Annotated in this window: 426 protein-coding genes, 3 tRNA genes, 11 pseudogenes, 1 CRISPR repeat array and 6 riboswitches (2 of these 447 only partly in view); of the genes and pseudogenes, 364 read left to right on the top strand and 76 right to left on the bottom strand. The window is 40.1% G+C overall.

The genetic code is table 11. From position 1 onward, the window contains the following. From KFZ58_RS14955 to codA, 13 genes are all read left to right on the top strand, one after another. A protein-coding gene (locus KFZ58_RS14955) for an RNA degradosome polyphosphate kinase (protein WP_235794756.1) crosses the window boundary here: on the top strand, positions 1-1,070 show its 3' portion. The gene continues 1,006 nt to the left of window position 1, outside the view; the window shows 1,070 of its 2,076 coding nt (coding positions 1,007-2,076); its start codon lies off the left edge, out of view; it ends in the stop codon at positions 1,068-1,070. Positions 1,071-1,305: 235 nt separating this feature from the next. After that, on the top strand, positions 1,306-2,430 hold the full coding sequence (locus tag KFZ58_RS14950) for a M20 peptidase aminoacylase family protein (RefSeq protein WP_235792093.1): 1,125 nt from the start codon (positions 1,306-1,308) through the stop codon (positions 2,428-2,430). Positions 2,431-2,529: 99 nt separating this feature from the next. After that, positions 2,530-3,942, top strand: a complete 1,413-nt coding sequence (locus KFZ58_RS14945; protein ID WP_235792092.1) for a YfcC family protein — start codon at positions 2,530-2,532, stop codon at positions 3,940-3,942. 156 nt (positions 3,943-4,098) lie between these two features. Next, entirely contained in the window at positions 4,099-4,551 is a 453-nt protein-coding gene (locus KFZ58_RS14940) for a hypothetical protein (RefSeq protein WP_235792091.1), read from the top strand. Between the two features lie 318 nt (positions 4,552-4,869). Beyond that, positions 4,870-5,775 carry a nucleoside hydrolase gene (locus KFZ58_RS14935; protein WP_235792090.1) on the top strand — a complete coding sequence of 302 codons (906 nt, stop codon included), beginning with the start codon at positions 4,870-4,872 and terminating at the stop codon, positions 5,773-5,775. 21 nt (positions 5,776-5,796) lie between these two features. Then, positions 5,797-6,741, top strand: coding sequence for a nucleoside hydrolase (locus KFZ58_RS14930; RefSeq protein WP_235792089.1), 945 nt, complete (start codon positions 5,797-5,799; stop codon positions 6,739-6,741). 16 nt (positions 6,742-6,757) lie between these two features. Then, entirely contained in the window at positions 6,758-7,642 is an 885-nt protein-coding gene (gene rbsK / locus KFZ58_RS14925; RefSeq protein WP_235792088.1) for a ribokinase, read from the top strand. Positions 7,643-7,707: 65 nt separating this feature from the next. Next, positions 7,708-8,649, top strand: a complete 942-nt coding sequence (locus tag KFZ58_RS14920; protein ID WP_235792087.1) for a nucleoside hydrolase — start codon at positions 7,708-7,710, stop codon at positions 8,647-8,649. Positions 8,650-8,754: 105 nt separating this feature from the next. After that, entirely contained in the window at positions 8,755-10,242 is a 1,488-nt protein-coding gene (locus KFZ58_RS14915) for a xylulokinase (RefSeq protein ID WP_235792086.1), read from the top strand. A 93-nt stretch (positions 10,243-10,335) separates the two neighbouring features. Beyond that, positions 10,336-10,578, top strand: a complete 243-nt coding sequence (locus KFZ58_RS14910) for a hypothetical protein (protein ID WP_235792085.1) — start codon at positions 10,336-10,338, stop codon at positions 10,576-10,578. A 43-nt stretch (positions 10,579-10,621) separates the two neighbouring features. Next, positions 10,622-10,966 carry a hypothetical protein gene (locus KFZ58_RS14905; protein WP_235792084.1) on the top strand — a complete coding sequence of 115 codons (345 nt, stop codon included), beginning with the start codon at positions 10,622-10,624 and terminating at the stop codon, positions 10,964-10,966. Between the two features lie 643 nt (positions 10,967-11,609). Beyond that, a complete protein-coding gene (locus tag KFZ58_RS14900) occupies positions 11,610-11,921 on the top strand; it encodes an MFS transporter (RefSeq protein WP_235792083.1) in 312 nt (103 codons plus the stop codon). Between the two features lie 111 nt (positions 11,922-12,032). Continuing rightward, positions 12,033-13,286: a cytosine deaminase gene (codA, locus tag KFZ58_RS14895; RefSeq protein WP_235792082.1), complete on the top strand. Its 1,254-nt coding sequence runs from the start codon at positions 12,033-12,035 to the stop codon at positions 13,284-13,286. A 129-nt stretch (positions 13,287-13,415) separates the two neighbouring features. Here the strand turns inward: codA and KFZ58_RS14890 are convergent, their stop codons facing one another. Both KFZ58_RS14890 and KFZ58_RS14885 read right to left on the bottom strand, forming a co-directional pair. Then, positions 13,416-13,901 (bottom strand): QueT transporter family protein, encoded by a 486-nt coding sequence (locus KFZ58_RS14890; RefSeq protein ID WP_235792081.1) that lies wholly within the window; start codon positions 13,899-13,901, stop codon positions 13,416-13,418. Positions 13,902-13,909: 8 nt separating this feature from the next. Continuing rightward, positions 13,910-13,954: riboswitch (PreQ1 riboswitch) on the bottom strand. Positions 13,955-14,178: 224 nt separating this feature from the next. Continuing rightward, complete coding sequence (locus tag KFZ58_RS14885) at positions 14,179-14,427, bottom strand: hypothetical protein (protein WP_235792080.1); 249 nt, start codon at positions 14,425-14,427, stop codon at positions 14,179-14,181. 155 nt (positions 14,428-14,582) lie between these two features. Here KFZ58_RS14885 and KFZ58_RS14880 point away from each other — a divergent pair. From KFZ58_RS14880 to KFZ58_RS14865, 4 genes and pseudogenes are all read left to right on the top strand, one after another. Beyond that, positions 14,583-14,734, top strand: a pseudogene (locus KFZ58_RS14880) (zinc-binding dehydrogenase); the annotation flags it as partial. A 248-nt stretch (positions 14,735-14,982) separates the two neighbouring features. Further along, positions 14,983-15,086, top strand: a riboswitch (SAM riboswitch). 129 nt (positions 15,087-15,215) lie between these two features. After that, entirely contained in the window at positions 15,216-16,829 is a 1,614-nt protein-coding gene (locus tag KFZ58_RS14875) for a sodium:solute symporter family protein (RefSeq protein WP_235792079.1), read from the top strand. Between the two features lie 261 nt (positions 16,830-17,090). Continuing rightward, the gene (locus KFZ58_RS14870; RefSeq protein ID WP_235792078.1) at positions 17,091-17,768 is read left to right on the top strand and encodes a serine/threonine protein kinase; all 678 of its coding nucleotides are present in this window, start codon (positions 17,091-17,093) and stop codon (positions 17,766-17,768) included. Between the two features lie 592 nt (positions 17,769-18,360). Further along, a complete protein-coding gene (locus KFZ58_RS14865; protein WP_235792077.1) occupies positions 18,361-19,194 on the top strand; it encodes a mechanosensitive ion channel family protein in 834 nt (277 codons plus the stop codon). A 400-nt stretch (positions 19,195-19,594) separates the two neighbouring features. Here KFZ58_RS14865 and tatA read toward each other — a convergent pair whose 3' ends face one another. Further along, positions 19,595-19,789, bottom strand: coding sequence for a twin-arginine translocase TatA/TatE family subunit (gene tatA, locus KFZ58_RS14860; protein ID WP_235792076.1), 195 nt, complete (start codon positions 19,787-19,789; stop codon positions 19,595-19,597). Between the two features lie 207 nt (positions 19,790-19,996). On the opposite strand from tatA, the gene KFZ58_RS14855 reads away from it, so the two are divergent. The 10 genes from KFZ58_RS14855 to KFZ58_RS14810 all read left to right on the top strand — a co-directional run bounded on the left by KFZ58_RS14855 (position 19,997) and on the right by KFZ58_RS14810 (position 32,214). Continuing rightward, the gene (locus KFZ58_RS14855) at positions 19,997-21,433 is read left to right on the top strand and encodes an alkaline phosphatase PhoX (RefSeq protein WP_235792075.1); all 1,437 of its coding nucleotides are present in this window, start codon (positions 19,997-19,999) and stop codon (positions 21,431-21,433) included. A gap of 80 nt (positions 21,434-21,513) precedes the next feature. Beyond that, on the top strand, positions 21,514-22,095 hold the full coding sequence (locus KFZ58_RS14850; RefSeq protein WP_235792074.1) for a TasA family protein: 582 nt from the start codon (positions 21,514-21,516) through the stop codon (positions 22,093-22,095). A gap of 50 nt (positions 22,096-22,145) precedes the next feature. Beyond that, positions 22,146-22,715, top strand: a complete 570-nt coding sequence (locus tag KFZ58_RS14845) for a TasA family protein (protein WP_235792073.1) — start codon at positions 22,146-22,148, stop codon at positions 22,713-22,715. Between the two features lie 110 nt (positions 22,716-22,825). Continuing rightward, the gene (locus KFZ58_RS14840) at positions 22,826-23,017 is read left to right on the top strand and encodes a hypothetical protein (RefSeq protein ID WP_235792072.1); all 192 of its coding nucleotides are present in this window, start codon (positions 22,826-22,828) and stop codon (positions 23,015-23,017) included. Further along, positions 23,014-23,592, top strand: coding sequence for a signal peptidase I SipW (sipW, locus tag KFZ58_RS14835; RefSeq protein WP_235792071.1), 579 nt, complete (start codon positions 23,014-23,016; stop codon positions 23,590-23,592). The genes KFZ58_RS14840 and sipW (KFZ58_RS14835) overlap by 4 nt, the downstream gene beginning before the upstream one ends. 26 nt (positions 23,593-23,618) lie before the next feature. Further along, entirely contained in the window at positions 23,619-24,209 is a 591-nt protein-coding gene (locus KFZ58_RS14830) for a CalY family protein (protein ID WP_235792070.1), read from the top strand. Positions 24,210-24,298: 89 nt separating this feature from the next. After that, positions 24,299-27,706 carry a phosphodiester glycosidase family protein gene (locus tag KFZ58_RS14825; RefSeq protein ID WP_235792069.1) on the top strand — a complete coding sequence of 1,136 codons (3,408 nt, stop codon included), beginning with the start codon at positions 24,299-24,301 and terminating at the stop codon, positions 27,704-27,706. 405 nt (positions 27,707-28,111) lie between these two features. Next, complete coding sequence (locus KFZ58_RS14820) at positions 28,112-29,719, top strand: esterase/lipase family protein (RefSeq protein ID WP_235792068.1); 1,608 nt, start codon at positions 28,112-28,114, stop codon at positions 29,717-29,719. Between the two features lie 494 nt (positions 29,720-30,213). Continuing rightward, positions 30,214-31,740: a BCCT family transporter gene (locus KFZ58_RS14815; protein WP_235792067.1), complete on the top strand. Its 1,527-nt coding sequence runs from the start codon at positions 30,214-30,216 to the stop codon at positions 31,738-31,740. A 132-nt stretch (positions 31,741-31,872) separates the two neighbouring features. Continuing rightward, positions 31,873-32,214, top strand: a complete 342-nt coding sequence (locus KFZ58_RS14810; protein WP_235792066.1) for an ASCH domain-containing protein — start codon at positions 31,873-31,875, stop codon at positions 32,212-32,214. A gap of 81 nt (positions 32,215-32,295) precedes the next feature. Here KFZ58_RS14810 and KFZ58_RS14805 read toward each other — a convergent pair whose 3' ends face one another. Both KFZ58_RS14805 and KFZ58_RS14800 read right to left on the bottom strand, forming a co-directional pair. Continuing rightward, positions 32,296-32,547 carry a GlsB/YeaQ/YmgE family stress response membrane protein gene (locus KFZ58_RS14805; protein ID WP_235792065.1) on the bottom strand — a complete coding sequence of 84 codons (252 nt, stop codon included), beginning with the start codon at positions 32,545-32,547 and terminating at the stop codon, positions 32,296-32,298. 39 nt (positions 32,548-32,586) lie between these two features. Beyond that, entirely contained in the window at positions 32,587-33,903 is a 1,317-nt protein-coding gene (locus KFZ58_RS14800) for a lysine N(6)-hydroxylase/L-ornithine N(5)-oxygenase family protein (protein ID WP_235792064.1), read from the bottom strand. A 675-nt stretch (positions 33,904-34,578) separates the two neighbouring features. On the opposite strand from KFZ58_RS14800, the gene KFZ58_RS14795 reads away from it, so the two are divergent. Next, on the top strand, positions 34,579-35,724 hold the full coding sequence (locus KFZ58_RS14795) for a dicarboxylate/amino acid:cation symporter (RefSeq protein WP_235792063.1): 1,146 nt from the start codon (positions 34,579-34,581) through the stop codon (positions 35,722-35,724). A 68-nt stretch (positions 35,725-35,792) separates the two neighbouring features. Here the strand turns inward: KFZ58_RS14795 and KFZ58_RS14790 are convergent, their stop codons facing one another. The 3 genes from KFZ58_RS14790 to KFZ58_RS14780 all read right to left on the bottom strand — a co-directional run bounded on the left by KFZ58_RS14790 (position 35,793) and on the right by KFZ58_RS14780 (position 39,570). After that, positions 35,793-37,499, bottom strand: coding sequence for a GMC family oxidoreductase N-terminal domain-containing protein (locus KFZ58_RS14790; protein ID WP_235792062.1), 1,707 nt, complete (start codon positions 37,497-37,499; stop codon positions 35,793-35,795). Next, positions 37,499-38,122, bottom strand: a complete 624-nt coding sequence (locus KFZ58_RS14785; RefSeq protein WP_235792061.1) for a hypothetical protein — start codon at positions 38,120-38,122, stop codon at positions 37,499-37,501. The genes KFZ58_RS14790 and KFZ58_RS14785 overlap by 1 nt, the downstream gene beginning before the upstream one ends. A 119-nt stretch (positions 38,123-38,241) precedes the next feature. Further along, positions 38,242-39,570: a S8 family peptidase gene (locus KFZ58_RS14780; protein WP_235792060.1), complete on the bottom strand. Its 1,329-nt coding sequence runs from the start codon at positions 39,568-39,570 to the stop codon at positions 38,242-38,244. Positions 39,571-39,894: 324 nt separating this feature from the next. On the opposite strand from KFZ58_RS14780, the gene KFZ58_RS14775 reads away from it, so the two are divergent. The 5 genes from KFZ58_RS14775 (at position 39,895) to cas2 (ending at position 45,347) form a co-directional block, all read left to right on the top strand. Then, entirely contained in the window at positions 39,895-40,050 is a 156-nt protein-coding gene (locus KFZ58_RS14775; protein WP_235792059.1) for a hypothetical protein, read from the top strand. A 753-nt stretch (positions 40,051-40,803) separates the two neighbouring features. Then, positions 40,804-42,804, top strand: coding sequence for a type II CRISPR RNA-guided endonuclease Cas9 (cas9, locus tag KFZ58_RS14770; RefSeq protein ID WP_235792058.1), 2,001 nt, complete (start codon positions 40,804-40,806; stop codon positions 42,802-42,804). Beyond that, positions 42,735-44,033 carry a type II CRISPR RNA-guided endonuclease Cas9 gene (gene cas9, locus KFZ58_RS14765; RefSeq protein WP_370642506.1) on the top strand — a complete coding sequence of 433 codons (1,299 nt, stop codon included), beginning with the start codon at positions 42,735-42,737 and terminating at the stop codon, positions 44,031-44,033. Before cas9 (KFZ58_RS14770) ends, cas9 (KFZ58_RS14765) begins: the two co-directional genes overlap by 70 nt. A 101-nt stretch (positions 44,034-44,134) precedes the next feature. After that, positions 44,135-45,028 carry a type II CRISPR-associated endonuclease Cas1 gene (cas1, locus tag KFZ58_RS14760; protein ID WP_235792056.1) on the top strand — a complete coding sequence of 298 codons (894 nt, stop codon included), beginning with the start codon at positions 44,135-44,137 and terminating at the stop codon, positions 45,026-45,028. 10 nt (positions 45,029-45,038) lie between these two features. Beyond that, complete coding sequence (gene cas2 / locus KFZ58_RS14755) at positions 45,039-45,347, top strand: CRISPR-associated endonuclease Cas2 (protein WP_235792055.1); 309 nt, start codon at positions 45,039-45,041, stop codon at positions 45,345-45,347. 210 nt (positions 45,348-45,557) lie between these two features. Further along, a CRISPR array of direct repeats spans positions 45,558-46,976; the repeat unit is 36 nt; unit sequence ATCATAACACAGCAATGGCTTTGATGGAGCTATGAC. A gap of 176 nt (positions 46,977-47,152) precedes the next feature. Here the strand turns inward: cas2 and KFZ58_RS14750 are convergent. Together KFZ58_RS14750 and KFZ58_RS14745 are read right to left on the bottom strand one after the other, a co-directional pair. Continuing rightward, complete coding sequence (locus tag KFZ58_RS14750; RefSeq protein ID WP_235792054.1) at positions 47,153-47,371, bottom strand: DUF2187 family protein; 219 nt, start codon at positions 47,369-47,371, stop codon at positions 47,153-47,155. Continuing rightward, positions 47,329-47,949: a MerR family transcriptional regulator gene (locus KFZ58_RS14745; protein WP_235792053.1), complete on the bottom strand. Its 621-nt coding sequence runs from the start codon at positions 47,947-47,949 to the stop codon at positions 47,329-47,331. Before KFZ58_RS14745 ends, KFZ58_RS14750 begins: the two co-directional genes overlap by 43 nt. Positions 47,950-48,358: 409 nt before the next feature. Between KFZ58_RS14745 and KFZ58_RS14740 the strand changes: the two genes are divergently transcribed. From KFZ58_RS14740 to KFZ58_RS14715, 6 genes and pseudogenes are all read left to right on the top strand, one after another. Beyond that, positions 48,359-49,543: an exonuclease SbcCD subunit D gene (locus KFZ58_RS14740; RefSeq protein ID WP_235792052.1), complete on the top strand. Its 1,185-nt coding sequence runs from the start codon at positions 48,359-48,361 to the stop codon at positions 49,541-49,543. Between the two features lie 27 nt (positions 49,544-49,570). Then, complete coding sequence (locus KFZ58_RS14735) at positions 49,571-52,660, top strand: AAA family ATPase (protein ID WP_235792051.1); 3,090 nt, start codon at positions 49,571-49,573, stop codon at positions 52,658-52,660. Between the two features lie 141 nt (positions 52,661-52,801). Continuing rightward, positions 52,802-53,026 (top strand): hypothetical protein, encoded by a 225-nt coding sequence (locus KFZ58_RS14730; RefSeq protein WP_235792050.1) that lies wholly within the window; start codon positions 52,802-52,804, stop codon positions 53,024-53,026. Between the two features lie 422 nt (positions 53,027-53,448). Then, positions 53,449-54,858 carry an MDR family MFS transporter gene (locus KFZ58_RS14725; protein ID WP_235792049.1) on the top strand — a complete coding sequence of 470 codons (1,410 nt, stop codon included), beginning with the start codon at positions 53,449-53,451 and terminating at the stop codon, positions 54,856-54,858. Between the two features lie 172 nt (positions 54,859-55,030). Beyond that, a riboswitch (SAM riboswitch) is annotated at positions 55,031-55,128 on the top strand. A 205-nt stretch (positions 55,129-55,333) separates the two neighbouring features. Beyond that, positions 55,334-56,709: pseudogene (locus tag KFZ58_RS14720) on the top strand (LLM class flavin-dependent oxidoreductase). Between the two features lie 143 nt (positions 56,710-56,852). After that, on the top strand, positions 56,853-58,370 hold the full coding sequence (locus KFZ58_RS14715) for a sodium:solute symporter family protein (protein ID WP_235792048.1): 1,518 nt from the start codon (positions 56,853-56,855) through the stop codon (positions 58,368-58,370). Between the two features lie 110 nt (positions 58,371-58,480). On the opposite strand, the gene KFZ58_RS14710 is transcribed toward KFZ58_RS14715, so the two are convergent. From KFZ58_RS14710 to KFZ58_RS14700, 3 genes are all read right to left on the bottom strand, one after another. After that, positions 58,481-58,954, bottom strand: a complete 474-nt coding sequence (locus tag KFZ58_RS14710) for a Uma2 family endonuclease (RefSeq protein WP_235794755.1) — start codon at positions 58,952-58,954, stop codon at positions 58,481-58,483. An 11-nt stretch (positions 58,955-58,965) separates the two neighbouring features. After that, positions 58,966-59,145 (bottom strand): hypothetical protein, encoded by a 180-nt coding sequence (locus tag KFZ58_RS14705; RefSeq protein WP_235792047.1) that lies wholly within the window; start codon positions 59,143-59,145, stop codon positions 58,966-58,968. Between the two features lie 212 nt (positions 59,146-59,357). After that, positions 59,358-59,723 carry a thiol-disulfide oxidoreductase DCC family protein gene (locus KFZ58_RS14700; protein WP_235792046.1) on the bottom strand — a complete coding sequence of 122 codons (366 nt, stop codon included), beginning with the start codon at positions 59,721-59,723 and terminating at the stop codon, positions 59,358-59,360. A 254-nt stretch (positions 59,724-59,977) separates the two neighbouring features. Between KFZ58_RS14700 and KFZ58_RS14695 the strand changes: the two genes are divergently transcribed. Beyond that, positions 59,978-60,862 (top strand): endonuclease I family protein, encoded by an 885-nt coding sequence (locus KFZ58_RS14695; RefSeq protein ID WP_235792045.1) that lies wholly within the window; start codon positions 59,978-59,980, stop codon positions 60,860-60,862. 188 nt (positions 60,863-61,050) lie between these two features. Further along, positions 61,051-61,875, top strand: a complete 825-nt coding sequence (locus KFZ58_RS14690; RefSeq protein WP_235792044.1) for a glycerophosphodiester phosphodiesterase — start codon at positions 61,051-61,053, stop codon at positions 61,873-61,875. A 129-nt stretch (positions 61,876-62,004) separates the two neighbouring features. Here KFZ58_RS14690 and KFZ58_RS14685 read toward each other — a convergent pair whose 3' ends face one another. Then, entirely contained in the window at positions 62,005-63,135 is a 1,131-nt protein-coding gene (locus KFZ58_RS14685; protein WP_235792043.1) for an NADH-dependent flavin oxidoreductase, read from the bottom strand. 219 nt (positions 63,136-63,354) lie between these two features. After that, complete coding sequence (locus KFZ58_RS14680; protein WP_235792042.1) at positions 63,355-63,777, bottom strand: hypothetical protein; 423 nt, start codon at positions 63,775-63,777, stop codon at positions 63,355-63,357. Between the two features lie 204 nt (positions 63,778-63,981). Here KFZ58_RS14680 and purU point away from each other — a divergent pair, with 204 nt between their 5' ends. The 4 genes from purU to KFZ58_RS19395 all read left to right on the top strand — a co-directional run bounded on the left by purU (position 63,982) and on the right by KFZ58_RS19395 (position 67,533). Continuing rightward, positions 63,982-64,881, top strand: coding sequence for a formyltetrahydrofolate deformylase (gene purU / locus KFZ58_RS14675; protein ID WP_235794754.1), 900 nt, complete (start codon positions 63,982-63,984; stop codon positions 64,879-64,881). Positions 64,882-65,091: 210 nt separating this feature from the next. Further along, positions 65,092-66,621 carry a Na+/H+ antiporter NhaC family protein gene (locus KFZ58_RS14670; RefSeq protein WP_235792041.1) on the top strand — a complete coding sequence of 510 codons (1,530 nt, stop codon included), beginning with the start codon at positions 65,092-65,094 and terminating at the stop codon, positions 66,619-66,621. Between the two features lie 200 nt (positions 66,622-66,821). Further along, on the top strand, positions 66,822-67,238 hold the full coding sequence (locus tag KFZ58_RS14665) for a helix-turn-helix domain-containing protein (protein WP_235792040.1): 417 nt from the start codon (positions 66,822-66,824) through the stop codon (positions 67,236-67,238). Positions 67,239-67,455: 217 nt separating this feature from the next. Next, on the top strand, positions 67,456-67,533 hold the full coding sequence (locus KFZ58_RS19395) for a putative holin-like toxin (RefSeq protein WP_370642505.1): 78 nt from the start codon (positions 67,456-67,458) through the stop codon (positions 67,531-67,533). Between the two features lie 61 nt (positions 67,534-67,594). Here the strand turns inward: KFZ58_RS19395 and KFZ58_RS14660 are convergent, their stop codons facing one another. The 3 genes from KFZ58_RS14660 to KFZ58_RS14650 form a co-directional block, all read right to left on the bottom strand. Continuing rightward, on the bottom strand, positions 67,595-68,821 hold the full coding sequence (locus KFZ58_RS14660; protein ID WP_235792039.1) for a GTPase family protein: 1,227 nt from the start codon (positions 68,819-68,821) through the stop codon (positions 67,595-67,597). Between the two features lie 111 nt (positions 68,822-68,932). Further along, positions 68,933-69,646, bottom strand: coding sequence for a DUF6320 domain-containing protein (locus tag KFZ58_RS14655; protein ID WP_235792038.1), 714 nt, complete (start codon positions 69,644-69,646; stop codon positions 68,933-68,935). Between the two features lies 1 nt (position 69,647). Next, a complete protein-coding gene (locus tag KFZ58_RS14650; RefSeq protein WP_235792037.1) occupies positions 69,648-70,916 on the bottom strand; it encodes an alcohol acetyltransferase in 1,269 nt (422 codons plus the stop codon). Between the two features lie 308 nt (positions 70,917-71,224). Between KFZ58_RS14650 and KFZ58_RS14645 the strand changes: the two genes are divergently transcribed. The 5 genes from KFZ58_RS14645 to queE all read left to right on the top strand — a co-directional run bounded on the left by KFZ58_RS14645 (position 71,225) and on the right by queE (position 75,195). Further along, positions 71,225-71,383 carry a hypothetical protein gene (locus KFZ58_RS14645; protein ID WP_235792036.1) on the top strand — a complete coding sequence of 53 codons (159 nt, stop codon included), beginning with the start codon at positions 71,225-71,227 and terminating at the stop codon, positions 71,381-71,383. 358 nt (positions 71,384-71,741) lie between these two features. Then, positions 71,742-73,157 (top strand): APC family permease, encoded by a 1,416-nt coding sequence (locus KFZ58_RS14640; protein ID WP_235792035.1) that lies wholly within the window; start codon positions 71,742-71,744, stop codon positions 73,155-73,157. A gap of 222 nt (positions 73,158-73,379) precedes the next feature. Continuing rightward, entirely contained in the window at positions 73,380-74,042 is a 663-nt protein-coding gene (gene queC / locus KFZ58_RS14635; RefSeq protein ID WP_235792034.1) for a 7-cyano-7-deazaguanine synthase QueC, read from the top strand. Then, positions 74,039-74,473 carry a 6-pyruvoyl trahydropterin synthase family protein gene (locus tag KFZ58_RS14630; protein WP_235792033.1) on the top strand — a complete coding sequence of 145 codons (435 nt, stop codon included), beginning with the start codon at positions 74,039-74,041 and terminating at the stop codon, positions 74,471-74,473. Before queC ends, KFZ58_RS14630 begins: the two co-directional genes overlap by 4 nt. Then, the gene (queE, locus tag KFZ58_RS14625; protein WP_235792032.1) at positions 74,473-75,195 is read left to right on the top strand and encodes a 7-carboxy-7-deazaguanine synthase QueE; all 723 of its coding nucleotides are present in this window, start codon (positions 74,473-74,475) and stop codon (positions 75,193-75,195) included. Before KFZ58_RS14630 ends, queE begins: the two co-directional genes overlap by 1 nt. 205 nt (positions 75,196-75,400) lie before the next feature. On the opposite strand, the pseudogene KFZ58_RS14620 reads toward queE, so the two are convergent. Continuing rightward, a pseudogene (locus tag KFZ58_RS14620) lies at positions 75,401-76,104 on the bottom strand (type II pantothenate kinase). A 266-nt stretch (positions 76,105-76,370) separates the two neighbouring features. Between KFZ58_RS14620 and KFZ58_RS14615 the strand changes: the two are divergent. Next, the gene (locus tag KFZ58_RS14615; protein WP_235792031.1) at positions 76,371-77,417 is read left to right on the top strand and encodes an AbrB family transcriptional regulator; all 1,047 of its coding nucleotides are present in this window, start codon (positions 76,371-76,373) and stop codon (positions 77,415-77,417) included. Between the two features lie 352 nt (positions 77,418-77,769). Here KFZ58_RS14615 and KFZ58_RS14610 read toward each other — a convergent pair whose 3' ends face one another. Next, positions 77,770-79,140 (bottom strand): tetratricopeptide repeat protein, encoded by a 1,371-nt coding sequence (locus tag KFZ58_RS14610; RefSeq protein WP_235792030.1) that lies wholly within the window; start codon positions 79,138-79,140, stop codon positions 77,770-77,772. An 85-nt stretch (positions 79,141-79,225) separates the two neighbouring features. Then, positions 79,226-79,681: an SRPBCC family protein gene (locus KFZ58_RS14605; protein ID WP_235792029.1), complete on the bottom strand. Its 456-nt coding sequence runs from the start codon at positions 79,679-79,681 to the stop codon at positions 79,226-79,228. A 181-nt stretch (positions 79,682-79,862) separates the two neighbouring features. On the opposite strand from KFZ58_RS14605, the gene KFZ58_RS14600 reads away from it, so the two are divergent. The 3 genes from KFZ58_RS14600 to KFZ58_RS14590 all read left to right on the top strand — a co-directional run bounded on the left by KFZ58_RS14600 (position 79,863) and on the right by KFZ58_RS14590 (position 82,358). Then, entirely contained in the window at positions 79,863-80,114 is a 252-nt protein-coding gene (locus KFZ58_RS14600) for a type II toxin-antitoxin system HicA family toxin (protein ID WP_235792028.1), read from the top strand. Next, complete coding sequence (locus KFZ58_RS14595; protein WP_235792027.1) at positions 80,107-80,565, top strand: toxin-antitoxin system HicB family antitoxin; 459 nt, start codon at positions 80,107-80,109, stop codon at positions 80,563-80,565. Before KFZ58_RS14600 ends, KFZ58_RS14595 begins: the two co-directional genes overlap by 8 nt. 197 nt (positions 80,566-80,762) lie before the next feature. After that, positions 80,763-82,358 (top strand): long-chain-fatty-acid--CoA ligase, encoded by a 1,596-nt coding sequence (locus tag KFZ58_RS14590; RefSeq protein WP_235794753.1) that lies wholly within the window; start codon positions 80,763-80,765, stop codon positions 82,356-82,358. 96 nt (positions 82,359-82,454) lie between these two features. Here the strand turns inward: KFZ58_RS14590 and KFZ58_RS14585 are convergent, their stop codons facing one another. Continuing rightward, a complete protein-coding gene (locus tag KFZ58_RS14585) occupies positions 82,455-84,020 on the bottom strand; it encodes a glutathione ABC transporter substrate-binding protein (RefSeq protein WP_235792026.1) in 1,566 nt (521 codons plus the stop codon). Between the two features lie 469 nt (positions 84,021-84,489). Between KFZ58_RS14585 and KFZ58_RS14580 the strand changes: the two genes are divergently transcribed. The 5 genes from KFZ58_RS14580 (at position 84,490) to KFZ58_RS14560 (ending at position 89,621) form a co-directional block, all read left to right on the top strand. After that, a complete protein-coding gene (locus KFZ58_RS14580; protein WP_235792025.1) occupies positions 84,490-87,141 on the top strand; it encodes a sigma 54-interacting transcriptional regulator in 2,652 nt (883 codons plus the stop codon). A gap of 214 nt (positions 87,142-87,355) precedes the next feature. Beyond that, positions 87,356-87,589 carry a hypothetical protein gene (locus KFZ58_RS14575; RefSeq protein ID WP_235792024.1) on the top strand — a complete coding sequence of 78 codons (234 nt, stop codon included), beginning with the start codon at positions 87,356-87,358 and terminating at the stop codon, positions 87,587-87,589. Between the two features lie 11 nt (positions 87,590-87,600). Beyond that, the gene (locus KFZ58_RS14570) at positions 87,601-87,918 is read left to right on the top strand and encodes a PTS sugar transporter subunit IIB (RefSeq protein ID WP_235792023.1); all 318 of its coding nucleotides are present in this window, start codon (positions 87,601-87,603) and stop codon (positions 87,916-87,918) included. A 50-nt stretch (positions 87,919-87,968) separates the two neighbouring features. Next, positions 87,969-89,273 (top strand): PTS sugar transporter subunit IIC, encoded by a 1,305-nt coding sequence (locus KFZ58_RS14565; protein WP_235792022.1) that lies wholly within the window; start codon positions 87,969-87,971, stop codon positions 89,271-89,273. Between the two features lie 15 nt (positions 89,274-89,288). Next, the gene (locus tag KFZ58_RS14560) at positions 89,289-89,621 is read left to right on the top strand and encodes a PTS lactose/cellobiose transporter subunit IIA (protein WP_235792021.1); all 333 of its coding nucleotides are present in this window, start codon (positions 89,289-89,291) and stop codon (positions 89,619-89,621) included. 167 nt (positions 89,622-89,788) lie between these two features. Here KFZ58_RS14560 and KFZ58_RS14555 read toward each other — a convergent pair whose 3' ends face one another. Beyond that, positions 89,789-89,908 (bottom strand): DUF4023 family protein, encoded by a 120-nt coding sequence (locus KFZ58_RS14555; protein ID WP_235792020.1) that lies wholly within the window; start codon positions 89,906-89,908, stop codon positions 89,789-89,791. A 210-nt stretch (positions 89,909-90,118) separates the two neighbouring features. Between KFZ58_RS14555 and KFZ58_RS14550 the strand changes: the two genes are divergently transcribed. The 4 genes from KFZ58_RS14550 (at position 90,119) to KFZ58_RS14535 (ending at position 93,090) form a co-directional block, all read left to right on the top strand. Further along, complete coding sequence (locus tag KFZ58_RS14550) at positions 90,119-91,099, top strand: RpnC/YadD family protein (protein ID WP_235792019.1); 981 nt, start codon at positions 90,119-90,121, stop codon at positions 91,097-91,099. 181 nt (positions 91,100-91,280) lie between these two features. Next, the gene (locus KFZ58_RS14545; RefSeq protein WP_235792018.1) at positions 91,281-91,778 is read left to right on the top strand and encodes a hypothetical protein; all 498 of its coding nucleotides are present in this window, start codon (positions 91,281-91,283) and stop codon (positions 91,776-91,778) included. Continuing rightward, a complete protein-coding gene (locus KFZ58_RS14540) occupies positions 91,775-92,851 on the top strand; it encodes a hypothetical protein (protein ID WP_235792017.1) in 1,077 nt (358 codons plus the stop codon). The genes KFZ58_RS14545 and KFZ58_RS14540 overlap by 4 nt, the downstream gene beginning before the upstream one ends. An 11-nt stretch (positions 92,852-92,862) precedes the next feature. Beyond that, on the top strand, positions 92,863-93,090 hold the full coding sequence (locus KFZ58_RS14535; protein ID WP_235792016.1) for a hypothetical protein: 228 nt from the start codon (positions 92,863-92,865) through the stop codon (positions 93,088-93,090). 128 nt (positions 93,091-93,218) lie between these two features. Here KFZ58_RS14535 and KFZ58_RS14530 read toward each other — a convergent pair whose 3' ends face one another. Beyond that, the gene (locus tag KFZ58_RS14530; protein ID WP_235792015.1) at positions 93,219-93,584 is read right to left on the bottom strand and encodes a hypothetical protein; all 366 of its coding nucleotides are present in this window, start codon (positions 93,582-93,584) and stop codon (positions 93,219-93,221) included. Between the two features lie 20 nt (positions 93,585-93,604). Then, on the bottom strand, positions 93,605-93,727 hold the full coding sequence (locus tag KFZ58_RS19200; protein WP_255694902.1) for a hypothetical protein: 123 nt from the start codon (positions 93,725-93,727) through the stop codon (positions 93,605-93,607). A 328-nt stretch (positions 93,728-94,055) separates the two neighbouring features. Here KFZ58_RS19200 and KFZ58_RS14525 point away from each other — a divergent pair, with 328 nt between their 5' ends. Further along, positions 94,056-97,157, top strand: a complete 3,102-nt coding sequence (locus KFZ58_RS14525; protein ID WP_235792014.1) for a DEAD/DEAH box helicase — start codon at positions 94,056-94,058, stop codon at positions 97,155-97,157. Between the two features lie 201 nt (positions 97,158-97,358). On the opposite strand, the gene KFZ58_RS14520 is transcribed toward KFZ58_RS14525, so the two are convergent. After that, positions 97,359-98,144, bottom strand: a complete 786-nt coding sequence (locus KFZ58_RS14520) for an IclR family transcriptional regulator (protein WP_235792013.1) — start codon at positions 98,142-98,144, stop codon at positions 97,359-97,361. A gap of 302 nt (positions 98,145-98,446) precedes the next feature. On the opposite strand from KFZ58_RS14520, the gene KFZ58_RS14515 reads away from it, so the two are divergent. The 7 genes from KFZ58_RS14515 to KFZ58_RS14485 all read left to right on the top strand — a co-directional run bounded on the left by KFZ58_RS14515 (position 98,447) and on the right by KFZ58_RS14485 (position 104,925). Beyond that, complete coding sequence (locus KFZ58_RS14515) at positions 98,447-99,904, top strand: aldehyde dehydrogenase (protein ID WP_235792012.1); 1,458 nt, start codon at positions 98,447-98,449, stop codon at positions 99,902-99,904. Positions 99,905-99,915: 11 nt separating this feature from the next. Further along, complete coding sequence (locus tag KFZ58_RS14510; RefSeq protein ID WP_235792011.1) at positions 99,916-100,710, top strand: 2-keto-4-pentenoate hydratase; 795 nt, start codon at positions 99,916-99,918, stop codon at positions 100,708-100,710. 11 nt (positions 100,711-100,721) lie between these two features. Next, positions 100,722-101,612 (top strand): acetaldehyde dehydrogenase (acetylating), encoded by an 891-nt coding sequence (locus tag KFZ58_RS14505; protein ID WP_235792010.1) that lies wholly within the window; start codon positions 100,722-100,724, stop codon positions 101,610-101,612. Between the two features lie 15 nt (positions 101,613-101,627). Further along, positions 101,628-102,635, top strand: coding sequence for a 4-hydroxy-2-oxovalerate aldolase (gene dmpG, locus KFZ58_RS14500; RefSeq protein WP_235792009.1), 1,008 nt, complete (start codon positions 101,628-101,630; stop codon positions 102,633-102,635). Positions 102,636-102,664: 29 nt separating this feature from the next. Further along, positions 102,665-103,453, top strand: a complete 789-nt coding sequence (locus KFZ58_RS14495) for a 2-keto-4-pentenoate hydratase (RefSeq protein WP_235792008.1) — start codon at positions 102,665-102,667, stop codon at positions 103,451-103,453. Positions 103,454-103,470: 17 nt separating this feature from the next. Then, positions 103,471-103,662, top strand: coding sequence for a 4-oxalocrotonate tautomerase (locus tag KFZ58_RS14490; protein WP_235792007.1), 192 nt, complete (start codon positions 103,471-103,473; stop codon positions 103,660-103,662). 276 nt (positions 103,663-103,938) lie between these two features. Then, a complete protein-coding gene (locus KFZ58_RS14485) occupies positions 103,939-104,925 on the top strand; it encodes a catechol 2,3-dioxygenase (protein ID WP_235792006.1) in 987 nt (328 codons plus the stop codon). 94 nt (positions 104,926-105,019) lie between these two features. Here KFZ58_RS14485 and KFZ58_RS14480 read toward each other — a convergent pair whose 3' ends face one another. Then, entirely contained in the window at positions 105,020-105,904 is an 885-nt protein-coding gene (locus tag KFZ58_RS14480; protein WP_235792005.1) for a LysR family transcriptional regulator, read from the bottom strand. A gap of 390 nt (positions 105,905-106,294) precedes the next feature. Between KFZ58_RS14480 and KFZ58_RS14475 the strand changes: the two genes are divergently transcribed. From KFZ58_RS14475 to KFZ58_RS14445, 7 genes are all read left to right on the top strand, one after another. After that, positions 106,295-107,578 (top strand): aromatic ring-hydroxylating oxygenase subunit alpha, encoded by a 1,284-nt coding sequence (locus KFZ58_RS14475; protein WP_235792004.1) that lies wholly within the window; start codon positions 106,295-106,297, stop codon positions 107,576-107,578. Then, a complete protein-coding gene (locus KFZ58_RS14470; RefSeq protein WP_235792003.1) occupies positions 107,575-108,063 on the top strand; it encodes an aromatic-ring-hydroxylating dioxygenase subunit beta in 489 nt (162 codons plus the stop codon). The genes KFZ58_RS14475 and KFZ58_RS14470 overlap by 4 nt, the downstream gene beginning before the upstream one ends. Positions 108,064-108,098: 35 nt before the next feature. Next, the gene (locus KFZ58_RS14465) at positions 108,099-109,130 is read left to right on the top strand and encodes an NAD(P)/FAD-dependent oxidoreductase (protein ID WP_235794752.1); all 1,032 of its coding nucleotides are present in this window, start codon (positions 108,099-108,101) and stop codon (positions 109,128-109,130) included. Between the two features lie 24 nt (positions 109,131-109,154). Continuing rightward, positions 109,155-110,165, top strand: a complete 1,011-nt coding sequence (locus tag KFZ58_RS14460) for a VOC family protein (RefSeq protein WP_235792002.1) — start codon at positions 109,155-109,157, stop codon at positions 110,163-110,165. Between the two features lie 71 nt (positions 110,166-110,236). Then, a complete protein-coding gene (locus KFZ58_RS14455) occupies positions 110,237-111,253 on the top strand; it encodes an amidohydrolase family protein (protein WP_235792001.1) in 1,017 nt (338 codons plus the stop codon). 66 nt (positions 111,254-111,319) lie between these two features. Then, positions 111,320-111,553: a 4Fe-4S ferredoxin gene (fdxA, locus tag KFZ58_RS14450; protein WP_235792000.1), complete on the top strand. Its 234-nt coding sequence runs from the start codon at positions 111,320-111,322 to the stop codon at positions 111,551-111,553. 478 nt (positions 111,554-112,031) lie between these two features. After that, on the top strand, positions 112,032-113,213 hold the full coding sequence (locus tag KFZ58_RS14445; RefSeq protein WP_255694900.1) for a 3-hydroxyacyl-CoA dehydrogenase family protein: 1,182 nt from the start codon (positions 112,032-112,034) through the stop codon (positions 113,211-113,213). A gap of 246 nt (positions 113,214-113,459) precedes the next feature. Here the strand turns inward: KFZ58_RS14445 and KFZ58_RS14440 are convergent, their stop codons facing one another. Beyond that, positions 113,460-114,056: a TetR/AcrR family transcriptional regulator gene (locus KFZ58_RS14440; protein WP_235791998.1), complete on the bottom strand. Its 597-nt coding sequence runs from the start codon at positions 114,054-114,056 to the stop codon at positions 113,460-113,462. A gap of 364 nt (positions 114,057-114,420) precedes the next feature. On the opposite strand from KFZ58_RS14440, the gene KFZ58_RS14435 reads away from it, so the two are divergent. From KFZ58_RS14435 to KFZ58_RS14425, 3 genes are all read left to right on the top strand, one after another. Continuing rightward, positions 114,421-115,317, top strand: a complete 897-nt coding sequence (locus KFZ58_RS14435) for an NAD(P)-dependent oxidoreductase (protein WP_235791997.1) — start codon at positions 114,421-114,423, stop codon at positions 115,315-115,317. Between the two features lie 67 nt (positions 115,318-115,384). Beyond that, entirely contained in the window at positions 115,385-116,893 is a 1,509-nt protein-coding gene (locus tag KFZ58_RS14430) for a CoA-acylating methylmalonate-semialdehyde dehydrogenase (protein ID WP_235791996.1), read from the top strand. A gap of 127 nt (positions 116,894-117,020) precedes the next feature. Further along, positions 117,021-118,310 (top strand): GntP family permease, encoded by a 1,290-nt coding sequence (locus KFZ58_RS14425; protein WP_235791995.1) that lies wholly within the window; start codon positions 117,021-117,023, stop codon positions 118,308-118,310. Positions 118,311-118,591: 281 nt separating this feature from the next. Here KFZ58_RS14425 and larA read toward each other — a convergent pair whose 3' ends face one another. After that, positions 118,592-119,854, bottom strand: coding sequence for a nickel-dependent lactate racemase (larA, locus tag KFZ58_RS14420; RefSeq protein WP_235791994.1), 1,263 nt, complete (start codon positions 119,852-119,854; stop codon positions 118,592-118,594). A 72-nt stretch (positions 119,855-119,926) separates the two neighbouring features. Continuing rightward, positions 119,927-121,012 (bottom strand): 2-keto-3-deoxygluconate permease, encoded by a 1,086-nt coding sequence (locus KFZ58_RS14415; protein ID WP_235794751.1) that lies wholly within the window; start codon positions 121,010-121,012, stop codon positions 119,927-119,929. A 301-nt stretch (positions 121,013-121,313) separates the two neighbouring features. Here KFZ58_RS14415 and KFZ58_RS14410 point away from each other — a divergent pair, with 301 nt between their 5' ends. After that, a complete protein-coding gene (locus tag KFZ58_RS14410) occupies positions 121,314-122,657 on the top strand; it encodes an RNA-guided endonuclease TnpB family protein (protein WP_235791993.1) in 1,344 nt (447 codons plus the stop codon). Positions 122,658-122,985: 328 nt separating this feature from the next. Here the strand turns inward: KFZ58_RS14410 and KFZ58_RS14405 are convergent, their stop codons facing one another. Next, on the bottom strand, positions 122,986-124,140 hold the full coding sequence (locus tag KFZ58_RS14405) for a glycerate kinase (protein WP_235791992.1): 1,155 nt from the start codon (positions 124,138-124,140) through the stop codon (positions 122,986-122,988). Between the two features lie 141 nt (positions 124,141-124,281). Here KFZ58_RS14405 and KFZ58_RS14400 point away from each other — a divergent pair, with 141 nt between their 5' ends. The 73 genes from KFZ58_RS14400 to KFZ58_RS14040 all read left to right on the top strand — a co-directional run bounded on the left by KFZ58_RS14400 (position 124,282) and on the right by KFZ58_RS14040 (position 206,461). Beyond that, a complete protein-coding gene (locus KFZ58_RS14400) occupies positions 124,282-125,379 on the top strand; it encodes a CdaR family transcriptional regulator (RefSeq protein WP_235791991.1) in 1,098 nt (365 codons plus the stop codon). Between the two features lie 91 nt (positions 125,380-125,470). Further along, positions 125,471-126,718, top strand: a complete 1,248-nt coding sequence (locus KFZ58_RS14395; protein ID WP_235791990.1) for a flavin-dependent oxidoreductase — start codon at positions 125,471-125,473, stop codon at positions 126,716-126,718. A gap of 568 nt (positions 126,719-127,286) precedes the next feature. Further along, the gene (locus KFZ58_RS14390) at positions 127,287-128,291 is read left to right on the top strand and encodes a LacI family DNA-binding transcriptional regulator (protein WP_235791989.1); all 1,005 of its coding nucleotides are present in this window, start codon (positions 127,287-127,289) and stop codon (positions 128,289-128,291) included. Positions 128,292-128,325: 34 nt separating this feature from the next. Then, positions 128,326-128,880 carry a 6-phospho-3-hexuloisomerase gene (hxlB, locus tag KFZ58_RS14385; RefSeq protein WP_235791988.1) on the top strand — a complete coding sequence of 185 codons (555 nt, stop codon included), beginning with the start codon at positions 128,326-128,328 and terminating at the stop codon, positions 128,878-128,880. 18 nt (positions 128,881-128,898) lie between these two features. After that, on the top strand, positions 128,899-129,537 hold the full coding sequence (locus tag KFZ58_RS14380) for a bifunctional 4-hydroxy-2-oxoglutarate aldolase/2-dehydro-3-deoxy-phosphogluconate aldolase (protein ID WP_235791987.1): 639 nt from the start codon (positions 128,899-128,901) through the stop codon (positions 129,535-129,537). 33 nt (positions 129,538-129,570) lie between these two features. After that, the gene (locus KFZ58_RS14375) at positions 129,571-130,590 is read left to right on the top strand and encodes a TRAP transporter substrate-binding protein (protein ID WP_235791986.1); all 1,020 of its coding nucleotides are present in this window, start codon (positions 129,571-129,573) and stop codon (positions 130,588-130,590) included. 24 nt (positions 130,591-130,614) lie between these two features. Further along, positions 130,615-131,100: a TRAP transporter small permease gene (locus tag KFZ58_RS14370; protein WP_235791985.1), complete on the top strand. Its 486-nt coding sequence runs from the start codon at positions 130,615-130,617 to the stop codon at positions 131,098-131,100. Then, entirely contained in the window at positions 131,100-132,386 is a 1,287-nt protein-coding gene (locus tag KFZ58_RS14365) for a TRAP transporter large permease (RefSeq protein ID WP_235791984.1), read from the top strand. The genes KFZ58_RS14370 and KFZ58_RS14365 overlap by 1 nt, the downstream gene beginning before the upstream one ends. 35 nt (positions 132,387-132,421) lie before the next feature. Further along, a complete protein-coding gene (gene rpiA / locus KFZ58_RS14360) occupies positions 132,422-133,087 on the top strand; it encodes a ribose-5-phosphate isomerase RpiA (RefSeq protein ID WP_235791983.1) in 666 nt (221 codons plus the stop codon). A gap of 37 nt (positions 133,088-133,124) precedes the next feature. Beyond that, a complete protein-coding gene (locus tag KFZ58_RS14355; RefSeq protein WP_235791982.1) occupies positions 133,125-134,075 on the top strand; it encodes a sugar kinase in 951 nt (316 codons plus the stop codon). Between the two features lie 15 nt (positions 134,076-134,090). Further along, positions 134,091-134,717, top strand: a complete 627-nt coding sequence (hxlA, locus tag KFZ58_RS14350; protein ID WP_235791981.1) for a 3-hexulose-6-phosphate synthase — start codon at positions 134,091-134,093, stop codon at positions 134,715-134,717. A gap of 179 nt (positions 134,718-134,896) precedes the next feature. Further along, positions 134,897-136,309: a hypothetical protein gene (locus tag KFZ58_RS14345; RefSeq protein WP_235791980.1), complete on the top strand. Its 1,413-nt coding sequence runs from the start codon at positions 134,897-134,899 to the stop codon at positions 136,307-136,309. 526 nt (positions 136,310-136,835) lie between these two features. Next, complete coding sequence (locus KFZ58_RS14340) at positions 136,836-138,059, top strand: CaiB/BaiF CoA transferase family protein (RefSeq protein ID WP_235791979.1); 1,224 nt, start codon at positions 136,836-136,838, stop codon at positions 138,057-138,059. Then, a complete protein-coding gene (locus KFZ58_RS14335) occupies positions 138,052-138,837 on the top strand; it encodes an enoyl-CoA hydratase/isomerase family protein (protein ID WP_235791978.1) in 786 nt (261 codons plus the stop codon). Before KFZ58_RS14340 ends, KFZ58_RS14335 begins: the two co-directional genes overlap by 8 nt. Before the next feature lie 11 nt (positions 138,838-138,848). After that, positions 138,849-139,268, top strand: a complete 420-nt coding sequence (locus KFZ58_RS14330) for a PaaI family thioesterase (RefSeq protein WP_235791977.1) — start codon at positions 138,849-138,851, stop codon at positions 139,266-139,268. Between the two features lie 249 nt (positions 139,269-139,517). Next, entirely contained in the window at positions 139,518-140,510 is a 993-nt protein-coding gene (locus tag KFZ58_RS14325) for a Bug family tripartite tricarboxylate transporter substrate binding protein (protein ID WP_235791976.1), read from the top strand. A 111-nt stretch (positions 140,511-140,621) separates the two neighbouring features. Continuing rightward, positions 140,622-141,068: a tripartite tricarboxylate transporter TctB family protein gene (locus tag KFZ58_RS14320; protein ID WP_235791975.1), complete on the top strand. Its 447-nt coding sequence runs from the start codon at positions 140,622-140,624 to the stop codon at positions 141,066-141,068. Between the two features lie 18 nt (positions 141,069-141,086). Beyond that, complete coding sequence (locus KFZ58_RS14315; protein WP_235791974.1) at positions 141,087-142,604, top strand: tripartite tricarboxylate transporter permease; 1,518 nt, start codon at positions 141,087-141,089, stop codon at positions 142,602-142,604. Between the two features lie 109 nt (positions 142,605-142,713). Then, complete coding sequence (locus KFZ58_RS14310; protein WP_235791973.1) at positions 142,714-143,388, top strand: GntR family transcriptional regulator; 675 nt, start codon at positions 142,714-142,716, stop codon at positions 143,386-143,388. Continuing rightward, on the top strand, positions 143,389-143,913 hold the full coding sequence (locus KFZ58_RS14305) for a gamma carbonic anhydrase family protein (protein WP_235791972.1): 525 nt from the start codon (positions 143,389-143,391) through the stop codon (positions 143,911-143,913). Between the two features lie 4 nt (positions 143,914-143,917). Continuing rightward, positions 143,918-145,318, top strand: a complete 1,401-nt coding sequence (locus KFZ58_RS14300; protein ID WP_235791971.1) for an SLC13 family permease — start codon at positions 143,918-143,920, stop codon at positions 145,316-145,318. 15 nt (positions 145,319-145,333) lie between these two features. Next, positions 145,334-146,560 (top strand): CaiB/BaiF CoA transferase family protein, encoded by a 1,227-nt coding sequence (locus KFZ58_RS14295; protein WP_235791970.1) that lies wholly within the window; start codon positions 145,334-145,336, stop codon positions 146,558-146,560. A gap of 363 nt (positions 146,561-146,923) precedes the next feature. Next, entirely contained in the window at positions 146,924-147,964 is a 1,041-nt protein-coding gene (locus KFZ58_RS14290) for an Ldh family oxidoreductase (RefSeq protein WP_235791969.1), read from the top strand. A gap of 290 nt (positions 147,965-148,254) precedes the next feature. Then, positions 148,255-149,505, top strand: a complete 1,251-nt coding sequence (locus KFZ58_RS14285) for a nickel pincer cofactor-dependent isomerase, group 22 (RefSeq protein WP_235791968.1) — start codon at positions 148,255-148,257, stop codon at positions 149,503-149,505. Between the two features lie 60 nt (positions 149,506-149,565). Further along, positions 149,566-150,435, top strand: a complete 870-nt coding sequence (locus tag KFZ58_RS14280; protein WP_235791967.1) for a fumarylacetoacetate hydrolase family protein — start codon at positions 149,566-149,568, stop codon at positions 150,433-150,435. Positions 150,436-150,452: 17 nt separating this feature from the next. Then, entirely contained in the window at positions 150,453-151,244 is a 792-nt protein-coding gene (locus KFZ58_RS14275) for an SDR family oxidoreductase (protein ID WP_235791966.1), read from the top strand. 179 nt (positions 151,245-151,423) lie between these two features. Then, positions 151,424-152,629 carry an L-2-hydroxyglutarate dehydrogenase gene (gene lhgD, locus KFZ58_RS14270; protein WP_235791965.1) on the top strand — a complete coding sequence of 402 codons (1,206 nt, stop codon included), beginning with the start codon at positions 151,424-151,426 and terminating at the stop codon, positions 152,627-152,629. A gap of 478 nt (positions 152,630-153,107) precedes the next feature. Continuing rightward, positions 153,108-154,124, top strand: a complete 1,017-nt coding sequence (locus tag KFZ58_RS14265; protein WP_235791964.1) for a TAXI family TRAP transporter solute-binding subunit — start codon at positions 153,108-153,110, stop codon at positions 154,122-154,124. Between the two features lie 28 nt (positions 154,125-154,152). Continuing rightward, complete coding sequence (locus KFZ58_RS14260; protein WP_235791963.1) at positions 154,153-154,659, top strand: DUF1850 domain-containing protein; 507 nt, start codon at positions 154,153-154,155, stop codon at positions 154,657-154,659. Between the two features lie 5 nt (positions 154,660-154,664). Further along, complete coding sequence (locus tag KFZ58_RS14255) at positions 154,665-156,653, top strand: TRAP transporter permease (RefSeq protein WP_235791962.1); 1,989 nt, start codon at positions 154,665-154,667, stop codon at positions 156,651-156,653. A 75-nt stretch (positions 156,654-156,728) separates the two neighbouring features. After that, entirely contained in the window at positions 156,729-158,183 is a 1,455-nt protein-coding gene (locus KFZ58_RS14250; RefSeq protein ID WP_235791961.1) for an SLC13 family permease, read from the top strand. A 527-nt stretch (positions 158,184-158,710) separates the two neighbouring features. Continuing rightward, positions 158,711-160,516, top strand: a complete 1,806-nt coding sequence (locus KFZ58_RS14245; RefSeq protein ID WP_235791960.1) for a sigma-54-dependent Fis family transcriptional regulator — start codon at positions 158,711-158,713, stop codon at positions 160,514-160,516. A 145-nt stretch (positions 160,517-160,661) separates the two neighbouring features. Further along, positions 160,662-161,858 (top strand): iron-containing alcohol dehydrogenase, encoded by a 1,197-nt coding sequence (locus tag KFZ58_RS14240; protein WP_235794750.1) that lies wholly within the window; start codon positions 160,662-160,664, stop codon positions 161,856-161,858. Between the two features lie 18 nt (positions 161,859-161,876). Beyond that, positions 161,877-163,229, top strand: coding sequence for a GntP family permease (locus KFZ58_RS14235; protein ID WP_235791959.1), 1,353 nt, complete (start codon positions 161,877-161,879; stop codon positions 163,227-163,229). Between the two features lie 69 nt (positions 163,230-163,298). Further along, a complete protein-coding gene (locus KFZ58_RS14230) occupies positions 163,299-164,759 on the top strand; it encodes a CoA-acylating methylmalonate-semialdehyde dehydrogenase (RefSeq protein ID WP_235791958.1) in 1,461 nt (486 codons plus the stop codon). Positions 164,760-164,876: 117 nt separating this feature from the next. Continuing rightward, a complete protein-coding gene (locus KFZ58_RS14225; RefSeq protein WP_235791957.1) occupies positions 164,877-165,653 on the top strand; it encodes a 3-hydroxybutyrate dehydrogenase in 777 nt (258 codons plus the stop codon). Positions 165,654-166,018: 365 nt separating this feature from the next. Further along, complete coding sequence (locus tag KFZ58_RS14220; protein ID WP_235791956.1) at positions 166,019-167,227, top strand: acyl-CoA dehydrogenase; 1,209 nt, start codon at positions 166,019-166,021, stop codon at positions 167,225-167,227. 16 nt (positions 167,228-167,243) lie between these two features. After that, entirely contained in the window at positions 167,244-168,017 is a 774-nt protein-coding gene (locus tag KFZ58_RS14215) for an SDR family oxidoreductase (protein ID WP_235791955.1), read from the top strand. Between the two features lie 72 nt (positions 168,018-168,089). Next, on the top strand, positions 168,090-168,653 hold the full coding sequence (locus tag KFZ58_RS14210; protein ID WP_235791954.1) for a TetR/AcrR family transcriptional regulator: 564 nt from the start codon (positions 168,090-168,092) through the stop codon (positions 168,651-168,653). 188 nt (positions 168,654-168,841) lie between these two features. Next, positions 168,842-169,915, top strand: coding sequence for a phosphotransferase family protein (locus tag KFZ58_RS14205; RefSeq protein ID WP_235791953.1), 1,074 nt, complete (start codon positions 168,842-168,844; stop codon positions 169,913-169,915). Continuing rightward, positions 169,912-170,688 carry a 2-phosphosulfolactate phosphatase gene (locus tag KFZ58_RS14200; RefSeq protein ID WP_235791952.1) on the top strand — a complete coding sequence of 259 codons (777 nt, stop codon included), beginning with the start codon at positions 169,912-169,914 and terminating at the stop codon, positions 170,686-170,688. Before KFZ58_RS14205 ends, KFZ58_RS14200 begins: the two co-directional genes overlap by 4 nt. 2 nt (positions 170,689-170,690) lie before the next feature. Continuing rightward, entirely contained in the window at positions 170,691-171,665 is a 975-nt protein-coding gene (locus tag KFZ58_RS14195) for a quinone oxidoreductase family protein (protein ID WP_235791951.1), read from the top strand. Between the two features lie 61 nt (positions 171,666-171,726). Further along, positions 171,727-173,376: a long-chain-fatty-acid--CoA ligase gene (locus tag KFZ58_RS14190; RefSeq protein WP_235791950.1), complete on the top strand. Its 1,650-nt coding sequence runs from the start codon at positions 171,727-171,729 to the stop codon at positions 173,374-173,376. A gap of 49 nt (positions 173,377-173,425) precedes the next feature. Continuing rightward, positions 173,426-174,406 carry a phosphotriesterase family protein gene (locus KFZ58_RS14185; RefSeq protein WP_235791949.1) on the top strand — a complete coding sequence of 327 codons (981 nt, stop codon included), beginning with the start codon at positions 173,426-173,428 and terminating at the stop codon, positions 174,404-174,406. A gap of 41 nt (positions 174,407-174,447) precedes the next feature. After that, positions 174,448-176,049, top strand: coding sequence for a long-chain-fatty-acid--CoA ligase (locus tag KFZ58_RS14180; RefSeq protein WP_235791948.1), 1,602 nt, complete (start codon positions 174,448-174,450; stop codon positions 176,047-176,049). Between the two features lie 39 nt (positions 176,050-176,088). Beyond that, complete coding sequence (locus tag KFZ58_RS14175) at positions 176,089-176,964, top strand: 3-hydroxyacyl-CoA dehydrogenase family protein (RefSeq protein WP_235791947.1); 876 nt, start codon at positions 176,089-176,091, stop codon at positions 176,962-176,964. A 170-nt stretch (positions 176,965-177,134) separates the two neighbouring features. After that, positions 177,135-178,502 carry a hypothetical protein gene (locus tag KFZ58_RS14170; RefSeq protein WP_235791946.1) on the top strand — a complete coding sequence of 456 codons (1,368 nt, stop codon included), beginning with the start codon at positions 177,135-177,137 and terminating at the stop codon, positions 178,500-178,502. Positions 178,503-178,542: 40 nt separating this feature from the next. Then, on the top strand, positions 178,543-179,607 hold the full coding sequence (gene pdhA, locus KFZ58_RS14165; RefSeq protein ID WP_235791945.1) for a pyruvate dehydrogenase (acetyl-transferring) E1 component subunit alpha: 1,065 nt from the start codon (positions 178,543-178,545) through the stop codon (positions 179,605-179,607). Next, positions 179,604-180,590: an alpha-ketoacid dehydrogenase subunit beta gene (locus tag KFZ58_RS14160; RefSeq protein WP_235791944.1), complete on the top strand. Its 987-nt coding sequence runs from the start codon at positions 179,604-179,606 to the stop codon at positions 180,588-180,590. Before pdhA ends, KFZ58_RS14160 begins: the two co-directional genes overlap by 4 nt. Before the next feature lie 16 nt (positions 180,591-180,606). Continuing rightward, the gene (locus KFZ58_RS14155; RefSeq protein WP_235791943.1) at positions 180,607-181,779 is read left to right on the top strand and encodes a dihydrolipoamide acetyltransferase family protein; all 1,173 of its coding nucleotides are present in this window, start codon (positions 180,607-180,609) and stop codon (positions 181,777-181,779) included. A gap of 88 nt (positions 181,780-181,867) precedes the next feature. Continuing rightward, positions 181,868-182,647, top strand: a complete 780-nt coding sequence (locus KFZ58_RS14150) for an enoyl-CoA hydratase/isomerase family protein (RefSeq protein WP_235791942.1) — start codon at positions 181,868-181,870, stop codon at positions 182,645-182,647. Between the two features lie 43 nt (positions 182,648-182,690). After that, positions 182,691-184,244: an acyl-CoA carboxylase subunit beta gene (locus KFZ58_RS14145; RefSeq protein ID WP_235791941.1), complete on the top strand. Its 1,554-nt coding sequence runs from the start codon at positions 182,691-182,693 to the stop codon at positions 184,242-184,244. A gap of 46 nt (positions 184,245-184,290) precedes the next feature. After that, positions 184,291-186,015 (top strand): AMP-binding protein, encoded by a 1,725-nt coding sequence (locus KFZ58_RS14140; RefSeq protein WP_235791940.1) that lies wholly within the window; start codon positions 184,291-184,293, stop codon positions 186,013-186,015. A 19-nt stretch (positions 186,016-186,034) separates the two neighbouring features. Beyond that, the gene (locus KFZ58_RS14135) at positions 186,035-186,247 is read left to right on the top strand and encodes an acetyl-CoA carboxylase biotin carboxyl carrier protein subunit (protein WP_235791939.1); all 213 of its coding nucleotides are present in this window, start codon (positions 186,035-186,037) and stop codon (positions 186,245-186,247) included. A 62-nt stretch (positions 186,248-186,309) separates the two neighbouring features. Next, on the top strand, positions 186,310-187,965 hold the full coding sequence (locus tag KFZ58_RS14130; RefSeq protein WP_235791938.1) for an AMP-binding protein: 1,656 nt from the start codon (positions 186,310-186,312) through the stop codon (positions 187,963-187,965). Between the two features lie 41 nt (positions 187,966-188,006). Continuing rightward, positions 188,007-189,545, top strand: a complete 1,539-nt coding sequence (locus tag KFZ58_RS14125) for an acyl-CoA carboxylase subunit beta (protein WP_235791937.1) — start codon at positions 188,007-188,009, stop codon at positions 189,543-189,545. Positions 189,546-189,671: 126 nt separating this feature from the next. Then, complete coding sequence (locus KFZ58_RS14120) at positions 189,672-190,652, top strand: NADPH:quinone oxidoreductase family protein (RefSeq protein ID WP_235791936.1); 981 nt, start codon at positions 189,672-189,674, stop codon at positions 190,650-190,652. A gap of 169 nt (positions 190,653-190,821) precedes the next feature. Further along, positions 190,822-192,111, top strand: a complete 1,290-nt coding sequence (locus KFZ58_RS14115) for a GntP family permease (RefSeq protein WP_235791935.1) — start codon at positions 190,822-190,824, stop codon at positions 192,109-192,111. A 78-nt stretch (positions 192,112-192,189) separates the two neighbouring features. After that, the gene (locus KFZ58_RS14110; RefSeq protein ID WP_235791934.1) at positions 192,190-194,169 is read left to right on the top strand and encodes an acetoacetate--CoA ligase; all 1,980 of its coding nucleotides are present in this window, start codon (positions 192,190-192,192) and stop codon (positions 194,167-194,169) included. Between the two features lie 48 nt (positions 194,170-194,217). Next, positions 194,218-194,961 (top strand): SDR family NAD(P)-dependent oxidoreductase, encoded by a 744-nt coding sequence (locus KFZ58_RS14105; protein WP_235791933.1) that lies wholly within the window; start codon positions 194,218-194,220, stop codon positions 194,959-194,961. Between the two features lie 56 nt (positions 194,962-195,017). Further along, entirely contained in the window at positions 195,018-195,455 is a 438-nt protein-coding gene (locus KFZ58_RS14100) for a hypothetical protein (RefSeq protein WP_235791932.1), read from the top strand. A gap of 46 nt (positions 195,456-195,501) precedes the next feature. Further along, positions 195,502-195,723: a hypothetical protein gene (locus tag KFZ58_RS14095; protein WP_235791931.1), complete on the top strand. Its 222-nt coding sequence runs from the start codon at positions 195,502-195,504 to the stop codon at positions 195,721-195,723. Positions 195,724-195,772: 49 nt separating this feature from the next. Further along, positions 195,773-197,275 carry a sodium:solute symporter family protein gene (locus KFZ58_RS14090; protein ID WP_235791930.1) on the top strand — a complete coding sequence of 501 codons (1,503 nt, stop codon included), beginning with the start codon at positions 195,773-195,775 and terminating at the stop codon, positions 197,273-197,275. A gap of 114 nt (positions 197,276-197,389) precedes the next feature. Further along, positions 197,390-197,644, top strand: coding sequence for a hypothetical protein (locus KFZ58_RS14085; RefSeq protein WP_235791929.1), 255 nt, complete (start codon positions 197,390-197,392; stop codon positions 197,642-197,644). Positions 197,645-197,795: 151 nt separating this feature from the next. Next, complete coding sequence (locus KFZ58_RS14080; RefSeq protein ID WP_235791928.1) at positions 197,796-198,971, top strand: acyl-CoA dehydrogenase family protein; 1,176 nt, start codon at positions 197,796-197,798, stop codon at positions 198,969-198,971. A gap of 33 nt (positions 198,972-199,004) precedes the next feature. Further along, positions 199,005-199,769: an SDR family oxidoreductase gene (locus KFZ58_RS14075; RefSeq protein ID WP_235791927.1), complete on the top strand. Its 765-nt coding sequence runs from the start codon at positions 199,005-199,007 to the stop codon at positions 199,767-199,769. Between the two features lie 30 nt (positions 199,770-199,799). Continuing rightward, positions 199,800-200,249: a MaoC family dehydratase N-terminal domain-containing protein gene (locus KFZ58_RS14070; RefSeq protein ID WP_235791926.1), complete on the top strand. Its 450-nt coding sequence runs from the start codon at positions 199,800-199,802 to the stop codon at positions 200,247-200,249. After that, positions 200,246-200,650, top strand: a complete 405-nt coding sequence (locus tag KFZ58_RS14065; RefSeq protein ID WP_235791925.1) for a MaoC/PaaZ C-terminal domain-containing protein — start codon at positions 200,246-200,248, stop codon at positions 200,648-200,650. The genes KFZ58_RS14070 and KFZ58_RS14065 overlap by 4 nt, the downstream gene beginning before the upstream one ends. Positions 200,651-200,702: 52 nt before the next feature. Beyond that, on the top strand, positions 200,703-201,872 hold the full coding sequence (locus tag KFZ58_RS14060) for a thiolase family protein (RefSeq protein WP_235791924.1): 1,170 nt from the start codon (positions 200,703-200,705) through the stop codon (positions 201,870-201,872). A gap of 30 nt (positions 201,873-201,902) precedes the next feature. Continuing rightward, on the top strand, positions 201,903-202,316 hold the full coding sequence (locus tag KFZ58_RS14055; protein ID WP_235791923.1) for an acyl-CoA thioesterase: 414 nt from the start codon (positions 201,903-201,905) through the stop codon (positions 202,314-202,316). Positions 202,317-202,342: 26 nt separating this feature from the next. After that, on the top strand, positions 202,343-203,131 hold the full coding sequence (locus KFZ58_RS14050) for an enoyl-CoA hydratase/isomerase family protein (RefSeq protein ID WP_235791922.1): 789 nt from the start codon (positions 202,343-202,345) through the stop codon (positions 203,129-203,131). Between the two features lie 280 nt (positions 203,132-203,411). Beyond that, positions 203,412-205,103, top strand: a complete 1,692-nt coding sequence (locus KFZ58_RS14045) for a long-chain-fatty-acid--CoA ligase (protein WP_235791921.1) — start codon at positions 203,412-203,414, stop codon at positions 205,101-205,103. A gap of 140 nt (positions 205,104-205,243) precedes the next feature. Beyond that, positions 205,244-206,461, top strand: coding sequence for an MFS transporter (locus KFZ58_RS14040; protein ID WP_235791920.1), 1,218 nt, complete (start codon positions 205,244-205,246; stop codon positions 206,459-206,461). A gap of 193 nt (positions 206,462-206,654) precedes the next feature. On the opposite strand, the pseudogene KFZ58_RS14035 reads toward KFZ58_RS14040, so the two are convergent. Beyond that, positions 206,655-206,862: pseudogene (locus tag KFZ58_RS14035) on the bottom strand (IS5/IS1182 family transposase); the annotation flags it as partial. A 737-nt stretch (positions 206,863-207,599) separates the two neighbouring features. Here KFZ58_RS14035 and KFZ58_RS14030 point away from each other — a divergent pair. The 34 genes and pseudogenes from KFZ58_RS14030 to KFZ58_RS13870 form a co-directional block, all read left to right on the top strand. Continuing rightward, positions 207,600-208,024 (top strand): annotated as a pseudogene (locus KFZ58_RS14030) (citrate/2-methylcitrate synthase); the annotation flags it as partial. Between the two features lie 79 nt (positions 208,025-208,103). Continuing rightward, the gene (locus KFZ58_RS14025; protein WP_235791919.1) at positions 208,104-209,537 is read left to right on the top strand and encodes a bifunctional 2-methylcitrate dehydratase/aconitate hydratase; all 1,434 of its coding nucleotides are present in this window, start codon (positions 208,104-208,106) and stop codon (positions 209,535-209,537) included. A gap of 106 nt (positions 209,538-209,643) precedes the next feature. Then, a complete protein-coding gene (gene prpB, locus KFZ58_RS14020) occupies positions 209,644-210,543 on the top strand; it encodes a methylisocitrate lyase (RefSeq protein WP_235791918.1) in 900 nt (299 codons plus the stop codon). 228 nt (positions 210,544-210,771) lie between these two features. After that, entirely contained in the window at positions 210,772-210,885 is a 114-nt protein-coding gene (locus tag KFZ58_RS19390; protein ID WP_370642293.1) for a putative holin-like toxin, read from the top strand. A 336-nt stretch (positions 210,886-211,221) separates the two neighbouring features. Continuing rightward, a complete protein-coding gene (locus KFZ58_RS14015) occupies positions 211,222-211,476 on the top strand; it encodes a helix-turn-helix domain-containing protein (protein WP_235791917.1) in 255 nt (84 codons plus the stop codon). A 348-nt stretch (positions 211,477-211,824) separates the two neighbouring features. After that, positions 211,825-212,436: a TetR/AcrR family transcriptional regulator gene (locus tag KFZ58_RS14010; protein WP_235791916.1), complete on the top strand. Its 612-nt coding sequence runs from the start codon at positions 211,825-211,827 to the stop codon at positions 212,434-212,436. Next, positions 212,433-213,200 (top strand): 3-hydroxyacyl-CoA dehydrogenase, encoded by a 768-nt coding sequence (locus tag KFZ58_RS14005; RefSeq protein ID WP_235791915.1) that lies wholly within the window; start codon positions 212,433-212,435, stop codon positions 213,198-213,200. The genes KFZ58_RS14010 and KFZ58_RS14005 overlap by 4 nt, the downstream gene beginning before the upstream one ends. A 19-nt stretch (positions 213,201-213,219) precedes the next feature. After that, a complete protein-coding gene (locus KFZ58_RS14000; protein WP_235791914.1) occupies positions 213,220-214,365 on the top strand; it encodes an acyl-CoA dehydrogenase family protein in 1,146 nt (381 codons plus the stop codon). 2 nt (positions 214,366-214,367) lie between these two features. Continuing rightward, entirely contained in the window at positions 214,368-214,601 is a 234-nt protein-coding gene (locus KFZ58_RS13995; RefSeq protein WP_235791913.1) for a hypothetical protein, read from the top strand. A gap of 36 nt (positions 214,602-214,637) precedes the next feature. Continuing rightward, positions 214,638-215,786, top strand: a complete 1,149-nt coding sequence (locus tag KFZ58_RS13990; RefSeq protein WP_235791912.1) for a thiolase family protein — start codon at positions 214,638-214,640, stop codon at positions 215,784-215,786. 83 nt (positions 215,787-215,869) lie between these two features. Next, on the top strand, positions 215,870-217,012 hold the full coding sequence (locus KFZ58_RS13985; protein ID WP_235791911.1) for a CaiB/BaiF CoA transferase family protein: 1,143 nt from the start codon (positions 215,870-215,872) through the stop codon (positions 217,010-217,012). A 45-nt stretch (positions 217,013-217,057) separates the two neighbouring features. Next, the gene (locus KFZ58_RS13980) at positions 217,058-218,182 is read left to right on the top strand and encodes a zinc-dependent alcohol dehydrogenase family protein (protein ID WP_235791910.1); all 1,125 of its coding nucleotides are present in this window, start codon (positions 217,058-217,060) and stop codon (positions 218,180-218,182) included. A 17-nt stretch (positions 218,183-218,199) separates the two neighbouring features. Further along, positions 218,200-218,595 carry an acyl-CoA thioesterase gene (locus KFZ58_RS13975; protein ID WP_235791909.1) on the top strand — a complete coding sequence of 132 codons (396 nt, stop codon included), beginning with the start codon at positions 218,200-218,202 and terminating at the stop codon, positions 218,593-218,595. A 164-nt stretch (positions 218,596-218,759) separates the two neighbouring features. Then, positions 218,760-219,530, top strand: a complete 771-nt coding sequence (locus KFZ58_RS13970) for an SDR family oxidoreductase (RefSeq protein WP_235791908.1) — start codon at positions 218,760-218,762, stop codon at positions 219,528-219,530. 30 nt (positions 219,531-219,560) lie between these two features. Then, positions 219,561-220,121, top strand: a complete 561-nt coding sequence (locus tag KFZ58_RS13965; RefSeq protein WP_235791907.1) for a TetR/AcrR family transcriptional regulator — start codon at positions 219,561-219,563, stop codon at positions 220,119-220,121. Between the two features lie 23 nt (positions 220,122-220,144). Continuing rightward, positions 220,145-220,537 carry an acyl-CoA thioesterase gene (locus KFZ58_RS13960; protein ID WP_235791906.1) on the top strand — a complete coding sequence of 131 codons (393 nt, stop codon included), beginning with the start codon at positions 220,145-220,147 and terminating at the stop codon, positions 220,535-220,537. 234 nt (positions 220,538-220,771) lie between these two features. Then, a complete protein-coding gene (locus KFZ58_RS13955) occupies positions 220,772-221,746 on the top strand; it encodes a quinone oxidoreductase family protein (protein WP_235791905.1) in 975 nt (324 codons plus the stop codon). A gap of 163 nt (positions 221,747-221,909) precedes the next feature. Further along, complete coding sequence (locus KFZ58_RS13950; protein WP_235791904.1) at positions 221,910-222,893, top strand: NAD(P)H-dependent flavin oxidoreductase; 984 nt, start codon at positions 221,910-221,912, stop codon at positions 222,891-222,893. Between the two features lie 36 nt (positions 222,894-222,929). Then, entirely contained in the window at positions 222,930-223,733 is an 804-nt protein-coding gene (locus KFZ58_RS13945; protein WP_235791903.1) for an MBL fold metallo-hydrolase, read from the top strand. Positions 223,734-223,810: 77 nt separating this feature from the next. Continuing rightward, positions 223,811-224,677 carry an MBL fold metallo-hydrolase gene (locus tag KFZ58_RS13940; RefSeq protein ID WP_370642292.1) on the top strand — a complete coding sequence of 289 codons (867 nt, stop codon included), beginning with the start codon at positions 223,811-223,813 and terminating at the stop codon, positions 224,675-224,677. An 87-nt stretch (positions 224,678-224,764) separates the two neighbouring features. Beyond that, positions 224,765-225,196, top strand: a complete 432-nt coding sequence (locus tag KFZ58_RS13935; RefSeq protein ID WP_235791901.1) for a hotdog family protein — start codon at positions 224,765-224,767, stop codon at positions 225,194-225,196. Positions 225,197-225,208: 12 nt separating this feature from the next. Next, positions 225,209-226,519, top strand: coding sequence for a sigma-54 interaction domain-containing protein (locus tag KFZ58_RS13930; protein WP_235791900.1), 1,311 nt, complete (start codon positions 225,209-225,211; stop codon positions 226,517-226,519). Positions 226,520-226,728: 209 nt separating this feature from the next. After that, positions 226,729-228,045 (top strand): GntP family permease, encoded by a 1,317-nt coding sequence (locus KFZ58_RS13925; protein ID WP_235791899.1) that lies wholly within the window; start codon positions 226,729-226,731, stop codon positions 228,043-228,045. 21 nt (positions 228,046-228,066) lie between these two features. Then, the gene (locus KFZ58_RS13920) at positions 228,067-228,501 is read left to right on the top strand and encodes a MaoC/PaaZ C-terminal domain-containing protein (RefSeq protein WP_235791898.1); all 435 of its coding nucleotides are present in this window, start codon (positions 228,067-228,069) and stop codon (positions 228,499-228,501) included. Positions 228,502-228,643: 142 nt separating this feature from the next. Next, complete coding sequence (locus KFZ58_RS13915) at positions 228,644-229,816, top strand: acyl-CoA dehydrogenase family protein (protein WP_235791897.1); 1,173 nt, start codon at positions 228,644-228,646, stop codon at positions 229,814-229,816. 43 nt (positions 229,817-229,859) lie between these two features. Beyond that, a complete protein-coding gene (gene menB, locus KFZ58_RS13910) occupies positions 229,860-230,660 on the top strand; it encodes a 1,4-dihydroxy-2-naphthoyl-CoA synthase (RefSeq protein WP_235791896.1) in 801 nt (266 codons plus the stop codon). 16 nt (positions 230,661-230,676) lie between these two features. Further along, positions 230,677-232,299 carry an AMP-binding protein gene (locus KFZ58_RS13905; protein WP_235791895.1) on the top strand — a complete coding sequence of 541 codons (1,623 nt, stop codon included), beginning with the start codon at positions 230,677-230,679 and terminating at the stop codon, positions 232,297-232,299. 26 nt (positions 232,300-232,325) lie between these two features. Beyond that, positions 232,326-233,075 carry an SDR family NAD(P)-dependent oxidoreductase gene (locus KFZ58_RS13900; protein WP_235791894.1) on the top strand — a complete coding sequence of 250 codons (750 nt, stop codon included), beginning with the start codon at positions 232,326-232,328 and terminating at the stop codon, positions 233,073-233,075. Positions 233,076-233,111: 36 nt separating this feature from the next. Further along, positions 233,112-234,305 carry a thiolase family protein gene (locus KFZ58_RS13895; protein WP_235791893.1) on the top strand — a complete coding sequence of 398 codons (1,194 nt, stop codon included), beginning with the start codon at positions 233,112-233,114 and terminating at the stop codon, positions 234,303-234,305. A gap of 51 nt (positions 234,306-234,356) precedes the next feature. Next, the gene (locus KFZ58_RS13890; protein WP_235794749.1) at positions 234,357-235,184 is read left to right on the top strand and encodes a 3-hydroxyacyl-CoA dehydrogenase NAD-binding domain-containing protein; all 828 of its coding nucleotides are present in this window, start codon (positions 234,357-234,359) and stop codon (positions 235,182-235,184) included. Beyond that, entirely contained in the window at positions 235,181-236,329 is a 1,149-nt protein-coding gene (locus tag KFZ58_RS13885) for an acyl-CoA dehydrogenase family protein (protein ID WP_235791892.1), read from the top strand. Before KFZ58_RS13890 ends, KFZ58_RS13885 begins: the two co-directional genes overlap by 4 nt. A gap of 13 nt (positions 236,330-236,342) precedes the next feature. Next, on the top strand, positions 236,343-237,122 hold the full coding sequence (locus KFZ58_RS13880; protein ID WP_235791891.1) for an enoyl-CoA hydratase/isomerase family protein: 780 nt from the start codon (positions 236,343-236,345) through the stop codon (positions 237,120-237,122). A gap of 25 nt (positions 237,123-237,147) precedes the next feature. Further along, positions 237,148-237,894: an SDR family NAD(P)-dependent oxidoreductase gene (locus KFZ58_RS13875; protein ID WP_235791890.1), complete on the top strand. Its 747-nt coding sequence runs from the start codon at positions 237,148-237,150 to the stop codon at positions 237,892-237,894. A 92-nt stretch (positions 237,895-237,986) separates the two neighbouring features. After that, positions 237,987-238,754, top strand: a complete 768-nt coding sequence (locus tag KFZ58_RS13870) for a 3-hydroxyacyl-CoA dehydrogenase (protein ID WP_235791889.1) — start codon at positions 237,987-237,989, stop codon at positions 238,752-238,754. A 171-nt stretch (positions 238,755-238,925) separates the two neighbouring features. Here KFZ58_RS13870 and KFZ58_RS13865 read toward each other — a convergent pair. Both KFZ58_RS13865 and KFZ58_RS13860 read right to left on the bottom strand, forming a co-directional pair. Further along, positions 238,926-239,015, bottom strand: a tRNA-Ser gene (locus tag KFZ58_RS13865). Between the two features lie 9 nt (positions 239,016-239,024). Then, positions 239,025-239,100 (bottom strand) — tRNA-Thr (locus tag KFZ58_RS13860). A 174-nt stretch (positions 239,101-239,274) separates the two neighbouring features. Here KFZ58_RS13860 and KFZ58_RS13855 point away from each other — a divergent pair. Then, positions 239,275-239,595 carry a hypothetical protein gene (locus tag KFZ58_RS13855; RefSeq protein ID WP_235791888.1) on the top strand — a complete coding sequence of 107 codons (321 nt, stop codon included), beginning with the start codon at positions 239,275-239,277 and terminating at the stop codon, positions 239,593-239,595. A gap of 152 nt (positions 239,596-239,747) precedes the next feature. Then, positions 239,748-240,836 (top strand): glycerol dehydrogenase, encoded by a 1,089-nt coding sequence (locus KFZ58_RS13850; protein ID WP_235791887.1) that lies wholly within the window; start codon positions 239,748-239,750, stop codon positions 240,834-240,836. Between the two features lie 67 nt (positions 240,837-240,903). Here the strand turns inward: KFZ58_RS13850 and KFZ58_RS13845 are convergent, their stop codons facing one another. Both KFZ58_RS13845 and KFZ58_RS13840 read right to left on the bottom strand, forming a co-directional pair. Continuing rightward, the gene (locus tag KFZ58_RS13845; protein WP_235791886.1) at positions 240,904-241,359 is read right to left on the bottom strand and encodes an SRPBCC family protein; all 456 of its coding nucleotides are present in this window, start codon (positions 241,357-241,359) and stop codon (positions 240,904-240,906) included. Between the two features lie 108 nt (positions 241,360-241,467). Then, positions 241,468-242,934 (bottom strand): potassium/proton antiporter, encoded by a 1,467-nt coding sequence (locus tag KFZ58_RS13840; protein ID WP_235791885.1) that lies wholly within the window; start codon positions 242,932-242,934, stop codon positions 241,468-241,470. Positions 242,935-243,157: 223 nt separating this feature from the next. Between KFZ58_RS13840 and KFZ58_RS13835 the strand changes: the two genes are divergently transcribed. Together KFZ58_RS13835 and KFZ58_RS13830 are read left to right on the top strand one after the other, a co-directional pair. Beyond that, positions 243,158-243,595: a hypothetical protein gene (locus tag KFZ58_RS13835; RefSeq protein ID WP_235791884.1), complete on the top strand. Its 438-nt coding sequence runs from the start codon at positions 243,158-243,160 to the stop codon at positions 243,593-243,595. Positions 243,596-243,670: 75 nt separating this feature from the next. Beyond that, positions 243,671-243,973, top strand: a complete 303-nt coding sequence (locus KFZ58_RS13830) for an iron-sulfur cluster assembly accessory protein (RefSeq protein ID WP_235791883.1) — start codon at positions 243,671-243,673, stop codon at positions 243,971-243,973. A 35-nt stretch (positions 243,974-244,008) separates the two neighbouring features. Here KFZ58_RS13830 and KFZ58_RS13825 read toward each other — a convergent pair whose 3' ends face one another. Genes KFZ58_RS13825 through KFZ58_RS13815 form a run of 3 tightly spaced genes read right to left on the bottom strand, consistent with a single transcriptional unit; the run spans position 244,009 to position 246,575 of the window. Continuing rightward, positions 244,009-245,019: an ABC transporter substrate-binding protein gene (locus KFZ58_RS13825; RefSeq protein WP_235791882.1), complete on the bottom strand. Its 1,011-nt coding sequence runs from the start codon at positions 245,017-245,019 to the stop codon at positions 244,009-244,011. A 19-nt stretch (positions 245,020-245,038) separates the two neighbouring features. Beyond that, entirely contained in the window at positions 245,039-245,800 is a 762-nt protein-coding gene (locus KFZ58_RS13820) for an ABC transporter permease (RefSeq protein WP_235791881.1), read from the bottom strand. After that, positions 245,778-246,575, bottom strand: coding sequence for an ABC transporter ATP-binding protein (locus tag KFZ58_RS13815; protein ID WP_235791880.1), 798 nt, complete (start codon positions 246,573-246,575; stop codon positions 245,778-245,780). The genes KFZ58_RS13820 and KFZ58_RS13815 overlap by 23 nt, the downstream gene beginning before the upstream one ends. Before the next feature lie 224 nt (positions 246,576-246,799). Here KFZ58_RS13815 and KFZ58_RS13810 point away from each other — a divergent pair, with 224 nt between their 5' ends. After that, on the top strand, positions 246,800-247,630 hold the full coding sequence (locus KFZ58_RS13810) for an aldo/keto reductase (RefSeq protein WP_235791879.1): 831 nt from the start codon (positions 246,800-246,802) through the stop codon (positions 247,628-247,630). A 56-nt stretch (positions 247,631-247,686) separates the two neighbouring features. Here the strand turns inward: KFZ58_RS13810 and KFZ58_RS13805 are convergent, their stop codons facing one another. Then, the gene (locus tag KFZ58_RS13805; protein WP_235791878.1) at positions 247,687-248,547 is read right to left on the bottom strand and encodes a YitT family protein; all 861 of its coding nucleotides are present in this window, start codon (positions 248,545-248,547) and stop codon (positions 247,687-247,689) included. A gap of 429 nt (positions 248,548-248,976) precedes the next feature. Here KFZ58_RS13805 and KFZ58_RS13800 point away from each other — a divergent pair, with 429 nt between their 5' ends. Further along, positions 248,977-249,243 (top strand): basic helix-loop-helix domain-containing protein, encoded by a 267-nt coding sequence (locus tag KFZ58_RS13800; protein WP_235791877.1) that lies wholly within the window; start codon positions 248,977-248,979, stop codon positions 249,241-249,243. A 70-nt stretch (positions 249,244-249,313) separates the two neighbouring features. Here the strand turns inward: KFZ58_RS13800 and KFZ58_RS13795 are convergent, their stop codons facing one another. Then, a complete protein-coding gene (locus tag KFZ58_RS13795; RefSeq protein WP_235791876.1) occupies positions 249,314-249,634 on the bottom strand; it encodes a hypothetical protein in 321 nt (106 codons plus the stop codon). 238 nt (positions 249,635-249,872) lie between these two features. On the opposite strand from KFZ58_RS13795, the gene KFZ58_RS13790 reads away from it, so the two are divergent. Beyond that, a complete protein-coding gene (locus KFZ58_RS13790) occupies positions 249,873-250,337 on the top strand; it encodes a hypothetical protein (protein ID WP_235791875.1) in 465 nt (154 codons plus the stop codon). A gap of 322 nt (positions 250,338-250,659) precedes the next feature. On the opposite strand, the gene KFZ58_RS13785 is transcribed toward KFZ58_RS13790, so the two are convergent. From KFZ58_RS13785 to rfbA, 7 genes are read right to left on the bottom strand one after another with little or no spacing between them, the layout of a single operon-like run. Further along, positions 250,660-252,348, bottom strand: coding sequence for a DUF6044 family protein (locus KFZ58_RS13785; protein WP_235791874.1), 1,689 nt, complete (start codon positions 252,346-252,348; stop codon positions 250,660-250,662). After that, positions 252,311-253,444, bottom strand: coding sequence for a dTDP-4-amino-4,6-dideoxygalactose transaminase (rffA, locus tag KFZ58_RS13780; RefSeq protein WP_235791873.1), 1,134 nt, complete (start codon positions 253,442-253,444; stop codon positions 252,311-252,313). The genes KFZ58_RS13785 and rffA overlap by 38 nt, the downstream gene beginning before the upstream one ends. 4 nt (positions 253,445-253,448) lie before the next feature. Further along, positions 253,449-253,805, bottom strand: a complete 357-nt coding sequence (locus KFZ58_RS13775; RefSeq protein ID WP_235791872.1) for an EamA family transporter — start codon at positions 253,803-253,805, stop codon at positions 253,449-253,451. Positions 253,806-253,807: 2 nt separating this feature from the next. Then, positions 253,808-254,497: a GNAT family N-acetyltransferase gene (locus tag KFZ58_RS13770; RefSeq protein WP_235791871.1), complete on the bottom strand. Its 690-nt coding sequence runs from the start codon at positions 254,495-254,497 to the stop codon at positions 253,808-253,810. Positions 254,498-254,501: 4 nt separating this feature from the next. Further along, the gene (locus KFZ58_RS13765) at positions 254,502-255,476 is read right to left on the bottom strand and encodes a glycosyltransferase family 2 protein (protein WP_235791870.1); all 975 of its coding nucleotides are present in this window, start codon (positions 255,474-255,476) and stop codon (positions 254,502-254,504) included. Continuing rightward, positions 255,437-256,465: a dTDP-glucose 4,6-dehydratase gene (gene rfbB / locus KFZ58_RS13760; RefSeq protein WP_235791869.1), complete on the bottom strand. Its 1,029-nt coding sequence runs from the start codon at positions 256,463-256,465 to the stop codon at positions 255,437-255,439. Before rfbB ends, KFZ58_RS13765 begins: the two co-directional genes overlap by 40 nt. Beyond that, complete coding sequence (rfbA, locus tag KFZ58_RS13755) at positions 256,458-257,390, bottom strand: glucose-1-phosphate thymidylyltransferase RfbA (RefSeq protein WP_235791868.1); 933 nt, start codon at positions 257,388-257,390, stop codon at positions 256,458-256,460. The genes rfbB and rfbA overlap by 8 nt, the downstream gene beginning before the upstream one ends. A 399-nt stretch (positions 257,391-257,789) precedes the next feature. Between rfbA and KFZ58_RS13750 the strand changes: the two genes are divergently transcribed. Together KFZ58_RS13750 and KFZ58_RS19385 are read left to right on the top strand one after the other, a co-directional pair. Further along, positions 257,790-258,356 (top strand): REP-associated tyrosine transposase, encoded by a 567-nt coding sequence (locus tag KFZ58_RS13750; protein ID WP_235791867.1) that lies wholly within the window; start codon positions 257,790-257,792, stop codon positions 258,354-258,356. Positions 258,357-258,421: 65 nt separating this feature from the next. Then, positions 258,422-258,658, top strand: a pseudogene (locus KFZ58_RS19385) (type II toxin-antitoxin system RelE/ParE family toxin); the annotation flags it as partial. A gap of 52 nt (positions 258,659-258,710) precedes the next feature. On the opposite strand, the gene KFZ58_RS13745 reads toward KFZ58_RS19385, so the two are convergent. After that, the gene (locus KFZ58_RS13745; RefSeq protein ID WP_235791866.1) at positions 258,711-259,865 is read right to left on the bottom strand and encodes an acyl-CoA dehydrogenase family protein; all 1,155 of its coding nucleotides are present in this window, start codon (positions 259,863-259,865) and stop codon (positions 258,711-258,713) included. Positions 259,866-260,451: 586 nt separating this feature from the next. On the opposite strand from KFZ58_RS13745, the gene KFZ58_RS13740 reads away from it, so the two are divergent. The 16 genes from KFZ58_RS13740 to dhaM all read left to right on the top strand — a co-directional run bounded on the left by KFZ58_RS13740 (position 260,452) and on the right by dhaM (position 277,236). Then, positions 260,452-261,468, top strand: coding sequence for an ABC transporter ATP-binding protein (locus KFZ58_RS13740; protein WP_235791865.1), 1,017 nt, complete (start codon positions 260,452-260,454; stop codon positions 261,466-261,468). Beyond that, complete coding sequence (locus tag KFZ58_RS13735; protein ID WP_235791864.1) at positions 261,455-262,387, top strand: ABC transporter ATP-binding protein; 933 nt, start codon at positions 261,455-261,457, stop codon at positions 262,385-262,387. The genes KFZ58_RS13740 and KFZ58_RS13735 overlap by 14 nt, the downstream gene beginning before the upstream one ends. A gap of 7 nt (positions 262,388-262,394) precedes the next feature. Next, on the top strand, positions 262,395-263,357 hold the full coding sequence (opp4B, locus tag KFZ58_RS13730) for an oligopeptide ABC transporter permease (RefSeq protein WP_235791863.1): 963 nt from the start codon (positions 262,395-262,397) through the stop codon (positions 263,355-263,357). A gap of 27 nt (positions 263,358-263,384) precedes the next feature. Further along, positions 263,385-264,293 (top strand): ABC transporter permease, encoded by a 909-nt coding sequence (locus KFZ58_RS13725; RefSeq protein ID WP_235791862.1) that lies wholly within the window; start codon positions 263,385-263,387, stop codon positions 264,291-264,293. Positions 264,294-264,473: 180 nt separating this feature from the next. Continuing rightward, positions 264,474-266,312 carry an oligopeptide ABC transporter substrate-binding protein gene (opp4A, locus tag KFZ58_RS13720; RefSeq protein ID WP_235791861.1) on the top strand — a complete coding sequence of 613 codons (1,839 nt, stop codon included), beginning with the start codon at positions 264,474-264,476 and terminating at the stop codon, positions 266,310-266,312. 196 nt (positions 266,313-266,508) lie between these two features. Next, entirely contained in the window at positions 266,509-267,363 is an 855-nt protein-coding gene (locus tag KFZ58_RS13715) for a chemotaxis protein (protein WP_235791860.1), read from the top strand. A 41-nt stretch (positions 267,364-267,404) separates the two neighbouring features. Then, a complete protein-coding gene (rpiA, locus tag KFZ58_RS13710) occupies positions 267,405-268,085 on the top strand; it encodes a ribose-5-phosphate isomerase RpiA (protein ID WP_304956800.1) in 681 nt (226 codons plus the stop codon). A 241-nt stretch (positions 268,086-268,326) separates the two neighbouring features. Continuing rightward, positions 268,327-269,322, top strand: coding sequence for a sodium:calcium antiporter (locus KFZ58_RS13705; protein WP_235791859.1), 996 nt, complete (start codon positions 268,327-268,329; stop codon positions 269,320-269,322). Between the two features lie 82 nt (positions 269,323-269,404). Beyond that, a riboswitch (PreQ1 riboswitch) is annotated at positions 269,405-269,452 on the top strand. Positions 269,453-269,524: 72 nt separating this feature from the next. Next, positions 269,525-270,013, top strand: a complete 489-nt coding sequence (queF, locus tag KFZ58_RS13700; RefSeq protein ID WP_370642289.1) for a preQ(1) synthase — start codon at positions 269,525-269,527, stop codon at positions 270,011-270,013. A gap of 56 nt (positions 270,014-270,069) precedes the next feature. Beyond that, the gene (locus tag KFZ58_RS13695) at positions 270,070-270,708 is read left to right on the top strand and encodes a queuosine precursor transporter (protein WP_235791857.1); all 639 of its coding nucleotides are present in this window, start codon (positions 270,070-270,072) and stop codon (positions 270,706-270,708) included. A gap of 200 nt (positions 270,709-270,908) precedes the next feature. Continuing rightward, positions 270,909-272,126 (top strand): formaldehyde dehydrogenase, glutathione-independent, encoded by a 1,218-nt coding sequence (fdhA, locus tag KFZ58_RS13690; RefSeq protein WP_235791856.1) that lies wholly within the window; start codon positions 270,909-270,911, stop codon positions 272,124-272,126. Between the two features lie 204 nt (positions 272,127-272,330). Next, positions 272,331-273,161 carry an MIP/aquaporin family protein gene (locus KFZ58_RS13685; protein WP_235791855.1) on the top strand — a complete coding sequence of 277 codons (831 nt, stop codon included), beginning with the start codon at positions 272,331-272,333 and terminating at the stop codon, positions 273,159-273,161. 12 nt (positions 273,162-273,173) lie between these two features. Next, the gene (gene glpK, locus KFZ58_RS13680; RefSeq protein WP_235791854.1) at positions 273,174-274,667 is read left to right on the top strand and encodes a glycerol kinase GlpK; all 1,494 of its coding nucleotides are present in this window, start codon (positions 273,174-273,176) and stop codon (positions 274,665-274,667) included. A 566-nt stretch (positions 274,668-275,233) separates the two neighbouring features. Further along, the gene (dhaK, locus tag KFZ58_RS13675) at positions 275,234-276,229 is read left to right on the top strand and encodes a dihydroxyacetone kinase subunit DhaK (RefSeq protein ID WP_235791853.1); all 996 of its coding nucleotides are present in this window, start codon (positions 275,234-275,236) and stop codon (positions 276,227-276,229) included. A 15-nt stretch (positions 276,230-276,244) separates the two neighbouring features. Next, entirely contained in the window at positions 276,245-276,862 is a 618-nt protein-coding gene (gene dhaL, locus KFZ58_RS13670) for a dihydroxyacetone kinase subunit DhaL (RefSeq protein ID WP_235791852.1), read from the top strand. A 2-nt stretch (positions 276,863-276,864) separates the two neighbouring features. Beyond that, positions 276,865-277,236 carry a dihydroxyacetone kinase phosphoryl donor subunit DhaM gene (gene dhaM / locus KFZ58_RS13665; protein WP_235791851.1) on the top strand — a complete coding sequence of 124 codons (372 nt, stop codon included), beginning with the start codon at positions 276,865-276,867 and terminating at the stop codon, positions 277,234-277,236. Between the two features lie 110 nt (positions 277,237-277,346). On the opposite strand, the gene KFZ58_RS13660 is transcribed toward dhaM, so the two are convergent. Continuing rightward, positions 277,347-278,444 carry a branched-chain amino acid aminotransferase gene (locus KFZ58_RS13660; protein WP_235791850.1) on the bottom strand — a complete coding sequence of 366 codons (1,098 nt, stop codon included), beginning with the start codon at positions 278,442-278,444 and terminating at the stop codon, positions 277,347-277,349. Between the two features lie 253 nt (positions 278,445-278,697). Between KFZ58_RS13660 and KFZ58_RS13655 the strand changes: the two genes are divergently transcribed. The 15 genes and pseudogenes from KFZ58_RS13655 to KFZ58_RS13585 all read left to right on the top strand — a co-directional run bounded on the left by KFZ58_RS13655 (position 278,698) and on the right by KFZ58_RS13585 (position 298,971). Beyond that, the gene (locus KFZ58_RS13655; protein WP_235791849.1) at positions 278,698-280,404 is read left to right on the top strand and encodes an IS200/IS605 family accessory protein TnpB-related protein; all 1,707 of its coding nucleotides are present in this window, start codon (positions 278,698-278,700) and stop codon (positions 280,402-280,404) included. A 221-nt stretch (positions 280,405-280,625) separates the two neighbouring features. Further along, positions 280,626-281,585, top strand: a complete 960-nt coding sequence (locus KFZ58_RS13650) for a bile acid:sodium symporter family protein (RefSeq protein WP_235791848.1) — start codon at positions 280,626-280,628, stop codon at positions 281,583-281,585. An 80-nt stretch (positions 281,586-281,665) separates the two neighbouring features. Further along, complete coding sequence (gene ilvD, locus KFZ58_RS13645; protein WP_235791847.1) at positions 281,666-283,351, top strand: dihydroxy-acid dehydratase; 1,686 nt, start codon at positions 281,666-281,668, stop codon at positions 283,349-283,351. Positions 283,352-284,460: 1,109 nt separating this feature from the next. Beyond that, a pseudogene (ilvB, locus tag KFZ58_RS13640) lies at positions 284,461-286,241 on the top strand (biosynthetic-type acetolactate synthase large subunit). After that, a complete protein-coding gene (gene ilvN, locus KFZ58_RS13635) occupies positions 286,238-286,759 on the top strand; it encodes an acetolactate synthase small subunit (protein ID WP_235791846.1) in 522 nt (173 codons plus the stop codon). The pseudogene ilvB and the gene ilvN overlap by 4 nt, the downstream one beginning before the upstream one ends. Positions 286,760-286,790: 31 nt before the next feature. After that, the gene (gene ilvC / locus KFZ58_RS13630; protein ID WP_235791845.1) at positions 286,791-287,825 is read left to right on the top strand and encodes a ketol-acid reductoisomerase; all 1,035 of its coding nucleotides are present in this window, start codon (positions 286,791-286,793) and stop codon (positions 287,823-287,825) included. Beyond that, positions 287,812-289,356 carry a 2-isopropylmalate synthase gene (locus KFZ58_RS13625; RefSeq protein WP_235791844.1) on the top strand — a complete coding sequence of 515 codons (1,545 nt, stop codon included), beginning with the start codon at positions 287,812-287,814 and terminating at the stop codon, positions 289,354-289,356. Before ilvC ends, KFZ58_RS13625 begins: the two co-directional genes overlap by 14 nt. 244 nt (positions 289,357-289,600) lie before the next feature. Further along, a complete protein-coding gene (gene leuB, locus KFZ58_RS13620) occupies positions 289,601-290,707 on the top strand; it encodes a 3-isopropylmalate dehydrogenase (RefSeq protein WP_235791843.1) in 1,107 nt (368 codons plus the stop codon). A gap of 89 nt (positions 290,708-290,796) precedes the next feature. Further along, the gene (leuC, locus tag KFZ58_RS13615) at positions 290,797-292,203 is read left to right on the top strand and encodes a 3-isopropylmalate dehydratase large subunit (protein ID WP_235791842.1); all 1,407 of its coding nucleotides are present in this window, start codon (positions 290,797-290,799) and stop codon (positions 292,201-292,203) included. A 12-nt stretch (positions 292,204-292,215) separates the two neighbouring features. Continuing rightward, entirely contained in the window at positions 292,216-292,803 is a 588-nt protein-coding gene (gene leuD, locus KFZ58_RS13610) for a 3-isopropylmalate dehydratase small subunit (RefSeq protein WP_235791841.1), read from the top strand. 55 nt (positions 292,804-292,858) lie between these two features. Further along, a complete protein-coding gene (gene ilvA / locus KFZ58_RS13605; protein ID WP_235791840.1) occupies positions 292,859-293,806 on the top strand; it encodes a threonine ammonia-lyase in 948 nt (315 codons plus the stop codon). 155 nt (positions 293,807-293,961) lie between these two features. Further along, positions 293,962-294,081: riboswitch (SAM riboswitch) on the top strand. Between the two features lie 142 nt (positions 294,082-294,223). Next, a riboswitch (SAM riboswitch) is annotated at positions 294,224-294,338 on the top strand. Positions 294,339-294,526: 188 nt separating this feature from the next. Further along, complete coding sequence (locus KFZ58_RS13600) at positions 294,527-295,732, top strand: CaiB/BaiF CoA transferase family protein (RefSeq protein ID WP_235791839.1); 1,206 nt, start codon at positions 294,527-294,529, stop codon at positions 295,730-295,732. 128 nt (positions 295,733-295,860) lie between these two features. Then, on the top strand, positions 295,861-296,610 hold the full coding sequence (locus KFZ58_RS13595; RefSeq protein WP_235791838.1) for an enoyl-CoA hydratase/isomerase family protein: 750 nt from the start codon (positions 295,861-295,863) through the stop codon (positions 296,608-296,610). A gap of 464 nt (positions 296,611-297,074) precedes the next feature. Continuing rightward, the gene (locus tag KFZ58_RS13590; RefSeq protein ID WP_235791837.1) at positions 297,075-298,580 is read left to right on the top strand and encodes a sodium:solute symporter family transporter; all 1,506 of its coding nucleotides are present in this window, start codon (positions 297,075-297,077) and stop codon (positions 298,578-298,580) included. A gap of 202 nt (positions 298,581-298,782) precedes the next feature. Beyond that, positions 298,783-298,971, top strand: a complete 189-nt coding sequence (locus KFZ58_RS13585; RefSeq protein ID WP_235791836.1) for a hypothetical protein — start codon at positions 298,783-298,785, stop codon at positions 298,969-298,971. A gap of 178 nt (positions 298,972-299,149) precedes the next feature. On the opposite strand, the gene KFZ58_RS13580 is transcribed toward KFZ58_RS13585, so the two are convergent. After that, positions 299,150-300,496, bottom strand: coding sequence for an alanine/glycine:cation symporter family protein (locus tag KFZ58_RS13580; protein ID WP_235791835.1), 1,347 nt, complete (start codon positions 300,494-300,496; stop codon positions 299,150-299,152). A gap of 210 nt (positions 300,497-300,706) precedes the next feature. After that, positions 300,707-301,156 (bottom strand): Lrp/AsnC family transcriptional regulator, encoded by a 450-nt coding sequence (locus KFZ58_RS13575; protein ID WP_235791834.1) that lies wholly within the window; start codon positions 301,154-301,156, stop codon positions 300,707-300,709. 186 nt (positions 301,157-301,342) lie between these two features. Between KFZ58_RS13575 and ggt the strand changes: the two genes are divergently transcribed. The 3 genes from ggt (at position 301,343) to KFZ58_RS13560 (ending at position 304,633) form a co-directional block, all read left to right on the top strand. Further along, on the top strand, positions 301,343-302,956 hold the full coding sequence (ggt, locus tag KFZ58_RS13570) for a gamma-glutamyltransferase (protein ID WP_235794747.1): 1,614 nt from the start codon (positions 301,343-301,345) through the stop codon (positions 302,954-302,956). Between the two features lie 574 nt (positions 302,957-303,530). After that, the gene (locus KFZ58_RS13565; RefSeq protein WP_235791833.1) at positions 303,531-304,106 is read left to right on the top strand and encodes a chromate transporter; all 576 of its coding nucleotides are present in this window, start codon (positions 303,531-303,533) and stop codon (positions 304,104-304,106) included. Further along, positions 304,106-304,633, top strand: coding sequence for a chromate transporter (locus tag KFZ58_RS13560; RefSeq protein ID WP_235791832.1), 528 nt, complete (start codon positions 304,106-304,108; stop codon positions 304,631-304,633). The genes KFZ58_RS13565 and KFZ58_RS13560 overlap by 1 nt, the downstream gene beginning before the upstream one ends. Before the next feature lie 56 nt (positions 304,634-304,689). Here the strand turns inward: KFZ58_RS13560 and KFZ58_RS13555 are convergent, their stop codons facing one another. Further along, positions 304,690-305,475: an HAD family hydrolase gene (locus KFZ58_RS13555; protein ID WP_235791831.1), complete on the bottom strand. Its 786-nt coding sequence runs from the start codon at positions 305,473-305,475 to the stop codon at positions 304,690-304,692. Positions 305,476-305,716: 241 nt separating this feature from the next. On the opposite strand from KFZ58_RS13555, the gene KFZ58_RS13550 reads away from it, so the two are divergent. From KFZ58_RS13550 to KFZ58_RS13530, 5 genes and pseudogenes are all read left to right on the top strand, one after another. After that, positions 305,717-307,264, top strand: a complete 1,548-nt coding sequence (locus tag KFZ58_RS13550) for a Na+/H+ antiporter NhaC family protein (protein ID WP_235791830.1) — start codon at positions 305,717-305,719, stop codon at positions 307,262-307,264. 372 nt (positions 307,265-307,636) lie between these two features. Further along, positions 307,637-308,551 (top strand): sensor histidine kinase, encoded by a 915-nt coding sequence (locus tag KFZ58_RS13545; RefSeq protein WP_235791829.1) that lies wholly within the window; start codon positions 307,637-307,639, stop codon positions 308,549-308,551. Further along, positions 308,548-309,231, top strand: coding sequence for a response regulator transcription factor (locus tag KFZ58_RS13540; RefSeq protein WP_235791828.1), 684 nt, complete (start codon positions 308,548-308,550; stop codon positions 309,229-309,231). The genes KFZ58_RS13545 and KFZ58_RS13540 overlap by 4 nt, the downstream gene beginning before the upstream one ends. 82 nt (positions 309,232-309,313) lie before the next feature. After that, positions 309,314-310,245, top strand: a pseudogene (locus tag KFZ58_RS13535) (ABC transporter ATP-binding protein). Continuing rightward, positions 310,238-310,996, top strand: coding sequence for an ABC transporter permease (locus KFZ58_RS13530; RefSeq protein WP_235791827.1), 759 nt, complete (start codon positions 310,238-310,240; stop codon positions 310,994-310,996). The pseudogene KFZ58_RS13535 and the gene KFZ58_RS13530 overlap by 8 nt, the downstream one beginning before the upstream one ends. Positions 310,997-311,153: 157 nt before the next feature. Here KFZ58_RS13530 and KFZ58_RS13525 read toward each other — a convergent pair whose 3' ends face one another. Further along, the gene (locus KFZ58_RS13525) at positions 311,154-312,851 is read right to left on the bottom strand and encodes a M3 family oligoendopeptidase (RefSeq protein WP_235791826.1); all 1,698 of its coding nucleotides are present in this window, start codon (positions 312,849-312,851) and stop codon (positions 311,154-311,156) included. 139 nt (positions 312,852-312,990) lie between these two features. Next, positions 312,991-314,250, bottom strand: coding sequence for a SulP family inorganic anion transporter (locus KFZ58_RS13520; RefSeq protein ID WP_235791825.1), 1,260 nt, complete (start codon positions 314,248-314,250; stop codon positions 312,991-312,993). A gap of 222 nt (positions 314,251-314,472) precedes the next feature. On the opposite strand from KFZ58_RS13520, the gene KFZ58_RS13515 reads away from it, so the two are divergent. Both KFZ58_RS13515 and KFZ58_RS13510 read left to right on the top strand, forming a co-directional pair. Then, complete coding sequence (locus tag KFZ58_RS13515; RefSeq protein WP_235791824.1) at positions 314,473-314,700, top strand: DUF2164 domain-containing protein; 228 nt, start codon at positions 314,473-314,475, stop codon at positions 314,698-314,700. A 20-nt stretch (positions 314,701-314,720) separates the two neighbouring features. Then, entirely contained in the window at positions 314,721-314,915 is a 195-nt protein-coding gene (locus KFZ58_RS13510) for a YwbE family protein (protein WP_235791823.1), read from the top strand. Positions 314,916-314,945: 30 nt separating this feature from the next. Here the strand turns inward: KFZ58_RS13510 and KFZ58_RS13505 are convergent, their stop codons facing one another. After that, complete coding sequence (locus tag KFZ58_RS13505) at positions 314,946-316,148, bottom strand: dicarboxylate/amino acid:cation symporter (RefSeq protein ID WP_235791822.1); 1,203 nt, start codon at positions 316,146-316,148, stop codon at positions 314,946-314,948. A 174-nt stretch (positions 316,149-316,322) separates the two neighbouring features. Between KFZ58_RS13505 and KFZ58_RS13500 the strand changes: the two genes are divergently transcribed. Next, positions 316,323-316,610 (top strand): hypothetical protein, encoded by a 288-nt coding sequence (locus KFZ58_RS13500; RefSeq protein ID WP_235791821.1) that lies wholly within the window; start codon positions 316,323-316,325, stop codon positions 316,608-316,610. 51 nt (positions 316,611-316,661) lie between these two features. Here KFZ58_RS13500 and KFZ58_RS13495 read toward each other — a convergent pair whose 3' ends face one another. Further along, on the bottom strand, positions 316,662-317,516 hold the full coding sequence (locus tag KFZ58_RS13495) for a CvfB family protein (protein WP_235791820.1): 855 nt from the start codon (positions 317,514-317,516) through the stop codon (positions 316,662-316,664). A gap of 466 nt (positions 317,517-317,982) precedes the next feature. Here KFZ58_RS13495 and speG point away from each other — a divergent pair, with 466 nt between their 5' ends. The 3 genes from speG (at position 317,983) to KFZ58_RS13480 (ending at position 320,468) form a co-directional block, all read left to right on the top strand. Then, entirely contained in the window at positions 317,983-318,498 is a 516-nt protein-coding gene (gene speG / locus KFZ58_RS13490; RefSeq protein WP_235791819.1) for a spermidine N1-acetyltransferase, read from the top strand. Between the two features lie 13 nt (positions 318,499-318,511). Next, positions 318,512-319,408 carry an AEC family transporter gene (locus KFZ58_RS13485; RefSeq protein WP_235791818.1) on the top strand — a complete coding sequence of 299 codons (897 nt, stop codon included), beginning with the start codon at positions 318,512-318,514 and terminating at the stop codon, positions 319,406-319,408. A 268-nt stretch (positions 319,409-319,676) separates the two neighbouring features. Further along, the gene (locus KFZ58_RS13480) at positions 319,677-320,468 is read left to right on the top strand and encodes an SDR family oxidoreductase (RefSeq protein ID WP_235794746.1); all 792 of its coding nucleotides are present in this window, start codon (positions 319,677-319,679) and stop codon (positions 320,466-320,468) included. Here KFZ58_RS13480 and ytaF read toward each other — a convergent pair. Further along, positions 320,463-321,086: a sporulation membrane protein YtaF gene (ytaF, locus tag KFZ58_RS13475; RefSeq protein ID WP_235791817.1), complete on the bottom strand. Its 624-nt coding sequence runs from the start codon at positions 321,084-321,086 to the stop codon at positions 320,463-320,465. The genes KFZ58_RS13480 and ytaF overlap by 6 nt on opposite strands. Positions 321,087-321,525: 439 nt before the next feature. On the opposite strand from ytaF, the gene KFZ58_RS13470 reads away from it, so the two are divergent. After that, positions 321,526-323,700, top strand: coding sequence for a DNA topoisomerase III (locus KFZ58_RS13470; RefSeq protein ID WP_235791816.1), 2,175 nt, complete (start codon positions 321,526-321,528; stop codon positions 323,698-323,700). A 48-nt stretch (positions 323,701-323,748) separates the two neighbouring features. Here the strand turns inward: KFZ58_RS13470 and KFZ58_RS13465 are convergent, their stop codons facing one another. Continuing rightward, positions 323,749-323,946 (bottom strand): DUF2188 domain-containing protein, encoded by a 198-nt coding sequence (locus KFZ58_RS13465; RefSeq protein ID WP_235791815.1) that lies wholly within the window; start codon positions 323,944-323,946, stop codon positions 323,749-323,751. Positions 323,947-324,485: 539 nt separating this feature from the next. Here KFZ58_RS13465 and KFZ58_RS13455 point away from each other — a divergent pair. Further along, positions 324,486-324,725 carry a ferredoxin family protein gene (locus KFZ58_RS13455; protein ID WP_235791814.1) on the top strand — a complete coding sequence of 80 codons (240 nt, stop codon included), beginning with the start codon at positions 324,486-324,488 and terminating at the stop codon, positions 324,723-324,725. A gap of 233 nt (positions 324,726-324,958) precedes the next feature. Here the strand turns inward: KFZ58_RS13455 and KFZ58_RS13450 are convergent, their stop codons facing one another. Further along, positions 324,959-327,004, bottom strand: a complete 2,046-nt coding sequence (locus KFZ58_RS13450; RefSeq protein ID WP_235791813.1) for a thioredoxin domain-containing protein — start codon at positions 327,002-327,004, stop codon at positions 324,959-324,961. 207 nt (positions 327,005-327,211) lie between these two features. Between KFZ58_RS13450 and KFZ58_RS13445 the strand changes: the two genes are divergently transcribed. The 28 genes and pseudogenes from KFZ58_RS13445 to KFZ58_RS13315 all read left to right on the top strand — a co-directional run bounded on the left by KFZ58_RS13445 (position 327,212) and on the right by KFZ58_RS13315 (position 357,501). After that, positions 327,212-327,664 (top strand): flavodoxin domain-containing protein, encoded by a 453-nt coding sequence (locus KFZ58_RS13445; RefSeq protein WP_235791812.1) that lies wholly within the window; start codon positions 327,212-327,214, stop codon positions 327,662-327,664. A gap of 152 nt (positions 327,665-327,816) precedes the next feature. Next, a complete protein-coding gene (locus tag KFZ58_RS13440) occupies positions 327,817-328,794 on the top strand; it encodes an N-acetylglucosamine kinase (RefSeq protein ID WP_235791811.1) in 978 nt (325 codons plus the stop codon). 4 nt (positions 328,795-328,798) lie between these two features. Further along, positions 328,799-329,659: a MurR/RpiR family transcriptional regulator gene (locus tag KFZ58_RS13435; RefSeq protein WP_235791810.1), complete on the top strand. Its 861-nt coding sequence runs from the start codon at positions 328,799-328,801 to the stop codon at positions 329,657-329,659. Between the two features lie 153 nt (positions 329,660-329,812). Then, on the top strand, positions 329,813-330,121 hold the full coding sequence (locus KFZ58_RS13430; protein ID WP_235791809.1) for a serine hydrolase: 309 nt from the start codon (positions 329,813-329,815) through the stop codon (positions 330,119-330,121). A 35-nt stretch (positions 330,122-330,156) separates the two neighbouring features. Continuing rightward, entirely contained in the window at positions 330,157-331,305 is a 1,149-nt protein-coding gene (locus tag KFZ58_RS13425; RefSeq protein ID WP_235791808.1) for an exo-beta-N-acetylmuramidase NamZ family protein, read from the top strand. Positions 331,306-331,374: 69 nt separating this feature from the next. Further along, a complete protein-coding gene (locus tag KFZ58_RS13420; RefSeq protein WP_235791807.1) occupies positions 331,375-332,682 on the top strand; it encodes an ABC transporter substrate-binding protein in 1,308 nt (435 codons plus the stop codon). A gap of 121 nt (positions 332,683-332,803) precedes the next feature. Beyond that, complete coding sequence (locus tag KFZ58_RS13415) at positions 332,804-333,673, top strand: carbohydrate ABC transporter permease (protein ID WP_235791806.1); 870 nt, start codon at positions 332,804-332,806, stop codon at positions 333,671-333,673. Positions 333,674-333,685: 12 nt separating this feature from the next. After that, positions 333,686-334,555, top strand: coding sequence for a carbohydrate ABC transporter permease (locus KFZ58_RS13410; protein WP_235791805.1), 870 nt, complete (start codon positions 333,686-333,688; stop codon positions 334,553-334,555). A gap of 103 nt (positions 334,556-334,658) precedes the next feature. Next, positions 334,659-335,657, top strand: a complete 999-nt coding sequence (locus tag KFZ58_RS13405; RefSeq protein WP_235791804.1) for an N-acetylglucosamine kinase — start codon at positions 334,659-334,661, stop codon at positions 335,655-335,657. 99 nt (positions 335,658-335,756) lie between these two features. Then, positions 335,757-336,875, top strand: coding sequence for an IS4 family transposase (locus KFZ58_RS13400; RefSeq protein WP_235794744.1), 1,119 nt, complete (start codon positions 335,757-335,759; stop codon positions 336,873-336,875). A 177-nt stretch (positions 336,876-337,052) separates the two neighbouring features. Continuing rightward, positions 337,053-338,366, top strand: a complete 1,314-nt coding sequence (locus KFZ58_RS13395; RefSeq protein ID WP_235791803.1) for a 6-phospho-beta-glucosidase — start codon at positions 337,053-337,055, stop codon at positions 338,364-338,366. A gap of 55 nt (positions 338,367-338,421) precedes the next feature. Continuing rightward, positions 338,422-339,609 carry an exo-beta-N-acetylmuramidase NamZ family protein gene (locus KFZ58_RS13390; protein ID WP_235791802.1) on the top strand — a complete coding sequence of 396 codons (1,188 nt, stop codon included), beginning with the start codon at positions 338,422-338,424 and terminating at the stop codon, positions 339,607-339,609. Positions 339,610-339,654: 45 nt separating this feature from the next. Next, positions 339,655-340,554 carry an N-acetylmuramic acid 6-phosphate etherase gene (gene murQ, locus KFZ58_RS13385; protein ID WP_235791801.1) on the top strand — a complete coding sequence of 300 codons (900 nt, stop codon included), beginning with the start codon at positions 339,655-339,657 and terminating at the stop codon, positions 340,552-340,554. 658 nt (positions 340,555-341,212) lie between these two features. Then, positions 341,213-343,240 (top strand): glycoside hydrolase family 3 protein, encoded by a 2,028-nt coding sequence (locus KFZ58_RS13380; RefSeq protein WP_235791800.1) that lies wholly within the window; start codon positions 341,213-341,215, stop codon positions 343,238-343,240. Between the two features lie 116 nt (positions 343,241-343,356). Further along, positions 343,357-344,619, top strand: a pseudogene (locus KFZ58_RS13375) (exo-beta-N-acetylmuramidase NamZ family protein); the annotation flags it as partial. Further along, entirely contained in the window at positions 344,596-344,910 is a 315-nt protein-coding gene (locus tag KFZ58_RS19435; protein WP_441360287.1) for an FIMAH domain-containing protein, read from the top strand. The pseudogene KFZ58_RS13375 and the gene KFZ58_RS19435, both read left to right, overlap by 24 nt. A gap of 451 nt (positions 344,911-345,361) precedes the next feature. Beyond that, on the top strand, positions 345,362-346,726 hold the full coding sequence (locus tag KFZ58_RS13370; RefSeq protein ID WP_235791799.1) for an ABC transporter substrate-binding protein: 1,365 nt from the start codon (positions 345,362-345,364) through the stop codon (positions 346,724-346,726). Positions 346,727-346,807: 81 nt separating this feature from the next. Beyond that, positions 346,808-347,701, top strand: coding sequence for a carbohydrate ABC transporter permease (locus KFZ58_RS13365; protein ID WP_235791798.1), 894 nt, complete (start codon positions 346,808-346,810; stop codon positions 347,699-347,701). A 39-nt stretch (positions 347,702-347,740) separates the two neighbouring features. Further along, the gene (locus KFZ58_RS13360) at positions 347,741-348,583 is read left to right on the top strand and encodes a carbohydrate ABC transporter permease (protein WP_235791797.1); all 843 of its coding nucleotides are present in this window, start codon (positions 347,741-347,743) and stop codon (positions 348,581-348,583) included. Positions 348,584-349,208: 625 nt separating this feature from the next. Beyond that, complete coding sequence (locus KFZ58_RS13355; protein WP_235791796.1) at positions 349,209-350,171, top strand: agmatinase family protein; 963 nt, start codon at positions 349,209-349,211, stop codon at positions 350,169-350,171. 311 nt (positions 350,172-350,482) lie between these two features. Further along, a complete protein-coding gene (locus KFZ58_RS13350; protein ID WP_235791795.1) occupies positions 350,483-350,800 on the top strand; it encodes a hypothetical protein in 318 nt (105 codons plus the stop codon). A gap of 39 nt (positions 350,801-350,839) precedes the next feature. Further along, complete coding sequence (locus KFZ58_RS13345) at positions 350,840-351,010, top strand: hypothetical protein (RefSeq protein WP_235791794.1); 171 nt, start codon at positions 350,840-350,842, stop codon at positions 351,008-351,010. A 323-nt stretch (positions 351,011-351,333) separates the two neighbouring features. Continuing rightward, positions 351,334-351,582 (top strand): hypothetical protein, encoded by a 249-nt coding sequence (locus tag KFZ58_RS13340; RefSeq protein WP_235791793.1) that lies wholly within the window; start codon positions 351,334-351,336, stop codon positions 351,580-351,582. 129 nt (positions 351,583-351,711) lie between these two features. Next, positions 351,712-352,626, top strand: coding sequence for a DMT family transporter (locus KFZ58_RS13335; protein WP_235791792.1), 915 nt, complete (start codon positions 351,712-351,714; stop codon positions 352,624-352,626). 163 nt (positions 352,627-352,789) lie between these two features. Beyond that, the gene (locus KFZ58_RS13330; RefSeq protein WP_235791791.1) at positions 352,790-354,217 is read left to right on the top strand and encodes an aldehyde dehydrogenase family protein; all 1,428 of its coding nucleotides are present in this window, start codon (positions 352,790-352,792) and stop codon (positions 354,215-354,217) included. Positions 354,218-354,717: 500 nt separating this feature from the next. After that, positions 354,718-354,813 carry a putative holin-like toxin gene (locus KFZ58_RS13325; RefSeq protein ID WP_255694865.1) on the top strand — a complete coding sequence of 32 codons (96 nt, stop codon included), beginning with the start codon at positions 354,718-354,720 and terminating at the stop codon, positions 354,811-354,813. Between the two features lie 249 nt (positions 354,814-355,062). Next, positions 355,063-356,271, top strand: a complete 1,209-nt coding sequence (locus KFZ58_RS13320) for a CynX/NimT family MFS transporter (protein ID WP_235791790.1) — start codon at positions 355,063-355,065, stop codon at positions 356,269-356,271. A gap of 30 nt (positions 356,272-356,301) precedes the next feature. Beyond that, complete coding sequence (locus tag KFZ58_RS13315) at positions 356,302-357,501, top strand: MFS transporter (protein WP_235791789.1); 1,200 nt, start codon at positions 356,302-356,304, stop codon at positions 357,499-357,501. Positions 357,502-357,517: 16 nt separating this feature from the next. Here the strand turns inward: KFZ58_RS13315 and KFZ58_RS13310 are convergent, their stop codons facing one another. Then, positions 357,518-359,167: an SLC13 family permease gene (locus KFZ58_RS13310; protein ID WP_235791788.1), complete on the bottom strand. Its 1,650-nt coding sequence runs from the start codon at positions 359,165-359,167 to the stop codon at positions 357,518-357,520. Positions 359,168-359,407: 240 nt separating this feature from the next. Here KFZ58_RS13310 and pxpB point away from each other — a divergent pair, with 240 nt between their 5' ends. The 5 genes from pxpB (at position 359,408) to KFZ58_RS13285 (ending at position 363,290) form a co-directional block, all read left to right on the top strand. Beyond that, positions 359,408-360,130, top strand: coding sequence for a 5-oxoprolinase subunit PxpB (gene pxpB / locus KFZ58_RS13305; protein ID WP_235794742.1), 723 nt, complete (start codon positions 359,408-359,410; stop codon positions 360,128-360,130). A 2-nt stretch (positions 360,131-360,132) separates the two neighbouring features. After that, on the top strand, positions 360,133-360,891 hold the full coding sequence (locus KFZ58_RS13300) for a LamB/YcsF family protein (protein WP_235791787.1): 759 nt from the start codon (positions 360,133-360,135) through the stop codon (positions 360,889-360,891). Positions 360,892-360,934: 43 nt separating this feature from the next. Then, entirely contained in the window at positions 360,935-361,876 is a 942-nt protein-coding gene (locus KFZ58_RS13295; protein WP_235791786.1) for a 5-oxoprolinase subunit C family protein, read from the top strand. A 77-nt stretch (positions 361,877-361,953) separates the two neighbouring features. Beyond that, positions 361,954-362,463: a DUF1648 domain-containing protein gene (locus tag KFZ58_RS13290; RefSeq protein ID WP_235791785.1), complete on the top strand. Its 510-nt coding sequence runs from the start codon at positions 361,954-361,956 to the stop codon at positions 362,461-362,463. Between the two features lie 86 nt (positions 362,464-362,549). Further along, on the top strand, positions 362,550-363,290 hold the full coding sequence (locus KFZ58_RS13285; protein WP_235791784.1) for a Cof-type HAD-IIB family hydrolase: 741 nt from the start codon (positions 362,550-362,552) through the stop codon (positions 363,288-363,290). Positions 363,291-363,328: 38 nt separating this feature from the next. Here KFZ58_RS13285 and KFZ58_RS13280 read toward each other — a convergent pair whose 3' ends face one another. After that, positions 363,329-364,348: a YeiH family protein gene (locus KFZ58_RS13280; RefSeq protein ID WP_235791783.1), complete on the bottom strand. Its 1,020-nt coding sequence runs from the start codon at positions 364,346-364,348 to the stop codon at positions 363,329-363,331. Between the two features lie 152 nt (positions 364,349-364,500). On the opposite strand from KFZ58_RS13280, the gene KFZ58_RS13275 reads away from it, so the two are divergent. The 8 genes and pseudogenes from KFZ58_RS13275 (at position 364,501) to aldA (ending at position 371,942) form a co-directional block, all read left to right on the top strand. Continuing rightward, complete coding sequence (locus tag KFZ58_RS13275) at positions 364,501-365,379, top strand: LysR family transcriptional regulator (protein ID WP_235791782.1); 879 nt, start codon at positions 364,501-364,503, stop codon at positions 365,377-365,379. Between the two features lie 138 nt (positions 365,380-365,517). Next, entirely contained in the window at positions 365,518-365,700 is a 183-nt protein-coding gene (locus KFZ58_RS13270; RefSeq protein WP_235791781.1) for a cold-shock protein, read from the top strand. A 429-nt stretch (positions 365,701-366,129) separates the two neighbouring features. Continuing rightward, a pseudogene (locus KFZ58_RS13265) lies at positions 366,130-367,535 on the top strand (aldehyde dehydrogenase family protein). 94 nt (positions 367,536-367,629) lie between these two features. Beyond that, positions 367,630-367,989 (top strand): DUF779 domain-containing protein, encoded by a 360-nt coding sequence (locus KFZ58_RS13260; RefSeq protein ID WP_235791780.1) that lies wholly within the window; start codon positions 367,630-367,632, stop codon positions 367,987-367,989. A gap of 219 nt (positions 367,990-368,208) precedes the next feature. Further along, positions 368,209-369,255, top strand: coding sequence for a hypothetical protein (locus KFZ58_RS13255; protein ID WP_235791779.1), 1,047 nt, complete (start codon positions 368,209-368,211; stop codon positions 369,253-369,255). 140 nt (positions 369,256-369,395) lie between these two features. Next, on the top strand, positions 369,396-369,830 hold the full coding sequence (locus KFZ58_RS13250) for an IDEAL domain-containing protein (RefSeq protein WP_235791778.1): 435 nt from the start codon (positions 369,396-369,398) through the stop codon (positions 369,828-369,830). Positions 369,831-369,982: 152 nt separating this feature from the next. Continuing rightward, positions 369,983-370,417, top strand: coding sequence for an IDEAL domain-containing protein (locus tag KFZ58_RS13245; protein ID WP_235791777.1), 435 nt, complete (start codon positions 369,983-369,985; stop codon positions 370,415-370,417). Between the two features lie 82 nt (positions 370,418-370,499). Continuing rightward, positions 370,500-371,942 carry an aldehyde dehydrogenase gene (gene aldA / locus KFZ58_RS13240; protein WP_235791776.1) on the top strand — a complete coding sequence of 481 codons (1,443 nt, stop codon included), beginning with the start codon at positions 370,500-370,502 and terminating at the stop codon, positions 371,940-371,942. Positions 371,943-371,994: 52 nt separating this feature from the next. Here aldA and KFZ58_RS13235 read toward each other — a convergent pair whose 3' ends face one another. From KFZ58_RS13235 to srtD, 3 genes are all read right to left on the bottom strand, one after another. Continuing rightward, positions 371,995-374,016, bottom strand: coding sequence for a penicillin-binding transpeptidase domain-containing protein (locus KFZ58_RS13235; protein WP_235791775.1), 2,022 nt, complete (start codon positions 374,014-374,016; stop codon positions 371,995-371,997). Positions 374,017-374,101: 85 nt separating this feature from the next. Next, entirely contained in the window at positions 374,102-375,046 is a 945-nt protein-coding gene (locus KFZ58_RS13230; RefSeq protein ID WP_235791774.1) for an LCP family glycopolymer transferase, read from the bottom strand. A 106-nt stretch (positions 375,047-375,152) separates the two neighbouring features. Next, entirely contained in the window at positions 375,153-375,746 is a 594-nt protein-coding gene (srtD, locus tag KFZ58_RS13225) for a class D sortase, LPxTATN-specific (protein ID WP_235791773.1), read from the bottom strand. A 508-nt stretch (positions 375,747-376,254) separates the two neighbouring features. Here srtD and KFZ58_RS13220 point away from each other — a divergent pair. From KFZ58_RS13220 to nagB, 10 genes are all read left to right on the top strand, one after another. Further along, positions 376,255-376,848, top strand: coding sequence for a TasA family protein (locus KFZ58_RS13220; protein ID WP_235791772.1), 594 nt, complete (start codon positions 376,255-376,257; stop codon positions 376,846-376,848). Positions 376,849-376,965: 117 nt separating this feature from the next. Then, positions 376,966-377,532, top strand: a complete 567-nt coding sequence (locus KFZ58_RS13215; RefSeq protein ID WP_235791771.1) for a TasA family protein — start codon at positions 376,966-376,968, stop codon at positions 377,530-377,532. 130 nt (positions 377,533-377,662) lie between these two features. After that, entirely contained in the window at positions 377,663-378,475 is an 813-nt protein-coding gene (gene tapA, locus KFZ58_RS13210; protein WP_235791770.1) for an amyloid fiber anchoring/assembly protein TapA, read from the top strand. After that, the gene (gene sipW / locus KFZ58_RS13205) at positions 378,472-379,047 is read left to right on the top strand and encodes a signal peptidase I SipW (RefSeq protein ID WP_235791769.1); all 576 of its coding nucleotides are present in this window, start codon (positions 378,472-378,474) and stop codon (positions 379,045-379,047) included. Before tapA ends, sipW (KFZ58_RS13205) begins: the two co-directional genes overlap by 4 nt. Before the next feature lie 42 nt (positions 379,048-379,089). After that, complete coding sequence (locus KFZ58_RS13200) at positions 379,090-379,749, top strand: LPxTATN C-terminal sorting signal domain (RefSeq protein ID WP_235791768.1); 660 nt, start codon at positions 379,090-379,092, stop codon at positions 379,747-379,749. A gap of 247 nt (positions 379,750-379,996) precedes the next feature. Further along, on the top strand, positions 379,997-380,131 hold the full coding sequence (locus KFZ58_RS13195) for an anti-repressor SinI family protein (protein WP_235791767.1): 135 nt from the start codon (positions 379,997-379,999) through the stop codon (positions 380,129-380,131). Between the two features lie 73 nt (positions 380,132-380,204). Then, a complete protein-coding gene (locus KFZ58_RS13190) occupies positions 380,205-380,528 on the top strand; it encodes a helix-turn-helix domain-containing protein (RefSeq protein WP_235791766.1) in 324 nt (107 codons plus the stop codon). A 326-nt stretch (positions 380,529-380,854) separates the two neighbouring features. After that, positions 380,855-381,019 carry a hypothetical protein gene (locus KFZ58_RS13185; RefSeq protein WP_235791765.1) on the top strand — a complete coding sequence of 55 codons (165 nt, stop codon included), beginning with the start codon at positions 380,855-380,857 and terminating at the stop codon, positions 381,017-381,019. Positions 381,020-381,199: 180 nt separating this feature from the next. Next, a complete protein-coding gene (nagA, locus tag KFZ58_RS13180; protein ID WP_235791764.1) occupies positions 381,200-382,378 on the top strand; it encodes an N-acetylglucosamine-6-phosphate deacetylase in 1,179 nt (392 codons plus the stop codon). 6 nt (positions 382,379-382,384) lie between these two features. Beyond that, positions 382,385-383,110: a glucosamine-6-phosphate deaminase gene (nagB, locus tag KFZ58_RS13175; RefSeq protein ID WP_235791763.1), complete on the top strand. Its 726-nt coding sequence runs from the start codon at positions 382,385-382,387 to the stop codon at positions 383,108-383,110. Positions 383,111-383,247: 137 nt separating this feature from the next. On the opposite strand, the gene KFZ58_RS13170 is transcribed toward nagB, so the two are convergent. Continuing rightward, positions 383,248-383,898, bottom strand: coding sequence for a YigZ family protein (locus KFZ58_RS13170; RefSeq protein WP_235791762.1), 651 nt, complete (start codon positions 383,896-383,898; stop codon positions 383,248-383,250). 133 nt (positions 383,899-384,031) lie between these two features. Between KFZ58_RS13170 and KFZ58_RS13165 the strand changes: the two genes are divergently transcribed. The 3 genes from KFZ58_RS13165 to KFZ58_RS13155 all read left to right on the top strand — a co-directional run bounded on the left by KFZ58_RS13165 (position 384,032) and on the right by KFZ58_RS13155 (position 387,421). After that, positions 384,032-385,168, top strand: a complete 1,137-nt coding sequence (locus tag KFZ58_RS13165; RefSeq protein WP_235791761.1) for a sensor histidine kinase — start codon at positions 384,032-384,034, stop codon at positions 385,166-385,168. A gap of 74 nt (positions 385,169-385,242) precedes the next feature. Then, the gene (locus KFZ58_RS13160; protein ID WP_235791760.1) at positions 385,243-385,935 is read left to right on the top strand and encodes a response regulator; all 693 of its coding nucleotides are present in this window, start codon (positions 385,243-385,245) and stop codon (positions 385,933-385,935) included. A 643-nt stretch (positions 385,936-386,578) separates the two neighbouring features. Next, complete coding sequence (locus KFZ58_RS13155; protein ID WP_235791759.1) at positions 386,579-387,421, top strand: DegV family protein; 843 nt, start codon at positions 386,579-386,581, stop codon at positions 387,419-387,421. Positions 387,422-387,446: 25 nt separating this feature from the next. Here the strand turns inward: KFZ58_RS13155 and KFZ58_RS13150 are convergent, their stop codons facing one another. After that, positions 387,447-387,596, bottom strand: a complete 150-nt coding sequence (locus tag KFZ58_RS13150; protein WP_235791758.1) for a hypothetical protein — start codon at positions 387,594-387,596, stop codon at positions 387,447-387,449. Between KFZ58_RS13150 and KFZ58_RS13145 the strand changes: the two genes are divergently transcribed. From KFZ58_RS13145 to fliT, 12 genes are all read left to right on the top strand, one after another. Next, complete coding sequence (locus KFZ58_RS13145) at positions 387,548-388,921, top strand: ATP-dependent helicase ComFA (protein ID WP_502654446.1); 1,374 nt, start codon at positions 387,548-387,550, stop codon at positions 388,919-388,921. The genes KFZ58_RS13150 and KFZ58_RS13145 overlap by 49 nt on opposite strands. Position 388,922: 1 nt before the next feature. After that, positions 388,923-389,603 carry a ComF family protein gene (locus tag KFZ58_RS13140; RefSeq protein WP_235791756.1) on the top strand — a complete coding sequence of 227 codons (681 nt, stop codon included), beginning with the start codon at positions 388,923-388,925 and terminating at the stop codon, positions 389,601-389,603. A 40-nt stretch (positions 389,604-389,643) separates the two neighbouring features. After that, entirely contained in the window at positions 389,644-390,054 is a 411-nt protein-coding gene (locus KFZ58_RS13135) for a TIGR03826 family flagellar region protein (protein ID WP_235791755.1), read from the top strand. A 52-nt stretch (positions 390,055-390,106) separates the two neighbouring features. Next, complete coding sequence (gene flgM, locus KFZ58_RS13130) at positions 390,107-390,370, top strand: flagellar biosynthesis anti-sigma factor FlgM (RefSeq protein ID WP_235791754.1); 264 nt, start codon at positions 390,107-390,109, stop codon at positions 390,368-390,370. Between the two features lie 38 nt (positions 390,371-390,408). Beyond that, on the top strand, positions 390,409-390,900 hold the full coding sequence (locus tag KFZ58_RS13125) for a flagellar protein FlgN (protein WP_235791753.1): 492 nt from the start codon (positions 390,409-390,411) through the stop codon (positions 390,898-390,900). Between the two features lie 15 nt (positions 390,901-390,915). Further along, a complete protein-coding gene (gene flgK, locus KFZ58_RS13120; protein WP_235791752.1) occupies positions 390,916-392,400 on the top strand; it encodes a flagellar hook-associated protein FlgK in 1,485 nt (494 codons plus the stop codon). Between the two features lie 5 nt (positions 392,401-392,405). Next, a complete protein-coding gene (gene flgL, locus KFZ58_RS13115; RefSeq protein WP_235791751.1) occupies positions 392,406-393,275 on the top strand; it encodes a flagellar hook-associated protein FlgL in 870 nt (289 codons plus the stop codon). Between the two features lie 89 nt (positions 393,276-393,364). Then, on the top strand, positions 393,365-393,814 hold the full coding sequence (gene fliW, locus KFZ58_RS13110; protein WP_235791750.1) for a flagellar assembly protein FliW: 450 nt from the start codon (positions 393,365-393,367) through the stop codon (positions 393,812-393,814). 2 nt (positions 393,815-393,816) lie between these two features. After that, complete coding sequence (csrA, locus tag KFZ58_RS13105; RefSeq protein WP_235791749.1) at positions 393,817-394,038, top strand: carbon storage regulator CsrA; 222 nt, start codon at positions 393,817-393,819, stop codon at positions 394,036-394,038. Between the two features lie 126 nt (positions 394,039-394,164). Continuing rightward, the gene (locus KFZ58_RS13100; RefSeq protein WP_235791748.1) at positions 394,165-395,688 is read left to right on the top strand and encodes a flagellar hook-associated protein 2; all 1,524 of its coding nucleotides are present in this window, start codon (positions 394,165-394,167) and stop codon (positions 395,686-395,688) included. A gap of 31 nt (positions 395,689-395,719) precedes the next feature. Further along, a complete protein-coding gene (fliS, locus tag KFZ58_RS13095; RefSeq protein ID WP_235791747.1) occupies positions 395,720-396,121 on the top strand; it encodes a flagellar export chaperone FliS in 402 nt (133 codons plus the stop codon). Then, positions 396,121-396,474, top strand: a complete 354-nt coding sequence (gene fliT, locus KFZ58_RS13090; protein ID WP_235791746.1) for a flagellar protein FliT — start codon at positions 396,121-396,123, stop codon at positions 396,472-396,474. The genes fliS and fliT overlap by 1 nt, the downstream gene beginning before the upstream one ends. A gap of 338 nt (positions 396,475-396,812) precedes the next feature. On the opposite strand, the gene KFZ58_RS13085 is transcribed toward fliT, so the two are convergent. Then, the gene (locus tag KFZ58_RS13085) at positions 396,813-398,270 is read right to left on the bottom strand and encodes an aldehyde dehydrogenase family protein (RefSeq protein WP_235791745.1); all 1,458 of its coding nucleotides are present in this window, start codon (positions 398,268-398,270) and stop codon (positions 396,813-396,815) included. A 260-nt stretch (positions 398,271-398,530) separates the two neighbouring features. Then, positions 398,531-399,082: a TetR/AcrR family transcriptional regulator gene (locus KFZ58_RS13080; RefSeq protein WP_235791744.1), complete on the bottom strand. Its 552-nt coding sequence runs from the start codon at positions 399,080-399,082 to the stop codon at positions 398,531-398,533. Between the two features lie 162 nt (positions 399,083-399,244). Here KFZ58_RS13080 and KFZ58_RS13075 point away from each other — a divergent pair, with 162 nt between their 5' ends. The 14 genes and pseudogenes from KFZ58_RS13075 to KFZ58_RS13010 all read left to right on the top strand — a co-directional run bounded on the left by KFZ58_RS13075 (position 399,245) and on the right by KFZ58_RS13010 (position 416,687). Next, on the top strand, positions 399,245-401,293 hold the full coding sequence (locus KFZ58_RS13075; RefSeq protein ID WP_235791743.1) for an efflux RND transporter permease subunit: 2,049 nt from the start codon (positions 399,245-399,247) through the stop codon (positions 401,291-401,293). Then, a complete protein-coding gene (locus KFZ58_RS13070; RefSeq protein WP_235791742.1) occupies positions 401,250-403,130 on the top strand; it encodes a YhgE/Pip domain-containing protein in 1,881 nt (626 codons plus the stop codon). The genes KFZ58_RS13075 and KFZ58_RS13070 overlap by 44 nt, the downstream gene beginning before the upstream one ends. A 183-nt stretch (positions 403,131-403,313) precedes the next feature. Next, positions 403,314-403,871, top strand: a complete 558-nt coding sequence (gene hpf / locus KFZ58_RS13065; protein WP_235791741.1) for a ribosome hibernation-promoting factor, HPF/YfiA family — start codon at positions 403,314-403,316, stop codon at positions 403,869-403,871. A 445-nt stretch (positions 403,872-404,316) separates the two neighbouring features. Beyond that, complete coding sequence (locus tag KFZ58_RS13060) at positions 404,317-404,478, top strand: hypothetical protein (protein WP_235791740.1); 162 nt, start codon at positions 404,317-404,319, stop codon at positions 404,476-404,478. A gap of 183 nt (positions 404,479-404,661) precedes the next feature. Next, positions 404,662-407,175, top strand: coding sequence for a preprotein translocase subunit SecA (gene secA / locus KFZ58_RS13055; protein ID WP_235791739.1), 2,514 nt, complete (start codon positions 404,662-404,664; stop codon positions 407,173-407,175). 82 nt (positions 407,176-407,257) lie between these two features. Further along, a protein-coding gene (gene prfB / locus KFZ58_RS13050) for a peptide chain release factor 2 (RefSeq protein WP_235791738.1) occupies positions 407,258-408,359 on the top strand; the annotation gives its coding sequence in 2 pieces (ribosomal slippage) (positions 407,258-407,329 and positions 407,331-408,359; 1,101 coding nt in all). A 171-nt stretch (positions 408,360-408,530) separates the two neighbouring features. Then, complete coding sequence (gene cccB, locus KFZ58_RS13045) at positions 408,531-408,908, top strand: cytochrome c551 (protein ID WP_235791737.1); 378 nt, start codon at positions 408,531-408,533, stop codon at positions 408,906-408,908. A 354-nt stretch (positions 408,909-409,262) separates the two neighbouring features. Continuing rightward, positions 409,263-409,949 carry a cell division ATP-binding protein FtsE gene (ftsE, locus tag KFZ58_RS13040; RefSeq protein WP_235791736.1) on the top strand — a complete coding sequence of 229 codons (687 nt, stop codon included), beginning with the start codon at positions 409,263-409,265 and terminating at the stop codon, positions 409,947-409,949. After that, complete coding sequence (ftsX, locus tag KFZ58_RS13035; protein WP_235791735.1) at positions 409,939-410,832, top strand: permease-like cell division protein FtsX; 894 nt, start codon at positions 409,939-409,941, stop codon at positions 410,830-410,832. Before ftsE ends, ftsX begins: the two co-directional genes overlap by 11 nt. A 65-nt stretch (positions 410,833-410,897) precedes the next feature. Then, the gene (locus KFZ58_RS13030) at positions 410,898-412,343 is read left to right on the top strand and encodes a murein hydrolase activator EnvC family protein (protein WP_235791734.1); all 1,446 of its coding nucleotides are present in this window, start codon (positions 410,898-410,900) and stop codon (positions 412,341-412,343) included. A 159-nt stretch (positions 412,344-412,502) separates the two neighbouring features. Next, entirely contained in the window at positions 412,503-413,966 is a 1,464-nt protein-coding gene (locus KFZ58_RS13025) for a S41 family peptidase (protein ID WP_235791733.1), read from the top strand. Positions 413,967-414,090: 124 nt separating this feature from the next. Beyond that, the gene (locus KFZ58_RS13020) at positions 414,091-415,266 is read left to right on the top strand and encodes a PDZ domain-containing protein (protein WP_235791732.1); all 1,176 of its coding nucleotides are present in this window, start codon (positions 414,091-414,093) and stop codon (positions 415,264-415,266) included. 171 nt (positions 415,267-415,437) lie between these two features. Then, positions 415,438-416,016 (top strand): annotated as a pseudogene (locus KFZ58_RS13015) (multicopper oxidase domain-containing protein); the annotation flags it as partial. A gap of 128 nt (positions 416,017-416,144) precedes the next feature. Then, entirely contained in the window at positions 416,145-416,687 is a 543-nt protein-coding gene (locus tag KFZ58_RS13010) for a YkoP family protein (protein ID WP_441359979.1), read from the top strand. Here the strand turns inward: KFZ58_RS13010 and KFZ58_RS13005 are convergent. Further along, on the bottom strand, positions 416,680-417,495 hold the full coding sequence (locus tag KFZ58_RS13005) for a metallophosphoesterase (RefSeq protein WP_235791730.1): 816 nt from the start codon (positions 417,493-417,495) through the stop codon (positions 416,680-416,682). The genes KFZ58_RS13010 and KFZ58_RS13005 overlap by 8 nt on opposite strands. Before the next feature lie 89 nt (positions 417,496-417,584). Here KFZ58_RS13005 and KFZ58_RS13000 point away from each other — a divergent pair, with 89 nt between their 5' ends. The 20 genes from KFZ58_RS13000 to KFZ58_RS12905 all read left to right on the top strand — a co-directional run bounded on the left by KFZ58_RS13000 (position 417,585) and on the right by KFZ58_RS12905 (position 439,477). Beyond that, positions 417,585-418,721, top strand: coding sequence for an MGDG synthase family glycosyltransferase (locus KFZ58_RS13000; RefSeq protein ID WP_235791729.1), 1,137 nt, complete (start codon positions 417,585-417,587; stop codon positions 418,719-418,721). Positions 418,722-419,406: 685 nt separating this feature from the next. Beyond that, entirely contained in the window at positions 419,407-421,389 is a 1,983-nt protein-coding gene (uvrB, locus tag KFZ58_RS12995) for an excinuclease ABC subunit UvrB (RefSeq protein WP_235791728.1), read from the top strand. A gap of 7 nt (positions 421,390-421,396) precedes the next feature. Beyond that, entirely contained in the window at positions 421,397-424,288 is a 2,892-nt protein-coding gene (uvrA, locus tag KFZ58_RS12990; RefSeq protein ID WP_235791727.1) for an excinuclease ABC subunit UvrA, read from the top strand. A gap of 126 nt (positions 424,289-424,414) precedes the next feature. Continuing rightward, complete coding sequence (locus KFZ58_RS12985; protein WP_235791726.1) at positions 424,415-424,768, top strand: YojF family protein; 354 nt, start codon at positions 424,415-424,417, stop codon at positions 424,766-424,768. A gap of 18 nt (positions 424,769-424,786) precedes the next feature. After that, positions 424,787-425,449 (top strand): bacillithiol biosynthesis deacetylase BshB2, encoded by a 663-nt coding sequence (gene bshB2 / locus KFZ58_RS12980; protein ID WP_235791725.1) that lies wholly within the window; start codon positions 424,787-424,789, stop codon positions 425,447-425,449. A 291-nt stretch (positions 425,450-425,740) separates the two neighbouring features. After that, positions 425,741-425,938 (top strand): PspC domain-containing protein, encoded by a 198-nt coding sequence (locus tag KFZ58_RS12975; protein WP_235791724.1) that lies wholly within the window; start codon positions 425,741-425,743, stop codon positions 425,936-425,938. Beyond that, complete coding sequence (locus KFZ58_RS12970; RefSeq protein ID WP_235791723.1) at positions 425,938-426,294, top strand: phage holin family protein; 357 nt, start codon at positions 425,938-425,940, stop codon at positions 426,292-426,294. Before KFZ58_RS12975 ends, KFZ58_RS12970 begins: the two co-directional genes overlap by 1 nt. A gap of 140 nt (positions 426,295-426,434) precedes the next feature. Further along, positions 426,435-427,373, top strand: a complete 939-nt coding sequence (gene hprK, locus KFZ58_RS12965) for an HPr(Ser) kinase/phosphatase (protein ID WP_235791722.1) — start codon at positions 426,435-426,437, stop codon at positions 427,371-427,373. 11 nt (positions 427,374-427,384) lie between these two features. Further along, positions 427,385-428,263: a prolipoprotein diacylglyceryl transferase gene (gene lgt, locus KFZ58_RS12960; protein ID WP_235791721.1), complete on the top strand. Its 879-nt coding sequence runs from the start codon at positions 427,385-427,387 to the stop codon at positions 428,261-428,263. A gap of 30 nt (positions 428,264-428,293) precedes the next feature. Continuing rightward, positions 428,294-429,253: a nucleoside recognition domain-containing protein gene (locus KFZ58_RS12955; RefSeq protein ID WP_235791720.1), complete on the top strand. Its 960-nt coding sequence runs from the start codon at positions 428,294-428,296 to the stop codon at positions 429,251-429,253. Continuing rightward, positions 429,228-429,866, top strand: a complete 639-nt coding sequence (gene ppaX, locus KFZ58_RS12950) for a pyrophosphatase PpaX (RefSeq protein WP_235791719.1) — start codon at positions 429,228-429,230, stop codon at positions 429,864-429,866. Before KFZ58_RS12955 ends, ppaX begins: the two co-directional genes overlap by 26 nt. A 353-nt stretch (positions 429,867-430,219) precedes the next feature. Next, positions 430,220-430,741, top strand: a complete 522-nt coding sequence (locus KFZ58_RS12945) for an acyltransferase (protein ID WP_235791718.1) — start codon at positions 430,220-430,222, stop codon at positions 430,739-430,741. A 10-nt stretch (positions 430,742-430,751) separates the two neighbouring features. Beyond that, on the top strand, positions 430,752-431,297 hold the full coding sequence (locus tag KFZ58_RS12940; RefSeq protein ID WP_255694861.1) for a glycerol-3-phosphate responsive antiterminator: 546 nt from the start codon (positions 430,752-430,754) through the stop codon (positions 431,295-431,297). 213 nt (positions 431,298-431,510) lie between these two features. Further along, positions 431,511-433,175: a glycerol-3-phosphate dehydrogenase/oxidase gene (locus KFZ58_RS12935; protein WP_235791716.1), complete on the top strand. Its 1,665-nt coding sequence runs from the start codon at positions 431,511-431,513 to the stop codon at positions 433,173-433,175. Between the two features lie 100 nt (positions 433,176-433,275). Beyond that, positions 433,276-434,277, top strand: coding sequence for a tetratricopeptide repeat protein (locus KFZ58_RS12930; protein ID WP_235791715.1), 1,002 nt, complete (start codon positions 433,276-433,278; stop codon positions 434,275-434,277). An 87-nt stretch (positions 434,278-434,364) separates the two neighbouring features. After that, positions 434,365-435,318: a thioredoxin-disulfide reductase gene (gene trxB / locus KFZ58_RS12925; protein WP_235791714.1), complete on the top strand. Its 954-nt coding sequence runs from the start codon at positions 434,365-434,367 to the stop codon at positions 435,316-435,318. Between the two features lie 903 nt (positions 435,319-436,221). Further along, positions 436,222-437,106 (top strand): RNase adapter RapZ, encoded by an 885-nt coding sequence (gene rapZ / locus KFZ58_RS12920; protein ID WP_235791713.1) that lies wholly within the window; start codon positions 436,222-436,224, stop codon positions 437,104-437,106. 2 nt (positions 437,107-437,108) lie between these two features. After that, on the top strand, positions 437,109-438,071 hold the full coding sequence (mgfK, locus tag KFZ58_RS12915) for a gluconeogenesis morphogenetic factor MgfK (RefSeq protein ID WP_235791712.1): 963 nt from the start codon (positions 437,109-437,111) through the stop codon (positions 438,069-438,071). 22 nt (positions 438,072-438,093) lie between these two features. Then, entirely contained in the window at positions 438,094-439,047 is a 954-nt protein-coding gene (whiA, locus tag KFZ58_RS12910) for a DNA-binding protein WhiA (protein WP_235791711.1), read from the top strand. A gap of 175 nt (positions 439,048-439,222) precedes the next feature. After that, a complete protein-coding gene (locus tag KFZ58_RS12905; protein WP_235791710.1) occupies positions 439,223-439,477 on the top strand; it encodes an HPr family phosphocarrier protein in 255 nt (84 codons plus the stop codon). A gap of 36 nt (positions 439,478-439,513) precedes the next feature. On the opposite strand, the gene clpP is transcribed toward KFZ58_RS12905, so the two are convergent. Further along, positions 439,514-440,110, bottom strand: a complete 597-nt coding sequence (clpP, locus tag KFZ58_RS12900) for an ATP-dependent Clp endopeptidase proteolytic subunit ClpP (RefSeq protein ID WP_235791709.1) — start codon at positions 440,108-440,110, stop codon at positions 439,514-439,516. A 218-nt stretch (positions 440,111-440,328) separates the two neighbouring features. Here clpP and KFZ58_RS12895 point away from each other — a divergent pair. The 3 genes from KFZ58_RS12895 (at position 440,329) to KFZ58_RS12885 (ending at position 442,204) form a co-directional block, all read left to right on the top strand. Beyond that, positions 440,329-440,402, top strand: a tRNA-Arg gene (locus tag KFZ58_RS12895). An 89-nt stretch (positions 440,403-440,491) separates the two neighbouring features. Continuing rightward, entirely contained in the window at positions 440,492-441,274 is a 783-nt protein-coding gene (locus KFZ58_RS12890) for an ABC transporter ATP-binding protein (protein ID WP_235791708.1), read from the top strand. Positions 441,275-441,304: 30 nt separating this feature from the next. Beyond that, positions 441,305-442,204, top strand: a complete 900-nt coding sequence (locus KFZ58_RS12885; protein ID WP_235791707.1) for an alpha/beta hydrolase fold domain-containing protein — start codon at positions 441,305-441,307, stop codon at positions 442,202-442,204. A gap of 37 nt (positions 442,205-442,241) precedes the next feature. Here KFZ58_RS12885 and KFZ58_RS12880 read toward each other — a convergent pair whose 3' ends face one another. Next, positions 442,242-442,802 (bottom strand): shikimate kinase, encoded by a 561-nt coding sequence (locus KFZ58_RS12880; RefSeq protein WP_235791706.1) that lies wholly within the window; start codon positions 442,800-442,802, stop codon positions 442,242-442,244. 368 nt (positions 442,803-443,170) lie between these two features. Between KFZ58_RS12880 and KFZ58_RS12875 the strand changes: the two genes are divergently transcribed. The 5 genes from KFZ58_RS12875 (at position 443,171) to nikC (ending at position 448,921) form a co-directional block, all read left to right on the top strand. Next, a complete protein-coding gene (locus KFZ58_RS12875; protein ID WP_235791705.1) occupies positions 443,171-444,193 on the top strand; it encodes an ABC transporter ATP-binding protein in 1,023 nt (340 codons plus the stop codon). Continuing rightward, positions 444,168-445,145 (top strand): ABC transporter ATP-binding protein, encoded by a 978-nt coding sequence (locus KFZ58_RS12870; protein WP_235791704.1) that lies wholly within the window; start codon positions 444,168-444,170, stop codon positions 445,143-445,145. Before KFZ58_RS12875 ends, KFZ58_RS12870 begins: the two co-directional genes overlap by 26 nt. Positions 445,146-445,180: 35 nt before the next feature. Then, on the top strand, positions 445,181-446,884 hold the full coding sequence (locus tag KFZ58_RS12865) for an ABC transporter substrate-binding protein (protein WP_235791703.1): 1,704 nt from the start codon (positions 445,181-445,183) through the stop codon (positions 446,882-446,884). A 96-nt stretch (positions 446,885-446,980) separates the two neighbouring features. Beyond that, on the top strand, positions 446,981-447,982 hold the full coding sequence (locus KFZ58_RS12860; RefSeq protein ID WP_235791702.1) for an ABC transporter permease: 1,002 nt from the start codon (positions 446,981-446,983) through the stop codon (positions 447,980-447,982). A 12-nt stretch (positions 447,983-447,994) separates the two neighbouring features. Beyond that, complete coding sequence (gene nikC, locus KFZ58_RS12855) at positions 447,995-448,921, top strand: nickel transporter permease (protein ID WP_235791701.1); 927 nt, start codon at positions 447,995-447,997, stop codon at positions 448,919-448,921. A 67-nt stretch (positions 448,922-448,988) separates the two neighbouring features. Here the strand turns inward: nikC and KFZ58_RS12850 are convergent, their stop codons facing one another. Together KFZ58_RS12850 and KFZ58_RS12845 are read right to left on the bottom strand one after the other, a co-directional pair. After that, positions 448,989-449,768 (bottom strand): FixH family protein, encoded by a 780-nt coding sequence (locus KFZ58_RS12850; RefSeq protein WP_235791700.1) that lies wholly within the window; start codon positions 449,766-449,768, stop codon positions 448,989-448,991. 172 nt (positions 449,769-449,940) lie between these two features. Continuing rightward, positions 449,941-450,282 (bottom strand): general stress protein, encoded by a 342-nt coding sequence (locus tag KFZ58_RS12845; protein WP_235791699.1) that lies wholly within the window; start codon positions 450,280-450,282, stop codon positions 449,941-449,943. 178 nt (positions 450,283-450,460) lie between these two features. Between KFZ58_RS12845 and KFZ58_RS12840 the strand changes: the two genes are divergently transcribed. After that, positions 450,461-451,399 carry a fumarylacetoacetate hydrolase family protein gene (locus KFZ58_RS12840; RefSeq protein WP_235791698.1) on the top strand — a complete coding sequence of 313 codons (939 nt, stop codon included), beginning with the start codon at positions 450,461-450,463 and terminating at the stop codon, positions 451,397-451,399. 34 nt (positions 451,400-451,433) lie between these two features. Here the strand turns inward: KFZ58_RS12840 and KFZ58_RS12835 are convergent, their stop codons facing one another. Beyond that, complete coding sequence (locus tag KFZ58_RS12835) at positions 451,434-452,240, bottom strand: alpha/beta fold hydrolase (RefSeq protein ID WP_235791697.1); 807 nt, start codon at positions 452,238-452,240, stop codon at positions 451,434-451,436. Positions 452,241-452,320: 80 nt separating this feature from the next. Beyond that, positions 452,321-452,713, bottom strand: a complete 393-nt coding sequence (locus KFZ58_RS12830) for a reverse transcriptase-like protein (protein ID WP_235791696.1) — start codon at positions 452,711-452,713, stop codon at positions 452,321-452,323. A 209-nt stretch (positions 452,714-452,922) separates the two neighbouring features. Between KFZ58_RS12830 and KFZ58_RS12825 the strand changes: the two genes are divergently transcribed. From KFZ58_RS12825 to KFZ58_RS12780, 10 genes are all read left to right on the top strand, one after another. Continuing rightward, on the top strand, positions 452,923-453,201 hold the full coding sequence (locus tag KFZ58_RS12825) for a hypothetical protein (RefSeq protein ID WP_235791695.1): 279 nt from the start codon (positions 452,923-452,925) through the stop codon (positions 453,199-453,201). 162 nt (positions 453,202-453,363) lie between these two features. Beyond that, positions 453,364-454,644, top strand: a complete 1,281-nt coding sequence (rpoN, locus tag KFZ58_RS12820; protein ID WP_235791694.1) for an RNA polymerase factor sigma-54 — start codon at positions 453,364-453,366, stop codon at positions 454,642-454,644. A 14-nt stretch (positions 454,645-454,658) separates the two neighbouring features. Next, entirely contained in the window at positions 454,659-454,901 is a 243-nt protein-coding gene (locus tag KFZ58_RS12815) for a glutaredoxin family protein (RefSeq protein ID WP_235791693.1), read from the top strand. Between the two features lie 152 nt (positions 454,902-455,053). Then, positions 455,054-455,662 carry a dihydrofolate reductase family protein gene (locus KFZ58_RS12810; protein WP_235791692.1) on the top strand — a complete coding sequence of 203 codons (609 nt, stop codon included), beginning with the start codon at positions 455,054-455,056 and terminating at the stop codon, positions 455,660-455,662. A 143-nt stretch (positions 455,663-455,805) separates the two neighbouring features. Next, on the top strand, positions 455,806-455,946 hold the full coding sequence (locus KFZ58_RS12805) for a hypothetical protein (RefSeq protein WP_235791691.1): 141 nt from the start codon (positions 455,806-455,808) through the stop codon (positions 455,944-455,946). Positions 455,947-456,425: 479 nt separating this feature from the next. Beyond that, positions 456,426-458,219: a group II intron reverse transcriptase/maturase gene (ltrA, locus tag KFZ58_RS12800; RefSeq protein ID WP_235791690.1), complete on the top strand. Its 1,794-nt coding sequence runs from the start codon at positions 456,426-456,428 to the stop codon at positions 458,217-458,219. Positions 458,220-458,447: 228 nt separating this feature from the next. Further along, positions 458,448-458,753, top strand: coding sequence for a monooxygenase (locus tag KFZ58_RS12795; protein ID WP_235791689.1), 306 nt, complete (start codon positions 458,448-458,450; stop codon positions 458,751-458,753). A 325-nt stretch (positions 458,754-459,078) separates the two neighbouring features. After that, positions 459,079-460,110 (top strand): sugar-binding transcriptional regulator, encoded by a 1,032-nt coding sequence (locus KFZ58_RS12790; protein ID WP_235791688.1) that lies wholly within the window; start codon positions 459,079-459,081, stop codon positions 460,108-460,110. Between the two features lie 33 nt (positions 460,111-460,143). Continuing rightward, the gene (gap, locus tag KFZ58_RS12785) at positions 460,144-461,151 is read left to right on the top strand and encodes a type I glyceraldehyde-3-phosphate dehydrogenase (protein ID WP_235791687.1); all 1,008 of its coding nucleotides are present in this window, start codon (positions 460,144-460,146) and stop codon (positions 461,149-461,151) included. Between the two features lie 124 nt (positions 461,152-461,275). After that, a protein-coding gene (locus KFZ58_RS12780) for a phosphoglycerate kinase (RefSeq protein ID WP_235791686.1) crosses the window boundary here: on the top strand, positions 461,276-461,373 show its beginning. 1,084 nt of this gene lie beyond the right edge of the window; only the first 98 of its 1,182 coding nucleotides appear in the window; it begins with the start codon at positions 461,276-461,278; its stop codon lies off the right edge, out of view.

Below are 461,373 nucleotides of genomic sequence, written 5' to 3'. Positions count from 1 at the left end.
CTGCAAGGAAGCGGGATGTTTTTTTGCATCATCCCTACGAATCATTTGAGCCAGTAGTTGATTTGGTCGTTGATGCTGCGGATGACCCGGACGTTTTAGCGATCAAACAAACATTATACCGGGTCAGTGGTGATTCTCCCATTATTGAAGGATTAAAACGAGCTGCTGAAGGTGGCAAACAGGTAACTGTTCTGGTTGAATTCAAGGCAAGATTTGACGAAGAGCAGAATGTCCATTGGGCAAAGGAACTGGAAAAAGCCGGGTGTCATGTGATCTATGGCATAAACTTCTTAAAAACCCATAGCAAAATAACCTTAGTGGTTCGAAATCACGGGGAAAAAATTGAACGTTTTGTTCATCTGGGCACAGGTAATTACAATGATTCAACTGCTAAGACGTATACAGATATGGGGCTAATTACAACGAAACGCAAATTTGGAATGGATGCAACCAATTTTTTTAATTATTTAAGTGGATTCACGGAAATCCCGGAATTTCATCACATTTCTATGTCACCATTTAATATCCGGAATGACTTTATTAATTATATCGATGAAGAAATCCGTATCCATAAGGAAAAAGGAAATGGACATATCATTGCTAAAATGAATTCCATCACGGATAAACCACTGATTAAAAAACTCTATGAGGCATCTCAAGCTGGTGTCGAAATTGACTTAATTATCCGTGGGATATGCTGCCTGAAGCCGGGAATAGAAGGTGTTAGCGACACCATTCGGGTCCGTAGTATTGTCGGGAGATTTCTGGAACATACCAGGATTTTTTATTTTTACAGTAATGGAATAGAGAAAATTTTCTTGTCATCTGCAGATATGATGACAAGGAATATGGAGAAACGGGTAGAGTTGTCATTCCCGATTTATGAACGATGTGTAAAAGATCAAGTCAAAGAAATTCTCTCCATCATCCTTAGCGACAATCAGAAAGCGAGGGAACAGGAAAGCGACGGATCTTATCATTATGTTAAACCATCCCCCGGCGAAAAAAAGATCAACAGCCAGATGGCATTGTATGATATGGCTTATCATGTGATGGATGATGAGGAATAGGCGGATAATGGGGGAGACCTAAGGTTACTGGAAAAAATTCATTTATACATGTAGGCCACCTGAACTTAAGCGATATCGAGGTTCAGGTGGTCTATTATGGCAAAACTCCCGATTGTCCCTTTAAAGGTCCCTACTCATCATGCTTCCAGAAAATTGATTATTGGAGAAAACTTGTGTTAATATCTGTCATATTGGCGGTTCACTTATAATTATTTGATAAGGATGGCGAAAAATAATGAATAATAATATCGAACAACGTGTTATGGATACGTTTCATCACCTGCATAACAATGCAGAAATTAGCTGGAAAGAGCATGAGACCACGAGTTATATCGAAAATATTTTAAAGGAAAGTGGGTTTGATGTCAGAACATTTGATGATTGCACGGGTGTCATTGGGGACTATGGCAATTTTAATGCAGGTTTACCGGTAGTGGCTGTACGTGCGGATATTGACGCGTTATGGCAAGAGGTGGATGGAGAATTTCAAGCAAATCATTCGTGTGGTCATGATGCGCACATGTCGATGGTTTTAGGTTTGTTATGGAAACTTGAGCAGGAGGAGGATTTAGCTGAAAAGATAGCTGTCCGATTTATTTTTCAGCCTGCAGAGGAAAAGGGCTCCGGTGCCCTGAAAATGGTGGAAAAAAATGTGGTGGATGATGTCGACTATTTATTTGGTGTCCATCTAAGGCCGGTGCAGGAAGCCAAAATGGGGCATGCCACGCCAGTCATTGTCCATGGAGCGACTAGAATGTATAGTGGTGTAATTCGAGGTGAGGATGCCCACGGGGCGCGCCCACATCTCAATCATAATGCGATTGAAATTGGCGCTCAGATTGTAAACATGATGAAGCAAATTCATGTTGATCCGCTCGTTCCGCATTCTGCCAAAATGACCGGATTTCAGGCCGGGGGTGAAAGTACGAACATTATTCCCGGCAATGCGCACTTTTCATTGGATATCAGAGCACAAACGAATGAAGAAATGGATAAGTTAGACGCAAAAGTTAATCATATTATGGATACCCTCAAAAGTTTATATGATGTGGATATAGAACTAAACCTTATTGGAGAGATTGCTGCGGCTAAATTAAATGATGATGCGATAGATATGGTGCGCGGGGCGATTGTGGACACGCTGGGTGAAGAAGGGCTGGACGAGCCATTAATTACGCCTGGTGGTGATGATTTTCATTATTACACCATTAAGAAGCCTTCCTTGAAAGCAACCATGTTAGGCCTTGGATGTGACTTAAAACCCGGCTTACATCATCCAAATATGACCTTCAATAAAAAGGCATTACAAAATGGAACCGATATTTTGTATAAGGCAGTTAAAAATGTGTATTCATTATAACAGCAGGAAGCACAGGGACGCCTTTCTGCTCCCCTGTTTATCAGCAACAGGAAGCAAAAGAACCGTCCCCAAGCTTCTTAAGAAGAAAGGAAGAACATCATGAAGAAGAAAGAAAGTAGTTCCAAAAAACGGTTTGTGATGCCAGATGCGTTTATTATTATCTTTAGCATCGTGTTTCTGGCCTCGGTTGCGACATATTTCATACCCGCTGGTTCGTATGAAAGAGAGAACGTTGATAATGTCACACAGGTTGTTCCTGACAGTTATTCAACCGTGGAATCAAATCCTACTAACTTACTGGATCTATTTAAGTCCGTACAATTAGGACTGGTTGAGTCAGCGAATATTATATTTTTAATATTTATCATAGGCGGTATCGTAGCCATTATTAATTCGACAGGCTCCATTAATACTGGTATTAATGCCTTAATTGTAAAAACAAAAGGGCGTTACATGATATTGATTATGTCTGTTGCTGCGATATTTGGTATATTAGCTACCATGGGTGTGGCCGCCAATGCTGTTATCGCATTTATCCCGATCGGTATCGCATTGGCACGTTCGCTTAATCTGGACGCGATCGTTGGTGTAGCAACGGTGTATTTAGGGTATTATGCGGGGATGGTTGCAGGGGTATTTGATCCCACCATACTTGGTTTAGCCCAATCCATAGCTGAATTACCACTCTTTTCTGGTATAACGCTGCGCATTGTGATATTCATAACGCTTATTATCATCACGATTACATATATTAATTTTTATGCGAAAAAAGTGAAAAATGATCCATCAAAATCGTTGATGGGTGACAGGCTGTTTACGGATAATAATGATGAATCGGCAGGACAAGTGAAAGATGCGAACTTTACTGGAAAACAAAAATTAATCGTGTTGACATTCTTCGTATTTATTATCTTCTTTGTCTATGGTGCTTTTAACTATGGCTGGAGTATAAATGAACTTGCCGCAATATTTTTGATAATGGGTGTAGTTGTTGCTCTCATAGCAAAAATAACACCAAATCAATTTATCAGTACGTTTATGGATGGGGCGAGATCTCTTGTTTACGGGGCTTTGGTCGTCGGTATTGCGCGGGCAGTTATTGTTGTTCTTGAACAGGGAAATATTCTTGATACCATTGTTCATGCTGCACTTGTTCCGTTAGAATCAACTTCCCTATTTGTAGGTGGTCAATTGCTATTTGCATTTAATTTGCTGTTTAATCTATTGGTCACATCCGGTACAGGACAAGCATCCATCATCATGCCATTAATGGTTCCAATTGTTGATTTATTAGGCTTAACAAGACAAACGGGGGTACTCATTCTGAAACTAGGAGATGGATTTACAAATATCATCACTCCTACATCTGGTGTGCTTATGGCGGTGCTAGCCGTAGGAGGCGTGCAGTGGACAAAATGGGCCAAGTTTGTTTTACCATTATTATTAATGTGGGTTGCTGTTGGGGCGATTGCTGTAGGCTTTGCGACTTTGACTGGGTATGGGCCTTTTTAGGAAAAAGGAAGCATGGGACCTTGTAAGCGTCACAATGTTAATTTGCTGTTAAAAAATCAGCTACAATAGAACTATTTTTCGAAATTTAATTAAATTTTAAATGGCATTATGTTATCGTTATATCAACAAATTCTATTCTTGAGAGGGTTGGTTAACATGTCACAGGAATACGCTGATGGATCTTCGGGTGCAGATGGTAAGGGAAGGCGCGATGTTGCTCAGGGGGAAGAATTGACGAATGCGATGATGTGGCCAACTGAATTGAGACAGAAATTTGAACAGATACATCCATATATAGTCCCTGAAGATGGCTGGTTTATAATCGATAAACGAAGCGCGTCCAATGAATTGACAGATACGGAGATTCAAGTGATCGATCAGGCGTTGCATCATTATCAAACACATCATTTGAAACAGGATGATGTCTCGATCCAGTCTGTTACGCAAACGATTGCTGTCTTTTTAGGGGCAGTAGCTGTATTTGTCGGCGGAGAACTGGCAACAGAGGTCACCAAAAGTTTTTATCATTGGGGAATGACAGAAGCTTGTCAGAAATGGGGGCATATCGGAATCATCGGCCGTTTTTGCCGCGCCAATGACTATGTTTGAAATGCCGTGTGCCATGGGACGACAAGTCGATGAGATGGATATACAAGAAGTGACGTAGAAATACAGGGTTCTATACTGAGTAATTGAAATTGTATATAACAAAAAGGACTGACGCCGAACTATAGTAATTGCTATCAGTCCTTTTTTTAAATCTCATTAAATAATAATTTTGTATTACGCATAATTTTAGCGGATGTAACGAAATCGTTTTTATTTCATGCAAACATATGCTACAAATAGTTAGTGTGATCATTACCTTTTTATATCTATTCATCCAAAAAATCAACAACAACGAGACTACATAGAAAGGGAATTAAAATGAAAAAGCCTATTATTATTGATACAGATCCTGGGATTGACGATGTTGTGGCGATTACTGCGGCATTATTTTTGCAAGCATTAGACGTTAAGTTAATAACGACAGTTGGCGGAAATGTCGGAATTGAAAATACAACAAGGAATGCGGTTGATTTGCTGACCTTTTTAGGAAAGGACATATCGGTCGCGAAAGGTGTTGGAGATCCACTTGTAAGTAACCCTAGAACTGCATCCCATGTCCATGGAAGTACTGGTGTGGGTGAATATCGGTTTGAGGAAAAAGCAAATGAGACTTTGCTGACAAATGAGAACGCCATTGTTGCGTTGAAAAATCACATTATGCATTCGCCTGAGCCTGTGACACTTGTTGCGATTGGGCCACTTACGAACATTGCTCTTTTATTGAAGACGTTTCCGGAGACGCTGGACAACATTGAAGAGATTGTTTTGATGGGTGGTGCTGTAGAGGGTGGAAACGCAACACCGGTAGCTGAATTTAATATATACGCGGATCCGCATGCAGCAAAGATTGTTTTTGACACCAGTATTAATATTGTCATGTTTGGCTTGGACGTGACACGGCTAACAAGTGTGACAAACGAGGATGTTGAAAAACTAAGAGGACTTGGGCAAGCTGGAGAAATGGTTTATCAAATGCTTCATTACTACAAACATGCCTATTCGGATGGAAAAATCACTATCCATGACTTATGTACAATCTTCTATCTAACACGCCCTGATCTTTTTGACCTTAAACGTGCAAACGTAAATGTGGTAACAGAAGGGGATGCAGCAGGATGTACCATCACAAATTTTACGGATGATGGGAATGTTTCCGCCTGCGTGGGAGCAGATGTAGAGAGATTTCGAAAAGAATTAATTTCCGTATTTGAAGGTATTTTTTAAGTGGTGGATGGAGTGAGATTTATGGAAAAGAATGTAAACATTATAATGGACTGCGATCCTGGGCACGACGATGCAATTGCCATCATATTAGCTGCATCAAAAATTAGCAGACTTAACATAGAGGCAATAACGACTGTCGCTGGTAATGTAGAGGTTGAAAAAAATACGTTAAACGCGCTGAAGGTATCTGATATTATTGGCTTAGAAGACGTTCCTGTCGTGCAAGGAGCGGATAGGCCGCTACTTAGGAAAAGCGAGATTGCAGGGGAAATTCATGGAGAAACAGGCCTGGATGGGCCGTTGCTGCCTGAAATTCCATCGAAGCAAGCTAGCGAGGGGCATGCTGTGGATTTGATTATCGACAAGTTTTTAAAATCGGATCAGGCTATTACGTTGGTAGCCACAGGCCCCCTGACAAATATTGCTTTAGCTATGATGAAGGAACCCAAAATTATTCCTAAGGTAAAAGAAATTGTGGTAATGGGTGGCGGGACATTCGGTAACTGGACTCCAGCAGCTGAATTTAATATTTACGTCGATGCAGAAGCTGCAAAAGTTGTATTTGAAAGTGGAGTACCTGTAACCATGTTTGGTTTGGATGTAACCCACCAGGCTATCGCAACAGACGATATTATCAATGACTTATCCAAAATTGATAATGCTGTTGCTGATTTTGTTGTTGAATTATTGCAGTTCTTTTCCAAGACGTATAAGGACGTATTCGGATTTGACGGAGGACCTATACATGATGCTTGTACTGTCGCATATTTAATGGATCCAAGCCTTTTCGATTTCAAGCAGGTTCATGTGGATATTGAAACAAAAGGTGAATATACGTACGGGATGACTGCTGTAGATCATTTAGGCGTGACGGGTAAAGAACCGAATGTGAAATTTGCACACCATCTGCATAAGAGTAAGTTTTGGGATTTATTTACGAATGCATTGAAATCGTATTCGCCATAGGAAGGGAGGTAATCGCATGACAAAAGAATCAACCGTTAGTGTTGTTGGAAGTATTAATATGGATTTAACGATTGCTACGAGTAAAATGCCACAAAAGGGTGAAACCATTCTCGGCGGCCCTTTTGCTACATATCCTGGAGGAAAAGGTGCCAATCAAGCTGTGGCAGCAGCAAGGGTTGGAGCGAATGTCAACATGATTGGTGCCGTTGGTGATGATGAATTTGGTACGACCTTGCTGGATCACCTTAAAAATGAAGGAATTAACGCCGAAGGAATCACAATGACGGACGAGGCAGCAACCGGGATCGCAAATATTATTTTGTCCGAAAATGATAATCGAATCATTGCTGCATTGGGCGCAAATAACCTTGTATTGCCAGGATTAGTGGACAAGCACCGGGAACTAATTAAACATAGTGATGTGGTATTGATGCAATTAGAGATACCAATGGAGACTGTCGTACATACGTTAAAAATCGCTGGGGAATATGGTGTCCCAGTCGTCATGAATCCAGCGCCATATCAGTCATTGCCGGATGAATTGTTAACGGAAAGTGCATTTTTTACACCAAATGAAATTGAAGTGGAGGCTATGAAAAAAGATCCGCTTTTTGATTCGATACGGGAAAAGTTAATTGTTACAAAAGGTGATGAAGGGGTGGCGTTTTATGATAAAGGAGCCTTCGATCGTTTTGTGCCGGGGTTTAGTGTAGCTGTAAAAGACACAACCGGTGCTGGAGATACATTTAACGGAGCACTCGCCGCGTCTCTTGGAAGTGGACGACCTATCGAAGAAGCCGTTCACTTTGCGAACGCTGCTGCAGCCCTTTCCGTCACAAAAGTTGGTGCTCAGGGAGGTATGCCTACAAAACGAGAGGTGGAGGCGTTTATTAAGAAGTGAAGGAAGCATAGGGACGGTTCTCGTGGTGCTTCCATGCTTCCTACAAAAGGAGGAGAATGAGATTAATGAAAAGACAAGTTTATTTAAATCATGATGGTGGTGTGGATGATTTAGTTTCTCTGTTTTTATTACTACAAATGGAAGATATTGATTTACTTGGTGTTGGGGTTACTCCAGCTGATTGCTATTTAGAACCTGCTGTATATGCAAGTCGCAAAATAGTGGATCGCTTTGGTAAAGGAAATGGAATTGAAGTAGCTGCCTCTACGTCCCGCGGCAAAAATCCATTTCCAACAGATTGGCGTATGCATACGTTTTTCGTTGATGCCCTTCCAATCCTAAATGAATCAGGTTCGATACAAACAAAAGAAGCAAAACTCCCGTCCCATCAACATATGATAGAGGCTATTCGCGAGAGTGAAGAGCAAGTTACATTAGTATTTATTGGACCACTAACTGATTTAGCACGTGCACTTAAAGAAGCACCTGACATCGAAAATAACGTTGAGAAATTAGTATGGATGGGTGGAACATTTTTAGAAAATGGGAATGTAGCAGAGCCGGAGCATGATGGTACAGCAGAATGGAATGCATTCTGGGATCCAGAAGCAGCTAAGCAAGTTTGGGATAGTTCGATTACCATCGATTTGGTCGCGCTGGAAAGTACGAATAAGGTACCACTTACAATAGATGTAAGAGATAGCTGGGCTACACAACGAAAAGATATCGGAATTGACTTTCTAGGTCAATGTTATGCGATGGTCCCGCCACTCGTTCATTTTCAAACCAACTCAACTTACTTTTTGTGGGATGTTCTGACAACAGCCACGATTGGAAAAGTGGATTTAGTCAAGAAAAAAGAAGTGAGATGCATTGTTCATGCGGACGGAGCTAGTCAAGGGAAAACAGAAATAGCCGAAACAGGGCGAGCCGTTAATTTCATGTATGACGTGAATCGCGATGCGTTTTTTGATTATATTACAGAACTTGCAAGGCAAGGTAAATGAGGGGGAGGAAGCAGGGCGGGCGGTTCTTGTGCTTCCTGGTTTTCGTATAAAGTGTATTTTGTAAATTCAAACCTGTCCCTGCCAAAACGAAAGAGGTGACATATCATGAAGGAATACATTGCGGTTTTTGATATTGGAACGACGGCTGTGAAAGGTGTTCTAATCGACAGACATGCTACGATTATCGGAGAGTATCGTGTAAGCGTCGATACATATTATGGTGACAACGGGGAAGTAGAACAAATTCCTGCCGATTGGTGGGAAGGAATGAAAGAGATTACGCAAAAATGGTGGTTTGCATTAAACGTCGCTGCAAAACAAATTGTTGCGATTACGTTTACTGGCCAAATGGAAGATGTTATTTCCATTTCATCAACGTACCCGAATCAAAAAGCCATGCTATATTCAGATAACCGTTTTGAACAGGAAGCAGCGTACATTATGAAAAAATTGCCACATCTTCAAGCAAAAACAGGGAATACGATTCGCCCGTCGACTCCTTTAGCTAAGTTACTTTGGATGAAAGAAAATAAGGCAGAGCTCATGGAAAAGACGCAATGTTTTGTTTTCAGCTCAAAGGATTACGGTATTTATAAATTGACTGGTACGTTTGCCACAGATCCGACAACTGCCGCAACGACTGGCATGATGAATCTACATACGCGTGAATGGCTACCGGAAATCATAGAAATATTCGGACTCGATGCAAACCAACTTCCTACGCTATGCGGTTCCGAAGAAATAGTCGGGTACGTATCTGCATCGGCTGCAGATGAAATTGGATTTTCAGAATCTACACCTGTTTTGTGTGGAAGTGGAGATGCCGGTGCAACAGCGATGGGGGCAGCAGCGATTCATCAAGGAGACACCTATTTTTATCTCGGGACAACTGGATGGGCGGCTATGGTGCAAGATGGATTTAATCCAAACAGAAATGAAATTTTTCATTTAGCCCATATCTCTCCCCATTTAACGATCAGCATTGCTCCACTACTTAATGCCGGTAATGTACATAGATGGGCTGTGGATGCATTTTTAAGTGAGGGGACGAACGATAAGTACAGCCAGTTTGAGGGATTAGTAGAAGACGCTACAGCAGGAAGCAATGGGCTATTATTCCTTCCTTATATTCACGGCGAGAGATGTCCAGTTCATGACACGGATGCAAAAGGCGCTTTCTGGGGAATCGGACCGAAAACGGGAAAAAGTGATATGGCAAGGGCTGTGATAGAGGGGATATGTTTTTCCTATAAACAGTTAATGGATCTTATCATTGACCAAAGGAACAACGATTTTCTGACGTTAATTGGAGGAGGTTCTAAAAGCGCGTCTTGGTGCCAAATCTTAGCAGATATGATAGGTCTTCAGGTAAGAGTGCCAGCAGACAGTGAGTATATGCCTGCATTGGGTATCTCTGCTTCTGCCTTTGTGCAGCTTGGATGGGCTGGTAGTTATCAGGATTTTTCGGAGCGATTTTTAGTCACTGCTGAAGCTAAAACCTATGAGCCGGATATGGTGAATTATGAGATTTACGGAGGAATCTATCAACGGTATTTGAAGTTGTATCCTAGTTTGAGAGGGATGTATGGGTGAGGGAGCATGGGGACGGTTTGCTTACCACTTGTCAATTTTGTAAGGAAGTCCTGTAGTCAGAAATCTCTGCAGGATTTTTTTGTGTTATGAAAAATGCTGGCGAAATCATTTCAAGTGTTTATAAAACAAAGTGATTGCAGAGGAATTAAAAAATATCAGATATGGAAACGGCAAAAAGATCTTGATGATTTGGAAAACACACCGCTTCTAGACGTTTGTGATAAAGAGAAGTTGCTAGAGATGGTTAATGAATATAAAGTTGAGCTTTTAAATCCGAATGACCCAGATTTAAATTTTCATCAATTGGATAACATTTTTCATAAAAGACGTATATAATAGATAATAAAAGGTATTAATAAATAAAAAGGAGGTATCCATCATGACGTATAGTTATAAAGATTTTTATCAAAGATTAAATAAACAATTTCAAGAACTTTTTCATGATGGAACCAATTATCGTCAAATTACTGCAAGGTTATCGTTAGTAGTTGCCGATCAGCTTCAAACTGTGACTCCCTTTTTAGATTTGTTGAACACAAAAAAAGTTGTTGAAGAATACCTTCCGGATGAGAGTAAAGAAAGAGTAAATGATGTAGCAAAAATGCTCTATGTTAATGCTAGAGCATTAGAAGTTTCTTCTAAACGAACTGCTGCTACAAGAGCGTATGTAACCGAAAAAACGCAAAATCAACAGCCAATTAAATTAGTTAAGGTAAAGAAATAGCAAGACAGGGGAGGTTGCTTTGCCTTACCCATGCTTATTTTTCCTCTCGATCTATACGTTGCTTGTGGTCACTTTTTTCGCAATCGAATCGACCAGAGAAAAAGGCATAGGTGGCTCAAAAAACTTTTTACACCCCCCTTTTCAAACTCATCTCACCCAATCTTCTCCTCCTTCAACGCCGCAAGCGCTCTTTCCACTTCAGCCTTGTCGTTCGTTGCATTAATTTCTTTTATGTAATTCATTGGAATCATCCTTTTTGTAATTTTATACACATCTCTACAAGTACAATCGAAGGGAAAGTTCGTTTGGGGGTGTTTTTTGATGGAAAATTTTTTTCTGTTTTTATGCCACTTAATCTACCTCTGGTACGATAGTAGGTAAAAAGAGATGTTTTTTTAAATATCGCTTTAAGACGAGGATAGATTTTATATGTGGATAAATGTAATATAACCTTTATAAATTTCTAGTCGATAATGATATTGATAATTTTAATGAGATTTTACAATTTCTTACACAATACTATAATGAAATTGCAAATCAGTATAACGAGGAGTTGACTTTCAAGATAGAAGTACTGGCGGGTACACCGGTGTTCTTAGGAATCCCCCACTTCAAGCGTAAGCTAAGTGGCGGGTAGTTCAAGATGGGAATTGGATTAACCATGATGCCGCTTGTTACATTAGGATTTAATAGTTTACAAACTTCCGAAACCGCCCATGCCTCTGCAATAGGAAATACGGTCAGGCAGTTTGGACTGGCTTTTGGCGTTATTATGCTTACGACCATTATCAGCATGACGACCAATTGGATGGGCGCGCCCTATGAGGTTGCTACGTTTTGGGGAATAAAGTATGCATTTATTGTCATGAGCGTGCTTTCTTTGATTGGTGGCTTGGTGTCGCTTATGCTTCGGGATAAGGGTGGAGAGGTAGCGTCTACGGAAAAAGCACAATAGGTTGCGTGAAAGGGAGAACAGAGGCGGTTCTTCGTATCATTTGGTAACCTACCAGACATACTCTATAATAAATATGTTGATCGTTTTAATAACTTCAGGAGTGATACAGCAATGATTTTACAAAATGCAAAAATTTATGGGCAAGCGGGCAAATGGGATATTGCCATAAATGGAGAAGAAATAAAATCGATTACCCCAGCTGCGAATAATAGTGGGGATGGTGATGACAACGCCGTTGATTTAAATGGGAAAATCGTACTTCCTCCTTTTGTTGAGCCTCATATTCACTTGGATTATGCGCTTACGGCAGGAACGCCTAGATGGAATAAGTCTGGGAGTGTATTTGAGGGGATCGAGATTTGGTCGGAACGAAAGCAAATAGTCAAAGAAACGAAAGAAGATATTAAACAACGAGCTTTAAAAGCGATAAAAATGCAGATAAAACATGGGATCCAGCATGTTCGAACACATGTCGACGTGAGTGACCCCACACTGAAAGGATTGGAAGCATTACTTGAAGTAAAAGAAGAAGTCAAACCCTGGATGGATGTACAGCTTGTGGCACTTCCTCAAGAAGGGCTTTATACACATCCAAAAGGAGAAGAATTGTTAGAGAAGGCCCTGAAAATGGGTGCTGATGTCGTCGGCGGGATTCCACATTACGAATTAACCCGTGAAGATGGCGTGCGATCTGTGATAAAAGCGCTGGAACTCGCAGAAAAATATGAAAAGCTAGTGGATATTCATTGTGATGAAATTGATGATGAACAATCAAGATACCTAGAAGTGCTTGCTGCAGAAGCGCTTAAATTAGGCATAGGAGATCGTGTTACAGCGAGCCATACTACTGCGATGGCATCTTATAATGATGCGTATACGTACAAGCTTTTTCAAACATTGAAGAAGGCGAATATTCATTTCGTTGCCCTTCCAAAGGCAAACTTGCATCTGCAAGGAAGATTTGACAATTACCCGAAACGCCGCGGCTTAACGCGTGTGAAAGAGCTGCTGGAAGCGGGGGTTAATGTCAGCTTCGGACTGGATTCGATCATGGATCCTTGGTACCCGCTTGGCGATGGCAATTTAATTCATGTGGTAGAAATCGGATTGCATGCTTGTCATATGACAGACTATGATAATATCGTTACTGCGCTTGAACTTATTACAACGAACGGGGCGAAAACGTTAGGAATAAAAGAAGGCTATGGTGTAAAAGAAGGAAACAAGGCAAACTTGATCGTTATTGATACGGATTCTGAATATGAAGCCATACGCACCCAAGCACCAGTTATCTACTCGATTCGAAATGGAGAAATCATTGTGGAAACAAAACCAGCAGAAACGACGATGAATGTACCGTTTTAAGGGGAGGATACCTCTTTTCAAAAGGTTGCATGTGAAATGATTAAATCCTAATTTCTCGTTAAAGGGAAATTAGGATTTTTGTGTGGGGGAGCACGGAGCGCAAGAGAGCCGTCCCAGTGCTTCTTAACATCAGATAAGTTTATTAAAATGTATCCGTTTGTTTAATGCATACATAATGGGTATCCCAACAGCCATGACGACCAGTTCCCCGGCGGCTGTTGTGAGCCATGTGAATAGAAATGGCAACGCCAATGCAAGGTTGAGTTCAAATGCAATGATGAACATATTGAATGAAAATACCAATGTATTGGCAATCAGCAAGATCCATATATTTTTAATATAACGCGCCAGTACTATGATAATGGATAATGAAATAGCCGAGTGCGCAACGCCAAATATAAGATCATAAATACCTAATGGTGAAAATAATAAATTGGTTAAAGATACGCCTAAAATAATTCCGAAAAAGTATTTCTTATTAAAAACAATGAGGTGGTTAAACATCTCGGAAATACGGAACTGAACATTCGTAAATCCAAAAGGTTGAATAACTACCGAAACTGCGATATATAACGCCGCTAACACTCCGTTTATCACTAAAGTGCGTGCTTTCATTTTTAAACATCTCCTTAGTTTTTTTCCGTGGGAGGGTCTCGAACCACGTTTAACCTAGCCTATAATACCAGTGTTCATGCGCTTATACAATAGCCAATCTGTAAATGTAGTGTAAAAAATTCATATGGTAGAAAATACGTCCATTGTTTTTTCCTCATCCACCTTACGAAATTCTTTAACCATGTGGGCATAATGCGAACGGTTATATCAAATCGCTAATGATATTTACGGATCGGATACACGTAAATCTATATTAATAAAAATGTACTATCTACTATTAGCTTTGTCCACTCTCTTTATTCCTAATTGCGTATATTGAATAGGAAAGGAGAGATAAGATATGTGTTATCACGACCAATGTAAAAAGAAACACGAAGAAGATTGTAAATGTTGCTGTCACATGAAGAAAGAGCATTATCATGATTGCTGCAAAGAAAATAATAACCAATATCATGACAAATGTCAGGAAAATCGTTACGATAGTCAATGCAGAAAATCTAATTACTCCAAGAAGGAATTCTGTCATTGTTGTAACAGATATTACTAAAAATAAGCCCTCCGTTGTGGGGGCTTTGTTTTTTTGCGCCAAGGCATTTCCTCAAAATTAATATCTCCGCCTTCTCACCATTAACAATATTTGTTACCTCCCTGTTTACATATCAAATCTTTCTATAATTCATCGGATGTAAGCATATCATCGCAGTAGATCTCCATGACAGTCGCTTAGAGCTTGCCAGGGACTTAGGAACTTGGGCGCAACACATACGATTAATAGTAAAAACGAGGACGTTGTGGAGAGGGTCAAAGAAATTACCAACGGCGGAGCACATTACGGAGTGGCTTAAGAATTTAGGGTAAAGCAATGTAGCTGTATATGATGGATCGATGACAGAATGGGCAGCGGATAAAGATCTCCCTATGGAGAAAGGTTGATTTAGTGGAAGTATGGGGGAGTCCTCATGCTTTCTGTCTTTACATTCTAAAATATATGTCGCTATTATATGAATTGAGGCGAAAAGTAAAAAAACTATTGACTTAATCGCCAAAACACTGTAAATTATACACAATTACATAAACGAACTTCTTATTAAGAGAGGTGGAGGGTTATGGCCCTTTGAAGCCTCGGCAGCGGGCTCTTTGTGAGTACTGTGCCAATTCCATCAGACTGTGTCTGAAAGATAAGAAGAGGAGTCCAGATTATTCAACCCTCTTCTTATCTTTTGGAAGAGGGTTTTTATTTTTTCCAAGGGAAGAAGTTCCGTCAAAAACAAAGAAATACGATCTAAATAATAACAACAAAAGGAGCGAAACAACATGACGGAATATGGCGTATGGATTATCATTCTTGCGATTGGCTATACCTTTGCATTGATTATTGCCGGTCAATTTGCTAAACGGCGTGTAACGAAGAAAGACAGTTATTTTGTAGGCAATCGAAATTTCAATAAATGGATTGTGGCATTTTGTATAACTGGATTATTTTCTGGTTCTACATATATTTCCATTCTTGAGCTTTCGTATCTAAGCGGGATATCAGCAGTTTGGTATGGAGTTGCGGAAATGGTTCAAATTTTTATTATTGCCTTTTTAATCATTCGTTCATTTCGGAAAAAGATGCTTGTTACTGTTTCTGGCATGATTGGTGATAAATATGGACGAACAGCAAAAGGAGTTGCCGGGGCTATTACCGCCTTTGCGTTTCCCATGTGGTCGGTTGCAACTGCGATAGCATTTGCCTCTGCCATTCACGTGTTTACGGGGATATCCTTGCCTCTATCGGTGGCGTTTACCGCCATTCTGCTTTTCGTTTACCTGCAGGCTGGTGGCATGTGGTCCATCGCCTTTACGCAAACGATGAACATGGTATTATTTGCAGTAATGCTCATCATTGGTGTCACCGCCTTTTTCATAAATCCTGGGATAGACGGCCTCCGTACACTTGCTGTAGAAAGACCGGCTATGTTTGATTTTGGTAGTGTCGGATTGCAGGTTATTGTCGTTTGGTTTGGAACTTTCCTGGTAAACGTCATTCTTGCACAGGCCGCTTTTCAGATGGCACTTTCTTCACGAACACCTGAAGAAGGGCAAAAAGGCTTAATCATGGCTGGATTCATGGCTGTTCCATTCATCGTTGGTGGTGTTTTATTTGGGATTGCTGCTAGCATCATTGTTCCAAATGCACAAACCGGGCTCATTGCGGTTCCTCAGTATTTAATGGAAGTTCTTCCTGCACCGCTTGTAGGTCTGTTTTTCTTAGGCGTATGGGCATGCGCGCTGGGATGGGGAGGTCCGTGCCAATTTTCCGGAGCGACCAGTCTCGGTCGTGATGTCGGCAGTGCACTAAAGCCAGCTGCAACGGAGAATCAGCTGATCAAATATACAAAAATTTCCTTGCTGCTTTTAACAGGTTTAATGATTGTATTTGGCTTAATGCGGACAGAGCAATCCGCTTGGTGGAATGTACTTGCTTGGACCATTCGAAACAGTGCAACATTCGCTCCAGTCGTAGCCGCCCTGTTCTGGCCTGTCGTTACGAAACGTGCTGTTGTTGCGTCTCTATTTACAGGTTTTACAAGTGGATTGTTATGGTATTATCTGGGCGGCTGGGATCCAAATGAATTTTACCTGAATATTCATCCTGTTTGGGTTGGAAGCTCCATCAATATATTAACCATCACACTGGTAACGTTAATAGACCAAAAAGCAGATTGGTTTATTCAAAAAACGGATCGCTTGGCTTATATTGGCTTCATTGGTGGGATCTTAATCACCTTGGCAAATGTTCTTTATTTTGCTCCGCTGTATCAAAATGGTTTATTTGGTCTATTTAGTTTTGCAGCTATCTTGTGCTTTTTCATTGCGGCAATCCGTTTTTTCCGACCAAGAGATGAACAGCAGCATATACTACCGAAACATGCATCAAGTTAGTAGTATGTACCCGATACCCTAAGAAAGGTTTTTCGGGTGCTACCTGTGTGTATTGGAGAGAAAGCATTAGTTTAACTAATTTGGAAAAGTAGTTATAATGTTGATAGGCTTAAAGAAGCAAGAAAACCGACCCGTGTTTCTGTGAGCTTTACACACTTTTTACTTATTTATGCCAAATCATTGCCGAATCTTATTAGTATAATAAGCTGATATACATTTGATGTAGTATTTATAAAGGAAAGAGAACAAGGGAGACCTACTATGGAAAATAAATGGGATACGGCAATTCATTCTCTTTCCCAAATCACCGTTTCTACAAATCCAAATAATGAACCTGTAACAATATCTGGTGATTCGGATGGTTTAAGGTGTGTTGGTTTGGGGACGGATGCAGCAGTTTTTCAAAGTCAATATGCGCCAACTTACGCATTTAAACTATATGCCAAGGATAGAGACTTTAAGATCAAAACAGAAGAAAACGTCTACCGTGCTTTAGGCGAGGCACCTTTCTTTTCAACATGCTTCGCTTCTACGGATAGATATCTCGTTTTAAGTTATGAGAAAGGAAAAACACTCTTTGACTGCGTCTTACAGGGGATTCATATTCCGGAGCAGGTCATAAAGGACGTGGAAGATGCAAGAGAATATATACGACAAAAAGGGTTAAATCCACGTGATATTCATTTAAAAAATATTTTATTACAAGACGGCAGAGCAAAAATTCTGGATGTATCGGAATATGTCCAACAGGGAAATGATTTTCGCTGGGAGCATCTAAAAAAGGCGTATGAAGATTACTATCATATCATTGACGGGAAACCTGTTCCCTTTTGGTTAGTAGAAACAACTCGAAAGTGGTATAACCAACACAAAAAATACTTTCCCTCATTCGAGGATTTTATGAAATTTGTTTTGAAATACACCACCTTTAAAAAGTGAGGAAGCATGAGGATGGACCTTGTGCTCCTTTTTTATTCTGGTAGAACGCTTTATATCATATCTTCCGGAACTGAATGAATTTTTGGTTGTACGGGCGAGGGAGCAAGCAAAAAGAATCGTGCTTCCTTAGATGATTTATTGTATACTGTCAATAGGAAAAACGTAAGAAAGGGGGTTCCATACGGGGATTGCGGACGAAGACCAAAAGCCATGACTTATAAAGAATATGTATTATGGGGAGACGGAGAACGTTGTGAAGTTTTAGACAGCAGGAAAAATGAAAAACAAGGAGGAAGTAAATATGAATAAAGCAGTTATCGTTTTTGTTATTGTTGCTATACTATTTATCGCGTTTTTTCTAGGGATAGAATTTATGTAAGATGGCCATAGTGATACGGCAATAGGCTGGGTAACCGAAATGTCTGAATCAATTTTCAAATCTTATTCATGAAATAGTATTTTTTTATGTTTGGATAGCGTGAGATGCGGGTATTAAAAGAATGGTCTACACTATGAGTAAACCCGAATGTTATTCCTTGTGATAACTATACTATTCTTGTGCAGGTAACTTATGGATAAAGGAGTCACAGTAATGAACTTTATATCAGATTTCGATTGGGGTATCGTTCTTCGCGATGCCGGCGTTATTATCTTACAATTAATCCTAATCTGGATTGCCTATGGTATTTTAAAAAAAGTTGGAAAACGTATAGTCACCCGCGCTTTTGACAAAATGCAACAAAACGGAAAAATGACGGAAGGGAGAGGACAGGTACTTGAGCGCTTAATGTTAAGTGTTCTTTCTTATACACTCATTTTTATTGTAATTGTTGTCATCTTTGGTATCTTCGGCCTGCCGATTGGTGGTCTAATCGCCGGTGCGGGTGTTGTCGGTCTTGCTATCGGTTTTGGTGCCCAAGGGCTTGTCTCAGACATTGTTACGGGATTTTTCCTGCTTGCTGAAAAATGGGCCGATGTTGGTGATTATATTATCACAGCAGGTGTGGATGGTGTCGTCGAAGAAATCGGTCTGAGAACCACCCAAATCCGGGATTACGATGGTATTCTCCATTTTATCCCGAATCGCAATATTGAAAACCTGAGCAATTATTCACGCGGCGACATGCGCGCACTTGTTGAATTAGGTTTCTCCTACGATCATAATATCGATGAAGCCTTCAGAGTTGCCCGCGGCGTATGTGATCAGATGGCAGAAGATGCAGATATTGTCGAAGGTCCGAATGTGGATGGCGTAGAGGCTATTGACAACCATGAGATTGTATTACGCGTCACGGCTCAAACGGAGAATATGATGCAATGGGGTGTTCAGCGGAAGTTATGGAAGGCGCTCAAAGAAGCTTTTGACGAAAATGGAATTAGCATGCCTTATGAGCATCAGGTTAATGTAGTTCAAAAAGAAGGTTAAAGATTCTCTAAAGGTCCATTTGCATAGGTGGATAGACTATTATCCCTAAAAGAGCGTTTGTTTTCATGACCTTTTTCTTTTACCCCTTACTCAGATTGCCTTACTATACGTGTCGTAATATGGGTCAACCGGTCATTTCCGGTTGACTTTCATATTATCTGGACCAAGGATTTTTCGAGTAATAGCCTAATGATTTTAAGAAAAGCCAGGAAAGAAAAATACTGGAGTACGCGACTTCATTTTTCTAGGGCAATCAAAAATTTTGCGTATGAGCTTGTACAATACACGAGGACCACCTGAACTTGAGAGACATCAATGTTCAGGTGGTCTTTTTATCGCAAAACTTCCGATTGTCCCCTTAAAGAACCGACACCATGCTCCTTCCCCAGTCCCACAAGTATTAATTATTTTCCTTCTTAGCAGTGTTTTTCTCTTCTTCATCACCATCTTTTACTAATTCGCCAGCAGAGCTTTTAAATTCACGCAGCGTTTGTCCAGTTGCTTTTCCGATTTCTGGAAGTTTCTTTGGTCCAAATATGATTAATGCAATCACCAAAATTAAAATTAACCCCGGTATACCAATGCTAGAAAACATCTACACACATTCCCTTCTATTTAATAGTAATAGACTTCCTCGTTCTATTTGTTATTTTAACATGTAATACCTTAAGTAAAAGTCTAAATTGGAGGAATTAACATTAAATTAACACTATCTATATTGGAAGTTAATATTCTCTTGTTAATCTATTAATAGAGTACATCAAAAGAAGGGCATCCAATTAATAAAAGGGAGGAATTTACAATGAATGGTGAATCTAACATGAATAGACGGAAATTCCTAAAAATGAGTGGCGTAAGTACAGCAACTATCGCCTTGGGAGCGTCAGGTATTCTATCCTTGACCGGGAATCGTGCATTTGCGGCACCGAATCAATCAAGGGGGTCATTTGGTGGTTATGGTCCTCTGACACAAGATCCTGGCGGTGTTTTGAATCTGCCAAGAGGTTTTCAGTACCGAATTTTTTCCGTAGAGGGAGACAAACTCTCTGACGGGCGCCCGGTACCAGCAATGCATGATGGAATGGCTGCCTTCCCGGGAAAGAATAATTCGACTATTCTCGTACGCAATCACGAATTATCCGAGGAATCAGATTATCCGGTAATCGGAAATAATCCGTATCATAAGGATAATATTGGTGGAACGACCGGACTCATTGTAGGCCCTGACCGTAAATTGCAAAGTGATTTTGTTACGTCTGCGGGTACTTACAGGAATTGCGCAGGAGGCGGAACGCCATGGGGAACATGGATAACCTGCGAAGAGACACTTGTAGAAGGGCATGGTTATGTGTTTGAAGTGGATCCACTTGATCCGGAAAATACGCTTTCCAGAACTCCTATCAGAGAGATGGGGCTTTTCTCGCATGAGGCGGTTGACGTAGACCCTGCAACAGGAATTGTATATATGACAGAAGATGCCAGTCCGAGTTATTTTTACCGGTATCTTCCAGAAGATCGCAGTCAAACGATTGGTTCTTTGCATAAAGGAGGAACCTTGCAGGCTGCTGCCATAGAAGAGCTTCCGAGAAACGAATCAAGCAGCTATCACACAGGGCAGCAATATGGGATTGTTTGGAAAAATGTTGATCCGGAAAAGCCAAGCCTTGAAGCGGGACAGAACGGATGTATCGAGTTCAGCAGATTGGAAGGCTGCCATTTTGTAGGAGGCGTATTCTGGTTCTCTGATACAGATGCAGGGAGTAAAAACCTGGGACGTATATATCGTTACATCCCTTCCACTAATACGTTAGAACTTTTCTATGAATCAAGTTCTGCAAATGAGCTAGAGTCTCCAGACAATATTACTGTCACACCATGGGGAGATTTATGGATTGTGGAAGATGGAGACGGATCTGACCGTATTATCGGGTTAACACCGGAAGGAGAAACGTATGTTTTCGCTGAAAATATACTTAATGATTCTGAACTGGCAGGCCCTACCTTTTCACCGGATGGGAAAACATTATTCGTGAATATTCAAACGCCAGGCATCACGTTTGCGATCTGGGGTCCTTTTGCACGCAGAAATCCTGGGCGCGGCCGGCAGATGGGGCATGCAGCACCTCCGCAAGGCTATGCACCTGAACTAGGGGGCAACCTTTCTGATTTCGCTGCAATACAAGGGATGTCAGATTTGGAAGCAGCTGCATTCCAGCGCAATGGCATCCCGATCATCTAATGCAGAAGGTGAGCATCTGACCATAGGGAATGGTAATTTTTCAGCATTCTAACTAAAAAATTGAGGGAGGAATTTTTACAATGGGTATAAAGAAAAAACTGGGTCTGGGACTCGCTACTGCAGCACTTGGAATTTCGTTAGTAGGTGGCGGGACGTTCGCGTATTTCAGCGATACAGCAGAATCGGAGAATACGTTTGCTGCAGGTACACTGGATCTTTCAGTGGACCCGGAAGTGATTATAAATATGGAGAATTTGAGACCGGGTGACTATGAATTCCGCACCTTCTATTTAGAAAATAATGGATCCCTCGATATTTCGGAAGTTTTATTAAATACAAGTTATGAAGTAGTAGATGCAGAAGGAGACAATACAAGTGATTTCGGTGAACATATTCGAGTGAACTTCCTTGAAAACTATGATAAGGCAGAAGAAAGTCAATATAATGACATCATTTACTCTACAACGCTAGCTGAATTACAGGACATGGCTCCGGATGCTGTAGCAAAAAATGTTCTCGGTTTTGAAAATGAACAAAGCGGATTAGCAGCTGGTACGAATGACACGATGTATGTTGAATTCGAATTTGTAGAAAACGGGGAAAATCAAAATCAATTCCAAGGAGACGAATTAACACTTAATTGGTCGTTCGAAGCTAGATAAACGTAGAAGTTCTGACCCTGAATACATACTTCGAGGAGGGGCCTGAAATAATGACCATAAAGAAAAAACTTGCAATGAGCATCGTGTTAGCTGCTGTTGGATTAAGTTTAATCGTCGGCGGGACAAGCGCCTATTTTACAGACACAACTTCTACCGACAATAGGATTACAACTGGTTCATTAGATCTTGGGATGGATAAAGAAACTATTTTTCAAATTGAGGATCTCGTACCAGGGGACACACAGGATGCGAGGTTCGAGCTTACCAATGATGGGAGTGTGGATATGAAAGAAATTATCCTGAATGCTTCCTATGAAGTAGTTGATAAGGGAGAGCCAAACAGTGGTGATGACTTAGGCAATCACATCCTGGTGGAGCTGCTATCAGATCAAGACGGGGAAGAGACATTGGTATTTGAAAAAACGCTTGCGGAATTGAACTCTAACCCACAGCAAATCGTGGAGTCATTTCCCGAGGAGGACACGGCAAAAAATTTCATCGTCCAATTTACATTCACGGACAGTGGAGAAAATCAAAACCATTTTCAGACAGACCAGTTAGAACTCAACTGGGAATTTGAAGCGGTTCAACGGGATGGCAATGAGGAGAATATTGGATAATAAATTGAATGGGGGGAGTACATTTCTCCCATTCAATTTCTATGCAGTTGTGTGAGGTTGTAGACCGGAAATAGAGAGAAAGGTGGGGGATGAAATTGAGGCACCGATGTATGAAGCAAATCAAATCGCTAAATCTTTCTTTTTTACGTTTTTTAAAAATGGCAATGCTTGTGTCTTTATTTCTATTTTCTGTTGGTTATGTAACAACAAATACTGTTGCATTCTTAACTGAATATGAAGAGGCGAACGGAAATGTGAGCATTGGTAAGTGGGAAGGAGAGGAAGAAGGTGAAGGGAATTGAAAAAGAAGATGATCGTAAAGTGGACCAATAACGTGGTTACAGGTATATTAATGATCCTATTAATAAGTGTAGGAACGCTGGTTATTTCTACTAAAATTACAGGAGGCCAACCGGAGATATTCGGGTACCAATTAAAATCCGTATTATCTGGGTCCATGGAACCTGGTATTCAAACAGGTTCCATCATTGCTATGAAATCTGCTGATGAAGAAGAGAAATCAAACTTTCAAGCAGGTGATGTGATTACGTTCATGGGTGAAGAAGGCAATCTTATCACCCACCGTATTACAGAAACTGCATCAACAGATAGTGGTGTGGTTTACACGACCAAAGGAGACAACAATAATGCGCCCGATTCAGCCCCGGTTTTAGCTGAAAATGTTGTAGGATCCTACAATGGATTTACGATTCCATATGCAGGTTATATCATCAATTTCGCGCAATCTCCCAATGGAAGCCTTTTATTTATGATCCTACCTGGTGTGCTGTTGATCGGGTATTCTGCAATCACCACTTGGAGAGCGCTTGCGAACATGGAAGATAGAGAAAAAAGCAGTACAGCGGAAGTGAAGTAAATTAGAAAATAGGAGGGAAACAAAAAATGGGAATCAAAAAGAAATTAGGTGTGGGCGTTGCAACTGCAGTATTAGGGTTTAGTTTAATTGGTGGAGGTACGTTTGCTTATTTTAGTGACACGGAGGAAACAAATAATACGTTTGCTGCTGGTACGTTAGACTTAAATGCAGATCCAAGTGTAATAATTGATGTGGAAAATATGAAGCCGGGCGATTCCTTTTACCGTGATTTTCAACTGTCTAACGAAGGTACACTTGATATTCAAGAGGTACTGCTGGAAACAGCTTACACGGTAACGGATGCCCAAGGTGACAATGGATCGGAGGATTTTGGAGAACACATCGAGGTTGAGTTTTTATATAACGATACGAACAGTGATGAAATTATTTATAGAGTGACACTTGCAGAACTTGCAGAAATGACCCCTGAAGCTATTGATCAGCACATTATGTATCCGTGGTATGGTGAAAATGGTCTTCCTTCAGGTTCTGTTCATGATTTTATTGTGAAGTTCAATTTTGTTGATAATGAAGAAGCTCAAAATGCTTTTCAAGGCGATTCATTGCAGCTGGACTGGACATTTGAAGCAAAGCAAATGGATGGTGAAGATCAATAGTTTTATCTAACCCGAGCACATAGGGTTTTTGGACAAGTAAATGATTACCATACTTATAAAAAGTAACTTCAATTTGAAGGGATGATAATGTGCGATTAATTCAAAAGTTGTTCGGTTTGATGCTAGCTTTTCTATTAATCTTTCAGGGCTTGGCACCAACTGCAGTTACTTCAGCCGATAGTTTAGACAATGCACCTCTTGAAAGTAAATCTGTGCCTCAGTCATCAGAGCAAGATGAGCCGCAGACGCTTACTGATATTGAGCAGAGTACAACGCTTATTACCGATTCTCAAACCGAGCAGATTGCTAAGGGTGTTACGTTTACTACGTTTGAAAGGCTAGATGCCCGTGGATGGATAAATGGTGAAATGCTTGAGGTGGATATCAGTAATAGCAGTGTCTCAACAGGAGTCCTGCAGTCAGGTGGTGTTGTATCAGATGCAGAGCCTATATCCGAGGCAACGAATAGAGAAGGTGCAATAGCTAGTGTGAATGGTGATTTTTTTGATATTAATGGAACAAAAGCTCCGATTGGCGCTGAGATTCAAGATAGAGAGTTAATAAAAGGACCAAATAATGGCAGAGAAATGTCAGCCGGAATTACAACTGACGATGTTGGGAAATTGGCCAACATTTTACTCGAAGGCACGGTTTCATTTCATGACCAAGAACATACCCTTGCTGCATTAAATCAAAGTTCTATCTCTGAAAATGGAATTGGATTATACAATTCATTGTGGGGACAAGCTTCAAGAAGTGGTGCTGTTAATGAATCAGGTTCAGTCTATGAAGTTATTGTTGAAAACGGTGTGGTTGTAAATGCAAGTAATGAAATCAGCAACGAGGAAATAGATGAAAATACACTTGTATTAATAGGTCGTGAAGAAGGTGCTAATAAGTTAGAAGAGTTAACTATTGGTGATGCGGTTTCCGTAGATTATGCACCAAAGATGAGTGAAGATGGAGAATTTGAATTTGCCATTGGCGGTAACCCCGTATTAGTTAAAAATGGCGAAGTTCAAAATGTTGATGATCAAACACTCGCTCCAAGAACTGCTGTCGGATTTTCACAAGATGGAAAAACGATGTATTTAGTATTGGTAGATGGACGTCAATCTTCAAGCAGAGGGATGTCACTACATGAAATGGGTAAATTAATGAAAGAATTCGGTGCATATCAAGCATTGAATCTTGATGGTGGCGGCTCGTCGACCATGACAGCACGTACACCTGGAGAAGATGAGGCAGAGGTGAAAAACAATCCATCTGATGGTTCTGAGCGTGCGGTGCCAAATGGAATTGGTATTTATACGGAAGAAGGAAACGGGGAATTGTCTAAGTTACGTGTATCATCAATGATTGAAGATGAAAATGCATATCGCGTTTTCCCAGGTTTGACGCGAAACTTTAATGCAAAAGGTTTTGATGATGCCTATGATCTCGTGGAAACTGACCAAGTTCAATGGGAAGCCTATCCGGAGGAATTTGGAAGTTTTGATGATCAAGGTGTTTTTCATGCGAGTGAGTCTGGTTTAGCACTTGCTAAAGCTAAGGCCGGAAATGTTGAGGGAGAAAGTCGGATTCAAGTGCTAGGCGAATTAGATAAGATTGAAGCCAATAAATCTAGAATTAGCCTTGTTTCGGGAGAGACGGACAGCTTCTCTGTTAAGGGTTATGACGAAAATGGGTATACAGCTCCAATAGAAGTATCGGAAGTGGAACTGGATTATGATGAATCGGTTATCGAAATTGAAGAAAATACGAATGGTGATTTCACTGTTACACCAGAGCAGGACGGATCGTCTACTACGATTACAATTACTGTCTTGAATGAAACATTTTACCTCCCCGTTACAATAGGGTTTACGGAGATGAATGTTTCAGATTTTGAAGATGATTCAGGATGGACATTTACAAAGCATCCATCAGATGTAGGGGCTTCAATGGAAGTCGTTGATGGTAGAGAAGGAAATGGTATTCAACTTAATTATGATTTTTCAACTACTACGGCTACACGTGCTGCTTACTTACAAGCGTCTCCAGACTTGGAACTCCCTGCTGATACACAAAAGATGGGCTTGTGGGTTTATGGTGACGGAAATGGTGCTTGGCTACGTGCAGTTCTTAGGGATGCTTCTAACACGCAACATGTATTGACATTAGCAAGTGAAGTTGATTGGACTGGCTGGAAATACGTAGAAACGAATATACCTGATGGGATTCAATCTCCTCTTAAACTATGGCGTATTTACCCAGTGGAGACAAGTCAGGCGGAACAATATACCGGACAACTGATATTTGATAATTTGACAGTTGAAGTACCGCCATCTACCGAGATGCCGGAACAGGAAAAAGCCGACCCGGATCCACTTGTTCTTCAAAATGCTGAAATTGGTGATGAACGCTGGCGTTTTGCTGTCATTTCAGATACGCAATTTATTGCACAGAACCCTGATAGTGAAGTCATGCGCAGAACGCGTGAAAATCTACAGCAAATTGTTGCGCAGAATCCTGACTTTTTAGTTATAAATGGTGACTTTGTTGACACAGGGTATCCTGAAGATTTTGAACTGGCAAAACAAGTGATTGATGAGGAAATTGGTGATAGTTTCCCAGTTTATTATGTTCCAGGTAATCATGAGCGAACAGGGACAGGTGATTTAGATAATTTTAAAGAAGTATTTGGAGAAACACGCCACAGCTTTGTTCATAAAGGGACACAATTTATCATGCTCGATTCATCAGCAGGAAGTTACAGGGTTTCGGATTTTGAACAATTAGTAGCGTTACAGGAAACTTTAGATGAGGCAGTTAAAAACCCGGAAGTAAGAAATGTGGCTGTTTTTTCCCATCATCCGACAAACGATCCGTTGACAACTGATAACAGCCAATTAAGTGATCGAAAAGAAGTGGCTCTGGTTGAAGAGTGGCTTACCAATTTTAGACAGCTGTCAGGAGGAAAAGGAGCGATATTTATTTCCTCTCATGCTTCTATCTTTAATGTAAACCGTGTCGATAGTGTTCCGTATATGGTTACTGGATCTGCAGGAAAAGATCCATATGGAAGTCCAGATAATGGCGGGTTTCTTGGTTGGACAATGTTCGGTGTTGAAAAGGAATCTTCAGCAGTAAGAGGAATTAAGAATCCTGCTGAAACAGATTGGATTAAGGCAAAAGTAAATCCATTACTTGATGAAATTACGATGAATGCACCAGATTCAGTTTCAGTTGGTGAATCAGTTGAAGTAGAGGCAATTGGACATCAGCCAGGGGACATAAATATTCCACTTCAATATCCTGCAAGTGTCAATTGGACAGGTAGCGACAATGTATTTATCGGCGACACAGAGGAATCTGTTGAAGCTATCGATTCGGGTGATTATGATGCAGTATTTGATTATACAACAAGTGAACTTACAGCTGTAAATCAGGGTGAAATAACGTTAAAAGTTCAGTCAAATAATGTTGAATCTGAGTCTGGGATTGTTATTCAGTAAGGGTCAGTTCTATTGATTTAAAAGATTGATTTCAGAAACAAAGAATTTCGCGTAAGTATTTTAAGTATAAAAGTTTAGTAAATCAATATTTTGGTAGGGGACTGGTCCTTATAACAGAACTATGGGATCAGCCCCCGCTATTACATTACCGATTGTCCGAAGTCTCAGCTCTCCACATGAGCAACATTGGACAAACACGAGTGGAAAGATATTTTAATATAGATTAATGTGATAAGAACACGCAATACGCCTTGGTTATCTTCTGCAGTAAAATTACACTTCTTTAGACCAACCATCCCATGCAAAGCCTGTAATAAGATAAGCAATCTGCTTCATATATATGGATCAAACTTTCCATTATGCCTGACGTATTTTATAAACGAAAATAAAATTGGAGGAGTAGAGATGAAGAAAAGTTTAGGTTTGTTCATTGCTATTTTCTTTGCGATACTGGTTGTCGGATACGCTGTTCCTGTGGCGGCTGAGGAAGCAAAAGAACTGTTCCCTGATGATCCAATTTCTGTTATGGGTAAGGGGAGTAATGGAAATGAGGAGACGCCTGGGGAGTGGTATGCTGGTGAAACGCCTCCTGATTTGCAGGATGATGCGCCTATTTTGTTATTCGTGCCAGGCTTGAATAATGTGGCGCAAGTTTTCTGGGAGGATAATGACATGTATCAAACGGCTTATGATGCAGGTTACCAAACGGCATTTGTGCAACTGCATGATGCGGGTGGTGCTTCTGCAGACATGTGGAATAATGGAGAATTATTAGCTGATAAGATCGAGGAGATTTCATCCCATTTTGAGGGCAAAAAGATAACAATCATCGGGTATAGTAAGGGCGGTATTGATGCACAAACAGCGCTGACCTACTATGGTGCATCCGAATATGTAGATAATGTAATTACGCTTTCAAGCCCGCATCACGGGTCACAGCTGGCAGATTTAGCGAATAGTTCTTGGGCAGGTTGGCTTGCGGATTTAATTGGTATGCGTGGGGAAGGAACAACGGCAATGGAGACCGGATACATGGAAAACTTTCGGGTCATGATGGATCAAGAGCCTCTTGCGTATGCTAATGATTACTTCACGTTGGGCGGTACAGACTGGGGATCGATGTTTTCGTCTACATGGTTTGGTGGTACGTACCTATCCAGCTATGGAGATAACGACGGGGTGGTAACGACCGCAAGCAGCAATCTTCCAGGCGGCCACGAATTAGCAATTGGCGATTGGAATCATACGTCCATTCGAACCGGGCTGACTTTTCCTGTGTTTGAGGACTATATAGCAGGTGATTACGCACTGGAAGAGAAACATATTTTTGGAGAGAAAGAAAGTGCGCAAAACAATACACCTGCAACGAATCAATGGGTTCATGGTGGTTCTCTGTCAGAGGAAAACGACAACAACATTAATGTGGCAGTGGAAGAAAATGTTGCTAAGGTGACACTCCATGTATTAACGGCAGATGAGCTTTCGGAAATAAACGTGATAGATCCTTCTGGTAAAGAGGTGAATACAAACGCCGAAAAAGTAAGACAAGATGAAGGATTTTTCCCGGGAGCTATTAGCCATTCGTTGACGCTAGATAAACCTCAAGCTGGGGAGTGGCAAGTAGAAATGGCTACTGAGAAAGACAATGCATACCTTTTAGTGGCCAATTATGACACGGAAATGAAACTAGATCTTGGTGAAAAAACGGAAAAAGAGATAGCTAGTTTACAAAAAGATCAGCAGCTTACGTACAATTTAAACGTTAATAATTCCAAAGAAGTATTGGAAGACACCGTTAAAGCGACTTATCATGTAACAGAGTCGGGCAATCCAAAAAATAGTGAAACATGGTTCGTCGCCGGCGATGCAAATCTATCCCAGGAATTGACCTTTGATAAACAAAACCAAGCGTATAATATTACCATTGATATAGAAGGATCAACGAAAGACGGGAATGTTTTAAAACGAACGATTATCGATTCTGTGTATGTTGGAGAAATGATGCGGAAATAGGAGGAAAGGGAAGCATGGGGACAGTTCTGGTAAAACGCACTCAAGCTCTCAATAGTCTCTTTTTTCTTATTCCCATTTTCTTCTTCTTCAAATGGGACTGGGGAAAGGGCTATATAATCAAAAGACAATATTTTCAAGTATTGAATTATTTCTTTAAGACTTTCTGTACCAAAGCCTTCCCCTCTATATTCTTCATCTGTCTTTATATAATCCAAAATGGCCAAGAGCCCGAAGAAATCGGGTTCTTTTTTTAATAACATCAGTTAATTCCGTCACCATATAATGTAAATCTCCTGAAGTTTTATTAGCGGCCAATATGATATCAGACCACTCATTTTATAATGCCTCGCAAGGGCTCCTGCTAGGAAGCAAAAGAACCGTCCTCATACTTCCACTATTTTCTCTCTTGACATGTCCTTTCAAAAACTGTATTCTCTGTCGTTGCGTCTTAATTTTATATTGCTGCTTTAAAAGTAGCTAGGAGGAAGTCATTTTTGAATAATTTAAGTAAAAATAAGCAAACGATTGATAAACCTGTCCTTTTTTTAAGTGGTGGGGCTTTGCTTGCCTTTGTGATTCTCGCATTGGTCAACCAGGAAATGGTTGCTAATGGCGTGAGTTACTTGTTTGATTGGTCGGCAACATATTTTGGTAAAGTTTATCAAATTCTTCTGTTGGGAACGTTTTTCATTGCCTTATTTCTGGGATATTCAAAGTATGGAAAAATTCGATTAGGTAAGTTGGATAAACCAGAGATGAGCAATTTCAAATGGATTTCTATTATTATGTGCACATTGCTGGCAGCGGGAGGCGTATTCTGGGCTGCTGCTGAACCGGTGAGTCATTTTTTGACGGTTCCACCACATTTTTCTGGTATTGAGGCAGGTTCTGCGGAGGCTGTTTCTCCTGCACTTGCCACTAGTTTTGTCGATTGGGGCTTTCTTGCATGGGCGATACTTGGAACCCTTGGAACATTTGTATTGATGTATGCACATTATCACCGCGGTGCACCACTTAAGCCGAGAGCATTGCTTTATCCGATTTTTGGAGATAAGATTATGCAAAAAAGTGTACTTGGCACATTTGTAGATGTATTTTCTATTATCTCGGTAGCGGCTGGTACGATTGGGCCAATCGGATTCCTTGGTTTACAAGCTGGTTATGGGTTAAATGCTTTGTTTGGAGTTCCAAATAATATAGTTATTCAATGCATGATTATTATTGTAATTGTCATATTGGCTGCCATTTCTGCCGCTACTGGAATTCATAAAGGGATACAAATTATGAGCCGTTATAATATTATTTTATCTCTGTTTCTTGTTGGGGCTGTTCTTATACTTGGTCCGGCGCTATTTATTTTCGATTCATATCTGGAGTCATTTGGTTTATATGTAGAAAATTTCATCACGATGAGTACTTTCACTAGTGATGGGGCTTGGCTTGGTGGATGGACCGTCTTCTTCTTTGCTTGGTTCCTTGGTTATGCGCCGATGATGGCATTATTTGTCAGTCGTATCTCTCGTGGCCGTACAATTCGGGAAATTGTTACAGCTATTGCAGTAATCGCGCCTGTTGTAACGACGTTCTGGTTTACGATCGTTGGTGGAACAGGAATAGCTGGGGAAAAAAGTAACCCTGGTTCTGTTTCAGGGCCGCTAAATAGCGATGGTCCGCCAGCAGCGATGATTGCCATTGCGGATCAGCTTCCTTTTGGAACGATAATCGGTTTTCTATTCCTGTTAGCGACCATTATTTTCGTCCTGACAACGACAGATTCCATGTCCTTGACGATTTCGATGGCCATTACTGGAAATGGGGACCCTTCTAGATTACTGCGTGTATTCTGGGCATTTCTTATGGGAATTGTGGCAACGGTACTAATCACGATTGGGGAATCGAGCATCGACGCCCTGCAATCCTTTATTGTAGTAACGGCTGTCCCCGTATCCTTGCTGATGTTAACCACATTTTGGAGTGCACCACGTGTATGCAGGGAACTTTTTAAAGAACAAAAATTGTAAGAAAGAAGAAGCATGGGGACGGTTCTCATGCCTCCTTGATAAGCCTTAATACTTCAAGGAAGCAAAAGAGCCGTCCCCATGCTTCCACCAATTATACATATTTGATACAATGGAAAAAAGGGGAGAATCTAGATGAACAATAAGAACCATTCGCTTCCACCTAAAAGGTGTTCAATTGATAGGTTGGTTACCATTCCAGCAGACATAGATAAAGTAATCAATGGAGAAAAAACGGCGACTCGTCGGAATGATCGTTATGCAGATGTTGATGAGGTCATGGTGCTAAACAACCGTAGATTTATAGTTACAGATGTATATGAGCAAAAACTGGGGGACGTTACAGATGAAGATGCTCTAAAGGAAGGGTTCCAAAACGTGGAGGAATATAAACAGTCTATACTGTCTATACATCCTGGTATGAAATGGGAGCCTGAGATGAATGTATGGGTTCATGAATTCGAATCTGCAGAATAAATGGAAGCAAGGGCTCACGAGGTGTTCTTGCTTCCATTTAGATAAGGACTAATTACGTTCCAACGAGCACAAACTCTTTCATTATGTACTCCTCATCGCTCTCATAATCAAACTTACGATGAAAATAAGTACAATGGCACCAATTAACGCTGGGACAATGTAAAAGTCACCAATTTCAGGGCCCCAACTTCCTAATAGTGAAGAGCCAATCCACGCACCAATAAAACCAGCGATAATATTACCAATGATTCCACCTGGTACATCTTTACCTACAATTAGGCTTGCTAACCAACCTAGAATTCCTCCAACAATTAAACTCCATATAAAACCCATAATAATTCCTCCTTGTGATTTGTACTATTCTTTTTAAACTTAAGATTCATCTTCCATCCTAAACTGTTGAAAAATCGTATTCCGTTTGTTTTGATATACTTCCCGTCCTGCGACCAGGTTGATGATTTGGATGTTTCTTTGGACGGATAAGGCTAAATTGGTGGCTGCTGTTCCATGAGAATGCTCCAAATTTGTTAGGGTGAAAAAATGATGGTCTCTTTTGGACTTAAACGTGAGCTGATAATCCCTGGTGACTTTATAACGCTTGTCATCTTCCCACTCAATTGCGTCTTGAAAACGATCATAAAACCAGTCCGGAATATGCGGTTTATACCCGGTGGCCAGGATAACCTTATTCGTTTCGTATTCAAAGTCATTTTCTTTTTGCCACTGATGACAATGCAAGACATACTTGTTATTCTTTTTACTTAGATTCTTTACTTCTGTATTGGGTTGGATCGTTACCGGTTGCTTCTTTTTTCCAATTGTTTTGTGATAAAGCGTCTCATATAGTTCCATCAGCGTTTCCGGATTAATCCCTTTTCTCAAGCTCCCTAGGGTTTCCAATGTGTTATCTCGCTGCTTAAGGTCGAGCGAATGAAAGTAATCTATAAAGTCAGGTGAAAAATATTCCTGGCCAAATTTGGCATTCTCCAACTGAAACAGTCCACTGGAACGGGTGAGTAACGTCAATTGAAACTCTTTATTTTCTTGTTCCTTCAATAGATCCAGAAGTACTTCAATGGCGCTTTGACCGGAACCTACTACCGTAATATTTGGTGATTGAACCAGATCTTCCTTTTCATACATGTACCGACTCGTATGTAACACATCTTCCTTTGGTTGTCCTTCCATCGTATCCAGCACAAATGGTTCGCTACCAGTTCCCATTACTACATTTTTTGTAAAGTAAGAGGTTCGATTTTTGGTTGAGATTTTTTCCACTACCACCTCATAATGAGGCTCATCAGCTTCTTTATGGTCGATAACATCCACAACTTCATAACCGAAGTGTAGCTGATCTAACTGACCTGCGACCCACCCGAGGTAATCATTATATTCCTGGCGCGGGGCCTGAAATTTGCGAAAGAAATAGAACTGTTGCAGGCGGTTTTGTTCGTGTAAATAATTGATATACGTGAACTTGCTTGTTGGATCAGCAAACGTGACAAGGTCCGCTAAAAATGGGATTGTCAAACTCATATGTTCAATTAACATCCCGGGATGCCATTCAAACTTCGGCGTCTTATCGAAAAACACACCATCAAGTTCAGGTGTATTCTCAAGAAGAGCCGCCATTCCAAGGTTGTAAGGCCCAATGCCAATACCGATCATATCGTATAATTCGCGCGACATTTCTCCACTTCCCTCTATGGTATGATTCTTGCTTAATGTAACCAGTTTATTGAGGCTTATACGTTGTGGGAGGGTACTTTCGTAAATATTGTTGTTTTTAAATCTTCGGAGTTGATGTAAAAAAGACGGCATAACTTGAAATTAAGATCGGTACTTTTTCTCCGCTCCGGAAATACATTCCGCGCACCTTAGCACGGCTGGCGAGCCTCCTCGTGCTGCGCACTTCGGGGTCTCACTGATTCCTTTCCTTCCGCCGGAGTCTCTATGTATTTCCTGCGTTGGCATTCAGGTACTGCGCTAAATTGCATTAGTAATCAATATTCAAAATATCGAACCACCTCACCAGTTTGGGTGAGCGAAGGGCGGTGACTCCTGCGGGAACAGCACGTGTCCGAAGACCCCGCAGCGGTGATCTTCCGCGAGGAGGCTGAGGCCGTGCCCGCGGAAAGCATCCGCCCGGAGCGATCCCGAACGGCGATTATAGCAAATACTTATAGCAAACAGTATTACGCCGTCTTTTATAGCTTTTGTGTCAAAAGCAACAATCTTTTAGAAAACGTCCTTGTCGGAATAAAGGTGGCTCCATGCTACTTGTTTCTGAAAATTATCTTGTTTTAGAATAAGCTGTGTGATAAAGTCATATTGTATGTTATAGGGGGGGAGGATGTTTCAGAAATGAGATTAATTATAAAGTTAGCTCTTGGGATCGTGACCGGGATTGTCGTTGGCCTGATAGTACCTGAATTTATTACTAGAATCATCGTTACGTTTAAAGAGATTTTTGGACAATTTCTCGAATTCACGATTCCGCTCATTATCATCTTTTTTATTGTCAGTGGTATTGCCAGTTTTGGAAAGCATTCAGGAAAAATGCTTGGACTAACTTCGGCTATTGCTTACTCATCAACCATACTTGCTGGTACATTAGCATTTATTGTTGCTATTATTTTTATACCAATGCTAGCTGGCCAGAGTGGTGGTACGGCAGAGGAAACAGCAGGGTTTGAACCCTTTTTTGAATTTACCATTGACCCGATTACGGGGGTCATGACAGCATTAGTAGCCGCGTTTGTATTTGGTATTGGTATCACAAGGATTAACAGCCCGACAATGAAGTCCTTTTTTGATGAAGGGAAAGAGATCATTGAACGAATGATTTGGAAGATTATCATTCCTATTTTGCCGTTTTATATTGGGAGTATATTCGCAGAACTTGCTGCTGATGGGGCGGTCGCAGATACGTTACGGGCATTTGGTTTAGTGTTAGTCTTAGCTATAGCCGTTCATTGGGTGTGGCTAACTATTCTTTTTACGGCTGCAGGTGCTTTTACAGGCAGAAATCCTTTTTCAGCTTTAAAAACGATGCTTCCAGCTTACTTTACCGGCTTGGGAACAATGTCAAGTGCTGCAACGATTCCAGTCACCGTTAGGCAATCAAAGGAAAATGAAGTTAGTGATGGGATAGCAGATTCCGCCGTTCCGTTATCTGCGACGATTCATTTATCTGGAAGTACGATTACGATTGTGCTTTGTTCCGTTGCTGTCATGGTACTCTCCAATGGTTTATCAATGCCTACATTTGGCATGATACTACCATTTATTATGATGCTGGGAATTATTATGATTGCTGCACCTGGTGTCCCTGGTGGCGCGGTCATGGCTGCATTAGGTTTACTAAGTACCATGCTTGGATTTGATGAAACAGCTTTAGGCTTAATGATCGGCCTGTATATGGCCCAAGATAGCTTCGGTACAGCCGCAAACGTAACCGGAGATGGAGCTATTGCTTTAATTGTTGATAAGGTAATGCGTAATAAATAGTTAAACGTAACTATCCCCTTACTAATTGTGAGGGGATAGTTTTTACATTCTTTGGTATGCCTCCCTCGTCAAAAATACTTGTCAGCTAACAATTCTGCAGTCCTGGTGGCGAGTGCCTGGGTCGTTAAGGTTGGGTTTGGGCCGCCAAGGGCATTATAATCGACGCTATTGTCGGCAATGTAGAGTCCTTGCACCTGATACGCTTCACAAGACGAGTCAACGACAAAGCCCATTCGCATCGTGCTTTGGATGTGAATGTAATAATTCGGTGGCAGGTCACTTCGGTGGACTTGACTTGCACCTGCCCCTCGCAACATCGTTGTGGCGACTTTTGCTAATTGATCTCTTCTCTTTTTCGATTTTTCACTTGGTGTATAACGTACGAACGGCACTGGACCATGTTCATCTTTAATATTGGGATCGAGCTCAACTCTGTTTTGATACTGGACCTCATCATCTGTGACGATTAAAAGTGTGAGTGATCTTTTGTAGCCGTTCATGGCTTCTTCCAGTTCAGACCCAGTCAGTCTTCCGCGTTGATCCCATTTGTCAGAACCAGGGCCGCGCAGGATGTTATACCCATATTGACTGAACCCGAAAGCTTGTTGAGCAGACAGACCCGGGCTTTCTCCAAGATTTTCAATCATGCCGAGTCCAGGATAATCAAGCCGTGCACCTGACGTATGCCCAACGAATGGATTAACAGATGGACTCCCTAAAATTTCCATTAATGTTTGCGCATCAAATGTTCCTGTTACCATATCCATATAATGTGTGGTCATACCGCGCCCAACCCAGTCATTATGAGGCAATTCGGAGTTCAACCAAAGGCGTGGCGTTTCAATACAGCCTGCCGCCATTACGACAATTCCAGCGCTTAATTCCTCCATTTCACCTGTCCACGTATCTCTAATTTGAACACCTGTCGCGCGGGGTTTTCCGCTGGCGCTGTCTTCCGTTAAAATTTTCATGACAAATGTATTTGGCCTAAACGTGACATTTCCTGTCTTCATCGCGAGGGGAACATAACTGACATTGGTTGATCGTTTCGCCATTTTCTCTAGCGATGGGCCATAAGGACATCCTTGCCCACAATGCCCGCTTAATGTACAACCTTCCATATGACTTAATTCCTCTAAAGAAACATCTGGATCCATGAGATGCTCATTCGGTGGCAAAATAGCATTCGGCTGCGGTCGATATCCGCTGCTTGTTACATCTAATGTCTGATTTAGGGGAAATCCAGCCTTCTCCGCCCCGTAGTAAAAAAGTGCCTCTTTCGATGTGGTTGGTGCAAATTCAACCGGTAATGTGTTTTCCACTTTTTCATAATAGGGGATGAGATCATCGTAATTTATCGGCCATTCGTCATCGATCGCTTGTGGAAATGCTCGTAGTGAGTTGGCATAATAATGAACTGTTGAGCCACCAATTCCGGCACTTTGATATAAAAATGAACGATCAGGAACATTCCTGTACCAAGGCGTACGCCTCCGGTCAGCCGATCCCCAGCGAAATTTACCAGTAACCAAATCATTCATATCATTTTCCAGTCGTGTAAACTGATTGCGGTAAAGGGAACCATCGAGATCCCCGGGGTCGGAACTCATCTTTGCCTTCCCACGATTTTGATTCGGCTCCGGCCATTTTTTATTTCCATACCATGGGCCTGCTTCGACCACCAACACATTGATTCCGCGTTCCCCAAGCTCTTTGGCAATAACAGGCCCGCCACCGCCAGCTCCAATAACAATTACATCAGGATCTGTCTTCATTATTCAACCTCACTTCTGCCCATTTTTAATAAAAACCCACGGAAATCGCGATAACCTAATGATACACCGGGATAACCAACTTGTTGCCAACCCGGTGGAAAAAATTGAAGGCGCCGGGAATCTGGTGGGTACAATCGTGTTGAACCATAAGCGGGCCACTCTGAATAATAGCCAAACATGGAAAAGCGGTTAAGGGCATCCGTCACATGTTTGACGAGTCCTGCATTATTTTGGTAAGGAGATGGTAGTGCGTACATATCGACATAAAGATTCTCAAGTGCAGCTAATGTTCGTATACGGTCTTGGCGGGAAAGGAAAGAAAACATTCCTCCGCCTGGAAAATGACTTTGCGGAGAGGGGTGTGCTTGATGTGTATATACAAGTTTCGCCGCTGCGGTATCTAGCATGACAGCTGTAGGATAAGCGAGGGGTACGACAGTGTGATGCAGTTGTTGCTGAATAGAAACGTAGTGATCGAGCGCATAAATGATATACGCATGAACCCCCATGTCAGGGAAATCATAAGCGTACTCAGAATCGGGCGGGAGTATGGCATCCGTAAGTGCTTGGAAGCTTGCCTGGGTGTATTCCTGTTCTTGAGTATTCGTACTGATAATAGTCACCTCTTTCTAATTGCACAGATAGTACTATATGTATTTTTGAATTTCGGATTTATGAACGGATTTTAGGGAGTGAAAGGGAGGAAGCATGAGAACGGTTCTCATGCTTCCTTCAGTCTCACCTATTGTTCGTTATTATCTAATGTGACAGCTTCTTTTGCATCAACATACCCTGCACCTTGAGCATAAGGCGGCAATCCGCGATCGGTCGCACTTTGAAGTAGTTCCTGTTTCACCTGATCAGGGGTATATTCCGGATTTGCCTGAAGGACAAGAGCAGCTATACCAGCACAGATTGGTGTTGCCATCGATGTTCCTGACAAAGAGAAATAGTTGCTTTCGACTCGACTTGACTTATTTGTTTTGTCCAGGAAAGATCTTGGAGCTCTAAGGGAAATAATATTTACCCCAGGAGCTAATATATCTGGTTTTGACTCTTCCCCACAAGCAGGTCCGCGACTTGAAAAAGGTGCTATTTCTTCATCTGAACGATCATCTGTATTCTGATCATCTATTGCTCCAACGGTAATGACCCTTGAACTGATTCCAGGAGTGCCGATCGTTCGTTGATCAGGCCCCGAATTTCCGGCAGCTACACAAACAACAATACCGCTTTCCCATGCTGCCTCTACAGCTTGAACAAGTGGATCATTACAGTCAGATTCATCAGCAGCTGCCCCTAAAGATAGGGAAATGACATCGATTTGGTGCTCCTCTTTATTGTCGATACACCATTGAATACCGGAAACAATCGTGGAAAGGGATCCGGAACCCATTCTGTTGAGTACCTTTACACCAATAACACCAGCTTCCGGAGCAGGTCCGCGGTATTTACCGTCTGATAAAAATCCGTTACCAGCCGCATCCCCTGCGCAATGTGTTCCATGCCCATTATCGTCATAAGGATCCTGTCGATCGTTAATAAAATCTTTAAAGGCAATAATTCGGTTCGTTGATTCTGTTAAATCCTGGTGCGGATGAACCCCAGTATCAAGGACAGCGATATTGATATCTGTTCCAGTCAGACCTTGTTCATTCAATTGTTCGGCATGAACGGATGGAGAAGCAACATCCAACAAAGCATTGACTTCTCGATCATAATATATTTTTTTAATCTGGCAACCATCGTCGTTCATAAGTTTTTCGATGGTGGATGCAGTTAAGGTTGCCGAGCAGCTACATGTGCATTGAAAGTCTTGTTTTATCTTGGATCTGAATTCAGGCTTAACGAGTTCATGAACTTTATTTGCTGCCGCATTTGCATCTTGTTGTTCAAATTCGATAATGACGGGGAATTTCTTGGATTTTTTTAGTAGTTTTTCAAATGGACGGTGTAAAAAACAAGGTGTACGGCGAAAAGGCTTATATAAATGAATAAGACTCTGACGCAATTCCTTGTCAAATTTAGTACTATGATTTCTTGTAAGTTGAATCATGGAAAATCCTAACATTCTATCACCTCCTTCTCTCTCATGCTATGAAGATTTAAAGAGAGAATGGCGGTGTTTGTAGGAGGATTCGTTAAAAAAGGCGCTTGTCTGGTAGACTTATAGACTGGAAGCAGGGGACAGGGAAGCACGGAGGCGGTTCTTCTGCTTCCTTTTTTAGAAGCGGATTATGTTGGAGAAATGTTTGCAGGGCATTTATAAAAGACAGTAATATATAAAAGGGGAGTGAGTGTTCCAAAACATGTTAATGGTCTATTAGATAGCAAGCAGCAAGTAGAAGGGGGATCTGTCCTTATACTTCTAAAGGTTAATGAATAGGAAGTATTCATGACGGTAAATTTGAGAAAGTACACTGCTATGAATACACATCATCCAATAGATAATGAAAATAATCCAATGAAAACTGGTTCCGATCAAAAACCAATGATCGGAACCAGTTTTAAATTATTTTGTCTGTCTCAGCTTACTGAAACAATCATATAAGCAATGGCTTTTGATGGGGCTAAGACTCTATTTACCAAAATAAGGTATGGATAAATGTATACTAAAGTTTATAATACAATATTCTATTATTAATAACAATAAAAATTATTTTAAAAGGAAAACTTGACAATTAAATTTTGATAGATTACTATTCAAGATAGTTAGGGGAAAGTTGCGAAAATTTATAATTAGTGTATCCTTGGTATATCTATTTACCAATTGAATAGAGGTGAAATTATGCACAATCTTAGAAACGTATTAAAAAGGATATCCACAATAACAATAAATCTAAATTTAATTGTAATTGAAATCCATAATAGTGGTAAGGTTCTTAAATAAATTAAGGTGTATTCGTATAAATTAATTGCTCTTAAATGAAAATACATACATTTTTGAGCCAATTTGTAAAGGATTCTTAGTAAAGACCCTAGTTGTAACTCTCTCCTAGCCAACAAATTACCAAAAATTTACTTAAATCATAGTTCCATCTTAATCCAAAACTGCATATACTTGACAATACCTAGGTCAAAGGTTATGATAGATTTATCATAGTACAGCAATGGCTTTGATGTTTCTATGATAAGGCTACTTTGAGTAAGTAGCTCGTGGCGTTGGGGATCGCCTGCCCGTCTATGATGGGTGTCTCCCCACTACATACAACAAGACTGACCTTAGCTATTCGTACGTAGCTGAGGTCTTTTTTATAGAAAAAATGGCAAAGCTTATTAAAAATGATAATAGAGGAGGAGCAGGATGAAAGATTTAGATTATCGTATAGGACTTGATATTGGCACAAATTCAGTTGGGTGGAGCGTCATTGAGCTTGCATTGGATGAGAACAATAAAAAATTTGAAACAGTTACCATTGTTGATGCAGGGGTGCGAATGTTTGACAAAGCGGAAATTCCGAAAACGGGTGCTTCGTTAGCAGAACCTCGTCGATTAGCGCGTTCCTCTCGCCGGCGTTTGCGTCGCCGTAGTGAAAGGAAAAAGGAAATTCGTCAGCTTCTTGTAAATTTTGACGTATTAAATGAACAGGAGTTGAAGCAGCTTTACCCCCTTCAAGAAGGTTCTGTTGATATATGGGACATCCGCCTGGAAGGGTTGGATCGGTTATTAAGTCGGCAGGAATGGGGGCGCCTACTCATTCATCTTGCCCAGCGTCGCGGCTTCAAGTCGAACCGAAAATCCGAACAAAGCGACAAAGAGACTGGGGCTGTCCTTTCGAGTGTTAAAGACAACAAGGAACGATTAACAAAATATCGTACGGTCGGGGAAATGTGGATGAATGACCCGGAGTTTATGAAATATGATAAACGCCGCAATTCAAGTGGGGAGTATGTGTTTAATGTGAGCCGCTATGACCTGGAACAGGAAATTGTGACGCTTTTCGAAAGTCAGCGTGGATTCCGCTCTTCGCATGCTACTGAAGAACTGCAGGAAGCCTATTTGAAAATCTGGAACCATCAGCTTCCTTTTGCTTCAGGGAGCGCAATTTTGAAGAAAGTAGGCTCTTGTTCCCTTGAGCCGGAAGAGCGCCGTATTCCTAAAGCAACTTATACATTTCAATACTACATGGCCCTGGATAAAATCAACCGGATTAGAGTTGGTACAAATGTGGAGCCACTGACAACAGAACAGCGCGCTACTATTTTAGAAAAACTTTTTAATCGGGAGGATTTGGCCAAGCGTAAAAGTGCACCAGTAGTTAAGTACTCAGATATCCGGAAGTGGATAAAGCTTGATGAGACCCTGAAATTTAATGAGCTAACCTACGATCCTGAGGCGAAGCTTAATCAAAACGAAAAACTTCCTTTTGTTAACTTGAATGCGTTCTATCAAATTAAGCGGGTAACCGATATACACACTGCCGATACGGGAGAGACTTACAATAAGGATGATTACGATGCGATAGGCTTTGCGCTGACTGTCTATAAAACGGATAAAGATATCCGTAATTATTTAAAGAGTTCTCAAAATCTGGCAAAACGGGTATTTGCTGAAGAACTGATTGATTCGCTTCTCCTGCTTTCTTATTCTAAGTTCGGTCATCTATCATCGAAAGCAATACAAAACTTGTTGCCGCATATGGAAAAAGGACTAACTTTTAAGAAAGCAGCGGATGAATTAGGTTATGATACGACAGGATTGCAAAAGGCCAAGCGCGAGAAGTTGCTACCGCCGATTCCTGATGATATTGCAAATCCGGTTGTAAAACGGGCGCTTACTCAATCGCGTAAAGTTGTTAATGCAATTATAAAACGATACGGGTCACCTGTTTCCGTTCATATTGAACTGGCACGTGAGCTTTCAAAGACGCATGAAGAGCGTAACAAACTAGTTAAATCGCAGCGAGCCAATTATGAGCGAAATACCGGTGCGATTAAAATGCTTACGGAATTCGGAATTTTAAATCCCAAAGGTCATGATATTGTGAGGTATAAGCTTTGGGAAGAACAAGAGCGTAAGTGTGCCTATTCACAAAAGAAAATTCCTGCAGAAGAATTTTTTAAGGAATTGAAGCGAGAAAGAAACAGTGCACCGAAATTGGATGTGGATCACATTTTGCCATATAGCCAAAGCTTTATGGATAACTACCATAATAAAGTGCTTGTCTATAGCGACGAAAACCGAAAAAAAGGAAATCGGATTCCCTTTGATTATTTGAGAAATAGAGGGAATCGCTGGAGGACTTTGAGGATTACGTCAATAGTAATGCAAAGTTCTCAAAACCGAAGAAGCAGTACCTTTTAAAGAAGGAATTCTCTGCACGTGAAGAAGAATTGGTGAAAGAACGTCATTTGAATGACACACGATATATCAGCCGATTTTTTAAAAACTTTGTGGAACAGCGACTTCAGCCAAAATATTCTGGCCGAAAAAAGTGGGTTAATACAGTGAATGGGCGAATAACCTCTCATATGCGTAGTCGATGGGGACTTGAGAAGCACCGTGAGGAAACCCATCTTCACCATGCACTGGATGCTATAGTAGTAGCATGTACGGATGATGGAATAGTGCAACGTTTAACCAATTATCACAAAGGAAAAGAAAACAATACAAAAATAAAAGAGCCATTTTTCCCGCGCCCATGGGAAGGTTTTCGCGATGAGCTTTTAACTCATCTTTCGGCATTGCCAAATCCTGAGGAGATTCACCATGCACTTGATGCCAAGCTCCCTCTCCCTTCTTATATGATGGTTTCGCGAATGGCGAGGCGTTCGGTTACAGGTTCGGCTCATAAAGAGACCATCATGATGAAAGGCGGCGTTGATGAACGTACAGGAAAAACCATTATCGTCAAACGGGTTCCATTACAAGAGATAAAGTTTGACAAATATGGCGATTTTGCGATGGTAAATAAGGAAGCTGATCCTGCCACTTATGAAGCAATTAAACAACGGTACCTTGCCCAAGGTGGTAATTCTAAAAAGGCATTTGAAGAGGAGCTTTATAAACCGAGCAAGAAGGGAAAGGGCAACCCGATCCGCCGTGTAAAAGTCGAAGTTGATAAACGATCGCATGTCCGGAAAGTGAATGGTGGGGTTGCTCAAAATGGCGATCTTGTCCGAATTGACCTGTTTTTAAAAGAAGAGAAGTATCATGCAGTGCCAGTCTATGTTATAGATGCGAGTTTGCCGGAGTTGCCGAAAAGAGTAGTCACAGCAGGAAAAGGATACGAACAATGGAACGAGCTTGATGAAACTTTTGCGTTTCAATTTAGTCTGTATCCATATGACTTAGTTCGACTGAGACGTGGGGATGAAGATAGATTCCTCTACTTTAGTACCATTGATATTGGCAGCAACCGGGTTATTTTTAAAGAGGCAAATGTTCCACATGAACAGACTGCGCGCCGTTATACGCTTGGTGGAATTGACACACTGGAAAAATATAAGGTTGGTATTTTAGGTGATTTGTCACTCGTTAAAAAGGAATCACGTCAAACGTTTAAACAGAAAAAAATAAAACAAACGTTGTAAAAAATACAGCAGGTAGATTTCTTTCTACTTGCTGTATTTTTATTCTAGTAAATGGAGAGACTGGTAGATAGTGAATAATAGAATGAGAGGAGTATCAGAATATGAGTTGGCGTCATATCATGATCACAAACAATGCCCGTCTATCAGTCAAGCGCTCTCAACTAGTCGTACAGCAAGAAGATACCATTACGATTCCCATGCAAGATATTGCCTCGATCCTTATTGAGGCGCAAGCGGTAACAATCACTGCCAATGTCCTAAGCGCATGTGCGGAGCATAAGGTAAGTCTGTTTACATGCGATTCTAGAAAACTTCCGAATGGAATCTGGACAGGTTTCCACCAGCATTCCAGACAATTGACAGTATTAGAGATGCAAATGGCACTTACGAAACCTTTTAAAAAGCGGGTATGGAAACAAATTATTCAGCAGAAAATTTTAAATCAAGCGAAGTGCTTAGATGTAATGGAGAAGGATGGCGGTAAGGAACTAAGTCTATTAATAAAAGAGGTAGAATCTGGAGACGCGACCAATCGTGAGGCAGTCGCTGCAAAGTTATATTTTAAGCATTTATTTGATTCAAGTTTTACACGTCGCTCAACTGACCCAACGAACCGCCTTCTCAATTATGGCTATGCCATTATGCGGGGATTAGTAGCACGGGCTCTCGCAAATTACGGTTTCACCACCTGCTTAGGTCTTTATCATGATAACCAATTAAATGCTTTTAATTTAGCCGATGACTTTATGGAAGTGCTTCGTCCTATTGTTGATTGCCATGTTGCTGGTCAAGATGTGGAGAAATGGGATGCAGAAGTTCGAGCAGGGCTAGTTAATTTAGCAAATACAGATATTCTGATTTCCGGTGAAAGACATCCCATTACGGCTGCTATCGATGAAATGGTGAAAAGCTTTGTTGCCAGTTGCCGTCAGCAAGATTATTCGTATCAAAAGCTACCTGAATTACTCCCTGCAAAGGTACATCAATATGAATAGGAGCAGTTTTATGAGGATAATGTTATTTTTTGATTTGCCGGTAAAAACAAAAAAGCAGCGGCGAGACTATACCCGTTTCAGAAATTACTTACTTGATGAAGGGTTTGACATGATGCAGTTTTCTGTTTATTGCAGGCTGTGTAATGGCCACGAGTCAATGGAACGACAGCTTGAAAAGGTAAAGAGAAACCTTCCGCCAAAAGGGTCGATTCGTGCGTTGCCTATAACGGAAAAACAATATGAGCGGATGCGCTTTTTACTAGGAGATAAAACGAAAAATGAGGAAAAGGTGACGATAAATCAACTGACTCTTTTTTAGATATGTATAGAAGTATGGAAAAATGGAGATAGTAGAAGGTTTGGGGTATAAAAGATAGAGAAACAGGGCATACTGTAGTTAAAAAGAGACAAATGCGAGTTATTTTTTTAAAATATGGATTACGTGTTGCAGGGAAAAATAATTATTCAGCGGAATAATAATACAATAAAGCCTGCAAAGTATTGTTTTAGCAGGCTCTATTGGCTACGTATCATAACACAGCAATGGCTTTGATGGAGCTATGACCGTGTCTATAAGGTTGTCTACTTCTGACTATCATAACACAGCAATGGCTTTGATGGAGCTATGACGGGTTTGGACATTATGAGCATAGATTGATGATCATAACACAGCAATGGCTTTGATGGAGCTATGACATGAAATTTTTTGCCGTATCCTCCTCTGGAATCATAACACAGCAATGGCTTTGATGGAGCTATGACGGAAGGACAACCTTCTGGCGGAGGTGGCGAATCATAACACAGCAATGGCTTTGATGGAGCTATGACTTAAATCAGTTTGTATACCAGCCCTTTCAATCATAACACAGCAATGGCTTTGATGGAGCTATGACAGTAAGAAAAGTGGTTCAACTTCTTCGAAGATCATAACACAGCAATGGCTTTGATGGAGCTATGACTGTTTGATACCCACTATCTATTACTAAATGATCATAACACAGCAATGGCTTTGATGGAGCTATGACCCATAACGTTTGACGAATTCCCTTGTGCTTATCATAACACAGCAATGGCTTTGATGGAGCTATGACACAATCCCTAACTTCAAATACAATTCCTCAATCATAACACAGCAATGGCTTTGATGGAGCTATGACAAAAGTTATCGATATAGAAAAGCTATCGGAATCATAACACAGCAATGGCTTTGATGGAGCTATGACAAGAATATTTATCAGATGATGTCGTTAACCATCATAACACAGCAATGGCTTTGATGGAGCTATGACAGGCATGGAAAGATGAAAAAAGACATCTAAATCATAACACAGCAATGGCTTTGATGGAGCTATGACGCGCTTATGTAAATGAAGAAAATGCAGTGGATCATAACACAGCAATGGCTTTGATGGAGCTATGACCAAACTACTCAAATCCATTGATCATACATTATCATAACACAGCAATGGCTTTGATGGAGCTATGACTGAAGCAGGCGAATTGTTACCACCCGAACAATCATAACACAGCAATGGCTTTGATGGAGCTATGACCGAATAGGGTATGGTTCCCGACTTTGCGCAATCATAACACAGCAATGGCTTTGATGGAGCTATGACTTCTCCTTTGAAGGAGATTATGACGACCGAATCATAACACAGCAATGGCTTTGATGGAGCTATGACACAACCATCGCGATTTTGTTAAGGACTTTAATCATAACACAGCAATGGCTTTGATGGAGCTATGACACAAATTAAGCAAAAGAAAACCCTGTCTGTATCATAACACAGCAATGGCTTTGATGGAGCTATGACCTTCATATGAACTTGAATACGGGTCAATGGATCATAACACAGCAATGGCTTTGATGGAGCTATGACATCTATTATCACCCTGAAGCGATTGAGACATTATAACACAGCGATGACTTTGATGGAGCTATGACAACACGTAAAATCCTCTTTCTGCTATATTTTAACTATAACAAGAAAATGGCGCTAATGGAACTGTGATAATGCATTTTGTACTCGACTTTAATAGAAAAGGAGGCAATAATCTACATAGATGCATGAAAAAACGTTTTTAACAAAAACCATGAGAGGCTAATCCTCTCATGGTTTATTAATTTTTTCCTTTATTAATAACCCTATATTTTTCATGGGCAACTACCGTGTTAGGATGACCGCGATTAACAGCTTCCAAATCACTTTCAGATGATATTTCAACGATAATACTATTTTTACTTTTTGATGGTAATGTCTTTCCAGTTAAAAGCAAATCTTCTCTTTTAAACTCTACTACATCTCCTGGTTTAGCTTTTTTACTATCTGGCTGAAACATATGTGATCCTCCTTTTGTTGTTCAAAAAGCTTTGCGAAAGATTTCTTTTTTGCTTCATATTCTTTTGCTGGTATATGTTTTTGCTTTAAATTTTTGATTTCTTGTTTTAAATCATTTATTTCTTTGGCCTGTTTTTCCATGTTTTTGATTCGTTTGTTTTGCTCATCGTTCTGTTCTTGTAAGGCTTTTAACGATTTTTCCTGATCTGCGACATTTGAAACGGTCTTTCCGATTGTTTGCATCACTGTCAAAATATTTTCTTTGTAATTTCCTTCTTCTAATGACTGTTGCACATCTTCTATCGTCCTTTCCATTGTGATAGGAGAAATATTATTCGCTAGCATATTCTTAATTTGCGGCGTCTGATAGTTTTTATTTTTACATGCTTTAATGAATTTTAAAGTCTCAATTGCTTCAGGGGGATAATATGTTGTCCCCCACTGGGATGTTTTCGGGATGTAGTTGTTAAAATCATTGGTCCAATCTGCTGCCGTTTTTTCTGTGACACCAACGATTTGACATAATCCATTGATACTTAACAATTCCAATGTATTCACCGTCTTTCCTTTTTTTGTCATTGTTAGCATTCTTTTTTGGCAGACAAGAAAGTTTAAAAATCCCTTATCTGCATAAGCTCAGGCTTTGGCTTTGCCCTAAAAGCTTGACAAAGCCAAGTTTTCTAACTTCCCTTGATACCCCGCTCACCTTTATAATAAAGAAAGAGATTGGGAAGAATTTGTGATAAATGTGGAAGAAATAAGTAATTTTGTTGCGGAAAGTGGGAGGCATGGGGACGGTCAAACAGTGCCTGTTCACCCGAATTTTGTCGAATGCTATTTTGATTTGATTTATGCAAATTCGTGGGTGAGGCGTGGTACAATGGGGGAAAGTGTATTTTGAAATCTCGTTATCTGTGAAACTGAATAACAAACTACGAGGAAGCAAAAGAACCGTCCCTATGCTTCCTAGAAAGGGGAGAGATATATAATGAAATTTTTTCATACGGCGGATTGGCATTTGGGGAAACTTGTTCAGGGTGTTTATATGACGGAGGATCAGGATTACATACTGCGGCAGTTTATTCAGGCTGTGGAAGCGGAAAAGCCGGATGCTGTTATTATTGCTGGTGATTTATATGATCGGGCGGTGCCGCCTACTGAGGCTGTTCATCTTTTGGATGAGGTGCTTGAGACGATTGTGTTGAAATTGAAAACGCCAGTTCTTGCTGTTGCGGGCAATCATGATAGCCCGAGCAGGTTAAATTTTGGAAGTGGCATTATGCAAAACAATGGCTTTCATATTGTGGGGAATTTCACAAGCGGTATGCAGCCGATCATTTTAAACGACGCGCATGGGGAAGTTCATTTTCATCTCGTCCCGTATTGTGATCCGAGTACCGTCAGAAATATTTTAGATGATGATACGATCCGCACGCATAATGATGCATCGGAAAAGATAGTTGAACATATTACAGCGAATATGGACGAAAAAGCCCGTCATGTTTTTGTCGGACATGCCTTTGTTACGCCATATGGCGAAGAAGAGGAAAATACTAGTGAATCGGAACGGCCGCTCTCCATTGGCGGATCGGAATATGTGGACGCGCGCCATTTTTCATCCTTTCATTATACGGCACTTGGCCATTTGCATCAGGCGCATTACGTGTCTGATGAGGCGACTCGTTATGCTGGATCCATTTTAAAATTTTCGATATCAGAAGAGCATCATAAAAAAGGATATCATGTCGTGGAGATGGATGAACATGGGGATGTTACGATCCAAAAACGTCATCTGACCCCAAGCAGGGATATGCGCACAGTGGAGGCATCTCTCGAGGAAATAATGACACATTCGGTGAGTGAAGATTATGTGTTTGTTCGGTTAACAGATGAAACAGCAGTCCTTTCACCGATGGAAAAAATCAGGTCGGTCTATCCGAATGCGATGCATGTGGAGCGTAAAAATTACTTTCACGCTCCTTCGTCTGAAGATGGCGAGAGATCAGTCGAACGTACCCAAATGAACGATCTGGAGCTTTTTCAGGCATTTTACAAAGAGGTGAAAGGTCAGGAAGCAACAGAAGAAACGGAAGTCATTTTCAAAGAAGTGCTGGATGATCTTTTAAAAGAAAATAATGAAACGGAAAAACAGAAAGACTATGTCACGAACTAGACGCTCTAGGGAAGGAGGAGAAGCACATTGAAACCACTCAAATTAACATTGACGGCATTTGGACCTTATAAAAATACAGAAGTCATTGATTTTAATGATTTAGAGGGTAATCGTCTGTTTGTAATTGCCGGGAATACGGGAGCTGGAAAGACGACGATTTTTGATGGGATTTGTTTTGCCTTGTATGGGTCGGCTAGTGGGCAAGACCGGGAAAATAGTATGATGCTCCGAAGTGATTTTGCAAATGATGATACACATACGTCGGTTGAACTTCTATTTGAATTAAAGGGGTGTACCTATCGTGTGCTCCGGCAATTGGGGCATGTGAAAAAAGGAAATAAGTCGAAAACCGGGGAGCGCTATGCGTTTTTTGAAATAGTAGATGGAAGTGAAGTCCCTTGTGTGGACCGGCAAATTGTTTCCGAGATTGATAAAAAGATAGAAGTTTTAATGGGCTTAACGCAAGATCAATTTAAGCAGATCGTCATGCTGCCACAGGGTGAATTTCGAAAACTGTTAACCTCCCAAACGGAAAATAAGGAGGAAATTTTGCGCCGGCTTTTTAAAACTGAACCGTACCAACAAATCAGTGAGCGATTGCGGACGAAGAAAAAGGCGATAGAAGATGCGTTTAATCAAGCCAAACAAACGCGGGATAATTATATCGAACATATTCGCGCGAGCCTTCCAATGCGCGAAGAATCTCTTATTTTCCAAGTGTTATCCGAGGAGCACTATAATGAACATCAGATTATCGACGGATTGGATGCGGAGCTCAGCTTTTACGCCCAGCAAATAAGCATGGATCAGAAAAAATATGAAGAAGCATACAAAGCGCATGATAAAAAGCAGACCGAGTTCCACCAGGCGCAAGCACTAAATGAGCGTTTTGAAGAGTTGAGTCGAAAAGAGGGCCGGTTGAAGGAACTAAAAAGTCAAGTCCCCTTATATGAAAAAAAGCAAAAACAGCTTGAAGATGCCGAACGTGCAAGCAAAATTGTGCCATATGAAAATCAAAGGCAAGAATGGCGAGCGGAAGAAAAGAACAAGACAAAGATTCTACATGATGCTGAAAACGCAAAGAAATTAGCTGACGATAGCGTTGAAAAGGTCCAGATCATCTATCAGCAGGAGGAAGCGAAACAGACGGAAAGGGAAGACATCCGCAGACAACTCGATCGTTTTCAAGAATTTTTACCAATCGTCAAAGAAATCGATGTAAAAAAACAACAGGTACAGGAGCTGAAGAACAAAGAAAAGCACGCCTTCAATCAGCTGCAAAAGCTCCAGGCAGAAATCAAAGATAAAAAGGCTAAAACGGAAAATTATAATGAGCAGATCAAGGTAATGGATCAACAAGTTAGCCAACTGCCGGACAAACAGCAAAAATTAATAGACATGCGGGAACAAGCAAAAGTGTTGATCGATTTCCTAGATTTAAGCGAAAAACAAGCTGAACACAAGAAGGAAGAAACCCACAGGAAGGAAGTTTTTGAAAAACAAAAAGAAACCTATACCACATTAGAGAAAACGTGGCTTAATGATCAGGCGCATGTTTTAGCCAGCCACCTGCATGACGGGGAGGCTTGCCCGGTTTGTGGGAGTCACGATCATCCTAGGAAAGCTACAAGTGAATCCGAAATGATCACAAAAGAGCAACTCGATTCTGCAAAGCAGGAGTTGGATGAGAAGGACAAGCTTTACCGAACTGCAGCTGCTAATCTGGAATCCATTACAGCACAATTGAAGGAAAAAGAGCGTGCAGTTGCATCCTATTCGGTACAGGTTGACGCGGTATCAACAGCTAAAGACCAAATCGTTGATGAAGGAAAAAAACTAAAAGCAGAAGTAAATGAGCTTCAGACCATAAGGGAAAAGCTTGCTAAATATAAGGAAGAATATGAACAGACAAATGAAGCTTACAAGCAGCTGGAAGCAAAAGAAAAAGAGGCTGAAAAAGCACATCAGCAAGCCAAAACAGATTATGAAACGGATCTCGCCGTTTACCAGGAAAGAATACAGCGCATCCCTGAGGAAGTAAGGGCGTTATCTGTATTAGAACAGAAGATAAAGGAAACGGAAAGCGTTAAAAACCAGCTGGAAAAGTCTTGGCAGGACGCGCAGACAAAGCTGCAGCAAGCGAGAGACGAACAAACAAAAGCTACCAGCAATCTCACCAATGCGAATAAGCAAGTAGAAGAGGCGAAAACGAAGCGACAAAAGTGCGATCAGCAGTTTATCGACGCACTTACGCAGGCTGCTTTTGACGAGGAACAAGCGTATCAGCAAGCGAAGATGCCTGAACGAGACTCACAGCATTTGAAAAATGATATTGAGCTTTTTAACCAAAATCGATCAACATTACAGGAACAAGTAGCTGAATTAAAAGACGCACTAAAAGACAAGCAACATGTGGATTTACGTGTCTTGCAAGAACGATTGAGTGAGTTAAAACAAGCTTATGAAGCAGCGTTTAAAAAATGGAATCAATCCAAGGAATATCATCAAGAAGCAGCGTCGCTGAAGACAAGTATCATGGATGCAAACGTGCGCGTTCGCGAAACGGAAAAGAACTTGAGCACTATTACGGATTTATATGACGTCATCAGAGGTCAGAACATGCAAAAAGTCTCATTCGAGCGGTATCTGCAAATCGAATACTTAGAGCAAATCATTGACGCTGCAAACCAGCGCATGAAGCGCCTGTCCAATGGCCAATTTTTCCTGATGCGAAGTGATCGCCAGGAATCCCACGGAAGGCAAAGCGGACTCACACTTGATGTTTATGATGCCTATACCGGGCAAACGAGGGATGTCAAGACATTGTCAGGCGGGGAAAAGTTTAATGCCTCCCTATGTTTAGCACTCGGCATGTCCGATGTGATTCAAAGTTTTCAAGGAAATATTTCAATTGAAACCATGTTCATTGATGAAGGTTTCGGTACATTAGATGAGGAATCGCTGAATAAAGCAATCGATGCACTGGTTGACCTGCAAAAATCAGGCCGGATGATTGGCGTTATTTCCCATGTACAAGAGTTAAAAACGATTTTTCCGGCAGTGCTTGAGGTGAGGAAAACAAAAGAGGGTTCAAGTCGGACCCAATTTGTGGTGTGAGCGGGGACTGTCCCCCGCTGCTCTAATGTGTTAAAGTGCAAGTGTGAAGTAAGATGATTAAAAAATACAGTCTTGCTGCTCAACAATCGGTCCATTTTGGTCGGTGGTGCGTAATTTTCACCGAATTAAGGAGTTGTTTATATGTTAAACTTCCCAAAAATTTCAGAAGTTAGGTTTACTAAATTAATCATTCACTCCATTTTTGCTGTGGTTGCCCTATCTATTTTAACCTTTCTAAGCAAAGATATAGTTGGTTTGGCACTTGGGCATCCAATTGAAAAGGATATCAGCTATGTATCCACAATATTACTTGTCATTTGGCTGTTATTTGCTATACAACGTGATAAATATCAGAAAACAATATAGCAAATGATGGAAATTTTTAAAACAATGGGACGCTTATTTGGAATAAATACCTGTAAATAATTTGATCATTTTTTACTTGGCAGATAGGAAAGTATAAACTTTCCTATGCTACATAAGTGCGGACTTTGGTTGTTACCTAAAGGCTTGGTGACAACCAAGTTTTCTAATGTTATTCCATTAAGGCGTTCTGTTTGAGTAAGAACGGAAATCCCGTTAAAACTGATGAGCTGCTTTACATATAGCGTTTTAAACAACTTCTATGGAGTATAATTTCCTCTGCTATTTTCTTCATCCCTAAAATCAACTACAAAATACAATCCTACTGAAACTTTAAAATTGCCTTTTATGTTTTTGATATGATATATTGGGAAAATGTGATTTAATCTATGATTAGTTTTTATTGCAAGAAAAGGTGGTATATAATGGAAAATACAAAAACGTTTAATTGGAAAAAACAAATACCGCTTTTCGCGATATTATTATCAGGTGCTTTTATTACTATTTTGAATCAGACACTTCTTGGGACTGCGCTTCCGCCTATCATGGAAGACCTAAATTTAAGTGAGAGTACAGCGCAATGGTTGCAGTCTGTTTTCATGCTGGTAAACGGTATTATGATTCCAGTAACAGCTTTTTTAATAGATAAATTTTCAACACGTAAGCTGTTTCTGACTGCTATGGGATTGTTTACTATAGGAACTTTTATTGCAGCTATTTCACCAAATTTCTCATTCTTAATGGCTGGACGCGTTTTTCAAGCGGCAGGAGCTGGTATAATGATGCCGCTTATGCAGACAATCTTGTTCCTTACCTTTCCCGTACACAGAAGAGGTTCGGCGATGGGATTGTTCGGGCTTGTCATCGCATTTGCACCGGCAATTGGTCCGAGTCTAGCAGGCTTTCTTGTTGATCAATTCCCATGGCGCAGTGTTTTTTATGTTGTACTGCCCATTGCGATTATAGACATTATAGCGGCTTACTTCTTACTCAAAAATGTGACGGAACAGAAGAATCCGAGATTGGATATATTATCTGTTATCCTCTCAACCATTGGGTTCGGTGGGCTCCTGTACGGTTTCAGTGTCGCTGGAGACGCTGGATGGCTCAGCTATCAGGTAATCTTATCTATTGTTTTCGGGGCAATTTCTCTCTATTGGTTCATTACAAGACAATTGAAATTGAAAGAGCCGCTCCTCGAATTCAGGGTGTTTAAACATGGCACATTTACGCTAGCGACTGCTCTTGGGATGGTTGTCTTCGCTGCAATGATTGGAACAAATGTTATTTTGCCATTATACATGCAGAATATGGTTGGGTTCTCGGCACTCACATCCGGTCTTGTGTTGTTACCTGGAGCTATTATTATGGGATTTTCAAATCCGATTACCGGATATCTCTTTGATAGATTTGGAGGAAAGTGGCTTGCTCGCGGTGGTCTTTTACTATTATCACTGACCACTTTCGCGTTCACGGATTTATCTGCGGATACAAGCTTCGCATATCTAGCAAGCATGAATGGTATTCGAATGATTTCAATTGCAATGGTGATGATGCCAATGACAACCCTGGCCTTGAATCAGTTGCCTGACCATCTTATACCACATGGGACTGCGGTTAATAACACATTCCGCCAAGTCTCCGGGTCGATCGGTACTGCGGTTCTTGTCACCATCATGACGACAACTGCCATACAAGACGACACAGTGAATGGTATTATTCATGGTGTGAATGTTTCCTTTATCGTAGCGGCAATCACAGCAATCCTTGGATTCATACTTTCGTTTAAACTCAAAGAAGAAGTAAAACCGAGAGATCGTTCAACGGAAAGTTAAAATATTTACTGATATGGAAGATAATCTTAAACTAAGGGGCGCAATTCTGAAGTGAGAATTGTGCTCTTTTTAATTTAAGGCCATATTGTTGAAGAAAGTTTATCTAAATTTCCCACTTGACAGTTTTTCCTGTATCCGTTATGATATGTAGAAATCTTAAAAATTGAATATTTCCTTATCAAGAGTCGGGGGAGGAACTGGTCCTGTGATCCCGCAGCAACCGTTAACACGGTGCTAATTCCAGCAAGCATTTCGCTTGAAAGATGAGACGTGTTTAAATAAATTTTAACCTCTTCCTCATCGGTAGAGGTTTTTTTATTGGAAATTGGTGACAGCTGGATTTCTGCACGCGATACACGTATCTTTTAATCTGAGTAATTATATAAGGAAAGTTTGATTATTTTTAGGAGGTGAACTGTTTTATAACGGAGCACGAGGAGCCAAACTTAAAATCTATTAAAAAAGGAGTATTTACATTATGACAAAACAAATTCATTTGAACGGGTTTATCCAAAATTCACCTTCTCCGCATTCCATGGGGCTGTGGAAACATGAATTGGATCAGGGAACAAATCATAATAGTTTATCTTATTGGACAGAAACAGCTCAAATTTTAGAACGTGGGAAATTTGATGCGTTATTTATTGCCGATGTACTTGGAACATACAGTGTATATGGAAACAGCCATGATGCGGCTGCTCGGCATGCAGTTCAGCTTCCAGCGCATGATCCGTTAATCCCTATTTCGGCAATGGCAGCAGTCACTAAAAATTTGGGCTTTGCGCCGACGATTTCCGCTACATATGCACAACCCTATTCGCTAGCACGGCAGTTATCGACACTTGATCATTTAACCGGGGTAGGATTGCGTGGAATGTGGTGACATCGTATCTGGAAAGCGAAGCAGTTAATCTTGGCCTTAAGACCCGTCTACCCAAGGAACTCCGTTATGACCGTGCAGATGAGTTTCTGAACGTTGTCTATAAATTATGGGAACACAGCTGGGAGAACGATGCGGTTGTTTATGATAAAGAAAACGATACCTATGCAGATCCGGATAAAGTACATTTGATCGACCATGAAGGTGAATTTTTCAATGTTCCAGGCCCGCATTTGGTAGAACCGTCGCCTCAGCGCACCCCGGTACTTTTTCAAGCAGGAGCTTCTCCAAAGGGGAGAGATTTTGCTGCCAAACATGCTGAAGCTGTTTTTACAAAAAATCATTCACTGGAAGCTTTAAAAGCGTATGTTGCAGATATACGGAAGCGAACGGTGGAACAGGGGAGAAGACAGGAGGATGTATTTGTTTCTCAATTGATTCTACCAATTATCGGATCAACTGAAGAAGAGGCTAATATGAAATATGAAGATTTGATCAATCATATTAGCTTTGAGGGTACGGCTTCGCTTTTGTCAGGGCATACTGGGATTGATTTTTCCAAATATGATCCGGATCAGTACATTGAAGATATTGAGACAGAAGCAGTTCAGGGAAATTTGGATTTATATACAAAAGATCCGAATAAAAAGTGGACCTTACGAGAAGCTGTTAAAAATCATGGGCTTGGAAATGGTACCGTTAAATTTATTGGAACTCCGGAACAAATTGCAGATCGCATGGTGGAGTGGTCGAATGAAGGAGATGTGGATGGTTTTACGATTGCCCAAGCTTATTCACCGGGTACCTATCGTGAGTTTGTTGATCATGTAGTTCCTGAATTACAGAAACGTGGTGTCTACCGACAGGAATATGAAGGACAGACGTTAAGAGAAAATATGTTTGAAAAAGGAAGTGCTCACTTGCCGGATAACCATCCTGCGAAAAGGATTGGAACTGTTCAGACAAAATAATAATAAAATGAAGTTCTACCATTCGATAAGAAAATGGAGGAAATTATGTTTACAATTTATTGGATTGCCATCGTCATATGTTGGATTGTGGGATTGATAATATGGAATAAAATCTACCCGAAACAAAAAGGTGGGGGAAGTTGATGCTGGGTGATGATAATAATATATTAATATGGCTGATATTGGGAGCGTTGTTGGGATATTTTCTATTAACGACCTGGCTAGGAAAACGAGGTTCAGCCCATAGTAAGTCGATGAAAGGATTTGCTATCGCAAAAGGAAAGGTGAATCCCTGGATTGTCGGAATCAGTTTCGGGGCAAGCTATGCAAGTGCAAATCTATTTATCGGAGTTCCCGGGTGGGCTTATACCTATGGTGCACCGGTACTTTGGTATTCGCTGGGATGCTTTGGGGTCTCATGGATAGGGTTGCTTCTTTTTGCTAAAACCTTCTGGGAGCAGGGGCAAAAAAAGGAAGGCAGCCTCACCTTGCCGCAATGGCTAGGGATTCGATATCAAAGTAAAGCATTACAGGTAGTTGTTGCCTTACTCATTTTATTCAACATTTATTATATTGTTGCTCAAAATGTTGGCTTAGCAACCATGTTTGAAACAATCATAGGGATCCCGTACATGTGGGGAATTCTTATAGGGGTAACCATAACTGTCGTCTATGTTAGTTTGGGGGGCGCCTTTGCCCAGTTGATCACGGACGGAATACAAGGTACGGTCATGTCGGTCATTTCCGTCCTGTTGTTTATTTCGCTGTTTTGGTCCATCGGAGGGGGATGGAATGTTTTAGGTAACTTGCAAACGCAGATGGGCGCAATCGATGGAAGTATGTTAGGTCTAACTTCAGAGAACGGTCCGTTTCACAGTGTATTTGCTATTTTGAGCATCCAATGGCTGCTGTTTAGTTTTGCTTTGCTTCCCCATCTAATGAATAAAGTGCTGACTGTAGAGAAGAAAGAGGATTTACGTAAGTTTACGCTATCTTCCGGAATAACGTTATTTGTACTATCTACGTTTTCTGTATTTGCTGGTATGGCTGCACGTATTACGGTCCCAAATCTGTCATCTCCAGATAGTGCAGTACCAGCCTATATTATGGAGGTTTTTCCTACTATTCTAGTAGTCTTAATGGTCGTAGGAATTATTTCAGCTATCTTGTCCACGACAGATAGCCTGTATCTCGGCATGACAACAAGCATTGGCAACGATCTTTATAAAGTGCTCGTGGCTCCAATTCTTTACAAAGATAAAAAAATTTCCAAGAGAAAATTAGATCAAAAAGCAGTAAGGGTTTCCCGGATTTCGCTTATCCTAATTGGAGGACTCACGTTATACATGTCTATTGATAGACCGGATTCGTTGGCGTTATTAGCTCAAATCGGCACCTCAGCAATCCTAAGTGGTATCGCGGCGCCTATTACGCTAAGCTACTTTTGGAAAAAAGCGCATCGTACAGGCGCGTTGGCATCCGTTGTGTTGGGGCCGAGCTGTTTCATCTTTTTAACAGGAACAGGGATTATTGAACAGGTGTTTGAAGCAATGTTTTACAGTTCGCTGTTGGGTTACACCGTAATGATATCTGTTAGTATTCTGGCTGAGTATTTAGAAAAGCAGAAGAAGCATTATTATTTGAAGCGACATGCTAGATAAGAAAGTCAGGCTTATTGGGTCTGTCCCTCACTTCTTTATCATATTAAAGCGGTGGGGACAGGCCCTATTCACAATCATGCCCCTGCTGTTCATCCCCATCAATCAAATGCTCAAGCAAAGACATCCTGCAAGTCTGCCTCCAACTCTTCAAACACCTCGGAGCGAACTGCCTGCTGGGCGCTTTTTGAATAGGTCTTGTTGTTTACAATATCATTGTCCTCCAGCACGTAAACCAAAATATGCTCATTAATGGGATCGACAATCCAGTACTCGTTGACACCGCACTGTTTATATAATTCAAGCTTTTTCAACATATTTTTATTTCTCGTGGAGGGTGATAACACTTCGACTACCAGCGTTGGTGTCCCCTTATAGTTGCCTTTCTCGTCCAAATTGTCTTTGTCGCGGATGACCACAATATCCGGTTGGACGACACAGACGTTGTCTTCTTCTTTAAAGAAAGTTATATCAAACGGAGATGTGAGCGGAACACATTTTTTTCCTTTAAAGCCATTGTAAAATGCGCCGTAAAGCTCGCCAACTACACGCTGGTGCTTGTAGGAAGGAGAGGCAAGGTTATAAATGACGCCATCAATTAATTCAAACCTTTGCTCCGCTTCCTCCTTAGTTCCAAAAATTCCTCATACGTCACCCAGCCATCTGAAGATCGGTATGCTGGTTGCTCTTCTTTGACATAATCTGGATCATAACAGGCCATGATTTTAGCCGTATCTTTTCCACTTTTTGTCACAATGATATCCTCACCTGCTGACATATTTCAAATATTCTCCGAAACTATTTTGCATTTTCGTTGAAGGCACTCTCACTATTCGACACCCCTCTTTGTTGTTAGCTAATATATTTATATTATATACAATATTAGGTATTTATCAAATGAATTTTTATGTAATTAGCTAAATTGTGATGTCTTTTTGAAATGATATAGGCTGAGTTTTGAAAAGATTTATTATCGCAAAAGGAAAAAATTCACCACGAATACGGCACGCGGCCAAACCACTGATAGCGCCGCTTCGAAATAAAGCGATAAGCAGGATCACCAATATTTTTAGCAAGCGGCAGGTGCATGAGTACGGCCAGCGGGATTGTTACAGGCAGGAGGGATAAAATTTTTCGTATTGTATAGTAACCTGTTAGAATCTTCTTATCTTTGGTATACATATAAATTTCGTCGTACATATTTTTATAACGATTTATTCTTTCCCTTGTCGCCTCGTTTACTTCCTGGACGGGATGCCAATTGATTCTATCCAGCCAGTCAAGCTTTTGCAATACTGCCTTTACAGTTCTGCATAACGGGCATTCTGCGTCGTAAAACACGATATGTTTATCCATGGGTAGGTCTCCTTTTAAAACGATTCATTCTGTTCACTCCGCTGCAAACTTTCTTCTAATTATAGCATATAATTACCGAAGCAGTCCCCTTGCACTATTTTCTTATCAGGTATTAATTCTTTAGTACTTTTATAGCGGGCAAAATGTATCTATTCATATAGAGAAACGTTTGATACAATAATTTTGAAAATTCATGTGTGTAAAAGGTGAGGCGGGTATGTAGCTAATAAATCCATTTTTCAGGAGGAATGAAAATGATTTTGACCTATGACCAAAAGGAAAAGCTTCTTCCAGTGACAACCGATCGTGCGTATTTGCGTAGCATTCTTTCCGAGCATGCAAGCGTAAGAGTAAAAATGGAAACAGATGAAAAGGCATATTATGATGAGGAAACAGATAGTCAGGCGATCCGGCACTATTATCGTGAAATTGATTTTTCCGATCTATCAGCCCTCACCAAGCTTCTTCGAGAAACCCATACGAATCAGATACGCTATGATCCGAGTGAATATGTTTATCCATGGGTTGACTTGCGGCCAGATGGTAATCTAGCAAGTGTTTATTCAGGAAAAGAACGGAAGGCAGAAACAGTTATTAATGAAGATTATGAAACGTCGTTGAAGCGAAAGGAAGCGATTGAAAAAACTTCAGAACTCGACCAGGACAAAATCGTACAAATCGAGCAAGATTTTAAATATAATTGTGAGCATTCGGTGCCACAATCGTGGTTTAACGAACAGGAGCCGATGCGCGGTGATCTTCACCATTTATTTACGTGTGAACCTGTTTGCAATTCAATTAGGAGCAATTATCCGTATCATGACTTTACGGAATATAATCCGGAGGCAGGAGCTAATCGGATTGAAGCGGCGTGTGGGAAAGCAGACGAGGAATTGTTTGAACCGGAGTACGGGAAAGGGACTGTTGCCCGTGCCATGCTGTATTTTTTAGTAAGATATCCTGATCAGATCGAATCCTCTTATGAATCTGGAATTGATACAGCGCTTTTACTGGATTGGCATCAGGCTTTTCCACCTGAAATTTATGAAAAGCACCGGAATCAGGCGATCTTTGACATTCAGGGAAACCGCAATCCATTTATTGACTTTCCGGAAAGAATGGGAGACCTTTGGCGGTAAGAGAGTGTGAGGAATTGGGGTATTATTTCTCTGATTCCTCATTTTTTCGATTTAAAAAAGGGCAGGGGGACTTTTGGCTTCCTACGAATCTAGTAGTTTTCCTTACATAGATTTATCTTCTCCTTCACTCTAACTTAATAGTCTTTCTTTATAATAATAGATAACTACTAGGAAGGGAGATTTTATTTATGAAGCGTATTTTTTCTATTTTTTTCATGACGATTATTTTTATGAGCCTGTTCACCGCTCCTACTCTTGCTGCAAGCGGGCAGGAGATTACGAATGTGGCACATCGAGGTGCTTCGGGACACACGCCTGAAAATACGATGGTCGCCTTTGACAAAGCTTTTGAGATGAAAGCTGACTACATTGAAATCGATGTGCAAATGACGAAGGATGGGGAATTGGTTGCCATTCATGATACCACAGTAAACCGGACAACAAATGGAACAGGTGCTGTTGGTGATTATACGCTGGAAGAAATACAGCAACTGGATGCTGGCAGCTGGTTTGGTGAGGAATTTGCGGGGGAGAAGATCCCGACGTTTGAAGAAATCATCGATGCTTATCGTGGAAAAATTGGTATTTTAATTGAATTGAAAGCACCAGAACTATATCCAGGTATCGAAGAAAAAGTTGCTGATGCTTTGAAAGAACGCAATATGCATAAACCGAATAATAATAAAGTTATCATTCAATCGTTCAATCATGATTCAGTTCAAACATCAAAAGAACTGGTACCGAATATTCCACATGGTGTACTGCTTGGGCTTGAGGCAGCAGATGTTACCGATGAGCAGTTAGCAGCGTTTGCAAGCTATGCTGATTACTTTAATCCAAGTATGAATGTTGTGACAGATGAACTGGTTGATCGCGTTCATGCAGCCGAAATGGAAATCTGGGCTTATACCGTAAGATCACAGGAACAGGCAGATAGGTTAGCGGAGCACGAAGTTGACGGGATTGTTACTGATTTTCCGGAGTATGTTTATAACCATCCCGGGAACTTGTGATAAGAGGAGGGTGAAAAAACTAAGCTGAGATTGGTAGCTAATTGCGCTTCTTTCTTTGGAAAATAAAAGCACATGTATACCTAATAGTAACAGGTATACATGTGCCTCTTTTTATCCAACTATCACTGCTTATTCCACCCCTGGGAACCAGCCTGGCGTAGTTGTAATAGCTTTCCATAATGGATCTGGTACCTCTAATTCTTCTTGCTTGTTGACGTCTAATAAGGTATTAATTTCGGCTTCTTTTTCTACTTCTATCTTTTGTACCCAGTCTGGATCGATAATTATTTCTCTTCCAAGCGCTAGGAATGCGATTCCGGTTTGGAATGCTTCACGCGCTTGATCAGCAGAGTAGATGGAACCTACACCGATTAATGGGACGCGGTTATTGATTTTTTCTAATAGCAGTTCCACACGTGTCTTCGTTGTGTCGGCTCCCCTTCTTGCTTTGGACCAGAAATCGCCTAGGGATACATGCAGATAATCTAGTCCTTTCTCAGATAACACATCGACCAACTGGAGGGTATCACCCATCGTAATGCCAGGTGTTTCGGGCTCTTCTGGTGAAAAACGATATCCAACGACAAACGGCTCTTTCGCATGTTCTTTAACAACCTGTTGCACTTTATCAACAACCGCCAATGGAAATGTCATGCGTTTTTGCACGTTTCCTCCAAATTGGTCATCGCGGCGATTGGAGTGAGGAGAGAAAAATTGCTGGATGAGATAAGCATTCGCTCCGTGAATCTCAACTCCATCAAAACCAGCTTCGATCGCCCGACGTGCGGACTCTCCAAATGCGTCAATGATTTCCACGATTTCAGCTTCCGTTAATCCACGAGGTTCCACGCCAGCTGTTGCACCGTTTTCAGCCGATACATTGCTCGCACTGACAATTTCCCCATTTGGAACAAGGTCTGGGATACACATTCTTCCTCCATGGAAAATCTGTAAAATTGCTTTGGCTCCCTGATTTTTAATGCCGTTGGCCAATTGTCTTAGGCTGGGGATAAGTTCATCGCGGTCACTGCCGAACTCGCCAGGGAATCCCTTCCCGTTAGGAGTTACATAGGCACATGCTGTAATAACTGCCCCCACACCTTTCGAACGCCGTGCGTAATAATTTACTTCAGCTTCTGTAACCGAACCGTCCGGATTAGATGAAAAGTTTGTCATTGGCGCCATGATTATTCTGTTTTTTAATTCCACATCTTTTGATAATGAATAAGGCTCTAATAATGTTTTATAGTTAGCGTTCATTTTTGTCCTCCTCGTTTTTTAGCGACAACCATTATTGTAATAAAGTAAATTACGTTTGTTAAACAATTAGCCTAAGGCGTACCGTTAGTCAAACATAACTTATTATTGATGGATTAGTAGAAGAGAGAGAAATTCCAGCATTATTTTAAAAATAAGTAAAAAAGCTATTAGCCCTAATATAGGAATCTAACAGCTTTTTTCATAAATTAATACCGGCAACTATTTATCTTTATCCGCTTTATCTTCCAACATAGGAGGGAAAATGGTCGGTATGCCTTGAACTTTTCCTGTTATAAACGAAGTGATTTGCGTAGATTCTGTTAATAGGGGGTAAGCCAAATGATCGATATCCCCTTTTTTAACAATCTCTTCCAGTTGTGTTGCAGTTAAATCCTTTTCAGCTTCCACTGAAAAAATTGCTTCTATCGTCAAGTTTAAATCTAACGCCCCAGTTACATTTTCTGTATATTCTACAGCAATTTGGTTCCGTTCTTTGTTAAATTCAAGTATTTCAATATTATTCTTTCTATCGATCTTGCCGCCGTTCTTTTTACGTTCTGTTGATAGATTTACAAGTTTGATATCCTCTAGATTTAAATTTAGTTCCAATTCATTTTCAGCGATGATAATACACCCTTTCATATGTAAGTGCATGCGATGTGCTTGTTCTTATTACTAGATAAATTTTACCATTATAGTAGGGAATGTTCAACTAAACCCTGGCAGCATGGGTATCTTTTTATGTATGCGCATGCCTGTTTTAAAAAATAAATACTCATCTCCCTTGACCCTATCCTACAAATCAAATAAAGTATGAACATAAAAACAAAGGCGAGGGAAGAAAAAATGAATCGTTATATTGAAGAAAAAATCCATACATTTCAAGACAAAAATCGAAACCGGGCGCGCTTTTTGATCAAATGCCCGGATCAGCCCGGAATTGTGTCAGCTGTTTCCCGATTTCTTTATGATCATGGGGCCAATATTATCGAGTCGGACCAATATACGATGGATCCGATCGGTGGAGAGTTTTTTATTCGGATTGAATTTGAATGTGATGAATTAAAAGAGAAGGCCAATCTACTGGAGGAGGATTTCCATTCGGTTGCTGAAAAATTTAACATGGACTGGAAAATTACCTATGTAAATGAAATAAAGAACATGGCGGTGTTTGTGTCCAGTCAGCCGCATTGCCTGCTGGAGTTATTATGGGAATGGCAGAGTGGGGATCTGATGGCGAATATTGCTGTTGTTATCAGTAACCATGAAACTGCTAGAGAAATGGTCAAGTCGTTTGGTATTCCTTTTTATTACATACCGGCGAACAAAGACATTCGTGACCAAGTTGAGGAAAAGCAGAAACAGCTTTTGCAGGATTATGACATTGACGTGATTGCACTGGCTCGCTACATGCAGATACTTACACCAAGCTTTGTGGAGACCTATCATAATCGTATTATCAACATCCATCATTCTTTTCTGCCGGCATTTGTCGGTGCGAAGCCCTATGAGCGAGCTTTTGAGCGTGGCGTGAAAATGATTGGGGCCACTTCCCATTATGTGACGAATGATCTGGATGAGGGGCCGATTATTGAACAGGATATCAGCCGCGTGGATCATCGTGATAATGTGGAAGCTATGAAAAAAGTAGGCCAGTCCATCGAGCGCAGTGTACTTGCGCGAGCAGTCAAATGGCATCTAGATGACCGGATTATTGTTCATGGGAATAAGACGATTGTATTTTAACGCTTGACCTAAAATTTTATAATTATAAAAGAAGTCCTTTCTGCCTGAGAAAAGGGCTTTTTTTGTTCAAAAGGAAAGTAATATTAATTTTGGATGAAACATATATATCAAACAATCCAAACATAGGGGTCTGAAACATAGGGGTCTGTCCCTCACCGCTCTACCACTTTAGCGTAGCGGGGGACAGACCCCACAAAGGAGGTATTGCTTATGGACGTGTTATCGATTGTCCCACCGCTTGTTGCAGTGGTTTTAGCCATTATGACAAAGCGTGTTTTAATTTCTCTTTTCGTCAGTATTTGGGTTGGCGGCTTAATTGCGGCGGGATGGAACCCGTTTGAGGCAGTTGGTTTGACTTTCACATGGATGAAGGATGTAATGATTGATCCATGGAACGCGCGTTTTCTTGTCATGACCGCACTGCTTGGAACTGGGGCTGCTTTTATGTTTAAGACTGGTGGTTCTGAAGGGCTGATCAGGGTGTTACAAAAGCGGTTAACGACGAAGAAGCGTGTGCTATTTTTGCCATATTTCTTAGGGATTCTCATTTTCTTTAACGACTACGTAAACTCTGTCATTGTTGGAAATGCGACAAAAGATATCACCAAAAAACATAATATATCGCGGGAGAAGTTATCCTATGTCATTGACTCAACAGCTGCTCCGATGGCAACGATTGGTCCTGTTTCCGATTGGATCGGTTTTCAGGTGTCTTTAATTGCAGCGGCTTTTGCGAGTTTAAGTATTGTTGGGATGGAGCCTTACTTCGTCTTTTTACAATCCATTCCTTGGAATTTTTATGCGATACTATGTCTATTAGCCGTCCCGATGATTATTGCCGGGAAAGATTTTGGGCCAATGGCAAAAGCGGAACATCGTGCGCATACTACTGGAAAATTAATACCAGATGGTTCAACACCACTGTCTTCCGTTGATCAGGATTTGGGAGAGCCGCATCAAAGAGAAGGCAGTGTTTGGAATTTCATCCTTCCACTTGTAACACTTATTTCTGTAAGTATTTGGGGATTATGGTATTCAGGTGGTGGTGCCACTGGAAAATCAATGATGGATGCGCTTGCTGATACAGATGTTTCCGTTGCACTAACTTGGGGCGCATTTGCGATGACAGCAGTGGGTATTATTATCGCGCTGGTTCAAGGTATGGGTTTGAAAAAGTGTGAGGATACCTTACTTGGTGGTATTCGTACCATGTTGCCAGCACTTATCATTATTATCCTGGCTTGGTCGATTGGAACAGTAACGGAAGTACTTGGAACTGCGGAATTCGTCGTAAGTGCGACAGAAGGATGGATGACGGCAGCACTTATTCCATTTCTGGTTTTTGTTATTGCTATGTTTATCTCTTTTGCAACAGGTACCTCTTGGGGAACGATGTCCATTTTAACGCCAATTGCGATACCACTGGCCTATACGATGGGTGGCGAAGATCTTATCCCAATCGTTATCGGAGCGATTTTTGCCGGGTCGATTTTTGGAGATCATGTCTCACCTATTTCTGATACAACAGTGATGGCATCCATCTTTTCCGAATCGGATCACATCGCGCATGTTAATACACAGATCCCCTATGCACTAGTGCCTGCAGGGATAGCGGGAGTCTTATATCTATTGTATTCTTTCATTGGAAGCGGTATTGTATTACTCATTGCCGGTATCGTCGTTCAATTCTTCCTCTTGCGTTATTTGGGTAATCGAGGGGACAGTCCCCCGGCGCATTAATGTGTTAAAGAAGGGGTCTGTCCCTCAGCGCTTTAGCCCTTTAGCGTAGTGGGGGACAGACCCCCTTTTATGTCACTTATCGCTCTTGCCTTTATCAAATGTTTCGTGTATAACGTCGATTACATCTTCTTTATCATTATGCTTTATCAATGGTATCATCCTTTCAATTATACATTTGCCAAAAGTGAGGTGATTTATACATGAGAGAAGTGATCATCCAACTAAATGACGAAACTTATGATCAAATCAAGGAAATTACAGAATTGGAAAATCTGATTAATCGCCATCGGGACAAAAACAGGAGGGACGATTATAAAATAGAGGAGTTCATTGTTGGTTGTATTGCGGATAAAATTGAACAAATCAAGCATTTCGATTCCGTTAATCCTTTCCAGGAAAACAATAAACAGCCTGTAATTAAGAACCGCTTCAAAGAAATAGCTAAACAAAAGAATATCTATATTAAAGATGTTGCGTATCAACTGGATATGAAGCCACCGAATATAAGCAAAATATTTAATAATGTATCGCAACCGAGATTGGAGTTGTTCATTAAAATTTGGCTGGTACTCGGGAGCCCGCCTTTGCATCAGTGTATTTACCTCGAAGTAGAATAAAAATTCCTGTTCTTTTTAATTTTTTTATGAATAAGTGGAATAGGACAAGCGGATAAGCCCATATCATAAATTATAATAATAGACATACAAACAAATCAAAAACATTATGGAACATTTTCTACGCGAAAATAAAATCAAATCAATAAATACGACAAAATGATTTCATGGGAAACGGTTCATTCTCCTGACTAAACACGCTGAGAAGGAGGGATACCGGATGACAGTATTTGAAGCGCTTGTCCTGATGATCACGTTTGGTACATTAATGGTTGGAGTTGTCAAATCAAAAAAATAAACGGAAAAAGGTCTGTCCCTCGCCGCTTTAGCCCTTTAGCGTAGCGGGGGACAGGTCCCTTTTAAGCCTCGTATTTATCTTTATAGATGGCTCTCACGTTACCTAATGATTTTTCGTCGATAAAGTAGGCAATGGATGCCTCGCATAATGCGTATGTTCCCGAGGATGCGATGGCGCCTGATATGACGGTACCTGCCCCTGGAAATAGTCGTACGAGCTGACGGGAGACTTGCCGAAAAGCAAAGCCGGCGGCCAGGTTCAACCCTAATGCGCTGAGAAATTCTCTTAGGTCTTTTTTATTCATTCTCCTGCCACCAATTAATGCAATCGAGCTGATCATGGCCATTTGCATACCGGTAATGATGGGTAAATCAGCAAGAGGAATGGGATTAGCTCCAATCAATCCGGTTATCCCGGAAATATTTTTCCCAATCCTCCGCGCTAACTTTTTTTGGACGGATTTCACTTTTGCCAGCTTGGCTAGAATCATTTGGGCGTCATTGGGCAACTGTTCAATCAGGTAATCGACCAATTTGTCAATATTCCATCTGAGATCATAGGAAATGATGTTATCCTCGATTTCGAAATAGGCAGAAACCGGAATGATTTTCACTGATACAGTGGATATTTCATTTAATTTTGCAGCCAAAACAGCTTCGGATTCTGCGATATTGTTCTGTTTTACTTCGTGATCAAATGGAGGCTTGTCCACCGACTTAGGGCTAAGCTCATCCACTTGGGTTACGACTCCAATGACGGGGATATCATAGTCATGGTAGGTTTTCACCGACTCTTTCAGTTGCTTGAGCTGTGTGATGTCCTCGTCGATCCGTGAACTTACCTCTTTTGCTTTGCTCAAGAAAAGGATAGCATCCGGACGTTTTTCCTTAATGGATTCCTGTACTTCATCGATCGCAGCACTTTCGGTGAATGCCTCCTCAGGTTGATCCGCTTCGCCTAATCCACGTGTATCCAGGATTTCAAGTGTGCCGGAATCGGATATATAGGCATGCCATTTTCCAGAACCGGTTTGCGCTTTTACGTCGCCAATCTCCGCGCGCATTTCACCAAATATTGCATTAATCAAACTCGACTTCCCGGCACCTCTTCTTCCGACAATGGCGATACGTGGGGGGCGTGCGTCCAGGATGAAGGTTTTTAAGTCTTCCAACTCCTCACTTATTTTTTCCTTCGTATTCCCAGGGAGTTTCGCTTTTTTAAGCCCTTCGTCGATATAGTTTATCAAATCCTGCATTTGTCCATAATTTTCTTGGTTGTGATTGCTCATAGTGATTCTCCTTCCAAGCTATTATCCCGATCCTTGAATTCCACATGAATGAATTCTTCATACTTTACCAGTGTCACTATATATACAATTTCAAACGTATAAGCCCCAATTTCATAAATGGAATTTCCTGGCGATTTTCTGTTTGACATGTTCCGGCATGCCATATTTCACATAAAGCATGATTGATAACACAGGCAAAAGCTGTAGTGCAGTAACAATGAACCAGCTTGACAGATCTATTTCATTTTGGTGGCTGTTGATGAAGAAATTGATCCACATCGATAGGATCACAACAGCAATAAAGAAAAAGCCAATCACGTTAAAGCCTTTTACAGATAGGGCTCTGATCAAGCTCCAGTAAGCAAAACCGATCACAGAGGCTCCCACTACGATCGGGAATGCTAATGGAAAAAACCAATCCAGTCCCCCGTGGAAGATGTCCAGTCCAAACAGTAGTACTAATGCAATCACAGCTATTCCAAAAATAACTTTATAATAACTTTGTACATATCCGAATGAAAAATATAAAAGCCCCCACCCCGCGAGCACACTTAAATTGCTGTATTTTGACCATGTAAATGCCTCATTTAATTCATAGTTTACATAGAACATGAGGCTTATAGCCACGAACACTAATAGCGATACGAAAACAAAAATACGGTTCAGCACTCTTCTCAAATGAACAGGATATGGATTGGCGGCTTTTGGAAATTTACGAGACGCGACTTTTTCCGTTTCATTCACTTCTGGGATGTGAAAACCGCATAGTGGGCAAGGCCGATTGCCTTTTTCAACCTTGATGCCACACTTGGGACAATAAGCCATATTAACTCTCCTCATCGTTTGTTTCTATCGTCACATCAATTTCCAATTCACGAATTCTTCGAAAAAATTCACGCTCCAGCATGCGGTCTTTGGACAAATTTCCAAAAGAGATGTACATATGAGATTTGTAGCTAATCAACATTGCCTTTACTTTATTCCCGATGCTTGGAGGGGGATAGCATTCAAATCGTTCGATAAATTGCTCTATTTCGCTTGGCACTTGGACAACTCCCAAGTTGGATAGACCACTTGTATATTGGCCTTCCCCGAAAAACGAATAAATGGATGGAGCGACAATATCTTTCACTGGTGAAGGCATTAACCGTAATGCTAATGATTTTTCACCAATGACACTTCGTTTGATATACTGTTTTAATTTTTTCCTTGTAAGTAACCGGTTAAACTCAATCTTTATTTCATTCACGATTTCTTCAAGATCATACGTACCTAGCCTCGCGTCAATGGAGGGGGTGATGCTCACAAAGAAATTGCGCATCGTCTCGCTTGCAAAAAAGGATCGCATATTTACTGGGACATTAATGACGATAGGGAGCTTCCGGCGTTCGGTTCTTTCTTGAATGGCTAACAGACTCTCCATATAAACGGCCGTCAGTAATATCGTAATGGAAGTATCATATTCCTTCGCTTTTCGCTTTAACTCGTCCACCTTTATAATCCCTGTTGTGATGTGATAATGGCCTTTTTTATCGAGTTGGATTGGGAGCTTAAACGACTTCCCGACGCGCGATTTTAAGACAGGAATATCCTTTTCATAATACTTCCGAAATGCATTCTCCGTTTCTAATTGCAGTTGTTCCTGATCTATTTCTTCCCTTTTTAAAGGGACAGACTCCTTCAGGTGAAGGTAGTTTGTGACGAGTTCACGCAGAAATTTCATTGCACCAGTGCCATCTGTAATACTGTGCGATATTTCCATGGCAATTCTGTTATTAAAATAGAGCACCCTAAACGGAAACGATCCGCGTCTTTTAATTGATAAACTCATACATGGATAATATATTTCTTCCTCCGCCCTTGGAGTTTGGTCCGTTCCTTCAAAATAATACCAAAAGAAACCTTGTTTTAATTGTACCTTATAAAAAGGAAACCGCTCCAATGTTGACTCAAGGGCTGCTTGCAGAAGCTTGGAATCGATTTGGGAGGTAAGCGTTGCAGATACCCTGAATAAAGTGGTTGCGCGTGAAGAAATAATGGATGTATACAATTTTCCAGCATTATCAAGCCGATACCATAACCTGTCGTCCTCCATCATTTCAGCCTCCCTTAACTATCTTCTTTACGTGAGTAAGTTAGGTAATTGTATCATATAGGATAAGGTTTGGTTAGTATAAGGAAGTTGGAATGTGCTTGCTAAGTGCGGGATATCCCAGTATAAGTATTCCCGTCCAAATAAAAAATACAAATGAGTATAAAAACATATGAAAAGAAGAAAATTATAAGAGACATTAAATTATTGTCTGCATGGCAATTTTTTGGATTATCGGGTATGCATGCCATGTTTGTCGATGCGGTCATGCGTTAAAATTTATGTTATTTAACACAAGGGAGTTTGTAAAAATGAAGAATGAATATGTCATCACGTACCAACTGGAAGAAGGATTAGTAAAAAAAACAGTAACTCAAGCAAAAACAAATAGGGAAGCGTATGAAATGGCGAAAAAGATAATAAATGGGCGAGTTCTGCATATACAAGAGGAAAATTATTACATTTCGTAAACGATAACACGGGGTCTGTCCCTCAGTGCTCTACCGTATTAGTGTAATGAGAGACAGGCCCCTCTAAGAAATGACAAGATTTGATAATTATTTCCCGGGCAATATATAATCCCCCAATCACCTAAATATTTTAACCTAAATTAATTTTAAACGAAACCAGATTTATAGATGGAAGTATTTTTCCTACCTATAAATCTGGTTTTTCGTTTGCCGCATTTTTAGATAGGTCAATTTCATATCATTTTAAATCTTCCAACGTAATACAATAATTCAGGAGGACTAACATATCGCTAAATCCAAAAGAATGATTCGCTTTTATTCACTAAAGGATTCATTAAGATGAATTGGAGGTAAGTAAATGAGCGATCAAAAGTTAAAAAAAATCCTCGGAAAATGGGATACGCTTGCACTTGCATTCGGTGCAATGATCGGATGGGGATGGGTTGTAACAACTGGTTTATGGATAACGGAAGCTGGATCTTTAGGTGCTATTCTGGCGTTTGCGTTTGGTGGAATGCTGGTTATATTCGTTGGCCTCACTTATGCAGAATTAGCCTCTGCTATTCCACTGGCGGGAGGGGAACATGTCTATAGCTACAAAGCAATGGGAAGGATAGCCTCGTTTATCGCAACGTGGGCGATTGTACTTGGATATGTATCTGTGGTAGCTTTCGAGGCGGTAGCGCTTCCTACTGTTTTCGAATATTTGATTCCGGACTACAGTCAGGGTTATTTATACACGATTGCTGGCTGGGATGTGACGATAACTTGGGCAGGTATTGGTATCTTAGGTTCTGTTCTTATTGCTTGGATCAATTATCGTGGGATTAAGTTCTCTACTGCGATTACAGGTATTTTTACGTTATTGATTCTAATAGCGGGTATATTGCTGATTACTGGTAGTACAGCTGCAGGAAATGTGCAAAATATGCAACCATTAGTTGAAAATGGGATCGCTGGGATATTGACCGTAGTAATTATGACACCATTTATGTTTGTCGGTTTTGATGTTATCCCACAAGCTGCCGAAGAAATAAATTTACCTCGAAAACGGATTGGTCAATTATTAATTGCTTCGGTCGTTCTGGCTGTACTATGGTATATCGCTGTAATATTCGGGGTATCGCGAGTCATGAGTTCTTCTGCTATTAGTGAATCGAATCTGGTAACGGCGGATGCGATGGCAACAGCCTTTGGCGGTAGTGCGATGATGGGGAATATACTTGTTTTAGGTGGTATTGGTGGGATTTTAACAAGCTGGATCGGCTTCTATGTCGGTGGCAGCCGCGCGATTTATGCGCTTGCTAGAGCTGGTATGCTGCCTAAATCGCTGGGTGACCTGCATCCGAAATATAAAACGCCTTATAAAGCTATTCTGTTAATTGGTATTCTTTCTACTGCTGCCCCATTATTGGGTCGACCTGCGCTTACATGGCTGGTTAACGCTGGTGGACTTGGATTAGTGGTTGCATGGTTAATGGTAGCAATATCCTTTATTATTTTACGAAAAAAATCTCCGGACATGAAGCGCCCCTTTCGTCTTCGAGGAGGTACCACGATTGGCTGGATTGCCATTGTCATGGCGGGCGGCGTAACGGTACTTTACATGCCAGGCATGCCGTCAGCACTTGTGTGGCCTTATGAGTGGGTTATCATTATTTTATGGGTCATCTTAGGTATTATCCTGTATACTGTGTCTGTATCGAAATATGGGAAGAAACGTGCTGACGATCACATGAAAAAAGAGATTGAAGAAGTGCTTAAAGATAAATAGATTTTTATTTTATGAGAACGCTTACTTTCTAACGTGATTAAAAAAAGTATGTTAAAATTGAACCACATTCAAAAAAGTAAACTGCAAATCTTGCAGGAGAGGTTCGCAATTCCATCCCTCTATAAAAATACTAGGAGGCAAACAACACGTGCTTCTTTGTGTTGTTTTTTTATGGAAAATGTAGCGAGCTCTTCTTTTTAAGGTAAAGAGAGGAGAAATTACATGGATAATAACAAGGCAGTTGTGGTGTTCAGTGGCGGACAGGATAGTACCACTTGTCTATTTTGGGCATTGGAAAAATTTGATCATGTTGAGGCTGTTACCTTTCAATATGGGCAGCGTCATAATAATGAATTGGATTCCGCCATAGAAATTTGCCAAAAGTTGGATGTTAAACAACATGAACTGGATATGTCTTTACTAAATCAATTAGCTCCAAATGCATTAACGAGGGAGGATATCGAAATCACAGAGGGGGACGGGCTGCCATCGACGTTTGTACCTGGAAGGAATTTGTTATTCCTTTCATTTGCTGGTGTGTTAGCTAAACAAATTGGTGCCAAACATCTGATCACAGGCGTAAGTGAGGCGGACTTTAGCGGTTATCCGGATTGTCGTGATGACTTTATCAAATCACTGAATGTAACGTTGAACTTGTCCATGGATGATCGCTTTGTGATCCACACACCATTAATGTGGTTAGACAAGTCACAAGTATGGGAGCTCAGTGATCAATTGGATGCATTTGAATTTGTGAAAAATAACACGCTAACTTGCTATAACGGGGTGAAAGGCAGCGGTTGCGGTGAGTGCCCTTCCTGTAAATTGCGCAATCGCGGACTGGAAAATTATGAGAAGAGGAAAGCCGGGGTGATAGTAGAATGATGCAGCAAATTTATCCCGTGTCCCCGCATTCCTATGCATATGAGTTGAACAAGGATTTTCATTTTGCAGCAGCCCATTACATTCCGCACGAAGATGCCGGAAAGTGCAAAGTGACGCATGGACATACTTATTTTACCAATATTACTATCGTTGGCGATGATTTGGATGATACTGGATTTCTGGTGAATTTTAAAGCAATCAAGGATTTAATCCATAAACGATTTGACCATGAAATATTGAATAAGGATGCTGCTTTTTCCGATGATGATGCTACATTTTTCCCTACGACTGAGGTTGTCGCCCGTACCATTTATGAGATCGTTCAGGATTATTTACATACATTGTCGAACCAGCCGGTGTGCTTGCAGGTCTATTTAAGGGAAACACCTACAAGTTATTGTATTTATCGACCAAAGGAGGTAGGAAAATAATGAAGCTGCCTGTGCTGGAAATATTTGGTCCGACCATTCAGGGAGAAGGTATGGTGATCGGAAGAAAGACCATGTTTGTGCGAACGGCTGGTTGTGATTATTCCTGCTCCTGGTGTGACTCAAAGTTTACATGGGATGGATCTGAAAAAAATGCAATTCAAATGATGGAACCGAAAGAAATTATGGATGTTTTAAGTGAAAAAGGCGGCGATCACTTCGGACATGTTACGCTATCTGGCGGAAATCCTGGATTACTACGTCAAATTGATGAATTGGTAGATTTATTGCATGATCACCAGATAAAAGTGGCCTTGGAAACGCAAGGTAGCAGATGGCAGGACTGGTTTACGAAAATTGATGACCTGACCCTTTCGCCTAAACCGCCAAGTTCAGGAATGAAAACAAATTTTGACACACTGGATTTTATCATCGAATCATTGCAACAAACGCAAGCAGGCGATTTTAGTTTGAAGATTGTTATTTTTGATCAAGATGATTTGCGTTACGCAACGGAACTACATCAGCGATACCCAGCTGTTACGCTATATCTTCAGGTTGGGAATGATGAAACCGAGACTGACAATAACGAAAATTTACTCGATCATTTACTAGGTAAATACGAGCTATTAATTGACCAGGTAATGGAAAGTAACGTATTGAAAGATGTGCGAGTGCTCCCGCAGCTACATACGTATTTATGGGGGAATAAGCGAGGGGTTTGATTGTTGGGTTCTGAAACTGTACCCGACGACTTCTATTACATGATTCTATCAAACTTGAGAACTTATAGGATAAAAAGCTATTGCCATCTGTAAAATGTACCCTATAGAGTAGACACTTACCTGCTTATAGGGTACATTTTATTTAATGCATTTTTTACATTTTCAGTTTTTGCTAGGGCGCTTATAATTGCTTCAATCTATTTTATTACACCATCAAAGCCCCAATCGCCCCAGCATGAGCACCTTTCTCCAGAAATACCGGTTCATAGGCCATCATATCCTGAAAGCCACCTAACACATTTTTAAGTGGCTCATTGCCATTTAACGTACTTCCTGTAAAAACAACCCTTTCAACCTGCTGTGATCCGGCAGCCTGGGTGGACAGCAAAATGAGCGTTTCGCCGATTAACTTGATCAGGCTTGCCATGTGATCGTACTCTGTAGCATCTTTATTCAGATGCGCCTTTCCAAAATTAGCTGCGGTTAAATCACCTAAGAGCGGCGGTTCATTCGGTGCGTAGATGTCCTTGACCAGTAAATCACTGCCTGTATAACTTCCTTCTTTTGCGAGATTAACCAGCTCATGAAAATCACTTTTCCCTGTAATGAGTGACCAATCCCCATCAGTGCACCTCCACCAATTCCACTCCCGAGGAGCCGTTCATGGGCATTTGCAGTTACGTGATAGATGGAAGTTCCTGTCCCAACACTTACTAAAATAAAATCTTCTTCAAATATATTTTTTTCCTGCTTTAATAAAAAACGTGTTCCTTCTGCGGTGGCTTCAAATTCATCTATTTGATGGCTGGACTGTTGCACAACACTTTGCAAATAGCCACTCTTTCCACCAGTCAAATAGAGAACTGCGTCTGGCGAAATGAACCGTAACCAGTTGAGGAGCTGATCCATCTCTTCAATAGAATATGTTTTCACATGTATTTGTCCTCGCTCTTCATATGCCAGTTTTACCAGTGATCCGCCCGCGTCAATTCCAATCTTCTTCGTCATAGGTACACATCCAATCGTTTGGAGATATTAATCTATTACATTTTACATCATTTTAAATGAAACCCACCTTTTTCACAATTCTGACGCAGATGTAAATCAATAACAATCATTCCAAAAATCGCCTATTTCCTGTATGATAGCAGTGTATAGATAAAGGAGTTTCCTTCATGAAAAACACACAAATCCAACGTTTAATCGAAACGATCAGCATAGCTACACTTGGCGGCTACCTTTTCAACATCCTGAGCCTCCCGCTTCCATGGTTATTGGGCGCCCTGACATTTGTCATGCTCTGGCAAGGATTTACAAAAAGAGAAGCCTCGTTGCCGGATTCGATTAAAAATGCCGGATTAATTATTATCGGAATCTATTTTGGGTTATATTTTACAGCAGAAACATTCCAGACGATTTGGCCGTATTTTCTTCCTTATATTCTATTAACCTGTGTCTTAATTCTGGCAAGTATTATGCTGGGAGTCATTGTGACAAAATGGATTACTGTGGATAAAATCACAAGTATTTTCGCAAGTATTCCTGGTGGTTTGACAGAGATGACGATAGCCAGCGAAGCACTACATGCAAAATCCGCTTTCGTCGTTATTTTCCAAACGATCCGACTAATGACCGTACTTTTTACGATTCCAACAGCAATGACGTATCTTTTTTCTGAAGAGGCACAAGCTGCTGCGAATCAAACAGTAGCAGGCGCGACTGCCGGGGGTTGGAGCTATTTATGGTTTATTATCCCTGTGCTAGTTGCGCTGCTCGTACGCAATAAGATCCCGGCTGGAATTATCATCGGTGCACTTGGTGTTACCGCGGTAATGAACGTCAGCCCGATCGAATTGGCGGCTGTTCCGCCGTTTTTGATGAACGCCGGTCAAGTAATGATTGGTGCTGGTCTCGGGAAAAATATTTTGTTCCGGGATTTGAAATTGGGCGGGAAATATTGTTTTGTCTACTTTGGTCTATCTATTGTTCTCATACTTATTGCTTTTGGGCTGGGTATTATACTAGCTAATTTTACAACACTGAATTATGCTACTGCGATTTTAAGTATTGCTCCTGGCGGGTTATTCGAAATGGTCTTAACGGCTTATAATGTCGGCGGAGATCCTGCAATTGTCAGTGCACTGCAGCTGACTCGAATTTTGGTGATAGTCATTGGTGTGCCACCATTAATCGGGTGGTGGTTTGGGAAGAGACGAACATAATATGACTGTATATAGAAGACTCATTATTTGGTAAAAATAATAGAAAGACAACGTGAGAAGTTGGACATAGCTAGGTTGGTCAATTTTGAGGGTTTTCTGTTGAAATATTTTCAATAAAACATGTTGAAAAGGCATGGAATTATTTGAGAACAAAAATCATTTACGAAAGCTGTTCATTTTCATGATATATATGAAGGTGAACGGCTTTTTATGATATAGATACGATTCTACAAAGTACAATCGAAAAAAGCTCCAGAAATGGGGCGTTTTATGGCAAATTATTTTTGCGCTTAAAATGCCACCAAACTCTGGGGTTTATTCGATAGTAATTGTAGAAGTAAGACTATGAATCCTATTTCTGCATCTGCAGCAACTGCTGATAAGCAGCAGCTTCGTCCGGATACCCCAGCTCCTGATAAATTTTTGCAACATATTTTACGGAGCTGTGTGCTTGGGGATCTAGTTCCACTTCCCATTTAAAGCAATCGAGTGCTTTTTCCAATTGGCGAAAGTATAGATATAATTCTCCTAAATTGAATTGACGGTCAGGGTCGTCAACTAATGTTTGCATTTTCAATAGCTTTTGTTCGACTGGGAGGTGGAAATTTGCGTCACGGAATGGTTGAAACCAATCGAGGATTTCGCCTATAGTATGGTCTTGCAGAAAGGATGAAATGAATGGGGTAGCCAGTCGTTCTATTGTTTGTGGGTTTTTACTAAGTTCCAACAATCGGTAATTGCCGTTTTTAAAAAATGAAGTCAGATCTGTGAGACCAGCTTGTTCGATGTGGGTTATTATTCCTGTTAATTGTTCTTCGTCTGGCTGAACCTTCGTTGTCATCATGAATTCAAGGATGTCATTTGGTTTGCCGGATGCGAGCAGTTTAGTGATTAATGCTTCGTGCAAGACAGGATTGTTGTTGGATTGATTCAATTCCTGTAATAACGTCATCTGCTCGTCGGTGGGTAGCGGCTCAATCATTACTCGGATTGCTGTGAAATTTTCAGGTGTAAAGTGGGATTTGAGTAAGGTGATTCTTAATGCGAGTTCATCTGTCCAGCGATTTTGTTCCTTATATAATTGAAGAAGCATCATTACATGCTCTGTATGGTATAAGTTATCAAAACATAGGGATTCCAATTGAATAGGATCTTTTTCTGACAGCTTTTCCAAATCTTGATACATTTTTGATTGGTTTTTGAATTGCGCGCCACTAATCATATCGCGTGCAAAGGTATTGGTATTATCATAGTTTAAGTAAATATTTAATAATTGATAGGACGCGAGTGATTGGCCATTTCGTTGGTAGTGGTTAAAGGTATCTTTGAGTACTTTATGAATGGAATCGGTAGACGAGAAGGCATCGAAGTACGTTTTGATCAGTGCAGTTTCTAACTGGGAATAGGAGGTATCTTGGATTTTTTTATAGAGTTTTTCAATAGGAAGAAAGTGGATGTTCCTATAGGCGCGGATTAATTGCTTGGTTAATGGATGCGATCCTTCGAAGTGAAGTCCTTCCGTAAATGCACGATGAACATGCGTGTCGGTGTCAATATCATCTGCGTGTATCCCTGTTAGGAAATCATTTTTATAAAAAAACAGGTAGAAATAATCCCCCGCTTCGTCTGTCGCTTCGAGCACCTTGCTTTGTTTATAAATTGCCAGTTGCTGCGGAGTTAGTGTTAGATTCTTTTTCTTTTGGTGAGCTTGGAATTGTGTCATTTTTATTCCCCCTCGTTTCTTTTATCATACCATAATTTGGTGATGCAGCAGAAATAATTTCAACTACATGTAATTGAAATTATTCCTACTCCGCGATCGTTTTACGTTCGACAATTTCACTCGCAATGGCTTCCGTCAACTCTTGCGCAATTTTTGGAACGTATGATTTCAATGCCGGATTTATCACTGATCCTTTCATACCTTTTGCGGTGATATCAAGATTGCCTGTCATTTTTGTTTTTGTAGCATCTATTGCTTCTGCTTCAAAATAGCCATTTCCCGAAAATTTTTCGTTCAACCCTGTGAGGTCAAAGGTAACTGTTGTTGGTTTCTGCCATTTTGTAATATCTATTTTCAGACTTACTTTTCTATGCACGACTCCGAGATCTGCTTTGAATTTCCATGTCGATTGTCTATCGTTTAAAATTTTATGATCAATATAGCCGGGTACTAACGGCGCCCATTTGTTCATGTCACGAACAAAGTTCCAGATATTTTCGATAGGGACATTTAATTCTATCGTATGCGTTCCGCTTGGCATGATTAGCCTCCTTAAGTAGAAAGTCTATTTGTTATATTATAGTGGGTAAAGCGAGTGGACTCAATGAAAACGGTCTATTGTTTTTTAATGAGATTATTGACAATTAGGAAAGGGATGATATCATTTATGTAATGATGGTATCATATACGGTGCTCCCCACATAGAATAAGGAGAATTGTTTATGTCAAGGATAGAAAAAAAGTTTGAAAAAATTATAAGAAGTCCTGACAATACAGATTGGCGTGAATTAGAAACCCTAATTAAGTATTATGGCTGTCAAGTGAAAGAGGGTAGAAGCCATAAAATCGTTTTTCATAAGATAAGAAATAGGCCTTTAACTATTTCGGTGCATGGAGGCAAAGTGAAGACAGTATATGTCAAAGAAATCATAAAATTAATTGAAGAAATTCGTGAGGAGGATAATTATGACTAAGAAGGATTTAAATTATTATCTATCACTGGACTATAATATTGATCTCCAGCCTATTACAGAAGAAGATGGTGGCGGCTGGCTAGCTTCTCTACCAGAGTTAGAAGGGTGTATGTCTGATGGAGTTACGCAAACAGATGCGTTAAAAAATCTTGAAGATGCTAAAGTTGACTGGTTGGAATTTTGTATAGAAAATAGCTTACCAATTCCAGAACCAAAAATATATACAAATGAATATAGTGGAAAATTTACCTTAAGGGTGGGTAAAACGGTGCATAAAAAATTAGTTGAAACCTCTGAAAGGGAAGGGGTGAGCGTTAATAATTTAGTCAATGGTTTTGTAAATGCGGGTTTACAAGAAACTGCAGGAAGCAACTACTTTCCTGAATTAGTTAAAGAAAGGTCCCATTCCTATTATAGGGTTAAAGATGATAAACGACCTGATGAAAAGTAGTTTATGGGAAGCACGGGGACGGTTGTCTTGCTTCCTTACTATCCAAAAAGAGCAAAACGCGCAAACATCCCACTTTTTTCACTAAGATTTAGAATAATTCTTGCAAGATACAACCGTTTACTTTACTATTTAAGTTGTAAGCGATGTCATACAAATAACTGAACATTAAAAACCAAATTAAAAAGGAGTTGTTTTCTATCTTTGCCAACTTAACCCCACTCGATTGGAAGCGCAGGGCAGTGAAATACTATCCGCAAAAGACGGCTGTTATCGATGGAAAGAAGCAGTTTTCATATAAGGAATTTGGTGAGCGTACAGATAAGCTTTCGATTGCTCTGCACGCGGCAGGTATCAAGGAAGGTGATCATGTTGCGGTCATGCTGCCAAACACGCATTATATGCTGGAGAGTTTTTATGGAATAAGTCAGCTTGGTGCTGTTATGGTCCCTTTGAATTATCGGATAACAGCAACAGATATGGAGTACATTATCAAGCACAGTGATGCGAAAATGTTAATTGTTGACGAGGAGTTTAGCGGGCCGATTAAGGAAATAGAAGATAAACTTAACCTGGATGAGATTATTATCGTAGATGTGGAAGGACAGGAAACGGACTTAAAAGGATTGGATTATGAGGCGTTTTTGCAAAATATTCCCGAGAACGCGACACCGCCTGAGGTTGAAATCGATGAAAATCAGCTCCTAACATTGAATTATACTAGTGGGACAACTTCCAAACCAAAAGGGGTAATGCTCACCCATCGCAGTAATTATCTTAATGCGGCAAATTTCATGTACCATCTCGGTGTGGGTCATGATGATGTTTATTTACATACATTGCCGATGTTTCATGCGAATGGCTGGGGAGGTGTATGGGCGATTACAGCGGCTGGCGGAACCCATGTCTGTTTGCGCAAAGTCGATCCACCATTAATTCTTGACCTATTTGAAAATAAAAATATTACATTATTATGCGGAGCACCGACTGTCATTAACATGCTTATAAATGATCCAAAAGCGAGTGATGTGAATATCAGGACAAAACCACGTATGGCGACTGCAGGCGCACCACCAGCGGCAGCGCTTATTCAAAAAGCGCAGGAAACTCTAGGCCTAAATATGATTCATGTTTACGGTCTAACGGAAACATCGCCATTTATTCTTTATAATGAATGGAAAAAGGAATTTGACGCTAAATCAGCGGACGAACAGGCAACGATCAAGGCAAGACAGGGGATAGAACTCGCTTTTAACGGGGAAACAAAGGTCGTCCATCAAGATGGAAAAGAAGTCGCCTGGAATGGGGAGGAATTAGGAGAAATCATAACTCGCGGTAATGTTGTGATGGAAGGATATTATAAGGATCCAGAAAAAACAGCAGAAGCAATCAAGGACGGGTGGTTTCATACCGGTGATTTAGCGGTTACCTATCCGGATGGCTATATTGAAATACGGGATCGTGCTAAAGATTTGATTATTTCCGGCGGCGAAAATGTGTCCTCTACTGAAGTGGAAGGCGTGTTATATAAACATCCGGACGTGATGGAGACAGCTGTTATTGCTATTCCCGATGAAAAATGGGGAGAGGTGCCCAAAGCGATTATCGTGTTGTATCCTGAGGCAAACATTACGGAAGAAGGGATTATTGCATATTGCCGGGATGAGATGGCACATTTTAAAGCACCAAAATCTGTTGAATTTGTGGATGCTTTACCGAAAACAGCTACAGGTAAGCTGCAGAAATTCCGTTTGCGGGAGATGTATTGGGAAGGATCGAAGAAGGTGAATGGGTAAGGGAGCTTTTACACTTATAAAAATTAAAATCGACAAAAGATGGCCTGTAGTTAATTAACTACAGGCCATCTAGTTTGTGTTATAAGATATTCCGCTTTACTCAATCACCACATCATTTAACATCAAAATGCCTGAAGGATGTATCCAGAATCCCTCTACACCTTTTTGCACTGCTGCGACATCTTGTGTATGTCTTAGATACGTGTATGGTGCATCTTCTTTTTCAATTTGCTGTAGCTCGCTATAGATTTCATTACGGACATCAGGGTCATTTTCTTGTCTTGCCTGGTCGATCAACTTGTCTACTTCCGGATTATCATAGAAAACGCGATTCCCTTGTGGCCCCATCGAATCCGAATGGAACATATAATATTGGTTATAATCCCCGTCACCTGTCATGTTTGACCAACCGAGAACAAACATATCATGCTCCCCGCTGGACGTCTGTTCTAAGTAAGCGCCCCATTCCAGTATTTCGACGGAAACATCAATTCCAACCTCTGCTAACTGTGCTTGCGCCACTTCAGCCACGTCTACTCTAGCCTGATCATCATTTGTCCAAATAGTTGTTTCAAAGCCATCTGAGTATCCTGCTTCCTCTAGCAGTTCCTTTGCCCTCTCCGGGTCATACCCGTAGCCCTCTAATTCAGGCGAATGGCCGATGACGGATGGACCGATTGGACCGTCAGCATAAACGCCAACACCATTATAGACGTGTTCAATCATAGTTTCCGTATCGAGTGCATAATTAATTGCTTGCCTTACAAGTTTATCATCGAAAGGTTCTTTATTCATATTTACACCAATATAGTCGACACCTAATCCTTCACTTTCATGTAACTCCATATCTTCTGAATTTTCAACTCGAGGAACGTCACTTGTGTTAATTGGTTCCGCAATATGTGCATCTCCGGTTTCGACCATAGCGATTCGGGTTTGTCCTTCAGGGATCACTGTAAATGTCACATCATTCACAGTCGCCGGGTCACCCCAATAATCTTCATTTCTTACAATAGAAATCTCTGCTCCCGGCTCCCAGCCTCCAAATGTAAAAGGGCCTGTCCCAACCGGGTTTTCCTGTAATGAACTTTCTCCATTATTGTCTTCTTCAATCGCTTTTGGACTAATTATACCACCAGCATAATGTGCTAGATTTGATAGCAGAGGAGAAAATGGATATTCTGTTACCAGTCGAATGGTATAGTCATCAATAACTTCTATTTCACTAATCATGTTGAATAGATCAGCTCTTGGTGAAGCAATTTCTTCATCAGTCACCCGTTCCAGATTTGCCTTAACAGCCTCTGCGTTGAAATATTCACCATCATGAAACTGCACGCCTTCTCTTAATGTGAATTCCCATGTTTCGTCATCCACCCGTTCCCACTCAGTAGCAAGGCCTGGCTGAAATTCCATATTTTCATCCTGTTTTATAAGCGTTTCATAGATTTTATTATGATAGATATTGGCAGAAGGAATATCCGTTCCAAGGTGTGGATCCAGCTGCTGAGCATCCGCGCCAACCGCAACGACAAGCGATCCCCCGCCACTACTTCCATCAGATCCTCCTGATGCACTCTCTGAATCTGGCTCACTGGCACATGCTCCTAAAATAACAATCAGACTTGCGAATAAAATTACTTGAAAAAATGCTTTTCTCACTGTGATTATCTTCCCTTCTGGTTGTTTAATTACGTTTGTTTCGTAATTTTTTTAAATTTGTATTTATTAATTAGATAGTATATTTAATTAGATACATAATGTCAATAGTTTTTCATATTTTATTGTCAAAATGTTGGGTGATAATTATATAGGCTTTATTTACTAAAATAGTTAGGAAGTAACATTATCATAATGTTTGTTTTGTGGAGGGCTCTTAATACAGGTGCCTATGTCTTAGAATTTAACTAAAACTGAGTCACATATTTCCTGCCATTCGTACGTTTTTATGCTATCCAATCCAGTGGGTACAATTATTTCACATTATCTACATCGGTTGATGCCGGAATCACATAAATCCACATACGAGCAATTAAAAAGAGAAAGCACGCAAACCGTCCCCATGCTTCCCCTATGTTATAATAACCGTAAAGCATGAGTAATTATTTCTTAAGAATGAGGTTCGGATCGTATGAGTCGAATTATGGATATATATAAGCAACTTGGTGAAATGAGCGAGGATAGCGTAACTGCAGATGAGGTGGGCGAACAGCTGGAAATCGATCGTTCGACTGCGAGTCGTTATTTGAACGATTTGGTAAAGGTGGATAAGGTGGTAAAAATACCTGGTAAACCTGTGCGGTATTCGGTGAAAACACCAACAAATAAAGATACTGCAGAACCGGATTTGATCGGATCGGATGAAAGTCTTCATCCCATATTGGAAACAGGAATGGCAGCTTTTTTATATCCATCCAAACCACTCCCAATCCTATTGACAGGGGAAACCGGTACGGGAAAATCTTATATGGCTGAAAAACTTTCCCAATTGGCAATTGAGAAATCAGACGGACCAGGTGATATTCCTTTTGTCGCGTTTAACTGTGCAGATTATGCGCAAAACCCGGAACTCCTGGTCGGACAGATTTTTGGAATCAAAGAAGGGGCTTTCACTGGTGCGACGGAAAATAAGGTGGGATTAGTGGAAAAGGCGAATGGCGGCATTCTCTTTTTGGATGAAATTCACCGGCTTCCTCCATCTGGGCAGGAAATGCTATTTTATCTGATCGACAATGGTGTGTATCATCGCCTCGGAGAAGCAACCCAGGAGAATAAGGCCGATGTTGCTTTCATTGGTGCTACGACAGAGAGTCCAGAAGATGTTCTGCTTCCGACACTGATGCGCAGGTTTTCGATAAAATTAAATATTCCACCATTACGTGAACGAACGGCTTCTGAACGGGAAGAGCTACTTGATTACTTTCTCCGGGAAGAAGCTTCAAAAATGAACGCCCGTTTGTCCATTGCTCAGGATTGTCGCAGGGTATTCCTCACGTACGAATGTCCTGGGAATATTGGTCAGCTGAAGAGTGATATTCAAATTGCCTGTGCGCGAGCCTATTACCGGTATTTGAACCGCAGGCAAGATGAGGTTGTCATTAAATTGGAGGATTTTCCTGGTGATATGGCTAATCGTCGGGAAAATGGAAATCCCCCACAGCAGATTGAAGTCAATCATGCAGAAAATGTAAAACAGAGCGATTTTCCAAATATATACCAACGCCTGGATGACACAAGCAAGGATGGGGCTCGTCAAAACAGTAAGAAAGATCTACAAAACGTGGTGAAAGATTATATCACTGATTTAATGCAAAAATATAAACATCCACCAATCCATCAGCACAGCTGGCAGCAATTAATTGATGATGACCTATTTCAAGCGCTCGCGTCTGCAAAGCGTGAGTTGCAGGACATCCTTTCCTTTTCCATTCAAGACAGTCAGCTCTATGTGATTGGTTTACATCTGCAAAATTACCGGAATCATTTGCGTGAAGACGTTAAAAAAGAGTCTATCCCTGTAATGATTCACCCTAATGCATCCTATCGACAGGCCGCAAACCGTATTGCACATCACTTACATCAGCAAATCGGAATGGATCTGCCACAGGAAGAAATTGAATTAATTGCCCATTTTATTACACCTGAGAATCAGCATAGGGATGCGGAGACTTCAGAAAGTAATATAGGGGTTCTGCTTGTGACACATGGAAAATCCACAGCGTCTTCCATGGCTGAAGTGGCCAATTATTTACTGGGTAACGAGGTTATTCATGCAGTTGATATGCCGCTGAATATTTCTGCAGAGGAAACGTATGAGCGGGTAATACAGACGATTAATGGCTGGAAAAATGAAAAAGGTGTTTTGCTACTGGTTGATATCGGATCATTGATCACTATGGGAGATGCGATCAGGCATGAACTTAATATTCCGATTCAAACATTATCAAGTGTAAACTTATCCATGGTGATGGAGGCTGGCAGACAGTCGCTTGTTTCGGATCAGACACTTGATGGGATTTATGAAGAGACAAAGCAAGCGATGCTGAAGTTTGTGAAAAAAGAGGCAGAAACGACAAGTCTTCAAAAACGAAGGCTAATAGCAACCGTTTGTTTTACCGGTGAGGGTGCTGCACAGCTTCTGGAATCATGGATTGCCAACCAGCTTTCTGCGATGGATGAAGATGTATTAGTCAGGACTGTGAGAATTGACCCTACATCAAAGGATACTTCTGTGCTCATGGAGCTAAAGGAATATTATGAGGTGATTGCTATTATCGGCACCGTTCCTGTTTCGATTGACGGAATTCCGTATATTCCAGCCTGGGAGCTACTCCAGGAAGAGGGAATTTCCAGGATGCATAAACTGCTGGAAATCACTAGAAAACCCTATTCTTTGACTGACGTAAGCAGTGAGATTTCCACAGATGAGATCCATCCATTAATAGTAAGGGGATTGCAGGAAATCGTTACCTTTGGAAATCCTAAAATGATAGCAGACCTTCTGGATAAAAGGATCCCTCCAATACGTGATTATTATAATTGGGCCAATGATCGTGAACTCGGAATGTGGATGCATATTGGCGGAATGATTGACAGGCTCATTTCTAATAAAATGAAAAATGATCACGATAAGCTTATTTCCTCTTTTCCGCTCGACAGCCAAACGGTTCTATCTGACCAGGAACAGGAGATTTGGGATCCTTTCTTCCAAGACTTAGAGGAAACATTCAATACGAAGATTCCCACAGAAATAAGACGCGAACTTGTAAAATTATCACGCTAAAAAATGTGTGCAAACAGCCTTGCACACATTTTTTTATGTGTTGATTTCTTAAAGAAGGAAAAAATCATTGTATTGACATAGCGGCTTTTATACGTGTTTTATTAAACGAACACCAATGTTGGCATAGTTTTTGCATAGTATAGGAGAAGGGAGAAATCGTAATGAATGCTGCGATTTTGGAAGCTACTATGGAAGCAATTAAAGGAGGGATAGGATGAAAAAATTCCTTTTCATATATGCATCTGTGTTTTCATTGATTTGGATCGGAAATGGTATCTATGCATTCATCACCGATAAACCTTCATCCGGAGTTATTCTCGGTTTTGGTATCGCTTTTTCTATTGTTATTTTTGTCGCAAGCTGGTTTTCAAGCTGGCTGATGGGTCATTACAAGAAAGTTGATACCATGGCAAAAGAAATAATTCAAAAGAAAGTAAAAAATAATTAAGGAGTGGTAATATGGCAAACGATAAATTTAAATTGGTTATTCTGTGCAGTTGGGGTGCAACTTCCAGCCAATTGGCGCAGAAAGTACAACAAGCCGCAGAAAAAAGAGGTATGGATGTAGAAGCTCACGCAGGAGGAACCGGGGAATTTAAAAAAGATGCTGATAAATACGATGTTGCCTTACTGGAACCGCAAGTACGCCACCTGAAAAAAGAAGTAACAAAAGTTGCAGAAGCGCACAATATACCTGTGGAACTCGTTGATCAGCGTGCATTTGCACTGATGGACGGGGATAAAGTATTAGATCAAGCAATAAAAATGATGAAATAAAGACTACCTTATCCTCCTTTGTTAAGGGGATAAGGCAAGGAGGGGTAACGATGAAACTCGAACAATGGCTTGAAGATCATTTAATGGAACCATTAGGTAAGATTGCGCAAAATACGTACCTGCAGGCAATCCGGGATGCATTCGTCATTTTTGCGTTACCTGTAATTATTACGGGAGCCATCTTCCTGATTATTGCAAACCCGCCGACATCACTGAACTGGGGGATCATTGACGCATGGGCAAATGCAGTAGAACCCATACAGCCTCAGCTTTTGTTCCCATATAATCTGACATTTGGGGTCATGGCCTTGACCGTTTCGTTCGGTGTCGGGTATAGTCTGGCGATACGAAAAGACATGGATGCAGTGATGGCAGGTATTCTTTCTATGCTTGCATTCTTTATGACTGCATTTCCAGTAACAGATATTGAACAGGTGCCATTTGGGGAAATCTTGCAATATCTGGGAGGCCAGGGGCTGTTTGTTGCTATTATTTTAGGGATTCTCACAACAGAAGCAATGAATTTTCTGATAAAAAAAGGTGTTACATTTGAGATGCCTGCTGGAGTACCACCGTATGTGATGCGAACCTTTCGAGCCGTCATTCCATTTATGATCATTCTGCCACTTGTATGGATCGTGTCTTGGATCGTATGGGCTAATTTTGGCATAACGATTCCACAGGCAGTATTGGACCTATTTAGTCCATTAGTTGCTGCATCGAACTCATATTGGGCAGCACTTGGTATGATTTTGCTCATGCTTGTACTTTGGGCAATCGGAATTCACGGAATGAATGTTGTATCTTCGGTTGTCTATCCGTTCTGGATGACCAATTTAGCGGAGAATGCCGAAGCGGTAAGCCGGGGGGAAGAAGCGGGCGGTATCGTTACAGAGCCATTCTTCCATATGTTTACCCATCTTGGTGGATCTGGTGCAACATTGGGACTAGCTGTGTTCCTGCTCTTCGCTGCCTCGACGCAGCTGAAACAAGTCGGAAAAACTGTAATTATCCCATCATTATTTAATATCAATGAGCCGCTAATTTTTGGTGTGCCGATTGTATTAAATCCGCTTTTAATCATTCCATTTGTACTTGGGCCTGTTGTTATTGTGACCATTAACTATATTTTATTTGCGACCGGTATTTTGCCGCCTGTTATTGTGCAGCCACCATTTACTGTCCCGGTTTTCTTTGGTGGATTTATCGCAACCGGGGGATCATGGCTGGCAGGAATCGTACAGCTTGTAAACGTAGCAATCGCAGCAGCAATTTATTACCCATTCTTTAAGAAGTACGATAGACAGCTTGTCGAAGAAGAAAATAAAGCTGCTGCCGAAGAAAAGACATCATGATGAAGGAGTGTAACAATGAATTACGATGAAATTATGACACAGTTAATTCTGCACGGCGGAAATGCCCGCGGTGCTGCGTATGAAGCGCTGGATGAAGCGGAAGAATACAACTTTGAAAAAGCAAGTGAGTTGCTGGAAGAAGCAAACGAAGAATTTTTAAAAGGTCATAAATACCAAACCCAACTCATCCAAACACAGGATGAACAACCAGTCCCAAGCTTTTTCATGATACATGCACAAGACCATCTCATGACCGCACAAGCTGAACTCCAGCTGATTAAACGGATGATTGAGCAATTGAAAATGATGGAGAAGTTGGAGAAGCGGATTGAGAAATTGGAAGAGTGATTTGTGGGGAAGCATGGGGACGGGGCGATTGCTTCCTCAATACCCAAAAGGAGGCAGTGCTCGAGTTGCCCCTATGAAAATTACTAAGTTGAATGGTAAAAGCCAGGCCTCAGGTGGGCTTGGCTTTTATCTGCTTATGAAGATTACTTGGGTGTGGTAAATAATTATTAATGTCGCTTACTTGGTAATCTATTTGATCGGTTTCGACTACCTTTTCGCGCTTTATTCTGTTCATTTTTCTTCTTCTGTTCATGAAATTTCCTTACAAATTCTTGTGTGCTATCCATAAAAATCAAACCTCCTTGAACCTAAAAGTTTATTCATTAGTTTGCCCTAATGGAGTAGAAAAATTCATGTTGAGGGATGGGGGACAGTGATTCGTCCCCTAACATGAAAACCCATACACAAACACTTGTTCGCTTAAATTTATTCTGATATACTGATATTAGAATTACACCTCGTTAAGTCCTCTTATAAATCACAAAGGATGTGTTATAATGGCAACAGACACACAAGTTAGAGAAACTCCTATCGATTTCAAGCAATACTTGGTAAATGAAGACCCCACCGATTACAACAAACAGGAACCAATTACAGAAAAAGCGAAACCGTATACCAAACATGATCAGCTATTCAAGCAACTAATCAACACATTTTTTGAAGAATTCCTGGAAGCCTTTTTCCCGGAAGTTCACTGGAATGTGGATTTCACTGCAATTACTCCATTGCCCGGAGAGGTATTTACAGATCTGATTGATGACAAAACCCGAAGATTGGATATTGTAGTGGAAACAAAGCTAAAAGATGTAGAAACAGTTCTAATTATCCATGTAGAGCCGCAAAGTTATACAGAAACTGATTTCCATGAACGGATGTATCACTATTTCAGTTTACTGTATAATAAGTATAGGAAACCCATTTTACCTATTGCTGTTTTCAGCTACGATGAAAATCGGTACGAGAAGGATGAATTTTCGATTGGATTTCCCTTCTTTCATGTTTTGATTTTTAACTTTTTAATGTTGGAATTGCGGAAAAATAACTGGCGGGATTATATCAAATCGGATAACCCGGCGGCCGCAGCATTGCTAAGCAAGATGGGGTATTCAGAAGAAGAAAAGGTGCAGGTGAAGAAGGAATTTCTGCGAATGTTAGTGAGGATGGAGCTAGACCCAGCAGAATCCAGGTTAATTATCGGATTTTTTGAGGAATATTTAATATTAAATGAAGAAGAGGAGGAACAACTTATGAATGAGGTTCAGCAATTGGATAACCCGGATGAAATTTTAGAACTGCCTATTTCCTGGGAAGAGCGGGGGATAAAACGTGGGAGAGAAGAAGGGAAAGAGGCAGGAAAAGAAGAAGCAATGGAAACAGCGGCGATAGCCATGCTTAAGAAGGAGCTGCCATTGGACTTAATCGCTGAGGTCACAGGGCTTGAAAAAGAGAAAATAGAAAAGTTGAAAATGTCATTATAACTGGTATGTCGATGCCGCAATATAACTCAGGAGGGGGAAATATTGCGGCATGATTACTATCTGAAGACAGCTGGGTTAGAATCTGTATACATAGGACAAGTTTTGCCTTGTCTCTGGTTGTTGCAGGTATCAATGTATGAAATATAATATCTCAATATTCACTATATTAGGGAGGGGTAAAATGGGTGTTTATATTTTTATGGATATTCTGCCAAGCAAAATCAATAAGGAAGAATGGGAGAACGTTTACGAGGAATCAATTGATTTGATCAAAGCTTATCCGTTCATGGATTATACCTTTGACAGGGAAACATATGGAGTTATGTGGAGATATGCACACCGTACTGGGTATACAGATCTTCAACAGAAATGGCATATCGTTGGTGACTATGATACTATGCTAACGGGAGAATCATTCAGTCTGTCACGTGATATTGAAGTGTATCGTAAAAAAGACAATGTTAAAAATGGAAGCGATGACATTATAGCGGAGGAGATAAACAGGAACGTATTTTATGACCAGGAAGAGCTTCAAATTCCGGTTGGCAGCGTTAATGTCTTTGATGGAAAAACGCAAAGGGAACCTTTTCATAATTATTTGCTGGCAATAGCATGTCTCTTTGAAAGCCGATTTCCAAAGCATGTGATTGTTCGAGGGATATATCAATCGGTCAAATGAAAAAGGCAATCGATTGGGCGAATACGATCCTTCATAAACCGATACATTTAACGGAACGAACAGATAATGAAAAATTGTTAAAACGAATAAGAAAGCTGGGTATAAGTGACTATCATGTACTAAAATCCTTTTTGACATTAACAATGCAAGCGGAAGACTTCGCTCTGGGTGAGTTTGTAAGGAAAAAGTTTAGTCCGGACGTAATTAAGGCATATTACACGGAAGAATTTAAGGAATATGGTGTGAATATGATGGGTTTTCACAGTCGGCTCAGCCGATTCTTCAATCTTGGCTTCAGCATTGAAAAGGCATGTGCGATTTGTGTGCTTGATGTAAGTGGCTGCCGATTCGATGCGAATGATTTTGCTGAGACCGTTTTATCAATGGAGTGGACTGGTGCGGAAAAACATGCGGAAAATGAAATACAATCTGCATATAATGAGCCAGGCAGTGAAGAACCTGAAACCGTACATTCACAATTTGGAAAGATAATGATGAAAATGGCAGGGGTACAAGAGAATATGAAGTCAAACCTGTCGTACGAGGAAGTCGCTGCTATTTTAGAGCGACAATTAGGTGATTTGATTGATATGAAGCAGCTCATCAAACAAGAGAAAGAAGCGTATGATGAATCGGGTGACGAATTAAACGAACTTTTATCAAAAGTAATGGAAACGGGGGCTGGAGTAAAACCTGACGTTACTAAATATACGATAGATGATCTGGATTATTTAATACTCTGGGAAGAAGGGGATAGCCTGCACCCTCGTATTGAGGATGCAATGTTACGTTTAAAAGATTTTGTAGCAAAATTTGAGCGGAATAATCAAGACCTTTGTAATTTATTTCAGGTTTATACAGACCATCAGAAAATAGTAAAGCTTATCCAGTCAAATCATTTTTTCTTTATACGTAAGGAGATGTGGGACTATTATATAGAAAACATTAGTGAACCTGAACTGTCCAATGCCCTTCTTGCTGTTTTCTCCGTTAAGGCAGATGGGCTTAATATTAACAAATTGTGCAAAGCTGTGTTAAATAACGTTGATTTGTTGAGGAAATATATATTTTAGCGTGGTAATAGGTGGGAAGCAAGGGACAGCTCGATTTCTTCCTAATAATCAAAAAGAGGAAAGCGCATGGGTTGTCCCACTTCGTTTCAGAATTCCTTAGCAATTTATCAAAGCTCATTATCATAGTAGATGAGGAGTACACCGATCCACATCAGGAGAAAATGACGCGTGAAGAGTACCCAATTTTGACGGACACCCAACAGGGCGAACGTGAGCAAGATAAAGTTTCTTTTGATTGATCCGAAGAGATAGTCGTTGATGGCATTGAATACCGACTGAAAACGCGGGCGACATGAACCGAAAAAAGCGCGATATCACTAACGGGCTTATACGCTAGTTTGGTCTCCGCCTCCACCATCAGCTATCGTTATCCCTCCGCCTTTCTCATACGCTCTAGTTGAGATTCGTTTTTAAGCGATTGGTACGACATCTTTTGCGCAACATATTCCAGCGTTTCGAGCTTATCGTCCGTGTGCTTGTGGTGGCTCCGGCTTTCGGCAGTCAGGTTGCCAAGGTCTTCTTTTATATTACTGAGATCATTGTGGACGAACGCAAATTGCCTGTCCACGCCATCTCTAAAGTCGTCTAATTTCTTATCTAAGCTGTCTATCTTTTCGCCAAATTTCTTATCTAAACCGTCTACCTTTTCGTCTAATTTTTTATCTACTCCGTCGACCTTTTCATTCAGTGCCTTTATCTCGTCAAGTATTAGCTTCATATCGCTATTTTCCACGTCAATTCCCCCCTTGTATTCTAGTATTCTTCCGGAAACATGCCGACCAACAGATCGACTATTTCATCACGTGATATGCCCTGTGCCTTTATAAATTCCAAAACGCCTGCCGTCATCATCGCTTGACCTAGTTCAAATTTCACGTATTTCTCTTATATTAATTATATTTTAACTCTGATAGCGTGTCAACTTGCGTGTTGCAGAGGACAAGGAATTTGTCTCTTTGTCCTTCTGTGGATTGGATGACTTTTTGCTATGTCGCGTATATTATAGGTTTTCATGCGTTGGATTGGATCCACTACGGTAATAGTAAGCGTTTATTTGAAAGGGAAATGGCCGCTTAAAAGACCAAAATGGATAAACAGGAATTTTAGTGTGACAAAAGGAAGAAACCATCGACGTAAACGTTTGATTTCAATTCAACATTTTGAGAAAATTGTTGAAAACATGAATAATGGATGAGGTGTTTCGTTGCAAAAAAAGAAAGTATTAGAAGCTTGGATATTAATAGAGTCCATGAATTCGCCTGAAATTGGTAAGTCAAAAAACCTTGAATTAAAAATCGCCGAAAATGATAAGAAGAAAATAAAGTCAATTGTGGGTATCCAGAAGAATGAGCTTCCATGGGAAGAGCCCTATCAGTTAGCAGATAATAAAGAAATAGAATACACATGCTTCTTGGGCGTTTATGAAATGTTTCATGTAGCAAAAATAACTCGGGAGTATTTTAAAAATAACGAGGAGCTATTTAATCTGGATAAAAAGAAAACCTACGTTGCAAACATTAAGTTAGATAAGGATGGCGAGTATATAGAAGATTCCTTGTATTTACCATTTATCTCTTACGTGTTAGGAAAAATGCAGGCAAAAAAGGAGATAGATTTTTCTACGATAAATACAGAGTTTCAAGAACTGGAAACAACTATCCAGGAAAAAGCCTCAGAGATATTTGTTAACGGTGTTACGGAGGAAAGCATCACCCTATTTGAAAAACTAATAAAAAAGAAACTGGGTTTAAATACCAAAGAGTTACAAGGTAATTATTTAGATTCACTTTATGTTCAATATCACATAAAGTCAAAAGATGAGGAAAGCCAATTCGACACACTTTTTAATAGCTTTTACATAGAGGATTCACAAAATATAGTGGGTAAACAAAATTATCCTAGCGCCTTAAAACAGTACTTAGAGGGTATTCCTGAACAGAAGAGGCAAGTGATTGACGAAAATCATGAATGCATTTCCAGCATATTGGAACCTAAAAATATTCCAATTGCAAGATGGCCTTCTCCTGTAGCACATCGTTTATCTCTAATGCAGCAAGTTTCTGTAAATCTTGCTTTAGGCCCGACCGCAAAAGAATCTATACGTTCAGTAAACGGACCACCAGGAACAGGGAAAACAACATTGCTAAAAGACATATTTGCGAATTTGGTTACGGAAAGAGCGCTTAAAATGTGTGAATTGAAAAATCCAATCAATGCTTTTGCACATGATAAAATAGATATAGGGGGAGAATCACATAACTACTTTACACTACTAGATGGAATTAAAGGTTATTCGATGGTGGTTGCTTCTTCTAATAATACAGCAGTTGAAAATATTTCTAAAGAGCTACCTACAAAAGGGGAGATTATAAGAAATCCGAAGACCAAGGATGCTAATGAAAATGATTATTTAGCAAACTTCGAAAGGGAATACGCGAGACTAGCAAATGATTTGGATTTATTTCGGAAATCAGCGTCACTACTAAAAGAAGGTAAATCCGAACCTGATGAAAATAGTGGGAATGATGCATGGGGGCTGTTTTCCGTTGCGCTGGGTAAAAAAGACAACCTCGATAAATTCAAAGATTCTTTGCTAAGCAATCAAGTTTTTTTAAACCAATTAAAAGCGGAGAAGTATACCTTGGATGATTGGAAGAAAGAGAAGGCTGAACTGAAAAGGCTGGCAAGTGAAATCGAATCAGAAAAGGCAGCTTTGCAGCAATTCTGCAGTGCACATAAAACCCACCAGCAAAATAGCCTCAAATTACAAGAGCTTGAAGGGGAACTGGAAGCGGAGACAGAAACAATGAACAAGCTGAAGCAAGTGTTAAAGGAAATCATATTCAGTAAAGCAGATTATAAAGAAAAACTTGTATATGAGCCAAAAGTTAATGCTGTAGTTGCCTTCTTTTTACCGAGAAAAAAAGAACAAGCAAAAAGGCGAGAAGAAACATTGACTGCATTATCCAATTTAAAACAATCTGAAATAGGTAAAAGAAAAGAAATAACTGCCCAAGAAAACAAGCAAGACTATATAAAAACAAAAATAGAAGATCTTCAGAGGCAAAGCGCTATTTATCATAAATTGCGTGCTCAATTTGAAGATGAAAATATCGTTATCCCGGACGAGGTATACTGGGAAGACGCAAATTATGCGAAACGTCAACAAAACACGCCATGGCTAACGGATAACTTATTACATTTAAGAGCATTACTTTTCCTGCAGGCGATGAAAGTACATAAGGTATTTCTCTGTATGTCACACTATCAAATCTTGCAAAACGTTAACCTTTTTAATAAGAGAAAACTGATAGATACAAACCATGATCTAGATGTTTTTAAAGAACTATGGGATACCATTCATTTATTTGTACCTGTCATCAGTACTACCTTTGCGAGCGTTGGGAGAATGTATAAAGAATTAGGACCCGGTTCGATTGATTATCTATTTATTGATGAGGCAGGTCAAGCCATTCCACAAGCAGCTGTTGGAGCGATATGGAGGTCAAAGCATGTTATCGCTGTTGGTGATCCCTTGCAAATCGAACCAGTGGTCACTATGGACAAAACATTATTAACAGAAATTCAAAGATTTTATAATCTCCCAGATGAATATATACTTCCTTCTTCTTCGGTGCAATCACTAGCAGACAGAGCAAATCCGTATGGCATGTATAAGAGGAATAGTGGAAACGAACAATGGATCGGAATTCCTTTATGGGTGCACAGAAGATGTTTGGATCCAATGTTCACCATCTCCAATCAAATGGCCTATGAAAATAAGATGGTGCTTGGTAAAAATGGGGAGTTTAAGCCAGGAGATTCGCTTGGTATTAGTCGCTGGATTGATGTTAAAGGTAAAGCGAAATCCAGGCAATATGTAAAGGAACAGGGAGATGAGGTATTACATTACGTAAGAAAAGCAATTGATCAAAACACTGAATCTGAAGATTTGCCTGATTTATATATCATTACACCGTTTACAGAAGTTAGAAATGAAATAAGAGAACTATTAAGGTCTCATTTGAAGCAGAGAAGATTTGAGAAAAAGAAGTTGGATCATTGGATGAAATATAATATTGGCACTGTACATACGTTTCAAGGGAAAGAAGCCCAAACCGTATTATTTGTTTGTGGAACCGATCAGACTCAGGAAGGTGCGGCCAATTGGATATGCCAGAAGCCAAACTTATTGAATGTAGCTGTAACAAGAGCGAAAGAAAGATTTATAATAATAGGAGATTTGGAGCGATTGAAAGTTAAAGAACATTTTAAACTGCTAAATCAACATCTAAATATGAAATAATGTTAGGTGTAGGGACGAAGGGACAGGTTCAGTTCCTGTCTCTCTGTCCCTGTACGCCATTATAGTTTTTGTTGTGTCAATCAATCCAGTTGGCATAATAAACTTACGTTAACCACATCGGTTGAAGTTGAAGTCGGAATCATATAAATTCAGACACAAGTAATAAAAAGGAAGCAAAAGAACCGTCCCCATGCTTCTCCCCTATAAGTACCTCTCATCATACCCCAAACGCTCTGATGCTTCTTTTGCGGCGTGGGTGACCTTTTTTGCTATATCACGTATTTTATAGTTTTTCATGCGTTGGATTGGTCCCACAACGGTAATGGCGCTGACTACTTTTCCTGTATAATCTCGTATTGGTGCGGCGACTGATTTCGTTCCTTCTGTTAATTCCTCTGTGCTGACGGCGTAGTTCTTTTCACGAATCATGTCTAGTTCCTTCCGAAGTACGTTAGGGTCGGTGATGCTATTCTCTGTGTAGGAAACTAACCCCTGATTAATGATATCTTCTACAACGTTATCCCCGCTAAAGGCAAGTAGAACTTTGCCTGAACTGGTACAGTAAGAAGGGTTCCGCCTCCCAATGTGCGTTAAAATACGAACCGGATGATAACATTCCTCTTTATGAATATAAATTGTATCGAGGCCATCCATCACAGCTAAATGTGCCGTTTCTCCAGTATCATTTACTAATTTATGCAGAACTGGGGCGGCTTCTTTATGAATATCTAAATTGTTCGTTACAATCCCCGCAAGCGTGAGTACAGATATTCCTAATCGATACGCTTGGGTCTTTTCATCTTTGATAACAAATCCTTCACTGGCAAGTGTTGTCAGTAGCCGACTGACGGTGCTTTTCGCTAATCCTAATGATTCGGCTAACTCGCTAACCTTCTTTGTTGGTTCAAATGTTGAAAAACTTTTTAGAATACGTAATGCATTGGTAACCGATGAAAGAATCTGGGGTTCGCTTTTCTGCTTTACCATCTATTTCACCTCTTATAAATTTATGTTTTATATAAAGGAACATAGAAATGGAGCGTTTTATCCATCCTAATATATTAAGTATATACCATTGTTATCGCTTTCTAAATAGTAATTAGTAAATTCAAGCAAAAGAATTTTTATTTTGTTGCGTATGTAGGAACTGTCACCTTTTAAAGTTTTTACATCGCTTTTACAATGAAAATATGTTGATGAAGAAGGAAAGTGTTCAGCATACATTCACCTAAGCTATAATCATCGGAAATAATGTATACGTTTCAGAAAAATATAAGGAGGATTTCTCTATGCAAACCGAAACGAAAAAGAAGGTAATGGATTGTTCGCATTTCATTAATGGCGAATATGTACAATCATCCAATGGCAAAACGTTTGAAAATGTGAATCCAGCAACGGAAGAAGTGTTAGGAAATATTGCAAAGGGCGGGAAAGAAGAAGTTGACCAAGCGGTAAGTGTTGCCAGAACGGCACTTAATGGCGAATGGAAGAATATGCCGCTCAGAAAGCGCTCCAACATCATCCGTAAAATTGGTGATTTGATCTTGGAAAGAAAAGATGAATTGGCGAAACTCGAATCCTTAGATACGGGTAAACCATTATGGCTCTCCACGAATGTTGATATTGATCGTGCAGCGAATAACTTCTATTTCTTTGCTGACTATATGACTTCAGTAGGTACGGAAGCTTACGAGCAAGATGATATAGCGATTCATTATGCGATTCGCCGTCCAGTGGGAGTTGTGGGGCTTATTAATCCATGGAACTTACCATTATTCCTTATGACGTGGAAATTAGCTCCAGCTCTTGCAGCAGGTAATACAGCTGTAATGAAACCATCTGAAGTGACCCCAATAACAGCAACTGTTCTCGGACAAATCTGTAAGGATGCTGGTGTACCGGATGGCGTGGTGAATATGGTTCATGGATTTGGTGATACAGGAGCGGCGCTTTCTTCCCATGATGATGTGGATGCGATTGCTTTTACGGGTGAAACGGTAACAGGAACTGAAATTATGAAGGCTGCAGCACCAACATTGAAAAAATTATCCTTTGAACTTGGTGGCAAAAATCCAAACGTTATTTTTGCAGATGCGGACATGGAAGACATGATTGATACAACTGTTCGTTCTAGTTTCATTAATCAAGGCGAAGTTTGTCTCTGTGGTTCAAGAATTTATGTGGAGCGTCCGATTTACGATGAATTTCTGGAACGTTTTTCAGCAAAAGCAAAAGAACTCGTTGTCGGTGATCCGTTCGATGCAGATACAAAGGTTGGCGCATTAGTAAGTGAAGAACACTATAATAAAGTGCTTGGCTATTTGGATCTTGCGAAAGAAGAAGGCGGAACATTCTTGACAGGCGGGAAGGCCGCTGAAGGATTTGACAAAGGGTATTTCGTTGAACCAACGATTATTACAGGTTTAGGAAAAAATTCAAGATGTGTACGCGAAGAAATCTTTGGCCCGGTTGTAACCGTTGTTCCTTTTGATACAGAAGAAGAAGTACTGGAACAAGTCAATGATACGCACTACGGCTTAAGTGCAAGTGTATGGACTAGTAATGTTAAACGCGCCACCGGTTTCAGCGGAAAAATCGAAGCTGGTATCGTTTGGGTAAACACATGGTTCCTACGCGATTTACGCACACCATTCGGAGGGATGAAACATAGTGGTATTGGCCGTGAAGGTGGAGCTCACAGTTTTGATTTCTACTCTGAATTAACGAATATTACGCTTAAAATGTAGGGGGATCTTAAATGAAAACCGAATACACGACGAAAACGGCAAGTCATGCGAAACACTTAGCAAATGCTTGGAGTAAACGTGAAGGGGTTCAGCCAATTACGGAGCTGGATCCTGATCTCTCCGTTGATGAGGCCTATCAGGTACAGTTACACACGATTGATCAAAATGTTAAAAACGGACAACGAATAACGGGAAAAAAAATCGGCTTGACTTCCAAGGCGATGCAAGAAATGTTAGGCGTTGGCGAACCGGATTATGGACATTTATTAGATCAGATGAAAGTTGAAAATGGCGGAAAGATTTCAGCTGACCGTGTCCTGCAGCCAAAAGTAGAAGGAGAAATTGCCTTTATTTTAAAAGACGATCTAGTTGGGCCAAATGTAACGACATTAGATGTACTGAAAGCAACCGATGCTGTTGTCCCAGCGCTTGAAGTTGTAGACAGTCGTATTAAAGATTGGAAAATTACACTAGCGGATACGGTGGCAGATAATGCTTCATCTGGATTATATGTACTTGGTGGAAGACCCAAAAAAATTGAAGATGTAGACCTAAAGCAAATGGGAATGGTGCTCTACAAAAATGATGTCTTGCAAAATACAGGTGTTGGTGCAGCAGCTTTAGGAGATCCGGCAAAATGTGTTGCATGGTTGGCTAATAAACTAGCAACCTACGGGATTACGCTCAAAGCAGGTGAAGTTATTCTATCTGGCGCATTGTCAGCCGCTATGGAAGCAGCACCCGGAGATCATTTTCACGCGAAATTTGCCGAACTAGGGGAAGTACATGTTTCATTCACAGAGTGAGGAGGGTTCAGATGAATAAAGTGAAAGTTGGAATTATTGGAACCGGAAACATTGGTTCAGACTTAATGGTGAAATTAACCAACTCGGACGTACTGGAATTAACGACCGTTATGGGGATCGATCCAGAGTCAAGGGGGCTGAATCATGCCAAATATTTAGGACTGCAAACATTTGACACTGGCATTGACGGCCTAAAAGATCATCCCGAATTAGTAGATGTTCTTTTTGACGCAACAAGCGCCGGAGCGCATATGCATAATGCGAAAATAGCAAAACAACTAGGTAAACAAATACTAGATTTAACACCTGCAGCAATCGGTCCATTTATTGCACCAACCGTAAATCTAGGCGAACATCTCGAGGCGGAAAATGTCAATCTCATTACATGTGGTGGGCAGGCAACCATTCCAATTGTAGATGCCATTAATCAAGTTGCAGCTGTGGAATATGGAGAAATCGTTGCAACCATTGCAAGTAAAAGTGCTGGACCAGGAACGAGAGCGAACATTGATGAATTTACCGAAACAACCGCAAAAGCGATCGAAGAAGTAGGGGGAGCGAAAGAGGGTAAAGCGATTATCGTCTTAAACCCTGCCGAACCACCAATCATGATGCGTGACACGGTGCATGCTATTGTCGAGGAAGGCACTATGGATCAAGAAAAGATTACGAATTCCATTTTAGAAACGGTGAAAAAGGTTCAAGGCTATGTCCCCGGATATAACCTGCGAACCGAACCTATTTTTGATGGAAATAAGATAACGGTATTCCTTGAAATTGAAGGAGCAGGGCACTATTTGCCAAAATATGCCGGAAATCTTGATATTATGACGGCTGCCGCTGTAAAAGTAGCGGAGGAATTTGCGAAGAATCGCGTAAATAAAATGGCTGAAAACGTATAAGAGAGGAGGAAGCGTATGTCTAATCAAACAGGTATTAAGATTACAGAGGTCGCACTTAGAGACGGGAGTCATGCGGTAAGTCATCAGTATACAGTCGATCAAGTAACCAAAACTGTAGGAGCACTCAACGAGGCGCGTGTTCCTTATATTGAAGTTTCTCACGGAGATGGGCTAGGAGGATCCTCCTTACAATATGGCTTATCGAAAACAGATGAAATGAAATTAATTGAAGCTGCCGTATCTGCAGCTGATTTTTCAAAAATAGCGGTATTATTATTGCCAGGAATTGGGATTATTGAGGATTTAAAAGAAGCGGCAAAACTTGGTGCAAAAATGGCTAGAGTCGCTACACATGTTACAGAAGCAGATATTTCGAAACAGCATATAGAAACGGCCAAGGAATTAGGAATGGAAACGGTTGGATTCCTAATGATGAGCCACATGGTTTCATCCGAAAAGTTAGTAGAACAGGCGAAATTAATGGAAAGCTATGGTGCAGATACGGTGTATGTTGTAGATTCAGCAGGTGCTTTACTTCCACATGAAGTCAAAGAGAGAATCCGAGCGCTTCGTCAAGCATTAACGGTAGAAATTGGTTTCCACGGTCACAACAACTTGTCCCTAGCGATGGGCAATACCTTAGCAGCGATGGAAGAAGGAGCTACGAGGCTCGATGGAAGTATCCGCTGTTTGGGTGCAGGAGCAGGAAATACGCAAACAGAAGTATTAGTTACTGTGCTTGAAAAAATCGGAATTCCAACAGGGATTGATCTGTACAAAATCATGGATGTAGCAGAAGACATTGTCGCACCCATATTGCCAAAACCTCAAGAAATTGGTCGCGATAGCTTAACAATGGGGTATGCCGGTGTTTATTCTAGTTTTCTCTTACATGCCAATCGAGCTGCAGAGAAATTCTCCGTAGATTCTCGCGATATTTTAGTAGAACTAGGTGAACGTAAAATTGTTGGTGGGCAAGAAGATATGATCATTGATGTTGCAGCTGAACTTGCCAAAAAATAAAGACTAAAGTCGTAAGCAGGAGGAACAGTATGGATCAAAATACAATCAAAGAGCTTGCTAATTATGTGCACCATGCAGAAAAAGAAAAACAGGAAATAATAAAAATTACTGCAGATTTATATCCGGAACTTTCCATCGACGAGGCGTATCTTGTTCAAGAAGAACTAATTCGTCAAAAATTGGAAGAAGGATCTAAAATTATCGGGCCGAAGATGGGAATTACCAGTGAGGCTAAAATGAAGCAAATGGACGTCGATGATCCAATCTATGGCTATGTATTCGATAATATGGTTGTCGAAGAAGGGGATTCCATCGCCATCTCTGATTATATCCATCCAAAAGTAGAACCTGAAATCGGATTTATTTTGAGCAGAGACTTAGAAGGACCAGGTATTACCACACTAGATGTATTACGGGCAACGGAATATGTTTTTCCAGCTATTGAGATCATTGATAGCCGCTATGAGAATTTCAATTTTACATTGCCAGACGTTATTGCAGATAATACTTCTGCAGCAGGGGCCGTGTTTGGAACGTATTTGAGAAAACCAGAGGAATTAGAACTGGACGTTGTTGGTGTAACCTTATCCATAAACGGAGAAGTTCAATCATTGGGAGCAGGTGCCGCTGTACTAAATCATCCAGCCAAGTCGGTTGCAAGACTTGCTAATATGCTAGCTAAAAAGGGAGAAAAAGTAAAAGCAGGCCAACCCATTTTATCCGGTGGCATCACAGCAGCAGTTCGACTGTCTCCTGGTGATTTTGTCAATGCGAAATACGGCGGATTAGGCGATGTATCCTTTTTCGTAAAAGAATAATAGAGGGAGTGAAATATGTGCCACTTATAAATGTAGAAATTATGGAGGGAAGACCTCCTGAAAAAATCGAAGCAATGATGAAAAATGTAACCGAAGCAGTCAGTGAATCACTGGATGCTCCGAAAGAAAATGTACGTGTTATTGTGCATGAGGTGCCTAAAACACATTGGTCTATTGGTGGGACTTCCGCAGAGAATTTAGGGAGATGATGCTGGTGGGGGAGCATTGGGACGGCTCGCTTGCTTCCTGTTCGCTTATGAGGAAGCGGGAGAACCGCCACTGTGCTTACTGCTAGTAAAAAAGATTTGAAATTTTTAAATGTGTTGCTTATAGAAGAACAAAGGGGTTAATTTAAATGAAAAAACAGTTTACCATTACTATTAAGAATTATTTATAATATGTGCAGTCATTGTATGCACATATTTGTTGAAAATGTTTGGAAGCGTTATCAGATAATATCTATATTATTTAAGGGGGAATTAATAATGCTGGAACAAGAATTAAAGAAATTTGACGTTGCGCAGTTGGCTCATGTGGAGATTTATACAGCGGTACCGGATCAAACCTTGTGGTTTTTCAAAAAGTTATTGGGCATGTCAGAGGTGGCAAGAGAAGGGCAGTCGGTTTATCTCCGTTCTTATGAGGACCATTATCACCATACATTGAAAGTAACGGAGCGGAATGAAGCTGGTTTGGGACATGTCGGCTGGCGGGCAAGCTCCAAAGATGCACTGGAACGCCGCGTGAAGGACCTTGAAAAATCCGGCGCCGGCAAAGGATGGATTGACGGCGATCTCGGACATGGAGCTGCATATCAATTTGTCACACCGGATAATCACAATATGGAGATTTTATGGGATGTTGATTATTATCAGAGCAACGACAGCAACAGGACGACGCTTAAGAGCCGCCCTGAAAAACGTCCGTTAACCGGTATTCCAGTTCGGCGAATTGATCATGTTAATTTGATGTCAAGCAATGTTAATCGCAATAAGGAGCATTTGATGAATGACCTTGGATTCAGATTGCGTGAGCATGTCGTGAAAGATGATGGCGATGAAATTGGTGCTTGGTTAAGTGTAAGTCCATTGGTTCATGAACTGGCTTATATGGCGGATACAGGAACATCAGAAAAAGGACTTGGAAAGTTGCATCATGTGGCATTCTGGTATGGGTTCCCACAGCATTTGCATGATTTAGCTGATGTTTTAACGGAACACGGAATCGAAATTGAAGCAGGACCACTTAAGCATGGAGTCTCCCAGGCATTGTGCATGTATGTGATCGAACCGGGCGGCAACCGCATTGAACTTTTTGGTGATTCCGGCTATCTGATTTTTGATCCGGAATGGCAACCACGTATGTGGAAAGGAAATGAGATTGAAAAAGCGATCATTCATTATGGTGCACCATTACCGGACTCTTACTTTAAATACGGGACGCCTAATGTAAAAAGCCCTGTTAAAAGCTAGACGGTGACAGAGGGACAGGTTCCGATCCTGTCCCTCTGTCCTTTTTACTTCCTCTATACGCAACAAAGAAGCGCAAAGGCCTCCCCCACGCTCCTCAATAAGCTTCTGCATATTTATGATGGATAATCGAGTAAATAATCTTCTTAGCGAGGTTCCTTATTTGGGAACTTTTTCGGTATTGGACATAGACCTTATTTGGTATGTTATAAATGTTACTTATTTCCCGGATTTCTACTTCCGTTTCATATCTTGTATCAATGCCCAGTTCAGGTATAATGCCAATCCCTATCTCATTGGCAACAGCTTTTAGAAGCATTTCATTATTATCAACGTCAATGCGTGTTACATTTCTTGCAGCGATAAGTTCTTTATCAATTTCCTTCCATAATGCGGAATTTCGCCTATAACTTATGATCGTCTCGGTGTTTAAGTCTTCTATGTTTAGCGATTGTTTGCTACATAGATGATGATTGGTTGGGAGGACCAGTACTAGATTATTATCAAATAGATATTCTGACATAACGTCATGATTATTTACCAGAACTTCTCTCGTAAAGACTAAGTCAATTTCTCCGGATAAAACGCCTTCATTTAAACTGACTGAATCATGGCCTTCGATCACCTGAATATCTATTTCACCAATTGATTTAATCGTTTTTAAAAGCTCGATGATAAAAGAGTAAGCGTATCCCGGGGAAAAGCCGACTTTTACAACCGGATCTTTAACCATGTTTGTAATTTCTTTTGAATGTGTAATATAGATCAAAATATTATTCGCATAATCTATAAACATATTACCTTCTTTGGTTAAGAATATTTCATGTCCAATTCTCGTAAAAAGTTCACATTGCAAGATGTCTTCTAAAGCTTTTATCCGTGATGTAATGGTTGGTTGCGTGACATTAAGGACAACTGCAGCTTTGGAGTAGCTTTTATACTTGGCTACCGTAAGGAAAGTCTGTAATTGGCTTTCATTCATCTTGTTTCCTCCTGAGATCGCTAGTTTAATAAGAAAGCGGTTCCATCCTATAAGTATATGTCAAAATACATCAGACTGTCAAACAAATTGACAGAAGGATTACACTTTTAAAAAATGGCTATAAATTATTTTTTTAAATTAGTAGGAAAACAAAAAAATATCCAATTTGTATCTAACAAAATTGGATTTTATAATTAAAAGTAACAAATAAATTAAAAGCAAGTTCATAAATTTAATATCCGATTTACATTAAAGGGGGGATTTTTGCTGAATAATGTAAGTGATTACAAAGTGGTGATGAAAGCTGAATAAATGCAAACGCTGACAGATTTGAATTTTAATTAATAACGCAAATGGAAGAAGGCTTCAACAATAAATGGAGGGTATAAAATGAATCAATTTATACGGGACAACGTAGAAAAGAGTGAGTTTCTTGTTCACCGTAGTGTATTTACAGATAGAGAAATACTGGCAAGGGAACGGGCTGAAATTTTTAATAAATGTTGGTTGTTCCTCGGTCATGAAACAGAAATTTCGGAGTTAGGGGATTACAGGCGGAAAAAAGTAGGCGGGCGCAATTTACTATTTGTACGAAGTCAGGACGGTGAAATTCGGGCGCTTTTCAATACGTGTCCACACCGTGGTGCGCTTGTTTGCAGGGAGAACGAAGGAAATTCAAGAGTTTTCCGCTGTTTCTATCATGCTTGGAGTTTTAAAAATGATGGTGAGTTAGTAGGTATGCCTGGAAAAGATGGCTTTCCTGAGGATTTTAATAATGATGGCACGAAGAATATGAAAGCGGTTAATAGAGTGGAAAACTACCGTGGCTTTGTGTTTGTTAACTTTGATGAAAACGCTATTTCATTAGATGAATATTTAGGGAATGCGAAAGAATACATTGACCTGGTAGTCGATCAATCGGAATACGGATTAGAAGCGCTAGGTGGCATACAGGAATACAGCGTAAGAGCGAATTGGAAGCTATTAGCTGAAAACAGTGTTGACTTATATCACGGAATGCCTACGCATAAGACGTATTTTGATATTAAGCAAGATCAAGATCCAAATTTAAAACGTGTGCAATTAGAAGGAGAAGGCGTGGAACTCGACAATGGTCATGGTGTTATTGAATACGTGGCTCCTTGGGGAAGACCTGTTGCACAATGGACGCCAATCTGGGATGAAGAATTAAAAAACGATATGGAGGAAATGAAAGTTAAACTTGCTGAACGCTTTGGTGAAGAACGTGCAGATCGAATCGCCAACTACAACCGTAATATTGTGATATTTCCTAATCTGGTCATTAATGACATTATGGCTGTCACGGCAAGAACATTTTATCCAACATCCCCTGGCTATATCGAAGTATCCGGCTATTCATTAGCTCCTAAGGGCGAAAATGAGGCACATCGGATGGCGAGAAATAATAACTTCTTAGAGTTCTTAGGCCCAGCTGGTTTCGCGACACCAGATGATAACGAGGCATTGGAATTATGTCAAGAAGCCTATAACAATAACGAAGAAGTTGAGTGGAATGACATTTCCAAAGGGATGGTACGAGGAGAAGGGAACGCGCTAGCAACAGATGAAGTTCAAATGAGGAATTTCTGGAGGCAATATAATGCTAGAATCCAAGCATCGTTGAATAAGGAGAAGGAGGTCGCTCAGAAATGACTGTAAAAACGATAACACGTCAAGATGTGGTTGATTTTCTTTATACGGAAGCCAAAATATTGGATGAGTGGAGATTAAAGGAGTGGGCTGCATTGTTTACAGATGATGGCACCTACAAGATACCGCCTATCGGTGATCCGGAAGCGAGTGCAACAAAGTCGTTATTCTATGCACATGATAATCGGGATCGACTTCAGGAGCGAGCAGAAAGGTTACTGAAAAAAGAGGCACATGTCGAGTATCCACACTCTACCACGGTCCATAATTATAATAATATTTTGGTGAGTAATTTGGATTCAGATGTCATTACAGTGGAGTGTAATTTTACAATCCACCGAACGAAAAGAGAAGTGATGGACACGTTCATCGGGAAGCACACGTATGAACTTGTCGAGCAGGACGATGAAATTAAGATTAAAAGTAAAAAGGTTGTCTTACATTTAGATAGCTTGAGACCTCACGGGAAAATTAGTTTAATTCTATAAAGGATCGCGTCAAGAAGTGAAAGGTGGTGGCTAGCATCATTAATGAAAACGAAATATATGATATGACCATTATAGGTGGAGGCCCGGTAGGTTTATTTACGGCATTTTACGCAGGCATGCGCCAATCAAGTGTGAAAATAATTGAGAGTTTACCAGAATTAGGTGGACAGCTTGCCGCATTGTATCCGGATAAATACGTGTATGATGTAGCTGGCTTCCCAAAGATAAAAGCGAGTGATCTGGTAGATGGATTGATGCAACAAATGAATCAATTTGAAAATGATGTTTGCTTAAATGAAGAAGTAAAAGAGGTAACAAAGGAAGATGGTATTTTTACGATAAAAACAAGTGCGCAAACACATTATTCGAAAACGATTATTATTACTGCCGGCAATGGAGCCTTCAAACCACGAACGATGAATTTGGAAAATGAAGATCGATTTGCAGGAAAGAACCTGCATTATCGTATTGAAAACTTAACGGACTTTGAAAATAAGGATGTTTGTATATTTGGTGGAGGAGATTCAGCAGTGGACTGGGCTTTAATGTTAGAAAATGTAGCATCAAAGGTGTCCATTATTCACCGGAGGGATCGATTCAGAGCGCATGATTATACGGTGAAGCTAATGCAGGAGTCTTCGGTTGATGTCCTCACCCCGTTTATTCCTACAGAAATAGTAGGGGAGAGCCGGATTGATACCATTAAGCTTAAACAAGCAAAGGGCGATGAAAATATGGAACTAAAAGCGGATGATTATATCGTGAATTATGGTTTCATATCCAATTTAGGTCCGATCAATGACTGGGGTTTAGAGATAGAAAACAACTCAATTCTAGCAAACTCAAAAGCTGAAACGACGGTACCAGGTATCTATGCCGTTGGAGATATATCCACATATGCGGGCAAGGTTAAATTAATGGCCACCGGATTTGGTGAGGCTCCTATAGCGGTAAGTAATGCAATCGTCTATATGGACCCAACAGCATCCCTACACACTGCTCATAGTACATCCATTATGAGCAGGGAGAAGAAGAAAAAAAAGAAGGAAAAGGTAGCTACCTACTGAAAAACTAAATATGGAGGTTAAATCATGGCTAAAACGAAGGAAGAAATAATTAATAAGGAATCTGCACAAGAGAGATTGGAAACGTATTTACGAACGGTTGCGCATATCGGGCATGTCGAAATTAGTGTCACAAATTTTGATCAATCATTATGGTTTTTCACAGAGGTAATGGGTCTTGTATTAACAGAATCAGACGGGGATCGTGCTTACCTAAGAGCTTGGCAGGACTTTGATGATTATACGTTGGTTCTAAGAGCATCCAATGTATCCGAAGTCAATCGTATGGGTTGGCGTGTAAGCACGGAGGAATCACTAAAGCTATTTGAAAAGCAATTAAAAGAAATGAATATTGACTTTATATGGGTAGCAGGTGGCGAGAAGCGAGCATTGGGTGACATGATTCAATTTAAATCCCCTGCCGGATTTCCGGTTGAACTGTACTGGGAGAAAGAACTGTTCGTAACGGATGATCCAAAACTGCAGTCAAAATTACCGAGCCATCCAAGTAAATACAGCTTTAGAGGCGTCTCACCTCGTCGCTTTGACCATGTCAATATGATGGTTAATGACGTGAAAAAAGAACAAGAGTGGTGGACGGATCTACTTGGTATTCATCATCGCTACTATATTCAGAACAAAGAAGACGTTCGCTTAGGTTCATGGTTGAGTAGAACGAATATTGCACATGAAATGGCGCTCATGCGGAACTCCAATCAAAATGGAGCATCCTTTCATCATTTAGCTTATTACCTGGATTCTCCGGATGAACTTATCCGTGCAGCAAACATCATGGCAGAAAATGATATTGAAATTGAGTGGGGTCCTGGTAAGCATGGAACAAGTGGTGCGCAATTCATCTATGTCTTTGAGCCTTCTGGTCATCGAATAGAAATATGGACAGGTGGATTCTTAATTTTCTCCCCGGATTGGGAACCAATTGAATGGGGATCCGGTATCGGCCAATTAGGTCTTGAGATGTGGGGAAGCACACCACCGGAAACCTATTTCACGTATGGCGTGAAAATAGGGGAATAAAGATAGAAGAGATGGACGAAACAATTCGTCTATCTCTCATTCAAAATCAGGAATGCTAGGAGAGTTCATTTGTGCAACGTAACTTAAAAATTGATTTTCATACGCATATTATATCAGAGGAATTTTTGGATTTAGCCGAAAAATATGGGGATGATCGTTGGCCTATTTTAGAGAAAACATGTGATTGTGGGGCCAATATTATGATCAAGGGCAAGAAATTCAGGGAAATAACGGATCAAGCATGGGACGCAGAAAAGCGCTTAAAGGATATGGATGAAGAAGGAATTGATATCCAAGTATTATCACCAATACCGGTGACATTCAGCTATTGGTCAGATCCGGAACAAGGATTAGAAATGGCAACATTTCAAAATGACTTCATCGCATCCATCGCTAAGGAAAATCCAAAAAGGTTTATCGGTTTAGGTACCGTTCCACTGCAAGATGTAGATATAGCCATAAAAGAAATGAAGAGAGCGGTTCATGATTTAGGATTAAAAGGGGTTCAAATCGGTAGTAATGTGAACGGTAAGAATTTAGATGATCCAGAACTCGAACGATTCTTTGAGGCTGCAAATGAACAGGGCGTTCCATTGTTTGTTCATCCTTGGGAAACATTAGGAGGAGAACGGATGCCGCGCCATAATTTCATGTATATGGTCGGTATGCCTTCAGAAACAGCTTTAGCAGCAGGTAGTATTATTATGAGTGGAATGCTAGATAAATATACAAATTTAAAAATATGCTTTGCACATGGCGGTGGATCCCTGCCATATCTATTACCAAGAATGGATAAGGGCTGGAATGTGTGGCCGCAAATCAGAAAAACGGAGAAGCCACCAAGTCACTATGCGAAACTTCTTTACTATGATTCGCTTGTTTACGACGAAAATAACTTACAATTTATGATTGACCGGTTTGGAGTGGACCAGATCATAGCAGGTTCCGACTATCCATTTTTATTACGTGAAGTCCCATCCGGAAAAGTCGTTGATCAATTGACAACATTAAGTGACGGAGAAAAGGACCAAATCCATGGTCTAAATGCATTGCAATTTTTAAATTTAGATAAAGAACAGTATATGTAGAAATACAAATAGATAGATAAAGTGTAAGTGAAACACTTGCAACAAGAATAAAAGGAGAGGATAACCTTGGCATTTGTTATAACGGAACCGTGTCTTAATGAAAAATCAGGAGAGTGTGTTAGTATTTGCCCGGTCGATTGTATTGAAGAGGGTGATGACCAATTTTTAATTGACCCAAATACATGTATTGATTGTGGTGCTTGTGTCGCTGCTTGTCCAGTCGATGCTATCGTGGATGAACATGATTTAAATCCTGCACAAGAAGTATATTTGGAAAAGGCTGAGAGTTTTTTTGAGTAGGAGACGTTCCTGCCTTGCCTGGTAGCATTTGCGACTTCCTGAATTAATGGTGGACAAGGATTTGGATTCACATCAAGAGTAGGGTTTCTTCTTATAATCTAAGTAAGTTTCAATGATGTGGGTTTTTAGGAACTGTAATGATTATGCACCTGATCACCACACTATGGCTTTGGTTGGTACTTTGATCGTAGTGATGGTGAGGGGTGTTTTGTTTAGGTTGTTTTTTATAAGTTTATTGTTTTTAATACTAAAGATATAGAATGCGACGTAACTTGAAATTAAAATTGATGCTTTTCCCCGCTACGGAAATACATTTCGCTTTCCGCGGGCGGCTGGTGAGCCTCCTTGTGCTGGCGCACTTCGAGTCTCACCTATGCCTTTCCTCCCGCAGGAGTCACCATGTATTTCCTCCGCTGGTATGAACATAGCAACATAGTTCATTCAATCACAAAATAGCGGCGCAATTTATGATAGTTGATTGGAGCGGAGGACCGTTGACTCCTGCGGGAACAGCACGAGTCTGAAGACCCCGCAGCGGTGGTCTTCCGCGAGGAGGCTGAAGCCGTGCCCGCGGAAAGCAACGGTCCGTAGCGGAAATCAACAAGCACTTGCGTCGTCTTTTTTATTAACTGCCAAAATTAAAAGCAACAGTACTCACGTAACTCATGTAACATTAATCACGAAAAGGGGTATTAAAATGAAAAATATCACGGTGCTTGGAGCAGGGGTTATGGGACATGGTGCGGCTCAATTATTTGCCCAAGCTGGAAAAAATGTATGTATTCGAGCCAGACGCGAGACATCTCTGGAAAAAGCGCGAGAACTTATTACAAACAGCTTTAAAATGATGGTCGAAAAAGAAATGCTGACCGAAAATGAAATGGAACAGGCATTAGTACGTATCACATATACCACAGATTTGCTTGAATCTATTCAGGATACGGACTTCATTCTGGAATCCATTCCGGAAGTTCTTGAACAAAAACTAGAAACGTATGAAATCATTGAAGGCGCAGTCTCTGATAAAACGATTATTTCGTCCAATACTTCTACGTTCCCATTGGAAGAGTTAACGCAGAGGGCAAAGCATCCGGAAAGATTTATCATTACTCACTTTTTTAACCCACCACAACTTGTACCAATTGTAGAAATCGCTAAATTTGAGAAAACAACTGAAAATGTCGTAAATACAACCTATGATTTAATGAAGGAAATCGGAAAGTCTCCAGTAGTTCTAAATAAAGAGATTACAGGATTTATCGTCAACCGTGTTCAAGTAGCTATGCTTCGCGAGGCATTCCACTTAATCGAAGAAGGAGTAGCCACTGCTGAGGATATCGATATCGCTATGAAAGGAAGTATGGGCTTTAAGTGGGCTTTCTGCGGTCCGATGGAAAGTCAGGATTTAGCCGGTTTGGAAACAACACAAGCGATGGTTGGCAACATTATGCAAGATCTATCAAATACAAGAGATGTTCCCTCTTTCTTATCGGAAATGGTGGAGAATGAGCATCATGGCATTCGAACAAATCAAGGTTTTTACAATTATGATGATCATGGTGAAAAAGCAATTAAGACGCGAGACGATTCTTTCCTGGATCTCCTGAAATTACAAAAAAGCAAAGCGAATAGGGAGAAAAGTGTTTCATCTATAGAATAATAAGTGAAAGATATCGGATATTTGTTTATAGAGGGTGAAAAAGATTAACTTTACATTCAATGTAAAGATGGAAGACAAAGCAAAAAATAGAAACAGGTGCTTCTTAAGCATCGCACTAAAACAGGGTTCGTTCGTCAATGAATGAACCTCGTTTTTACTATAGTGCGTGCCCAGCAATCCGTTAATTAGTTGGTTAAAGTCCACCCCAAGTGTCAAAATGCCTAGTAGCAGACGGGATCTCATCACTTATTTTTTTAACCCGTTCAAAACGGTAGATGTGAAATTTGTCATTTCCTTTACAACGTCAAATTCATCGCCAAATATCATCCAATCATAGATTGTACCTCTCATACACCTGGTAATTAATTTTGATGCTTCTTCAGTTGTTATTCCTTCCTTAAATTCCTTATTATCAATTCCTTCCTGAACAAAAGAATAAATTATTTGATAAAGATTTCTATCTGGATTAGCTAAGTAATGATTTTTGTCAATTGTTAGTGACATCGCATTCGTATATACAGTTCTTATTAAATCCTTTCCTAATTCGTCTCGTAAATAGATCATTTGAGCTTCATAGAACATAAGAATTTTCTGATATACATTAATATCTTTGGGGATTCTTTGTTGGTATGTAGAATAAAAATTATCAATATCTTTAAACTTTTCCTCAAAAATATCATATTTTGTTTTGAAATGAACATAAAAGGCGCCTTTAGACACATTACAGCTTTTGGCAATTTCTTCTACTGTTACATTATCAAACCCTTTTTTGTAAAAAAGCTTTAAACCAGTTTCCAAAAGTGCCTTTTTGGTCTCCAGTGCTTTTAATTTTCTTTCTGTCATAGGTGACATCCTTCATCCCTCCTTTGTATTTAAGCATAGCATAATATTTTTAAAATATGGAATTAATTTTAACATAAGGGTTGACTATTTTAAATTTTATATTTATTATTTAGTTATGACTTTCAGTGACCCTGGTATTTGACCTTAGTTTTTGACTTTGGTATGTGAAGTGGGTATACCCAATGAAGGGGGATTAATTATTATTTTATGATTGATAGCACTTTTACAATTGGGTTCAATTATTTTGTAGAATATATTTTCCCAGGCGGAAGCGTTTGGAAATTTATTAAAAATAGAACCTTATTATTACAAAAAATGATATCGCTTTCTTTACAATTGAAAGCGGTTTAAAGGAGGGGATTTGATGAATACGAAGAAAGTTGGTTTTCTTGGATTAGGAAACATGGGTTTTCCGATGGCCAGAAATTTACTGAGAGCAGGATATACCGTATACGGAGTAGATGTAAACAGGGATAGTGAAAAAAGGTTCGCTGAAATCGGTGGGAAGGTTGGGTTCACATCGACAACATTACCAAATGAAGTGAAAATCATTTTTACTAGTTTACCAACGCCACAAATTGTAGAAAGTGTTTATTTAGCAAACGAGGGACTTATAGAGAATGGAGAAGCACCACTAATATTAATTGACTTAAGTACAATTTCTCCAGAACTAAATAAAAAAGTCGCAAAAACTGCATTAGAAAAGGATATTCAATACTTAGGTGCTCCGGTAAGTGGGAGCGTATCAGGAGCAGAGGCAGCGAGTTTAAGTGTGATGGTTGGCGGGGACAAAGGAACGTATGATTTCGCATTACCATATTTAGAAGCTATAGGGAAAAATATTTTCCACGTTAGTGAAGACCATGGATTAGGTACTATTGTTAAATTAATTAATAATTTAATGGCTGGTATTCATACCCAGGCTGTTGCAGAGGCTTTATCTATCGCAGATGCTACGGGTTTGGATCACGATACTGTTTATGAAATAGTAAACGTAAGCTCAGGGCAAAGTGGTGTATTTACAAGAAACTATAAAAACTTTATCGCCGAAAATGATTATAATAAAGGCGCTTTTACTACGGCACTTCTATTAAAAGACATAAAACTGGCAAACTATGTTTCGAATTTATATGATTCAAAATTACCATTGGGTGAGTCGTTGGTAAATCACTTGGAATTAAATATTGACGGTTACGCAGATAAAGATATGTCATCAGTATACCCTATGTTAGTAGCACAAAAAGCAGAAGCAGCTAAATAGTTATTTATGAGAAACAGTCAGATAATAAGGTTCATAAATTTTATTATTATGCAGGAGGAATGATGAAATGAAAATGGCGACGTTAGATACAGTAACACATTATATCAATGGGGAAAAAGTAAAAGGAAAGAACGATAGATTTGGCTATGTATATAGTCCATCTACTGGTCAAAAAATTGCAACTGTTCCTTATGCTTCAGATGAAGAGGTAAATGGAACCATACAATTAGCGAAAAAGGCTGCTGCTAAATGGGCAAAAACATCTGTAGGAAAAAGAGTTGAAGTTCTTTTTAAATTTCGCCAGTTATTAGTAGAACACACTGAGGAATTAGCGCGGTTGATAGGGAAGGAAAACGGAAAAACGATCCCTGATGCAAAAGGGGAGATAAGCAGGGGAATAGAATCGGTTGATTTAGCAATCGGGGCACCACAGATTCTGAAAGGGGAGCATTCTGTAAACGTTGGTGGGGAAATAAATGCATATTCAATGAAACAGCCACTTGGCGTTGTAACGTGCATATCACCATTTAATTTCCCAGTTATGGTACCGCTTGCAATGAGTGCGATGGCTGTAGCTGTTGGGAATGCGATGATTTTAAAGCCATCTGAAAAAGTTCCATCTTCTGCTCTATTAATCTCAGAACTATGGGAGAAGGCTGGTTTACCTGCTGGCATTTGGAACGTTGTGAATGGTGACAAAGATACGGTAAATGCCATCATTACACATGAAGATATAGAAGCGATCAGCTTTGTAGGTTCTACGAAAGTAGCAGAAAATATCTATGAAACAGGAACAAAGCACCATAAACGAGTAAATGCCTTTGGTGGCGGGAAAAATCACATGGTTATTATGCCAGATGCAGATCTTGATAAAGCAGTTGATTCATTTCTGGGTGCAGCTTACGGTTCAGCATCACAGCGTTGTATGGCTGTTTCCGTAGCAATGCCTGTAGGACAAAAGACAGCAGAAGTATTCACGAAAAAATTAAAAGAAAAAGTATCAAAATTAAGAGCTGGATCTTATGATGATGAAACTGCAGACTTTGGAGCAGTAATAAGTGCGGAAGCAAAACAAAGCATTTTAACCGCAATTGATGAAGCGGTAAAAGAAGGAGCTAATATTGTTGTAGATGGAAGAAATCCTGACGTGGAAAATAAAGAAGGATTTTATCTTGGTGCTACGTTATTAGATAATGTTACTCCTGATATGAATATGTACAAGGAAGAAGTGTTTGGCCCAGCACGTCCAATCGTTGAAGCAGGTTCAATTGAAGAAGCGATACAGTTAATCAACGATCATCAGTATGGTAATGGTGTGGCCATATTTACCAACAGTGGGCGTGATGCTCGTAAATTCACGCAAGAAATTGAAGTAGGTATGGTTGGGGTGAATGTACCAATTCCTATACCTGTTGGCTATCATAACTTCGGTGGCTGGAAAGAATCACGACTTGGTGAAGGACAAATGTTTGGTCCGGATACCGCTCGATTCTTTACAAAAACAAAAACAGTTTCTGAAAGATGGTTTGATCAATCTGACTCTGATGAAACTAACTTTAATTTTCCTAGTAGCTAACTAAGAAGGGCCATGAAGATGGCCCTGATTTTCTCACATAGGTTTATAATTGATAGATTTACTGGCACGATTGTAAACCTTTGAACAAAGAAAATCCGAATTTGCGGAATCAGGGGAAGGTGAACAAATGTTAGGGATACTGTTAGGCCTGGTCTTATTAATCGTTCTAGCCTATCGTGGATGGTCAATCATCTGGATCGCACCGATTTGCGCCGGGGTTGTGGCATTATTTGGTGGACTTGACTTACTTGATGCATATACAAATACATATATGCAAGGTTTTGTAGACTTTACAAAGAGCTGGTTCCCTGTATTTATGCTGGGAGCAATCTTTGGTAAGTTAATGGAATTTAGTGGTATGGCTCAATCCGTAGCACAAAGTATCATTAGAACTTTTGGAGAAAAGCAGGCAATTATTGGTGTAGTTATGGCTTCGGCAGTATTAGCATATGGTGGTATTAGTGTGTTTGTTGTTGTATTTGCTGTATATCCATTAGCGGTAAGTATGTTTAGACAAGCGAATATTCCAAGAAAACTGATGCCAGGTACAATTACAGCAGGGATGATGACATTTGCAATGACGGCACTTCCGGGTACTCCGCAGATTCAGAATCTAATCCCAACCGATTATTTCAATACAACTGCGGCCGCAGCACCAATTATGGGACTCGCTGCTTCCTTAGTTATGGGTGGAGGCTCTATTTTATATCTCAAAAGAAGAGAGAAGAATTTAAAGGGGTTAGGCTATGAATTTGAAGAGTTGGAAAAAGATAAGGGGTTAAGTAAAGAAATAAAAGAAAAACCGCCTCATATCCTCATTTCTGTACTTCCTCTATTATCCGTAATTGTTGCGCTTAACTTTATACAGCTAGATATTGTTGTTAGTTTATTAATAGGGATCTTGTTAATTATAATATTTTCATTAGGTAAAATTAAAGGTCTGGTTCCATCGTTAAATAAAGGTGCTTCTGATTCTGTCATGGCAATGATTAATACTTCGGCAGCGGTTGGATTTGGAACAGTGGTACAAGCAGTACCTGGGTTCCAGAAGTTGAGTGACTATGTGCTAGGTATTGAAGGAAACCCACTTATTTCAATGGCGGTTGCTTCAAATATATTGTCCGGAGCAACTGGTTCAGCATCTGGTGGATTAGGTATTACGATGGAAGCTTTGGGTCAAGAATATTATGAGATTGCAATATCATCTGGGATCGCACCAGAAGCTTTTCACCGAATCGCTTCTATCGCATCCGGTGGATTGGATGCACTACCGCATAATGGGGCCATTGTAACGATATTGATTGTAACAGGTCTAACCCATAAACAGTCATACAGGGATATTGCAGTAGTAGCCATAGTTTTCCCAATACTATCATTAATACCAGCTATTTTACTGGCGAGTGTAGGTATTTATTAAGGTTTATATAACTGGGTTCGCTTTTTGTTTTATCATCTATTTCATCTCTTATAAATGATGTTCTATATAAAGGAACATAGAAATAGAACGTTTCACCCATGGCGATCACTTTCTGGATCTGCTTAAGTTACAAAAAAGCAAAGAATAATAAGTGATTCGAACAAAAGAAAAAAAGATGCTTCTTAAGATAGACACTAAAACGAGGATCATTCGTCAATGAATGATCCTCGTTTTTACCACGGCACTTCAGGATAAACAGTGCGGTAGTATTTTCCATCAATCTATGCCTCCACATACGGAATCGTCAAAGGTCCCAACGGCAAAACAGCAATCCGCATATCCTCACCATATTTCCTCTTCAAACCTTCTATCGTTTTCTCAATATCATGTGTCGGTTTCAGCATCGTTCCTTCCACCTGCTCATCCGTAAGCTTGGAATATACATATACGTCCGCCCAAACCTGGATGACTGCCTGTTTTTGAACCTGCCATTGATCGAACATTTTAAATTCCGGGTCGTTGATCATATCCAGCAGCCCCTGAGGACTGTCTGCCATTTCAAAGATCTTGGAATAGTTCCCGTGATCGGGCAGGCCATCCGAACATTCTGATGCGACAATGATAGATCCACCTTCTTTTACAATTTTATGCGCAGCACTCATTCCTTTTACAGCCTGGTACAAATTTTGGTCGAGTGGATAGCCTGAATTGGAAGTAATCACCACATCAAATCGTTCCTCACAGCGGGTCATGGCATGCTCTTTGGCAAATGCGCATCCCCGGTCATGTGCTTCATAAAGCTCGCCGGCAAAAACGGCTGTGATTTCTTTTTCACGGTTTAATGTAACATTTAACATGAAATTCGGTTTGCACATTCCATTTACTTCACGCGTCATATCCTGAACAGGATTATTTTCCATATTTCCCCAAGTCGCTAGGGGATCTCCTATCATTCTAGCATTATGAAAGGTCATGATGGTCTCAATTCCAGCGATTCCGGGCATCATTCCTTTTGGCCCTCCGGAGAACCCCGCGAAAAAATGTGGCTCGATAAAGCCTGTTACAATTCGAAAGTCTGACTCCACATAGTCCTTATTTAAATAAACATCGCAGCCGAATTTACTTTTTCCGACGTTCACCAGCGTATCTTTGTCATGGCAGTGATTATTGACGATCCGAATATTATCCACGACCCAACGCCCAAGCATCTGTACAAATTCTTCCCTTGTTTGATCGCGATGTGTTCCTGTTCCATTGATTATCACAAAGTTTGCTAGAGGAACATGATCAAGTTCTTCTATTAATAATGGTACTAAAATATGGTTCGGTGTTGGTCTGGTGATATCGCTGATCACGATAGATACGATATCTGTGGCTTTCACCGATTCTTTTAATGGCTCTGAGCCGATTGGGTTTCGCAAGTGTTCTTTGATTGCTTCCTTATCATTTTCCAGTTTTGGTAGATTTTTTGGTTCGATTATATAGGCATCGTCCGGTAAGTCGATGGTTAGTCCTTCTTTTCCGTAGAGTAGTTCTGTGTTCATTCTGCATCCCACCCCTTGAGTGTATTTAGTATTATTATAGGATAACGCTTACTATTTTGATATGAAAATGAATTAATTTGCTTCCCGTTTCGTTTCCTCTCTATTTTTCTCGTTCTTTATCCCTAGATCTTCACGGTTACCAATAATCCCTCTTTTCCTTTGGTATCTATCTATCAAAATCACTCCAAGTGGACAGAGTAGCGATGTTGTGATAGTAGATATGGAAATTTGTGCCGTTGCAATAGGAACAATATTCTGTATCACTTCGTATTCCGCTGCTGTCATAGCCCCTGAACCTACTGCTACGGAGGCGGCTGAAGCCACTGCTGCAGGTGTTGCCGTAGCGTTTCCTGCTGTAGATGCTTCAGCAATTGGGCCAATATAACTTTTTTCCTTGAAAAATTTAAATGCAAGAATGCCCAATATACTCGAAATCACAAAGGTAAAAACAGCGATAACTAATCCACCTGCAAGCACAGCAGGATTAAAGAAGTCTGCCAAATTCATACCGGCTCCTAAAGAGAATGCGAAGAATGGTATTGTTATCGTTTCCCCCGGTGCTAGAAATTCACGTATTTTTGGATCTAGGTTTCCTAATATCATTCCAATACCAATTGGTAATAATACAGCAATAAAGGAAATCACAGGGAAGGCGGTCCCTATAATACCCAACGATACTAGTGTTAAGAAGGGTCCATCATTAATGGCGAGAATGGACAATCCTCCCACATCGGGTCTATTCCCATATTGTCCGGTTAATGCAGCATACATTCCGCTGTTACTATTTGTCATTCCGGCTACAATTGCTAACGTGGATAACCCTAATATCCCACTCCAAGGATCAAAGAAAAACCCGTATGCCATTCCAACACTAAGGCCGCCAAGATATTTTGACGTGGTGATTAGAGCACCTTTTTTTAAAGCTTTTCCACCTATTTTTAAATTCATCTGACTTCCAACACAAAATAAGAATAAAGCGATAAGGACGAGTGCACTGTCTTTAAAAAGTTCTTGAGAAAACCCGCCAATTTGTAAAAATTCATAATATCCTTCTTCTGTTTCTGGTGCACCGAGTGCTTTTAGAATATCCATTACAAACGGGATATGCATTTGATCAATTGTATTTAGTGTTGTCCCTAAAAGAAGCGGAACGACCATTAATCCACCTGGCACTTTTTATACCGACTCTTTTATTCTTTTCGGCAAGAAAACTCCATCTGATTTGTGTTTCGGGAGCCAGCCCAATAATACAGGTGGAGATGAATTGCCTCAGTCGATAGGCTGAACACTTCTCTTGTATTTTCTCACTTTTTGGCGAACAAAAATTCGCATAGTCCTTTGTCCAATGATATAATAGTCATAGATAAGAAGTGGGTTGCTATGATAAAAAAATTAGACAATAGATGGTGCGCCTATCGAAACAATCCTATTTGACTCGCTGAGAAAGGTGGTGAACATAATGGCTAGAAAAAAACCTGTTAAAGTATTGCGTAAACAAAAAAAATCCGAAAACATTCAACGTTTCACGCAGAAACAAAATATGGGACGTAGTAGCTTGACGGCTAAGGAATTCCGTCTGCTTCAACGTATGTCGCATAGCTCAAAGGCTTTGCGTAATGTTGGATTATATGCGATTAAACAAAACTACTTAAACAACGGTAAGATTCCGACCGCAAAAGAAGTTGACGCTGCAATGCGAGCTGATGTTAACTACTGGACCGTTCAATCAAACTCCGTTCAAGCCATTCGCAGAACGTTGTATGCAGAAGTGAAGAGCTTTTTTCAAGCGCTGAAAAAATGGAAGGAAAACCCGGAGGAATTCACGGGTCGTCCTAAATTTCCGAAGTATTCTTACGCTACAGAGAAGCGTATTATTGAAATCTACCAAATTCCAAAAGTTGATCAAGATGGATGCTGGTCTATTCCGATGAATGTGGCATTTCGAAAACGTTTCGGTTCTATTAAAATTTGTATGCCTAAAAACTTGTTGAACAAAAAAATCTCATACATTGAAATCGTACCTAAGCAAAAAGGTCGGTTCTTTGAGGTGCATTACATTTATGAAATGCAAGTCCCTCAGATGAAGAAACAACCAACGACAACTACGAATGCTTTGAGTTGCGATTTAGGTGTAGACCTAATGATGAGTTGTGCAACAAACCACGGTGATACGTTCTTGATTGATGGCAAAAAACTAAAGTCCATCAACCAATACTTCAACAAAACGATAAGTAATCTGCAAGCGAAAAATATTGAAAACGGTATTTCCAAACGTATCGTAACGAACCGTATGGCGAAACTCTGGAACAAACGTGAAAATCAAATCAATGGTTATATCTCACAAGTTGTGGGATTACTTTTCAAAAAAGTAAACGCATTCAACATTGATACGATTGTTGTCGGCTACAACGCTGGTTGGAAACAAGCGTCCAATATAGGGAAAAAGAACAATCAGAAATTTGTTCAAATCCCATTCCATAAGCTGATTGCTGCAATCGAAAACAAATGTTTGAAAGAGGGTATTCGTTTCGTGAAGCAAGAAGAAAGCTATACATCAAAAGCTAGTTTCCTAGACAAAGATACAATCCCTGTTTGGTCGAAAAATGATAAATCGAACTACGCATTCCGTGGTAAACGTATCAATCGTGGTCTGTATCGAAGTGAAACAGGACAATGTATTCACGCAGACATTAACGGGGCATTGAATATTTTGCGTAAATCAGAAGTTGTAGTATTAGATGAAAATCTCAACGTTAAAACGCCAAATAAATTGGAAGTACAAAAACGTAAAGCTGTTGCTTAGCGCATAGCTTAGTGGGTGCGTCAACCATCCATGTGTACTCGATTTATCGGGGCTTGTAGTACACGCCAGAGCAATCTGAGTGGTGGCTTCTTCTGAGTGGTGGCTTCTTCTGTAAGGAAGAACTGCTCTTTTTCGAAAGGGTGGTGCAAGTGGGAAAACGATCGTTTGTCGTCAGTACCAACCAAAAACAGTGTTTGGGGAGTGCTTAAGCAGTGCTTGCTATTCAGAGCGTCAAATCGTCTAAGGCATGTAGCGAGAAGACCTGAGTAGCTAACTCAAGCCCCACTGAAACGAGAATCACAAGGTTCTCAGTGGGGTACGTTGACTCTCATACGTTTAACCTATCGTTTACCTTTTGATAAAAATAAGTCCGAACAACTTTCTCAGCACTCAACTCAACCAATTCTGCTGCCCGTTCAATCGCTTCCTCCAAAGGCATAGGTCTGTCGATAATACTGTTCGCACTTATTACCCCAAAATCATAGAGTACCTCAATCCCTTTTCCAACAGCCCCCGCAATAATAATTGTTGGAACGTCTCTCCTTTTCGCAGCCTGAGCGACTCCCATCGGGGTTTTTCCAGAAGCTGTTTGGCTGTCAACCTGACCTTCTCCGGTAATCACAAGGTCAGCACCCATTACCTTTTCATCCAGTTTTATATAGTCCAGGACCACGTCTATTCCACGTTTCATCACGTAAGGAAAGAAAGCTTGAAATGCTCCCCCTATGCCACCGGCTGCACCAGCACCAGGAAGGCCGTGTAGTGTTATACCAGTTATCTCTGCAACCTTGTCCGCCCAATGGGTTAGATTTCCATCCAGCAATGCTACATCTTCAGCTGTTGCCCCTTTTTGCGGACCAAAAATAGCGGAAGCTCCATCTGCTCCTATAAGCGGATTTTGTACATCTGAAGCGATAATAAAGTTGCAATCTTTGATTCTTTTATCGAAAGAGCTCATGTTAATTTGTTTAATTTGATTTAATTCACCGCCACCGTAACCGATTTCTTTCCCGTTTTTGTTTAGAAGCTGTAGACCCAGAGCTTGTAACATTCCAGCTCCTCCGTCATTTGTTGCTGATCCTCCAATACCAATAATAAAAGATGAGAACCCGTCATCTAGTGCTTGTTTAATTAATTGTCCGGTACCATAAGTAGTTGCTTGTAAGGGAGAAAGCTTCTCTTCAGGGACCAGGTTTAACCCTGATGCTGTAGCCATTTCAATCACACATGTTTTTCCGTCTCCCAATACGCCATAAGCTGCTTCTACTTTATTGCCCAATGGACCAACAGCAGGGAGGTGTTTTATATTCCCATCGGTGGCGGCAACCAAAGTTTCCATGCTTCCTTCTCCACCATCAGCCACAGGCAGTAACACCGTTTCTGCGTCATGAAATGCTTTTTTAACCCCGTTGTTTATGGCTTGCGCTGCTTCTATTGCAGTAAGACTTCCTTTAAATGAATCTGGTGCGATAATGATTTTCATGTAATCCCCCTCCAGTAACCGCTTTCAATGCTTAATATAAATTATAAGAATCTTGACGATATATGTCTATGGTTATACTATATGAAAATAAGGCGGAATTTTAGCTGTTATTTATACGCTATAACCAAAGGATGAGATAAAATGAAGATGTTAAATCAAAAAATTGCAAATTCTATTGTGGAAGAAACGTCGATTCGTCTACATCGCAACGTTAATATTATGAATACGGAAGGGATAATTATCGCGACACGAGATACTTCCAGAATAGGATCCTTTCATGAAGGAGCGCTAGAGGTTCTTAGAAGCGGGGAAACTCGAACCATCTCTGCTAAGCAGGAATCATTAGGAGGAACACAACCTGGTGTCAATCTCCCCATCGTTTTTCAGGAGAAAATAATTGGTGTCATAGGAATTACGGGGGATCCTGCTGAAATGGGTGATGTCGGAGAGTTGGTGAAGATGACCACAGAACTTATGATTAGGCAGGAATTTGTCGTCTCACAAATGGAATGGAAGCAGCGAACAAAAGAAATGATTATGGAGCAGTTAATGAAAAAGGAACCTTCGTTTACCGATATTGATAGGGGACTTAGTTTGCTTCGAATAGATTTCCAGCAACCTTTTACGACGTTGGTAATACAAATAACAGAACGGACGATCACAAACCAGAAATTAATTCAAAAATTGGAGGAAACGATTGGAGATGAAAATGGAATAGTCGCATTTATTAATGTGAATCGGTTAATTATAACGACTTCAGGACTCGAAGGTGAGGAAATAAAGCGAAAAATTGAAAGCGTTTATACTGTATTGAAGAAACAAAATGTTGTTTTTAGAATTGCTTACAGTTTACCTTTCTATAAGTTGGAAGAATTCAGCCAGGCTTATTTGGACTGTGATATAACATTGAAAATAAGTGAACAAGAAAAAGAGGTTATTTCCTTTGCTGAAATTGAAGCAAAAGCTTTAATTTATCAAGTCGATGATGACATCACAAAGCGGTTTTCTTATCGGGTGCTGGGAAATTTGGACGAAAATAAGACGAGTACATTGGAAGCTTTTTTTGCAAATGATCTTAATATCCAAAAGGGAGCCGATGAGTTGTATGTGCATCGAAATACGTTTATTTATCGGCTTCATAAAATTATTGAGGAAACAGGGTATGATCCGAGGAAGTTTCAGGATGCATTGATATTGCAGGTTGCATTGTGGATTTGGGGGAAGGAAGGGGAAAGGTGATCTTGAAAAATCCCACTTATATGTAATAATGAAGGGAAGTAAAAATCTGAATTAGATAAAAAGTGTAATATATCATCATGGGGGAATCGTTATGTCTAAAACGAAAACGGCGATCATCGTCGGAGGCGGAATTGGCGGACTTGTGACTGCACTTAAGCTTCACAGTACGGGCGTGAAAGTCCGTGTATTTGAAAGTGTGGAAAATATTCGGGCCCTGGGTGTTGGAATCAACCTATTACCGCATGCCGTCCGTGTTTTGACGGAACTTGGATTGGCAGAAAAGCTTGGAAAAATAGGCTTGCCTACAGCAGAGCTCTGTTATTTTAATAAGTTCGGCCAACAGATTTGGCAGGAACCAAGAGGAGTGAATGCAGGTTATCATTATCCGCAATATTCTATTCACCGAGGCAGGCTGCAAATGCTTCTTTTGGAGGCTGTACAGGAGCAACTAGGTGAAGATGCAGTGCTAACCAATCATCATCTGACTTCCTTTGATAGTTTTTCAGACTATACAGTGGCACATTTTAAAAATAAAAAGACAGGAGAGCATGTGGGCTCCTACGATGCGGATATGCTGATTGCGGCGGATGGGATTCATTCGGTTGTTCGTAAATACTTTTATCCAAAGGAAGGGGACCCGATCTTCAGCGGACGGATTTTATGGAGGGGTCTTGCAGAGGCTTCTTCTTTCCTGACAGGCAAAACGATGATTATGGCCGGGTTCCAGGATCAAAAATTTGTCGCGTATCCGGTTGATCCGGAAACTTCAGGAGACCGTGCGCTTATCAACTGGATTGCGGAGCTGGCGATAGATGAGGAAATGCCATCCCGTGCTGATTGGAACCGGAAAATAGATAAAGAGAAATTCGCCCCTGCTTTTGCAGATTGGGATTTTGGATGGTTGAATGTGCCACGACTCATTCGAGATACGAACGCAGTCTATGAATTTCCAATGGTGGACCGCGATCCCTTGCCAGCGTGGACGTTCGGTAGCGTGACGTTACTAGGTGATGCAGCTCACCCGATGTATCCAATTGGCTCAAACGGTGCTTCACAGGCGATCCTTGATGCTGAAGAATTAGGGAAGGCTATGAAGGAGCAACCGAGTGTGAAACTGGCATTAAAGGCATATGAGGAAATGCGGCTCGCGGCAACCGCTAAAATTGTAAGAAGCAACCGAAAAAATGGACCGGAACATGTTATGCAAATCGTTGAAGAGCGTGCCCCTGAGGGATTTGATGGATTAAACGATGTGATCTCCCAGGAGGAGCTTGAGGATATAACGGGGGCTTATAAGAAAATTGCCGGGTTTGACAAGCACACACTGAATACGAACTAGGAGTGTGGTCCATGGAGGAACATAATCACTGTGGAATGGCCTATCGTCATCTTGTGTGACCGTGTGACCTGTTCATCAAATTTTCAAAAAGCAAGTCTTCAAAATTTAATCATATTGGTTGTCACTGCGCTTGCGTTCGTCTTCACTTTCTGATTTGCAGTTTGATAAAATCATTGAATCCCATTGAGATGAGGGAAATTTTGGGTAATAGTGCTAGGATAAATACAGGTTTTGTTGTTCCTACAATGCCCATCATTTTCGTCATCCCTTCTTCAATACCGTGATCGAAGTAGACTCACGACCTACTTTTTTGCGGGCTTCTTCGTGCCTGTCAACATTCTCCTTCTTCACTCTTTACCAGTAATTTATGTAGCACTTTATAGAATTTATCAAAATCAAAATCATTCCCGGTCAAGGCCATCCCTGCGTAATACGTGAATACCATGAAGGATAATAAATTATAAAAAAACCTTGTAAATCGTTTACATATACTTTATACTTTAACTAAACCGATTTACTAAACCGATTTAGTAAAAATAAAAGTATGAACCATTCAGGAGAATAGAATATGAAAACGACTACAATTGCAGATGTGGCGAAGCGTGCTGAAGTGTCAAAAAGCACTGTATCGCAATATTTGAATCAACGCTATGATTATATGGGTGAAAAAACAAAGAAGCGGATTGAACTGGCAGTTGAGGAATTGGGTTACAGCCCGAATATAATAGCTAGAAGCTTAAAGCAAAAATCCACTTCAACCATTGGTGTAATCGTTGCTAATATATTACACGTTTTTTCAACACAGGTTATTCGTGCAATTGAGGATTTTTGCAATGAATCGAATTTCCACGTGATTGTCTGCAATGCAGATGACGACCCTATTAAAGAGAAACGTTACATTGATATGCTTCGTGCCAAACAGGTGGATGGGATTATAGCATTTCCTACAGGAGGTAATGTTGATTTATATAAAGGATTACTAAATGATAATTATCCAGTTGTTTTTATGGACAGGCTTGTTCCTGGGATATTAGTCGATACTATTTTATTAGATAATGAAAGGGCTTCCTCATTAGCAGTAGAAGAATTTATAGGGAGTGGATATAAGCAAATTGGAATGGTAACCCCACCGCTGAGTCACTATGTAACACCCAGACTGGAACGAATAGATGGGTATAAAAAGGTATTGCAAAAACATGGTATTCCTTTTCAACCTGATTATTTAGTTAGTGGAGAAATTTCGGATATACAAATGGCGTTACATCGAATGCTTACGTTGCCTAACCCGCCAGAAGCTCTTTTGGCAATGAATGATCGCGTTCTATTTGAAATTCTAATGTATACGAAGGAACATCAACTAAACATACCCGAGGATCTAGCAGTAATCGGAATTGATGATGTTTCGTTTTCCGAGTTTTACAGTCCTGCATTGACCACAGTTGCACAGCCAGTGTTTGAAATGGGGAAAAAAGCGGCCGAGTTGTTATTAAATCGAATAGGGGAGAAAGATTCCGATGTAGATTCTGAAATTTACAGGTTTGAACCGGAATTAATAAAAAGAGCATCTTGCTAAAATAGACCGTACATCTACAAAGGAGGAATTTGAAATGGAACATATTATTAAAACCATTGGTAATGAGATAAATGAAGTTTTACAGCAGGTAGATCCCGGTGAAACAGAAGTATTAGCTAATGAAATCCAGCATGCGAACCGAATATTTATAGCTGGAACCGGCCGATCCGGTTTAATCGGCAAAGTGTTTGCCATGCGTTTAATGCATAGCGCCTACCCGGTTTATGTAGTTGGGGAAACGATAACTCCAAGTATTGAATCTGGTGATTTATTAGTTATTATTTCAGGCTCTGGAAGTACCGGATCATTAAAACAGTATGCGACAAAAGCAAAAGAAATTGATGCTAGAGTAGCTTTAATTACTACAAATAAAGATTCCGCTATTGGAGGCTTAAGTGATTGTTCTGTACGCATTCCTGCAGCAACAAAGAAACGCTTGGAATCGGAGCCTGATACGATCCAGCCGCTGGGAAGTCAATTTGATCAGTCAGCACATTTACTTTTAGACGCTATCGTGGTCTATCTCCTACAACAACATTCTGGAGGACAGGAAAACGCCTTAAATAAAAAGCATGCAAATTTAGAATAAATAGAGGAGAGGCTTAAGATGACAACAATAGAAACGATTAAAAATAATAAAATTGTAGCAGTCATTCGCAAGGCGGATGAACAAAATATCGTCCCAATACTTGAGGCACTATCCGAAGGCGGAGTGAAAGCTGTTGAAATAACTGCAGAGACGCCGCATGTTGAGCGAGTGATTGAAACGGCAGTAAGAAACACAAGCAGTGACATGCATATTGGAGCGGGAACAGTTCTGGACCCTGAAACAGCTAGGGCAGTAATACTAGCAGGAGCCGCGTTCATCGTGTCACCTACTTTAAACACAGATACCCTGAAATTAACGAACCGCTACGGCGTATTGAATATTCCCGGTGTATTAACGCCAACTGAAATCTTAACAGCTTATGAACATGGGGCAAAGATGGTAAAAGTTTTTCCGGCAGATGCATTTGGTCCGAATTATATTAAAACTATTCTTGGCCCGCTTCCACATGTCCAAGCAATGGTTACAGGTGGGATTACACTGGAAAATATGAATGATTATCTATCAAAAGGAAGTGCAGCAGTGGGAATCGGCAGCAATCTGGTCAATGCGAAGGAACTGAAAACGGAAGAAGACTATAAGCAATTAACGAAAAGAGCACATCAATACAGGGAAAAGCTGAAAGAACTTGAAGCCTAAATTTCAGAGAAAATAAGAAAGGAGCTTATCACGATGAGAAAAACTAAATACGCTTTCATATTATTTCTGTTGGCAACGGTTACTCTACTCGCGGCCTGCACGAATGAAGCCGATCCTGAGGATGATGGAACGATTAAAATTGTTGCAGCACATAACCAAACTTCCCCGGACAGTCCTTATCAGGCAGGTCTAATGGAATTTAAAGAGGTTGCAGAAGAAAAATCAAATGGATCAATAGAAGTAGAAGTACACGCTGGAACAATTGGAACGGAAGAATCAGAGCTCATCGAAAAACTTCAATTGGGCGGGGCTGATGTTGTTTTAGCATCACCTGGTTTCATGACACAGACAGGGATACGTGAAGTAGATTTATTTTCAGCACCCTATCTATTTAACAGTTATGAGCATTGGGAGAAAACTGTTGATGGAGAAGTCGGTCAGGAGATGGCTGAAATCATAAACGAAAAGTCCAATAATTCCTTTAAATTATTAGGTTATTGGTCGGCAGGTGTCAGACATTTTTATGGTAAAGCACCCTTAGAGTCAGTTGATGATCTGCAAGGTGTGTCACTCCGTACACAAACGTCTGGTGTAATCTCAGACTTTTGGGAGGCTACAGGAGCTATTCCTTCCTCTATATCATGGGGGGAACTGTATCAGGGATTGCAACAGGATGTTGTTGACTCATCTGAAAACGCTTATCCATTTTTTGTACAGCAGGCTCATCACACGACTCCAAATGGCAAATATATAACGGAGACAGCACATGATTATACAACTAGATTTCTTTTAACGAATGGGGAAAAATTCGATAGTTATTCCGAGGAACATCAGGATATTATTTTACAGGCGGCAGAAGCATCCGTTGAAACCGAACGTGAGGTTACCAGCGCACAAGATGTAGAGTATAAGGAACAAGCAATTGAAGAAGGAGCTGTCGTTAACGAGATTGATAGAGAGCCTTTCATAGAAATAGCTAAGCCGATTCAGGATGAATATGCAGAAGAAATCGGTGTAGAAGAAATGTTGCAAAAGATAAGGGATTTGGAATAACTAATTTTTAGGGAGGTAAACCAAGTGAAACGTTTTGTACAGACACTTGAAAAAGCGCAAATCGTCGCAGGAATGATCTTTTTATGTCTATTCTTTTTGGTGATTATACTGCAGATTGGAACGCGTTATTTAGGTATATCGGTTATCTGGACAGAAGAGGTTGCCAATTATTCCTTTATATGGGCGATCCTTATGGGAGCTGCTGTAATGGTGAACCGCCGTGAGCATTTTAACTTTGATTACTTTCAGAGAAAGTTGAAAGGTAAGAGAAAATTATCACTTAATATATTTAATGATTTGGTGCTTATCGCATTTAATATTGCTATTTTCTTACTAGGCATCCAGGTAGTTGTAGAATTCTGGAATTACACATGGTCAACCATTCCGGAAATGAAAATGGGTTATGTATGGATAGCAATTCCAATTATGGCAGGAACAATGATTATTTATTCAGTAGTACACTTAATGGATCATATTAAAGCGCTTAAAGTAAAGGAGGTAAATGAATAATGGGATTTCTATTACTTGGGCTATTTATTGTATTAATGTTAGTCGGTGTACCGATTGCTTTTGTTATTGGAATTGTGGCATTACTAGGTATTGTGGGCATTCCTTACACTCCTGAAGCATCGGTACCAATGAAAATGGTAAATGGTCTGGATTCCTTTGTACTGTTGGCTGTACCATTATTTATACTTGCTGCCAATTTGATGAACTCCGGAAAAATTTCCGAAAAATTGATTGACCTTGCATTAGCAATTGTCGGTCCGATCCGTGGAGGCCTAGCACATGCAAACATACTTGTATCAATGATGTTCGCGGGAGTTTCAGGTGCATCACAGGCTGATGCTGCAGGTGTTGGGAAAATTCTTATCCCAAGCATGCTTAAGAAGGGCTATGACAAGGAAACAGCAGTAGGGGTTACTGCAGCTTCATCAACAGTAGGGGTTGTAATTCCTCCTAGTATTCCGATGATTATTTTCGCTGGTTTAACGAATGCTTCAATCGGTGCATTGTTTCTTGGAGGAATTATACCCGGTATTTTAATTGGACTCGGTATGATGATCTTTGTTTATATTATAGCTGTAAAACGAAATTATCCGAAAACGGCTCGTACAGAGTTTAGGGAATTTGCAAAGTTATTTATGGAGTCGATTCCAGCTTTATTAACACCTATTATTATTATAGGCGGAATAATTTCTGGATTCTTTACTGCTACAGAGGCTGCGGCAATTGCATCACTGTATACGTTTTTAATAAGTATGTATTTCTATAAAACGTTGAAAATGAAAGATTTACCGAAAATATTAATGGATACACTAGCATTGAGTTCTCTATCTTTATTTGCATTAGCAGCTGCAAGTGCGCTAGGTGAATTGATGAGTTACTATCAATTGGGTGCGATGGCTCAGGAATTCTTCGCAAATAATGTTGGAGCGGAATGGCTATTTATTTTAATCATCATTGCATTTTTCTTATTCGTAGGTACATTTATGGATGCGATTCCAGCAATGATTCTATTTGTTCCAATTGTATTGCCAGCAGCACTAGAGTTTGGCATAGATCCGGTGCATCTCGGGTTAATCGTTGTTATTACACTAGCAGTTGGACTTGCAACGCCTCCATATGGCTTAGTTCTATTACTCTCTTCTAAAATTGGGGAATTATCGATTGAAAGGTCATTTGTTGCAGTGCTGCCTTATCTTGCTATTATTTTAGTAGTACTGTTATTTGTTGCTTTCTTCCCGGATCTCGCATTTTCTATTCCAGAATGGATTAATCCGGATTTGTTTTAACTGAATAGCTTCAATGAAAAAAGGAGCGAAATGATATGAATAGTGATAAAAAAGTAGCTGGTGAAGAGGCAGTTAGCTTGATAAAGAACGGTATGACTATTGGTTTGGGTTCTGGATCGACTGTTAACTGGATGCTTAAAAGCTTAAGCAAACGCGTAAAAGAAGGATTGGATATTAAAGGGATTCCTTCTTCCCAGAAAACAGAACGGCTGGCGATAGAGCTTGGTGTCCCATTAACGGACTTTTCTAATGCAGATAAAATTGATATTGCTGTTGATGGAGCAGATGAAGTTGACAGTGGTCTAAATCTTCTTAAAGGTGGAGGTGGTTCACTGGTTAGGGAAAAAATTATTGATGCAATGGCAAAAGAGCTGGTTGTTATTGTAGATCAATCTAAAGTCGTTTCTCATTTAGGCGAATTTTCCCTGCCGGTGGAAGTGATTCCTTTTGGCTGGGGAGTCACATCTTGGAACATTGCCGATCTTGGTGGCGTTCCAAGTTTAAGAAAAAAGGATGGCAGCGTATTTGTATCAGATAATGGGAATTATATTCTTGATTGTAAATTTGGTAAAATTGATCAGCCGAAAAATTTACATGAACAATTAAAGCTGATGGTTGGCGTCGTGGAAACAGGATTATTTGTAGAAATGACTGATAAAGTGATTGTAGCACGGAATGGTGGCATTGAAATTTTATCCTAGTTGACTTATCTAACGTAATATGCTTGGAGGTATAGAAGTGAATGATGTAATTACAATTGGGGAAGCGATGATCGCATTCAATCCCGGTTCAACCGGACCAATGAAATTTGTGAACGCCTTTGAGAAAAAAATTGGTGGTGCTGAATTGAACTTGGCTATTGGCTGTGCTCGTCTTGGGCTAAAGGCCGGATACATCAGTAGGTTAGGCAATGATGAATTTGGAAAATACATTAAGAATTTTGCTCGAGGGGAAGGGATTGATGTTTCCAAGGTGGAATTTGTAGATGGTTACCCAACTTCATTGAACTTTAAAGAAATCATGGAAGACGGAAATGTACGGACATTTTATTACCGTGACAAGTCTCCTACACTGACGTTGACACCGGAGAGCCTGGATGAGGAGTATTTCCAACAGGCAAAAATACTTCATATAACAGGTATTTATCCGGCAATTGACTCAGCAAATATAGCTGTATTCGACCGTGCAATTGAATTAGCAAAAAAATACGGATTAAAAATTTCCTTTGATCCAAATATTCGTCTGCGCATGTGGAGCAAAGAAAAGGCTCGAGAAGTATTATCCAGAATACTGCCACATGTGGATATCTTGCTTGCAGGTGATGAGGAAATGGATATCATTATCGGGGAAAAGGATCCGAAAACGATTATTGAAAAAGCAAAGGAATTAGGCATTTCCTTTGTCGCAGTAAAACAAGGGGATAAAGGGTCTGTAGGCTATCAAAATGATGAGATTATCGAATCCCCTCCGATTAAAGCATCAAAAGTTGTTGATACGGTTGGTGCTGGAGATGGATTTAATGCTGGAATTATTTATGGAATTTTGCATGACTGGCCACTGGAGAGAACACTGCATTTTGCTAATACAATCGGTTCGATGGTCGTAGGGGTTGTTGGTGATAATGAAGGGTTGCCGTATTATGAGGATGTACAGGGGAAGATTGGTGAGATAGAACGTATTGAACGATGAAAAGAGGTGAATTCTATGAAATTGCAACTTGCATTGGATCGTTTAACAAGGGATGAATGCATTCGGATTGTAAAAGAAACAGAGAGAGAAATTGATATCATTGAAATAGGTACTGGTGTTATTAAAGAATACGGGATGCCAATTGTCCGTGAGCTTAAGAAACTTTTTCCAGATAAAATGGTTGTTGCTGATATGAAAACCTGTGATGCAGGGAGGCATGAAGCACTTCAGGCATTCGAGGCCGGTGCTGATATCACAACGGTGATGGCATTTTCCTCGAGTTTGACAATCAAAGATACGTTACAGGTTGCAAAAGAGACCAACAATCGTGTAATGGTTGACCTTCTGGAGGTTGACTCAAGGGATGTGATTGGAGAATTAGCGGAACTGGGTGTCGACCTTGTCAGTCTTCATGTTGGTAAAGATAAGCAATCAGAGGGAAACTTTAATACGGAATTGTTTACCTTAGTGAAAGGATATGATTTTGAGGTAACTGTGGCTGGCGGGGTTAATCTAGATACACTTCCTGCTATTATTCAGGAAAAGCCCGATACGGTCATTGTCGGAAGTGCCATAACGAAGGCGGAAAATCCTAAAGGGATTGCTGCTGAGATGAGAAAGATGATGAGTGAGGTTAAATAAATGTAGGGAAGTTAGGATCCCTTTATAACTGCTGGAACAGTTGCGATTTATTGTTTCAGCAGTTTTTTGTATTGAGAAATTGTATAGAGGGATTTATGCTATGATTAGTTGAAATCTTTTTTAGTTTTGATAAATCTAAAGTTATGTCTAGAGAACAGATTATAAGGGAGTCATTACATATGAATGCATTGATCCAATGGGGATTAAGACTATCCATTACTTTTTATGCGCTTTTACATTTTATTACCTATTTTTACGATAAGGAGATATTATTATTCTTCTTATCTATTAGTGGGTTATCTTTATTCTTATTTGCGGTCATTTCTTATACGGTGAAAAACATTAAACTACCGTTATCTCTCTTTTTGGTGGGAATAGCCATATTATTCTTTTCTAATGGATCGATGACCGAGGGGATATTAAATGGGTTCCTGCAAATGCGTGACATGATCGGCTTATTGGTGGTTATTCCTATGATAGGCTGGGTGTTGAGAGAAGAGCCGTATATGGAAGCGATCATGGGATTCGGGCATAAAATGCTGAATACGAGTCGCAAATTTTATGTTGGAATGGCTTCTTTTACCCAGATTATCGCTTACTTTTTAAACTTCGGATCCATTCCGATGATGTATCAATTTGAGAATATGATTTTAAAGGATGAGAAGGGGGAGGCATGGGAAAATTTTAAAGGAACAGCGGTACTCCGTGGTTTTGCACTCTCAACCATGTGGGTCGTCAGTATTCCGAGTTTTGCGTTTGTGGTGGAAGCGATGAATGCTTCGCTGTGGGTTTCCATTTTTCAGGGGTTAGGAATGTCCATTTGCGGCATTTTTTTGGCCGTTGCTTTTTCTCATTTTGAAGAAAAACGGTATGGGGTTGATTTAACTACCGGCTTACAAACGGAGATCAGTGAAGTGCTTCGTCATACGACAGATCGGAAACAAAGAAATCATAGAGTAAGGGAATTTGTAGTTTTATTTGTGACTTTATTTGGGACTATTTTTCTATTACAAGCTGTCTTACCGATCGAACTTCTCGTGCTCATTCCACTGGTCGTGCTGGTTTGGATCGGCGTGTATTACCTGGTTAAAAAAAGGACGAAGAATCTGCTGAAAGAAGCTAAAATATATGTTCAAACCGATATGGGCAAGCAATCCTATCAGCTCTGTGTCATGTTGGGGGCAGGTATGATGATTTCTGCTTTAAATCAGACTGGATTTGCGTCCTTGGTTGTCGATGGTATTTACGCGCTGCAGGAGTCATTACCATTTATTAATGTCCTATATTTCCTGCCGTTTATGGTTATTATTCTAGCTTTTTTCGGGCTAGGGCCGTTGACGGTCATGGTGTTGGTTGGAGGAATACTGGGAAGCCTCTCTCTTCCGTATCCACCGGAGTTAATCGTTCTTGTTGTGACCTCGGGTAGCGCGATTTCTATTCTGTTATCTCCGATGATTATGCCAGTGATTGTATTGAGTGGAAATAATGGACTGAGTTTGTTTACGAATGGGGTGAAGTTTAATTGGAAGTATGCCGCCATGCTTTATGTGGTGGTGCAGGTTTATGTGCAGGGGGTTGTTGGAGTTTGGTAGGTGTTTTCACTTAGGATAAAAACCGTTAAAAAGAGATATATTTTTTTCAATAGTGTAGATATTTTAATTCTTATGGAAGATACAAAGGATATCTCATATTTGAAGCAGGCTCTTCCCAGGAATGTTGTTAAGTTCATGGATAAACCAAGATGAATAAAGAGATTGAGAATATACTGCTAAAATCGATATTAATGCTAAAGATATTAATATTTACGAGATAAGCTTTGAAAGTACTGGTATGTCCAAGGGGGTTGGCAGAAGCCTACTTAAAATTGAATGTTTTAGTATAAGTTGCTAGCGACCAATGAGGTAATTTCCCTCATTGGTCGCTAGCATTTTTATGTAAAGGAGGGGAATAAATTGTTGTTTCTAGACTTGGCTTGATTAATTTATTTAAGCGAATATGGATAAGACATTTATTTTTAAATTATCACTTTAAATTAATTTTTAGAATTTTGTTGACATAAACAACTCTGGAATGTATATTATATATTGTATACAAAATTAAAAACAAAGGAGTGATTAAATGCTTCCATTAGACGGTGTGAAAATACTTGATTTAACACAATATTTGGCAGGGCCTTATTGCACTATGGTTCTTTCAGATATGGGAGCGGATGTGACAAAAATTGAGCGATTTCCAGGAGGGGATGATTCAAGAAGATTAGGACCGTTTATTAATGAAGAAGGTTATAGTTTTGCTATGCCTAACCGAAACAAACAGAGTTTAGCATTAGATCTAAAATCAGAGAAAGGGGTAGAGATTTTTCATAAACTTGCAGCAGAAGCTGATGTTATTATTGAAAATTTCAGACCAGGAGTAGTGAAAAAGTTAGGAATTGATTATGAAACAATTGAAAAAATTAACTCTTCTATTATCTATTGTTCGATCTCAGGCTTTGGTCAGTACGGTCCTTATAGTAAAAAAGGTGGTTTTGACATAATTGCACAAGGGATCACTGGATTCATGAGGATGACAGGAGAGCCAGATGGTAAGCCAGCTAAAGTTGGTATTGCTATTAACGATATTGCAGCTGGATCTGCGGCCATTTACAGTATTTTAGGTGCTTATGTTCATAGATTAAAAACTGGTGAAGGGCAATATCTTGATACATCTCTTGTGGATGCCGGACTTGCGTGGACAGTTTGGGAGTCTGCTGGGTATTTCGGTTCGGGAGAAGTGGCAAAAGCAACAGGAACAAGACATCGGCGATCCACGCCGTACCAATCTTATGAAGCAAAAGACGGTTATGTTACCGTTGGGGCTGGTAACCAAAAGTTATGGGAGCTATTTTGTAATAAAGTTATTAATAAACCTGAATGGATTCAAGATCAGCGTTTTAAATCATTAATGGATCGTATGGATAATATCGATGAGCTTGAGAAAGAAATTGAAGCCATCTTTATAAAGGAAACAATGGAATACTGGGTTGATAAACTTGACGATGCGGGAATTCCAGCGGGTCCTGTCTATACGTACGATCAGACATTAAATGACCCACATGTTAAAGAGAGAGAAATGATTGTTGAAATGGAACACCCGAAATTAGGCACAATCAAAACAATTGGCGTTCCAGTAAAATTTTCAAAAACGCCGTTAAAAATTCGATCAGCTGCTCCTTGGCTAGGCCAAAATACTACTGAAAAACTAAAAGAAGCTGGTTATTCAGATGAAGAAATTAATAAGCTATATGAAAATGAAATTGTTTACAATAAATATGAGGAATCAGAGGAGGGCGCTCATGGCTAAGAAGGACATATTACTTGAAAAAAAAGGTGAAATAGCTACAATCATTCTTAATCGTCCGGAAAAACGTAATGCATTGACGCACGGGATGTGGAAGGAAATTCCCTCTTTAATAGAAGAAGTTGATAACGATAAAAATATTAAAATACTAATTTTGCGTGGGGCTGATCATACTTCTTTTGCAGCTGGAGCGGATATAAGCGAGTTTAAAACACTTCGTGCTGACTCCGGTGGAGCTAAAATTTATAATGATGCTACGCATAAAGCAGAGCGTGCTTTAGCAAATATGAAAAAGCCAAGTATTGCCATGGTTCAAAGCTGGTGTATTGGAGGCGGATGTGAAATTGCTCTCGCTTGTGATCTAAGGTTTGCAGACACGAATGGGAAGTTTGGAATTACCCCAGCCAATCTCGGTCTTGTATATAGTTTGACAGCCACGAAACAACTTGTGGACTTAGTAGGTCCATCTCAAGCGAAATATATATTATTATCAGGCCGTCACATTGATGTTAATCATGCGAGTAGAATTGGATTGGTAGATCAAGTATTTAATCCTGAGGAAATTACTGAAGAAACATACAAATTTGCAGAATCAATTTGTAAGAAGGCACAATTTACTGTTCGAAGTATGAAAGAAATAATAGGCCTCATCAATTCAGGACAAACAGAAGATGATGATTATACAGAACATCTTCGCACGAGTTCATTTGACACTGAAGACTATAAAGAAGGAGTACAAGCATTCCTTGAAAAAAGAAAACCTAATTTTCAGTATTCATAGGAGAGGACTAGATGGACAAATTACAGGCGAAAGAAAGTTTTTATCATGCATTAGAAAATGAAAAACTAGAATTTGAGAATTTTTTCCTTGCAAAATTATTTGGCCTTTCCTTCTCCTATGAGGAGGAAAGCTGTGTCATTAATTTTGAAAGCAAGAACTTTATGTTTAATCCGCAGGGTTCTCTTCATGGAGGGATGATTGCCTTTGTTTTAGACGTTTCGATGGGACATCTTTGTGAAAAATTTCTCGGAACCGCAGTTACCCTTGAAATGAAGACTCAGTTTTTGCGCCCAGTTATGGAAGGTATGATTCGTTGTGAATCAAGTTTTATAAAAAAAGGAAGCAAGATTATTGCCTTGAGTTCAGAGTTATATAATGAAAATGGCAAGTTAGCCGCAACGGCTACTTCAACGTGGGTTAAAGCAAAATAGAAAGAATAGAAGGATTATTTAATTTACGGGATTTCTACAAAAAGGTAAATTTTTACTGGAATAGTCTTAGTTTAGGTTTATATTAAGAACTTTTTAAATATAAATTTCAGAATATAAACAATAAACTAATCAGACAGGGATATTTTGTGTCTATTTGTCGTACAAAAAGATTGATATGCCACTTGTGATATGCAGCTGAACCAAAAATGACTCATATTTGTAAGCGCTTTATTAAAGAGGAGGAGAAAAATGAAAAAACTTTTATTTTTGCTGGTAGCTATACTGGGTTTTAGTTTAATTATTTCTGGCTGCTCAAATGAAGATGCATCTGGAGATGGAGCAGCAGCTGAAGCAGATTATCCGACGGAAGACATGGATTGGACCATCGCCTTTGGCCCCGGCGGGGGTAATGATGTTATGGCAAGAGAGATGATTAAAATTATGGAAGAATACGATTTGTATCCTGGAGAACTTGTTCCTGAGAATCGTGAAGGCGGGAGTGGAGCAGTCGGATGGGGGCATTTATCTCAAAACGCTGGTAACCCATATCATATTTCTACCACAAGTGGAAGTTTTATAACAACGCCGCTTCAATCCGATCCAGGTTGGGATTATGAAGATTTCACTCACATAGCTTTGATGGCAACAGATGATATGTTTTTTCTTGTACCTGGAGAATCTGAATATGAAACATTAGAGGATTTTATTGCAGCTGCGGAAGAAAAAACAATGAATGTTGGGGGCATTGGAGTAGCCAATGTAGATCGTATGATTGTGGAAACATTTGGAGAAGAAGCTGGACTTGATTTGGAATATGTATCCTTTAATGCAGAGGGTCAATTACAATCTGCTCTTCTTTCAGACAGCCTTGATGCAATGGTAGCTAATCCTAGTGGTGTGATTGGTCAGTTGGAGTCCGGTGATATGCGTGCACTTGCTTTTAGTGGGGAAGAACAACTTCCTGACTATCCAGATATTCCAACGTTCATTGATCAAGGGTTCGATGTAAATATTTCTATGCCTCGAGGGGTAATCCTCCCAGCTGATGTGGATGAGGAGGTTCGGCAGTGGTGGATTGATACAATGAAAGAAGTAGCGGAAACAGATGAATGGGCGGAGTATATTCAAAATAATTACCTGACTGAACAAATTTTATATGGCGACGATTTTACAGAATACCTTGATGAAACAACAACAACTTTTAATAACATTCTTGAAGATCTCGGGGCATTAGATGACTAATAAACCAATGTAGTTATAGGGGACTTTCATATAATACATCAATGATAAGATAGCCTCTTTGAAAAATGATACAGTCCCCTCTAATTTTAAGTATCATTTAGGAGGGTTGAAATGAGAGCTGTATTTTCAGGTTTATTATTAATCTTTTCCATATATTTTACAATAAAGGGAACAGAATACGATTATACAAATAGTTCAGGACAAGTTGGACCTGGGTTCTTTCCCTTATGGATTGGGATTTTATTAATTATTTGTACAGGAATTGCGTTTGCTAAGGATTTAAAACAGGTACTAAGAGAAGAAAATTTTTTCAGTAAACCTATTCATCTTTATAAATTGTTGCTAGTTATAGGACTAACCTTTTTCTTTATAGCAACATTAAACATACTTGGGGCAGTGGTCGCTATGGTTTTGTATGTATTCGGGATTTTGTTTGTGTTGAATCGCCAAAGACTCATACTAAACACAATCATTTCAGTTACTGTCCCACTAGGCACTTATTTACTATTGGATGTCTGGTTGAATGCAGGATTCCCACAAAATATATTTGGATTTTAAAAGATAGGAGGTAAAAGTGTGGATATATTAGAAAATATTATGATGGGTCTATCTGTTGCTGTAACTCCAATTAACATACTCTTTTTAATTATTGGCGCATTTGTAGGTATGGTAGTTGGACTCATTCCTGGCTTTGGACCCACAGCTGGGATAGCGATTCTCTTATCTTTAACCTTTTCAATGGATCCAGTAACAGCAGTTATTATGTTAGCAGGTATTTATTATGGTTCGATGTATGGTGGGACAATAACATCTATTTTAATTAATACACCAGGAGAATCGGCCACGGTTGCAAGTACATTTGATGGCTACCCTTTAGCTAGAAATGGACGAGTGGGCCCAGCTCTTGTAATGCAGGCTGTCGCTTCTTTTATTGGGGGAACTGTAGGTGTTCTATTAATTTCCGGCTTTGCTCCTTATTTTTCCCAAATTGCAAGTACTTTTGGCCCCCCGGAATTCTTTTTACTGATAGCTATAGGGCTTTTAGCATTAATTGTTGTCATGGGCGACAATAAAGTGAATGGAGCTATCTCGGCTTTGCTTGGTCTTGCGATATCACTTGTAGGAGTAGATGTGATTTCCGGTACCCAACGTTATACTTTTGGTTCGCCTGAGCTGATTAATGGTATTTATTTTCTCCCAGTAGCTATTGGATTATTTGGTATTGGAGAACTTTTTCATTCCATATACCAAGGACTCCATAAAGAAGAAAACAAAGAAATGATCTCTTTTAAAAAGAAAGATAGTTTTTGGCCAAGCAAAAAAGAGTGGTCTGAAAGTAAGGGTACTTTTGCCAGAGGTTCATTTCTTGGATTTTTTATAGGTGTTCTTCCGGGCGCAGGAGCAACTGTTGCCTCACTGATGTCTTACTCGTTAGAGAAAAAGGTATCTAAGACACCAAAAAAATTCGGAAAAGGATTTATGCCTGGTCTTGTAGCTCCTGAAGCCGCAAATAATGCAGCATCATCCGGGGCTATGATACCACTACTTACACTGGGTATTCCTGGTTCAGGTGCAACTGCCGTGCTATTAGGAGCATTTTTAATGTGGGGGTTACAGCCAGGACCTTTGATGATGTCGCAAGAACCGGAATTTGCTTGGGGCCTTATCACCAGTATGTATTTAGGTAACATAATACTTATTGTTGTTAATATTTTTGCGATCCCATTTTTTATTAAAATTATGCAGGTACCATATAAACTACTTGTGCCTGTAATTATGATTCTATGTACAATAGGAACTTTTAGTCTTAATGGGAGTATAGTTGAAACATGGATTATGTTAGCATTTGGTGTAATCGGATTGTTTATGAAGTTATATGATTTTTCACCCGCTGCAGTTGTTCTTGCGCTTGTGCTCGGTCCAATGGCAGAGAACGCACTACGCCAAACATTAATAACCTCAGGTGGAAGTTTCATGATCTTTTTGGAACGGCCGGTATCACTCATATTTGTGATTGCTGTTTTATTCATTATTGGAATCCCCTTAGTTAAATTTGTTATGGGTTTATTTAGGAGAGAAAGTAATACGGCTTAATTTAGCTGACTCAAGTAAACGTTTCTATTGCGTAGGAAGCTAATGTATAATAATACAGAGGTGTTTATTGTAGAATAGGAATATAATAATGAACTGTGGGGTAGTACAAATGAGTTTAAACACGAAAACAATTACTGGAGCTGCTTACGAAAGAATTAAGGCAGATATTATGTCTGGGGAATACAAACCTGGACAGCATTTATTAGAAAAAGAACTTAGTGAACAACTTGAAGTTAGCAGAACCCCTATACGAGATGCGCTTGTTAGACTTCAAGAAGAGGGACTCTTAGTATCTAAGCCACATCGTGGTGTATTTGTTAGAGAGTTAACTGAAAAGGATATTCAAGATTATTATCAGACGAGGGCAGTACTTGAGGGCCTTGGTGCTAAATTAGCAGCCCGTGTGGTAGTAAAAAAAAATGAAGAGGATTTAAAGGAAATGCTAAGTGAAATGACCAAAGTTCTAGCTGAGAATAAAGAGGACCAGCAGATAATTAGTATTAATAATGAATTTCATGATTATATTTTCCAGTTGGCCGGGAACGAAGTCCTTAATAAAATGAGAAAAACACTTGCTAGTCCTATAGCCTTAATACGGGCTACATCTTGGATAAATGATGATAGAAAATTAGAAGTGTTGCGCGAACATGAGAGAATTATACATGAAATTATTGAGAAAAATCCTATTAAGGCACAGGAAGCTGCTGAAGTACACATATATAACGCATGGGAATCTGCAGTTACAAATTTAAGGAAATTACCAAATATGGAGGGGGAAAAATGAATGCAATACCGATTACAGGAGAAAGATCCAATTGTCCATAAGAATGCTTATGTTGCACCAGGAGCTCACATCATAGGTAATGTTGAAATCGAAGAGGAAGCATCAGTATGGTTTAATGCTGTCATACGAGGTGATAATACTTCAATTAAAATAGGAAAGCGATCAAATGTGCAAGATGGAGCCGTCATTCACGTGGACCCGGGATTTCCTGTTCGTATAGGAGAAGATGTAGTTATTGGACATAATGCTATTATTCATGGATGCACGATTGAAGATGGTGCCTTAATTGGGATGGGAGCAACCGTCTTAAATGGGGCAATAGTAAAAAGAGGTTCGCTTGTTGCTGCGGGGGCTATAATCACTGAGGGGATGGTTATCGAAGAGGGGACGCTTGCTGCGGGAGTTCCAGCTAAGCAACTAAAACAATTATCGGATAAGCAATCTGAGAGGTTAAAACAAGGCGCAGAAAGCTACGTAAAAAAAAGTAAGGTATATCATCAGAACTTAGAACTACTTAAGCAATAAAACCATGCGAAATTTAGGTATACAAAGCAACAAACTTATATTTTACACCGCGAATGTTTTGAGTTGGTTTCTCGTCTTTCTAATTCCGGTAGATCAAGCATTGATGTTTATAGTCCTTATTTTTGCATTGAGCGGATGGGCGTTAGGGACTTGGCCACAACCTGTCGTGTCTCTCGGTATCCTGCTATATCTTGAAATTGTGGGTATTTTCCCATTTGAGAATGGGTTGCAAGGGTATGCACAACCTTTTGTTTGGTTACTTGTATCGACCTTTATTATTGCAGCAGGATTTGAGAAAACAGGGCTTGGAAGAAGAATAGCTCTCGAAATTTTTTCATTGGTTAAAGGTAACGCATCGGCAAGTATCGGTGTTGTTATAGTATCTTTGACAGTCTTAGGTTTTCTAATTCCTACCGGTGCGGGGAGGATTGCTATTATACTTCCAGTCTGCACTGGTTTAATAGAGGTAGTTAAAAATAATGGCGAAGGCTCTTCTTATGCAAAGAGTGTATTACTGGCAGTTACTTTCACCTCTGCATTTATGTCATTTGCCGTTATTACCGGGTCAAGTTCATCAGTTTACGCTGCCTCTATGATTCAGTTAACTACGGGATTTTCTTGGAGTTATTTACATTGGCTTATTGTTCATGGACCAATTGCCCTGATTATGTTGACTATGCTATGTATCATCTTGATGTGGAAATATCCAATGAAAAAAGGCGATTGGATTGAAGGCAGAGTTTACATTCAAAAAAAATTAGAGGAAATGGGTTCAATATCACTTGAGGAGAGAAAATTATTCTTGTTGAGTATCCTTATGCTGGGTGCTTGGATTACTGAGCCAATTCACGGGTATTCTGTGGCTACCACAGCCATGATAGCGGCTTTATTGACATGCTTACCGGTGATTGGGATACAAAACTGGAAACATGCAAGCATATCTATAAATTGGGATATCATCATTTTGTTCGGGGCAGCATACGCTCTTGCTGATGCGATGCAATCAAATGGCACAGCAGACTGGATTGCCCAGGGACTTATCAACTACATCCCACCGGGGCGCCCTTTGATCACTGCCATAATTATGATTTTGATTGTCTCTCTGTTTCGTCTTGGTTTTGCAAATATGTTGGGAATTACAGCGGTATTTCTACCAATCACTATCAGTCTAGCGGATGCACTGTCTTTAAATTCAATCTGGCTTGCTCAGATTGTGATTATTAGCTGTTCAATAGGATATTTTTTGCCTTCTCAAAGTCCATCGAATTTAATGACTTTTGCAATGGGAGAATACACGAAAGCAGATCTATCTATTGTTGGGACAGTATTATTTTTAATAATTGTACCAGTTATTTTATTATTAGGTTTTTTTTACTGGCCTCTTGTAGGTCTCCAACCAAATTAATGGAGGGGTATATAAATGAGATCGTTAGAAGGAATTAAAGTAATAGATTTATCAAGAATATTAAGTGGTCCTTATTGTACAATGGTTTTAGCTGATATGGGAGCTGAAGTTATTAAAATTGAAGCTCCTGGTGGGGATGACACACGGACCTGGGGCCCCCCTTTTTTTGATACTGAGAGCGCATACTTTTTTAGTATAAATCGTAATAAGAAGAGTATAGTTGTTAATTTAAAAACTGAAGAAGGAAGAGAATTATTACTTGATTTAGTGAAAGAAGCTGACGTTGTAGTGGAAAACTTTAAACCAGGAACGCTTGAACGCCTTAAAATAGGTTATGAAACATTGAAAGACGTAAACCCAGGGATCATACTTGCTTCAATATCTGGTTATGGTCAGACTGGTCCATATTCAAAAAAACCAGGTTATGATGTGATTGCGCAAGGAATGGGAGGGCTCACGAGTGTAACAGGAGAGCCTGGACAACCTCCAGTTAAAGCTGGTTTTTCTATCGCAGATATTGGAACTGGAGTGTGGGCAATCGTTGGAATTCAAAGTGCACTTCTCTCGAGAAACGACACTGGAAAAGGACAATGGATCGATGTTTCACTTCTAGATACAATCATTTCATGGCAGACGTATTTAGCTGGGAACTATTTCGCAAGTGGGGAAAATCCGAAGCCTCAGGGAGGGGCACATCCTAATATCGTTCCATATCAACTATTTGAATCAAATGACGGTTACTTTAATATAGCAGTTGGGAACGATAGTCTCTGGAGAAAGTTCTGTCAAGCTTTAGGAGAACCTACTCTAATTGATAATCCTGAATTTAGGACTAATAAGGATCGCGTATTAAATCGTGATCAATTAGTACCGTACCTACAAGAAATGTTTCATAAAAAAACAACTAATCATTGGATACAGTTATTAGAAGATGCTGGTATTCCTTGTGGTCCTGTGCTAAACTTTGCTCAAGTATATCAAGACGAACATGTACTGGCACGTGAAATGCTTGTCGAAGTGAATCATCCTACAGCTGGGAAAGTTAAGATGACAGGAATGCCAATTAAATTTTCTGAAACACCTAGTCAAATTGTTTCAGCGCCACCGCTACTCGGCCAACATACAACTGAGGTGTTGAAAGAAACATTACAGAAAAATCCTGAAGATATTCATAGATTAAAAGAAGCCGGGGTGGTTGAGACATATGAAAAAACAGGTGATATAAAGTCACATCAGAAATAAAACAAGATTAAAAAATCCACAAAGGTGTGGATTAAAATTTAAAGTTAATAATGTATACAATATATAATATACTTTATAGTAATGAAAAAGAATGGAGCTATAACTAAGAAATTTAGAAAATAATTTTTCTGTTAGGATATTGATCTATAAAGAATACTATGGTTTATCTGTTATTAATTGGAGTATTATTTGTCAAAAAAATTCAAGAGTTGGGTTGAGAAGTTACACAACATCGAAGACTGACTCAAATTAGTTTGAAAAATGAATAGAATGAGGTATTCATTACTCAGAAAGTAAGAATTAATTAAACTATATTTCTTACTATAATTATATTCAATTATTAAAAAGAAGGAAGGGGAAAGAATGCATCTGGTTAATTCGCAGCAACTTACATGGTGGATAGAGGACATTTTTCAAGCCAGCGGAATCGATGAAAGTCAGGCAGCAACTATTGCCTCGCACCTTGTTAGTGCTAACTTACGTGGTGTTGACTCACACGGAATAAGCAAGGTGGAAGTTTATACGAAACGATTAAAGCATGGGATCATTAATAAAGAACTTTTATGGAAAGTGACAAAAGAAACACCAGTAAGTGCAGCAATAGATGGGGGGAATAGCATGGGCATTCCATTGGCGACTAAGGGTATGGAGTTGGCTGTGCAAAAAGCTAAAGAATCTGGTATTGGTATTGTCGGGATTCGAAATTCAAACCATGGCGGGATGATGGCTGCATATACTGAATATGCAGCCAGTAATGATTGTATCGGACTTGCTTTAACAAATGCACCACCTGTAATGGCTCCATGGGGTGGGAAAGATGCTTTCTTTGGGACAAATCCGATTTGTTACGGTATTCCTACGGGTCCGGATAATACAAATATCGTCTTTGATATGGCAACATCAACTGTTGCGAAAGGGAAGATTGTACTTGCAGAGAAAGAGAAAAGAAAAATTCCGATCGGATGGGCTATAACGAAAGATGGAAAAGAAACTACAGATCCTAAAAAGGCTTTGGATGGGTTACTGCTTCCTGTGGGTGGTCCAAAAGGGTATGGCCTCACTTTTTTTGTAGAAGTTTTATCAGCTTTGTTTACTGGTGCTGCATATGGGCCATTTATAGGCAGCTTGTTTGAGGATTTTGAAAAAGAGCAAAACACAGGTCAATTTTTGTTTGCTATGAGGGCAGATTTATTGGAAGAGCTTAATATATTTAAAAATCGTATGGACGAGATGATCACCGGTATTCGTAATATAGAATTGATGGAGGGAACAGATCGTATTTATCTTCCCGGAGAAATAGAATACACGCTTGCTGAAAAGAGAAAAGTAAATGGAATTCCTATATCTGAGAATGTTTTAAAGATGCTTAGAGATATAAGCGAGGAACTTGGTGTTGATCACTAACAATAATACCATTAAAACAGTTGATGATTAATAGATTTTGAGACTGAAGGCGGTTATACTTGTTTATGGAGTCAACTGGTTTGAAGAACGTATTAAATTAAAATACTATGAATTATTGAGTTTAGTCTTCCTTATAATCTTGTTTGAATCCATTTTAGAATATTTGTATATCTTATTCCTTGAAGAGTTTAGAAAGAGAATATAAGAGTCTACCATGATGTTTATTAATTTCAAATATGTTTAAAATTTTTGCTAATTATGTAAAAATGAAAATAAGGGAGGTGAGTAAAATGATTTTATATGAAATAAAGCAAAAATTCAGTGGTGAACAGCTTATTAATCTTAAAAGTACAATCCGGGAAGAATTACAAAACAATGAAAAGCTGAATTCGCTTAAAAAAGATGCTGAAGTAGCAATAACAGCAGGTAGCAGAGGGATCGAAAATATCGTAACAATCCTTAGGGAAACGGTGAATTATCTGAAGGAAAAAGGACTAAGACCGTTTATTGTTCCTGCTATGGGAAGTCATGGTGGTGCAACTAGAGAAGGACAGATTGAAGTTCTCCACCATCTTGGGATTACGGAGGATTCGGTAGGAGCACCAATTCGCTCTTCCATGGAAGTAATAAAGCTTGGAACAACATCAGAAGATTTACCGGTCTACTTGGATAAGTTTGCTTATGAGTCGGAGGCTATTATTGTTGTGAATCGTATTAAAGCACATACTGCTTTTCGAGGGAAAGTAGAAAGTGGCCTAAGTAAAATGGTGACCATTGGCCTTGGCAAACAAAAAGGGGCTAGTTTCGCTCATGATCAAGGCGCAAACAGGATGGAACACAATATTCTTGAGATTTCAAAATATGCTCTTAAACACTCAACAATCTGTATGGGACTTGCTATTGTTGAAAATGGGTATGAACAAACCTCCGTTATCAAAGGTATTAATATAGAAGATTGGCATGAACAAGAGTCAATTTTATTGAAGAAATCGAAGGAGCTTATGTCTTCCCTACCACTAAAGGACGTTGATTTACTTATCATTGAAGAAATGGGGAAAAATTTCAGCGGGACTGGAATTGACCCAAATATTATTGGCAGGTGGCGTATAAAAGGCGTACCTGAGCCAAAAGAGCCTAATATTAAACGTGTTATTGTATTAGACTTAGCTGAAAAATCATTTGGTAATGCCAATGGGATTGGCCTAGCAGATTTTACGACAGATAGATTGATAAACAAAATAGATAAAAAATCAACCTACATGAATGCAATTACGAGTACTTATTTACAAAGAGTTATGTTTCCGCTTACTTTTCCTTCAGAGCAAGAAGCTATTGAAACAGCTTTATTAAGTTTAGGCCCTGAAGTGGAAAAAGAAGAGATAAGTCTTATTCAAATTCCGAATACGCTTCATTTAAGCCACTTATACATTTCACACGCTGTTTTAGATAAACTGGACGAAAAGAAGGCAGATTATGAAATTATAAGAAAAATAGAATTAGATTTTGTCAGAGAGCAGCTTAAAAATAAGCTGTCGAGATGAGTGGAAAATTGTTATCGCAAAATCACAGATAGAGTTTCTGAAGTAGAAAGGAAGGATATTATGCGTGTAGCAACTGTAAAACAAAATAATGTGGAGACAGCCGCGATTGTTGTAGGTGAAAACGTTTATTTACTGGAAAAAATTAATGAGGTGTTAGGTAAAGATTGGAATACAGATCTTTTTGAACTTATTCAATCCGGGCAGATCACTAGTCTTACTGATTGGTTTGATGGCAAAGGTAAAAATGAACTTGAAAAAGTAGAAAGTCTAGAAAATAAAAGGGTTACGTACGGTCCGTTATATCACCATCCTCGAAAGATCTGGGGAATCGGACTTAATTACACGGAACATGCATCAGACCTTAGTGAAAAAGCGCCAAATACGGAACCTGCTAGTTTTATGAAACCTGATACAGCAATTATTGGACCGCATGATGTCATTAATATTCCAATACAGTCGGAAAGAACTACAGCGGAAGCAGAATTAGGGATTATTATTGGTAAGACATGTAAGGATGTTTCTGAAGAAGATGCGATTAATTATGTAGCTGGATATACAACAATTATTGACATGACTGCTGAAGATATTTTACAGCGAAACCCTCGCTATTTGACGCGTTCAAAAAGCTTTGATACTTTCTTTAGTTTTGGTCCGGAGCTTGTAACAAAAAACGAAATTGAAGATGTACATGATTTGGAAGTTTCCACAGTAATAAATGGTGAACTACATCGGAAAAATGTTGTGTCAAATATGACCTTTCGCCCGTGGGAACTAGTATCCTTCCATTCAAAAGTGATGACATTACTGCCAGGTGATATTATTTCTACTGGTACACCAGGTGCTGTAGTTATTAGAAAAGGGGACGTAGTGGCTTGTGAGATCGATGGATTTAAACCACTGGTGAACGAAGTAAATGATTTAAAGGCATAAAAAAGGAGAGATTTATTTTGGATCTTCAACTAAAAGGTAAATCAGTCATTATAACAGCAGCGAGTAAAGGTTTAGGTAAGGCAACCGCATTACAGTTTGCTAAAGAGGGGGCTCACGTTCTTATTTCAAGCAGAAATGAAGAAGAATTGAAAAAAGCAGTGACAGAAATAAAAGATAATACTGGAAATGGACAAGTGCGTTATAAAGTGTGCGATATCACGAATCCTGATGCAATTAAACAGTTAGCAGCGACTGCGGTTGAATGGAATGGTACGATTGACGTCTTAATTAATAATGCTGGAGGCCCGCCAGCGGGTGAATTTGACAAATTCTCTGATAAGGATTGGCAAAATGCTTTTGAGTTAAATTTACTCAGTTTTATTCGTTTGATTCGTGAAGTTGTGCCATATATGAGAGAAAGTGGGACAGGGAAAATTATTAATTTTGCTTCCTCATCAATTAAACAAACATTAGATAATTTGATTTTATCAAATACGTTTCGTGCGGGGATTGTAGGATTGGCTAAAAGCTTATCACAAGAACTTTCAAAGGATGATATTTTGATTAACACAGTTGGCCCAGGACGGATTGCGACAGATCGAGTTGCTGATCTTGACCAAACTAGAGCTGATAAATTAGATATTTCCTATGAAGAATTACGTGAGCAAACAGAAAGTTCGATTCCGATTGGCCGATATGGTCGTCCTGATGAATTTGCAAAAATGGTAGTATTCCTTTCATCGGGTGCAAACACCTATATGACAGGACAATCATTTGTTGTTGATGGTGGTCTTGTTAAGGCTTTATAAATGGAATAATGGAAATAGGGCTGACTCCTATATTGTAGGTCGCGCAACTTTTAGAGTCAGCCCTTTTTGGTTACAGTTTTTTTTTAAATATAGATTTTGCTTCATCATAAAACATAATTTTCAACTTGAGACAAAATATCCAGAAGAATTGTTTACGTTTATACAAGGGAGGAATTCATATGTACGATTTTACTATTATAGGCGGAGGAATTGTAGGTTTATCGGTGGGAAAAGCATTAACAGAACAATATCCCGATAAAAAAGTACTAGTACTAGAAAAGGAAAAAGAGCTCGCAACCCATCAAACTGGAAATAATAGTGGTGTTATACATTCAGGTATTTATTATAAACCTGGTAGTTTTAAAGCTCGTTTTGCAAAACAAGGTAGTCAATCAATGGTGGACTTTTGCCGAAAACATGAGATAGACCGTGATATTTGTGGTAAAGTAATTGTTGCTACGAATGAAAAGGAACAGCTACCACTAGAAAATTTATACCAACGCGGCTTACAAAATGGTTTATCTATAAATAAACTTAATAAAGAGGAGTTATTGGAAGTTGAACCACATGTGAATGGAATTGAAGGAATACACGTGCCAGCAGCGGGTATTGTTGATTATAAAATGGTATCAAATAAGTTTGCTGAGATTATTCAAAGACATGATGGTGAAATAAAACGTGGTGAAAAAGTTCTTACGATTAATGAACTATCCGACGAAGTTTCAATAGAAACAGAAAAAAATTCTTATAAAACTAAGTTTTTAATAAACTGTGCAGGATTACAAAGTGACAGAATAGCTAAATTAGCTGGCTATCATATCGATATGAAAATCATTCCATTTCGTGGTGAGTATTTTAAATTGAAAGAAGAAAAAAGAAATCTTGTAAGAAATTTAATCTATCCTGTTCCAAATCCGGATTTCCCATTTTTAGGCGTTCATTTTACCAGAATGATTGATGGAGAGGTTGAAGCAGGCCCAAATGCTGTTTTGGGTTTTAAACGTGAAGGCTATAAAAAAACGGATATTAATGTTAGAGATTTAACAGAAGTTCTAGGGTATAAAGGATTTTGGCATTTAGCAAGTAAATATATGAAAGAAGGCGTAAATGAAATGGTTCGTTCTGTAAGCAAGAATAGATTTGTAGAAAGTTTGCAACAATTAATTCCTGAAATTAAAGCAGAAGACTTAGAACCAGGGCCAGCTGGAGTTCGTGCTCAGGCTCTAAACAGTGATGGATCACTTGTTGATGATTTTCATATTATTCAAGGGAAAAATAGTTTACATGTATGTAATGCACCTTCACCAGCTGCAACTGCTTCACTTGAAATAGGTAAGGAAGTTGTGAGACAGATTACTCAGCGATCTGTTAGTGTAGTTATCTAAAGTGTAAACGCTATTAAGTTGTTATTTCGCAGTATATTTAAAAAAGTTTCCCAAAAATCTATAAAGTTATTTACAATTGAAAATAAATGATATATTATAAACATTAATAAGCGTAAAAACGTTTTAATTTAATGTAAGATGTTGATTAACTTATGATCAGCATAAATAGAATGCTCTGTCTAATCTGTCAAAAACTTCTTCCCGGAGTTAACTCACAGATAAGATCCAGTTCAAGTAGACTTTTAAAGTTTTATAGTCTTATTTGAGTTGGATTTTTTTAATCACCAGAGAATCTGTAGTCATCGAGAAGTAAGTTATTTGAAAGCGCTTGCTATACGGGTATTTTATATCAGCTGAAAAAGTATCAGATCAAATTGGGGGTGAGCCATAATCTTCTCATGTTATTTCTTTTATAGATAGGACTTTGCTATTAACATTATTTATTCATATTTCAAAATAAATTGTTGGAGGAGATATAATGAAAAAACTATTTTCTATTTTTAGTTTGCTGTTGGCAATTGGAATTGTGCTTGTTGCATGTGGGGACAGTGATGTAGGTGGAGAAAGTAATGATGCTGATACGGATAGTGAAAATGGCAGTGTAGAAGAAATACTTAGTGGTGAATTCGTTACAATTTTAACTGGTGGTTCCTCAGGCGTATATTATCCGCTTGGAGGTGCTTTAGCTGAAATGTTTCAAAGTTTAGGAGCTAATGCCAATAGTCAATCTACTGCAGCTTCTGCAGCCAATGCAACAACACTTAACCAAGGGGACGCAGAAATTGGGTTTTCTATGGGCGATACTGCTGCGGATGCATATGAAGGTATTGATAGTTTTGAAGAACAGGGCGCACAGGAAAATATCCGTAGCCTGGCCTCTATGTATCCGAACTATTTGCAAATTGTAGCTACTGAATCTTCCGGTATTGAAACAGTGGAAGATTTGGCAGGGAAGAGTGTTGCAGTTGGGGCACCGGCGTCCGGAACTGAAATTAGTGCTCAGCGCGTGTTAGAGGCGTATGGCATGTCTTACGATGATATTAATGAAGATTTTCTATCGTTTTCTGAAGGTGTTGAAGGAATTCAAAATGGAAATATAGATGCGGTTGTGATCTCGTCAGGCCTGCCTAATGCGGGTGTATTGGAACTTCAAACAACACAGGATGTTGTTGTTGTAGAAATTGATGAAGATACAATTTTAGAAATGCAAGAGGATTATCCTGCTTTTTTCCCGTCAACCGTACCTCAAGATGTATATGATTTGGAAGAAGATGTAACAACAATAGCGGTTAACAATGTTTTGCTGACACATAGTGATGTTTCAGATGATGTTGTATATGCAATGACAAAGACAATATTTGAAAACATTGATCAATTGAGGGATACACATAATGCAGCCCAGGATTTCACCCTTGAGGAAGCATTGGATAATCTTCCTGCCCCGCTTCACCCAGGTGCGGAAAGATACTTTGAAGAACAAGGTATAACGGAGTAATGTGACATCTCCGTTAAAGATGCGTTCTATGCTAAAAAAAGCAATCCTAATTTTCACTATTTTGCTGATTGGGATCGGTGTCATGGTGATGCCGATTCAGTCAGGCATTTTATTAACGGATAGAGAAGGAGAACCCTTTTATTTTTTGCCATGGGACTCGGATGAAATAACGATTGGGTGGAGACATTCCGTTGAGTTGACGCCATGGAAAGAAACCTACCGAATTACAGACGAAGGAAGCCTGTCATTTAAATCAACATTATATCAATCATATGGTGCAGGTACCCCTGATGTCGAAGGGGAAGTGGATTTTTTGGAAAATGGATTTATTCAAGTTACTGACATAGAAAGAAAGATAGCCTATTATTCACTTTATTATGTTTCGATCTCACAATATTATCTTGAAGAAAATGAAAAAAAATATCCGCTATCACAATATGTACCTGAAAACACAAATGTTCAAATCCATTATGAACAATTGCAAACGTATGAGTGGTTAGGTTTGAAATTGAAACGTATAAACAAGGAGGGATAGGCCACGTGAGTAATTCACTTAAAAAGACAGAAGAACTTACTGAAGAAGAACAACTTACCGGGGAAGAACAACGCAAGCTTGTTGAAAAATATGACTCGGAGTCGAGATTCCGAAATTTGAACATACCGTGGATGGCCAGGCTGATTACTTTAATATCTGTTGGTCTGGCACTATTCCACCTTATTACTTCTTTTACAGGGCCTTTAGTTACACTGCAGCATCGAGCATTACATACTGGTGTAATTTTGGTGCTTGTCTTTTTATTGTATCCATCTCGAAAAAATGCACCGCAACAGCGTGCGTCAATGATTGACTTCTTACTGGCTCTATTATCAGTTGCAACCATTGTCTATATTTTTGTAGATTACATGGGAATTGTGAATAGAGCTGGTTTACCAAGTACAAATGATATTATTTTCAGTTTACTTATGGTTATTCTTGTCCTTGAAGGTGGGCGCAGGGTAGTTGGAACAGGATTGACAATACTTAGTTCCTTGTTCTTGCTTTATGCTTATTTAGGTCCATACCTTCCAAGGATTGTCGCACATCGTGGTTATGATGTTGAAGCTATTGTGACCCATTTGTATTTGACTACAGAAGGGATATTTGGAACTGCCATAGGTGTTTCTGCTACTTATATTTTCTTGTTTGTATTATTCGGTGCTTTTTTAAACCGGACGGGTATGGGACAATTATTTAATGATTCAGCAATGGCTATTTCCGGCCATACCGCCGGAGGGCCGGCAAAAGTTTCTGTTATTTCAAGTGGGTTTCTTGGTTCGATTAACGGTTCTGCGATTGCTAATGTAGTTACAACGGGGTCATTCACCATCCCATTAATGAAAAGAACCGGATATTCTAAAAATTTCTCCGGTGCTGTAGAAGCAGCTGCATCTGTTGGTGGTCAGGTTCTTCCGCCAGTCATGGGAGCAACAGCATTTATAATGGCTGAGACATTAGGGATGCCGTATATACAAATCGCTATCGCAGCAATTATTCCCGCGATTTTATATTATCTGGGTGTCATTACAGTTGTTCATTTACGTGCTAAAAGACATGGGCTAAGAGGGTTATCCAAAGAAGAGCTTCCAAGTATGAAAATGGTTATGAAAGAACGGGGTCATTTACTCATTCCACTGTTCATTCTTATCTATATGCTATTTGGTGGATTTACACCAATTTATGCTGCAGCATGGGCGATTATTTCGACAGTAATTGTTTCTATGTTTAGGGCTACAACCAGGATGAATGTCAAAGGGATAATTCAGGCACTTGAAGATGGTACACGCAATGTGCTTGGTGTGGCAATGGCTTGTGCTATGGTAGGGATTATTGTCGGGGTGGCATCATTGACTGGCTTTGGTCTAAAAATGACTTCAGCTATTCTGGTACTGGGTAACGATATTTTATTGTTGACCTTATTTGTTACAATGTTTGCTTCCATCATTTTAGGAATGGGTCTTCCATCAATACCTACGTATATTATCACTTCATCGATGGCTGCACCGGCTTTGGTCGAATTTGGAGTTGAGCCATTTGTGGCACATATGTTTGTTTTCTATTTTGGTATTTTAGCTAACCTGACTCCTCCTGTAGCACTTGCTGCATTTGCAGGTGCAGGTATAGCGGGTGGTGAGCCGAACAGAACCGGGTTTATTTCATTGAAACTTGCCGCTGCAGGAATTCTTGTTCCTTATGTGTTTGTATATTCACCAGAGTTGCTTATGCAAGGAACCGGTGTCGGAGGAGCGATTTTCATAGCGATTACAGCAGCCCTCGGGATTATTGCTCTTGGTGCTGGATTTGAAGGATATCTCCTGGAAGAAATGAATTGGCCTTTAAGGGTAATCTCAGTGGCAAGTGCAATAGTTTTAGTAATACCAGGCCTTTTATCGGATCTCATTGGTTTTAGTTTGCTGGCAGTGATAGTTGTATTCCAGATAATTAAAAGAAGAAGTAATAAAATAACTTCCATAAATTCAGCAGCTAATTAGCAGAGAAGAATCAATTTCTTTTCTGCTTTTACTTTAAAATACAGGTTATTAGTACATTATGAAAGGTAGTAAGAAATGAAACCCTACGTGAGCAAACAGAATAGCAACGTTTATTTTACCAACAGGGAAAATATACAAAGAATAGTTAGCATTTTAATTGCAATTGCCATATTCTTGTTATTGTATTTTGGACTACCTGATACATTTTCGCAATCTGCCAAATTAATGACAGCAATTGTTAGTTTTGGGGTTATTTTATGGGCTTTGGAACCATTTCCGATGGGATTAACAGCACTTTTGATATTAATCATGATGCTACTATTTAATTTAGCTGAGCCAGATGTGGTGTTCAGTGGTTTTGCATCTCCTGCTACCCATCTTGTCATCGCCGGTATGATGATAGCAAGGGCGGTTAATGAAACTGCTCTTGTAAAAAGGATCAGTTATTTCATTTTAAAAAAATGGGGAGGCCATGCAAATGGACTGCTGGGCAGTTTAATAATAGTCCAGCAAATCCAGGCTTTTTTTATTCCCTCATCGGCTGTTCGTGCCACGCTAATGTTGCCAATTTCATCCATGATCGTAGAAACAGTAGAAGCAAAACCAGGAAGCAATCTGCGAAAAATGATTATGCTCGGTGTTGCTTTTGGCGGGAATATTAGTGGGACCGCAATTATGACAGCAGCAGTGGGAAACATTTTAACGGTAGAACTTCTCTACCAATTTGCAGATATCGAAATAACGTATTTTCAATGGTTTCTGTATACATTTCCTTTATGGCTCATTCTCATTCCAGCTATCTGGATTTTATTGATCAAATTTTATCCGTTACGAAAAGAAGAACAATCTTTTCCTATGGTAAAAAAGGAAATGAAAACGAAATTGGATGAGTTGGGATCAATGGATCAACAGGAATGGCGATGTTTAATTATCCTGCTAATTATTGTTGGTCTATGGGTAAGTCAGCCATTACACGGAATGCATCCGAGTGTACCTGCATTGATTGGTGCAGTAATTATGACATTGCCGGGTGTAGGCTGTGCTAATTGGGAAAATGTCGTTAAAATTAATTTTAATACCGTTCTGCTTCTAAGTGTCACATTGTCCATGGGCTATGCCTTGGTGGATTCAGGTGCAGTAACAACCCTTAGTGAATATTTAAGTGTGGACTGGTTTTTATCCATAGTTCAGTACCCGTTGCTTGCAGCAATTATCGTAATCCTACTAACCCAAATATTTCACAAGATGATATCCAATGTTCCGGCTGCTGTGGTGACGTTGATCCCCATAACAATAAGTGTCGCGGCAAACGCAAATATCGATCCATTAGGGATGGCATTTACAGCAGGACTGACAAGTTTGTATGGATTTATGATGGTAGTTGAAACGATGCCTAATTTAATCGTCCATAGTACTGGATTGATCGCACAGCGTGATTTTTTAAAACCGGGTCTTTATGCAACAGTGATTACGATGCTTGCAACTATCCTTGTAGCTTCGACATGGTGGAGGTTTATAGGGTTAATATAAGCTTTGGGTGAGATCTATTCATAATATAGTGATCCACCTAGATCTTAGGTTGAAACAATCGCTTAAAAGTCATAATTTCTTAAGCAGGTGGCTAGTTGAAGCCTTTCATAGTTAGAAAATATATTCTTGTCACTCATACAATCGAATTGAATTAGAGAAAAGTGGCATGGGTTTGTTATGTAAAATGAAATTAGTTTTTGAAAGTTTTCACCCCAAAGTATAAAATTATTTCGATAGTAGTTGTAAAGATAGTGTCTTTAAGATTACTAACTGCAATTGTTTAATTGAAAAGCATTGCTAACAGTATTAAATTAATAATACTAGTACCCGATAACTTCGACAAACAGGTACACCTGGTAATGTAGTTTATTTTATGTTTTTGATGTGAATTAAAGAAGGAGTCATTCGCATATTACTCTATCAGCGGGCACGTTTTAACGCTCATTTTTTATACCTCCAAATCATATTCCAAATTCATGTTATTATAAATACTAAAGATATTACCATCTATACAGGAGGTAAGCCAAATGATCCAGGATTTCATCCAAAGTTCAGATAAAATGTTAGAGAGAGAAGAAACGCTCAGGATAGAGAGGTGGATGATCCCTAATCCTACGTCTATTCAAATAGATAAAACGTTAAAAGAAGCAGCACAAGTGTTAGACAAAACAGATATAGACTGCCTTCCGGTTGTGGGTGAAGGGATGAAACCGGTAGGAATGGTGACGGCTAACATACTTATAAATAGTTTTCTACATGGAAATGAGGAAAAGTCTGTAGTAACAAGTATCTCAGAAGAAAACTTTTTTATTGTTCGTTCGAGTGATTCCTTGTTAGATATTTACTCTTTGTCGTTTAAATTTTTCGCCGTCATCGATGATCAGAATAGATTAGTAGGTATTATATCAAGAAACGAAATCTTGAAAGGGCTTTCCTGGTATATCAAAGAACTTGAACATACAGCTGAGAGCTTGAATGTCATTCTAGAAAGTGCATATGAAGGTGTTGCGGTTGTTGATGAAACAGGTATCATAAGAGAATTTAATGAAGCATATAGTCGCTTTACAGGAATTGACAAAAAAGTGGCTGTGGGAAGTCATGTGGAAGAAGTAATTGACAACACGAATTTAAATAATACTGTAAAAACGGGGTTGCCCGAGCGAGGAGTAGTACAGTATATTCAGGGGCAGGCAATGGTTGTACATCGTATTCCGATTTGGAAAAATGATAGAGTTATCGGGGCAATTGGTATGGTCATTTTTGAGGGTGTTACAGAATTGTACCGAATCTATGAAAGATTCCAGGAAAATACGATTCCTAATAAACAAGAACAGCAATCTCTTCCTAAAAAAAGAAGGGAAAGCAGAAAAATGACGTTGGATCAGATTATTGGTGTCAGTGAGAGTACCTCTACTACAAAGCGTATAGCAAGAAAAATTGCAAAAACAAATGCAACCGTTTTAATAACAGGTGAGAGCGGTACTGGTAAGGAAATGTATGCAAAGGGTATTCATCATTTAAGTGCGTTATCCACAGGGCCTTTTATCAGTGTAAACTGTGGTGCTATTCCTGAGAACTTATTTGAGTCCGAATTATTTGGGTATGCAGAAGGTGCTTTTACTGGAGCAAAAAAGGGTGGAAAGCCGGGTAAATTTGAATTGGCTCAAAATGGAACATTGTTCTTAGATGAAATTGCAGAAATGCCTCTTATGATGCAGACAAAGTTATTGCGGATTTTACAAGAAAAGGAATTTGAACGTGTAGGAGGTATTGAGAAATACGAAATTAATACGAGGATTATTGCGGCTACTAATCGTAATCTGAAAGAGATGGTGAAGGCGGGGGACTTTCGTGAAGATCTTTTTTATCGAATAAATGTTATCGAGTTGCCAATATTACCGCTTCGTGAGCGCACAGAAGACATTCCACCGCTGGTCTCAAATTATTTATACGCTATCTGTACGGCGTATCAAATGCCGGTAAAATCAATAACTCCAGAGGCAATGTCAAAATTTGTACACTATCATTGGCATGGCAATATAAGGGAACTTATGAATACAATTGAAAAGCTTGTTGTGTTAGTGGATGGGGCTACCATTGATACCCACCATTTACCTGAAGTTATGATAGATAAAGAGATTATGAAAAAAGCACCGCACAATGAACAAACGACACTGATCAAACAGGAGAAAAGTCTAGGGAATGAAAGAGAAAAGGTACTGATTAAACGGATATTAAAAAGTACGGAGGGCAATAAGTCAAAAGCTGCAGAAAAGCTTGGTATTCATCGAACCACTTTATATCAGAAACTTAAAAAATATAAACTACAATAATTGTAGCGAATTCACTACAATATACACAAATCGTAGTGATTAATATACACAATATCATTTTAAAGAGTTGTTTAAATGAGATTTTGGAATTGGCATGGTTTTTGCATATGTAGTGATGAAGACATAAAAAGGGGTGTAAATGAAAATGGAAGATTATGCTGTTCTGCGAATGCCACAGACGATTAATTATGGTCGTCATGCATTTGAGAAAGTGGGGGAAGAATCGGCAGCAAAAGGAAAAAAGGCACTTATTATTAGTGATAAGGTAATGGATGACCTTGGAAATGTAAGCGATTGCCGTGGATTTTTATCTAAAGAGAGCGTTGATAGCACAGTTTATTTAGGAGTTGAATCTGAGCCAACCGATATTTATGTTGCGGAGGCTTTGGAAATATTCAAAAAGGAACAATGCGATATAGTGATTTCTCTTGGTGGCGGAAGCTGTATTGATACAGCAAAAGCAATCGCTGTCCTTGCTACAAACGGAGGTTATATCGGGGATTATATGGGTGCAAAAAAATTAGCTGATGTAGATCCAGTTCCACATATTGCAATCCCAACGACTGCAGGAACTGGTTCGGAAGCAACAGATGCGACGATCATCGCAAATACATCAAATGATGTCAAAATGATGATAAAACAGCCAGTATTTATGCCAGTTGTCGCTATTGTTGATCCATTACTGACAATGTCATCTCCAAAACATGTAACCGCAGCAACAGGGGTAGATGCACTAAGTCACGCAATTGAAGGTTATATTTCTAAACAGTCTCATCCGATGACAGATATGTTTGCGCTTTCTGCGATGAAATTAATTACTGAGAATATCATGACAGCCTATGAAGATGGAGAAAACGTCAATGCAAGAGAAGCAATGGCCTTAGGTTCTTTACAGGCTGGTATTGCTTTTTCAAATTCCTCGGTGTGTTTAGTGCATGGGATGTCTAGACCGATTGGTGCATTATTTCATGTTCCTCATGGGTATTCAAATGCAATGCTTTTACCGGCAGTATTAGAATTTAGTAAGGAAGCTTCTATTAGCCGTTTAGCAGATTTAGGGGGAATCTTTTCACCAGAGGCTATAAATTATACGGACGAAGATGCTGCTGATCTAGCTGTTTCTTCTGTGAAAAAGCTCTGTTTAAATTTAAATATTCCCAATCTTAGTGGATGGGGTATCGATAAACAGGAATTTGAGACCGCTGCCGGTAAGATGTCTGCAGATGCTTTAGCAAGTGGGAGCCCGGCAAATAATCCGCGAGTCCCGACACAAATGGAAATTGAAGAACTCTATCATATTTGTTATGCGTATGAGTTCACCACAGAGAGTAAAGTGAGATAGGGACAGGGGGTTAGTTTCATGGATATATTGGGCATGATTGGATTAATTGCATCTCTAGTGTTACTTGTTTATCTAACCATGAAAGGTATAAATATTATTATTGCAGCACTTATTATTTCAATTGTAGTTGCTGTGACGGGTGGTTTGAATTTAGGAACTGCCCTTATGGATGATTATATGACAGGTTTTACGGATTACTTTGCTTCATGGTTTCTAGTCTTTTTACTTGGAGCTATTTTTGGGAAAATCATGCAGGAAACAAAATCTGCTGAGAGTATTGCACAATGGATTAAACGTACATTAGGAACAAAACGAGCAGTATTTGCAGTTGTGGCAGCAGCTGCAGTTATGACCTATGGAGGGGTGAGTTTATTCGTTGTTGGATTTGCGGTATATCCAATAGCCCTCTCATTGTTCCGTGCAGCTAATTTACCGCATCGATTTATCCCTGCTGCTTTAGTATTTGGGTCAATATCTTTTACAATGACTGCACCGGGTTCTCCGGAAATTCAAAATATCATTCCGACTGAATTCTTTGGAACAACACCTACAGCTGGTGGATTTATCGGTGTTCTTAGTGCATTTCTAATTATGGTCGCCGGGGGATTGTGGCTTGGAAGAATGGTAAGAAAAGCGTCTGAAAGAGGAGAAACATTTTCTCTTCCGAATGCCTCTTCGCAAGCAGAGGAAGAATCGGCTTCGGGTTTGGCAGCTGAGGATCAGGAAGATCAACATCCGGAACCTGTTAAAGATTTACCGAATGTTTTCTTAGCGTTTTTACCGCTTATCATTGTTATTGGCTTGTTAAATATCTTGTCGATGTTTATCAATCCTACTGCTTCCTTGTTGATCGCACTGACAACTGGGATTTTCTTAGCATGTATATTAATGAATAAATATCTTAAAGAATTTTGGGAAGCTCTTGCAACAGGTACCCAGAATTCGTTAGTAGCACTTGCAAATACATGTGCTGTAGTTGGTTTTGGTAGTGTTGCTGCGCAAGTATCAGCTTTTGATAGCGTGGTGGATGCAGTCGTGAGTATTCCTGGCCCGCCTTTACTAGGGTTGGCAGTGGGTGTAACGGTTGTTTGTGGTATTACAGGATCAGCTTCTGGAGGATTAGGAATTGCGTTACCAATTCTGGCACCCATTTATATGGGGCAGGGATTAGACACAGGTGATATGCACCGTGTTTCTGCGTTAGCTTCTGGTGGTATCGATTCACTTCCGCATAATGGATACGTAGTTACGACAGTACGTGCTATTTGTGGCGAAACGCATAAAAGAGCCTATGCACCTATTTTTATGGTAAGCGTTGTTGTTCCGTCTATTGTACTGTTATTAGCAGTATTCTTATATTCTATTTTCTAAATCAAATTTAATAATTTGAAATAGGAAAACTAGTAAACTAGTGTTTAATTATAATAGGAGGTTTTATTAATGAGTCAAACAAAAGTAAAAACACTTCAAAATTATGTAGGTGGAGAATGGGTTGAAGCAAAAGCGGATAAAACAGAAGCCGTATATAACCCGGCAACAGGAGAAGCTATCGCACATGTGCCTATCTCTAGTGATGAAGATGTAGAAAATGCAGTAAAAGTAGCTGCTGAAGCATTTCAAACATGGAAAGAGGTTCCTGTACCAAAACGTGCACGTATTTTATTTAAGTATCAACAATTACTCGTAGATAATTCGGATGAACTGGCTGAAATTGTAACAATCGAAAACGGAAAGAACCTGAAAGAAGCGCAAGGGGAAGTACAACGTGGTATTGAAAACGTTGAATTTGCAGCAGGAGCGCCATCATTAATGATGGGAGAACAATTTCCATCCATTGCTAATGGACTTGAATCGGGCGTTTACAACTATCCAATTGGGGTTGTCGGCGGTATTACACCATTTAATTTTCCAATGATGGTTCCTGCTTGGATGTTTCCGATGGCGATTGTAACGGGTAATACATTCGTGCTAAAACCATCCGAACGTACACCGTTGCTTGCAAACCGTCTTGCAGAACTACTTGAAGAGGCGGGATTGCCAAATGGTGTATTCAATATTGTTCATGGTGCGCATGACGTTGTAAATGGCCTGCTTGATCATAAAGATGTTGCTGCTATTTCATTTGTTGGTTCCCAGCCGGTTGCGGAATATGTTTATAAAAGGGGAACAGATAATCTGAAACGTGTGCAAGCACTTGCCGGAGCGAAAAACCATTCCATTGTATTGGGTGATGCAAATTTAGACAATGCAACGACGCAAATTTTAAATGCCGCGTTTGGTTCTGCAGGAGAGCGCTGTATGGCAGCTTCTGTAGTAGCTGTAGAAGATTCTGTGGCAGATGAATTCATTGAACAGCTTACGCAAAAAGCAAATGAAGTTACCATTGGAAATGGTCTAGATGATGGTGTATTCCTGGGGCCAGTTATCCGTGAAAATCATAAAGATCGGACGCTTCAGTATATTGAAACCGGGGAAAAAGAAGGTGCAACCCTTATTCGTGACGGACGTACGGATAAAGATGCGCAACGTGAAGGTTATTTTGTAGGACCAACTATTTTTGACAATGTAACGACAGAAATGAAAATTTGGCAGGACGAAATTTTCGCACCTGTATTATCCATTGTCCGAGTGAGTGATCTTGATGCCGCTGTTGAAATAACGAATAAATCCCCATTTGCAAATGGCGCATGTATCTTCACGAAAGATGGTGGAAGCGTACGCCAATTCCGTGAAACCATTGATGCAGGGATGCTTGGCGTAAATATAGGTGTACCCGCACCAATGGCGTTCTTCCCATTCTCTGGATGGAAGGATTCCTTCTATGGGGATCTACATGCTAACGGCAAAGATGGACTTAATTTCTATACACGGAAGAAAGTTATTACAACAAGATGGGTGTAAGGTGTTAAAAGTGATTTTTAAGGGTGAAGGAATCAGAAGTTTAACTTCTGATTCCTTTTGTTCTATTCTATAATTAGTACTATCTTTAGTTGGTCTTACTAAATGGGAGGTAGAAGCATGGTAGAAAATAAAGTTGTGTTTATTACAGGTGCAGCAAGTGGAATTGGTTATGAAATTGGCGTCGAATTTATAAAAAACGGTGCAAAAGTAGTTTTTTCTGATATTAATGAGAATAAGGTAAAAGAAGTAACTGAACTCTTAAGGCAAAAAGGATACGAGTGCATCGGCATAAAGTGTGATGTAACAAAAGAAGAAGAATTACAGGAGGCAATTAATTTAACCGTAGAAAAATATAACAGAATTGATGTTCTTTTTAACAATGCAGGATTACAACATGTAGCGTCGATTGAAGATTTCTCCACTGAAAAATTTGAGTTGATTACCAAAGTTATGCTTGTTGCCCCATTCATGGCAACAAAGCATGTATTTCCAATTATGAAAAAGCAAGGATTTGGTCGCATCCTAAATATGGCGTCAGTTAATGGATTAATTGGATTTGCGGGAAAAGCAGCATACAATAGTGCGAAACATGGGGTAATTGGATTATCAAAAGTAGCAGCCTTAGAAGGTGCAGATTATGGCATCACAGTTAACGCGTTATGTCCCGGCTACGTTGATACACCACTTGTTAGGAATCAATTTAATGATTTAGCTAAAAACCGAAATGTATCAGTGGAAAAAGTACTTGAAGAGGTGCTCTATCCGTTAGTACCGCAAAGAAGATTATTAGACGTTCAGGAAGTTTCGGATTATGCACTATTTTTGGCAAGTGATAAGGCTAAAGGTGTAACTGGTCAGGCTGTTGTTATCGATGGTGGATACATGGCGCAGTGATTTAGGATGGTGTTAGGTTTCTCCATGTTTTGGATAGATTTTACTATCATCTATCCAAAACATGGAGAAATGATGAGTGATCCGACTGCGCTTATTGAAAAAAATTGCAGGGAATAGGAAGAAAATCAAGAAAGATAAAAATGTTATCGATAGGATAGAACTTTGTACAGTAGCTCAGGTTGCTCTTATAAAAAACGCATAAGTTGGACTTTGTCTGGTATTACCGGACGTTTGAATAAGACCTGAAATTATATATAAAAATGTCTTGCAATCCCTTTTTAATCTGATATAATAATAATTAATATTCTGAACATACTATCCAGTAGGTTAGTAAATGAAGATAAAAAGTTAGGAGGACGAAAATAATGGACTTTTCTTATTCCGAAAAAGTAATAGATTTGCAGAAAAAGGTAAATGATTTCATGGAAACTCATGTTTATCCAAATGAAAAAACTTATGAAGAGCAATTAAATCAGCAGGAAAATCGTTGGGTTAAAACCCCTGCTATCATGGAAGAATTGAAGCAAAAGGCAAAAGAAGAAGGGTTATGGAACTTATTCTTACCCGAGAGCGAATATGGTGCTGGATTAACCAATCAGGAATATGCACCACTTTGTGAAATAATGGGGAAATCTATGATAGGACCTGAGGTATTTAATTGTAGTGCACCGGATACGGGAAATATGGAAGTTTTGGCTCGTTATGGTACAGAGGAACAAAAGAAGCAGTGGCTGAATCCGCTTCTTGCTGGTGAAATTCGTTCTTGTTTTTCAATGACAGAGCCTGATGTTGCTTCTAGTGATGCTACAAATATTCAAACCAGTATTAAAAGAGATGGAGATGAATACGTCATAAATGGACGGAAATGGTGGTCTTCTGGTGCTGGCGATCCTCGTTGCAAAATTGCCATTGTAATGGGGAAAACGGATGAAACAGCATCAAAGCATGAACAACAATCGATGATTCTTGTACCGCTCGACACTCCAGGTGTTAAAATTGAGCGTATGCTTCCGGTGTTTGGTTATGATGACGCACCACATGGTCATGCAGAAATTTTGTATGATAACGTGAGAGTACCTGCTGAAAATATGCTGTGGGATGAAGGAAAAGGATTTGCTATTGCACAGGGACGACTTGGACCTGGACGAATTCATCATTGCATGCGGTTAATTGGTGCTGCAGAAAGAGCGCTTGAAGATTTATGTAAGCGTGTACAAACAAGAGAAGCTTTTGGTAAAAAGATAGCAGATCAAGGTGTTGTGCAAGAATGGATTGCCGACTCTCGAATCAATATTGAACAGGCGCGTCTATTAACATTAAAAGCTGCTTACATGATGGATACGGTTGGTAATAAAGAGGCGAAGACAGAAATTGCGATGATTAAAGTTGTTGCTCCAAATATGGCACTAGATGTAATTGATAAGGCGATCCAAGCATTTGGAGCTGCAGGAGTCAGTGATGGTTCTACGCTAGCATATCATTGGGCTAATGCTAGAACATTAAGACTTGCAGATGGGCCGGATGAAGTACATCGTCGCCAGATTGCTAATTTAGAACTTCGGAAATATTCATAAATATGGGGGTGAAATATTGAGTGTTATGAACTTATTCAATTTAGAAGGTAAAACTGCAATTGTTACAGGAGGCGCACGAGGCTTAGGCGCACAAATTGCGGAAATCTATGCAGAAGGAGGAGCAAACGTTGTAGTTTGTTCACGGAAATATGATGCATGTAAGGAAAAAAGTGAAGAACTTAAAAAGTTAGGTGTTGACTCTTTAGCTTTTAGTTGTGATGTGTCAAATCAAGACGATATTAAAAAAATAGTGGAAGGAACACTTGAACACTTTGGTGCAATTGATATTCTAGTAAATAATAGTGGAGCGACATGGGGAGCACCGGTGGTTGATATGCCTTTTGAAGCTTGGGAGAAGGTAATGAATGTCAATGTAAATGGAACATTTTTGATGAGTCAGGCTGTTGGCAAAGAAATGATAAAACAACAAAGCGGAAAAATCATTAATATTGCTTCGGTTGCTGGGTTTGGCGGATCAGATCCGAGGTATATGGATACAATCGGTTACAATACCAGTAAAGGTGCAGTCATGACGTTTACAAAAGATCTTGCGGCAAAATGGGGCAAGTATAATATCAATGTCAATGCAATTGCTCCAGGGTTTTTCCCGACGAAAATGTCGAATGGATTACTTGAAAAAGGTGGCGATAAAATCCTGGAAGGAACGCCATTGAACCGATTTGGAAGTGATGAAGATATGAAAGGCGCAGCATTATTCCTAGCTACTAAGGCATCCGATTTCATAACAGGAGATATTTTAACAGTTGATGGTGGATCACATACTCTCTAATGGATGAATTGTATTATTTTCTGTGATACATTAAAATGTATGAAAAATATACTGTTAGCGAGGATAATGTATATGAAGGAAAAAATCACGGAACAGAGTATTTTACTGTTTGAGAAAAAGGGTTTTAGTGTAACATCCATTCAGGATATTGTTAATGAATTAGGAGTTACGAAGGGAACATTCTATTACTATTTTAATAGTAAAGAACAGTTGTTAATGGATATTCATTACGACTACATTACATCGTTACTAAAGCGTCAAGAAGAAATTATGAATAACAATAATTTGTCACAGAAAGATAAATTAATCGAAAACATTCGCTTAATAATCACAGATATTGTCGAGCGTGGGCCAAGTGCAAGGGTATTCTTCCGAGAAATGAGACATTTAACTGATGAAAATATCGAAAAAATAAAGCAAAAACGAGAGCAAATTCGTTTGAATTTTGAAAAGGTGATACAAATAGGAATTGATAATGTGGAATTTAACCATTCTTTACAGGTGGATATGGTAGCGTTTGGTATTGTTGGGATGACGAATTGGAGCTATAATTGGTACCAACCAGATGGGAAGATTACACCAGATGAATTGGTAACGATTTATGCTGACATGGTTTTAGGCGGTATTCAAAACTAATATTATTACTATCTTCTAGGATAGTAATATATAATCAATTATTGGAATAGTATAAACATACCGACTAGTAGGTATGTGAAACGCGTCAGATTGTATTGCAATTTGATAGCCTGTCATAGTCTGCTTATAAGTGACATAATATATTTTAAATAATTGCGAATTGCGTAGCACAGGAGGAGAAAAAGAAAATGAAATCTTCGTATAGTGATACGATAAGCGTTCGAGAAGGCGAAGATCTAAATAAAGAAGTACTACTTCAATTTATTCGAGCAAACATAGAAGACATTCCAAACGAAACATTGGATATTGAACAATTTGGCGCAGGTCATTCAAATCTAACTTATTTATTAAAAGTAGGAAGGTGGGAAGCGGTATTACGGCGCCCTCCTCTTGGCCCTGTAGCGCCAAAAGCGCATGATATGGGAAGGGAAAGTCGGATTTTATCGAGCTTGCATCCTTTATACCCAATCGCTCCCAAACCATTCATTTTTTCTGAAGATGAGTCGATTGTAGGCAGCCCATTTTTCATCATGGAACGAAGAAAGGGAATTGTGGTAGATTCTACGTTTCCTGAAGATGTTAATTACGACCCATCATTAGGTCGACGAATCTCAGAAATTATGGTCGATAAGTTAGTAGAATTGCATCAAGTTGACTACACTAAAACGGAATTGGTTAATATGACTAAACCGGATGGATTTATGGAACGTCAAGTAGCTGGATGGACGAAACGCTATTATAATTCGAAAACGGATGAAGTCTCAGGGGTAGATCAATTAACAAACTGGTTGAAAAATAACGTACCGATTTCTCCTGAGCCGTCAATTATACATTATGATTATAAATTAAATAATGCAATGTTTTCTGATGATTTTAATGAAATGGCTGGTCTATTTGACTGGGAAATGACTACTGTGGGTGACCCTTTGGCAGATCTTGGTGGAGCTTTAAGCTATTGGATTGAAGCTGAAGATCCGGATGAACTAAAAAAGGGATTCGGAAAACCTTCTGTGACAATAAAGGACGGATTTTTCAGTCGAGAGGAATTTCTAGAAGACTATGCTAAGAAAAGCGGACGTGATGTATCAAAAATTCATTTTTATCTTACGTTTGCATACTTTAAGCTTGCTGTCATCTGTCAACAGATCTATTTCCGTTACAAAAAGGGACAGACAAACGACCAACGTTTTGCTCGGCTTAATGAATACGTGGATAGTTTAGTGCATCATGCGTTAAACTCTGCCAAAGGCGTGATCAAGTGAAGATACATCTCTTATTAAAAAAGGAAGAAATAGATTCTGCTCAAATGAACGAAGACAAAATTGCGGTTGTTTTTGATGTGCTGCTTGCAACTTCTACTATTACGGCATGTCTGAATTATGGAGCAGGTTGTGTAATTCCAGTTATGGATGAGGCCGAAGCCGTAAAGGAATCGAAAAATCATTTGCCTGAGGAGACTGCACTTGTTGGGGAATATAACGGCATTACGATTGATGGCTTTATGAATCCAGCTCCATCAACTCTAAAAGGGAAGTTGAAGAAAAAAACAGTTATACTCTCGACAACAAATGGAACTGTTGCCATACGGAGGTCAGCACCAGCGAAGAAAGTATATATCGCTTCTTTATTAAATGGAGAAGCTGTGAGTAAACGAATTGTAAGCACCTATGAAGATGAAACGATTGTTGTTGTATGTTCAGGGTCATCTAACCAATTTTGTATGGAAGATTTTTATGGTGCTGGTTATTTCATATCGCAACTCGTTAATGAATCAGGCGTGACAAATGCAGATTTAACAGACAGCGCATTGTCTGCAAAGCTATTCTATGAAAACTTATCTCATCATGCTTTTCAGGTGCTAAGTGATACAAGAGTAGGGAAGATGTTGGAGAGATATAATCTACAAGAAGATATAGAACTTGTCAGTCAGCAAGGAGTCTTATCTATTGTGCCAAGATTAATAGATGGAAAAACAATCGTTCCAGAAAAAGAAGCTGAAGCGAGTTTAGAAAAGCAGAATTTGGGAGGAAAGTAAAAATGAAGGCTGTTCAGTTTAGTGAGTTCGGTGGACCGGAAGTGTTAAAAGTCATAGAAAAAGAAGCTCCAGCTATAGGCAAGGATGAGGTGTTAATTGAAACTAAAGCGATTGGTGTAAATTATGCTGATACAGCTAGACGTCAAGGAACCTATGTAGTGCCTACGGAGTTGCCTTTTATACCAGGAGCAGAAATTGCTGGTATTGTAGCTGAAGTTGGTGAGAACGTTCAACGTGTGTCAAAAGGAAATCGAGTAGTAACTTTAATCGGCTCCGGTGGTTATGCGGAATACGCAGTTGTGCAACCAGAGAAACTTATCCCAATACCGGATGACGTTAGTTTTGAGAAGGCTGTTTCTCTACCATTACAAGGTTTAAGTGCCTACCATATATTGAAAACAATGGGCAAGCTTGAAGAGGGGGAGACAGTTCTTGTTCATGCTGCAGCGGGTGGTGTTGGTTCATTGGCTGTACAACTGGCGAAGTTATTCGGTGCAGGAAAAGTGATTGCTACAGCAAGTACAGCAGAAAAATTAGCATTTGCAGAAGAAATGGGTGCAGATCATCTCGTTGATTATACGGAAGATGGCTGGGAGAAAAAAGTTCGTGAACTGACCGGTGGAAACGGCGTGGACGTAGCACTTGAAATGGTTGGCGGGGAGATTTTCCATAAAACAGTTAAATGTCTGGCACCATTTGGGCGTCTTGTTATATACGGAGCTGCAAGTGGAGAGCAGGCTAAATTTTATCCATCTTCTCTCATGAGGAGGAATCAGTCAGTAGTCGGTTTTTTCCTATCACAAATTATGAATAAACCAACGTTATTTCAAAAGAGCTTGGAGGAATTGTTGCTCTATATGAATAAAGGAAAGCTCGAGCTTACACTTGGAGGAACTTTTCCGTTAGTTGATGCAGCTGAAGTACACCGAAAATTGCAGGGTAGAGAGACCAAAGGAAAACTTGTTCTAATTCCTTAAATGGGTCAACTCAGTTTTCCTGATTAAGTGTTTCAATTTAGTAAGGAGTGAATAAATAATTATGAATACCAGTCATTTTGAATTTTGGCCCCCTCTTTTACCAAAAACATTAACGTTACCGGATACAACGCTATATGATAATTTGGTTATTTCTGCTAAGAAATATCCGGACAAAATAGCAATTGAGTATTATGGGCAGCCATATTCTTATAAGCAACTTCTAAATGAAGTGGAACTACTTGCTGGATACTTAGAAAGTGAGTTAAACGTTAAAAAAGAAGAAAAAATATTACTGCTCATGCAGAATTCACCCCAATTCTTAATTAGTTTTTTTGCTATATTGCGCTTACGAGCGGTAGTTGTACCAATCAATCCAATGAGTACAACAAAAGATCTAACCTTTTATGTGCAGGATTGTGATATTAGGCAAGCATTGGTTGGGCAGGAATTATATGAAAAAGTGATACCATTAAAAGAAGAGACCTCTTTGAAAAATATTATTGTGGCATCCTATTCAGATTATATGGATGAAGAAAAAGCACGTGAAAGTTTGCCCCCAGAGTTAACCTCACCATCGAGAAGATTAACGGAAGCTACTGCATGGGGGGATGCATTAAATACAACCCATCAAGCCACTGCGTATACCGGAGAAGATCAAGATGTTGCAATGATTCCGTATACCTCCGGGACAACAGGTTTGCCGAAGGGTTGCGTTCATACGAATAAAACCATTCAAGCAAATACAGTTGGAACGAGCCACTGGATGAATATTACAGCAGATGCAGTCGCCCTGGCCTCTTTACCATTATTCCATGTGACAGGATTAATCCATAGTGCGCTCGCGCCTCTATATTCAGGAAGTAAAATAGTGATGATGACACGCTGGGACAGGGAATATGCAGCAAAAACAATTGAAGAATATGGCTGTTCTACTTGGATTAATATCAGTACCATGTTAATTGACTTTTTGTCCAATCCGAATCTAGCTAACTATGATTTATCATCTCTAAAAGTAGTAGGGGGAGGAGGAGCGCCACTTCCAGAAGCAGTCGGGAAACAATTGTATAATCGAACAGGTCTCAGATATATAGAGGGTTACGGTTTGTCAGAAACCATATCACATACACATTTCAATCCTCCTAATCGACCAAAGTTACAATGCCTAGGAATCCCTTCATTTGATGTAGATGCACGGATAATTGATCTAGCCACAGGAAACGAACTTGGTGCGAATGAAGAGGGAGAACTTGTAGTGAATGGACCACAGGTTTTTAACGGTTATTACAAACGTGATGAAGACAATCGAGAAGCACAAATTAAAATAGAAGAAAAGCAATTTTTCAGGACTGGTGACATTGTAAAAATGGATGAGGAAGGTTACTTTTTCATTGTTGACCGTCTGAAACGAATGATCAATGCAGCTGGGTTTAAAGTATGGCCAACTGAAGTAGAGTCCATCTTATATAAGCATCATGCAGTTCAACAAGCATGTGTAGTGAGCGCTCCAGATGCGAAACGTGGCGAAACTGTTAAAGCATTTATCATTCTAAAAGATGAATCTATAGGTAAGGTAACTGAAAGTGAAATCATGGAATGGTCTAAGGACCAAATGGCCGCATATAAGTATCCGCGTATAATTGAATTTAGAGAAAGCTTTCCGACGACAACTAGTGGGAAGATCTTATGGAGAGAATTACAGAAGAACAACTGATCGTTACAATTTACTACCTTTGAATAAAAAATTGAAGGAGCTGTAAAACATGGGAGAATGGATAGAAACCGTAACAGGCAAAATCCCGGTTGAAGATATGGGAAAGACCTTGATACATGAGCATTTTGTATTTGGTTATCCAGGTTTCAGTGGTGATGTGACATTAGGACCTTTTGATGAGCACGAAGCATTAAAGGCTGGTATTAAAGCTGCTAATGCTGTGAAGAGAAATGGAGTGAAAACAGTTGTTGATCCTACTCCAAATGAGTGTGGAAGGAACCCAGCATTATTAAAGAAGATTTCCGAATCGACTGGTTTACAAATTATTTGTTCCACCGGTTACTATTATGAAGGAGAAGGGGCAACACCATACTTTAAGTTTCGTTATGGATTAGGAACTGCCCAAAAGGATATCTATGAAATGTTCATGACAGAAATAAATGAAGGAATTGCAAAAACTGGTATCCGTCCAGGAGTTATTAAACTTGCTTCTAGTAAAGATGAGATTACATCATATGAGAAAATGTTTTTTGACATTGCTGCAAAGGTTCATAAGGAGACAGGGATAAGAATAATCACCCATACTCAGGAAGGGACAATGGGTCCAGAACAGGCAAAATTGCTTGTCGAATCTGGAGTTGATCCATCCAAGATTGTGATAGGACATATGTGTGGGAATACAAATGTTGAATATCATGAAGAAACACTAAAAACGGGTGTAAAGATTGGGTTTGATAGGTTTGGAATTCAAAAGCTAGTTGGTGCTCCAATGGACAGTGAACGTATCGAAACGTTAGTAAAGCTAATTGAAAAAGGTTATGAAAAACAAATTATGCTCTCTCATGATTCAATAACTTACTGGATGGGGCGTCCGCTTGAAATGAACGATGATGTAGCAGAGTTAGTTAAGAATTGGCACCCTACTCACTTATTTGAAAATATTTTACCAGAGTTAAAACGTAATAATGTATCCGAGGATGTCCTTAATGAAATGTTTTATTTAAAAAATAAGCATGAAGCAAAAATGTAAGCGTTATCTAATTTGGAATTTCTTTTAATGGAGGAATATTAATGGATAAGGTATGGCTTAATCACTACCCCGAGCATATAAACAAGGAAATGGAAATACCCGATAAATCAGTACCAGATATGCTACAAGAAACTATAGCTAATTACGGGGATCAATCAGCACTTTACTTTTATGGAAAAGAAATTACTTATAAGAAACTTGGCGAACTTTCTAGTGCCTTTGCTTCCGTACTTCAAGAAGAAGGTGTGAAAAAGGGAGATCGCGTAGCACTTATGCTACCGAATTGCCCGCAATATGTGATCAGTTATTATGGTGCTTTGCAAGCTGGGGCCATTGTTACCCAAATTAATCCTATGCTTGTTGGTAAGGAACTGGAGTATATATTGACGGATTCAGGTGCCGAAACCATTGTGATTTATGAACCTTTGCTACCTGTCTTAAATAAGATTCAAGATAAAACATCTGCAAAACGCGTGGTCAAAGTGAACTTGGAAGGTAGAAACACGGAGGACGATATAGCGATCGGCTTTGACACATTTTTGAAAAAAGCTAAGAAGTCTCTAGAGCCTGTTGCGATCAATTCTCAAGAGGATGTGGCAATCCTACAGTATACGGGCGGTACAACAGGTCGTTCAAAAGGAACTATGCTTACACATAAAAATCTGCTTGCTAATGTAATGCAGACGTATGAATATTTTAAAGATGCCTTCAAACTGGGCAAGGAGCGATTTCTTACTGTTATTCCCTTGTTCCATGTCTACGGAATGACGTCATGTATGAACCTTTCCATTTATACCGGAGCTATGAGTATCATGCTTCCGAGGTTTGAATTGGAGGAAGTTCTGCAGACAATCAAAGATTTACAGCCGACCTCTTTTCCTGGGGTGCCAACGATGTATATCGGTTTAATTAACCATCCAAAGGTCAGTGAATATGGCCTTGACAGTATTGAAATTTGTAATACTGGAAGTGCACCAATGCCTAAAGAAATTTTACGTACATTTGAGGAGAAAACGGGTGCAGATATATTAGAAGGATATGGTCTCACAGAGACAGCACCGACTACGCATTGTAATCCTTACTTCGGCAAGAGAAAGCCAGGCAGTGTAGGGATAGGTGTTCCTTCTACTGATTATAAAATCGTTGACTTAGCTGATGGAGAAAGCGAAATGCCAGTTGGTGAAACAGGGGAAGTACTAATTAAAGGGCCACAAGTGATGAAAGGTTACTGGAATATGCCGGAAGAAACAGCACAAACACTTCAAAATGGATGGTTATATACAGGTGATATTGCCTATGTGGATGAGGAAGGCTATCTGTTTATAGTGGATCGAAAAAAAGATCTCATTATCGCAAGTGGTTACAATGTATATCCGCGTGATGTAGAAGAGGTTATCTATGAACATCCTTCTGTTCAGGAGGCGGTTGTTGTAGGAGTTCCTGATCCCTATCGTGGCGAAACAGTAAAAGCGGTAGTCGTTTTGAAGGAAAATCAGCATTGCGACGAAAAAGAATTAATAGCTTTTTGTCGGGAAAACTTAGCGGCATATAAAGTTCCCCGAATCATTGAATTTAGAAACGAACTGCCAAAAACGAGTGTAGGAAAAATTCTACGGAGAAAAATTAGAGAAGAATTAGTATAAAGTATGAATTTGAAAATGGTAAATGTGGAGGAGATAACTGTGAATATAGATAACGTCCAAAAAGTTGCAGTCTTAGGAGCCGGGTCAATGGGGCATCAAATAGCGATGCTTTGTGCACTTGGCGGATACGAGACCTCCCTTCAGGATATTGAAGAAGGAGCATTAGATAACGCGAGAGAAGTATTGGAAGCGCGTATGCAAGATTGGGTAAAAAAAGAAAAAGTTACAGAGGAAAAGAAAGAGGCTGCTTTCGTAAAGCTTTCTACAACAACAGAGTTAGAAACAGCGGTTAAAGATGTAGACTTGGTTATCGAAGCTGTAGTGGAGAAATTAGATGTAAAGCGAGAAATATTTGCCAAACTGGATACCCATGCACCAAAAAATGCTATTTTGGCAACGAATAGCTCAACGATCGTAAATTCCAAGATTGCGGATGTTACCACAAGAAAAGATAAGGTGATTAACATGCACTTTTTCTTCCCGCCATTAGTAATGGATTGTGTAGAAGTAGTAAAAAGCGATCAGACCTCTGAGGAAACTGCTCAAACAGCACTGGATTTTTGTGAACGTATTGGGCGTAAAGGAGTGCTTTTAGAAAAAGAAATATACGGTTTTGTAGCCAATCGCTTATTATTTGCACTGTCCAATGAAGCAGTTTATTTATATGAAAATGGCTATGCGGATTTTGAATCGATTGATCTAATTGCAAAAAAGGCGTTAAGTCACCCGCTTGGTCCATTTGAATTAATGGACCTTTCCGGAATAGATGTTGGCTATTATGGAAATATGCAGCTCTATGAGGAAACGGGCGACCCGAAAAATAAACCTGCAAAATCAATAGAAGAAAAAGTGAAAGCAGGAAATCTGGGACGAAAAACTGGTAAAGGCTGGTATGACTACTCGAAAAGGGGATAGATGATATGTCACAACTTGTAACTTATAAAAAAGAGAATGGAATTGTGATTTATTAAGTTTTGTACATCTTCCCTAACAATGCAAGGGCAAGATTTTATGTCAACAATTACAAGAAGATGCTGAAAGAGTACATCGTAAATTAGCAATAACATCTGATGGAAGGTGATTCGATGGTGAAAAAAAGAGAATATGGGCGTCTTCAGCCTGGGATTAAATGGGGGCCCTTTACGGTTCGACTCCCAGGCATACATGTTGACTTATCTTGGCCAGTCATTATTCAAGGGTCAATTATTGCCGTAGCCAATGGAGGCGCCTTAGCTCCCTTAATGATGCAATTTTTTGATGTTTCATTTGCAGTAGCTTGGACAACTGTATCCATTCAAGCTTTCTGGGTGTGGGCACATACAGTTCTTTTCGGGGAGCCTCACGCACCTGGATGGATTACACCAGCGTTGCCTTTAGTGATTGTATTTTTAGGAGGATATGCTACGGGGACGGAAGCTGTACACGCGATGATGGCGTTAATGATTACGATATCCGTTGTTTTCCTGTTTTTTGGAATCACCGGTATAGGCGACCGGTTTAACCGCCTGGTTCCGGATGCATTAAAAGCAGGGATTATTATGGGGGCTGCGATATCGGCTTTTATGGGAGAATTTGAAAGAGTCCAGGAACTCCCGTTTACGTTAATTAGTTCTTGGATTGTCGTATTAATTATCATGTACTCGATTCCCTTTCAGCAGATTTCAAGTGGTAAAGTCAAAGGATTTCTTGCAGCGAATGTTCTACTTATGGGGTTTGGGGTAGCGGCAATTGTCGGTAGTATTTCCGGTGAGCTGCAATTTGCGATCGAGTGGGGTATCTTCGTACCTCAATTCGGGGAAATGTTTGCATCGTTAACACCTTTTGGAGTTGGTTTCCCTGGATGGGAGATGATCGTTGCGTCAATTCCACTTGCGTTGAGTATTTACATTTTAGTGTTTGGAGACTTGCTAGTGGCTGATGGCTTAATCGATTCTGCAAGGCAAAAGAGACCAGATGAGAAGATTGATAGTAATTACACGCGCACGCATTATGCTCTAACGGTTCGAAACCTAGGACATCTCTTTACAGGAGGGGCGTTTATTCCTATGCACGGTCCAATTTGGGCTGGGATGCAAGTGTATGTAATTGAAAGGTATAAACAAGGACGAAAAGTAATGGATTCTATTTATTCCGGCACAATAGGAATATTTTTTCTCGCGATCCCTTTAAGTTTTCTATTACCTGTAATTACGTTTATGATTCCAATTTTAGATGTTGCACTTTCACTAACATTATTACTTACGGGATTCGCGTGTGCTTATCTTGCAATGTCTCTTGTCAACACTGACCTTGGCAGAGGGGTGGCACTTTTCATTGGTGTGTTAACAGCTGTACAAGGGCCAGCTTTAGGGCTTGGTGTAGGGGTAGTTATGTATATCTTAATGATGGGGATTAAAAGAAAAGGTGCGTCAACAAGCAGCCGAGCTGAAACAGATAAAGACAAAGTAATATAGTAAATAGTCATATTTATATCTTTGGAGTGGGGGTTAGTATATGAATTGGATCGTACAAGACAAGATCGATATCGTTCCTGTGCGCCGGCTGAATGAACAGGGTGAGTTAACTGAAGATACCGTCCTTTCAGAGAATGATCAATTACGCGTCTATAAATGGATGGTTAAAGCGAGACGGTTTGATGAGCTTGCGGTCAAATTCCAACGACAAGGTAAAATTGGGACGTATGCTCCGTTATCAGGGCAGGAAGCTGCACAAGTTGGCAGTGCATTTGCGCTTGAAGATGAAGATTGGATTTTTCCGAGCTACCGAGAGGCTGCGGCGTGTTTTGTGAGAGGAGCAAAGGTCTCGTCCTTTTTCAAATATACAATGGGGCATGTGCATGGCGGTATATTGAAGGAAGAAGGTATTTTTCCGGTCCAAATCATCATTGGGGCACAAGCTTTGCACGCGACAGGAAGTGCTTGGGCCGATCAGTATAAAAAAAGAGAAGGAGTGAGCGTTGCCTATTTTGGCGATGGTGCTACATCTCAAGGTGACTTCCATGAAGCACTGAACTTCGCTGGTGTATTTCAAGTACCGGTCATTTATTTTGTTCAAAACAATCAATGGGCCATTAGCGTGCCTTATCATAAGCAAACGGGAAGTAAGTCCATTGCTCAAAAAGCCACTGCATACGGTATTACTGGAATTCAAGTTGATGGGAACGATGCAGTTGCTATTTATGAAACGATGAAACAAGCGAGATCTCTAGCGATTACAGGAAAGCCTGTCTTGATCGAAGCTATAACTCATCGTATGGGGCCGCATACTACTTCGGATGATCCAACAAAATACCGTTCACTGGAAGACGATAAAAGTTGGGCGGAAAAAGATCCGATTCTGCGTTTTAGAAAATGGCTGGAAAAACGTGATCTGTGGAATGAAGAACAAGAAAAAGAGTTAATTGATTCAATTGATGAGGAGTTAAAACAAGGATATATTGACGCCTCAGAAGCGCCTGCAGCCTCATTAGAAGATGCGCTTGGACACGTGTATGAGAAAATGACGCCTCGTCTACTAGAACAACTGTCGGAATTGGAAGGGAGGGAGAAAGGGCAATGACTGAGATGAATATGGTTGAAGCGATTAACTTTACGCTTAAGCAAGAGATGGAAGCCGATGATGATATCTTGCTTTTAGGAGAAGATATTGGAAAGAACGGCGGCGTTTTCCGTACCACTGAGACCCTTGTTGAAACATTTGGGGAGAGACGTGTGGTTGACACGCCACTAGCTGAATCGGCCATAGTTGGCACAGCTGTTGGAATGGCTATTCGTGGACTCAAACCAGTAGCAGAAATACAGTTTTTAGGGTTTATTTACGAGACGATGGACCAAATTTCAGCTCAGGCAGCAAGAGTCCGCTTTCGTTCTGCCGGAAGCCTTCATGTTCCGCTTGTTATACGTGCGCCATATAGTGGCGGCGTAAAAACACCGGAGCTTCACTCAGACAGTCTGGAAGCCCTATTCATGCACTCGGCAGGACTTAAGGTTATAATGCCATCTACCCCAAGAGACGCAAAAGGATTGCTTTGTGCCGCGATTAACGATCCAGATCCTGTCCTATTCTTTGAACCTTTGAAACTTTATCGAGGTGTTCGCGAAGAAGTGGAGGAAGAGCGTTTCACGATTGAAATCGGAAAAGCAAATGTTGTTAAAGAAGGTGATGACATTACGCTGATTAGTTGGGGAGCGGCCATGGCTGAAACGAAAAAAGCCGTTCAGTTACTTGAAGATAGCAATTTTTCGATTGAGCTCATCGATTTGCGAACGATCGTCCCTCTCGATGAAGAGATAATTGTCCATTCGGTTGAGAAAACTGGCCGTTGTGTTATCGTGCATGAAGCAGTCAAATCCGCTGGTGTTGGTGCCGAGATCTCTGCAATTATTAATGAAAAAGCATTGTTTTACTTATCAGCTCCAGTGCTCCGGGTAACCGGTTTTGATTCGCCTTATCCGGTTGCAACGGTCGAGAATGACTGGATCCCGAATGTAAACCGGATTGTAAATCAAATCAAACAAGTTTGGGAACTATCATTAAATTAGGGAAGGAGGGAATCTTATGATCAAGGAATTTAAACTCCCTGATATTGGAGAAGGACTTCAAGAAGCAGAAGTCGTAAACTGGTTTGTCCGAAATGGAGATTCAATCAACGAAAACGATGCCATTGCAGAAATTCAAACTGATAAAGCGGTCGTGGAAATCACGTCGCCTTATGGTGGCGTTGTTCATCAACTTGGCGGCGAGGAAGGTGAAAGTGTTAAGGTCGGGAAGACACTGATTTCTGTTGAAACCGCTATTGAAAATAAAGAAAACGAGGAAAGTAAGGAATCGATTGTTAATAAAGAAGTAAGTCAACCATCGGCATCAAAACCGAGAGTAAAAGCCGCACCTTCAGTTCGAAAGCTGGCAAGAGAGTTAGGGGTTCCAATACATGAAGTGACTCCAACGGGCCGAGGTGGAAAGGTTATTGCAAGTGATATCCGATCGTTTACGACGACAGTTGAAGAGGAAAAAAGTAAAGATCCAGAACCGCCAAAGGGTCTTCAAAGTGAACCGATTAAAGGCTTGCGAAAGAAAATCTTTGAAAATATGACGCTTTCAATGTCTGAAATTCCCCAGTGCTCAGGAATGGATGAAGTTGATGTCAGTCGCTTAAGTGAATTCAGGCTATCGTTGAAAAGTGAGACTCAGAGTGGGTCACTTACGCATCTTCCTTTTATCGTTAAAGCTGTGGCACTAGCAATTAAGCAAAACCCGAGATTTAATGGCAAAGTCGATGCCGAAAATATGCTTTTCCGTTACCAAGAGAATATTCACATAGGGATTGCTACTGCGACAGAAGATGGTTTGTTAGTACCTGTTGTTAAAGATGCAGATAAAATGACTGTGGAAGAGATTGCTTTTGCAATTGAAGACTTATCCGCACGTGCGAGGAGCAAAAAGCTAAAGCCTTATGAACTCTCCGGAAGTACGTTTACGATCTCAAATACAGGTAAAGAAGGAGGGTTCTATGCTACACCAATTATTAACCCGCCTGAAGTAGCTATTCTTGGTGTGCACGCGATTAAACAAAAGCCTGTCGTTAAAAATGAAGAAATCCGAATTGGTTGTGTAATGGGCTTGTCGATCACATTCGATCACCGGGTCATTGACGGTGACCATTGTGGACAATTTATGCGAGCGCTAAAAGAATATTTAGAGAGGCCGGAGCTATTCGCTTTTAAGGGGTAGTAATCAATAGAAGAAAAAGTGAAATCAGGAAATCTTGGAGAAAAACCGGTAAAGGCTGGTATGACTACTCGAAAAGGGGATAGATGATATGTCACAACTTGTAACTTATAAAAAAGAGAATGGGATTGCCGTGATTACAATCGATAATCCACCATTAAATGTGCTAAATCAACAGATACAAAAAGAGCTCAAAGAGATTACTGCGGAGATAAAAAATGATAAAGAAGTTGTATGTGTTCTATTAACCAGTACTGGTGATAAAGCATTTATGGCTGGTGCGGACATAAAGGAATTTCCACAAATGATGGGTAATCCAAATATGCGTAATGATGTAATGTTCATGCATAGTATGTTAAATGACTTAGATAATTTACCGAAGCCAACAATTGCTGTGCTTGATAGTCTTACATTTGGGGGTGGCTGTGAACTTGCATTAACCTGCGATATTCGAGTTGCCGAAGAGAAAACACAGCTTGGCTTTCCAGAAATTAAGTTGGGACTTTTCCCTGGTGGAGCGGGTACACAAAGGTTGCCAAGGCTAATTGGTGAAGCAAAAGCAAAAGAAATGATGTTTACAGGAGATCCAATTACTTCAGATGAAGCTGAGAGAATAGGATTAGTAAATCATGTGGTACCAAACGGGCAAGCATATGAAAAAGCGATGAACCTTGCACTACAAATAGCAAGTAAGTCAATTCAACCATTATCTAGAATTAAAAAAGCAGTTGATGAGGGATTGGAAATGAGTTTAACAGAAGGAATAGAAAAAGAAGCTGATTTATTTGAAGAAGTATTTCAAACAGAAGATGTTAAAGAAGGGGTAGGAGCATTTATTGATAAAAGGAAACCTCATTTTAAAAATCTATAAGACTTTTTAAATTTTTAATTAGTTTGATAGTGGAGGGTTGATTGTGAGTTGGAAACCGGAAATAGATGAATTACGAAAAAGAGAAGAATTGGCACATGAAATGGGTGGAGAAGAGAACTTAAATAAGCATTATTCAAGAGGGAAGATGGATGTAAGAGAGCGAATAAGACAGCTATTCGATAATGACACCTTTAGAGAGAAGGGAGCTGTTGCAGGTAAAGCAGTATATGAAAATGATGAATTAAAAAAATTTAGTCCTACCAATTTTCTTCTTGGTACCGGAAAAATTGATGGTCGCAAAGCCGTAACAGGTGCTGATGATTTCACGGTTCGTGGAGGCGCCGCTGATGGAGCTATTATCGAAAAACAGATCTACTCTGAACAGATGGCACATGATCTGCAATTACCGTTGGTACGCCTTGTAGATGGGACGGGTGGTGGTGGAAGTGTGAAGTTCCTTGATACGGAAGGTCATACTTATATTCCAGTTAATCCAGCATGGGATTATGTCGTGAAGAATATGGGGAGGGTTCCGGTAGTTGCTGCTTGTTTAGGCTCAGTTGCAGGATTAGGTGCAGCTCGTGTTACAGCTTCTCATTTCTCTGTCATGGTAGAAGAAATTTCCCAACTTTTTGTGGCTGGTCCTCAGATTGTCAATTTTGGAGTAGGGCAGGATTTAACGAAGGAAGAGCTTGGAGGGGCACAGGTTCACAGGTCAAGTGGAGCGATTGATAATGTCGTAAAAACGGAAAAAGAAGCGTTTGATCATATTAGGAAATTTCTCTCTTATCTACCAAGCAATGTGTGGGAATTACCTCCTGTGATTGAGTCAACAGATGACCGCAACAGAAAAGAAGAAGAGCTTATTTCCGTAATACCTAAGAATCGCCGAAAGCCATATAAAATCAGACCTATTTTGGAACTGATTCTCGACAATGATTCTATTTTTGAAATGGGAAGGTATTATGGAGGTGGAACCGTGACTGGATTTGCAAGGATAGACGGTCATCCAGTTGGATTTCTGGCAAATGATCCTTATGTAGGTGGAGGCGGCTTAACCGTTGAAAGCTGTGAAAAAATTGAACGGTTTGTAGATCTATGCGAAACCTTCCATCTACCAATTGTGAACTTTGTTGATCAGCCAGGAATTGCTATAGGGTTAGCTGCTGAAAAAAAAGGGACGATTCGTAAGGGGGTTCGAGCGATTTCATCCATTTATCAAGCGAATGTACCAATGATTGAGATTATTATCAGAAGAGCCTTTGGAGTAGGTGGAGCTGGAATGATTAATGGCCAGGGGTTACATATGAGGTATGCTTGGCCATCAGGTGATTGGGGTTCCCTTCCAGTTGAAGGAGGTATCCAAGTTGCTTATAAACGCGAGTTGGAAGCCAGTGATAATCCGAAAAAACTTCTTGAGGAGTTAGCTGCAAAAATGGAAAGCGTCCGTTCTCCATTACGAACGGCTGAAGCATTTGGTGTGGAAGAAATCATTGATCCGAGGGATACGCGAATACGCTTATGTGAATGGATTGAAGATTCATATGCAATTCTTCCGCAGCATATTGGGCCTTCCCCTCATACAATGCGTCCGTAATGATAATGGAAAATGGTCTCACTTAAATAGTATGGGAGAGATGATCATGAAGGTAGACAAATTTAAGGAGAGCTTAGGAACGGATGAGGAATTAGTTACGAAAAAACTGGAGAAATGGGCAAGAGAAATTGGAGAGAAAACCTTCATTTATTATGGTGAAGAGAATCGTTCATTGACATTTAAACGTTTCAATGAACTAGCGAATAGTTTTGCAAACAGCCTAAGTAATAAAGGGATTAAAAAAGGGGATCGTGTTTCACTATTTTTAAAGAACCCGCTTGTAACCACTATTGCAATGTTTGGTATTTGGAAAGCTGGTGGTGTTTATTGCCCAATAAATTTTAATTATAAAGGAAAGTTATTATCTTATCAGATAAATGATACAGAACCAAAATTACTTATAACAGAAAGACAAATGATTCCATTGATCAATGAGATAAAAGCAGAGATATTTCCTTTATTCGCTATTGTTCACGATCCGAGAGCAGAAGATCATGATTACCAGGCTCAATTGGCAGACGTTGAGATCGACAGTAAATTTTCGACAGTCTCTTTTGCTTTATTATTAGAAGGAAATACAAGTAATCCAGAAATTGATGTCAATTATTATGATACCGCAAACATCATTTACACCTCTGGAACGACCGGTCCTGCCAAAGGAGTTGTACAATCCTATCGCTGGATACATGGTTATACGTATATGTTTAGAGTTTTTAATAAACAGGAGGATGTTATTTATAATGACTTACCCATGTACCATGTGGGAGGAGCATTTGCCCTTGTTGGAAGAGCTGCATTTTTAGGCTGTACCATATCACTCTGGGATAAGTTCAGTCCAACAGATTTTTGGAAAAGAATAGAAATTAGCGGAGCATCAAATGCAATTTTACTGGATGTTATGATCCCCTGGTTGATGGATGCGGAACCTAAAAAGGATGATCAGGAAAACACATTAAATCGCGTACACATGCAACCTCTTCCCAAATACCATCATGAAGTAGCGAAGAGGTTTGGAATTAATTTTATCTCTGCAGGGTACGGCCAAACAGAATCTGGAAATGGATTTGTAGGAATTATTGATGAGTTAAACGCGGAAGGTACACCTTCTACATTGTATAAAGGAAACACCAAGGAAGAAACAGCACGTATTGCGGATATAATGAATATCCCTTTCCAAAATGGAACACAGGATTTACCAAAGGGTTATATGGGATATACAGCGCCATTTTTTCAATCAGCAATTTTAAATGAGTATGATGAAGAAGTTGAAACTGGAGAAACGGGTCAACTTGCGTTACGACCACGATATCCACAATTAATTCTTAAGGAATACTTTAATAAACCTGAAGCTACAGTTGATGCCTATCAAAATTTATGGTTTCACACCGGCGATATCGGTTATAAAGATGAGAATGGAACTTATTATTTTGTTGATCGAATGAAAGATGTAATTCGCCATAAAGGTGAAAATATATCATCATACCAGGTCGAAGATATGATTAATCAACATGAAGATATTAGTGTTTGTGCAGCATTTCCAGTCGAAGCAAAAGAGGGAGACGAAGATGATATTGTCGTTTATGCTGTTTCGAAGACAAAAACAGTAAGTATTGAGGAATTAAATGAGTGGATAAAAATTACAGTACCTAAATTTATGTGGCCAAAATATATTCGTTTTATTGATGATTTACCAAGAACGCCAACTAACAAAGTTGAAAAGTACAAATTAAAGTCAATATTTCAATTAGAATTAGAAAATAGTAATTTCTGATTATGAAAGGAGGAGCAAGATGAATAATATTATAGCAAATATGGCGGGTAACGTTTGGAAAGTATTGGTTTCTGAAGGCGATAAGGTAGAGGATGCTCAAGATGTTGTTATCTTAGAATCTATGAAAATGGAAATACCAATTGAGGCTGGATCAAGTGGGGTGATAAATGAGGTAATCATAAATGAAGGTGATTTTGTAAACGAGGGCGATGTTCTTCTAACAATTGATTAAATATATATTAATAGATCAAATCGATTAATTTATTTTATAAAACATATAGGGAGGACTATATATTGAATTCTGTTTTAAAGAAAAGTTGGCCAAAAGATATCCCGGAGAAATTAAATTACCGATTGGGAGAAAAGCCCTTACATGAATATTTAATTCAAAATGCAAGGGATTATCCAGATCAATCGGCATATATATTTTATGGGAATAACATTACGTGGAGTCAATTAAATGATCATACAAAGCGTTTTGCACAGTTTCTTAAGAACCAAGGTATAAACAAAGGGGATAGAATTGCCTTGTTTATGCAGAACTGTCCACAATATTTAATTAGTCATTATGCCATACAAATGATTGGTGCAACGGTTGTACCATTAAATCCAATGTATAAAGCAACTGAGTTGGAGTACTTCATAAATGAAGCTGAGATTAAGTCTGTTATTGCGGGGCAGGAATTGTTTAGTCATGTTGAAAATATTAAAGATAAGGCGCCATCGCTACAATTTTCAATAACTACAAATTATACAGATTTTATTTCCAGAGAGTCAGAACTTCCGTTACCAGATGAGCTTACTATTGAAAAACAGGAAATTGATGGTACGTTTGACCTTAGGAAGGTCGTTCGAGAAACAGATCCTATTACTGAAACTGAACCAATTGATGTCTGGGAAGATGTTGGATTAATGGTCTTCACATCTGGAACAACTGGACGGCCGAAAGCAGCTATGCTTACTTTTGGAAATGCATTGTTTAAGACAGCTGCCACTGTCAATGGCTATCAGGTAGATCAAAATGATAAAACGTTGGCGGTTGCACCACTTTGTCATATCGCTGGTATGGTTATGGGTGTGAATATCCCTGTATATAGCGCATCTCCATGTACATTACTGACACGTTTTGACACAGAGACTGCGATCAGTGCAATTGAAAATTACAAGGTGAATAAATTATATACGGTTGCTCCGATGAATGCCGCTATCCTAAATCATCCTGGAGTAGAAAATAGAGACTTAACATCACTAGATATCAATTTTGCCACAAGCTTTGGAATGACAGTTGATGAAAGGTTATCAGAGGAATGGAAGAAGTTAACGGATGGCTGTTTAATCTTTGAAGCAGCTTATGGACTCAGTGAGACGCATACATGCGACACCATGATGCCAATCGATCAAATAAAATTTGGCACGTGTGGAATCGCAACATATGATACCCAACTACGAATTGTAGACATGGAAAGTGGGGAGGATTTGCCGCCCGGTAACCAAGGAGAAATAGCAGTGAAAAATCCAGGTGTATTTAAAGGATATCTTAATCGTCCTGAAGCAACAGAAGCAACGCTAAGGAATGGATGGGTGTTCACAGGAGATATTGGCACATTGGATGAAGATGGATATTTATACTTTAACGGACGTGTCAAGGAAATGATTAAATCATCAGGTTACAGTGTATTTCCTGAAGATGTTGAGTCTTTAATGAGCGACCATGAAGCGATATTACAAATAGCTACGGTCGGAGTCCCAGATAAAAAAAGAGGAGAAAGCGTAAAGGCTTTTATTGTGTTAAAGCCTGAATATATAGGGAAAGTCACTGAGAAGGAAATCATAGCATGGTCTAAAGAGAAAATGGCAGCTTATAAATATCCGCGAGAGGTGGAATTTCTCGATAGTTTACCAGCAACGAGCTCCGGCAAAGTGCTTAGAAGACTATTAAAAGAAGATTAAATTACAATAATTTCTACGTAGTAAATGTTAGGGGATAAATAATGAAAAAAGAAATAGAAGAATTATTAGAGCGAAAAGAAAAGGCAAAATTTGGTGGTGGAAAGAAAAAAATTGAACGACAACATGATTTGGGATATTACACCGCCAGAGAGAGAATTGAAAAACTTGTTGATACTGATACCTTTTTAGAATTGGGTATGCTTGCCCATTCTGATCAAGTAGGCAGTGAAGAGAAAAGTCTAGGAGACGGCGTCATTACTGGATTAGCTAAAGTAAACGGCCGTCCAGTTGTTATACAAGCAGCAGATAAAACAGTATTTGCTGGGACTGAAGGTATGGTATATTTCCGTAAAACACAAGCTGCTCACAATTTTGCGGTAAAGCGTGGCTTTCCTTTGCTTAATTTAATGGAAGGTGGAGGGTTGCGGATGCCTGATGGAATGGGTTCAGACGGAATAAGTCAGGTGCTTTTTCCTAACGAACTCTTAATGCATCATCGGCAGGTTCCTATGATTACAGCAATTTTGGGAGACAGTTTTGGAGGGCCAACTTGGACAGCGGCTTCTTCTGACTTTGTCACACTAATGAAAGGAACAACTATGGCAGTGGCAGGTCCTCGAATGCTTGAAGTAGCTACAGGTGAGAAAATTTCAAACGAAGAACTAGGTGGTTGGGAGGTTCATGCAAACTTCACAGGACAAGTGGAGCGCTTTACTGAGGATGAGGATACTTCCATAGAAGAATTAAAACAATTCTTAAGCTACATGCCACTTAATGGAGGAGAAGAGCCACCTTATAAAGAAACGAAAGATGATCCATATCGCCGACTTGATGAAATGGTTGATCTTGTTCCGACGAGAAGAAAACGTGCTTATGATATGAAAAAAGTAATTAAATCAGTCGTTGATGAAGGAGATTATTTTGAATTAAAATCAACCTATGGTACAGCAATTATCACCGTCTTAGCAAGAATTAATGGAAGAGTAGTTGGGATTATTGCAAATCAGCCGCTGAAATTTGCCGGTGCTGCAGGTGCAAAGGAATGTGAGAAGGCAACAGATTTTATTGTGTTGTGTGATTCTTATAATATTCCATTAGTCTTTTTACACGACATTCCAGGTTTTCGGGTATCAAGTGATGCGGAAAAATTAAAAATGCCGACTAAAATAATGGTGTGGAATCAAGCACTTGCCCAATCTACTGTTCCAAAAATTTCGGTTGTCATTCGCAAGAGTATTGGAGCAGCTTACGGTAACATGTGCGGGCCAACTATGGGGGCTGATTTTGTTGTTGCATGGCCAACAGCTGAGATAAATTTTACAGGTCCTGAAGTTGGAATCAATGTGGTATATGGAAGTGAACTGCAGAAATCAGAAAAGCCTGAGGAGGAACGGGAAGAGTTATTGAAATCATGGAGTTTTGATAGTTCACCGTATAAGGCTGCTGGAAAACACTTAATTGACGATGTTATTGATCCAAGAGATACACGAAAGTTTCTCTCTCAAACGTTGGAATACGCATGTGCAAATAAGGGATCTAAAAGTGAACGAAATCTTGCAAACTGGCCGACGGGTTTTTAGTAAGGAAAGATTCCTATAATAAATAGATTAATGGGAATAATAGTTCAATTAACATACCATACGTTCAGTATAAAAGACAGGTATATAGTATTATTTAATCAACACCACATAAAAGGAGGAATTTATATGCGAAGCTGGAAAGTTACAGAATTGGGGGATCCAAGGGATGTATTGGAGTTACAAGAAACACCGCGTCCTTCTATAGAAGCGGGTAATGTTTTAATCGAGGTTGAAGCTTCTTCACTTAATTTCTTTGATATATTACTTTGTCAAGGGAAATATCAGGAAAAACCTTCTATTCCTTTTACACCAGGGTCAGAAGTTTGCGGGATTATTCGAGAAACAGGTGAGGGGTCTCAGTTAAAAGAAGGGCAACGAGTGATTGCAACACCTGGACTTCCTGAAGGAGGGTTATCAGAATGGGTATCTGTCCCAGAGCATTCTGTCTATGTTATTTCGGATTCAATGTCTGCGAGTGAAGCGGCAGGGATGTTTATAACCTATCAAACCTCTTATTATGCATTATATTACAGAAGTAATCTACAGAAGGGAGAAGTTTTATTAGTTCATGCAGGAGCAGGTGGAGTTGGTTCAGCAGCTATTCAGCTAGGAAAAGCAAAAGGAGCAAAAGTGATTGCAACAGCTGGAGGACCGGAAAAAGTACAGATATGTAAGGATCTTGGAGCTGACATTGCGATAGACTACAAATCTCAGGATTTCGTGGATATTGTGAAGAAGGAAACGGGAGGACGTGGCGCAGATGTCATTTATGATCCAGTAGGTGCAGATGTATTTGATCGATCTCGTAAATGTATTGCTTTTGATGGTCGCATATTGGTTATTGGTTTTGCAGGTGGACGTATTCCAGACGCTCCCGTCAATCACGCATTAATTAAAAATTACTCGATCGTAGGCGTTCATTGGGGTCTGTTCGCTAAGAAAAAACCAGAAGAGGTAAGGGAAATTCATCATGATTTAATGCGGCTTTATGAAGAGAAAGCTATTCTTCCTTTAGTTTACCAAGAGTATGATTTTAAGGATGTGCCTAGTGCTTTGGAAGTTTTAGGAGATCGTAAAACATATGGTAAATTGATAGCTAAACCGTAAATTAACAGTAAAGAAAAATATAGACTCAGCAAACAAATTTATATATTTAACTTAATCGAAAGGATTTCAAAATAAACAGGTGGAATTGAAGGGTGATTATTCTTATTAACTAAGAATCTCTGAGACTTATTTAATAAAGTGATGAACATGTAGGAGGGATGGTATATAGATGTTGAGTATAGTCGGAACTATAATTGCACTTGCATTGCTTATATACTTAGCACTAAAGGGGTACAGTCTTTTAATTATATCCATTGCACTTGCTGTTTTAGTAGCTATAACTAGTGGGATTAATATAAATGAGGCATTAGCTAGTAATTATATGACTGGGTTTATGGAATTTGCTGGTAATTACTTCTTAATATTCCTTTTTAGTGCGCTCTTCGGAAAAGTAATGGAAGATAGTGGAGCAGCAACTAGTATCGCTAAAGGAATTCTAAAGCTAACGGGTAAAAAAAGTCGCTTGGCCGTAATGATTGCTATAATGACTATTACAGGTGCTTTAACATATGGTGGTGTAAGTCTATTTGTTGTTGTGTTTGTCGTTATGCCAATTGCTAGACCGATTTTCAAAGAAATGGACATTCCATGGCCAATGTTTATAGGTTCAGCTTTTCTGGGTTCTGGAACTTTTACGATGACGATGCTTCCAGGAACACCACAAATTCAGAATTTGATTCCAATTCCTTATTTAGATACTACTGCAACAGCGGCTCCAATAGTGGGGCTTGTTGCCACAGCTGTTGTTATTCCTTTTGGTCTTTGGTGGTTAAATAGAGAGGATAAAAAATATACAGCTAAAAAATTAGGTTATGAAGAAACGAAAGGAGATGATACCTTTAAGACAGAAGGGAAGGATCTTTATCCCTCTTTCATTCTTAGTGTAATTCCGTCCATTCTTTTATTGGTCCTAATGAATGTTGTACAGATTAGCATAGAAATTTCATTAGCTTCAGCAATTGTTGTTGCAGGAATACTCTTTCGAAAATATTTGAACCAACCGATGAAGACATTTAATACAGGCGCAATGAATGTTGCTGCCCCGATATTAAACACTAGTGCAGTTGTGGGATTCGGAAGTGTGGTCTCAGCTACAGTTGGATTCGAGATGCTACAGAATGCAATCCTGGATATACCAGGCCATCCATTGATTTCATTTGCAATTGCAACCAATATTATTGTTGGAATTACTGGTTCGGCATCGGGTGGATTGGGAATTGCATTGGATACTTTAGGAAGCCATTACGCTACTGCTGTTGATCCTGAAGCATTGCATAGGATCGCCGCGATAAGTTCAGGAGGCCTAGATTCTCTTCCACATAATGGCGCGGTTGTAACTGGTTTAACCGTTGCTGGATTGACACATAAAGAGGGGTACAAACCAGTATTCTGGATATGTGTTGTTGCCCCGATTGTTGCCTTAACATTCGCGATTATAACTGCGCTTTTAATTTATTAATGGAAAATGAAATGTTGAGGTTTACGTAGGCTGTTGAAAACATATTAATATAACATTACAAGATAGGAGATTGGTGACATGACTGTTAAGGAAGGCACTCTACTTTGGGAGCCGACAGAAAAAATCAAGGAAGAATCTGTAATAACCAAATATATGAGATGGCTTAATTCAAGAAATGGTATTTCTATCAATAATTATGATGAACTTTGGAAATGGTCGGTAACCAATATTGAAGATTTTTGGGAAAGTATTTGGGACTATTATAATGTTAAATCTTACACAACTTATGAAACAGTACTTAAGGAAGATACTATGCCGGGGGCACAGTGGTTTCCTGGTGCAACCCTTAATTATGCAGAACACATTTTACGGAACGCAAAGAAAGGAAAGGCCGCGATTTATGCTCAATCTGAGATTCGACCTTTTTCTGAAATGAGTTGGGATGAACTTATAGATAAAACTGCATCTGTTGCAGCATATTTAAGGCAAGAGGGTGTGGAAAAAGGAGATCGTGTTGTAGCGTATATGCCAAACATATCGGAAACCGTGATTGCCTTTCTGGCAACTGCGAGTATAGGAGCAATTTGGTCGAGCTGTGCGCCAGAATTCGGAGTAGGAAGCACCCTAAGTCGTTTTAAACAAATTGAGCCCAAAATCTTATTCACAGTGGATGGATATCGATATAATGGAAAGTCTTTTAATAAAATGGAAACGGTTTCTGAATTAGAAGATAATTTGGCAAGTATTGAAAAGGTTGTGGTGATACCGTATCTAAACCAAAATCCTGATATAAGTGGGCTTAAGAATGTATCTTATTGGAAGGATACTTTAGGGTCGGATGAAGAACTATCTTTTGAAGAAGTTCCATTTGATCATCCGCTTTGGATCTTATATTCTTCAGGAACAACAGGGTTGCCAAAGCCAATCGTACAGGGGCACGGGGGGATTTTACTCTCACATTTATCATTACAAGGAATTCAAGGAGACCTCACATCAAAAGATCGATTTTTTTGGCATACAACAACAGGGTGGATGTTGTGGAACGTGGTCGTCGGATCTATGCTCACCGGTTCATCAATCGTGTTATATGACGGGAGTCCAACATATCCAGATTTAGGGGTTTTATGGCGTCTTGCTGAAAAAAGTGATATGACCTCATTTGGAACCAGTCCAAGTTATATATTAAGTTGTATGAAAGAGGGGATAAAGCCTAAGAATACATTTGATTTACCTAATCTTGATACTTTTCATTATACAGGAGCACCACTTTCCCCGGAAGGGTTTCACTGGGTTTATGAAAATGTGAAAGAGAATGTACGAGTTGCGCCAAGTAGTGGCGGAACCGACATATGTGCCGGAATTGTTGGTGGTAGTACTATACTCCCTGTACACGCAGGTGAAATCCCTCAAGGCTGTCTTGGTGTTTCCGTTTATTCTTATGATGAAAACGGTCAGCCTGTTTATGATGAAGTAGGTGAAATGGTTATTACAAAACCTTTTCCTTCTATGCCGCTTTTCTTTTGGAATGATCTTGATGGTAAAAAATATAAAGAAAGCTACTTTGATATGTTTCCAGGTGTATGGAAGCACGGTGATCTCCTGAAGATTACAAATCGCGGAAGTGCAGTTATTTATGGAAGATCTGACGCAACTATAAACAGAATGGGAGTTCGCAGTGGATCTAGCGAAATTTACAATGCAATTGAGAAAGTCCCGGAAGTACTTGATAGTCTTGTTGTAGATTTAAGTGGATATAATCACAAACCTTATATGCCACTGTTTATAGTATTACGAGAAGGCATTACATTATCGGAAGAGATAAAAAAGTCAGTTAATATAAAAATTAGAGATGAGGTATCCCCTCGTCATGTTCCGGATGATATCTTTGTTATCGAAGATATTCCAAAGACCTTAACTGGAAAGAAAATGGAAATTCCTATTCGTAAAATTTTGCTTGGTACTCCAGTAGAGAAAGCTGCAAGTATTGATGCAATGAGTAACCCTGGTTCTATTGATTATTTTGTCAAATTGGCAGAATCAGGTGGATTTATGAATTAATAAAGTGAAATCCAGTAAAGTGAAAGTTAATTTAGAAAGGATGAGTCTATGCGATTAAAAAATAAAGTAGCCATTATAACGGGTGGAGGGGGAGATATAGGCAGAGCTACAGCTTTGCGATTTATAGAAGAAGGAGCCCGCATTATGATATCAGATGTTAGGGAAGAAGCAGGTATGCAAACTTTAAACTTAATCAGAGAAAAAGGAGGTGAAGCCGAGTTTATCTGCACTGATATGAGTGAGCCTGAAGATGTTAATAAATTGATACAAGGAACAATTGATGCCTTTAGTCGTCTTGATATCTTATTCAATAACGCAGGTGTTGATAGTACTGAAAAGAAAATGCCAGATGTTTCATTGGAGGAATGGCAAAAAGTAATAGATGTAAATCTTAACGGTGTGTTCCTAGGTATGAAATTTGCTATTCCACAGATGGAGGCGGGAAGCTCTATCATTAATACTGCAAGTATCGCTGGAATCAAGGGGCAAAAACTTGTTTCTGCTTACTCGGCTTCGAAAAGTAGTGTCATAGCTCTTTCTAAGACAGCAGCAACAGAATTTGGAAGGAAAAATATTCGTGTGAATGCCATTGCCCCGGGAATTATTGACACAAATATGGTAGGAGAGTGGAAAAAAACAGAAAAATGGCCGGTATTATCTACTGCTAATGCATTAAAGAGAATTGGAAAACCAGTTGAAATAGCTAATGCAGTTTTGTTTCTCGCCTCGGATGAAGCTTCATTTATAACCGGCGAAACACTTGTAGTTGATGGTGGAACGATTAATATTTAAGGAATAAAAAAATAAGAGGAATCTTGATAGGCAAAGCATCAAGGGGATGAGATGAAATGAAAAAGAAAAAATGGGAAGCATATACGAATATTTCACAAGATAACGCTCTTCAAATATTTAAAACAGTCTTTCGTGATCAAAAACTTGAATATACTATCACAAAAGGATCACCCATATATATGTATGATTCTAAAAATGAGCAAGTATTAATTAAAATAAATAATGATTGTGTTATTTCTCTTATTTATGTTTCTGCTGATCCGTTGACCAGGTTTTTTTCGAATGTTTTAGGGACTTTAAAAAACTTTAATGGTATTACTCTATTATCAATAACGTATTCTAATCACTCTAAAGGTGAATTGGCTCAAGTATTGAAAGGATTTGTTTACCATTCTCAAGAACCTTGGAAAATCACAAGATACCCTCGGTTTCGGTTTGCAATACTCTTGCAACTTATTACAAAAAGTAAATGGAAACGTTTTCTATCAGTTTGAAGACTTAATAATTAAGTGATAATAAAGGTATTATGGAGGTTTTAACATGCCGAATAGTAAAAACTGGTTTCGTATCCCTCTACGAGATGGCCTATTTCTTATAGGGCTAATAGGATATGTTGTTGCTATATTTCTCCCTTGGAGTTATGATATAAAAATTTTAAACATCTCCTTATTAGCATGGGGAGCAGGCTTACTCTTCTTGCTCGCACCTATAACTGGAATTATATTGACCCTTGCTGAAAAATCGAGAAGGAAGGATAACTAGAAACCTAAAGTAATAATATGGATAAACTAACTTAAGGAGGGAGCGAGATATGAAAACAACTGAAATTACAATTATCATTTTGTATATCTTATTTTGCATATTGTTAGGTTTCTGGGCACAAAAACGTATAACTTCATCCAAATCAGAATTAGATGAATTTTATGTAGCAGGTAGAAAAGTTGGGCCTGGTGCGAATTCATTGGCATTATTATCAGCTTTGGGCAGTGGTGGTTCATTCATGGCAGGACCTGGTACTGTCTGGGGATTAGGATTTCCATTTTTGATGTGGATGACTGTGGGTTCTATTGTAGGATTTGCAGTCGCTAGTATATTGGTGGCTAAACCGTTGCGAAATTCCAGAAAAGTAACAGTCTCTGAGTTTCTGAATGACCGTTACGATGGAGGTAAATTCTTTAAAATCTCTATACCGGTTGTGATTATTATAGGTTCAGGGATGTATTTAATGTCACAAATGAAAGCTGGAGGTCTGATTACTTCATATGTAACGGGATTATCGTATGAATGGGGATTAGTTGTTATTGCATTTGTTTTTATTTTGTACGTGTCAATGGGAGGAATGTTAGCTGTTACCTGGACAAATGTACTGCAAGGGTTATTAATGATAGTGATTACACTTATCCTATGTGTCGTCCTGATTTTTAATTTACCATATCAATGGACGGACTTTTTGGTGGAATCTACTAGATTAAATCCAAATTTGGGTGAGGTCGGAGCAACAGTACCAATTACGGCCTATTTAGGAGCATTTCTGACATGGGCAACGGCTGTTTGTGTAACACCGCATCTAGTTATGAGAATCTTCACATCAACAGATGGGAGATCCGCGAAGTTATCACTAAATACGAGTATGTTAATTTATGGGATTTTAATGTTGGGATTGGTACTTTTATCGGTTCCATTTATTGGTACCCTTGGAGAATCAGTACTACAGAATAATGCCTCAGACATGTGGTTATTACTTGTAGCTGAAAACTTCTTCACACCCCTATTAATGGGGATATTTGCTGCAGGACTGATGGCTGCGGTGATGTCATCTACTGATTCTTTATTATTGGCGGTTAGCAGTGCAGTAGCATATGATCTGTACCAAGGTGTAATAAACCCAAAGGCAACTCAGCGTGAAACATTAAAAGTATCCATGATTGCAACTTGGGTGATAGGAATAGTAATCATGTTAATGACTTTAAACCCTCCAGAGTACTTAGTTGTTCTATACACTGGGGCAGTTGGGCTTATGGTAGCTTCTTTTTTCGGCCCAATGGTACTTGGGATTTGGTGGAAAAAGGCGAATACACCTGGTGCTATTACCGGCCTACTTACTGGAGGTATTAGTTTCTTAGTAGCCTTTCTAATTTTTGAGATGCCATATAACTCAGAGATATTAGTTGCTCTTCCAATTTCTTTAGTGTCTATGATTGTTGTTTCGCTTTTCACTGAAAGACCATCGCAGCAAACACTCTTAAAGATGGAGAACTATCATGTTGATGAGGTTGTACCCTACAGAGATGATGATATTAAAAATGTTAATTAATATTTAAAAACTGTTAATTCATTTAAATAGAAAAAGGCGATATAAAACATGCAAACCATATAGATTATAGTCAGGATACGGACTACATTGCCATCACAGCTAACGTATTGGATAATGATCCAGATAACATCTGAATCGTCTCTTACGTATCAAAGCGTGCATGCATTAGTGGAAGGGGTGAAAGTTGCTGGAACAGTGGATGATAGGAAAGCAATTATGGATGCTTTGAATGAAGGTATCGAAAGTATTCCAGAAGAGAAATCGGTACTTCCTCTTCACGAAATTGACGATGAAGGAAGTATTCAATGGGAGTTTGAGGCTGGTGCTGTAGAAGATGGAGAAGTTATTACTATGCCGCTTGATGAATAGAAACTTAACTACAGAATAATATGTAGCTAAAGGAAAAACTCATGTTGTCTTTGAATAGGATGGAGAGTGTGATATTAATTCATGAGTTTTCCTCTCTTTTAATAAACATACCTACTAGTTAGTATAAAAATAAAACACAGGAGTGAATAAAATGCATTTACGATTAAATGATGAACAGAAAATGGTCCAAAAGACGATCCGAAAATTTGTAGAAAAGGAATTAATTCCACTTGAGAATGAGGTGTTGAGAAACGAACGCGAAGGGAGACCAAGTCTTTCAGCAGAAAAAATGGAAGAACTTCAGTTGAAAGCAAAAGAAGCAGGATTCTGGGGTATCAACACACCGAGTGAATACGGCGGCGCTGATCTGGGACAGTTAATGTTAGCAATTGTATTAATGGAAGTTTCTAAGACATTTGTGCCTTTTGACTTCGGTGGTTCAGCAGATAACATACTTTATTATGGTAATGCTGCACAGAAGGAAAAGTATTTGATTCCAACCATTAATGGTGATAAAAAATCTTGTTTTGCTATGACAGAGCCTGGTGCTGGTTCTGATACAAGAAATATACAAATGACAGCAGTTAAGGATGGAGATGAGTGGGTTTTAAATGGAGAGAAGACATTCATAACAGGTGGTAATGAGGCCGACTTCGTTATGGTGATTGCCATTACAGATAAAGAAACCCATCAGAAAACCGGTAGTGATGGCGTAACCTGCTTTATTGTGGATCGCAGTATGGGTTGGAAATCAGAATACATTCACACAATGGGAGAATGGGGTCCAGCTAGTTTGGTTTTTGATAATGTAAGAGTACCAGAAGAAAATATATTGGGAGAAATTCATGGAGGATATCAACTTGGACTGGAATGGATTGGATTTGCTAGATGGGTTGTAGGAGCGACGGCAGTTGGTGCTTCGGAACGTTTACTCCAAATGGCGATTGATTACTCGAAGGAACGTGAAACATTTGGAAAGCCAATTTCTGAAAGACAGGCAATTCAGTGGCAAATTGCCGACTCTGCAGTGGAAGTAGAAGCAGCTAAATGGCTCGTACTAAATGCAACATTTACCCTTGATGAAGGGGAAGACAATCGTCATTTAGCATCCATGGCTAAACTGTATGGATCTAACATGGGAAATAGAGTAATAGATCGGGTTCTGCAGATTCATGGTGGTATGGGGTATACAAAAGAATTGCCAATTGAGCGCTGGTACCGTGAAGCAAGGTTATGGAGAATTTACGATGGTACAGATGAAATTCAGCGATTAATCATTTCCAGAAATTTATTAAAAGGAAATGTAAAAATAGGCCAGTATATCTAAACTAAACAATATAGAACCAGGAGGGAATCAAATATGTCAGGTAGATTTGAAGGAAGAGTAGCATTTATTACAGGTGGAAGTCGGGGGATTGGAAAAGGAGTAGCTCAAACTTTAGCTGAAGAAGGTGCTAAAGTAGCAATTGTCGATATTAATGAAGAAGCGCTTGTTAAGACAGCAAGTGAATTAACGGATCAAGGCTATGATATATTTTCAAAGGTAGTAAATGTTGTGGAATCAGATGAGATGGAGACAGCGATGAAAGAGGTTGTGAATGATTTTGGATCACTGGACATTCTTGTGAATAATGCTGGAGTTATTCGAGACAATTTATTGTTTAAAATGACAGATAGTGATTGGAATCAGGTGATGGATGTTCATTTAAAAGGAACATTTAACGCCGTCCGAGCTGCTCAGAAATACATGGTGAAGAATAAATATGGTCGAATTATTAATACGTCATCGACTTCAGCTCTCGGTAATCGAGGTCAATCTAATTATGCAACAGCAAAAGCTGGGCTGCAAGGTCTAACCAAAACGCTAGCCATTGAACTTGGTAAATTTGGTATTACAACAAATGCAGTTGCGCCTGGATTTATAGAAACAGAAATGACAAAGGAAACAGCAGAACGCATTGGTGTACCATTTGAGGATTTAGTGAAGGCAAGTGTTGAGACCATCCCAGTTGGCAGAAGTGGTAAACCAGTGGATATTGCGAATGCAGTTGCTTTTTTTGCAGATGAAAAATCATCATTTGTTAATGGCCAAGTGATCTACGTTGCTGGTGGACCAAAGGATTAAATCCATAAAAAAAGAAAGGGGAGCTAATAAATGTATAAAGATCAGATAGGAAGTAAGTCTAATAAAGTTAAGAACATAGTCGAAAGAGGATTAATAAAAAAGTTTGCAGAATCTATTGGCGATTCACACCCAATATTTATAAATGAAGAATATGGCAAGCAATCCAGATACGGCCAAAACATTGCACCACCAACATTTCCTCGTGTCTTTGATTATGGTGATATTGATGGGTTGTATCTACCTAATGTTGGTCTTATTCACGGGGAACAAGTCTATCATTATGTGAGGCCTCTATTCGTAGGAGAAGAAGTTTATTGTTATACAGAACTGGTAGATTACTATGAAAAAAAGGGAGGTAACGGGTTACTTGGGTTTGTTATTTTAAAAAGATATGGCGAAGAACCCGAGGGTAAGATCATCTTTACAGAATCACAAACTATCATCATATCAGAAACAGTAAGAAAGGAATTGGTTCGATGAATAGCCTAGTTGAATTAAAAACAAGTGAAGCCCTGGAAGAAATAACCTTAGAACCTGTATCTAGAATTGATTTAATTAAATACGCAGGTGCTTCAGGAGACTTTAACCCGATCCATACGATTGATGATGAAGCAAAGAAAGCAGGGCTTCCGGGTATCATTGCCCATGGAATGTGGACGATGGGCAACTTATCCAAACTATTTACTCCTTATTTGGAGGAAGCGTTTATTCAGGAATATCAAATACGATTTGCAGGTATGGTTTTCCTGGACGATGTTATTACCCTTAAAGCAGTATTGCAAGAATCCAGTGAGAAGTATCTATACTTTAAAGTAGCGGCTGTTAATCAAAATGGTGAAGAGGTCATTAAAGGCAGGGTAACGTTGAATAAGTATAACTAAGCAGTGAGTCTCCAAAAGCTGCTTAACTAATAGATAAATAGGAGGATTATATATGACAAGAGAAGCTGTTATTGTATCAGCAGTTCGAACACCGATTGCAAGACAGGGAGGTGCAATGGCATCTGTCCCTGCACATGTCTTCGGGGCAGAAGTTATTAAAGAGGCCGTTAAACGAGCAAAAGTCGAACCAGAAACAATTGATGATGTGATCTTTGGAAATGTACTGAGTGGGGGAGGAAATATTGCTAGATTAACAGCATTGCAAACAGGATTATCACTTCATTTACCCGGTCTCACCGTTGATCGACAGTGTGGTTCAGGGGTAAATGCGATTAATTTAGCTGCACAGGCAATTAAAGCTGGAGATGGTGATGTCTATATTGCTGGTGGAACGGAAAGCATGAGCCGTGCACCGTATCTAATGGAACGTCCTGAAAAGGCATATAGTGCTGCACCTCCAAAATTCAAGAGTTCGAAGCTATCACCAAAGGAAATTGGTGATCCGCCAATGGGTATTACTGCAGAAAATTTAGCAGAGAAATATGAAATTAGTAGAGAAGAGCAGGATGAATTTGCTCTAAGAAGTCAGCAGAGAATGGCAAATGCAATGGAAGAAGGTCGTTTTGATGAGCAAATCGTACCGATAAATATCCCTGTTCGAAAAGGAGAGCCAATTACGTTTTCAAAAGATGAGCACCCTCGTCCACAAACAACAATGGGAGGGCTGTCAAAATTACCTCCTGCTTTTCTTAAGGAGGGTAGTGTCACAGCGGGTTCGAGCTCTGGATTAAATGATGCTGCTTCTGCTGTAGTAGTGATGTCTAGAGAGAAAGCAGAAGCATTAGCTCATGCACCCTTAGCTACTATTAGAGCATCAGCTGTTGCAGGAGTCGATCCAAATATAATGGGCATTGGACCTGTTCCGGCAGTCAAAAAAGTGATGGAGAAATCTGGTCTTACTACAAACGACATGGATATTATCGAAATTAATGAAGCATTTGCTGCACAAGTACTTGCTTGTGATCGGGAACTTAACTTGGATTTTGATAAGGTAAATGTTAACGGTGGGGCAATTGCACATGGTCACCCATTAGGTGCTACAGGTTCAATTCTTGTAACAAAAGCACTATATGAATTAGAACGTACAGGTGGGAAATACGCACTTATCACCGCTTGTATTGGCGGTGGTCAAGGCATTGCAACAATTATAGAAAAAGGATAGCTGTCTAACATCAGATGTAAGGAGGAACCTATGACAAATTCGCGTGAAATAGAGGTCTATGTTCGTTTTTCTGAAACAGATGCAGCGGGGCACGTTAACAATACAAGTTATTTCTTATATCTTGAAGAGGCTCGAACCAAGTTTTTTTATAAACTTGGTATTGGTGAAGGGGATTCTAATTCTGTATTTAATTTTATTTTGGCATCAACAAAATGTGATTATCTCGAGCAAGCATTTGCTACGAATATGTTAAACGTATCAACGAATGTGTCGAATATAGGAACCAAAAGTTTCACAGTAGATCATGTAATTACCACAACTGATACTGAAGCAGTGGTAGCACATGCTACTGCAACACTTGTTTACTTTAATTATGCCAAGCAAAAAACGGAAGCAATTCCTGACTCAATTAGGAGTTTATTAGAGCCTATTCTAGTAGGATAACTGAATGTGTAAAGGAGAGAAATAATATGAAAAATGTAGCTACAGAAAATTTACTGGTCGATATAAATGAGGGGATCATGCATCTCACGTTGAATCGACCGGATAGTTTAAATGCTTTTAGTCCAGAAATGATTACAGGTTTAAAACAGGCAATAAATCAAGCAAAGCTGGAAGAAGAGATTCGTGTTGTTATCCTCTCTGGTGCTGGTCGTACGTTCAGCGCCGGTGGTGATTTGAAAACGATGGGGAAAAAAGAACCTATAGAGGTTTATGAACATCTTGGCGAATTGAATGAATTGATTCGTTCAATGCGGGATTTGGAAAAGCCAATTATTGCTGCTGTACATGGATATGCTGCAGGCGCAGGGTTCAATCTAGCTTTAGCCTGTGACATGATTTTAGCAGCAGAGGACAGTAAGTTTGTGTTAAGTTTCTCTCAAGTAGGCTTGATTTCCGATGGAGGTGGATTGTTTTTCCTTCCAAGACTAATCGGGCCATATCGTGCAAAAGAGCTGTTATTTAGCGCGGAGCCAATAAAAGTCGATGAAGCGCATAGATTAGGCATTGTTAATCACGTTTTTCCATTGGATGAATTTCAAGAAAAGGTTAGTGCTTTTGCTGCTAAAATAGCTTCTGGACCATCCGTAGCATATGGATTCATTAAGAAAATTGCTGACCAATCACTAGTCTCAAGTTTAGATGAAATTCTTGAACAGGAACGTATTACACAGGCCACAGTTATTAATACAGATGATCATCAAGAAGGTGTTCAGGCCTTTTTTGAAAAACGGAAACCTAATTTTAAAAAAGATTAAATGAAAGGAATAATATCCAAATGACTACAATAACTTTTGTAGTTATTTGGATATACGAGTTAACGACTGATTATGTAAAATAACGTAAAGTATTTGGTAGGGTGTTCAGCTTGGTAAAGCCAAAGGGTGCAAAAGTTATTTATTGGGGGGACTGTTTGCTAAAAAGTTGGGAAGAAGTAAAAATATTCATGATGCGCTAATCAAGCTATACAATGAAAAATCCATCCGAAGATCGTAAAACCTGTGGGTAGTTGATAAAAGATTCCTAAAATAACGCTTGATGAAGACACCTATTTGGAATAATTACAATATAGGCAAAATATTTAAGGGAGATTTGATTATGGTTTCTTACGATAAAAGGTGGTTGAAACACTATCCGAAAGATGTAGATGCGAATTTGGAAATTAAAGAAAGGTCTCTGTCCGATCTATTAAATAATGCGGCCAAGAACTTTGGGGAGGCAACTTCACTACAATTTGAAAATGATACATGGTCATTTAAAGATGTTCAAGAAATATCAGAAACATTAGCAGGTACCCTTTTTCAGCAGGGATTTAAAAAGGGTGATCGATTATCCATCATGTTACCAAACTGCGCTCAATATATCTTTTCACTCTTTGCTACAGTTCGTCTGGGAGGCATTGTTGTTCAAACGAATCCTATGTATGTTGAAAGAGAACTAGAGTATCAACTAAATGACACTAAAGCAGAATTTATGATATGTCATGACTCGTTGTATTACCGAGTAAAAAGAGTACAGGATAAAACCTCGCTAAAAAAAATTATTGTTGTACAGTTTAGTGATAAGAAAAAAATTGAACTTGATGTTGATGATGTGTTTTTTGATGATTTTTTAGATATGTATCATTCGCCTCCCCCAGAATTTAAAATTAATCCTAACGAGGATATAGCAGTACTGCAATATACAGGTGGAACAACTGGAAAATCTAAAGGAGTTATGTTAACCCACCAAAATTTTATTAATCAAACAGAACAGACATACGAATTTTTATTTAAAAGATTTGATTCAAAGGAAGGCCTAAACAAAGTTGTTATTAGTTTTTTACCATTATTTCATATATTTGGATTGGCAAATGTTACATTAACAGGATTTTTAATTGGTTATAAACAAATAATATTACCTCGTTTTGAAACGGAGCCGGTATTAAACATAATTAAAGATGATCCACCGATGTTCTTTTTTGGTGTCCCGACGATGTTTAATGCAATACTTAATTATCCTAATATAGAAACCTTTGGAATAAATAAAATTCATGGGTTCTTTTGTGGTAGTTCTCCTATGCCATTAAAAACATATAATAGTTTTAAGGAATTAATTAATAAAACAGCATTTATTTCAGACGGGTATGGGCTCTCTGAAATGACATCAGGTACACTTAGTAATCCATACACGAGGATGAAAGTTGGTAGTGTAGGAGTTCCGTTCCCGCAGACCGAAGCAAAAATTGTTGTTGAAACAGACGACGGTGTGGAAGAAGCTCCTATTGGAACTAAAGGTGAAATTATTACTAGAGGTCCACAACTAATGAAAGGCTATTGGAATAACCAGGAAGAGACTAAAATAGCCATAAGAGATGGGTGGCTGCACACTGGAGATATTGGATATATGGATGAAGATGGATACTTTTACATTGTGGATCGAAAAAAAGATATGATTATTGCGAGTGGCTTTAATGTTTACCCAAGAGAGGTTGAAGAAATAATTTATCAAATTCCACAAGTGAAAGAAGTTATTGTGATAGGAGCCCCAGATGAACATAGAGGAGAAACAGTAAAAGCTTATATTGCTTTGAAGGAGAATAAAGAGATTACGGAGGAAGAGGTTATTGTTTTTTGCCGTGAAAAATTATCTGCATACAAAGTGCCGAAGTTAATAGAATTCAGAAATGAACTTCCAAAATCTAGTGTTGGTAAACTATTAAAACGAGAGATTAGGAACCAAGAATTGTGAAATCTATAAAAGAATAAATTTTATGCTGTATTATATTGGAAATTTGTGTACAGAGAAAAATTCGTCCTCCAATGAGGGGAAAGCTAATGATTATACTGCTGACCGGAATACAAAATTTTCATGAAAAGAGGCAAAAGTTTATGTTAGAACAAAGCAATAATTTAGAACAAAGCAATAAAGAAGAACCAAGAAAAAAAGAAATGTGGGGATATGCCACATCAGCCTTTGGTATTTTTATAACCTGGAATTTAATTGGCTCATTTCTTTCATATTATTACACGGATGTTGTTGGACTAACTGCTGGAGCAGTAGGGACATTGATGTTGGTTGCCCGGCTTTTTGATGGGTTTACAGACTTAGGTATGGGGATAATTGTTGATAAAACCAAATCTAAACATGGCTCAGCTCGCCCATGGTTATTATGGATGGCAATACCTTTTGGTGTTGCAACCGTTTTATTATTTTCAGTCCCTGATATTGGCCAAACAGGTATGTTGGTCTATGCCTATGTCACATATTTGGGATTTGTCTTGCTTTATACAATGGTCTCCATTTCTTATAAATCCTTACAGGGCTTTATGACAACGCATCAGGACAGTCGATCCTTAATGAATACTTATTCTGGCATATTAAATTTTTCAGGTGCATTGGTAGCTGCGGTTTTATCTCAACCATTAGCAGCGTTAATTGGTTGGACAGCAGTTGCTGCAATGTATGGATCAATAGCCATTGTTTTTATATTATTAACCTTTAGATCAGTAAAGGAGAGAGTGGGACCCAATACATTTAATTCAGGAGATAATGTACCGTTTATTTTGGGATTTAAATCATTATTTAAAAATAAATATTGGGCCATCACTGCTATTTTTTCCGTGTTTTTTTACACAACAGTAGCACTTGTCCAAGGATCCAGTATTTATTATGCACAAGTAGTATTAGGAAATGCCAATTTAGTTCCAATCATAGGACTTGCTTTAACCTTACCTATGATTATAGGTCTATTATTTATGGGACCTATTGTTCTTAAAATCGGGAAGCGAAATGCTTCTCTTATAGGTGTTGTTGTAATAATCATTGGTCAGTCAGTCAAATGGATCGATCCGGCTAATTTGCCAATATATTTAATTGGTACAGTCATAGCCGGTTTGGGTGTAATGGCACCACAAGCGTATATTTTCGGTATGATTAACGATACTGCTGAGTACGGAGAATATAAAACAGGTGTTCGAATAGTCGGTTTAGTAAACAGTGGATCGAGTTTTGGAACTAAAGCCGGTTCAGGTATCGGACTTGCTCTTATAGGTTGGTTATTAGGTTTTGGGGATATATCGGTGGTCAGACTGAACAGTCTCCATTAGCCCATGAAATGATTTTGGCGATAAATATCTATATTCCAATAATTTTAGCCATATTGTTGATAATTTTATTAATTTTTTATAAACTTGATCGTGAACACTCATCGATAGTAGCAGAACTGCAAAGACGGAAATCATCGTACTAAGGGCGAGGCAGAAATTAATTGTCGAAGGTTTGCATGAGGCTGCCAGCCTTGCATTCCTTTGGACTTTTATGTGTCAGTGTTTCATATTTGGCATCATAACTGTCATAGCGGTAAGAGCACTACCGAAAATGCATTGGTGCAAAATGCTTTATCAAAACCAACAGGTTGCGGTTCATTTCGTTTATTATAGGCAATGACTAATTGGTGTCCTTTTCTGTGTACCTGCTTGTAGATGGCTTCAAAATCATAACCGGCTTCTTGGAAGAGTCATAGGGAATACTCCTCCAATCTTTTGGTTGTTTTGCTCAACTACCATTATACAAGATTTGGAGAGGTACTTCCTTTTTTACATTTCAAAGTTCTTGCTGCTCAAGGGATAGGAATGATAATAGGCCACTTTTGTAACACCTAATACTTGGCACATCTTCTATACACGGAATTCGTGTAGGTGCTTTTCAATGAAGTCATAGATTAATTCTGTTTTTTGCGAAGATGATATTCACTCAATCCTGTCCATATTTCAATTTGATTAAATCTCTATCGATAATGTGTGACGGTGAATGTATAGTTCTTCGCTGTATACTGGATACATTGATTATTCTTAAATATATCTGGATTGTTTCAACCATAATTGATTAAAGCAAACATACTGTAATCGGATAATACTCTCCTCACCCATACAATCGAATAAAGCTTGGAAAAGGTGGCATTGAAATGTTGATTATATAAAGTGAAATAAACTTTTTAAATCTTACCCCAAAACACAAAATCTTTACGATAATAGAAATAAAGGTAGTATCTCAAACATAGGAATTCGTAAGAGATATACATGTTAGAAGAAGGGAACCAATCATAAAACCACACGTTACACCCCTTTACATTCAACCCTCGAATAAAATAAACAAAAGACTTCACAGTATTCATCTCCATAGAGTCCCCCCTGATAACATCCGGGTATTGTTGTTTGAATAGGTGCAGTAATTTTGGCATTTTATTCGGTTATGTATATGTTAACTGAAGCAGCGTCCTTAGTGAATTTGAAAAATTGCTTGAGAAAAAATTAAATAAAAAAGAAAAGATCATGGGATTCGGACATCGTGTTTATATGAAGAAGATGGACCCAAGAGCGTTGATTATGAAAGAATCACTAAGACAGCTATGCAAGGTAAAAGGAGATTATTTACTGCTTGAAATGTGTGAGGCAGGGGAGAAACTCATGGAGCAAGAGAAAGGGCTTTATCCGAATTTGGATTATTATGCGGCTCCTGTGTATTGGATGCTTGGCATTCCGATTCCACTATATACGCCGATTTTTTATAGTTCAAGGACTGCCGGTTTATGTGCGCATGTCATTGAACAGCATGAAAACAACCGGTTATTCAGGCCGCGAGTGAATTATATTGGCAAGAAGTATGAGTGATTGCTAGGAAATTTTGACACCGTTTGCATTAGTTAAATTTGACACCGTTTGCATTAGTTAAAAAGAAAGGAAGTTGACGATGGTAAAAGTAGCAGAGAAAAAGACGATGGATACAGTAATAGAAAAAATTACAGATTATGTATTAAATAAAGAAATAACAAGCGAGGAAGCTTATTCAACGGCGCATTATGTACTGATTGATACACTTGGATGTGGTATTCTAGCTTTGAATTACCCGGAATGTACAAAACTGCTTGGACCGGTTGTACCTGGTACGGTTGTTCCAAATGGGACACGGGTGCCTGGAACACCTCACGTGCTCGATCCTGTACAGGGGGCTTTCAATATTGGTACCATGATTCGCTGGCTTGATTATAATGATACATGGCTTGCGGCTGAATGGGGCCATCCATCTGATAACCTTGGAGGAATCCTTGCGGTAGCTGATTATGTGAGTCAGCAGCGTCTTGCTAGGGGTGAGGATCCGGTTACTGTTCAGGAAGTTTTAGAAGCAATGATTAAAGCACATGAAATACAAGGTGTGCTAGCGCTGGAAAACAGCCTGAATCGAGTGGGGCTTGACCATGTATTATATGTGAAGATAGCTACAACAGCTGTGGTGACGAAGATGCTTGGCGGCGGACGCGCTGAAATCTCCAATGCACTATCCAACGCCTGGATCGATAATTCAAGCCTGCGCACCTATCGTCATGCACCTAACACAGGTTCCAGGAAATCATGGGCTGCTGGAGATGCGACTAGTAGAGGCGTGCGCTTAGCTATGATGGCTGTTAAAGGAGAAATGGGTTATGCAACTGCATTAAGTGCGCCTGGATGGGGTTTCCAAGATGTTTTATTTAATAAGCAGGAACTCGTTCTGAGCCAGCCATTTGATAGTTTTGTGATGGAAAATGTATTATTTAAAGTAGCTTATCCGGCTGAATTCCATGCGCAAACTGCCGCAGAGGCTTCGGTTCAACTGCATCCGGAAGTGAAAAACCGCTTGGATGAAATTGATCAGATAACGATCACAACACACGAATCAGCAATAAGGATTATTGATAAAAAAGGTCCGTTATATAATCCGGCTGACCGGGATCATTGTTTGCAATATATCACCGCGATCGGACTATTAAAAGGGGATATACGGGCAGGACATTATGAGGATGATGTGGCCGCTGATCCAATCATCGATGAATTACGTAATAAAATGGTTGTTACCGAAAACAAAGCATACACGAAGGATTATCTTGATCCAGAGAAACGCTCCATTGCAAATGCTGTTCAAGTACATTTTAAAGATGGAACTGTAACCGAAAACGTGGCATGCGAATATCCATTGGGTCACAGGTTCCGGAGAACAGAAGCGATTCCTAAGATTTTGGAAAAATATGCAGCAAATCTCTCTACACATTACCCTGAGAAAAAACGAGAGAAGATAGAAGAAATAAGTTATGATTATAATAAATTCACACAGATGAATGTGAATGAATTTGTTGAATTATTTTTGTAACGTCAGAAATCATATATTAAGGACGACCTTATAAGAGAAGCTAACCATTCGCTAAAGAGCGAGCGAATGCAAGTTTTTCTAAAATGACTAAGGAGGATCAGCAACGATGGCATGGATTGTAGATCAACAGGCCACACAAGAAGAACTAGCAAATCAGTTTAAAGAACTTATTCAAGCAGAAGATATTTTACAAATGCCGGGAGCTCATGATGCAATGGCTGCACTAGTTGCTAAAAATACCGGTTTTTCAGCGCTTTATTTATCTGGTGGTGCGTACACAGCCAGCCGGGGATTGCCTGACCTTGGGATTGTAACATCAACAGAATTGGCAGATCGAGCAAAGGATCTTGTGCGAGCTACAAATTTACCCGTCCTTGTCGACATTGATACAGGTTTTGGAGGCGTGCTTAATGTGGCACGTACGGCTCGCGAAATGGTAGAAGCGCATGTTGCAGCTGTTCAAATTGAGGACCAACAGCTACCGAAAAAATGCGGGCATTTAAATGGAAAACAGCTTGTAACGACAGAGGAAATGGCACAAAAAATTAGCGCCATCAAAGAGGTAGCACCGTCGCTGGTAGTAGTAGCGCGAACAGATGCGAAGGCGGTAGAGGGAGTGGAAGCTGCCGTAGATAGAGCGCGTACTTATATTGAAGCTGGCGCGGATGCCATATTCCCGGAGGCACTGCAAACCGAGGAAGAGTTTCGTTTATTTGCAGAGAAGTTAGATGCTCCTTTGCTTGCGAACATGACCGAATTCGGGAAGACACCATATTTTACGGCCAAAGAATTTCAGGACATGGGATTTGATATGGTAATTTACCCGGTTACTTCCTTGAGGGTAGCGGCGAAAGCTTATGAACGGATATTTGAGTTAATTAAGGAACAGGGAACCCAGGAAGAAGGGCTTTCTGATATGCAAACGAGGAAAGAGTTGTATGAAACGATATCTTTAGACGATTTTGAGGGATTGGATAAAGATATTGCGAAGACGGTTTTGGAGTAGAGACTTTTACATGTCTATAATAGAAAGTAAAAACAGCTCAGAAGAAGGATCAATCTTCTCCTGAGCTGTTTTTGTGTGAATGAATTTGAGTTAAGTATTATCTTGGTAAATTATAAAATAAATATATTTTGAAACTTACAAAAGGTAGATGATAGTGTTATAATTAAATCATGCAATAATCGTGTTTTTCTCTAGGGGGGTCGGCGCATCTCTGTCGGTTGTAGTGCCATGCGGTATGCTATAACGGAAGGGGGTGCTGCCTATATGTCTGTTTTTGAGGCATTGGTTTTAATGATTTCCTTCGCAACACTTGTTGTGATAGTCATAGACCAAAATAAATAGACCTCCCTTAGTTTTTCCAGGCTAGTGAGGTCTATTTTGACTTACTTGCGCTGACCCCCCTCTTAAAGGGGGAAGCGGTTATTGCTGACCGGAGATATTGACGTATCTTCGGTCTTTATTATTTTATGACGATTTTGTGTTTCTATGTATATTATACCACAAAAAAATGGTTTGCAAACAAAAAATATTTTTTAGCGTGAATTTTCCAGGGAAAAGGGTGAAATCAATCGTGCTATTGTATTACGTGACGATTAGTTGAGTAGAAAGAAGGATGATTAATATGGTTTTTGCAGAACGTTACTCTAAAAAAAGAACTGCAATAAATTCAAGGAACTCATGGAAGGTCCTCAGAACATTGAAAACCATGAATTAAGAGCACAATTAATATCTCTAAGGCTTAAACTCGATTTAACTCAAAAGGAATTTGCCGACTTGGTCGGAGTTAAGCAGCCGTTAATATCTCGTTTGGAAAACGTTAATCAAAATATAACCGTAAACAAACTTCAACAGATATTAGCACGCACGAAAACGGGGGCAAAGCTAAAAATTGAAATAGATGATAATAAAACTAACAAACGCTTGTTATGCTAATCATCGACCATAAAAAATAGACCTCCCTTAGGTTACCAGCCGAGTGAGGTCTATTCGATCAAACTTGCGCTGACCCTTCTTAAAGGGGAGCGATTCATTGCTGACCAGAGATATTAGCGTATCTTCGGTCTTTATTATTTTATGACGCTTTTTTGTTTCTATGTATATTATACCACAAAAAAGGGCTTTGCAAACAAAAAATATAAGATTTGAGTCAAGCTTTTTTTCTACCCTGTATTTTCCAAATAAAAATTCATTATCAATTACAATTATCAGAAAACTAACTTGACATTCAAAATCCAACCCGGTAGAATGATAAACAAGATAGGTTAGAGGAAGTGAGCACAAATGTCTTTACGCGAGAGAAAAACAGCGAAGAAAAAAGAGGATATTTTGCGGATGGCTGTAAGTGTTTTATCGGAGAAAGGATATGATGGTACAACAATGGAAGAGATTGCTTCCAAGCTTCTGATGACGAAGGATTCTGTTTATTATTACTTTAGAGATAAGCAGGATCTATTATATCAAAGTCATTCCATGCTGTTGGAAGGTAGTATTGAAAACGTGGAAGGCGTTCAGCGTCAGGATTTGCCGGTAAAAGATAAGCTGCGTAGGGCTATGATTGTACATATTGAATACATCTTGATGGAACGCAGTGGTTTCGAAATGATGATTAAACCAGAGCAATATTTTTCAAATCCGCAGATAGAAACGATTTTTCAGCTGCGAGATGAGTACGGGAAATGCTTTGATCAGCTAATCCTGGAGGGGATAGAAGCAGATGCGTTCGGTTCGGTAGACGTAAAAATCGTGCGTAATATTATTTTGGGTGCGATGAATTGGGTGACGCAGTGGTATTCGGAGGATGGGAAAAAGGATAAAAAAGAAATCGCTGAAGACATTGCGGATTACCTGTTACATATTTTAATAAAAAATAATAATGGAGGAGAGACTTCATGAAAATTGAAGATCATGTAATCGTTGTCACTGGTGGATCTTCAGGGCTAGGAGAGGCTACTGTAAGAAATGCTGTTTCTAAAGGGGCTAAGGCTATTATTCTGGATATGGCGGAGGAAAAAGGTGAGCGGCTGGTTGATGAACTGGGAGAAGCTATATATTTTATAAAGACAGATGTGACCGATGCATCCAGCGTACAGGCGGCTTTGGATCAAGCTGTCAATAAGTTTGTTTCCATCCATGCAGTTGTCAATTGCGCTGGGGTCGCGATCGCGGAAAAAACATATGGCAAGAAAGGTGCGCATGAGCTGGCTTCTTTTTCCAAGGTGGTCCAGGTTAATTTAATTGGGACATTCAATGTGATTCGGCTTGCCGCAGAAAAAATGGCTGTTAATGAACCGAATGAGGACAACGAGCGTGGTGTCATCATTAATACGGCATCGGTTGCAGCGTACGAGGGGCAGATTGGCCAGGTTGCCTATAGTGCTTCAAAGGGTGGAATTGTAGGAATGACATTGCCAATTGCAAGGGATCTTTCCACATATGGTATTCGGATAATGACGATCGCTCCCGGTCTGTTTGAGACACCATTATTTGAATCGTTACCAGAAAAAGCGAAAAAAGCATTGGGAAAAATGACACCGTTTCCATCTAGGTTAGGATATCCGAGAGAGTATGCGCGCTTGACACAAAGCATAATTGAAAACCCGATGTTAAACGGGGAAACGATTCGACTAGATGGCGCGATTCGTATGCAGCCACGATAAACAGGAGGAGGATTTTGCAATGGAAAGAGCGTACTTACAAGAAGAGCATGATATTTTCCGACGTTCATTACGAAAGTTTCTCGAAAAGGAAGCATATCCTAATTTTGATCAATGGGAGAAAGAGCAGCTGGTGCCCAGAGATTTCTGGAAAAAGGCAGGGGAACAAGGTTTTCTTTGTCCATGGGTAGACGGGAAATATGGTGGCTTTAATGCTGATTTTGGTTATTCGGTTGTGATCAACGAGGAATTTGAGCGGGTTGGCACTGGAATGGTCGGCTTTGGCCTCCATAATGATATTGCCATGCCGTATATTGCATCCTATGGAACCGAAGTACAGAAGAAGCGCTGGCTGCCTGGCGCAATAACCGGAGATCTGGTGTCTGCCATTGCCATGACAGAACCGGGAGCGGGGTCAGATTTGGCGGCGATTAAGACGACGGCAATCAAAGATGGGGAGGCGTACATACTTAACGGGGAGAAAACGTTTATTACCAATGGATCTGCCGCTGATTTAGTGGTCGTTGTTTGTAAAACGAATCCTCAGGCAGATCCACCTCATCGGGGAATTAGTTTACTCGTTGTGGAGGCAGATACACTTGGATTTAAAAAAGGCAAAAAACTCGATAAAGTCGGTCAACATTCCAATGACACATGTGAATTGATTTTCGAGGACGCTCGTGTTCCTGCTGGCAATCTACTTGGTGAGGCAGGGAAAGGTTTTTATTATTTGATGGAAAACCTGCAACAGGAACGTTTAATGGTGGCCATTCAGAGCATGACTTCAGCGGAAGTTATGCTGGAGCTAACGATTGATTATGTAAAACAGCGGGAAGCATTTGGCCGGAGCATCAGTCAGTTTCAGAATACGCAGTTTAAACTTGCGGAAATGAAAACGGAAATTCAAATCGGCCGGACGTTTGTGGATCGGCTCATTGAGGATCATGTTGCGGGGAAAGATGTGGTGACAGAGGTTTCGATGGCAAAATGGTGGACGACAGACCTGGCAAAAAAAGTGGCAGGTGAGTGCATGCAGCTGCATGGTGGCTATGGGTATATGGAAGAATACGAGATTGCGAGAAGGTATCGTGATGTAGCCGTTTCCTCGATTTATGCTGGGTCGAATGAGATTATGAAAGTGATTATTGGTAGGAATATGGGGTTGTAGAGGTGGGGCGCGGATTAACAGGACATGAGCGCGGGACTAAGCAGTATGACCGCGGTACGAGTGCATGTGAGCGCGGAATGAACGCACACAACCGCGGGATGAATGGACACGACCGCGGAACAAATGCATGTGTGGGCGGAACAAATCCGCACTATCGCGGGACAACTGCCTGCGCCCGCGGAACGAGCGTGCATGGGCGCTGGACAAATATCCACAAGCGCGGAACCCCCCCATGAACGCGGAACAAAATTACCGAAGAAAGGAAGATAAACATGCGCGAAGCAGTAATTGTAGAGGCAGTCAGAACACCAGTAGGAAAGCGAAAAGGCTCACTCAGCGGCATTCGAGCTGAAGAACTAGCAGCAAAGCCGCTCAAGGAAGTCATAAAAAGAGCTGGTATCTCATCCGAATTGGTAGAGGACGTCATTATGGGATGTGTCTCACAAGTCGGAGAGCAGGCGTTTGATATTGCGAGACAGGCAGCATTGATTGCAGATTATCCCGTGGAGGTCCCGGGAACAACGATTGACCGCCAGTGTGGCTCCAGTCAGCAGGCTGTGCATTTTGCCTCCCAGGCTATTATTAGCGGAGATATGGATGTTGTGGTTGCCGGTGGAATTGAGAATATGTCGCGTGTGCCAATTGGGTCAAATATGCAAGGCGTTGAGCTAAGCGAGGAGTTGACGTCCAAATATGAAATAATCAATCAGGGTTTATCTGCGGACCGAATTGCAGATAAGTGGGGATTCAGCCGACAACAAATGGATGAATTTTCCTTGGAAAGTCATACAAAGGCACTGGTGGCTCAGCAAGATGGACGCTTTGAAAAGGAAATAATGCCATTGGAAGTAACCCTGAAAGATGGTACTAAGTCAGTAATGAAGGACGATGAGGGACCTAGGGAGTCCACACTGGAGAAGCTTGGCACACTGAAACCAGCATTTGCCGAAGATGGAAAAATCACTGCGGGTAACTCCAGCCAGATCAGTGATGGTGCTGCTGCAATTTTGATGATGTCACGTGAAAAGGCAGAGGAACTTGGACTTAAGCCAAGATTCCGTGTTATCGCCCGTTCTGTTGTTGGATCTGATCCAACATTAATGCTGACAGGGCCGATTCCTGCAACGGAAAAAGTTTTGTTAAAAGCGGGACTCTCGATTGAGGATATAGCTATTTTTGAAGTGAATGAGGCATTTGCATCGGTACCGCTTGCTTGGCTTAAGGAAACTGGTGCTGATCCGAAGAAATTAAACCTGAATGGTGGAGCGATCGCACTTGGCCATCCGCTTGGCGCAAGTGGTGGACGATTAATGGTGACGCTGATGCACGAAATGGAACGGACTGGAGAACGTTACGGTCTGCAAACGATGTGTGAGGGACATGGCATGGCGAATGCCACGATTATTGAACGACTGGATTGAGTGTTCCCCGAACAGTGACAGGCACCACCCGAATTTTGTCATATATTGTCGAATAAGATTCTGAAATCAAAGGGGGGGAGATCATGCCATTAAAATCAATGCGTGTATTGGATTTAACTCGCTTGCTGCCGGGGCCATATTGCACGATGTTGCTCGCGGATTTTGGGGCAGAGGTTATTAAAGTGGAGGACCCAAAAGTTGGTGATTATGCGAGGGGTTATGATCCAAAATTAGATGAAGACAGTGCGATGTTTCATTCGCTCAATCGCAATAAAAAAAGTGTTTGCTTAAATTTGAAATCAGAGAAAGGGAAAGCTGATTTTCTAAAGCTAGTTGAAACGGCTGATGTGGTTGTGGAATCATTTCGCCCAGGGGTGATGGAGCGGCTCGGGTTGGATTATGAGAAATTAAAAATCATCAATCCCCGTCTCGTTTATTGTGCGGTCACGGGTTATGGGCAAACTGGACCTTACGCAAACCATCCCGGCCATGATATCAATTATCTTAGTTATGCTGGCTTGCTGGACTTGATGGGTGAACAAGATGGAAAGCCAATCGTTCCAGCCGCTCAAATTGCTGACATCGGGGGAGGAGCTTTGCCAGCTGCAGTAGGTATTTTACTGGCGCTTTTTGAAAGGGAAAAGTCAGGTAAGGGACAGTTTGTGGATATTTCCATGTTGGACGGCGTCGTGTCATGGCTGCAAACGACGATTCCGAACTATTTATCCACTGATGTGCCAGTTAGTCGCGGTGAGCACATATTATCAGGAGGCATGGCTGCTTATGAAGTATATGAAACAAAGGACGGGCGCTGGCTTTCTGTCGGAGCACTTGAACCGAAGTTTTGGAAGGCATTTTGTGAAGGAATAGGCAGAAGCGACTTTATCTCGCTTCTTAATGCTCCATTACATGAACAGCACCGATTAAAATACGAAATTCAACTAATTATAGTTGAAAAGCCGCTTGCCGAATGGATCATAATGTTTTCAGACAGAGAAGCCTGCGTCTCACCGGTCCTTACGTTTGAAGAAATGATTCATGATCCACAAATTACCGAGCGGGAAATGATTCAGACAGTTGCGCATAAGACGTTGGGTGCTGTACAACAAATCGGTATCCCAATTAAGTTGTCGGAAACTCCTGGTGAAATTCGCGAGCAGGCACCGGGGTTGGGAGAGCATACGAAAGAATTTTTACAAGAACGTGATATTTCAAAGCAAAAATAGGGAACAAGGTTGATAGGAAAGTAAACGTTTAAAAGGAGAGATTACATGCAAGTAAAATCAGCCGTACTACGCGAATCAGGTCTAGACACTCCCTATGCGAAAAGCCAACCAATCAAAATTGAAACATTGGAATTAGATGCACCAAAACAAGGAGAAGTTCTCATTCAAATAAAAGCGGCAAGTCTCTGCCACTCTGATTTATCGGTAATAAATGGCAGCAGACCACGTCCCCTTCCTATGGCGCTGGGACATGAAGCTTCAGGAGTCGTGGTGGAAACGGGTGAGGGCGTTACGGGCCTAGAGCCGGGTGACTATATCGTATGTGTATTCGTTCCCAGCTGTGGACATTGCCTGCCATGTAAGGAAGGGCGCCCTGCTTTGTGTGAAACAGGGGCAAAGACGAATAATGAAGGAACATTAATCAGTGGTGGGAATCGATTGCATGCTGGAGATGAAGTTATCAATCATCATTTAGGTGTATCTGCCTTTTCGGAGTATGCGGTGGTAGCACAGAATTCAGTCATTAAAGTGGATAAGGATATTGCCTTTGATCAAGCGGCCTTGTTCGGCTGTGCCGTTATTACAGGTGTCGGTGCCGTTGTAAATACGGCTAATATAAAATTAGGAAACACTGTTGCCATTGTAGGACTTGGGGGCGTTGGCTTGAGTGCGTTAATTGGTGCTGTTTCAGCTGGCGCAAGTAGAATTGTGGCGGTGGATCTTAATGAAAAGAAACTAAAGCAGGCAAAAGAGCTTGGAGCAACCGATACGTTTAACTCTAGCGATGAAAATGCTAGTGATCAAATTCGTGAAGCGACCGATGGCGGACTCGATTATGTATTTGAAACAGCTGGTGCTGTACCTGCCATGGAAGTTGCCTACGCGATAACAAAGCGCGGAGGTACTACGGTAACAACAGGACTGCCTGATCCAAAACATCATTTTTCATTTCCGTATGTCAATTTAACAGCAGAAGAAAAAACATTGAAAGGATCTTATGTTGGCAGTTGCGTTCCAGACCGGGATATTCCGAGGTTTATTAATCTATTTAAACGGGACCGTCTGCATGTGGATCAATTAGTGACGGAAAAAATAGCACTGGATGAAATTAATGAAGGATTTGATAAGTTGGCCCATGGAGAGTCTTCACGGATAATTATTAAATTTTAACAAAAAGAGGAGAGGCAATGTACACAAAAATAATCGAGCCACGTGTCTCGGAAACGGATGGCGTCGGGCACATCAACAATACAACCCTACCAATCTGGTTTGAAGCTGCAAGAAATCCGATATTTAAGTTGTTCACACCAGATGATTCATTTCAAAATTGGAAAATGATTATCCTTAATATAAACATTGATTATGTGAGCCAGGTTTATTTTGGAAAAGACGCTGTCGTGTACACGTGGGTGAAAAAAATCGGGACGTCAAGCTTTGAATTATATGAAGAGATTCATCAGAATGGCAGTCTTTGCGCTCGGGGTAAAGCGATTTATGTGAACTATAATATGGAGACACAGAAAACGGAGCCTATTTCTGAAAGAATTAGGGAAGTGTTAGAAAAGCATTTGTACGAAAAATAGTGCGAATTTCTTTAGTATAGATTGGCTTATCTGGTATAATTATAAGTAATATTCTGAACATACTATCCAGTTAGTGGACTAGAAAAGTAATCGGTCCCAATAGAATAGCCAATTTTATCGAAGAACACTATTTTTTACTGCCTATCCAGAAAGGGGAAGTAATGATGTCAGTACTCGACTTATTTAGATTAGATGGAAAAACAGCTATCGTTACAGGTGGCGCAAGAGGTTTGGGTGCTCAAATTGCTCAAGGTTTTGCGGAGGCAGGTGCAAATGTTGTTGTCTGTTCGCGCAAATTAGAACCCTGTGAAAAAATGAGTGAAGAACTAAAAAGTCTAGGCGTAGATTCGTTAGCATTTGCATGTGATATTGCGAATCCTGAAGATGTAAAAAAAGTTGTTAAGAAAACGTATGATCATTTTGGCTCCATTGATATTTTAGTCAATAACAGTGGCGCAACGTGGGGCGCGCCTGTTTTAGATATGCCTTTTGAAGCATGGCAAAAGGTGATGAATGTGAATGTAAACGGAACATTTTTAATGAGTCAGGAAGTCGGCAAGATCATGGTTGAACAAAATCATGGAAAAATCATTAACCTCGCTTCTGTTGCTGGATTTGGTGGCATAGATCCAAGCGTGATGGATACGATTGGCTATAATACGAGTAAAGGTGCGGTGATGACGTTTACAAAGGATTTGGCTACGAAATGGGGACAATATAATATCAATGTAAATGCGATCGCACCGGGATTTTTCCCGACAAAAATGTCTAAAGGTCTGTTGGAGAAGGGCGGAGATAAAATCCTGGCGCAAACACCGCTTAATCGATTGGGAAGTGATGCGGATTTGATAGGTGTGGCCCTTTTCCTGGCTTCAAAAGCATCCGACTATGTAACTGGTGATGTTATAGCTGTAGATGGCGGGATGCATGCTTAATAGCTAATTGTTTGATGGAAGGTGCTTGAAATGAAGGAACAAATAACGAAGCAAAGTATTGTGTTTTTTGAGGATAAAGGGTTTAGTGAAACGTCTATCCAGGATATTGTGAATGCGCTCGGTGTTACAAAAGGAACGTTTTATTATTATTTTTCCAGTAAGGAACAGCTGCTGATGGATATTCATCAGGACTACATTACGAATCTATTAGAACGGCAGAACCGTATTATAAATAGAGCTTCGACCCAAAAAGAAAAGCTAACTGAAATTATACGCTTATTAATCACAGATATTGCGGAGAAAGGGCCGAGTGCTCGTGTGTATTTTCGAGAAATGCGGCATTTAGCTCATGAAAACATTGCTACGATTAAGCAAAAGAGGGAACAATTTCGGTTAAATATTGAAAATGTGGTCCAAGTGGGAATTGCCGAGAGAGAATTTCACGCGGATTTGCGAGCAGATATGATTGCATTTGGTATATTAGGTGTAACCAATTGGAGTTATAACTGGTTTAACCCGGACGGGGAAGTTTCACCAGAAGCATTAACGAAAATATATGCGGATATGATTTTGACAGGAATTATGAAATAGGTTATTGGAGGAGAAAACTGAATATGGACGTAAAAGTAAGATTTGGGGAAACAGATGCATTAGGCCATATTAATAATACGAGTTATTTCATGTATATGGAAGAAACTCGATTGGATTTCTTACAAGAACTGGGCATGGAATTCAGTAGTGAAAACTTTTCGTTTATACTAGCGTCCACGAAATGTGATTTTATCAGGCAAGGGTACTTCGGACAAATATTGGAGATTAACACGAAGGTAGTAAAAATTGGAAGAACTAGTATCACCTTGAATACAGACATGGTTGATAAGGAATCGGGAAATATGATCGCCAAAGGGGAAGCAACGGTTGTTTACTTTGATGTGCACAAGCAGAAGCCGGCAGAGATTCCGGAGTGGTTTAAAACACGTGTAGAGGCAGATTTTCATGGAACGTGAGAGGAGGCGGGATAACTGGGGGTGAACGCGGAACGAATGCACATGACCGCGGGACGAATGCGCACGGCCGCGGAATGAATGTGCACGATCGCGGGACGAACGCACATAACCGCGGAACGACCCGAACGACCGCGGAACAATAGCAAATCATTTTTGGAGCAAGGGCGTTATCTGTTATTTCGTATTATTACGGTAGAAGCAGCTATTACTATAGAAAATGGAGGTAGATACATAATGAAAGCAGTACAATTTAAGCAATTTGGCGGTCCGGATGTACTGGAAGTCACTGATGTGGACACACCGCTAGTTGGCGACAATGACGTGTTAATTGAAGTAAAGGCAATTGGCGTGAACTATGCCGATACAGCGAGGCGTGATGGAGCGTATGTGGTGCCAACAGAGCTGCCGTTTATTCCAGGTACAGAGGTTGCGGGTGTCGTCGTAGAAGTTGGTGCACAAGTTCAAGATGTTGAAAAAGGGACGCGTGCTGTCGCATTAATTGGTGCAGGCGGCTATGCGGAATATGCCGTTGTGCCAGCAAATACGCTGATCCCTGTTCCAGCAGATGTGTCTGATGAAAAAGCAGTTGCACTTCCATTACAAGGCTTAAGTGCCTATCATATTTTAAAGACAATGGGACGTTTGGATGAAGGGGAAACTGTTCTTGTTCACGCCGCATCAGGTGGTGTGGGTCTACTTGCCCTGCAGCTTGCAAAAATATTTGGTGCTGGAAAGGTTATCGCAACCGCAAGTACCCCGGAAAAATTAGACCTTGCTGAAAAGATGGGAGCAAATCACCTTGTTAACTATTCAGAGGAAGGCTGGGAGGATGAGATTCTTGAATTGACCGATGGAAAAGGTGTAGATGTAGCACTTGAAATGGTAGGTGGTGATGTTTTCCATAAGACGCGCAAATGTTTAGCAGACTTTGGACGCCTTGTTATTTACGGCGCAGCGAGTGGTGAACAAGCAAAATTTCACCCGTCATCTCTTATGGAGCGTAATCAATCGGTTATAGGTTTTTTTCTACCGCAAATTATGAAAAAGCCTGAGCTGTTCAGAAGCAGTTTACAGGAACTTCTGGATTATGTGAATAAAGGGCAGATTGAGCTTACGATAGGTGGAATATATGATTTAGAAGAAGCGAAGCATGTGCACCAATTGTTTCAGGAAAGAAGAACAAAGGGGAAGATTGTATTGCTGCCATAGATATTTTCATCGTTTGAAGATCAAATGTGAGCATGTAAAAAGTACAGCACAAAAATGTAAACGCTATTTTCACTGTAATTGGGAAGGTCAGATCATTCATGTTGCTAGTTTTTTTTACATATCACTCATTCACTTAAACGTAAACCAAAGGAGCGAAATAAAAATGCAAAAATCAGCACTTCAACAAATAAAAGAGTCTACCAAATTACCTGTCATCATGGCACCCATGTTTTTAGTTTCCAATCCTAAAATGACGATTAACGCTTGTACGGCCGGTATCATTGGGTCCTTCCCGGCTTTGAATGCTCGTACAAATGCTATTTTAGAAGAATGGATGGAACAAATCACCACAGAATTAGCGGAGATAAAGCGGGAAAATCCGGATGAAAAAATAGCTCCATGGGCCATTAATTTTATTAGTCATCGGACAAATAAAAGATTTGAAGAGGATCTAAAACTAATCGAAAAATATCAGCCGCCTATTGTTATTACTTCACTCGGAGATCCAAGTCCTGTTGTGAAAGTTGTACATGAATATGATGGGGTTGTTTTTTCAGATGTCATTAATACGAAATTTGCTCGGAAGGCTATCGAAAAGGGAACAGATGGCTTAATACTGGTTTCCAGCGGTGCAGGCGGGCATGCCGGGGTATTAAATCCGATTGCATTTATGCATGAGGTGAGGGAATTCTGGGATGGACCAATTGTGTTGGCTGGCGGCATGTCAAAAGGACAGGATATTTTAGCAGCTGAAATTCTAGGAGCGGATTTTGTATACATGGGTTCGCGGTTTATCCCATCAACAGAAAGTTCAGCTGAAGATGACTATAAAGAGATGATTACCGACTCCACTATGGATGACATTGTCTATACGGATGCCTTCAGTGGCGTGAACGCAAATTACCTTATTCCAAGTATTGAAAAAGCGGGACTGGATCCGGATAATCTTGAAAAGAAAGCTGATATCGATTTTTCAAAATTAAATAGTCCGAATGCGAAAGCGTGGAAAGATATCTGGGGTGCAGGTCAAGGGATTGGAGCGATTAAGAAGGTGCAAAGTGTTGAGGAAATTGTGGAAGAACTGGAAGGCGCGTATAAAAATGCTAGAAGTCAATTTGCTGATAATGAATATGTTTTAAGGAAATAGTAATTAATTTGGAGTACGAGAAAGGAGTGAAACATCATGATAGATATTTTTGAAAGAGAAGACGTTATTTGCGTAGAAGGAAAAGTCGAGCGGAAAGAATCTCCGGGATCTCCTATTTACACATTTTTGACAGATGGCATGTTAATTGATACCGGCCCTAAACACCTTGAAGCTGAATTAATTCCTTTTTATAAAGAACATTCCATTGATTTAGTCACATTGACACATAGCCATGAGGACCACACAGGGACAGCATCGTACTTCCAGGAAAATGGAAATATACCTATTTATATTCATCCGTTGGGGATCGATACATGTCGCGAGTCTTGTCCCTATCCCAAATACCGGCAAACCGCTTGGGGAGTGCGCGATCCCATTGAGCCCCGGCCGATTGGGGATACAATTGGGTCACGGAATACGGAATGGAAAGTGATTGAGACACCAGGTCATGCAGCGGATCATATTTCACTCCTCGATGAAGAAACGGGAAGGTTATTTTCAGGGGATTTGTTTGTCAGCCCGAAGCCAAAGGTGATTATGGATAGTGAATCGATTCCCGTTACCATGAACTCCATTCGGAAATTGCTGTCCTATGATTTCGGGTCAATGTTTTGCTGCCATGCTGGATACATACAGGACGGGAAAGCGATGCTGAAGAAAAAATTGGATAACCTTGAAAATCTTTCGGGAGAAGTGAAACAGCTGTATAAAGAGGGATTATCCGTTGATGAAATCACTCAAAGGTTTTTCCCGAAAAAATACTCTATCATTAAGGTTTCTGATGGTGAATGGGATTCTAAGCATATTGTGTCTTCTATTTTATCAGACGAAGGGGCGTAATTCATTTGTTGGAAAAATACGGACTAAAACTTATAAAACTCGATCTCCCTTTCAGGCTTAATCATGTAAATTGTTTCATGGCTGAAGGGGAAGACGGATGGAAAGTCATTGATGCAGGACTTCATAATACTTCAACTGTAAAAAGATGGGAGCAGGAACTGGCAGGAAAAAAGGTGACCGATATTTTAGTCACGCATTACCATCCGGATCATTTCGGTTATGTTGGCGGGTTGCAGGAATTAACGGGTGCTCGTGTGTCTATGACCAAGGTGGACGCAGATGCTGGGATAAGACAATGGCAGGAGAATTCTATTAATAAATTACAGGATAACTATGCGGTATCGGGGATCCCAAATGCGATTGCAGCGAAAATGACAAACAACACAAGTGACTTCATTCCACTTGTCACACCATATCCCAACGTAAATCATTATTTTCAGGAAGGTGAAATGATCCCTATCGGCAAGTACGAATATGAGGTGATTTTCACGCCGGGTCACGCAGATGGCATGGTGAATTTTTATAATAAAGAAACAAACACGCTGCTCTCAACCGATCATATTTTGCCAAAAATTACGCCGAATATTTCGTATTGGTTCCATGGTGAGCCAAATCCACTCGCGAATTACTTAGATTCACTGGAAAAAGTAAGGAGGCTAGATGCCGATTTTGTTATTCCTTCTCATGGAAAGCCGTTTTACGGGGCGAATGAGCGAATTGATGAGGTAAAATCGCATCACGACGACAGACTTGTGCAAACATTAGAGTCTATTAGCGGTGGTGCGACGGTGCATGAGGCTTGTGAAAAGCTTTTTAAAAAGGAACTTACTGTTCATGAGACACGGTTTGCGATTGGTGAGACGCTGGCGCATTTGGAGTATTTGAGGTATGAGGGGGAGTGCAGGCGAGAGAGAAGGGATGGGGTGTATTGGTATTATGTTTGAGCTTTAGTTAGCTGCTTCTTTTTAATTTTCAATGATATGCCGTATACTAAAATTAAGAATAATGTAAATGCAGGGAGAATGTGTGGTATGAGCATGAATTATGCGATAACAAATTTATACAATGGTCAAACAGCAAGGTTACAGCGCACTTTTACAGAAGATGATGTAAAAGCGAGCAGTGAACTAACAAAAGATTACAGTCCGGTATATAACCAAAATAAAAATGTCTGGAGAGAGTACTATAGTCAACCAATTGTACCTGGTTTACTGACAGAAGGGTTGATTACACAGGTGATTAGCGAAAGGCTTCCTGGGGTTCCATGCATACTAGTACAAAAAGATTTGGTTTTTTATTCTCCGGTTCATGTAGGAGATGTTATAACAGCGGAATTGGTAATCATGGATATTAATGTAGAGCGAAATTGGGTTACACAAAAAGTTACCTGCTATGATCCACAAGGCAACGAAGTGATTAAAGGGCAAGTAGTCGTTTTCGTTTTACCCGATCATGATGAATAGGTGATAAATATGGTGAACAACTTAAATGTGATCGAAAAAACCGGAGATTGGGGGTACGTGGAAACAGACCTTCATGGTAAAATCACGAGAGTCAGTGCAGATTTTGGCCGTCATTTTTTCGGAAATAAAAAAGTCCTGCTAGGTAAGAAAGTTTTTGACGTTATTCAAGGCATCAATAGAGGGAAGAGCAATAAGCTTTTATTTGGAATGATTTCCGGTTACGCCTGTCTGATTCGACTACATAAAAACGAAGAAAATCGTGTGTATCATGTGGTTATCCGACAAGATGAGGCTGATTACTTTGAAATGAATTCTTTTCTAAAAACCATTAACTCTGGGCAAAGCCGCAAAAAAGCATCCAGTCAAAGCCACTACAGTTTTGATGATATTATAGGAGAAAGCCGAGCAATCCGGCAGGTCAAAGATTTAGCAGCCAAAATTTCGATAAGTAATTCTACTGTCCTGCTTAGCGGAAAGAGTGGGACAGGGAAAGAGCTATTTGCACAGGCCATCCATCATTTAAGTTCCCGCAAGAATCATCCGTTTATCGCTGTGAATTGTATGGCCATTCCGAATGAATTGTTTGAATCGGAAATTTTTGGGTATGAAGCAGGTGCATTTAGCGGTGCAAAAAAAGAAGGGAAGCCTGGAAAAATTGAGTTAGCGCAGCATGGGACGCTTTTTTTGGATGAAATATCGGAACTTACATATCAGTCCCAAGGGAAGTTATTACGGGTCTTGCAAGAACGAGAAGTAGAGCGTTTGGGCGGAACAAGTAGTAAAAATGTGGATATACGGATTATTGCTGCAACGAACAAAGATTTGAAAGCACTTGTAAGCGAAGGGAAGTTCAGGGAGGATTTGTTTTACAGGCTGTTTGTTTTCGATTTGCACATACCTTCATTAAAACAGCGCAAAGATGATATTGAGTCATTGGCCTATGCTTTTATTCAATCCTATAATGAAAAACTGGGCCAGGAGGTAAAATTTATCGATTCCGCTTTCAAAGAATGGATAGTTAATTATGAGTGGCCTGGAAATGTTCGTGAATTGAAAGCGTATATTGAGCGCGGGATGAATATTGTTGAAGGGGATACGCTGACTTTGGACAGTCTATATCTACCTAGTGCAGAATCTACGGGTGAAAATACGATTAATCACATTCCGCTCTTAAGTCTACAAGACGCAGTAAGTAAAGCTGAAATCGATACAATTAAACGCGCTTTAATGGAAGCTGATGGGGATCGTTTAATAGCTGCGAATCTATTAAAAATACATGTTGCCAGTCTTTATAGGAAAATATCAAAATATAATTTAAAATAAATATACATCTTCGTGGGCCTTAGAATTAATTCTAAGGCTTTTTGTTAGTTGATATTCTGTTATTTGCATTTTTGATTCGCAATTTCAAGAAAATTATTAGGGTTGATAATTAAATTGAAAAAAATCTGCTACATGTCATCAAAGAATATTTGGCACAAAATTTGCAATATTAAATTGAATTAAAAGTTAAATACAAAAGGGGAGTTTGTGTGGAAGTATACTATGTTGCGGTCATTGTTCTGTCATTGGCTCTATTAATGTTTTTGGCATTAAAGGGGTTTAGTATTATTATTATTGCTCCAATCGCCAGTTTGGTGGTTATTTTTTTCAGCCAGATGCCATTGCTTGAGACGTTAGAGGAAACCTATATGGGTGGGTTTATCAATTTTGCAAAAGATTTCTATCTCATTTTTTTGTTTGCTGCTTTATTTGGTAAGTTTATGGAAGATAGTGGTGCGGCTCGTGTTATTGCGGAAGGAATACTAAAATTAGTAGGGAGAAAAAGCAAATTAAATGTACTTTTAGCTATCGTTGCAATTTGTGCCTTTTTAACATATGGGGGGATTAGTGTATATGTTGTGATTTTTGCTGTATTGCCGATTGCAAAACCATTATTTAAAGAATTGGATATTCCTTGGCATTTATTTATGGCAGCATTTTTCTTTGGTTCTGCTACATTTACAATGACTATGATTCCTGGTACACCATCTATTCAAAACATCATACCCACTGAATACTTTGGAACAACTGTAGGAGCTGCACCATTGATTGGAATGGTAGCCGCTATTACTTTAATTTTATTCAATGGGTATTATTTAAAACGATCTCTGAAAAAATCTGAAACTAAAGGTGAATCTTATTTATCGATGAAAAACCTAGAAGATTCCAGAGAGGATTTGAATCAAAAGGAATATGAAAGCAAAAGGAAACCTCATTTTTTATTAAGTATATTTCCGCCGATATTCTTATTAATAGTACTTAACATTTTTAATATTGAAGTTCTATATTCATTAATGCTTTCTGTTTTGCTTTGTCTAGCAGTTTTTTGGCCTTTTATCGAAAAGAAGATTCAAACAATCAATATTGGAGCTACCAATACAGTACTGCCAATTGTGAATACAAGTGCTGATGTGGGTTACGGTGCCGTTATCGCTGCTACTAGCGGATTTGCTGTGATTTCAGAAATGCTAACCAGTATTCCAGGAAGTCCACTAATCTCGCTTTACTTGTCAACCTCGCTTTTGGCTGGTATCACAGGTTCAGCCTCTGGAGGTTTAGGGATTGCTATGGAATCACTTTCTAGCGTTTATATACAATTAGGATTGGATCCGGAAGTGCTGCATAGGATTGCTGCTATTGGTTCCAGTGGATTTGATGCTCTACCCCATAATGGTGGGGTTATTACATTTCTTGCAGTGGCTGGGCTTACACATAAAAATGCTTACAAACACATTTTTGTAACCGGTATCATAGGTCCAACAATTGCTGCTATTCCAGCCTTATTGACTGCCATATTATTCTACTAATTTCAGGAAAGGATGATTACTATGATTGATCAACATTATAGCGAACTTAAGATTGGCGAAAGTTGGGTGTCAGAAGGGAGGACAATCACAGAATCTGATTTAGTTATGTTTTCTGCTTTCAGCGGAGATTGGTTTCCACTACACAGCAATAAAGAATATGCTGAGAAGTCTTCATTTAAACAGCGAATTGCACATGGAATGCTGACATTATCGATTGTTACAGGGCTTATGAATTTTAATCCGAATACTGTTGCAGCTTTTTATGGAATGGATCAGGTTCGATTTACAAAGCCTGTTTTAATAGGAGATACTATACTGATACATGCAAAAATAGTGGAACTCAACGATTACAACCCAAATCAGGGAATAGTCCATTTAAAGTTGGAAATAAAAAATCAAAGTAATGAAAATGTAGCCGTAGCAATTATGAAGCTTATGGTTAATAAACAGTCTTAAGCATGAAAACTTCGCTGCATTTATTTGCAAACATGCAAATCATTAGTAAATTTGCGAGTTTATTCATATGAAAAACCTGAGTTATCAAGCTCGAACTATTGGCATGAGTTTTGCAATATAGAATAATAAGGAGGCGGTAAACATGCTGGACTTTTCATTTACGGAAGAACAAGAATATTTTAGAAAAATGTTGAAAGATTTTGCAAAAGAAGAACTCCTTCCAAACTATACAAAATGGGACCGCGAAGGAATTACACCTAAACATTTATGGAAGAAACTTGGTGAATTGGGAGTGAATGGGCTCCGGATCCCGGTTGAATATGGAGGTTCTGGCGCGGATTGTGTAACAACGGGAGTTGCAGCGGAAGAAATTGGCCGCGGTGATTTTAACCTTACGTATGCTGTCATGCTGAATTCGTTGATTGGCGAAATTATAAATAATCATGCCAGTGAAGAAATAAAAAATGATTGGCTACCGGAAATTGCAAGCGGTAACAAAATAGTGGGAATTGCAATAACAGAACCGGATGCAGGAACTGATGCAGGCGGCATAAAGTCCTCAGCAGAGCGAGATGGAGATGTTTTTGTATTGAATGGGGAGAAATCCGGAATTAGTGTCGCAGTGGCAGCAGATGCATTTCTCGTTTTTGCAAAAACGGATCCGGCAAAGGGAAACCGTGGCATTAGCGCATTTATCGTACCATCTGATTTGCCAGGTGTAGAATGTAAGGCATATGAAGATATGGGCAACATACCGATTGGCAGAGGATCTGTTTATTTGAATGATGTGGAAGTGCCGGAAGAATATTTGATTGGACTTAAAAATAAAGGATTTTCCCAAGTAATGAATGGTTTCGATTTAAGCAGGCTGTTAATTGGACTGCAATGTACTGGTGCAGCCATGCAAAGTCTGGATGAAACGATTGAACATGTGAAAAATCGCGAATCATTCGGGAGCCCGTTGGCAACTTATCAAGGTGTCTCCTTTCCTATCGTCACCCATTATTCCAAACTGGAAATGCTGAAGTGGCAGGCGTATCGTGGGCTTTGGTTGAGGGATCAAGGGTTAAAACATTCTAAAGAATCTTCATCGGTCAAATGGCTTGGGCCGTTGTATAGTCAAGAAGCAATTCATGATTGTTTATTGTTAAATGGTCACTATGCCTATACAAAGGAAATGCCGCTTGAACAGCGACTTCGAGATGTGATCGGTCTGGAAATCGGTGATGGAACTGCCCAGGCCAATCAAATGGTCATTGCTAAAGAGATTATTGGGAAAGAGTACCGATCATACAAAACTCCTGTTACAAAATAAATAGGTTAATAGAATACTAAATTTAGAGTGGAGGTTTTTTACAATGGAACTAACAGATATTTTATATGAAAAAAAGGAAGGAATAGCCAAAATAACAATGAATCGCCCTAAGGCTTACAATGCGTTTCGCGCCAGAACTATCCAGGAATTGATTTGGTCATTCAAGGATGCATGGGATGATAACAGAATAGGCGTCGTCATATTGACAGGCGCAGGGGAAAAGGCTTTCTGTGTTGGAGGAGATCAAAAAGAAAAAGGCGAAGAAGGAGGATATGATTATTCCGGAGGGCTTGGAAGCGGTATTGGCCTGGAAGTGGAAAACCTGCACCAGACGATAAGGAATATTCCTAAGCCGGTGATTGCCGCTGTAAATGGTTATGCCATAGGGGGCGGACATGTCCTGCATGTCATTTGTGATCTAACAATTGCAGCAGATACTGCAAAATTTGGGCAAAGCGGACCAAAAGTGGGAAGCTATGATGCAGGTTTTGGCTCTGCTTATCTGGCACGCATCGTAGGAGAGAAAAAAGCTAGAGAAATCTGGTATTTATGTGAACAATACACTGCGGAAGAGTGCAAGGAAATGAGGCTTGTTAATAAAGTAGTTCCCTCTGATCAATTACAGGAAGCAGCAGAGGAATGGGCAAATAAAATATTGGCGAAAAGTCCCACAGCTATTAAAATGCTTAAATACTCATTTAATGCAGATTCGTCTAATATCCAAGGTATTACACAAATGGCAATGGGAAGTCTTGCCATGTTTTATGATACAAAAGAATCAGAAGAAGGAAAAAATGCATTCCTGGAAAAGCGGCCGGTGGACTTTAATAAATTCAGAAAGTGAATAGGAGGAAGAATTCATGAAATTTGAAACACTGCTGGATGAATCTTACATCAAACAGTATGAAGATCTATGGCCTAATAAAACAATTTTAGATTATCTAAATCGGGCAATCGAAAAAAACCCGGATAAAGATGCGATTATTGATAAGAAAAGCAGGTACACGTATAAGGAGCTAGGCCAATTGGTGGATAGAGTTGCTCTGGGGTTGTTGGAATATGGTTTGGGAAAAGGAGATGTCATTTCTATTCAACTTCCGAACTGGAATGAGTTTATTATTCTTCATTATGCAGCAACTCGGATCGGTGCGATTACAAATCCGTTGATTCCAATTTATCGTGACAGAGAGATCAGCTATATGGTTAAAATTGCAGAATCCAAAATGATTGTCATACCTGACTCATTTAAAGGGTTTGATTATCCGGATATGGTTCAGAGAATTCAAGAACAGTGGGATAATATGGAACATGTCTTTGTTATGGGGGATCGTGTCCCAGAGGGAATGGAACCACTATCCGAACTATTGGTGACCCCATGGGAAGAAATAAAGGATGTCTCTAAGTTAGATGAGATTATATTAGATCCGAATGAACTGACAGAGATTATTTTTACTTCCGGCACAACAGGCGATCCCAAAGGGGTCATGCACACCCATAATACAGTTTGTGTATCAACTGATTATTTTATTAAGCGTCTGCATTTGACTTCGGATGACGTCATGTTCATGCCATCAACATTTGGGCATCAGACTGGATTTGGATATGGGGTGAGGCTGCCAACCCATTATGCGGGTACTGTCGTTTATCAGGATAGTTGGGATCCGAAAGAATTTATCGCGTTGATTAAGAAAGAAAAGATAACTTTTACAGCAAGTGCTACTCCATTCCTGCAGGATTTGGTGCAATATGAAGGAATAGAGAATCAAGATATCCGTTCACTAAGAGTATTTGCGGCTTTTGGGGCACCAATCCCACGGCCAATTGTCAAGGAAGCAAAAGAGAAAGTTAATTTTTCTATTCAGTCAGGTTGGGGTCAGACAGAGAACGGTTTGGTTACATTGACTCATTTGGATGATCCGGAAGATAAACTTACGGAGACGGATGGATGCCCTTTTCCAGGAATGGAAGTAAAAGTGGTTGATCCAAACGGAGAAGACTGTCCTCCAAATAAAGAAGGATCACTACTTACCAAAGGTCCGGCACAATTTGTCGGTTATTTAAAAAGAATGGATATCACACAGGCGGAACATGTTAATGGCTGGTTTATCACTGGAGACAGGGCTGTGATGGATAAAGACGGATATATCCGCATCACTGGGAGAAATAAAGATATCATTATCCGAGGCGGTGAGAATATTCCGGTAGCCTATATAGAAAATATTCTCTATGAGAATTCAAATATTCAGGAAGCGCAGATAGTCGCTATGCCGGACGAAAGATTGCAGGAAAGGGCTTGTGCGATTATTAGCATGAGACCGGATAAAAAGCCTTTATCACTTGAAGAGTTGAAGGAGTATTTTAAAGAGAAAAGAGTAGCAAAACAATACTGGCCGGAATATCTGGAGGTAGTAGAAGATTTCCCGAGAACTGCGAGTGGAAAAATCCAGAAATTCCGATTACGCGAAATGGTAAAAAATAAATAGATATACATCATTTGGAGGGGATATTAATGACAGAAAAAATAGCCTTTATTACAGGAGCAGGCCGTGGGATCGGTAGAGAAATAGCCAAAACATTGGCAAACAAAAATATGAAAATCGTTGTTTCCGATATCAATATGGAGAACGCAGAAGAAACCGTATCCATATTGAAGAAAGAAAAAAATACAGAAGCATTGGTAGTGCACTGCGATGTAACAAAACTGGAAAGTGTGCAGAAGGCTGTGAAAGAAGCTGTGAATCATTTTGGAACGATCGATGTACTGGTAAATAATGCTGGATGGGATAAAGTGGAGCCTTTTCTTAAAAATGAACCGAGTACTTGGAAAACCATTGTAGACATCAATTTGATGGGACAAATTCATACATGTAAGGAAATTTTACCGATAATGATCGAAAACGGTTCTGGTAAAGTCGTGAATGTTGCTTCAGATTCCGGTAGAGTCGGATCCAGTGGGGAAGCGGTTTATTCTGCTGCAAAAGGAGGGATTATCTCTTTTACCAAAACGATGGCAAGAGAGATGGCAAGACATAAATTAAATGTTAACTGTATCGCGCCAGGCCCAAGCAACACTCCGTTCATTGAGGAGATCAGTTCTTACAATGAAGGAATTGTCAAAGCCCTTGAGAAAGCTATTCCATTCAGAAGGTTGGCAGAAGCACAGGATATTGCGAATGGTGTTGCCTTCTTTGCATCTGATGAAGCAGATTATATTACGGGTCAAACGTTATCCGTCAACGGTGGATTGACAATGGCCTGATCTTACAATCAATTACGAACAAGGGGGGATACACGATTGACACAAGCATATATTATTGATTCGGTGAGAACGGCAATCGGGAAAATGGGTGGGACATTGAAAGATGTACCACCAGATTTCCTTGCTGCCCATGTCATTGAAGAGATTGTTAAGCGAACCAGTGCTGAGAAAAAAGAGATAGATGAAGTGATTATGGGGCATACAAAACAAAGTGCGGATACCCCGAATATTGCAAGACTGTCTCTACTGCGTGCAAATTTGCCAGTGGAGACTCCAGGATATACCGTCCAGCGGCAATGTGGTTCCTCCCTTCAGGCAATAAACAATGCTGCACTTCAGATTTCCGGAGGTGCTGCGGAAGTTGTTATTGCAGGAGGAGTGGAATCCATGAGTACTGCACCTTTTTATATGAGAAATGCAAGATATGGGGTGGGTACAGGAAACAGACAACTACTTGATTCAAATACCGAAAGTCAGTTTCGCTCCCAGCCTTACGAGGAGTACGGGGATTTGTCGATGGGATTGACTGCTGAAAATTTGGTGGATAAATATACTATTTCCAGGAGCGAACAAGATGAATTCGCATTAAGGAGCCAAGAACTGGCAGAAGATGCAATTAGCAGCGGTAAATTCGAAAAGGAAATAATTCCGTATGAAGTAAAGCATCGTAAATCTACGGATTTTTTTAAAATAGATGAACATCCGCGGGTAACGAGTCTTGAAAAATTAGGTAAGCTAAAATCCGTATTTAAAAAAGACGGTACGGTTACCGCCGGAAACAGCAGCGGCAGGAATGACGGGGCGTCTGCTGTAATGATGATGTCTGAACATCAAGTTGAAAAATATAGCTTAAAACCAAAAGCAAAGATCCTATCACAGGCTGTATCTGGTGTGTCACCTGAAATCATGGGGATCGGACCAGTCAAAGCCACATATCAGGCATTAAAGCGAGCTAATTTATCACTGGATGATCTAGGGCTGATTGAATTGAATGAAGCCTTCTCGGCGCAGGCACTGGCGGTTATTGAAGAACTCGGTCTTGATTTGAATAAAGTCAATGTAAACGGTGGTGCGATTGCACTCGGCCACCCATTGGGAGCAACAGGGGCTATCCTCATGACAAAGCTTCTTCATGAGATGGAAAGAAGAGAAGAAAAATATGGTCTTGTAACACTGTGCATTGGTGGAGGGCAAGGAATTAGTACGATCGTGGAAAATTGTCAGCTATAGAGAGGAGATTATATAGTGGTTAATCATATAGCAGTAATTGGTGGCGGAACAATGGGCAGAGGAATTGCTTATTCTGCAGCTGTGGCAGGATTTCAGGTAGTATTACAGGATATTTCAGAAGAAGCAATAGGAAATGCCAAAGATTATATTGAAAAACTGGTAGAAAAAAGTGTGGACAAAGGGTATGTCACTACGGAACAAAGAAATAATCTGCATGAGAATCTGACATACACGACGACTCTGGAGGAAGCTGTAAGGAATACAGATATGGTCATTGAAGCAGTACTGGAATTGATGGATCTTAAGATAGATATTTTCAAACAGGTAACGGAATATGCGCCGGAACATGCTATTCTAGCGACCAATACGTCTACGATGAGTCCAACGGAAATTGGAGCTTCTACACCACATCCAGATAGATTTGCAGCAATGCATTTCTTTAATCCGGTGCACCGAATGAAGCTGATAGAGGTAATCAGAGGAATGGATACATCGGATGAGACAGTAGAGGTTATTAACGCCGTCGCTGAGAAAATGGGCAAGGAAACCGTAGAAGTAAATGAATTACCTGGTTTTGTAACAAGTCGAATGAATTGTGTGATTGGAAATGAAGCAATGAATATGCTGATGGAAGGAGTAGCATCTGCAGAAGATATCGATAAAGCAATTAAACTGGGCCTAAACCATCCGATGGGGCCGCTTGAGATGGCTGATTTGGTTGGGCTGGATAGTCGTCTTCGAAATATGGAATACCTTCACCAACAGCTGGGAGAAAAATACCTTCCTTCGCCAATCCTTATCAAATATGTGAAATCCGGGAGGCTAGGAAGGAAATCCGAGAGCGGGTTTTATGATTATGGAAAGGAGTACTCTAGATGAACTTTGAATTGCCGGAAGATATCAAGTCCTTAAAAAAAGGGATCAGAGATTTTATAGATAATGAGGTAGAGCCACGCGCCATGGAAATTGAAGAAAATGATCAAATCCCTGAGGATGTGATGCAAAAATCAAAAGAAATGGGACTATTTGGTCTTAGTATACCTGAAGAGTATGGTGGTCTAGGCATTGATATGGTTGGAAAATGTGCAGTGCTTGAGGAACTTGGCAGAACGCACAATGGATATACTACCGTTATTGGAGGTCACACCGGAATTGGAGGTGTAGGCATTGTAGACATTGGAACAGAAGAGCAAAAACGCAAATATTTACCGGATATGGCATCCGGAGAGAAGATTGGTGCTTTTGCTCTGACAGAGCCGAGTGCCGGATCCCATGCCTCAAATTTGAAAACCACCGCCGAGAAAAAAGGTGATAACTATATTTTAAATGGCAGCAAACATTATATTACAAACGCACCTATTGCGGATATTTTTACAGTTATGGCCATCACTGATCCTTCAAAAGGAGCGAAGGGAATCACTTCCTTCATTGTGGAAAAAGACACGCCCGGATTTGAAGTCGGCAAAATTGAAAAGAAGATGGGACTGCATGGCTCCCATTCATCCGAAATTTTCTTTGAGGACTGTGAGGTTCCTGCAGAGAATATTTTAGGAGAAGAAGACGAGGGGTATATCAATGCCTTGAAAATTCTCGCTAACGGGCGTGCAGGAATGGCAGCTAGAAATCTCGGTTCATCGGATAAATTAATGGAATTGTCACTGGAATTTGCCCATACGCGTGTTCAATTTGGAAAACCAATCTTTGAGCAGCAGATTATACAACATTATCTGGCAGAGATGGCAATGGATATTGAAGCACTACGCTCTTTTACGTATCGGGTCGCATCTAAAGTAGACCTAAAAGAAAAGGTGATAAAGGAAGCTGCGATGGTGAAGCTTTTCGGATCCGAAACATATAACAAGGTAGCAGATCTAGCACTACAGATACATGGAGGGATTGGTTATATTTCCGAATATCCGATTGAGCGATTTTATCGTGATGCACGAATTACGAGAATCTATGAAGGGACGTCCGAAATACAGAAAAATATTATTGCTGGCCAGCTCCATAAAGAGTATGTCTAAGGAGGGAGACGGAATGGAATATAAAAATATTTTACTGGAAAAGGAAGGGAAAGTTGCAGTAATTACGATTAATCGACCGGAAGTAAGAAATGCGCTGAATGGCGAAACAGTAGAAGAATTATTATCCGCTTTAAAAACGGTGGAAAAGGATCAGGATGTTGGTGTCTTGATTTTTACAGGAAAAGGTGAAAAGGCGTTTGCTGCTGGAGCAGATATTAACCAATTGACGAAAAGAGAATCCATGGATGCATTTGCGACGGATAGCATGTCTGATATATACAGAAAAATAGAAAACAGCCGATTGGCGACCATTGCTGCGATTAATGGATATGCGCTAGGGGGCGGATTTGAACTGGCATTATCCTGTGATATTCGGATTGCTTCAGAAAATGTCAAATTAGGGCTCCCGGAATTAAATTTAGGAGTTATTCCCGGAGCAGGGGGAACGCAGAGGCTGATGAGGATCCTTGGAAAAGGAATGGCCCTTGACATGATGTTGACGGGAGAATTTCTAATTGCAAGTGAAGCTAAACAGTTCGGACTTGTATCCAAGGTTGTAGCCCAGGAGGAACTTCTTATTGCTGCCAAGGAAAAAGCAGAACGGATCTTGCAAAAAGGCCCACTCGCAGTTCAAATGGTGAAGCTTTCCGTTAATAAAGGTTTTGATGTGGATATGGATACCGGTCTGGCAATCGAAACCCTCGCACAGGCAGTATTATACGGAACGGAAGATAAAAGGGAAGGGACACAGGCGTTTCTCGATAAAAGATCAGCAGCATTTTCTGGGAGATAGTCTAGTAGTGAGAAGGAGTGGTCTTTTGTATAGTCATTTTAACGGAAAAAATATACTAGTTACCGGATCGGCCAAAGGGATTGGTAGAGGGATCGCTCTCGCTCTTGCAGAAAGCGGAGCAAATGTAGCCATTCATTATTTAGGTTCATCAAAAGAAGCGGAACAAACCACAAGAAAAGTGAAAGAGATTGGTGTGAATACTACCTTTGTACAAGGCGACATTTCAAATTTTGATGATGTCCAAAAAATGAAAGAAGCGCTCGACAGGGATTTTGGCAAGATTAATTATATTGTTAACAACGCAGGATGGACACAAGTCAAACCATTCTTTCAATATGAACCAGATGAATGGCAAAAGGAAATTGATATCTGCTTGAATGGTGTATTAAATCTTGCATATGTATTTATGCCTGAAATGATCGAAGACAGTCAGGGGAAGTTTATCAATATTATAGGAGATTCAGCAAGAACTGGGGATAGGCATTTAATAGTTTCTGGGGCTGCACGAAATGGTGCTGTCAGCTTCATGAAATCTCTGGCTAAGGAAGTGGGTAGAAACGGAATTCAATGTAATACGGTCTCCCTTGGAATGATCGACCAGGGAGAGTTTGATGAAACGATGAAGGAAAAATTAGTTAAACAGTATCCATTAAAAAAGCTTGGTTCAAGAGATGATGTCGCAGGAATGGTTCTCTTTTTACTGTCGAATAATGCTGACTGGGTTACTGGTCAAGTCTTTAGTGTGAACGGCGGACATAGTATGTTAGGTTAATAGATTTTTACAATATATTATAAGAAGGACCAGAGAAAATGACTCTGGTTCTTGTTTTCGGATTTGAAGTGATCTGAACTGGAGGGGAGACAATGAACATTGAAAATTGCAATGCAATTGTTACAGGAGGAAGCTCTGGACTGGGAGAAGCGACAGCCAGGCGACTTATTTCAAAAGGAGGAAAAGTAGTCATATTGGATTTGAATGAAGGTAAAGGAAGTGAGCTCACTGATGAACTAGGGAAAAATGCTCTTTTCATAAAAACAGATGTAACAGATGAATCAGATATGCTGCGAGCACTCGATAAAGTAGATGAAGCTTTTGGTGGATTTAAAGCTTTTATTAACTGTGCTGGAATTTCCAGCGCAGAAAAGACATATGGAAAAAAAGGCCCACATCAGCTTGACTCTTTCTCTAAGGTAATCCAGGTTAATTTGATCGGTTCGTTCAATGCTATTCGTCTTGCCGCTGAACGAATGAGTGCAAACACTCCTAATGAGGATCAGGAAAGAGGAATCATTATTAATACCGCTTCTGTGACAGCGTTTGACGGGCAAATTGGACAGGTTGCTTACAGTGCTTCAAAAGGAGGAATTGTTGCAATGACGCTACCAATTGCCAGGGAATTATCGGAATATGGAATTCGAGTCATGGCTATTGCTCCTGGAGTGTTTGAAACGCCGCTACTTGCTTCATTACCAGTGAAAGCACGCGAGTCATTAGAAAAAATCACACCATTTCCGTCTAGGTTAGGTATGCCATCCGAATATGCCCAGCTGGTACAGAGTATTATGGAAAACCCGATGTTAAATGGTGAGACGATCCGGCTTGATGGGGCTGCACGGATGCCCCCGAAATAAATTGATAGGTGAAAGTATGTGTGGTGAAATTTACTGATGAGTTTTGTGGAGGAGTAAAGGGATATGCTAGAGGTAATCTTTTAAGAAAAAAATGTCAACTAATAATAATGTGCCTACGATTACGGAATCATGGAGGAATATTAATTCAGATATTTGGATGATTCAAACAAAAGGAGAAGGTGGGATTCGAACCCACGCGACGGTTGCCCGCCCTAATGCATTTCGAGTGCATCCCCTTCAACCGGACTTGGGTACTTCTCCATAGTAAAGTGGTGCTGGTGAGAGGGTTTGAACCCCTGACCTCGTCATTACGAGTGACGCGCTCTTCCAACTGAGCTACACCAGCAAAATGTCACAATGAAAATAATACTACTTTTTCTGTTTTTCATCAAGTGGAAAATCTCGTAGTTTGAATGTATATTCCTGGTAAAATCAATTACACACTCCAGGCTGTATATTTTTAAAAAAACAGGGGAAATTAGCTAAAGAAAGATGAAACCGATAAAAAGTGGTGATTGAAGTGAAAAAATTTTCTTTAGCAATTGGTCTCGCGTTGATGATTTTCCTTCCAATGGATCTGCCCAAAGCAGCGGCTGAAGCCAACCCGCAGGAGACAGAAGAGGGGGACTCCGAGCACAATTGGCAGGAATACAGCACCGATTATAATACCATTCAGACTGGTTCGCATGAATATACATATTGGAAAAATTTTATGCGGGAAACGGGAACATGCGAGATTTCCCAACGAATAAAAACAGTTGTGTATTATTGTGATATTCATGACCATACGAAGTCTGAGACAGAAGTGGAAGAAACGACTCATAGTGGGAGACATTCATAAGGGAAGGAGCTGTTGCTTCTTCTCAAAAAGGGGATGTTTCCTATTCCCAAAAACGGGTAAATACAAAGTGAGGAAAAAGTTAGAAAAAGCGAGTGTATAATTGTGAACTTAATCACAATTATAGGTGATTACATTTAAAAGGAGCGGATAACGTGTCAGAGATTATTTTTACCTCACCAAGTAAATATATACAAGGAAAAAACGCATTAAAGAATATTGGTGAGCATGTAAAGGGAATTGGGAAAAAGGCTCTTATTCTTTCAGATGAAGTTGTCTGGGGAATTACTGGAGAAACGATTGAAGAAAGCTTGAAATCGGCAAATATGGATTATCATTATGTCGAGTTTAATGGTGAAGCTTCTCTTACGGAAATGGATCGTGTAACAAAAGAAGGGAAGGAAAATTCGGATGATGTAGTGGTTGGTGTCGGTGGAGGGAAGACGCTAGATACTGCCAAAGGTGTCGCAGAAGGACTTGAGGTACCAGTTGTTATTGTTCCAACTACTGCTTCCACGGATGCCCCAACCAGTGCCTTATCTGTGGTTTATAGTGAAGAGGGAGTGTTTGAGTCCTATAAATTTTACGATAAAAATCCGGATTTGGTATTAGTTGACACGAAAGCTGTAGCTGGGGCGCCACCTGCTTTATTTGCTGCGGGCATTGCTGATGCGATGGCTACATGGGTAGAAGCCAGAGCTACCATTAAAAGTAATGGAGATGCCATGGCGGGTGGTAAAACAAGCATTGCAGCAGAAGCGATTGCCAAAGCTTGCGAGGAGACCATCTTTAATTATGGAGAAGCAGCATATAAAGCAGTACAGGAAGGACTTGTCACCAAGCATGTAGAGGCAGTCGTTGAAGCAAATACATTACTTTCCGGATTAGGATTTGAAAGTGGTGGCCTGGCTGGTGCTCATGCTATTCATAATGGGCTTACTGTGCTGGAAGGTGATATTCATGATCTTTCTCATGGCGAAAAAGTGGCTTATGGTACACTTGTCCACCTGATGCTAGAGCTACATCCAAAGGATGAGCTTCTTAAATATCTTGAATTTTATAAGAAGTTGGGTATGCCAACAACCTTAAAGGAAATGCACTTAGATGAGTTTTCCTACGAGGAATTGCTTAAAGTTGGTGAAGCTGCTACACAGGAAGGTGAAACAATGGGTAATCTTTCAGCGGATATCACTGCTGATGATGTGGCCACAGCTATCCTTGCTGTTGATCAGTTGAGTAATTAAAAGTGTTGCCTAAGAAAAAACACGGATTTCTGTTCTAGCAGAGATTCGTGTTTTTCCTTCTCCACACTTATGTAGCTACCGTTTCCATCGCACGCATCCTTCTGCCAATCGCTTCTGTTAATTGTTTTCCTTTTTTCGGAACTAACGTTTTTAAAACAGGATTAATCATTGGCCCCATCATGCCTTTGGCGGTGATATCGAGGTAGCCTGTCATTTTAGTTTGTCTACCGTTTACGTCGTTTGCTTCGAAATAGCCATCGCCCGTAAAATTTTCATCCACCCCAGTCAAATTAAAGGTTACCTTTGTAGGTGCTTGCCACTCGGTAATGTCTATTTTCAGACTGACTATTTTTTCCATAACTCCGAGATTGCCTTTGAATGTCCAGGTGGATTGCCTATCGCTTATCATTTCGTGATTCATGTAACCGGGCACTAAGGGCGCCCAATTATCCATATCACTAACAAAGGACCAGACATTTTCAATGGGAATATCCAGTTCTATTTGATGCATTCCGCTCGGCATTGGATAGCCTCCTTTTGTAAGTTTTCAACTGTTTAGTGTATGGGTGGACCCCCTTTTTTAGAACCAATTTGCTAGGTTTTATAAATTTGACCCGAAAGCACATGCCCCCTATTCTTTCAACAATTCCTCCAGTGTTTCGCGCTCACTGTCTGGCGTTAAAACATACAATTCATCTTCCTCCTGAAAGATCAATCTTCCATGTGGAGAAATTGTCTCGCCATCCCGGATGATCAAGATGATATTGGTTGATTTCGGAAAACCAATGTCTTGGATCCGTTTGCCATTTAGCTGTGTATCCCTGCCGATTTTGTATTCCACGATTTCCAGTTCTTTTTTACCAACAGATAACAAATCCATGGTTTGAATGGGATTAGACTGTCCGGGTTTTACAAGGTTTAATTTCCTGGCTGCCAGCGAGATGGTCGTACCCTGCAGAACAGTGGATGTAAGAACAACAAAGAATATAACGTTAAAGTATAGCTGGCTGTGTTCAAGTCCGGCAAGCATTGGGAAAATTGCCAGTACGATCGGAACTGCTCCGCGTAATCCTGCCCAGGAGATAAAAAGTTTTTCCTTGAGATTGAACTTCATACCTATGACCGAAATAAATGATGCTATCGGTCGTGCAATAAACATTAATACAATGGAAAGTATCAGACCATTGATTACTGTAGTAAGCGTAAATAGGTCGCTTGGGACTACGAAAAGTCCGAGTATGAAAAACATCCCGATTTGGGCGATCCAGCTGAATCCTTCATTAAAACGAAGGATGGAATTTCTCTGCTTTAGTCCTGAGTTGCCGATAAGGATGGCAGCAACATAGACAGCGAGTAAGCCGCTGGCGTTAAGCAGGGAGGCACTGCTGTAAGCGAGAAATGCGAAGGCAAAGGCAAGTAACGGGTATAGGCCGCTTGAGTCCAGCTTGATTTTATATAACGCCTTACTTGCCAGTTTTCCAATCAGTATCCCGATTAGGAAACCGCCACCCATTTGCCAGAAAAACTGACCAATTGTCCTGAAAAAGCCGGAATTTTCCAATTGAACAAAGGAAATGAGTGTAGTAGTCAGGAAGACCGCCATCGGGTCATTGGCTCCGGATTCTCCTTCTAGTGTGGCTTCGAGGCGGTTCGTTATATTTTTTCCGGAAAGCATAGCAAAAACAGCTGCCGCGTCCGTTGAGCCGACAAGTGCCCCCATTAACAATGATTCCGGCCAGCTTAATCCGAAGAGCATTTTAGCAGCTACCCCTAGAATAAAAGAGGTGATTACTACTCCTAAAGTCGCCAGGGATATGGCAGGCACGGCAACCGGGCGTATCGTGCCCCAGTTGGTTTTGATACCGCCATCAAACAGAATAATAACAAGGGCCATCATACCAATAAGCTGAGCGATTTCTGGGTCACGGAAATTTACGATGTCCAGCCCGCCAGTGCCAAAAAGCATCCCTAAAGCAATGAAAAAAATGAGGGAAGGAGCATTGACTCTTGCAGTAAACTGAACGCCAAGTATGCTAAAGATAAGTATTATTGAGATGATTAAAATAAACAGGTTTGAGTCTAGTAATTCCGGCAACATCAGCACCCCTTAGATCGACATTCACCTTTTTACTATACCCCATTTGAAGAGCTATCACACCTGTACATAAGGACTTTTTTGGTGGGGAACAAAAACCCGAACAGTGCCTGTCACGCCCCGAAATTTGTCGAATACGAATAAGTGATGGAACGTTCTATGATATAATGTTTTTAATACGTTTACATAGAAGAAATTTTGCGAGATTTAACTGGGGGAAAGCATGATGAAAAAAGTAGCTATATCCATTGTCATTTCCTGTTTGCTTTTAAGTGGTTGCTTAAATCAGGCATCTGCCAGAGTTGTCGAGGATATGTACAATGCGGCGCTGACGGGTGATAAGGAATACGTTCATGCCGTTTTTGCGGAAAATGATGCGGCTATTGATGAAAATCTGGACGAAGTGATGGAGCAGTTGGCGTCACAGGTTGAGGATATGCAGGGGACAAAGAATATGGGCATCAGGGAATTACGTAACAGACACTTGCAAGATGATTTGATTGAAAACTTGGATGAGACATATGATGAAAATTGGTATCTTGTTGTTGCCAGACTTGGCGATGACACGCTAGCATTGTGGACACTGCAATCAGATGGTTATTATTATGTAGCTGATCACAAGGAAATGTCCAATGATGCATATAATGAAGAAATTCTGGATTAGCGGATTGGATTTTTTATTTTTCAAAGGAAACATGAGATAATAGAAAAATACTTACTAAAGATGGGAGACATAACGATGCAATGCAAAATTAACCGCAATGCTGCGAAAGAATTGAAGAAGATGCTGGACTCAGAAGAAGCGGAAGGGAAAATGATCCGCGTCTACGTTACCATAAACCATGGGGATCACGCTCATTTTGATTTAAAACTTGATACACCAACCGAAGATGATGAAATTGTAAAAACGGACAAAGGGATTGATATCCTGCTCGATACAAAGGAAGATTTCCTGGATGGTGTTTGGATTAAGTATTTTTATGCGGATAACCGGGGGTTTGAAATCACCAATTCGTCAAAAGGCGGACATCATCATCACTAATAAAAAAAGCCAGCCCCCTCGGCTGGCTTCATTTCTTATTCAATAAAACTAGCATCAACTAATCCTTCTAAATTAGGCTCCTCATTTAAAAATTCAAGGTCATACGATGAATCTGAAAAATCTTGCAGCACTTCTTCGTCAACTTCATAGGTGAATTCAATACGTTCCCATGCGTTGTCGATCGCTGATGCGGAAAGTTCCTGATCTGTGATATCTTTTATTTTGTCGATAGCAATTGTTTTTGATTCTTCCGGGTTATCTTGAATAAATTCTGTAGCTTTTTTATGACCGTCTACAATGCTTTGGACCATTTCCGGATTATTTTCAGCTAGGTCTTGGGAGGTTACAAATACGGCTGCCGGCAATGTTTCCCCGTATGCGACTTCTGGTGTATCTATAAGCACTTTGCCGCTACCTTCTTCTTCAATGACGGAGGCCCACGGTTCCGGTACTGTGGCTACATCAACGTTTCCTGTTGTAAACATGCTGTGATACGTAGCTGGTTCTCCTGTTACGTGTTTCATGGTTCCGTCTACGCGGTCAGAGGTAAGACCGTATTCATCCTTCATCATTGCTTCAAATTGAACGTCGTGGGTACAACCAACACGCGGCGAGATAAAAGTTGTGCCTGCCAGATCTTCCGGTGTTTCGATTCCGGCGTCGTTTCTAGCCATAATTACTGTACCACCTGTTGATCCTGCTGCTACGATATTAATTTTTGCTCCGCTTGTAAAGTGGTTCATGGCTGGTCCCGGCCCAACGAGTCCGCCTTCAATTTCACCGGTCTCCACTGCTGTCATAAATGCGGAACCGTCCGGGAAGTATTGGTAGTTTACTTTTGTACCATCAGGCAATGTTTCTGAATACATATCTTTTTCTTCGGCTACCATGCCGGCAACATGGTTAATGTTCGGGAAGTATCCAATCGTAATTTCTTCTGCCTCGCTATCACTTGAATTAGCATTTGCTCCGTCCTCGTTGTTTCCACATGCTACTAATACGAAAGCAATTGACATAAATAACATGATTGATAAAAATTTCTTCATATAAATTTCATCCTTTCTTTTATTTTGCTAAGCCCCAACGTTTCATTACTGTATTTTCTAATTTAGAAAATACGAGATTATCAACAACTGCACCAATAACACCAATAATAATGATGATGGCAATGACCTGATCCATACGGGCATAATCCTGTGCATAGCTTAATGAATAGCCGAGACCTGGTCCGTTACTGAGTAATTCGCCGGCCATCAAGGCCCGCCAACTGAAGGCCCAAGCTAGCCGGATACCTGACATGAAGTAAGGGATACTTGCCGGTACTTCTACCCGGTAAAATAATCGAAACCCTTTTGTTCCCATTGTCCTTGCTGCACGTACAAGTTCTGGCGGAACATTTTGGATCGCTGACCTGACGTTTAACCCCATTACAAACGTTCCACCTAAAACGACGACGAAGATAACGGCAAGTTCACTGAACCCAAAAAGCATAATAGCTAATGGCACCCATACAATGCTTGGGATACTTTGCAGTGCAATTAAATACATGCCTGCCGTTTCGTCAGCCTGTTTGGATTTACCTAAGATGACACCTAAAATAGTTCCAAGCAGGATAGCTAGGGATAAGCCGCTGAATAGATGTCTGAAGCTTGCTCCCAGCGCTGTAACAAAATCGCCGTCCGCAAACCCTTCATATAACGCCATTCCAACCTGAGAGGGGGACGGGAAAATAATATCTTCAAAAATATTCAATGCATAAATCAATTGCCATAATCCGATGATTGCTACTAAAAAAAGGATACGTTTAACGACTATATTCAACTTCATTTGATAGCTCTTCCTTTAAGACTTTATTAATTTCAATTTCAAGTAAACTCATGATTCGTTTCTCATATGCGATGACATCAGGATTCTCCCGTTCCCTTGGTCTGGCTATGTCTATGGTGAAATCAGCTATGATACGGCCAGGGCGTGTGCCCATAACTACCACGCGATCTGATAGTTTGATAGCTTCTTGTATGCTATGTGTAACGAAGAGAATCGTCTTTTGTGTTTCCTGCCAAATTTTCATTAGTTCGTCATGCAGGATATGACGTGTTTGTTCATCTAGCGCTCCGAATGGTTCATCCATCAATAGAACTTTCGGATCCATGGCTAGTGCCCGGGCGATTGCGACGCGCTGCTGCATGCCGCCTGAAAGTTCATAGATATAGTTATTTTTGAATCGGGTTAATTGCACCATTTTTAAAAAGTGGTCAGCTTTATCGTTTGCTTCCTTTTTACTCATTGTTCCTTTTAACGGAAATGTGACATTGTCGCGAACGTTGAGCCATGGAAATAAAGCAGGCTGCTGAAAAACCATTCCGCGATCAGGTCCGGGTTGCTTAATCTCTTTTTCTTGTAATGTAATGGTTCCTTCCGTGGCATTTTCAAGCCCAGCCACCATTGAAAGTAAGGTTGATTTTCCGCATCCGGAAGGTCCCAGTATAGAGACGAATTGGTTTTCAGAAATATTCAATTCAATCTCGGAAAAAACCTCAAAGGATGATTTCCTATCTTGATCTGAGAAAGTTTTTCCAACGTGATTCATTTGAAGAAACAACATATCGCCTCCTTAACACCCTAATTCCTATCAAAAAACTAGGTTTAATATTGTATCAAATTATACCCATTTGTTGACTGTCCTGTCAATACTTTTTTATGCGAACAGAAGACGAACAGTGCCTGTCACGCCCCGAAATTTGTCGAATAACATTGGGGCTTTGCCTGTCTTTTCTAATAATATGAAGTTAGTATATAATGGAGAATATAGATAGGAGGCTAATCATGATCAATAATTTACAGGATACAATCACATTGGATAACGGCGTGAAGATGCCAGGCTTTGGATTAGGTGTTTATAAAGTGGAGGATGGCAATGTCGTCATAAATTCAGTAAAGGCAGCGATCAAACATGGCTATAGGAGTATTGATACAGCTTCGTTTTATGATAATGAAATAGGAGTAGGGCAAGCCATCAGGGAAACCGGTGTGCCAAGAGAGGATTTATTTATTACATCGAAAGTGTGGAATGATGATCAAGGGTATGAGCGTACATTAAAGGCATTTGAGACAAGTCTGGAGAAATTGAATTTGGAATACTTGGATCTGTATTTAATTCATTGGCCGGTGAAAGGGCTTTATAAGGAAACATGGAAAGCAATGGAAAAGTTGTACGAAGACGGGAAAGTTCGTGCGATTGGCGTGAGTAATTTTCATGTGCAGCATTTGGAAGATTTGCTTTCGGATTGTAAGGTGAAGCCAGTCATTAATCAAGTGGAGTATCATCCACACCTTACCCAGACTGAGCTACATGAATTCTGCAAGAAAGAAAACATACAGCTGGAAGCATGGTCTCCGCTTAAAAAAGGAAGAATGTTTGATGAGCCAGCGATCGTGGATATTGCGGAGAAGTACGACAAGTCGCCAGCTCAGGTGATCTTACGATGGGATCTGCAAAATCACGTGATTACCATTCCAAAATCCGTCACCGAACATCGCATCATCGAAAACGCTGATATTTTTGATTTTTCATTAACGGAGGAGGAAATCGATAGAATTAGCGGCTTAAATAAAAATGAAAGAACCGGTACGAATCCGGATAGTTTTGATGCATAAAAAAGTGAATGAATCCCTTCGTATGGTATGAAAGACGGTATTCATTCACCTGAGGTCTACAATTTCTGACCATAATATTTATCCAATGAGAATCCTCTTCCTTGTATTTCTGATGCATTGATATAAATGACGAAGGAGGAGGGTTCTTCTTTTTGGAGAATTTTTTTAAGTTGTACTGCTTCTTGTTGTTCTGTGACACACAGGATCATGGTTTTATCTTCGTTAGAATAGCCTCCAACAGAGCGTACTTTTGTTAAGCCTCGATCTATCCTGTCACGGATGAGCGCTTGAATTTTTTCTTCTTCCTCTGTAATGATCAGAATAAGTTTCGACGCTGATGTACGTAATTGTACGAAATCAATTGTTTTACTTGTGATATAAATACACATGAGCGCAAATAATGTTAGCTCCAGATTGAATACGATAATGGAAGAAATCACTACAAAACCGTCTACGATCAGCTGTGAATAACCACTTGATAGGCCGGTGAATTTTTTCACGATTTGGGCTATCGCTGCTGTACCGCCTGTTGATCCATTCCCCTTATAGACTATTCCAAGCCCTGTACCCAGAATAATTCCGCCGTAAATGGCTCCAAGTAGAGGATTATCAACCGTATACGGGAAGTTAGTGGTCAGCCATATGATAAACGGCACCCAAAACGTGCCGACCAATGTCTTCCAGCTGAAATTTTTCCCCATGGCGATCCAACCGATAATAAAAATAGGAATATTAATGAGAAATTGCGTGTAGGCAGGACTCAATTCGTATAATTCAAATAAAATAGTGCTAACTCCTGAAATCCCACCTGCAGCAAGTCTTGATGGTAGTAAAAATAAATTATAGGAAAGTGCCACAAGCGTAGCCCCGATGATAACCTGAAAATATTCGATTATAACCCTGTTGCGTTTATTCATAACGAACGATTCCTTTCACATGTAGCCGTGATTCTAATACTAACTTATCTATTCTAACACCCCCGAACAGTGCCTGTCACGCCCCGAAATTTGTCGAATTATGTTTAGTGTTGGAAAGGCTGATGGGAAGTGGATTTGGGGGGATATCTACTTTTTGTAAGGAAAAAGGGGATACGATAAATCCGCTACTATTCTAGTTTTTAAATTTCATGGTATTTCATTAAAATTCAAATTCATTGCTTTATGAGGGTTCAATTTTTCAATTGTGGATTGAAAATTAGTTTTTTTACAGAAATAGAGAGTGTAAAACACACATTTGAAGGCATGATAGGTATTTTTAGGAAATTGTACCCAGTCCTGTAGTGTGGTATTGTTTGGTTCATAATGGTATATCGTACTGATTTGATATAGAAAATAGAGGTGAATAAAGTGGAATTTATAACAAAAGGGAAGCTTTACAAGAAATTGAAAGGAAAAAGGCATGTTGAATTAGCTGATCTATTGCGGATTATTGAAGAAGAATTCAAGGTGTGTATGTATGTGAAGTGTGACGAAGCGGAAATTATAGAAATCACTTCTGATCACCCTAATATTCAAGCGATTCAGCCGAGTAGAAAACTGGTGCGTTCCTATTCCAATGAAGAAGGGTTATATTTTTTACGGGAAAAGGCAGGGGAGGGTGAATCAGATATTTAGGTTCTTTGGCGACAAATATAATAAAAAAGCCTCATTAGTGGATGAGGCTTTTAAGAAATAAATAATTGCATTATGCGATTGTTGCGTCTTTGGTGACTGCTTTATTGTCAGGAGTAGCTGCATTAATCATAAGGAATATTGCAGAAAGTATGTGCATAACTATTCCTACCCCAGGGATCCAGCCTACACAAGAAGTAACGATACCTAAAATACTACCTACACTTGGACCACCATCTCTTTTAGTCATTACTAAAGTTATGATATGCATGATCAACATAACTACCAGTGGTGTCCACCAAAGCCCTAATATAATAGAAGCTCCCAAAATTGGGATACCTAGTAGTGCTTCAAAACCACCAGTGACCCACTTTAAAATCCTTGACACTGACATTTTACTCACCTCCTTCTTAAATATTTCAAAATATAGTTCTATATTACTATATTTTAACATTAAAGTCTATACATTTTTAGACAAATTTTGACATTTAAATAGTAAATGAACTTGTGTTTAAGGAAAATTTATCCTATAGAAGATTTTTAGGAATTAGAGATTTTAATAACAGACCGACAGAATAATCCAATAATAAATCCCTCAGCTCTCGAATAAAATAGGGCAGGGGGATTTTATGATGAAGAAAGGTCGGGGAAAGGGATTATTGTTTGTGTTCTTGCTGGTGATTATCATGGCTATTATCGTCACGGTCTATATTCTTCGTATCACCTCCCCGGAGCGGCAAGCGGAACTGGGAGTTGAGGCGTTTTATACATATGAACAGGAAGGATCGTTTTCCGATTCCTGGGAGATGTTTCATCCATTGATGCAGGAAAAATTCAGCAAAGGCCATTATCTTGAAAATCGTCCGCATGTGTTTATGAATCATTTTGATGTTACAACATTTACATATTCGATAACTGACGCACAAAAAGTGAACAATTGGAAAATAGAAGCAGATGCAGAGCCGATCGATGTCGTTTATCACGTGCAAGTCTCACAGAATTTTAATGGGAAGTATGGAAAATTCACGATTGTCCAGGATGTGTATGTAACCATGGTTGAGGAAGAATGGCGGTTGATGTGGGACTACGGGAAGTAGGTCAAGGCTTCACAAATAAGCATCGTTCTATTTAAAAGGAATGGCGCCTAATTTGATATGATTTGTTTAATAGAATATAAGATGGTGAAAATTTAAATTGCGTGAGGAACTCATGATTACTGTCCAGATACATTACGAAGTTTCTTCTCATGCTGTGCATTTTTACTTGATAGAAAGTCAACATTGCAACAGGCACTGTTCGGGGGTACGCTCCGCTACTGCAACTAAATAAGACTCCCGGTAACTACTTCTACCGGGAGTCTTGTCATACATGTTGTACAAAATATCATTCGACAAATTTCGGGGCGTGACAGGCACTGCGTCACACCCCATACAGCCAAATCTGCCATGGTGATTCGTTGTTCTCAAATACTCGTTCTTGTTCGAGTCCTAGTTCTTCGTAGTTTTCGATTGGTACGGCTGAGAGGATGTAGTCTCCGCCTAATTCCTGCAGTGCTTCTGTATCGATTGCCAGGTTTTCGATTGGTTCATTGCGGTCTTTGGTGAACAGATAATCTTTGCCGTGTTCTGCGACATACATGTACAGGCGGCCGCCCCATGTGTCAAAGTAGTTTTGCAGTGATGGACTTTTATCGAGTTCGCCTTCAATTACTTCCCGAAAATCATGCTTGTATTCCAGCGGGAAGCTGTTATTGTACGTGTCCAAGGTGTAAAATCCATTGTATTGCGCGATGGTCGGGTGCATGCCGATGCTGACCACACGGTAATCAGATTGATCCTCGCCAATGTAGGCCTCAATCTCGTCGAATAAGTCCTCTGAATAAAACTCTGCGAATGTCGGCGTGTCAAACGTACTGTATTTATTTTCCTCATTTAATCCAAACACAAGGCCGCATTGCAAAACAACCAATATAACTGCAAGCACTCTCCCGAATTTCAGATGTTTCCACAACAATGCCAAAGCCAAGGCAAAACATATGTACCAAATGGCTGGATCGAGAAAATGGATCCGGGAAAAGTTAAATGTGTTGGCGACCATGAAATTATCCTTCACAATGCGCCAGCCCTCAAAGTACCAAAAGGCATACCATACGGAAATAGCAAAATTAAACACGAATAACGTCATTAGCTTCCTAGGCTTCACATTACTATACGCTGCAACGAGTAAAGCAGTAAAAATGACGGGAATAATGATCAATACTTGATGGGCTTCATCGTGCGTATGGCCGTATAGAAAATTTTCCCACGAAAGCTCCACACTGCGTTCAAATGTATTATGACCGAGACTTAATTCTTCCCGGTGTGATGTAAATCCACCGTCAAAAAACATGGACGTGATAACCAGATAATTTTTCACCAGGTAAATTCCCGTCATTGAGGCAATGGCTGTAAAAAACGGCCAATTTGACTTTTTGAAACGGATCCAATCAATCAGCCAGAATAGCCCCATGAGTGCCAGGAAGAACACAAAACTCAAAATAAAATTCGAGAAAAACGGAATCACAAGTAAGAGGATCCAGTTGTATTTCGGCGTTTTCCAGCCAAATTTTCGAATCGTCAAAAATAGATGCAGTGCGAGCGGGATACCAGCGATAGACAGGGCGCCTGATGGCCAATATGGAAGCATCGCAAACGCGAGCGAGGCACCTACTGTAATCCAGGGTGATTTTGCCTCGCGAAACACATGTCGACTCAGCAGCAAATACATCCCGAAAAATGCCGCAAATCGCATGATTGTTTGGCTAATCGTATATGCCGTCATCGGCTCAAAAAGCACATATAGCCATACGACTGCATCAAAGGCGGAAGGCAATGCGCTTCTCGGAAGTCCATTGATGACTTGAGGCAACGTGGTATCAGATAGGGTGAAAATTTGCCCGCTTTCTGCAAGTAATTTGTACCAAACGATGTTTGAATCCAGATTGTCATGGACGCGGATATGTGTGTCCTCACCGAGTATGTAGTAGGGCAGAAGGTATGCGATGAGGATTAGGCACGCTATCCAGATAAATTTATTTTTGGTAAAAGTCTGTAATAATCTTGATCCCATGTGCCACATCCTCTTTCTCTATCCCATAATAAAGTGGTAAACGTAACAGTCGTTCACTACTTTCAGTTGTGTACGTATCTTTCCCAATAAATCTGCCGTATTTTTGGCCTGCATGGGCAGAATGTAATGGCACATAATGTGTTACACTCATGACACCATTTTCCTTCAAGTAATTGATAAGGTCCGAACGCTCATGCTTATCACGCGTTTTTATATAAAACATATGGGCATTCTGTTCGCATTCTTCCGGGACATGTGGGCCGCTGATTTTTCCAGCTTCCATTAATGGCAAAAGTCCCTCATAGTACTGTTCCCATGTATGCAGGCGATCGGCATTAATCTGATCTGCATTTTCCAGTTGAACGGATAAATAGGCAGCGTTCAGTTCACTTAATAAATAGGAAGAGCCGACATCGCGCCATGTGTATTTGTCGACCATGCCTTGCATAAATAAGGAGCGATCCGTCCCTTTTTCCTGCAGGATTTCCGCGCGTTCCGTGAGCGCCGGATCATTTACAATCAACGCGCCACCTTCACCACCGGATGTATAATTTTTCGTTTCGTGAAAACTGAATGTTCCCAGGTGCCCGATCGTGCCGAGCGGCTTTTCTTTGTAGCTGCTCATTACGCCTTGTGCAGCATCTTCAACTACCCATAAACCGTTTCTCTTTGCAATATCCATAATTCGGTCCATGTCGCAAGCCACCCCAGCATAATGAACAACGACGATGACTTTTGTTTGGTCTGTTATTGCAGCTTCTACTTGTTCCGGATCCACATTCATCGTGTCCGGATCGACATCAACAAAACGAACCTGAGCACCTCTTAATGCATAGGCGTTTGCGGTTGAAACAAAGGTGTAGGAAGGCATGATTACCTCATCCCCCTCGCCAACCTCGGTTAATAATGCGGTCATTTCAAGCGCAGCAGTGCAGGAGGGGGTGAGGATGGCTTTCTCACATCCAAGACGATTCTCAAGCCAGGAGACACATTTTTTTCCAAATGGGCCGTTACCTGCTAATTTTTCTTGCTGCATTGCTTCTTGAATGGCAGCTGCTTCTTTCCCGGTACTGCATGGTTTATTAAATAGAATCATATGATCACCTCATGACGATAATGCCTAGTATAATTAGGGAAAATCCGACTACTTTCTGTGTACTGATCGGTTCACCAAATAAAACGACGGAAAGAATAAAAACAAGGACAAACGACAGGCTCATAAATGGATAGGCATAGCTGATATCGAACTTCGTCATCGCTGCCATCCAGCTTAATGCAGCTAAAAATGCGGCAAGGAACCCTGATAGAATCCACGGATTAAATAAAATTTGAAACAGGAAACCAAATTTATCGATCCAAGCCTCAGGCAGACTTCCAAATTGATTAATTTTCCATTTCAAAATTAATTGACCATAAACGGTAAAAAAGATGGTGGAGAAAATATATGCGTATCCCATGATCAGCCCCCAACCGGGAGCGAAACATTTAATTTATGATACACATCGACGCTGTCTTTTAACCGAAATCCGAGTGAAATAAACACATTTAATGAAGCTAGATTCACTGGTGAAATGGATGTTTTCAATGTGTCATAGCCGCTTCTATCAAATTGCTCCTGCACACAGTGACTTGTAAATGCCTTTGCCAAGCCTTTGCCGCGAAAATCTTTATGTATCCCGAGCAGGAGTATTTTATCATCCTCGTATGCAAAAAAGCCCGCAGTTCTACCCTGATAGTTCAATGCCAGGATCAGGTCTTTTTCCATGAGATCCCCCACCCAGTTCATATATCGTCTATCTGCCATATAGCCCGGAATGTTGAAATCACGATGAAAACGTCCATTGCCGAAAGCTTCCCCCGCGATTTCCAGGATCGCTTCTCTATTGTAATCCCGGGAAAAATGGATCCTTTCCTTCTCAACAGCCTGCAGATTTTCCCTGCTGCAAACTGGCTCAATCAATGTGTCGACATAATAAAATCCGTACTTTAAAAGATTCTCCTTATTTTCAAGTGGATCCACCTTTAATGTGAAATGCCCTTCAATTTCACTTGTTTGTTTTAAAGCCTCGATCGTAGTTGATGTCAGCTGGTATGTGTCTACATGAAAATTTCGCCTGTCCCATGGGGTTGGTTCCAAAAAATCTGCCATATTATCAGCTCCCTTCCTGATCATCTGTATCGTCCGTTGTTTCTCGAATCAAATAAAGTGGTCTGCCTTTTGTTTCGTTGAAAATTTTACCGATGTATAGACCAAGGACACCAAAGTTGAAGAACATTAGTCCACTGATAAAGAAAATCGATACCATCACACTGGTCCATCCTTGCACAGTTTCATCAAGGAAAAAATACCTGCCGAATAAATACAGGGCATAGATGAAGGATGCCGATGCGATCAAAAATCCTAATTGAATCGAGAGTCTCAGTGGTTTATTGGATTGGGATATGATCGCATCTGTCGCAAGGGTGACCAGCTTTTTTATATTATAGGAGGATTTGCCTTCCTTGCGTGCGTTGTGTTCAACCGTGATACTTGTCGTTTCATATCCCATCCACTGGATAAATAATGGGAAAAAGCGGTTCTGTTCACGCATGCGTCTGAAGCCCCTGACCACTTTTTTTGCGTTAATACTGAAATTGGCTATTGAATGATCGGATGCCTGCCCGCTGAAATAATCGTACACCCTGTAAAAGCCCTGAGATGATTTGCGTTTGAGCCAATTGTCCTGGCGCACTGTTCGCTTGCCGAAAACAACGTCATACCCATCGAGTGCTTTTTGATATAATTTCTTGATTTCCTCTGGCCGGTCCTGAAGGTCGCAATCCATCACAACCACCCAGTCCCCATTCGTATGGTCAAGGCCAGCAGTAATCGCATGGTGCTGGCCGAAGTTTCGGGCAAAATTAATTCCTTTAATGTTTTCGTCCTGCTCGCTTAGTTGTTTGATTGTTGTCCAGGCGTCGTCCGGACTCGCGTCGTTCACTAAAATTATTTCGTAGTGGGCTGGAATGTTTGTGACGGTTTCTGCTACGCGACTGCAAAGTTCCTTAAGACATGTTTCGCAGCCGTAAACTGGGACGACGACGGATATTAGGTCACGGGATGTTTTTTCCATTGATTCACATACCATTCTACTGTTTTCCTCAGTCCTGAATGGAAGTCTTCGGTCGGTTTCCAGCCCAACGCTTTTCTTAATTTGCGATCATCAACAGCATATCTCCTGTCATGGCCTTTGCGATCTGTGGTAAAAGTGATTAAATCGTTAAAGCTTTCGCTCGTTCTGTATTGCGGAACTAGCTTATCCAGAATCGCACAAATTTCTCCTGCCATATCTATATTTGTCTTCTCATTGCCGCCACCGACGTTATAGGTTTCAAGCGGATGACCCTGGTGATAGATCATGTCAAGTGCACTGCAGTGATCAGCAACATATAGCCAGTCTCTTACGTTTTTCCCATCACCATAAATAGGAATCTGTTCACCTGCCAATGCTTTTCGGATAATTGTTGGGATCAGTTTTTCTGCGTGTTGTCTTGGTCCATAATTGTTCGAGCTTGAGGAAATAACAACATTCATCCCGTACGTATGTGCAAAACTTTTGACGAACATATTGGCACTTGCTTTGGATGCACTGTATGGATTGCGCGGGTCATACGGTGTCTCCTCTGAAAATTTCCCTTCCTCGCCTAAAGATCCATATACCTCATCTGTTGAAATGTGATGAAAGCGCCTTTTGGACAACTCGCCTTTAGCCTCCCAGTTTTTTTTCGCTGCCTGCAAGAGGGTCAATGTACCAAACACATTGGATGCTACAAATGCTTTTGCATCCTGTATCGATCTGTCTACATGTGATTCGGCTGCAAAATGGATGACTCCGGTAATATCATAGTCTGTGAAAATGTCGTTTACGAGTACTTCATCTGTGATATCGCCATGGATGAAATGGTAATTTTCCAGTGACTCAACTTCTCTTAAGTTGTCTATTGATCCGGCATAGGTGAGTTTATCGATATTGAGCAGTTGTGCAGTCGGATATTTTTCCAAATAATAGTGAATAAAATTTGATCCGATAAAGCCTGCCCCGCCTGTGACGAGAAGGGTTGGCTGTTGTTTATTCATTTTCCACCAGTCCTAACATTGGATGATGATCAATGGAATCCCAGTATTGCTCCGTGTGTTTTCTTTCAGCGATTTCCATGAGATATTGTCCATAATCGTTCTTTTCCATTGACTTTCCTTTTTTGTATAATGCTTCTTTGTTTATATATCCTAAATAATAGGCGATTTCTTCCAAACATGCGAGCTTAAACCCTTGACGCTGCTGGGTAATCTTCACAAATTCGGCTGCTTCAAACAAGGATTCATGTGTTCCTGCATCCATCCAGGCAAATCCTCTTCCAAGTAATTCCACGTCCAGCTGTCCTTTTTTCAGATATTGTTTGTTCAGATCTGTGATTTCCAGTTCGCCTCTGTTAGAGTATCTGAGTTTTTTCGCCATACGGATGGCTTGATGATCATAAATATACAGTCCGGTTACGGCGAAATCCGATTTCGGATCCTCTGGTTTTTCTTCTAATGAAATGACTTTTTGATGATGGTCGAATTCTACAACGCCAAACCTTCTTGGATCTTTAACGCGATATCCAAAGACGGTCGCATGTCGATGGTTTTTGATGGCATTTCTGAGCAATGTTGTGAAACCCTGGCCATAAAAAATATTATCAGCAAGAATTAACGTAACATCATCTTTCCCAATGAAATCTTCGGAAATCGTCAATGCTTCCGGAATCCCATTTGGATCGGTTTGCTCACGGTAGTCAAGCGAGATACCGAGTTCTGAGCCATTCCCGAGTAGCTTCTCAAAACGCGGCCGATCTTCCGGCGTACTAACAATCATGATTTCCCTTATACCACCAAGCATTAGCACAGACAATGGATAATAAACCATCGGCTTATCATAAATAGGAAGCAAATGCTTATTCATCCCATCCGTACTAGGCGACAACCTCGAACCACTACCACCAGCCAAAATAATACCCTTCATTTGAATCCACCCCTTAAGTCGGAATGGTGCCTGTCACCACCCGAAATTTGTCGAAATATATATGCGTTTTAGGCATAGTCTATCCTATATCTCTATATACCTCTTTTATGAGGGAAGTAATCTTACATTTATATTTCAAATTTGTGGCAGCGATGTAAAATAACGTGGGACAGAACAGTACCCGAACAGTGCCTGTCACCACCCGAAATTTGTCGAACTCGTAAAAGGGTTAATTTTGAATTTTGGGTGTGTTGTGGGGTAGGGTTTTTGTGTTTTGTTCCAGGGGAAATTTCATTTTTAGACGGGGAAGATAGGCGTGAAATTGATTTTTGGGCTTTTTACTTTTGGGAAGGAGTGGGTTATCTTCTAATAGACAATCAAAGAAAGGTACTGATATAGATGGCTAGAAAAAAACGACATTGGGATCCGGATTATTTTTACCATATTGTTTGTAGAGGGAACCGGCGTGATGCACTGTTCCTTAGCGATGGTGATTACCGGACATTTCTATACATCCTCCAGCAAACATCCACAAAGACCCCTTTTGAACTTGCTTCTTACTGCTTAATGACAAATCATTTCCACCTCCAGTTACGATCGCAGAACCAGCCCCTCTCCAAGGTGATGTCACTTATTAATAAACGGTACGCCAGTTACTTCAACACAAGATACAATACCACCGGCCATGTATTTGAAGAACGTTTTTTCGATAGAATGATAGCTTCCGATTATGGAATGCTGAAGGTTAGCAGCTATATTCATCTAAATCCAGTGGAAGCAGGGTTGGTAGCCGATCCGGAAAATTATCCTTGGAGCAGTTATCCATTTTACGTAAGCAATTCATCGAAAAGTGATCTCCAATTAAACACCAACGCGATATTAGATATTTTCCCAGGAAATGAGCTGGAGAAGAAGAGGAGGTACCGGGAGTTTTTAGCAGATGAGGATAAGGTACATCTCTTGTAAGGGTGTGACCATTAAAAATAGTTCCAGTTAAGGTGGTAAGTATATGAAAAGATTTAAAGCAAAATAAGCTCGTGAAAAGAAGTTTTGAAGACGCATTTAAAGAAATCCTGACAACCCCTAAATCTAGGGAGTTAAAAATAGGGGATTTGTCAGGTATTTATACATATGATTTCCGGACTGCAAAGGTAAATAACAGAATAGCTTACACAATCAAAGAAGATGAAGAAGGTACTTATATTATTTTCATTCTCGAAAGAATACATGAAAATTTTTATAGAGATTTAAGGCGATTTTTAAATTAAAGGGCCGTAATAGCTTTGAATTTTGTCGCAGCTATCATTTCACAAAACCAACCTAGCCCCGCTCAGCAACACTTTTCCCAGCCAACTGCATCACCGTCATATCATCCATCGGAGGGTTATGCAATCCAGCACGCACGTCACGATAATAACGCTGCAGGGGATTTTGTCTGGATAGACTCCGTGCACCAGCCACCCTCATTGCTAGATCAACAACTTCCACCGCTTTATTCACAACAGATAATTTTACCGCTCCGAGTTCCGGCTTCATTGCCTGACGCGCTTCTTCATCACTTTCATCCCATTTCCGGGCAACACCATACAGAAAATGCTCGCTCTCCATGAGGAGTAACTCCATCTCGCCGAGTTTTTGTTTTACATTGGGCAGCTCAGAAATGGTTCCCTCAATACTATTCGGTGAATAAGTTGCTGCAAAATCAACCGCATATTCCTGAGCCGCGCGGGCAATTCCGAGATAGCACGTGGGAATATGTAACAGCCATCCAGCAGCTCGCTTTTTCCCAGGAGTCAAATATTCCACAAGGTCTCCGTCTTCCACATGTACATTTCCCAAAAGAAGGTCATGGCTTCCGGAACCTCGCATCGCAATCGAATCCCATGTTTCGTCAATAGAAACACCATTTCTTTCCCGTTTAATCAGGAAATTACCAACATTCTCCGTTCCGTCAATCGAAGCACTGACAACAAAATAATCAAGAATTGGCGCCATCGTCGTAAATGTTTTTCTTCCATTAATGACCCAACCTGAGTCTGATTTTTTCGCCACAGTTTCCGGTTTTCCTCCACGTGTAGGACTTCCGGTTGCTGGCTCGGAAGCGGCGTTATTCAATAATGCTCCTGTTTCTACCACGTCATGCGCAAATGCGGCGTATTTTTCTTCTTCCCATATATCGTTTTCTCCCATATGTTTGGTTATTCCCATATGCCAACCAATCGAAAGCGCTGTAGATCCGTCTGCTTTGGCAATCGTTTCTTGATACGTAAGTAGCTCATAAAGCGAAATACCTAAGCCGCCATATTTTTGCGGAACCGTTAAAGCAGGGTAACCGATTTCTTTTAGATCCTTAAAATTATCAAATGGAAATGTTGCTTCCTCATCATGCTTTTTTGCGCGCTCGGAAAAGACGTTCACCTTCTCTTCCAATGCTTTTATTCGCTCTTCCATCGTTTTATAATCGATCAATTTCATTTGCAAATTTCCTCCTTTTTATTCCTGAGAAAAATAGTTGGATTTATATATTTCATTATTTCATATAGCATATCAATAGGCAATATGTTAGCATATATATGGAAGCGCATTCATAATTGAGGACTCCTTAAATGACTTAAGTATGATATAAAACGAAAATTACTAGAAAAAAGTACCTAGAAAATTTTAGAGACATATTGCCTTTTTGAAAATATTCACATATAATCACAGTAATATATTAAGTTTTATTACGGTTTAAATTTAGAATTTAGCGAACTTTTATACTATGAAATAATAAAAAAAAAAAGAGTGAGATATGAATAACTAACACGAGCGTAAGAACAACGGTTTCACTGTACATTAAATTAACAGAAAATTGAGGATAAATAGCAGCTTTGACCAATCACTAATATTTTTTAAAATGAGTTATCTGAACGTTCCTTTGATAATTAATATTATCACTAGGAGTTAGTTTGGGAAAAATAGCACACGGATACACGAGCGAGTAGAACTTTCAATGAATGCAGGCAGATCAGCTCCCCATTCACCCGTTAACAGATTAAAAATACTTGCGAGGGGGATTAAATTGAGTAAATCTCTATTGGAAATTAAAAACCTGAAGACATCATTTCGGATTCAAGATGAGTATTATGCAGCAGTTGATGACGTGTCCTTAACACTTCATAAAAATGAAGTACTTGGAATCGTTGGAGAATCTGGATCGGGAAAAAGTGCCCTAGCTTTTTCGGTAATGGGACTACATAATCGAGCGAAAATTGAAGGAAATATTAAGTTTAACGATACAGATATTGCTAGCGTATCTCCGTCCAAACTGAATAAATTGCGCGGAGATGATATGGCCATGATTTTTCAGGATCCACTAACGGCCTTAAATCCGCTTATGGAGGTCGGAGCGCAGATTGGGGAAACGCTCATTCTCCATCGATCCAATATGTCACAGAAACAGCGTAAAAGTAGAATTATAGAATTGTTGAATTTAGTTGGAATTCCACACCCGGAACATGTTTATGAACAATTCCCGCATGAACTTTCCGGTGGCATGAGGCAACGTGTTGTTATTGCGATTGCGATTGCAAACAACCCGGAACTCTTGATAGCGGATGAGCCGACGACAGCTCTTGATGTTACGATTCAAGCACAAATCCTCGATTTGATCCGGGATTTAAAAGAAGACATGCAGGCCGGAATCATTTTAATCACACATGACTTAGGTGTTGTTGCTGAGATGGCAGATAGAGTTGCGGTCATGTATGCGGGGCAAATCGTTGAAGTGGCAGATGTACATACATTGTTCAAAAGGCCGCTCCATCCATACACGAGATCACTCCTGAATTCTGTACCTAATACACAGGAAGGACAAGATAAACTTCATGTGATTCAGGGAATCGTACCATCATTGCAAAAGTTGCCAAGGCAAGGCTGCCGTTTCGCATCTCGAATTCCGTGGGTGGATGCTTCCGCTCATGAAGAAAATCCTGAACTGCATGAGGTGAGTCCCGGTCACTTTGTACGTTGCACATGTCACAGGCAATTTTACTTCCCGGATGCGAGCAAGGAGGGTCAGACACATGGGGTTTCTTGAGGTTGAAGATTTAAAGGTTCATTTTCCAATTAAAGGTGGAATTTTTAATCGGACGGTGGGACATATCAAAGCCGTTGATGGTGTTTCTTTTTCCGTGGAAGAGGGGAAAACCCATGGCCTTGTTGGTGAATCTGGTTCAGGTAAAACAACAACCGGAAGAGCGATTATTGGCTTGAATGATATTACTTCAGGCAATGTAAAATTTGAAGGGAAAGACATAACCAGTAAAAAAAGCAAGACATTGGATTTTCGAAAAGATGTTCAAATGATTTTCCAGGATCCATATTCTTCGTTGAATCCTAGAAAACGCGTCCTGGATATTATTGCAGAACCAATTCGTAATTTTGAAAAGCTCTCCAAGCAGGAAGAGAAGAAGCGTGTACAGGAACTACTGGATATCGTGAACTTGAGTCCGGAAAGTATTTTGAAATATCCACATGAGTTTTCCGGTGGCCAGCGTCAACGTATAGGTGTTGCCAGAGCAATTGCTTTAAGACCGAAGCTGATTATCGCAGATGAACCGGTATCTGCGCTTGATGTATCTGTTCAGGCACAGGTGTTGAACTTTATGAAGGATATTCAAGAAGAATTAAATTTAACGTATCTATTTATTAGTCATGACCTTGGGATCGTGAAACATATGTGTGATGACATAGCGATCATGTACAAAGGACGCTATGTTGAACAGGGGACAAAAGAGGACATTTTTAATCATCCCCAGCATATTTACACGAAACGTCTCGTTGCGGCGATTCCTGATATTGATCCAGGGAGACGTGCGGAACAATTCCAATTTCGCAAAGAAGTACAGAAGGAATATGAGCATTCCTATGACGATTATTTTGATAACGAAGGCTTGGCTTACGGCTTAAAACCTGTATCTAATACACATCTCGTAGCCTTGCCGGGGAAAGGTTGATAAATAGATGTGGAAATTTATTGTGAGACGACTATTAATAACGATGCCCCAGATCCTTGTACTCAGTGTTCTAGTTTTTTTAATGGCACAAGCGATGCCAGGGGATGCACTCACAGGTCAAATTGATCCGAATGTTGATAGAGAAACGATAGAGGAACGTAGACAAGCTCTCGGCCTGGATGATCCGTGGCATATTAAATACGCGGATTGGATAACCGGAGCTGTTCAAGGGGATTTAGGACAGTCTTTTCGCTTTAAAATGCCGGTTACAGATATCGTTGGAGAACGGATTGTAAATTCCTTCTGGCTTTCTTTAGTGACATTAATCTTCACCTATATTATTGCCATTCCACTTGGGATTACGAGTGGACGCTATAATGATTCATTACTTGACCAAGGTATTACAGGATACACCTATTTAGGGTTTGCAATACCATTATTTATTTTTGCCCTTATTATGCTTTGGGTCTTTGGCTTTATGCTTGGTTGGTTCCCTACCAGTGGAAGTGTAGCTCCCGGGCTTGAACCTGGATCATTCGATTACTTCTTGAGCAAATTATATCATTTAATATTACCTGGGATATCCATGGCGCTGATTGCCACGGTAAATACAGTTCAGTATTTAAGAAGTGAAATTATAGATACAAAACAAAAAGACTTTATTATTACAGCGCGAGCAAAAGGGGCTTCTGAATCCAGAGTATACAACAAACATATTCTAAGAAACTCGTTACTGCCAATAGCAGCATTTTTCGGCTTTGAAATTACGACTCTAATCGGAGGGACTATTTTTATTGAACAGATCTTTAGTTACCCAGGGATGGGACAACTTTTCCTTGAATCAATTACGTTACGTGATTACAGTGTTGTGACCGCTGTCGTTCTGTTGTTCGGAATTGCATCAATCTTAGGGGCTTTACTTTCTGACATTATTTTAAGTCTTGTTGACCCGCGTATCCGTATTAAATAAGAAATTGTAGATACTGAGGTGAGAAAAATGGAAATGAATAATTATAATATGGATAATCAAACGCAGGATTCAACGAAAAGCCCGTCCGGACTTCGTATCTTTTGGCGTGAAATTGTCAAAGATAAACTGGCTTTAATATCACTGATATTTTTAATTTTAATTTCGACGTTTGTATATGGTATTTCCATCTTGCTGGATCAGGATGAGATTGTAACGGTTGATTTATTTGCCATACACGAGCCGCCCTCCGATGAATTTATTTTAGGTACAGACTATGGTGGCCGTGATGTTTTCGGTCAGCTCATTATTGGTACTAGAAACTCTCTTTCTATAGGTATCCTGGTTACATTAATGACAGGAATTATCGGCGTCGCGTTTGGGGTTATTTCCGGATATTTTGGTGGACATACAGACAACGTAATGATGCGTATATTGGACTTTTTCATGATTTTGCCAATGCTAATGGTTGTAATTGTATTTGTATCACTTGTACCAAATTATTCCATATGGACATTTTCATTCATTATGACTGCGTTTTTGTGGATGGGGATTGCCCGACTGATAAGATCAAAAGCATTGCAGGAAAAGGAACTGGATTATGTTCAGGCTTCCAAAACACTGGGAACCTCAAATTTTAAAATCATTTTTTCACAGGTTCTGCCAAATATAACCTCTTTAATTGTTGTAACAATGACATTGAATCTTGCAGCAAATATTGGACTGGAATCAGGCCTATCATTTTTAGGTTTTGGTTTCCCTGAAGACACACCAAGCTTAGGTACACTTTTAAGTTATGCCAGAAACCCGCAGACGCTTGAGTTCAGGTGGTGGATCTGGTTACCTGCAGCAATATTGATTTTCGTATTGATGCTTGCTGTACGAAATGTTGGCGAAGCGTTAAAAAGAGCTGCTGATGCAAGACAAAGAAGGGGTTAAATGACTTTGGACATAGAGTAATGTGGTTATTCTATTAAGGGGAGGTGAGTGTCCCTGAAACGGTAATATTTTGGGTGCTTACATCAATATATGTGTATTGATGTTGCATTATATATTGTCGGTCGGCAAACTAAAATCTGATCGGCGAAAATGAACAATTAAAAAGGGGAGGTTAAAGGGATGGGAAAGACGGGTTTAAGCAAGTTACTTTTTGCATTAATGCTTGTTTTCTTACTGGTGTTGGCAGCATGTAACAGTGAAACTGGCAGTGAAGAGACTGATGATTCAGGTTCAGATCCAGGAACAGAGGAAGAAGGTGCGGAAGGTGGGTCAGATGATGACCTCTATTCCATTGAAGATTTTTCTCCGGAGAAAGTTACTGACGGAGAAGTGATGGACGGTGGCACGCTTAATTATGGTGTTGTTTCGGATACGGTATTTGCAGGAACATTGAGCTATAATTTTTATGAGGATGCTTTAGATGTTGAAGTTATTGACTGGTTTGATGAATCACTGTTGACTGTTGATGAAAGCTATAACTATACAAATGATGGTGCTGCCACATTTGAAATGAGTGATGATGGTACTGTATTCACATTTACCATCCGAGATGAGGTGAACTGGCATGACGGGGAGCCTGTGACAGCAGAAGACTGGGCATACTCCTTTGAAGTTATTGGACACCCGGATTATACTGGGATTCGCTATGATGCAAGTTTTATGAATATAGAGGGTATGGAAGCTTATCATGATGGGGAGGAAGATTCGATTTCCGGTATTGAAATAATTGATGAAAAAACACTTGAAATTACATTTTTAGAAGCAGGCCCATCACTACTGGCAGGTGGAATTTGGTCTTATGCCACGCCGAAACATGTGTTTGAGGATGTTCCGGTAGCAGAAATGGCTGAGTCACCAGAAGTTCGTGAAAATCCAATCGGTATGGGACCATTTAAAGTGGAGTCCATCGTTCCAGGTGAATCTGTAACCTATACAGCAAATGAGGACTACTGGCGTGGGGAACCGAATCTAGACGGTGTTACCTTGCAAATAGTCAGCCCGGAAACGGTTGTTCAATCTCTGGAAACAGGGGAAGTCGATATGGTTGATAGCTTTCCGGCAGATCAATACCCAGATGTAGAAGAGAGTTTAACTAATGTTGAATTCCTCGGTCGTGTGGGTCGTGCTTATACGTATATTGGATTTAAATTAGGTGAATGGGACGCTGATGCAGGTGAAGTTGTTCCAGATGATAGCATGAAAATGTCAGATGTGAATTTACGTGAAGCTATGTGGTATGCAGTAGACAATAATTCAGTAGGTGAACAATTCTATAATGGGCTTCGTTGGAATGCGAATACACTTATTCCACCATATCACGCAGAGTATCATGATGAAACAATTGAAGCTCCGACCTATGATCCGGAACAAGCAAATCAAATTCTGGATGAAGCAGGATATGAAGATGTAAATGATGATGGGTTCCGTGAAACTCCTGATGGGGAAGAATTAGTAATTAATTTTGCATCCATGTCGGGTGGAGACACAGCTGAGCCAATTGCAAACTATTATATTCAAGCATGGGAGCAAGTTGGGTTGAAGGTTGAGCTTTTAGACGGTCGTTTGATTGAAATGAACTCTTTCTACGATAGAGTGGAAGCAGATGACCCTGATATTGATATATATCAAGGTGCTTGGCAGGTAGGCAGTGATGTAGATCCTGCTGGTTTATATGGATCTAATGCAGCATTTAACTATTCACGCTATGCAAGTGAAGAGAATAATGAATTACTAGTTGAGGGAGCCTCTCCGGAAGCAATGGATCTTGAATATCGTAAAGAAGTTTATAGTGAGTGGCAAGAACTCATGGTTGAAGAGATCCCTGTATTCCCAACTGTGTATCGTGCGGAATTAGTACCTGTTAATAACCGTGTTGAAAACTGGTCAATTGAAGAGAGCGCTAATGTTTATAGAAATGAACTTGGTGTAACAGCAGAAGAACCAGAAGTAGCCCAATAATTGCAAGATGAAGAGGACTCGCCGCGGTGGGTCTTCTTTTTTTTGCCTACGGGACTGAACAGTGCCTGTCACGCCCCGCTTTTTGTCAATATTTGTCGAATGTTTTGGGGGAGGATGGGTAATTTTCATCTTAAAAGTTTTTATTGTTTCAAGTAGTATGGATATAAGGCAATTCCCTCAGAGGAGAGTGAACAGGATGACACAGAAAATTGCGGTTGCTGTTATTCACGGTGCTGGTACGCCGGATGAAGATTTTGCGGATGAAATAATTACACGTGTTTCTCGAAAATTTGCGAAAAAACTTTCCATTAAAGATCCCGAGCAGGAATTGGTGTTTGATTCTGTTTTTTGGTCTTCCGTATTTGAGCCAGAACAGGCCGAACTATGGAATAGATTGCAAGATAGTGCGGATCTGAATTACAAACGATTGCGTCGGTTTGTGATTGAGTTTCTTGCGGATGCTATTGCCTATCAGCCGACAACATTAGGGAATCAAAATTATGATAAGGTCCATTCCCTTGTAGCTGCATCCATTCAAAAATTGAGAGATAAGGCTGGACCGGATGCCCCGTTATGTGTGATCAGCCATAGTCTCGGATCGATTGTTGCAAGCAATTATTTTTATGATTTACAATTTGCTCGTGAGAATGTGGGAATGGAGACAAGAAAGTGTATAAGCAATTCACCAATTGAGCAATCCGAAACATTGGCCTTATTTTATACGATGGGCAATCCAATGGCGCTCTGGTCATTAAGGTATATTGATTTTGGCTCACCGATTACAGTTCCCTCTCGGGCGATCCGGGAATATTATCCGTTTATCCAAGGGGAATGGGTTAATTTTTATGATAAAGATGATGTGCTTGCTTTTCCGCTAAAAGGACTGAATCAAGCTTACAATATGGCTGTTACAAAAGACTTGCAGGTGAATGTCGGAGGTTTATTTACAAGTTGGAATCCGTTATCACACACGCGTTATGACACCGATGATTCCGCTATAAATCCGATTGTTGATGGATTGGTTAGAACATGGAGATCTATTAATGGATAAGGTATAATGAATAGGAGGATTTTCAAAGGAGGATGTACGTAATGAGTGAAATGGATAACGCTAAAAAATTAGTTGGAGAAGAAGCAGTAAAATACATAGAAGATGGGATGAAGGTGGGCCTAGGGTCAGGATCCACGGTATACTGGATGATTAAGAAACTTGGTGAATATGTTGAGCAAGGATTGGATGTAGCCGGTGTGCCAACATCAGAAACAACAGCGCAATGGGCAAAGGAATTCGGTGTTCCTTTAACGGATTTCTCTGAAACAAAACAGCTTGATGTCACCATTGACGGAGCGGATGAAGTTGATGAAAATTTACATCTTATCAAGGGAGGCGGCGGAGCGCTACTGAGAGAAAAGATTGTTGCCTCAGCGGCTAAATCGTTCATCATAATTGTCGATAGTTCAAAAAGGGTAGCTCAGTTAGGCGCATTCCCTTTGCCAGTTGAGGTCATTCCATTTGGCTGGGAAGTGACGGCAAACAACATTTCAACATTAGGCTGTGTACCTAAATTAAGGCAAAAAGATGGGGAAGTATTTGTCTCTGATAACGGAAATTATATTTTAGATTGCCCTTTTGATAAAATTTCTGATCCTGTAAAATTACATAAGGAATTGAAATCGCTTGTCGGTGTCGTGGAATCGGGTTTGTTTATTGGAATGGCGGATAAGATTGTTGTTGGTAAGGATGATAAGGTAGAGGTTATTTCGAAGGGGTGAGTTTGGTATTTGATGAAGAAATAACAGGGTTCAGTCCAAAAGATTATTTATAATAGTTAAGCTTGTTTACCATCCAATAGGGTGGTTTTTTCTTGTTAAATTTCTGGTTGACAAGCTTGTGTTGTTATTCGACAAATTCCGGGGCGTGACAGTACTGTTAGCTATTCCATTATTTTTTTCTTTTAAGAAATGGCTAATTGGGTATATTATGATAGAGGTATAGGAATAGGAGTGGTTATTTTTGGTATTTGTCATTTTTATCTTAGCAGCTGGAGTTACCGTTTATACTGCAATGAAATTATCGAAATATGCTGATGTGATTAGTGAGAAGACCGCTATGGGCGGTATGCTTGTTGGTACAATTTTACTGGCGGGGGCGACGTCACTGCCGGAGGTTACCACAAGTTTCTCAGCGGTGGTAATAGATAATATTGATATCGCAATTGGTAATATGCTTGGTTCCAATTTATTTAATTTATTGATCCTTGCTGGTTTTGACCTGTTTTTTAGGAGAAAACAGTTATATCATCTTGTAAGCAGAAATCATCTCTATTCGGCTATCCTGGGGCTATTTTTAATGCTGATGGTTACCTTGGCGCTTATTCTTAAAATTGATTACACCATCATTGGAATAGGTGTGGATTCCCTTATGATTCTGATTGTTTACATAGTCGGGATGATTGTCATCAGCAAGATGCCTTCACCAGAGGGAGATGAGGATGCGAATAAGGCGGACAAGCAGCAGGAAGGGACCGAGAAAAAGTCAATTTCTGTAAAACGGGCTGTGATAGGTTTTATAATCGCTGCTGTCGTTATCATGATAGTTGGAAGTGTGCTTTCTATCACTGGTGATCGTATTGCGGTCATAACAGGGCTTGGATCGAGTTTTGTTGGAAGTATTCTGATAGCAGCAACAACGTCGCTGCCGGAAGCAGTTTCTGTGTTCGCAGCATTTCGTTTAAAAAATGCGAATTTAGCAGTTGGATCTATTTTAGGAAGTAATATGTTTAATATGGTGATTTTAGCTGTATCTGATGCGGTTTATCAAGGCGGAGCTATCTTAACAGATGTATCTCATTCTAATATATACACCGCTATTGGGATCTCAGTACTGTCAGCTGTCCTTATTTGGGCACTAATGCGAAATCGCTCCATGTCATTATGGTCCTATAGTATTCCTTCCATTTTAACGGTGATCGGTTACTTTGTAGTTTCCTATTTTATCTTTATGGGATAGGAAAAATGGTGCGTGAGTATTTCGACAATATATGACAAATTTCGGGGCGTGACAGGCACTGTTCGGTGTTGTATAATTGGCTGCAGGAGAGGTTCTTAGCTTTTAACCCTCTATAAAAAACTAAGTCATGTGCTGCGATTGGTATGCCATGTGCCTTAGGGTGCATGGCATTTTTTAATGAAGAACGAAGGAGGTTTTGAGTGTGAAGGAACAGGATTTTTCAAATCTGACGTTATTGGGAAGTCAGGATGTGAAATATAACTTTGATTATGCACCGGAAGTATTGGAAACTGTCGATAATAATCACCAAAACAGGGATTTTTTTGTAAAATTTAATTGTCCGGAATTTACGACATTGTGCCCGATTACTGGTCAGCCTGACTTTGCAACAGTGTATATTAGTTATATTCCAGACACGCAAATGGTTGAAAGTAAGTCTTTGAAGCTTTATTTATTTAGCTTTCGAAATCACGGTGATTTTCATGAGGATAGCATGAATATCATTATGAATGACTTAATCGACGCGATGAATCCACGTTATATCGAAGTATGGGGGAAATTCACACCACGGGGTGGCATTTCCATTGATCCGTACTGCAATTACGGGAAGCCGGAAACGAAGTATGAACAAATGGCGGAGCACCGCATGATGAATCATGATATGTATCCGGAAAAGATAGATAATCGCTAGAAATGAATTAGAGGGTTGGCTTTGATTTTCTCTGAATAGGAGAGGACCCGAGATATATGTTTATTTATTTAAATGCATTATTTGTTGGGCTGTTAATTGTGTCCAATATTTTAGGTGTGAAATTGTTTCGTATTGGTGAATTTATTTTACCAGCAGCGGTAATCGTGTATGTCGTAACGTTTATCATTACGGATGTAATCGGCGAAGTATACGGCAAAGATGCAGCGCGCAAAACGGTTCAGGCAGGATTTTTCACACAAATTATTGTAATGATTTTTATCTTTATTGCGATTCAACTGCCTGCTGCTCCAGCTTTTGGATTACAAGCAGAATTTGAAACCATTCTTGGTGGGAGTTTCCGGGTGATGCTTGCTAGCCTTTTGTCGTATATTGCCAGTCAAAATCTGGATGTCAGCCTGTTTCACCGATTAAAAGCAAAACATGGGAAGAAGAAGCTATGGCTGCGAAATAATGTATCCACAATGACCAGCCAACTCGTTGATACAACCATTTTCATCATAATTGCATTCTGGGGCACAGTACCGTTCACCGTCCTTCTCGGGATGATCGCAACCCAGTATGTATTTAAACTGATTGTTGCCTTGGTTGATACACCAATAGTTTATTTACTGGTGAAAATCGCCAGAAAATCGAAACAGGAACAAATGAATCCTGAAGTAGTACGTCCTTCTTAAACAGGAGGGCGTATTTCTTATATCTGTGCTTTCGACACAATTCGGGGCGTGACAGGCACTGTTCGAGGTATACATCCGAGGTCCTGCGCTTACCGAATTAATTCTTGAATTTTTAAAATATAGTGATATAATAGTGTTTAGAATGATATTGCTTACATGATGCGCACCTTTTATCGATTATATTTAAGGGAGTGGTTCGTTTGGCAAGTAATCGTGGAGTAGTTTATGTCAAGCCAGGGGAAGTGGAAATACAGGATATTTCGTATCCGGATTTGATTCTGAGGGACGGGCCTGGTGTCAACCCACTGAATGTAGGCAGGAAATGTAATCATGGTGTTATTGTAAAAGTTGTAACAACGAATATCTGTGGCAGTGACCAGCATATGGTTCGAGGAAGGACAACCGCACCAAGCGGCTTAGTTCTTGGTCATGAAATTACAGGTGAGATTGTTGAAATTGGCAGTGATGTTGAATTTATGAAGAAAGGGGATCTTGTGTCTGTCCCGTTTAACATTGCTTGTGGACGTTGCAGGAACTGTAAGCAGCAAGATACACATATTTGTCAAAATGTAAATCCGGATCGCCCTGGTTCAGCGTATGGTTATGTTGATATGGGCGGATGGGTTGGCGGTCAATCCGAATACGTCATGGTGCCATATGCAGATTTCCAACTTTTAAAATTTCCGGATAAAGATCAAGCCATGGAGCGTATTCTTGATTTAACCATGCTTTCGGATATTTTTCCAACTGGATATCATGGAGCTGTAAGTGCTGGTGTAAAACCTGGGTCAACGGTTTATGTAGCAGGAGCAGGTCCTGTTGGTTTGGCTGCTGCACACTCGGCACAATTACTGGGAGCTTCTGTCGTAATCGTTGGTGATTTAATCGAAGAACGATTAGCACAAGCAAGAAGCTTTGGCTGTGAAACGGTAAACTTAAAAGAGCATGCTAATCTTGAAGAGCAAATCGAGCAAATATTACGCGAACCGGAAGTGGATTGTGCGATTGATGCGGTCGGTTTTGAGGCGAGCGGTCATGGAGAAGACGGCGGAGAAGCACCTGCAACGGTATTAAATTCGGTAATGGGTATCACGAGAGCGGGTGGCCGTTTAGGGATTCCAGGACTTTATGTAACTGGTGATCCTGGTGCTGAAGATAAAGATGCACAAGAAGGAACCCTGAAAATCCGATTTGGATTAGGATTCGCAAAGGCGCATACATTTGTAACTGGACAAACCCCTGTAATGAAATACCACCGGGATTTAATGCAATCTATTTTAAGTGGTAAGGCACAAATTGCAAAAGCTGTAAATGCTACACTAATTTCACTTGAGGAGGCACCTGCTGGATACAGGGCATTTGATGGTGGAGTTTCTAAGAAGTTTGTTATCGATCCACATGGGATGGTGGGAAGTTAAATCAAACCGAAAAATATTTCTCATACGAATTGACAGCGATTACATCATATGATATTGTATTAATACAAGTTAATCACGTGGTGGAGATATGGAGACCCATACTTTAATAGTACTTTCTCGGGGAGAGGTATGTCTATTGAGTATGGGTCTTTTTTCTGCATCATAAATAGTTAACTAGATTGATAATGAAAAGGAGTGTTAAACATGCCTGAATTTTTAGCTGAACTGATTGGTACAATGATCCTCGTTATTTTTGGAGGTGGTGTTGTCGCCGGAGTTGTGTTGAAAAAGTCTAAAGCTGAAGGAACCGGATGGGTACTGATTACACTTGCCTGGGGTCTAGGTGTTACGATGGGTGTATATGCAGTTGGTAATTTTACTGGTGCACATATTAACCCTGCCGTAACATTAGGATTTGCTATAACGGGTGATCTCCCATGGGCAAAAGTTCCAATGTATATGAGCGCACAGGTAATTGGGGCTTTTATTGGTGCGATTATTGTTTTCTTAAATTACCTGCCACATTGGAAGGAAACAAAAGATAAAGTTGCCAAAAGGGATGTGTTTTCAACAACGCCAGCCATACGCAGCCCATTTTCCAACCTGGTCAGTGAAATGATTGGTACATTCGTCCTTGTGATGGGTCTTCTGTTTATTGGTGCGAATGAATTTACAGAAGGGTTAAATCCTTTAATCGTTGGTGCTCTAATTGTTGGGATCGGGATGTCACTTGGGGGTGCCACCGGATATGCGATCAATCCGGCTCGTGACCTTGGCCCAAGAATTGCGCATGCGTTGCTTCCGATTCCCGGAAAAGGTTCATCGGACTGGAGTTATGCTTGGGTCCCAATCGTAGGTCCACTACTTGGCGGTGCATATGGAGCAGTATTTTACCAGGCCATGTTTGTAGGTGAATTTTCCATATTGTTCTGGATCTTAAGCGCTGTAGTTGCTATTATTCTAGTAGGTGCTGCCAGTTCGGAATTGAAATTGGGGAAGACAAAGGCAGATAAAGCAGAAAAAAATATTGTATAGGAGGAGATTAATATGAGTGAAAAATATATTTTATCATTAGATCAAGGTACAACGAGTTCACGTGCGATTTTGTTTAATCATGATGGGGAAATTGTGGAAACAGCCCAGCGAGAGTTTGAGCAATTTTTCCAAAAGCCAGGTTGGGTAGAGCATGATGCCAATGAGATATGGACATCCATACTTGCTTGTATTTCAGAAGTTTTACGGAAATCGGATGCGGATCCTAGTCAAATTGCTGGAATTGGTATTACAAACCAACGGGAAACGACGGTTGTTTGGGATAAACATACTGGAAAACCTATATATAAAGCAATTGTGTGGCAATCCCGTCAAACCGAATATATTTGCAGGGAATTGGATGATCAGGGATATAGTGATGTCATTCGGGATAAAACCGGTTTGTTAATCGATCCTTATTTCTCCGGTACGAAGGTGAAATGGATCCTGGATAATGTGGATGGTGCAAGGGAAAAAGCAGACAATGGGGATCTATTATTTGGTACCATGGATACATGGCTGGTTTACAAGCTATCCGGTGGGAAAACGCATATTACGGATTACTCTAATGCTGCCAGAACATTGATGTTCAATATCTATGATCTGAAATGGGATGATGAATTACTCGATATTCTAACCGTTCCAAAGAATATGCTTCCGGAAGTTCGTCAATCCTCAGAGATTTATGCCGATACGGTTGATTATCATTTCTTTGGCCATGAGGTTCCAATTGCCGGTATTGCAGGTGACCAGCAAGCAGCATTGTTTGGTCAGGCATGTTTTGAAGAAGGAATGGTAAAAAATACGTTTGGAACAGGCAACTTCGTATTAATGAATACAGGAGAAAAACCAATAAAATCAGAGCATGGCCTACTCACCACGCTAGGTTGGGGTGTAGATGGCAAAGTAGAATATGTGCTTGAGGGCAGTATTTTTGTAACCGGATCCGCCATTCAATGGTTGCGTGATGGTCTGAAGCTTGTCAATGAAGCGCCGGAAACGGAAAGTTATGCAACACAGGTAGACTCCACAGAAGGAGTTTATATGGTGCCGGCGTTTGTTGGACTTGGCTCTCCGTATTGGGATAGTGACGCGAGAGGCGCGGTATTTGGATTAACGCGCGGAACGACGAAAGAGCATTTTATTCGCGCAACACTGGAATCACTTGCCTATCAATCGAAAGACGTTGTAGATGCCATGATTAGTGATTCAGGGATCGATTTAAAAACATTGCGTGTAGATGGCGGCGCTGTTAAAAATGACTTCCTCATGCAATTCCAGAGTGACATCCTCGGCGTATCCGTCGAACGTCCGGTCATCCAAGAGACGACAGCACTTGGCGCAGCATATCTTGCCGGCCTTGCTGTTGGTTATTGGAAAGATAAAGAGGAAATTGCCAAACAATGGAAAAACGAAAAGACGTTTACAAACCAGTTTGATGAGGAAAAACGTAATGAGCTGTATGAAGGTTGGAAGAAGGCAGTAGCGTCTACAAGAACTTTTAAATAAAACTGCTGATAGAGGCCAACTATTATCTTAGGGTTGGTCTCTCTTTTTCATAGGCTGTTTTCTAGAAGATTGGGACAGCACCAGAGGTTCGTTTCACCGAAAATATTTGTTGGTTTTGGCATAAAAGATATAGATTGCGACGTAAGTGCTTGTTGATTTCCGCTCCGGACCGTTGCGCACCTTAGGGCACGGCTTCAGCCTCCTCGCGGAAGACCACCGCTGCGGGGTCCTCAGACACGTGCTTTTCCCGCAGGAGTCAACGGTCCTCCGCTCCAATCAACTATCAAAAGTGGATATCTGTAGCTGGATTTTAATAGGCACAACACCAGCGAAGGAAATACATGGAGACTCCTGCGGGAGCAGAGGCCTAGGTGAGACCCCACAGAGCGTAGCTCGAGGAGGCTCATCAGCCGCCCGCGGAAAGCGGAATGTATTTCCGTAGCGGTGGATAAAAGCATCTATCTTAATTGCAAGTTACGTCGCAGTTTACATCAACTCCGAAGATTTAAAAGTAGCAAAGTATATGAAAACAGCCTTTTCATAAATCGAAAGAGGAGTGCATCCGTTTGAAAAAAATTATTAATGATCCGAATCAGGTTGTACAAGATATGGTTAAGGGAATGATTGCAGCATACCCGAATGACTTGAGGCAAATTCCGGGGACGATGGCAATTGTTAGAAGTGACGCTCCGGTAAAAAATAAAGTCGGACTTGTCAGTGGCGGCGGGAGCGGGCATGAACCTGCACATGCTGGATATGTAGGAAAAGGGATGCTTGACGCTGCTGTAGCCGGAGAAGTTTTTACATCACCGACGCCTGATCAGCTGCTTGAGGCGATTAAAGCGGTTGATAGCGGATCAGGTGTGTTTCTAATTATTAAAAATTACACTGGTGATGTGCTGAATTTTGAGATGGCGGCCGAATTAGCAGAAGCAGAAGGAATCCAGGTGGAAAGTGTCATTGTAAATGATGATGTAGCCGTTGAGGACAGTGATGCGACTACTGGCAGAAGAGGAATCGCTGGAACGGTGTTGGTTCATAAAATTGCTGGTGCAATGGCTGAAGAAGGTGGTACCCTGGAAGAAGTAAAAGCCGCTGCAGAAAAAGTAGTGGCAAATATACGTTCTATCGGGATGGCGTTGACACCTTGCACAGTACCAGCTGCAGGAAAGCCAAGTTTTGAACTGGAAGAAAATGAGATGGAAATTGGGATCGGGATTCATGGAGAATCCGGGATTGAACGAAAACAAGTCGCAACTGCGGATGACATTGCCACAGAGCTAACCGACAAAATATTAGCTGACATGGAGTTTACAAGTGGTGACGAAGTGGCTGTCATGATAAATGGGTTAGGTGCCACACCAGAAATGGAACTCTATATCGTTAACAGCAAAGTCCAGGATATTTTAGCAGAAAAAGATATCCATGTTCATAAAACATTTTTCGGAGAATACATGACCGCACTGGAAATGACTGGCTGTTCGGTCAGTCTCCTGAAATTGGATGATGAACTGAAATCCCTGCTTGATGCCCAGTCACGTCCGGTTGCGTTTCGTTCGTAGGAAAGGAGAAAAATCATGGAGTTTCAAGCACAAGATGCGATACAATGGATTGGATTAACCAATGAAAAAATACAAGCGAATAAGGAGTATCTCACATCGCTCGATCAGGTCATTGGGGATAGTGATCATGGAATTAATATGTCACGCGGATTTCAAGAAGCCGTAAATAAAATTTCTGGAGAATCATATGACACTGCCTCTGATGTCTTAAAAGATGTCGCAATGACACTTATGTCTAAGGTCGGCGGAGCATCCGGGCCATTATTTGGGACATTATTTTTGAAGTTGTCGACAACGTTTAAAGGGAATGACCCAGTTGATTATGCTACATTCACTAGCGGCCTTGAAGAAGCGCTGAGTGGTGTCATGCAGCGCGGAAAAGCGACAAAGGGTGAGAAAACGCTTGTTGATGTATGGGCTCCGGTTGTTGAACATTTCAAACAGGAAAACGCTTTTCAGGCAGACAAAATCTTAGAAGTAGCAAAAACGGCTATGGAAAATACAAAAGATCTCATGGCTACAAAAGGTCGGGCAGCCTATTTCAAAGAAAAATCAATCGGCCATATTGATCCAGGTTCTGCTTCGTCCTATTACATTTTCGAAGCACTCGCAGAAGCAGAAGGAGGATACTAATCATGGCATATGCAGGTATTGTTTTAATTTCCCATAGTTCGAAAATAGCTGAAGGCATCAAAGATTTAATTACGCAGGTTGTGAAAGAGGTGCCTATTGAAGCAGCAGGAGGAACGGAAGAAGACGATATCGGGACAAGCATTGATAAAATTCAAGAAGCAATAGGGCGTGCTGACACGGGCAAAGGTGTGCTGCTTTTTTACGATATTGGCAGTGCAAAAATGAATGCAGAAATGGCAATGGAAATGGCTGATTCAGAAAACATTCAATTAGTGGAGGCGCCACTGGTAGAAGGATCCTATACAGCGGCTGTGGAATCAGGTATGGGTAAAAGCGTGCAGGAAGTTCATGATGCTGTGGTGAAATCATTTTAGATCAAGGAAGCTTGCTTAAAGTTAACAGTACCATCAGTTATGAAAATAAATGCCACAACAAAAACTCCCCCGAGTACAAGAGCTCGGGGGAGTTTTGCTTGCTTACACGTCTATTGTGCTATTTTAGTAACTCCATCTTTCACTTTCGTAACCCAGCCAAATGGATCTTCCTCTCTTCCATATTGAATGCCGGTTAACGTATCATATAATTTTTTCGCTACTTCCCCTGTTTTTTCACCGTTAATAAGAAAATCATTATTATTCCAGGTTATTTGACCAATTGGGGAAATAACTGCTGCTGTTCCCGCACCAAATGCCTCTTCAAGCAATCCATCTTCATGGGCTTGCTGCAGTTCTTCCATCGAGATTTTTCGTTCTACAACAGGAATGTTCCAATGTTTCAGGAGCTGGATCACCGAGTTTCTTGTTACCCCCTCCAGAATACTACCGTTTAGGGCCGGTGTAACAACTTCTCCGTTAATTTTAAAGAAAATATTCATGCTGCCTACTTCTTCAATATATTTCTTTTCAACACCGTCTAGCCATAGCACTTGAGCAAATCCCTTATGGCCGGCAATCTCTTGGGCCTTAAGGCTTGCAGCATAGTTGCCACCGGTTTTCGCCTCACCGGTTCCGCCTTTTACGGTACGGACAAATTCGTTTTCCACTGCGATTTTTACCGGGTTGATGCCTTCTTTGTAATAAGCACCAACAGGTGACAGGATCACAATTAGCTTATAATGGGCTGATGGTGCCACACCTATATAGGATTCGGTGGAAATGATGAATGGGCGAATATACAGCGTGGTTCCTTCTGCTTCGGGGACCCAGTCCTGATCTACAGAGATAAGTTTTTTAATTGCCTGTATTACAAAATTCTCATCAACCTGTGGGATACAAAGTCGATCGTTGGAATGATTTAAGCGCTGCATGTTTTTTTCCGGACGAAATAATTGCGTGTCTCCATCAGACGAGAGATAAGCTTTCATCCCTTCGAATACAGATTGACCGTAATGAAATACCATAGAAGACGGGTCGATGGTAAGCGGCTGATATGGTACAATACGCGCATCATGCCATTTGGATTCTTCTGAATAATCCATGATAAACATATGGTCCGTGAATACTGTCCCGAACTCCAATTGATCAGTATTTGGTTTTTCTTTCTTTACAGCACAATGATTTACTTGAATATTTTGTGCCTCCATGTCAACATCCCCTTGTTGTTAAAGTATTCTTACTATAATAATCCATTTTCACTTTTTATTCAATAGGTATTTTCACTTTTTTTATATGATTTAGACGAAGACTCCTTCAAATTGCGGTTCTCAGCGATTAGTGGGAGATGAATCGCCGCAAACGAGAAAAAGTAGAAAAGATTTTAAATAATGCAGTTAGATCATTGGAAACGACTGTTCGGATATTGTATAATAAAATCAAAGAATGAAAGGGGTGTTGTGTATGACTATAAAAACTTATTTTTCGAACAGAATCTATAAAAATACATTGAATAGTAGTGTCGTAGAAGATACACAACACACCCTTTTTACGTTTAATCAAGCAAAACATTTTCGTGTGCAGGAAGAAGTCCGCCAGAAGCGTGGATCAAAGGTTAAATCAAAACAATCCGTTCACCTTAGTGTAAAAGCAAAGTACGCATTAAATGATTACTACACAAATAGTGTCGTCCAGGAAGGAAAAGCACTACTTTCTTCGCAAGAAGAACTCACGAAAATGTATATTTCTAATAAAAAAGAACAGATAAAATCTGTTAAAAAGAAAATCAAAAACACTAAGTCAAATCTTACGGTTTTAAAGAAAATTAAGGGTTCTTTCATTAAAGGGACTCCAAAATTTAATAAAATTTCCCGCGAACAACAAAAAGGGAACTTTTTTGTTGTGGAATATAAAAATAAAACAGACATTTATTATAATAGTTATGATTTTGAGCATCTCTATATAGATGTGAAAATCAAACAATTAATTTCTCTTTTGGGGCGTTTGCGTTTTAGATTAGATAGGTTGCAAAAACAAATTTCTAGTCTACGAAGTAACACGAAAAGCGTTTGTTTTGGTTCGAATAAACTTGCAAAAGCAAGAACGACTACGCAAAAATATCAAACAAATCGAGAGCTTTGGAAGCAGGATTGGTATTTAGCTCGTTATGGAAAAATGACTATTTCCGGTAGAAAAGATGCAAAAGCCGGTAATTTTGTTTTTATCTATGATCCAGATAACAATGCACTTTCGTTTAAAGCTATTAACGGAATTGTTGTAAAGTTTGACAACATTGTTTTTCCCTACGGCCAAGAAAACGTAGATAATGCTGTTCGCATGCAAATGAACTTAAAGAACAAAAAGGCATTCGGAAAACCAATTGGCTGGTCGATCGAAGATTGTGGTGAATATTATATTGCCAAAGCTTTAGTTGATGTGCAACCAAATCCGTATGTTAACCACTCCAAAGATAGTGGAATTATTGGTTTGGATCTAAACGTTGACCATTTTGCTGTATCTAATACGAACGCTATCGGTCAGCTCATCGAATCTTTTTCGATAAAGTTTGACATTCATAATAAAACAACCGGTCAACTGAAAAAAATTATCGAAGCCGAAGCTATCGATTTCGTTGATTATGCCGCCCAACATAAAAAGCCAGTTGCACTAGAAAAATTAGATACGACGAAATCCAAAGTCAAAAATCCTTATGGAAATAAGAAAGCAAATCGACTAATGAGTCAATTCGCTTATAATATTATGATAATTGCTATTAAAAGCCGTGCCGACAAGATGGGCGTGGAGGTTTACGAGGTAAACCCTGCCTATACGAGTCAAATTGGTAAAATGAAATATATGAAACGTCTTGGAATTTCTATTCACGAGGCAGCTTCGTATGTCATTGCTCGCAGGGCGATGGGCTTCAAAGAAAAACTCCCACCGGTGTTGCATTCGCTTGTTCCAGAGAAGAAACAAGGTCTACATCACTGGGCGCAATGGGCGTACATTTCGAACTCCCTGTCTAATATTCGTAAAAATACGTTCTATCAGATAGAGCTTTCTAGATTAAATGGGTTGTGTTCTTGGGACACACTATTTTCTCAAGATGCTTTGACAGATTTTGAGAAAACAGGTCTGTCTAAATTAGAAAGCAGAAAATCCAAGGCTTAGTTGAGCGAGCATTGGTTCTGGCCTATTCTTTTGAATGGGCTCAAAATCCCCCACCAATTCTTTGAATTGGTGGGGGGAGGTTCAATGAATTAAGTTAATTATACCTGTTAACAAGAAAAAAATAAACCTACCTTTTTCATCCCGAGTATGATAAAATCGTTAATTAAATTATTAGAATTTCTAATAGTTTTAAAAAAAGAGACATGCAGGGGGAATGAAAAATGAAGACATTGGAAAAAGTTAGTAATTTTGCGGGGAGCACGTTTGCGATTTGGGTTATCCTATTTGCGTGCCTTAGTTTCTTTTTCCCGGGCGGATTTACATGGCTTGCACCATACATATCGCTGCTGCTTGGGATTATTATGTTTGGAATGGGGCTTACACTTTCTGTGAGTGATTTTAAAAGTGTGTTTCAAGCACCGAAAAGCGTTCTTATTGCGGTTGTGGCTCAATTCACTATTATGCCACTGCTTGCACTTGGACTTGCGCTCATTTTTCAGCTTCCACCAGAAGTGGCCGTTGGCGTTATCTTGGTAGGCTGCTGTCCAGGTGGTACGGCATCCAATGTGATGACATTTTTGGCAAAAGGGAATACGGCTTTATCGGTGTCGGTGACCGCTGTATCAACACTATTAGCACCGATATTGACGCCGGCGTTGACCTTGCTGCTTGCAAGTCAGTGGCTGCCAGTTTCTGCTGGAGATATGTTCCTGTCCATTGTCCAAATTGTTTTGGTTCCGATCGTTTTAGGAATCGTTGTCCGCTTATTATTCCGCAAGCAAGTGGAGAAAAGTGTTGCGGCGTTACCGCTTGTGTCGGTAGTTGGTATTGTAGGTGTTGCTGCAGCCGTTGTATCAACGAACACCGAAGCGATTGTTACCACAGGTCTGCTTATTTTCAGTGTCGTTGTGTTGCATAATGTACTCGGACTCCTGCTCGGGTTTGTGTTAGCCAAATTACTGCGGTTGGACTTTTCGGATCAAAAAGCCGTTTCCATCGAGGTAGGCATGCAAAACTCCGGCCTTGCCGCAGCGCTTGCATCTGCCCATTTTTCACCGGTCGCAGCTGTACCAAGTGCACTTTTCAGTGTTTGGCACAATATTTCCGGTCCTATTTTGGCAACATGGTGGGGGAAACGGAGTGAAGGCGATGATTCATTTCAGGATAAAAAGGTGAGCTAATTTTGTTGCTTAAAAATAATTTCATTGAACAATTTAAAAACTAGTTTTATAATTATTCAAAAGAAAGGTGGAATTCTAAAGTGGGAAAAGATTTGCGTGTTAAAAGTCATGTATTTGATGGTGCCATGCGAGCACCTAATCGTGCGATGCTCCGGGCTGTAGGGGTAACGGATGACGATTTCAGGAAGCCAATGATTGGTGTAGCCAGTACGTGGGCAGAGATAACCCCATGTAATGTACATATTGATGATTTGGCTGTTCGTGCTAAAGTTGGTGCTAAACAAGCTGGCGGCCTGCCCTTAATGTTCAATACGATAACCGTTTCGGATGGGATTTCTATGGGGACGCAAGGAATGCGTTATTCCCTGCCAAGCCGTGATGTGATCGCTGATTCGATTGAAACCGTAGTGGGTGCAGAGAATATGGATGGATTTGTAGCCATTGGCGCCTGTGATAAAAATATTCCGGGCTGTATGATTGCTATTGCTAATGCGGACGTTCCGGCAATATTTGCGTATGGTGGGACGATTGCGCCAGGATCCAATAAGGGTCAAGATGTCGATATTGTATCTGTGTTTGAAGGTGTAGGTAAACATAATAACGGGGATATAGATGACGATGAACTAAAATCGGTCGAATGCAGCGCATGCCCTGGTGCTGGAGCTTGTGGTGGGATGTATACGGCAAATACGATGGCATCCGCTGTCGAAGCAATGGGAATGAGCCTGCCAGGCAGCTCATCGAACCCGGCAGAATCAGAAGATAAAGCTGCTGATTGCGAAGCTGCCGGTGAAGCGGTCTATCATTTGCTTGAAAAAGGGATATATCCAAAAGATATCATGACAAAAGAAGCGTTTGAAAATGCTATTACGGTTGTCATGGCGCTTGGCGGATCGACGAATGCCATCCTGCATTTACTATCGATCGCCCATGCGGCGGAAGTAGATTTAACGATTGACGATTTTAATAGAATTCAAGAAAAGGTGCCACATCTTGCTGATCTAAAACCGAGTGGGACTTTTGTAATGCAAGATCTGCATCGTGTTGGTGGCGTAAAAGGTGTCATGAAGCTTCTTTATGAGGAAGGATATCTCCATGGGGACTGTTTGACCGTAACAGGTAAAACAGTTGCTGAAAATCTAGCAGAAGTTTCCTCCCTTGATCAAGATCAAAAGATCATCATGCCATTTGATAATCCGAAACGGGAAGACGGGCCATTAATCGTTTTAAAAGGGAATCTATCTCCTGAGGGAGCTGTAGCGAAAGTATCCGGTGTACAAGTCAACCGTCATACGGGGCCTGCTCGTGTATTTGACACGGAAAAAGAAGCTACTGCTGCAGTGATGGATAATCAAATCAACGAAGGAGATGTGCTGGTTATTCGCTATGTCGGGCCAAAAGGTGGACCGGGGATGCCAGAGATGCTGTCCATTTCTTCAATCCTGGTTGGAAAAGGACTTGGGGAGAAAGTTGCCTTGTTAACTGATGGAAGATTCTCCGGTGGTACACATGGCTTAGTCGTCGGTCACATCGCACCAGAAGCACAAAGTGGCGGGCCAATAGCATTCCTGAAAGAAGGCGATTTGGTGACCATTGATTCGGATAAAAAAGAAATTTCCATGGACGTATCAGAAGCAGAAATCGAAAACCGTCGTGCATCCTGGGTCGCACCACCACTTTACAAAAAAGGCGTATTGGGTAAATATGCACATAATGTCACCAGCTCCTCCAAAGGTGCTGTTACGGATTATTTGAATAGAGATTGATGAGGGTTGTTTCTACAAGTGTGTTGTTTTTGACACGCAAGATATTTTATAATCGCCGTTCGGGATCGCTCCGGGCGGATGCGCATCCTTAGGGCACGGCCTCAGCCTCAGCCTCCTTGCCCCGGCAAAGGGGTATGCCGACGTTGTCCGCAAAGGACGGTTTTAGTCGGCCTTCCTTAGAATAGTCCTGCTCAGGTCTGGACACGTGCTGGGACTGCGCGTAAATGCTCGTCCCACCGAAGACATTTGTTCTAAGCAGGAGTCACCGCCCTTCGCTCACCCGAACTGGTGAGTGGTCTATGTTTTGAATATTGGTTACAAATGCAATTTAGCGGCAGTAACCGGAACATCCAGCGAAGGAAATTCATGGAGACTCCAGCGGGAGGAAAGGCATAGGTGAGACCCCGAAGTGCGGTAGCAATCTTTTTTGCGAGGAGTGCTGCTTCTCGAAATCACTTGCAACACGACGAGCACGAGAGGGCTCACCAGCCGCCCTAAGGTGAGCGGAATGTATTTCCGTAGCGGTGGCATGAGCCGCGTTTTAACCGACTACCATAAGGCAAAGTACAAAACTAACAGGAAGATCCTCAGTTCAAAACTGGGGCTCTTTTTGTAATCAAAATGTAATATTTATTTTTAAAAAAATCTGGTTATTAGTATGCAGGACTTGTAAGCGGATACAACTTATTTTACTTATCGAAAGTATCAAAAAACTTTTCAAAAAGCTGTTGACCTTTTTCAAAATCCGTTATATGATAGTTCGCAATATCAAATATTTACTATCATTCAAAAAAGCAATCGTACAAATGCAATTATCAAAATCTTATAACAAACGAATAAAACGAACGCGATGACGGGAAAAAAGGAACATGTTACATGTACTTACAGAGATCTGGGGTTGCTGGAAGCCCAGAAGTACATATTGTTCTGACATCTTCTCTGAGTGCTGAGCTGAACGGATTCTTATTAAGCTCGGGCCAGGTGCATTTACATGTACCTGTTATCAAAATAGGCTGATCATCAGCCTTGTAAGGTAGTATTCGCAAGAGTGCTATAAACCTGGGTGGTACCGTGAAAATGACTCTTTTCTCCCCTGAAATTCTGACTTTATGCAGATTTCCATGTGGAGAGAAGGGTCTTTTTTTATTAAACAAATAAGGAGGCATGTCGTTGTGAAGGCTGAGGTAAAACAAGAAGTGGAACGGACAAAGGAAATGATAACCGGTGCTGATTTATTAATTGAATTATTGGTTGATTCCGGGGTGGATACGATATTCGGTTATCCCGGTGGAGCAGTATTACCGATTTACGATGCACTGTATCGAAGCGAGGCGCCATTCAAGCATATACTTTCGCGTCACGAACAAGGATCCATTCATGCAGCTGAAGGATATGCACGTGTTACTGGAAGGCCTGGAGTTGTATTGGCAACTTCCGGACCTGGTGCGACAAATCTCATCACCGGGATTACGGATGCAATGATGGACTCCTTGCCATTGGTTATTTTTACCGGTCAAGTAGCAAAAGGGGTAATTGGTACTGATGCATTCCAGGAATCGGATGTGATGGGGATTACAACCCCGATTACGAAGTACAATTACCAGGTTAATGAGCTTTCAGAGCTGCCAAGAATCGTAAAAGAAGCTTTTCATATTGCTTCAACAGGCCGTCCGGGTCCGGTTGTTGTTGATGTTCCGAAAAATATATCACAAGAACTTACCGCACCTAACTTCAACAATGATTTTTATTTGCCGGGCTACCAGCCGACAGAACGGCCCAATCCATTGCAAATCAGGAAACTGGCAGATGCCCTGAGTCGTTCCAAAAAGCCGATATTGTTGACAGGCGCAGGTATCGTATTTGCAAAAGCTTCCGAAGAATTAAAAGAGTTTGCGGAAAAATTTCAGCTTCCGGTAGCCAATACATTACTCGGACTAGGCGGTTTTCCGGGATCCAATGATCTGTCACTAGGGATGGCAGGTATGCACGGGACATACGCGGCAAATATGGGAATGTATGAAGCTGACTTATTAATCAATATCGGCGCCAGGTTTGATGACCGTCTAACCGGAAATTTGGAGCATTTCGCACCACATGCCAAGGTTGCCCATATCGATATTGACCCGGCAGAAATAGGAAAAAATGTTCCGACAGATATTCCGGTAGTTGGGGACGCGAAAGAAGCATTAAAGTCATTATTAAATAGCACCATTGATCAGCCGGATCATCAAGCCTGGAAGGAAACGTTAGAAAACAACAGGTCAGATTACCCATTGTGGTATGAACGATCCAATGACGTCATTTCCCCGCAATGGCTGACAGAGCAAGTGTACCGCACGTCGAAGGGAGAAGCGATTGTCACAACAGACGTAGGGCAGCATCAAATGTGGGCAGCGCAATATTACGCTTTTGATAAACCGAATCGATGGGTTACTTCAGGGGACTTGGAACAATGGGGTTTGGCTTTCCAGCGGCAATTGGAGCTCAACTTGGAGCCCCGGATGATTTGGTTGTTTCCCTGGTTGGTGATGGCGGATTTCAAATGACATTACAGGAGCTTTCCGTTCTGAAAGAAAAGAACCTTCCTGTCAAAGTTATTATCGTCAACAACGAAGCATTAGGAATGGTTAGACAGTGGCAGGAAAGTTTTTACGGGGAACGCTATTCGGAATCAATCATAGCGAACCCGGATTTTGTAAAACTTGCCGAGAGCTACGGTATTCGTGGTATGAAAGTAGACAAAGAGGATGATGTCGAAAGTTTGCTTGAAGATATATTTGCCTATGATGGACCCGTTGTTGTCGATGCCAGAGTTGAACCAAAAGAATGTGTTTATCCGATGATTGCCCCAGGAAAAGGGATCCACGAAATGATAGGGGTGACGAAATGAAACGTATTATCATAGCAACCGTTCAAAACCAAAGTGGTGTTCTCAACCGGGTTACAGGGATGATGAATAAACGGCAATTCAATATCGACAGCATATCTGTTGGAAGTTCAGAAACAGAAGGCATAGCCAAAATGACATTCGTCGTTGAAGTTAGCGATCCACAGAAGCTGGAACAATTGACAAAGCAATTAAATAAACAAATCGATGTCATAAAAGTATCGGATATTACCGATAAAGCAATGGTTGCAAGGGAGCTCGCACTTATAAAAGTTGGTGGAAATGGCCCATTGCGAGCGGAAATTCAAGGCATCATCACACCGTTTCGCGCATCCGTCATCGATGTGAGTAAGGATAGCTTAACCATACAGGTTACAGGAAAACCGGATAAAGTTGAAGCGTTAATTACATTGCTCAGACCTTATGGAATTAAAGAATTGACAAAAACTGGTGTCACCGCATTCTTAAGGGGTCAGCAGCCAGCAAAACAAGTAACCGAGATTAACTCATTTTCAATATAAAAACGTTTAAAAATAGAAAGGGAGATTACTAATGTCAAAAGTACTTTATGAAAAAGATGTTCAAAAAGAGGTATTGCAAGGAAAGAAAATCGCAGTAGTAGGTTATGGATCACAGGGGCATGCACACGCACTGAATCTCCGTGAGAGCGGCTATGACGTTGTTGTAGGACTCAGACCTGGTAAGTCTCAAGAAAAAGCGGAAGAAGATGGCTTTTCTGTTCTTTCCGTAGCTGAAGCAACAAAAACTGCAGATGTTGTTATGATTCTTTTGCCGGATGAACTGCAGCCATATGTTTATCAGGAAAGCATTAAGCCAAATCTGGAGTCCGGTAATGCCATTGCATTCGCCCATGGGTTTAACATCCATTTCAGTCAAATTGTACCACCGAGTGATGTTGATGTATTTCTCGTTGCACCAAAAGGACCTGGACATTTAGTACGCAGAACATATGAAGACGGTGCAGGCGTTCCATCTTTATATGGTGTGTACCAAGATGTTACTGGAAATGCAACCGAACTTGCACTTGCCTATTCACAAGGAATCGGTTCAGCCAGAGCGGGCGTTCTTGCAACATCCTTCCAAGAAGAAACGGAAACAGATCTGTTCGGTGAGCAAGCAGTACTATGCGGCGGTGTAACTAACTTGATCAAAGCAGGCTTTGAAACATTAACAGACGCAGGATATCAGCCGGAAGTAGCTTACTTTGAATGTATGCATGAAATGAAACTAATTGTTGACTTGCTGTATGAAGGCGGACTGGAAAACATGCGTTATTCCATTTCAGACACAGCTCAATGGGGAGACTTTGTATCCGGACCACGTGTCATCAATGATGAAACGAAAGATCGGATGAAAGAAATCCTTGCAGATGTACAGTCAGGTAAATTTGCCCAAGGATGGGTCCTTGAAAATCAAGCAAATCGTCCACAATTTAATGCAATTAATGCCAAGGAAAATCAGTTACCAATTGAACAAGTAGGAAGGGAGTTACGAGAGTTAATGCCTTTTGTGAAACAGCCATTGCAAAAAAAACAAAAGGATGTGAAACAGCATGTCACAAATTAAAATTTTCGATACAACGTTGAGGGATGGCGAGCAGTCACCGGGTGTTAATCTGAACAAATTAGAAAAACTGGAAATCGCCAAACAGCTGGAGCGGTATGGTGTTGATCGGATAGAGGCGGGGTTTCCCGCCACTTCCGATGGTGACTTCAACGCTGTGAAAATGATTGCGGAAACGCTAAAAGACACATCAGTTACCGGGCTTGCACGTGCAGTGAAATCAGATATTGATGCCTGCTGGGAGGCGCTGAAGAATACGAAAGAACCTTGCGTGCATATTGTGATAGCAACATCGCCGATTCACATGGAATATAAATTAAAACAATCACCGGAAGAAGTATTGAACACGGCGGTTGAGATGGTGTCTTACGCCAGTCAAAAGTTTCCACAAATTGAGTGGTCGGCAGAAGATGCATCGCGTTCCGATTTAGATTTTCTTGCCAGTATTATTGAAAAAGTTATCGATGCCGGGGCAACTGTTATTAACCTGCCAGATACTGTAGGTTACGCAACACCAAAAGAGTATGGAGACATGTTTCGCTATATGAAAGAAAATGTACCAAATATCGATCGTGTAGATCTATCCTGTCATTGTCATAATGATTTGGGTATGGCCGTTGCAAATTCGATTGCCGCAGTAGAAAATGGCGCAACGCAAATAGAAGGTGCTATTAATGGCATCGGCGAACGGGCCGGGAATGTATCAATAGAAGAGGTTGCAGTTGCCCTGAAGGTACGTGCTGATGCTTACAAGCACACGACAGGCATCCAATTAAATGAAACAAAACGTACGAGTGATTTAGTTGCTAAGTTGACGGGGATGTATGTGCAGGCGAACAAAGCGGTTGTTGGACGTAATGCTTTCTCCCATGAATCTGGTATTCATCAAGATGGTGTACTGAAAAATCCATCTACGTATGAAATCATCACACCAGAAATGGTAGGTGTCCATTCCAATACGCTTTTCCTTGGAAAACATTCGGGTCGTCATGCGTTCCAGGATAACGTAAAGAAGTTGGGTTATGATTTATCAGAAGAAAAACTCAAAGAAGCGTTTAACGAATTTAAACTACTGACAGATCATAAAAAGGAAGTAACCGATGATGATTTGTTTACCATCTTAATGGAAGTGCAAACGGATATGGATAAAGTAGACAAATACGAATTGGAAATGTTCCAGGTGCAATACGGAACAGCGAATATCCCAACAGCTACTGTACGTTTGAAAACGCCAGAAGGAAATGCGGTTGAAACAGCTTGTACAGGTAAGGGCAGTGTAGAGGCATTGTATAAAACACTTGATTCCTTAATTGAAGAGGATTTGAAATTGGTAGATTACCAGCTTAACTCTGTTGGCGGTGGAAAAGATGCACTTGCCGAATCACATGTACAGCTTGAGATCAATGGCGAAAAAGTGAATGGCAGAGGAGCTGCCCAAGACGTGATAGAAGCATCTGCAACTGCATTTTTAAATGGTGTGAACCGTTATATTGTGCAGCAGAATCAGGCGGTGAAGAAGGAAGTAGTGAAATAGAGGTCAGCGGTTAGAAGTCAGATTTTGGAAAATGGTGGAAAAATTGTTTTCCAAATTCAATATATCGCATTAGATATTTTGGCAGATAAGAAAGTTTTATACTTTCTTATCTGCATAATTGGAACGAAGCTTTGCTTTAAGAGCTTGCACTCCAAAGTATAAGGGTTTTTAATAAAGCAAAGAACGCTTTCTAAGAATTCCTTTAACAAAGCCAAGTTTTCGAAAATATAGGGGAGGGTTTATGATGAATAAAAACATTATTCTGCTTCCGGGCGATGGTGTTGGAGGAGAAATTATGGAAGCTGCTGAAGTCGTATTAAACACAATTGCCAGTGAATTTGACCATACCTTTACATTTGACCAGCATAAGATTGGCGGAGACGCGATTGATCATCATGGGGTTCCATTGCCGGAGAATACGATCAAAGCGTGTCAAGAAGCGGATGCGATTTTACTGGGTGCTGTTGGGGGAGAAAAATGGGACTCTTTTCCCGCGCATCTGAGACCTGAAAAAGGATTGTTGGGGATCCGAAAGACATTGGGGTTATTTGCTAATCTTCGCCCGGTAAAAGGTTTTACCCCTTTACTTCATGCCTCCCCATTAAAAGAAGATGTGATTAATGGCAGTGATATTTTAATCATTCGGGAGCTGACAGGCGGGCTTTATTTCGGCAAGCCAAGTGAAAGACGGGAAGATGGAAACGCCGTTGTTGATACCCTTTATTACCAGCGGAGCGAAATGGAACGGATTATTGATAAAGCTTTTCAAAGCGCGCGTCTTAGAAATAACCATTTAACATCTGTTGATAAAGCGAATGTCCTGGAATCCAGCCGCATGTGGCGCGAAATTGTTGAGGAGAAGAGAAAGGATTACCCGGATGTTACGGTAGAGCATCTGCTTGTTGATGCTGCGGCAATGAAGCTGATCACACAGCCGGATCGTTTTGACACCATCGTTACGGAAAATTTATTTGGCGATATTTTAAGTGATGAGGCATCAGTCTTAACTGGATCCCTTGGGATGTTGCCGTCTGCTAGTATACGTTCCGATGGTGTCGGACTATATGAGCCTGTTCATGGTTCAGCACCTGACATTGCCGGAAAAGGAGTTGCGAACCCACTAGGAATGATCCTCTCAAGCGCACTTATGCTAAGGCACTCATTCGGGCTGGAACAGGAAGCTGCTGAGATTGAAGAAGCTGTCAATGAATGTCTGGAGCAAGGGTACCATACCCCTGATTTGCAGATGAAGGATGGCAAGCAGGTAGGGACACAAAAAATGACGGAAATGGTTCTTGAAAACCTAACGACGAAAAGTGTTTGCAATAGTATTGGTAATATGTATGCTTGATGATTCGATCCATTGGATATCAACCGGAAGAGAAAGAATCAACCCAAGCATGAAAAGTATCAACCCAATAAGGCAGAGGAGGTTTTAAAATGGCGAAACCGGAAACAATCATTTCTAAAATTTGGAATAAACATGTCGTGCATGAAGAGGTAGGAAAACCGGATTTAATGTATATTGATCTGCATTTAGTTCATGAGGTAACCTCTCCTCAAGCTTTTGAAGGGCTGCGTTTAAACAATAGAAAAGTGCGCCGACCGGATTTAACCTATGCTACCATGGATCACAATGTTCCAACAAAAAATAGGGACGTGATTAAAGACCAAATTTCCAAAAAGCAAATGGAAACATTAAGGCAAAATTGCAGGGATCACGATATCCCATTAGCAGACATGGCGCATCCGGACCAAGGTATTGTTCACGTGATCGGTCCGCAGCTTGGATTAACCCAACCTGGAAAAACAATTGTCTGCGGTGATAGTCATACATCCACACATGGTGCGTTTGGCGCCCTCGCTTTTGGGATCGGCACAAGCGAAGTTGAGCATGTGTTGGCAACACAGACGTTGCAGCAGGAACAGCCAAAATCATTGAATGTTCATGTAGAAGGCGATTTGGGGCCAGGGGTGACGGCTAAAGATTTAATTCTGGCAATCATTGCGAAATTTGGAGTGCGATTCGGCACAGGCTATGTCATGGAATATACAGGTGATGCGATTCGGAATTTATCCATGGAAGGTCGCATGACGGTATGCAATATGTCCATTGAAGCTGGTGCAAGGGCAGGGTTAATCAGCCCTGATCAGAAAACAATTGATTATTTAGAAGGAAAAGAATATGTGCCTGAGGGTGAAGCTTTTACCCAGTTAGCTGATCAGTGGTTAAGCCTTGCTACAGACGAAGGTGCTGTCTATGATAAGACCGTAACGATTAATGCAGCAGAGATTGAACCACAGGTCTCATGGGGAACGAACCCGGGTATGTGTGTACCTGTTAGTGGAGCAACGCCAAGCTTAAGCGATGTTGATCATAGGGAAGATGTCGAGCGAGCCTTAGAATATATGGGATTGGAAGAAAATCAGCCGATGACATCCATTGCAATTGATCATGTGTTTATCGGTTCATGTACGAATTCACGTATAGGCGATTTGAAAAAAGCAGCTGCCATTGTTGAAGGAAAACAAGTACATCCGGGTGTGAGAGGCATCGTTGTACCAGGTTCATTCGGTGTCAAACTGGAAGCGGAAAAAGAAGGACTGGACACGATTTTTAAACAGGCGGGCTTTGAATGGCGCCAGTCCGGCTGCAGTATGTGCTTAGGGATGAATGATGATATCGTCCCACCGGAGGGAAGATGCGCATCGACATCCAACCGAAATTTTGAAGGAAGACAGGGGAATGGGGCCCGTACCCATTTGGTAAGTCCTGAAATGGCGGCTGCAGCTGCGATAGAAGGTCATTTTGTGGATGTCCGCAAATTTGCAGGCGTACCTAACTAGGAGGTGTATGTTATGGAAGCAATTCGGGAACACAAGGGATTAGTTTACCCTTTAAACCGAACAAATGTTGATACGGATCAGATTATACCGAAACAATTTTTAAAACGTATTGAACGAACCGGATTTGGTCAATTTCTCTTTTATAATTGGCGATTTGATGATAACGGGAATGAGCGGGATGATTTTGAATTAAACAACCCCACGTACCAAGGTGCATCGATTTTGTTAGCCGGGGAGAACTTCGGCTGCGGTTCTTCTAGAGAGCATGCACCCTGGGCATTGTTAGATTACGGTTTTCGTGTTATTATAGCTCCGAGCTTTGCTGATATTTTTTACAACAATGCCTTAAAAAATGGAATTATTCCAATTCAACTGGACGAATCCATGTTAAATCAATGGATGCGCCAGGCTGAAGAATCTACATTGGTATTAGATGTAGATCTAGAAGGGCAGCGGATCGTTGATGGGAACCAACATGAGGTGAATTTTGATATCCCGGCATTTCATAAGGAAAAATTATTAAATGGATTGGATGAAATAGCCTTAACCTTAAAGCTCGAGGATGAAATTGAGGCATATGAAAAAGCTTTAGGAAAATAATGAGGAGAGTGAAACCATTGGGGATTGCTTAACAGGTGAAAAGGTTCGTGCGGCGATGGAAAGCTTAACACCCATTGTCCATCGCACACCTTTACTAACATCAAAGACGACCAACAAATTACTCGAAAAAAATATCTATTTTAAAATGGAGAATCAACAAAAAACGGGCGCATTTAAGTTCAGAGGTGCCAGTTTTAAGTTAATGCAGTTAACGGATGCAGAATTAAAAAATGGCGTTATAACTGCTTCAGCTGGAAATCACGCACAAGGTGTTGCCCATGCTGCGGCGAAATTAGACGCGCGTGCAACGATATTCATGCCTGAGAAAACGCCACTAGCAAAAGTACATGCAACAAGAAACTATGGCGCTGATGTTGTGCTTACTGGAGAGTCGTTTCAGGAAGCCTATGAAGCCTCCATGAAAAGACAGATGCAAACGGGAGCTGTTTACATTCATCCGTTTGACGATTATGATGTCATGGCAGGCCAGGGCACGATTGCCATGGAGATGCTGCATCAGGAGCCGCTTCTGGATACGATTATTGTCCCCATTGGCGGCGGAGGACTTATAAGTGGTATAGCAGTTGCTGCCAAGCATATAAACCCAGCTATAAAAATTATTGGTGTTCAAGCAAATGGCGCATCTGCCATGCATGATAGCTTTCATAGTCAAAGTGCGCGGAATTTGAAGTCTGTTTCTACTATTGCTGAAGGCATCGCTGTAAAACAGCCTGGCAAAAATACATTGCCGCTAATTCGTAAGTACGTTGATGATATTATAACCGTTTCAGATGAAGAGATCGCTTCTGCTATCGTTTATATGCTCGAGCGGAACAAGACATTGATGGAAGGTGCAGGCGCCGCGTCTCTAGGCGCACTATTTGCACATCATAAGGATATTGCGTCACGTCATTGTGGTGTTATTGTCAGCGGCGGAAATATGGATATTGGAAATTTACCAAAAATCCAGCATCTTGCTGAGAAATTGCATCATTCAGCGTGAAAAAAGGGATCATTCTGAAGGATTGTAGAATGAAGGCAGAAACAGTCAATCGATTTCAGCCTTCATTCTTCTTAAAGTAGTAAATTTCCTTCTTGACATTTTTTTCTGAATAAGGTAATATACGTATCAATAACCATAAAAAACTATATAAATATTCCTTATAACGAGTCAGGGGAGGAAACTGGTCTTATGATCCTGCGGCAACCGTTACAAATTATGCTTTTTTGTAAGATGGTGCTACTTCCAGCAAGCATTAAAGGCTTGAAAGATGAGGAAGAGTGCGTGAAATTAAAACCTCTTCCAAGTTGGTAGAGGTTTTCTAAATTTTAGGTATGCGTATGAAACGTATATCTTTAAACTAAGTAATCCTATTAGAAAACTAATGAATGAATCGATGAAAAAATTAAATAGTATTATTTCTTATCCAGAGTGGTGGAGGGACTGGCCCGACGATACCCGGCAACCATTAAGTTGGCTTATCAGCTTAACAAGGTGCTAAATCCTGCAGGAGCGTAATCCTGAAAGATAAGAAGAGAAATATATGAAGCTCTCTTCTTAGGAAGGGAGTTTTTTAATATAAAAATAGAACAGTAAAAAGAAGGTAAGTACATTTGATTACGAATAAATAGGCATATTCTATGTTTGACTTATTATTTATTTTAATATGCCTTAATTAGTAGAAATGAAAAAATAAAAATATTACATAAAGGAGTGCTAATTATGGGTGCAATTGATGGTATTAAAGTAATTGAAATTGGAACTGCCATTAACGGACCGTACTGCGGACAAATTTTGGCAGATCATGGCGCAGAAGTTATAAAGATTGAGGCAAAAGATGATATAGGGCACAAACGAACACCTATTTATAAGGGGTTAAGTCTTCATTATACTTCAGTTAACAGGAATAAGAAAAGTATTGCATTGGATTTAAAATCTGAAGAGGGAAGGGATGTCCTGTATCGGCTTATTGAAGAATCCGATGTTCTACTAACGAATTATGCTGCCGGAGTACCTGAACGTCTTGGATTCGGGTATGATAAGGTGTCTCAAATAAATCCACAGATTGTAATGACCCATATAACCGGGTTTGGACTGACGGGTTCATTTCGTAACAAAAAGGCCTTTGATCCCATCATACAAGGAATGAGTGGAATCCTTCATTTAACAGGAGAACCTGATGGGTCACCATCAACGATTGGAGTATATTTGGCAGATCACTTTACACCTTTACAGGCCGCATTGGGAACATTAATGGCCTTGTATTCTAGAACTATAACTGGCAAAGGACAACTTATTGATGTTTCCATGTTAGATTCTATGGTTTCTACACATGCATTTAATTTCTCAGACACTACTTTAAATAAAGTAAGTCACAAGCGGACGGGCTCAAGAATCTCTTACACATTTTCTGGTATATTCCCTACGAAAGATGGATATGTTGTTATTGCTCCGCTCTCCGATGAAATGTGGGATGGATTTTGTGAAGCCATCGACCGTTATGACTGGAAAACAGAGCATTCGAAATATTGGGATATGAATAAGCGCTTGGATGATTTCGACATACTGGAAGAAGGATTTGTGAAGTGGTCCATTCAATACTCTACTGAGGAAGTGATTCGTATTCTTGATGGTGTAGGTGTACCATGTGGTCCGGTCAGTACGATAGAGGAAGTAATTGATAGTCCGATTACAAAAGAAAGAGATATGATTTTGCCGCTTAAAATTCCCGGGTACGAAGAAATAATGGTACCTGGTGTTCCAATAAAATTTAATGAAACACCACATAGGGCTGTTTCTCCCCCACCGTTTTTAAGTCAAAATGCTAATGAGATATTGAGTAGTCTCGGGTATTCAGAAGAGGATATTTCAAGGATGATTGATGAGGGAGCGGTTGTTCGGTATGAAGATAAAGAAGTTGGAAAATAAAGTTCAAACGAAAAATTCTAAGATATTATGAATGTATTAATTATCCTTTAAAAATTAGTAGCTTCATTTGAATTTGATGAGTATTGTAAAAAGGAAAATTAACATTTGCTTGAAAAGAGGTTATTAAAATGGAATTTGTAAAATTTGAGTTAGAGGGTTCTATTGGTATTGTCACGATAGACCGTCCTCCTGTAAATTCTTTAAATTTACAAGCGTATGATGAAATTAAGAAGACTTTTGAAATGATTAACAGTGACCGTACTGTTCGAGTAGTTATATTAAGAGCAGAAGGAAAAGTATTTATAGCAGGCAATGATGTAAACGATATTTCTTCTATAACCAGTGATAATTATTTAGAATACAAGCAACACGTACTAGATTGTATTCAAGCTGTCTATAACTGCCGTGTCCCTGTGATTGTAGCATTGTCCGGGGCATCCGTGGGTGCTGGGTTGGCTTTAGTATCTAGCTGTGATCTTATTATTGCATCAGACAGAGCAAAAGTTGGAGTTCCGGAAATCAATATTGGTCTCGTAGGAGCCGGAGATGGACCATCAAGACTTGTACCGCATAAAGTTGTCCGCTATCTTGGATTAACCGGTGAATACATTTCTGCCTCTGAGCTAAGACATTACGGCGGAGTTCTTGATGTAGTACCAGATGAAAATTTAATGGATCGTGTACTTGAAGTAGCAAGAAAAATTGAAAAGAAAAGTCCGATGGCAGTTGAACATTGGAAGCAATACTTAAATAAAATAGAGGTTTACAATAAAGTTGAAGATGACGGTGATCTTAGAACCCTTGCTATTATTGATAAGGAAGATACAAAGGAAGCAGTGAATGCATTTCTTGAAAAAAGGGAGCCTAAATTCAAATAGTAAATTTAGAAAAACCAATCTTATTTAAATGAAGCGTGATAACTTTGCGCTTACTACTTAAATCAATTCCAACAAAGGAGAAAATGTGCACTTCTCCTCCATGACTCTAGTAGTGTAGCTCCTACAGTGCTGCAAGCTCTTGAATATATCGGAGGTTTATGATCCACACATGATCCACTCTATATTGAGAGAGGATAAACAGCTAGGAAACAGTCAATGTGTAATGTCTATGTGTTATAAGGCCACGAAGATACCTTAAATTTGGAACCCCTCTTGGTTTAGGGTAATAGGGGGGATGCAAATTTAGAACGCTAGCAAGTTCGCGTTAAGCTTGCGTTCACAAGCACGGCCTCATTTATAAAGATACTGCCTATGTCAGTTATTTAATCAATATTTAAAAATTAAATGTTTGTTTCTAAGTTATCTTAAAATTAGGCTCAAACATCATATACGTGGAGGAATTTATGGAACTTAAAACTCTAGTTTGGATAGGATTTATTTTGTTTATGGCTGTGATGTTTGGAATAGGTTATATTGCCTCTAAGAAAACGAAAACTATGTCTGATTTTGCAATTGCTTCATCAGGTTTAGGGCCGGTGGTGCTCGGTCTTTCTTTCTCAGCTACCGCTTTAAGTGCTGCAACGTTCATGGGATATCCAGCATATTCGTACACTTGGGGGTTCAGTAATTTATGGATTATGTTAGCGATAATAATAGGTGCGTCTTCTGGTGTTTTAATCGTTGCAAAACGAGCAAAAAAGATCAATACAAAACAAAAATCATTATCCTTGTCAGACTGGCTTGGTGATTTTTATAATAGCGACATCATTCGTGTGGGAACAGCTATTATAATGTTATTTAACATCTTCTATATAGCCAGCCAATTTGCTGCAGGAGCTCGCGTTGTCCAATACTTTCTTGATTTACCATATGTTACGGGATTAATTATAATTGCTGTTGTTGTTATGGCGTATGTATTCTTTGGAGGTACTATAGCTGATATTTATACTGATGCTGTACAAGCAGTCTTGATGTGTATTGCTGGTGTAGTTGTGTTTATATCAGGGATCATTATTTTTGGTCAAGGAAATATTACAACAGCGTTTTCAAATATATCAGTTAATTTGCAGAACCAGAATCAGCAGTTAGTGGAAACGTTTAACACACAATCACCTTACTTCTATTCGTTAAGTGCAGTGTTAGGAATCTTTGTCATTCAAGCAGGAGTTGCATCTTCTCCCCAGCTTTTTAATAAGGTTTTAGCATTAAAAAATGAAAAAGATCTGGGAAAGATGTTATTAGTCTTTTTTATTACAACTCTTTTAAGTGTAGTTGTAATATTCGGAGGATTATATGCGCGTGTAGCGTTACCGGAATTAGAAACTACTGATTTTGCATTAATTGCATATATCGAATTTGCCTTTCCGATCATTGCATCCGCCTTCTTAGCAATTGTGATTCTTGCTGCAGTTATGTCAACGACGGATGGTTTGTTTGTTGTTCTTTCGACCGTTTTTGCAAATGACATCTTCTTAAAATTTTTTGTTAAAAAAGGAATAGTAAAGGTTGATGATAAAAAAGCGAATAAAATTGCAATGTGGATTAGTAGGTGGGCTGTTATTCTTGTTGGTTTAATAGCAATGATTATTGTGTTTAACCCGCCAGAACACTTGGCAGACATTTTGTGGATAGGTGTTTCCGGAGTATCAGCAGGATCTCTCGGACCAATAATATATGCAGTATACGGCAAAAAAACTGGAAAAGCTATTACCCGATTAGCAGAAGTTTCCATGGTTGTTGGTTTACTCTCATATTTAATTCTTTACTTCGGTGGCATTGAGAGAAGTGTAATGGCTTCAGGTGGTTATGCTACTCTGATAGGTGTAGCTACAATATGGATAGGATCTTTCTTAGTAAAATCTACGCCAGAGGTTGCGGACGAAGGAAATTATTCTGAAACAGTAAAATAACAGTTATTTTACTGAGTTATATGAAGGGAGGTGGGGTTATGTGGGTTAATCCCATGTTAACGATTTGGCTTTATAGTTTAATAGGAGGATCAATCGTTTTTGTATTAGCATTATGGAAATGGTACTTTAAAGATTAATTTTTACTCTAACATAACAAACAGAATACTTGCTGCTTGGTGTTTGGAAAATCTATCAATCTACTATGGTACTAGTAACACATGATATTGATGAATCAACGCATTTATGTGATCGGATTATCATGCTTCGGGGTCAGCCAGGTGAGATCGATAGAAAAATAACAATTAAAGAACAACGTCCTCGTGCCAGAGGTAGTTCGTTATTGGCAGAAATTATTTTAGAAAGTCTGAATCTAAATAAGAATCGGGCATAGTGATTTGATCTTCTCCAGATAAAAGATGCAAATCATGATTGTGAAAAGAGGACTGACAAAATCAGGCGCTAGAGGCAGGTTTCATGAGCATATTTTTACAAGAGACTCAAGTAGCAAATCGAATTCAATGAATCTAGCATACGTAAAGCGCCTCTTAGGCTCGAGGCGCTTATACCTTTTATCCTCTCTGTTTCTCATACATGCGTAACTCATTAAACCGTTTCGTTTCTTTCACAACAACCCCGGATAATAGTAATAAACCAACTAAGTTCGGAATTGCCATTAACCCATTGAAAATGTCCCCAAAGTTCCATACTGTGTCAAGAGACAGCGTAGCCCCTGGTATGATCGCTAATACAAAGATAACCCGGTAAATCATGGTTAAGTTATCGCCAACCAAATACGTAAAGCACTTTTCTCCAAAATAAGCCCACCCAACAATGGTGGAGAAGATAAAGAATAATAGTGTCACAGCAACGATAATGTCACCACCTGCAGGAAGTAATGCTTCGAAAGACTGTGCGGTGAGCGCGGCACCTTCCACACCTGTTGCATATAAGTTCGCCATGGTTAGGGCAAGGCCTGTAACCGTACAGACGATAATCGTATCAATGAATACTTGTGTCATGGAAATGAGTGCCTGACGTGCAGGGATATCCGTTTTAGCAGCGGCAGCAGCAATACCCCCTGTACCAAGTCCTGCTTCATTGGAAAACAGTCCGCGAGCAACCCCCATTTGGATGACCGTTCCAATTGCCCCACCAGCAACAGCTTGCCCCGTAAACGCATCCGAGAAGATTAATCCAAAAGCAGCAGGTACTTCACTGAAATTTATAAAAATGATGACGAAACCTGCAATGATATAAAAGACAATCATAACCGGCACGATGACACTAGTCACGCGCCCGATACTTTTAACTCCGCCGATAATAACCAGTCCAACGAGAATCGCGAACACAAGACCTGTGGCCCAAAGTGGTATGTTGAACACATCATTGGCAACACCAGCAGCCGCATTTGCCTGGATCATATTACCAATCCCGAAGATCGCTGCAAACACGGCAAAGATGGCAAACAGTATAGCAAGCCATTTTTGTCCAAGTCCTTTTTCGAGATAATACATCGGCCCGCCGGACATTTCCCCTTTGGCGTTTTCTTGCCGATATTTTACACCGAGAATCGCCTCGGAATATTTCGTCGCCATCCCGACAAGTGCTGTGATCCACATCCAAAACACGGCACCAGGGCCACCTGCCACAACAGCTGTTGCTACCCCTACAACATTTCCTGTCCCAACAGTGGCGGCTAAGGAAGTCGTAAGCGCCTGGAAATGGGAAATATCACCTTTGGAATCTTTATCCTGTTTGTTAAAGGTGATTTTCAGTGCATAAGGTAACATTCGAAACGAAAAGAACATTAATCGTACTGTTAAGTATAACCCCGTTCCAACTAATAAAATAATTAACGGTAAACCCCAGACAAAACTGCTTATTTGTCCACTTATGTTTTCAAGCCATTCTAACACCATATCCCCTCCTTTAAATTACTTTTAAAGGTATAGGAATATTAAGAAAATGTCAATACCTCCTATATTTTGCCGAATGTGAAAAGTTAATTAATTATACTTTCAAGTGGGCGTTTAAAAGAATGGGTGTTATTTAGTTATATAAAACAGAAAAGAAATTAGGAGGAGACTCCACCCAATTTCTTTCGCAATGAAAATATTAAAATCACCTTATAACTTATACCCGGTTCGGCTCTTAAACCGTTTCAAAATCACTGAGCTCTCCACACGGGTAATCCCTTCCACCGCATATAATTCATTATTAATAAACACTTCCAGCATCTGAAAATCTTCCACAAGCACATGCATATGCAGGGTGCTTGGACCAGTCATTTGGTAGATGCTTGCTACGCTTGGATTGTCGGCGAGATTTTGTGCTACTTGCTGCAGTTGTTTTGGTTCTACATCCACTTCAAAGAAGGCAGACACTTTTTTTCCGGCCTTTTCTGAATTAATGACAACGGTAAATTTTTCGATGACACCTTCGTCTTTGAGACTTTGAATTCTATCTTTAACTGCAACACGGGATAAACCTACTTTTTCCGCTAATTCCACGTAAGAAATCCTACCGTCCTCTGCTAGTATTTCAAGTAATCTTTTATCGATATCATCATTTTTCATTATAGTGACTCCTATATATAGTTTATGCTATCAGCATAACACAAATTGAAAGTGAAAGTTAGTTAAAACAATTAAAATGAAGGTTGCTTATATAAAAAACTTAATTTCTGATTGACAAATAGGATGTAATTTCGTACCATATTATATAATTCAGAGAAATTATTAGTGATGAAGGAGCGATTTATGATGATGCCTTTTACGAACCAATCTCAACCTTATCCTGTTACACGAAATGCAACATATGCAAAAAACGGTATGGTAGCAACATCACAGCCGCTAGCCTCACAAGCCGGGTTGGAAATTTTGAAAAAAGGAGGCAATGCGATTGACGCAGCAATTGCTACTGCAGCTTGTCTGACTGTTGTAGAGCCAACTTCAAATGGTATCGGCAGCGATGCATTTGCACTTGTGTGGACAAAAGATAAACTGCATGGACTGAATGCAAGCGGTCGGTCTCCTAAAAGTATATCGATCGATAAGGTGAAAGAAAAGGGATACGACGGGATTCCTACACATGGATGGGTTCCAGTTACCGTACCTGGTGCACCCAGCGCATGGGTCGAGCTTTCGAAGGAATTTGGTAAACTATCATTAAAAGAAGTATTGGAACCAGCTATCACATACGCATCAGAAGGGTACCCAATATCCCCTGTATTAGGTAAATTTTGGAAAAAAGCATACACCAATTTTAAAGCGAACTTAACCGATGATGTTTTCAATAATTGGTTTAAAACCTTCGCGCCAAATGGACGTCCGCCCAAAGTAGGGGAAATGTGGTCATCCCCGGATCATGCAAAAACACTACAGTCGATTGCTGAAACGGATGGGGAATCTTTTTACCACGGAGAACTGGCTGAGAAAATCGCTGCATTCTCACAAGAAAATGGAGGATTTTTATCGTCGACGGATTTAGCGGAACATAAGGCGGAATGGGTCGATCCAATAAAGGTAAATTACCGAGGATACGACGTGTGGGAAATTCCGCCAAATGGGCAGGGAATTGTTGCACTGCAGGCACTCAACATGTTAAAAGGGTTTGAGTTTAAAGAAAAGGAAGCAGTGGATACCTATCATAAACAAATTGAAGCTATTAAACTAGCATTTGCAGATGGCCAGCGACATGTAACGCAGGAAAATCATATGCACTACAATTCAAACCAGATCTTAAGTGAAGCTTATGCTCAAACGCGAAGGAAATTAATTTCGGAGGAAGCGATGCAACCTGAAGCGGGAGAGCCCTTTGGTAGTGGGACGGTGTACTTGGCAACAGCGGATAATGAGGGGAATATGGTCTCCTTTATTCAGAGTAATTACATGGGATTTGGCTCTGGTATAGTCGTTCCGGGAACAGGAATAGCACTGCAGAACCGCGGTCATAATTTTTCCATGGATCCAGATCACGTCAATGCTCTTCAGGGTGGGAAACAAACGTATCACACGATTATTCCCGGATTTTTAACAAAAGGAGCGCAACCTGTAGGGCCATTCGGTGTCATGGGTGGATTTATGCAACCACAGGGTCATGTTCAGGTGGTGATGAATACGATTGATTTCGGCTTGAATCCACAAGCTGCACTCGATGCACCGAGGTGGCAATGGATGAAGGATAAAAGAGTGGAAGTGGAGCATCGCTTTGCCCATCATCTAGCACAGGAACTGGCTGAAATAGGGCATGATATACATATTCAGCTGGAACCGAACAGCTTTGGACGTGGACAGATTATTTGGCGTGATCCGGATACCGGTGTGTTCGTTGGGGGGACAGAAGCCCGGACGGACGGAACGATCTCTGCATGGTGATTTTTTTCAAAAGGTTCTTTTTGTAAGGATTGTTGCTTTTAAATCTTTGCAATTGATATAAAAGACGACATAGCGAAGATTCTAATGATGGTTGGGTGCTTACACTTCGCTCCGGAAACACATTTCGCTTTCCGTGGGCGGCTGGTGAGCCCCCTCGTGCTAAGCACTCCGGGTCTCACCTAGGCCTTTCCTCCCGCAGGAGTCTTCATGTGTTTCCTCCGCTAAGTGTTGCCGTTACTCCGTTAAATTGCATTAGTAATTAGTATTCAAAACATTGAACCACCTCACCAGTTCGGGTGAGCGGAGGACCGTTGACTCCTGCGGGAACAAATGTCTTCGGTGGGACGAGCATTTACGCGCAGTTCCAGCACGTGTCTGAAGACCCCGCAGAGTGGGTTTCTCGAGGAGGCTGAAGCCGTGCCCGCGGAAAGCAACGGTCCGGAGCGATCCCGAACGGCGACTATAGCAATTACTTATAGCAAACAGTAATTAAGTCGTCTTTTATATCTTTTGGGTCAAAAGCAACAGTCTTTTAGAAAACAGTCTTTCAAAAATAAGTAAAGGTTTGTGACGTATGAGAACACATTGGAATATATTTATAGCTTTCTTTCGAGTCGGCATGCTTGGCTATGGTGGAGGACCAGGTTCTATCCCGCTCATTCATAAGGAAGTTGTAGACAAATATAAATGGATGACTGCTGATGAATTTGGGGATTTATTGGCGCTGGGAAACACGCTGCCGGGACCAATAGCTACAAAATTAGCCGGGTATATCGGCTATCGTGTGACAGGGCTATGGGGAATGATTAACGCAGTTCTGGCATCAATTATACCAACGATAATTTTAATGATTGTTTTATTGACTTCTTTATCGTCCATCAGAAATTTTGATTGGGTGCAGGGGATGACTGCAGCTGTCATCCCGGTTGTTGGTGTTATGTTGGCAGTGCTGACATGGCAATTTATTGATAAAGCAATAGGCGGGATGGGCTGGTTGCAGACAGGAATAATGAGCGCGATTGTTTTTATACTTCTGCAGTTTATGAATGTTCATCCTGGGATCGTGATCGGGGCGTTGCTAGTCATTGCACTGGTTCAAAAAGATAAATCAAAGCGGGATGACGGAAGCAGAGAAGGTGGCACGTCTTGATGAAGTATTGGGATATTTTTGTAGCATTTTTCATACCTGGAATACTCGGTTACGGTGGAGGACCTGCATCGATTCCACTGGTTGAGAATGAAGTTGTTGACCGGTATGGATGGATGACGGTACAGGAATTTAGTGAAGTGCTGGCACTTGGAAATTCATTGCCAGGACCCATTGCGACGAAAATGGCCGGCTATATCGGCTATGATGTCGGCGGCGTGTTGGGTGCATTTGTTGGCGTTTTTGCGGCAGTTGCTCCTTCGCTCATTATTATGATTTTATTATTTGGTATTTTATTAAAATATAAAGACTCACCGAAAGTGAAGCGATTGACTTTATATGTGCGCCCGGTTATAGCCATATTGCTTGGTGTCATGGCGTGGAGTTTTTTCCAGGAGTCAATAGTAGGAATCGGATTTTGGCAAACGGCAGTTATCATTATTGTAAGTTATTTGCTGTTGGAACGCGTTAAATGGCATCCGGCGTTTGTGATCATTGGGGCATTTGTGTATGGTGGATTCTTTTTATAGTGGACTATATAAAAAAAGCTAAGCACCTTTTTACAGGACTTAGCTTTTTTCATATATTACTTTACCAATCCTAATTTTTTCAATCCATGATAAATCCCAGAATCGGTTACAGAGGTTGTGGTGTGTTTGGCATAGGCAAAGAGATCCGGATGTGCGTTTTCCATTGCAAAACCTTCACCGACAGCCTGCAGCATTTCTTTGTCATTCATTCCGTCGCCAAACGCTATTGCCTGTTCTTTCGGGATATTCAACCGTTTAAGAATGGTATTTACCGCTTCTCCCTTGTTCACATTTTCCCGGATTATATCAAAGGAAGGAGGCGCTCCTTCAATATTCACCACAGAAAGCCTGAGGTTTGTCTCCAGTTCATATAGCGCGGCTTCTTTAGGATCGACATTTATCACGGTAGCACCGATGATTTGATCCGCTACGTCACTCGTGTATACGTCATTTTTTGATAGCTGAAACACGTGATTGAATTGTTGAACCGCAGTGCTGTCTAATGATGTAAAGTAATTCTTTTCACTGGTATACATCACGATTTCATGATTATATTCGTTAGCTATCTTTATAAATTGATGAACCAAGTTTTGGCCAATGGGTTCATCAATAATGGTTTCATTTTGATAAACGGCATACGCGCCGTTGTAGCCGATAAGTGATTCCACATTTAGTTCTCCTGCAAGGGTGTCTACTTCATGAAGTGGTCTCCCCGTACATATAAAAACCTCAATGCCCTGATTTTTGGCTTGTAAAATAGCGTCTTTGGTTGAATCTGTATACGTATGATCAGGTTTTAAAATCGTTCCATCAATGTCGAGAAAAAGTACGTTGTAGGTCATGTTGTGCTCCTTTGTGTGAAATGAAATGGTATATACATATCTTATCATAAAGTGAGGATGAAGTCAGAAGTTAATTTTCAGCAGGCAAATTTCTGTATATGAACATAGTTTCCCTGTTCGATCAATATATTTATTATAGTGAAAATTCTATAAAAATTAATATTGATGCGCAACTTTTGCTGGAAGGGAGGCTTTAACGCTGTTAAAATTTCTTGAAAAAATATGGGGGGAGTAGAACAGTATGGAATTTGGAATTCTGTCTTTGTTACCACCAGTTATAGCGATTGTGCTGGCGCTTTTGACACGAAATGTTATCCCGGCACTTTTTGCAGGTGTTTGGCTCGGGGCGACCATGCTTCATGGCTGGAATCCACTGATGGGGTTGTATGCCGTGTTTAGTGACTTTATCCTACCGAATGTTGGGGATGAGTGGAGTGCTACCGTTCTAATATATTGTGGGTTGTTCGGGGTGCTTATTGCGGTTTTACAAAAAACAGGTGGTGCGCATGCGATTGCAACTGCGATTGCCGGCAAAGTAAAATCGCCTAGAGGTGCGCAGGGCTCTACCATGCTTTTTGGTATCATTATTTTCTTTGAAGATTATTTTAATGCACTTACTGTGGGAAGTGTGATGCGATCCGTTACGGATAAAATGCGTGTTTCCAGGGAAAAGCTGGCCTACATTGTTGATTCCACGGCTGCACCAATGTGTTTGCTGGGTCCTGTTTCTACATGGGTTGTATTTGTAATGGGGCTGATTGGTGCACAATTTGTGGAGCTGGGCATTTCTGATTCAGCCTATATGGCGTATATTTTCACGATACCGTTTAATTTTTACTCCATTTTGGCACTAATTCTTGTTGCCATCATTATTTTCATGAAATGGGATTTCGGTCCGATGGCACAAGCAGAGTATCGTGCGCGAACAACTGGAAAATTATTGCGTGATGGTGCACAACCGCCGTCAGATGATTCCATGACAGATGTGAAGATGGATGAAAATACAACACCGAAAATGCGAAATATGATTGTTCCGATTGTCGTACTTATCGGGTTGATCCCACCATTGTTTTTATGGACGGGTGGATTTCCGGAAAATGATTTTGTTACAGCAATTGGAGAATCGGATGGAGGGCTATCCATTTTGATCGCAGCATTTGCAGCAGGAATTGTCGGACTTGGTATGGGGATGCAACAAAAATTATTTAATTTTAAAGAAGCAATAGCGATTTATATAAATGGTTTCAAAAGCATGATGCTGGTGTATATTATTTTGGCTTTGGCATGGTCGATTGGAAGTGTAACATCTGAACTTGGAACAGCTGCCTATATTGTTGATTTTGCCGAACAAAATGCCACGCCAGCGATCATTCCACTCTTGCTATTTATTGTGGGGGCCATTGTAGCATTCACAACAGGCACGTCGTATGGAACGTTTGCGATCATGATTCCGATAGCAATGCCGCTGGCTGCTTCGATGGATATATCGATGTATTTGGCCATTGCTGCAGTACTAAGTGGAGGGGTGTTTGGGGATCATTGTTCGCCGATTTCAGATACAACGATTCTTTCGTCGGCAGGATCATCCAGCGATCTGATTGATCATGTAAATACGCAGCTTCCCTACGCAATCACTGCTGGGATCAGTGGAATTATTTCCTTCCTTGTTGCAGGAATCACAGGATCAGCAGTAGCGGCACTAGTGGTCGGTGCAGTAACATTATTTGCCTTTGCATATATGTTGAATCGAGTATGGGGACAGAAGATACCAGGGAATGCCGTTGGATAAGGTTTACGATCATAAAAAAGGGATCGCACTTCGGTGATACGAGTGTGATTCTTTTTTTATGATAATAGGGAAGTATAGAGCGACCGAGCATATGTCATATCTTGATTGATTCTTTTTGAGCTTACTTTCTATTCAAAAGCTGGAGGAATTGGTGTAGAATGTTCCTAAGATTATGGAGGATTTAAAAAAATATAGGTATACTAGATGACGAGACAAATGCCGAATTTTTCTATCTGAAGATGATGAATGTGAAATTAAGCATGATTATTTAGTAGATAAGAAGACTCTTAGTAACGATGCGAGGCAGCATTGTCGATCGGATTCAAAATCTCGTTGTAACTTTATAATGCAGGAAAGAAGGGAAGTCAACAAATGCTTATCGCCCTAATACTGTTATCAGTTGCGTTAATAATCCAAACCATTTACTTACTGTACTATAAGAAGCAAATAAAGGATATTGGGAATCAATTGTCTTTTATTTCAAAGCATAATTCTTTCAAATTTATTCAAACGCAAATCAAGCCTAAGGAAATTTCCCGATTGATTGATTTGTGCAATACGCTGCTTCGTAATCAAAGAGAACTGAACCAGGAATTTATTAAAAAAAGTGAAGAAATCAATGCGACAATCGTTAGCCTATCCCATGACATACGAACCCCGATTACATCACTTGACGGTTATCTTCAACTGGCCAAACGATCCGAAGACGTTAAAGAAAAAACGCAGTATGTCATGCTGTCCCAGACTAGAATAAAACAAATAATCACGCTTGTGGATGAGCTGTTTCTGTATACTAAATTGCAAAACCCGGATTACACTTTGGAATTGGAGCCGATTGATATTAGCAATGTGCTGAAAAGGCGTCTGTTCTCATTTTTAGATGAGTTTTCACGAAACGGCGATGAACCGGACTTCATCCTCCCTGAATCATCAATTTATATTGCGGGAAATGAAAGCTCACTTGAGCGGGTGTGCGAAAACATTATAAGAAACTACTTTTTGCATGGAGATGGTGCTTTAACTATTCGTTATGAAGAGAAGGAGAATGAGGTTTTATTTCACTTTACCAATTTGCTAAAGCGGAGCGAATCCATCGACTTTGCCAGGATATTCACCCAATTTTACAAAGAAGATCCATCGCGCACCAACCATTCTTCGGGACTTGGACTTTCTATTGTAAAGTCGCTTATGGAGAAAATGAATGGTCATGTTTATGCTGAGTTGAAGGGGGAGGGATTTCGCATTAGTTTGGCCTTTGACAAAACGGAAAAGGAGAAAATGAGATGAGTCAGCAACGTATTCTTATTATCGAGGACGATGAACATATCAACAACATCATTTATGACGTGCTGCGAAAAGAGAATTTTCTATGCACCCAGGCGTATTCCGGGAGCGAGGGGAAAATGCATGCCGCTCACCACGTTTATGAGCTTATTATATTGGATCTTATGCTTCCCGGCTTATCAGGAGAAGCCTTTATGTATGAATTAAGAACGGAATTAAAGTGCGAGACTCCGGTTATTGTATTATCGGCCAAGGAAAAACTGGATCATAAATTAAACTTATTCGATTTGGGTGCCGACGATTATGTCACGAAACCCTTCGAAGTTGAGGAATTGCTTGCGAGAATCAACGTGCATTTAAAAAGAAATTCCAAAACCGAATCCGTCTCTCAATACAGACATAAAAACTTGTTTCTGGACAGCGGTACAATGAGTATTAAAGTCAATAATGCAGCGTTGAATCTTACAAGACAGGAATACAAAATTATTGAACTCCTGGTGAAAAATCCTACCCGGGTGTTTACAAAACAGGATCTATATGAGCTTGCATGGGACGATTTATATATCGGAGAAGACAAGACAATTACTGTTCATATAAGCAACATCCGCAATAAAATCAAGCGTCATGATAAAGAGGCTTACATCGATACTGTTTGGGGAATTGGCTTCAGGCTGAGTACATAATGTTTCTTTGAACTTTCTTAACTTTTTCTTGGCGATTTGTTAGCTTCTTTTTGCTAACCTTTTTGGGGAGGAGGCGTTGAATATGACACATGCAATTATTGAAGTTAACCAGCTGACCAAACAATTCAAATCGGAGACGGCAGTGTATAAGGCGGATTTCAAAATAACGAGAGGCGAAATTTTCGGTTTGATTGGCCAAAATGGAGCTGGAAAATCTACCTTGTTGAAGATGATCGGGGGTTAATGTATCCGTCATCTGGAGAAATTCATTTATTTGATCATGCAGTAAAGAATAATCATTCTTATTTTGAACGGATGGGCTTGCTGATTGAGGATGCGGGGTTGTATCCTTATTACTCCGCATATGAAAATTTGGATTTGATCGCTATTTCTTACGGGCTAAAAGGAAGAAATAAGCATATTAATGAAGTGCTGAAGCTTGTTGGTTTGGATAGATCAAACAAGACCAAGGTTAAAAATTATTCCATGGGGATGAAGCAAAGACTTGGAATTGCCGTTGCGTTAATGGGAAGCCCGGATGTCTTGATCTTGGATGAGCCGATTAATGGCTTGGATCCACAGGGCATTTCCGAGGTCAGAAAGCTGATTTTGGAACTGAATAAAACGGGAATGACCATCATTATTTCCAGCCATATTTTGGAGGAACTGTCGAAAGTAGCAACTAAATATGCGATTCTTCATAATGGAGAGATTATCGAGATTAATTCAAAAGAAGAACTTCTGCTTAAATGCGAAGAGCGCATTGAAGTAGAAGTGGACGAAGTAAAAATGGCTGTCCCTCTCCTGGAAGAACGGCTGAATATCAACAATTACAAGGTGATTAGTGATCGAACAATGTATGTATATGATACACATGTTGAAAACAAACAAATAGCGAAGATTTTAGTTGAAAACGGAATATCTGTCCATTCCATTACGAAGCATAAGCAGAGTTTGGAACAATATTTTTTGAAGCGGACGGGAACTGAGAGTGAGGAGGGTTCCCATGATTAATATTTTCAAGATGGATCTTCAACGCTTTAAAAACAATAAAATTATGTATTTATTGTTGCTTATTTACGCTGCTTTTCAACTGTTCGGCGTATTCATGATGAGCCAATATCCTGTTGAACAAGGCGGCATACCAGTTAGCTCAATGAATGCAAGTGAGTTTATTCAATTAGTACTATCTCAAACGCCGTCATGGGTGCTGATGTATGTTGCTGTATTCAGTGTTTATTTCTATATGAGTGAATATAACTCCGGATTCTATAAGAATTATATATCCATGAATAATGCGCGGATGTATTCCGTCATTTCTAAAATCCTGATTCTGGGACTATTCACGCTGTTCATGCTAGTGACGATGGTTATTTCTGATCTAATCGGAAGAACTATTTTCTTCAATAACGCAGCTATTGGCGATTTGGGATTTTTTATAAAATTGCTAGTCGGTCAGTTTTTACTCCATTGGGCATTTTCAATTGTGGTTCTGTTTATTTCGATTGTCAGTAGAAGCATGATTACTAGCTTAGTTATAGGGGTAGTCCTTGCGTTAAATGTCCCTGGGATGCTTGTCGGTGCATTGGAATCTCTTATTGGTAATGTAAATGTGTCTTCATACATGTTGGTGAACACAATTGTCAGTATAAAAGATTTCAATAATATGAATGATGTCATTCACGTAGCTGGTGTAGCGATTATTTTCATACTTTTATTTTCCTTTATTGCCGCTAGATATAAAATGAAAGAGGACTTGAGATGATGCAGGACGTTTGAAGACCATGGGTAGAAAATGATCATACGTTTTTATAAAAATAAATCTAAAACTACTGAAAAAGAATCCATTTTGATCAATCTTTTTTCAAAATGGATTCTTTTCATTTATCGTAGTTATGAGTTTGTGAGCTAGTTTTAATCACTTATAATGCTTTGTCATCCACCGAATCAAGCCAATCTTCAATCGTACCAACGACTGACTCCACCGTTCCTTCTTCAAATGGGGAACGAAGATTTGCCGTCTCCACAAGTTCCAGGAAGGATTTTGAGCCGCCTAATTTACTTAAGTTTACATAATCATCCCAAGCATCCTTCTGATTTTCACGTGATCTTTTCCAGAATTGGAAGGCGCAGATTTGTGCTAGTGTGTAATCAATATAATAGAAAGGATCTTCATAAATATGCCCTTGACGCTGCCAGAAAGCACCTGCTTCCAGGTAAGCATTGCCATCATAATCACGATGTGGCAGGTAGGTTTGTTCTAATTTTCTCCAGGCCTGTTTGCGCTCATCTGGTGTCCATTCCGGATTTTCGTAGATGAGATGCTGGAATTCATCAACAGCAACAGCGTATGGTATAGACGTGAGTCCTTCCGATAAGTGAGCGTACTTGTATTTATCCGTGTCTTCTTTGAAGAATAATTCCATCCAAGGCCAAGTGAAAAATTCCATGCTCATCGAGTGGATTTCGGCCGCTTCATGGGTTGGATACAGGTATTCCGGAACACCAATATCTCGACTGGAATAGTCTTGGAATGCGTGTCCTGCTTCATGTGTCAATACATCGATATCACCTGACGTTCCGTTGAAATTTGCGAAAATGAACGGAGATTGATAGGCTTCTAGATAGGTGCAATATCCACCTGCTTCTTTCCCTTTCTTTGCTTCAAGATCCATTAAGTTACGGTCAAGCATATAGTGAAAAAATGCCTTCGTTTCTTCTGATAATTCTTCATACATTTTTATACCGTTTTGAATAATCCATGCAGAGGATCCTTTTGGTGTTGCATTTCCACTTTCGAATAGAAAATTTTCATCATGGAATTTCAAGGCGTCTACACCAATACGCTCTGTCTGCTTTTTGTATAATTTGGAAGCTATCGGCACAATGGTATCGCGCACCTGCCTGCGGAAAACGGCAACCATGTCAGGATTATAATCGAAACGCTGCATGCGTATATATCCAAGTTCTACAAAATTTTTATACCCCAATGTGGTTGCGATTTTATGACGTACTTTTACCAATTGATCATAGATATCATCGGATTTGGCTGCATTTTCTTCAAAAAATCCTGTGCTTGCCTCAACAGCTTGCCTCCGTCGATTGCGATCTGTATCTTGCATGAATGGTTCAAGCTGAGCAAGTGTATAGGTTTTTCCTTCAAATTCCACTTCCGCTGATGCGACTAGTTTTGAGTACTCGGACATGAGCTTGTTTTCCTTTTGCAACAGCCCAATGACCTCCGGCGAAAATTCTCTGATCTGAAAATCAGCAATATGGAACAGCTGGGTTCCCCATTGTTTTTCAAGCTGATCACGATAGGGGGATTTTATTAATTCCTTATAAAATGCTGTATCCATCGCTGTTATTTCAGGTTCCATTTCATCGGTGAAATCACGTTCTTTTTGGTAAAATGCATCATTGGTGTCGATAGATGCGCGAATAAAAACCAGCTCAAATAGTGTTGATAGTCTCTGGCGAAATGCATTAATCGCCTCAACAGCATTTGTTGCTTCCTCAGCCGATTGGGCACCGGTTAAATCGTCCAGTAATACGTTGAATTTGTTCTTCTCTTCTTCCATATTCGGTCGTTCGTATGTAAACTCCTCGAATGTTTTCATATTAATCCTCCCTTGTACATAATATTATACGCCATCAGAAGCAAAAATCCTGCCTTGTACTGTTATTCGACAAAATATGACAAAAAACGGGTGGTGCCTGTCACTGTTCGGTATGGAACCGAACAGTGAGAGCTTCTCTTTACTGCTTTTCACGCTTCATCAATGTAATGACGATTGAGAGGGAAATACCTATTATCAGTCCGAGAAAGATATCAATCATTAATGTGGCTATAAAGGTAGTAAGGAAAATCATAGCATCAGAGATTTTGGTTTTAAAATAGGATATCAATTGTTTAAAATTAATCAGCTTCAAGACAGCAATAATGATAATCGCTGCAAGTGTTGCTTTTGGTAAATAATAGAATAATGGGGTTAAATACAGTATAGCTAGGAGCATGAACAATGCTGTCACAAGCAGGGAAAAGTTAGTTTTCGCACCTGATTGATGGTTTACCGCTGTTCTGGATATAGCTCCGGCTACCGGGATGGAACCAACAAATGAACTGGTCACATTAGCTAGTCCTAATCCGCGTAATTCCTGATTTGGGTCGAGACGATCGTTATCTTTATTCGCTAACTGTTTTGCAACGGCATAGGACTCAACAAAGGATATAAACGAAATCATAAAAGCGATCGGAAATAATACTAGAATGAGATCAAGTGTAGGAATATGAAAAGAAAGAGTAGGTAATGATTGCGGAATGCTCCCTACGATAGCCACACCCTTTTCGTTTAAATCAAAATAATCCACGCTCATAACCGATGCGATAATAACGATAAATGCTCCAGGAATGGCGGGAGACATTTTTTTAATGCCCAGTAAAAGAAAGATACTTCCTAAAGCAATCGCAACTGTATAAATATTTGCTTCAGGAAGGTGATTCATGATTTCCCTCCCATAGGAAATAAGATTCTCATAGCTAGGTAAGGAGACCCCCATGATAGATTTGACTTGATTTAAAGCGATAATGATTGCAGCTGCAGATATAAATCCATTAATCACAGAGTAAGAGACATAGTCGAAAAAGGATCCAACTTTTACAAAGCCCAAAACAAGTTGAATCGCACCAACAAGTAACGTAAGGATAATCATCAGCTCTATAAATCGAGAAGAATCAGCTTGTACAATACCAGTGATACCAGAGAATGCTAAAAGAGAGACGATGGACACCGGGCCCACGGATAAATATTTAGAACCTCCAACTAACGCATAGACAATTAGTGGAAAGGTGGCTGCAAATAAACCAAGGGATACGGGAACCCCCGCTATGATGGCATATGCCATACTTTGAGGAATTAACAAAACCGCAACAGTCATTCCCGAGGTGATGTCACCTGTTAAATTATGCTTATTGTAGTGTACAAGTTGTTTTAACCCGGGAAATAATTTGTACATCATAGAATGAAAAGCCTCCTTGATCGTTTAGCCTATACTTGTACTATATTTTGTGGGGGTGGGATTTATTCTGATTGAAAATTCTGGAGAAGAAAGAAAGCATTCGACAAATTCCGGGGCGTGCCTGTCACTGTTCGGTTCCAGACCGAACAGTGATATTCTTTATTTCTCAAATAGGTCTTCTTCAAAATGCTATAATGGAATACAAGAATAGGGGGGAGTGAAATGAAACCAAAATTTGAATTAACGAAGCAGGAAAAGGAGAAACTAGTCGGAGCTATTCAAGGGTATTTCGAAAAAGAACGTGATGAGCAAATTGGTGATTTGGCTGCGATGTTAGTACTAGAGTTTTTCATGGAAGAACTGGCGCCAGTGTTTTATAATAAGGGAGTTGAGGATAGTCATGCACATATGACAGAAAAACTTGATGATATATTTGAGATCCAAAAATAGGATTTAAGGAGATTTGAAGCATGGCTGTTGATGGGAGACATCGCGAGAATATTTATCCTGGATTAGAAGTGGATATCGTATTGAAAAAAGATCAACGAACAGGTAAGACAACGCGTGGTGTGGTAAAAGAATTGCTTACAAATTCTAAATTTCACCCACATGGAATTAAGGTTCGATTAGAAGATGGACAAGTGGGGAGGGTTCATACGAAATAGCTTCAGACTATTTCGTATGAACGAACATCTCTATGAAGCTGGTTCTTCCCGCTTTCTTTCGGATGCATCGACAACTACAGCTGCGGATGCATCGCCCATGATGTTTACAGAAGTACGCATCATGTCAAGGATCCGATCGACCCCGGCGATGAGTGCAATACCTTCAAGCGGCAAATTCACTGCACCTAGCACCATTGTTAGCATAATTAATCCTGCTCCAGGTACCCCTGCTGTTCCGATGGAAGCAAGTGTTGCAAGCAATGCGACTGTCAAGATTTGTGCTAGTGAGAGCTCCGCGTTAAAGTATTGTGCTATAAATAAAACAGCAACACCTAAATAAATGGCGGTTCCATCCATATTGATGGTTGCGCCTAATGGGAGGCCAAAGCTACTTGTTTCTTTGGATACACCTAAATTTTCCTGTGTGTTCTTCATCGTGATTGGCAGGGTTCCAGAACTACTACTCGTACTGAATGCTACGACTGCTGCAGGGAAAATCCCTTTGAAAAATGTAAGCGGACTTATTTTGCCAAATGTTTTTACAGCTGACGAATAAACCACTCCGGCATGAATGATACACGCAACAAGAACAGCGAAAATTAATTTGAGAAGCGGCAGTAAAACGGATAGTCCATATTCTCCAACGATTGGTGCCAGTAATCCAAATATCCCGATTGGGACAAGTACCATAATCAGACCGGTGATTTTATACATAACTTCTGCCAATCCATCAAAAAATCGCTGGACGGGTGCAGCTTTTTCCCCAACCAGGGTGATACCGATCCCTAAGAAGATGGCGAAGAAGATGATTTGTAATACATTACCAGTCGATAAAGCTTCGATGGGATTGGTTGGGATTATATTTAGTAATGTCTGGACAACTCCTTCCGTCTCATTTGGCGCGGCGGCTCCTTCCTCCATGGTAATATCAATCCCTGTTCCTGGTTGGAAGATGAAACCCGCTGCCAGACCTATGGAAATGGCGATGAAGCTTGTCACCAAATAATAGGAAATAGTTTTTCCGCCCAAGCGGCTCAGCTTTTTGATGTCACCAGCACTTGTAATTCCAACAATGATCGTTGATAGGATTAATGGAATAATGATAAATTGGATAAGACGTAGAAATAAATCCCCAAGCGGTTGAACATAGCCTGCTCTCTCTCCAAAAATTAAACCGACGATGATGGCGAGAATAAAGGCCCCCACAATTTGCCAAATAAAATTCTTTTTCATGGTCATTTTTCCTCCTTTCTATGGATGTATCATTATTCTATTCATGTATATATTTGAAAATTACAATATCTTAAACTGCAAAAGTTATAAGTAAATTTACTTAGTATAAATTGACTTTAAACGCATACAATTGTAGAATATAGTAAATGATACATATAATATGAGGTGAAAATGATGATACAATCAGTCTTTACTATTGGTGGTATTTTAACAGCAGTAGTGCTTGTCATTAGCATATTTCTAGCGAATGCTTCTAAGAAAGAATCACATGTACGTTACTATCCAAGCGTCTATGTAGCTGTGGTTGGGCTATTGCTTGTGTTAATTGCTCCGATCATCGGAAAAGTAGAAATTATGGGAGCAGGCTTCGGCGGATGGGGAATTGCAGCTCTATTTGCGGCGGCTATTGGGTTTGTCATCACTTCCATTATGGATGCCTATGCACAAGATTCAAAAGCGTAACTAAGAGAACGGGGAAGGCCACAGAATTATTTCTGTGGCCTTTAAGTTGCGTTATTTTAGATAAGTGCTCCCATCACGCTGCTTAATCTTCCCTTCTTTCATCAGTTTACCAAGTGCGCGTTTGAAGGCTGCCTTACTGATATGAAACGTCCCGCGAATATCTTCCGGGTCGCTTTTGTCATCAAAAGGAATTTGCCCGCCGCTTTCCTCGATGTGCGCCAATATGGCGTCCGCATCTTCTCCCATACTGTGCTGTTTAAGCGGCCGTAGGGAAACATTTAGTGTACCATCTTCTTTTACCTCGATTACACGCCCCTGTACCAACTCTCCCAGACGGGGTTCTTCTTTTCGTTCGGTGTGATGGATAAATCCCCGATACGATTCTTCGGTCATTATCGCAGAACCTTCTCGGCTTGTGTGATAAACAGTCCCCTTGATCGGTTGGTTCAGCAATTCTTCCGTTGCTGCTTCGATTTCTCTTGCCATAATTCCTTCCGTTGCAGGGATTGCAAGTAGGCGTCCTTTTTGATCTTTTCCCAGTGTGACAAAAAGTTTGTCACCGATATTTGGCCATACAGCTTCAAATAATGGAAGATCATCCACGGAAACGAGCATGTCTTTTGCAATGCCAATGGAGACGAATGCGCCTAATTTAGGTATTACCTCGGTAACTTCTGTCCAACCATACGAGTCCATAACAATGCTCGGCAATTTCGTTGTTGCGATCACTTGACCTTTTTTATCGTTGTACAAAAAAACGTCAATTTCCTGATCAATTTCAAGCTCATTTTCTGTTTCATTGTGATGCAGTAGTGCTTCTTCCGTATCCTTTTTCAAAACGTATCCTGTATCAATTTTGCGTAATACAAGCATTGTTTGGATCGTTCCAATGGGTAATTGAGTCATTTGTTTAACCTTCTTTCTTACATATATGTATTGGAAAAGGGGCACCCTTACTATAAGAGTACCCCTTTGATTTCTAAAGTAACACATAAGTCTATTTGAATTTTAATTAATCCCGATTTATTTCGGGTGGGAAATTTCATTTGTCGAATTTCACTTTACCGCGGTACATGTTCCACTGGGTGTTTCCTAACTTAAGCAACGTAAGCCCTAACCTGCTCTTACGTCCTTGCGACCCCTTAGTCGCGCCAGTGTGAATAAGCATCTTGAAAAACATTACGTAGAATGCCAGAAATACTTATTTGCTACTTCGTTTGTTAACTTGAATATCATCTCACACAAATGAAGACTTGTCAAGTTTTATCACAAATCTTTTTTAGATAAAGCTGCTCTAATAGAGATAGTTGTTTTGAGGAAGTTCGTTTGATTGTGCTATTATAAATAAAGAAACGGTTAGGAGGTTCAATCAATGGATGAGCAAATTGGGTTACGCACACTGGAAAAGGAAGACTTGGAATTTATCCATACGTTAAATAATAATGCAGATATCATGTCCTACTGGTTTGCAGAAGCCTATAAGTCTCTTGCAGAGCTTAAGGATTTATATGATAAAAATATTTCCAATCCGCATGAGAGGCGCTTCATTTTGAAAAAAGGGAATGAAAAACTTGGCTTGGTGGAATTAGTTGCGATCGATCCGATTCATCGGAAAGCGGAGTTTACAATTATGATAGATCCCGCGCAGCAAGGAAACGGCTATGCAGGTCGCGCCACACGTTTGGCGATGAATTATGCTTTTGCCACACTAAATTTGCATAAGCTGTATTTGGTTGTTGATCAAATCAATGAAAAAGCCATTCATATTTATAAAAAGGCTGGCTTTCAGGTTGAAGCAGAATTAAAAGATGAGTATTTTGTAAATGGGGCTTATCATAATGCAGTAATCATGTGTATGTTCCAGGAAGATTATTTTAGCATGAGTTAATGGAGATGGCATCATGAGTTTATTTTTAAATGTTATTTTACCGATTATCGCAGTGTTTGCTGCGGGTTTTATTTTGCAACGGATTCGAATTATGGATGTGAAATCTGTTTCGACAGTAACATTATATATTTTGAGTCCCGCACTTGTTTTTAGTTCGCTGTATGACGCTGACTTTGATAGAGGCTATATGGTTATTGTTATTTTTATGTTTGTTTTATTTTTCCTCATGGTTCTCTTGAATAAGATTCTTGCCAAACTATTAAACTGGCAGCCTTCCATCGAAAGTGCGGCTATTTTGTCGACAGGCTTTATGAATTCAGGAAATTACGGTCTCCCTGTTGTTTTGTTTAGTGTAGGGAATGCAGCGTTGCCTTATGCTGTATTTATTATGATCGTGCAATCATTAATGAATAATTTTTTTGGAATATATTATGCATCTCGCAGTACAAGTGGCATGAAACGTGCGTTTAAAAATGTGCTAAAGATGCCGACGACCTATGCAGCGATACTGGCGTTTATTTTTCAGTATTTCTCTTGGGGTCCCCTGCCTGAATCTGTTCATTCGACGATAGCGATGGTTGGGGATGCAGCAATCCCGGTTATGATGATCATGCTTGGCATGCAGCTGGCATCCATTACATCGATCAATCTCAATTGGCAGGTCATTACTTCTTCAGTGATTTTGAAAATGGTGATCTCTCCACTGATTGGGTTTGGCTTTATTTATTTTGTTGATGTGGATCCAATTATTGGCGCGGTTATCGTTATTATTTCAGCCATGCCGACTGCAGCAACGACCACCATGTATGCCATTGAATTTGATACAGAACCTGAACTGGTTTCAAGTATTACACTTGTTGCAACACTTGTAAGTATAGTATCTGTTACGGTCTTATTGAATATTATATAAGTAAGGAATGTTTTCATCTTTTTGGTTATGGGTATGGTATGAGTAAGTATATAATCAACGAAGAAATGAATGTTTTCTTCATGAAAGGATGAACGTTATGTTACGTACTATTTTAATGGTGATCGGTGCAATTGTTGTAATAGGTTGGATTATCTCGATGCTATAAAACTATGATCCGAAAATATTTATTGGCAAAATCCGAAATCTTCCTTTTTATAATGATAGGGGTAGATTTCGGATATTTTTATAGTAAAAAGGAGTGTTTATAATAGACCTACATTTAAAAGGGAAATCGGTTATTGTTACGGCCGCAAGTAAAGGATTGGGAAAGGCTGTTGCAACAGAATTTGCACGTGAAGGAGCGCATGTTCTAATCAGCAGTCGAAATGAAGAGGCTTTAAAACAAACGGCTGAGGAAATAAAGGAGGAAACGGGCAACAGCAACGTGGATTTTACGGTTTGTGATATGAAAAATTCAAGCGATATTAAACAGGTGGTAGAAAAGGTTGTGGAATCCAGTGGCACGGTTGATGTACTGATCAACAATGCAGGTGGACCTCCAGCCGGGAAGTTTTTAACATTGGATGATGACGACTGGTATCATGCATTTGAACTGAATCTACTTAGCTTTATTCGAACAACGCGAGAAGTGATCCCATATATGAAAGAACAAAGCCGAGGACATATTGTTAACCTGGCTTCTTCGTCGATGAAGCAGACACTTGATAATCTGGTCCTTTCCAATACAATGCGTCCAGGGATTGTCGGACTGGCAAAATCCCTGTCACAGGAACTAAGTGCAGATAATATTTTAATTAATACTGTTGGGCCGGGAACTATTGAAACGGATCGGATCACAGAATTAAACAAAACGAAAGCAGACCAGCAAGATTTATCTGATGAGGAAATCAAAAAGGCAGCAGAGGAGGAAATTCCAATGAAACGTTACGGGCAACCGCAAGAATTTGCCAAAGTGATTGTATTTCTTGCCTCTGGTGCGAACACCTATATAACAGGTCAGTCATTGGTCGTTGATGGTGGACTGGTTAAAGCGTTATAAAATATTAAACATCCCAAGGGCAATTAACAAGACGGGCGGAACATATGTCAGTTGTTGCATGTATTTATTTTTAGCTAAAAGCATACCTGTTTGAATGCCTAGGAAAACAAATAATCCACTCATAAATGCGATAAGAACAGCAGTGATGACAGGAGAATAGCCAAGCATAGATGCGCCGATTCCGGCCCCAAACGCATCCAGGGCAAGCGCAGCACCAAGCAGGACAGCTTCATTGGGCGTAATAATTCCAGATTGATCAAGGTCCGCTTTGTCCGGAGTTGTAAGAATGGTTGTGAAGATGTTCTGTTTATTGCCCCTTGGATCCTCCATGGAGGCCGAGGACTCCTGTTTTGGCCGAATAATATTGTATAAAGAAAAGCTGCCTAGTAAAATTAAGATAATGCCACCAAGCACTTGTGCACTATCTGGCGAAATAAACGAACGAAGTACATTTCCGGTTGTCATTGCCAGTAATACGATGACACCGGAACATAACATGATAATAAGTAAGGCAAGAAGCGGGACACGAATTTTTCGTATACCGTATGTGACACCTACCCCGAACCCATCCAAGCTTACAGCAATAACTAAGAAAAATAATCCAGTATAAAAAAGCATACTACCAATTCCTTTGCGATATTTCTATATACATTCTATGGAAAGGCGTAATAGGTTGTGCGTGGACATAGACGGAAGGAATTCGATGACTGGATGGAGAGGTGATGATGCACAGCTCGCCAGGTCGAGCGCCATACTCTTCAGGTCGAGCAGCAGCCTCTCAGGGTCGAGCGCCATCCCCTCAGCTCAAGCACCAGACCTTAAAAATATCGCTGACACTCGTATGTACCACGTTCCAGCTCGAGTAGAAGCTCCGGTCGCTCGAGTGATTCACTCTCGCGCTCACTCACGCACCAGCATCCCCAAGCCGAGCGCTACTCCACTTAACTCGAGCGTCAGCCCCACGACTCATACAGCAAAACAACTCCTCCTGAAAGAAGCCACATTTTGTGGTAAAGTAGCAATAGGAGTTTTTTTACAAGAGAAAGGATTTTCCAAGATGAGTAAAACAGTCGTACTAGCAGAAAAGCCTTCTGTTGGCCGTGATATTGCCCGCGTCTTAAAATGCAATCAAAAAGGCAATGGCTATATGGAAGGATCAAACTATATTGTGACATGGGCGCTCGGTCATTTAGTTACATTGGCCGATCCTGAAGTCTATGATGAAAAATATAAAACATGGAAACTCGATGACTTGCCGATGTTGCCAGATCAGTTAAATCTAGTTGTAATTAAGAAAACTGGAAAGCAGTTTAATGCAGTGAAAACACAGCTTAATCGTAAGGATGTGGGCGAAGTCGTAATCGCGACAGACGCCGGGCGCGAAGGTGAACTTGTTGCGCGCTGGATTTTAGAAAAAGCCAGAACAAATAAACCGGTCAAACGTCTATGGATTTCATCCGTTACCGATAAAGCGATTCGTGATGGATTTAAGCAATTGAAACCAGGTAAGAAATATGAAAATTTATACGCATCAGCGGTCGCTCGTTCAGAAGCGGATTGGTACGTTGGTTTGAACGCAACCCGTGCACTGACAACGAAATTTAATGCGCAGTTATCGACAGGTAGAGTTCAAACACCAACACTTGCCATGATTGCCAAACGCGAAAAGGAAATTAAAGAATTTAAGCCGCAAAAATTTTACGGAATCCAAGCGAAGACAGATAAAGGATTTACGTTTACTTGGCAAGATGGGAAAAATAATAGCCGTATATTTTCCAAGGAACGGGCAGACAATCTTTTGGAGAAACTGAAGAACAAGCCTGCTGATGTCGTGGACGTGAATAAATCCTATAAAAAGAAACATGCGCCGCAACTCTATGATTTAACGGAACTACAGCGGGATGCGAACCGAATTTTCGGTTATTCCGGAAAACAAACCTTGTCTTTGATGCAAAAGCTATATGAACAGCATAAAGTGCTGACATATCCAAGAACCGATTCACGTGTGATTTCCACAGACGTGGTACCGACATTGAAAGATCGCGTAAAAGCATGCGGGGTGGATCAATACGCAAAAGCTGCCGGTAAAATTATGAAAAAGGATATCAAGCTGCCAAAATCTGTGGTCGATGATGCAAAAGTTTCCGATCACCATGCGATTATCCCGACAGAGCAGAGCGTTATTTTACAAGAATTAGATGATAAGGAAAGAAAAATTTATGACCTTGTTGTGAAGCGATTCCTGGCTGTACTTTCTGACCCGTATGAGTATGAACAGACCCAGGTTACCGCCAAAATAGAGAATGAACGCTTTGTTGCGAAAGGAAAAATCGTTAAGAAACAGGGATGGAAGGAAATCTACAATAATCGTTATGAAGACGAGGACGATGGGGCTGATCAGAATCTGCCAGCTATAGAGAAAGGCGATGTATTTTCGAATGTACGTGTTTCCATGACGAATGGGGAAACCAAACCGCCGGAGCGTTTTACTGAAGGTGGATTACTACAGGCGATGGAAAATCCCGTGCGCTATATGAGCTCAGATGAAAAGCATTTGGCTGGTACCATTAATAAAACCGGTGGACTCGGAACAGTTGCAACCCGTGCGGATATCATTGAAAAACTTTTCAACGGGATGTACATGGAAATGAAGGGAAAGCATATTTTCCTGACATCAAAGGGCCGTCAATTGCTTAACCTCGTGCCGGAAGACCTAAGATCCCCGGCCTTAACAGCAGAATGGGAAGATAAACTCGGGTCTATTGCAGAAGGTAAACTGAACAAAAACCGTTTTATTTCTGAAATGAAGACATATGCACGTGAGGTTGTTCAGGAAATTAAAGATAGTGATGAGAATTTCAAGCATGACAACATGACTGGAACCAAATGCCCAAATTGTGGCAAGCATATGCTGGAAATTAATAATAAAAAAGGTCGCATGCTTGTTTGCCAGGATCGTTCCTGTGGGCATAAGAAAAATATTGCCAAACAAACGAACGCACGCTGTCCGAACTGTCACAAGCGTATGGAATTACGCGGCGAAGGGGAAGGGCAAATGTTCATGTGCAAATGTGGGCATCGCGAGAAACTCTCCACCTTTGAGGCGCGCAAACAAAAGGAGAAAAAGCATAAAGTATCGAAAAAAGATGTGAATAAATATTTAAAAAGCCAAGATGATGGGTTTAAGAATAACGCAATGGCGGAGCAACTTGCGAAGCTGAAAAATAAATAGTTCTATAGAAAAAATCCCAAAAGCTGAGCAGTCTTTTGGGATTTTTTCTTAATACGTTTTCTCTTCGATTATGTTATGATACTTGTCCAATATTTCTACTTTACTTGGACTATTTTCTTGTGCCATTTTTTCTGCAGCTGCGATGGCATCATCCTTGGAAAAGTACTCTTCTTCTGCTGCAACATCCTCCAATTTCACAAACCAACCGGATACATCTGCATTTGGTGTTACACTATATTTTTTCAAATCAAAAACTCCTTTTCGTCTGTATATTAAGGTTTTCCCAAATGGAAAAAAGCCTAAACATGATATAATAATAGTAATCTTCATTATTGACGTATATTTTTAGGAAAAGGAGTTGTTTGGCATAGATATCCATGGAAAACAGGTTAAAGGTGCAATTGACGGAGAAACACGCTGCAGGCATTATCATCAGTCCAACGATAGGATTGCTATTAAATTTTATTGCTGTCAGGAGTATTCCCCGTGCTACCAATGCCACGCAGAATATGGATGCGGAGCTGTTCAGGTGTGGCCTCGAGAGGATTTTGATCAAAAGGCGATTTTATGCGGAGGATGCAAAGCGGAACTAACGATCAACGAATATTTAGCGAGCGGTAATAGCTGTCCTTCCTGTCACGTATCATTTAACCCTGGATGTGCAATGCATTATCATTTATATTTTGAAAAAAATTAAGTAGGCTGTTTACTTGCAATGCTTGCCTCATGTATCATTAAATAGAAGTAGAATCTTTTGTTAATGGATATAAGGGAGGTTACCATAGATGGCTTTTGTGATTTTAGATCCATGTGGGCCGGAGAAGTCTGCTGAATGTGTCAGTGTATGTCCGGTTGACTGTATCGAAGAAGGAGAGGATCAGTTTTACATAGATCCCGATGTTTGTATTGATTGTGCGGCATGTAAAGCGGTATGCCCAGTTGATGCGATTGAGGAAGAATACGATTTGACGCCTGATCAGGAAATTTTCCTGGAAAAGGCTGAGGAATTCTTTGCAAATAGATAGATTGGAAATGAGGCTGTCTTCATTTTTATGGAGGCGGTCTTGTTTTTTATATTAATGGGGGACGGATAGAATTGCTGGCAAGGGACACTCATTCTTTTCACCTCCTCTATTCTCATAAATATAGCTCATATTACTAGATTGGCTAAATTAAAAATGTCGCATTTTCTGATTCATTGCTATTGTTTTTTAAATAAAAAGCGACGCCCTGTTTTTTTCAGAACGTCACTCGCAAATCATTTATCTGAAATCATTCGCAATGCTTCATCTGTATCTGTAATTGGCTGTTGACAGGCAAAATTTTCACATACATAGATGGTTGTTTTATTGTCTATTTGTTTATAATCAGCCGCAAAAGGGGCGACTTCGGAAAACTGCTCCGGTTTCTCTCCTACAAGAACCGTAACATTTGGCAAAAAGGCCTTTTGAAGCCGATCGACAAGTCTTTTTCTTTCCGAGTCGTTCTCTGCCCCCAGAATGACAACTTCCTTCGTCGGGTTTTCCGTCAACTGCAGGCTTTGCAGGAAATACGGGCTTGCGGAAGCGATCCGGTTAATCTCATCGAAGAAGCTATAATACATTTCATCGGTTTTATCGAGATATGTGTTTTCTCCGGTTAAAAAACCTAAACGCGTCAGCATCACAGCTGCGACACTATTTCCTGACGGGATCGCTCCATCATAGATTTCTTTATCGCTGGCAATTAACTTCTCACTGTCTTTTCCACTGAAATAAAATCCACCATCTTTTTCGTCCCAATACAGGTCAATCATATCCTCAGCAGCCTTCTTCGCTTTTTGCAGGTAATCCGCCTTAAAAGTCGCATTATATAATTCAATATATCCCCACAGTAGAAAAGCATAGTCATCAATATAGGCGTTATATTTCGTTTCACCATCACGGAAGCGAGCCATTAAGCGTCCCTCTTTATATAATTTTTTCTCGATAAATGCGGTTGTCTCCTCAGCAAGTCGCACATAATCACTGTTGTCAAAAGCAGCCCCTGCCTTAGCCAGTGCTGCGATCATCATCCCATTCCAGCCGGTTAAAATTTTATCATCAACATGCGGATAGACACGCTTTTCACGTTCTACTAGGAGTTTTTGGCGTGAAGCTTCCAGTTTTTCCTGGTTTTCCAGTTCGTTTTCCACATCCGTGCCAAGTAGGTTGGGTATATTTTTTCCCTCAAAGTTACCCTGTGGCGTAATATTATAAATGGAAGCATATAATTCACCGTGTTCTTCGCCTAAGATGTCGAATATTTCTTCATAGTCCCATACGTAATATTTTCCTTCAATCCCTTCTGAGTCCGCATCGATCGCTGAATAGAATGCTCCTTCCGAATTAGTCATTTCTCGTTTTATAAAAGTAATAATTTGCTCAGCTATCTTTTTATAAAAAGGGTTATTCGTAATTTGATAGCATTCGGTATACGCGATCAATAACAACGCATTGTCATAGAGCATTTTTTCAAAGTGGGGAACGAGCCATTTCTTATCTGTGGAATACCGGGAAAAGCCAAATCCAATATGGTCAAAAATCCCTCCGTCTGCCATGGAAGTCAATGTGTTCTCAGCGATTTTTAAAGCATTCTCATCCCCTGTAAAATGGTAATGCCGAAGCAGGAATAATAAATTTTGCGGCATCGGAAATTTTGGTGCCTCACCGAATCCGCCATATGTTGTGTCCGCATTTTTTTCTAATTGCTGAAAAGCTTGAGCAATTGCATCTTTTGTCAGACGGTTTTCACTTTTTTCTGTTACGATCCGGTTAAGTGCACTAGTCACACTTTCCGTAACCTCATCAATATGGTCAGGGTCTTCGGTGAATTTTTCATGAAGCTGCGTCAGTGCTTCCATGATACCTGGCATGCCGTATTTGCTTGTCTTAGGGAAATAAGTCCCTGCATAAAAAGGCACCTTGTCGGGTGTCATGAATATCGTGAGCGGCCAGCCACCTTGCCCTGTCATCATTTGACACACTTTCATATATACGGAATCCACATCAGGGCGCTCTTCCCGATCGACTTTGATGGATATATACTTTTCATTGAGGAGGCTTGCTACTTCTGTGTCTTCAAATGATTCGTGTGCCATGACGTGACACCAATGGCAAGTCGAATAACCTATAGATAAGAAAATCGGCTTGTTTTCCTGCTTCGCTTTTGTAAAGGCTTCGTCTCCCCATGGAAACCATTCAACCGGGTTATGTGCGTGTTGAAGCAGGTAGGGGGATTTTTCATGGATGAGTTCGTTTGTATGTTCATTTGAATTATTTGACATTTTTAACACGACCTTTTTATTAGTTGTATTTGTAGTATCTACTATTTTCCAATTCCCTTATAATTATTAACATAACAAATAAAAATTCGAATGCTGACACATATCAGCCACACAACACGAATCTCACCGGTTCAATCCATTGAAAACAATTCTCATTATCAATTAGAATAGAGGTAAGATAACTCACTTTCAGTGGAGGGATTCGTTATGCATTTTTTAATGCTTTACGCCAGCGGAACAGGAAATACAGAACTGATGGCTGAGGCAATGGTTGCCCATCTTAATAATCATCAACACGAAGTCGTTACCAAAACATTTGATTTTGATCCAATCGACGTGAAGGAACTTTTGCAATATGATGCCGTGTTGATTGGTACCCACACATGGGATGACGGTGATCTCCCATATGAAGTAGAAGATTTCTACGAGGAGCTTGAAGATGTGGATATAACAGGAAGGGTTTTCGGCGTGTTTGGCTCTGCCGATTCCTTTTACGATACGTATGGGGGAGCAGTTGACCTGTTGGCCGATCATTTGAATAATTTAGGCGCGGCACCACCGAAACAGTTAAAAGTTGACTTGGAGCCGGATCGAGAGGATATTGTTCATTGTGAACAATTTGTGGATGTGGTAGTTGGATTGGTTGGGGAGACAGCTTAAGATTATGGGGAATAAAAAACTAAGCTTATACGGCTTAGTTTTTTTATTGATAAAATTTAATTTTAAGAAAATACTTGTTTATTAACATAATATTATATATTCTAGAGAGTAACCAGTAGTAGCAAATGACTCCAAAGGGATGATTAGTAAAGATGAACTATGTAATAGGTATTGATGGTGGTGGAACAAAAACGAAAGCTGTAATTGTGGATATGAAAGGGAAGGTAGTAGCGCAGGAAACAGTTGGGCCAACCAATCCAAATGTTGTCTCGAAAAAGGAACTTCAACACACATTTCAAACATTGTTTCATTCCCTGAGACAGCAAGCACCCCCGCATTTTAGCAATATATTGTCCGTATTCGCCGGAGTTTCCGGTGCAGGGAATGCAACGAATAAAAAAGTTTTACAAGAAACAATCGAACCATTAATAGAAAATAACATACCAATCCAAATCGAGGCCGACGCCATTAACGCTTTATATTCAGGATCATATGGAGCACCGGGGATTGTACAAATTGCGGGTACAGGCTCCATTACATATGGCATAAATAGCAATTTAGAACATCACCGTGTTGGTGGATGGGGTTATTTATTCGGCGATGAAGGAAGCGGGTATGATATTGGAAGAAAAGGAATTATGGCAGCATTACAATCCGTTGATGGGCGAGCTTCTGAAACCATACTTCTTCCTATGATATATGCGCACTTTAATGTTACAAATGCGCAAGACTTGATTCGTGGAATATACGCATCACCTACTTCCAAAAGTGAAATTTCACCAGTTGCTGAAATTGTCTTTCAAGGATTTAAAGATGATGATCCAATAGCTGAAGGAATTATAGCTGAGGCTGTAAAAGAAACCACGTTAAGTATAAAAGCATTATATGAAAAACTCTTTTACGTGGAAGAAAAAGTAGAAGTTGTTTTATGTGGAGGTGTTTTTCAGGAAAAAAACATCCTGCCCAGGTTAATTAAAGAAGATTTGCGAATGTACCCTGCTATGAAAGTGGTGTTACCAGAGATGCCTCCAGTTGGTGGTTCAATCATAGGGGCCTATTTAATGCAGGGTGTCGATGTGGATGAAGCAATTATCGATACTATTCGTAAAACAATAAATAGGAAGAGGTGATCATATGCCCCATACAAAAGGCGGGCTCGTTATTCTGAAGGAGATGATCAACAGCTTACCACCCTCTGAGCAGAAAATAGCCACCTATATTTTGAATAATCCTGAGGAGTCTATTTTACTAACTGCATTAAGCCTCGGGGAAAAAAGTCAAACAAGCAGTGCAGCAGTAATCCGTTTGTGTAAATCTTTAGGATTCAGCGGATTTCAGGAATTAAAAATACGCGTTGCCGGTGATCTGCGGGTTGAAACAGTTGAAGAATACCGTGATATCGAGCGAAATGAAGATTATAAAAATATTATCGATAAGGTCACATCGAATACGATTCAAACATTAAGAGAAACAGTAGATATTATGAGTATTAAAAACCTGGAACAAGCTGTTACTGCATTAACCAATGCAAAATCAATACTATTCATCGGGTTTGGTGCATCATATATTGCCGCAAGAGATGCGGAGCAGAAATTTATGCGAATCAATAAAAATGTGTTTTCATTTTCGGATGTACATATTGCTGCAACTGCCATCGCAAATAAAGGCCCAGATGATGTCGTTGTTGGGATATCTTTTTCAGGTAACACCCAGGAGGCGGTAAAACTATTACAGCTTGCAAAGCATAAAAACGCTACAACCATTAGTATAACAAAATATGGGAATTCACAAGTTAATCAGATTTCTGATATTCAATTATATACTTCTGCGGCGAGGGAGGCGACCTTTCGAAGCGGAGCAACATCTTCACGGATCGCACAGCTGCATGTGATTGATATTTTATTAATGTGTCTAGCGTCCAAAGAATACGATGAAACGATTAAGCATTTGGATGAGACGAGAGAGGCTATTTCGTTTTTGCGGGATAAGAGCTAGTGAAGCGTATTTTAAAAAGAGTGAAATTTTATAACAAAAAAATAAAATGCAATCGACAAAATAATTTAACAGACTTATAATTACTATAAACCTGTATAGGTACTAAGTATTGTTTGTAAGCGTTATTATATAGGGAAATATTAGGAGGGTCTTATGAATCAAGGCCTGTACAAAATATCGCCAACCAAGGCTGGCATGGATGAACAAAGATTAAAGAATGCTTTTGCGATTTTATCTCGTGAAATAGAAATCAAAAATATCCCTGGTGCTGCGGTGATGATAGGACGTGGGAACTATATAGTTAATAGTTTTGTTAGCGGTTATAAAGTGGATAGTTACGAAAACTATTTAGTTGATGAGGAGACTATTTTTGATTGTGCCTCGTTAACGAAAGTAGTTGTTACAATACCACTTGTATTGACTCTATTAGAACAAGGCCGAATTGCAAGTGTTTTGACCTAAATATAAATTATTTCTGAGAGGAGGAATAATGAACAATGAAATTAGGTAATGAAAACGCATTCAAAGATTCGTACAAAGCCTTATGGAAGGGAGCAAGAATTGGGGTTGTAACCAACTATACTGGTGTTAATAAAATTTTTGATAGAACAATAGACCGATTGATTGCGGGTGGTGCAAACGTAACAAAATTGTTTGCACCAGAGCACGGTTTTTACGGTGTGGGGAGAGCAGGGGAGCACATTTCTCGTGAAGTGGATAAAAAGACGGGTATTGAAATTGAAAGTTTATATGGAGAAAAGAGAAGCATGGATGTCGATCTATTGGAAGATATCGATGTTTTAATAATGGAGTTTCAGGATGTAGGTGCCAGATTTTATACATATATTTCGACGATGTTTAACGTAATGGAAACAGCCAATCAAGCAGGCATTCCCCTCGTCATATTAGATCGACCGAATCCACTCGGAGGGACGCTGATAGAAGGAGGAGGGGTTGACGAACGCTATAGATCGTTTGTTGGAGACTATGATCTACCTATCCGGCATGGTATGACAATCGGCGAGCTGGCGATATTGTATAAATATGAGAATAATCTGGATGTGGAACTGAATATCGTTAAATTAGAAGGGTGGCGAAGGGAATGGTATTTTTCTGATACAAAACTTGATTGGGTTCCTCCATCCCAGAATATCCCAACTTTTGAGACATCTATACTTTACCCTGGAACAGCTTTTATTGAAGGAACCAACTTGTCAGAAGGCAGGGGAACCACGATGCCTTTCCAGTGGATAGGAGCTCCGTGGATTAATGGGGAGGAGTGGTCGGATGCTTTGAATATACTTGATATTCCTGGTATAACTTTTCGTCCGGTTATGTTTAAACCCACGCTTTCCAAGCATAAGAATGTAACGGTTGAGGGAGTGCAGATCCATGTAATCGATCAAAGGCTTGTCAGACCCACAGAAATTGGACTTCATATCATTGATCAAGCCAGACGGTTGTATCCAAATGACTTCGATTGGATTAAAACAGAAGATGATTATTTCGTTGATCTGATATGGGGGACTTCAAGATACCGACACGAATTTAACCAGGGCAGGTTAGTTTCAGAGATAAGTCAAGAATGGCAAGAATATGCTTCTGGTTTTCGAAAACGCAGAGAGCCTTATCTGCTATATACATAAAGGGGGTGATGATGAATAGCTAGGTTGTGTGTTTGATAGATTTAATAAATAAGTGAGGGGGAGAATTAAATGAAAAGAAGTCGAATAGTTATTTTGCTGTTTTTATTTGTGACAATGATTTTGCTGGCCGCTTGTAATGGTTCCTCCGAGAGCTCGGGGGCAGAGGACGGTGGAGATGATGGTGGAGGAGAGGCAGACGAGGAAATAACACTTGAATTTTGGACAATGCAGCTGCAGCCAACCTTTACGGATTATATTAATGGAATGATAGCTGATTTTGAAGAGGAAAATCCAAACATAACGATTAATTGGCTGGATGTTCCGGCAGGGGATCTGGAACAGAAAATATTAGCTGATGTAGCCGCCGGCAATGCTCCGGATCTCGTGAATTTAAATCCGGCATTTGGAGGCAGTCTGGCAGAATTAGATGCCACTGTAAATTTGGATGAAGCACTCACAGATGAGGAAATAAGTCGATATGTTGAAGGTGCATGGGAAGCAAGTCAATTAGATGGAGAGACTTATGGAATTCCATGGTATTTGGATACACCGGTAACGTTAAACAATACGGAAATTTATGAAGCTGCGGGACTTGATCCCGAGCAGCCTCCAGAAACGTATGAAGAAGCGAAGGAATATGCGGAAATAATCAAAGAGGAAACAGATCAATACGGATACTTTCCATCACTTGATCTTTCACTCCCTTTGCAACATATGGAATTAATGGGTGTTCCATTAACAAACGAAGATGGAACTGCAGCTTTTAATACCCCGGATGGTGTTGAGGTGTTTGAGTACTTTACGGAACTCTATCAAGAAGATTTGATTCCTGCTGAGTCATTGACAGGAGATCAGCGAGAAGGAACTAATTTTTACCAGTCAGGGCAAGTGGCATTTGGCGTGAATTTTTTCATAGCAGAAATTCAAGAGAACGCACCGGATATTTATGATGCCACAGTACCGTCAGCAGCGATTACTGGAGATTCAGGTAAGACAACCACGAGCGTACAGAACTTGGTTGTTCCTGAACAAAGTGGATACCAAGAAGCAGCAGTTGATTTTGCGTTGTTTATCACAAGTGCAGAAAACCAGCTTGAATTTGCACAGCTTACACCGATTCTGCCGTCTTCAACAGAAGCTCTGGAAGATCCTTATTTTACAGAGCCTCCTGAAGACGCAGATCCAATGGAGCTTGTACGAATTACTTCTGCAGAGCAATTGCCGAATGCCGAGTTAGTGGTCCCTCCAATGGACAATTTTAATGAATTGCAAACGGTGATGTATGATGCAATGTCCAAAGCAATGCTCGGTGAATCAACATCGGAAGAGGCTATTGCAGAGGCAGAAGAGGAATGGAATGCAGTTGTAGCTGACTAATGTATGTCTGAAGGATAAGGGGCCCTTCTATTGGCCCCTTTACCTTTCGTTTTAACGAGTGAGTTTTACATATAAAGCTTAATTCTTAGGTTTTAGATCATATGAGAGGGGTGGTTATTGCATGAAAAGACAAAAATTAACACCTTACTTGTTTTTGCTTCCAGGTTGTGTCATTTTAGGGGCATTTATTTTTTATCCGATGCTGCAAGCGATTTGGTTAAGTCTTACCGAATATAATATGATTCAAGACGCAGAATTTATTGGGGTAGAAAATTACCAGAACTTATTTCAAGATAGTTTATTTTGGCAAACATTGACAAATACATTTATCTATTTAATTGGCGTTGTTCCAGCACTCGTAATCATTCCTATTTTTCTAGCAGTGCTGGTAAACCAGAAAATAAAAGGTATTGGCTTCTTTCGTTCAGCCTTTTTTATACCTGTCGTGACATCGCTAGTCGTCGCAGGTATCGCATGGGACTGGGTGTATAAAGAGCATGGATTACTAAACTATGCGCTTGAAGTAGTGGGAATTATTTCGGAACCAATAGGCTGGCTGACTTCAACATCTACAGTTTTATTCGCAGTAATGGTTGTTACGGTTTGGAAGGGGTTAGGGTATTATATGATTATCTATCTAGCAGGCTTGCAATCTATTCCTTCAGATCTTTATGAAGCTGCCAAAATCGATGGAGCCAACTGGTGGCAACAAATAACTCGGATAACTATTCCGATGTTAATGCCCTTCATTCTAGTTGTATCTATTATGTCTTCGATTTCTGCAATGAAAGTATTTGAGGAAATTTACGTGATGACGGGTGGCGGGCCACTTCACAGCTCTGAAACGTTAGTCTTTTACATATATACAGAGGCGTTTGACAATTTAAATATGGGTTATGCAAGTGCAGCAGGGGTCATTTTGTTTATACTCACCCTAATTTTCTCACTTATCAATTTGAAAGTTATGGGTAAAAAAGGAAATATCACTTAGGAGGTGGGAAAAATGGCTGTATCATCTGTTAAAAATAAAAAAGCCTTTACAACAATTCTTTTTGCTATAACGAAAAAAATATTACTTTATACTCTATTGATATTGGTTACTTTATTTATGCTAGGTCCATTTATATGGCTTTTTTCAACAGCATTAAAATCCGGTGGTGAAAACATATTTCAATATCCTCCGCAGATAATTCCTGAACAGGTGACGTTTACTAATTTTGTTAAAGTGATGGATACCTTTCCGTTTTGGACGTATTTGCTAAACAGTACCATAGTTACTGTATTAACGGTTATTTTTAATGTCTTATTTTGCTCACTGGCCGCATACCCGCTTGCACGGATGAAGTTTAAGGGGCGTAATATCATATTTATCTTAATTCTTAGCACGATGATGATACCTTTTCAACTTTTAATGATTCCTATTTATCTCTTGTCTTTAAATCTTGGATTGGGTAATACATATGCTGGTATGATTTTGCCGCATATTACTACAGCGTTTGGCGTGTTCTTAATGCGTCAGGCATTTACTGTGGTGCCTAAGGAATTAGATGAGTCTGCACGAATTGATGGAGCAAATAGCTTTCAAATTTGGTTTCGAATACTAATGCCGCTTGTAAAGCCTTCGATGGTTACGTTGGCAATATTCACGTTTATAACTGCATGGGGTGATTTCTTGTGGCCTTTAATAATTGTAAGTGATCAAGACATGTACACCCTTCCACTTGGATTGAATATGCTCTCGAGTACATTTACGTCAGATTGGCGTTTAATTGCTGCTGGAGCTATTATTTCGATGACGCCGGTTATCATCTTCTTCCTTTTTCTTCAAAGGTATTTCATTGCCGGTGTTATGAAGGGTGCTGTCAAAGGTTAAAAATGTAATAGAGTAAAAGATCCATAATGTATAGTAGAAATGTGTGTTCAAAAAAGAGGATTAAAAGGAGACTTATTGAACATCCTTTAAAAGGAGAAAAATGATGGTATATATACTTGGCGTAGATGGTGGAAATAGTAAAACATACGCAGTTATCGTTGACGAAGATGGAAATCGAGTGGGGCATGGTATTTCGAGTAATGGAAACCATCAAGGTATAGGTGTCGCTAGATTCTTAGAAAATATTCAAATCGCTATAGAGCAGGCGCTTTATGAGGCTGGTCTTACAGCTGATCAGGTAAGTTTTGCCCAATTTGGATTAGCTGGAGCAGATAGGGAGAAGGATTTTAAAGTTCTTCGCCAGGCCTTACGAACATTACCATTTGAAAATTGGGATGTTGTACCTGATACCTTGGAAGGTCTCCGAGCGGGAAGTAATACGAATACAGGAGTTGTACTTGTCTGCGGTGCTGGAACGAATGCTGCAGGTAAAAATAAATATGGTGAAGCGGTACAAACTGGCGGTTTTGGTTATCAGTATGGTGATGGCGCGGGTGGGGCTTTCATGGCTCAAGAAGCATTTCGATCAGCTATGCGTTCATGGGAGAAACGCGAAGATCAAACGCTTTTGACGCAAATGATCCCTGAATATTTGGGATTTCATAATATGGAGGAAATGTACCTCTATTATTTAGATAATTTAAATGAAAAAGTCCCACTGAAGGTTACGCTTATTCTCCATCATGCAGCTGATCTCGGGGATAAGGTTGCAATACGTATCCTAAAAGAAGTGGGATGGGAATTAGGAATCGCTGCTAATTCAGTTATAAAGAGGTTAGGGGGATTTGATCGTGAAACAATTCCAATTGTCCTTACAGGTTCCGTCCTTCAAAAAGGAAAAAGTACCCACCTTTTGAATGCACTTGAAGAAACGATAAAAGTTGTAACCCCCAACCATGAATTAATTAAATTAGAGATGGAACCGGTATATGGTTCGATTTTATTGGCTATGGATAAACTCAATATTGAAACGAATAAGGATATTTTAAATAAATTTATTTCCACTAGCATTGCATTAATTTTATACAAAAATAAAAATTAATGGGAATCTTCGGTTTTTCGTTGTTCTTGGCATAAAAAAACCTTTATAATGGATTTAGAGGGGTGGCTCCCTGTCCAAATCCAATATAAAGGACCTAATATGGACAAGAATACACCAATATCATCGTTTAGTAAATGGATTTCACCTATCCATTTTGAAAAAGTTTTCGAACAAGCAGAAAATCTGAGACTAGATGATTACACGAAAAAGCTTACGACCAAAGCTTATATCAAAATTTTGCTTTTCGCACAGCTTCACGAAACCGATAGTTTAGAGGCAATGAGTGATGCATTACTTGATGATGACTTCCAGAAAGCGCTTGGCTTTGATTCCATTAGTGCATCCCAGCTGTCACGTAAAAATAATGAAGTAGCTCCATCGATTCTGGCTAGCATATTTTTGGATCTCGTTGGTCAGATCAGGGGATTTCACAAAAAGCAACCGAACGCTTCCATGCCATTAAAAGTCATTGATTCCAGTACGTTGCCCCTAAATCTCACAAATTTTAAATGGGCAGCGTTCCGTAAAACGAAAGCTGGCGCGAAACTTCATTTAAAGCTGGTATTCATGGATAAATATACGGTTTATCCGGAACAGGTGGTTATCACTCCAGCGAAAGAACACGACCGAAATCAATTAGAAGTTCTCGTTGATGATAAAGAAGCCATGTATGTGTTTGACCGTGGCTACGTAGATTACGAGCGCTTTGATCGAATGACAGATGAAGGATATTTCTTCGCTTCAAGACTGAAGAAAAATGCCGTCATTCGAGAAGTTCACTCTTTTTCACTACCATCAGAATCTGCGGTGTTATCCGATAAAATGGTTAATATTGGATCCACTCAGAACCGGGCGGAGAATGTATTCCGCTTGGTGGAAGTGGAGGATACGAAAGGAAATATCCTTCGTTTAATCACCAACCGATTTGATTTAAGTGCTGACGAGATCAGCGATATCTATCGTTCACGCTGGGCAATCGAGTTGTTTTTTAAATGGCTGAAACAACACGTAGAAATCAAACATTTTTATGGAATGAGTGAAACGGCATTACAAAACCAAATTTATATCGCACTCATCACCTACTGTTTACATGTACTTATTCAATTAGAAACAAAAAGTAACAAGTCGCTGCTTCGTATTAACCGCTGGTTAAAGGCAGCGTTATGGAAACCAGCCTATCTTTGGCTAAGCAGGTTTGACAACCAAACCGTTCCGTAATATCAACTATTGTCGTCGTCCCTTCTGGAATAACTGTGTATAATTTTCAAAAAATGGGCAAAGCCACTTTTAGGTCGGCGTTGACTTTTTGGCAAAAAATAGTGGAACCTAGTTTACTGAATGTTCTCACTACATTTATGCAATGCTAGTGATTTATTTCATATGGAGGACATCATCATGACAAAGAAAGAACTTAAAATCGCGGTGATAGGTGGTGGTTCTTCCTATACGCCAGAATTAATTGAAGGGTTTATTAATAGCTATTATGAATTACCTATTCGTGATCTCTTTTTAGTGGACGTTGAGGAAGGAAGGGAAAAGCTTGAAATTGTTGGTGCTTTTGCAAAACGCATGGTTGCAGAAGCGGGGCTACCTATACGTATCCATTTAACTATGGATCGAAAAGAGGCAATTCGAAATGCTGATTTTGTAACGACACAAATCAGAGTAGGTCTTCTAGAGGCACGTGCGCGTGATGAAAAAATTCCTTTACGCTATAAATGCATTGGTCAAGAAACAACAGGTGCGGGTGGGTTCGCTAAAGCTCTGCGTACAATTCCTGTTATTCTGGAAATTTGCAAGGAAATAGAAGAATTAGCTCCAGATTCGTTTTTGATAAATTTTACAAACCCAGCTGGACTTGTTACCGAGGCCGTTATAAAATATTCGAATGTTAAAAGTATTGGATTATGTAACCTGCCGATTGGCACAACAATGAAAATAGCAAAGATGACGAATGCTGATGTCTCTCAAGTAGACATGGAGTGGGTTGGGATAAATCACTTAAATTGGACAACAAAGATAAAAGTAGAAGGAAAAGATGTACTTGATGAAATCCTTAACAAAATGCCGGGTTCAGAAGGGATGAATATGAAAAATATCCCGGATTTTGGATGGGATCGTGATCTTTTGCGTTCACTTGGAGCCCTTCCCTGTCGTTACCTTCGTTATTACTACATGACTGATAAGATGCTTCAAGAAGAGCGGGGTTCCTTACAAAATAAGGGGACACGAGCGGAAGTGGTAATGCAAATTGAAAGGGAACTTTTTGAACTATATAAAAATCCTGATCTATCTCATAAACCGAAACAATTAGATGAGCGGGGAGGTGCCTATTACTCGTTGGCAGCCGTTAATCTGATCACCTCTATTTTTAATAATAAAAAGGACATTCAAACCGTAAATATTCAAAACAAAGGGGTATTAGATTGTTTGAATAATGATGTATCCGTAGAAGTTAACTGCGTCATTGATGCACAAGGAGCGCATCCAGTACAAATTGATAAACAACCGGGACCTCAAATTCGTGGTCTATTACAAGTGGTTAAGGCTTATGAAGAACTCACAGTAGAAGCTGCAATTAAAGGGAGTTACGACACAGCCTTACAAGCTCTAACCATTCATCCGTTAGTAATTTCTGCCGATGTTGCTAAACAAATTCTTGACGACATATTAAATGAAAACCAACATTTTCTGCCGCAGTTTTATTAGTGGTAAGCAACGTTATGAAGTAAAAGTTTAACTATATCAAACGAGGGGTGTTTTTGTGGTAGCAGCGGTAAAGAATATAGAAGGAAACAGCCAAAACAACCAAACTGTAGTCCCTGGTATTGAAGTATTCTTACATGATCATTTAGATTGGATCAAAGGTAAACAAGTTGGATTAATAACGAACCCTACTGGTGTGGATCGTCATTTAGTAAGTGATATTGATCTATTATACAACCATCCTGATGTTCAGTTAACAGCCTTATATGGACCTGAACATGGTATACGAGGTAATCAGGAAGGAGGAGAGCAAGTAGAATCATATATGGATGAAAGAACAGGGCTGCCTGTATATAGCTTATATGGATCTACTTGGAAACCGAGCAAGGATATGCTGAGGCATGTTGATGTACTATTATTTGATATTCAGGATATCGGCTCCAATGTATATACCTATATTTATACACTTGGTTTCACTATGGAGGCAGCATCTGAATTTGATATAGAAGTCATCGTATTGGATCGTCCGAACCCAATTGGCGGCGTAAAGGTTGAAGGTCCACTTCGTTCTCCGGATACAGTAAGTTTTATGGGAAGGTTTTTATTGCCTATCCGTCACGGTTTAACCATAGGTGAACTAGCCACCATGTGGAATCATGAATATAGCATGGGAGTTAAGCTAAAAGTTGCCAAAATGAAGGGCTGGAGGCGTTCGATGCATTTTGAAGATACTGGTCTCCCTTGGGTAATGACTTCTCCTAACATACCAACAGATGAAAGTGCGTACCTTTATGCTGGTACAGAATTGCTGGCTAACACAACACTGTCTACAGGTATTGGTACGACAAAACCGTTTGAGTTAGTCGGTGGCACGTGGGTAAACGGAGAAGAATTGGAAAAAGAAATGAATGACCGTAACGTTACGGGAGTTACATTCAGATCTATTTACTATACACCAATGCATGGTGATCATGAAGGTGAGTTAGTTGGTGGAGTTCAAGTTCATATCATAGAGCCTTCAACCATTGATTTAGTTCCACTTGGTCTACATTTAGTTGATGCTATGAGAAATCAGAGTCCGGATAAGTTTGAAATGAATTCCAATTACGCCGAGATCATTGGTGATTCAGCAGTGCCTAAAATGATTAAAGACAAAAATTCAGTTGATAGCATTATCGATTCCTGGGCAGACGAATTGAACACGTGGATTGTACAAGTGCGTGATCACTATTTACTGTATAAATAAATCTTAAAAAATGCTTAAATATATGCATAGATAAGGAGATCAACGATGGAATTATCCCAACTAACTACCGAACAAAGGAACCCCAAAAGTATGAATTTAGATCAAATGGAGACAATGGAAATTTTGCAAACCATTAATGATGAAGACAAGAAAGTGGCGTCAGCTGTAGAGGCTGTACTTCCCAAGGTGAGCATTGCCGTTGAGCAAATAAGCAATGCCCTTCAAAATGGTGGTCGCTTATTTTATGTTGGGGCAGGAACAAGTGGCAGATTGGGTGTGATCGATGCTTCAGAATGTCCACCCACATTTATGACATCATCAGATTTGGTGCAGACAGTTATGGCAGGAGGAAATGATGCTTTCTTTCAGTCAGTGGAAGGTGCCGAGGATTCAGAAGCAGAAGGCGAACGTGATATTAATGCAAGAAATATTACAAACAAGGATGTTGTTGTCGGAATAACAGCTAGTGGGAGAACTCCTTATCCAATTGGTGCATTAAAATACGCCAAAAAGCTAGGTTGCTATACGATATCTTTATCCTGTAATGACGGCTCATTGATTAGTAATTTCGCAAATTGTGAAATTGAGGTAATTGTCGGACCGGAAGTTTTAACGGGTTCCACTCGTATGAAAGCAGCTACTGCTCATAAAATGATTCTTAACATGATTAGTACAACCACGATGGTTAAATTGGGGAAAGTCCATGAAAATTTGATGGTAGATGTACATGCAAGTAACTATAAATTGATAGAGCGAGCAAAGCGAACGGTCATCGAGGCAACAAAGGTTTCTTATGAAGAGGCTGAAAAGACACTTAAACAGACGAATTATGAAGTAAAACCTGCGATCGTTATGATCGAAACTGGGGCTACTTATTCTAGAGTGAAAGAGGCTATTACTAATCATAATGGTTATGTGAGAGAGGCAATTGATCATTTTTTATAGGAATATTATGTTACATGCAGGACATGCAAAGAGCTATTTTTAGGCACTTAAAAATGTCAGAAATTAATGATTGAATCAATGGATACTAGCGCACGCGTATGTGATATTAACTCAGATACGCGTGCTTTTTTATGTTTTTACAGATAAGTGACAACTTTTCAGAGGATGGGCCTTACGTATTATAATTTATCGTAAGTTCCAAAGCCTAAGATATATGAACTGTAAATTGTAAAAATAAACGGATAAAAAGACCTGTCATTATCTTAATAAGGAAAATATATTTATGATTTTATATAATTTTCAGGTCTATTTATTCATCTTTCAAAAGTAAGACTAAATCCACTAACGTTCAAAATGGCTTAATACCAAAGGGTAATAAGTTTTGAAACATATAAACCAGGCCTTTAGCCTATGAATAAAACAATGAAAAAATAAGACTAATCTATCAATTCCGATAATTACGTAGTCATTTATCCTGAAAGCTATTATACTTATATCAACACCTCGTATTTTAACACATAAACAGCTGTTTAATATTCCAAGACTATTTAGAAAAGGAGGGATCAGAATTCCTCGCGTCCATTTGTAGATTGATTTGTATGCGCCTTCAATAACTATCAAGTCTGTTAAAAATAAAATGAGTTGAGGAGGGTTTCAGATGAAAGTAAAAGGCTGGAAAAGAATGCTGCCATTATTTTTTGTGTTTGTTTTAGTTCTGCCTCTGTATGGTTATGACAGCTCAAATAATCAGGATGACATTGACTGGATTGAAAGTAAAATAGGGCAGATGACCTTGGAGGAAAAAATTGGGCAGCTATTTGTTATCCATGCATATGGTGAGACACCTACAGACCCGAATTATGAAGAAACTAATTTAGGAAATAATCGTGGAGGAAAAAACTTCAAAGAGATCATTGAAAATTATCATATTGGTGGCGTGATATATTTTAATTGGTCCCACAATATTGGAACACCGCTTGACGGGCCACAAGTCAATGCGCTGTCGAATGGCTTGCAGGAAATCGCAATGGACCAACCGACGTCAATTCCTCTCTTTATATCAACAGATCAGGAAGGTGGGACTGTTCAGCGGGTGACAGAGCCGGGGACTGTTTTTCCTGGTAATATGGCTATTGGAGCAACAAGGTCTGAAGATTATGCTAGAGATTCAGCACAGATTTTAGGTAAGGAACTAAACAGTTTGGGAATTAACATGAATTTTGCCCCTACGGTTGATGTTAATATTAATCCGGAAAATCCGGTTATCGGCGTTCGCTCGTTTGGCGAAGATCCGGATCTGGTTTCAGATTTGGGAGTCGCTCAGATTATGGGATATAAGAATGAAAATATAATGTCTTCCGTGAAACATTTCCCAGGTCATGGTGATACGGATGTGGATTCCCATTACGGTTTGCCGATTATTGATCATGATATTGAGACATTGCATGAAGTGGACTTAAAACCTTTCAAGGCTGCTATAGACGCGGGAGTTGAATCGATAATGACCGCACATATTGTCGTCCCTGCTCTTGACGATTCAGGGTTGCCCGCCACATTATCGAAACCGATTATTACAGATTTATTGCGCGGGGAGTTGGGGTATGATGGGTTAGTTATCACGGATAGCCTAGATATGTCAGGAGCGAATGTTGTTCCGCCAGAACGTGTTTCTGTTGAATCCTTCAAGGCAGGTGTAGATGTTCTTTTAAATCCTCCAGATGTAGAGATGGCATTCAACAGCATGTTAGAAGCTGTTGAAAACGGAGAAATCAGTGAAGCAAGATTAGACGAATCAGTCTTTAGGATTTTACAAGCCAAAATGAGAAATGGATTGTTTGAAGATCCTTATACAGATCCAGATCGTGTAGAAAACATTGGCACGGAGGAACATTTACAAACAGCTGAAGAAATTGCAAACAAGAGTATTACACTTGTCAAAAATGAAAGCGACTTACTGCCTCTGCATACAACGGACAATGTTCTTGTTACCGGCCCTTCACAAGCGAAAACGGATTTAGTAGCTAATTCCCTAATTGAAAAAGGAATGGAAGCAAGCAGTTTTGAAACAGGAACAAGTCCAAGCCCTGAAGAAATTGATGAGGCAGTGGATAAAGCAGAAGAGGTTGATATCGTTGTTGTAACGTCCTATGTGGCTAATACCAACCAAGCACAGCAACAATTGGTCAGCCAGCTAGAGGATTCAGGCAAACCGATCGTTGTAACAGCGCTCCATAATCCATACGATATCATGGCATTTCCTGAAGTAGATGCTTACGCTGCCACGTACGGCTATCAAGATGTATCTGCATTAGCCCTATCAAACGTTTTAGCCGGTGAAATCAACCCATCCGGAGAGCTTCCTGTTACCATTCCGGAGATGTATGAATATGGGCATGGATTAAGTTATGCAGAGGATCCGCTAAGTGCAGCCAATATGGAATTGCTTGTTGAACAGTTTGAGGAAGAGGGCGAATTCGAAAATAACCAGGTTGCTCGTTCCCTAGCTATGCATTTGACTGCTGTAAGTCATTATGAACAAACCGAATCAACGGAAAAGGTCTTAAAACATATGGAAGGTTTTCAATTATTATTAGATCAGCAGAAAATAGATGAGCTAATTTCGGAGAAGGCATATAATCATCTTCAGCTCAGGGCAACAAGATTGATTGATTATATAGATAATTAGTATAGATATCCCTGTGACAAATTAGTGTTGTTACAGGGATATGATGATCAATTGGTAGTTGTGCGGGTATAATAGATTGAATCTTTCAAATACAAAATGATGGAGGCGCGTTAATAATGAAGAAAATCTATTTTGGCTGTTTGATAGTACTCTTTCTCCTTTCGTCCTTTTCGTTAGCTGCGGCAAGTAACGACTCAGCTAATAAACAGGATGTATCAAGCCAGGAAGACTTACAACTTGGTATTGATGTGATATTGGATGAAGAATTAGAAAAGATTCAAGGGAAAAATGTAGGGCTGATTACAAACCCTACCGGCGTTGATCAGAACCTAAACAGTATTGTTGATTTGTTTCATAATCACCCTGATTTTAATCTTATATCACTTTATGGTCCTGAACACGGGGTACGGGGCGATGCACAAGCAGGTGATTATGTTGAATTTTATATTGATGACAGAACAGGTCTTCCGGTTTATAGTTTATACGGGGAAACGAGAAAACCGACACCAGAAATGCTGGAAGGTGTGGAGGTGCTCGTGTTTGATATCCAAGATGTCGGAACAAGATTTTACACTTACATCTATACGATGGCATATGCAATGGAAGCTGCTGCGGAGAACGATATTGAAATCATTGTACTGGATCGCCCCAATCCGATCGGAGGATCAAAAGTAGAGGGCCCTGTGCTCGAGTCTGATTATTCCTCTTTTGTTGGAATGTATTCCATCCCGCTGCGTCACGGTATGACAGTCGGTGAGTTAGCAATGTTATTCAATGAAGAGTTTGATATCGGAGCGAATCTTGATGTCATAGAGATGAACGGGTGGGATCGTTCCATGTATTATGATGACCCGGAACTTTCCTGGGTGGCACCATCGCCGAATATGCCAACATTGGATACGGCACTTGTCTATCCGGGAACCGCTTTAATTGAAGGGACAAATGTTTCCGAGGGTCGAGGCACAACACAACCATTCCAATTAATTGGGGCGCCATTTATAGATGGGACCAAGCTTGCTGAGGAGCTGAATGATCTCGAAATGCCTGGTGTGGAGTTTAGAGCAGCTTATTTTACACCACAATTTTCCAAGCATGCGGGTGAACTTTCAGGTGGAATTGAAGTTTATGTTACAGACAGGAACACCTATCAATCTGTAGAAACAGGACTTACCATTGTAAAAACCATTCATGATATGTACCCGGAAGATTTTGAATTTCGCGCTGAAAATAGTGAAGGTATATCATTTTTTGATAATTTGATCGGGAATGGATGGGTACGTGAGCAAATTGAACAAGGATCACCAGTTGAAGAGATCGTTGATAACTGGACAGCTGATTTGCAGGATTTTAATACAGTGCGCGACAATTATCTAATCTACACCGAATCTGGTGAAGGTGATGAAGTAAGTGCAACAGACATAAAGACACTTGTAGAAGATTTCGAGGAAGCGGGAGAATTCACAAATAATGAGAACGCTGCTCATTCACTAAAACTGCATTTAACGGCGGTGGAGCACTTTGAAAATCAAGAAGCTGCAGAAAAAGTCGTCAATCACATGAATAGTTTCAAACTATTACTCGACCATCAGAAAGATAATGAATTTATTTCAGTAAATGCTTACCATACGCTTCAAGCAGAAGCAGATGCTTTGATAGCGAAGTGGGAATAAAGAAGTGCATTTGGTTAATTAATGAGAAATTTTGCAGACGAGGAAAAAGTCATGCTAGGAATCTATACAAACCCACGTTGGTCTTATACGCGGGTTTGTATTTTTTGTTTCTTTCATAAAATTATATCACATATATGTAGAATGTTATTGAAATAATAATTTATTGATTTTATATATGGATATATTAAGCATTAAAGTGTAAGCGTTTTAATATATTATTGTATGGTTGTCTTTGAAACTTACAAGCAAACCGGCATGAAAATGGATTTGTCTCAACTAACTATTGGGAAAAGAAATCAAAAGTACTTAGCCCAGAGGAATCACGAAGTAAAGCCGGAAATTGTTGCTGGAAGCAGGTCAATAATTCGAGATGTGTTAGAAATCTTATTAATAGTTTCATAACTGTTAATGCGCTTCATATATATTATTAAAAACAAAGGGGGAAAATAGCTTGAAAAAATTATTTAAAGGACGTGCATTGTTTCTATTGTTAGCTGTTCTGCTGCTAGCTCTAATGGCTGCCTGTTCATCAGATGATGAAGAAACATCTGCGACTGAGGAATCAGGTGAGTCAGATGAGGCGTCAGAAGGGGAGACGAGCGGTGATGGGGAAATTTCGGGTGAGCTTGAAATACAATATTTTGTCGGTGGTTATGGAGATTCCTGGTGGAAAGAAGTGATTGCTGACTTCCAGGAGGAGTATCCGGATGTAAGCATTACAGAACATGCTGGTCCAAATATTAATGATGAGATGCGCACACGCTGGGTTTCCGGAGATCCGCCTGATGTTGTGTATATTGACGGTGCAGGATCAAGTGAAACGCAGATGGTGGAAGATGGCCAATTGATGAACTTAACAGAATGGGCAGAAGGTATCGAACTTGAAAATGGTGACGCACTATTAGATAGCTTTATTGTGGAACCTGGGAAATTTGATGGGGAAATTTATTCCCTGCCTTTGGTGTTTGACGCTTGGGGCACTTGGTATGATAAAGCATTATTTGAAGAAAAAGGGTATGAGGTACCGACTGATTTTGAAAGCTTCATGAGTTCTATGGAAGAAATTAAAAATGCGGAAGGGATCGATCCATTTGTAACAAGTGGAGAACATCCTTATTACTTCTTGCGTGGCATGCTTTATCCTGCATTTGGCGCGGCTGGTGGCGATGAATTGCTGGCAGATCTAATTACAGGTGCAGAAGGTGCTTGGTCGAGTGATGTGGTACTGGAGACGATGAAAAAGGTGGAACAAATGCAACAGGAAGGTATGTTTGATTCAGGGTTAGGTGCATTAAACCATACACAATCCCAAATGAATTTCTTGCTTGGTGATAATGCTTTTATACCGGTTGGTTTCTGGTTGCCAAATGAAATGGAGAGTGATGTTCCTGAAGGATATGAATATGGATTTATTCCGTCACCTATGCAAGATGCTGGTGAGCCATATGCAATCGTTCCGGATTTACGTCCATTAGCAATCGCAGAAGAGGCTGAAAACCCGGATGCTGCTAAGGCTTTTGTAGAGTTTGCCTTTTCCAGAGAGTATGCGATGTCATTCTCCGAACATACGGGAGCAATTATGAACGTTTCTGGAGTGGACTTAACAGAAAATGAAAATGTTCCTTCTTATTTAATAGACGCAAACGCGATGATTAACGATCCGGAGCAAGTACAAATCTACGAAAAACCACATCCAATGAGTGCGGATTTGGAGACTCCAATTGGCAATGCCTTAATGTCTCTCATGTTAGGTAACATGACGGCAGAAGAGTTTGTGGAAGAAGCGGAAGCCGCTGCAGCTGACTACCGGCAGTAATGAAGTAAATGGAAATAGTATGGAATGTGAAGGAAATTTTTCTCATTCCATACTGTTTATTTAAAGAAAAGAGTGATTTAGATGGTACAATCTAAAAAGCAAAAATATACGTTTTTGGCCTTTTGTTTAGTTCCTACTTTTATTATGTTTGCTATTTTTACACTTTATCCTCTGTTTAGCGGTTTGTACTATTCCTTCTTTGATTTCTCAGGTTCGTCACAGAACATGGAATTCATTGGATTAGATAATTACATACATTTAATTAATGATGCAATCATTCCGAATACGATTATTCATGATTATTTCCTTGTGGTTACAAAGGTTATTGGCATTATGATCATGGCGATGTTCTTTGCTGTTGCTTTAACACAATTGAAAATAAAAGAGGCGCCATTTTATCGGATTGTATTCTTTTTCCCGAATATAATGTCTGTTGTCGTTATTGGGATACTCTGGACGTTTGTTTATAACCCGGATTTGGGACTGGTTAATTCTGGTCTGGAATTTCTGGGACTTGAAGCTTTAGCAAGACCTTGGCTGGGAAGTGAAACATGGGCACTTCCGAGTCTTGTTTTACCATCTATATGGGCTGGTATCGGATTATTTTTATTAATGCTTATGGGGGGAATTGCCAATATATCAAAAAGTTATTATGAAGCGGCTGAAATAGACGGGGCCTCGCAGTGGCAGCAATTCTGGAAGGTAACTTTGCCGTTAGTATGGCCACAGGTGAAAATTTCTGTGCTTTATATCGTAATCACAACATTGAATGGTTCCTTTATCTTGGTACAAGTGATGACAGGTGGCGGGCCGAACAATGCTACACACGTAATGGGTTCTTATCTTTATCAGCAAGCATTCGTGCAATATAACTTCGGCTACGGAGCGACAATTGGTGTAATGATTTTAGTCCTTTCATTAATTACCGTGCTAATTTTACAATTGCTCATGCGAAGAGACAAAGTAGAATACTAAGATGATCAAAGTGATTAATGAAAAAAGGAGGTAAAAATTATGAAACGCAGTGTAGGTGAAATCCTGGGAAAAACAGGGATACGGATTCCGCTTATCCTCTGGACAATAGCAGTATTATATCCAATCTTCTGGATGTTTCTTGGGTCTTTCAAATCGAATGCAGAAATCTATAGAAATCCCTGGGGCATCCCTGAATCATTTGACGTGCAAAATTTTGCCGATGCGTGGACAAATTATAATATTGATACAAGCGTTTTTAATAGTTTAATCGTGACGGTAATTGGTGCAATTTTAACATTGGTGCTTGCGATTCCAACGGCATATGCCATTGAGCGACTGAAGTTTCGTGGGAGTAATTTTCTATTCATTTTATATGTTTCAGCAATGATGATTCCCATGGTACTTGGTTGGATTCCGTTATTTTTCTTATTGATGGAATTTAACATGCTTGATAATATATTCGGGCTGGCAATTGTTTATGCCGTTAGTCAGCTGCCATTCACGATATTCGTACTGACGAGTTTTTTGAGTACCATTCCGAAATCTTTAGAAGAGGCTGCTGCAATAGATGGAATGTCACCGTATGGCATATTGTTAAAAATTATAACTCCCTTGAGTATGTCAGGGATTATTACGGTAACGATTATGAATAGCATTCAGTTCTGGAATGAATATTTCATGGCATTGATTTTCTTGCAAAGCAGTGAGAACTACACACTGGCTCTGGCGATTGACTTCATCAGCAGTGAAGCCCAGTATACGAATGCCTGGGGGACATTATTTGCGAGTCTTGTTATAGCAATTGTACCTGTGATCGTTCTTTATGCGATATTCCAGCGGCGGATTTCGAAGGGGATGACGGAAGGTGCGATTAAGGGGTAAAGCTAGAGGCGACATCAATTTTGGTGTCGTTTTTTGATTGTAATTTATGTACGAGTGTAGAATCAACCGTACGGCCGAGGAATCAATCCTTCAGAAAGGCAAGTCCTCCTCGATGTCAATCGGTTTATCAGAACCACTATAAAAAAGGGCAATATCTTTTTCGGTGGAGCCAGCTAGATTTGCAGGTGCGTGAGTCTGGCCACTTTTTATCTCTTCCAATTCCCTCCACGTCGTACCAAAATGGACTCCGCCAGATGTATAGCCGGCAATAAATTCGAACGTTCTATCACTATATTCATCCCAACGATCCTCTTCACGTTTTTGCTTTTTAGTAGCGTAGAGAAAATGTATAATGGAATTATAACTTTTGCAAAATGAGGGACGTTGGCAGAATTCATCGGTTACACAATGATAAAAATGTTGTGAAGGTATATGATTACGTTGATCATCAAGAACTTAAGTTTCAGAAAAAGTTTAAAAAGAGGAATAAAGGGTATAAAACATTGGGATATAATATAAAAAGAATAAGCACTGATGGAATGGTAAAGACAAAACAGATGAAAATGTTTTAGACAACAGAATATTCGTTCTTTGCAAATGTAAAATAAATTAGGAGTGAAACAACATGAGTCAGGACAAAATTTATGGTAATACACCTTGTTATTTAGGAGGCAAGAAAGTTACTCTGAAAGATGACAGTACAAACGATAAAGACGTGTTGATATATGGGGTTCCTTGGGAAGGAGCTGTAACGTGGGGCGATTATACGGGCGCTGAGTTGGGTCCAAAAGTGATTCGCTTGAACTCGGCTCGTTATTCGGGATATTTGCCAGAATTGAATGATATGGATGTATTAGAGCATTATGACATTGGAGATTTAGGCGATGTCGATGTGGTTCCAGCAGATACCATTGAAACAATGCGGCGGATTGAAAATTTTGCTAGTGATGTGTGGAAAACGGATAAATTCCCTGTTGCATTTGGTGGGGATCATGGTATAACGTATCCGATTGTGAAGGCCTTAAGTGAAGAGATTGACGGTCAGGTGGGAATCATTCATTTGGATGCCCACTATGATAATCATCCGGATTATGATGGTGATTTATACGCGCGTAGCACGCCATTCCACCGTATTTATGAAAGCGAAAGTGTACGCAATGAAAGTATTGTCCATATGGGTATTCATGGCCCACGCAATAAGCCTGAAACGGGAAAATATGCAAAAGAGGTTGGCGCAACAACGATTTCGGTAAGGGAGATCCGTAAATCCGGCAATGAAAATGACTTACCAGCGTTAGCCCGTAAAGCATATGATATCGCCAGTGAGGGAACAGAAGCTGTTTATTTAAGTATTTGCAGTGATGTACTTGATTTTGCCTTTAATCCAGGTGGTCCGGTTGATGGTAACGGGGTAACATCTTTTGAACTGCTTGAGCTTGTTCATGAATTTGCCAAACTCGGTATCCGCGGAATGGATTATGTGGAGGTTTACCCACAACAAGATACAAACGATAACTCCTCGCATTTTGTTACATATGCTGTACTTTATGCATTGGCTGGGAACATTTTGCGGGAGAATGATAAATAATAATGTAGTACATGACCGCTTCTTTGATTGGGAGCGGTTTTTAATTTCTAACGACATATTCCAAAATTTACAATAGAAGAAGGCTGGTTATCAGGAAGCGTTGGTGGAGTCGATGGTGAAGGACATACGGAAAAAATAGTAGTAGGCTTAATTTTATGTTTTATAGGGGTGAAACTACGCAAAAATGCCATTTTTTCCTAGGAGAAAATGGCATTTTAACTACCCATTCCTGTCGAAATTTCATCTTTTGTTCGGTTGTTTGTTTTTTTATGCGGTGCTACACTTAATAGACAGTGAGAGGAGGGAAATGTATGGCTGATATTTCAAACAGGGATTTATTTTTAATGATGAAGGAACTGGGAGAAAGTTTAAATGATGTTAAAGAGACAGTTGGGAACATCGAAACAAGGGTTGGTAATATAGAAACAAGAGTTGCTAATATAGAGACAAGAGTTACCAACATAGAGACAAGGGTTAGCAGTATAGAGTCAGGAGTAGAGAATATAGAAACAGAACTGAAAGAAACAAGACATGATATCCATATCCTAGATAAAAAATTTAGCGTTCTTTCGGATGATCTACTCCATGCAAGAGCAGAAATTACAATTCTTCAGCAAGAAGCGAATTGAAGTATGTTGGCAAAAAGCTGTTCGTAGGGAGGAAGTCATATGGCGGGAGTAAGAATGGAAGATATCATGATTGCGATCAATGAGTTATCCGGTCAAATAAAAGATGCGCAGACGAAAGTGACGAATACTGAACCCAGAGTAACAAATAGTAACAAATATAGAGACGGAATTGCAGGAAGTGAAACAAGATATTCGTATAATGAATCATAATTTTGGGGTTTTTTGCAGATGATTTGATGGAAGTAAAAACAGACAGCGCTATTCTCTAGAAAGAAATCAACTAAGCGTGCATTCCGGCAGGCTTATTTTTTCCTCCAGTTCAATAACGTCTCCACTTTTTCCCATAATTATCTAGAAAACACTTATTAATCTGGAATTCCCGCTGTGGATGTTTCAGTTTTTAATAACATGAACTGATTTTCTTCTGAATTAAGGATAATTTGACCTATATCAGACACGAAGATAATTCGAAATACTCTTGTAGCGTTTCCTCCATAGGTGCTAATCTAAATATATTGCAAAGGGGGATGTATGTGACTAGAGAAATGTTGGAGGATTTACTGGAAAGGTTTACAGAAATGACGGAGGAAATGCAGGACATACGAGAGAATGGTAATCACGTGAATCAACTTATTTTAAAAACAGAAGGTCGAGTGAACGAAATAGAAACGAATTTAAATGGATTACAGCAAAACCTTCGGAAATTAGATCAGAAATTTATAATAGTAGAATCACTTATGAGAACAAGGGCAAAAAGACAAATGACGAGAAAGGCCAGTTAAGAGAAGCGTGCATATAGCAGGCTTATTTTTTTACAGAATTTTTCTGAACTGTAAAAGCTTTTACTTGTTTCCCGCCTCCTATAACTGCTAACATGAATTAATCTTCAATTACATAAGGAATGAAGATCTATGAAAAAACAAAAATCCATCCTTTCTAAAAATAACGTCATCATATGGTCGCTTATTTTAATAATTACCCTCCTCTGGGGCTATGCGTGGGTTCTGATGAAAGAGGTCCTTGCTTACATGGGGCCATTTACGTTTTCATCATTTCGATTTGGTATAGGGGCGCTCACTCTGCTGCTGGTAGTGTGGATCTTAAAAATTGGTTTACCGCCAAGACGTTACTGGGAGCATTTAATCATCGTCGGAATCCTGCAGACATCCATTGTTTTCCTGCTTGTCATGTATGGACTGGAGTTTGTGGATGCAGGGAAATCATCTGTACTCTTGTACTCCATGCCAATGTGGAGCAGTTTACTTGCGGTGAAGTTTCTTGGAGAAAAAATAACACCAGCCAAAATGACCGGATTACTGATCGGCATGCTTGGGTTGTTAACCATTTTAGGCTGGGATATTTGGTCAGGGCAACGTATCGAGGTTATCTTTGGCGAAGTCCTCATCATTATTGCTGCTATTTCCTGGGCGATAGCAAATATTTACTATCGTCTTAACGTACAGGAATTGCCAAAAATACAGGCTTCTGCCTTTCAAATGTTTTTTGGTGCCGTTGGAATCATTATTGTAACGCTTTTTATGGAATGGGGCGAGCCCGTCGTGTTAAACACACATAGTATTTATTATATTTTATTCACGGGTGTGCTTGCTTCGGCATTGTGTTTTACTGTCTGGTTTTTTATTATTAGTAAAATTGATATGGTAACTGCTACCATATCAACCTTGCTTGTACCTATCTTTGGTTTGGTCTTTAGCAGTATTCTGTTAGGTGAGCAAATGTCTATAGGTGTGTTGGCCGGTTCTGCTTTCATTATTATTGGAATTATAATAGCTACAGTTACGAAGAAAAATCCTCGTGCCCAGTAATGGAGCGGGGGTTTTTTTATTGTTATTTATAGGGCCTGACTCTCACCACTTTAACACGTTAACATAGCGGGGGACAGGCCCCAAACTTCACATGTTTCAATCCAACTATAAAGGGAACACACTCTATAAACGGATTTTAAATTCCATGAAAGGAGACGATCGAATGCGTAATTACACAAAGCACTATATCAATGGTGAATGGGTTGAATCAACTGGTTCCGAGACGGAAGATGTAATTAACCCCGCCACTGAGGAAGTTACCGGTCGTATCAGCCTAGGAACGGAGGAAGATCTAGATCGTGCTGTACAAGCAGCAAGGGATGCTTTCCCTTCATTCTCCACTACAACAAAGGAATACCGCGCAGAATTACTTGAAAATATTGCAAAAGAATACGAGAATCGCAAAGATGATCTGATTGAGGTCATTACCGAGGAGTTAGGTTCACCAGTATCCATGACGGAAAAAGTTCACTACAACATGGGACTGCAGCATTTTAGGGAAACGGCAAAACAGCTTAGAGATTTTGAGTTCACTGAAAGACGCGGAGAGACATTGATTGCAAAAGAACCAATTGGAGTCAGCGGTTTGATTACACCATGGAATTTTCCAACAAATCAAACCTCTACGAAACTAGCAGGGGCATTGGCGGCTGGAAGCACTGTTGTCCTGAAGCCTGCGGAGCTTACACCGTATGCTGCAGTTCTACTGGTGGAAATTTTTGAAAAGGCCGGTGTGCCAAAGGGTGTCTTCAATCTGGTTAATGGTACAGGATCAACGATTGGAAATGGTATCAGCTCTCATCCCGGAATTGATTTTGTATCATTTACCGGATCCGGAGCAGTTGGACAAAAAGTATCGGAAAATGCCGCGAAGACGATTAAGAAAGTTGCGCTTGAACTTGGCGGGAAATCACCACTTGTTATCCTTGAAGATGCCGATGTGAAGAAAGCTGCAAAAACAGCTGTCTCCAATATCATGATGAATACCGGTCAAGTATGTACAGCCGCAACGCGTACCTTGATTCCACGTTCGATGCATGACGATTTCATAGAAGCGGTAAAAGAGGCATTGCCTACATTCCCAGTTGGGGATCCCAATGATGAAAATATGGTGGTTGGCCCACTTGTTGCTCAGAAGCAATGGGATCGTGTCCAAGGCTATATTGAAAAAGGCATGGAAGAAGGTGCCACACTCGTCGCAGGGGGTACCGGGAAACCTGAAGGCCTGGAAAATGGTTATTATGTGAAACCTACTGTCTTCACGAATGTGAGAAATGATATGGTAATTGCCCAGGAAGAAATCTTCGGACCTGTGATGTCAATTATCACTTATGAGGATCTCGACGAAGCTATCGAAATAGCCAATGATACAGTGTACGGACTGGCTGGGTATGTATTCGGCGAGGATGAGGAGAAACTCAAGAAAGTTGCCTCACGTTTGCAAGCTGGTAGAATTACCATCAACAATGCCAAGGCAGACTTCTCCGCTCCATTTGGGGGCTATAAAGAATCCGGCGTTGGCCGTGAATGGGGAGACTACGGTATCGATGAGTATTTAGAGGTCAAATCCCTACTTGGAATGCCGTCCTAAGGATGATTGTGTTATAAAAATAATTAAATGAAACTGACCATCTGTTTTAGCAGGTGGTCAGTTTCATTTTTTTGAATACGGTTCCCTATTGCTTTCCGCTTTCATCTATAATTGAAACAGTTTTACTAGAGAAGGATCAGGTGATGTTTGTTCACGGACAAAGGACTTCATTGTAAAGTCTTTTACTGCGAACCAACCCCGCCACTCGCCAAAATTCTACTTTCTCTCGTCATTTGCATTACGAATAAATGAAAATGTAGCATATACTATAGTATACAAGCACTAGAGGCTTGTTTGTATATTATAAATCGAAGAAAAACCAAAAAAGTTGTTAAACACCATTCTCAAATCAGACAAAGCGTATTCGATCAAAAAATAATCAAACAAATGTTCTCTTTTTATGGTTATTTCCGGTAGATTTATGGTATACTAATAACTAGATAATGTTCTTTTAGGGAGTGGTCGGCTAACCCTTCTGTATGAGAAGGGGGTGATGTCACTTGAGCACTTATGAAGTGTTTATGGTGCTATTTGGATTTGGCACCTTTTTGATAGCAGTGCTAACACTCGTGTTTCGAATGATCAATAAAAAATAGACCTCCCTATTAACCCTTAACAGTCGTTGATGGGAGAGGCCTATTCCTAAAGGATAGCCGATCCCCCTGGGGGAACCGCTTATCACTGGGCCACAGTTACAGCTGTGGTCTTCTTAAGTATATGCATCATTCTACCTATATTATACCATAAATCACCGTATTGAAAAGAAATGCACACTCGCGTTTGCTTTTCATCCTTTTCCTTATCAAAATACAGTATGCTATAGTGGTTATAAAGGAGCTGTCAAGATGGGCATACATCAGGAGAGGGAAAAAGAGATAAGGCTATATCGTTTTTTATTAGTGGCCGGCATTATTTTCGTAGCGTTTAACCTGCGTCCTTCGATTACTTCAGTCGGGCCGCTTATCGGAATCATTCGTGATGATATAGGCCTGTCGAATTGGAGCGCGGGGATGCTGACAAGTTTGCCGCTTATTGCATTTGCTGTCATGTCACCAATAGCTCCCAAGCTTGGGAATCGATTGACAAATGAACGGACGATTCTGTTAGGCTTGATTGTACTATCGATTGGTATCAGTATGCGTTCTGTTTCACTCATAGTCCTCCTTTTTATTGGGACGTTATTCATTGGACTTGGTATTGCTATTTGTAATGTGCTGTTACCTGCCGTCATTAAGGGAAAATTTCCAGCACATGTTGCGCTCATGACAAGTGTGTATACAACAGCAATGGGGATAGTTGCTGCGACAGCCTCAGGCCTGAGTATCCCGGTAGCAACAGGCATGAATTTAGGGTGGCAGTTGGCTTTGCTTGTCTGGACCATTCCTGCAATAATTGGAATAATTATTTTTACTTTTGTTGTTAAAATGGAAAAAGGTGACAATAGTGATGAGACGCGAAATGTGCGTTTTTCTGATAATCGAATGTACAAATCACCGCTAGCCTGGCAAGTAGCTGGATTTATGGGACTGCAATCTTTTTTATTTTATGTGACCATTTCCTGGTTGCCTGAAATTTTGTATGATTATGGTGTAAGTATGGCAACAGCCGGCTGGTTGCTATCATTTACACAATTTGTCGGCTTGCCTGCCAGTTTTCTTGTACCTATGATCGCTGGTAGATTAAAATCGCAGCGTGGAATCGTGCTTGTGATGGCGTTGTTTGCAGTTACCGGATATGGAGGGCTTCTATTTGGAAATTCACACACGGTAATGGTGATCAGTACTATTTTAATAGGTTTTACGCTTAGTGGAAGTTTTGCTTTGGCATTGGCGTTTTTAAGCATGCGTGCAAGAAACGCCAGACAGGCTGCGGAGCTATCTGGAATGGCGCAGTCGCTCGGGTACGTTTTAGCCGCTGTCGGACCGATGTTTATCGGTTATTTATATGATGTGACTCAAGCGTGGACTGTACCATTACTCACGCTGATCATTGTTGCGATTATGGTCATGGTGTTTGGAATGGGGGCCGGACGGAATAAATATGTATTTGATTGAATTGGAAGGTAGCAGTAAAAAGGGAGTGAGATGATGCAAAGCAAATATACCATTCGTGATGCGCACTTTTGGAAAATTTCAGTGAGCCTGGCGTTGGCATCATTTTTTATTTTTGCCTGTATGTATGCTGTACAGCCGCTTCTCCCTGTTTTTGTGGAAGAATTCGGTGTCTCTGTTTCTGAATCCAGCTTGGTATTATCAATGACAATTATTGGGCTCATTATTGGTTTAATTGTGCTCGGATTTTATTCGGATCGTATTGGCCGTACGATGTTTATTAAACTTTCATTAATTGGCTCAGTCATTCCATTTCTCATTATTCCAATGGTTGATTCGTTCTACATTATTGTCGCACTTCGCTTTATTCAGGGCTTTGCATTAGCAGGATTGCCAGCCGCATCGATTGCATACTTAAATGAAGAAATTGATCCACGAAGTGTTGGTGTTGCAACAGGACTTTATATTTCGAGTAATGCACTTGGAGGTATGGTTGGAAGGGTATTAACCGGGTACATAACAGATCATTTTTCATGGCAAGTTGCATTTTTGATTTTGGCAGTAGTAGGACTGATAGTACTTGCGTCCGTGTATTTGATGCTTCCGAAATCGCGCTTTTTTCATTCTAGTGATCTATCATTTCTTAGTGATATCGAAGGTTTTCTATTTCATTTTAAAAATCCCGCTCTATTACTTGTCTTTGGGCTCGGGATTGTTTTGCAATTTTCGTTTACAGGTATGTGGACCTATTTGCCGTTTCACTTGCAAGGAGAACCTTTTGATTTATCCCTACAAGCTATTTCCTATACTTTTTTTGCGTACGGGCTTGGCGTTATAGGTTCGCCGCTGGCAGGCTGGTTTGCAGGAAAATTTGGCCTCAGTAAAATTCGCGTTATCGGTGTTATCATATTAACGATGGGGATATTCTTAACATTAAGCAGCTCCCTTTTCGTGATTATTATTGGGTTATGTGTTTCATGTCTCGGATTTTTTACAGCCCATTCATTAACAGCAACAAATGTAGGGGAGCAGGCGACTCATCATAAAGGAAGTGCCGCAAGCCTGTATCTAGTAGCCTATTATATCGGAGTAGCACTTGGCAGCTCCGCACTTGGGCCATTATGGAACGTGGCAGGATGGTCAGGGTTAGTGATACTCACAGCCATCTTACCTGTAGCTTATGTGGTTTTCATTAGAAGCAGGAACAAAAGAAAGGAGACTATTCATTCGTAATAGTCTCCTTCTATCGTTATTTTAAAACGTCCGGTAATGAGGTTAAATCAATCCCCCATACGAGTGGGACTAAGAAATAAATTCCAATGGTAACGAGAATTATGCCAGTTAAATTTAAGGCAAACCCTGCTTTTGCCATATCGGGTATTCTTAAGTAGCCTGAACCGAATACGACAGCGTTTGGCGGTGTAGCGACAGGGAGCATAAATGCACATGATGCGGCTACTGCAGCTGCTATCATGACACTGTATGGATGAATGTTTAATGCTGCAGCTAAGGATGCCATAATCGGAAACATCATCGATGCGGTTGCGGTGTTAGATGTGATTTCAGTTAAGAAAATCACCAGAGCACTTACAGTAAGTATGATAAGGAAAATGGAAACTCCTTGTAGTCCTTCCAATTGCCCGCCAATCCATTCGGACAGTCCGGATTCTGTAAACCCTGCCGCAATGGCAAGACCACCACCGAAAAGTAATAGAATTCCCCATGGTAATTTAACAGCAGCGTCCCAGTTAAGCAGATGCCCGCCTTTTTCATTTTTTGCAGGAACGATAAATAGAATTAGTGCGGCAGCTATTGCAATAATTGCATCATCGATATTTTCGCTGACATATTCATTTAACACAAAGGTACGTGTGATCCAGGCTAAAGCTGCTAAAACAAACACGGTAAATACTGCCTTTTCCTCATACGACGCAGTTCCGAGTTTCTTCTTCTCCGATTGAATCACTGCTTTTCCACCAGGTAATTCTTTTATTTTCAATGGAAAAGCTACCTTCACCAAATAAAACCATACGATGAAAATGAATACCCAGGCAAGCGGGACACCAAAGAGCATCCAGGTTGCAAAGGACAGATCAATACCATAGATTTCATTGAGCGCGCCTGCCAGTAGTGTGTTCGGCGGCGTTCCGATAATCGTTGCAATGCCTCCAATCGAAGCGGAATAGGCAATGCTCAACATCATCGCTTTACCAAAACCGAAATTCTCTGTGGATGTATCAACAGATGGGTCATCTTTTAGAGCATCTGATACCTGATAGATAATCGCAAGACCAATCGGAACCATCATCATGGCTGTTGCGGTATTGGAAATCCACATGGACAGGAATCCTGTCGCAACCATAAAACCGAGAATAATGCGATTGATGCTTGTACCAATAACGGAAATAATAGTTAAGGCAATACGCTTATGTAGATTCCATCTTTCCATGGCCAATGCAATCATAAATCCACCCATAAATAAAAAGATGGTATCGTTTCCATAAGCCGATGTTGTTGCATCAATATTCAATCCGGCAGTCATAGGAAATAAAATAATTGGTAAAAGGGAAGTTGCTGGGATCGGGATTGCTTCCGTCATCCACCAAACTGCAATCCAAATGGTACTTGCCAGTATAGCAATTCCTTCGTCTGACAGCCCTTCAGGTGAGACAAAGAAGTAGGTGATAAGAAATAATAATGGCCCTAAAAATAATCCAATTAATTGTGCGGGCTTATAACTGCGATTGCTACCCCCGTTTCCATTGTTATTTACGGATTGGTTGTCATCATCTGATTTTCTAGTTCCAATGTTTGAGGCACTCGGTTTGACGAAGAACGTAAACAAATCTTTTACCTGATCATGCTTCTCCCATAACCAGTTCCATGTTGCTGGTAGCATACATTTCCCCCCTAAACTATGAAGTGAGTCTATCATACAAATATTTTACTAGATCAGCAAGCAAAAAGAATGCGTTTTCATAAAGTACCTGTCACGCCCCGCATTTTGTCAATATTTGTCGAAGGGGTTTGTGTGGGATGTATGCTTCTCACCTTACAAGTATGTGGGTATGATCGAATATAATAGTGGATTTATGCTATCATATTAGTAATTACTCTTTTAAGAAGGGGGTTGATCGTGATGCGTTTTTCACTGCAAGCTGTTGGCGATTCGGCACTTAAGGTGAATTTTTCTGGTGATGTTTCTCCAGAATTGAATGCTGAAATACGGGGGTTCTGTATGAAGCTAGAGGCAGCTGCAATTGCTGGTGTTGTGGAATGGGTGCCGGCGTTTGACTCGGTGACTATTTACTATGAACCGCATAAAATAAGGTTTAAAGAGATTGCTGAAAAGGTGAGCAATTTACGTGACATTTCGTGGCATGAGAAGCGTGGGACCTCCCGTATTTTCCATGTTCCGGTTGTGTATGGCGGGGAGAACGGACCTGCCTTGGAACGGGTTGCCTCTTTCAATCAACTGGATGTGTCGGATGTGGTCGACATTCATCAAAAACCGGATTATCTTGTTTACATGCTTGGATTTTTACCTGGTTTTCCGTACCTTGGTGGACTTGATAAAAAAATTGCAACACCACGGTTGGAAGAGCCGCGCAAGTCGATGGCTGCCGGATCGGTTGGCATCGCACATGAACAGACAGGCATTTATCCTGTGGAGTCGCCAGGGGGATGGAATATTATTGGCAAAACGCCGCTTCCATTATTTGATAAAAGTGCTGAAGATGCTTTCTTATTTCACGCCGGTGATCGGATTCGTTTTTATTGTGTGTCAGAGCGTGAGTTTGAGCAAATAACAGAGCAGGTCGAAACTGGACAATTCGAAATACAAATGGACAAGGGTGGTTGAAAATGATAATTGATATCAATTGTGATATGGGCGAAAGTTTTGGAGCCTATACGTTTGGCGCAGATGAACGTTTGCTGGAACATATTACCTCAGCGAATATTGCATGCGGATCCCATGCTGGGGACCCAAATGTGATGGATAAAACAGTCGGATTAGCTAAAAAATATCACGTAGCTGTTGGCGCACATCCTGGTTTTCCCGACATAGCAGGCTTCGGTCGGCGGATGATTGATTTTTCCGCTGATGAGATCTATCGTCTCCTAGTCTACCAAATTGGGGCTTTGCAGGCATTTTGCCAGATTCATGATGTAAAAATGCAATATGTGAAGCCACACGGAGCACTGTATAATTTGGCCGGGTTTGACCGAGGGGCAGCAGATGCCATTGCAAGTGCTGTTTATGATCTTGATTCCAACTTGATGTTGTACGGATTAGCTGGAAGTGAGCTATTAGCTGCAGGACGTGATAGAGGTTTACGTGTTGTATCAGAGGTATTCGCAGATCGTACGTATCAGCCGGATGGCAGCTTAACACCAAGGCGGCAAGCTGGTGCAGTCATTGAGGATGTGGATGTAGCTGTTAAACAGGTGGAGCGAATGATAAGGGACGGCGTAGTGGAAGCGGTCAATGGAGCGCTTGTTCAGATAGAAGCCGATACGGTATGTGTGCATGGTGATGGTGCGCATGCTGTTCGTTTTGTGGAGAAGTTACGTGAGGCGCTTGATGCAAGAGGAGTGGAAGTAGTGAGATTTGGAGTATGATTGCGCTTCTCCATTCGAATAAGAAATCAAGGAGGTGAATCCAGTGCAAAGCCAACAACTATTCCATGTAATCAAGCCAGGTATTCTCACGACATTCCAGGACATGGGGCGCTCGGGCTATCAACAATATGGTATACCTGTATCAGGTGCGATGGATAGATTCGCACTACAACTTGCAAACATTCTTGCAGGTAATCCGCGGAGCGCAGCATGTCTTGAGGTAACTTTGCTCGGGCCGGTGCTTGAAGCATGTACGCCACTTACAATTGCAATAACCGGCGCTGATCTTGAAGCAAAAATAAATGAAAACGAGATCCCATTATGGACCACTGTACATATGGATAAAGGAGATAAACTCACCTTTGGAAAGCATCAATTCGGAGTGCGTGCATATATTGCGGTAGCGGGTGGTTTGGATGTCCCGGCTCTATTTGGAAGCATGGCAACAGATCTGAAGAGTGGGTTTGGTTCGTCACTCGAACGTTCTGATCAAATCTATGGGTTTCCGATGGATGCCCCGCATGGTACTGGTCTGCAGAAAAAATTTATCCCTACTTATAAAAATGCGATTGAAGTAGCTGTAGTCGAAGGTCCGCATACAAATCTTTTTACGAAAGAAGCGCGTGAAAGATTTTTCAGCTCCATACATATCGTTGATGCAAATTCGAATAGAATGGGATACCGGCTTAAATCGGAGAAAGTTGAAGTAAAAGAGGAAGCAGAAATCTTTTCAGACGCCGTTCCTTTTGGAGGTATTCAAATCCCAAGTAATGGGCAGCCAATTATTTTGATGGCTGACAGGCAAACGACTGGTGGTTATCCTCGAATAGGGACAGTTATTTCCACAGATCTACCGAAGATCGCTCAGCTCGTGCCAAAGGGAGAAATCAAGTTCCTGCCTATATCTGTTGAAGAGGCACAAGAACGGCTCGTAAAAATGGAGAAATTTTTACATGAAGTCGAGGTTTTCAGAAACGATTTATAGTAAGGAGAGGTGCTTCTATTGAGGTTTACTTAAAGGTGTTCGTATTTCAATTTTATGTATGGTAGAAGGTGATGATAATGAAAGATCAGCCGAATATAAAGATTCCAGCAAGTACGTGGGAGAACGTTTTCCATTTATTTGCCTTTATATTAATTATCACGATGTTTGTCTATGCGATTTTCATGTATAGTAAGTTGCCAGATGAAGTTCCAATCCACTTTAATGCAGCCGGTGAAGCGGATAATTGGGGAGGCAAGGGAGCCATTTTTATGCTTCCGTTTATATCACTTCCTATGTTCATGCTGTTATTCTTTTTAGGGAGAGTTCCACATACCCATAATTATCCTGTAAAAGTGACGGAACAAAACGCACCGAAGCTGTATAGGGAATCCCGATTGATGCTTTCGGTAATAAACTTCGAAGTGGTTGCTATTTTTTCTTTAATTACCTGGGAGATGGCTCAATCTGCGCAAGGGAATGGAGCAATGGGGATATGGATGATTGTTCTTGTTACAGTCGTTCCTTTGGCTACCGTTGGCTATTTTTTGCTGCGAATGAACCGATTGAAAAAGGAATTTATAAGTTGAACAATTGTCACCCTAATCGAAGTATATTAAACTAACATAGGAGAGTTTAAACACAATCAGTATAACCGACTTGGAGGAACATTTTCATGGTAGAAAATAAACAAATAAAATTAATTGCACTCGATATGGACGGAACGCTATTGAATAACGAACTTGAGATCTCTGAACTGACACAAGCAGTCATTGCAAAAGCATTGGCTAGTGACATACATGTGGTTTTAAGCACAGGAAGATCGCTCGATACATGCTATCCCTATGCAGAGCTGCTAAATCTCACGTCTTACCTTATTACATCCAATGGTGGAGAAATTTATACGGTGGATAAAACATTATTGGATCAGCATTTACTGGAAACGGAAAAAATAGAAAAAATGTGGGAAATTGGAAAAGAAATGGGTATGCAACAATGGATGGTTTCTACAACTGGTATCTACCGCGACAGTCGCCCGGAAAATTTTTATGACCATGAATGGCTCAAATTCGGGTGCAGCTCCCTAGATAAGAGTAAGCTTGATGCAATGGTTGAAGAGCTTTCCTATTTTGAAGGGCTAGAGTTAACGAACTCACTGCCGACAAATGTAGAGGCAAATCCTGAGGGAGTAAGTAAGGCAGTAGCCCTTCATTTTGTATGCAGAGAAATCGGCATTACGATGGATGAGATTATGGCCGTTGGCGATAGTTTGAATGATATTAAAATGATTCAAGAGGCCGGAATAGGCGTCGCAATGGGAAATGCCCAGGAAGCGATTAAAAATGTTGCCGATTATGTGACAGATAGGAATGATAAGGACGGAGTCGCAAAAGCAATTGAGCGGTTTGCGATATGATTGTGAAAGGAGGCTCCACTTAGCGGTGGAGCTCACTTTTATAATGTGACAATCCAAAACATCATTACGGAAAGCAATACGGATGTAATAACCATCGCCAGAAGCGGACGGAGTGCTTTATCTTTAACGTCCTTCAAGCTAACATTTAATCCGAGCCCGACCATGGCAGAAGTCAGGATAAATGTCGTCATACCATCAATCCCATTCATAAACCCTTCTGAAACTGGAATATAGGCCCCAAGTACATAACTTCCAAAAAGACTCATCGCAATAAACCCGAGTAAGAACCATGGAAAGCTCACCTTAGCCTGACCATCTGCATCTGTTTGCTTTCGATTTTTCATCCAAAAAATCAATACAAAGCAGAGTGGAACAAGCAGAAAAACGCGTCCTAGCTTAGCTAATAATGCAATGGCGAGTGCTTCTTCACCAGCTGGTTCCGCAGCTAAGGCAACATGTGCAAGCTCATGCAGGCTGAGTCCAGCCCATGTCCCGTACTCTATATCTGTTAACGGAAGGATTGGCTGCAAGATGGCATATATAATTGAAAAAACCGTTCCAATAAGTGCAATGATCCCAACGCCGATGGCCGTATCTTCCTCTTTTGCCTTGATAACAGGTGACACAGCCGCAATCGCGGCCGCTCCGCATACACCAGTCCCCACTCCAAGTAATAAGGCAAGCTGCTGATTTGCTTTGAAAAGTTTGGCTAAATATACGGTAAGGAGAATGGAAAATACAATCGCTAATGCTCCTTGTGCAAGCAACCCAAGCCCGTCTTCGAAAATCACGTCGATGTTTAATTTTAAACCATACAAAATGATCGCAAAGCGAAGCAAATATTTAGCAGAAAATTGAATTCCGATCCGAAGAAACTCCGGATATCCGAAAATTTGCCGATAAATAATGGCAAGAATAATGGCGCTCGCGAGCGGCCCTACCCGGTTGAATCCTGGGACCAATGCGAGCAGGTAGCCTATGATTGCTATGATAAATGTAAATCCAATCCCAAGAATAAGTTTTTTCCAATAGCTATTTTGCTGTCTGAAAGATGTCATATGATGCGCCTCTCTTTCTATGTCTATTATTTATTATAAAGGCCGTTTTATGATAAGGAAAATAAATAAATATAATGCATACAATAAGTTTTACTTATAGTTTGTGATATAATATAGGGTATTGCACGTTCATAAAAGGGAGGCAGCAAAATTTGGATCAACATTTAATCGTATTTGTAGAAGTAGTGGAACGTGGAAACTTTTCCAGAGCTGCTGAAGGACTGCATATGTCCCAGCCTGCGGTGAGTCAGTATATTGCTTCGCTTGAGAAGGAGTTTGGTGTTCGGTTGTTGGAACGGAATAATAAATTTGTTCAACAGAATAAAGCTGGAGAAATTGTTTATCAGTATGCGAAGGGAATTTTGAGAAATTATGAGCAGATGAAGGTGCTTGTTTCCGATTTAAAAAATGAGCCGGGAGGAGAATTGAGAATTGGCGCCAGTTATACAATAGGGGAATATTTGCTTCCACAGATTTTGGCGCACCTGCAACGTGTCTATCCGCGGATTTTACCAGCAGTTACGATTGGTAACACAGAAGATATTGGCCAGAAACTGCTGAACCATGAGATTGATATTGGCTTGATTGAAGGTGACTTTTCCCATCGGCAGCTTGCTGTGGAGCATTTTGCCATTGATGAAATGTTTGTTATTGCCGGTAAAAATCATTCTTTGACGGAGAAAGACACGATTGCAAGCGCGGATTTAGAGAGACATACATGGATTATTCGTGAAGAAGGATCAGGAACACGTAAAATGCTTGAGGATTTTTTTGAGGATCATATGATTCAACCGGAGCGTGTGCTGACATTTGGGAGCACGCAAGTTATCAAGGAGGGAGTGGCTTCCGGGCTTGGGATTAGCTTGCTGTCAGAATTGACGCTGAAAAAGGAATTGCAGTTGGATTTGATTCAAAGGCTTAAGGTTGAGGAAACGCCAATGCAGCGAAACTTTTCGATTATAAAAAATCATCAGGAGTTTCATCCAAAAGCGCTGCATGTATTTGAGGAGGTTGTTAAAAAAGTGATTTAATCCCGCAACATTGAAGGAGGTATATAAGACCTTGTAATAGGTAATCCTTGTTATAGCAGTAACGATTTGCTGAGAAGCCTTTCTTTGTTGAAAAGAAAGGAGTATAATAGGAAGTGTACCAAGAAAGGGGATGCAATTATGTCATTTTCTCGTGGACCAAAAGAGCCTATTCCAGAAGTGGAAACGAATGTGTGGGCCTGCAGTAGTGATGAATGTCAAGGCTGGATGAGGGAGTCGTACAGTTTTGAAGAAGAGCCGACGTGTCCACTTTGTCAAGCTTCCATGGAACAAGAAGTACGTGTACTTCCGGAAGTAAAATAAAGCGTAGTTGCTGGAACCTTGAATGTTGAGGTTAGCTTTTTTTATTTGAAATCATATCCATAGATAGAACTCGGGAGCGATCATTTTAAAATACTTCCGGGAAAACGAATACTTCAAAAGACGTTGGATGAATGCCAGCGTTTTTTATTTAGGTTCTTTTTGTAATGATTGTTGTTTTAAACCTTCGTAGTTGATATAAAAGATGGAGTAGTGCCTGTTGATTTCCGCTCCGGACTGTTGCGCACCTTAGGGCACGGCTTCAGCCTCCTTGCCTCGGCAAGGGTGATCTATTGTGATGAGAGTTTTTAATTAAAGATAGTATCTAATAGTTGAAATTATTCTGAAGATACTGGTATAATTGATAGTAGAATCTCATCTAAGTTTTTCATCAATATTGTAAGCGATTGCATGATAACAGGGAGGAATTACATGAGGTATAAAAATCCAAATACGGAAGGTTCGCTCGTAACCTTCAAAGCAAAGTATGATAATTTTATAGGCGGCAAGTACCGGCCGCCAGCGAATGGAAAGTATTTTGAAAATGTAAGCCCTGTAACTGGTGAGGTATTTTGTGAAATGGCCAGATCGACGAAGGAAGATGTGGAAGCGGCTGTTGATGCGGCAGATGCTGCTAAGGATGCTTGGGGGAAAACGGCAGTTGCCGAGCGGGCGAACATCCTTAATAAAATAGCGGATCGAATTGAGGGAAATTTGGAAATGCTTGCAGTTGCCGAAACATGGGACAATGGGAAAGCGGTACGGGAAGGCCTGGCTGCAGATATCCCGCTCGCAGCAGATCATTACCGTTATTTCGCCGGGGCGGTTCGTGCACAAGAAGGTGGACTGAGTCAGATTGATGATGATACAGTTGCCTATCACTAGCGGAACAAACGCCAGCATCAATTCATGTGCTGATAGATCTTATTAAGGATCTCTTGCCACCTGGTGTAGTCAATATTGTGAATGGATTTGGCGTAGAGGCTGGAAAACCACTTGCTTCAAACAGTAGAATTTCGAAGGTAGCGTTCACAGGGGAAACAACAACAGGACGCTTGATTATGCAGTATGCTTCGGAAAATATCATCCCGGTTACGCTAGAGCTTGGTGGGAAATCTCCAAATATTTTCTTTGAAGATGTAATGGATGCAGATGATGGATTTTTAGACAAAGCGGTTGAAGGGTTTGTTATGTTTGCCTTGAATCAAGGGGAGGTCTGTACATGTCCATCCCGTGCAATTGTACATGAATCGATTTACGATAAATTTATGGAGCGCGTCATTGAGCGTGTTAACCAAATAAAAATAGGTCATCCGCTTGATTCCGATACCATGATGGGTGCTCAGGCTTCTCAGGAACAAATGGAAAAAATCATTTCCTATCTGGATATTGGAAAACAAGAAGGTGCTAAAGTACTTGTTGGTGGAAATGTTAACGAGCTTGATGGGGAACTCGGTGGCGGTTATTACGTTGAGCCAACTATTTTCGAAGGCGATAATAAAATGCGTATTTTCCAAGAGGAAATCTTTGGCCCCGTGCTTTCTGTTACGACATTTAAAGATAAAGAAGAAGCCATGGAAATCGCAAATGACACGCTTTACGGCTTAGGTGCGGGTGTATGGACACGTAATATTAATACAGCATATCGCTTTGGACGTGGAATTCAAGCAGGTCGTGTGTGGACAAATTGTTATCACCAGTATCCAGCACACGCGGCATTTGGTGGATATAAAAAATCCGGTATCGGCCGTGAAAATCATCTGATGATGCTTGGTCACTATCAGCAAACGAAAAATTTACTCATCAGCTATAGTGAAGAGAATGCTGGGTTATTTTAAAGCATGAATTTATTTGCTAACAGAGAGAGGAGTTGGATAGGTAGTAAAATCCGACTCCTTTTTCGCATACAGTATTACAGAAAGGATGATGAAAATGGTTGAACGCGTAACCGTGACGGATGAGGCGCATGCCTTGATCGATACATTAAAAGATGTACACGGACCGTTGATGTTTCATCAGTCAGGAGGCTGCTGTGATGGAAGTTCACCAATGTGCTATCCCCGAGACGAGTTTCGTACAGGTGATTCGGACATTCTGCTTGGCGAAATCGCAGAAACACCCTTTTTCATGGCAAAAGATCAATTTGAATACTGGAAACACACGCAGCTAATCATCGACGCTGTGGATGGACGTGGCGGAATGTTTTCGCTGGAGGGGCCTGAAGGAAAAAGGTTCCTGACAAGGTCACGGGTTTTTACGGAGAAGGAAAGAGCTGTGTTAGCAGGGAGCTAATAGAAAGCCGTCAAATCAAGTTATGGGATTTGACGGCTTTTTGGTTTGGCGGTTAAGTATAAAAACATTCTTAACCGCATAAGTGTGGATTTTGGTTGTCATCTAAAGGCTAAGTGACAACCAAGTTTTCTAAAAAGTTATGTTAACATAGAATAATGCACCTACAATTAAGAGTATACATAAAATAAAAGATAATAATCTTAAAAGGGAAGTGTCTCCTTGTCCAATCAGTATTACTATGTAACTGGTAACACGGCGGAAGGTTTTATTAATCATTTGGATTCGAATATTGAAAGTATGAAACAGATTATTGTTTTGAAACACCCTTCAAATACATTAAAAACAACTGTCATAACTCAATTAATCAAAAAATATGAAGCAGATTTTGATCTTGAAATTCTACACAGTACGTTAGGCAACAAATTTTTAGATGGGGTCATCATTCGTGAATTGTCGCTTGCAATTATAGTCGACCAACTTTCCTTATCTGAAATCCCAGGAGCCATTGACATTGACCTGAATTTGTTTTTAAATGATGAACTTTTACCAGATGATTTGTTGGGGATAAATAATCAGTACCAAAGCCATACGCAAGCTGCATACGATAATTTCTCCACAGGTCTGAAGATCCATGATGATCTTGAGGAAATTTACATTGGTGAAATGGATTTCGATAAGGCTGATCAGCTTGCTAAAAGTTTTATTACAAATCTCTTGAAAGATGCCCCTAAAAGTAACGAAAGTACACACACATACCACCGCCTATTCGGCACCAACACGCAGGATGGGGTGGTAAATGTAGTTCCACATTTAATAGAAAATTTATCTAATGTGTATTTTATCAAAGGTAGAGCAGGAACAGGCAAGTCCACGTTCATGAAAAAAATTGCAAAAGCTTGTGAGGAGCACGGCTTTGATATAGAAATGTATCACTGCAGCTTTGATCCAAACAGTATCGATATGGTACTTGTACGTGCGCTTGATTTCTGTATTTTTGATAGTACAGATCCACATGAATTTTTCCCGGCGCGGGAAGGGGAATCAATCGTTGATTTGTATGAAGAAGCAGTTACGGCTGGCACAGATGAAAAATTTGAAAATGAAATTAACAAACTCAATAACCCCTATAAATTTTACATGAAAAAAGGGATCCAGGATTTAAACAATGCCGGTGAATATCTAGAATTACATGAACAACAATATACGTTTACAGAAAATGAGCTACAAGACATCATAAATTTTGTAACAGGGAAAATAATACAATAGATGAAAAGGCAACCGTCCAATTTTTTTGGTGAGGTTGCCTTTAATATTTAAATTCAACTATCACTTGTATTTTACAAAAATATAGTGTAAAATTAATTAACTGAAAATTTATATACATTTTAAAAATGGGGGTGGGACTGGTGGTAACTGTTAACATGCTAAAGCCATATTATATTAAAGCTGAAGTCGATTATGTACGTGTTATTCTGGCATATCAATATTTTTCCGTGTTGATTAATCAAAAGGTATACCAATTTATCCCAGTTGAGGCGAAGGAAATACGTATTAATCGTAGGACAAGAAAAGTTGAAAACGTTGAAGCAAAATTTGCTTTTCAAAAAGGAAAAGAAGTCGTATATATGACCATTTCTGAATTAATTTTACTTCCTGATTTCGTAAATCAACTGCATTCCATCGCCGAGCCTTATTATATAAGTGAAAATACAACTGACCGAATAAATGAAAGCGCAATCATGATTCGTGAATTAGAAAATGAAAATGTGAAACGATTAATCGATAAAGCCTTAGATGAGCGGGATGAAGAAGCGTTCAACACGCTAGTAAGATATTTATAAGAAAAGGGGAGCATTTCCAGACTGGGGATGCTTCTTTACGCATAACACGTTCTTAATAACGCAAAAAGTATTGACAAACGACATCTAGTTATCATATTATAATTGTGTGTTCTCTATAAAGAATGATATTTTAAAAGATGGAGGCTCAAAAAATGGTGGTCACTGTTAAGGAGTTTAAACCCTATCATATTAAAGCCGATTCAGCTAAATTATATGTAATTGTATCACCTCCATATTTCACGGTGTACATAAATAAGGAAGAATATCAGTTTGTTCCAATGAAAGCAAGAGAAATTATCGTTAACCGGAGAACGAAAATGATAGAGAATTTGGAAGCGGAATTTGCTTTTCAAAAAGGCGAGAATATCATTTATATAGCGATGAGCGAGCTCATATTAATGCCTGACTTTGTTATTTTATTAGATTCCATTGCTGCCCCGTTCTATATAGGGACAACAGAACAAATAAATGTAGAAAACGAAATTATTATTGACGAATTAGAACGCTTAAACAAAATACGCTTGATCGATAAAGCGTTAGATGAACGAGATGAAGACGCCTTTTATACATTATTGAAATTACTCTGATCTGCGCATGTTTCTTTGTTTGTTTAAAAGCCACTAGAAAGTGGAATAGAATTATTAGACAAACGTACCAAGGAGGTTTAACATGCAAACACATCAAATCTATATTAATGGAAAATTCATAGATTCTACATCTAATGACACAATAGATATTATTAACCCCTCTACCGAAGAAGTGATTGCTAAAATTAAAGACGGCACAGCGGAAGATGTTCATAAAGCAGTCGATGCTGCTAAACAAGCACAAATCAGCTGGGAGCAGAAGCCTGCCATTGAACGGGGCAAAATCGTACGTAAACTCGGTGAAAAGATAGAAGCTAATCGAAAGGAATTTATTGACCTTCTTCAAGAAGAGCAGGGAAAAGACTATGATCTTGCTAGTGGTGAGGTCGATTTAGCGATTGATTATTTCGAGTATATGTCGGAATGGGCACGTCGAATGGAAGGTGAGATTGTTCCAAGTGATCGTCCAAACGAGAATATTTTCATGTTCAAAAAACCGATTGGTGTTGTAGGCGGGATAGTTCCATGGAATTTCCCAGTATTCATTCTTGCACGTAAAGTAGCTACAGCACTGGTAACCGGTTGCTCAATTGTATTAAAACCAAGTCAAAAAACGCCAAACACAGCAGCAAAATTTACAAAATTGCTCGATGAAATGGATGAAGTGCCAGCTGGTGTTTATAATTTCATAACTGGAACCGGCGGGAAATTAGGGAATGCACTTGCATCTCATCCAAATGTCGATATGATTTCCATGACCGGCAGTATTGATGCAGGTACAAAAGTGATGGAAGCTGCCGCTCAGAGTATTACAAAAGTAAATCTGGAGTTAGGCGGAAAAGCACCGGCTATTGTAACCGAAAACGCAGATATTGATTTGGCTGTAGAAAGCATTAAAACATCAAGGCTGGCGAACAATGGACAAGCCTGCACAAATGCTGAACGTATCTATGTTCAGGAATCGATCGCTGATACATTTATTGAAAAACTAAAAGAAGCTTTCGAAAATACGTCCATAGCCGATCCCCGGGAAAGCGAATCTGCTGACATGGGACCGCTTATCAGCCAGGACCGCCTGGAAGAAGTCGAAAACATGGTTAGGGAAGCAGTGAGTGCAGGAGGAGAAATCGTAACTGGCGGAAATCGACCATCCATGGATAAAGGTTATTTCCTGGAGCCTACTATTATTAAGAATGTAAAACAGGATAGCAAAATAATTCAGGAAGAGATTTTCGGCCCGGTTATACCTGTTATGACATTTAAAACGCTAAATGAAGCAATTGAATATGGAAATGACACCGAATATGGATTATCATCATCTGTTTACACAGATGATCTTCATGAGGCGATGCGAGTTGTTAATGAACTAAAATTCGGTGAGACGTACGTGAACCGCGAGAATTTTGAAGCTGTACAGGGTTATCATGCCGGCATACGTAAATCAGGATTAGGTGGTACAGATGGAAAACATGGTGTGGAAGATTTCCTCATCACGCAAACGGTGTATATGCAGTATAAAAAGTAGAATAGAAATAGAAAAAATCTACTCCAACTAGAGTAGATTTTTTCTATTAAAATTATTCCAACTCCATCAAGATATCGGTCGCTACTTCAACGTTATACCCGCTTTCCATATCTTGTGTCTGTTCCATCATCATGGATATCAGGATATCCTGTTCTTCGGTTGGATATCCAACAAACCAGCTGTTTGTTTCTCCATCTTCATCATCAGCCGTAAGTTTTAGTTCAGCGGTTCCGGTTTTCCCTGAAATCGGAAAATCTGCTTCCTGCGCTTCTTGGGCAGTGCCATCTGTCACGACATCTCGTAAAGCCTCACTGATTAAGTTAGCATCTTCAGGAGAGACCAATCCTTCCCGCCAAATTTGCCCCGTATCTTCTGATGTTAGAAGTGTAGGTTTAATCATATTTCCTTCATTTAATAATGGTGTATACGTTGTTGCTAAATGAAGTGCACTCATCTCAATTTCACCTTGTCCATAGCTTGTATTCGCTAAAAGAACTTCATCGTTAATTGTTCCGTCTGCCGATATAGTAGATGTTTCAATCGGGTATTCAAATGGAAAATCTTCTGCAAATCCAAATTGCTCGAATCCGTTAATAAGCGTTTCGCTACCCATTTCAATTGCCTGCATCGCAAAATAAATATTATCTGAGCGGACTAATGCATCATTTAAATCTACTGGGCCATCGGATTCCGATACACGCCTTACTTCATAATCGCCCCAACCTTCACCGTTGTTCCAGGTGAGTCCATTAATTTCAATACCCTCATTAGGGTCAAGGCTTCCACTTCCTAAACCAATCGCTGCTGTTACAGGTTTTATGACAGACCCAGGAGCATATGTCGCTTGGAATCGATTTGTCAACGGCGATTGTTCATCGTTTTGCAGATCATCCCACAGCTCCTGCGAATTATCATATAGCAGGTCATTCGGATCAAACGATGGACTGCTTACAAGTGCTAATGTCTCTCCGGATTTCGGGTCAATCGCTGCTGATGTCCCAGCTTCGCCATCAAAGGATTCGTAAATTTCCTCTTGAACATTTACATCAATCGTTAGTGTAATATTTTCACCATCTTCAACAGGTTGCTCAGCCAACACCACATCTTCCATATCTTGGTTTGACACAATTATTTTAATCCCTTTATCCCCTTTAAGACGATCTTCATATAATAATTCGAGCCCACGTGCCCCAATCATATCATTTTGGTCATATTCACCAGATTCCTGTTCTTTTAGGTCATCAGCCGTGACTTGCCTGATATTACCGACGAGATGACCCGCTGCTTCACCTGCTGGATAAACACGTCCGGTTACTTCGCTCCCTGCAACTCCAGGGATCTCCCATAGCTCGTTTAAAACTTCTTCATTTGTTTGGGGAACTTCTTTTAATGGGACGAATAAATTTGGCTCGACCCAGTCAGCGCCTAAAACGGAGTCAATTCCATCGACAGTCATATGGAGTAATTCAGCGATATCTTCTTTTGCTTGCTCTGGATTTTCTCCTAATTCTTCGGGAACAATACCAACTTCATAAACGATATCATTCATGGCTAAAGGTATCTGATTGCGGTCAAGAATCTCGCCTCGTGTAGGTGCCTCCGTTTGTATGCTAATTTCACCGCCATCTTTCATTTCCGGGAAAATAAATCCAGGGTCCCATTGTACAAACCAATTTTCTTCCTCCTCTTCGCCGATACTTTCTAGTATTAACGTTGCTTCATAATCAAAGTTTATGGCTCCTGCAATTGTTTCCATTTCCACAGAAAAAGGGAGGCTTGCTGTGCCTTCTTCCATTGCGGTGTCCAGTTCTTCTTCATTCAATTCTTCATAGGTTACATTTAACTCGGATACACCAATATCCTGATAAATTTTATTATACCTGTCAACATACTCACTTGTTGGATAGGCTTCAGTTGAATCGGATGAAATCATTTCATACATACTTTCAAATTCTTGATTGTTCCATTGCTCAACGTATGTAGCAAAACGTTCATTCGGTGTTGGCTCGTCGCCAGAACAAGCAGCAAGTAATACAACCAGAATGCCCGCTATAAACGCTATTACTTTTTTCAAAATTGAACCCCCTCTTGATTCTATAATTTATCCAAGGAAAAGCCACGCTGATGAGGTTATCCAGGTGGCTTTTTCTCCTTTTTCTTTAGCTTGCTTCCATATGCTCTCTAATCTCATTTGATATTCGATTGAATTCCGAATCAGGTACGACATAATACCAAATGCCATTAATCGTTTGCCCACTTCCATCTAGTTCTAGTGTCTGTATATCATTACGCACGCCACGGTAATCGCTAAATAATGTCTGCATTTGATCCATATCAAGATCCGTCTTTACATTGCCACCAAGAATACCAAGAATCTCGCCTACTTTTGTGATACTTGAGAAACTTGCTGCTTCATCTATTGCAGCTGTCACAACATTTCTTTGGCGTTCATTACGCCCCATATCACCACGGGGGTCCTCTTTTCGCATACGGATATAATCTAATGCCTCGGCTCCATTCAGACGAATTTCCCCTTCAGGAAAATTAGTTCCTCCTTGTGAGAATGCTAGATTGTTTGTAACAGTTACACCACCAAGCGCATCGATTCCTTGTTCAAATCCCTCCATATTCACACTCGCATAAAAATGCACAGGTAAATCGAAAGCTTCCTCCACCGATTGAACAGCTAATTCTACGCCACCGAATGCATAAGCATGGTTAATCTTGTCCATTCCACGACCGGGAATATTAACATACGTATCCCGAGGAATACTTAACATGTCCATGGAATTTGTTCTTGGATTTAACGACATCAAAATCATGGTATCAGAGCGCCCACTGTCACCTTCGCGTTCATCCACCCCGAGTAATAGAATATTAAGAGAATCACTATCATTAAAGAGTCTATTTATCTCTTCCTGACGCTCGGGATTGTTGTCTCGTTCTAATGGATCATGCATTGTCGCAACAGTGTCACCAACCTGATCGTATACATAGAAAGCGAAACCACCGACAGCTAAAAGGAAAGCAAGAATAATCCCCCCGACCCAATATGGCCATTTGCGTCTTTTTTTATTTTGTCTTTTATTTAGTCTTGAACTCACTCATATTCTCCTCTGTGCTTCCTATTTCATGTGATTAAAGCAATTTTTAAAAAATGATCTAAGCATGGATAATTATATCGAAATAAACGTGTTTCGTCTATCGATTTTAGTTATTTTCTGCAATCGGTACCGCGGTAATAATGTAGCGATCAGGTGCATTTCCAACATATGAAAAAGGATAACATGTGGTAAGTGTTAGAACTTCTTCCCCTGTTGGAACAATAATGGAACGATCATCTGCATCCACAATTTGTGTCTCTACGATTTCATAGGAAAAATCTCCATAAGGTAATTGAACCGTTAAAATATCCCCAAGTTCGAGTTCACCCATACGACGAAATACAGTATCACGATGGCCTGAAAGCACAATTTGATCGTCCTGCTGAGGGTAAGCAGTCCCACTGTAATGTCCTACACCTTTTGCCAGTTCATCCTCATGCGTTCCTTCTACAATAGGAAGATCAGACTCGAGTTTAGGAATATGCAAGATTCCCGCCGTTTCACCTGGAGATGGTTTGAAGTCGTCAGGAGCCGTATTGTTATTCGTTTTATTGTTTTCAATTGTTTTGCTCTCATCTAACAGTGTTTTAGCCTCCACAAGACTGTCATTCTGCGCTTGTTGCGACTGCAGCAATTCATACCCTCCAAAGCCAAGGAACACTATGCCAACAGCAATCAACAGGATAGAAAACTTCTTCATAGGCCAAACTCCTCATCATTTTTCTATTTATAGTATATAAAACTTTTAGATAATTTGAAAGGCTTATTTGCATTTATTTTTAAAAAAATGGAATCCATTGATGTGGCAGACTTCGATATTCTTTATAAGAAACAAAATATTTTAAAAAAATGCAATTCTAAGGAAATGGAAGTATATAGGAGTAAATGTGAGACTGTTGTTCTTTATATAGAATAAATGGGTTATTTTGAGGTTTTCCTATCTAAGAAAAATGACCTATACTTCAATTAATCGTTCGTTATAACTAACATAATCATTCTTAAAAAGAACGGTTCATTGTCATTATACATAAAGAAGGGAGGATAATCGCTGTATCTGAGTTTATCTCGGTAAGCTTGAATTTATTGTACTAGAAAATAATACACTAGTACAGGAAATTATTTGTATTAAACAGTAGAAAAAGCAGCGAGAGTTTTCTGGGACTTTAGATATGTGCATCAAACAAAAACAAATATGGGGAGGAAACAAAATGGGTATTAAGAAAAAACTGGGAATGGGTGTAGCAACAGCAGTATTAGGATTGGGATTAATCGGTGGAGGTACGTTTGCTTATTTTAGTGATACAGCAGAAGCAACAGGTGACTTTGCAGCAGGTACACTGGATTTAAGTGCTAATCCTACAACGATTATTGAAGTGGAGAATATGAAGCCTGGAGATTGGATGACACGTTCTTTTGAACTGACTAATGGCGGGTCATTAGATATTGCTGAAATTAATTTGGCAACAGATTATACCGTATCAGGTGAAGAAGATAATCTTGGTGTAGACTTTGGAGATCATATTCAAGTTAACTTCTTGTGGAATGAAGACAAGGTGGATGGTGTGATCTATAGTGCGACCCTATCAGAACTTAAGGATATGAGTCCTGATGTAATCGAAGGGAACATTTTATCTCCTTGGTTAGGTGAAAGAGGAGGACAACTTGAAGCAGGGTCTTCAGATAAACTATATGTTCAGTTCGAATTCGTTGATAACAAAAAAGATCAAAACATTTTCCAAGGTGATTCGTTGGAACTTGAGTGGACATTTGAAGGAATGCAGGGAGAAGGCGAAAGAAAATAATTAGTAAATAATGGAGGAGAGATCACCTCTCCTCCTACATAAGATTCAATAACAAATACTTAACCACTCATTTCAACACGAGCATCAAATAGATTCATAACTTACGGGAGGGAAAAAATGAACATTAAAAACAGAATTATGTTGTGTGTTGCAACTGCTGTGCTGGGTTTGGGGTTAATAGGTGGAGGAACCTATGCCTATTTTAATGATACAGAGCCTACACAAAAAACCTTTGCAACAGGAGTACTTGACTTAGGTTTGAACAAGGAAACCATCATTGACATTAAAGATATCATTCCAGGGGATACGGTTGACGGGAAATTTGAACTTACGAATGATGGCACGGTGGGTATGAGCGAGGTTATTTTACACTCATCCTATGATGTTGTTGATAACAATAAGTCAAATGATGGTGACGACTTGGGTGATCATATTCGCGTGGAGTTTTTAGACCGAACGAAGGAGGAGGGAGCAGTAATTTCCGAAGTACTGCTTTCTGAGTTAACAGATAATCCTGTGAAGGTATTAGATGAATTCCCAGCTGACAGTAAACCAGAGCAATTCTCCGTACAGTTTAAGTTTGTAGATAATGATGGAAGTCAAAATCATTTTCAGGGTGATGAGCTGAAGTTGACTTGGGAATTTGTGGCTGAGCAAAGGGAAGGTAGATCAAACTCTAACTAAAAAGGTGAAATGGAAGGAGATGCATTCTCCTTCCAACCCCATTCCCCATTCTATTTATTCATAAGTACATTACGCTAGTAGTGTATTTACGAATACATATAAATAGTATTTTAAAAAGGTGGAGATGTAATTGAGAAGGACTCGCATAAGAAAACATAGATCGAATTTTCAATTGCTTTTACTTATCGGTAAATTGATTATCATTTGGTATTTAATGGTCTTTTCTACAACCTACTTAACTGCGAATACTTCTGCCTATTTTACCACAACGAATGATGCGAATGGGATGGTTTCTGTAGGAGTTTGGGAAGTTGCGGATGAAAGTTCATTAGCATTTATACAGAATGGAAACGAAAATATAAAGAGTTGTGAGCCCGTTACTCTAAAAACAGAGATAAAAAATACGGGGGATGGAGATATGCAAAGCGATCTCACCTATGATGTTTATTATATAGAAAATGGTAATCCAGAAAAGCATGGAGATAAACTGGAGCTTGGTGAAGGTGAAGGAATTATTAAGGTTTTAAAAAGTGGAGAAACAACGGAACTGACTTTTAAGGCCAGTGAACCGGGCAGATATGCATTTGTTGCGTACCAACATGATGGTCATCCGGAAGAGGAAACGTGGAGTAAATCGATTAAGATTAATTGTCCTCCAGGGCAACAGACAAATACAGATGAAAACATAGAAGATGAGAAAGAAACTACAAAAGATGATGAAAAGGAAACACCAGCGGAAGAGAAACCTGATGAAGTTAATGCAACGAGTAAAGACGTAGATGAAACTCCTGACGAAGAGGAGCAAGAAAATCAGGCAAATGACGAAAAGGAAAATACAGAAGATAAGAATGATGAAGAAAATAGTGACGTAGAAGAAAATGAAGATAAAGAAGAAGCCGCGAGCAATAACACAAGCCCTGAAGAGGAAGGTGTCGAAGATTGAAAAAACGTAGCGTTTTGAAATGGGTAAATCGGATTGTATCCACTGTATTAATGATTTTATTGGTCAGTGTAGCTTTAATGGTTGTCTTTACAAAGCTGTCAGGTGGAGAGCCGGAAGTATTTGGCTATCAACTGAAGACCGTTCTATCCGGTTCGATGGAGCCAGGCATTCAAACAGGATCGGTGATCGCGGTCCAATCCGTTGATGGTGATCAGCGCACAAATTTCCAAAATGGTGATGTTATCACGTTTATGGAAGAAGAAAATAAATTAGTCACCCACCGGATAACGGAGGTTGCGACCTCGAATAGTGGGGTCCTTTATACAACGAAAGGGGACAATAATAATGCTGTAGACGCTAGCCCGGTGTTAGCTGAAAATGTCGTGGGTGTATATAGCGGATTCACGATTCCTTATATAGGTTATTTGATTAATTTTGCTCAATCTCCTGAAGGAAGTGCGCTATTACTTATTTTACCTGGGATTTTACTATTCGGCTATTCCATTTTCACGATTTGGAGAACGCTAAGCACCCTAGAGAAGGAACAAAAAGAAACAGCTGAAGCAAAGTGACGCGCCTCCAACAAATTTATGTCTTAAAAGAGGAAGATGTTTATGAAAATAATTTTTTCCATAATAGGTGTGCTAGCGAGTGTTGTACTCTGTTTCAGTCTGACGGGCCCTGCGGTGGTTGCTGAAGAAGCGGATAAACAGGAGATTGCGATTAACATTATGCCTGAGGATGTTTTATTCGATGTGCCTAATATGAAACCAGGAGATTGGGCTCCAAGGACAATTGTTATCCAGAACAATGGTGAAATGGGATTTGAGTACTTCACGACATTGCGAAATGATAGTGGCTCAGAAAAATTATTTAATGAACTGGTCCTTGAAGTTAGCGACGGTGAGGGAGAATTATATAATGGGAAACTTGCAGAATTCAATACCTTGTCCCCACGATTTTTGGAGCCGTCCAGTGAAGAAGAATTGCATTTTACAGTACGATTTCCCGCTCACTTAGGTAATGAGTTTCAAGGTCTTGCTGCACAATTTTCACTTATATTTTCAGCAAAAGGGGAACAGAGTGATACAGATGAAGTGATTAGTGAAGGAACAATTGGCAGTGGGGATAGTTATTCGGCTGGTGGTTCAAGACTTCCTGATACAGCTACCAATATGTTCAATTTATTATTGATCGGTGGCTTGCTTTTGGCAGCTGGGGTTTTCTTAATTGTCTACAATAGAAAAAATGTGAGGAAAGCGGAGAAACTGTAGGTGGACGAAGAAGTTCCGCACCCGATAAATCAAGATACTTAACTCGACATAAATCTAAATTTTTTACTACAAAAACATACAAAACTAGTGTCTATCTGACAAACAAAGACACCCCTATAACGCTACCTTTTGTAGTATAATAGTCATAGTGATAAAAGTGTTCTCGAAAAAAAACTAGGGCGTAAAGTCTCAGGGCTAAAATTAGGCTAGGGGGATTTTTCAGGAAATGAAAATGGGGGATGGGTAAATGAAAAATACGGCTGAAAAAAGTGCAATTGACGTAGAGTGGGTTGAACTGATCAAGCAAGCTAAGATTTTAGGAATGACTGCGGATGAAGTCCGCCTATTTTTACGAAAGGCGGGAAGCAAAGAGAATGCATGAGGAAACCTGTGCTTTATATAGAACTTCTCACTTGTTTTATGTTATAATTTCCTGTGAAAGAAGGTGAGAAGGCTTGATTGGTGAAAAAATAAAGAATTTACGCCAAGAGAAGAAAATGTCTCTTTCCGAATTAGCTGAAAGAGCAGGTGTTGCGAAGTCTTATTTAAGTTCTATAGAGCGAAATCTTCAAAGTAATCCATCGATACAGTTTATCGAGAAGATTAGTACAGTATTGGCTGTTTCTGTAAATGACCTGATCCTGGAAGATAATTCTGAAAAAACCGAGAGCCTGGATGATGAGTGGATAGATATTGTTGAAGAAGCTATGAATTCAGGTGTGACGAAAGAACAATTCAGGGAATACCTTGCATTTAATAAATGGCGAAATAAACGGTAACCGTAGAGCGATGGGCCCTGCGGTTTTTTGTTTTGCCATCGTCAGGACAACCCTGTAATTCCTTTTTCCTTCCTTATTGCATATGCTATTAAAGGTTTGGCGGTTCTAGAGAATTTGTCCGCTTGCGATGATAATGGTTTTATTTTTCTTGTGGTGGGAAAATAGAGAAAAATGGCCGTCAAAAGTGTAACAATCATGTCGAATTATGTGACGAATAATCAACTTTTGTGTGATATTATATGTAATAAGACAAATTTCAACAGCCGTATCTATTATTTTGTGTTATAGTCTATCTATCTGATGAAATATGTAAAGGTGGGAAAACGATGAGTGAGCAGGAGAGGTATAAAAACATGTTACGAAGATTGATTAACGAAACAGAAAGCGATAAAATTCAGACCTCTAAAGAATTGGTTCAATCGCTCGTTAACGAATTAACGCATAATGCAAGTGGAAAAACGAATAGCACGACACAAACATTAGCAAAATAATGGTGTTAAGCTACATTTTTTATAGGAATGTGGCTTTTTTATTGTAGCTGTTATACATAAAGTGAAACTTCATTCAGTGGGGGTATCACAACCCGTTAATGCGTGATAAAATTTTAGTGAAAAAGATACTTGTACCATGGCAAATAGCGTATATTACGATTTAGAAAGGAAATCCTAAATATGGGCAGTCCGACCTCTTTATTTGTTAAAAATGCAACTATTTTCACCGAAGAAGAAACGATTACTAACGGGTCTATATTAATAAAAGATGGAAAAATAGACACGATTCTACAGGAAAATGAACAATTGAAAAGTTATCCGAATCGCCTGAAAGTGATAGATGGTACATATTTACATGTCATTCCCGGTTTTATCGATGGACATATCCATGGAGCTAATGGCGCTGATGTGATGGATGCGACCGAATCAGCGTTAGATACAATGGCAGCCGTCTTACCGAAAGAAGGGACGACAAGCTTCCTGGCAACAACCATAACACAGTCTCCAGAGAATATTGAACGTGCACTGCAGAATATAGCAACTTATCAAAATAAACAAGGTCAAGCTGAAATGATTGGCGCTCATTTGGAAGGCCCGTTTATTGAGGCAAGTAAAAAGGGCGCACAACCACTGGAATATATTATGGAACCATCTATTGAGCAGTTCAAAAAATGGCAAAATCTATCCGATAATAAAATTAAAACGATCACGATGGCGCCCGATCTCGATGAGGATGGCTCATTTATTCGGTATTTATATGATTCAGGTGTTAACGTATCTGCGGGTCATACGGATACCAATTTTGCTGGGATGAAAAAAGCTATTGCACAAGGCGTGCGTCAGGTGACACATCTGTGTAATGCAATGCCCGGAATTCATCACAGGGATATCGGTGTTGTAGGTGCTGCTTTTCAGCTCCAGGAGTTGCGCGGGGAATTAATTGCGGATGGCATTCATGTATCGCCAGAGATGCTTCAATTGATCTATAAAAATATGGGCAGTGAGCGATTGATTTTAATCACAGATGCGATGCGGGCAAAATGCTTACAGGCCGGAGATTATGAGCTAGGCGGGCAGCCAGTTGCCGTCACCAGTGATCGTGCGGTTCTAGAGGATGGAACGTTAGCCGGAAGTATTTTGAAAATGCAGCAGGGAGCTCGTCAAATGCTACGATTAGCGGACGTTTCGATAGAGAACGTTATTGAGATGGCTTCTGTCAATCCAGCTAAACAGCTCGGAATTTTTGCTGAAAAAGGAAGTATCGCATTACATAAAGATGCGGATGTTTTACTAGTCGATGATGATTTAAATATAAAATACACAATCTGTCGTGGTGTAGTAACATTTGAGGAGGAGTAGTCAGTTATGGAAATGATCAAAGTGAAAAATTATGAAGAAATGAGCGAGAAGGTTTGTTCCCTACTTATTAACAGGATACAGCATTTGGAAAATCCTGTATTAGGATTGGCAACCGGATCCACACCAGAGGGATTATATCAGAACCTGATTGAGAAAAATAAGCAACCTGAAGTATCATTTGAAAATGTCTCAACCTTTAATTTAGATGAATATGTTGGATTGGAAAAGACGGATCCAAATAGCTATCATTATTATATGCATCAAAAATTGTTTAAGCATATTGATATCAAAAGTAAAAATGCTCATTTGCCAAACGGCATGGCAGGTGATTTGCAAAAGGAATGCCGTGATTATGAGGATCTAATTCGCAAGGCGCAAAGCGTTGATGTGCAAATTCTGGGGCTCGGGTTAAATGGCCATATCGGTTTTAATGAGCCTGGAACGCCTTTTTCCAGCAGAACACATGTGGTTGAACTCGATGAGTCGACCCGAGAAGCAAATGCGCGGTTTTTCGATTCTATGAATGATGTTCCAACAAAAGCTATTACAATGGGAATTAAAACAATAATGGAAAGTAAATCCATTATTTTATTGGTCTCTGGTGAGGGAAAGGCCGAAGCAGTCGCCAGGTTATTGAATGGTGAAGTGTCTGAAGACTTTCCAGCTTCCATTTTACAAAACCATGAACATGTAACGATCGTTGGGGATGAGGCAGCGTTGGGGAGAGTTTGAAGGCTTATGGTGAGCTGACTGTGTTGTGGGGAGTTGGCCGGTGGTGCGGAAGAATCAACCGGAAAGGCTAAACAATCCCCCCACAAATACAACATCCCACCGATCCAAAATCATTCCCTATCGGTGGGATCCAAATTTCACCCCTCAGAAGTAGATTCAACATCAATTTCTACATAGGCGGTTCCTTTTTCTACAATTGTTGCCTGATCACTTGTCAGGTTTACTATCCACTCGTGAAAGCCGTCCTCTTCGCCATTTTTTACATAAACGATGAACTCTACGTTTTCCATGTAGTTGATAGATTCAAGGATATGGTCCGAATTTCGCAATACATTTTCAAGTTTTCCGAGTAGTGAATAGTCCACGGTTATGGAGAATCCTTGCATGCGTTGCCTCTTTACGATACCGGTATTTTGAATAGCTTGGGAGGTTGTGCTACCATATGCACGAATTAAGCCACCTGCACCTAGTTTAATTCCACCAAAGTATCTTGTAACGACAATAGCTGTATCCTTTAACCCCTGTTTCTTTAACACCTCTAGAATGGGTACTCCAGCGGTACCACTAGGCTCACCGTCATCATTTGCTTTTTGGATCTGATCATGTTCGCCGATAATGTATGCTGAACAATTGTGGGTGGCGTCATGATGCTTTTTCTTTATTTCCTGAATAAAATCCTGTGCTGCTTCTTCTGATTCTACACGCCTAACATAGCCAATAAACCGGGACTTTTGGATGGTTAATTGATCACTTCCCTCTTGCTTAACGGTAAAATAATTTGCCAACATTTTAAATTCCCCCTGCTTAAATGCATAATATAGTATATAATAAGGATATAATTTCCTGAAAATATGCTAAAAGACCCTATAAAAAGGTCTATTATACACGTATAATTATACCATAGTAGGTTGGTGGAAGACGATGGCACAAAAATTAAGTGAAAAAGCGTTGGATTATGTCATTAATGAGATGATTGATGTGGTGGAGAATAGCAAGGACGAGATATTTAATATTAGCGAAGAGTCTCGGAAGGAGCATGAACATCTTGTACGTGAACTGAAAGAGACAAAAGAAAAAGTAATCCAGCATATTACCAATGGTGATCAACTTGAACAGAAGGTCAGGTTTTCCAGAAGACGACTAGCAGAGGTGAGTAAATATTTTGATCGATACACGGAAACTGAGATTCGCAAGGTATATGAGAAAACCCATGAACTACAAACAAAGCTAGCCATTATGCAACAAGAGGAAAAAGTGTTGCGTGAAAAGCGTGATGAGATTGAAAGAAGATTAATAACATTAAGCCAGACAATCGAGCGTGCAGAAGGACTAGCTGCCAAAATCACGGTCATACTTACATACTTGCAGGATGATTTCAGGCAAGTAAATGAAATGATTGAAGAAGCAAAGGAAAAACAAGAATTTGGGCTAAAAATTATTGAAGCACAAGAGGAAGAACGCAGAAAAATTTCCCGGGAAATTCATGATGGTCCAGCGCAGATGTTGGCAAATATTTTACTTCGATCAGAGCTTGTGGATCGGACTATTCGCGAAAAAAGTATGGATGAGGCATTAAATGAGGTAAAAGATGTGCGTAAGATGATTAGAACTTCCTTGTATGAAGTACGACGAATTATTTATGATCTGCGCCCAATGGCACTCGATGATTTAGGTCTCATACCAACAATTAAAAAATATGTTTCTACAATTGAAGATTACAATGGCGTTAGAATTGATTTTTCTTCCATTGGGGAGGACAAGCGCCTGAATCAAAAGTACGAAATCGCATTTTTTCGGTTAGTACAGGAGGCAGTGCAAAATGCGGTAAAACATGCAGGGGCTCCTTTAATACAGGTTAAGTTAGAAATTTGTACAGATTTTTTGACAATGGTTATTAAAGACAATGGAAAAGGCTTTGATCCTTCCATGAAAAAAGATAAATCTTTCGGGTTGATCGGCATGCGTGAGCGGGTTGACATGCTGGAGGGCGAACTAAATATCAAATCAGCAAAAGGGGAAGGCACTACCATTTTTATTAAAGTCCCGTATACGATATAGAGAAAAATAGACAAACAAACATCTGTAATAGGGTAAATAAAAATAAACAGAAATGGTGCAGGAGGAGAAAGAATATGAGTAAAGAGAAGCGTACCAGTATTGTTTTAATTGATGATCATAAGTTGTTTCGCGAAGGGGTTAAGCGCATTTTGGAGTTTGAACCAACATTTGACATCGTTGCAGAAGGTGATGATGGTAATGTTGCCGGGAAACTAGTAAAGGAACACAAGCCTGACGTTGTTTTAATGGACATTAATATGCCTAACATGAATGGGGTACAGGCCACAAAGGATCTAATTCGCTACTTTCCGAAGACAAATGTTATTATCCTTTCCATCCATGATGATGAAAGTTATGTGACGCATGCGCTAAAAACTGGAGCACAAGGGTATTTATTAAAAGAAATGGATTCGGATTCGTTAATTGAAGCGATTAAAGTTGTCAGTGAAGGGGGCTCCTATCTTCACCCAAGAGTAACGCATAACTTAGTTCAGGAGTATCGCCGTTTGGCAAAAGAAACAATGCCTATGATAACGGAAAGAGGCGTGGCATATCATACTCCACTTCACATACTGACAAAACGAGAAAGCCAAGTACTGCAATTATTAGCAGAAGGAAAAAGTAACAGAGCTGTTTCCGAAGCGCTGATCATAAGTGAAAAAACGGTTAAAAACCATGTCAGTAATATCCTGCAAAAAATGGATTGTAACGACCGTACACAGGCCGTTGTTTCCGCAATTAAAAAAGGTTGGGTAGAAGTGGTATAGCTCCCTGAGTAACATGTTATTTTAAAACACGAAATAGGTTAATTATCGATTATTGCTTTTGATATATAGCCGGCATAAGTATAAGTGCTTGTTGATTTCCGCTCCGGGCCGTTGCGCACCTTAGTGCACGGCTTCAGCCTTCGACGCACAGGACGTGCTAGTGCAGGTGTTGCGACAGGACGTCGCGAACTTAACCTGCCTCGCTGAAGACCACCGCTGCGGGGTCTTAAGACACGTGCTGGGACTGCGCGTAAATGCTCGTCCCACCGAAGACATTTGTCCCTGCAGGAGTCAACGGTCCTCCGCTCCAATCAACGATCATAAATTGCGCGCTATTTTGTGATTGAATGAAGTAGTTGCTATGTTCATACCAGCGGAATGTATTTCCGTAGCGGTAAATGAGGAGCTACTATTATTGATTTAACGTTTAATGTCGTCTTTTATATCTATTGCAAAGTTTTAAAAGCAACAATACTTACGAAAAGAGCCTTATTAAACAATCGCAATATTGCCTATAAAAATACTCTAATGCATTAACGCGTTAGAGTATTTTTTCACCTATATTCAGGATGCATTTTTCTTCTTCATGATGTAAAATGGGAATAAACGAAAAGATGATATAGAGTAGAGGAGAAGGTTCATAATGAAAGTTGCTGTAATGACGGATAGTACGGCGTATATTCCTGCTGATATACGCGAGGAGCATCATATTCATATGGTTCCGCTTAGTGTCGTATTTGAGGACGAGTCCTATCAAGAGGAAATTGATATTACAACAGAAGAATTTTACCAAAAAGTGAAAGAGGCAGAAAGTTTGCCAAAAACTTCGCAACCATCGATTGGTTATATTGCAAATAAGTTGGAAGAATTAGCCAAAGACTATGATGCTGTTGTCTCGATTCATATCTCAAGTGGAATTAGTGGCACATATGAGGCAGTTCGCAGTGCGAGACAGATGGTTGAGGGTATCGATGTGTATGCCTATGATTCTGAACTCAGCGCCATGGGACAGGGCTTTTATGTATTGGAAGCAGTGGAAATGGTAAAAGAAGGTAAATCACCTAAGGAGATTATCGCACGTTTCGATGAAATAAAACAAAGTATACGTGCTTATTTCATGGTGGATGACCTTAGTAACCTGCAGCGCGGCGGGCGTTTGAATGGTGCCCAAGCGTTAGTTGGAAGTGTTTTGCAGGTGAAGCCGATACTCCATTTTGTTGATAAGGTAATCGTTCCATTTGAAAAAATCCGTACACGAAAAAAAGCAATGAGTCGCATCAGCGGATTGCTGGAAGAGGATGCCAGCAAAGGAAAACCTATTAAAGCTGTATTTATTCATGCAAATAATGAATTAGCTGCAGCAAAGATGCGTGATGATTTCTTGGAAAAATATCCATCGGCGGATACCTCGATCGGCTACTTCGGCCCAGTCATTGGAACCCATTTGGGCGAAGGTTCAGTAGGAATTTGCTGGTATATGAAATAGCAATTATATAATAATTTGATATTTGCTATCGGCCACTTTTTGGTTGATAGCTTTCTATTCTAAGGATCAAAGGAGTGTCTGCTAATGCCTCTCCCAGAGCGGCAAACGACCTGCGAACAATCAAGCCTGCCATATCTTTTTTCAGGAAAGCTGCTTCTACGAAATGAAATCCCATTAGACGAGCCCACCTTTCAACATCATCTTTCTGCAAACAACTTCACACCTTTTATCTCTATCAAACGAAAAAATTTCACCTATCAATGTCAGCGTTGCGGGAACCAGCAGCGATCCTTATTTGCCCAAATACCATGCAAATCCTGTGGTAATACACACGCTTATTGTCGCAGTTGTATTGAAATGGGGCGTGTGATGCAATGTGAGCCGCTTTATTACTGGTCAGGTGAATCCCCCCAGTGGCCAACACATGAGAACGCATGCTCATGGGACGGGGAGCTCACCTTTGTTCAACAAAGGGCAGCTGATCGGATTACGAGTGCCGTAAATGCCCAGGAAAAGGAGCTATTAATTTGGGCAGTATGTGGAGCCGGAAAAACGGAAATGCTCTTTCCCGGTATCACGCAAGCACTTCGCCTCGGCAAACGTGTTTGCATCGCTACACCACGAGCGGATGTTGTTCGCGAGCTTTTGCCACGCATTCAGAAAGCCTTTGATACGATAGAAGTTCAAGGGTTATATGGTGGAAGTGAAAATAAAGACGGCACAGCCCAAATCATTATCGCCACAACACATCAACTACTCAGATATAAAGCCGCGTTTGATTTACTGATTATTGATGAAATCGATGCCTTCCCCTTTCATGCTGATCCGGCTTTACCTTATGCAGCAAATCGAGCGAAATCAGATGCAAATACAACGATCTACCTAACAGCTACACCACGGAAAGATCACCGCAAGCAGATAATGAGGAAAAAACTTGCCCATCTATTTGTGCCAGTCAGATTCCACGGTCATCCCTTACCTGTTCCAAAGCTACAAATGAGTTTTTCCTTGAAAAAAGAATTGGCAAACGAAAAAGTCCCAGAAGCTTTTATGAAATGGGTGAAAACCAGGAAAAATCCGGACAGGCAATTATTAATCTTTGTTCCTACGATTCAACTGGCTGAGAAAATGAAAGAAAAGATAGCAGATCGCTTGCTGGAAGAGGGATTGCTTAAAACAAAAGATAAAGCACAAGCTGTTCATGCATCTGATCCGGATCGCGCAGAAAAAGTGCAGCTTTTTAGAGACAGAAAAATAGATACATTGCTTACAACAACCATATTAGAAAGAGGCGTTACTTTCCCATCAGTAGATGTTGCTATCATCGATACAGGTCATGAAGTGTTTGATGAAGCAGCCCTCGTACAAATTTCAGGAAGAGCTGGAAGAAGCCCGGATGATCCAACAGGAGAGGTTGTATTTTTTCATGATGGGAAAACAGAGGCAATGACGCGTGCCGTTCAGTCGATTCGCCAAATGAATAAACGGGGGAAGTTATGAGATGCATTGTTTATGGTGCAACAGCCAAATTATTCAGGAAGTAAACTGGGAAAATCTATTTATATTAGCCAAACCGAAAAATCTATGTCAACCGTGTGAAGAAGAATTGGAAGTCTTGCATGGGGAGAGATGCAGGCGCTGTAGCCGGATAAGTGAAGATGAGGTCTGTTTGGATTGCAAATGGTGGGACGAACAGGCTTCAAGGGATACGATTACGTCTAATTTCTCCGTTTTTGCTTATAACGAAATGATGCAAGATATGATTGCGAAGTGGAAATATCGTGGTGATTATCACTTGGGAAATGCGTTTAAATCGTATTTTACACAATCATTTCACGAGGCATTTTCATATCTGGACAAAGATGCAATTGCTGTGCCGGTTCCGTTAAGCAATGAAAGACTGCTGGAACGCGGGTTTAATCAAGCAAAGATGCTAGCGGATTTTTTACCAATAGAAACGAAAGAGGTCATCACGCGTGTTCATACGGAAAAACAATCTAAAAAAACGCGCCGTGAAAGAATTGGAACAAAAAATCCATTCGAAATAACGAAATCTATTAACAAATCGGTCATTCTTGTCGATGATATATATACAACAGGTACAACATTACGCCATGCAGGAGCGTTATTGCATGAGCATGGCTGTCGCAAGGTTTATGCATATACCTTAATACGTGGATAGACTTTAATTGTGTTAGACAGTAAAATGAGGTGGAGGCAAAATGGCTGAATTAGCAAATTGCTCACGTTGCAATGCAGTTTTTGTAAAAAATATTCGTACGGTTTGTCAAAACTGCTATAAAGAAGAGGAAAAAGCTTTTGAGACCGTTTATCGTTTTTTACGTAAACAAAAAAATAGAGAAACAACTGTGATGGAAATTGGAGAAGCAACTGGCGTAGAGGAGTTGTTAATCATTAAATTCGTAAGAGAAAAGCGGCTGAGACCCTCACAATTTCCAAAGCTGGCATATCCATGTGAGAAATGTGGAAGCCATATAAGAACAGGTAACTTATGCCAGAACTGTTCTAATGAATTAAAGAAAGATTTAGAGATACATGAGCAGCTTGAAAAATCTAAAGAAGACCGGCAGGAAAATAAACAAAACATATATTATGCTTTTGATGAAAAATAATGCTTTAGATCGTAGTGTAATAAGTCGATAATAGGAAAGAGGTGATTTACCTATGAAAATAAATGGTTCTAACCATACAAATTTCAATCCTTATAAAAATAACCAGATACAGAAACAAGCTGAGATAAAAAATGATTCAAATAAAAAAGATCAAGTTGAAATATCCAGTCAAGCGAAGCAATTACTGGAAAGTGAAAAGACAAATGCGCAGCGGGACTCCTATGTGCAGGAAATTAAAAATCAAGTGGAGTCTGGTGAATACAAGGTAAATCATGAGAAAACAGCACAAAAAATGATTGATTTCTGGTCACGGTAGAAACAATACCGAAAATAACCTTTAAAGGAGACACGATTTTGTCCATAAACCAAATAATAAAGACACTTGAGAATCTAGTGGCAATCCACGAAGACTTAGTAAGCCTTTCCAGAGAGAAAACGAAGGTCGTGAAGGAAGGCTCTGTTGAAAAGCTGCAGTCCTTATTAGTAAAAGAGCGAAAACAAATTAGGACGTTTGAAAAGGTAGAAAAGACTCGCCAGGAAGCTGTTGAAGCATGGTTTTTTGAAAATGAACTTCCACTTACGGATACAACCATAACACATATGCTGGAAATCATAAGCGATGAAGATGAAAAACAGGAGCTGACAGCTGTTACGACTAAGCTGACTGAATTGATTACAACGTTAAAACAGCAAGAGCAACTTAATGAATCCTTATTAAATCAATCTATGAAATTCGTCCAGTTATCCTTAGATATGATGAATCCATCAATAAAAAATATGAATTACGGAAATAGCAAGCAAGAATCAGTTACTATGAAAAGGTCAGTATTTGATTCAAAGGCATAATAAAGGAGCAAAGACATGAGTACATTTCACGGGTTAGAAATGGCGAGGCAAGCCCTATCCACACAACAATCGGCATTGTATACGACTGGCCATAATATAGCCAATGCGAATACGGAAGGTTATTCGAGACAACGAGTCAATTTTGAAACAGCCTCTCCGTATCCTGCTGCATCACGGAACCATCCGGAAATCCCTGGCCAGATGGGGACCGGGGTACAAGTAGGTTCAGTTCAGCGCATTCGAAATGAATTTCTGGATAACCAGTACCGTGCGGAAAATAGTAATACGGGATACTGGGAAACTAAGGCGAATGCACTTGGCCGTATGGAACGTTTAATGAATGAGCCGTCAGAGAATGGCCTGTCCAGTACGATGGATCAATTCTGGCAGTCACTTCAGGATCTTTCCGTCACCCCGGAAAACGCGGGGGCAAGATCTGTAGTTGCACAGAGAGGACTTGCGGTTGCAGAAAACTTTAATTACCTATCTGAATCACTAACCTCTATTCATTCCGATTTACAAAACCAAATGGATGTGAAGGTACAAGAAGCAAACATTTTATTACATCAGATAAACAGTATTAATGAACAGGTAAAACAAATTGAGTCACATGGTAATGTAGCAAATGATTTATATGATAAGCGTGATCGTTTGATTGATGACTTATCAAATAGCTTTAACATTAAGGTTAGTTATTCGAAAAGTTCGTCCAGCTCACTTGATATTGCTGATGGCCTTGCAACAATTGAATTGGTCAATGATAATGGGAAATCGTTTCGTGAACCGGTGATTTTGCTTGATGGAAACCTTGGCCTTGAAGCAGGTGAAGGTAGTAAAGTGAATGAGCTGGCAGTTAGTGAATCAGGTAAAGTTACTGCAGGCGGGCAGACAATAGACATCATGGAGTCCAAAGGTTCGTTGAAAGGGCTTATAGAATCATCAAACATGTATACAGAGATGCTTACAGGTTTGGATGATATGGCTAGTGTTTTTGCAGAAGCATTTAACAGCGTTCACAGCGAAGGCTATAATTTGGAAGGAAATAATGGTCTACAGTTCTTTGAATTTACAGGCGATGCAGGTGCAGCCGGATCTATTACTGTATCACTAGATCTTATAAATAACCCTGAAAAAATAGCTGCCAGCACAGATGGGAATGCTGGTAATGGTGATAATGCCACTGCGTTAGCTGACATTTTTAATAAGGCATTAGAGAATGATCCATTAGGAAATGATAATTCTGTAAATGGCTTTTATCAGTCATTGATAGGAGAATTAGGGGTTAACGCACAAGAGGCGAATCGTATGGTGGATAATACTAATATTCTCAAAAACCAAGTAGTGAATCAGCGTATGTCAGTGAGTGCTGTTTCACTGGATGAGGAAATGAGCAATATGATTAAATTTCAGCATGCGTATAATGCTGCAGCTAGAAGTATGACGCAGACGGATGAGCTCCTAGATACAATTATAAATAATATGGGATTAGTCGGGAGGTAGGTAACATGCGCGTTACACAAGGAATGCTATCCAATAATATGATGCAACATATTTCAAGTAGTAATGCAAAGTTGAGTACATATATGAATCAGTTAAGCACCGGTAAGAAGATTAACCTTCCTTCTGATGATCCAATAATTGCAATGAACGGGATGAACTATCGTTCGCAATTAACCCAAATCGAACAGTTCCAGCGCAATACCAATGAAGTTCATACATGGATGGATAATTCAGATGCCGCATTAAATCAAGCAACACAGTCCATGCAGAAATTACGTGAATTAGCTGTACAAGCAAGTAATGATACGTATGGCGCAGACGAACGGCAAAACATAAAAGAAGAAGCAGAAGAGATTAAAGCGCATCTCATCGATATTGCGAATACAAATGTGGGCGGAAAATATATTTTTAATGGAACAAATACTAATGCATTGCCGATCGATGAGGATGGAAATCTTTCCCTAACGAATGATCCAGTCATGATCGAAGTTTCGGGTGGTACGAAGCTTCAGGCAAATGTTGACCCTGAAAGTGTTTTTAATGAAGAATTATTTAACGATATTGATAGCTTTATAGATGCATTAGGTGGTAATGATCAAGCAACAATTGAGCAGAGCGTTGAGTCAATGGATGAAAATATTACAAATACCATCAATGCAAGAGCTGATTTAGGTGCACGGATGAACCGCCTTGAATTAATTGAAAATCGATTAAGTGAACAGGAAATTGTTGCTACGAAAACGATGTCGGAAAACGAAGATATAAACTATGCTGAAGTGATAACGCAACTCATTACACAAGAGAGTGTACATCGTGCTGCATTATCAGCTGGTTCGCGGATCATTCAACCGACGTTAATGGATTTTCTGCGCTGAAACTGACATGATCCTGACCCATCAATAGGGCCAGGGTTTTATTATACGGGAACGGTTATTATCTTTTTGTTTAGGAAGGAGAATGTTGAATGCATATACACACCAAATACCTAGGTGAAATGGAAATAGAAGATCAAAAAGTAATACACTTTTCAGCGGGTCTTCCCGGCTTCATCGAAGAATCTGAATTTGTTTTACTCGATCTTCCGGATAATCCGATTTTTCAAGTTTTACAATCGATTCGAAACGTAAATACAGCATTTATTGTGACGGACCCATATCACTTTTATCAGGATTATTCATTTGAGCTAGAGGATTCTTTATTAGACAGCCTACATATTCAAAGCGAGAAGGATGTTATCGTATTAACGATTGTTACGTTAAAAGATCCACTTCATACGAGTACATTGAATTTAAAAGCGCCTGTGATCATCAATCCTGCCAGTAAGAAGGGTAAGCAATACATCATAAACAGGGATGAGATTCCTGCACAAGCTCCCATTGTTCCTGACGATTTTGTAAAAGTGGAAGGAGAATAAACATGCTTGTTTTAACGCGAAAACAAAATGAATCTATTCAGGTTGGTGATGATATTGAAATAAAGATCTTGGGAGTTGAAGGAGATCAAATAAAGCTTGGAATTGAGGCGCCTAAATCTGTTGACATATATCGCAAAGAAATCTATCTGGATATCCAAGAACAAAATAGTGAAGCTGCGCACATATCATCTGACTTACTTTCACTTCTAAAAAATAATAGGTAAAACGTACTGTTTTTCCGGTGAAGCCTACATGATGACAAGCCTTAAGCCGATATAAGTAAAAATAACAGACTTGAGGAATTTATAGGTTTGCTTGTCGATGAAAAGATTTAGTAAGGAGTGATCAACATGCGAATTGGCGGCTTAGCAAGCGGAATGGATATTGATTCCCTTGTCAATCAATTAATGGCTGCTGAACGGATACCACTTAATAAAATGCAACAGGATAAAACACTCCAGGAGTGGGAACGGGATGGCTTTCGAGATGTTAATAAAAAATTGCTGGAACTGGATAATATGATGCTGGATATGAAATTGAGCCATACATATAATCCAAAAACAGTCAATTCATCCATGGAAGATGCCGTAACAGCAACCGGCAATTCAAGTGCCTCGAATGGTACGTATGATATTAAAGTAAATCAGTTGGCGAGTTCGGCGATAAATGTGAGTCAGGACGCGTTAGCTATTGACCCTAAAGAAAGTCTGACTGAACAAGGAATTGAACCTCAGGCGTTTGAATTTTTCACATTTGATGAAGATGGCAAGGAACAACACGAATATGAGATTAAAGAAGGTGATACATTAGAGGATGTTCTATCAACTATCACCAACGATGATAACCATGTTCGAGCTTTTTTTGATGAGCAATCTCAAAAGGTAGTCATGGAAACGACGAGACCAGGAAATTATAATCAATCGGATGAATTTCTTGGTGCGGAAATTGGTTTTGATAGGCAAACGAACTCATCGTTTATTACAGACGTACTTCAAATAAAAAATGGTAGACAAGATGAATTCGGCAATTGGCATAAGGTAGAAACAGGCGGTGAAAATGCAAAATTCACCTATAACGGCGCTTTGGAGATAGAATCAGAGGAAAATAATTATACACTCAACGGTGTGAATTTCGAATTTAAAAATACAACTGGAGACACAAGCGCAAAACTAACTGTTAACAATGATGTAGATGCTGCTTTTGACTCCATTATGGAATTTGTTGATAAGTACAATGAAGTAGTGGAGACGTTAAATGAAACACAACAGGAAGAAAAGTTCCGGGATTATCCACCGTTAACCGATGAACAGAAAGAGGAAATGTCAGAGAGAGAGATTGAACTTTGGGAAGAAAGGGCAATGAGCGGAATACTTAGAGGTGAATCGGCTATTTCAGGCGGCTTATTTTCCATGCGTCAAAGTTGGTATTCGAATGTGGATACGGGTGGAGAAATTACATCGTTAACCCAAATTGGCATTACGACCACTTCTGACTACCTGGATGGCGGAAAACTTGAAGTTGATGAAGATGAGCTAAAAAAAGCCCTTCGAGAGGATCCGGACGGGGTTCAAGCTCTATTTTCCAATGATGTAGAAGGCGTGAGTCGAGGTTTGGTCAATCGCTTAGAAGATGCAGTCGAACAGACAATGGGGCGAATCGAAGCACGTGCGGGTAACGGTATGGATACGCTTGAAAATTACACATTAGGTAAACGTCTTAAGGACATGGATGATCGTATCAGTGCTTTTGAAGATCGATTGACCCGGATAGAAACACGGTACTGGAATGAATTTGGACAAATGGAACAAGCGATTTCAAGAATGAATCAGCAATCAATGATGTTAATGAACCAATTCGGTGGCGGATCAGCATAAATCATATCAATCTTTATAAGGAGTGAGTCGAATGGCAACAAACAAATCCTATCAAGTATATAAGGACAATGCTGTTAACACGGCATCTGGAGGGGAACTGACGTTAATGCTGTATAATGGATGTATTAAGTTTATTAAACAGGCTATCAAAAACTTGAATGAAACTAATTATGAGGCAAAAAACACAAACATCCAAAAAGCGCAAAATATTATTCAGGAATTAATGCTCACCTTAGATACTAACGTGGAAATTTCAAAACAAATGCTGCCACTATATGATTACATAAACTATCAGCTTAAAGAAGGAAATATAAAAAATGAGGTAGCACTGCTGGAGGAAGCTTTGCAGTTTGTAATGGAATTCAGAGATACGTGGAAAGAAGTTATTTTAAAAACAAGGCAAAACCAATTTAAACAAGGTGCTCACATATAATGAATCGCCTGGAATCGCTTTACGATATAACCATACAGTTAAAAAATGTACTAGATCAGGATATAATTGCCAAAAATCGAGGGAGTGTCATCGAAAAGGTAAATGAATTGATAGAAAAAAGAGGACAGCTAATGGTTGATTTGACAGAACCATACACGGAAGAAGAAAAACGACTGGGCCAACAGCTCGTTCCATTAAATGAAGGCATTCAAGCATCTATGAATCAATTATTCAACCATTTAAAAGCCGAAATGAAACAAGTTAAAAAGCAAAAAAAATCAAATCGTACGTATACAAACCCCTATGAAAGTGTACAGGCGATGGATGGGATGTTTATGGATAGTAAAAAGTAGGAGAAGCTTCTCAATTTAAATAGTTTTATAGGAAATTTTCCAGTAAAAAAACAACTGTACGCAGGCGCGACATCATCGAAAACGAGGGAGAGGGCGATTAGATCGGGAAAGGATGCCGCTGAAACGAGAGGGAGCACAGTCAAATCGGGAAAGAATGCGTTCGAAACGGGAGGGAGCTGTCTCCAATCGGGAGAGAGCAGTCCAAAACCGGGAGAGCACCCAAATCGCGCCCAATTCCACCTCCACACCAAAAAAGATCCCCAGCCTCGCTGGAGTTCGCCCTTTATTATAATACCCCCCAGCCTTAGAAACAGGCTGGCCCTTCCAATGTTCCTATATCAAAATGGAAATTCACGCGCTTGCTTCTGCACAGAAATCCATTTGCCTTCTGTGAATTCTTCGATGATATACGGGCTGCCAAAGCGCCCGATGCCGCTTTGGTTCATACCTCCAAACATCGCAGTTGGTTCATCGTTGACCGGCTGATCATTAATGTGGGTCATGCCAAATGTCAGGTTGAGAGCATATTCTCGTGCTTTTTCTTCGTCCCTGGAAAATATGGAAGAACTTAAGCCGTACTCGGTGTGATTGGCTTTGGCAATAAGATCATCGTTGGATGAAGCTTTCGAGATCAATGCAATCGGTGAAAACATTTCCGTCTGAGCCAGTTCACTGTTATTATCTACATTGCCAATGACTGTTGGCGTTAAAATATTGCCAATCTGCTCACCTTCCAGTAGGATGTCGTATCCAGCTTTTTTTGCTTTTTGAATGTTATCAAGTGACTTTTCGATCTGTTTTTCGTTAATGAGCGGTCCGACGACCACATCAGAGTCACGAGGGTCGCCATACTTCACGTCTTTGGAGCGGGCAACAAATTTATCTACAAATTCATCATATACATCTTCATGCACAATAAAGCGATTGGTCATCATGCAAATTTGGCCCTGGTGCAAGTATTTACCAAATATTGCGGCATCTACAGCTTTGTCGATATCGGCATCGCTTAAGACACAGAATGGAGCATTGCCGCCAAGCTCCAATGATACATCTTTCAGCTGTTCACCGGCTACTTGTCCAATCCGGCGCCCAACCGGTGTTGATCCAGTGAAGCTGACACGGCTTATCGCTCTGTGATTGAACATGATATCACCCGTCACATCAGGTGTTGTTAACAGTGATTGAAAGACGCCGGGTGGTACACCACCTTCTTCAAATGCCTTGGCAATCAGTGAACCGGATACAAGACCGCATTGAATATCGGCTTTATGGACAACGGCATTACCAAGTGCCAGTGCTGGTGCAATCGTACGCATCGATAAGTAGAGTGGGAAGTTAAATGGTGAGATTGAAGAGATAACGCCTTTTGGCAGGCGATAGTTTTCATTCATTTTACCCGGGATGATTGATGATTTCTCTTCAAATTTGCCGACTTTATTGACCATTGTGGAGGCTTCTTCCATTAAGCCTATAGTTAAGTCAAATTCCAGATTGGCTTTGACGGCTGTGCTGCCTGATTCAAGGGTTAGAATTTCTAAGATATCTTCTTTATTCTCTTTGAAATAGTCGACGGCATTTTCCATGACCTCTTGGCGTAATGCTGCATCTTTTCCCCAGTTAGTTTGGGCATTTTTCGCCCCATCAAATGCCTCGTTTATCTGATCAAGGGAAGCGATGCTGACTTGAGCCAGAACTTCATTGTTGTAGGGGTTTTGCATCTCTACAGTTTTATTTTCGGTTCCATCAACCCAATTGCCGTTAATGTAATTTTGATTAAACTTCTGATATTGATTCATGTCAGTTACCTCCTATGATGTAAAAAAGCTTTATATTGTCTTTAGCCTTTAATAAGGAGCTTTAAACCTAACGGAATGATTTTTAATGTTAAATATGGAATCTATGCAGGGAACTGGACAGACCTCGTTTCACTACTATAATCGAAGTAAAATACAAAAACGGGGGATGTGAATGATGCCCCTTTTTCAAGATTTTTTTCGATTATAATTTAAAGAAAGGAAAGCTACGATTCCTGTACGATTGGCAATTACAAGACTCCTTATTCCCTAACCTTAAAACTATTAATTAATCGCGCGATCTGCTTCGTTGACTGATCCATATTGTTCGCCAACCAATGTTTGATGACGTAAATGCTTCCACTGACGACAAAGGTGCTGGCATATTCACCAAATTCCGGATCCGCTTCATTGTTGCTCATCCAGCTTTTGATAATGAATGTCCTGGCGACTTCCATGACACGCCGTTCAAATGAATGGTCGGCATTTTCGTTGAGGAGGGTCTGGCAGACGTCATACTTGGAGGCGACGTACTCCAGGAGTTTTTCGGTCATCTGCAGCGCTTCCTCTTCCTGTTCGAAATTGTATTGATTTAAATAAGTGTTTAAATCTGCAATGATTTCTTCTTCAATTTGCTCCAGTAAAGCAAAGTGATCACTGTAGTGGGTGTAGAAGGTGGAACGGTTAATATCGGCCTGTTCACAAATTTCTTTAACCGTAATGCTCGAGATCTGTTTGGTTTTTAATAAATTGATTAAACTATCCTTTAGGACTTTGCGGGTATATTTTTTTCGGCGATCCAGTTTTTCGTTCATTAAATCGTCACACTTTCTTTTTTATATTTGACAACATATTTTCGTCATATGTTTATTTTTGTACGCATACTATAAAACTGTTTGTTGTAATTCCAACACGGTGTCGTATATAATATAGCCTGTTCGAATGTATAATGCAAGAAAGGATGAACGGCGATTGATATGACGACAGGTATATTAAATAAAAGAAAATCGATCGTCTTGACCTTTGTCATTCTGGCAGTCGTCAGTGCGTTGGTGCAATTTGCGGTAACGATCAATTATGATATGGTCGAATATCTGCCTGATGATGCCGCGTCTATGCAAGCGATGGATGAGATGCAAGATGAATTTGACGGAGGTATGACCAATACACGAGTCATGATGAAAGATATCAGCATCCAAGAGGCGATGGCATTCAAGGAAGAACTTGAAGCAGTCGATGGTGTTACGGAAGTCATGTGGCTTGATGATGTGATCGATATTAAAACACCAATTGAAATGGCTGAGCCGGATACGATTGAATCGTATTATCAAGATGGTAATGCGCTGTTTTCTTTTCATATTGAAGAAGGCAGGGAAGTAGAAACAACGGATGCGGTCTATGAGCTAATTGGTGAGGACAATGCCATGTCAGGGGAAGCCCTGGATACGGCAATATCGCAGCAAATGACAGGCGAGGAAACGATGAATGCTGCACTTATCCTCGTTCCTATTATTATTTTGATTCTTCTGTTGTCAACACGGTCATGGATCGAACCGGTATTTTTCCTAGTGGCCATTGGGGTTTCTGTGGTAATCAACCTGGGAACGAATATCTTTATTGGTGAGATTTCCTTTGTGACGCAGTCGGTGGCACCGATTCTGCAACTGGCCGTTTCGCTCGATTATGCGATATTCCTGCTTCATAGTTTTGACGATTACCGGCAGGAGATAGAAGACCCGAAAGAAGCAATGAGACGTGCAATGAAGCGGTCATTCCCGGCCATTGCAGCGAGTGCTTCAACTACCTTCTTCGGGTTTATGGCGCTAACATTTATGGAATTCGGTCTTGGTGCCGATTTAGGTTTGAACCTGGTGAAAGGAATCCTGCTTAGCTTTATCAGTGTCATGGTATTTCTCCCGGCGCTCACATTAATGTTCTATAAATGGATTGATAAAACACAGCATAAACAATTCATGCCAACTGTGTATAATGTCGGTAAGCACCTCATTAAATTACGCATCCCTGTTTTGCTGATTGTACTGATCGTAATCGTTCCGGCATTTTTGGGACAGAGTCAGACCAATTTCATTTATGGAACCGGGGATCATCCTGAGAATACACGGGCCGGCAGTGATGCAGTTGAAATCAATGAATTATTTAGTACGTATACACCAATGGTTTTGATGGTGCCAAAAGGTGATCTTGCGCGGGAAGAAGAACTCGTACAAGATTTGGATGATTTTGATCAAGTAGCAAGTACGATTTCCTACGTTAATACTGTTGGCGCAGGCATACCACCGGAATATCTCGATGATGCTCAGACGGAGCAGTTCTTTTCGGAGAACTACAGCCGGATTACATTAAATACAACAACCGATACAGAGGGCGAGGAAGCATTTGCTCTAGTGGAAGATGTAAGGGCTACTGCGGCGGACTATTATGGTGATAATTATCATGCCCTCGGTGAAAGTGTAACGTTATATGATATGAGAAATATTGTTGAGAATGATAACACGATGGTCAACCTATTGACTGTGATCACAATTGGCCTTGTCCTGCTCGTCACATTCCGGTCAATTTCATTCCCGGTCGTATTACTGTTGACGATTCAAGCAGCTGTATGGATCAATTTATCTGTACCATACTTTGCAGGTTCGTCCCTTGTGTATATAGGGTATTTGATCATCAGTACGGTGCAGCTTGCGGCAACAGTTGATTACGCGATTTTATTGACAGAAGACTATACACAAAACCGAAAAGTGATGAGTACCAAAGAAGCGATTAAAAAATCCCTTAATGAAAAGATTTTTTCGATTGGTGTTTCGGCATCTATTCTTTCCAGTGTTGGCTTTATTTTATGGGCAACCTCAACGGATCCAATCGTATCGTCTATTGGGCTCTTGCTCGGACGTGGCGCGCTACTTGCATTTATACTGGTCGTGCTCTTACTGCCGGCATTGTTGGTTGTATTTGACCGGGTCATTGAGAAAACAACTTGGAAATCAAATTTTTATAAAGGGGAGTGATGATGTGCGCGTAAGGAAAATAGCGATTGTAATAATGTGTACCATGTTGGTGGCTGGCTCACTTCCTTTAACTGTATTTGCTGGGGACGATACTAGTGAAGAGGATGCGACCGAATCAGGGGAATATTCTGCCAAGGATGAATCCGTTTATGGCAACTTAGATGCAAATGGTGTACTGGAAAACATGTACGTTGTTAATACCTTCCACGTTACCGAACCTGGTGAAATTGTGGATCACGGAAATTACACGAATGTGCGTAACTTGAGCAACTTAACGGATATCGAACAGACGGATGATAATACTGTCCATTTTCATGCAGAGGAAGAGGAATTTTATTACCAGGGAGGCTTGGAAAATCAGCCGCTCCCGTGGGATATAAATATTACTTATTTGCTGGATGGGGAAGAAGTGACGCCAGATGAATTGGCCGGAAGTAGTGGCGCTCTGGAAATTCAGGTTGCAACATCCGCCAATGAAGATGTTGACCCAGTATTTTTCGAAAACTATTTGCTGCAAATTTCGCTGACGCTCGATCCATCAAATGCTGATGGTATCCAAGCACCTGATGGAACCGAAGCTACTTCAGGAAAAGATAAACTAATTACGTTTACGGTGATGCCTGAGCAAGAAGAGGAATTCATTGTATCTGCCAATGTCACTGATTTTGAGATGGACCCGATTGATATATCAGCATCACCAGCGTCCATGTCGATTGATGATCCGGATTTGAGCGGCGTGAAAGGTGAAATGCAGTCATTATCCGATGCCATTAGCGATATTAATCAAGGTGTTGGTGACTTGAACAGTGGCATCTTTGACTTGAATGAAGGTGCCTCGGAGCTTAGCAGTGGTTCAAGCAGTTATCTGAATGGTATCAATGAGCTTGATCAGTCATCCGAAGAGCTTGTCAATGGATCAGGGGAAATTCGTGATGCGTTGCAAAATGTGAGTGATGCTATGCAAGGTGCTCCTGAGGCACCAGATATTGGAGAACTTGAAGCATTACCTGGAGGCCTTCGTGGGCTGGCCAGCGGTTTGCGGGAATCTCGTGATGGACTGAATTTACTAAAAGAGAATTATGACGCGGCATATAGCAATTTGGATGAGGCTATAAACGGGATTCCGGATTATGAAATTAGTGAAGAGCAAATTGGGGGGCTACTTCAGGTGCTGGAGAATAATGAAATTGATCCGGAAATTGTGAATCAATTGATTGAAACATACCAGGCTTCCCGGGTTGCCAAAGAAACGTATTTTGCTGTACAGGAAGCATTCGGTGCTGTTACGGGAACATTAGATCAAGTATCCGCGCCAATTGAGGAAATGGCTAGTCAATTGGATTCGCTGGCTGATGAAGTTGAAAGTGGTATGGAAAACTTGGATCAGTTGGATGCTTTAACGGAGTTGCAGAACGGGTTAACCACTCTGTCATCTGAGTACCAATCGTTCCATAACGGCTTGGTTGAATATACGGATGGTGTCAGCGAATTGGCTGCTTCTTACCAGGATATTAACTCCGGTATTCACGGGTTATCTGACGGTACTTTCTCACTTGAGAGTGGCTCAAGTGAGCTAAAAAGTGGAACAGAAGAACTGCATGAGTCGACAAGTGATTTACCTGACCAAATGCAGTCAGAAGTCGATGAAATGCTTGAAGAATATGACGGCTCTGATTTTGAACCACAATCATTTGTATCGGGTCAAAATGAAAAAGTAGATATCGTACAATTCGTGCTGCAAACGGAAAGTATTGAAGCAGAAGAGCCCGAAACAACGGAGGAAGGGGAAGAAGAAGAAAAAAGTTTTTGGGATCGGTTGATGGACCTTTTTCAGTAAAGACTTTTATGTATAAAACCAGTCTATTGATAATGTAGACTGGTTTTTCGCATTAAGATTGCGTTGAGATATAAAAAATAATTTACTGTATTCACATTTACTAGTTTAATTATCTAGTTTAAGCAGGAATTCTTACGGGAAATATAGTATACTAAAGACAAAGGAAAAAAGGAGGACACTTTCATGAAATTTAATATTCGTGGAGAAAATCTTGAGGTGACCGCGGCAATAAGAGAGTATACCGAGAAAAAGATTAGTAAACTGGAAAGATATTTTGATACTCCGCCGGCATCTGATGTACATGTAAATTTAAGTGTCTACAATGATGAACAACGAATTGAAGTAACCATCCCAATGACAGATCTATTATTACGGGGAGAGGTCCAGCATGTTGACTTGTATGCTGCCATTGATTTAGTTGTTGACAAACTAGAAAGACAAATTCGTAAATATAAAACAAAAGTAAATCGTAAGTTTCGTCAAGAAGGTTCACCAAAACATGTATTTGCTGAACTGGAGAGGGAAGCAAATAGTATTGCAACCGAAGAAGATGATGATGAAATTGAAATTGTAAGACAAAAAAGATTTAACCTGAAACCAATGGATTCAGAAGAGGCCGTTCTCCAAATGGACATGCTAGGCCACGCATTTTACGTTTTTACAAATGCCGATACCAATGACACAAATGTCGTTTATCGACGCAAAGACGGGAAATACGGTTTAATAGAGCCTAACGTTTAATAGACAGATAAAATAAGAGACGATCCTATAGAAGGGTCGTCTTTTTTATTGGACTCTTTTGTTGGTTTTAAATCTTCGCTGATCCGAACGGAGATTATAGCAAATACTTATAGCAAACAGTAGCTACGCCGCAGTTTATATCTTTTATGTCACAAAAACAAACTTTTAGAAAATATCCGTTTTATTTCAGCTTGAACCTTGATATGACAGATGTTCTCCTTTCCTCTTGCAGATATTGTCGAAATTTGTAGAATAAAAACCTAAAATTTAATTTTGGCACAATAAAAGGGCCTAAATTTGTGAAATACAGCTTAAAACCGTACCTATAATTACATTTCAGATCAGAAATTGTGTCGAATTAAGATCAAAAATCCAAAAATAGAAACTAGACTTTAGTCCTATATACATGATATAACTGAGACAATAGAACTAGGAGGTGTATACTATGAAGGAACAAGAGCGTATCGCATTCAATGAATTAATAAAAAAAGTACAGCAACATGAAGATACTATTACACAATTGGTGAAAATTGTCGCAGCTACAAATAGAAGGATTACAGACACTGCTGATAAGCACAAGAGCTGGGAGCATGCCTTACATAAATGATCTCCACGCAAGAAGTAGCTACATATTTTCCTCCCATATCCTCAAAGTCAAGGGTAGCCTATCCTCAGGCTACTCCTTTTTAATTTGAGCATTTGTCATCACGGTTTGGATAGTGTTATTATTAAAGATGGACAACACTATTTTTATTGTATAATTTTTGAAATATATTGAGGAGCGTTTGCTATGGCTGGATTATTGACAAAGATATTTGGTGATGGGAACCAAAAACAGCTTAATCGATTACAAAAAAAAGTTGATCAAATAGAAGCGATGGAACCAGAGGTTGAAAAGATATCCAACTCAGGACTACAACGAAAAACAGAGGAATTTAAAGAACGATATGCGAACGGAGAAAGTTTGGATGATATGCTGGTTGAGGCATTTGCAGTTGTTCGTGAAGCTGCCAAGCGTGTGCTAAATATGCGTCCGTTCACTGTACAGCTAGTAGGTGCAGTGGCACTTCATGAAGGTAATATTGCCGAAATGAAAACAGGGGAAGGTAAAACACTCGCCTCCACGATGCCGGCATATTTAAATGCGATTTCCGGAAAAGGTGTGCATATCATCACAGTGAATGATTATCTGGCTGATCGTGACTCAAAAGAAATGGGAGAACTTTATCAGTTTCTCGGCTTGACCGTAGGGTTGAATAGTAACGGATTATCCAAAGAAGATAAGCGCGAAGCCTATTATAGTGATATAACATATGGTACAAACAATGAATATGGATTTGATTACCTGCGTGATAATATGGTGCTGTACAAAGAACAGATGGTGCAGCGGCCATTGAATTTTGCCATTATTGACGAGGTTGACTCGATTTTAATTGATGAAGCAAGAACCCCATTAATTATTTCCGGCTCTGCAAAAAAATCTGCTTCCCTTTATCAACAAGCGGATGGATTTGTAAGCACACTTGGCCGTGAAGGCGATTATACGTATGATGAAAAGACAAAAGGTGTTCAGATGACAGAAGAGGGCATCAATAAAGCAGAGCGTTATTTTAAGGTCGAGAACTTATTTGATCTGGATAATGTTTCCCTTATTCATCATATTAATCAGGCATTAAAAGCTCATGTGTCTATGCACCGGGATACAGATTATGTGGTAGAAGAGGACGAAGTGGTAATTGTAGACCAGTTCACGGGACGACTTATGAAAGGGCGCCGTTATAGTGATGGGCTGCATCAGGCAATTGAAGCAAAAGAAGGATTGCAGATTCAAAATGAAAGTATGACACTTGCATCGATTACGTTCCAGAACTTTTTCCGGATGTATAACAAGCTTTCTGGTATGACAGGTACAGCAAAAACGGAAGAAGAGGAATTTCGAAATATATATAATATGGATGTAATTGCCATTCCGACAAACCAGCCAATCGTCCGTGATGATAAGGCGGATATGATTTACAAAACAACAGAAGGTAAGTTTCGGGCAGTTGTGGAGGATATTAAAGAACGTTACAATGCAGGACAACCTGTACTAGTTGGTACAGTTGCTGTTGAAACGTCTGAAATCATTTCTAAGCTATTGAAAAAAGCCGGGGTAAAGCATAATGTATTAAATGCGAAAAACCATTTTAGTGAAGCTGAAATTATTGAACAAGCGGGTCAGAAAGCTTCAGTTACGATCGCAACAAACATGGCCGGTCGTGGTACGGACATTAAACTTGGATCTGGCGTTAAGGACGTTGGTGGTCTAGCTGTTATTGGTACGGAAAGGCATGAATCACGCCGTATTGATAATCAGTTACGTGGGCGTTCCGGTCGTCAAGGTGACCCTGGCCTGACGCAATTTTATTTATCGATGGAAGATGAATTGATGCGCCGGTTCGGTTCAGATAATTTGCGCTCCATGATGGAACGTTTAGGGATGGACGATGACCAGCCAATTGAAAGCAAAATGGTCTCACGGGCCGTGGAATCTGCACAAAAACGCGTAGAGGGAAATAACTTTGATGCGCGTAAACAGGTATTATCTTTTGATGATGTTCTTCGTGAACAGCGGGAAATTATTTATAAACAACGTTTTGATGTCATCGAAGCGGATGAGAACCTTCGTGAAATCGTTGAAAATATGATTGTATCAACTCTTAACCGGGTTGTGGCAACACATACCCAGGACGATGATGAGGACAATTGGGATCTGCAGGCAATCATTGAATATGCCCATGGTAATTTATTGGATCCGGAAGATATTACGATAGATGCGATTAAAGGCAAAGAACCTGAAGAAATAAATGAGTTAATCATGGAAAAAGTTCGCAGCAAATACGATGAAAAAGAGGAAGAGCTATCACCGGAACAAATGCGTGAGTTTGAAAAAGTTATTTTACTCCGTACCGTGGACACAAAATGGATGGATCATATTGACCAAATGGAACAGCTGCGCCAAGGTATCCATTTACGGGCATATGGACAGAACGATCCGTTGCGTGAGTATCAGCTTGAAGGCTTTTCCATGTTTGAAGTGATGGTGGAAGACATTGAAGAAGAAGTTTCGAAATACGTGATGAAAGCCCAAATTCGTGACAACCTGCAGCGGGAAGAAGTAGCAAAAGATACGCAAGCCGTTTCCGGTGGTCAGGAAGAAAAGAAAAAATCACGTAAACCCTATGTGAAGAAATACAATGTAGGTCGTAATGATCCATGCCCATGTGGCAGTGGTAAAAAATTCAAAAACTGTCATGGATCTTAGAACAGAGTCAGAGAAGTGATGGATTAGTAAGTAGAAAATCGGCAAGTAGCCGATTTCTTATATAAAAACAGAGGTGAAAACGATGGAATTAGTAGAGATTAGAAACGAATTGGATAAAATGAATGCGCGTATTGAAGATTTTAGGGGGTCTCTTTGACTTAGAAGATAAAAAGGCTCGTATTCAGGAATTAGATCTGCAAATGACAGATCCGGATTTTTGGAATGATCAGGATACTGCACAAAAAGTAATAAGTGAAGTTAATGGACTGAAAAGTTATGTTTACAAGTTTGAAGAGATAGAAGGACATTTGGCTGATTTAGAAGTATCCTATGAGCTTGTAAAAGAGGAACAGGATCAGGAATTATTCAATGAGCTTAATAAGGAAATAAAAGATATCATGGAGGATATTAATGCGTTTGAACTGCAAATGCTATTAAGTGAGCCTTATGATGCCAATAACGCCATACTTGAACTCCATCCGGGTGCAGGTGGTACCGAATCACAGGACTGGGCAAGCATGCTACTGCGTATGTATCAACGCTGGGCTGAAAGTAAAAATTTCAGCGTGGAGACACTGGATTATTTACCTGGCGATGAAGCTGGTGTGAAAAGTGTTACATTACAAATTAAAGGTCACAATGCGTATGGATATTTAAAAGCTGAAAAAGGTGTACATCGATTGGTACGTATATCTCCATTCGACTCATCCGGACGGCGCCATACTTCTTTTGCATCATGTGATGTTTTGCCGGAAATAACGGATGATGTGGAGATTGAATTGAATACAGAAGATCTAAAAATCGACACATATCGCGCAAGTGGTGCAGGTGGACAGCATGTAAATACGACAGACTCAGCTGTTAGAATTACCCACATTCCAACAGGATTCATCGTAACTTGTCAGAATGAACGTTCACAAATTAAAAATCGAGAAGTTGCCATGAAGATGATGAAATCAAAATTGTATCAACTGGAAATAGAACGTCAGCAGCAAAAGCTTGATGAAATTCAGGGGGAACAAAAAGAAATCGGCTGGGGAAGTCAAATTCGTTCCTACGTTTTCCATCCATATTCGATGGTTAAAGATCATCGGACAAATGTCGAAGTAGGTAATACACAAGGTGTCATGGACGGGGATCTCGGGCCGTTTATTGATGCATTCCTACGCTCTAAAATTAGTTAATTAGCGTGCAAAAAAGTAATCAAATTGACACAAATTACCAAAAGCGTTGAGCCAACTGCATTTCCTTTCAAATGTCAGTTAAAGTATGTCTTATAGAAGGTATAAAAAAATGAAAAAACGGGGTATACTATTCTTGATAGCCTTTACACCAAAATATAAGGGGGTTTATGTATGAAGAAATGGTTACTCACACTTTTATTTAGTACAGCACTCGTGCTCACGGCATGTGGTGGTGGCGGAGATGATGGTGGCACTGACGATGGCGGAAATGGCGGCGACGGTGGAGACACTGGTACCGAGGAATCTTCTGACGGTAGCGGCTCTGTAGATACTGCTGCGGCTGAAGGAATTTATGAAAGCAACTGTATGTCTTGTCATGGTGCAGACCTATCAGGGGGTCAAGGTCCAGACTTAACTTCAGTTGGTGCTGACTATTCAGCAGATGAAATTGCTGATATTATTCAAAATGGTCAAGGTTCCATGCCACCACAAGATGTATCCGGAGAAGATCTTGATACACTTTCAAACTGGTTAGCAGGAATGGAATAACACCATGAATTTAACAAAGTCTGGCTTAATGGATTTTTTCCAAGTAAGCCGGGCTTTTTTTAATGTTTTAGCAATTCATCTAAAGACTTGATGGATTGCTAACTTTTCTAATAGCCCCCAAAAAAGAACAAACTTCTCTCTTTTATTACAAAATCAACTCTTTTTGCAACACAAATGTAATATAATTGTGTCTAAAAATCGTGTAGAAAAATGTTATACTGTATAAGTAATTATGAAACCGTACATTCTCGACTACATAAGAAATTAATAAACGTGTTCATTTTGTAAATTTGTGGTAAGACTGTCGAGATAGACATTTATGAACAACGATAAACAAAAAGGTGATATTTATATATGATATTAATGAAAGATGTATATAAAACATATGCCAATGGGGTTAGTGCTCTACATGGCATTAATGTTGATATAAAGCAGGGCGAATTTGTGTATCTTGTCGGCCAAAGTGGTGCCGGGAAGTCTACATTTATAAGATTAATCTATAGAGAAGTAAAACCTACAGATGGCTCCATTGTTGTTAATGAAATTGATCTAAGTAAGCTCAAAAGACGACGGATTCCTTATTTACGCAGAGACGTTGGAGTTATTTTCCAGGATTTCAAACTACTACCAAAACTATCAGTCTATGAAAATATTGCATTTGCTTTAGAAGTTATTGAAGAATCGCCCCGAAGCATCCGTAAACGTGTAATGGATGTACTTGAACTAGTGGGATTGAAAAACAAAGCCCGATTTATTCCTGATGAATTATCCGGGGGTGAACAACAGCGAGTATCGATTGCACGTGCCATTGTAAATAACCCCAAAATAGTAATTGCAGATGAGCCTACAGGTAATCTGGATCCTGATACCTCATGGGATATCATGAAAACATTTGAAGAAATTAACACAAGAGGTACAACTGTTATCATGGCAACTCATAGCAGGGAAATCGTAAACAAGAATAGGCATCGTGTTATTGCGATTGAAGACGGCCTAATTGTTCGAGATGAAGAGCAAGGTGGATACGGCTATGAAGTTTAGAACGATAAGGCGCCATTTACGAGAAGGGGTTAAAAATATTGGCCGTAATGGTTGGATGACGGTAGCTTCTATTGGAGCAGTAACAACAACATTGATTTTGGTAGGCGTATTCCTTGCATTAGTGCTCAACTTAAATCACATGGCGGACAATATTGAAGATGATGTAGAAATAAGTGCGTTCATTGACCCAACAACAAACGAGGAAGAAATAACCACTTTAGGTGATGAGATTGAAGAAATTAATGGAGTAGATTCCGTTGTCTTTTCATCCCAGGATGAACAATTACAGCAGCTAGTAGATAGTATGGGCGAAGAGGGACAGTCATGGCAGTTATTTGAGCAGGACAACCCATTAAACCATGCCTACGTTGTAAACGCGATAAATCCGGATGAAACGATGCGAATAGCTGAAGAAATTACACAGCTCGAAGGTGTTCAGGAAGTAGAATACGGACAAGATGTTGTTCAGCGATTGTTCGAGTTTAATCAATACGCCAGGACGATTGGATTAGCTTTAATACTTGGCCTTGTATTTACAGCGATTTTCCTGATTTCCAACACCATAAAAATAACCATCATGGCTCGCAGTACCGAAATAGGTATTCAAAAACTGGTTGGTGCAACAAATGGATTTATTAGATGGCCATTTTTTGTCGAAGGATTGCTATTGGGGGTATTAGGTTCAATTATTCCAATCGCTGCAATTCTTACAGGATACTATTACCTGGATGCTAATGTTAGCGGGCAAATTAGTTACGGATTTGTGGAATTCTTACCATTTTATCCATTTGCATGGCAACTTTCGCTCATTATATTGGCAATTGGTGCAACCATCGGTGTTTGGGGAAGTGTGATGAGTGTACGGAAATTCCTGAAAGTATAAGGAGGAATTTATCCAACAACGTAGAAGAAGTCGAATTTGATGCAGAAAGGAAAGGGGAAACGAGAATGAAGAAAGTCTATTTAGGTACTTTTGCCGCTGTATTAGCTACTACAATAGGTTTCGTGAATGTAGACAACGTATCTGCGGAATCAATTGACGAATTAGAGAAAAAAGTAAACGAGCTGGAGGAAGAGCAAAGTGATCTTGAAAGTGAAAGAGGCAATGTAGAAAGCGACAAGGAAAAAACAGAAGAAGAAATGAATGAAAACGAAAACCAACAAAATACGGTTAACCAGGAAATCAATACGATTGATGAGAAACTAACGAATACACAAAATGATATCCAAACAAAAGAAACTGAGATTGATGAGACAAATCAGGAGATTGAAGATCTAAACAATCGAATTGAAGAATTAAAAGAAGAGATTGTTGTCTTAGAAGATCGTATAGAAGAGCGGGAAAAATTATTGAAAAACCGCCTCGTTTCACTTCAGCAAAATGGTGGTGGCATGAAGTACCTTGAAGTTATTTTAGGCTCCCAAAGCTTTGGCGATTTTATTAACAGATCTTCAGCAGTAAATACCATTATGGATCAGGATAAATCGATTATGGAAGCACATAATGCAGATAAGAAGGCTTTGGAAGAGAGTAAACAGGAAGTTGAAGATAGCAAGGTAGAAGTAGAAGATAAAAAGGTCGCATTGGAAAGCCAAAAGGAAGAGCTTGTCGCATTAAAGAGCCAATTGGATGACCAACTGGACGAACGGAAAACAATGATGGCAGAGCTTGAAGAAGAGTATGGTGACTTGGAAGAAGAAATGCTCACCAAGGAAGAAGAACAGGAAATATTACGTGCTGAAGAAGAAGCTAATAAAAAAGCAATCGAATTAGCGCAAAATAAGAAAAGTGATTTGGAACAGGAACAATTAGAAAGAGAGCGGGAAAGAGAACGAGAAAGAGTAGCTCAGGCTGAACAAGAGAAAGCAGCAGAAGAAGAATCCAGTTCAGATAGTAATTCTGGTTCAAGTTCAAATTCTAGTTCAGCTTCAGATTCAGGCTCAGATTCCGGGTCAAATTCCGGTGGTAATGAAGTTACAACAAGTTCAAGTGGTAAATTTAGTATGCCTGCATCAGGCCCTTTAACGGATACGTTTGGGATGAGGGATTCCCATCCTGTATATGGTGGTGCGAAGATGCATAACGGCATTGATCTAGGGACCTCTACAGGCACGACCCTAAGAGCAGCAGCTGATGGTGTTGTATCAACAGCTGGAAGCATGGGTGGCCTTGGAAACGCAATTACGATCTCCCATTCAATTGATGGGCAAACTTATACAACCGTTTATGGACATTTGAGTAGTATTTCTGTATCTTCTGGACAGACAGTCAGTGAAGGACAAACAATTGGAGCAACGGGTAACACAGGTGCTTCGACTGGACCACACTTGCATTTTGAAATACATAAAGGTGGTTATGGCAACGCGATTGACCCACTACCTCTTATGAAATAGTTAAAAAATAAAAAGGCATCTACCATTACGGTGTGATGCCTTTTTATAATAGTAAAAAAGAAGTAATCACATAAAATAAAGGTCAAAACCATAGTCATGAAGGAGAGATCATGATATGCTTTTTTATACGATGACTTCAAAGTTATAAGAGGTGGGAAAATGAATTTGAAAAAATCACATATAATCATTATTTTGCTTGCTGCACTCGTACTTGGCTTTGGTGGCGCATATGCAGGTGTGAATATTGCACAATCAAATGACACGGAATCAGACCAGGGGGAACTTGTTGAAGCACTACAAGGCGCAGCTGGTGGAGAGACTGAAGGAGGCGAACCTGAGGATATACAGAAAGTTGGGCAAGCCTTTAATTTAATTCAACAAAATTATATAGAAGATGTGGAAGATCAGCAGTTAGTTGAAGGTGCTATTCAGGGCATGCTCTCTACCCTTGAAGACCCACACAGCTCGTATATGGATGTCGAAACGATGGGGCAATTCAATGAACAGATTGAATCATCTTTTGAGGGAATTGGCGCTGAAGTAAGCATGGTAAATGATATTGTAACCATCGTATCTCCAATAAAGGATTCACCTGCCGAAGAAGCTGGCCTGCGCCCAAATGACCAAGTTTTATCGGTTGATGGTGAAAGTTTGGAAGGGTTGAATTTAAATGAAGCAGTTGCCCAAATACGCGGGGAAAAAGGGTCGGAGGTTGTATTGGAAATTCAGCGATCAGGATCAGACCCCTTTGAAGTGACGCTTGTTCGTGATGAGATTCCAGTTGAAACAGTTTATAATTCTATAGAAACAATCGATGGAAAAGAGACGGGAATTTTGGAAGTCACTAATTTCTCTGAGAATACCGCCACAGAATTTAAAGAGCAACTAGAAATGTTGGAAAATGAGGGGATTGAAGGTTTAGTTATTGATGTACGCGGAAATCCTGGTGGCCTCCTTAATGTGGTAGAAGAGATGCTGTCGTTGTTTGTTCCTGAAGATACACCATATCTGCAAATAGAGGATAATGAAGGTGAGGTAACCCCATATTATTCTCAATTGGAGGAGACAAAGGAATATCCAATAAGTGTTGTCATTGATGAAGGTAGTGCCTCTGCATCTGAAATTCTTGCGGTTGCTCTGAAAGAAATGGGTCATGATGTCGTTGGGCAACCGAGCTTTGGAAAAGGAACAGTTCAGCAAGCTGTACCGATGGGTGATGGAAGTTCCATTAAGCTAACAACGAATAAATGGCTTTCTCCGAATGGGGAATGGATTAATGAAACAGGCGTGGAGCCGACGATCGAAGTTTCCCAGCCTGATTACTTTTACACAAATCCAGTTCAAATCGAAGAGCCTTTAACCTATGATCAAACAGATGAAAAAATCGAGAATATTCAAGTGATGCTAACAGGTTTAGGCTATGATACCGGACGCACCGATGGCTATTTCAGTGAAGAAACAGAGGCAGCTGTGACGGAATTTCAGACGAACAATGACCTGGATGCTACAGGAGAAGTTGACGAAGAAACTGCTGGGATGATTGAAACAAATGTTGTAGAAAATATCCGCAACGGTGAGGACGACCAGCAGATGGAAGAGGCATTAAACGAACTATATCAATAAGTAGATCCGCGGGAGCTACCCGCGGATTTTTTATCAGTAACATAATTTCCGGTAAATCAAGCAGGAGATAATTCGACAAATATCGAATACATATAGATAAGGTTTTTGCTGGAAGGTGATATGCATGATAGAAGAATGGTTAATCGAATTTGCAAAAGGGATTGGAATGTTTTTTTTTAATCCGTTGGTATATTGGTCTTTATTATTAATTGTATTAGCAGGGTATAGGCGGATTAAAAGGGAGCGAATGGATTTTGGATCGAAAGTATTTGATGTGTTTTCAGAATGGAAGAATACATGGGGGACATCAATTATTGCGGGTATCGCTGTTTCAATTATCACATTAGTTGCGGGAATTGTGTTTACCTATGAAACGATTCTGTTGTTAAGTATTGTATTGATCGTGCTGAGTTTGACATTGAGATTTACGATGTTGTCTGCGAGTTATACGATAGGGGTTACATATTTACTGCTTTTATTTTTACCATTTATATTGGAAAATCAAACATATATAGATACGAATTTATTTTCATCTGCCAATTTTACTGGCTTAAGCATTTTATTGGGGCTATTTTTAATCGTTGAAGCTATTTTACTTGGCAGAATAAAGAGAAATGAGACATACCCTGAGCTTGTTAAGGGAAGCCGAGGGGGATGGATTGGACAGCATCATGTGAAAAAGCTGAGTATTATTCCTTTTTTCACATTAGTACCTGCTGGAATGATTACACCAATCGCACCATTTTGGCCTTACTTTTCACTAGGTGAGGAGTCTTTCAGTATCTTGCTCGTTCCATTTGTAGTTGGGTTTGACTATACCGTGAGAGGAAGTCTTCCGCAAAAGGCAGCAAAGAAACTGGCGAAATTGGTTATGCTTTTAGGTCTAATCATAATCGCTTTAGCTGTTTCGAGTATTTTTGTATCCGGCTTATCACTTGTGGCAATTTTAATGGCAATTTTAGGCAAGGAATATATAAATTATCGTCATCGCATGAAGGACCGCACAAGCAGTGCATATTTCCATCGAACGGACAATGGGTTAAAAGTACTGGGATTAATGCCAGGAACGCCTGCAGAGCGGCTTGATATATTTGTAGGTGAAACGATTGTAAAGGTTAATGGTGTAAATATTAGCAGTGTCGATGCATTTTACCAGGCCCTGCAAGCGGCTGGTACATCGTTTAAACTGGGGTTACTGGACGACGCAGGTGAAATCCGATTTGTTCAAAGCGTCTTATATGAAGGGGAGCATCATGAGTTAGGGATTATCTTTACAACTGAACCCCATCGGAAACGGTGATCATTAGAGGACAGCAACGTTTTAAGGCGTTGCTGTTTTTTTTTGATTGGGGAGATCGACTGGATATAGTCGTTCCGCGTTCAAGGCGCCTCATCCCTCGCACGAGGTAGGTCGTTCTGCGCTCAGGTTGTCTCGTCCCGCGCTCGAGGTAGTTCGTCCCCCGATTAGAGCTCATTTTCTTATACAGCATCAAGCCCTGGTGTATTCATGTATCACTGCGGAACAGATCCAGTGTTGTCCCATATTGCAAATGGTATGCATGGTGTGGTTATCGTACAACCGGAAGATGGCTATCCTACAGATGATGAAGTGGATCAAGAATATGTAGTTATCCAAAACGAATGGTATCAATATAATGATTTAGACGATATGATGAACAATGAACCTTCTCAAATCGTGTTCTCTACAAAAGGACTTGAAGAAGGTCAACCAAATACAAATGGGACGTTTGGAGCAGTTCAAAACGAACCATTAGAAGCAGAAGCCGGTGACAAAGTCCGGTTTTATATTAATAATGTAGGACCGAATGAAGTAAGCTCCTTCCACGTTATTGGATCAATGTTTGATGATGTCTATATTGATGGGAATCCGGCAAATCATCAACAAGGAATGCAGACTGTTGGATTACCGGCAAGCGGCGGTGCTGTTGTTGAATTCACTGTAAAAGAAGCAGGTGAGTATCCTTTTGTAACACACCAATTTAAACATGCATCCAAAGGGGCAATTCGTGTGATTAACTTAACTGAATAACATATAAGACCGCCTACTCATTGAATGGTAGGAGGTCTTTTTTGTTTGTTCTTCTAAAAAATACCTTTCATATTTTTCACCTTGCTAACCAAACTAATAATGATTAATAAACAGAGAGGAAGCAACTGATGAGGAGTTATCTATTAGGGGTATGGGACATGATTGATCCAATTTATTATTCATGTACAAGACTACATTATGTGCCTGAAAATAAAGCAGGTAATACCTTATTTCGAGTAAGACTTACAAGTTATCAAGGGCATGAGGTGGTGCTTCAGGATGGTACCATTATTCAGAAACATGACATGCTGCTAAAAATACACTTGCATAACGTCAGAATTCTAAAAGAACTGTATGCGATTGATAGTGATATGAAACGGGCTGTATTTATTTATCATAGAGTAAAACATGCACTTCCAAGTTTGGCTAATTACATGAAAACCCATCAAAAAAACGATAAGATAAAAGGGATTATTGGTATTACCTCATTATATAAAGGCGCGAACAGGCTGGGATTTGAGTTATTTCCCATTAAAAATACCTATTATCGCACCTATAAAAAATTTACATTTCTACCTATACATTTTATAGCAAATACGAGTCAACAAGATCCTGTTTATTTGTTCATGTCGAAAGATGCATTGCTAAATAAATACCATTGCCCTATTTGATGGCCATGTCATGAAGCGTGATTTCCGGGCGACTTCCGATTCGGATATTAACTCCCGTCTGCCCAAGGCCTTCACTGATATAAAATGGCGAATTATTGTGCATGTGTAATCCCTTGATAACGTTACTTTGGGCAAGCTTACCCATTTTAACGAGGTGATATGCTTTTGGATAGCAAATTTGACCACCGTGAAAATGTCCTGCCAGCAAATAGTTAAAGGTATAATCTTCCATTTCAAGGACAATGGTCGGATCATGGGTTAGCACAAGGTTAACCCCTTCTTTAACCTGCTCAAAAGCTTTGGCCGGATCACTTCTATTTGTACTATAATCATCAATCCCAATAATGTTTATGGGCCGTTCATTTACCATAATTGTTTCATTGGCGTTTTGTAAAATATGGCAATCAAACTGGTTGAGCACCCCTTTTAATTTATCTAAATCTTCATCTGCAAGAACATAGTCATGATTACCGAATACAGCATACATGCCATACGTTGGTTTCAAATCCTGCAACACTTGTAAATAAGGAAGCATTTTGGGAATCGTTCGTTTGCGATCTAAAAAGTCCCCGGTTAGGGCGATGATGTCAGGTGATTCATTTGCAAGCTTTATGGCTAATTCTGACGGTGTTATAGAGATGTTTTCCAGGTGTAAATCTGATAAGTGAAGGATAGAAAGATTATTTGTTGACAGGTTATCAGCTTCAATTTGAATGTTATTAATTTGTATATCTTTTGTATTTATATATGCTTTGTATATGAAATAACTGCTAATAATTAAAAGAAACGAAATGATAATATAAATCATTGTTTTAATTCCTCCCCAATAGGGAGTATAACACTGCTATACATATTTTTTCATTGGTAATTGAAGGATATGACACGGAGTTGAATTTCATGAAGACCTCACCCTCAAATAAACAACGTGACGTATTATTTTTACCATTTATGCAAATTCCCACCGGGCATCATCATGTGGCTGATGCTTTAATGGATAATTTGCAGCAGCTGAATCAGAACATGAAATGTCAGAAGGTTGATATTTTGGCGTATAGTTTTGGAAGGATAGAGCGTGTTATTTCATCTACTTATTTAACTGCGATTAAGAGTCTTCCAGATGCATATCATTGGATTTATGATCGGTTGGCGTATAAAAAAGTTACAAAACGAAAGCGGCAATTTCTTTATGAAATACTGTTTTCCTATTTTTTTAAAAGACTAATAAAGGAAAATCGAAGTAAGATTCTTTTTTTTACCCATGCGCTGCCATCAAATATTGCAAGCGTGTTAAAGCAAAAAGGAAAGCTTGAAGCCATTACGGTAAATGTGTACACTGATTATTTCGTAAATCGGATATGGGGACTGGAAGGGATAGACTATCATATCGTTCCATCTACATTGGTGAAATTATTTTTAATGCGTAATGGTGTAAAAGAGGATCGAATTTTTATTACGGGAATTCCTGTACATACTGCATTTCATAAAAAGGCAGAACGGCGTACGGATCAAAAAAATATCTCTGTGTTGGTAACCGGTGGAAGTTTAGGCGTTGGAGCGATGGATAAATTAATTCCAACCAATCCTTCAAGTGAATACCTTCACTATTATGTCCTATGTGGGAAAAATGTTGGGCTATATCAGAAATTAATAACGAAACGAAATCCAAATGTGACCCCACTTCCTTATATTGAAAATAAAGAAGAAATGAATCACATCTATGATCAGGTTGATGCCGTAATGACAAAGCCTGGTGGGGTAACAGTAAGTGAAAGCCTGATGAAGCGAAAAGTGTTATTTATCTATGACGCTTTGCCGGGACCGGAAAAAGTCAATGTAGACCAGTTAAAGCAACTAGAATTGGTTATCCCGTTAAGCGTACAGGAAGATACCGTAGAAAACCAAATCATGGCGTATTTTTCCGACAAAGACAGGCAAACGCGTTTTGAGGAAAAAATAGATGACTACCACCAAAGTCTGGAGAAAAAAACGATGAATGAAATTCTGGCTGAAATAATCAGCATCACTAAACATTAGCGCATTACTGCTAATGTTTTTTATGCTTTTTGTGAGTATTGTTGCTTTTAAACCTTCGTAGTTGATGTAAAAGACGACATAATGTGCAATGCTCGCCGCCGTCCGGGATCGTTCCGGGCAGTCGCGGACCTTAGGGCACGGCTTCAGCCTTCGACGCACAGGACGTGCTAGTGCAGGTGTTGCGACAGGACGTCGCGAACTTAACCTGCCTCGCGGAAGACCGCCGCTGCGGGGGCCTCAGACACGTGCTGGGACTGCGCGTAAATGCTCGTCCCACCGAAGACATTTGTTCCCGCAGGAGTCGACTGCCCTCCACTCACCCGGACTAGTGAGGTGGCTCGAAATTTTGAATATTGGTTCCTAATGCAATTTAGCTGCAGTAACCGGAACACCAGCGGAGGAAATACATGAAGACTCCGGCGGGAGGAAAGGCATAGGTGAGACACCGAAGTGCGCCAGCACGAGGGGGCTCACCAGCCGCCCGCGGAAAGCGGAATGTATTTCCGTAGCGGGGAAAAGCATCAATCTTAATTTCAAGTTACGTCGCATTTTATACCTTTTTTTCAAAAGCAAGGGTGCGAAATAGGTCCTAAAGCAAAAAGGTCGAATGTTCGTTCGCGCTTATGTTAAAATAATATGAAAGTGTGGTAAACTGTAGTTATAGCTAAGAACGGAGGCTTGCATTATGGAAAATAAATTTGAGCTTGTGTCGCATTATGAGCCATCTGGTGATCAGCCAACGGCGATTAAAGAAATCATTGAAAAGGTTCAGGCCGGACAGCGGCATCAAACATTGCTTGGTGCAACAGGGACAGGTAAAACCTTTACAGTGTCAAATGTCATACAGGAAATTAATCGACCGACATTAGTTATTGCCCATAATAAAACATTAGCCGGCCAATTATATAGTGAGTTTAAGGAATATTTCCCGAACAATGCTGTGGAGTATTTTGTTAGTTTTTATGACTATTATCAGCCTGAAGCATATGTACCATCCACAGATACATTTATCGAGAAAGATGCAAGTATTAATGATGAAATAGATAAATTACGTCACTCGGCAACATCATCCCTTTTTGAAAGAAATGATGTATTAATTGTTGCCAGTGTCTCATGCATATACGGGTTAGGTTCTCCCGAAGAATACAATAGCCAGGTGCTTTCCCTAAGAATGGGAATGGAAAAAGACCGGGATCGCCTGTTGCGTGATCTAGTCGATATACAATATGCAAGAAATGACATTGATTTTAAGCGCGGGACATTTCGCGTGCGCGGGGATTCTGTTGAGGTAATTCCAGCTTCCAGGGAGGAGCATTGTATTCGATTTGAATTCTTTGGTGATGAAATAGATCGAATCAGAGAAGTAGACGTATTAACAGGAGAAATTATTGGTGACAGAGAACATGTAGCTATTTTCCCGGCATCGCACTATGTAACCAGAGAGGAAAAACTAAAAAAAGCAATCGAAAATATTAAGCAAGAATTAGAAGAACGATTAAAAGTACTGAGGGAAGAAGATAAACTCCTGGAAGCACAACGGATTGAACAGCGTACCCATTATGATATTGAAATGCTACAGGAAATGGGCTTTTGTTCAGGTATCGAAAACTATTCCAGGCATTTAACACTCCGAGAAGAAGGCGCAACCCCGTATACATTATTTGATTACTTCCCGGATGACTTTCTCGTTGTGGTTGATGAGTCACATGCGACTTTGCCGCAAGTAAGAGGGATGTATAATGGGGACCAGGCACGGAAGCAGGTGCTTGTTGATCATGGGTTCAGGCTTCCTTCTGCTTTAGATAACCGGCCATTGAAATTTGGAGAATTTGAGGAGAAAACAAATCAGCTCGTATACGTCTCAGCAACACCCGGACCTTATGAAAGGGAGCATGCGCCAGAGGTGACGGAGCAAATTATCCGACCGACGGGGTTACTGGATCCTAAGATTGATGTACGTCCCATCGATGGGCAGATTGATGATTTGATTGGTGAAATCAACCAACGAAGTGAGAAAAACGAACGGGTTCTTATCACTACGTTAACGAAAAAAATGTCAGAGGACCTTACAGATTATTTAAAGGAACTTGGCTTTAAAGTTGCCTACCTCCACTCGGAGATTAAAACACTGGAGCGGATCGAGGTTATTCGTGACTTAAGGGTTGGAAAATATGATGTGCTCGTCGGCATAAACCTATTACGTGAAGGATTGGATATTCCCGAGGTTTCGCTTGTCGCCATACTGGATGCTGATAAGGAAGGCTTTCTGCGTTCCGAGCGCTCCTTAATTCAAACAATGGGAAGAGCCGCCCGAAATGAAAACGGCCAAGCGGTGTTGTATGCTGATAAAATTACCGATTCGATGCAGGCGGCGATTGATGAAACCAATCGACGTCGCGATATACAAATGGCATATAATGAAAAGCATCATATTACACCAACAACCATCAAGAAGGAAGTCCGTGATGTCATACGTGCAACAGTTGCAGCAGAGGATCAGGAAGAATACAATGAAAAGACAAAGAGCCTAACAGAACTATCAGGCAAAGAGAAATCAAATGCTATCGAACAAATGGAAAAAGAAATGAAAGAAGCTGCAAAAGCGCTTGACTTTGAGAAAGCGGCAGAGCTTCGTGATATTTTACTTGAGCTTAAAGCAGGAGCGTGATTAGGATATGCCTAGTAAATCTATTAGCGTACAAGGCGCCAGAGCACATAATTTAAAAGATATCGATGTAACCATTCCAAAAAACAAAATGACTGTTATGACAGGCTTATCCGGGTCGGGGAAATCATCCCTGGCGTTTGATACTATTTACGCAGAAGGCCAGCGTCGTTACATTGAGTCGCTTTCCGCCTATGCGCGTCAATTTTTAGGTCAAATGGATAAGCCGGATGTCGACGCCATTGATGGGCTGTCGCCGGCCATTTCCATTGATCAAAAAACAACGAGCAGAAATCCACGCTCTACGGTTGGAACAGTAACTGAAATCTATGACTATTTACGCTTGCTTTTTGCACGTGTTGGACGTCCAACTTGTCCAAATCACGGGATTGAGATCAGTTCACAAACAATACAGCAAATGGTTGATCGGATTCTAGAATATCCAGAACGAACAAAGATGCAAATCTTAGCACCTATTATTTCAGGGCGAAAAGGCCAACACGTAAAAACCTTTGAAAAGCTGAAGCAGGAAGGTTATGTTCGTATGCGTGTGGACAACGAAATGCGTGAGGTGACGGATGATATTCAGCTTGAGAAGAATAAAAAACATTCGATTGAAGTAGTGGTTGACCGCATTGTTGTCAAAGAAGGTGTGGAAGGTCGTCTAAGTGATTCGATCGAAACAGCGCTAGGGCTTGGAGAAGGACAATTAATAGTTGATGTCATTGGAGAGGAAGAATTATTATTTAGTGAAAATCATTCTTGTCCGATTTGCGGTTTTTCCATTGGGGAACTGGAGCCGCGCTTATTTTCATTCAACAGCCCATTTGGTGCCTGCCCGACCTGTGACGGGTTGGGAACAAACCTGGAAGTTGACCTTGAACTGGTGATTCCAGATTGGGACTTGACATTAAACGAGCATGCGATTGCAGCATGGGAACCCATTAGTTCCCAGTATTATCCACAATTACTAAAAAGTGTCTGCAAGCATTATGGCATTAACATGGATACCCCTGTGAATAAAATACCGAAAGATCAAATGGACATCATTTTATATGGAAGTGGGAAGGAAAAAATCCACTTTTATTATGAGAATGATTTTGGCAAGATCAGGGATAATATGATCTATTTTGAAGGTGTCATGAATAATATTGGTAGACGTTACCGGGAAACATCCTCTGATTTTACCCGGGAGACATTGGAAAAATATATGGCGCAAAAAAATTGTCCCACTTGTAAAGGATACCGTTTGAAAGAGGAAGCATTGGCTGTATTGATCAACGGAAAACATATCAGCATGGTAACGGATTATTCAGTTGTAGAAGCGAATGACTTTATCAGAGGCCTTGATTTAACTGAAAAAGAAGAGCAAATCGCAGTAATGATTTTAAAGGAAATTGACAACCGCCTTGAATTTTTGAATAATGTTGGATTGGATTATTTAACATTGTCACGGGCAGCAGGGACCTTGTCCGGAGGGGAAGCGCAGCGAATTCGACTTGCTACACAAATAGGGTCAGCATTAACCGGGGTGTTGTATGTACTTGATGAACCATCCATCGGTCTTCACCAGCGGGATAATAATCGGTTGATTGCTACATTGAAGCGCATGCGTGATTTAGATAATACACTTATTGTTGTTGAACATGATGAAGACACCATGCTTGCTGCAGATTGGTTGGTTGATGTTGGGCCTGGCGCCGGTGAACATGGCGGTGAAGTAGTTGCCAGCGGAACACCTCAAGAAGTAATGAAAAACAAAAAGTCATTGACAGGTAAGTACTTATCCGGTGAAAATTTTGTCCCAATACCTGCAAAACGTCGCAAACAGGATAAGCAAAAGAAGATTGAAATTGTCGGGGCAGAGGAAAATAATTTGAAAAATGTTACTGCCAAATTCCCGCTAGGTTTGCTAACCGTGGTAACTGGTGTGTCTGGATCTGGTAAGAGTACACTAGTGAATGATATTTTATATAAGTCATTGGCAAAAACACTATATCGTGCTAAGTATAAACCGGGGAAACATAAAAAAATAAAAGGTTTGGATCAAATTGATAAAATCATCGATATTGATCAATCGCCAATAGGTCGGACACCACGATCCAATCCTGCCACATATACCGGTGTATTTGACAATATTCGCGATGTGTTTGCTCAAACGAATGATGCGAAGATACGCGGTTACATGAAAGGGCGCTTTAGCTTCAACGTGAAAGGTGGCCGTTGTGAAGCATGTCGTGGTGATGGAATCATAAAAATTGCAATGCATTTTCTTCCCGATGTTTATGTGCCTTGTGATGTGTGTCATGGAAAACGATACAATCGTGAAACACTGGAAGTGAAATACAAAGGAAAAAGTATTGCTGATGTGTTGGATATGCGGATCGAAGAAGCACTGGACTTTTTTGCCCCTATTCCAAAAATCAAACGGAAACTGCAGACCATTTATGATGTTGGTCTTGGTTATATTAGACTTGGTCAGACTGCAACAACTTTATCTGGCGGGGAAGCGCAGCGCGTGAAGTTGGCAAGTGAACTGCAAAAACAGTCTACTGGTAAATCATTTTATATTTTAGATGAACCAACGACGGGATTACATGTTGATGATATAAAACGGCTATTAAGTGTGTTGCAACGGTTGGTTGATAAAGGAAATACGGTCTTGATTATCGAACATGATATGGACATTGTTAAAACAGCCGATCATATTATTGATCTCGGTCCTGAAGGGGGAGATCGCGGTGGGGAAATCATTGCAACCGGAACCCCTGAACAAATTGCTGACAACGAGGCATCGTACACAGGACATTACTTAAAGTCTGTTTTAGAACGAGACCGGAAGCGAATGGAAGACGCACTTGCTGAAAAAGAAAAAGTAGGTTCGGGATCCGGCAAGAAATAATGGATGAAGATAGCAGGCAGGGAGGCTTGCTATCTTTTGATTTTACGGAGTAATAAACGTAATTTTTGACGCGCTTCTTTCCATTCGGTAAGGTAAATAGAGAAGTGTGTTGGGAGGAAGAGATTAATGAAACCAATTGACATGAATAATGTACAGAAAAGTTTAGATCATTTTACAGATAAGCAGGTATATGTTCATTTGGAGACAACGAACGGGGCCTATGCAAGCCATTTGGATAAAAAGGCATATAATGTTGGTGCATACATACGAAATGCGCAAGTGTCTTTTAACCAGGCAAAAATAGTCAAAGACGGGAATATCCACCGCGTGGGATTAAAACTGGAAATTGGCTGGATTTATGCAGAGGGCTTAACGGACTGGGAAATAACCGAAGATAATAAATTACTTCTTGCAGGCCATGACCGTGAGGGCCGTTTAATGGTAGCATTGGAAATTAGCGAAGCACCTTTTGATTATTAGAACAGGACGGTGATAGAAGTGGAAAAACATGTAGTCATTATTTATCCACATCCGGATGATGAGTCTTTTGGAGCAGCAGGAACGATTACACAATTTCGCAAGCAAGGCGTCCCGGTCACCTATTTATGTGGAACATTGGGTGAAATGGGGAGAAATATGGGCACGCCGCCATTTGCTAATCGAGAAACATTACCGGAGATTCGCAAGGAAGAATTGATCAACGCATGCAAAGTGCTTGACGTAGACTTACAAATGCTAGGCTATCGGGATAAAACAATGGAATATGAAGATCGAGATGAAGTGGCGGCACATCTAAAAGGCATCTTGGAAAAAATCGAGCCAAGTCTTGTTATTACACATTATCCGGATTATGCAGTACACCCTGATCATAATGCATTAGGCGCAGCAGCGATTGAAGCTGTGCGGTTAATGAATGACCAGAAACGCCCAGTCGTTTGGACGCAGGCAATTTCAAATAATTATCAAGAGGAACTTGGTAAACCTGACATCATGAATGATATTTCCAATCACTTTGATAAAAAAATGGAAGCAATACGTGCCCACGATTCTCAAGCCACTGGGGTTTTGCGACAATTTGAACCAAAAGAGCAGACAATAGATGAAGATATTAAAAGGAGATTTAGCACAGAGGAATTTTTTATTTGGGAATTTGAAGATTGATAGGAACGAGAGAGAGCAGTGTTAAATCGGGAGAACGCCTTTTCAAATCGGGAGAGCATCGCACCGAAACGGGAGACAGCAGTACTAAATCGGGAGAGCAACACACCAAACCGGGAGAGCTTTTTCAATCAACCAATCAAGAGTCTAAATAAGCTCGGTATATCGAAACTAATTTCCACCCAACCTCTGATTAAAAAGTACATTCCTACACAAACTAGCATATACTAATTATGAATGTTTATAAACGACACCTTTAAGGGAAAATAAAAAGACAAGGAGGTATGGGTTCCTATGAAAAAACTGTATCGATCCAACTCAAACAGAATGATCGCAGGGGTTATCGGAGGTCTTGCTGAATATTTTAATATAGATGCGACGATTATTCGGTTATTATTTGTTGTGTTATTGTTTATAACAGGATTTCTCCCACTTACACTGGCTTATATCGTAGCAATTTTCATCATACCCAATGAGAGGGAGATTTACTAATGCTGTTACGCTGGATTGTTTCGATTGTTTTAAATGCGGTGGCACTTATTGCTGTGGCGCAATTATTTGATTCTTTCCAACTAGAAGGGTTTGGCACGGCGCTGTTGGCAAGTTTTATTCTATCTATTTTAAATGCTATTGTAAAACCTATTTTGGTTATCCTCACGTTGCCGATAACCGTTTTTACACTTGGTTTATTCCTGTTTGTGATCAATGCCATCACGCTGATGATTACACAGGCGCTAATGGATGCTTCCTTTGTAATTGAAGGATTTGGCACAGCGATTATCGCATCCATTCTCATTTCCATTATAAATTTACTTTTAAACAGTTTAGTTAAAGACACTGTAAGATAAAATGCGTAGGCACCCTGCCTGCGTTTTTTAATATCCTGCGGTTATATTGCTGTAAATCAATCATGGAATAGCGTTTTTCTCTCAAAAATATGCTACAATAAAAAGCAGTTATATTCAGTCGCATTTAGGAGGTGTGAATAATGACAAAGGTTCAGACAAAAGACTTACTGGAAAATTTTAATCTAACCCTGGTTGCGGGAAAAGACGGTGTACATAGAGAAATTATTACGAGTGACATTTCACGTCCTGGCATTGAGATGACAGGATACTTCAAATATTATCCAAAGGAGCGTTTGCAGTTAATTGGTAAAACAGAAATGGCATATTTTCTGGAGCTCACAGATGAACAGAAGAAGGATCGTGTCGAACATCTTTGCACAGATATTACCCCAGGGATTGTCATATCAAGAGGGATGGATATTCCGGAAGTGATGATTGAAGCAGCTAATGAATCGGGAGTTCCCATTTTGAAATCGCCAAGGCAAACGACACGTGTCATAAGCAGATTAACCAATTACCTGGAAACAGCTTTTGCTCCAACGACTGCTATTCATGGTGTACTTGTTGATATTAATGGGGTCGGTGTGCTTATTACAGGGCAAAGTGGTGTTGGAAAAAGTGAGGCAGCACTCGAAATCGTAAAACGAGGACACAGGCTTGTGGCAGATGATAGTGTGGAAATTAGCCAAGAGGATTATGATACATTAATCGGAAACTCCCCACCGCTCATTAAACATTTACTGGAAATTCGTGGTTTAGGCATTATTAATGTGATGACTTTATTTGGTGCGGGATCAATCAGAAGTTATAAAAAGATTTCACTGATTGTAAACCTGGAATTATGGGATCAGAAAAAACAATATGATCGTCTTGGTATCGAAGAAGAAACAATGAAAATTATGGATGTACATTTACCAAAAGTTACAATTCCTGTTCGTCCCGGCAGAAATCTTGCCGTCATTATTGAAGTTGCAGCAATGAATTTTCGCCTAAAACGGATGGGGATAAACACGGCACAGGAATTCACAGATCGATTAACGACAATGATCGAAAAAGGAGAAACAGATGATATCGAATAGGAGGAATTGTAATGCCAGATAGTGCACCAGCCCTTGATCCTGTGTTTATTCAAATCGGTTCATTAACCATATACTGGTATGGGGTGATTATAGCAGCCGGTTTATTTCTCGGATTGTATGTAGCAACAAAAGAAGCAGATCGTCTCGGTATGAAAAAAGATATCATGATTGATTTAGTTGTGTTTGCGGCTCCGATTGCCATTATCTTTGCTCGAATCTACTATGTTATCTTTGAATGGGAGCGTTATGCTGATGGCCCATGGTGGGGTGTTTTTGCGATATGGGAAGGTGGAATTGCAATACATGGCGCATTAATCGGAGCTGTTCTTACAGCGATTGTTTATGCACGTGTGAGAAAGGAATCCTTCTGGCAATTAGCGGATATCGCTGCACCTGGTCTTATACTTGGGCAAGCAATTGGTCGCTGGGGAAACTTTATGAATCAGGAAGCCCATGGCGGGGAAATAGCTCAATCTACATATGAAAGTTTTCATCAGTATTTACCTGATTTCATTATGAATCAAATGATTATTGATGGTGTCATGTACCACCCGACTTTTTTATATGAATCGTTTTGGAATATACTTGTATTAATTTTCCTTTTGGTATTGCGTAGATATAATCCATTGCGTGGTGAAGTTTTCTTAAGCTACTTAATCACATATTCGATTGGTCGCTTCTTTATTGAGGGAATGCGTACAGACAGTTTATATGTATTTGGCGAACTTCGCATGGCACAAGTGATTTCGATTTTATTAATTGTTGGTGCAATTATTCTCATCATCTATCGCCGACGTACTGGTGACACAAAACGCTATAATGATGTGAAGATTCCTGGTAAAAAGAATGTAAATCAGAATAAGAAAAAGAAACGACATAAGAAAAAATAAAGTGGAGACGAGAAAAGAGGTTTTTAATGTATGTCTGCAATTATGTATCGAGGTCTGCAACAAGGCTTAAAAACAACCTGGGCATTAGGAAAAATTATTTTCCCGATCACATTAATTGTAACCATTCTACAATATACACCGGTCCTTCCATGGATTATTGAAAAATTAACGCCTGTGATGGGGCTGCTTGGATTATCAGGTGAAGCAGCGGTTCCTTTGGTATTGGGTAATGCACTGAATTTATATGCAGGAATAGCCGCGATTGTATCGTTTGAATTTACGGTGAAGGAAGTATTTATACTAGCGGTGATGCTTTCCTTTTCCCATAATTTATTTATTGAATCAGCGGTTGCATCAAAAGTAGGTGTAAGCTGGTGGCTGATATCAGGGATACGCATCGGGCTGGCGTTATTCTCAGCTGTCATCATTAATCTAATGTGGAATGGTGGGGCTGAACTTGCAGAATACGGACTTATTTCATCCTCTGAGGCGGTACCAGCAGGCTGGGGTGAAATTACGCTCCAAGGTATACAGACAGCGGCTGTTGCTGTTGCGCAACTGGCAGCCATTGTTATTCCGTTAATGGTTATCATGCAATTCCTGCGAGAAAAAGGCTGGTTGACTGTACTTTCAAATAAATTCGCTCCGTTTACAAAAGTACTGGGCATGGAAAAAAATACGTCGATGACACTTGTGGCAGGACTAACGATTGGTCTGGCCTATGGAGCAGGATTAATGATCCAGGCGGTGAAGGAAGATGGCGTATCAAAAAGGGATATGTATCTCGCACTTATATTCTTAGTATCCTGTCATGCGGTTGTTGAGGATACGCTGATATTCATCCCACTAGGTATCCCGGTGTGGCCATTGCTTATCATTCGATTGGTCACAGCTATCGTACTGACCATGAGTATCGCATTTATATGGAAACGGATCGATTCCAAGAAAGGGAAGGAAGTAGTAAATGAGCATTCGTACAATACTCTTTGATCTTGATGGTACGCTGATTGATACAAATGAGTTAATTATCGCGTCCTTTAATCATACATTTAAGCACTATAATTTAGCATTTACAAAAGAAGAAATAATTGAATTTAATGGTCCGCCATTAGTCGATACATTTCAAAAAATAGATTCAAAACGAGCAGACCAAATGATAGATACCTATCGCGTTCATAATCATGCTAACCATGACAACTATGTAAAAGCTTTTCCGCAAGTTGTTGAGACAATCGAACAGTTAAAGGACAATGGTATAAAACTCGGGGTAGTTTCAACGAAGATGAGCGAGGCTGTTACGATGGGACTGACATTAACCGGACTGGATGTCTTTTTTGATTCTGTGATTACACTTGATGATGTAACATATTCAAAGCCACATCCCGAACCCGTTATAAAAGCAATGGAAGAGTTAGATGCAGATGCGGCTTCGACATTAATGGTTGGTGATAACTATCATGATATTGAATCAGGCCAGAACGCTGGTGTACAAACAGCCGGGGTCGCTTGGGCACATAAAGGAAAAGAAAGACTTCTGGAATACAACCCGACCTACATGCTGGAAGACATGCGTGATTTGTTGAAAATTACAGCTAATTCTTAAAATATTGTTGCGTCTGACACAAAAGATATAGACTGTGACATAATTACTATTTACTATAACCGCCGTTCGCTCACCCGAACTGGTGATATTTTGCATAGAGATTACTGATGCGATTTAGGGCAGTAACCAGCGGAGGAAATACATGGAGACTCCGGCGGGAGGAAAGGCATAGGTGAGACCCTGAAGTGCGTTAGCACGAAGGGGCTCACCAGCCGCCCGCGGAAGGCGGAATGTATTTCCGTAGCGAGGGTAAAAAGCATCATCCTTCAAATTATGTCACAGTTTCTATCAACTCCGAAGATTTAAATGGAACAATACTTACGAAAAGAGTCAAAATCATAGAGGTGTAGCCGATGCGAAAGACAGAACGCTTTCCCGTAGAAAATGCAAATTCATTGTGGCAAATTTATAAGACGGTTTCCTTCTTTAAAGTCGTTAAAAATTTTAGTGTTATCCAACTTGCAAGGTACACCCCTTTTATGCGTACAAAAAATTGGTTGTATCGTACATTTCTGCATATGAACGTTGGCGATCAAACAGCTTTTGCATTAATGGTGATGCCTGACACGATGTTCCCGGAGAAGATAACGGTTGGCAGAAATAGTATCATCGGATATAACACGACGATTTTAGCACATGAATATTTAATCAAGGAGTATCGGGTCGGGGATGTTCGTATTGGGGATGAGGTTTTAATTGGAGCCAACACGACGATATTACCAGGTGTAACGATTGGTGACAGGGCAGTTGTGTCTGCAGCAACTTTGGTACATAAAGATGTAGCACCAGGGACGTTTGTCGGTGGCAATCCAATGAAGGTTATTTACACAAAGGAAGAAATGGAAAAACGTGAAGGCAACGTTTTAGATAAGTAGGTGAAATGAAGTGGAAATTCAGCCAGGGGTACTCCCCGCTATTCGGAAAATGAAGGACTTTGATAAGGCGCTTAAGACTTCTCATGAAACGATTGTTCTTCTGGAAACACGTCTTTCTCAGTTAAAGAGCCTTGTCGATTATACGAAGCGGGCCAATAAGAAAGCGTTCATTCATGCTGATTTAATTCAAGGATTGAAGGCAGATGAATATGGGATGGAATTTTTAATCCGGGAAGTGAAACCTGATGGCATTCTATCAACGCGTGGAAATGTAATCAGCTTGGCGAAGAAACATAAATTAGTAGCTATTCAGCGTCTATTTTTACTGGATAGTCAAGCGCTCGATCATAATTTGAAGTTGATCGAAAAATTTCAGCCTGACTGTGTAGAGGTGCTTCCTGGTCTGATGCCAAGTATTATCAAGGAAGTTTCTCAGTATACGAACATACCAGTCATAGCCGGTGGTTTGATAACAAAAGAAGAACAGGTAACAGCAGCCTTGGACGCCGGTGCATTCGCTGTTTCTACATCAAAAACGAATTTGTGGAATTACTAAGGTCCTTATGCTTACGTAAGAAGTAAAGCTATGTTATACTAAGGTTAAGTTAATAAGTTGTTTTGGACGGAGAAATGGAGAAACCGCAAATAGCTAATGTCAAAAAGCATTAGTCTATTTTGCGGTTTTTTGTTTTTTCGTTACTAACACATGAGTTTAGCAGAAATAGGGAAGATATAGGTAGGAAAAATAGTGAATAGGAGTGTTGTAATCATGTCTAACTTTTCAAGCTATAATCGGGATGCTGTTTTTAAAAAACTAGAAAATGAAAAACTAGATGTATTGGTGATTGGCGGAGGGATTACAGGTGCAGGAATTTCCTTAGATGCTGCCATGAGGGGAATGAACACGGCGGTGTTTGAGATGCAGGACTTTGCTGCAGGAACATCCAGTCGTTCAACGAAGCTTGTTCATGGCGGACTGCGCTACTTGCAGCAATTTGAAATTAAAATGGTTGCAGATATCGGTAAGGAACGCGCAATCGTGTATGAAAACGGACCACATGTAACTACACCGGAATGGATGATGCTTCCATTTCATAAAGGAGGCACATTCGGCCCTTTTACAACAAATGTGGGACTACGCGTGTATGACTTCCTGGCAGGTGTTAATAAAGATGAACGCCGTGTGATGTTCAAGCCGGAAAGAGCACTAGCAAGGGAACCGCTTCTTAGAAAGGAAGAACTCAGAGGTGCGGGCTTTTACGTGGAATATAAAACAGATGATGCACGTTTAACGATTGAAGTACTAAAGAAAGCAGTGCAAAAAGGTGCAAATGCACTTAACTATGCGAAAATAATCGACTTTATTTATGCGGAATCGGGTCTAGTTTCCGGTGTGGTTGTCAAGGACGAAATAAGCGGTGCAACATATCAGGTGTATGCGAAGAAAATCATTAATGCAGCAGGACCGTGGGTTGACGAGTTAAGAGAAGTTGATGGATCGAAACAAGGAAAATCACTTGTACTGACGAAGGGTGTCCATCTTGTGTTTTCAAAAGAGGCGTTTCCACTGCAGCAGGCTATTTACTTCGACGCCCCGGATGGACGAATGATCTTTGCAATCCCACGTGGTAATAAAGCATATGTAGGGACGACAGATACAGCTTATGAAGGCAATATTGCTCATCCACTAATGACAGAAGGCGACCGAGATTACCTGCTGGATGCTATAAATTACATGTTCCCAAGTTTGAATATGAAGGCAGAACATGTGGAATCAAGCTGGGCAGGATTACGCCCATTAATTGCGGAGGAAGATACAGATAATCCGGGAGAGATATCTCGCAAGGATGAAATTTTCATATCTGATTCAGGTTTAATTTCAATGGCAGGTGGAAAGTTGACAGGCTACCGAAAAATGGCTCAAGAAACGGTTGATTTGGTCGCCGAGCAATTCAAAGAAGAAGAAGAAATCCTTTATTCCAATTCAGAAACCAAGCATTTACCGATTTCCGGAGGCGAAGTGGGTGGATCAAAGGGATTTGAACAATTTAAGAAACGCAAACTTAATGAAGCAAAAGCAATCGGGCTTACAGAAGAGAAAATGCTTAACCTTATTCAGATGTATGGGGCCAATATTGAGACCCTTTTAGACATCTATCAAAATAAACAGGACGCAGCGGAAGAAGCAGGCATTGACAGAATTGTTTTTGCTGAACTTATCTATGCCATGGAGTACGAATCAGCGTACAAACCAGTGGATTTCTTTGTCCGTCGAACGGGCGCATTATTCTTTGAAATTGAGTGGGTGAGAGCTCATAAAGAAAATGTAATAAATTATATGGCAAAAGCATTGAACTGGAATGATAAACAAAAAGAAAATTACAATCAAGAACTTGATCAACTATTATATGAAGCCGTAACCCCGGTGAAATAAGTGTCTTCGTAGAGACCGGAGCCGATTTTTATCATATTATTCCCCCTTTAATTATGATATACTTAAACGGTGTATGTTATGAATTAAGGGGGCTCACGTAATGCAGCAAGTGAAGGACAAAGCTGGTGGAAAACAAGATAATATTGTCCCTTTTATTCCTGAAGGTGATTTTTATTTCACAAAAGGTGTAGAGGCTTTTCAAAAAAGGAAATTTGACATTGCTTTAAAATGGCTAAAAAAAGCGCTGGAAGAAAGACCAGGAGAACCTTTATATCAATGTCAAATGTCTATTATATATACAGAAATTGGTTCGTTTCATACGGCAAATCAACTACTAACAGACGTATTAAAATCAACCGAATATACGGATTGCTACTATTTGATCGCAAATAACTATGCCCATTTAGGTCTCTTAAACGATGCAAAAAAATATGTGAACACATATCTTAATAAAGAGCCTGATGGTGATTTTACAGAGGAAGCCAAACGACTGCTTGATTTGATTGATATCGATGAAGAAGACTCGGAAGATGATAACTGGGATCTTGAGGAAGAGGATGAACTTCTTATTTATCAGGAGACCGTTTTTTACCACATGGAAAACAAAGAGTGGGAAAAAGCTCTTCCGCTCATTGAAGAAATGATGACATTATTTCCGGAACATCAAACAGCAAAACATGACTATGCTCAGGCACTATTCTATTTTGGTCATAAAGAAGATGCGATTCAAATGGAACTGGACATATTGGAGGAGGATCAGACCTCTTTATACAGCCACACGAATTTAGCATTATTTAATTATGAATTAAACCGAAAACAAGCATATGAAAATCATATTCAGGCATTACTAAATGTATATCCTATTCATGAACAGCAAAAACTGCGAATAGCTGTGACGTTAGTAAGAACAGGATATGATCAGGATGCTTATGTTCGCTTTCGCTCACTGACAAAAAGTTTGGTGAATAGTCACATTTCCTATTACCGGGGGTATAGTATTGCTGCATACCGCATTGGAAGGAAGGATGAAGCATACGCTTTGTGGACAGAAGGCTGCAGAAAGCATCCGAACTTAGCAAAGGAAGCTTACCCCTGGCTGTAGAATATGAGCAGAAAAATGGACGGATCGCAGGTAATTTAATAAGCTATATATGGCTTAATTATAATTGAAGAAAAAAGGGGCGATATTATGTCCGAAGATCGTATGTTTGATGTTATTATTGCAGGCGCAGGCCCTGCAGGAATGACTGCAGCACTTTATGCATCACGTGCTAATTTAGACACATTGATGATTGAACGCGGAATTCCGGGTGGCCAAATGGCGAATACAGAAGATGTAGAGAACTTCCCTGGATTTGACCTTATATTGGGACCGGATTTATCGAATAAAATGTTCGAGCATGCCAAGAAATTTGGCGCGGAATATGCGTATGGTGATATAAAAGAAGTGATTGACCATGGTGAATACAAAACGGTTATTGCCGGCAAAAAGGAATTTAAAACAAGATCACTGATCATTACGACAGGCGCACAATTTAAGAAACTCGGCATTACTGGTGAAGAAGAGCTCGGCGGTCGTGGTGTTTCTTATTGTGCTGTTTGTGATGGCGCATTTTTCAAAAATAGAAACCTTGTTGTCATTGGCGGAGGAGACTCTGCGGTAGAAGAGGGAATTTATTTAACCCGCTTCGCTGATAGTGTAACAATTGTTCACAGACGTGATGAACTGCGAGCACAGAAAATCATTCAGGATCGTGCGTTTGATAATGATAAAATTAATTTTATTTGGGATACCGTTGCAACGAAAATCAATGGTCCTGAAGGAAAAGTGAATAGTGTTTCACTAAAAAACGTAAAAACCGGCGAAGAATTTGATCACTCAATTGACGGGGTGTTCGTTTATATTGGCATGGTTCCATTAAGCGAACCTTTCCAATCACTTGGAATTACAAATGAAGAGGGTTATATTCCAACAAATGAACAAATGGAAACGAGTGTCCCAGGTATTTTTGCTGCTGGAGATATTCTTGAAAAAAACCTTCGACAAATTGTTACAGCTACAGGTGATGGAAGTATTGCGGCAGAAGCGGCTATCAAGTATGTTGAGGATTTAATGGAAGACTTAAAAGCTCAAAATGCATAATAATGAAATAAAAATTAACACAAAGTAATTACTTTTTAACGCTGTTGTAACACGCATGCAATATATTTGGGGTACAATAGAATATAACTAATTGACCCCCTTTTAATAAATAAATTAGTTCTTTGCACAGGTGCACGTCGCCTGTGCTATTTTTTTGGAAATCGCCACATCTTGTCCAATCATGTCGCATTAGGCCAAAGACATGGCTAAATGCCAAGTTTTCTATTATAATGGAAGTAACATTAATAATAAGTCATGCAGTGTATGATTCACAGCATAGTAATAGATATAATTATTGGCTCTTTTCGTAAGTATTTTTACTTTTAAATTTCCGCAGGTGATAGAAACTGCGACGTAATATACCGCTACGGAAATACACTACGCTTTCCGCGGGCGGCTGGTGAGCCCTCTTGTGCTATCGCACTTCGAGGTCTCACCTATGCCTTTCCTCCCGCAGGAGTCTCCGTGTATTTCCTCCGCTGATGTGTCTAGTACTGCCGCTAAATTGCAATAGTAATCAATATTCAAACCATCTTACCAGTTCGGGATCGCTCCGGGCGGTGACTCCTGCGGGAACAAATGTCTTCGGTGGGGCGAGCATTTACGCGCAGTCCCAGCACGTGTCCGAAGACCCCGCAGGAAGTGGTTTTCTTCCGAGGAGGCTGAGGCCGTGCCCGCGGAGAGCACCCGCCCGAAGCGATCCCGAACGGCGATTATAGCAAATAGTAGTTACGTCGCAGTCTATATCTTTTGTGTCAAATGCAACAAATCTTTTCGGTGGGACGAATCTTTGGTGCAGTCCCAATCTCCTAGAAAAGAGTCTTATTATTAAATCAATCACCAACTTGACGAGCATCTGGTTCCTTCCATTTAACGGTTCTATTTTCAAAGGGGAGATTTTCAATGAAAAACGAAGAACAGGAAACAAAGCTAGTCATTATTACAGGAATGTCGGGGGCTGGAAAGACGGTCGCTGTCCAAAGCTTTGAGGATTTAGGCTACTATTGTGTGGATAACCTGCCGCCTACATTGCTACCGAAATTTCTTGAACTGATGAAAGATTCTACTAATAATATTCGAAAGGTAGCACTTGTCATGGATTTGCGGGGACGTGAATTTTTTGACTCATTAGTTGAAGCTATGGATTTGTTAGGGAAAGAAGATTGGCTGCAGGAGCATATTCTCTTCCTTGACGCAACAGATGAATCTCTTGTAAGCAGATATAAAGAAACTAGACGTTCCCACCCGTTGGCTGTCGGGGGACTCCCTTTAAATGGTATTCAACAAGAACGCGAAATTTTGGATGAATTACGAGGAAGGTCCCAGCGGATTATTGATACAACGAATCTAAAACCGAAAGTGTTACGGGAAAAAATTATCAAAAAATACACCGAAGATAATCAGGAAATATTCTCTGTTCATATGGTTTCATTTGGGTTTAAATACGGCTTGCCGATCGATGCTGATTTATTATTCGATGTCAGGTTTTTGCCAAATCCGCACTATGTATCCCATTTGCAACCACTAACAGGTTTGAATAAAGAGGTTTCTTCCTATGTCTTCAAATGGTCGGATACAGAGAAATTCAATGAAAAGGTACTCGATTTACTGCAATTTATGCTTCCACAATATAAAAAAGAAGGAAAGACGCAACTTGTTGTAGCGATAGGATGCACGGGAGGACAACATCGCTCCGTAACACTTGCCGAACATTTTGCGAAAGAACTCTCTCCCAACTATATAACACATGTCAGTCATCGTGATATTGATAAAAGAAAGGGACATTAAATATGACTCAAGCTAAGCAACCACGTGTCGTTGTTATAGGCGGCGGTACTGGTATGCCAGTTCTATTACGTGGCTTAAAAGACTTACCCGTTCACTTAACTTCACTTGTTACCGTTGCTGATGATGGTGGAAGTACAGGGAGATTACGGGATGAAATGGAAATCCCGGCTCCAGGCGATATACGTAATGTGATCGCAGCCCAGTCTGAAGCTGAACCTATGTTACTCGAGCTTTTTCAACATCGCTTTGCCGTAGGAAACGGGCTATCGGGACATTCCATGGGTAACTTGCTACTCGCAGCCATGACGTCTGTTACTGGTAATTTTAACATGGGTATCAAAGAGATTTCCCGTGTTTTAAATGTAAAAGGGAAAATATACCCTATATCCAATGATAATATGGCATTACATGCGAAAATGACGGATGGATCGATTGTGTCCGGGGAATCTAATATCCCCCTTTCCAATAAACGGATAGAAGAGGTATTCTTAAGCCCACAACCTGTCGAGCCATTACCTAATGCTATCCGGGCAATCGAAAAGGCTGATTTAGTTGTAGTTGCTCCTGGTAGTTTGTATACTAGTATTTTACCAGCAATGATCACACCTAAAGTAGATGAAGCGATAAGGAACACTGCCGGAAGAGTAGTCTATGTATGTAATGTGATGACCCAGGATGGTGAAACAACAGGATATACAGCTTCTGAACATGTCAAGGCCATCACCAAACATATCGGAGAGGGATGCGTGGATGCGATTGTTGTGCATAATGAGCCAATTGCAAAAACAGTTCGTGCAATCTATGCGGAAGAAAATGCGGAACCGGTTGTTTATGATACCGATCGCCTGCTGGGGATGGGACTCGAGATTATTGAAGGGGATATTATTGACTACGAACAGGCAGCACTAAGGCATGACACAATAAAAGTAGCAAACTTATTGTATTCGATTATCAAGACGTCTTAATGCTTTGAAAGGAGGGTTTAGATTGTCTTTTGCGTCAGAAATAAAGAAAGAATTAACTGGGATAGAGGTAGAAGATCCGGGATGTATAGAATCAGAGCTAGCGGCATTAATTCGAATGAATGGAGCTGTATCTGTATCAAGAGATAAATATGTACTTGATGTTCAAACAGAAAATGCAGCCATTGCCCGTAGAATATATACATTAATGAAGTCACTCTATACCATTCAAGTCGAGCTTTTAGTCCGTAAAAAAATGAAACTGAAAAAAAATAATGTCTATATTGTACGCTTAAAGGAAGAAGTTCGTACCCTGTTATCAGACCTGGATATATTACAGGGGCCCTATACATTAGTACGATCCATTTCCGAAAAGTATATCGAAAAGACTGAATCCAGGAAAGCCTATTTGCGTGGTGCATTTTTGGCTGGTGGTTCCATTAATAACCCTGAAACATCCTCCTATCATCTAGAGATTTTTAATTTTCATCAGGAACATAATGATTCGTTATGTGAGTTATTAAATGAATTTAACCTCCGAGCACGGACATTGGAACGTAAGAATGGCTACATTGTATACATTAAGGAAGCTGAGAAAATGACGGAGTTCTTAAGTCTAATTGGTGCGCATAATGCGTTGTTTAAATTTGAAGATGTTCGAATCGTCCGTGATATGCGTAATTCAGTGAACCGTCTTGTGAATTGTGAAACAGCGAATTTAAATAAAACGATCGGTGCGGCATTTCGGCAAATTGAAAATATCAAATTAATTGAGAACACCGTAGGAATCGATCAATTACCGGAAAAGCTTCAAGAGATCGCTATTTTACGCGTCCAGCATCAAGAAGTTTCGTTAAAAGAATTAGGGGAATTAGTATCAAGTGGCAAAATTTCTAAATCCGGTATCAACCACCGTTTGAAAAAAATCGACGAATTTGCAGAAAAACTTAAAAGCGGTGAAGTCTTACAGGAAAAATAGAAATCGGATTTATCACGCATTAATGGGCTGTAATCCCCCGCTGAATGAAGTTTCACTTTATGTTATAATTGAAATAGAATTTCCTAAATCGGCAGTATCGTATGTTTAGACATGCGTTACTGTCGGTTAAAATTGATTATAAATGTTAGCGTTTACGTAGGAGAGGATGAGAAATTTGGTTGATAGAACAGTGAAAGTTGAATTGGAAACAGGTCTGCAAGCAAGACCAGCTGCACAATTTGTTCAGGAAGCAAACCGGTACGGGGCACATTTGTTTCTTGAAAAAGAAGGCAAAAAAGTCAACGCGAAAAGCATCATGGGGCTAATGAGCCTAGCCGTAACCAGTGGAGAGGAAATAACAATCATTGCGGACGGGGCTGATGAAGAAATTGCACTCGATCACTTAGTAAATTTTGTTTCGGAAGCATAAAAAAAGGGTGTCTCATTTGAGGCACCCTTTTAAATTTTATTTATCTGAGTTTGGATTACGTTCTAGGATTTTGTCAATCAACCCATAGTCTACTGATTTTTCAGCAGTCATAAAGTTATCGCGCTCTGTATCACGCTCAACAACCTCCAGTGGTTGTCCTGTACGTTCAGAAAGAATCACGTTCATTTTTCGTTTCATTTCAACGATACGTTTTGCATGGATTTCGATATCTGTTGCCTGACCTTGTGTACCACCCAATGGTTGGTGAATCATCACTTCACTATTTGGAAGTGCATATCGCTTTCCTTTTTCACCAGCGGCTAACAGGAACGCACCCATAGATGCTGCCATTCCAGTACAGATTGTTGATACATCAGGTTTAATGAATTGCATCGTATCAAATATCGCCATTCCAGCTGTAATGGAACCACCCGGTGAGTTAATGTAAAGCGAAATGTCTTTATCCGGATCATCAGCTTCAAGGAATAATAATTGTGCTACAATGGAGTTCGCTACATTATCATCAATCCCACTACCAAGCATAATAATACGGTCTTTCAATAAGCGTGAGTAAATATCGTATGCGCGCTCTCCACGGTTCGTTTGTTCAATAACTGTAGGTATTAAATTCATTTTAAAAAAATCCTCCCTTATTCATAACGTCTATGTTCATCATACCTAAATGGTCAATAAAGGTCAAACAAAAACGTTCAACAAAATACTTCGTTAAAAATCATACTTCCCAGCATACCCATCTAGTGCAAAAATAAACCTGTCTGACTATTTTACTAGGACTTGTATAAATATGATAGAAGGGTTATAATATTCTCTGTGTAAAAATTTAATTACATGCGCCCATAGCTCAGTTGGATAGAGCTTTGGTTTCCGGTACCAAGTGTCGGGGGTTCGAATCCCTCTGGGCGCACTATTTGTAAAACTAGTAATAACAAGGGTCTGGCGTTTTGGATCTCTTGTTATTTTTTTATAAAAATGAATAGAAAGAGGCGAGCAGTTTTGACGAATGTTATTGATATGCAGGATGTTTCCTGGAAAAGACAACAGGAAACGATTCTAACTAATGTGAACTGGAACGTATCTAGGGGTGAGCACTGGGCGGTACTTGGACTGAATGGTTCGGGAAAAACGACGTTACTGAATATGGTAAATGGTTATATTTGGCCAACAACTGGAAAAGTCAGCGTGTTGGATCAGCAATTTGGGAGGACGGATATTAGAGAATTACGAAAGTCCATTGGCTGGGTGAGTTCGTCCATACAGGAAAGAATAAAAGGGACGGCGTATGGTGAGGATGTTGTCGTTAGCGGTAAGTATGCATCAATCGGATTGTATGATGTTCCTAATAACGAAGACTACAAGAAGGCGTATCAAATTATGGAACAGGTTGGCTGCAGTCATTTGACAAACCGTACATATCAAACATGTTCCCAAGGAGAAAAGCAAAAAATTCTTATTGCACGTGGGCTAATGGGATCACCTGATTTGCTCATATTAGATGAACCGACTAGCGGACTTGATTTTATATCGCGGGAAGAATTGCTTTCCACGATAGATAATTTGGCAATTCAAAAAGACGCCCCAACCATCATTTTTGTGACACATCACATCGAAGAGATATTGCCAGTGTTTTCTCATACGCTACTGCTTCATCAAGGAACAGTTTTTGATAAAGGAGAAAGGTCCGCTATGTTAACAAGTACATGTCTATCGGAATTTTTTGGTACATCTGTCCGTGTCGAGTGGCATAGAGATAGGGCTTGGATGACGTTGCGGGATTAGGAATTTTTTAGAGAGAAGGGGAGAGGTCCGGTGAGAAGTCTAAGAAGTAAGCTGGTTGAACAATTCCTTTTCCTTTATGGTGGGAAAGAAAAATTTGTGGACGAAAAGGCTCTTGCGGCATTTATGGAGCAAAAGCGTAAAGATAGAAAGCCGTATGTTTTGCCAAGAAAAATCGGTGAGAGATTTAATCTAGTGCTCAGAACATATGATGATATGAGCTGCTATTTTTTTAATTTCGAAAACAAGCCAACAAAAAAACAAATCCTTTACTTACATGGTGGGGCATACGTGAGTCAGCCGCTCATCTTTCATTGGAATTTTTTAGGTAAACTAGCCAAGGAGACTGGGGCAACAATCTATGTACCTATTTACCCAAAGGCGCCGAATCATCAGTATCAGGAGTCATTTGACAAGGTTTTTCTCATTTATGAAGAGATACTGGGCAAGTCAGGTGTGGATAATCTTATCTTTATGGGCGACTCTGCCGGGGGAGGTTTTGCGCTTGCTTTGGCCGAGTTGCTCCTGGAAAAGGGCATGCCACAACCGAAACACATTATTTTGCTTTCACCATGGCTTGATATTACCATGAAAAACCCCGATCTCCGTGCATTTGAAAAACTGGATCCCCTAATTGGAATTTACGGTGCGGCTGAAATGGGCAAATCATTTGCCGGGAATGCCAATCCGAACTATTATATGCTCAGCCCAATCAACGGAGAGATAAAAGGGTTAGGGAAAATTTCTGTGTTTATTGGCACGCATGAGGTACTGCTACCCGATATTAGGAAATTTAAGAATATGACAGAAGCGCAGGGCGTGAAGATCAATTATTTTGAGTATCCAAATATGAATCATGTTTTTCCGGTATATCCTATTCCTGAAGCGAAAAAAGCGAGGAAGGAAATCGTGGACATTATGGAGAATGGGTGATGTTTTTTGGCATTCACCACCCTTCCCTTTTCCTATTTCACCCGCCATTAGGTTCATGAATATCCCAAGCCGTTTTTAAAGAATCCACGATAAAATCAGCAACCTCTTCAATAATCAGATTATCTGTTTCCACCCTAGAATGATGTTTTTCATAGATTGGCTGCCTCTTATGAAAAAGTTCTTTAATTTCATCAATATTTTTCCCCTGTAGAACGGGTCTGCTGTCAATAAGTAAGCTAATCCTTTCCTGCCAATGTTCCCAGGACAAATCTAGGAAAAATACGATACATTCTGCTAAGCACGTATTTCTGATTTCCTCCTGTAAGAAAGCCCCACCGCCAACGGAAATTATTTTCAGCTTTTGCTTGCAAGCTTTTATGATTGTTGTTTTCTCTTTTTCACGAAAAGCTTGCTCACCGATCGTTTGAAAAATCTCGGACGTTGGCATACCATATTTACTTTCGATTTCTTCATCTATATCGATAAAATCCCGATATAATTTCTTGGCAACGGACTTTCCAATGGATGTCTTACCAACACCCATAAACCCAATCAGGACAATGCTTTTCTCTCTAAGTGGAACTTCGTTAATACGCATATTAAGCCTCTTTCTATTATACTGTTAGAAATAGTATAAGCTAATTTTGGCAGTTTGTAAAAAGGTTAATTGTAGAAATATTGACTGAAAGCGAGCGTATACCGAACGGAGAATAGAAGTATTACTCGAGGATGGATAATCAACCTGAGAGGGAAAGAATCACCCCGAGCCCAATAACATCCCTATCCCCATAATAAATACACGAACAAAATTTAATCCCAACCAAATCTGCACCCCCATCTACCTATTCTAGTAAATACTTCCTAAAAAATCCCTTGCAATATTTATTAAATTTCAGTATATTATTAACATACCGTTACTAAATTTTCATAAAAATGGTACAGGGACGTTATAAAAGGGGGTAGATCATGTCACACACAGATGTTGTTTTAGAACTAAATAATTTACATACACATTTTTTTACAGACAATGGTGAAATCCCAGCTGTAGATGGAGTTAGTATTAACGTTCATAAAGGGGAAGTGGTTGGCATTGTTGGTGAATCTGGATGCGGAAAAAGTGTTACTTCCTTATCCGTGATGCAACTAGTGCCAAGCCCGCCCGGGAAAATTGTTGATGGCGAGATCAATTTTAAGGGTGAAAATCTTGTAAACGCTTCAAAGTCACGCATGAAAAAAGTGCGTGGAAATGAAATATCCATGATCTTTCAGGAACCGATGACATCATTAGATCCACTATTTACGATTGGAAATCAAATGCGGGAAGCGATTCGGATTCACGAAAAAATCAGCAAAAAAGAGGCGCGGAGCAGATCAATAGATATGTTGAAGCTTGTTGGTATACCGAGACCCGAAGCTGTCATTGATGAATATCCGCATCAATTGTCTGGTGGAATGCGGCAGCGTGTCATGATTGCGATGGCGATGTCACGAGATCCTGAATTATTAATTGCCGATGAACCAACAACCGCACTTGACGTTACAATCCAGGCACAAATTTTGGATTTAATGCGGAATTTAAATCATGAAAAAGAAACATCCATTTTATTAATTACCCATGATCTTGGTGTCGTAGCTGAAATTTGCGATCGAGTTGTCGTTATGTACTCCGGACAGGTTGTGGAAGAGGGTACGACAAGGGAAATATTGAAAGATCCAAAGCATCCCTATTCCAAAGGGCTAATCCGTTCCTTGCCTAAAATTCATGAACGGGAGCAAAAGCTTTATTCCATTCCAGGTACGGTGCCAAAGCCAAAGATGGATCGTGTCGGTTGCCGTTTTGCCGCGCGCTGTGAATTTGCTTTTGACCGTTGCTTCCAGGAAAGCCCAGAGCTTTATTCTTTAGGAGATGGTCGAACAAGTCGTTGCTTTCTATATGACGAAAAGGAAGAAGGTGTAACGAACGATGACAAGTCCTTTACTGGAAGTTAAGTCGCTAAAAAAATATTTTGATATTAGAGGTGGTGTTTTTGGGCGAAAAGTTGGAGAAGTAAAAGCGGTGGATGATATTTCATTTTCCGTTATGGAAGGTGAAATTTTAGGTATTGTAGGTGAATCCGGCTGCGGCAAATCCACGACAGGTAAATCGATCCTAAGACTAATCGAACCAACAGAAGGGCAAGTAAAGTTTGAGGATCGGGATATAACCGACTTAAACGCGGAAGAAATGCGGCAATTAAGACGCAATATGCAGATTATATTCCAGGATCCCTATGCATCCTTAAATCCAAGGCATACGGTGGAAAAAATAATAAGTGAGCCACTGTTAATCCACGGGGTTACTTCGGCCAAAGAGCGGAACGATCGCGTGAAGGAACTGCTGGAGATCGTCGGTTTAAGTGCGTATCACGCTTCCAGGTATCCCCATCAATTTAGTGGAGGACAGAGACAGCGAATCGGTATTGCCCGAGCATTGGCAAATAATCCGAAATTGATCATTTGTGATGAACCGGTTTCTGCCCTGGATGTATCTGTACAGTCCCAAATCCTGAATCTAATGGAAGAACTTCGCGATACGTTTAATCTAACCTATGTTTTTATTGCACATGACCTAAGTGTTGTAAAGCATATCAGTGATCGTGTTGGGGTGATGTATTTAGGCAGGATGGTTGAATTAACGACAAAAGATACATTATATGAGGATCCGAAACATCCATATACACAGGCACTTTTATCTGCAGTTCCTTCGCCGGATCCCGACATTACAAGAGACCGGGTTATATTAGAAGGTGATGTGCCAAGTCCTGCGAGTCCACCTGCCGGCTGTGCATTTCACACTAGATGCCCGCATGCAATGGATATTTGCAGGGAATTCAGACCAGCTTTTGAAGAAATAGAGGATAACCATTTTGTTGCATGTCATCTCTACGGGGACGCGCAATAAAATTTATCAATTATAAAAAATAAGGGGGAAAAAGTATGAAGGTAAAGTTTTCTTTTTTAGTTGCTCTGATGCTTGCATTTGTTTTAGTGCTCGCAGCATGTAGTGGCGATGGAGGAGCAGATTCTGCTTCCACGGAGGAAGAAGAGGAAGCAGATGCTACTGAGGGAAGTGAAGACAGCGCTGGGGAAGATAGTGAGACGGAAGCTGACGGTGGAGCAGAAGGGGAACAGGTTCTTGTATTTGCACGGGGAGGCGATTCTGAAAGTTTGGATCCATCAAGTACAACAGATGGTGAATCCTCCCGTGTGACCAGACAGATTTTGGAAACCTTATTGACTTTTGAAGAAGACTCATTTGAACTTGAGCCAGGGTTAGCACATGACTGGGAAGTTTCAGATGACGGGTTAAACTATACCTTCTATTTGGAGAAGGGCGTCACATTCCATGACGGAACGGATTTTAACGCAGAAGCGGTAAAAACAAACTTCGAGCGCTGGGCAGATCCGGAGCATGAGTATAGCTTTGCAGATGATAATTATGTGTATTCCATGTATGGGACCATGTTTGGTGGTTTCCAAGGGGACGATGGTCATGTTATCGAAGAAATTAATGTCGTAGGTGATCATGAAATTGAATTCGTTTTATCACAGCCATTAGGATTTTTCCTGCAAAACATGGCGATGAGTTATTTCGGAATAACGTCACCAGCAGCTTTTGAAGAATACGGCCCTGAGATTAACGAAAACCCGGTAGGAACTGGTCCGTTTCAATTTGTCAGCTGGAGCAAGGATGATTCCATTATTCTGGAAAAATTTGAAGATTACCGTGTAGATGGCCTCCCGAAACTGGATGAAGTAGTTTTTGAAGTCATCCCGGATAATGCTGCTCGTTTAATTGCACTTCGTTCTGGCGAGATTGATATTATGGATGGACTAAATCCGGATGACGCCGCTGGGATTGAATCGGAAGAAGGATTAGAACTGTATACAAGGGCAGAGAATAACGTTGGTTATGTCGGATTTAACACACAAAAAGAACCATTAGATCAAGTGGAAGTACGACAGGCGATTAATTATGCAATTGATAAACAGTCGATTGCTGACGCATTATATGCAGGTTATGCGAATACCGCCAAAAATATGCTCCCTCCTAGCTATATGGGCTACAATGATGAAGTGGAAGCCTATGAATATGATCCGGAGAGAGCACAGGAATTACTGGCAGAAGCAGGTTATGAGGACGGAATGGAAATTGAACTTTGGACGATGCCTGTGGCAAGACCATACATGCCGGATCCGGAGACAGTTTCTGAAATTGTGCAAAATAATTTAGCGGAAGTTGGAATAGAAGTTGAGATCGTACGTGAAGAATGGGCTCCCTATTTAGAGAAGACTCTCCAAGGTGAGCAGGAAATGTTTATGCTTGGCTGGTCAGGAACAAATGGAGATCCGGATTATTTCTTAAGCAGCTTACTACATGGATCGAATGTTGGGAGTAGTAACCGTACATTCTATCAAAATGATGAAGTGGATGAGCTATTAGATCAGGCAAAAAGATCTGTTGATCAAGATGAGCGCGCGGCATTTTATCAAGAGGCTCAAGCGTTGATTTCAGAAGATTCACCGACGGCAACATTAGTACATTCAACTCCTGTATTAGCAACAACCAGTGACGTATTAAATTATGTACCACATCCATCAACAAGTGAATCGTTGGCAGAAGTTGAGCTAGCGAATTAGAAATTGACAAGGGTAGTAGTTTTCTGCTGCTACCCTGTTCTTTTTAATAGCGTGTTCCATGAATAAATGCTAGATACATAGAATTGGGGTGAAATGATGTTTGCCTATATTATGCGCCGCTTACTTATGCTCATTCCTGTATTAATCGGAATGACGTTAATCACATTTTCTATCGTACATCTTATACCCGGTAACCCTGCACAAGTTATATTAGGGGAGACGGCAACTGCGGCTGCCATTGAAGACTTGGAAGAAAGCATGGGCTTAAACGAGGCCTATCCTGTTCAATATGGTATTTATGTAACGGATTTACTTCAAGGTGACTTAGGCACTTCATTAAGGTCAAAAGCAGAGATATCAAAAGAAATATGGCCGTACATAGCCGCTACCTTTGAATTAACCGTATTTGCCATGATATTTGCTATCGTTATCGGTGTAAATGCCGGAATTATAAGTGCATGGAAACAGAATTCCTGGTTTGATTTTCTGGCGATGCTATTCGCATTAGTTGGTGTCTCGATGCCGATTTTTTGGCTGGCATTAATGGAGCAGTGGGTTTTTGCCCAGGAGCTTGGCTGGCTTCCGGCATATGGCAGGGAAGACAGCAGAGACCCGATGGCGACCATTACGAATTTTTATGTGTTAGATTCATTAATTCATCTGGACTTCGGGCGAACACTGACGATTTTAAAACACTTAGTATTACCTAGTATTGCTTTAGGTACGATTCCGATGGCAATTATAGCCAGAATGACACGTTCAAGCATGCTTGAAGTGATGAATTCGGATTACATTAGAACAGTGAGGGCTAAAGGGTCAGGACAATTTTTGGTTATTTATAAACATGCGTTGAAAAATGCCATTATTCCTGTGTTAACGGTAATTGGTCTGCAAACGGGTGTCCTTTTGGGGGGAGCTATTTTAACGGAAACGATTTTTAGCTGGCCTGGTATTGGAAGGTATGTGTATGAAGCAATCAATTACCGTGACTATCCGGTCATTCAATCAGGTATTCTCGTCATTGCATTTATCTTTGTCATCATTAATTTAATTGTTGATTTACTTTATAAACTTATTGATCCAAGGATTAACTATTAGGGGGATGTTGGGATGGAAACGAAAGAAAAACAAGCAGAACAGCAGTTAGCAAACCCCGCAAAAAGTGGTCAGCAATTTGATACAGAGGAAATTGAGGCGATTTCTCCCTGGAAAGATACATTGAAACACTTAAGGAAAAATCGTTTTGCGTTTGCGGGATTAATAATTATTGTATTTTTTATATTACTTGGTTTGTTTGCACCACTTCTTACCTCTCATGGAGTTGCAGAACAGAATCTTGTCAACCGATTGCAGCCGCCATCTGCAGAGCATTGGTTGGGGACAGACGATCTTGGAAGAGATATTTTTACTAGAATCGCCTATGGGGCAAGAGTTTCGCTTCAAGTTGGTTTTTTCGCGGTAACAGGAGCGCTTGTGTTCGGTACATTACTGGGAATTATAGCCGGATACTTCGGCCGCTGGATCGATATGCTAATATCGCGGATATTCGATATACTACTTGCATTTCCTAGTATTCTACTCGCGATTGCGATTGTAGCAATTTTAGGCGCTTCCTTGCAAAATGCGTTAATAGCGATAGCGATTATTAATATTCCTATATTCGGGCGACTTGTCCGTTCGAAAGTAATCAGTCTTCGTGAGGAAGAATACATCATGGCAGCAAAAGCACAAGGAATGAAGAATGGACGGATTATATTTCATCATATATTACCAAATAGTGCAGCGCCTATTATAGTTCAATCGACACTCGGGTTTGGTACAGCAATCCTGGATGCTGCAGCGCTAGGATTCCTGGGCCTCGGGGCACAACCACCTACACCAGAATGGGGGAAAATGCTTGCAGACTCCCGTGACTTTATCCAGCTGGCTCCATGGACATTAATCGTACCAGGTGTGGCTATAATGCTGGTGGTGCTGGGATTTAACTTGATAGGTGATGGTTTGAGGGATGCACTTGACCCGAAGATGAAGAATTGAAGTATAGGGTTGCTTATAGTAAAGGAGGATTCTCAATTGTTAATGAGAATCCTCCTCTTATATGAAGCTATTCGTTTACAACTACTTCATGCTCTTCATGTTCGTGTAACCCGTCATCATTTTCAACATGAATTTGTATATTGTATGTTCCAGTCTCTGGGAAATCGTGGATAGCTGTATATTCACCAGAAGCGGATTCTTCAGCGTCTATCCATTCATGCTGGTCAGATACGTCATAATTCCAAATTTCATAACGAACATTGGCGCCTTCAAAATTCTCCCCATCCATATTTAACTGAACCATTAGTTCTGTCTGGTCCTGAACATTTGCTTCGTCAATTTCGGAAAAATCCATTGCAAACCCTTCTTCTTGTGCTTGCCCATCTTCTGTATCTTCATTTTCAGCTTCCTGGTCAGCATTTGCGCCTTCACCAACTGTAACGGATTTCTTTGGCATGGTATGCTGCGTTCTTGCGGTTACATGTGCATACATTTCATAAACGCCATCCTCTTCAAAGGCCGTTTCTGCTGTATAGCTTCCATCCCCGTTATTTTCAGCTTCTAACATCGTGCTGTTATCTTCATTTCCCGTTTCCCAGTATTCAAATACGACCTCATCAGCATCTGCCACATCATCTTTGCCATATGTGACGTTTGCTTTCATTTCTATTGTCTCATCTACATCAGCAGTTTCAGGAACTTCAAACTCCACCTCGAGTGCGTGCAGTTCGTCTTCAGAATTTCCTTCACCTGATTCTTCCGTACTACCATCATCCCCACATGCAGAAAGGAAGGTGAACGCTACTATCAAGGTCAGCAACCAGAATTTTTCAAGTTTATGTATCAAATCTATTCCCCCATTTTATAAGCGTTTATTAGATCTAGCTATAGTATAACATGTGAATTTAGTTGTTTGGTGAACGGGATGTGAATTTTATGGGGTGGGTGATTTTACATAAAAATAATATGTTTCGCCAAGTGAGGGGGGATAAAAGACGAACAGTCTAGAACTGTTCGCCTCATTTGTTTTCAACTACAACTAGGAACTTCTCTGATTTTAATTCCCCTTGATGTGTTTTAGCATCTTCTTTTGCTACGCCTAATTCGAGCAATTGTTCATATGGATCAGTGATATCATCGGTGAATACGCGTTTTACCTTATCTATAAAGGACTCATTATTTTTAGGTCCCGGTTTGCCACTTTTTATGTTTGCATCCGTATCTTTTTTTATCTTGGTCGTTTTATCCTTATTTGTGATAATAGATATATCGTTAGGCTTATATCCTTGTATTTCTAAATTATTTACTGCATTAACAGCTTCTTCCTCAGAACCGTATGAACCAATAATCCGTTTTGTCATGCAACACACCACCTTCGCTTTTCTACTACTATTTTTACCCGCGTCGGAACGTATCTAAACCATTAACGAAAGGATTCTTTTTCAAGAGTTTTCAAACTAAATTTGCCATAATTCTATATTTTTAACTGTATCTTTGGTAAAATTCCCTTAACACCAATTAATAAAAGGGGGCGTAATTATGAAACTAGTAAGCTATAAATTGAAGCAAGATCCAGGACATCTTAGAGTGGGCTGGATCGTAAACGAAAAAGTGTATGATATACAGGAAGCTTATCGCCAACTGCTGATTTATAAACAAGAAAAGGATTTAGCGAACTTAATTGATACGATTCTCCCGGCAGATCCAAATGAATTTTTCTCTATTGGGAAAAGGGCTATTGAGAGGGCAACGGAAGCTTATAACTATGTAATGGTTAGCGATAGTCCTTTCAATTTTTTTCATCAAGAAGATCTATACCTGTCAAATCCTATTTCAAGCCCGTCAAAGATCATATGCGTTGGGAAAAACTACGTAGATCATGTTGCTGAAATGAAAGGGGATTTACCGGAATTCCCTGTGCTCTTTGCCAAATTTGACAATGCGCTAATTGGCCCGGAAGACGTCATTGAAAAATCTGCTGCTACAAATAAACTGGATTATGAAGTTGAGTTAGCTGTAGTGATTGGAAAAGAAGCAACACATGTCAGCAAGGAACAGGCGTTGGATTACGTTGCCGGTTATACGATTGGAAATGATATTTCTGCCCGAGACTTGCAGAAAAGAACTCCCCAGTGGCTACAAGGAAAAACGCTGGATCGTAGCACACCGATTGGGCCATGGGTGGTTACCGATGATGAGATTCCAGACCCTTCCAGCTTAGCTGTTCGCTCGTATGTGAATGGGGAGGAGCGTCAATCCTCCAATACAAGTCATTTAATTTTCGATGTTCCTTATCTAATCGAATTTATTTCGAAACTAATCACCCTGAAACCAGGAGATATCATTTTAACAGGAACACCGGATGGCGTGGGATTCGCTATGGATCCACCACAATTTTTACAAGATGGTGATGTCGTTATAACGGAAATTGAAGCTATTGGACAGATGGAGAATACGGTTAAGGAAATGAAAGAATAGAGTGAGAGGCTCATCGTTGGATGAGCCTTTAATTTTACAGGCTACTGATAAACGCATCAACTTCTTGATTGAATTTATCTGTTTCCTCTAAAAATAAGAGGTGACTGCTATTCTCAAAAGCTACTAATTTTGAACCGGGTATCCGGTCTTGGATGTACTCGCCGGCTGCAACGGGAAAGAATCCTGTGCTACCAAAGCAAATTAATGTCGGGACATTTACTTTTGATAGTGTTTCTCGATAATCAACAAGGGCCTGGTTGCAAACAATTGTACTTTCTATGGATGACGGCAGTTTATTCATTTCCTGTAATATCCATTCAAATTCAGTTGGATCAGGCTGTTCCTTATACATTCCATGGATAAAATTACTGTTAAAACCATTTTGGTCTTCCTGGATCGCTTGCATTAGATCTTTTATCGCGCCGAGATCAAAGGCACCAAATTCCCAACCAGGATCCGGCCATATAAAATCGGAAGCGGATTGGTCTACCACAGTGAGTGCTTTTATATTTTCCGTTCCAAATTTATCTACATAATCCCAGGCAACAAACGCCCCCATTGACCAGCCAACTATAATTACATCCCGTAAGTCTAGTTTTTCAATAAATAGTTTAAGGTCTCTGGCATATTGAGCGACCGTGTGGCCATATTCCACCTTCGAAGACTGGCCATGTCCACGAAAATCTAATGTAATCATGCGGTATTTTTCACTGAAATAAGGTACTTGTTTATGAAAAAACGTACTGCTCATCATCACACCATGTAGAAAAATAACGGCTTGTCCAGTACCCTGATCTTCATAATAAAGTTTAGTGCCTGAATCAAGTTTTACGTATGGCAATTAATTCACTCCCCAGAATGATAGTTTATTATTAACTTATTCTACATTCTTTATGAAATTCCTCTTTTGTCAAGAATATTTTATACACTCATATCAATAGCCGCTCTAGCTAGTTTATCTGCATGTTTATTTTGTTTTTCCGGAATCCATTTGATAAAGAAATAGGGAAATGCATTTGCCTCTTTCCTGATTTTTTCTAGCAAGGGAAGGAACGTATTGTTTCTGGTGAAATCTTTTTCAATGGTATCGACAACCGCCCTGGAATCGGAACGAAAGGATAATATTTCGCCAGGGAATGCTTCCTTGCAAATTTCAAGTGCTTTGATAACAGCATGGAATTCCGCTTCATGATTTGATAAATTTCCTAGTGGGAAGGCATATTCATAATTGGTTTTGTTAGCTCTTATAAAAACCCCTGCTCCGCTTAAACCAGGATTGCCACGCGAAGCTCCGTCTGTATATACTTCAATCAATTGTTTGACGCTCCTTTGTTGTAAAAACACGAGTAGAATTTAAGTATATGCTATCACTATTATTATCGAAATGAAATTCGTACAGGGGGCACGATTTAAAATTATTATTATTAAATTTATTTTTATCTTGAAATACTGCTGAATTTGCGATATTTTTTAGTTACTAATTGGGTTACTTTGAAATTCGTAAGGTTAGGGAGTGATTTAAAGTGGAATTTACATTTATTGCAATATTACTATTTACTATTATTAATTTCATTTCGAGAGTAGATAAGCTAGAAGGCCGTATCAAAGGGATGCAATATAGACTGGATCAGGTGGCGAAACAAGTGGATGTACCTGAACCCCCAATAAACGATGAATTACGCGAACTTATCAAAGAAGGAGAGAGCGTAAGAGCTGTCAAACAGGCAAGAGAAGCCTTAGGACTGTCACTGGTCGAAGGAAAACAATACGTGGATGCTTTGAAACTTGAACTTGAAGATTAACATTTAGATGGAGACCGAAAAAACGCGCTCTCCATTTTTTATACCAAAATAAAATTCGACAAAATTCGGGTGGTGCCAGTACAGCGTACCCTTTATACCAGTGACAGGGTGGCTGATGTGTGGCATAATAGGGATGAGGACGCTTTATCAGGGGTGTTAAAAATGAGGCCGAGGCTTGTCCAGGAGCAGACATTACAATGGAAGATGAATCAATCGCTTTTGCAGGCGATTCATATTCTTCAGTTTGATAGTGTTGAATTGATCGATTATATTAAAGAGGTGTCCAAGGAAAATCCACTGATTGAAGAGGTCAATTATGATTATGATATTGCGCAATATAGAACGCATAACTCCAATCCTGCTGCAATAGGCGAAATTAATCAAGCTGAGCTGACCATGTATGATCACCTGAAAAATCAGCTGTATACATTGGATATGTCCGAGGAACTTAAGCCGATTGTTTTATTTGGAATTGACTCCCTGGATGATGATGGTTATTTAATGATCGATCTTGATCTGTGGGCGGACCAGTGTAATACGACAGCGGAAATGGTGGAACATGCTCTAGGAAAGATTCAAAAACTAGATCCTGTTGGCATCGGTGCCAGGACGCTTAGTGAATGCATATTATTACAATTAAAACAAATGGATATGAACCAGTCATTTATAGAAGACTTACTAAAAGAGCATCTGGATTGGATTGCTGAGGAAAATATAGGATCAATCGCAGCACATTATCAAACAACTGAAGAAGTGGCAACGAAGATCATTAAACATATTCAGTCATGTCATCCGAAGCCCGGAAAACTGTTAGAAACGGAAAAACCTGAATATATTATTCCTGAAGCGTCTATTTATAAGGAAGATGGAACGTGGAAAGTATCTTTTTATAAATGGAATTCACCAACAATTGAAGTTAATCAAGCCTACGTGAATTTAAAGGATATAGAAAAGGAAGCAGCCATGTACCTGAAAGAAAAATATAAACAAGTTGACTTCCTGCAGCAGGCGATTAAATATCGATCCAATACATTAGAGCTTGTTGTTAAAAATATAGTAGAAAAGCAATATATGTATTTTGAGCATGGCGCATTTATGCTGCAACCACTGACATTAAGGGAAATTGCGAGTGACTTAGACATACATGTATCAACCGTGAGCCGAACGATTAATAACAAATATGTGCAAACAAATCATGGCGTTACACCGATTAAATTCTTCCTTCAGCCAGGGGTTAAACAAACAAATGGAAAGCAAACTGCTTCTTTTGTCATCAAGCAGTTAATACATGAATTTATTCAATATGAAAATAAAGCAAAGCCCCTGTCAGATGAACAAATTAAAAGGAAATTAGATGATGAGTTTGGTATTAAGGTTGCGCGCAGAACCATTATGAAATATCGCGAACAATTAAACCTACCATCGTCCACAAAACGGAAATAATGGAGGTGCCTTTGATGTTAAATGTTATTTACTATATGAAAGATAATTGCTCGCTATGTGATGAAGCAAACGCATTGCTTACGGTGCTTCAGCATGATTACACGTTTACGATAGAAGAACGGGACATTTATACAAATGATGATTGGCTGGAAGAGTATCAACTCTTAATTCCCTATGTCAAAATAAATGAAACGGAATTGGATTGTGAGCAAATTAATATTGATATATTGGAAAAAGTGATAAAGGAAAATGTTTAGAGGGGTAACATAAAACTCAGATGTAATACATTGCCAACCAAGATTGTCACGCAAGTATAAATTTTTCTGTTTGTCAAAGAACAATAATACAGCAATTGAGAAGAAATACATCGTTCATTTTCGTGATAAAATGATGCTGAGGTGGTTATGAAATGAGTAAAGTTATTTTAAATATCTCGATGTCTCTTGATGGATTTATAGCAGGAAGTAATGATAATCAAAAACAACCTTTAGGGGAGAAAGGCGACATTCTACAAGCCTGGATGTTTTCTGGAGAGGAAACTAGCTGGACCAATTCCTTTTTTAACCTTTCAAGCATCGACAAGAACGTTTTCGATTCAGGAGCTGAAAAAACAGGGGCTATGATTGTTGGCAGAAGGACTTACGACATCGTGAACGGTTGGGGAGGAAGTCATCCACTAGAAAGAGTTCCCGTGTTTGTACTTACTCACCGTATCCCTGAGGATCCTCCTAAAGGTACGACACCATTTACTTTTATCACAGATGGTGTGGATCAGGCAGTTAAACAAGCGAAGCAAGTAGCCGAATCCAAGGATGTAAGTGTCGGCACCGCAAGTGTCGCACAACAATGTATAGAATTGGGTTTGTTAGATGGGCTAGAGCTACATATTGCCCCAGTATTGCTAGGCAAGGGTGTGCGTTTGTTTGATCATATTGGTCAGGAAACTGTAGTGTTGAAATCGACTGAGGTAATCGAAGGAACAGGTGTTATACATGTTAAATATGATGTATTGAGCTAATTATATTGAGTATAATTTAGAATTTTATCATGTCTATATTAAGCAAACGGGCACCGTTCGACAAGCTATGCTATAAGCGCTTTGAAGCGTGAAATGCAGCGGATTACTTATAGTTAATCCAAACTTTACAACGGAGGATGGGAATGAAGGAACCATGTTTCCCGAAACCATCCCGTCAATACTCCTGCTTGCGTCATGACTGGCAGGTCATGGGGTTTGAAGTACAGGTAGATTCGGCAGAACGAAGGCTGAAGCCACTCCGTAGGAGAAGGTATGCCAACTGATATGCCGCGCGGCTGAAAAACTGGATATGGTGAGAATGGTTTCAGCGAAATGAAACTGACGAATAACCGAATATACAGGTCTAAAGTTTGAACATAGGGAAACTTATGTCCTATCTAGCGATGGGGTGAGTGGTGTGCAGTAAAAATGCGCCCTATGAAACACGCTATACCGGACAAAGGCGGTATCCAGCTCACAGGCTTCCAGGGGAACACCTAAGTTCAGTACGGATAGCTAGGTTGTAAGGGACTTGGAAAACAAGGAACGTTGAAACAAGGACTGTCATCCGAAACGGTTGCTATAAGGCTTATGCCAAAAAGCATTTATCCTTGCGAGGGTAGGGGCATGACTGACGAAGTTCCTGTAATGGGAATGGAGGAACAGCCCCAAGTCTAATGAAATGAAAAGTTATTTTCCACACGTGCATTGCACCGGTCGGGTAGGAACGTGGGAACATCACTCCAATAGGAGGGATGCCACAGTGCAAGCTTTGCGATATTGGGATTACTACGATATGACGGAAACGTTTACGGATCTGTATGATAAAAGTTTGAATCAACAAGCTTTTTCACATCTTTATGATGTTATCACATCAAGAGAAAATATCTTGCTTGCTTATCGTACTATCAAGTCCAACAAAGGGTCTAAGACACCTGGAACGGATAGAAGAACGATAAGCGATATGAAAAAATGGTCTGAGGAAAAACTTATGATGGAAATCCAAAACCAGCTAGAAAACTATTGTCCGAAAAAGGTTAGACGAAAATGGATTGAAAAAGATAATGGAAAGTGGAGACCCCTTGGCATCCCTTGTATGTTAGATCGAATCATTCAACAATGTTTTAAACAGGTACTTGAACCGATTGCGGAAGCCCAGTTCTATAATCATAGTTACGGATTTAGACCATTACGTTCTGCGCATCACGCCATGGCAAGAATTCAATTTCTAATCAATCAAGCCCATTTTCATTTTGTGGTGGATATTGATATAAAGGGATTCTTTGACCATATTAACCATACATTACTTATTAAGCAACTATGGAATATGGGAATTCAAGACCGAAAGGTACTAGCTTGTATTGCCAAAATGCTCAAAGCTGAAATAGATGGTGAAGGGATACCATCTCAAGGCGTTCCACAGGGTGGATTGTTATCAACTTTACTTGCAAACATTGTGTTGAATGACCTCGACCAGTGGGTTGCGGGACAGTGGGAGTTCTTCCCTCTTTCCAAATCCTTTCAATCTAGGACTGGTGAAACACTAGCCAAAAAGCGTACTAATCTGAAAGAAGGCTATCTCGTACGCTATGCGGATGATTTTAAAATCTTATGTAAGGATGGAAAAACAGCTCAAAAATGGTATCATGCCGTAAGGCTATATCTCAAGGACCACTTGGGACTGGACATTTCGCCCGAAAAATCACAGATAGTGAATTTGCGAAAGAGAGAATCCGAATTTCTAGGATTCACCATCCGGGCTGACGTAAAGGGTAAAAAACGTGTTGCACGCACCGGCATTAAAGCGAGTAAAAAACGTAAAATCAAAGAGGAGGCAAAGAAACTAATTCGAAGAATTAGAACCTCTCCTTCGGCGATGAATGCGTTGCTTTTCAATAGTTTTGTTTTGGGAATTCATCAATATTTCAAAAGGGCTACCAAGGTTAATCTCGAGTTTTCACGTCTTGCCTATGATTTAGGTGCGTTCATCTACAATCAGCTTAGACCAGTAGGTAAATATGATCACCCAGCTAATCCGCCACCAACTTATAAAAAAATGTATCTTAATAGATTTAAAACATTTCAAATCGCTGGTGTATATCTATTTCCACTTGCGGATGTAAAAACTTTGAATACCTTTGGGTTTACTCCAAAAATGACGCCCTTCACGGAAGAAGGAAGGAATATGATACACAAAAAGTTGCGTTCGGACATCCAAAGTGAAATAGGCTTACTCATGAAATCAACACTTCCAAACCGAAGTATTGAATACATGGATAACCGAATCAGCAGGTACAGTATGAAGATGGGAAAATGTGAAATCACAGGCGTGGAATTGTCCGCGGCTGAGGTTCATTGCCACCATTATGTACCTTTAAGTCTTGGCGGAAACGACCAATTTGATAACCTTCGTATCCTGCATAAAGGGATACACAAGTTAATTCATGCCACTAATAAAAAGATGATTGATGGACTTATAAAAGAGTTTCAGCTTACTGGAGACATGATAAATAAAGTCAATCGTTTCCGTAGGAAATGTGAGCTTGAAACAATTTGAAAATCTCAAACAATAAGTAACGAGGAACTTATAACTCAGTATATTTTGTTAGATGGAACGCGGAGTGCGGGGAAACCTGCACGCTCCGTGTGGAGCAGGGGAAAAGCTGGAGATGACTTCAAATGCTTACCTATTGCTGACGATTGTTAAGTAAAAATAGATGTTCAACTTTAAAACAAACATAAATTTGTTACATTATTAATAAAGTGAATGAAAAGGAGAATGGAAATGGCATATTTATTACAGATGGATTTTAGTCATCCGGGCCCATTTGGCTATGAGATGTCCAATGAATTTATCGATTTAGCGAAGGGTATTAATGAGGAAAAAGGTTTTAGGTGGAAGATATGGACAGAGAATAAACAAACGGAAGAAGCGGGTGGAATATATGTGTTCGAGACAAAGGATGACGCGGAAAATTATCTTGATAATCATACAAAAAGATTAAATAAGTTCGGTATTGAGAGTGTCAATGCTAAAATATTTGAAATTAATGAACAGCTAACAGAAATAAATCACGGGCCATTAAAATAGCGATTCTTTATAAAGGGCCCCAATAAAATCTATGGCTGACATATTGATTATGGTATAAAACCAAATAAATGAAAGTCCAACACAAAGAGTAGAGGACCTTAATCAAGCATTTATAGACCCAAACATAAAACCAAATCATTTACCATAATACCGTCATAGCTACAGATCCAACACCCGCTCCAAACATTCAACAGCAAAATATTTGTCTATTTCCCACAATATGCTATAATAAAAATATAGGAAAAAGGTATTTTTTTTAGCCTAACCGGGACATAATATAACCATCCGGGACGATTATGTCCTGCCAATGAAAAGGAGTCTTTTCATGAGAGACTTGATTGATTTGCAGAAAAAGCTAGTACCTGATCTGTTAGATATGATGCAACAAAGGTATTCTATTCTGCATAGTGTAGATCTTTTTCAACCAATCGGGAGAAGGGGGCTTGCGGAGAATACAAATTTAACAGAGCGCGCTGTACGTGGAGAGGTTGACTTCCTGCAAGAACAGGGCCTTATCCAAGTAACAGGTAAAGGAATGTATATTACAAAAGAGGGTAAGTTAATTCTGGAACAGTTAGCTGGATTCATGAGTGAAATCATGGGCTTAAGTGTTTTAGAATCGCAAATTAAGGATAAATTACATGTAGAGCATGTTATTATTGTCCCTGGTAATAGCGATAATTATGAATGGATAAAGCAAGAAATGGGAAAAGCCTGTGTTGCTTTCCTTAAAAAGATTGTTCAGCCAAGCAGTACAATTGCGGTGACAGGTGGTACAACTATGGCTGCACTAGCAGATGTAATGACCTTATTAAATAAGGAAAATAATTATTTATTTGTACCTGCCCGTGGTGGGATTGGCGAAAAAGTGGAAAATCAAGCCAACACCATTGCTGCAGAGATGGCAAGGAAAACAGATGGTGACTATCGACTCTTGTATGTCCCGGACCCTCTAAGTGAATCTGCTTATCAGACGATCATCAATGAGCCTTCTATTAATGAAACATTGCAGCAAATAAAAGGTGCAGATGTTGTCATGCATGGAATAGGTGATGCACTGACAATGGCAGAACGAAGAAAAACGAAAGAGGAAGTTACTGCAAAATTAAAATCCAACAAAGCCTCGAGTGAAGCATTTGGTTATTATTTTGATAAAAATGGAAATGTGGTTCATAAGGTGAGAACAGTTGGTATTCAATTAGAAGACCTAGCTTCGATCGATTATGTGATCACAATCGCTGGTGGCAAATCAAAGGGACAGGCAATAGCATCCTATTTTCAACAAGGAAGAAGCGATTTGCTCATTACAGATGAAGCAGCTGCAGAAGAGATTTTAAGGGGAACACCACCTCTTTAAATATAATTAATTCAAAAATATGGAGGAATATACATGACAGTAAAAATAGGTATTAACGGTTTTGGAAGAATTGGACGTAACGTATTCCGTCAAGCTTTAAAAAATGACGACGTAGAGGTTGTTGCAGTAAATGATTTAACAGACGCTGAAATGCTGGCACATTTATTGAAATATGACTCTGTTCATGGCAGGTTAGAAGAAGAGGTAACTGTAAATGGCTCTAACCTTGTTATTGGCGGAAATGAAATTAAAGTATTATCAGAACGTGACCCTGCAGATCTAGGATGGGGAGACCTCGGTGTAGAAGTTGTTATCGAATCTACTGGTCGCTTCACTCAACGTGACGATGCGAAGAAACACCTTGATGCTGGAGCGAAAAAAGTAATTATTTCAGCACCTGCGAAAGAAGAAGATTTAACCATGGTTATGGGTGTAAACGAACAGGATTACGATCCAAGCAAACACCATGTATTATCAAATGCTTCATGTACAACAAATGGCATTGCACCACTTGCTAAAGTACTGCATGAGAAATTTGGTTTAAAACGCGGTCTAATGACAACTGTTCACTCTTATACCAATGATCAGCAAATTCTTGACTTACCGCATAAGGATTATCGCCGGGCACGTGCAGCAGCACAAAATATCATTCCAACTTCAACAGGCGCTGCTAAAGTTGTTGGGAAAGTATTGCCTGAGTTAAATGGTAAACTAAACGGAATGGCAGTTCGTGTACCAACCCCAGATGGTTCATTAATTGATTTAGTTGCAGAATTGGATAAAAATGTTTCAGCTGATGAAGTAAACAAAGCATTTGAAGAAGCTGCTGAAGGTGAGCTAAAAGGCATCTTAGAATATACAGAGGATCCACTCGTTTCTACAGACATTGTTGGTAACACAAACTCATCTGTGTATGATGCCCTGTCCACTATGATTCTTGAAGATAACATGGTTAAAGTAGTTTCCTGGTATGACAACGAAATGGCATACTCAGCACGCTGTGTAGACATGGCTGCATATATTAAAAAACAAGGACTATAAGATTAGAGAATAATGACGGAGGAGGAGAGCATTCCTCCTCCGTTACCTTTACCATGATTAATAGATCTCGTTTAGGGGAAAACCTAATACAGATTACATAATTGAAGATAGGGAGGCTGTCCAAATGAATAAGCAAACACTTCAAGACATTGACGCAGGAGGCAAGAAGGTCTTTTGCCGCGTTGATTTTAACGTACCGATGCAAGACGGTGAAGTCACCGA

Source organism: Virgibacillus sp. NKC19-16, from assembly GCF_021560035.1.
GTDB lineage: Bacteria > Bacillota > Bacilli > Bacillales > Amphibacillaceae > Virgibacillus_L > Virgibacillus_L salidurans.
Note: the sequence above shows the minus strand (reverse complement) of the source record. Positions and strands in the feature narration are given on the sequence as shown.

Excerpts from the sequence above, each read along its gene's own strand:
- KFZ58_RS12975 (WP_235791724.1), top strand. The coding sequence starts at position 425,741 with ATGAAAAAACTGTATCGATCCAACTCAAACAGAATGATCGCAGGGGTT.
- KFZ58_RS13400 (WP_235794744.1), top strand. The coding sequence starts at position 335,757 with ATGGACAAGAATACACCAATATCATCGTTTAGTAAATGGATTTCACCT.
- KFZ58_RS14570 (WP_235792023.1), top strand. The coding sequence starts at position 87,601 with ATGGCAAACGATAAATTTAAATTGGTTATTCTGTGCAGTTGGGGTGCA.
- KFZ58_RS13745 (WP_235791866.1), bottom strand. The coding sequence starts at position 259,865 with ATGAAATTGATCGATTATAAAACGATGGAAGAGCGAATAAAAGCATTG.
- KFZ58_RS14065 (WP_235791925.1), top strand. The coding sequence starts at position 200,246 with ATGAATAGCCTAGTTGAATTAAAAACAAGTGAAGCCCTGGAAGAAATA.
- KFZ58_RS14715 (WP_235792048.1), top strand. The coding sequence starts at position 56,853 with ATGCTGGGTGATGATAATAATATATTAATATGGCTGATATTGGGAGCG.
- KFZ58_RS13285 (WP_235791784.1), top strand. The coding sequence starts at position 362,550 with ATGGTAGAAAATAAACAAATAAAATTAATTGCACTCGATATGGACGGA.
- KFZ58_RS13405 (WP_235791804.1), top strand. The coding sequence starts at position 334,659 with ATGGTATATATACTTGGCGTAGATGGTGGAAATAGTAAAACATACGCA.
- nagB (WP_235791763.1), top strand. The coding sequence starts at position 382,385 with ATGGAAATGATCAAAGTGAAAAATTATGAAGAAATGAGCGAGAAGGTT.
- nikC (WP_235791701.1), top strand. The coding sequence starts at position 447,995 with ATGGAAACGAAAGAAAAACAAGCAGAACAGCAGTTAGCAAACCCCGCA.
- KFZ58_RS13330 (WP_235791791.1), top strand. The coding sequence starts at position 352,790 with ATGCGTAATTACACAAAGCACTATATCAATGGTGAATGGGTTGAATCA.
- KFZ58_RS13935 (WP_235791901.1), top strand. The coding sequence starts at position 224,765 with ATGAGCATGAATTATGCGATAACAAATTTATACAATGGTCAAACAGCA.
- KFZ58_RS13435 (WP_235791810.1), top strand. The coding sequence starts at position 328,799 with ATGCCCCATACAAAAGGCGGGCTCGTTATTCTGAAGGAGATGATCAAC.
- KFZ58_RS13735 (WP_235791864.1), top strand. The coding sequence starts at position 261,455 with ATGGGGTTTCTTGAGGTTGAAGATTTAAAGGTTCATTTTCCAATTAAA.
- KFZ58_RS13160 (WP_235791760.1), top strand. The coding sequence starts at position 385,243 with ATGAGTAAAGAGAAGCGTACCAGTATTGTTTTAATTGATGATCATAAG.
- KFZ58_RS12935 (WP_235791716.1), top strand. The coding sequence starts at position 431,511 with ATGTCTAACTTTTCAAGCTATAATCGGGATGCTGTTTTTAAAAAACTA.
- KFZ58_RS14555 (WP_235792020.1), bottom strand. The coding sequence starts at position 89,908 with ATGGATAGCACACAAGAATTTGTAAGGAAATTTCATGAACAGAAGAAG.
- nagA (WP_235791764.1), top strand. The coding sequence starts at position 381,200 with ATGGGCAGTCCGACCTCTTTATTTGTTAAAAATGCAACTATTTTCACC.
- KFZ58_RS13315 (WP_235791789.1), top strand. The coding sequence starts at position 356,302 with ATGATGCAAAGCAAATATACCATTCGTGATGCGCACTTTTGGAAAATT.
- KFZ58_RS14345 (WP_235791980.1), top strand. The coding sequence starts at position 134,897 with ATGAATGCATTGATCCAATGGGGATTAAGACTATCCATTACTTTTTAT.
- KFZ58_RS12875 (WP_235791705.1), top strand. The coding sequence starts at position 443,171 with ATGTCACACACAGATGTTGTTTTAGAACTAAATAATTTACATACACAT.
- KFZ58_RS14945 (WP_235792092.1), top strand. The coding sequence starts at position 2,530 with ATGAAGAAGAAAGAAAGTAGTTCCAAAAAACGGTTTGTGATGCCAGAT.
- KFZ58_RS14250 (WP_235791961.1), top strand. The coding sequence starts at position 156,729 with ATGAAACCCTACGTGAGCAAACAGAATAGCAACGTTTATTTTACCAAC.
- KFZ58_RS14935 (WP_235792090.1), top strand. The coding sequence starts at position 4,870 with ATGAAAAAGCCTATTATTATTGATACAGATCCTGGGATTGACGATGTT.
- KFZ58_RS14185 (WP_235791949.1), top strand. The coding sequence starts at position 173,426 with ATGGGAGAATGGATAGAAACCGTAACAGGCAAAATCCCGGTTGAAGAT.
- KFZ58_RS13085 (WP_235791745.1), bottom strand. The coding sequence starts at position 398,270 with ATGAATCAATATCAGAAGTTTAATCAAAATTACATTAACGGCAATTGG.
- KFZ58_RS14795 (WP_235792063.1), top strand. The coding sequence starts at position 34,579 with ATGAGATTAATTATAAAGTTAGCTCTTGGGATCGTGACCGGGATTGTC.
- speG (WP_235791819.1), top strand. The coding sequence starts at position 317,983 with ATGGATGAGCAAATTGGGTTACGCACACTGGAAAAGGAAGACTTGGAA.
- KFZ58_RS14640 (WP_235792035.1), top strand. The coding sequence starts at position 71,742 with ATGAGCGATCAAAAGTTAAAAAAAATCCTCGGAAAATGGGATACGCTT.
- KFZ58_RS14610 (WP_235792030.1), bottom strand. The coding sequence starts at position 79,140 with ATGACACAATTCCAAGCTCACCAAAAGAAAAAGAATCTAACACTAACT.
- KFZ58_RS13985 (WP_235791911.1), top strand. The coding sequence starts at position 215,870 with ATGCCATTAAAATCAATGCGTGTATTGGATTTAACTCGCTTGCTGCCG.
- clpP (WP_235791709.1), bottom strand. The coding sequence starts at position 440,110 with ATGAATTTAATACCTACAGTTATTGAACAAACGAACCGTGGAGAGCGC.
- KFZ58_RS13080 (WP_235791744.1), bottom strand. The coding sequence starts at position 399,082 with ATGAACGAAAAACTGGATCGCCGAAAAAAATATACCCGCAAAGTCCTA.
- KFZ58_RS13525 (WP_235791826.1), bottom strand. The coding sequence starts at position 312,851 with ATGAAAACATTCGAGGAGTTTACATACGAACGACCGAATATGGAAGAA.
- KFZ58_RS13410 (WP_235791805.1), top strand. The coding sequence starts at position 333,686 with ATGGCTGTATCATCTGTTAAAAATAAAAAAGCCTTTACAACAATTCTT.
- KFZ58_RS14105 (WP_235791933.1), top strand. The coding sequence starts at position 194,218 with ATGCGATTAAAAAATAAAGTAGCCATTATAACGGGTGGAGGGGGAGAT.
- uvrA (WP_235791727.1), top strand. The coding sequence starts at position 421,397 with ATGCCTAGTAAATCTATTAGCGTACAAGGCGCCAGAGCACATAATTTA.
- KFZ58_RS13100 (WP_235791748.1), top strand. The coding sequence starts at position 394,165 with ATGCGAATTGGCGGCTTAGCAAGCGGAATGGATATTGATTCCCTTGTC.
- KFZ58_RS13660 (WP_235791850.1), bottom strand. The coding sequence starts at position 278,444 with ATGGAGGCACAAAATATTCAAGTAAATCATTGTGCTGTAAAGAAAGAA.
- KFZ58_RS13915 (WP_235791897.1), top strand. The coding sequence starts at position 228,644 with ATGCTGGACTTTTCATTTACGGAAGAACAAGAATATTTTAGAAAAATG.
- fliT (WP_235791746.1), top strand. The coding sequence starts at position 396,121 with ATGAATCGCCTGGAATCGCTTTACGATATAACCATACAGTTAAAAAAT.
- dhaM (WP_235791851.1), top strand. The coding sequence starts at position 276,865 with ATGGCATATGCAGGTATTGTTTTAATTTCCCATAGTTCGAAAATAGCT.
- KFZ58_RS13420 (WP_235791807.1), top strand. The coding sequence starts at position 331,375 with ATGAAAAGAAGTCGAATAGTTATTTTGCTGTTTTTATTTGTGACAATG.
- KFZ58_RS13215 (WP_235791771.1), top strand. The coding sequence starts at position 376,966 with ATGAACATTAAAAACAGAATTATGTTGTGTGTTGCAACTGCTGTGCTG.
- KFZ58_RS13845 (WP_235791886.1), bottom strand. The coding sequence starts at position 241,359 with ATGCCGAGCGGAATGCATCAAATAGAACTGGATATTCCCATTGAAAAT.
- KFZ58_RS13920 (WP_235791898.1), top strand. The coding sequence starts at position 228,067 with ATGATTGATCAACATTATAGCGAACTTAAGATTGGCGAAAGTTGGGTG.
- KFZ58_RS14775 (WP_235792059.1), top strand. The coding sequence starts at position 39,895 with ATGACGGTAAATTTGAGAAAGTACACTGCTATGAATACACATCATCCA.
- KFZ58_RS13140 (WP_235791756.1), top strand. The coding sequence starts at position 388,923 with ATGCATTGTTTATGGTGCAACAGCCAAATTATTCAGGAAGTAAACTGG.
- KFZ58_RS13950 (WP_235791904.1), top strand. The coding sequence starts at position 221,910 with ATGCAAAAATCAGCACTTCAACAAATAAAAGAGTCTACCAAATTACCT.
- KFZ58_RS14120 (WP_235791936.1), top strand. The coding sequence starts at position 189,672 with ATGCGAAGCTGGAAAGTTACAGAATTGGGGGATCCAAGGGATGTATTG.
- trxB (WP_235791714.1), top strand. The coding sequence starts at position 434,365 with ATGTCCGAAGATCGTATGTTTGATGTTATTATTGCAGGCGCAGGCCCT.
- KFZ58_RS14520 (WP_235792013.1), bottom strand. The coding sequence starts at position 98,144 with ATGGTAAAGCAGAAAAGCGAACCCCAGATTCTTTCATCGGTTACCAAT.
- KFZ58_RS13955 (WP_235791905.1), top strand. The coding sequence starts at position 220,772 with ATGAAAGCAGTACAATTTAAGCAATTTGGCGGTCCGGATGTACTGGAA.
- leuC (WP_235791842.1), top strand. The coding sequence starts at position 290,797 with ATGGCGAAACCGGAAACAATCATTTCTAAAATTTGGAATAAACATGTC.
- KFZ58_RS13990 (WP_235791912.1), top strand. The coding sequence starts at position 214,638 with ATGCGCGAAGCAGTAATTGTAGAGGCAGTCAGAACACCAGTAGGAAAG.
- KFZ58_RS13150 (WP_235791758.1), bottom strand. The coding sequence starts at position 387,596 with ATGGGATTTCATTTCGTAGAAGCAGCTTTCCTGAAAAAAGATATGGCA.
- KFZ58_RS13500 (WP_235791821.1), top strand. The coding sequence starts at position 316,323 with ATGATACAATCAGTCTTTACTATTGGTGGTATTTTAACAGCAGTAGTG.
- KFZ58_RS13365 (WP_235791798.1), top strand. The coding sequence starts at position 346,808 with ATGGTACAATCTAAAAAGCAAAAATATACGTTTTTGGCCTTTTGTTTA.
- KFZ58_RS14940 (WP_235792091.1), top strand. The coding sequence starts at position 4,099 with ATGTCACAGGAATACGCTGATGGATCTTCGGGTGCAGATGGTAAGGGA.
- rapZ (WP_235791713.1), top strand. The coding sequence starts at position 436,222 with ATGAAAAACGAAGAACAGGAAACAAAGCTAGTCATTATTACAGGAATG.
- KFZ58_RS13585 (WP_235791836.1), top strand. The coding sequence starts at position 298,783 with ATGGTACTAGTAACACATGATATTGATGAATCAACGCATTTATGTGAT.
- KFZ58_RS13455 (WP_235791814.1), top strand. The coding sequence starts at position 324,486 with ATGGCTTTTGTGATTTTAGATCCATGTGGGCCGGAGAAGTCTGCTGAA.
- KFZ58_RS13575 (WP_235791834.1), bottom strand. The coding sequence starts at position 301,156 with ATGAAAAATGATGATATCGATAAAAGATTACTTGAAATACTAGCAGAG.
- KFZ58_RS14075 (WP_235791927.1), top strand. The coding sequence starts at position 199,005 with ATGTCAGGTAGATTTGAAGGAAGAGTAGCATTTATTACAGGTGGAAGT.
- KFZ58_RS14260 (WP_235791963.1), top strand. The coding sequence starts at position 154,153 with ATGCTAAAAAAAGCAATCCTAATTTTCACTATTTTGCTGATTGGGATC.
- KFZ58_RS13185 (WP_235791765.1), top strand. The coding sequence starts at position 380,855 with ATGAGTGAGCAGGAGAGGTATAAAAACATGTTACGAAGATTGATTAAC.
- KFZ58_RS14910 (WP_235792085.1), top strand. The coding sequence starts at position 10,336 with ATGCTGGCGAAATCATTTCAAGTGTTTATAAAACAAAGTGATTGCAGA.
- KFZ58_RS14510 (WP_235792011.1), top strand. The coding sequence starts at position 99,916 with ATGAAAACCGAATACACGACGAAAACGGCAAGTCATGCGAAACACTTA.
- KFZ58_RS14930 (WP_235792089.1), top strand. The coding sequence starts at position 5,797 with ATGGAAAAGAATGTAAACATTATAATGGACTGCGATCCTGGGCACGAC.
- KFZ58_RS14850 (WP_235792074.1), top strand. The coding sequence starts at position 21,514 with ATGGGTATAAAGAAAAAACTGGGTCTGGGACTCGCTACTGCAGCACTT.
- KFZ58_RS12985 (WP_235791726.1), top strand. The coding sequence starts at position 424,415 with ATGAAACCAATTGACATGAATAATGTACAGAAAAGTTTAGATCATTTT.
- KFZ58_RS14505 (WP_235792010.1), top strand. The coding sequence starts at position 100,722 with ATGAATAAAGTGAAAGTTGGAATTATTGGAACCGGAAACATTGGTTCA.
- KFZ58_RS14055 (WP_235791923.1), top strand. The coding sequence starts at position 201,903 with ATGACAAATTCGCGTGAAATAGAGGTCTATGTTCGTTTTTCTGAAACA.
- KFZ58_RS14440 (WP_235791998.1), bottom strand. The coding sequence starts at position 114,056 with ATGACAGAAAGAAAATTAAAAGCACTGGAGACCAAAAAGGCACTTTTG.
- KFZ58_RS14690 (WP_235792044.1), top strand. The coding sequence starts at position 61,051 with ATGAAGCGTATTTTTTCTATTTTTTTCATGACGATTATTTTTATGAGC.
- srtD (WP_235791773.1), bottom strand. The coding sequence starts at position 375,746 with ATGAAGAAGTTTTCTATCCTGTTGATTGCTGTTGGCATAGTGTTCCTT.
- dmpG (WP_235792009.1), top strand. The coding sequence starts at position 101,628 with ATGTCTAATCAAACAGGTATTAAGATTACAGAGGTCGCACTTAGAGAC.
- KFZ58_RS14180 (WP_235791948.1), top strand. The coding sequence starts at position 174,448 with ATGGATAAGGTATGGCTTAATCACTACCCCGAGCATATAAACAAGGAA.
- KFZ58_RS13485 (WP_235791818.1), top strand. The coding sequence starts at position 318,512 with ATGAGTTTATTTTTAAATGTTATTTTACCGATTATCGCAGTGTTTGCT.
- KFZ58_RS13430 (WP_235791809.1), top strand. The coding sequence starts at position 329,813 with ATGAATCAAGGCCTGTACAAAATATCGCCAACCAAGGCTGGCATGGAT.
- KFZ58_RS13765 (WP_235791870.1), bottom strand. The coding sequence starts at position 255,476 with ATGGTATGTGAATCAATGGAAAAAACATCCCGTGACCTAATATCCGTC.
- KFZ58_RS13625 (WP_235791844.1), top strand. The coding sequence starts at position 287,812 with ATGTCACAAATTAAAATTTTCGATACAACGTTGAGGGATGGCGAGCAG.
- rpiA (WP_235791983.1), top strand. The coding sequence starts at position 132,422 with ATGAATAGTGATAAAAAAGTAGCTGGTGAAGAGGCAGTTAGCTTGATA.
- KFZ58_RS14015 (WP_235791917.1), top strand. The coding sequence starts at position 211,222 with ATGGAAGGTCCTCAGAACATTGAAAACCATGAATTAAGAGCACAATTA.
- KFZ58_RS13270 (WP_235791781.1), top strand. The coding sequence starts at position 365,518 with ATGTCATTTTCTCGTGGACCAAAAGAGCCTATTCCAGAAGTGGAAACG.
- cas9 (WP_235792058.1), top strand. The coding sequence starts at position 40,804 with ATGAAAGATTTAGATTATCGTATAGGACTTGATATTGGCACAAATTCA.
- KFZ58_RS14230 (WP_235791958.1), top strand. The coding sequence starts at position 163,299 with ATGAGTCAAACAAAAGTAAAAACACTTCAAAATTATGTAGGTGGAGAA.
- KFZ58_RS14560 (WP_235792021.1), top strand. The coding sequence starts at position 89,289 with ATGAATTACGATGAAATTATGACACAGTTAATTCTGCACGGCGGAAAT.
- KFZ58_RS14400 (WP_235791991.1), top strand. The coding sequence starts at position 124,282 with ATGAAGATGTTAAATCAAAAAATTGCAAATTCTATTGTGGAAGAAACG.
- KFZ58_RS13200 (WP_235791768.1), top strand. The coding sequence starts at position 379,090 with ATGAAAATAATTTTTTCCATAATAGGTGTGCTAGCGAGTGTTGTACTC.
- ggt (WP_235794747.1), top strand. The coding sequence starts at position 301,343 with ATGATGCCTTTTACGAACCAATCTCAACCTTATCCTGTTACACGAAAT.
- KFZ58_RS12815 (WP_235791693.1), top strand. The coding sequence starts at position 454,659 with ATGTTAAATGTTATTTACTATATGAAAGATAATTGCTCGCTATGTGAT.
- KFZ58_RS14460 (WP_235792002.1), top strand. The coding sequence starts at position 109,155 with ATGGCTAAAACGAAGGAAGAAATAATTAATAAGGAATCTGCACAAGAG.
- opp4B (WP_235791863.1), top strand. The coding sequence starts at position 262,395 with ATGTGGAAATTTATTGTGAGACGACTATTAATAACGATGCCCCAGATC.
- KFZ58_RS14210 (WP_235791954.1), top strand. The coding sequence starts at position 168,090 with ATGAAGGAAAAAATCACGGAACAGAGTATTTTACTGTTTGAGAAAAAG.
- KFZ58_RS13025 (WP_235791733.1), top strand. The coding sequence starts at position 412,503 with ATGAATTTGAAAAAATCACATATAATCATTATTTTGCTTGCTGCACTC.
- flgL (WP_235791751.1), top strand. The coding sequence starts at position 392,406 with ATGCGCGTTACACAAGGAATGCTATCCAATAATATGATGCAACATATT.
- KFZ58_RS14070 (WP_235791926.1), top strand. The coding sequence starts at position 199,800 with ATGTATAAAGATCAGATAGGAAGTAAGTCTAATAAAGTTAAGAACATA.
- hxlA (WP_235791981.1), top strand. The coding sequence starts at position 134,091 with ATGAAATTGCAACTTGCATTGGATCGTTTAACAAGGGATGAATGCATT.
- KFZ58_RS13890 (WP_235794749.1), top strand. The coding sequence starts at position 234,357 with ATGGGCAGAGGAATTGCTTATTCTGCAGCTGTGGCAGGATTTCAGGTA.
- KFZ58_RS14025 (WP_235791919.1), top strand. The coding sequence starts at position 208,104 with ATGGTAAAAGTAGCAGAGAAAAAGACGATGGATACAGTAATAGAAAAA.
- KFZ58_RS13750 (WP_235791867.1), top strand. The coding sequence starts at position 257,790 with ATGGCTAGAAAAAAACGACATTGGGATCCGGATTATTTTTACCATATT.
- KFZ58_RS14115 (WP_235791935.1), top strand. The coding sequence starts at position 190,822 with ATGTTGAGTATAGTCGGAACTATAATTGCACTTGCATTGCTTATATAC.
- KFZ58_RS12805 (WP_235791691.1), top strand. The coding sequence starts at position 455,806 with ATGAAGGAACCATGTTTCCCGAAACCATCCCGTCAATACTCCTGCTTG.
- KFZ58_RS13715 (WP_235791860.1), top strand. The coding sequence starts at position 266,509 with ATGACACAGAAAATTGCGGTTGCTGTTATTCACGGTGCTGGTACGCCG.
- KFZ58_RS13830 (WP_235791883.1), top strand. The coding sequence starts at position 243,671 with ATGCAATGCAAAATTAACCGCAATGCTGCGAAAGAATTGAAGAAGATG.
- KFZ58_RS14245 (WP_235791960.1), top strand. The coding sequence starts at position 158,711 with ATGATCCAGGATTTCATCCAAAGTTCAGATAAAATGTTAGAGAGAGAA.
- KFZ58_RS13360 (WP_235791797.1), top strand. The coding sequence starts at position 347,741 with ATGAAACGCAGTGTAGGTGAAATCCTGGGAAAAACAGGGATACGGATT.
- KFZ58_RS14655 (WP_235792038.1), bottom strand. The coding sequence starts at position 69,646 with ATGGCTTATTGTCCCAAGTGTGGCATCAAGGTTGAAAAAGGCAATCGG.
- KFZ58_RS13900 (WP_235791894.1), top strand. The coding sequence starts at position 232,326 with ATGACAGAAAAAATAGCCTTTATTACAGGAGCAGGCCGTGGGATCGGT.
- KFZ58_RS13775 (WP_235791872.1), bottom strand. The coding sequence starts at position 253,805 with ATGGGATACGCATATATTTTCTCCACCATCTTTTTTACCGTTTATGGT.
- KFZ58_RS14545 (WP_235792018.1), top strand. The coding sequence starts at position 91,281 with ATGGGTGTTTATATTTTTATGGATATTCTGCCAAGCAAAATCAATAAG.
- KFZ58_RS14430 (WP_235791996.1), top strand. The coding sequence starts at position 115,385 with ATGAAAATGGCGACGTTAGATACAGTAACACATTATATCAATGGGGAA.
- KFZ58_RS13320 (WP_235791790.1), top strand. The coding sequence starts at position 355,063 with ATGGGCATACATCAGGAGAGGGAAAAAGAGATAAGGCTATATCGTTTT.
- KFZ58_RS14475 (WP_235792004.1), top strand. The coding sequence starts at position 106,295 with ATGAATCAATTTATACGGGACAACGTAGAAAAGAGTGAGTTTCTTGTT.
- KFZ58_RS13220 (WP_235791772.1), top strand. The coding sequence starts at position 376,255 with ATGGGTATTAAGAAAAAACTGGGAATGGGTGTAGCAACAGCAGTATTA.
- uvrB (WP_235791728.1), top strand. The coding sequence starts at position 419,407 with ATGGAAAATAAATTTGAGCTTGTGTCGCATTATGAGCCATCTGGTGAT.
- KFZ58_RS13555 (WP_235791831.1), bottom strand. The coding sequence starts at position 305,475 with ATGACCTACAACGTACTTTTTCTCGACATTGATGGAACGATTTTAAAA.
- KFZ58_RS13905 (WP_235791895.1), top strand. The coding sequence starts at position 230,677 with ATGAAATTTGAAACACTGCTGGATGAATCTTACATCAAACAGTATGAA.
- KFZ58_RS13825 (WP_235791882.1), bottom strand. The coding sequence starts at position 245,019 with ATGAAGAAATTTTTATCAATCATGTTATTTATGTCAATTGCTTTCGTA.
- KFZ58_RS12870 (WP_235791704.1), top strand. The coding sequence starts at position 444,168 with ATGACAAGTCCTTTACTGGAAGTTAAGTCGCTAAAAAAATATTTTGAT.
- queC (WP_235792034.1), top strand. The coding sequence starts at position 73,380 with ATGGATAATAACAAGGCAGTTGTGGTGTTCAGTGGCGGACAGGATAGT.
- KFZ58_RS14010 (WP_235791916.1), top strand. The coding sequence starts at position 211,825 with ATGTCTTTACGCGAGAGAAAAACAGCGAAGAAAAAAGAGGATATTTTG.
- KFZ58_RS14045 (WP_235791921.1), top strand. The coding sequence starts at position 203,412 with ATGAAGACACCTATTTGGAATAATTACAATATAGGCAAAATATTTAAG.
- KFZ58_RS13545 (WP_235791829.1), top strand. The coding sequence starts at position 307,637 with ATGCTTATCGCCCTAATACTGTTATCAGTTGCGTTAATAATCCAAACC.
- KFZ58_RS12790 (WP_235791688.1), top strand. The coding sequence starts at position 459,079 with ATGAGAGACTTGATTGATTTGCAGAAAAAGCTAGTACCTGATCTGTTA.
- KFZ58_RS13795 (WP_235791876.1), bottom strand. The coding sequence starts at position 249,634 with ATGTCAGTGTCAAGGATTTTAAAGTGGGTCACTGGTGGTTTTGAAGCA.
- KFZ58_RS12930 (WP_235791715.1), top strand. The coding sequence starts at position 433,276 with ATGCAGCAAGTGAAGGACAAAGCTGGTGGAAAACAAGATAATATTGTC.
- KFZ58_RS14790 (WP_235792062.1), bottom strand. The coding sequence starts at position 37,499 with ATGAAGACAGATCCTGATGTAATTGTTATTGGAGCTGGCGGTGGCGGG.
- KFZ58_RS14100 (WP_235791932.1), top strand. The coding sequence starts at position 195,018 with ATGAAAAAGAAAAAATGGGAAGCATATACGAATATTTCACAAGATAAC.
- KFZ58_RS12845 (WP_235791699.1), bottom strand. The coding sequence starts at position 450,282 with ATGACAAAACGGATTATTGGTTCATACGGTTCTGAGGAAGAAGCTGTT.
- leuD (WP_235791841.1), top strand. The coding sequence starts at position 292,216 with ATGGAAGCAATTCGGGAACACAAGGGATTAGTTTACCCTTTAAACCGA.
- KFZ58_RS13650 (WP_235791848.1), top strand. The coding sequence starts at position 280,626 with ATGAAGACATTGGAAAAAGTTAGTAATTTTGCGGGGAGCACGTTTGCG.
- KFZ58_RS13725 (WP_235791862.1), top strand. The coding sequence starts at position 263,385 with ATGGAAATGAATAATTATAATATGGATAATCAAACGCAGGATTCAACG.
- KFZ58_RS13440 (WP_235791811.1), top strand. The coding sequence starts at position 327,817 with ATGAACTATGTAATAGGTATTGATGGTGGTGGAACAAAAACGAAAGCT.
- KFZ58_RS14005 (WP_235791915.1), top strand. The coding sequence starts at position 212,433 with ATGAAAATTGAAGATCATGTAATCGTTGTCACTGGTGGATCTTCAGGG.
- hxlB (WP_235791988.1), top strand. The coding sequence starts at position 128,326 with ATGGAACATATTATTAAAACCATTGGTAATGAGATAAATGAAGTTTTA.
- csrA (WP_235791749.1), top strand. The coding sequence starts at position 393,817 with ATGCTTGTTTTAACGCGAAAACAAAATGAATCTATTCAGGTTGGTGAT.
- KFZ58_RS14670 (WP_235792041.1), top strand. The coding sequence starts at position 65,092 with ATGGACGTGTTATCGATTGTCCCACCGCTTGTTGCAGTGGTTTTAGCC.
- KFZ58_RS13060 (WP_235791740.1), top strand. The coding sequence starts at position 404,317 with ATGAAGGAACAAGAGCGTATCGCATTCAATGAATTAATAAAAAAAGTA.
- dhaL (WP_235791852.1), top strand. The coding sequence starts at position 276,245 with ATGGAGTTTCAAGCACAAGATGCGATACAATGGATTGGATTAACCAAT.
- KFZ58_RS14575 (WP_235792024.1), top strand. The coding sequence starts at position 87,356 with ATGAAAAAATTCCTTTTCATATATGCATCTGTGTTTTCATTGATTTGG.
- KFZ58_RS14170 (WP_235791946.1), top strand. The coding sequence starts at position 177,135 with ATGGTGAAAAAAAGAGAATATGGGCGTCTTCAGCCTGGGATTAAATGG.
- KFZ58_RS14725 (WP_235792049.1), top strand. The coding sequence starts at position 53,449 with ATGGAAAATACAAAAACGTTTAATTGGAAAAAACAAATACCGCTTTTC.
- ppaX (WP_235791719.1), top strand. The coding sequence starts at position 429,228 with ATGAGCATTCGTACAATACTCTTTGATCTTGATGGTACGCTGATTGAT.
- KFZ58_RS13245 (WP_235791777.1), top strand. The coding sequence starts at position 369,983 with ATGGTGGTCACTGTTAAGGAGTTTAAACCCTATCATATTAAAGCCGAT.
- KFZ58_RS14195 (WP_235791951.1), top strand. The coding sequence starts at position 170,691 with ATGAAGGCTGTTCAGTTTAGTGAGTTCGGTGGACCGGAAGTGTTAAAA.
- KFZ58_RS13785 (WP_235791874.1), bottom strand. The coding sequence starts at position 252,348 with ATGGGATCAAGATTATTACAGACTTTTACCAAAAATAAATTTATCTGG.
- glpK (WP_235791854.1), top strand. The coding sequence starts at position 273,174 with ATGAGTGAAAAATATATTTTATCATTAGATCAAGGTACAACGAGTTCA.
- KFZ58_RS14550 (WP_235792019.1), top strand. The coding sequence starts at position 90,119 with ATGGCAACAGACACACAAGTTAGAGAAACTCCTATCGATTTCAAGCAA.
- KFZ58_RS14920 (WP_235792087.1), top strand. The coding sequence starts at position 7,708 with ATGAAAAGACAAGTTTATTTAAATCATGATGGTGGTGTGGATGATTTA.
- KFZ58_RS14820 (WP_235792068.1), top strand. The coding sequence starts at position 28,112 with ATGAAGAAAAGTTTAGGTTTGTTCATTGCTATTTTCTTTGCGATACTG.
- cccB (WP_235791737.1), top strand. The coding sequence starts at position 408,531 with ATGAAGAAATGGTTACTCACACTTTTATTTAGTACAGCACTCGTGCTC.
- KFZ58_RS14295 (WP_235791970.1), top strand. The coding sequence starts at position 145,334 with ATGAGATCGTTAGAAGGAATTAAAGTAATAGATTTATCAAGAATATTA.
- larA (WP_235791994.1), bottom strand. The coding sequence starts at position 119,854 with ATGAACACAGAACTACTCTACGGAAAAGAAGGACTAACCATCGACTTA.
- ftsX (WP_235791735.1), top strand. The coding sequence starts at position 409,939 with ATGAAGTTTAGAACGATAAGGCGCCATTTACGAGAAGGGGTTAAAAAT.
- KFZ58_RS13805 (WP_235791878.1), bottom strand. The coding sequence starts at position 248,547 with ATGAATAAACGCAACAGGGTTATAATCGAATATTTTCAGGTTATCATC.
- pdhA (WP_235791945.1), top strand. The coding sequence starts at position 178,543 with ATGAATTGGATCGTACAAGACAAGATCGATATCGTTCCTGTGCGCCGG.
- KFZ58_RS14495 (WP_235792008.1), top strand. The coding sequence starts at position 102,665 with ATGGATCAAAATACAATCAAAGAGCTTGCTAATTATGTGCACCATGCA.
- KFZ58_RS13835 (WP_235791884.1), top strand. The coding sequence starts at position 243,158 with ATGAAAAAAGTAGCTATATCCATTGTCATTTCCTGTTTGCTTTTAAGT.
- KFZ58_RS14700 (WP_235792046.1), bottom strand. The coding sequence starts at position 59,723 with ATGGATAAACATATCGTGTTTTACGACGCAGAATGCCCGTTATGCAGA.
- KFZ58_RS13960 (WP_235791906.1), top strand. The coding sequence starts at position 220,145 with ATGGACGTAAAAGTAAGATTTGGGGAAACAGATGCATTAGGCCATATT.
- KFZ58_RS13470 (WP_235791816.1), top strand. The coding sequence starts at position 321,526 with ATGAGTAAAACAGTCGTACTAGCAGAAAAGCCTTCTGTTGGCCGTGAT.
- KFZ58_RS13345 (WP_235791794.1), top strand. The coding sequence starts at position 350,840 with ATGGCGGGAGTAAGAATGGAAGATATCATGATTGCGATCAATGAGTTA.
- KFZ58_RS14615 (WP_235792031.1), top strand. The coding sequence starts at position 76,371 with ATGAAAAACACACAAATCCAACGTTTAATCGAAACGATCAGCATAGCT.
- rfbB (WP_235791869.1), bottom strand. The coding sequence starts at position 256,465 with ATGAATAAACAACAGCCAACCCTTCTCGTCACAGGCGGGGCAGGCTTT.
- flgK (WP_235791752.1), top strand. The coding sequence starts at position 390,916 with ATGAGTACATTTCACGGGTTAGAAATGGCGAGGCAAGCCCTATCCACA.
- KFZ58_RS14425 (WP_235791995.1), top strand. The coding sequence starts at position 117,021 with ATGTTAGGGATACTGTTAGGCCTGGTCTTATTAATCGTTCTAGCCTAT.
- KFZ58_RS14685 (WP_235792043.1), bottom strand. The coding sequence starts at position 63,135 with ATGAACGCTAACTATAAAACATTATTAGAGCCTTATTCATTATCAAAA.
- KFZ58_RS14600 (WP_235792028.1), top strand. The coding sequence starts at position 79,863 with ATGTCAAGGATAGAAAAAAAGTTTGAAAAAATTATAAGAAGTCCTGAC.
- KFZ58_RS13165 (WP_235791761.1), top strand. The coding sequence starts at position 384,032 with ATGGCACAAAAATTAAGTGAAAAAGCGTTGGATTATGTCATTAATGAG.
- rpoN (WP_235791694.1), top strand. The coding sequence starts at position 453,364 with ATGAGGCCGAGGCTTGTCCAGGAGCAGACATTACAATGGAAGATGAAT.
- KFZ58_RS14265 (WP_235791964.1), top strand. The coding sequence starts at position 153,108 with ATGAAAAAACTATTTTCTATTTTTAGTTTGCTGTTGGCAATTGGAATT.
- KFZ58_RS13000 (WP_235791729.1), top strand. The coding sequence starts at position 417,585 with ATGAAGACCTCACCCTCAAATAAACAACGTGACGTATTATTTTTACCA.
- KFZ58_RS14745 (WP_235792053.1), bottom strand. The coding sequence starts at position 47,949 with ATGACAAAAAAAGGAAAGACGGTGAATACATTGGAATTGTTAAGTATC.
- KFZ58_RS14900 (WP_235792083.1), top strand. The coding sequence starts at position 11,610 with ATGGGAATTGGATTAACCATGATGCCGCTTGTTACATTAGGATTTAAT.
- KFZ58_RS14730 (WP_235792050.1), top strand. The coding sequence starts at position 52,802 with ATGTTAAACTTCCCAAAAATTTCAGAAGTTAGGTTTACTAAATTAATC.
- KFZ58_RS14190 (WP_235791950.1), top strand. The coding sequence starts at position 171,727 with ATGAATACCAGTCATTTTGAATTTTGGCCCCCTCTTTTACCAAAAACA.
- KFZ58_RS14305 (WP_235791972.1), top strand. The coding sequence starts at position 143,389 with ATGCAATACCGATTACAGGAGAAAGATCCAATTGTCCATAAGAATGCT.
- KFZ58_RS14410 (WP_235791993.1), top strand. The coding sequence starts at position 121,314 with ATGGCTAGAAAAAAACCTGTTAAAGTATTGCGTAAACAAAAAAAATCC.
- KFZ58_RS14365 (WP_235791984.1), top strand. The coding sequence starts at position 131,100 with ATGGGATTTCTATTACTTGGGCTATTTATTGTATTAATGTTAGTCGGT.
- KFZ58_RS13595 (WP_235791838.1), top strand. The coding sequence starts at position 295,861 with ATGGAATTTGTAAAATTTGAGTTAGAGGGTTCTATTGGTATTGTCACG.
- KFZ58_RS13355 (WP_235791796.1), top strand. The coding sequence starts at position 349,209 with ATGAGTCAGGACAAAATTTATGGTAATACACCTTGTTATTTAGGAGGC.
- KFZ58_RS14800 (WP_235792064.1), bottom strand. The coding sequence starts at position 33,903 with ATGTCGCGCGAATTATACGATATGATCGGTATTGGCATTGGGCCTTAC.
- gap (WP_235791687.1), top strand. The coding sequence starts at position 460,144 with ATGACAGTAAAAATAGGTATTAACGGTTTTGGAAGAATTGGACGTAAC.
- KFZ58_RS14630 (WP_235792033.1), top strand. The coding sequence starts at position 74,039 with ATGATGCAGCAAATTTATCCCGTGTCCCCGCATTCCTATGCATATGAG.
- KFZ58_RS14335 (WP_235791978.1), top strand. The coding sequence starts at position 138,052 with ATGGCTAAGAAGGACATATTACTTGAAAAAAAAGGTGAAATAGCTACA.
- KFZ58_RS14870 (WP_235792078.1), top strand. The coding sequence starts at position 17,091 with ATGGAAAATAAATGGGATACGGCAATTCATTCTCTTTCCCAAATCACC.
- KFZ58_RS13380 (WP_235791800.1), top strand. The coding sequence starts at position 341,213 with ATGAAAGTAAAAGGCTGGAAAAGAATGCTGCCATTATTTTTTGTGTTT.
- KFZ58_RS13565 (WP_235791833.1), top strand. The coding sequence starts at position 303,531 with ATGAGAACACATTGGAATATATTTATAGCTTTCTTTCGAGTCGGCATG.
- KFZ58_RS12880 (WP_235791706.1), bottom strand. The coding sequence starts at position 442,802 with ATGCGTATTAACGAAGTTCCACTTAGAGAGAAAAGCATTGTCCTGATT.
- KFZ58_RS13280 (WP_235791783.1), bottom strand. The coding sequence starts at position 364,348 with ATGACATCTTTCAGACAGCAAAATAGCTATTGGAAAAAACTTATTCTT.
- KFZ58_RS13695 (WP_235791857.1), top strand. The coding sequence starts at position 270,070 with ATGTTTATTTATTTAAATGCATTATTTGTTGGGCTGTTAATTGTGTCC.
- KFZ58_RS13840 (WP_235791885.1), bottom strand. The coding sequence starts at position 242,934 with ATGTTGCCGGAATTACTAGACTCAAACCTGTTTATTTTAATCATCTCA.
- KFZ58_RS12795 (WP_235791689.1), top strand. The coding sequence starts at position 458,448 with ATGGCATATTTATTACAGATGGATTTTAGTCATCCGGGCCCATTTGGC.
- aldA (WP_235791776.1), top strand. The coding sequence starts at position 370,500 with ATGCAAACACATCAAATCTATATTAATGGAAAATTCATAGATTCTACA.
- KFZ58_RS14320 (WP_235791975.1), top strand. The coding sequence starts at position 140,622 with ATGAGAGCTGTATTTTCAGGTTTATTATTAATCTTTTCCATATATTTT.
- KFZ58_RS13445 (WP_235791812.1), top strand. The coding sequence starts at position 327,212 with ATGCATTTTTTAATGCTTTACGCCAGCGGAACAGGAAATACAGAACTG.
- secA (WP_235791739.1), top strand. The coding sequence starts at position 404,662 with ATGGCTGGATTATTGACAAAGATATTTGGTGATGGGAACCAAAAACAG.
- KFZ58_RS13980 (WP_235791910.1), top strand. The coding sequence starts at position 217,058 with ATGCAAGTAAAATCAGCCGTACTACGCGAATCAGGTCTAGACACTCCC.
- purU (WP_235794754.1), top strand. The coding sequence starts at position 63,982 with ATGAATCGTTATATTGAAGAAAAAATCCATACATTTCAAGACAAAAAT.
- KFZ58_RS14540 (WP_235792017.1), top strand. The coding sequence starts at position 91,775 with ATGAAAAAGGCAATCGATTGGGCGAATACGATCCTTCATAAACCGATA.
- KFZ58_RS12955 (WP_235791720.1), top strand. The coding sequence starts at position 428,294 with ATGTCTGCAATTATGTATCGAGGTCTGCAACAAGGCTTAAAAACAACC.
- KFZ58_RS13300 (WP_235791787.1), top strand. The coding sequence starts at position 360,133 with ATGATAATTGATATCAATTGTGATATGGGCGAAAGTTTTGGAGCCTAT.
- KFZ58_RS14680 (WP_235792042.1), bottom strand. The coding sequence starts at position 63,777 with ATGAAAGGGTGTATTATCATCGCTGAAAATGAATTGGAACTAAATTTA.
- KFZ58_RS12860 (WP_235791702.1), top strand. The coding sequence starts at position 446,981 with ATGTTTGCCTATATTATGCGCCGCTTACTTATGCTCATTCCTGTATTA.
- KFZ58_RS14300 (WP_235791971.1), top strand. The coding sequence starts at position 143,918 with ATGCGAAATTTAGGTATACAAAGCAACAAACTTATATTTTACACCGCG.
- rffA (WP_235791873.1), bottom strand. The coding sequence starts at position 253,444 with ATGATTCTATTTAATAAACCATGCAGTACCGGGAAAGAAGCAGCTGCC.
- KFZ58_RS14665 (WP_235792040.1), top strand. The coding sequence starts at position 66,822 with ATGAGAGAAGTGATCATCCAACTAAATGACGAAACTTATGATCAAATC.
- fliW (WP_235791750.1), top strand. The coding sequence starts at position 393,365 with ATGCATATACACACCAAATACCTAGGTGAAATGGAAATAGAAGATCAA.
- KFZ58_RS14000 (WP_235791914.1), top strand. The coding sequence starts at position 213,220 with ATGGAAAGAGCGTACTTACAAGAAGAGCATGATATTTTCCGACGTTCA.
- KFZ58_RS13655 (WP_235791849.1), top strand. The coding sequence starts at position 278,698 with ATGACTATAAAAACTTATTTTTCGAACAGAATCTATAAAAATACATTG.
- KFZ58_RS14645 (WP_235792036.1), top strand. The coding sequence starts at position 71,225 with ATGAAGAATGAATATGTCATCACGTACCAACTGGAAGAAGGATTAGTA.
- fliS (WP_235791747.1), top strand. The coding sequence starts at position 395,720 with ATGGCAACAAACAAATCCTATCAAGTATATAAGGACAATGCTGTTAAC.
- KFZ58_RS14135 (WP_235791939.1), top strand. The coding sequence starts at position 186,035 with ATGAATAATATTATAGCAAATATGGCGGGTAACGTTTGGAAAGTATTG.
- rbsK (WP_235792088.1), top strand. The coding sequence starts at position 6,758 with ATGACAAAAGAATCAACCGTTAGTGTTGTTGGAAGTATTAATATGGAT.
- KFZ58_RS14290 (WP_235791969.1), top strand. The coding sequence starts at position 146,924 with ATGCATCTGGTTAATTCGCAGCAACTTACATGGTGGATAGAGGACATT.
- KFZ58_RS14740 (WP_235792052.1), top strand. The coding sequence starts at position 48,359 with ATGAAATTTTTTCATACGGCGGATTGGCATTTGGGGAAACTTGTTCAG.
- KFZ58_RS14515 (WP_235792012.1), top strand. The coding sequence starts at position 98,447 with ATGCAAACCGAAACGAAAAAGAAGGTAATGGATTGTTCGCATTTCATT.
- KFZ58_RS13170 (WP_235791762.1), bottom strand. The coding sequence starts at position 383,898 with ATGTTGGCAAATTATTTTACCGTTAAGCAAGAGGGAAGTGATCAATTA.
- KFZ58_RS12945 (WP_235791718.1), top strand. The coding sequence starts at position 430,220 with ATGCGAAAGACAGAACGCTTTCCCGTAGAAAATGCAAATTCATTGTGG.
- KFZ58_RS13395 (WP_235791803.1), top strand. The coding sequence starts at position 337,053 with ATGACAAAGAAAGAACTTAAAATCGCGGTGATAGGTGGTGGTTCTTCC.
- KFZ58_RS14240 (WP_235794750.1), top strand. The coding sequence starts at position 160,662 with ATGGAAGATTATGCTGTTCTGCGAATGCCACAGACGATTAATTATGGT.
- ytaF (WP_235791817.1), bottom strand. The coding sequence starts at position 321,086 with ATGCTTTTTTATACTGGATTATTTTTCTTAGTTATTGCTGTAAGCTTG.
- flgM (WP_235791754.1), top strand. The coding sequence starts at position 390,107 with ATGAAAATAAATGGTTCTAACCATACAAATTTCAATCCTTATAAAAAT.
- KFZ58_RS14060 (WP_235791924.1), top strand. The coding sequence starts at position 200,703 with ATGACAAGAGAAGCTGTTATTGTATCAGCAGTTCGAACACCGATTGCA.
- KFZ58_RS13590 (WP_235791837.1), top strand. The coding sequence starts at position 297,075 with ATGGAACTTAAAACTCTAGTTTGGATAGGATTTATTTTGTTTATGGCT.
- KFZ58_RS14805 (WP_235792065.1), bottom strand. The coding sequence starts at position 32,547 with ATGGGTTTTATATGGAGTTTAATTGTTGGAGGAATTCTAGGTTGGTTA.
- opp4A (WP_235791861.1), top strand. The coding sequence starts at position 264,474 with ATGGGAAAGACGGGTTTAAGCAAGTTACTTTTTGCATTAATGCTTGTT.
- KFZ58_RS14040 (WP_235791920.1), top strand. The coding sequence starts at position 205,244 with ATGTTAGAACAAAGCAATAATTTAGAACAAAGCAATAAAGAAGAACCA.
- ilvN (WP_235791846.1), top strand. The coding sequence starts at position 286,238 with ATGAAACGTATTATCATAGCAACCGTTCAAAACCAAAGTGGTGTTCTC.
- pxpB (WP_235794742.1), top strand. The coding sequence starts at position 359,408 with ATGCGTTTTTCACTGCAAGCTGTTGGCGATTCGGCACTTAAGGTGAAT.
- lgt (WP_235791721.1), top strand. The coding sequence starts at position 427,385 with ATGCCAGATAGTGCACCAGCCCTTGATCCTGTGTTTATTCAAATCGGT.
- ftsE (WP_235791736.1), top strand. The coding sequence starts at position 409,263 with ATGATATTAATGAAAGATGTATATAAAACATATGCCAATGGGGTTAGT.
- KFZ58_RS13195 (WP_235791767.1), top strand. The coding sequence starts at position 379,997 with ATGAAAAATACGGCTGAAAAAAGTGCAATTGACGTAGAGTGGGTTGAA.
- KFZ58_RS13335 (WP_235791792.1), top strand. The coding sequence starts at position 351,712 with ATGAAAAAACAAAAATCCATCCTTTCTAAAAATAACGTCATCATATGG.
- KFZ58_RS14280 (WP_235791967.1), top strand. The coding sequence starts at position 149,566 with ATGCGTGTAGCAACTGTAAAACAAAATAATGTGGAGACAGCCGCGATT.
- KFZ58_RS13020 (WP_235791732.1), top strand. The coding sequence starts at position 414,091 with ATGATAGAAGAATGGTTAATCGAATTTGCAAAAGGGATTGGAATGTTT.
- KFZ58_RS14205 (WP_235791953.1), top strand. The coding sequence starts at position 168,842 with ATGAAATCTTCGTATAGTGATACGATAAGCGTTCGAGAAGGCGAAGAT.
- KFZ58_RS13415 (WP_235791806.1), top strand. The coding sequence starts at position 332,804 with ATGAAAAGACAAAAATTAACACCTTACTTGTTTTTGCTTCCAGGTTGT.
- lhgD (WP_235791965.1), top strand. The coding sequence starts at position 151,424 with ATGTACGATTTTACTATTATAGGCGGAGGAATTGTAGGTTTATCGGTG.
- KFZ58_RS14085 (WP_235791929.1), top strand. The coding sequence starts at position 197,390 with ATGATCCAGATAACATCTGAATCGTCTCTTACGTATCAAAGCGTGCAT.
- KFZ58_RS13975 (WP_235791909.1), top strand. The coding sequence starts at position 218,200 with ATGTACACAAAAATAATCGAGCCACGTGTCTCGGAAACGGATGGCGTC.
- KFZ58_RS13790 (WP_235791875.1), top strand. The coding sequence starts at position 249,873 with ATGAAGAAAGGTCGGGGAAAGGGATTATTGTTTGTGTTCTTGCTGGTG.
- KFZ58_RS13495 (WP_235791820.1), bottom strand. The coding sequence starts at position 317,516 with ATGACTCAATTACCCATTGGAACGATCCAAACAATGCTTGTATTACGC.
- KFZ58_RS14285 (WP_235791968.1), top strand. The coding sequence starts at position 148,255 with ATGATTTTATATGAAATAAAGCAAAAATTCAGTGGTGAACAGCTTATT.
- menB (WP_235791896.1), top strand. The coding sequence starts at position 229,860 with ATGGAACTAACAGATATTTTATATGAAAAAAAGGAAGGAATAGCCAAA.
- KFZ58_RS14330 (WP_235791977.1), top strand. The coding sequence starts at position 138,849 with ATGGACAAATTACAGGCGAAAGAAAGTTTTTATCATGCATTAGAAAAT.
- KFZ58_RS14095 (WP_235791931.1), top strand. The coding sequence starts at position 195,502 with ATGCCGAATAGTAAAAACTGGTTTCGTATCCCTCTACGAGATGGCCTA.
- hpf (WP_235791741.1), top strand. The coding sequence starts at position 403,314 with ATGAAATTTAATATTCGTGGAGAAAATCTTGAGGTGACCGCGGCAATA.
- KFZ58_RS14595 (WP_235792027.1), top strand. The coding sequence starts at position 80,107 with ATGACTAAGAAGGATTTAAATTATTATCTATCACTGGACTATAATATT.
- KFZ58_RS14340 (WP_235791979.1), top strand. The coding sequence starts at position 136,836 with ATGCTTCCATTAGACGGTGTGAAAATACTTGATTTAACACAATATTTG.
- KFZ58_RS13510 (WP_235791823.1), top strand. The coding sequence starts at position 314,721 with ATGGCTGTTGATGGGAGACATCGCGAGAATATTTATCCTGGATTAGAA.
- KFZ58_RS13870 (WP_235791889.1), top strand. The coding sequence starts at position 237,987 with ATGAACATTGAAAATTGCAATGCAATTGTTACAGGAGGAAGCTCTGGA.
- KFZ58_RS13540 (WP_235791828.1), top strand. The coding sequence starts at position 308,548 with ATGAGTCAGCAACGTATTCTTATTATCGAGGACGATGAACATATCAAC.
- KFZ58_RS13945 (WP_235791903.1), top strand. The coding sequence starts at position 222,930 with ATGATAGATATTTTTGAAAGAGAAGACGTTATTTGCGTAGAAGGAAAA.
- KFZ58_RS14435 (WP_235791997.1), top strand. The coding sequence starts at position 114,421 with ATGAATACGAAGAAAGTTGGTTTTCTTGGATTAGGAAACATGGGTTTT.
- KFZ58_RS13505 (WP_235791822.1), bottom strand. The coding sequence starts at position 316,148 with ATGAAAAAGAATTTTATTTGGCAAATTGTGGGGGCCTTTATTCTCGCC.
- KFZ58_RS14890 (WP_235792081.1), bottom strand. The coding sequence starts at position 13,901 with ATGAAAGCACGCACTTTAGTGATAAACGGAGTGTTAGCGGCGTTATAT.
- KFZ58_RS19395 (WP_370642505.1), top strand. The coding sequence starts at position 67,456 with ATGACAGTATTTGAAGCGCTTGTCCTGATGATCACGTTTGGTACATTA.
- KFZ58_RS14750 (WP_235792054.1), bottom strand. The coding sequence starts at position 47,371 with ATGTTTCAGCCAGATAGTAAAAAAGCTAAACCAGGAGATGTAGTAGAG.
- KFZ58_RS14580 (WP_235792025.1), top strand. The coding sequence starts at position 84,490 with ATGAGTCGAATTATGGATATATATAAGCAACTTGGTGAAATGAGCGAG.
- KFZ58_RS14915 (WP_235792086.1), top strand. The coding sequence starts at position 8,755 with ATGAAGGAATACATTGCGGTTTTTGATATTGGAACGACGGCTGTGAAA.
- KFZ58_RS14845 (WP_235792073.1), top strand. The coding sequence starts at position 22,146 with ATGACCATAAAGAAAAAACTTGCAATGAGCATCGTGTTAGCTGCTGTT.
- KFZ58_RS13530 (WP_235791827.1), top strand. The coding sequence starts at position 310,238 with ATGATTAATATTTTCAAGATGGATCTTCAACGCTTTAAAAACAATAAA.
- KFZ58_RS13965 (WP_235791907.1), top strand. The coding sequence starts at position 219,561 with ATGAAGGAACAAATAACGAAGCAAAGTATTGTGTTTTTTGAGGATAAA.
- KFZ58_RS14405 (WP_235791992.1), bottom strand. The coding sequence starts at position 124,140 with ATGAAAATCATTATCGCACCAGATTCATTTAAAGGAAGTCTTACTGCA.
- rfbA (WP_235791868.1), bottom strand. The coding sequence starts at position 257,390 with ATGAAGGGTATTATTTTGGCTGGTGGTAGTGGTTCGAGGTTGTCGCCT.
- cas1 (WP_235792056.1), top strand. The coding sequence starts at position 44,135 with ATGAGTTGGCGTCATATCATGATCACAAACAATGCCCGTCTATCAGTC.
- KFZ58_RS13260 (WP_235791780.1), top strand. The coding sequence starts at position 367,630 with ATGGTTGAACGCGTAACCGTGACGGATGAGGCGCATGCCTTGATCGAT.
- KFZ58_RS14695 (WP_235792045.1), top strand. The coding sequence starts at position 59,978 with ATGATTTTGACCTATGACCAAAAGGAAAAGCTTCTTCCAGTGACAACC.
- KFZ58_RS13310 (WP_235791788.1), bottom strand. The coding sequence starts at position 359,167 with ATGCTACCAGCAACATGGAACTGGTTATGGGAGAAGCATGATCAGGTA.
- KFZ58_RS14235 (WP_235791959.1), top strand. The coding sequence starts at position 161,877 with ATGGATATATTGGGCATGATTGGATTAATTGCATCTCTAGTGTTACTT.
- KFZ58_RS14050 (WP_235791922.1), top strand. The coding sequence starts at position 202,343 with ATGAAAAATGTAGCTACAGAAAATTTACTGGTCGATATAAATGAGGGG.
- KFZ58_RS13770 (WP_235791871.1), bottom strand. The coding sequence starts at position 254,497 with ATGGCAGATTTTTTGGAACCAACCCCATGGGACAGGCGAAATTTTCAT.
- KFZ58_RS14090 (WP_235791930.1), top strand. The coding sequence starts at position 195,773 with ATGAAAACAACTGAAATTACAATTATCATTTTGTATATCTTATTTTGC.
- KFZ58_RS14375 (WP_235791986.1), top strand. The coding sequence starts at position 129,571 with ATGAGAAAAACTAAATACGCTTTCATATTATTTCTGTTGGCAACGGTT.
- KFZ58_RS14220 (WP_235791956.1), top strand. The coding sequence starts at position 166,019 with ATGGACTTTTCTTATTCCGAAAAAGTAATAGATTTGCAGAAAAAGGTA.
- KFZ58_RS14650 (WP_235792037.1), bottom strand. The coding sequence starts at position 70,916 with ATGGAGGACGACAGGTTATGGTATCGGCTTGATAATGCTGGAAAATTG.
- KFZ58_RS14390 (WP_235791989.1), top strand. The coding sequence starts at position 127,287 with ATGAAAACGACTACAATTGCAGATGTGGCGAAGCGTGCTGAAGTGTCA.
- KFZ58_RS14780 (WP_235792060.1), bottom strand. The coding sequence starts at position 39,570 with ATGTTAGGATTTTCCATGATTCAACTTACAAGAAATCATAGTACTAAA.
- KFZ58_RS13030 (WP_235791734.1), top strand. The coding sequence starts at position 410,898 with ATGAAGAAAGTCTATTTAGGTACTTTTGCCGCTGTATTAGCTACTACA.
- KFZ58_RS13010 (WP_441359979.1), top strand. The coding sequence starts at position 416,145 with ATGAGGAGTTATCTATTAGGGGTATGGGACATGATTGATCCAATTTAT.
- KFZ58_RS13940 (WP_370642292.1), top strand. The coding sequence starts at position 223,811 with ATGGCTGAAGGGGAAGACGGATGGAAAGTCATTGATGCAGGACTTCAT.
- KFZ58_RS13005 (WP_235791730.1), bottom strand. The coding sequence starts at position 417,495 with ATGATTTATATTATCATTTCGTTTCTTTTAATTATTAGCAGTTATTTC.
- KFZ58_RS13290 (WP_235791785.1), top strand. The coding sequence starts at position 361,954 with ATGAAAGATCAGCCGAATATAAAGATTCCAGCAAGTACGTGGGAGAAC.
- KFZ58_RS14310 (WP_235791973.1), top strand. The coding sequence starts at position 142,714 with ATGAGTTTAAACACGAAAACAATTACTGGAGCTGCTTACGAAAGAATT.
- KFZ58_RS14905 (WP_235792084.1), top strand. The coding sequence starts at position 10,622 with ATGACGTATAGTTATAAAGATTTTTATCAAAGATTAAATAAACAATTT.
- KFZ58_RS13810 (WP_235791879.1), top strand. The coding sequence starts at position 246,800 with ATGATCAATAATTTACAGGATACAATCACATTGGATAACGGCGTGAAG.
- leuB (WP_235791843.1), top strand. The coding sequence starts at position 289,601 with ATGAATAAAAACATTATTCTGCTTCCGGGCGATGGTGTTGGAGGAGAA.
- KFZ58_RS14480 (WP_235792005.1), bottom strand. The coding sequence starts at position 105,904 with ATGAATGAAAGCCAATTACAGACTTTCCTTACGGTAGCCAAGTATAAA.
- rpiA (WP_304956800.1), top strand. The coding sequence starts at position 267,405 with ATGAGTGAAATGGATAACGCTAAAAAATTAGTTGGAGAAGAAGCAGTA.
- KFZ58_RS14125 (WP_235791937.1), top strand. The coding sequence starts at position 188,007 with ATGAAAAAAGAAATAGAAGAATTATTAGAGCGAAAAGAAAAGGCAAAA.
- KFZ58_RS14380 (WP_235791987.1), top strand. The coding sequence starts at position 128,899 with ATGACAACAATAGAAACGATTAAAAATAATAAAATTGTAGCAGTCATT.
- mgfK (WP_235791712.1), top strand. The coding sequence starts at position 437,109 with ATGACTCAAGCTAAGCAACCACGTGTCGTTGTTATAGGCGGCGGTACT.
- KFZ58_RS12810 (WP_235791692.1), top strand. The coding sequence starts at position 455,054 with ATGAGTAAAGTTATTTTAAATATCTCGATGTCTCTTGATGGATTTATA.
- KFZ58_RS13520 (WP_235791825.1), bottom strand. The coding sequence starts at position 314,250 with ATGATGTACAAATTATTTCCCGGGTTAAAACAACTTGTACACTACAAT.
- KFZ58_RS14110 (WP_235791934.1), top strand. The coding sequence starts at position 192,190 with ATGACTGTTAAGGAAGGCACTCTACTTTGGGAGCCGACAGAAAAAATC.
- KFZ58_RS14080 (WP_235791928.1), top strand. The coding sequence starts at position 197,796 with ATGCATTTACGATTAAATGATGAACAGAAAATGGTCCAAAAGACGATC.
- KFZ58_RS14830 (WP_235792070.1), top strand. The coding sequence starts at position 23,619 with ATGGGAATCAAAAAGAAATTAGGTGTGGGCGTTGCAACTGCAGTATTA.
- KFZ58_RS14950 (WP_235792093.1), top strand. The coding sequence starts at position 1,306 with ATGAATAATAATATCGAACAACGTGTTATGGATACGTTTCATCACCTG.
- KFZ58_RS14885 (WP_235792080.1), bottom strand. The coding sequence starts at position 14,427 with ATGACAGAATTCCTTCTTGGAGTAATTAGATTTTCTGCATTGACTATC.
- KFZ58_RS13560 (WP_235791832.1), top strand. The coding sequence starts at position 304,106 with ATGAAGTATTGGGATATTTTTGTAGCATTTTTCATACCTGGAATACTC.
- KFZ58_RS14660 (WP_235792039.1), bottom strand. The coding sequence starts at position 68,821 with ATGAGCAATCACAACCAAGAAAATTATGGACAAATGCAGGATTTGATA.
- KFZ58_RS13075 (WP_235791743.1), top strand. The coding sequence starts at position 399,245 with ATGACGACAGGTATATTAAATAAAAGAAAATCGATCGTCTTGACCTTT.
- KFZ58_RS14150 (WP_235791942.1), top strand. The coding sequence starts at position 181,868 with ATGTCACAACTTGTAACTTATAAAAAAGAGAATGGGATTGCCGTGATT.
- KFZ58_RS13450 (WP_235791813.1), bottom strand. The coding sequence starts at position 327,004 with ATGTCAAATAATTCAAATGAACATACAAACGAACTCATCCATGAAAAA.
- codA (WP_235792082.1), top strand. The coding sequence starts at position 12,033 with ATGATTTTACAAAATGCAAAAATTTATGGGCAAGCGGGCAAATGGGAT.
- KFZ58_RS13425 (WP_235791808.1), top strand. The coding sequence starts at position 330,157 with ATGAAATTAGGTAATGAAAACGCATTCAAAGATTCGTACAAAGCCTTA.
- KFZ58_RS14160 (WP_235791944.1), top strand. The coding sequence starts at position 179,604 with ATGACTGAGATGAATATGGTTGAAGCGATTAACTTTACGCTTAAGCAA.
- hprK (WP_235791722.1), top strand. The coding sequence starts at position 426,435 with ATGACAAAGGTTCAGACAAAAGACTTACTGGAAAATTTTAATCTAACC.
- KFZ58_RS14485 (WP_235792006.1), top strand. The coding sequence starts at position 103,939 with ATGCTGGAACAAGAATTAAAGAAATTTGACGTTGCGCAGTTGGCTCAT.
- KFZ58_RS14840 (WP_235792072.1), top strand. The coding sequence starts at position 22,826 with ATGAAGCAAATCAAATCGCTAAATCTTTCTTTTTTACGTTTTTTAAAA.
- KFZ58_RS14225 (WP_235791957.1), top strand. The coding sequence starts at position 164,877 with ATGGTAGAAAATAAAGTTGTGTTTATTACAGGTGCAGCAAGTGGAATT.
- murQ (WP_235791801.1), top strand. The coding sequence starts at position 339,655 with ATGGAATTATCCCAACTAACTACCGAACAAAGGAACCCCAAAAGTATG.
- KFZ58_RS14605 (WP_235792029.1), bottom strand. The coding sequence starts at position 79,681 with ATGCCAAGCGGAACGCATACGATAGAATTAAATGTCCCTATCGAAAAT.
- tatA (WP_235792076.1), bottom strand. The coding sequence starts at position 19,789 with ATGTTTTCTAGCATTGGTATACCGGGGTTAATTTTAATTTTGGTGATT.
- KFZ58_RS13155 (WP_235791759.1), top strand. The coding sequence starts at position 386,579 with ATGAAAGTTGCTGTAATGACGGATAGTACGGCGTATATTCCTGCTGAT.
- KFZ58_RS14705 (WP_235792047.1), bottom strand. The coding sequence starts at position 59,145 with ATGTCAGCAGGTGAGGATATCATTGTGACAAAAAGTGGAAAAGATACG.
- ilvC (WP_235791845.1), top strand. The coding sequence starts at position 286,791 with ATGTCAAAAGTACTTTATGAAAAAGATGTTCAAAAAGAGGTATTGCAA.
- KFZ58_RS13600 (WP_235791839.1), top strand. The coding sequence starts at position 294,527 with ATGGGTGCAATTGATGGTATTAAAGTAATTGAAATTGGAACTGCCATT.
- KFZ58_RS14855 (WP_235792075.1), top strand. The coding sequence starts at position 19,997 with ATGAATGGTGAATCTAACATGAATAGACGGAAATTCCTAAAAATGAGT.
- prpB (WP_235791918.1), top strand. The coding sequence starts at position 209,644 with ATGGCATGGATTGTAGATCAACAGGCCACACAAGAAGAACTAGCAAAT.
- queE (WP_235792032.1), top strand. The coding sequence starts at position 74,473 with ATGAAGCTGCCTGTGCTGGAAATATTTGGTCCGACCATTCAGGGAGAA.
- KFZ58_RS14140 (WP_235791940.1), top strand. The coding sequence starts at position 184,291 with ATGAAGGTAGACAAATTTAAGGAGAGCTTAGGAACGGATGAGGAATTA.
- KFZ58_RS14565 (WP_235792022.1), top strand. The coding sequence starts at position 87,969 with ATGAAACTCGAACAATGGCTTGAAGATCATTTAATGGAACCATTAGGT.
- KFZ58_RS13350 (WP_235791795.1), top strand. The coding sequence starts at position 350,483 with ATGGCTGATATTTCAAACAGGGATTTATTTTTAATGATGAAGGAACTG.
- KFZ58_RS13880 (WP_235791891.1), top strand. The coding sequence starts at position 236,343 with ATGGAATATAAAAATATTTTACTGGAAAAGGAAGGGAAAGTTGCAGTA.
- KFZ58_RS14865 (WP_235792077.1), top strand. The coding sequence starts at position 18,361 with ATGAACTTTATATCAGATTTCGATTGGGGTATCGTTCTTCGCGATGCC.
- KFZ58_RS12970 (WP_235791723.1), top strand. The coding sequence starts at position 425,938 with ATGCTGTTACGCTGGATTGTTTCGATTGTTTTAAATGCGGTGGCACTT.
- KFZ58_RS12840 (WP_235791698.1), top strand. The coding sequence starts at position 450,461 with ATGAAACTAGTAAGCTATAAATTGAAGCAAGATCCAGGACATCTTAGA.
- KFZ58_RS13135 (WP_235791755.1), top strand. The coding sequence starts at position 389,644 with ATGGCTGAATTAGCAAATTGCTCACGTTGCAATGCAGTTTTTGTAAAA.
- KFZ58_RS14470 (WP_235792003.1), top strand. The coding sequence starts at position 107,575 with ATGACTGTAAAAACGATAACACGTCAAGATGTGGTTGATTTTCTTTAT.
- KFZ58_RS13515 (WP_235791824.1), top strand. The coding sequence starts at position 314,473 with ATGAAACCAAAATTTGAATTAACGAAGCAGGAAAAGGAGAAACTAGTC.
- KFZ58_RS13885 (WP_235791892.1), top strand. The coding sequence starts at position 235,181 with ATGAACTTTGAATTGCCGGAAGATATCAAGTCCTTAAAAAAAGGGATC.
- KFZ58_RS14810 (WP_235792066.1), top strand. The coding sequence starts at position 31,873 with ATGAACAATAAGAACCATTCGCTTCCACCTAAAAGGTGTTCAATTGAT.
- KFZ58_RS14875 (WP_235792079.1), top strand. The coding sequence starts at position 15,216 with ATGACGGAATATGGCGTATGGATTATCATTCTTGCGATTGGCTATACC.
- KFZ58_RS13685 (WP_235791855.1), top strand. The coding sequence starts at position 272,331 with ATGCCTGAATTTTTAGCTGAACTGATTGGTACAATGATCCTCGTTATT.
- KFZ58_RS12865 (WP_235791703.1), top strand. The coding sequence starts at position 445,181 with ATGAAGGTAAAGTTTTCTTTTTTAGTTGCTCTGATGCTTGCATTTGTT.
- ilvA (WP_235791840.1), top strand. The coding sequence starts at position 292,859 with ATGGAAAGCTTAACACCCATTGTCCATCGCACACCTTTACTAACATCA.
- KFZ58_RS19390 (WP_370642293.1), top strand. The coding sequence starts at position 210,772 with ATGCGGTATGCTATAACGGAAGGGGGTGCTGCCTATATGTCTGTTTTT.
- KFZ58_RS14155 (WP_235791943.1), top strand. The coding sequence starts at position 180,607 with ATGATCAAGGAATTTAAACTCCCTGATATTGGAGAAGGACTTCAAGAA.
- KFZ58_RS14395 (WP_235791990.1), top strand. The coding sequence starts at position 125,471 with ATGTCTAAAACGAAAACGGCGATCATCGTCGGAGGCGGAATTGGCGGA.
- KFZ58_RS14415 (WP_235794751.1), bottom strand. The coding sequence starts at position 121,012 with ATGGTCGTTCCGCTTCTTTTAGGGACAACACTAAATACAATTGATCAA.
- KFZ58_RS14325 (WP_235791976.1), top strand. The coding sequence starts at position 139,518 with ATGAAAAAACTTTTATTTTTGCTGGTAGCTATACTGGGTTTTAGTTTA.
- KFZ58_RS13820 (WP_235791881.1), bottom strand. The coding sequence starts at position 245,800 with ATGAAGTTGAATATAGTCGTTAAACGTATCCTTTTTTTAGTAGCAATC.
- cas2 (WP_235792055.1), top strand. The coding sequence starts at position 45,039 with ATGAGGATAATGTTATTTTTTGATTTGCCGGTAAAAACAAAAAAGCAG.
- KFZ58_RS13970 (WP_235791908.1), top strand. The coding sequence starts at position 218,760 with ATGTCAGTACTCGACTTATTTAGATTAGATGGAAAAACAGCTATCGTT.
- KFZ58_RS13550 (WP_235791830.1), top strand. The coding sequence starts at position 305,717 with ATGGAATTTGGAATTCTGTCTTTGTTACCACCAGTTATAGCGATTGTG.